Genomic DNA, 461,373 nt, shown 5'->3' with positions numbered 1-461,373 from the left:
ATTAAAGGTACGGGATCAAGTCCGGAAGATACCACGATTTTGGGTTATATTAATTTATCTTCAGATAGTCGTTATGTAACACTAGAAAACTTGTGCGTAAATACTAATCAAGATAAAAATAGCATCTTTGTTCCCATGGAAGCCAATACTTATTTAACTTTACGTAGTTGTGTAATTAAGGGTGCTGGGAATGATACGGCAGTAATTGCCATCAATGGAAAAGTAACACTTGAACTGTATTCAACTAAAATTATTAATGGATCAGTGTCCATGTTTGAAGGCGCAGATTTTCGCTTAGAAATGAACGATTCTTACATTGAATATCCTTCTGAAGAGTTTTGTTCTCTAGCTTTAGAAGGTCAGGGCACAGCGATTATTAACAATTCGAAGATCTCAGGGAGTGTTAATACTTTTAAAAAGACAAATGTGGAGCTTGATATTAATAATTCAGAAGTAGACTATTTGCTTTTGCATGGTCAGACCTGGATGAATATGCTCAACAGCAAAGTATTATCCAAAGATGATTCATGTTTATATGTCAGTGATGATTGCTGGATTAATATTATTGGGAGTCACTTTAATGGAGGCGTCTTTTTAGATAAAAGGACCCGTGCAATTGTGCAAAATAGTCAAATTAATCGGATGATTGCGGTTGATGAAACGGATATTCAGCTCAATAATAGTTTGATAACTGCTCATGCGGATTTTCAAAATGAATCAAAGTGTGATGCTACTCGAACTACATTTAATGGCAATATGGAGTATGAATACTTTTTAGCTCTCAGTGGTAATGCTCAATTTAAGGGACATAATTTAATCTTAAACTCTAATACTTCAAATTTAGCTGTTCAAGATGATGCGATTTTTAAAGTAAATGTATTATCAAGTGAGGACGAGTCCTTGGAAGTTGAATGCAATAAAAAGCCGAATGTTAGCATTTTAGGGATGCGCTGGACCGCTATTAAAAAATAGATGGTAAAAATTGTTCTGCTTCTAATTATGCAATCTAGACCAATTTAGCTTATAATTAGTTATGAAGTTTGGAGGGGAGCGTACTATGGAAGAACCAATGTATATCAAAATCCACAATCAAATTAAGCGAGATGTAGAAAATCACGTCTACAAAGTGGGGGATCGCATTCCTGCTGAAAGACAGCTCGCAGTCAAGTTTGGTGTGTCAAGAATGACTTTAAGGCAGGCAATTAAGACACTAGAAGAAGAAGGAATTTTAGAAAGACGCTTGGGTAGTGGTACTTATGTTGCTAGTCAAAAAGTCCAAGAAAAGATGTCAGGGATTATGTCCTTTACTGAAATTACGCAAGCTAATGGTCAAATTCCATCAAGCAAGTTGATCTCCTATCAAATTGGCAAACCATCTTTATCTGAAAAAGAACGTTTAAACTTGAACCCCGATTCTGAAGTTTTAAGAATGGAAAGAATTCGTTTTGCGGATGAAACCCCAATTTGTTATGAAGTGGTCACTATTCCTTATCATTTAGTAGAAAATTTATCTAAAGACGATATTTCTACTCATTTGTATGAAACTTTAAATAAAAATGGATATCGAATTGGTAGAGTAACCGAGCATATTTCTGCAGCGGTTGCTAATGAAAATGATGCTCGTTTGCTAAATGCTAAAAAAGGTGAAGCCTTGATTACAAGACGACAAGTTACTGAATTATCAAATGGACAACCATTCGAATATACGCGTGCCCGTTATGTGGCGGAAAGATTTGAATTTACTTTTTCAAAGTAAAAGACTCTGGCAATTACCAGAGTCTTTTTTACTTTAAATCATCTTTGATTTTGGTGGTAGAAATTCCAGGGGTGCGTGGAAGATAAACTACATCACAATAAGGCTTTAAGAAGTCAAATTTTCCTTTCCAATCGTCTCCCATGACGAAAGTATCAATATCGTATTTTTGAACATCTTTAATTTTTTGATCCCAATCTTTTTCTGGGATGACTTCGTCTACATAGCGAATAGCTTCTAAGATATACTTACGTTCAGGATAAGTATTGTAGGCTTCCTTGTGTTTTTGAAATTCGTTAAATTCATCTGTTGAAAGACCGACGATCAAATAATCACCTAACGCGTGCGCTCTTTTTAAAAGCCGAATATGCCCATAATGCAATAAATCGAATGTACCGTATGTAATAACTTTTTTCATTTTAAAATTCCTTCAATGATTAACTTTTTCAATGTTACCACAGATGTGATTATTCTACATAAGCAAAATCACGAATGTTTGATAAAATAGATTAATAATGTAACTATAGAGGAAAATGGCTCATGGATAAAGTAAATATTTTAGGCATACAGTTTGATAATAAGACGTTTAATCAATTTCAAAATGAATTTATTAAGAAAATCAATAATCATGAATCAACTTTTGTAGTCACTGCTAATCCTGAAATTGTTATGGCAGCTAATGAAGATCCTGAATATATGGAAATTTTACAAAATGATGCAGATTATATCACTGCTGATGGAATTGGAATTGTTAAAGCAGCTAAAATGCTCAATCAGCCACTTCCTGAAAGAGTGACTGGCTATGATTTATTTACATGGTTAATGCAACTGGCTAATGAACGTGAATTGCGTGTTTATTTAATTGGAGCTAAGCCTAATGTCATTCATGCAGTTCAAGAAGAAATTGCACGTAATTATTCCAATATTCAATTAGTGGGTGCTCAAGATGGCTACTTTAAGGAAGATTTGAATACAATTGCTAAAAAGATTGAAAGAACTTCTCCTGATCTTGTTTTTGCAGCCTTGGGTTTTCCAAAACAAGAAAAATTAATTTCGATTTTAAGAAAAGATCTTACCCCAGCTTTAATGATGGGAGTTGGGGGGAGCTTTGATGTCTTTTCAGGACTTGTTAAAAGAGCACCCGAAGCTTTTCAAAAAACTCATTTGGAGTGGTTTTATCGTTTAATTACTAATCCAAGCAGATTTAAACGAATGATGGTGTTGCCTAAATTTGTCGTCCGCGTTAAGCAATCGAAAAAAGGTGACCAATGATGAAAGTATTGCACATTAATGCTGGCTTAGAAAATGGTGGAGGACTATCTCACATTATTAATTTGCTCACTGAAGCTAAATTAGAAAATCAAGATTGGGAGCTTTTGACTCTTGCACAAGGGCCTGTAAGTGAAACGGCTAAAAGTAAGGGGATTAAAACCCATATTCTAAATACTAATAGTCGCTATGATTTAGCTAGTTTAAAGAAATTAACCAAATTTATTAATGACGGCAATTATGATATCGTGCATACTCATGGTGCGCGCGCTAATTTATATGTTTCGCTAATTAGAAATAAAATTAAGGCTAAATGGTGTATTACTGTCCACTCTGATCCTTATTTAGATTTTGAAAATAGAGGAATTGTAGGCAAAATTTTTACCGATTTGAATATTCACGCTTTGCGTAAGGCAGATTATATTTTTGCTATTACGCAGAAGTTTGCGAAATTATTGAAAACTAAAGTAAAAATTAAATCTAAAAAAATCCACGTCATTTATAATGGGATTTTCTTTCATAGCGATAGTCAAATTCCAGCCAAATATGAACATCCCTATTTCAATATTATTAACGTTGCGCGTGCTGAAAAGATCAAAGGTCAAGCTCTCATGTTAAAAGCCTTAAAGCGATTAGATGATGATCATATTCGCCTTCATATTGCAGGCGATGGTGCAGAACTTGACTCGCTTAAAAAACTGGCTCAAAAATTGGATCTATCTCCGCAAGTAGCTTTTCATGGTTTTTTATCTAAAAAGGAGTTGGAGCAACTTTATCAAATTACAGATTTGGCAGTGTTGACATCTTTTTCAGAGAGCTTTCCTTTAGTATTGCTTGAAGCAAGCGATAATTTGGTGCCAATTTTATCAACAGATGTCGGTGATATTAAGATGATGATTCCAGATTTTGAGCATGGATTTATTGCTAAAATTGGGAACGTTGAATCTATTGCCAATGCAATTGAAGAAGCCGTAAACAAACCTAAAAAAGAGCTAGATCAGATTGCGATAAATGAAAAACGATATTTGGAAAGTCATTTTTCTATTAAAAATCAACTACAATCTATTGAAAAAGTATACAATTTGATGATTAAGTAAGTTTGTGACATTGATGAACTAGTTTTTGGCGGTTATAATTAAAGCATACTGTTACATAGGATAGATGAGAGGAAATAATGTTTTATCCAGAATTAGACAAAGATGATTCGTTAGCTTTGCACACAGACCTTTATGAAATTAATATGATGTATACCTACTTCAAAAAAGGAATTGCAGACCGCAATGCCGTTTTTGAAGCATTTTATCGTACAGAACCATTTGGTAATGGCTATGCAGTTTATGCTGGACTTGAACATGTAATTAAGTATTTACAAAATTTAAAGTTTAGCGAAAGTGACTTGGAGTATCTTAAAGAAAACGAAAATTACGATGACGATTTTATCGAATATTTACGTAATTTAAAATTGAAGTTGACTATCCGCTCAATGAAAGAAGGAGAATTAGTATTCGCTAAGGAACCTCTTTTGCAAGTGGAAGGTCCTCTTGCTCAATGTCAATTGGTAGAAACGGCAATTTTAAATATTATCAATTTCCAAACATTACTCGCAACCAAGGCAGCTCGAATTAAATTAGCGGTTCAAGGGGATGCCTTGATGGAATTTGGTTCTCGCCGTGCTCAAGAAACTGATGCGGCTTTATGGGGAGCTCGTGCAGCTTATATTGGCGGTTTTGATTCTACTAGTAATGTGCGTGCGGGAAAGTTGTTTGGTATTCCAGTTTCAGGAACTCATGCTCATGCTTTAGTAGAGGCTTTTGGTAGTGAATATGATGCCTTTAAAGCATATGCTGAAACTCATAAAAATTGTGTATTCTTGGTTGATACTTATGATACTGTTAGAAGCGGTGTACCAAATGCAATTAAAGTTGCCGATGAAATGGGCGATAAGATCAACTTTTTAGGAGTCAGAATCGATTCTGGCGATATGGCTTATATTTCTAAGCAAGTAAGAAAAGAGCTTGATGATGCTGGTTATACCGATGCGAAGATTTTTGCTTCAAATGATCTTGATGAAACAACTATCACCAACCTTAAGATGCAGGGTGCAAAAATCGATGTATGGGGGATTGGAACTAAGTATATTACCGCTTATGATCAACCTGCGCTGGGTGCAGTTTATAAATTGGTAGCTATTGAAGATGATTTTCATGTAATGAGAGATACACTCAAGATTTCTTCAAATGCAATTAAGGTTTCCACTCCAGGTAAAAAGCAAGTCTGGAGAATTAGTGCCAATACTGCGAAAAAGAATGAAGGCGATTGGGTATCACGTGATACTGAAGATCCAAGAAAATTTGATGCTTTATTCATGTTCCACCCTCAATATGACTACATTAATAAGGTGGTAACTGACTATACTGCTATCCCACTTTTGCATGATATCTTTAAAGATGGTAAGTTGGTTTACAAACAACCTAAACTTGACGAAATTAAACAGTTCGTTGCTGATAATTTAGATGGTCTTTGGGATGAATACAAGCGTAGCTTGAACCCTCAAGAATACCCAGTTGATTTGTCACAAGACTTGTACGAAAGCAAGATGAACTTGATTCAAGATATTCGTCGTAAGATTAGAGAAAGAAGTATTGGCCGATGAGGGAATTACAAAAAAAGATAGTTGAGTATGAACATGTATTACCAGAAATTGATCCTAAAAAGGAAATTAGACGTTCAATTGACTTTTTGAAGGATTATTTAAAGGCTAACCCATTTTTAAAGAGCTACGTTTTAGGAATTTCAGGTGGCCAAGATTCAACTTTAACTGGAAAATTGTGTCAAATGGCAATTGAAGAAATGCGTGAAGAAACTGGTGATGATTCTTACCAATTTATCGCAGTTCGACTTCCTTACGGCGTTCAAGCTGATGCTCAAGATGCTCAAGATGCAGTTGATTTTCAAAAACCAGACCAGGATCTAATTGTTAATATTAAAGAACCGGTTGATGCTATGGTTAAGGTAGTTGAAGCGACTGGTCAAAAGATCACAGACTTCAATAAAGGTAATATCAAGGCCCGTCAAAGAATGGTCGTTCAATATGCAATTGCAGGTGCAAATAACGGCGCAGTTGTTGGTACTGATCATGCTGCTGAAAACTTCTCAGGTTTTTATACCAAATATGGTGACGGTGCTGCGGATTTAACTCCATTATTCCGCTTGGATAAGCGCCAAGGAAAAGCAATGCTTAAGGAACTTGGCTGTCCAGAACACCTTTATCAAAAAGCTCCAACTGCTGATCTTGAAGAAGAAAAACCCGATTTGCCAGATGAAGTAGCTTTAGGTGTAACTTATAATGAAATCGATGACTACCTTGAAGGAAAAGAAGTTTCTGACAAGGCAGCTGATCAAATTGAAAAGCTTTGGAAAAAGAGTGAACACAAGCGCCACTTGCCAGTTACAATTTTTGATGACTTTTACAAAAACTAGTCAATTTACTTGTTAAAAGGTAACTTTTTTCTTATACTTGACCTAGATCATAAGGGAGTAGCGGCATTTGTATGCGATAAGCCCAACACCCGAAGGAAAATGCTTCTGGACTTATCTTAATTTGTGAGACTTATGTGCGACAAGCATGTGAGTCTCTTTTTTGTTAAGGAGGATAAGATGGCGAAAAAATATTATAGTGAGACGGCAACTGAAGTCGAAAAAGACTTAGAAACGTCTTTTGCGAACGGTTTAAATGATGATCAAGCAAAAAGCCGAATTGAAAAATATGGCTATAATGCTTTAGCTGCCAAAAAGAAGAAGAGCCTGTTTATGCGCTTTATTGATCAATTCAAGGATTTTATGATTATTGTTTTGATTGTGGCAGCAATTTTATCAGGAGTTGTAGCTCAAGAATGGACCGATGCAGCAATTATTTTGATTGTGGTTATTGTTAATGCTATTTTGGGAGTATTTCAAGAAGCGCGTTCAGAAGCGGCTATTGAAGCGTTAAAGGAAATGGCGACTCCTAGTGCTCATGTTAAAAGAAATGGTGCTATTGTCGAGATTTCAAGTACTGATTTAGTTCCAGGAGACGTGGTTTTGCTTGAAGCCGGAGACGTCGTGCCAGCCGATTTGCGTTTAATTAATGCCCACAGCTTGAAGATTGAGGAATCGGCTTTAACCGGGGAATCAGTTCCAGTTGAAAAAGATGATCACGTTTTGGATGGCAATGACGTTGCTTTAGCCGATCGTGTAAATATGGCCTATTCAAGCACCAGTGTCACTTATGGACGTGGTGAAGGAATCGTTACTGCGACCGGAATGAATACTGAAGTTGGTAAAATCGCTACGATGCTTAATAATGCCGATGAAACTGATACGCCTTTAAAGAAGAATTTGAATCAACTTGGGAAGACTTTAACCATTATGATTTTGGCAATCTGCGTGGTTGTCTTTATTGTGGGAATTTTAAAGGTTAGTCCTGCTCAAAGAAATTCAACTTTAATGATTAATATGTTCTTGGTGGCAGTTTCACTAGCTGTTGCGGCAATTCCTGAAGGCTTACCAGCAATTGTAACGATTATTTTAGCACTGGGAACTCAAGCCATGGCTAAGCACAAGGCGATTGTAAGAAAATTGCCTGCTGTTGAAACTTTAGGTGCTACCGACATTATTTGTTCTGATAAAACAGGTACCTTAACTCAGAATAAAATGACAGTTGAAAAAGTTTATTATCAAAATCAAATTCATGATGATAGCGATAAAATTGAAATTTCTAATTCAGCATTACTTTCAATGGTTTTAGCTAATGATACAAAAATTGAAAATGGCGGTAATTTATTAGGGGATCCAACCGAAACTTCGCTTATCCAATATGCCTTTGATCAACATATTGATGTTCCTGAATTACTTGAAAAGTATAAACGTATTCAAGAAGTGCCTTTTGACTCTGATCGTAAATTAATGAGTACGGTAAATAAAGATGGCGATAAGTATTATGTTGCCGTTAAAGGTGCGCCTGATGAATTAATGAAGAGGATCAAATACATTTCAGAAAATGGTCAAATTAAGCCAATTACTGATGATGAAAAGAAAAAGATTTTAACTACTAACCAAGAAATGGCTAAAAAGGCTCTTAGGGTTTTAGGATTAGCTTATAAGACAATTGATAAGCTTTATAAGGATCCTTCAACTGACAATGTAGAACAGGACTTGATTTTTGCTGGTTTGGTAGGAATGATTGACCCTGAACGTCCAGAAGCGAAGGCTGCCGTTGCGGAAGCTCATAGCGCGGGAATTAGAACTGTAATGATTACTGGTGACCACCAAGTTACCGCCCAAGCGATTGCAGAAAGGTTGGGAATTTTGAAGCCGGGACAGGACAAGCGTGTCTTGACCGGGGCTGAACTTGATAAATTAAGCGATGAATACTTTATTAAGCATGTTAGTGACTATAGTGTTTATGCGCGGGTTTCACCAGAACACAAGGTTAGAATTGTGAAAGCTTGGCAACAAAATGGTAAAATCGTAGCCATGACCGGTGATGGTGTTAACGATGCGCCTAGTTTGAAACAAGCGGATATCGGTATCGGAATGGGTATCACGGGTACTGAAGTTTCTAAAGGTGCCAGTGATATGATTTTAGCTGATGATAATTTTGCGACGATTGTTGAAGCTGTTAAACAAGGTAGAAAAGTCTTCAGTAACATTCAAAAAGCCATCCTATATTTAATGAGTTGTAACGTCGGTGAAGTTTTAACAGTCTTTATGATGACCATGCTTGGTTGGGACATTTTAGCACCAGTTCAATTATTATGGATTAACTTAGTTACTGATACCCTTCCAGCTATTTCCTTGGGTGTTGAACCAGTCGAAGAAGGGATTATGAAACGTAAGCCTCGGGGACGTGATTCTAATTTCTTTAGCGGCGGCGTAGCGAGTTCTATTATTTATCAAGGTATTTTAGAAGGTATTCTAGTTTTAGGTGCTTACCAAATTGGCTTACATGTCGGTCCCCATGTTTCAAATGCCACTTTGCAACACGCGGACGCTTTAACGATGGCCTTCTTGACTTTAGGCTTGATCCAGCTATTCCATGCTATTAACTCTAAATATATTCACCAATCTATTTTTAGACCGCATACTTTTTCAAATAAATGGTTTAACGGAGCAATTATTATTGCCGCAATCATTATGGCAGCGGTAGAATTGCCATTTATGACAAAATTGTTTGATGTGACCGAACTTGATGGTCCTCAGTGGGTTGTTGTTTTAGGAGCTGGATTATTGATAATCATTATTGTTGAGATCGTTAAATTCTTCCAAAGAAAAATGGGCAAACAATAATTTTTACAAATTTACAGAAAAAGCTTGAGTTTACTCAGGCTTTTTTTGTACTCTAAACTATAAGTATATTTAGCTAGGAAGATTTTAATGAAGAGTTTTTTGTTTAGGGTTTATCTTAATTGGATGAAATTCTTATGTCAGTTTACTGCAGTTGAAGATAATCGCATTGTGATTTTGAATGGAGCAGGTCGATCCGGCTCGAATGGGTATGTCTTTTACAAGTATTTACAAGTAAATCATCCCGAATTTAATGTAAGTTTGATTGAACCGTGGCCATCTTCACACTTAAAATGGGAAAGCTGGCAAAAAATTGGTAGTGCACGTTATGTTATTACTACGCATCAACCTTTTAAAGTAAAAAAAGGCCAGATTAATCTACAATTCTGGCATGGAGTTCCCCTTAAGCGGATGGGGATTATGGCGAATAATACGCGCTATCGCGACAATAAGCGTAATGAAAAATTGTGGCATAAGAATGCCGATATTGTTGCTTCTAACTCGGATTTGTATGAAAGCTTAATGAGCGCCTGTATTGCAATTGAAGGAAAAAAATATCGTAAAATGGGTTTTCCCCGTTTAGATGCCTTGAATAATCCGGTTATTTCTAAAGAAGAGCTTTTAAAAGACTTGTTTGATACCGAAGACTCACAGGCTCAAATTGGAATTTACATGCCAACTTTTCGTTATGAACTTGAAGATAAATCTGTGATGGAGAAAATTAAATCTGGAAATTTCTTTGCCTTTAACGATTTTAATGGTGAAGAATTGAATGCAGCTTTAAAGGCGCGTCATCAATATTTAATCGTAAAATTGCATCCCTATGAAATGCGCATGTTTGAAAATTTTGATAGTCATTATTCAAATATTGCCTTTTTAAACAATGATTACTTGTTTGATCATAATTATGATTTATATGAATTATTGGGCGATACAGACTTTTTGATGACGGACTTTTCTTCAATCTATTTTGATTACTTACATTTAAATAAACCAATTATCTTTATTACTAATTATTTGAAGCAGTATGAAAAAGTACGTGGTCTTTTAATGGGACCCTATGAAGAAATTACGCCCGGGATTTGCATTAATTCTCAAGAAGAATTATTAGGTAATCTGGATGAGCTTGATAATCGCCAAATTCATAATCGCCGTCTATATTGGCTTGATTTGACCAATCAAGTTAAAGGTAACAATTACTGTGAACAAGCTTTTAATGCCATGACGCAAAATAATTAGGTGGGTATAGTGAAGAGAACATTCTTAAATATTTTGTATAATGCGGTCTATCAGATTTTTTTGGTGTTGGTGCCGTTAATTACAGTTCCATATTTGTCTAGAGTTTTGGGACCAAGAACTTATGGGATTTATAGTAGTGTAAATAATACTATTCAATTTTTGATGGTGTTTTGTACTTTGTCAGTTTCTTACATTGGGATGCGGACAATTTCACGGACTAGAACCTATGGCTCCATGCAAGACTTAACTGAAGCTTTTTGGGGCTTGTGGTATTTTCAAGCTATTGCTGGAATTGTGACAATTTTGCTGACCATTGTCATTTGTAGTACTCTCAAAGTGCAATATTGGAATTATATTTTATTGATGATTCCATATCTTATTTCAGCACAAGTTGATATCTCTTGGTTTTTTCAAGGATTAGCTGATTTTGGCCGAGTAGTTTTAAAAAATACAGCGGTTAAATTAGTTAGCGTAGTTTTGATCTTGCTCTGGGTAAAAAATCCTGGAGACTTATGGAAATATTTTTTGATTATGTCCGTTTCAACTATGCTGGGGTCTTTTGTCTTTTGGTTTGACATTCATCGCTATGTTGGAAAACCAGTAAAGCACTTTTATAAATACCAAACCTCAATTAAGGCAATCATCACTTTGCTTATTCCTCAGATTGCAACTCAAATTTATACTTCATTAGATAAACCAATTCTAGGTTTCTTCCAAAATTCAACTCAAGTATCTTTCTATGATAACTCGCAGAGAATTTCTAACATGGTTTTAGGGGTGATTACGAGTATTTCCCTGGTAATTATGCCCAAGATGGCGAGTGAGGAAAAAGAAACGCAAAAAGTGATTTTGAAGAAGTCTCTTGAGGCGACGATCATGCTGGGGACGCTGTTTTCTGTAATTATTATGGCTAATACTAAACAGTTTGTTCCCTTCTTCTTTGGTAAAAAGTATATTCCAATGACGCCACTAATGTTTTTCTTCACTCTGACAATCATTATGATCCCCATGGGGGGTGTTTTTGCCAATCAATTCGCTTTGGCAAATCGGCGTGATAAAGATTATGCTATTCCGGTAATTATCGGAGCTATTGTGGAAGTTGTTTTGAGTTGTTTATTAGATCGACCTTTTGGAGCCGTTGGTGCGACAATCGCAATCTTAATTACTGAATTTGTGGTTTTAATTTTAAGACTCTGGATTGTGCGAGACGGGTATGATTTTAGATATGCCTTTCAGGACATACCTAAGTACTTTTTGATCGCCATTATTGCTCTTGTAGTTGGATTAGCCATTCCGAATTTGATTCCATCAGTTTTTATTAATATGGCAGTGAAATCAATTTTGATGTTTATTCTTTATGTCGGATTAATGTTTGCATTTAAATTAGACTTTAATCAAGATATTGTTGTGTTGATCAAGAAATTTTTAAAGAAAGGATAACTATGATTCCAAAAATAATTCATTATGTCTGGGTGGGAGGTAATCCCAAACCTAAGAATATTCAGCGCTGTATGAAGACGTGGCGTAAGCATTTGAAAGATTACAAGATTATCGAATGGAATGAAGATAATTTTGATATTCATGAAAATAAGTATGTTGAGGAGGCTTATAAGGCTAAAAAGTGGGCCTTTGTTTCTGACTATATTCGAGCTAAAGCTGTTTATGAATATGGAGGTATTTATTTAGATACGGATGTCCTGGTTTTAGATAATTTAGAAGAATTACTAGATAATGCGGCCTTTGTTGGATTTGAAAACAAAGACAACCCATTTACTGCTGTCTTTGGTGCGCAAAAGCATCATCCTCTTTTAAAAGATATGCTTGATTATTATGAGGATCGTGATTTTGAATTTAACAGAAATGATCAATTAGCAGGTGTAAATACGGTATCGGTTTCTGATATTTTAAAAAATAAATACCATGCTCAACCTAATAATCACGAGCAAATTCTTCAAACAGGCATCCATATTTACCCCGATGGAGTTTTATGTAATCCTTCTCCTGAGTCTAAGACTATTCATGTCTTTACGGGAACTTGGATGGAAGGAGAAAAACCCTTAAAACGAAAAATAGTGACTGCGTTAAAGGTTAGAATTAAAACTAAGCGCGAAGCTGCTTTGTATGCCAAGTACATCAGAAGTTAAATGGATCAAAGGCACTTACAAGAATTAGTTGAAAAGATTTCAAAGAAGTTTTTTGGTAAACCTTTCCTTCATGAGGTTAAAATTAATCGGCGGATGCGTACAACTGGTGGACGTTATCATTTGGACGATCATCATCTAGAAATTAATGTACATTTTTTAGAACCGAAATATGCGAAGTATTTAGAAGGAATCATCAAGCATGAGTTGTGCCATTATCATTTGCATTTAGCTGGGAAAGGTTACCGGCATCGCGATCATGATTTCAGAAATTTGCTCAAAAAAGTCGATGGTAGTCGCTATGCGCCTGATATTGGGTTGAGAAAAACAAAGAAAGCCAATTATCTGTACATCTGCAAGAATTGCCAGCAGCGATATTTTAGAATGAGGAAGATTGATATTAGAAAATTTTGTTGCGGAAAATGCGGGGGAAGGCTAATTTTGAAAGAAAAATTCAAATAATTTAAAATTTCTCTTGCATAAGTGAGATATTTAGGGTACTATAATTAAGTACCGCGGGCGTGGCGGAATGGCAGACGCGCAAGACTAAGGATCTTGTGATCGCTTTAGATCGTGGAAGTTCGAGTCTTCTCGCCCGCACCTATTAAAGAAGTCACTGTAGAGTGGCTTCTTTTTTGTTATTCCGAGTTGTGTTGGTTGATTAAGTAAGTGTAAGGAATTCTTGGATGGCTAAAAAACGTAAAATTTCAACTCTATCGATTATAATTCGAATTTTTATTATTTTAGTTGTACTAGCAGTAGGTGCAGTTGGTTTTCATTATTACCGCCGGGCTGCTGCTAGAGAAGAACAATATAAAATGGAGCAGTTGCAGCGTCAAGAAGAAGCTGCACGTTTGATGCGCCAGCGAAAAGCCTTTATTAAAAAGATTGGACCTATTGCCCGAAATGTTGATAAATCATATGATTTACTTCCAAGTATTACTATTGCCCAGGCATGCTTAGAAAGTAATTATGGTCAAAGCGCGCTTTCGCAAAAATATAATAATTTGTTTGGAGTAAAAGGTACTAATCCTAATACGTCTGCTGTTTTGACAACTAAAGAATATGAAAATGGTAAATGGGTGGAAGTAAAAGCGCGTTTCCAAATTTATGACTCCTATGAGGCTTCAATTAGAGCTCACGCTCGGCTTTTCCAAAATGGAACTACTTGGAATCCGAAACAGTATAAGCATGTCCTAGCTGCTAAAGATTATAAGACACAAGCTAAAGCCTTAGTTCAAGATAATTATGCCACTGATCCAAATTATGCAGAAAAATTGACAAACTTAATTGAACAATTCGATTTGGAAAAATATGATAAATAATTTTAAAAGGTTGGAACTTTTGTTCTAATCTTTTTTGTTATAATAGTTAGGCTATATTTAATTTTTTGATTGTGAAGGGAAGAAACATGAGCGAAGAATCTATTTTAGCTGGATTGAATCCCCAGCAAAAACAAGCTGTTAAAACTACTGAAGGCCCGCTTTTAGTTGTAGCTGGTGCAGGAAGTGGTAAGACTTCAGTTTTGACCAGAAGAATTGCCTACTTAGTTGAAGAACAAGGGGTGGGTCCATGGAATATTTTGGCCATTACCTTCACTAATAAAGCGGCCAGTGAAATGCGCGAACGTGAACAAAAATTATTGGGTCCTGCTGCTGATAGTATTTGGATGTCTACTTTTCACGCGTTGTGTGTCCGAATTTTACGTAGAGATGCCGAAAAAATCGGTTATAGCAATAATTTTTCAATTGCTGATCCTGCAGAACAATTAACCTTGATTAAGCATATTGAAAAAGATTTAAATATTGATCCTAAAACGTATCAACCACGTAAAATCATTTCTTATATTTCTAATGCTAAGAATGATTTATTGACTCCAAAGGATTATGAAGAAAATGTTGCTTCGCCTTTTGAAAAAACAACGGCAAGAATTTACCATGAATATCAAAAGCGGCTAAAACAAGATCAAATTATGGATTTTGATGATTTGATTATGCAAACTTTGCGCTTGTTTAAAGAAGCACCGGATGTTTTACATTTTTATCAAAATAAGTTTCGCTATATTTTAGTGGATGAGTATCAGGATACGAACGAAGCACAATATCAATTAACTCATGCTTTGGCGGCTCAATATAAAAACTTGTGTGTTGTCGGGGATGCTGACCAGTCAATCTATGGGTGGCGTGGTGCAAACATGGAAAATATCATGAATTTTGAGCAAGATTATAAAAAAGATGGCGTTCAAACTGTTAAACTTGAACAAAATTACCGCTCAACTGGCCACATTTTGTCTGCCGCTAACTCTGTTATTCAAAATAATCAAAATCGCAAAGCTAAGAATCTTTGGACTGATCAAGGAGATGGACAAAAAGTCACTTACTATAAGGCACAAAATGGCGACGACGAAGCGCATTATATTATTTCTAAGGTAAAAGAAGAAGTAAAAGATAAAAATCGCAACTATAAAGACTTTGCAGTTTTATATCGGACAAATGCGCAATCAAGAACTGTCGAAGAAGCCTTTGTAAAATCAAATATTCCTTACCAAATTGTTGGTGGTCACAAGTTCTATGATCGAAAAGAAATTAAAGATGTAATGGCATATTTGAAATTGGTGGCAAATTCTGCCGATGCATTAAGCTTAAATAGAATCATCAATGTGCCAAAGCGTGGAATTGGAGCTGCTACAGTTGAAAAGTTCTTTAATTTTGCTAATAGCAACCAAATTACCCCTCTTTCTGCAATGGATAATGTGGATGCATCCGATATTTCTACTCGGGCAGCTAACAAGTTAAAAGAGTTTGCTTTAAAACTTCATGATGCGATTGCCTTTGCTCAAAATAATAATGTAACTGATCTAACTTTGAAGATTCTGGAAGATTTTGGTTATGTAGATGCTTTAAAGAAAGAAAATACAATTGAAGCTGAAACTCGTTTAGAAAACATTGATGAATTTTTATCAGTAACTAAGCGCTTTGAGGAAAACTATGAACCGGATGAAGATGAGTCTAATCCATTATCTGACTTTTTGGCTGAGGTTTCATTATTAAGCGATCAGGACGATTTAAATGATGATGGTAATCAAGTGACTTTGATGACACTTCATGCAGCTAAAGGGCTAGAATTTCCAGTAGTATTTTTAATTGGAATGGAAGATGGTTTGTTCCCAGTAGCACGTGCAATGGAAGAAAATAACATTGAAGAAGAACGACGATTAGCTTATGTGGGAATTACTAGAGCAAAGAAAGAACTCTATTTGACTAGCGCTTTTTCTAGAATGAGATACGGAAGAGTAGAATACAATCCACCTTCACAATTTTTAAATGAAATTGATGAAAAGGACTTGGAAGAAGAGCAATCTAATTCTTTGAATACAGTCAATAATTTAATTGAACAAGCTGCTCCATTTTCTACTAAAAAGCAAACAGCTCGTGTATACACCTCTCAGGCTAAAAAAGCTTCTGGAGCAGTTGGCGCAGAAAAGAAAGGCTGGAGTGTTGGTGATCAAGTAGAACATAAAGCTTGGGGTCGCGGAGTCGTTGTTAAGGTCAATGGCGAAGGTGAAGACATGGAGCTAGATATTGCCTTTGATGGCAAAGGGATTAAGAGACTTTTAGCTGCCTTTGCTCCAATTAAAAAGGTATAATATAAAACAGTTGTTAAATATTTATCAGGGGAGAATAAAATGGCAAAAATCACTCTTGATGAAGCCCAAACTGAAGCAAAATCTTTAAGAAAGAAACTTGATAAATGGGCTGAAGATTATTATTCAAAAGATGCGCCTGAAGTTGAGGATCACGTTTATGATCAAAACTATAATCGGTTGCTGGAACTGGAAGCTGAATTTCCGGAAATTGTAACGCCTGACTCAATTACTCAAAGAGTCGGAGGCCAAGTTAATTCTGATTTTTCAAAGGTTGAGCATGAGATTCCGATGCTTTCAATGGGGGATGTCTTTTCAAAAGAAGAGCTCAAAGAATTTGATCAACGGATGCAAAAATTAGTAGGCCATCCCGTGGCTTATAATGTAGAACTTAAAATTGATGGACTTTCTCTTTCACTTGAATATACAGACGGTAAGTTGACGAGAGCGTCAACGCGTGGAAATGGGAGTATCGGTGAAGATGTAACGGCCAATGCTCGTTATATTAAAGATATTCCCCAAGTTTTACCCGAAAAAATCACCACTGAAGTGCGTGGGGAATGTTACATGAGTAAAGAAGCGTTTGCCAGCCTTAATAAAGAGCGTGATGAAAAAGGAGAGGCTGTTTTTGCAAATCCACGTAATGCGGCTGCTGGATCTTTGAGACAACTTAACGCTCAAGTGACTAAAAAACGTGATTTAAGCACTTTTATTTATACTTGGGTAAATCCACCAAAAGATATAACTAGTCAGCATCAGGCTATTCAAGAGATGTCTAAGCTTGGTTTTCACACTAATCAAACGGGCAAAAAGTTAAGCAGTATGGATGAGGTTTTTGACTTTATTGATGAATATACTAAAAAGCGTGATAGCTTAGCTTATGGAATAGACGGAATCGTCTTAAAAGTAGACGAATTAAGTTTGCAACAAGAATTGGGTAATACAGTGAAAGTTCCGCGCTGGGAAATTGCATATAAATTTCCCCCAGAAGAGCAAGAAACTGTTGTTAGAGACATTGAGTGGACAGTTGGAAGAACAGGTGTCGTTACTCCAACTGCAGTTATGGACCCGGTTCAACTTGCTGGTACTACTGTTTCAAGAGCAGTTCTGCATAATGCAGATTTATTAAAACAAAAAGATGTCCGAATCGGCGACACTGTTTTACTTCACAAAGCTGGCGATATCATTCCTGAAATTTCAAAGGTGATTTTGAGCAAACGTCCTAAAGATTCAAAGCCTTACGAAATCCCAACTCTTTGTCCATCATGTGGTCAAGAGCTCGTTCATCTGGAAGGTGAAGTGGCACTAAGATGTATTAATCCATCTTGTCCTGCACAAGTTGAAGAAGGTATTATTCACTTTGCTTCTAGAACAGCGATGGATATTACTGGTCTTGGTCCTAAGATTGTTAAACAGTTAATTGCCAAAGATTTGGTTCATAATGTGGCAGATTTGTATCATTTAACTGCGGAGGATTTATCTCAATTAGATCATTTTAAAGAAAAATCGATTAATAATTTGTTGACAGCAATTGAAAATTCAAAGAAGAATTCAGTTGAACTTTTGATTACTGGTCTTGGAATTGATCATGTTGGAGCCAAAGCGGCTAAATTAATAGCACAAAAATTTAAAAATCTGTCAAAGATTATGACTCTAGGGGTGCAAGAATTAGCGGCAATCGATACAATAGGTATGACAATTGCCCAGTCCATGACTACATATTTTGCTCAAGACTCTGCTAAAGAATTAATTGAAGATCTTAAAAATAGCGGCGTTAATATGCAATATTTAGGGGAGGATGAACCAGAAGCTGTTCCAGATAACTTTTTTAAAGAAAAGACAGTAGTGTTAACTGGAAAGCTAGCTCACTTTACTAGGAGTGAATTTACTAGACAGCTTCAAGAACGTGGAGCCAAAGTTACAGGTTCGGTTTCTAAAAAGACTGATTATGTGATTTATGGTGAAGATGCGGGTTCTAAATATGCGAAAGCTGAAAAACTAGGAATTCCACTTTTAACTGAAGAGGAAGCAATTGCACAATTGAAATAAAGGAATAGTAAATCGTGAAGAAATATTTACAATTTATAGCATTAGCAGGAGTAGTAGCTACCCTAAGTGGATGTGGTAATTTGAAAGATTCAAATTTAGCCAATAATGCAACTACTACATCCAATACTAAGAAAAAAGGCTCTCAAACTACTTCAACTGGAAATAACGGTTATACCGTTTTAATGAAAAATGGACGTTACGTAACTAGTCCAATTTCTGGTTTAACTGCAACCGATAATGATAATTCGGTTGATACAAGAGAATTAGAACGAGGATTGATTCAAATTTCAAAAAATCAATTTTCACCTAATTCATATGTTTTCCAAGAAGGCCAATACTTGGATGCTTCCACAGTAACAGATTGGCTTGCTAGAAAATCTAAGAGTAATCCTACTGGTTTAAATCCAGCTAGTGGAACTAAGAAAAATTATAATCCATACTATCTAGAAGAAATTTTAGAGCAAGATTATTTAACAGGATCAAGTCCTAATTACCATATTGGTGGAATTAGTATTGGATTAGCCTTAAATTCAATTGACTACTATCAAAAAGTTAAAGATGGTCCAGAATATCAAAAAAATATTTCTAGAGCAGAACAGCGCCAATTTGGTGAACAAGCAGCTAATCAAATTGTAGCGCGATTGCGTAAGAAAAAGGGATTGAAGAATATTCCAATTACAGTTGGTTTATTCTCAAAAACCAGTAAAGATTCATTAGTTGGTGGAACTTACTTTGCTTATGGGACAGCGAGCCCTAATAGTAGTAAAATATCTAAATGGAAAGCCGTGTCGGAAAAGACACAAGTTTTGCCGACAATCGGCGATGCTAAAGCCATTAATAGTGATGACGCCTCTAGTTTCAATAGCTTCAAAGCAGCAATTCAGGATTACTTCCCTAACATTAGTGGAGTAACTGCAACTTTGCGCTATGAAAATGGAAAACTTGCACAAGAAAATATTTCTATTACTACACAGTTTTATGGATATGAACAAACTCAAAGTTTTACTCAGTTAGTTCTATCCACTGCCAAGAAATATTTACCTAACGATTGTCCAATTGAAATTAAAATTGGTTCAGTTGATAATGTACAAGCTTTAATTGCTAAGGAAACCGCAGATGGCGCTTATCAAGTCCATGTTTATGGCGGCGAATAGGAGGAATCGGATTGGAAATCACAGAAGATACGATTAAGCACGTTGCAACTCTTTCAAGACTTGAGTTTAACGATGACGAAATCGGCGAATTCACTGAACAAATGAGTTCAATCATTAATATGGCAGATCAACTTTCAGAAGTTGATACTGAAGGTGTTCCTGAAACAGTACAAGTAGTAGATCGTGATACTGTATTTAGAGAAGACAAACCTGAACACTGGCAAGATAGAGAAGAATTAATGGAAAATGTTCCTGAAAAGGCAAACGGCTTCATTAAGGTTCCTGTAATTATTGAGAAGGACGATAACGAGTAATGAATTACTTAAACGAAACTATTGACTCATTAAATAAGAAACTTGCTAGTGGTGACTTATCAGCAGATCAATTGGCTAAAGACACTGTAGCAAACATTAAAGATACTGATAAAAAGTTAAATGCATGGATTACTGTTGACGATGATGTTAAGCCTCCAGAAAATCTTGATTTTTCAAAGAGTAAATTGGCTGGTATTCCAATTGCTATTAAGGACAATATCATCACTAATGGCATGAAGACTACTGCAGCTAGTCATATTTTGTACAATTTTATGCCAATGTATGACGCAACAGTTATCAGCAAGTTAAAGGATGCAGGTGCAACCTTTGTTGGTAAGACTAACATGGATGAATTTGCGATGGGTTCATCTACTGAACATTCATATTATGGTGCAACTCATAACCCATGGAATTTGGATAAAGTTCCTGGTGGTTCATCCGGTGGTTCTGCAGCTGCAGTTGCTGGTGGCCAAGTTGTTGCCGCTTTGGGTTCAGATACTGGTGGTTCAATTAGACAACCTGCTGCATTTAACGGAATTTTTGGAATTAAGCCAACTTACGGCCGTGTATCACGTTGGGGTCTTATTGCTTTTGGTTCATCACTTGACCAAATTGGGGTAATGAGCAAGCGTGTTAAGGATTCGGCTGAAGTATTAAATGTTATTGCTGGTGGGGATGACCACGATTCCACTGTTTCAACTCGTGAAGTTCCTGACTTTACCAAGTTTATTGGTCAAGACGTTAAAGGTCTTCGCGTAGCTGTTCCTAAGGAATACATGGATGCAGTTAGCGGTGAAATGCGCGAAGTTATTCAAAAGCAAATTGATACTTTGAAGGAAGCTGGTGCAATTATTAATGAAGTATCACTCCCACATACTAAGTATGTTGTTCCTGATTACTACATTATTGCTTCTAGTGAAGCTTCATCAAACCTTCAAAGATATGATGGTATTCGTTACGGCTACCGTGCTAAGGACACCAAGAACTTACTTGATGTTTATGTAAAATCACGTTCAGAAGGTTTTGGCACTGAAGTTAAGCGTCGTATCATGCTTGGTTCATTTGCCCTTTCTGCTGGTTCATACGACAGATTCTTTAGACAAGCAGCTAAGGTTAGAACCTTGATTTGCGATGACTTTGACAAGATTTTTGCTGAAAATGATGTAATCGTTGGACCAACTACTACTGAACCTGCATTTGGTATTGGTGAAGAAGTTTCTGATCCAATTAAGATGTACAACAACGATCTTTTGACTATTTCAGCAAACTTAGCAGGTATCCCTGCAGCTAGTGTTCCAGCTGGTTTAGTTGACGGAATGCCTGTCGGCTTACAAATTATGGCTAAGCGTTTTGATGAAGGAAATGTCTTCAAGACTGCTGACTTTATTGAACGTAGCAACAAGTTTTATGAAAAAACACCAACTGGAATGGAGGATTAATTGAATGAATTTTAAATCGACTATCGGATTAGAAGTCCACTTCGAATTAAAGACTAAGAGTAAGATTTTCTCACCTTCACCAGTAACATATGGTGCAAAGCCTAACACCGAAACCAACGTTATCGATTGGGCTATGCCAGGTGTCTTACCAAAGGTTAATAAAGATGTTTATCGTTTGGGTATTATGGTAGCTTTGGCAACTCATGCTCATATTTTGCCAACTACTCACTTTGATAGAAAGAACTACTTCTACCCAGACAACCCTAAGGCATACCAGATTACTCAATTCTTCCAACCACTTGCTCGTGATGGTTACATTGAAGTTGAAGTTCACGGTAAGAAGAAGCGTATTGGTATTCATGAAATGCATATCGAAGAAGATGCTGGTAAGAACACTCACGGAACAAATGGCTACTCATATGTAGACTTGAACCGTCAAGGTGTGCCATTACTTGAAGTTGTTTCTGAACCAGATATGGAAGATCCTGAAGAAGCTTACGCTTATCTTGAAAAATTACGTAAAATTGTTCAATTTACTGGGGCTTCTGACGTTAAGATGGAAGAAGGTTCAATGCGTGTTGATACTAACATCTCCATTCGTCCTGCTGGCCAAAAAGAACTTGGTACTAAAGTAGAAATGAAGAACTTGAACTCATTTGACCACGTAAGACGTTCTTTGGCTTATGAACAAAAGCGTCAAGAACAAGTTTTACTCTCAGGTGGTAGAATTCAAGTTTCAACTCGTCGTTTTGATGAAGCAACTGGTAAGACTGTGCTTGAACGTGTTAAGGAAGGTGCAGCTGATTACCGTTACTTCCCTGAACCAGATATTGCACCTGACCATATTAGTCAAGAATGGATCGATGAAATTGCCAAGGAGCTTCCAAAATCAGCCTTTGAACGTTATGATGACTACGTTAACAAATTTGGCTTAAAGCCATATGATGCAAATGTTTTGCTTCAAACTAAGGAAAGTTCAGACTTCTTCGACTCAGCTGTAGAAGCTGGTGCTGATCCAACCCTTGCAGCTAACTGGATGAACACACAAGTTAATGGTTACTTAAATGATAACCGTGTAGCTTTAGCTGATGTGAAACTGACTCCTGAACACTTAGCAGAAATGATTAATTTGATTAAAGATGGAACTATTTCTTCTAAGATTGCTAAGAAGGTCTTTGCTGAAACTATTGAAAATGGAACTTCTCCTAAGAAGTATGTTGAAGAAAATGGTATGGTTCAATTATCAGACTTGTCAGTATTGAAGCCAATGGTTGTTGAAGTAGTCGACAACAACCCACAATCTGTTGAGGACTTCAAGAATGGTAAGGACCGTGCCATTGGATTCTTAGTTGGTCAAATTATGAAGCAAACTCGTGGTAAGGCAAACCCTAAGGTAGTTAATAAGCTTCTTAATGAAGAATTAGCTAGTCGTTAAGTTATAGAAAACTAGGTAGTGAATATGACTCGTAAAGCAAGATTAATTTATAATCCTGTATCCGGTCACGAACAAATGCCAAAAAATGTGGCCGATATTTTGGATGTCTTAGAGCAAGCAGGTTATGAAGCTAGTGCTTTTAGAACTACTCCAGAAGAAAAAAGTGCTCAAAATGAAGCTACGCGTGCCGCAAAAGAGGGCTTTGAACTCATTGTTGCCGCTGGTGGAGATGGGACAATCAACGAAGTAGTGAATGGAATTGCATTTTTAAAAAATAGACCAAAGATGGCAATTATTCCAGCAGGAACTACTAATGACTATGCCCGTGCTTTGGGAATTCCACGGGATGATATTCCTGCAGCTGCGAAGGTGATTCTGAAGGATATCACACGTAAGATGGATATCGGTAAAGCAAATTTTGGTGCGCAAACTCAATATTTTGTAAATATTGCTGCCAGTGGTTCTTTAACTGAACTTACTTATGGGGTTCCTTCTGAGATTAAGTCAGCTTTAGGTTATGCCGCATATCTTATTAAAGGGGCAGAAATGTTGCCTCATTTAACTGAGAATGAAATGCGCTTGACTTATGATAATGGTGTTTATGAAGGTAAATTATCGATGTTCCTTTTAGGGATGACCAATTCAATTGGAGGATTTGAGCAAATTATGCCAGATGCCCAATTGAGCGATGGTTTATTCCAATTGATCGTTGTTAAGCCATCGGATCCGGTAAATGTGATGAAATTAATGGCTTTGGCGTTAAATGGTAAACATGTCGATGATCCAAACATCATTTATACCAAGACAAGAAGCTTGAAAGCTGAACTTATTGGAAAGAGTGAAGGTCAGGATCTTCCAGTTAACCTCGATGGTGAAATTGGTGGATATTGCCCAGTAAGCTTTGAAAATTTACAACAACATATTGAATTTTATGTTGGTGGATAAATAACCATAAAAAATAGGACTTAGTAATTTGATACTAAGTCCTACTTTTTTGCTATAAATTAACGATTATCACTACTGAAGCCGAAGATTTCAAGTAAGTAAATAAAGACATTAATGAAGTCAAGGTAAAGGTTTAAAGCACCCATAATAGCCAAACCATTTTCTGAAACTTCACCGCCGAATTCATTGTAAATTTGCTTAGCTTTGTGAGCATCGTAGGCAATGAAACCAGTAAAGATAATTACCCCAATAAATGAGAAGATGTAAGTAACCCATGGATTTTTCAAGAAGAAGTTAACAATCCAAGCTACAAAGAATCCGATTAGGGCAGCTCCTAAATAAGCTCCCCAGTTAGATAAATCACGCTTGGTGAAAGTTCCAAATGCGGCCATGGCAATGAAAATACCCGCAGCTGAAACAAAGGCAGTCGCAATTTGAGCTCCAGTATAAAAGCCAGCGATAAGAGCAAATTCAAAACCGTAGACGACTGATAAAATCATCAATAATATAAATCCTAAAGTTGGATTTTTGGCAGCTTTAAAGCTAATCCCCATACATAAAAATAGTGGAACCAAAAATACAATCCACATCATTACTCCAGACATGTGCATGACTGCACTTCTGAAGAAAGTCATGGTGATAAATGCAGTGAGTGCAGAAACTAAAACGGCAATTGTCATAATGCCGTACATTTTACTTAAAAAACGATTAACAGCTGTTACATCTTGGACTTGCCGACGTCCAGAATTAGAAAAATTATCCATAAAAAGACCCTTTCTAGTTATTAATGTACTTAATAATAAGCTATCACAAAACTAGAAGGGACTAAAGAGAAATGTTTAATTTAGATTAGTTATTTCGTATTCTTTTTCCATTTAAGACCAATTCCAGTGATTCCGCTTAAGATAGAAAAGACTGGGGAAAGCAAACTAAAGAAAGTAAAGGGAATAAATGCCAAAACAGGAACACCTAAAGTTGAAGCAGCAAATGATCCAGCAACACCCCATGGAATTAAGTAGTTAATTACACTACCACCATCTTCAAGTACACGGCTTAACGCTAATGAAGAAAGACCAATTTTATCGTAAGCAGGCTTAAATGCACGTCCTGGTAAAATTACTGAAAGGTATTGTTCACCAACAAAAAGATTAATACAAATTCCAGAAAGAATAGTGACAGTGATTAAACGTCCTGGCTTTTTGAGGTGCTTAACTAAAGGTTCCATGGCACTTTGAACGATTTCAAATTTCATTAACATGCCGCCAAGAGAGAGGGTGGAGATGATTAAAGCTACTGTGCCCATCATACTGGAAATTCCTCCACGAGTAAGTAGGGCATTGACTGAAGAATCTGCAGTTTTAGCCACAAAACCGTTCATGATTAAGTTATCTAAACTTTTAACGGAGTAACTAGGATTTTCAATAAAGATCATGATGACTGTAGCGGTGATGTTAATGAATAAGGTTGGAATTGCAGGAACTTTTTTCCAAGCACATAAGAGCATTAAGATGATTGGCACAATTGCCCACCAGCTAATGGTGAAGTGAGATTGAAGGATTTGACTAGTTTTTTCAATCTTGGTTAAATCCATTTGCCCACTATTACCTAAAATCCAGAATAAAATTAATGAAACAAAGAAAGCTGGAATAGTTGACCACATCATGTTTTTGATATGGGCAAAAAGTTCACTTTCTGCAACTGCTGAAGAAAGGTTGGTGGAGTCGGAAAGAGGAGACATTTTATCACCAAATACGGCCCCCGAAATGATCGCACCAGCAACTAGAGCAGGATTGGCATTCATGCTTGCCCCAATTCCAAATAAAGCAATCCCGACGGTTGAAATAGTGGTAAAACCACTCCCGATAGCAATCCCCACAATAGAACATACCACAAAAACTGATGGGATAAAGAAACTACCATTGATCAATTTAAAACCTAAAACCATGATGGAAGGAATAATTCCAGCTTGGATCCAAAGACCAATTAAGGCACCAATCAAAATAAAGATAAAGATTGGAATAATTGCTACACCAATACCTTCTTTAATTCCGTTTTGAATGTCTTGCCAGGAAAATCCTCGAAATTTAGCCCAGAAAGTAAGAAGTAAAACAGTAAATAAGACTGGTACTTCTGGTGAAAGACCGAATTTGATAACGGCCAGTCCTAAGATAATTAACAGAACGGCGAGGATAATGAGGGATTCTGTAAATGAGACTTTCTTTTTCATAAAAACTCCTCCAAACAAAAAGTCCCGTTGACTTTTATGTCAACGGGACGATGATTAACCGCGGTACCACCCACATTTAAGCTCAAAAAGCTTAATCTTTATCAGATGATAACGGTTCTGAATGATTCCGAATAAACTATTGTTAACGATGTAATTCATCTACTTCGCCTGACTGGTTCGCACTAACCACCAGATCTCTGAACGCTTAACGAAGCAACTACTTGGTCGTTTGTTATTGAAAAATATGATAGCAAGCTTAAAAAAATATGTCAATGCCCTAATTAAATTATTTTCGCCTTGATAGTAAATTTAGTTCGTTTCTAGTATCATAAGGACAGTAGATTTTAAAAAAGGTTGATAAGTATGCAAAAAAATCAAATTGTTGAATTAGAAATTACGGATTTATCTTACGAAGCCATGGGTGTAGCTCATTATGAAGGTTTAACGATTTTTGTCAATAATGCCCTTCCTGGTGAAATTGTGAAGGCAAAAGTTTTAAAGGTGAAGAAGAAGTTTGCCTTTGCCAAAATTGAAGAAATTATCAAAGAAAGTCCAGATCGAGTTAAAGTTAAGCTAAATCAATGGGTGCAAACAGGTCTGGCATCTTTGGCTCACATTAAATACGACAAGCAACTTGAATTTAAGCGAAACCAAGTCGTTAACTTGCTTCACAAGGCTGATCTTGATCAAATTAAAGTAGATCAAACTCTGCCAAGTCCTGAAGAAACAGGTTATCGTAATAAGGCGCAAGTTCCAGTGCGCATGGTAAATGATCAACTCGAAATCGGCTTTTTTAGACGTCATTCGCATGATTTGGTACCATTAACTAATTTCTTTACTACAGATCCTGAAATTGATCGTGTTTTAATAGCTGTCCGCGATATTTTGCGTAAGTACAAGGTCCCAGCTTATGATGAAATTCATAATAAGGGAGAAGTACGTTACCTTGACGTGCGTAGAAGTAAAGCCAGTGGGGAAATTATGGTGATTTTGGTTTGTCTCCATCGTGATTTCCCGCAATTGCCAAAAGTTGCCGCTGAAATTAGCCAAATTCCGGATGTAACCAGCATTATTTTGAATCATAATCCCAAGAAGACGAATGTGATTTTAGGTAAAAATGATTACGTTGTCTTTGGCGAAGATCATATTACGGATAAGATTGGGGATGTAAAATTTAGAATTTCTCCTCAAAGTTTCTTCCAGATTAATTCACTGCAAACACCGCGCCTTTACAATTTGGCGATTGAAAAAGCTGATTTGAAGCCTGAGGATGTGGTAATTGATGCCTATTCTGGAATTGGGACGATCGGCCTTTCTGTAGCTAAACATGTAAAGGCGGTTCGAGGGATGGAAGTCATTAAGCCTGCTGTTGACGATGCCAACGCAAATGCAAAGTTGAATGGCATTACTAATGCGGAATACGTAGTTGGAAAAGCCGAAGAAGTCATGCCACGTTGGGCTAATGAAGGCTTAAAGACCGATGTCATCTTTGTTGATCCGCCAAGAAAAGGACTCACCCCAGAATTTATAGACGCTGCTGTAAAAACTAATCCTAAGAAGATTGTTTATATTTCATGTAATCCAGCCACCCAAGTGCGTGATTTGCAATTGTTCCGTGAACAAGGTTATGATTTTAATGAAATTGATCCAGTAGACATGTTTCCGCAAACTCCACATGTAGAAAGCGTTGCTGTGCTGGAGAAAGCAGAAAAATAAATAGACTATTTATTAATAGTTAAAAGTGTACTAAATAATAATTTAGTACACTTTTTTCTGTTTGAAACTTAGAATTTATTAATTATTTATTCCTTCAATTAAAAAAAATGCGGATAATTTTTGTGCAAAATTATTTGCACAAAAATAAATATTGATTTTTTAAAATGGTATGGTTTAATAAGATTAACAGCTGTAAATCAAAAAGAAAGTAGACAGAAAAATGAAGTTAGAAAAATTAACGACGTTTGTAAGTGGATCGCCAGAATTTCGTATAAAAGAATCAGAGGATCCAAGTGCTCCTGTTTATAGAATTTATGATCAAAACGATTTTGATTCGGATTTTAACCAAGTAGAAAAAAGTGATAATAAATCAAAGACTATAAAAACAGAAGATCAAGTAGTTACTACAAAAAAAGGAGATATAATCTTCAGCCTTTTAAGCGGGAAAGCTACACGTGTAAGTAGCTGTCATAAAAATTATTTGATACCTCGGAATTTTATTAAGTTAATTCCAAAGTCTAATTTAGATTCAAATTATTTAGTCTATGTTTTAAATCAATCTCCTTATATCAGAAAGCAATTATTTAAGAATTTACAAGGTACAGCTATTCATTTATATAGAATAAGCGAATTAAAGCAACTTGATATTGGAATATTGCCTAAAATTGATAAGCAGATATTAGTCGGAAAAATATATTTTCAAGCTATTCACTTAAAAGCTTTGAAACAAAAGGTAGCAGATTTTGAGTATCAGGCTACGCTAAGAACTATGGAGGAAATTTTATCATGAAGGAACAAGTATTTGAAACAAAATTGATTGAATATATTACTAGTGGGAATATTTCATCAAAAGATAAAAGTGAATCTATGATAATTAGTGACCATATGACTAACTATGTAGTAAAGACTAAACTATGGAAATATGAGCCTGATATCAAAACAACAGAAGATTTATGGAATAATTTTAAAGAAATACTTGAAAGACATAATAGAAAGACATTAAATGGTAATCCTTTAACTCCGATTGAATTTAACCAAGTAAAACAGGTGATCAATAATTTAAAAACGCCTTATGAAGCCGGTCAATTTTTATATGGATTAAACGGGGTATCTCAAATTGAAGTTGATTTGGAAGATAAGCGTCATGTTTTTTTAACTGTTTTTGATCAGAGTCAAGTTGGAGCTGGTGATACTGTTTACCAAGTTGTTAATCAAATACAGCGGCCTGCAAAAATCGCTGGTCGACCGAATAGAAGATTTGATACTACATTACTAATAAACGGCTTGCCTATTATTCAAATAGAAGAAAAAAAGGATACAGTTGATGTCAATGACGCATTAAATCAAATGCATCAATATATAGTAGAGCATCAATATAGTGATATATTTTCAACTGTACAGATTCTAGTTGCGATGACGCCAAATAATATTAAATATATGGCTAATACAACTGAGGATAAATTCAATAAGGATTTTGCATTTAATTGGCAAAGAGAAAAAGATAATAGCATAGTAAGAGACTGGAGAGAATTTTCTGATCTTATGCTTTCGATCCCTATGGCACATCAAATGGCTACAAATTACATGATTTTGGATGGAACTCAGAACAAGCAAATGCTTAAAGTTATGCGCCCATATCAAGTTTATGCTACACGGAGAGTTATAGATAGGATAAAAAGTGCTGATTTTAATTTTGATCAAAAATTAGGCTATATCTGGCACACTACAGGCTCGGGTAAAACCATTACTTCTTTTAAAACTGCGTGGTTAGCAAGTAGATTACCAAATGTAGATAAAGTTGTATTTGTAGTAGACAGAATTGCACTTACAAAACAAACCAGTGAAAATTATAAAGCATATGATCCTGATGCTACGGATGATATAAATGGAACTGTTGAAGATACTAAAAATACACGGGAATTAAGGAAGAAGCTCAATTCTAAAGATCGAAGTATTATTGTTACATCGGTGCAAAAGCTGACAACATTAGTTAAGAAAAAGTCTTTTAAATCTCCTAATAAAAATATTGTATTTATTGTAGATGAAGCACATAGATCAACAGGAGGAGAATCATTTGCTCTAATTCAAAAGAAATTTAAAAATTCTGCCTGGGTTGGTTATACTGGAACCCCTATGTTTGATGAAACTACTAACGGACTAAGAACTAAAGATATTTTTGGTGAGTTGTTACACGCTTATACTATTCGTGAAGCTATAGCTGACCAGAATGTCTTAGGTTTTAAAGTGGATTTTGAGACTACTATTAGCAAAGATGAGATGAAGAAAAAATATTTACCTCATTTCTATAAAGAAAGACATCCAAAGTGGTCTGATAAAAAAATTCAAAATAAAATTGATAATTTAACTCCTGAAGATATGGATGATGCAGTAGAACCTAGCTTTTATGATGAAAATATAGATCATGTTAAAGAAGTAGTTAAAGATATTTTCAAAAATTGGCGTAACAGGTCAAATGATGGAAAATATAATGCCTTATTAACAACTCATGTTGGTGGAGGGAAGGCTAGTACCCCAATGGCAATGATGTATTATGATGAATTTCAGAGAGTAAATGATGAAAGACGAAGTCAGGGGAAAACTACATTAAAGGTTGCCATTACATTCCATAAAAATACTAATAATGATGATTCAATGGTAGATAGTAATGAGGGTCTGCTCAGAGCTATGAAGCAGTATAATGAAGAATTTGGTACTAATTTTGGGTTAGACGATGATTCTGGTTATACAGAGGATGTTGTTTCAAGGCTTAATAAAACAGCGAGTGATAAGAATTATCTGGATTTAGTAATTGTTGTGGATCAGCTACTGACAGGTTTTGATGCTCCTGAACTGAATACTTTATATGTTGATAGAACTTTAAAAGGGGCAAGTTTAATTCAGGCATATTCAAGAACCAATAGAATTGCTAATCGTCAGGAAAAACCCTGGGGACGAATTGTTAACTATCGTTGGCCCGCACAAAATGAAAAACTGATGAATAAGGCTCTAGCAATTTATGCTAATAAAGACTCGGCTAATCTGAGTGATGAAGAGCGAAAAATAAGGAATAAGAAAGATAATATAACTGCTCCTGAATTTAAGGATTTGAAAAATGAAGTAAAAGAGGTAGTTACAAAATTATCTAACTTAACGAATGAATTTGAAGAATTACCTAAGTCTGAAAAAGAAAAAGATGAAATGTTTAATTTGATACGTGAATATAATATAGGAATGGCACAACTGAAGCAATATACATCGGAAAATAATGAAGAAGGCTTCGATTATGATAATCCTAATGCTTTGATAGAAGAATTGGGGATGACACCAGAACAAGAAGTTAAATTAACTACAGTTTTAAAAAATGAGTTGAAAGAATATATTTCAGAGAAGAGGGATGTTCCTTTAATTCAAATTGATCTTCAAATGACACATATTAAAGATATTCAGGTAAATTATGATTATCTAACTGAACTTTTAGAAGACTTAATGAATCAAGTCCATGAGGATAAACAAGAAGAAGCCAAAGAAACCCATAAAAAGATTGTTGAATTTGCAAATGGCTTAGATGATAGAAAATTTGCCGATAAGATTAAATCCACTGCACAAGCGATTGTAAGAGGAGAATTTCCACCAGCTGATTTTAAGTATCCTGCAAAAGTGAAAAATGCTACTAGAATTATTGAAGCAGCATATAATCAAGGCGTTGCACGTATTTTACTTGATTTTAGAATTAAGTGGGGGATTACAGATATTATTTCGGGGGATGCACTTAAAGAATTAATTGAAAACCATAAATTTGGAACAAATGATTTAGAAAGTACACCCCTGGTCAGAAATCTTTTAAAAGAAGCAACAAAAGACGACCAATATAAGATTTTAGCCCATAGTGATGAAATTCAAAGCTTAAGTAAAATGAAGTATAGAAAGCAACTAAGAGTAGCATTACTAGACCTGGCTGATGAGATTAAAAAGCCATAGATTTAAAAGGAGATAAATATTTATGGAAGATAAAAAATTGGTACCGAAATTAAGGTTCCCTGGTTTCACTGATCCTTGGGAACAGCATAAATTGGGAAACGTAGCAAATTTTATAAATGGTCGAGCCTACTCTCAAAATGAATTACTGGATGAAGGAAAATATAAAGTCCTTCGTGTTGGGAATTTTTATACAAATGATTCTTGGTATTACTCCAATATGGAACTTGATGATAAATATTATGCTAATGATGGCGACCTTCTTTATACTTGGTCTGCAACATTTGGCCCGCATATATGGAGAGGAGAAAAAGTTATTTATCATTATCATATTTGGAAGATAGAGTTATCCCAAGAGCTTGATAAACGATTTGCTATTCAGTTACTTCTTAGAGATAAAAATATTTTGGAGTCAAATACAAATGGCTCTACAATGGCTCATATTACTAAAAAAGGAATGGAAGAAAAAAAGGTACGCATTCCTTCAAAAATCCAAGAACAGTCTACTATTGGAATGTTTCTAAAGGATTTTGACACTCTCATCACTCTTCATCAGCGTAAGCTTACTGATTTAGAAAAGATGAAAAGTGGTCTACTTCAAAAAATGTTTCCGAAAAATGGAGAGGATAAACCAGAAATTAGATTTCCTGAATTTACTGATGCTTGGGAACAGCATAAGTTGGGGGAGATTGTTACTAGTATTATTGCTGGGGGAGATATTGATAAAAGTAAAATTTTAAAAAATGGTAAGTACCCAGTTTACGCTAATGCATTAACCAATGATGGTCTTGTGGGCTATTATGAAGATAAATATAGAGTTGAAGCTCCAGCAGTGACAGTAACTGGTCGCGGTGAAATAGGAATTGCAAAAGCTAGAAATTGTAATTTTACGCCTGTTGTACGTCTTCTTGCAATAAACAGTTCTCACAATAATTATTTTTTGGCGAATATAATAAATACTCACAAGACGTTTGTTGAATCTACGGGTGTTCCTCAATTAACGGTTCCGCAACTATCAAATTATAAGATGAAATTTCCAAATAATTTAAAAGAGGAAAATAAAATTGGCGAGTTTTTCAGTCAACTCGACACTCTCATCACTCTTCATCAGCGTAAGCTCAAACACTTAGAATTACAGAAAAAAGCATTATTACAACAAATGTTTGTATAGAAAAGGATTAAAAAATGGCACAATTAGAACAAATTACCTCAAAATTATGGGAAATGGCAAACAATTTACGTGGAAATATGGATGCAAATGAATATAAAAATTATATTCTAGCATTTATGTTTTATAGATACTTGTCAGAACACCAAGAAAATTATCTTGTAAATGATGGAATTATTGAACCTGAAGAAGGTAAAACAATTAATGAATTATATAAAGAGGAAGCTCAAGGTGATGATTTAAAGGACTACTTAGAAGATATTTCTGCTTCTTTAGGATATGCTATTGCTCCAAATGATACATGGGCTTCATTGGTTGAAAAAGTCACAAGCTCTGAAATAATCCCTAGTGATTATCAAGACATGTTTGAGAATTTTAATCAAAATGCTGAAATGAATCCGGAAGCGCATAAAGACTTTCGCGGAGTATTCAACGATATAAATTTAGGTGACTCAAGACTTGGATCTACTACTACTGCACGTGCAAAGTCACTGGGACAACTTGTTAAATTAGTTGATACTATTGAATATAAAGATGAAAGTGGTAAAGATATCCTTGGCGATATTTATGAATATTTAATAGGACAATTCGCTGCTTCTGCGGGTAAAAAAGGTGGCGAGTTCTACACTCCACATGAAGTGTCTCAAATTTTAGCTAAGATAGTTACAGAAAACGTTAAGCAATCAGATACTGCCTTTTCTGTTTATGATCCAACTTGTGGATCGGGATCATTACTTTTGACAGTTAAAAGTGAAGTACCTGGTGGAAAGAGAAGTGGCGCAGTTAAGTTCTATGGTCAAGAGAAAAATACTACTACATACAACCTTGCGAGAATGAATTTGATGATGCACGGTGTAGAATTTAATGATATGAATTTAAATAATGCTGATACTTTAGAATCAGACTGGCCTGATGGAGAAGATGTGCAAGGCATCGATCATCCTCGTTTCTTTGATGCGGTAGTTGCTAACCCACCATATTCAGCACATTGGGATAATAATGAAAGAAAGTTAAAGGACCCAAGATTTAAAGATTACGGTAAGTTAGCCCCAAGAACTAAGGCTGACTATGCATTTATTTTACATAGTCTTTACCACTTGGATGAAGATGGGACAATGGCTATTGTATTACCACATGGGGTATTATTCCGAGGAGCTGCTGAAGGTACTATCCGTAAGAATTTAATTGACCATCAAAGTGGTAACAAAATATATGCCGTAATTGGGCTACCGGCTAACTTGTTCTATGGTGTAGGAATTCCAACTATTATCATGGTATTTAAAAAGAAGCGTGATACAGATGATATTTTATTTATTGATGCTTCTAAAGAATTCCAAAAGGGTAAGAACCAAAATAAATTAACTTCTGAAAATATCAATAAGATTATTGAAACTTATAAAGCTCGTAAAGATGTACCTAAATATGCGCATATTGCTACTTTGGATGAAATTAAGGAAAATGACTATAATCTTAATATTCCTCGATATGTTGATACTTTCGAAGAAGAAGAGCCTATAGATTTAGAGAAAGTAAATGCAGAATTAGCTAAAGATAATGAAGAAATAGCAAAATTAGAGAAAGAAATAGCAGAACAATTAAGAATTTTAGGGGTAAAAACTAAATTTTAAGTAAAATAAAAAAGGAAGTAGGAATTTTTTCTTACTTCCTTATTTTTACGCTTGGGAACAGCATAAGTTGGGGGATACAGCAAAAATAATAGGAGGAGGAACTCCCAGTACAAAAAATTCTGAGTACTGGGATGGCGATATTAACTGGTACTCTCCTGTTGAAATTACTAGCCAAATTTACGTTAATGAAAGCCAAAGAAAAATTACTGAATTAGGCTTAAAGAAAAGTTCAGCGCGATTACTACCAATTGGTACAGTATTATTTACTTCACGTGCAAGTATTGGAAATACAGCAATATTAGGTAAAGAGGGATGTACAAATCAAGGATTCCAGTCAATTATTCCAAATAAGAACGAATTAGATTCATATTTTGTTTATTCAATTACCCCTAAATTAAAAAGATATGGTGAAATACATGGTGCGGGGTCGACCTTCATCGAAGTCTCAGGAAAAGAAATGTCAAAGATGCCAATTGAAATGCCAAGTTATGAAGAGCAGCAATGTATTTCATCTTTTTTCTCAAAACTCGACACTCTCATCACTCTTCATCAGCGTAAGCCAAAATCTTTAATTAACTTAAACTAGCTAAATATCTCATAACCAAGTCATTATCTTGATTTTCTAGTTCATTGATTATATGCATATAAACTTTCTGTGTTGTAGTAATTGAAGAATGCCCTAATCTTCTTGAAACACTAGCAATAGATACTCCAGCAAACATCAAAAGTGATGCATGAGTATGTCGTAATCCGTGAATTGAAATCACTGGAATTCCAACTTTTTTACAATGTCTACTCAGCCATTTATTAGGAGTTGAATTACACACAGGACCATTTACGAAAATTGGTTTATCTGATTTTTTATTTCGAATTAGCTGTTGAAATTGCATCCCTAGTTGCCAATCCATCTGAACCTTACGAATTGATGCTTTATTTTTTGTCGGATTAAAGCCAGTCCCATTTTTATAATCCCACGTTTTGTTTACGGATATCGTTTGGTGAATAAAATCAAAATCTTCCGGCGTTAAAGCAAGTGCCTCTGAAAAACGTAATCCTGTTTTAGCAATAATTAATATTAACCAATCCCAGTTTAACTCTTCCGTTAAATCTAAATCTTGTAAAAGATTATGAAGTTCAAACTGATTGAGAAATTTCTTTTTCTTTTTACGTGGATTCTTTCCCTTAAAAATCGCTTTTCGTGTTGGATCTCGATCAATCAAATTCTCATCAACGGCATCCAATATTGCTCCTTTTATTTGATGATGAAAATCAATTACAGTTTGTCTTTCATGAGAAATCGCATAATCATTTAGCAGCTTTTGGTATGTGCTTCTATCAAAATCTTTCATTTTGAGGGAGGGAATCAATTTAGTTACATGTTTATAATTGTTTAAATACTTTCCTAACGTTACATCTCTGACAGCATTTTCTTTGTATAATTTGATCCAGTAATAAAAATAATCTTTGAATAAACTTTCTTTTGTGAAATTTGAACTCATTCTTACTCTCCTTTTGTATTATGCTTGGCTTACGCTGATGAAGAGTGATGAGAGTATCAAAATCCTTTAGAAACATTCCAATAGTAGACTGTTCTTGGATTTTTGAAGGAATGCGTACCTTTTTTTCTTCCATTCCTTTTTTAGTAATATGAGCCATTGTAGAGCCATTTGTATTTGACTCCAAAATATTTTTATCTCTAAGAAGTAACTGAATAGCAAATCGTTTATCAAGCTCTTGGGATAACTCTATCTTCCAAATATGATAATGATAAATAACTTTTTCTCCTCTCCATATATGCGGGCCAAATGTTGCAGACCAAGTATAAAGAAGGTCGCCATCATTAGCATAATATTTATCATCAAGTTCCATATTGGAGTAATACCAAGAATCATTTGTATAAAAATTCCCAACACGAAGGACTTTATATTTTCCTTCATCCAGTAATTCATTTTGAGAGTAGGCTCGACCATTTATAAAATTTGCTACGTTTCCCAATTTATGCTGTTCCCAAGCATCAGTAAATTCAGGAAATCTAATTTCTGGTTTATCCTCTCCATTTTTCGGAAACATTTTTTGAAGTAGACCACTTTTCATTTTTTCTAAATCAGAAAGCTTACGCTGATGAGGAATAATGAGAGTGTCTAGTTTTGAAAAAGGTGAAATACATTGCTCCTCCTCATAACTTGGCATTTTAATCGGCATCTTTGATAATTTTTTCCTGAGATCTAGACGAAGGTCGAGGAGCTTCACTATACCTTTTTAATTTAGGGGTAAGTGAATAAATAAAATATAATTCTAACTCATAAATTTATTTTAGACCTCAGACATCATTGCGATATCGACGTGATTCTAGATAACAAAAGTGTATGTTTCCATTTCAATTAGTGGAATAAGTACACTTTTTGTGTTTTCGGCTGGAAGATAGGGGACATTTCCTTGTATACTTTAAGTTAGAATTGAAAAAAGTAAGAGGAATAGTTATGCGTCTGAAAAAAGTTATCTTAGGTATTTTATTAGCAATTGGAGCTTTGGGAACATATTTATATGTTTTGCCAGAGCATGTTCATACAGGAGATAAAAATTTAACGCAGTTAGCTAAAGAATATATGGAATGGCACCATATTAATGGTGGAATGTTAGTTAATGGTAAGAATGGACAACCTATTGTCGTCGAAAATCAAGAAACGACTGATCAAAATCAAATTGTAAATGTTAATCAATTGTTTCCAATTGCCTCTCTTCAAAAGGTCATGACAGGAACGGCGATTTATCAATTGCAACAAAGTCAGCAATTAGATTGGAATACACCATTATCTAAATATTTCCCTCAAGTGCCAGGGAGCGATGAAATTACTATTCGCGAATTAATGAATCATACTAGTGGATTGATTAATAATGATCGTCCAGCTTCTCCGCTTAAAAATGAGAAAGAGCAAATTGCTTACATGCTTAAACATATCAAGTACGATCATCTTCATACTTGGGATTATCAAGATGTAGACTATGAATTACTGGCTGCAATCATTAGCAAACAAATGAATTCAAATTATACAGCTTATATTCAAAATGCTTTTGCTCTTCCTCAAATTAAGGACTTCCCTGAAATGACGCAAAATGAAGTTCCTCAACCGATGAGTAATCGAGTGAGCTGGCATGATGTAACGGTGACAACCACATCTGATTTTGGAGCGGGTAATTTGTTTATGTCGCCAAATGATTACTGGAAGTTTATATATAATAATGTCTTAAAAAATCCCGCGATGATTACTCAATATTCACAACAAGCACAGGGGCAACAGGTCGCTTATTTTGGTGGGGTTTATTTCTCAGGAAATATTATTCGTGCAAATGGTAGTATTCCTGGTTATAATTCTTGTTTTGTTGCCAATTACAAAACTAAGCGGATGATGATGCTTTTTTCTAATAATATTAATTATTGGAAATTGAGAAGGGCATCTAATTACATCATGCATCATTACATGGGCTATCACCCAGAATTGAGAATTTAATTAGTGATTAGCTCTTTTAAGTAAAGAATAGAAAAATATAATTAATAGCATGGCTATCGATGGAAGAAGTCATGCTATTTTTAACTTTTTATTGTTAGGTAGTGCCAAAATTAATTTACTTATTTGAAATCAATATGGCTTCAGTTATAATTAACGGAATAACTTAGATTAGGAAAAATTGAAGGGCTAGAATAAATATGCAAAAACATTCTCAATATCGATATGCTTTGCGTAAGCTTAGTGTTGGCTTAACCTCTGTCGCTGTCGGATTAGCATTTATGGCTGCTACAACAATGACTGTTCATGCTGATAGTGAACCACAAGTTCAAACGACTGAAAATCAGACCTCAGAAAATAAAAATACTGTTATAGAAAATACAAATGATAATCTTGCTAAGGTAGAACCTGTAGATCCGCAAGACAATGCTCAGGATGACAAAACAAGTCAGGCAACTGCAGATACTAAAACAAATTCAGATGTAAATACTACCAAAGATGTCAACCAAGACTTAAAAAATGATCAAAATACTGTAGATAATGAAACGAATACTTTAAAACAAGATACCGACAATAAAGAAAATAACATCGCTGATATTACTATTAGTGACCAGCAACCAGTCCAAACAGAAAAGAAAGTTGATGCTGATCTTGTTAAATCTGTTACAGATAGCTTAAAACAAGTTAAGTATGATGCCTTTGATGGGGATCCAAAACAAGTTCTTAGAAACTGGAATCATATTCAACTAACTAGTAGTAGTTTGGTAGATAGCTTTAATGAAGTATATAATCAATTGCCCACTTTAGTACTGCAACTTCTTGAACACACCGATAATATAGATACTGCTAATCAAAGAGTTAGTGATAATGCAGGTGCTATTATGGTGGGGATGTCTTACATTAATCGGTGGTATAACGTTTCATATGAAGATAAGGAACTTTTACCCGTAATGATGTTTGATCCAAAGGCTTTTGGCTCTAATTTGGATTCAATCGATTGGTTGTCTAAGATTGGAGACTGGTCAACTGATGAATTGGCTCCTTCAAATACTGTGACTACTTTTAATAACAAATTAGCTCCAATGCTAAATACTCAGTCAGACTTAGTTACTTTCTTAGGAGATTTGCGTAAGAAATGGTCTCCAAATCTATCTGACGAAGAGTGGTTTAGATCAAACACGGGAGTTTACATTGCTGAGATTCCCTCAAAAGAAGTACCCGATTTAAATCTCAATATTTATCATCGCTTATCTACAAATAAAGAGCTGCAAGAATATATCTTACCGCTTTTAAATATTAAAAACGATGATATGTATGTTGTATCCGCTTTGGGGATGATGATATTTGGATCATATGAACCATATATTGATGTGAAATACCATAAGGATCCGGTGGTATATCAAGAAAAAGTTCAAGCAGTACATAAAGAACTTACCCGGCTTTCTACTGCATGGAGAGATCATTTTGATTTTTGGTATCGGATGGCTAATGAAGAGGGAAAGAAACGCTTAACTAACGCAAATATTCAGGTCTGGGATAGTTATAATGCGATCGATTCTAGCAAGAAAGGTGGGCGTCGATGGCTAAATAAACGTGATACCGATATTCCTGCAGTTGCAGAATTTTTCGGCCCTTTAGGTAAGATGTATGATGCGGCTGGACTTTCGGCAGATGCTGTTGGTAATGCAGTACGCTATTATGTGGCACAAGTAGTAAATAATTTTGGCGGTATAGGAATTTTGTCACACGAAATGACGCATAATTTCGATAATAGTATTTACTTAGATGGATTTCAGCATCGTCCGGGTACGGGAGTAGAAACATATGCTACGGGACTGCTCGAATCACCATGGGACCGAACATTTGCAAATTATGGCTTGAATACTGCATTAACTTTTTATGCTGATAATAATCGAACCACGAATAAAAGCCCATCACGTTTTCAAACTAGAAAAGACTTGCAAGATTATATGCATGGAATTTTTGATATAACTTATTTACTTGATTATGCTGAAGCTCAAGCAATGGTAGGCAAATCAGCTAAAGAGAAGCAATTGATGTACTCTCAAATTAGTTATGATCCTGCTAAAAAGGCAGATGTAGTATCTGGCCCAATCAGTACTGAAATTGCTGATAAGTTAATGACAATTGATGATTTCATTGACAACAATATTATTGCTAGTCGTGGTTATCAAGCAGGAAGTTATGGTACTAATAGTTATCAAACGATTTCTATGTATACACCAGATTACGCAGCAGTTCAGAGCTCAACTTCTGTTTCAGGTGGGATCACTTTCAAAAAAACTGCTTTTGAATTACTAGCTGCCAAGGGTTGGTCCGATGGTTTTATTTCTTATGTTACAAACAAGTATGCTAAGGATGCAAAAAATGATAAGAAATCGCTGAGTGACACATACGCGTTAGCGAAGATCTTTAATGGTGAATATGATAATGATTACTCAACCTTCAAAAAAGCAATGTTCAAGGAGCGTATTGATAAACGTCAAGATTTTAAACCAATTACTATTACGTTGAATAGCAAGAATGTCCAACTAAACAATTGGGATGAGTTACAAAATTTAATGCAGACTACTGTTGATCAAGAATTAGCACTGAGAGCTCAGGGAAAAAAGTCAAGTTTGATTAACGACTTAAAAGCTGCCATATTAACAGCTGAACTCAAGCAGACTGATGATTTTAGAAGTTCAATTTTTGCTAGTCCTCAACAAAGTAAGCAAGGTGAAATTGTAGGTGAAGGTACAAGTTTAGATTTGCCAGCGTATGATTTAAACACACTTAAGAAGGGCGAAATAGTAGGTGGAGGCACCAAGTTAGACTTACCCGCTTACGATTTAAACACACTTAAGAAGGGTGAAGCAGTAGGTGAGGATACGGAGTTAGATTTGCCAGTCTATGATTTGAACTTACTTAAGAAAGGTGAAGTAGTAGAGGAAGGTACAAAGTTAGACCTTCCAGCCTATGATTTAGATTCACTTAAGAAAGGCGAAACAGTAGGCGAGGGTACGGAGTTAGACTTGCCAACCTATGATTTAGATTCACTTAAGAAAGGCGAAACAGTAGGTGAAGGAACTAAGTTAGAATTGTCAGCCTATGATTTGAATTCGCTTAAGAAAGGCGAAACAGTAGGCGAGGGTACGGAGTTAGAATTGCCAACCTATGATTTAGATTCACTTAAGAAAGGTGAAGTAGTAAGTGACAGTACTCAATTTGATCTCCCGGTCTACGATATAGCTTCTCTTAAAAGGAATGAGATAGTAAGTGAAGATGCCAGTTCTAACTTGCCGAGTTTACAGATTAATGACTCGAAAAATGTCCAAGACTCAGCGGCTGAAAAATTATCAGCTCAAGATGATGATTCAGCTACAAAACTAGATGTAACAGAGAACGAGCAGAAGGATCAACTAAAAGGTAACGTTCCTTCTTCTACCTTATCGAGTTTAAATGTAAAGATATTGGAAAAGAAAATAGAAATAAGCTCAAATAATAGATCTCCTGAGATAAATAACTATAAACATATTATTTCTAGAATAAAGAACCATAAGTTAACTAAATCTGTTAAACTTAATGCAAAGATAAAGAATCACCATGTGTTTTCAAATTTCAAAAATAATGTAAGCTTGCCCCAAGCTGGAAGTAAAAATGATAATATTTTCTTACTCTTAGCAGACATTATTAGCTTATTTACTGCACTTGGATTGAGTATTTTTAAAAAGAAAAAATAATTATAAAGATAATCTTTCTTATTAGATTTTTTAAAATTTGTAAATTTTAGGTAAATAAAAAGCCTCAGTTTTATTAAACTGAAGCTTTTTTTATTGAATGCTTTTGAATAATAATAGCAATAATCTCAATAATCATTAGAATTCCGAAGAAGATAGCTGAAGATAACAAAGCAGCGTCAGAATTTTTGGTAATAAGAGATATTACATAAGGTGAGGCTACACACCCTACATCCATCATTACCAGACATAAGGTTGTATCTAAATTTTCCCATTTAGCTGGCGCAGAATTAGAAATCCATTTGAAGATATATGGCATTACTAAGCCAAATCCAAGTCCTAAAATGACGCACCCTACTACCAAAATTCCAAAATTACGAGAAATACTGATAAGGAAAAATCCTGCTGCATTTAAAAATAAGCAAATTGGCCAAATCCATTTGTTTAGACGGTTGTAAAGCCAATTGAAGCTCATTCCACACGGGATGCCCATTATGGCAATTACTGCTAGCATGAAGGAGGCTGTACTTTCGTTACCAAGATAGAATTTAATGATAAATGCTGGAAGTTTGTAGGCAAGAGCCATGTAAAAAATATAGATCAAAAGAGTAATAATACTAATTATAATAATTGTAGAATTGAATTTTCCTTTTAAATTTGTCATAGAAAAGTGTTCTTTATTATGAGTATATTGAACTTTTGGTACTTTAACAAATTTTTGGAACATGAATAAAATGGGAATTGCAAAAATATACACCCAAAATACTGCATGCCAAGAAAGTGTGACTAAGTAGCAAATCAGTAAGGATGAAACAATATAGCCGATATCATTCATAATATTTTGGAAACCTAACATTTGATTAAGTTCAACATTATTATCATGATAAATACTCATCAGTAAGCTCACAGCCAATGAATTGTAAATTCCAACTCCGACTCCAAGTAGAATTCGCAAGAAAAAAATAAGCCAGAAGTTATTAATAATGACAGGAAGAGTACCTGTAATCCCAATAATAGCTAATCCGAGGATAATAACGCGTTTTTTACCGATTTTTCTTACTAAAAATGGATTCAGAATTAATCCGATAATCTGACCTAAATTGGGAATAGTAGTTAATAACTCTACATTTACGCGTGCAATATTGGGAAAGGCCTGTTCAATTAAGGGAAGTGCAGGTGAAATCACGGCTGACATCATAATGAATAAAGAAATTGCTAGTAGAGATATTTTAAACATTGGTTTGGATGATTCATCTTTAATATTCATAATTTTTCTCTCTAAATATAATAATTTTTTCTACATTGATTCTATCAAAGATGGAGGTAATAGTTAATTATAGTTAAATCTAAAAAGTAGATAGCAGATCCTCGAAATAAATAAAAAGTAGTCTGATCACATTGATAATCAGACTACTTTTTTAGTGACCAAGAAATCCATTAATAAAACCTACGATAAACGGAATTAGAATCCCAACACTTGTAATTAGCAATGATGTTTTTTGAAAAACAGTTAGCTGTTTCAAATTCTTCCAAAAAGAACACCATACTAGGATAATACCAATTACGCTGATAATACTCATAATTGTAAAAATTGTATTCATTTTCTTCCTTCTAAAATAATTATAAGCTTATCACGTGATTTGAAAGCGCATATCTTTGAATTTTTTGTCTCCCTCTTCAATAATGTAAGTAGAGAAAAGAGGGGCTTAAAATGAGAATCACAAAATTAGTTACAGGAATTTTATTAATAATGTTATCTGTTTGGCTTCTAGTTGAAGGTCTGATGAATGGCATACTGGGAGTCTGGGCAGCGCGCAATATTGCCAGCGGAGTTTTAGAAATAATCTTAGGTGGTCTATTTATGGGAGCTGGTATAGTATATATTTGTTTAGAAAATGATCCTTTTATGGGCGGTGACATCACGTGTTTTATTTTGTTGATTATCGGTGCTATTGTGGGATTTGTTGGTTGTTTCTTCAATAGATGGATGTTCCTATATGCAGTGATTAGTTTAATTGTTGGTATTGGCTTCTTTGTTTGGCATCGTCGAATTGGTGAAGAAGTTTAAAACAATATTTTTATAGCTAGGCGTTTAGCCTAGCTTTTTTCTTTTTTAAAGAGAAGGATAAGGCTTATACTGATCATGTAAAGAAAACGAGGTAAATTATGGAGAAAAAAGTAACTTTCAAATTGCTGGTCGCCATCTTATCAGCCGGGATGTTATCATTTTTAGGGATTTTAGATGAGACGGCAACAACGGTAACTTTTCCCACTTTAATTAAAGAATTCAAAATTACAACAGCTCAAGTGCAATGGGTTAATACACTGGTCTTGCTGGTGATTGCCATTATTGTGCCTTTAAGCTCCCAAATTAGACTTCGAATTTCTACTAAAAGAATCTTTTTTGCTGGCATTCTTTTCTTTGTGCTGGGATTAATAATTGACATTTTTACACCTCGTTTTGATCTCTTGTTATTGGGGCGTGCGTTCCAAGGAATAGGTACTGGCATCGGACTGCCTTTAATGTATAACATTATCTTAACTAAGGTTCCGAAGAGTAAATTAGGATTCATGATGGGGATTGGAACTATGATTACTGCGGCTGCCGTAGCTTTAGGACCAGTTTTTGGTGGGATTGTTACCAACTTCCTAAATTGGCGCTGGATCTTTATTATTTCCGTATTCCTAATTATTATTAGTTTTTTGACAGGCTGTTATTCAATTGAATAACTTACTAAATTGAAAAAGGTTCGTTTTAAATTTGGTCAGTGGCTTGCGATTGCGGTTAGTTTAATTTTTTTGATGCTCGGCTTTACTAATTTTTCTAAAAATAATTTGATTTCATACCAAGTAGGAGTTTTTTTATTAGTCGGAATCATTAGTTTATTTATTTGGATTAAGGTGTCTTGGAATGATAAAGCTGCTTTGATTAGTCCGCGCCTTTTTAAAAATATTGCTTTCAGTATGCAATTGATATGTTATTGTTTTGCAAAGATTTCTACATTAGCTTTGGGGTTTATTTTTCCAATATATATTCAAATTGTTAATCATGGTTCTGCTTCTTTAGCTGGATGGATCATGTTTCCTGGAGCCATTATTGATGCTTTAATGGCTGCAATTGCTGGGAAAGTTTTAGATAAAAAAGGCCCCCGACTACCGATTTTATTAGGAATTATAGCTAGTTTGACCAGTTTACTTATTATGTACTTAAGTTCAAGTCTAACTAATCTTGGTGTTGTGTGGTTATATGCACTTTATTATGGTGGCTATGGAATGTGTTTTAGCAGCTTGATGACAAGTGGATTAACTTCTCTTTCAGAAGAGAATCATGCTCAAGGAAATGCAATTTTCAATACTCTTCAACAATTTTCTGGAGCAGTGGGGACAGCTCTGGCCGGGACTCTAATCTCGATTAGTCAAAATAATAAATCTATGCCTGAAAGTATTACAACGGCCGTGGGAGCGAGATGGACGTTTATTGTTTTGATTATATTAATCATCAGTAATTTAATACTAGCCTTGATTTTTGTTCCTAAAAATACGAACTATAATAAATAACAATTTAAGATTTGTTAATAAATTAGACGGTTTTTTCTTAAAAATGCTGAAAAAACTTTTTACATGTGTTAAAATCTGATCGTTAACTAATTTGAGAGGGAAAACATTCAGAATGAACAACGACATTGAAAAGGTATTGTATAGTCAAGATCAACTTAATAAACGTATGGATGAAATGGCCGATGAATTAAATGATAAGTATGAAGGTCAAGAACCAATCGTGATTCCGGTTCTTAATGGTGCAATGATTTTTGCAAGTGATATGATTAAGCGACTTAATTTTAAGTTGAACATCGATCCAATCAAGGCATCTAGTTATGACGGTGCAAATTCAACCGGTCATGTTAAAATCGTCCAAGATATAAAGTCTGATGTAAAAGGACGCCCTGTAATTTTTATGGAAGATATTGTTGATACAGGTCGCACCCTTAAAGCACTTAGTGAAGTGATGAAGGATCGCGGTGCCCAGAGCGTAGAAGTTGTGGCAATGCTTGACAAACCAGATACTCGTGTGGTTGATTTTCATGCGGATTACTACGGTTTTACTGCTCCAGATGAATTTTTGGTTGGTTATGGTTTAGATTATGATGGGTTTTACCGTAATTTGCCTTATGTTGGTGTACTTAAGCACGAAGTTTATGCTTAAATAAGAAAGCACCCTAGTGAAATACTAGAGTGCTTATTTTTTTGCCATAATGTAAAATATACTTTACATTTAAACAAATATTATTTACAATAAAATTAAATTTAGAAAGAAGGTCCTTAAAATGGATGCCATAAATGTAATTGTTTTTATATTAATATTGGTAATTACTTATTTTGTTTTATTTTCGAAAAGATCGAAGACCAAGCTTAAGTGGGATGAAAGGCAAGAAGCAGTTCGTAATCGCGGATTTAAATATGGTTTCACTACGATGACAATCTATAATTGCTTAATTCTATGGCTTTTAAAAATTTTTAATCTAAAATTATCGTATGATTTTCTTCTTATCATGCCAATTATGGTGGGAATAACAGTATTTTCAGTTTATTCAATTATTAACGGTGCCTACTTTAGCCTTAATCAAAATAATCTAAAACGTGATGCAATTATCTATTTAGCTGTGGGTATCATAGAATTGTATATGGGGATTCAGGGATTGTTAATGACCCCAAGAGAATGGGATGATCATATTATTTTTTTGGCATTGGGGCTTTTTTTACTGTTATCCGGAATGGCTCAATTGTACTATAACTATAGAAGTCGAATCGAAAAATGAAAAATTTAAAAATGAAAGCTGCTCGTGCGGGTAAGGATTTATCTCAACAAGAATTGGCAGAGATCGTTGGGGTGTCGCGTCAGACGATTTCCGCAATTGAAAAAGGAAATTATAATCCTTCAGTTAATCTTTGTATTAGTATTTGCAAGGCACTTGATAAAACTTTGGATGATTTATTTTGGCCCAATTAAATTCGTTTTAGTTTACTTTTGAAATCGTTTTATGTATAATACTTATAAAAAGTAAGTATTATAGAAAGAAGTAATCTTATGAGTAAAATTTTTATTTTTGGTGGTTCCGGCCGTGTAGGTACTGACTTAATTAAAGATTTAGTTGCTGATGGAGAAGAAGTAACTGCCGCTGCTCGTCATCCAGAAAATATTGTTGATTTGGCTGAAATCAAAAGAGATAAGCTTGATTTACATGCAGATGTAGATCAAATTGCTGAACAAATTAAGGGTAATCAAGTTATTTACTTTACTGCTGGCTCTCGTGGGAAAGATTTAATTCAAACTGATGCAATGGGTGCTATTAAAACTATGATGGCTGCGGAAAAAGCGGGTATTAAGCGTTACATTATGCTTAGTTCAATGCTTAGCTTAGATGTAGATAAATGGAAGAAGATTCCTGGCCTTGAAGATTATTTAGCTGCTAAATTCTTTGCAGATACTTATTTGATGGACTCAACAAACTTGGATTACACAATCTTACAACCAGGTAATTTAACAGAAGAAGATCCTACAGGGAAGATTACTTTGAGTGTTGAGCCAAATGCTAAAAATACAATTGCCGATGTCGCTCAAGTTCTAGCTGATTTAAGAGATGCTCCAAATACAATTGGTAAAGTAATCCCAATGAGTAATGGAAATACGCCAATTAAGAAAGCATTGGCTGAAATTAAGTAAAAAAATAGCAGTCACTTAGATGTGACTGCTTTTATATTTCCTGAAAAATTAGAGACCAAATGGAATCTTGTAAAGGAAAATTCCGATAATGGCACCAAGAATTGGTGCTACAACGGGTACCCATCCATAACTCCAATGAGCATCTTTTTTATTAGGAATTGGTAAGATTGAGTAAACAAGTCTTGGACCAAAATCACGAGCTGGGTTAAGTGCTGGACCGGTTGGACCACCGAGTGCCATAACCAAAGCGGTGATTAAGAATCCTACACCAATATTGGCAATATCAACGGCTTGCTTAAAGAACATACCTTTATACAAACCAATTGCAACAAACATTAAAACACCAGTGCCGACGAGTTCAGAAATGAAACCGTTCCACTTACTGTTAACACAGTCACTAGTAGCAAAACAAGCAAATACAATGTCTGCGTTAGTAGATTTTTTAATATAAGGCCAATAAATAGTAATAATAAGAAGTTGACCACAGATTGCACCGAGAATTTGTGAAATAATATATGGTGCTACATGTGTCCATGGAAAAACTCCTGCTGTAGCTTGAGCTAATGTAACTGCTGGATTAAGATGATTACCCGAAATTGATCCAAAAAGCATTGCAGGTAACATAACGCCAAAACCAAAACTGAAGGCAATTAAAATCCAACCACCATTGGCCTTTCCGTCATGTGCATTACCAGTAGTTCCTTTTAAAAATGAGTTAGCAACTGCGCCGTTACCAAACATAACCATTATTAGAGTGCCGAAGAATTCGGCAAAATACTTTAACACCCACGTGTGTTCCATAGGTACTTTTTCCTCCCTGAAAAAATAGATGAAAAATAAATTTGCAAAAATGATTATACAGGAAAAACAGTGTGAAACAAGTATTTTTTGTATAGTTTAAAAATAAAAGTGATAAAATGTAGAAAAAACTATAAAAAAGAGGGGAAATTATGCGAATTAATGTATTGCAACACACTCCAAATGAAGGACCTGGTTCAATTAAAACTTGGGCTAATATGCATAACGATGAGTTTTATGTTTATCATCCAGAAACTTTTGGCGTATTGCCAACTGCTGATGAAACTGATTTGTTAGTAATTTTAGGCGGTCCAATGAGTCCCAATGATAATTTGGATTGGATTAAGCAAGAATGTAATTTAATTAGTGAACTGCTAAAAGCTCATAAGCCAATCTTTGGTGCATGTTTTGGTGCCCAACAAATTGCTAAGACTTTGGGATATAAAATTTCTGATGCACCTCATAAAGAAGTGGGGTGGGCGCCGGTATATCTACAAAGCAATACCATTCCAGATATTCCTGAAAACTTGACTGCTCTTCATTGGCATGAGCAAATGTTTGAAGTGCCACAAGAAGCAGAGCTCTTATTTTCAAGTGACTTAGTCAAAAATCAAGGTTTCTTACTTGGCGAGAATGTTATTGGGCTTCAATTCCACTTTGAGCCAGAGGAAGATAATGTGCGTGAAATTGCGGTGAATGATCATTCGTATCCTGATGATCATAATGATCTTAATCAAACTGCCGCTGAAATCATTGAACATGGCGTTCCTAAGGAAAATAAGGATGTAATGTTTAAATTGCTGGACTTTATCACAAAAAGATTAAAATAGTTCTTTACAACAAGCGCTTCCATTAGTAATAATGGAACATAAGTAATAAGCAGTCCCGAGATGGGGCTGTTTTAGTTTGGGAAAAGAGCGTTTGGATGGATAAAAAGCAAATTACAATGGTAACTATAGCCCTAATGCTAGGAAATGTGATGGCTGGATTAGATGGAACAATTACCAACACTGCAATTCCTGCAATTGTTTCCGCACTTCATGGAATTCAATTTATGGGGTGGATTGTAGCGATCTACTTATTAGGAATGTCAATTTCGATTCCAATTTGGACTAAAGTTGGTGAAAAAATTACTAATAAATTAGCTTTTGAAATTGCTCTGATTTTATTTGTATTGGGATCAACTTTAGAAGGGATAGCTCCAAATATCTACTTTTTCCTGGTTGCTCGCTTAATAATGGGGATTGGTGGCGGTGGTATGGGATCGCTGCCTTATATTATTGCCGGATACGTTTTTAAAAACATCAAAAAACGGACCCAAATTTTGGGCTATCTAACTGCTAGTTTCAATGGAGCTGCAATTATGGGGCCTTTAATCGGGGGATATCTAATCGATGCGTTGTCTTGGCATTGGGTATTTTATATTAATATTCCTATTGGGCTTTTAGCTTTAATAATTTGTTTAATTTTCTATAAACCTGTTACGCCAAAATCTTCTCCAGTTTTTGATATTCCCGGGGCAATTTTATTGGTAATTAGCCTTTTATCATTTTTAATGGGAATTCAACTTTTAGGTTTGGCTCCAAATTGGGTTGTGGTCTTGTCCATTATTTGTAGTTTGCTCTTGGCCTCACTCTTCTTTTATCGTGAAAAACAAGCCGAAAATCCCATTATCCCGCTGTCTATTTTTAAAAAGCGAGATTTAAATGGAGATTTCTTACTTTTTGCATTTACTTGGGGTGCATTTATTGCAGTAAATACTTATTTACCAATGTGGGCTCAAGCCCTTCTGGGAATGTCAGCACTTTTAGGAGGAATGACTTTAATTCCTAACTCAGTGGTGGAAATTATTGCTTCCCAGACGGTTGCTACTATTCAAGAGCACTTAAGAACATTTACTTTAGTTATGATTGGAATTGTCACAATGATGATTTCCTCTGGAGGGATGTTTTTAGCAGATTTGAAAACGCCATTGTGGCTTTTAACTACGATTGCTGCTTTTTCAGGAATTGGAGTAGGATTTATTTTTGTTGCTTTGCAGGTTAAAGTTCAAATTGACGCGGGAATGAAAGATATGCCGACAGCAACCTCTACCTCATATTTAATCCGGATCTTATCCCAAACCATGATGTCAGCAATTTATGGAGTCATTATGAACCTTTCGCTAGAACATGGGATTGCTCATCGAACTGATATTAGGATGACAATGATGAATAAATTGAGTGATGCAAAATCGGCTCGTAGTTTGCCACAACATCTAATTCCAGATATGCGTCAAATTTTCCATTCAGGAATAAAAGAAATTATGCTGGTGTCCTTTATATTATTGATTATTGCAACAGTATTTAATTTTTACTTTAATTGGAAGAAGACGCCTAAGAAGATATTAAAATAAAAGGGTTGCAAATATGCATTTGAGCAAGCATAATTAGTAATTAATATTTAAATCTTGGCTGAGAAAGCCAAGATTATTTTTTATTTTAGAAAGACAGGTGGAGGATGAATAAGAAGCAAATTTCAATGGTTACTTTTGCCATGATTTTGGCCAATGTAATGGCAGGATTGGATAGTACTATTATTAATACGGCAATTCCAGCGATTATTGCCGATTTGCATGGAATTCAGTTTATGGGCTGGATTATTGCATTGATGTTATTGGGGATGTCAGTTTCTACCCCAATTTGGAGCAAACTAGGCGAAAAAATTGGTAATAAAGCTGCCTTTGAAATTTCGCTGGTATTATTTGTCTTAGGGTCTTTATTTCAGGGGTTAGCCCAGAATATGTATTTCTTCTTGATTGCAAGAACTGTAATGGGGATTGGAGCCGGAGGCATGGGTTCAATTCCGTATATTATGGCTGGCTTTATCTTTGATAATATTAAAAAGCGGACTCAGGTTTTGGGATATTTGGGAGCAAGTTTTAGTGTAGCAGCTATTATTGGTCCGCTTGCTGGAGGCTACTTAGTTGATTCCTTGTCTTGGCACTGGGTATTTTATATCAATATTCCAATTGGTTTGGCGGCTGCGCTTTTATCAGTTTTGTATTATCGTGAAGGGCAAATTGATAAAGAGCCTAAGTTTGATATTTTAGGTTCATTTTTGGTTGTAGTGGGACTGGTACTAGTTTTACTGGGAATACAGTTGGTAGGACTGGTTTCAGTATGGACCATTGTGGGACTAATCATTGCAGGAATAATAATTTTATACTTCTTCTTTAAACATGAATCGCATGATAGTAATCCTGTTATTCCAATTGAAATGTTTAAAAATAAAGCTTTAATGGGTGATCTGCTCCTATTCGTGTTTACTTGGGGTGCGTTTTTAGCAGTAAACACTTATTTGCCAATGTGGGCTCAAGGGCTTCTAGGAACTACTGCTTTAATTGGAGGCCTAACCTTAGTTCCTAACTCTATTGCGGATACGATTGGGACTCAAGTAGTTAATCCAATGAAAGCGAGATTTAGTGAATATTCGCTTATTATGATGGCGATTATTTGTATGATTATCTCCAGTTTAGGTTTAGTAATTTTGCCGATGAATACTAATTTCTGGGTTATTACTTTAGTGGCAACATTTTCTGGTTTTGGAGTAGGCTTTATTTTTGTAATCTTACAAATTAAGGTGCAAGTCGATGCAGGTGAAGAAAATATGGCTCCTGCAACTTCCTTATCATATTTAATTCGAATTCTTGCCCAAACAGTAATGGCTGCTGTGTATGGCGTAATTATGAATATGGCTTTGGCACGCGGCGTAAAAGAAAATCAAGGTATTACTATGGGAATGTTGAATAAACTTAGTGATGCAGAATCTGCTAAAAGTTTACCAACTCAGCTTTTACCAACTATGCGACAAATTTTCTATAAGGGTTTGAGAGAAATTATGTTGTGTGCTACGATTTTACTTGTAATTTCGATCTTTCTTAATTATTACTACAATAGTAAAAATCGTAAAATTGAAAATTAATCAAAGAAGCAGCGAGAAACTGCTTCTTTTTTAATGGAAGTATAAAATTTGACATATGAAAACACTTACATTAGTATGAAGGCATAGTAATTATAGATGTTAGGATTAACGAAAGAAGTATTTGATATGCACTATACTAATGGTAACTATGAAGCTTTTGTTCAAGCTGAAAAGCCGAAAGATGTTGAGAATAAATCAGCATATATCGTTGGTTCAGGACTTGCATCCCTTGCAACTGCTGTGTTTTTGATTAGGGATGCTCAAATGCCTGGAGATAAGATTCATATTTTTGAAGAATTGGCTCTTCCTGGTGGAAGTATGGATGGGATTTATAATCCTGAAAAGCAAGCTTACATCATTCGTGGTGGACGGGAAATGGAATCTCATTTTGAAACTTTGTGGGATTTGTTTAGATCAATTCCATCTCTTGAAAATAAAGATATTTCTGTTTTGGATGAATTTTATCGTTTAAATAGAAAAGATCCAAGCTACTCAAAGACGCGTGTAATTGTAAATCGTGGAGAAGAATTGCCAACTGATGGAAAGTTGCTTCTTACTCCAAAAGCGATTAAAGAAATTGTTGATTTAGTTTTAACCCCAGAAAAAGATTTGCAAAATAAAAAGATTAATGAAGTCTTTAGCAAGGAATTCTTTGAGTCAAACTTCTGGCTCTATTGGTCAACCATGTTTGCCTTTGAACCATGGGCAAGTGCAATGGAAATGCGTCGGTACTTGATGCGCTTTGTTCAACATGTTGCTACTCTTAAAAATCTCTCTTCATTGAAATTTACTAAATATAATCAATATGAATCATTGATTTTACCTTTAGTAAGTTATTTGAAAGATCATGGGGTTCAATTCCACTATGATACAGTTGTTGATAATATCATTGTTAACCGTTCTGAAGGTAAAAAAGTCGCAACTGAAATCAAGTTGACTGAAAATGGGAAGGAAAAGACAATCCATCTTAGTGAAGATGACTTAGTATTTGTAACAAATGGGTCGATCACGGAGAGTACAACTTATGGAGATAACTTACATCCTGCTTCTCAAGAACATAAATTGGGTGCAAGTTGGCAATTATGGAAGAATTTAGCTGCTCAGGATAGTGATTTTGGACATCCAGAAAAGTTTTACGATAATATTCCAAAGGCCAATTGGGTAATGTCTGCAACAATCACTTTTAAGAACAATGATATTGTTCCATTTATTGAAAAAGTTAATAAAAAAGATCCTCATAGTGGCTCAATTGTAAGTAGCGGTCCCACGACTATTAAAGACTCTAATTGGTTGTTAGGTTATTCTATTAGTCGTCAGCCTCACTTTAGAAAGCAAAAGCCAAATGAATTGATTGTATGGTTATATGGCTTGTATTCCGATACAAAGGGAAATTATGTTCAAAAGACAATGCCTGAATGTAACGGAATCGAACTTTGTGAAGAATGGCTATATCACATGGGAGTTCCTGAAGAAAAGATTGCAGAAATGGCTCATGCTGCAACTACTATTCCACAACATATGCCTTACATTACTTCTTACTTCATGCCAAGAGCTTTAGGTGATCGACCAAAAGTGGTTCCAGATAATTCAAAGAATTTGGCCTTCATTGGTAACTTTGCAGAAACTCCTCGAGACACTGTGTTTACTACCGAATATTCAGTTAGAACTGCAATGGAAGCAGTCTATACTTTACTTGATATTGATCGCGGAGTTCCTGAAGTATTTGCTTCTGCCTTTGATGTCAGAATGCTCTTGAATGCAATGTACTATTTGAATGATCAAAAAAAATTGACCGATCTTGATTTACCATTGACTGAAAAGTTGGCTATTAAAGGGATGCTCAAGAAGGTAAAAGGTACCTACATTGAAGAATTGCTAAAGCAATATAAACTGATGTAAAAAATACAATTAAAAGCTATCTTTGTAATTGAAGCAAAGATAGCTTTTTGTTGTATAATGGGCAGGTAACAGATTTATGAAAATAGAAAAGAAGGATATTATTTTAGAATCTAAACCTGCCCGATGGGGTACAAAAGCATATCATGACGCAAAGAAGTTGTATTTAAGTGCATTTCCAGCAAATGAACGTTTTTCAATGTTTTCTTTGTTAGCAATGTCACTTAAAACAAATGTAAAGTTTCATGCATTATACGATCAGGACGTATTTTGCGGAATTGCTTATTATGTAGAAAGTAGTTCGACCGTTTATCTAACTTATTTAGCGGTAAATCAAGATCTACGTGGTCATGGCTATGGCTCTAAGATCTTAACAATGCTCGAGGAGAAGTATCCTGATAAACAAATTGTGATCGATATTGAACCAGTGGTGCCGACGGCTAAGAATTATAAGCAGCGTGTGAGTCGCTTGAAGTTTTACGAGCGTAATGGTTTTCACCGCACTGATCAAAAACTAAAAGATCAAGATGGGGAATTTGAAGCTTTGACTACGGCTAAAAAACTTGACAAATCAGGATTTGCTAAAACTTTAAAAGATATGAGTTTTGGTTTTTACCAGTTTAAAATTGAAAAATAATAGAAAAGTGTTGCTTGTACTTATGACAGCAACACTTTTTTGTTTTCTAACTAGTTAAAATATTTCTGTCCTTCTTGTTCTTTCTTTTCTTCAAGAGCTTTTTCACTTGCGGCTTCTTTTGGTAAGATCCAGTTTAAAAGCATTCCCATAATAGTTGAAAGAGCAACTGAAGTTAATTGGAAGCTTCCAAGTTGAAGGTAAGCACCTCCAATACCGATAACCAAAATTACAGAAGCAATTAACATATTACGCTTTTCACCAAAATCAATTTTGTTATCTACGATAATCTTTAAACCATTAGAAGCAATTGTTCCAAATAGTAAGAAAGAAATACCACCAATTACTGGCATTGGGATTGATTCAATTACAGCAGCAACTTTTCCAATAAAGGAGAATAGAATAGCAAAGAATGCAGCTCCAGCTAATACCCAGACAGAGTGGACTTTAGTCATTGCTAAAACACCGATATTTTCACCATAGGAAGTTGTAGGAGGACCACCAATGAACCCAGCGATGATTGTTGATAAACCGTCCCCAAGCATAGTTCTGTGAAGACCAGGGTTCTTAAAGAAGTCACGTTTAGTCAAGGAATTAAGTACCATGATGTGACCCATGTGTTCTGTCATCGTAACAAAGGCAATTGGTGCCATAGTCAAGATGGCTGCTGGGTACCATTTAAAGTGGTAACTGATTCCAGGAACATCAAGAGCTGGAATTGAGAACCAAGCAGCTTTAGCAACGCCTGAAAAGTCCACAATCCCTAAAATACATGAAAGGACATAGCCACACACAATTCCAAGCATGATGGAAATCAAGCTAGTAAAACCTTTAAAGCACATTTGGAAGATTAAGGTCATTACTAGCGTAAAGATAGCTACTCCAAAATAAGTTAAATCATATTTTTGATTATTAAGCATTGCGTCGTTTGCAGCGGTTGTTGCAAGAGATAAACCAATTACAATGATGATTGGTCCCACTACTATTGGTGGTAAAACTTTGTTAACCCAGCCAGATCCAATTTTAGCAATTACGATTGAAACAATAACGTATACAAGACCGGCAGCAATTGCACCTTGTGCAACGGCAGGATAACCATCGGTTTTCATTAATGCTTGCATTGTAGCAACGAAAGCAAAACTTGAACCAAGGTATGCTGGAATCTTAAAATGGGTACAAAGCATGTGAACTAATGTACCTACACCAGAGGATAGAAGTGCGATACTTGGTGAAATACCAATTAAAATTGGTACCAGCACTGTTGAACCAAACATGGCAAACATATGCTGGAGGGAGAGAAGCACTCCTTGGCCTAGAGGTGGTTTTTCATAGACGTCTAAAATTGCGTCTGGATTATGAAATTGTTCTTTTTTATTCATTTTTACTCCTAAAGATATTATTTAGTGACCAAGTTAATACTATCTTGATCATCAACTTCGGTCATAGAAACTTTAATTCTCTCATTCATGGCTGTTGGAATGTTTTTTCCAATAAAATCAGGTCTAACAGGTAATTCCCGATGTCCGCGATCAACCAAAACGGCTAAACTGATCGTGGCTGGACGCCCTTGATCCATTAAAGCATCTAAGGCTGCCCTGATCGTACGACCTGTGAAAAGAACGTCATCAACTAAAACCACTTTTTTATCAGTAATGTCAAAGTCTAATTGTTGGTTATGAATGAGATTCTTCTTTTCTTGCTTAGATAAATCATCTCGATAATCAGAAACGTCTAATGCACCAACTGGTACGTCAACATTTTCAATTCGCTTAAGATTTGCGGCAACGCGATTCGCTAAAAATAATCCCCTAGTTTTAATCCCGACAATTACTAAATCATCGACACCTTTATTGCGTTCAATGATCTCATAGGTCATTCTTACTAGAGCTCGCTTCATCCCTGAAGCATCAATAATTTCTTTCATAAATTCATCCTTTCTCTAAAAGATGACCTATAGAAAAAGACCACCTGGACACTGAGTCCAAGATGGTCTTTCTGGTTAGACATGCAAAAAACATGTTAGCGCAGATTTCCTTCTTAGCCTCACGGGACTAGTTTAAAGGTCATCTAATATTGTTAAATTTATTTAACTAGCTTTTAGTAGGATTGTCAAGCAAATTTTGAACAACATTAATTTTGAATAAGATCAAATTCAAGATAACAATTCCGGCAGTAACGATGAAAACCATGCTGTAGCTGGATAATCCAGAAACGAGGGAACCTAGTAGTGGACCAATAATGTTTCCAATATACCTGGCTGATTGATTCCAAGAAAAAACTCTCCCTGTAACTTGAGTAGGGGAATTCTTGGTAAGCATCGTTTGAACTTGAGGGAATAGACATGCATCTGTAAAGCTGACTAAAAAGCGTAAAATTCCTAATTCCCAGGTATTTTGTACGAAAGCGGTAAGAAAGAAGAAAATTGTAGCACCAATAGATCCGACAATGATAATCTTTTCGGTTCCGATTTTGTCACCAAGCGCTCCAAAACGGGATGCAACTAAAAAAGTTGCGATTCCTGGAAGAGCAGCAATGATTCCTGAAATGAAGACAACGTCTCTATGTCCATGCATTAGTTGACGAACATAAAGTGAAACGATAGGATTGATGGAATTATTAGTAGCTTGAATAATCAGAGTAGTTAATAATAAACCGAAAATTAATTTAGGCTGCTGTAGTTCTCTTATAACGCCGCGAGTGGATTCGAGTTTCTTTTCCGTAATTGGTTTGAAGCCTTCCTCGTGAACAAAGAAGAGTGAGAGGAAAAGGCAATCAGCAAAAGCAGTCCAGTAATAAAGAAGGTGATCCGATAAGAAAACATACTGGCTAAAGTTCCACCAACAAAGGGGCCAAGTAAGTTTCCGGCAGTAAAAAAGGACATCATGCTTCCTAAAGCTTGTCCGGATTTATCTTTGGGAGTTTCAGTTGCAATTAATGCATTTGAAACAAATCTAGAAAAAACACTTTGAAGTATTCGCAAGATAAGTAATTGCCACACATTTTGAACTAATCCCATTGCTCCTAAGACAATTGCCATACCTAGAGAAGCACGTAAAGTCATTAACTTACGGCCTTTTTTGTCGGCTAATTTTCCCCACCAAGGAGACACAATAGCAGAAACAAAATATACTCCCGAAAAGATGATACCTGACCAGAAGTTCAGTTGACTATGAGAAAAATGCCCTAATGTATCGATGTAAAGGGGCAAGAAAGGTATGATTTCGGAGAAAGCAATTCCTGCGATAAAAACTGCAATTGATAAAACAAATAAATTTCGCTTCCAAATGGGTTTTTGCAAAACAAAAAATCCTGTCTATATACAGAATAACTTAATTATAGGCGTTATTAGGATTGAGAAAAACTCTTGAAATAATATATCTAAAGAATAATATTCCATGAAAAATTTTAAAAATAATTAGTAGAAGTATAGTAAAAAATATTTTGAATCAAGCTGTTATATATAAATTGTGCTTTTTTATAATATTGTCTATATATGATTATAGAATAGATAGAATAGCAGTGTAATGGGAAATTAATTTATAGATTTTAATATTTTATATAAGATAATAAACAATTATATTAAATTTTATATCTAAATAAAATAAAAAAATATAATCTAAATTTTAAAAATATTCTTAATTATAAATTTAAATAAATGTTATTTTATTATTACCGAATCTTCAATATGTTAGATATATCTAATGCTACAATGCGTAATTTTTGCTATTTTTTTTTGTTTTTGTTATGTTTGAAATGAAAACGGATTAGATGACTAGTCATTACTAATAATTTTAAGTTTTAGAAGATCAAGTTCTTCATAGGAGAATTGAGATGGACGTTTCAGAAGAAAAAAAGCTTGAGAAGCTTGGCGCATTTGAAATAAGTCGGAAGATGCTCGCCCTGGCACAAAAGAATGAAAAAAGTAATATCTTTTTGAATGCTGGGCGTGGGAATCCTAATTGGATTCAAACTCGAGCACGTCTTGCATTTTGTCGATTAGTAGAATTTGGTGTCAAAGAGTCACAACAAACTATTAATAATGGCATCATGGCTGGTTATATTCAAAAGGATGGAATTCGAGAAAGATTATTTGCTTTTCTAGATCCAGATAATAGAGAAGAAGATAAATTCTTGATAGATGCAGTTAATTACTGTAAAGAAGAATTAGGTTTAAACGAGGATGACGTAGTTGCTGAATGGACAAATGGCGTTGTAGCTAATGATTATCCAGTTCCTGACAGATGTTTGGTTAATACGGAAAAAATTATCAATCATTACTTACAAGAGTTGTCTTATGAGGGTGCTCAATTAGCTGATCAAACACAACTTTTCCCAACAGAAGGTGCCACTGCCGCTATTGTTTATGCTTTTCACTCTTTGGCTGAAAACCATTTATTAAAGAAAGGTGACAAGATTGCTATTAATGAACCAATCTTTACGCCATACTTAAGAATTCCAGAATTAAGAGATTATCAATTAGTGGAAGTTGACCTTCACTCATATGAGAAGAATAACTGGGAAATCGAGCCAAAAGAAATTGAAAAACTGAATGATCCATCAATCAAGGCTTTGATTGTTGTTGATCCAACTAACCCAACTTCAAAGGAATTTGATAAGAATGCTTTGGATGCCATTAGTCAAGTAGTTAAAAAGAATCCTAACTTAATGATTATTAGTGATGAAGTATATGGTGCCTTTGTTCCTAACTTCAAGAGTATTTATAGTGTAGTTCCATATAATACGATGCTAGTTTATTCATATTCAAAGTTATATGGATGTACAGGTTGGCGTTTAGGTGTAATTGGATTAAATAAGGACAATGTTTTTGATCATAATATTGCCAATCTACCAGAAGATGAATTAAAGCAATTGCATAAACGTTACAGCTCTGTTGTTTTAGATCCAGATAAAATGAAATTTATTGATCGCTTATGTGCCGACAGTAGATCCATTGGACTTTATCACACTGCAGGTTTGTCCACGCCACAACAAATTATGGAAACTCTTTTCTCATTATGTCACATGCTTACTTCAACAAATGGTGGTAGTGATGATCCATATATCGACATTGCTAGAAAATTGGTTAGTGAAAGATATAATCAATTACATGAAGCTATGAATGCTCCAGAAGATGAAACTGATACCAATACCCATTACTACTCACTAATCGATATTTATCGTTTGGCTGAAAAGAAGTATGGTAAAAAATTTAGAGATTACTTAGCAGATGATTTCCAACAAGTAGACTTCTTACTTGAATTAGCCAAAAAGAATGGCGTCGTCTTGGTTGATGGTGTCGGCTTTGGTGCAAAGCCGGGTGAATTAAGAGTTTCACAAGCTAACTTACCAACTGACGATTATGCTTTGATTGGTAAACAAGTAATGGAACTTTTGAAAGAATATCATGAAGAGTATGAAAAAAAGCAAAATAAATAATAAAGGGAGGAATTGAGTCATGTGGCATTCAATATGTAATTTCTTCTTGACTAATCCTTCTGTAGCTATTTTTCTTACCTTGGGTCTAGGTTATTGGCTTGGTAAATTCCATATTAAAAGCTTTAAGCTAGGTGCTACTGTTGGGGTACTGCTAGTGGGATTGGTTATCGGGCAAATGGGTAAATTCCAAATTGCCCCTGTAGTTAAGAACTTATTCTTTGATCTATTCATTTTTACCATCAGATATGAAGTTGGGCCTGCCTTTATCGACACTTTTAAGAAAAAAGGTGTAAAATTCATTATTCAAAGTGTTGTTTTCACCGTAATTGCCTTTGTAGTTGCGTTTGGAATGTTCAAACTCTTCCACATTAAATTTGGTGAAGCTGGTGGTATTATTGCGGGTGCCTTAACACAATCCGCATGTATTGGTACGGCAAATTCAGCCATTGAAGCATTACACATTTCACAAGCCGCTAAAACAGCTGCCATGTCTCAAGTAGCAATTGCTTATGCATTAACTTATGTATTTGGTACTGTTGGTGTGCTGATTTTCTTAAAGAACATTGCTCCAGCAATTTTACGAGTTAACTTGAGAGAAGCTACTAAAAAGTATATTGAGAAAAATCATATTCAAACTGGTAATGTTGGAGTTAGAGTTTCAGCTAATATTCGTGTAAGAGCCTTTGAATTAGAAAATGGATGTGAATTTATCGGTAAGAATCTTATAAGCTTTGATGATAATAATGAAGGATTGGTAATTGAAGAAGTTGTAAGAGATGGAAAGATGTTAACGGCTTCCTCTACAATTCTGAAAGCAAAGGATGCAATTATAGTAGTAGGTAGTATTAAGGCATTTGCTAAATTTGCTGATGAAGACCATAAATTATCAGAATTAGATGCTAATAAGTTTCCGATCGATTTAAAGAAAGAAACTATCCTACTAACTAAAGATTACAACTATAACAAGTTGGAAAAAATGTTGAATAATGGCGTTCTAATTGATTCTGCAAAACATGATGATCAACCAGTTACTGACTATACTAAATTAACGGTTGGAGATCATATTACGATCATTGGACCTAAGAATTATTTAGCTAATAGTGTCAAGACAATTGGTTATGAAAAAGCTGTAGGTAAAAAGACCGATGTCATTTACTTATCAATTGGTATCTTCTTAGGTATCTTACTTGGTGCTATTGTAATTAATATTCATAAAATTCCATTAACTCTTGGTGGTGGTGGAGGTGCTTTGTTTGCTGGTTTGTACTTTGGCTGGTTACAAGAAAAGCACCCTAACATCGGTGTTATCCCACCATCAACTAGATGGTTACTTAAAAGCTTAGGTTTGAACCTATTCATCGGCGTTGTCGGTCTGGAAGCCGGCAGCGGATTCGTAACTGCATTGAAAGAAATGGGTTGGCTTGTATTTGTAATTGGTGCCTTAGTATCAATTCTTCCACACTTACTTACTTTATTATTTAGTAGATTTGTCTTAAAGATGAACATTGTTGATAATATTGGTTCACTTTGTGGATCTGGTACTATTACAGCTGCCTTAAATGCAGTTAATGCAGAAACAGATTCAACAGTCTTTGCATTAAGTTATAGTCCAACTTATGCCCTGGGTAATATTTTCCTAACTGTAATGGCTCCGTTAGTAGTTGCCCTACTAGCATAAGTTAAAAATTACATAATTATTCATTGATTACTCCTGATGAAAACACCTTACTTGTCCATGGTGAGGTGTTTTTTGTCATATTCAAATTAGTTGCATTTAAATATTGTAAGTCTTATTGTGAAGTTATAAGGGATTAATCAATAAATTATGTGAAAGTGTGGACTATTATGGCAAAAAAGTGTAATTCCCAAAAAGCTTTCTTTCATATTCCTTGATGTTAATTGTAGCTATCGGAATTTTGGAAAGTCGCATGTCCAATTACAGTACACCGATTGCGGTAGCTTTTCAAAAAGCTGTCGGAAATTGGGGCTATATTATTGTAATTATCGGGATGCTTACAAGTATCTTTGGAGTAGCATTTGCCAGCTCCTTTAATACGCCTGCCTTAATTGCTTCTTTGGCTAATGAACATGGAATGCTTCCTAAATGGGTTGGTAAGAAAAATAAATATGATGCCCCTTGGATTTCAATTCTCTTGAGTGCAGGTGTAACTATGGTTTTGATCACTCAATCATACTTGTTCTTGGTTTCCTGCATTGTGCTTGCTTCCTTTATTCAATACGTTCCATCGATTTTGGCAGTTATTAAATTTAAGCATACTGATGAGTTTCCAAACCACGGCTTTAAATTGCCAGGTGGCTATACTATTCCAATTTTGGCTTTAATTATTTCCTGTTACATGGTAACTAATTTTACTTGGAAAACTTTAATTGTTGGATTGGGAGTTGCACTTTTAGCAACGGTTCTTTACTTCTTTATTAATAAGAATCCGGTGGATACATTAAAGCACGAAAAATATTTAGAGAGATTAAGGAAAAAGTTATAGTTATATTCTGGTAAATTTCTGTAGGTGCTTATAGTGTGTGTTAGTACCTTAAATAATCTATAATTAAAGTGATTTGTAGATAGTAAATAGTAGAATTGAGGGTCTAGAATGTTAGAAAAGAAAATGAAGCGTATTACTGACGAAGATATTATTAAGCACAGTCTTTCTAGCAAAGAATTTACTAATTTAAATATTCGTTTACTTGATAGCGATACTCGTATTGAAGAAGGGGATCGTTTTGAAGTAATCTTTAGAGGAATTAAAGAAGAAATTCCTAAGGTTGAGCTTGTTGGGAATACAATGAATGTTGAACAAAATATTGATGAATCTGAAGATTATATTTATAAACTAAATCACCGTTATGACCTCGGCGTGGAAATTACGGTTCCTAAAGGTACTGAACTAGATAAGGTAAATATTACTTCTCTTGATGGTGATATCAAATTAAGAAAGCTTAATGTTAACAATCTTTACATTAAGAGCGGCGATGGTGATATTAACGTTGAAGATAGCACAATCCATGCGGGTGAAATTTTTGCTTTAGATGGTGACTTTAAGTCTGATAATTCTGATTTGATCAGTGTTGCCGTTCAAATTGATGATGGTGATGCCGATATGAAGAGAATGAACTTAGATTCTGGCAGTATGAACATTATTGATGGAAACTTTAAGTTATGGGATAGCCATCTTAATGGAAAATATTATGTCAGAAATAGCGAAGGTGATAACGAAGTTGAGGGTGTCAAGGATGATGACTATGGTTATGTTCTAGATACACTTGATGGTGACAATGTTTTATTTAATCAAAGTCGTCAAGGTCATCTAGAAAAGAATACGCGTGCTAAAAATATTATGTATATGAAGACGATGGATGGAAATAACATTGTTAAATGAACTAGTTTAGTTATTAATAAGGATCGAAAGGTCCTTATTTTTTTGTCTTGACAATAGTCTCCACACATACTAAAATACATTCTTAATTGTACATACAGGTACTAATTTTAGAAAGCGGTGAGAGAGATGGAGATTAGTGAAACAGAAAAGTTAAATTTAGCAATCATACATGGCAGTAAGGGTTATGAGGAATGGAGTCATCAAAATGATCTTACTAATTATTTGAGTGTGATTTTGTATGAGTTGATAATTCGTGACAAACTTACTCAAAAAGACCTGGTTGAAGTGACGGGGATGCCTAAGCAATCTATTAACAAAGGTATTCATTATTTAAAAGAAAATGGTTATTTGGAATTAATGACTGATCCTGAGGATAAACGAACAAAATTTTGTAAGTTAACTGACCGCGGGATGAAATATGCTAGGACTAAAATGGCTTCTTTGTTTAAAATCGAAGAAAAAACGGCTCAAAAGTTGGGGGCTAAAAAGATGAGATTACTCACAGAGCTTAATGAAGAATGGAGTAATACCTTTTGGCAGTATTTGAAGGAAGGGAGCGATTAAGTGAATTCATTTAAAATACTGATTCCACATTTTAAAAATTATAAAAAAGACCTTGTTTTTGCTTTGATATCAATTCTTGTTTCAGCGTTATCAGGATTGTATCAACCCAAGCTGCTTGAAAATATTCAAAAAGCACTGATGGCAGAGCAAAGACAAAGTGTAATTCAAGATGGGATTTTATTGATTGCATTGGGAATAACTGCAATTATTGCCGGAATTTTTAATGTTTATTATGCTTCGCGTTTAGCTCAAGGCGTAACCAGTGACCTTAGAGAAGAAACATATGCTAAAATTCAGAGCTTTTCTTTAGAAAATATTGAAAAATTCTCTGCTGGTTCATTAACTACGCGTTTAATCAATGATATGAACCAAATTATGAACATGATTATGCAATTATTTATGCAGATGTTGAGAATGCCAATTTTAATTGTAGGATCGTTTATTTTTTGTATTATCATTATCCCGAGATTTTGGTGGGCTACTATTTTAATGGTGACTCTGATTTTTGGTTTTGGCTTTTTTGTATTAAAAAGAATGAATACTTTGTTTGAAAAGTACCAAGCAAAGATGGACCAAATTTCTAACCAAGCCCAGGAAACTTTGCAAGGTGTACGTGTGGTTAAGTCATTTAATCAAGGTCCACAAGAAATCAAAAAGTTTAATCAAACTTCTAACAAGCTAAATGATTACAATATTGTAATTGGATATTGGTTTTCAGCAGTTATGCCGGCCTTCCAATTGGTTGCATATTTAGTAATTACTTTAGTTGTCTACCTCATTGGTCAAACTATTACCGCTCATCCAAGTGATGTAACTGTTATTAGTCCTTTTGTAAATTATGTTTTGACACTTTTGTGGGCTGTAATGATTGCCGGAATGGTAATGATGCAGTTTGCGCGTGCGACGATTTCTCTCGGGAGAATTGATGAAATTTTAAAAGCCGAACCAACAGTTAAATTTAATGAAAAAGCTTCTAAAAAACCCCTGGGCGGAAGCGTTGAATTTGACCATGTTTCCTTTGCTTATCCTGATGGAGATAAAGCTACTTTAGAAGATATTTCTTTCAAAATTCCTGCTGGAAAAATGGTCGGAATTGTTGGAGCAACTGGTTCAGGGAAATCTACTTTAGCTCAGTTGATTGCGCGACTTTATGATCCAACTAAAGGTAAAGTCGAAATTGGTGGTCATAATTTAAGAGACGTTAGTGAGGAAAGCTTAAGAAAAACTGTCGCTTTTGTTTTACAAAAGGCAATTTTATTCTCAGGAACAATTGCAAGTAATCTTAAACAAGGTAATTCTCGTGCTAAACTCCATGAATTACAAAGAGCGGCCGACATGGCACAAGCTAGCGAATTTATTCAGCGTTATAACGATTCTTTTGATCATGAAGTAGAAGAACGCTCTGCTAATTTTTCTGGAGGACAAAAGCAACGTCTCTCAATTGCCAGAGGATTAATTTCCAAATCACCAATTTTGATTTTGGATGATTCAACTTCTGCTCTTGATGCAGAATCAGAAAAGAAGGTTCAAGAAGCCTTAGAACATGAATTGCCTGATACTACAACTTTTATCATTGCGGAAAAGATTGTTTCTGTTAAAAATGCGGATACTATTTTAGTGCTTGATGAAGGCAAACTGGTAGCTCAAGGAACGCATGAGGAACTTCTCAAGACTTCTACTGTCTATCAAGAAATTTATAATACGCAACGAGCAAAAAATGCTGGGGGTGAAAAGTAATGAGTGACACTAAGAAAGCTCTTAAATATTTTTACAAATACTTAAAGCCTTACTGGAAAGGTGTCTTAATTGTTGTCCTTTTATCACTTGTATCTAGTGGAGCAGCAGTTATTGCGCCAACTTATTTAGGTCGAGCAGTGACCGATTTAACTACTTATCTTGGTGATTTGAAAAAAGGAACAGCTAGTTTATCAACTTTTTATAGTGCTTTAGGCTCAATGCTCTTCTTTTACTGCTTGAGTATGGTGGCCATTTTTATTGCTTGGATGGTAATGTCAAAATTCAATGCAGATTCCACCAATGATATGCGTGAAAATCTGTTTTCTAAATTCCAAAGAATGTTAGTACGTTATTTTGATACACATCAAGATGGTAAATTGTTATCACTTTTTACTTCAGATTTAGATAACATTTTCAATGCGATGAATAATGCTATCTTTGAAGTTATTTCCCAGGGAATAAGATTTATTGGGACCATCATCATTATGTTTGTGGTAAATCGTCAGCTTGCTTTAACAACGATTGCAACAACACCTTTTATTTTGATTATTAGTGTAGTCATTATGAAGAAGGCACGTGTTTATCTTGATAAACAGCAGGATGAAATCAGTGACTTGAATGGATACATTACTGAACAAATCAATGGTGAAAAAGTAATTATTACTAATGGTTTGCGTGAAGATTCAGTCAAAGATTTCAAAAAGTATAATAATCGAGTGCGTTCAGCAATGTTCAAAGGCCAATTCTATTCAGGAATTTTATTCCCGCTTTTGAATGGTTTTAACTTGTTAAACTTGGCCATTGTGATTGCCATGGGCGCGTGGATGATCATGTCTCATCAAGTAACTGCAGCTGTAGGACTTGGCTTGATTGTAACTTTCGTGGAATATTCACAAACTTATTTTGAACCATTAACTCAATTGACTTCTATTTATTCCATGATTCAATTAGCTTTAACAGGAGCTAAGAGATTGGCTAATGTAGAATCTCAAAAAGATGAAGACGAAGTGCCAAATGGTAAGAAGATTGATGGTTTAAAGAAGAGCTTAAAACTTGAAAATGTTAGCTTTGGTTATGTAAAAGATAAAGAAGTTTTGCATGATGTAAGTATTTCAGTTGATAAAGGAAAATCGGTAGCACTAGTTGGTCCAACCGGATCTGGGAAAACTACCGTCATGAATTTGATCAATCGTTTTTATGATGTTAACTCTGGAAAAATTACCTTTGATGGTACAGATATTAGAGATATTCAACTAGAATCATTGAGAAATAATGTGGGTATTGTTTTACAAGATTCAATTTTATTTACGGGAACTATTGCGGATAATATTCGCTATGGGAAGCCAGAGGCGCCTATGGAAGAAGTTGTGAAGGCGGCTAAGCAAGCAAATATCCATGACTTTATTATGAGTTTGCCAGATCGATATGAAACTCAAGTGTCTGAAAGTGATTCCGTCTTCTCTACTGGACAAAAACAGTTGATCTCAATTGCGCGAACTCTTTTAACAGACCCAGCATTTTTGATTTTGGATGAAGCTACTTCAAACGTTGATACGGTTACTGAAGAAAATATTCAAAAAGCAATGGATCATGTAATTGCGGGTAGAACTAGCTTTGTGATTGCTCACCGTCTTAAGACAATTCTTAACTCAGACAAAATTGTTGTTTTGAAGCAAGGAAGAGTAATTGAACAAGGGAATCATGAAGAGCTTTTAGCTCAAAAAGGCTTTTATTATAAGCTTTATACTGATCAAACTGCTTTTGATTAATGAAAACGTTTCATTTGGTTGGACTTAGTGTTATAATGAGTCCGTCATAAAGATAAGTCACTAGGGGTGCTATTTTAGCTGAGATATACCCTTTGAACTTGAACAAGGTAATGCTTGCGAAAGGAAAGTGCAATACTAGAAGAGAATTTTAAGCTCCTTTTGACTTATTTGTGTTAGTTAAAAGGAGTTTTTTATGTTTACAAGATCATCAAAATGGAATGTGAAGTCTATTATTTTAGTTGCTTTAATTGGAATTATTATGGGAGTCATTTATACTTATGGCTTTAATAATATTTATAATGTAGCTAAAATTTCTTTGTTGCCAACAGGTTATGCTCCAGTAATGGATACTATCTTTTCAGGATTGTGGTACATGGCTGCACCACTTGCGATGTATTTTGTGCCTACGCCTGGTTCAGGAACAATTGGTGAATTGCTCGCTTCAATTGTAGAAATGGCTATTGGAGGTCAATGGGGCGCATTAACTGTATTAGAAGGTTTAATTCAAGGAGCTACTAATGAAATTGGCTTTTTCCCTAAAAAATCTCGTTATCAAGCTTTTTCTTGGAGTAGCGTCTTAACCGGAGCATTTTTTGCTAGTATTGGCGGTTTTGTCCCATCATATTTCTTGTATGGCTGGTACAAGTATTCCATTGATCTTCAAATTGTAATGTTTATTACTGGTGTGATTTCTTCCCTTGTTTTTGATGGTGTTTTGGTAAAACTGATCACCAATTTATTTGAAAGATCTCTAAAACCGGTTATTCAATAGTAAGCAAAAAGCTAGGTATAAAACCTAGCTTTTATTAGTTTTTGTGAGTTCGATTTAAAACTGATCTAACCTTAGTAGTGAGCATATCAATAGCTACATTATTTTCTCCGCCTTCAGGAATGATAATGTCTGCATAACGCTTAGTAGGTTCAATAAATTGGTGATACATTGGCTTGACCGTAGTTAAATATTGATTAATTACCGAATCAAGAGAACGGCCACGTTCCTTCATATCACGTTCTAGACGACGAATAAAACGAATGTCATCATCAGTATCTACATAAACCTTAATATCCATGAGATTGCGAATTTCTTCGTTGAATAAAACTAAAATACCCTCCAAGATGATAATATCAGCTGGATTAATGTGAACCGTTTTATCACTGCGTGTATGTTCAGTAAAGTCATAGGTAGGCATTTCGATTGGTTTTCTATGAAGTAATTGATTCAATTGAGCTTCTAAAAGCGGCATGTCAAAAGCGTTAGGATGATCATAATTGATTTTTTGACGTTCTGACATTGGCAAACCAGTATTGTCTTTATAGTAAGAATCTTGGGTCATAATTACGATTCTGTCATTAGCTTCAATTTGATTTGCGATTTCATGTGCAATCGTAGTTTTACCACTTCCAGACCCGCCAGTGATCCCAATAATAATAGGTTTTTCAGGTTGATTCATTTGCAGCTTACTCCTTTTTGCATACTGTATATAATAATACTACATGCGAATCCCTTTAGAAAAGGCTTTTGAGGAGATGTAAGCACTTAAATTTTAAGATTTTGGCTGAAAATTTAAAAAAGCTTGCTTTTTTTCCTAATTCTTATTAAAATTACTTTAGCAAAAACTAAAAAAGGCCATGAAAAAGAGGAGTAAATGGTTTATCTTTCAAAGTGAGCTAGTGATAGTGAGAAACTAGTAAACCCTGAATCATTGAAAAACACTTTTTAGCAGCTCGCCGAAATAGTAAATCCTATAGTAAGCCGAGACGTCAACGGTACGTTATCAAGCCGCGAAAGCATTATTTGTGCTTGATTTTTTAAGTAGGTCTTTAATTAGACAATTTAGGTGGTACCGCGGAGAAAAAGTCTTTCGTCCTGATTTACGGATGATTGACTTTTTTATTTACCTAATTTTAGAAAAATGGGACTTAAAGACGAATAAAAAGATGCTCTTGGGTATAGAATGTATCATTTTTTGAGTTGGATATAGTTTTTCTTTATTTTAAAAAAGGTTAGAATAGAACTATTATCGTATTTGGCTTTTTAATTTTAGCAAAGGAAAGGTAAAAACTTATGAGTGCAATTATAGATTTTAAGAATGTTGATAAGTATTATGGTAAATTTCATGCTTTAAAAGACATTAATTTAACAATTAATGAAGGTGAAGTTGTTTCTATTATTGGACCATCCGGTTCTGGTAAAAGTACTTTAATCCGTACAATAAACGGACTTGAAAAAATTAACAGCGGTCAATTAATTGTTACAGGCTATGATTTGGCTGATAAGAAAACCGATATTAACAAAATTCGTAAAAATGTAGGGATGGTTTTCCAACACTTTAATCTTTATGACAACCACACTGTTTTAGAAAATGTTATGTTGGCACCAAAGATCGTTTTAAAGCGTCCAGATGACGAAAATAAGAAGATCGCTATGAAATATCTTGAAAAGGTTGGAATGGCTGATAAGATTGATTCTTACCCACGTCAACTTTCTGGTGGTCAAAAACAACGTGTTGCCATTGCTAGATCACTTGCAATGAATCCAAAGGTTATTCTTTTTGATGAACCTACAAGTGCGCTTGACCCTGAAATGATTCAAGATGTACTTGATGTTATGAAGTTTGTTGCTGACCAAGGAATTACTATGGTAGTAGTTACTCACGAAATGGGCTTCGCTAAGAAAGTAAGTAATCGTTTGATTTTCTTCGATTCTGGTAAAGTTTTAGAAGATAGAAAACCAGAAGAATTCTTTGATCATCCTAATACTGAACGTGCACGAGAGTTTTTGAGCAAGGTTATTTCAAAAGACTAGGATGAAAGATTATGAAAAAAGCAAAACGATATATTCTGCTGAGCATTGCATTTTTTGCTGTATTTGTTTTAGCAGGATGCCAAAACCGATTAGATGATACTTATCAAGATGTTGAACGAACAAAGACTATTCGTTGGGGAATTAGAGCCGACACTAGATTGTTTGGATTAACTAATATTAAAACTGGGAAAATTGAAGGATTTGAAGTTGATTTAGCTCATGCATTAACTAAGCAAATTCTTGGAAAGAACGGAAAAGCTGAATTTTTAACAACTACTGCTAACACTCGAATCCCGCTCTTGAAGAATCATAATATCGATGCAGTTTTAGCAACGATGACTATTACTCCAGAACGTGAAAAGCAAGTAAGTTTTAGTAAGCCATATTTCCCAGCTGGATCATCTTTGTTAGTTCCTGATGATAGTAAAATAAAAAATGTTCGTCAGTTGAATGGAAAAACTGTTTTGGCAGTTAAAGGAACTACCGCGGTTGATGATGTTCATAAGTTTGCTCCTAAGGCGCGAGTTTTGCAATATGATGACTATGGCCAAGCCATGTCAGCTTTAAAGGCCAAGCAAGGGGTAGCTTTAACTACTGATAATGGATTGCTTGCGGGTATTGCACAAGAAAATCCAGGTTATAAAATGGTAGGTGGAGTTTATGTAAATGCTCCATACGGTATTGCCGTAAATAAAGGCCAAACTCGCATGGTTAAGCACATTAATAAGGCTTTAGACGAATTAAAGAAAAACGGTACCTATGACCGCTTGATTAATAAGTGGTTTAAGGGTATACCAGGATTAAATGTTAAGGAGATGGAAAAATAATGTGGCAAATTATAACCGACAACTGGTCTAGTTTCTTAACTGGATTTTGGAATACAATTTTGTGTAGTATCATCGCCTTAATTTTTAGCTTGATATTAGGAGTTGTTTTCGCATTATTGGAAGTTGCTCCACCAAAATTTGGTAAAGTAGTTGCTAGAATCTATATTGCCGTCTTTAGAAATATCCCATTACTAGTAATTGTTATGATTTTTTACTTGATTGTTCCAAGATTCTTCATCAAACTTTCCGGTTTTGCGGCTGGAACAATTGGACTAACTTTATATACTTCTGCATTTATTGCTGAAACAGTGCGTTCAGGAATTAACTCTGTTGGGGATGGTCAAATGGAAGGTGCCAGATCTAACGGAATGACTTACACTCAAGCCATGAGATATGTAATTTTGCCACAAGCTATGAAGATAGTTATTCCACCACTTGGTAACCAATTCATTAACTTGGTTAAGAACTCATCAGTTTTAGCCTTTGTTGCAGGATTTGATTTAATGTATCAAGCTCAGTTAATTGCTTTTGCTACTTTTAGAACGATTGATACTTATGTGATCGTGGGAATCTTTTATTTAATTTTGACTCTCCCTCTTAGTTATTACATGCGTCATTTAGAAAAGAAACTTGCAGACTAGTATTTAAAGAAAGGAAGAAAAATGGAAACTTTTATTCATGCTTATTCATGGATTGATATTCACTTCTTATTGCGAGGTTTGTGGGTTACAATCTATGTTTCGCTTATTTCAATTGTTTTGAGCTTTATTTTGGGCTTATTTTTAGGCTTAATTAGATATATGAAGATCAAATATGTTTCCGCTATTGTGGGTTTTATAGTTGATATCATTCGTAATTTGCCCCTCTTGCTGATTATCTTCTTTACCTATTTTGGGCTGCCACAGATGGGAATTGTCACGAATCCAACTACCGCATCGATTATTGCCTTGGTAATATTTGAAGGGGCAATGCTATGTGAGATCGTTAGAAGTGGGATTATCGCGGTTCCCGATGGTCAAATGGAAGGTGCTCGATCAAATGGGATGACATTTGGTCAAGCAATGTATCACGTTGTTGTGCCACAGGGACTTCATAACATGATTCCGGCGTTACTGTCCCAGTTTGTATCTTTGGTTAAGGATACTTCACTTGCAACAATTATTGTGTTGCCAGAATTGTTATACCACGCTCAAATTATCTATAGTCAAAATACGACTTATTTAATTCCAATGTATGTAATTATTGCTGTAATGTACTTCATTGTATGTTTCTGCTTATCACAAATTGCTAATTACTTAAGTAAAAGATACGATTAATATTTTTTAAAAAAGGCTAACCACATGTTATATTTAATGTGGTTAGTATTTTTTTGGGCAAAATTATGGATATTAATAAACAACTTACAGATTATGATCGAATTCAGTTAACAAGAAAAGCCTACGATGAATTAGAATTAGGCGAACAAGTTAAAGTAGGGAAATTTCACATTGGAACTGTCGTTAAGTCAGTTTATGCTGAAGATGGGATGCGTGCATTTGTTATTGCTAATTCCAATGAAATTACAATTTTGTTTAAAGGTTCTTATGGCTTTGTGCGCGGCAATCCACAGACTTGGCGAGACGAATGGTTAAGAACTAATTTACCAATTTTGTTAGCGCTATTAATTCGTGAGCGCAAGATTCCAAGTCAGTTAAAAACTGCGGCTGATTTTTTAAATAAGACAATTCATCAATTTCCTCATGCTCATGTCTATATTTATGGTCATTCATTGGGCTCAATTAATGCGCAATATGCATTAGCAAATTGTCGTCATCCCGAAAGAATTATTACGGTATATCTATATGAGGGGACGAATATCTGGCTACTCCTTAATCAAAAGCAAAGAAGTCGAGTTGCTAAGATTAGATCGAAGATTTTTAATTATGTTGATATTTATGATCCAGTAACGCTGGGAATAACTGCCACTCATCATATGGTTGGAAAATTGCAATATGTTGACAGTGTGCCTTTAAATAATCCTATTAAGCAACATATATGGGGTGGCTACCAATTTGATAAAAATGGTAATTTGAAATTGCGTAAAATAGATGAAGCTTTTTTAACTGAAAGTCAAAATGAACATAAATTGTTGACTAAATCTAACGATTTGGCTAATTTGGTAGAAAGAATGGGGCAAAAGAATGAATTTAAGAAACTAGCTGAAGAAAAATTCCATACTTTAAGAAATAAATTTCCCGATCATAAGGGATGGGGTAAGCTGTCAGGATTGTTTGATAATACAAGTTTTATGAAGGATAAAGATGATGAATGATGAGCTAAGGGCAATTTTACAAAAACAAATAATAGATAAAGATGATCCCCGATTTGAATTTTTTAGTGATGATTTTTATGGGGACTTCTATGATTTTTTTCTGAATCTATTGAAATTTAAGGGATTAACAAATCCTGATCTTGATTTAGATAATTTGAATTTGATTCCCTATTTAGATGTTCATCCTGACAAACATAATCTGATTGGAAAAATGGCCTATTCTTATAAACTTGGATTTGATACCAAGCTAAATTTTTTAAATGGATTAATGAAAGAAATTGGCGCTTCTCCCGATACTGCTCAAGAATATGAAAGAGTTCAGGAGCAGATTTTGACAAAGATTAGTGAGGAACTTTCATCTAAAAATCAAAATAAACATATTGAACATTTCAATGTATTATTAGGACAAATTTTTCAAAAATATAACTTAAATAAAGATAATATATGCTACCAATTGCTAAAAAAATAAGCTAGGAAACATCCTAGCTCATTTTTATTTGTCGATATGGATTTCAACCACGTGACGACTTTTATCAACAGTTAATGTGTAAGTTGTGTCAGTATCTTTTACTAGTCGCTTAATCACAAATTCAACTTCTTCTTCACGGATACGTCGATCATGATTTTCTAACACAATTCCGATTCCCGTATTACTTTCTGTATAAATTACGGAAGTATTGCCAAGAGAATACACTTTTACGTAAGTAGCGTTGGTTGTGTTGAGTTGACTGTGAACTAAATCTGCATAACTATTAGTTACATCAATTAAGTGCATACTTTCACCCGTTTCTTGTACTATTTGTTTTCAACTTTAGTATACCCTAATTTAGAAGTTATAAAGCAAAAAATATCTCAAAAAATATATAAAAAAGGGATGATTAACATCCCTCTTTTGTAGCTGAAGTTTGAATTTTTAGTCTTCAGAATTGTTTACTTCAACGTTTTCGTCCTTGTCACTGATTGTGATTTGATCATCGCTAACATCAGCGAGTAAATTCTTACTGGTTGGGTGATCAAGCTTGTAATCAGCCACCTTGTCTTCGATTTCTTCTTGAATAGTTCTACGAAGTGGACGAGCACCCATTGCGGGGTTAAATCCTTCATCAACAAGCTTTTCTTTGGCTTTTTCAGTAACATCAATGTGAAGACCTTGATCCTTAACCATATTATTAGTATTATCAAGCATCAAGTTAACAATCTTAATTAAATCTTCCTTGTCTAATTCATTGAATTCAATTACATCATCAAGTCTGTTTAAAAATTCTGGCTTAAAGAATTGAGTCATTGAATTTCTAGCAGATTCTTTTTCTTCTTCACTATTTTCAGCTGCAAAGCCGACGCTGGCGTTTTTAATGCCTTGACCAGCATTTGAAGTCATGATGATAATTGTATCCTTAAAGGAAACAGTTCTACCTTGAGAGTCGGTTAGACGACCGTCGTCGAGAATCTGTAAGAAGAGGTTCATTACATCTGGATGAGCTTTTTCAATTTCATCAAGTAAGATTAAACTGTATGGATTATGACGAACTTGTTCAGTTAATTGACCAGCTTCTTCATAACCAACATAACCAGGTGCAGAACCGATTAATTTAGAAACTGAATATTGTTCCATGTATTCGGACATATCAAAGCGAATCATGGCATCGCTTGAACCAAACATTTGCTTAGCAAGTTGTTTAGCAAGTTCAGTTTTACCCACCCCGGTCGGTCCAACAAAGAGGAATGAGCCAATTGGACGACCAGACTTGTTAAAACCGATACGGTTACGACGAATAGCACGGGCAACCTTTTCAACTGCTTTGTTTTGACCAATAACATGACCTTCAAGATCAGAAGCCAAGTTTTGTAATTGGTTCTCTTCTTGTTTTTGGATATCACCAACCGGGATGTTGGTTTTTTCTTCAACAATCTTGTCCATGATCTTATCAGTGATGATAGGAGATTTGTCAGGATCTACATTTTGATCCTTCATCTTATCGTACTTTTCAATTTGATCACGGTAGTAAGCGGCCTTTTCATAATCCTCATTCTTCAAGGCATCTTGCTTCAATTGTTGAGCTGCTTCAATACGTTCCTGCATCTTTTCCTTATCTACGTAAGGGATAGTTAAGTTCATTCTTGAACCAGCTTCATCTAAAAGATCAATAGCCTTGTCTGGCAAGAAGCGATCTTGAATGTAGCGAGCTGAAAGTTTAGCAGCACCTTCAATTGCTTCATCAGTATATTTTACATGGTGGTAATCTTCATAGCGTTTTTGAATACCTTTAAGAATTCGAATAGTTTCGTCAATTGATGGCTCTTTAACTTCAACTGGTTGGAAACGTCTTGCTAAAGCAGAATCTTTTTCAATATCGCGGTATTCCTTAATAGTAGTAGCACCTACTAACTGAAGTTCACCACGGGCTAAAGCTGGCTTAATAATGTTACCAGCGTCCATTCCACCTTCAGCGTTACCAGCACCAACGATTTCATGGATTTCATCAATAAAGAGAATGACATCATTTCTTGATTGAAGTTCCTTAATCAATTGTTCCATTCTTTGTTCAAATTGGCCACGGATCCCAGTACCTTGTACAAGAGAAACTACATTTAATGAAATGATCTTTTTATCTTGTAACTTAGCAGGCACTGAACCATCAACAATTTGTTGGGCTAATCCTTCTACTACGGCAGTTTTACCGACACCAGCTTCACCGATTAAAACTGGGTTGTTTTTAGTTCTTCTGTTTAAAATTTCAATTACACGAGCAATTTCTTGATCACGGCCGATAACAGGATCAATCTTGCCACGCTTAGCAAGAGCAGTTAAATCTGTACCATATTGATCAAGAAGGGAACGACCACCTTGGCTGCCACCATTTCCGCCTCTTCCCATTTGCATTTCTGGGCCATTATTATTCATATTATTAGCGGCATTGCGATTATTTCCATTTAATGCGTTAAATAAGTCATCAAAGTCGCCAAAGAATTCATTATTGTTGTTCATATTTATATTTCCTTGTTCGTTTCTTAACTTTTGATAGCATTTTTGACATAGATCAATTTCTCGGCTCTGACTATTCACCTTTGTAAAAAGATGAATAGCAGCAGGGCGTTTATTACAATTTTGACAAAGCAATAGTTTTTTACCGCCTTTCGCTTAGAGTTTCAATAGAATTGTATAATTAGCACTCTTTAATGTCAAGTGCTAAACTGCAAAAATGCTTATTTTTTGTAAGAGAAAATGTGATAATGCTTTCAAAAAATAGTAATATTTTAGAAAAAAGAATATATAATGTAGAATTCAATGATAAAAAATTATAAACTTTTTAAAAGTGTGGTGATAAAATAGTGGATTATCAAAAAATTCTTGACCAATTGGTCAATAAAGAGTTGAAGGAATATAAAGTTGAAGCAAATAACGCTTTTGAATTTCAAAAAACTCTGAGAAATTACGAAAAACGGCAATCGATAACAGGAAAAGCCCAACGAGGTGGAAGCATTATTTATACCGCTGTAAATAGCGATGATTAAATAATGAAAACTGTTACATAATGGTTGTGCAATTCGTGAAAAAATGATAATCTAGTACCGAATAGGTATTTTATTACCAGTTTTAATTTTTTGATTTTAAAGGAGATATTCACAATGGAAAAACGCGATTTTCATATTATTGCAGAAACAGGTATTCATGCACGTCCAGCTACTTTGTTAGTACAAGCAGCTTCAAAGTTTGGTTCAGACATTAACTTGGAATACAACGGTAAGTCTGTAAACTTGAAGTCAATCATGGGCGTTATGTCACTTGGTGTTGGTCAAAATGCTGACGTTACTATCACTGCTGAAGGTGATGACGAAAAGGACGCATTGGACGCAATTGCAGATACTATGAAAAAAGAAGGTTTAGCTGAATAATGACCAAGACTTTAAAAGGTATTGCCGCAAGTGACGGTATTGCCGTTGCTCCAGCATATCTTTTGGTAGAGCCTGATCTTTCATTTGCTAAAAAGACAGTAGATTCAGTTGAAGATGAAGTAGCTCGCTATAAGAAAGCTATCGCAGATTCAACTGCAGAAGTGGAAAAAATTCGTGATACTGCTAAGAAGAGCTTAGGTGAAGAAGAAGCTCAAGTTTTTGAAGCACACCTCATGATTTTGAATGATCCAGAATTTACTGGCGCTATTGAAAATGAAATCAAGAGCCAAAAGATTAATGCCGAAGCTGCACTTGATGAAACTGCACAAAAGTTTATCTCAATTTTTGAATCAATGACAGATAATCCATATATGCAAGAACGTGCAGCTGATGTACGCGACGTTTCAAAGCGTATTATGGCCCACTTACTTGGTAAAGAATTACCAAATCCAGCTTCAATTGATCATGAAGTTGTTGTTGTAGCTCACGACTTAACTCCAAGTGACACTGCTCAACTTAACAAGAAATATGTTAAGGGTTTTGTTACTGATATTGGTGGTCGTACTGCTCACTCAGCAATTATGGCTCGTTCACTTGAACTTCCAGCTGTTGTTGGTACTGATTCAATCACTAAGGATGTTGAAAATGGTCAAATGTTAATCGTTGATGGCCTTGATGGTGATGTAATCATTGAACCAACTGAAGCTCAAATTGCTGAATACAAGCAAAAAGGTGAAGACTTCTTAAAGCAAAAAGCTGAATGGCGTAAATTAAAGGATCAACCTTCTGTTACTGCTGATGGTAAGAAGTTTACCATTGCTGCTAACATTGGTACTCCAAACGATATGCCAGGTGTTCACGAAAACGGTGCTGAAGCTATTGGTTTATACAGAACCGAATTCTTGTACATGGATTCTTCAGACTTCCCAACCGAAGATGATCAATTCGAAGCTTACAAGAAAGTTATCGAAGGTATGAACGGTAAGCAAGTTATCATCAGAACTATGGATATTGGTGGTGACAAGCATCTTGACTACTGGGATTTACCAGAAGAAATGAACCCATTCTTGGGTGTTCGTGCTATTAGACTTTCACTTAAGAACGAAGAAATTTTCCGTACTCAATTAAGAGCTTTGCTTCGTGCTTCTGCATACGGTAAGCTTGGTATCATGTTCCCAATGATTGGTACTTTAGATGAATTACGCAAGGCAAAAGCTATCTTAAATGAAGAAAAGGATAAATTGGTTAAGAAGGGCGTTAAGATCAGTGACGACTTACAAGTTGGTATGATGATCGAAGTTCCTGCTGCAGCTGTTTTAGCTGACCAATTTGCTAAGGAAGTTGACTTCTTCTCAATTGGTACTAACGACTTGATTCAATACACTATGGCTGCTGACCGTGGTAATGATAATGTTTCATACTTGTACCAACCATATAACCCATCCGTACTTCGTTTGATTAAGCACACTATTGATGGTGCTCATGAAAACGGTATTTGGTGTGGTATGTGTGGTGAAGCTGCTGGTGATAATATCATGTTCCCAATTTTACTTTCAATGGGACTTGATGAATACTCAATGAGTGCAACTTCAATCTTGCGTATTAGAAGCTTGATGAAGAAGCTTAATACTGAAGATCTTAAGGAATTAGCGAACAAGGCATGTTACGTTTCAGAAACTGCTGAAGAAAACGAAAAGTTAGTTGAAGACTTAATGAAGAAGCTTATCAAGTAGCTTACTTGTAAACAAAAAGAAGATTAGGTAATTAATTGCCTGATCTTCTTTTTTTGGCCGGAGTAATTATAAACTTATGGTTTAATCAATAAAAATTTCACAAATAATTCACCCTTTACCGTTATTATTAGATATAACAAGTAATTCAATGAAATCTTAAAAAGAACAACTTATAAAAAGAAAGCCAATGTGTTATACTTGTTAATGAGTTGAGGGAAGTTAATGCTTGTTCTAAGGAGCGTGAGCTTATGGTAAATTTATACGTATCACCAAGTTGTACTTCATGTCGTAAAGCGAAGGCATGGTTGAATAAACATGACATTCCATATAAGGAAAGAAACATCTTCTCAGAGCCACTTACGAAGGCTGAATTGCTTCAGATTCTTCGTATGACTGAAAACGGGACTGAAGAAATAATTTCTACACGCTCAAGGGCTTTTCAACAACTCAAAGTTAACTTAGATGATTTATCAATTGATCAATTGCTTGATTTAATTGAAAAGAATTCAAGTTTGTTGAGAAGACCGATTATTATGGACGATAGAAGACTTCAGGTTGGATATAACGAAGATGAAATTCGTCGCTTCCTACCACGTAAAGTACGTCGTTTAGAACTTGCAGAAGCTCAAAAGATCGCCGACTTGTAAAAAGGGCGATAAAAGCGCTAGTTTTCAAGACTAACGCTTTTATTTTATCTGAAAAGTACGCTACAATAAAAGAGATTCCACTGATGGGGGTGACAATCATGGAAGTTAATCGTATAGATGAAAATACTATTCGAGTTAGAATTGATAAAAAAGAACTTGAAGATCGTGGCTTAAAAGTTTTAGATTTACTAGGGGATAAAGGAAAAATTCAACGTTTCTTTTATTCCATTCTTGATGAAGTAGATACTGATCATACTTTTGGAAATAATGTTCCAGTAACTTTCCAGGTAATGCCTAATAATGGAGGTCTTGACCTCTTGATTAGTAAAGTAAATGGAATGAAACCTGGTGATTTTCAAAAGATGTTGAAACCAGAAGCCGCTGAAAATTCAATGGATCAACAAGAGGCTAAAGATAAACCTCAAGCACCGCACTTCTTTGATTTAAATCCAAAAGATGATGATAAAGTGAATCTATCAGATCCTAATTTGGTTGATGAAGAAGAACTTTCTGATAGCGAAATAGAGGAATTTTGGAAATTTCAAAATCATCATGCTTATGAATTTGACGATTTGGGTGCTTTGATTGAATTAGCCGATAACTTAAAAGTGAATGATTTGGCCTCAAGCTTGTATTATGAAGATGGCAAATACTACTTAGAGTTAGCATTTCTTAATGAAATTTACCCTGAATTAAAACCAGCGGATGCTTGGGCTATCGCCAATGAATACGGCATCAATATTAATGATGAAAAGTTAGATGCGATTAAGCGTACCAGCAAATGCATTTTATATCGAGATGCATTAAATAGTATTAGAACTTATTTCTGTAAAGCATGTTAACAACAAATAAAGGACGAGAGAAATCTCGTCCTTTTTTGCGTACTTAATTACGGGGCGATAATTTTGTACGCAGCAATGTTAAATAAAAGATTAGTAACTGCCGTTAATGAGGCTCATTTAGTGATGACCAATCAAAAGGGATTGAATTATGAAGACTACCGCTGTCCACGCTGTAGTAAAAGAATGATGTTAGTGATTTCTCAACAAAAAATGCCATTTTTTAAACATTTAAATAAAATCCATAATATGATGGGAGAAAAAGAAGAACACTATCATTCGAAAATGATGCTTAAATCTGCGCTAACGGCTGCGGGATTTAATGCGCAAGTTGAAATTCCATTAGCCGATGGTCAAATTAGAGCCGATGTGTTGGCGTCACCTAAATTAGCATTTGAAGTTCAATGTGCTCCTTTGAGTACGGAAGAATTTAATCATCGACATGCTCTATATCGGCAAGTGGGGATTACTGATATTTGGATTGTGGGTCAACGTCACTACTTAAAGGACAAAATAAAAACGACACAATTGATATTCATGAGAGAAAATCAATCGTGGCGTCAATATTTTTTGGAAATTGATCCAACACAGGATCAATTTCGATTAAAATTTAATATCTTACAAGAACCCGTTACACGCAAGCTACATTATCAAATAGCAAGCTTTGATTTGGATGATCTTGGGATTCAAAAATTTTGGAACTTTAAACCTAATTTTAATGTCTATCATGTTAATCCAAATTTGCAGCGCGAGTATTTACAGATTCAAATTAAGCAAAAAAGCAAATTAGGATTAGAGATTGCCAAAAAACTTTATCAAAAACATCTTTCTTTAGAATCTTTACCTAATGCACCCTTTGAGAAGTGGCGCAAACCTGGAGACATCGATAGCGTAAGTCAATATTTAGATTAATCGTAAATGATTATTTGAAAACATTTTATCGTAAAATGAAGGTTGTTCAATAATTTTACGTTCGGGGATTAACAAACTGACTAGATCATCATGTTTGAGTGTTCCTTCCAGTAAAATTCCACAACTTTCATCATTTTCTTTAAAAATCACAGTAGTTGGAGTCTTAGTAATATTCCATTGTTCTGCTAATTTTTGATCTTGATGGATGGAGTCATTAATATAATCACCATCTTTTACACTATTTATCTTTTTTGAATTTAAACCCAATTCATCAATTACCTGACCTGGTAATTCAATGTTATATTGTGAGCAATCTTTACATAATTTTTGTTGAAGAGTAAAGATGAATTTTCTAGCCTTCTTATTACCATATGTTAGCTTAATTGCATGGTAATCTTGGAGAGCCCTCGTGGTAGCCATTGTGTATTTAGATAATTCAATGACGTTTTGAGATTCTTTACGTCTACGAAAAACATCTTCCTTGATTGCATTAATATTCGTAATAGGGACGAAATGATAACATGCATCAACGTCTAGCTCTTTTATTGTATCTTGAATTTGCTTTTCAATGTCATAGCAATAGATGCCAATTGGGTTGATAAAGAGAAAAATCTCATACATATTAAAACACCTCTGTTGAATAATTTATTCATTGATACTTTAGCAAATGACAAATTGATAAACAAAAAATATGCTTATATACACCTACATTATATTCTAATATATCATTTTATATCATTTTAATCCTGATGAGCAAACGCACGTCCAATTTTACTTTGATTAGTGTTTGAATTTGTTTGTTTAAAGTTATATTCTTTTTCAAGCATTAATAAGACTTTTTTGATAAGTGCAGGATCAGTATTTTCGATCTCTAGTTCATAGTCTTCGAATCTATCGGGGTAAGAAGTGGCATCTAGAGTTAATTCGCAATTTTCTGGTCCATTTAGTAAAATACGCTCAGTTTTACTCCATGTCAATAAGTGATATTTTTGTGTGCTGAAATGTTTAGATAAATAAGCTCCCACCGTTCCAGTAAAGGTTATCTCTTCATCGTTAGAAGCTTGCTTAACTAAAGATCTAGCTTGCTGTAATTCTAGTTTATCATTTATTTCAATAACTTCATGGAATTTGCTTTGAACGGGACGCAAATCAGGGACTTTTAATGTTTGTTCGGCATGATCCTTGAAAATTCTAATTCTCAAAGCTATCTTGTGATGTTTTAAAAGACTCTTAGTAGTATCAAAATAATAGTTTTCTTGTTTAAAGTCGGCCTTTACGGGAAAGGCTTTAACAATGTTTTGATAAACGGTTTTTGATAAAATTGTTTTTGCTTCAATTTCGCGATTTTGTGTCATTTTAAAATTCTCTCCAATCTTTCTTTTATTATTATATGGTAAAATGTGAGTGTTTGGTTAAGAAAGGAATTTTTTCTCATGGACATAGATTGGGATAACTTTTTATGGCCTTATACTGAGGCTGTACGTGAACTTAAAGTTAAATTTCGTTCTCTTAGACAGAGTTTTTTGACAAAAGGTGAACATTCACCGATTGAATTTGTAATTGGTAGAGTTAAAACGGTGGACTCTATTAAAGAAAAAATGACCCGAAGAGTAATTAGTCCTGAAGTAATTGAAACGGATATGCAGGATATTGCGGGAATTAGAATCGTGTGTCAATTTGTAGATGATATTTATAATGTGGTAGATTTAATCCATGCACGGGATGATATGGAAGTAATTGAAGAGCGCGACTACATTAAAAACGCCAAACCATCAGGATATCGCTCCTATCACATGGTAATTTCTTATACAGTTTATCTTCCTGAGGGACCTAAAAATTTAATCGCAGAAATTCAAATTAGAACCTTGGCGATGAATTTCTGGGCAACCGTTGAACATACTTTGAATTATAAATATCAAGGGTCTTATCCAGAAGATATTTCTCAACGATTAAAATCAACTGCTGAAGCAGCTTATAAATTAGACGAGGAAATGTCCTCAATCAAAGACGAAGTCCAAGAGGCGCAGAAGATTTTTACAAGAAATAAAGGCAAGGAAAAATCATGAGGGTAACGATTGCGCATAATAACAATGAAAAGACTTTAAAGGTTGTTAAGCATTTAAGAGAATGTTTAGAAGAAAAAAATGTAGTCTTTGATGCTAAATATCCAGATGTTGTAATTACAGTCGGAGGGGATGGAACGTTAATTAATGCTTTCCATCGTTACGAAAATCAAGTTGATTCCATTAGATTTATTGGTGTTCACACTGGACATTTAGGCTTTTACACTGATTGGCGCAATTATGATGTTGAAAAGATGGTGGATGCACTCACTCTAAGAAAAGCTGAATCAGCTAAATATCCGTTATTGGAGGTTAATTTAATTACTGAATCCGGTGAAGAAAAGAGATACTTGGCCCTTAATGAATCTGCGGTTAAGCGAGTTTCACATACTTTAGAAGCTAACGTTTATATTGATGATCAATTATTTGAAAATTTTCGTGGAGACGGTCTTTGTGTATCAACTCCAACCGGTTCGACTGCTTATAGTAAATCTTTAGGTGGAGCAGTAATTCATCCCCGCTTAAAAGCATTGCAGATGACAGAAATTGCTTCAATTAATAATCGGGTGTTTAGAACTTTATCTGCTCCGATTGTAATTGCACCTGATCAATGGATTACGATTGTTCCTAATTCAGATCATTTTGTAATGACTATTGATGGTGAAAGAATTGATGTACGCAATGCTAAGAAAATTGTTTATCGTATTTCAGGGCATGTGATTCAATTTGATCGCTTTGGTCACCACCATTTTTGGTCACGTGTTCAGGATGCGTTTATTGGTGAGAACAATGGCAATCTTTAAATTAACAGTAAAAGAAAGAGACCCCAAAAAATTAGGGGCCTTTTTACTTAAGAATGGTTTTTCCAGGCAAGCTTTAAATAAATCAAAGCATCATCAAGGGATGATTTTAGTAAATCATAAACGTCGCTATACAAGTTATAACTTAAAAGAAGGCGATGAAGTTATTTTTGTAAGTGGCAAGGAAAAAGAAAATCCTTGGTTAAAGCCGTCTTATGGTCCCCTAAAGATCGTAAAAGAAAGTAAAGATTATTTAGTGGTTAACAAAGATGCAGGCGTACTTTCAATTCCTTCGCGTTATGAAGATGATGATGCAGTGGTTAATCGAATGCTAGGATATTTTGAAAATAAGGGTGAGACAGCAGTTAAGCCACATGTGATCACTAGATTAGATCGCAATACATCTGGTTTGGTTTTAGTTGGAAAAAACCCAATTGCACATGCCCGTTTTAGTAAATTGAGCAAAGATATTTTTATTAAAAAATACCATGCAATTGTTCATGGGAATTTTGCTTCAAATGAATTGATAGGTATAGTTGATAAACCAATTGGCAAGATCAGTGATGGAGTTAAACGAGGAATAGTTTCATCTGGCCAAAGTGCTCAAACTAAATATCGTGTGCTCGATCAAGTAGAGGATGCAAGTTTAGTTGAGTTGCAGCTTCTTACCGGCCGAACTCATCAAATTAGGGTGCATATGCAGGCCATTGGCCATGTTTTGTATGGGGATGAATTATATGGAGCAGAGGATGATTTTGAACGTCAGGCCTTAAATTGCTTTTATTTACAATATCCAGATCCATTTGGGGATGAAGAAATCATTATTAAAATTGATGATCCACTTGATATGCAGAGATTATGGATGAAGCTCAAAAGGTGAGCTTTATTTTTTAGATAAGGGTAAAGTTAAATAAGAATAAGTAAAAAGCATTGATATTTGAAATCGATTTCAATAGAATTAGGAGTGAAGATGAAATACTATATTTAGACAGAGAAGAGGATACATATGTATTATTCTAATGGTAATTATGAGGCTTTCGCAGACACTCAAAAGCCGGAAGGTGTAGATAATAAATCAGCTTATATTATTGGTAGTGGATTAGCAGGGCTCGCTGCTGCAGTCTTCTTAATTAGGGATGCTAAGATGAAAGGTGACAAGATTCATATCTTAGAAGAACTTCCTGTAGCTGGTGGTTCCCTTGATGGAACCGACCGTCCTAATGCAGGGTTTGTAGTTCGCGGGGGCCGTGAAATGGAAAACCACTTTGAATGTTTATGGGACATGTATCGTTCAATTCCAAGTTTGGAAGTACCGGGGGCTTCATATTTGGATGAGTATTATTGGCTTGATAAAAAAGATCCTAACTCTTCAAATTGTCGTTTAATTTATAAACGTGGCAATCGTTATCCTACTGATGGAGAATATGGTTTAGGTAAATGCTCTAAAGAAATTGTGAAATTGATTATGACTCCTGAAAGTGAAATTGAAGGTAAAACCATTGAAGATTTCTTTAGTGATGAATTTTTTGAAACTAATTTCTGGGTATATTGGTCAACGATGTTTGCCTTTGAAAAATGGCACTCACTAGCTGAAATGCGCCGTTACTGCATGCGTTTTATTCATCATATTGATGGATTGCCTGATTTTACTGCTTTAAAGTTTAATAAGTATAATCAGTATGAATCAATGGTTAAACCTGTCTTAGCTTACTTAAAAGATCATGGCGTCCATATTGATTATGATGTTCATGTAGATAACGTAATTGTTGACCATAAAGATGGCAAGAAAATTGCTAAAAAGATTGTCATGACCAAAAAAGGTAAGCAAAGTGATATCGATTTAACTCCTGATGATTTAGTATTTGTAACTAATGGCTCAATTACTGAATCTTCAACTTATGGGGATCAAAATAATCCTGCTCCAATTACGCATAAAAAGGGCAGTTCCTGGAAACTCTGGGAAAATTTAGCTGCACAAGATAGTGACTTTGGTCATCCCGATGTCTTTTGCGAGGATATTCCAGAACGTAGTTGGTTTGTTTCTGCAACTACTACGATGAAAACTAAGAAATTAGCTCCATATTTTGAACGTTTAACTAAGAGAAGTCTTTATGATGGTCGTGTAAATACAGGTGGTATTGTAACAATTATGGATTCTAATTGGGGACTTAGTTTTACAATTCACCGTCAGCCTCACTTTAAGAGTCAAAAGCCAAACGAAATTGTAATTTGGATCTATGCTCTTTATTCTGATACCGAAGGAAATTATATTAAAAAGAGAATAGTAGATTGTACAGGTAAAGAAATTTGTGAAGAATTACTTTATCATTTAGGTGTCCCAGTTGAAGAAATTGAAGAAGATGCTAGTGAAGAAAACATGAACACTGTTCCAGTTTATATGCCATACATTACTAGTTACTTTATGCCACGTCGTGATGGTGACCGTCCAGCAGTAGTGCCTGACGGCTCCGAAAATATTGCATTTATTGGTAACTTTGCGGAAAGTCCAACTAGAGATACTGTCTTTACTACCGAATATTCAGTTAGAACTGCAATGGAAGCTGTATATACCTTATTGAATGTAGATAGAGGTGTTCCTGAAGTATTCGATTCAATTTTCGATATTCGTCAATTATTACGAGCAATGTACTATATGTCTGATAAGAAAAAACTTGTTGATCAAGAGATGCCTCTTCCAGAAAAAATAGCTCTTAAATCGGGGATGAAGAAAATCAAAAAGACTTGGGTAGCAGAACTCCTTAAGGAAGCTAACTTGATTTAAGCAAAAAATAAGTTTCGTACGTGAAGTACGAAGCTTATTTTTTATGCTTTTTGAATTTTCGTGTAACTACTACAAATGAAATAGCTAATAGAGCAATTACAATAATTGCAATCCCGGCTTTAATTAAACGTTGACCATCTAAATGTAAAATTGAGTCACCACCGTAAGCGTAGAGGTAAGCAAATGGAATAGTTCCAATTAAAATGGGAATAAGGCGTTTTTTTCGAGTTTTATTGATAAGTAAGTTTGCATAGCTAACTGTGGCACTTGGGATGAATGGAATCATATAGCCAAAAATTAGGCCGATTTGCTGATAACCTTCAGCTGACATTAAGAGTGTATAGATTTTGCTATGTTTTAATTTGTCTGGATTATAGAGTTTACGTAAAAGTTGCATTAAAACAAACTGTCCAATTACGTCTCCCACCCAGTTAATACCAAAACCAATTGCTGGACCATAGAGGATACCATTAAGCACGCAAAAAATCCCATTTGATAAACCCGGAATAGCTACACACACCACATTCAAGATAAATAAAAAGGCTAGATCCTCAATGCCATGACTGCGCACCATTTTGATTAATAATTTTTCATTATGTGGATCAAAATGCATCAGAAGCTTGATTTCAGGTTGAAAATTTAAATATAGTCGATATAAAACTAAGAGCCCAAGGAATATTCCTAGAATAAATAAAATTATCCTAAGAGCACGTTTTTTAAGTTTCAAAATTCCACCCCCTCTTAGTTGTTATCTCTATTTATTTTACCGTAACAAAAAAGCGTTGACTATAGTCAACGCTTTGAATAATTATCTTGCAAAGATAGTTCCAACGATGATAACCACAATACCTAAAATGATTCTGTACCAACCAAATGGCTTGAAGTTATGAGTTTGAACATATTTAAGTAAGAATTTGATTGAGATGTAAGCTACGACAAATGATACAAGCATCCCAACCAGCAAAACTGCTAATTGATTACCAACAAAGGCATGTCCTCCCATGACATACTTGCCAAGTTTAAGGAGAGAAGCTCCGAACATTGTTGGAATTGCTAAGAAAAATGAGAATTCTGTTGATACATATCTTGATGCTCCTAATAACATAGCACCCATGATCGTTGCACCAGATCTTGAAGTACCTGGAATTAAAGAAAGTACCTGGAAGCATCCGATGAAAAAGGCCATCTTATAGCTTAATTTGTTTAAATCAACTAAGCTAGGTTTTTTCTTTTCATAGTAGTCTTCCAAAATGATGAACAAGATACCATATACAATTAAAGTGGTAGCAATAACTTGCCAAGTAGTCATATGTTCATCTAGCCAATCATTTAATGGTAATCCAATAATTACTGACGGAATAACAGCAATGATAACTTTAAACCAAAGTTGCCAAGTCTGTTGTTGTTCCTTATGACTTTTGGAAGGAGCGAAAGGATTAAGTTTATTGAAATAAATCAGAATCACACTCAAGATGGCTCCAAGTTGAATCACAACCATGAACATATTGATGAAACTAGTGGGTTGATCAAGCTTAATGAAATAATCAGCTAGATAAAGGTGACCGGTGGAGGAAATAGGAAGGAATTCAGTGATACCTTCAATAATTCCTAGAATAATCGCTTTAATAATGTCTAACATAAGTTACTCGTTTTTTCTCCTTACTTAACAAAAAGTACTCTTGTTCCTTCAGGAACAGGGATGTTTTTTTGAATTGGTGTCAAACTACCGTCTTCTTCATTTCTTGAATAAAGGGTAGTATTGTCTGTATTTTGATTAGCAACAACTACGTATTTTTCATCTTCATCCCAATTAAAGTCTCGAGGAAAAGATCCAAATACTGAAATGCGCTGAACCAATTTTAAAGTGTGATCGGCTTGGACTGCAAAAACGGCAATTGAATCATTTCCACGGTTAGAAACATAAATAAATTTGCCGTCAGCGCTAATTTTAACGGCAGCAGCACCATTATGCTCATTCCAATCACTAGGAATAGTGGAGTAGGTGGCAATATCTTCAAAAGTCCAATCATTTTCGTTGAACTTTACCACGTTAATCTGACTTGATAATTCACCCACTACATAGAAGTAATTTCCATCTTTTGAAAAGACAAGATGGCGATCGCCGAAGCCTGCTTCATTTTTATAAGTTGCCAAGTGTTTAAGCTTATTGTCTTGATTTAAACGATAAAAATCAACGGCATCGTTTCCTAAATCACAGCTTACTAAATTGCCTTGAGGAGTTTCATCGAAGTAGTGGGGATGAGCACCATCGGCTTGTTCTTTTCTAGGGCCTAAGCTGTTATTTTGATGAGTTACCGTGTCTAAAAGAGTTAATTTTCCTTCATCATTGTAACTAAAAACAGATAATACAGCCGTATGATAGTTTGCAGTATAAAGAAGTTTTTTGCTTGGATTGATTCCAATGTATGCTGGACTAGAGCCAGAAGTTAAATAAGTATCTACTTCTTCATAGTTGCTATTATTTAATTTAAAAGTGCTGATTCCTCCTTGGTCGCCAGCATTATTAATTGCAAAAATTAAATTACCGTCTTTTTGAAAATAAGTTGGTCCACCAATTTCAATGATGTTTTTTGCTTCATCTAGGTGAGGTTGATCATTATTTTCAAATGGTAATTCATAAATACCTTTTGAGTTATTTTTTGTATAGCCACCAATTAATACCTTCATGATTACCTCCGTATATCATTTACATTAATAGCTTCAATCAGTATACCATGCAGAAAGAATAAAAAAATCAATTTTTAAGTGAAAGCACTTTAAAAATCGATGGCTAAAATTAGTTAAGCGCTTTTTCTTATGGTACAATTTTAATAAAAGGAGCGAATATATTATGAAATGGATATCAACTATTGAAAAAATTGGTAAAAAAGCTGTCGATTCTAAAGATGGCATGGTAATCTTATTTGGTGAGGGTGCAAATGAAGATTTGAAAGATGTTTCCATCATTCAAAAATTTAATCCATCTACACCTATCAACAGCTTTATTTTTAAGAAAGGAGATACCGTTACTATCGATGGTCAAACATATGTCGCAAACTATGTTGGACCAATGGTTGAAAGCAATATGAAAGCTTTAGGACACGCAACCTTCTTCTTCAAGCGTCCTGTTCCAAAAGCTCCACTTGCTAATGCCGTTTATTTTGATCCAGATGTTCAACAACCTTTACCAGACTTTAAAGTAAATGATGAGATTGTTTACGAACATATTTAACGGAATAGTGTATGGAAAATAAAAGAAAGCGAACTCATAGAACCGTTTTTGAAAAATGGTTTTTGAATAATCGCTTTAGTATTATTTTAGTGAATATCTTATTGTTCTTCCTGATTATTTGGGTGTTCAATAAGATATCTTTTGTTTTAAACCCTGCGTGGTTATTTTTTAGTGCTATTCTGCCACCATTGCTGCTGGCAGTTATTCAGTACTATATTATGAATCCACTTGTTGATATTCTAGAAAAAAAGCTCAAAGTACCACGAGTGCTAACGATAGTAGTTTTATTCATAATAGTAATCGCAATTTTAATTTGGATTATCAATACTTTAATTCCAATTGCTCAGGGACAAATTAATGCTTTAATTAAAAATTGGCCTCATATTTGGAATGATTCAACTAATGCCGTCCAAGAGGCATTACGAGATCCGAGATTACATTCTGTAAAGAGTAATTTGCAAAGTATGGTTGATAATGCGCAAAAGACCTTATTTAGATCTGGTCAAGATGCTTTTAATACGACCTTAGGAAATATCACATCAGCTGTGAATATTATTACTATGGTGGGGATGACCTTACTTACTGCTCCATTTATTTTATTCTTTATGTTAAAAGACGGTCATCAATTAAGACCATATATTACTAAATTTGCGCCTCAAAGATGGCAAGAAAGTTTTAGCAAACTTTTGTATGATATCAATTATGCCTTAGCTTCATATATTCGTGGTCAAATTACAGTTGCATTTTGGGTTGGCGTAATGTTTTCAATTGGGTATACTGTTGTAGGTTTACCTTATGGACTTGCTTTGGCTATTTTAGCGGGATTTATGAATTTAATTCCTTATTTTGGAACGTTTATTGCATTCATTCCGGCCTTAGCGATTTCCATTATGTCTTCAACTTCAATGTTGATTAAGGTATTAGTTGTATTTATGATTGAACAGACAATTGAATCAAGATTGATTAGTCCTTTAGTAATGGGAAATAAACTAGAAATGCATCCTATTACTACAATTTTAGTTTTGATTGGCGCCAGCTCTGTATGGGGATTATGGGGTGTGATTTTTGGTATTCCAATTTATGCCATCTTGAAGATTATTGTCTCACGCGTGTACAATTATTATCGGAGAGAGTCTGAAGTTTTTGATGATGAAGACATTGACCTTGCTTCTCCAACCACGGGAGAATCAGAAAATAAAAAGTAAACAATTTATATTATAAGCGTGGTTAGTAGCCATGCTTTTTAGTTAAGAGGAAAAATTATGACAAATCATGTTGTGTTGTATGAACCAGTGATGCCCGCTAATACGGGAAATATTGCGCGTACTTGTGCGGGCACAAATACAGTATTAGATTTAATTGAGCCATTGGGCTTTCAAATTGATAATAAGCGAATGAAGCGTGCAGGTCTTGATTATTGGGATAAAGTTGATGTAAGAATGCATGATGATTTGGATGCATTTTTGAAAACTTTAAAGCCAACGGATGAAATGTATCTGATTTCAAAGTTTTCATCTAAAAACTATGTTGATGTTGACTATACCGATCCTGATAAGGATTACTACTTTGTGTTTGGTAAAGAAACGACTGGTTTGCCAGAAACTTTTATGCGTGAATATTATGATCGTAACTTGAGAATCCCAATGTCTGACAATATTCGTTGCTATAATCTATCTAATTCTGTAGCTATGGTCTTGCTGGAAGCACTTCGTCAACAAGGATTTCCTAATATGGAAACTACCCACCACTATGAAAATGATAAACTAAAGGATAACTATAATCGTCCAGAAAGATATGAACGAAATTTAGGAAAGGATAATCAATAATGGAATTTAAAAAAGAAACCCCAGTTATGGTAAGAGCATTTCATTACGATTTAAATGAAAAGCCAGAAAATGATAATGAAGTAAACGTAGCTATTAAGCCAGTTGATAAACAAGATGAAAACGGTAATATTATTAAGCCTAAAGACGGTAATTACTACGAAGTAGGGGTTGTATTTGAAGTAGCACCTGCTCCTGGAGACTTTACTGTAAGTGGGTTGATTACCCAGATCGTTCAAATTAAGGATTACCATGGTAAAGGTGATGATCTTGAAAGTAACGATTATAAATTGCTTTCAAGACCCTTAGTTGAATACATTGAAACTTTGACTTATGAAGTTACTCAAGTTACCTTAGATCAGCCGGTTAATTTGAACTTTAAGGCTAATTTTTAATAGCGATTAGGTGGAGAAATGCCTAAGAAAAAGAAAACAGTCAAAAAGAGCAAAAGAAATTATAAAAAGAAAAAACAAGAAAGTTTATCTTGGGCAATTGCTGGAATTGTCCAAATTATTTTGGCAATTTTGGCGATTACTAAAGTAGGAACTTTAGGGAAACAAGTTGCCAACTTAATTAGAGTGTTTTTTGGAGATTCATATTTGCTAGCGAGTGGTTTGCTCGCTCTTTTTGGTCTGGTCATGTTAATTTACAATCAACCTGCCCATTTAAAAATTAAACGCAGCTTTGGCTTAGCTTTAGCATTGTTTGGAATATTATTAATTCAAAGTAGCATTTATTTTGCTCACGAAGCAGTGAATACGGCATTTTTGAATTCATTTTGGCATGAAATGTTTGAAGAATTGGGTCGTGCAGGAGTTACCACATCAGTTGGCGGAGGGGTAATTGGCGCGATTGGCTTTGAACTGCTATTTCCATTATTAGGACAAATTGGTATTCGAATTTTGGCAATATTATTTATTCCTATTGGGATTATGATGTTCTTTGATGTGAAATTTAGAACAGTAGTAGAAAAATTTCAAACTGTTAGCCAAGTATTTATTGAGCAAAATAAGGTAAATGGAGCTAAGCTCAAGGATAAATATTCTGAAATTAAGCAGAAAGAATTACAAAGACAAGCCAAAAAGCAACAGGTGCGTGAAGAGGAAAAAACTAATAATTTGGTTTTTCCAAATGTAGATGATTTTGATGAAAAAAATGCCTCATCTCCAGAAGAAAAGCAGGAAACGAAGGTATCTCCTAGTGTTAAACCTTCAGAAAAAATAGAAAATCATAAATCTGAAGAAAAACAAGAAATACCTGACCCACCTTTACAAATTCAAGTAGCTCCTCAACATGAAGATCCTGATTCTTCACAAGAAAATTCTCCTTTGCCTAAGTCACATTCTTTTGTAGAAGAAGATAAAAAATTAAAAGCGGAGTTGGAAAATGTAGATCATGGTGAGCTAAAAATGGAGTCAACTAGTAATCCTCAATATCAATTGCCGCCATTGAATTTATTAGACCCTATTGAGAATACAGATCAGAGTACAGATAAAGAACTTATTCAAAAGAACACTCACACGCTTCAATCTACTTTTAAAAGTTTTGGTGTTAAAGTAATAATTAAGAAGGCAATTCTAGGACCGACTATTACCCGTTATGAGGTTCAGCCTGCAGTAGGTGTAAAGGTAAGTCGAATTGTTAATTTATCAGATGATTTAGCCTTAGCTTTGGCGGCGAAAGATATTCGTATTGAAGCTCCAATTCCTGGGAAACCTTTTATTGGAATTGAAGTGCCTAATCGGGCTACATCTATTGTTTCATTTAAAGATGTAATGGAACATCAAGATTCTAAGTCTAAAGAAGATATTATGGAAGTCCCATTAGGTAAAGATGTAACAGGGACAACTATTTCAGCTAATTTGGCAAAAATGCCCCATTTGTTAATTGCGGGTTCAACTGGATCTGGGAAGTCGGTAGCTATTAATACAATTTTAACGAGTATTCTTATGAAAGCACATCCGGAAGATATTAAGCTTGTTTTAATTGATCCAAAAATGGTGGAACTTTCTGTTTATAATGGTGTGCCTCATTTATTAATTCCAGTGGTGACAGATGCTAAACTAGCTGCTAATGCGCTTCATAAAGTTGTGAAAGAAATGGAACGGCGTTATAAGTTATTTGCAGCAAGCGGTGCTCGCAATATGGCAGAATATAATAAAAAAGTAGCTCAAAATAATCAGGATAAGTCAAAGCCCGTTATGAAAAAACTACCTTATATTCTAGTGGTGGTTGATGAGTTAAGTGACTTGATGATGGTCGGGGGTCATGATGTTGAAGGAGCAATTGTTAGATTGGGTCAAATGGCTCGAGCTGCTGGAATTCACATGATTTTAGCAACTCAGCGTCCAAGTGTTGATGTTATTACCGGATTAATTAAGGCTAATGTTCCTTCGAGAATCTCTTTTGCGGTTTCAAGTGGAGTAGATTCTAGAACTATTTTGGATCAAACTGGCGCAGAAAAGTTGCTGGGTCGTGGTGATATGCTCTATATGCCAATTGGAGCGTCCAAGCCGGAGAGAGTCCAAGGAGCATATATTGCTTCTGATGAAGTTGAGCGCGTGATTGATTGGGTTAAAAAGCAACAACAACCTGATTACGATCAAGATATGATTCCTAAACAGGGAGAAAATAACGTCACGGGTAGTGATGATGAGCCAGAAGATGAATTTTATTCTGAAGCTGTAGACTTAGTTAGACGCCAGCAGACTGCAAGTGTATCCATGCTTCAAAGAAGATTTAGAATTGGGTATAATCGAGCAGCTCGAATTGTAGATGAAATGGAAGCTAAAGGAGTAGTAGGTCCTTCTGAAGGGTCTAAGCCTCGGCAAGTTTTGCTTCCACCTGTAAAGAATGAAGGTAATTAAAATGCTAAATCCAAATATTGAGTATAGGTCTGATCCTAAATTTACGACTGGAACGATTGGAGACTTTTTTCGTATTCGATTGAATAAGAAAAATTTAGCACTTGCTAATTTATTAGCCCGTATGCAAATGAATGCTACTGCATCTTTTCCAAGTATTAGTCAACAACAAGAAGTTTTGTCTAAATTTTATGATATGAGTTTTGAAGTTGTTCCACAAATTATGGGGCCTGAAATTATAATGAGTTATGTGGCCAATTTTGTAGAACCTGTTGAAGTCTTAGATCCAGAATATACTTATAAAAATATCTATAAGACTTTTGAAAAGATGGCCCACCATCCTTTAATTAATGAGGAAATTTTAGAATTAAGTAAAAAGCAGCTAGAGGACGAATATCGTGAAGTGATGGAAGAGCCTTCAAGTTATGCTTTGGATAAGTTTTTTAAAATTTGGTATCAGGATCGGCCAGATTATGAAGATACTTTTATGGGAGATATTAATTTAATTAAAGATCTCACACTTAAAGAGGTTCTTACTTTTTCTCGTTCTATTAGAATTGCCCCCGGCGCTAAATTAGGTGTGATGAAGAGTGCTAATTCAATAGAGATGCTGGTGCGTAAAAATAATAATCTTGATTTTGCGGGAATAATTAGGGCGTTTGATATGGATGAGATTGTTAATATTCCTGCAGGGTCTCAAGAAGGAATTTATGAAGAAGAAAATCATGGCAATTTACAAGCCCAAGTTTATTTAGGTTATGGCTATCGAGAAGGGCGAGATGAAAAGTTTATTCATGTTAAAGATATAGAAACCGAATATCAAAAGCGTCTAGTAGGGTTGATTTTGAGTGAGTATCTTGCAGGAGATCAATCATCTAAATTATTTACTAGTATTCGTGAAGAACTTGGAGCTGCTTATCAAGTAAATGCCAATAGTTATCATCGTAATTCATTATTTCTAATAAATACTGGAATTGATCCAGACCAAATTGATGAAGTAATTAAAATTATTAAAGATGAAGTTGAGAAGGTTAAAAAAGGAGATATTGACATAGATCTTCTTAAAAAATCCAAGAAAAGTTTGATTAATTTCCGCTTAATAGCACAAGATCGAGAAAATTGGCAATTAGCTAACTTACTTCGGCAGGAAATGTTTAGCGGCTATGGTCGCATTGATGACGATTACATGGATGTAATCAAAGATATTAACCCTAAGATGTTGGCAGATTTTGCAAACGACCTATTTCTAAAAGAAAGTTATGTGTTGAAATGATTTCACCAAAGATAATAAAAAAACAATATAAATCAGGATTTTCTGCTGAAATAGTTTTAAAACCAGGATATAATCAGCGCTTTTTTGGTATTATTACTGATTTTGGAAGTAGTGATCCTCAGGAAGTTGCAGGAAGTGCTCACTTTTTAGAACATAAACTTTTCGCTAAAGAAGATGGTGACATTTCGCAAAAATTTGAAGAATTGGGCGCCGATGTTAATGCCTTTACTTCTTTTAATGAAACCATGTTTTATTGCAGTGGGGTCAAAAATAATCCTCAATTAATCAATTTGCTGTTTAGATTAGTAGGAGAGCCGTATTTTACAGAAGAAAATGTAAAAAAAGAGATTCCAATTATTACCCAGGAATTATCAATGTACAAGGATGAACCAAATTGGCTCATTAATAATAATTTGATGAGGCAAATGTTTGGAGATTCAGAACTTGGAATTGATGTAGCAGGGACTGAAGAATCAATTGCGGCAACAACAGTAGAAGCATTAATCGAAGTTTATCAGCAAAATTATCAACCAAAAAATATGCACTTTATTGCTTGTGGAGACTTTTCTGATTATCAAATCAAATCTATTTTTAGGCAAGTAAATAAGTTGCAAGAACAATACTTTAAAAATACTGCAGCTACAATAAAGTATAAAAAACAGACTAGACAATTAGTTTTAAAAGATGAAGTTTTAGAAATTGATGGCCAATCCAATTTGTTTGGGGTAGGACTCCTTCTTCCAAACTTTAAGAAAGTATTATCTAGTCTAGACTTGGCGCAAATTCTCTTAGAAATAATGTTAGAATCAAAACTAGGCATCATGAGTCCATTCTTTGATAAAATGAAAAAGAAAAAGTTATTGAGCAGTTCTACGCAGATTTCAGTAAATTATACTCGTCAGGGTGATTTTGTGACGATTTCTGGGGTAAGTGATGATGCTCAGAAAGTTATTTCTGCAATTAAAGAAGAAATTATGCGACCATTAGATAGAGATGATGTCGAATACGCAAAAAGCTTTTTTGAATTGAAGAAACGCGAATGGTTGGCACATGAAATTCGAACAATGAATAATATTTCTTATTTAGCGATTGAACTTGCAGAAGAAAGCCTTGATGATGAAAACTTATTTGAAAATATCAATCAACTGCAACTCATTAATTTTGAAAAATATGATTCAATTTGTAAGGATTTACTAAAGGATAGCGTTTTCTGCTCTGCGATGTTAGTCAATAAGGAGTAAAATAATGAAACGTGCAATTGTTTTCGGCGCAACTGGAGGAATAGGTAGTAGTATATGTGAAGATTTAGCCAAAGATGGCTGGTCACTTTATTTACATACTAATTCTAAATGGAATAAGGCATACGAAAAAGCTACAAAGCTAGCTAATGAATATCCTAGTCAGGATTTTTTACCTATAAAATTAGATTTTAATTCCAGTGATGCGGAATTAAAGAAGTTTGTAGATGGGCTTATTCCCGTAAATGCAGTTATTTTTGCTCAAGGTATTACTGACTATAATTTTGTAGGGACGCAAAAAATGACGATGATGGATAAAATCATTAATATTAATTTGACCGTTCCAATTAAGTTGACTCATTTGCTCGAAGATAAGCTTGTTAAGCAAGAATTTAGCCGGATTATTTATTTAGGATCCGTTTATGGGGGCCAAGGGAGCGCCATGGAAGCAGTTTATAGTGCGACTAAAGCTGGCTTGAGTCGTTTTAGTCAAGCATATGCTCGCGAAGTGGTTTCAACTAATCTAACTGTTAATGTTTTGGCGCCAGGAGCCGTCGACACTCCAATGAATGCAATGTTTTCTGAAGAAACAATTGCCGAAGTTACAGATGAAATTCCAATAGGACGTTTTGCATCTGGTAAGGATATATCATACTGGGTAAAAGTTATTTTGAATCCTCAAAGTGGTTACTTAACAGGGCAAACTATATATATTAGTGGTGGTTGGCTTTTATAAGTTCCAAGTTGATGGTATACTCAATTTGTTAAACTAAAATTTGAAGAGGTAAATATGGCAGATATCGGAGATAAATTACGTAGTGCCAGAGAAGCCAAAGGTCTTTCAATTGAAGATATTGAAAAGGCAACAAAGATTCAAAGTAGATATCTAACTGCGATTGAAGATGATGACTTTGATAAGCTTCCAGGCGACTTTTATGTTAGAGCTTTTATTAGACAATACGCACAAGTTGTGGGGCTAGATGGGAAGAAGTTATTAAGCGAATATCAAGAGGACGTTCCTGAATCTAAACCTGATGAATACGTAGAAGATTCTATTGATAATAAGAGCGAAGAAGTTAAGAAAACTACAGATAATAAGAAGAATTTATGGAAAAATTACTTGCCTAAGATTGCAATTGGGTTAGGAATTATTATTGTAGTTTTAATCGGTTACGTTCTTTATGCAAGACTTTCGTCCGGTGGTCAAAGAAATAATACCGCAAGCAATAACGTTAAGGTTTCAACTCAAACCAGTAGTTCTTCATCTTCTAAAAAGTTGGCCACTACTACTAATCCAGTAAAAGTTAGTCGACTTTCAGATAATGAATTTAGAATTACTGGTTTGAAGAGTAACCGTAATTTGGTAATCAGTGCAGGTGATCAAAATGTTACCTCAACTGTTTCTATTAACGGTATTCCTAAATGGTCACAAACCTTGACTTCAAATCAAAAACATACTATTACTCTTCCAAAGGATGCATCTAGAGTTGTTGTTACTTTCAGCAATGATAAGGATACATCAATGAAGATTGCAGGAAAGAAGATCCCTTATACTGTAAGAAATAGTTACGCTACTCTTACCTTGTTGATTGGAAACGCTAAGAGAAAGTCTACTACTACCCATCATAGCAATAGTGGTAATTCAACTAATAGTGACAATAGTGCCACTACGAACAATGGAAATAGTTCAAGTTCAACCACTACTCATAGTGATAATGGTGGCGCCACTACTAGCTCAAGTTCTAACAACACTACTTCAAATGAAAATCGTTCTCATGAAAGTAGTAGAACTCAAAGTAGTGCCACTACACAATCTTCCGCTCAAACGCAAAGCAGCAGTTCTGAACGTCGTGAAGAAACCCAAAGTAGTAGTCAACAAACTACCCAACAACAATCAACTGAAAATAACAACAATAATGCTAGATCAGCTGAGAATAATGCAGGTAGCCAAAATACACAACAAAATAATAATGGAAGGTAAGGGTAGTATAGAATGAATTTACCTAATAAATTAACAATGTTTCGAATCTTTATGATTCCAGTTTTCATGTTGCTTTTAATCTTTAGAAATGCAACTGGTGGTTACACAGCACCTACTGGCATTGTGAGCGGAACAACTATTTCTTGGCTTCAAGTGATTGCAATGGTTGTTTTTGCAGTGGCTTCAGCTACTGATTGGTTAGATGGTCATATTGCACGTGCGCGTCACTTAGTCACTAATTTTGGTAAATTTGCAGATCCTCTTGCTGACAAAATGTTAACTATGACTGCATTCATCTTCTTGATAAGTTTGAACTTAGCACCAGCATGGGTGGTTGCAATCATTGTTTGTCGTGAATTGGCAGTTACTGGTCTTCGTTTAATTGTAGTTGAAAATGATGGGGAAGTTATTGCTGCAAAGATGCCTGGTAAAATTAAAACTACGGCTCAAATGCTCTCTATTATTTTCTTATTAGTAGGGGACCCTTGGTACATCGGTACTGTATTGCTTTATGTAGCATTAGTATTCGCTATTTACTCAGGATATGATTATTTCCATTCATCATGGGGTGTATTCAAGGGTTCTATGTAATAAAAACTGGCTTTATGCCAGTTTTTTTGTGCATTAAATTAGTGATGAAAGTGTTTTCTTGTTAAAATATAATTAAGTATCTATCTTAAGAAAGGAAAAATCAATGAAGTATTCAGAAACAAAAGAAATATTGAATCAATTAGTAGCAGACTTAAGTCAATTACATATGGTTGTTCATCAACATCATTGGTATATGCGTGGAAGTCGCTTTTTGACATTGCATCCCTACCTTGATGAAGTAATGGATGAGTTAGATTCACAACTTGACTTTGTAGCCGAAAGATTAGTGACTTTAGATGGTTCACCGGTTTCTACATTGAGTGAAATTGCTGAAATGACTAAAATTCCAGATGAAAAAGGTAATTGGGATGAAACAATTGATGAGAGATATGCCAAGATTATTGATGGTTATCGCTATTTAGATAAGCTTTACGAAAAAGGAATTGAAGTTAGCGACAAAGAGGGGGATGCTTCAACTAATGATATGTTGACTGGCTTTCATACCGCAGTTGAAAAACGAATTTGGATGATGTCTGCTGAATTAGGTAAGGCTCCAGATATTGATCGCTAAACTTTTGGCGTCAGCATAATTGCTGGCGCTATTTTTTTCAATATTTTGTTATAATGGATCTAATAATGAGTTTCGCATTTTAAAGAAGGAAAAAATTAATGAAAAGAATTGTAGTTATTGGATCAAGTAATGTCGATACCACTTTACATGTAGAAGATTTTCCCAAACCTGGTGAAACTATCAATGCTGGTGAGGTTTCAATTGCCGGCGGTGGAAAAGGCGCTAACCAGGCTATTGCAGCAGCTAAAAGTGGAGCTGACACCTATTTTATTAGTCGGGTAGGAGAAGATAGTTTTGGCGAATTCATCATGAATCAATTAAAAAGCTATGGTGTATCTTTAGACTATCTTGAAACAACTCAAGGTCAAAAAACCGGCCACGCTTATATTACTTTAAATGAAAAAGGACAAAATAATATCATTATTGATCATGGAGCCAATTATAGTTTAAGTCGTGCAGATATTGATGCTGCAAATGATTTAATGGATCAAGCTGATTGTGTAATTGCTCAATTTGAAACACCAATTGAAGCTACTATCGAAGCTTTTAAAATCGCTAAGAAAAAAGGTGCGATTACAATTTTGAATCCAGCACCAGCAATTGAGAAGATTCCTACGGAACTTCTTAAGCATACTGATTTAATTACTCCTAATGAAACTGAAAGTGCCAAAATAACTGGAATTGAGATTAAAAGTGATGCTGATTTGGTGGCTAATGCGCAAAGACTTCATGATTTAGGAGTTAAGAATGTGGTAATTACTTACGGTGATAAGGGTGCTTATATTTCTTCACCAGATATTCAAACACTTGTGTCTCCCTTTAAGGTAGATGCAATTGATACTACGGGTGCTGGTGATACATTTATTGGCTTTTTGGCAGGAAATTTGAAGAAGGATTTATCTAATTTAGAAGAAGCTGCAAAAATTGCTAGTCGCGCATCTTCTATTGCCGTTCAGCGTCTTGGTGCGCAACCTTCAATTCCAACTGCTAAAGAAGTACAAGATTTAATGGAGAATTAAAATGGATAAACAAAAGCAAGATGAATTAAAAAAAGAAGCTGCCACTAAGGCTGCAATGATGGTGGAAAGAGATTCTGTTTTAGGAGTAGGAACTGGTTCTACGGTTGCCTTTTTTATTGATGCTTTGGGTAAAAGAAAAGAAGAGGAAAATTTTTCTTTAAAGCATATTGTGACTACTAGTAATCGTAGTAAAAAGCAACTTGAAAGCTTAGGCTTTAAAGTAGATGAACTTAGTGATATTGACCAAGCTGATTTAACCGTTGATGGTGCCGATCGGGTTGATAATGAATTGAATGGTATCAAAGGCGGCGGAGGCGCTTTAACTTTAGAAAAAAACGTGGCAATTAACTCTAAGAAGATCATTTGGATTGTTGATGAATCTAAACTTGTTGATCGCTTGGGCGACTTTCCTCTTCCGGTAGAAGTTTTACCAATTTCTTGTGAACAAAACTTCAGAAGATTCCAAGAAGAAGGCTTAAAGCCACAATGGCGCTTAGATGAAAATGGAAATCGATATGTAACCCACTACGGCAATTACATTATTGATTTGGCAATTGATCCAATCCCGGTTCCACATGCTTTAGCCGATTATTTAGATCACACTGTAGGTGTTGTAGAACATGGTTTATTCCTTGATATGTGTGATGAAGTAATTATTGCTCATAGCAATGGTGAAATTGAAGAAAAAAAGAGATAAATTTTTAAAGAAAGTCATTAGAAGATGGCTTTCTTTTTTTGAAACTAACCCCAAGTTTTTCTGGTATGATGGAAGTAACACTAACTTTGAAAGGAAAATTTAGATGACTAAAAAGCCATTAATTATTTCAACTGATCCAGGTATTGATGATATTGCAGCAATGACGATTAGTCTTTTTGCAAAAGAATTAGATGTCAGAATGATTGTTCCCACTTGGGGCAATGTTGCTTTGAACTATACTTTGCAAAATACTCTTAACTTAGAAAAATTCCTCAACACTAAGGTTCCAGTTGTTGTGGGAGCTAATCAGCCCCTAGTTCGTCCAGCCATTAGTGCAGCTTCTGTTCACGGAAAAACAGGAATTGCTGGATTTGAATTTCCAACGGCTGACAAGAGTTTGGTTAGACCAGGTCTTGCAGCAACTTTAATGTATAAAGAAATTAAAAATAGTTCAGAAAAGGTAACTTTACTTGGAATTGGACCTTTAACAGATTATGCGCTTTTGTTTAAGCAATACCCAGACGTGGTTGATAACATTGAAGAAGTTGTAATTATGGGTGCAAATATCGGCCGTGGTAATCACAGTCCATTAGCAGAATATAACATTGCCGGCGATCCAGAAGCGGCCCAAGTTGTCTTTCACAGCGGTTTAAAGATGAAAGTAGCGCCGCTTGAAATTGGAAATAAAGCGCACGTGACTCAAGAACAAATGAAAGAAATTAAGGCTTGCGGTAAAGTTGGCGACATGCTTTATTCAATGTTTTCAAATATTCATGAACCGGACGGTGATCCGCGAATTAAGATTTTTGATCCAACCGCTGTAGGCCTGATTTTATGCCCAGAGGCCTTTACTTTGAAACAAGCGGATGTTGAAATTGAGCTTGCTGGTCGGTATACTTCAGGAGCAAGTGTAATTGATTTTATGAGTAAGACGCCAAATGCAGAAGTAGCAGTTGATGTTGACGTGGATAAATTTGCAGATTGGTTTATTAAAAGTATTCAAAATGCTGAACAGGAAAGAAAATAATGGCAGACTTTGTTTATCGCAGTGTAATGCATGATATTAAACAAAATATTTTAAATGGCAATTATAAAGGGATGCGGCTTCCTGACGAGCGTAGCTTAGCCGAATCTTATAAAGTTAGTCGTTCTTCGATGAAACGAGCTCTGGGACTTTTAGCAGACCAGGGAATTGTTTTTAAGAAAAGAGGGAGTGGAACCTTCATTAACCCTTTATACCTTAAAAATCAAGCTCTTTTTCGCTATGAGGGGTCTAATTTAGGGTTAACTGATAGTTTTAAGATGCCGGGTAAAAAGCAAAGTATTAAATTGCTTGATTTTCACGTGATTAAGGCTTCCCCTGAGATTGCTCAAGATTTGTTCTTAAATGAAAATGATTTTGTTTATGAATTTAAACGATTGCGTTTCCTTGATAAACAACCGTTTTTAATTGAAACTGGTTATTTGCCAATTAAAATTATGCCTGAACTCAAGCCGGAAACTTTGCAAGGGTCTTTGTTTAATTATTTAGAAGATAAAGAAAATAAAACTGTTACTAAGTCTTTCTTGAATATTACAGTTGAACCATCAAATAAAGAAGACCAAAAAGAAATGAATTTAAAATTGACTGAACCTGTTGGGGTCATGGAAGGAATTTTCTTTTTGGATGATGGAACTCCTTTTGAAGTTTCAAATATGCGTGTGCATTATAAATATATGCGTTTCAATACTTTTGTAAATTTAGATAGATAAGAAAAATGAGCCCCTAGAGGCTCATTTTTTGATCTAAAAGGGGAAAATTCAATTACGCATTTTCAAATTGAGTAACGTCATCCAGAGGACAAGTGTAGACGTAAGACAAATTTATGTACTTAGTTTGTTCACTTAATGTCTGCATAATTTTTTGTTGGACTGAGGATAAACGTAAATGCTTGAGCACTACGCGAGCTTGAATGTACATAACCAATTTACTGGTATATTCCAACGGATGATCATCGCTATCAAATTTACGCATTACTAAGCCGATTGCATCCCTAATCTGGCGATATTTATCAATATTGAGTTCGTTATAAGTATCGTTGAAAAAGCTTTGATAAAACTTATCTAATTCATTGTAAACTTTGTTTTTTTGATCATTTTGGTTGGATTTAAAAAAGCTGAAACTAAACATATCAATTACTCCTTCAAAACTGAAATAATTTGAGTATGAGAATCAAAATAGCTCTTCTTTTCCTTGCCAAGAGGAGAATCAGTGATTAAAACATCGATCTTGTCTAAACCAATTGATTTAAATGGAGCAGAATTTTGATTTTCAAATTTATAATTTTCGGCAATTAAAACGACTAAATTAGAATGCTCAGCCGCAATTTTAACGATATTCGCATCGCTCATATTCGGCATGTAAATCCCATCTTTGTTAATGCTGGCTGTCCCGATAAAAGCAGTATTAAAGCGGATTCGACGCAAAGTATCAAGTGCAGCTTCCGAAAAGATAAAGCGTTGTTCTTTATTGATTACGCCACCCAGTAGTCTGATTTTAGGGAGGGGGGATTCCATCATATTCAATGCATTATCTATTGAATTAGTAACTACTTGTAAATTCATGCCATTAATTAAAGGACACATAAGTTTTAAAGTGGTGGATGATCCAATAAAATCGCATTGGCCTGGATGAATGAATTTTTTAGCCATTTTAGCCATTTTGTTTTTAACTGGAGATTGAATCTGATTACGAGCAAGAAAATCAGGCACATTATTTTGATTGATTTCCATTAAGCCACCATGAATTCTAATTGCCTGGCCAGTAGTGGTTAATCGGAGCACATCTCTTCTTGCTGTATCAAAGGATACTTGAAAATGTTGAGCCAATTGACGAGTAGTCAATTTATGCTCTTTTTTCAATAATTTCTTGATTTCTGCAATTCTTTCTTCTTGATTCATTTTTCTCTCCAATTCATAATCTAACATAATAAAAAATTGTTTTAAGTGTTTATCTGTATTATATATTTATAATTCTGTATATGTAAGTATATGTGAGTAGAAATACTGATTGAAAAATTTAAAATGCTATAATGGCAACGTTTCCGTATAAGTGTTTTATCTTATATCCTTTTGTAAAATTGGGTGGTACCAATTTTTAAAATAGTTGAACTTTTGTGAGAAATTGGTATTATTATAACTGTAGACAAAAAGTTTTCTCAAAGGAGAATAAAAATGGCAGTTAATTACGATTCAAAAGAATACTTAAAGAGTGTTGATGCTTATTGGCGTGCAGCTAACTACTTATCAGTTGGCCAGCTTTTCTTAATGAAGAATCCACTCTTAAAAACTCCTTTAGTGGCTGAAGATATTAAACCAAAGCCTATTGGACACTGGGGTACAATTGCTCCGCAAAACTTTATTTATGCGCATTTAAACCGTGTACTTAAAAAATATGATCTTGATATGTTTTATATTGAAGGATCTGGTCACGGTGGCCAGGTAATGGTATCTAATTCATATCTTGATGGTTCTTATACCCAACGTTATCCTGAAATTACTCAAGATGAAAAGGGAATGGCTAAGTTATTCAAGAGATTTAGTTTCCCAGGTGGGGTTGCTTCTCATGCTGCTCCTGAAACTCCCGGATCAATTCATGAAGGTGGAGAATTAGGATATTCACTTTCTCATGCAACTGGTGCAATTTTAGATAATCCAGATGTCATTGCCGCTGTTGAAATTGGTGATGGTGAAGCAGAAACTGGCCCACTTGCCGCAAGTTGGTTTAGCAATAAGTTTATTAATCCGATTAATGATGGGGCAGTTTTGCCAATTTTACAAATTAATGGATTTAAGATTTCAAACCCAACCATCGTTTCTAGAATGAGTAATGAAGAATTAACTGAATACTTCCGTGGTATGGGTTGGGATCCTCACTTTGTTTCTGTCTTTAAGGGTGGTCGTTTTGACGGTGAAAAGGATCCAATGCAAGTTCATGAAGAAATGGCCAAGACCATGGATGAAGTAATTGAAGAAATTAAGGCAATCCAAAAGAATGCTCGTGAAAATAACGATGCAAGTTTGCCACGTTGGCCATTGATTATTTTCCAGTGTCCTAAGGGATGGACTGGTCCAAAGGAAGACTTAGATGGTAATCCAATTGAAAATTCCTTCCGCGCTCACCAAATTCCAATTCCAGTTTCACAAGATAATATGGAACATATTGATATGTTGACCGACTGGCTTGAAAGCTACAAACCTGATGAATTGTTTAATGAAGACGGTTCTCCAAAGGCTATTGTGACTGAAAATACTGCTAAGGGTGACCACCGTATGGCAATGAATCCAATCACTAATGGCGGAAAGAATCCAAGTCGACTTAACTTACCAGATTATCGCAAGTATGCTTTGAAGTTTGACAAGCCAGGTGAAGTGGAAGCTCAAGACATGGTTGAATGGGCAAAATACTTGGATGAAATTGCTAAGCTCAACCCAACTACTTTCCGTGGATTTGGTCCCGATGAATCAAAGTCTAATCGTTTATTCCAACTCCTTGATAATCAAAAACGTCAATGGGAAGAAGATATTCATGAACCAAATGACGAAAACTTGGCTCCAAGTGGTCGAATTATTGACTCACAATTATCTGAACACCAAGATGAAGGTTTCTTAGAAGGATATGTTTTAACTGGTCGTCATGGCTTCTTTGCTACTTATGAAGCCTTTGGTAGAGTTGTGGATTCGATGCTTACCCAGCACATGAAGTGGCTTAGAAAAGCTAAGGAACAATACTGGAGACACACTTATCCATCCCTTAACTTTGTAGCGACTTCAACTGTTTTCCAACAAGATCACAATGGTTACACTCACCAAGATCCTGGTATTTTGACTCATATGTATGAAAAGAATCGTCCAGATTTAGTTCATGAATATTTGCCATCAGATACTAACACTTTGTTAGCTGTTTCTAATAAGGCTTTCCAAGATCGCGAATGTATCAATGTTTTGGTAACTTCAAAGCAACCTCGTCCACAATGGTTCTCTATTGAAGAAGCTGAAAAGTTGGTAGATCAAGGTTTGAGTTATGTTGATTGGGCTTCTACTGATAAGGGTGCTAAGCCAGATGTTGTCTTTGCTTCAACTGAAACTGAACCAACTCTTGAAACTTTAGCCGCAATTGACATTTTGCATAAGAAGTTTCCAGATCTTAAGATTCGCTACATCAACGTTGTTGATGTAATGAAACTCATGAGTCCAAAGGACAATAAGAATGCAATTTCTGATCATGACTTTAATCGCTTATTCCCAAAGGATGTGCCAGTCATCTTTGCATGGCACGGCTATAAGAGCATGATGGAATCAATTTGGTTTGCAAGACATCGTTACAATGTTCATATTCATTGTTACGAAGAAAATGGTGATATTACCACTCCATTTGACATGCGTGTCTTGAACCACCTTGATCGCTTTGATTTGGCAAAAGATGCTGTTGAAAGCATTCCAAAATTGGCTGGCAAGAATGCTGACTTTATTGATGAAATGAATACTTTGCTTGAAAAGCACCACTATTACATTCGTGATAATGGTAAAGATATGCCTGAAGTTACTGAGTGGAAATGGGAAGGCTTAAAGTAATATAAGTTAAAAGAAAAATGTCTGATTCAAAGGAATCAGGCATTTTTTTGCGCTAAAATAATAAAAAGAAGAGGTGAAATTATGAAAGCTGGGTTAGTATTAGAAGGCGGCGCTATGCGCGGACTCTTTACCGCAGGTGTAATTGATGTTTTAATGGAAAACAGCATTAAGTTTGATGGCGCAGTTGGGGTTTCTGCGGGGGCAGCTTTTGGGGTTAATTATAAATCTCATCAAATCGGGCGAGTTTTACGTTATAATTTAAAATTTGCAGGAAACCCCCGCTTTGCCAGTTGGAAGTCATGGCGTAAGTCTGGTAATTTATATGGGGCTAATTTTTGTTATCATATCATTCCTGACAAACTGGATAAGTTTGACAAAGAAACTTTTCAAAAAGATCCAATGGAATTTTGGTGTGTGGCTACAAATGCTGAAACTGGGAAACCTGTTTATCATAAATTAACTAATGCAGGGTATCTCGACTTGGAATGGATTAGGGCTTCGGCTTCAATTCCATTTTTTGCTCATCCCGTTGCCATTAAAGGAAACTATTACTTTGATGGTGGTGTTTCTGATTCAATTCCGCTGACCTTTTTTAATAGGCTAAACTATGATAAAAAAGTCATTATTACTACTCAGCCCCAAAATTATCGTAAGAAACACGACAAACTTTGGCCAATTAAAAAGGCGGTTTTACGCAAATATCCCGCTGTTCTTGAAAAAATTAAAACACGTTCTCAAGATTATAATCAAGTAATGGATCAGATGGAACAGGAAGAAAAAATTGGAAAATGTTTCACTATTCGGCCCCCATATCCTTTGAAAATTGGTACTATGGAAAGTGATGAGAAAGAGCTTACACGTGTCTATCAAGTTGGAAGGGAAGAAGCGCGCAAGCGTCTTTCGGATCTAATTAATTACTTGAAAGAAGAATAAAAATGGAAAAATATCGTCCTAGTACCACTTCGGTTTCAATTGGAATTGCTTTAATGATAGTCGGCGTATGCTTATGGGTGATTCGCGCAGTTGTAAATAAGACGCAACTGGATTTTTTAGTTCCAATAGGATTGCTTTTAATTTGTGTTGGTGGCTTAACCCTAACTATTATTGCTTTCATTACCTTACATAAGAATGATTTAGCGATGCGTAAGCATGAAGCTGAAGAAAACGATGACTCACACTAAAGTTACAATCGATTTTTCTAAATTAATTTGAATTCCGTAAATCGGAATTCTTTTTTCTTTATCAACAATTTTTAGAGAGATTCCTTTGTGATGAAGATTCTTGATTAGAGAAAGAATTTGAGCTTTTGTTAAAGCTTTTTTACCAGGATAAATTAAGCATTCAGTGTTAGTAATAGTGATTTTACTAAGTGGAAGGCGAGTATCATTGATTCGAATGAAAAAGTTAATGTTCTGGTTTAAATTATTTATTAATTGAAGTAAATTAGTTAATTTCATTTTTAATTACCTATACTTTTCTTTAAATGGTATACTAAAAGCATCTATTATGGATGGAGTTGAAAAAGTGAGGTTTAAAAAGAAAAACATCTGGCTGTCAATAGTAGCTCTTGTAATAAGTATATGTTTGAGTATGGTGGCTGCTGGCTTTTATTTTTTCAAGGTAGCCTGCGTCCCCGAAAAAAAGGGCTTTATCAGTGCAAATTCTAACGTTGTGAAAAAGAGTGATCCTCTATATAAGCAGAAGAGTTGGTATTTTAAGGAAAAAAAGCAGAAGTGGTATATGACTTCGGCTAGTGATAATTATAAACTTGATGCTAATTATATTCCTAAGGCTAACTCTAACAAGACTGCAGTTATTTTACATGGTTATATGAATAATAAAGATACTATGGCTGCTTATGCTTATTTATTTCATAAACTAGGCTATAATGTTCTACTCCCCGATGCACGAGCTCATGGCGAGAGTGAGGGAAAATATATTGGCTATGGCTGGATTGAAAAAAGCGACGTCAAAAAATGGATTAATAAGGTTTTAGCTAAAAATGGTTCAAATAATAAAGTAGTCCTTTTTGGCGTAAGTATGGGTGGAGCAACAGCGATGATGACAAGTGGAGAAAAGCTCCCTAAACAAGTTAAAGCAGTGGTGGAAGATTGTGGCTATACTAGCGTCAAAGATGAGATTGAACATGAAGCGCAAGATTTGTATCATATGCCAACCTTTCCCCGTTTTCCAATGGTAGAAATTGTTAGTGGTATTAATAAAACTAAAGTGGGGTACTTTTTCCAAGATGGCCCCTCTGTTAACCAATTAAAGAAAAATACGCGACCAATCCTTTTCATTCATGGTGCAAAGGATACTTTTGTCCCAACCAAGATGGTTTACCAAAATTATAAAGCTACCAAGTCACCGAAAGAATTATGGATAGTTCCAAAGGCTCAGCATGCTAAATCATATCAGACTGCTCCTAAACAATATGAACAACATGTGGCGAGATTTTTAAATAAATATGTTAAAAACTAGTTTAAATGTTTGCAAGCGGTTACATATATGGTATGATAAAGACGTGGGAGAGGTAGAAATAGAATTAACAATATAAGTAAGTTTTTATCTCCAGAAAAAGAATTGTATGATTTTTAAAGATTCTCTAGAAATAGAGGTGTCAGCCTATTAGTTTTCAACTTAAAAATGGCTGAAGCATAAATTCTAAAATGTTACGTTTTAAGCGTAAAAACCCGAACAAGCGAATGTTAATGTTGGTTGCGAAAGCCATTGTTTAGTCATAATAATATGAACATTAGATAATCGTAACTATTAATTGATAACCTACCTCGTCCGCTAGATCAAAAAAGCGGCTGCCATTTGGCAGCTGCTTTTTAGTTTCTTAAAGTAAGTTTGACGATACATTCGCAACGTGGGGTTTGAGGAAGCATATCAACGTTTTCAATCACGCGAACGTCGTAGGCTTCTGATAGAAGAACCAAATCTTGCGCTAGAGTAGATGGATTACATGAAATGTAAACAAAAGTCTTTGGCTTTACTTGCAACAAAGTTTTGATCAAACTTTTAGCTAAACCAGTTCTTGGTGGGTCTACGATTAAAGCATCTACTGTTAAGCCACCTTTTTGAAGCTGAGGAAGAACTTTTTCAACACTGCCTTGGAAGTAGTCGGCATTTTTAATATGGTTGAGTTCCACATTGTGTTTAGCATCCCTTACCGCTTCAGGAATAGTTTCAATTCCTACTACTTGCTTTACTCGATCTGCAGCCAAAATTCCTAAAGTACCTACACCACTATAAGCGTCAATTAAAGTTTGATCCGGAGTTAGATCTAGAAGCTTTAAGGCTTCTGAATAAAGAGTGGTGGTTTGAACTGGATTTAATTGGAAGAAAGCACGTGGAGAAAGAGCGAATTTCTTATCTAAAATTTCTTCAGTAATTTGATTTTTACCAAGAAGTTTCTCAGTTTTATTACCCCAGACTTGTGGGTTATTCCAATCGGTTTCATTTTGATAAACGCTTACTACATTTGGTAATTTCATGATTTCCTTGGCTAGAGGAATGAGGTTTTTGATTTTATGACCAACAGTAATTAAAGTAACTTGAATTTCTCCTGTAGCTTCGGATTGACGAACCGCAATAGTCTTAATTCCGTCTAAATGCTTGCGAGGATCAGCAATAAAGACATGAAATTTATCAATTAAATCTTTAATTGCTCGTTCAGTCTTTTGTGTATCCTTGTTTTGAGTAGGCATTGTAGGCAAGTCAATTAAACGATGGGAGTTAGGTGCAAATAACCCTAATTTAGTCTTGCCACGCTCTCTTTCAATTTGGTATTGCGCTTTGTTGCGATAATGCCATTGATCAGGTGCAGGAATGGTATTTTTGATTTTATATTTGGCATAGCCACGGGGATGGTATTTCTTTAAGGCTTCAACAACGTTATCCTTTTTAAATTCAAGTTGCTTGTCATAAGCCAAGTGAGCCAGTTCTAATCCGCCAATTTCGGGATTAACATCCTTAGGAAACTTCACACGGTCAGGACTTTTTTCTTTAATCCGTACCAATTCTCCTTGAAGGTAATGAGGATAGTCTTTAACAATTTTAACGACTACAACTTCCCCAGGAAGAGCCCCTGGAATAAAAATGATCTTCTTTTTGTAGTAGCCAATTCCTTCACCATTAATGCCTAGGCGCTTAATGGTTACAATCACATTTTTTTCTTTTTGATGAGTTTGATGTTTAAAATTCTTCATGGATAATTCTTTCTACAATAATCTAAAAATACGTTAGTTAATTGTACAACGCAGGAAAAGTTCTTAGCAAGCAAAAGGAAAATTTGTTAGCATTGAGAAAAGATAGTAAGTGAGGTGAAGAGGATGGTAATTATTACGAAATTAGGCGCCCAAAAGCGGCCAGGACGCTACAATTTGTTTTTAGATAATCATTATGCTTTTTCAGTTAGTGAGCGTACAGTGGCTGAATTTGTGCTTTTAAAAGGAAAAGAACTAACTGACGAAGAAATTAATAAAATTCAAGAATTTGATACCAACGCTAAAGCCAGCGATTTAGCTGCTAAGTATTTAAGCTATGAAATGCGAACGGTTTATGAGGTTTTACAATATTTAAAGAAAAAGGGAATCTCACTTGAAGCCACTCAAAATGCAGTAGATGAATTGGTTTCTCTAGGATACTTAAATGATGAGCAGTATGCCCAATTATTTATCAAACAAAATTTGAATATCGGAAGCGAAGGGCCACGTTCAATTCAAAATAAGCTTGCTAAAAAAGGGATTGGAAATGACATCATTGAAAATGAATTGGAGAAAATTGATGAAGATTCGTGGATTGATCCTGGGGTGAAGGCTGTTAAATCTTTAACTAATAAAGTAGGGAGCGTTTCTAAAACTGAACTAGAGCGAAAAATAAGAACGAAGCTGATGACGCGAGGCTTTAATTCGGATATGATATCTAGTGTGATCTCTGTACTTGATTTGAGTTCAAGCTCTGATGATGAATTGGAAGCTTTAAAAAAACAAGGCATCAAAGCATATAAACGATTTAGGCGCTTTGATGAAAGAGAGAGAAAGTTTAAAATTAAGAGGTATTTGTATACCCATGGCTTTTCATCAGGAGAAATAGAAGCCTTTTTAAATGGGGAAGTTATTCCACTTGATGAACTAGAAGATTATTAAAGGAGTTTTTCGATGAATAAAAAAGTATTAGATAAAGTTACATTTGTAGGTCGTCCATTTCCAGACAGTTTGATTGATGAACAAAAGACTTTTACTCAAGCGAATATGCAAATGGAAAGTGATCCAGTTTTCCAAAAATTCTTAAAGGACAATAATTTAGAAAATAATCGTGCTAACATGGTTGTTTTTGGACCAGAAAACTTTATGTATTGGTATGGAGTTTTGGCACCAAATGTGGAAAATATTCCAGGTGGCTTAATGAAATTTGAATTGCCAAAAGCAGAAGTTGCTCAAGAAGAAAGTGATAATCAAAGCTTAAGTGCATTTAGTATGCCTCTTAATGCAACTATTCAGGCATTTTTGAAGAAGTTAATTGAAAATGGAGTTAAAGTTTACGAAAATATTGGAGATAGCGATACTCCTTATGTGGTTCAAGATCTAGATTTAGGTAATAAAAAACTGACCCAAACTCTATATTTGAAGGCCAGTGAATAATTAATGTTGCTGTGGATCAATAGAGAGATTGTCATATTCAACATAAGCTCCTAAACAGGTTGAAATGAACATAATTAATAAAACAATCCCTGCGGATGTTCCAGCGATTTGATCTAGTGTTAAAAAATCACGTACTAAAATTGTGGCAAAAATGCATAGGCAGAAATCGAAGATGATGTTGGCAACAAGCAAAAAATAGCGACGGCGAATGCTGAAAAATCGCAGTGATTGCTTAATGAAGCCATCGCTAGTTTCCATGGCTAGTAAATCCACTGGCCGTTGAATAGTCGCCTTGATTGCGAACATAATAAAAGCCCCAATTGTTGCTCCAATAATTGTTCTAACTGGATCTGCCGCATGTAAAACCAAGGCATTGTAGCCAATCCCAATAATGGCTAAACTGCAGATATATGGCACTAAAAGTAAAAATGTAAATACAAGTAGGATGTGACTTTTTTTCATAATGATAATCCCCCCTATTTCTTACGTGTTATTTTAGCATAATAACTTGTGCTCCATGCTATAATTAAGTTTAATTCAGAATGATTTTTTAATGAAAGAGAGCAAACAATTATGAGTGGCGAACCAGCTGCCGATAATCTATTTGGTAAATTAAGAAGCAGATTTTCTAATGAAACTACAGTTGATTCAAGAGAGCATTTAGAGCAAGAAATAGAAAAACTGCATGCACATAACGAAATTTCTGAAAAAGAATATTCAATGCTAGAAGGTATTTTGGATTTTCAAGGGAAGATGGTTCGGGAAGTAATGGTCCCTCGAACTGATGCCTTTATGATAGATGCAAGCGTAAAATTTCAAGATAATCTGGATGAGATTTTGCGTGAGCCATATTCTCGGATTCCTGTTTATAAAAAAGATAAAGATCAAATTATTGGAATCATTCATATTCGAACTGTATTAAGAAAAGCAAGAAAAATTGGCTTTGATAATATTGATTATGACGATGTAATGACGCCGCCATTGTATGCGCCTGAAACTATGGAATTAGGAGAATTGCTAGTGGAGATGCAACAAACTCAGCGGCAACTTGCTGTTTTAACTGATGAATATGGTGGCGTGGTCGGAATTGCAACAATTGAGGATTTAATTGAGGAGATTGTCGGTGATATCGATGATGAAGTCGATCATGCGGAAGTTTTATTTAAACAAATTGATCCAAACAAATATATTATCTATGGCAAGATGCCTCTAGATGATTTCAATGAAGAATTTGGAACCGATCTACATATGGAAGATGTAGATACAATTGCTGGATATATGATCAATACTTTAAAGGTAATTCCAGCAAAAGGCGAGAAATTAGATGTTGAATTAGAAAATGGAATGACTTTGACAACTCGAAGAATGAAGGGTTCAAGGTTATTGACTGTGTTATTAACTATTCCAGAAAATTTAGATAAGGAAGAAGAATTAGAAAATTAATGAATAAAGAGCTTTTAGATAAAGTAAAAAAGAGAAGAACCTTTGCAATTATCTCTCACCCCGATGCTGGTAAAACTACTATTACCGAACAAATGCTTTTATTTGGTGGGGTAATTAGACAAGCCGGGACTGTAAAGGCACGTAAAACCGGTAACTACGCAACTAGTGACTGGATGGAAATCGAAAAAAAGCGTGGTATTTCTGTAACAAGTTCTGTTATGCAATTTGAATACCAAGGCAAGAGAATTAATATTTTGGATACACCAGGACACCAGGATTTCTCTGAGGATACTTACCGGACTTTAATGGCTGTTGACTCTGCTGTCATGGTAATCGATTCTGCTAAAGGTATTGAACCACAAACTAAAAAGTTATTTAAAGTTGTTAAACAACGTGGTATTCCAATTTTTACTTTTATGAACAAGTTAGACCGTGATGGCCGTCCACCGCTTGATTTAATTGCGGAACTTGAGGATTTGCTTGGTATTGAAGGAGTAGCTATGAACTGGCCAATTGGTTCAGGTCAAACTTTAAAGGGTTTGTATGATATTGCCAATAATCGCGTGGAACTTTATCACAAAGATGGTGATGATCGTTTTATTCCGTTGGATAAAGATGGTAAATTACCTGATAGTGAACCTTTAAGTCAAGATCCTCAATTTAAAGAAACCTTGGATGAAGTTGATTTGGTTAAAGAAGCTGGGAATAAGTTTGATCCAGAAAAGATTGCTCTAGGTGATCAAACTCCAGTCTTCTTTGGTTCAGCTTTAACTAATTTTGGAGTTGAAACTTTCTTAAATTCATTTGTTGACCTAGCTCCATCTCCTGAAAGCCATACAGTTAATGGAGATGAAGAATTAAGTCCAGAAGATCCAGAGTTTTCTGGTTTTGTCTTTAAGATTCAGGCTAATATGAATCCTCATCACCGTGATAGAATTGCTTTTGTCAGAATTGGAAGTGGTGAATTCAAAAAAGGACTGGATATAACTTTAGCTAGAACAGGTAAGCCAATTCGTTTGAATAATGCAACTGAATTTATGTCTAGTGAAAGAGTTCAAGTAAATGATGCCGTAGCTGGGGATATTGTTGGTTTGTATGATACTGGTAATTTCCAAATTGGTGATAGTATCTATGCTGGCAAACGTAAAATTGTTTATCCTGCGCTTCCAGAATTTACTCCAGAACTATTTATGCGCGTTACTGCTAAGAATGTAATGAAGCAGAAGTCATTCCACAAAGGGATGAACCAACTAGTTCAAGAAGGGGCAATTCAGCTTTACCGTAATTACCAAACAGATGAGTATATTTTGGGTGCAGTTGGACAATTGCAGTTCGAAGTTTTCAAGTTTAGAATGCAAAATGAGTATAATTCTGAAGTTGAAATGACTAGTATTGGTCAACGTGTAGCTCGTTGGATTGATCCAGAACAACTAGATCCTGCTATGTCAAATTCGCGTAACTTATTAGTGAAAGACCGCTATGATAACCCATTATTCTTGTTTGAAAATGCGTTTGCAGAAAGATTCTTCCATGATAAGTATCCTGATGTTAAATTAACTGAAAAATTATAATTTTTAACTTCCTAAAAGAAAAAGCTTGATTTATTGCGTACTTAAATATAGAGGTAAAAAAGTTAAACGTTTGTTTGCTTTTTCCTTGCAAAAGTATGGAGGGTCAAAGTATAATTATTAAGATAGATTTTTTTAGGAGGGATTGGATTTGGCCAAAGACGAAAAAAAGGCTGCCTTGGATGCAGCTCTTAAGAAAATAGAGAAGAACTTTGGTAAAGGTGCAGTTATGCGAATGGGTGAAAAGGTAGATACTCAAATCTCAACTGTACCTACAGGTTCTATTGCTTTGGATGCGGCACTTGGTGTGGGTGGATATCCACGTGGTCGAATTGTAGAAATTTACGGACCTGAATCTTCCGGTAAAACTACTGTGGCGTTACATGCAGTTGCAGAAGTTCAAAAGCGAGGCGGTACAGCTGCTTATATTGATGCAGAAAATGCGATGGACCCAGCATATGCCGAAGCTTTAGGGGTGGACATTGATTCACTTATTTTGTCACAGCCTAATACTGGAGAAGAAGGTTTGCAAATTGCAGATACTTTAATTTCTAGTGGAGCCATTGATATTGTGGTTGTTGACTCTGTAGCTGCCTTGGTTCCACGTGCTGAAATCGAAGGCGATATGGGGGATGCACACGTTGGTTTGCAAGCTCGGTTGATGAGTCAAGCTCTTCGTAAGTTATCTGGAACAATTTCAAAGACTAAAACTATCGCACTCTTTATCAACCAAATTCGTGAAAAAGTCGGTGTGATGTTTGGTAATCCAGAAACTACCCCTGGAGGTCGTGCACTTAAGTTCTATTCAACTATTAGACTTGAAGTTAGACGTGCAGAACAAATTAAGCAATCCGGGGATGTGATTGGTAACCGTGTAAAACTTAAGGTTGTTAAGAACAAGGTTGCGCCTCCATTTAAAGTTGCCGAAGTGGATATTATGTATGGTAAAGGAATTTCTCAAAGTGGAGAATTGCTTGATATGGCAGCTGAAAAAGATATTATTGATAAAGCTGGCTCATGGTATTCATACAAAGACGAAAAGATCGGCCAAGGTCGTGAAAATGCCAAGAAATTCTTGGAAGAACATCCCGATATTTATAAAGATGTTCAGACACAAGTTCGTCAAAGCTTTGGAATCGATGCAGACTCAATTGCAGATCGTGAAGATCCTGAAAAAGTAAAAGAAAAGCGTGAGGAAACCCAAAATAACGCTGACAAAAAAGATAAGAAGTAATCTTTAAACCTTGGAAATTTATTTCCAAGGTTTTTTCTTGCGAATTGACATGTGCTAGCATGTTCTTTATCATTAAATTGTGTGAAATAATCTAAAAAAAGGCGATAGAAATCATGACAAATACATTTTTGATTCCCGCCCTAATTGCTATTTTTTCCATTGTAGTGGGTTTTGGTGCAGGCTATGGTATTCGTAAGAATTCATGGGAGAAAAAGGCTCAAAATGCTCAAAACGATGCCGACCATATTTTAGCGGATGCTAAAGCTCAAGTTGCGGCTGCTCAAGCAGAGGTTAATGCTCAAAAGCAAGCAGCTAAAGCTGTAAAACAAAGTGCTGAAAATACTAAAAAGGAAAAAATTCTGGAAGCCCAAGAAGAAATTCAAGATTATCGACAAAGAACTGAAGATGAATTGAATGTAAAACGAGATGATATTTCTCGTCAACAAAATCGACTTCAACAACGAGAAGATACTCTTGATCATAAAAAATCTTTATTGGACGAAAGAGAAAGTGAACTCACACAAAGTGAAAACCAATTAAAGGAGCAAAAGGCTAATTTAGATAAAAAAATTAGTGCTGCTGACGAATTAATTGAAAAGAGACGGCAAAAGCTATATGAAGTGGCAGAATTAGATAAGGAAAGAGCTAAAAAGCTTGTTTTAGATCAATTGTCTGATGAACTAGTTAAAGAGCGTGCGGAAATGATTCGAAATAGCAATGAAGAAATCAAAGCTAAGGCCGATCATTATGCTAACCAGATAATTGTCGATGCCATTCAAAGCAGTGCAGCTGATACAGTAGCTGAAACTACAGTTTCAGTTGTTGATTTGCCAAGTGATGAGATGAAGGGGAGAATTATTGGCCGTGAAGGTCGAAATATTCGCTCTTTTGAGGCGTTAACAGGGATCGATTTAATTATCGATGATACGCCTAAAGTTGTTACCTTAAGTGGTTTTGACCCTATTAGACGTGAAATTGCCAAACGTGCAATGCAACGTCTTATTAAAGATGGTCGTATTCATCCGGCTCGAATTGAAGAAATGGTGGATAAGGCAAGAAAAGAAGTTAATGATGATATTTATGAAGCGGGTGAAAGTGCTTTGATGGAGCTTGGAATCCATCGCATGAATCCAGAACTCGTTAAAATATTAGGTCGTCTTAAATATCGTACTTCTTATGGTCAAAACGTACTGGCTCATTCAATTGAAGTTGGTAAATTAGCAGGAGCTATGGCTGCTGAACTTGGTTTAGATGAAAAATTAGCGGTTCGCGCGGGATTATTACACGATATTGGTAAAGCCATCGATCATGATATTGAAGGTTCACACGTTGAAATTGGTGTTGAATTAACTCGAAAGTATCATGAACCTGACGTAGTAGTTAATGCAATTGCCGCTCACCATGGAGATGTACCGAAATTGTCATTTATTGCTGAACTTGTTGTTGCAGCAGATACTCTTTCCTCGGCTCGCCCTGGTGCAAGAAGTGAAAGTCTAGAAAATTATATTAGACGATTGACTGAATTAGAAAAGATAGCCAAGAGCTATCAAGGCGTAAATCAAGCTTATGCTATTCAAGCTGGTCGTGAAGTTCGCGTAATGGTAGAACCTGATAAAATTTCAGATGATCGCACTGTTGTATTAGCACGAGATATTCGTAATCAAGTGGAAAAAGAGCTGGATTATCCAGGTAACATTAAAATTACGGTTATTCGTGAAAAACGTGTGGTTGCAATTGCAAAATAAAAAAGATAAATCTTGGAAGATTCATCTTTTATTTTTACCAAAATTTGAGGAATTATCTTACTACTTGTATAATTGAAAACAAGTAATTAAGGAAAGTAGCCGAATATGTTTAAAATTATTGTCGAATTATTCTTTTTAGTTATTATTCAAGCTGCCATAACACCATTTATTCGTCGTTTAGCTTTTGTTTTAGGGGCTGTCGATAATCCCAATGCTAGAAGAGTAAACAAGAAACCGATGCCTACTCTGGGAGGATTGGGAATTTTTGTTACATATAACATTGGAGCCTTTGTGCTTTTAAGAGAGCAATTTCCCACTCATGAATTATTTTCTGTTTTGCTTGCTTCAAGTGTAGTAGTTTTAACAGGAATGATTGATGATATTTTGGAATTAAAGCCACGCCAAAAAATGATTGGAATTTTTGTTGCGGCTTTAATCATTTATTTCTTAGCAGGAATCAGAATGAATGTCCTCAACTTGCCTTTCATTCATAATGAAGTTCATTTAGGCTGGTGGAGTTTGCCAATTACTATTTTTTGGATTTTGGCTTTAACTAATGCTGTAAATCTGATTGATGGCTTGGATGGCTTGGCTGATGGGGTTTCTATGATTTCGTTAATCACGATGGGAATCGTAGGATATTTCTTTTTACACACGCATCAGCTTTATGTGCCAATTGCTTGCTTTATGTTAGCTGCATGTTTGTTAGGATTTTTACCTTATAATTTTCATCCTGCTAAGATTTTTTTAGGAGATACAGGAGCACTATATATTGGGTTTATGATTGCGGTTTTATCCTTGAAAGGATTAAAAAACGTAACCTTTATTTCCCTACTTGTCCCAATCATTATTTTAGGAGTACCAATTACAGATACTGTTTATGCAATGATTAGAAGATGGCTAAATAAACAGCCTGTTTCTCAAGCAGATAAGCATCACTTACATCATCAATTGATGAAAATGGGTTTAACTCATCGTCAAGCAGTTTTGACGATTTATGCCTTATCTTTAATCTTTTCATTTGTCTCGTTGCTTTTTTTGCTTTCTCCAACTTGGGGTGTCTGGCCGTTAATTGTGGCGCTCTTATTTGCATTAGAATTGTTTGTAGAATCGATTGGTTTGTTGGGAGAAAAATACAAACCATTAATGCATCTTATTCAGAAAATTATTAATAAGAGAAGTACCAAAGATCCTACAGTTGAAGTTTGGCATTTGGGAGAAGAAAAGCCAGAGCAATTGAAAAAGCAAAATAAAAAGAATAAACAATAAAATGAGCCTTTATGGCTCATTTTTATTGTTCGTGATAGTTATTGTGTTGAATAGGTATTTCGTTATAGCGCTTTTCACCTTTAGTAAATTCTACTTTACCTGATAAAAGATTAATTAGATCATTTTTGAAACTTTCTTGATCATCTTCGTTTAAAAAGACGCTAATTTTAATATCGACGCCATAATCAGTGTTAGCAACGAAAATCTGATTATTTTTTAAATAATGATCTACTTCATCAAATCTGTTATAGGCAACATGGAAAATTAATTCTTGCTGTAAGACGCGCTTTACTACACCGATGTGTTCCACACCTTCTGTAACACTGTTGGAATATGCTCGAATTAATCCGCCTGCTCCGAGCTTAATTCCACCAAAATAGCGAGTAACAACAACAGTTACGTTTTTTAAATTCATTAGTTGTAAAGCTTTTAACTCAGGGATGCCCGCGGTTCCGGAAGGCTCTCCATTATCGCTTGCTTTTACTTGATCGTCGTTAAGACCTATTGTATAAGCAAAAGTATTATGAGTTGCGTCATGATGCTCTTTACTTATTTTTTTGATAAAATTATTTGCTTCTTCTACCGTGTTAGTTCTTGCTAAACTAGCAATAAATCTACTTTTCTTGATCACTATTTCATGACTACCATTTTCTTTAATTGTTAAAAAATCATCTTTTGTTGACAAATAAATCGCCTCTTTTTGCGTATTAATAAATGGGTGAAAAATATGGAAAATATAAAACTGCTGGCAGGCCGTCAATGGCTGAGCAGTCAAATGGATTCTAGCATATTTAAAGAAACTAGCAAAATTACAGTTATTGAAAATGGAAAATGCAATCGTTGTGGCTCGGCTGTAAAAAGCAAATTACCAAATGGCAAACTTTATTGTCGAAAATGTATTGGGATTGGACGAGCAGTGGAAGGAGATTATTTAGTCCGCAATCAGGAACATATCTCTTTTCCTAAATTGAAAAATGGTGGTTTAACTTGGCATGGAGAATTAACAACTTTGCAAAAACAAATTTCAGATCAATTGGTGCTTAACTTTCAAAATAAAGAAAACAGTTTAGTACATGCCGTTACTGGAGCTGGGAAGACTGAAATGCTCTTTAATTTGATTAGTGAGTGCTTAAAGAAAGGGCAGCGAGCATGTATCGCAACACCTCGAATTGATGTAGTTAATGAGCTTTATCCAAGATTTAAAGAGGCGTTTTTTAATGTGAAAATTGGCAAGTATCATGGACGTGAGTTTAAAGAGCCCGACTTAGACCAATTAACTATTTGTACAACACATCAATTAATGAAGTTTTATCAAGCCTTTGATTTATTAGTTATCGATGAAGTTGATTCTTTTCCGTATGCAGGGGATCCGCAACTTCACTTTGCTGCTGAACAAGCTGTAAAAATAGAAGGAGTAAGAGCATATTTAACTGCTACTCCTACTGAAGATTTATTGCAGGAGATTAAACAAGGAAGACTGAAACTATTAAAGCTAAATCGTCGTTTTCATGGCGGTCTTTTACCCGTTCCCAAAGAAAAACTCTTTCTAAGAGCTTATTTAAAAAAGAATCAAATTAATCCCAATCTTATGAAAGAGATCGTTAATACGATTAAAAAAGGTCATCCTTTACTCTTATTCGTTCCTAGAATTGAACAAATTCCTGTTTATGTGAAAGCTTTACAGCGTGAAAAGCAACTTGAAAATATTAAGATTGCGGGGGTCCACGCCAGTGATCCAGATAGAATTCAAAAAGTTCAAGATTTTCGAGATAGGAAATTTCAAATTTTAGTTACAACAACGATTTTAGAACGTGGGGTAACTTTTAAAAATGTTTGGGTAATTATTGTAGCTGCGGATGATCCAATTTATACGACTGCTAGTTTGGTACAAATTGCCGGAAGAGTGGGACGAGCTAAAGAGGATCCTGATGGCTTGGTTTTATATTGTTATCACAAATATAGTAAAAATATTCGTAAGGCTATTAAACAAATCAGGGAGATGAATCAATGAATCAGTGTTTATTGTGTGATCAAGAGTTTATTGTGCCTATTATGTTTCATCAAATTTTTTCTCTGACTAAGCTTTCGCCGTCCCAGCTTTGTGCGCATTGTTTGAGTAAATTTGAAAAATTGAATAAAATTTCCTGTCCAATTTGTTCAAAAAATACTGAGGAAGCAAAAATTTGCGCAGACTGTCAATTATGGCAAGAAAAATACCAAGGAAATCTTTTGAAAAATATCGCTCTTTATCGGTATAACAATTATTTTCATGACCTAATGGTGGCATATAAACGTTATGGAGATTTTGAATTACATCATGTGTTGAAGGAATTATGTCAAAGTTATGTAAGAAAGCTGCCAGCAGATTTATATGTGCCGATTCCTACTTCTCCGGAGCATCAAGCGCAAAGAAAATTCGATACGGTAAGTGCAATTTTTGAAGGAATAGTACCGTTAACCCCGATTTTAAAGAAAAAATCAGGAAGTAAAGCTCAAGGTGAAAAAAATCGCCAAGAGCGGCTAATGAGTGCGCAGAGCTTTTTAATTGATAAAAACATCAAAATAGGGGAAAATGTAAATAATTTAAATATCATATTATTAGATGATATTTATACTACCGGCGCAACTCTATACCATGCTAGAGATAAACTCCAAGAGGGCTTTCCTAATGCAGTAATTAAAAGCTTTACAATTTGTCGGTAGATTATTTGTAAACCGCTTACATATTCTGCTATAATATATATGTAAACAAGAACCGCTTAGCGGTGAAAGGAGAATCTTATATGTTAAAATACAATGTTCGCGGAGAAAATATCGAAGTAACTGATGCTTTAAGAAGTTATGTTGAAAAGCGTTTGAACAAATTGGAAAAATATTTTGATCTGAACCAAGATGTTATCGCTCATGTAAACTTAAAGGTTTACCGTGATCACTCGGCTAAAGTAGAAGTTACTATTCCTTTACCATACTTGGTTTTAAGAGCTGAAGAAACTACTGATGATATGTATCGCAGCATTGACTTTGTTTCTGAAAAGCTTGAACGTCAAATTAGAAAATACAAGACTCGTGTAAACAGAAAGAGTCGTGAAAGGGGCTTAGAAGATTTCTTTGTTGAAGCTCCTGAAGAAGAAGAAAAGAAACCAAGCGAATTTGATATTGTTCGTAATAAGCAAGTTGACTTGAAGCCAATGGATCCAGAAGAAGCTATTTTACAAATGGATATGTTGGAACATGACTTCTTTGTATTCCAAGACGCAGAAACCAATGGTACAAGCATTGTTTACCGTAGAAACGATGGTCGTTACGGTTTGATTGAAACTAACGAATAAATAAAAAAGACAAACTAATGAATTAAAAGGCTTCACATAAGATGTGAAGCTTTTTTGAGTTGATTTTTAATTTTCCTTCAATCATGGTAAAATTAGTTAGTATTTCTAGACTTTACGACAATAAGGACCGATTTAATGGCAAATATTTTAAAAAAACTATATGACAATGATAAAAGAGAACTGAAAAAATTTGAAAAATATGCATCTAAAGTTGAAGGCTATGCTGATGAAATGAGCAAACTTTCAGATGACGAATTAAAGGCCAAAACTCCGGAATTTCGTAAGCGTCTTGAACAAGGCGAAACTTTAGATGATTTGTTACCAGAAGCATTTGCTGTTTCTCGCGAAGCCGCAAAGCGTGTGTTAGGACTTTATCCATTCCACGTTCAGATTTTGGGTGGTATTGCCTTACACTTTGGTAATATTGCAGAAATGATGACTGGTGAAGGTAAAACTTTAACGGCTACAATGCCTGTATACTTGAATGCTTTAAGCGGAAAAGGTGTACACGTTGTTACTGTTAACGAATATTTATCTAGCCGTGACGAAAGTGAAATGGGTCAACTTTATAAATGGCTTGGCTTAACAGTAGGCTTTAACTTGAATTCAATGTCACCTGATGAAAAGCGTGAAGCTTATAACTGTGATGTTACTTACTCAACTAACTCAGAACTTGGATTTGATTATTTGCGTGACAATATGGTTGTATATAAAGAACAGATGGTTCAACGCCCATTAAACTACGCAATTATCGACGAAGTCGACTCTATCTTGATCGATGAAGCTCGAACTCCATTGATTATTTCTGGTGAAGCTGAACAAGCTAATAGCGATTATATTCGTGCAGATCGTTTCGTTAAGACTTTGACTGAAGATAAAAGTGATGACGATGCGGATGATGACGAAGATTATGGTGATTACAAGATTGACTGGCCAACCAAGACCATTTCTCTTACTAGAACTGGAATTGAAAAAGCTTGTGAACACTTTGGTCTTAAGAACTTATATGATGTTGAAAACCAAAAGTTAGTTCACCACATTGATCAAGCTTTGCGCGCTAACTACATCATGTTAAAGGATATTGACTATGTGGTTCAAGATGGCGAAGTAATGATCGTCGACTCTTTTACTGGTCGTGTAATGGAAGGTCGTCGTTATTCAGATGGTCTTCACCAAGCTATCGAAGCAAAGGAAGGCGTTAAGATTCAAGAAGAATCAAAGACCCAAGCAACTATTACTTACCAGAACTTCTTTAGAATGTATAACAAACTATCTGGTATGACTGGTACTGCAAAGACTGAAGAAGAGGAATTCCGTGAAATTTACAACATGCAAGTTATCACAATTCCAACTAATCGTCCTATTGCAAGAAAAGATATGCCAGATATCTTATACCCAACTTTAGATTCTAAATTTGAAGCCGTAGTGGACGAAATTAAAAAACGCCACGCTACTGGTCAACCTGTCCTAGTAGGTACTGTAGCAATTGAAAGTTCCGAGCGTTTAAGTCATATGCTTGATGAAGCTGGAATTCCTCATGCAGTTTTGAACGCTAAAAACCACGCCAAAGAAGCTCAAATTATTATGAATGCTGGTCAACGTGGTGCGGTAACTATCGCTACTAACATGGCTGGTCGTGGTACTGATATTAAACTTGGGCCTGGTGTAAAAGAACTTGGTGGTTTAGCAGTTATCGGTACGGAAAGACACGAATCTCGTCGTATTGATAATCAGCTTCGTGGTCGTTCTGGTAGACAGGGTGACCCAGGTTATACACGTTTTTACTTATCTCTTGAAGATGATTTGATGAAGAGGTTCGGTGGAGATCGAGTAAAAGACTTCTTAGATCGTTTATCAGATAATGATGATGATAAGGTTATCGAAAGTCGTTTAATTACTCGTCAAGTAGAATCAGCTCAAAAGCGTGTTGAAGGTAATAACTACGATACTCGTAAACAAACTTTGCAATATGATGACGTTATGAGAATTCAGCGTGAAATTATCTACGGTGAACGTATGCAGGTCATTGAAGCTGATAAGTCTTTAAAGAATATTTTGATTCCAATGATTCATAGAACTATCAATAGCCAAGTTGATATGTTTACCCAAGGTGATAGAAGTGACTGGCGTCTTGACTCTCTTCGTGACTTCATTGTTTCAAGTTTAACTTCTGAAAATACTGCTGATAAAATTGATTACAAGACGATCAGTGTAGAAGATTTGAAGAAGAAGCTATACAAGATCGTTGAAGAAAACTTTAAAGAAAAAGAAAAAGCATTGGCAGATCCTTCACAAATGTTAGAATTTGAAAAAGTGGTCATTTTGCGTGTCGTTGATGACCGTTGGACTGATCACATTGATGCAATGGATCAATTACGTCAATCTATTGGACTTCGTGGCTATGGTCAACTTAACCCATTAGTTGAATATCAGGATTCTGGTTACAGAATGTTTGAAGAAATGGTTTCTAATATTGAATTCGACGTAACTCGTCTATTCATGAAGGCCGAAATTAGACAAAATCTTAGTCGTTAATGATAAGAGAAAGGGGAAGTGACAAGCTTCCTCTTTTTTGATTATAAAAAGGTGAAAAAATGGAAATTAGTGAAATTCAAAGTGTGCTAGATGAATTAAAAAAACGTCTAGATCACTTTAGGGGGTCTCTTTGACCTAGATGCAATTGATGAAAGCATCGCAATTAATGAAAGTAAGATGGCTGAGCCTGATTTTTGGAATAATCAAGAAAAAGCTCAAAAGTTAATTAGTGAAAACAATCATTTAAAGGAAAAGAGAGATTCATTTCTACAACTTGAAAATAAATTTGAGAATGTCTCAACTGCTCTTGAGCTTTTAAAGGAAGAGCCAGACGAAGATTTACAAAAAGAAGTGGAAGCAGATTTGGAAGCTCTAAAGGATAGTTTCCATACTTATGAATTAGATTTATTATTAGCTGGAAAATATGATGATCATAATGCTTTAATTGAAATCCATCCTGGTGCTGGTGGAACCGAAGCCATGGACTGGGGACAAATGCTTTTGAGAATGTATCAACGCTATTGTGATAGTAAAGGCTTTAAGTTTGAAATTAATGATTACGAACCTGGTGAAGAAGCGGGATTAAAGAGCGTCAGTGCAAGAATTGTAGGGAAAAATGCTTATGGAATGCTCAAATCAGAACATGGGGTTCATCGTTTAGTTCGTATTTCTCCGTTTGACTCAGCGAAACGCCGTCATACTTCTTTTGCTTCAGTTGAAGTAATTCCGGAAGTAGACGACAGTATTCAAATTGATATTGATCAAAAAGATTTACGAATTGATGTGTATCGTTCCAGTGGTGCTGGTGGCCAGCATATTAATAAAACTTCAAGTGCTGTTAGAATTACTCACTTACCAACTGGAATTGTAACTACTTCACAAGCCCAACGTTCTCAAATTCAGAACCGTGAAACAGCGATGAATGAATTAAAAGCTAAATTGTTCCATCTTGAAGAGGAAAAAAAGCGCCAGCAAAAACAAGCGCTAAAAGGTGAACAAAAAGAAATTGGTTGGGGTTCTCAAATTCGTTCTTATGTATTCCATCCTTATAACTTGGTGAAAGACTTGCGCACTGGCTATGAAACTGCAGATACCAGTGGTGTGATGGATGGGAAATTGCAACCGTTTGTTTATGCATATTTACAATGGCTGTTGAGTCAAGAAAATCCGGAGTAGAAAATGACTTTCATGCAAATTATTGTACTTGTATTAGTTGCAGTACTGATTTTGACAATTCTTTTCGCACTTTTTCATATTTTCATTGCTCTTTTACCAGTCGGGATTGTAGCGGCTTTGATAATTTGGGTAATGTACTTATTTACTAAAAAGAAAAATAAGGATAATATGCCTAGTAGTGGAAACTTTTTTGATCCTTTTAAACAAGAAGATGAATCAGAAAGATCCTCTAAGCGAAAGAAAGCTCGCAATGTCAAAACAAAAGATGTTGATAAATAATATGAGGCATAAAAATGGTAGAAGCTGTTAAATTAAAAAATTTAATTCGTGATAATCGAATTGTTCATGTTTACCAAGGTGAACAATGTGTTGACGATAAAAAATTATTGGTTTCCGATATTTATCGACCTGGTCTTGAACTAACTGGATATTTTGATTTTTATCCTAAGCAAAGAATTCAATTACTAGGAAGAACTGAGATTTCTTATGCTGCTAGACTGGATCATGAAAGCCGGGAGCGTGTTTTTAATAAAATGTGCACCCCAGAAACGCCATGTTTTTTGATTTCTAGATCACTGCCCGTTCCAGAAGAATTAAAAGTAGCCGCAGATAAGAACAATATTCCTATTTTACGATCTCCTGAATCGACTACCTATGTTTCTAGTATCTTAACTGATTATTTACGAGAAAGATTAGCTAAGAGAATGAGTATTCACGGTGTTTTAGTAGAGATCAAAGGGATGGGGGTGCTTTTAACTGGAGCGTCTGGAGTTGGTAAATCTGAAACAGCACTTGGTCTAGTTCATCGTGGCCATCGTTTAATTGCGGATGATCGGGTGGATGCTTATCAAAAAGATCATGATACAGTAATGGGAGAAGCCCCTAAAATTTTACGCCATTTAATGGAAATCAGGGGAATTGGAATTATTGATGTTATGAATCTTTTTGGTGCCGGTGCTGTTAAAAATAGAACCGAAATTCAATTAGTAATTAAGTTGGTAAATTGGGACAATAATGCAAATTATGATCGTTTAGGCTTTAATGAAGATACTCGTGAAATTTGCAATGTTCCAATCCCACAAATTACTATTCCAGTGAAGGTTGGTCGAAATATTGAAAGTATTATCGAAGTTGCAGCCATGAACTTTAGAGCAAAGAAGATGGGATACGATGCAACTAAGGTTTTTGATGATAATTTGGCTAACTTAATTGCCGATAATTCAAAATCAGATACAAAGGAATAGATTTACAAATGAAATTAGCATTAAATCCAGTCGCCTTTCGCTTAGGGAATTTAAGTGTAAAATGGTATGGTATCATCATGGCAGTAGCGATTGTGGTTGCTACGTGGATGTCAATCGATGAAGGTAAAAAACGCCACATTGCCAGTGATGATTTTGTTGATCTGCTTTTATGGGCAGTTCCAATTGGTTATGTAGGGGCTCGTTTATACTATGTGATTTTTGAGTGGAGATATTATTCGCAGCATCCCGATCAAATTATTGCTATTTGGAATGGAGGGATTGCCGTTTATGGTGGTTTAATAGCGGGCTTGATAGTACTGCTTATCTTTTGCCATAAACGAGGATTACCACCATTTTTGATGCTTGATATCATTGCTCCTGGAGTGATGGCAGCACAGATCATTGGCCGCTGGGGAAATTTTGTTAATCAAGAAGCTCATGGTGGGCCAACTACTTTACATTTTTTACAAAGTTTACATTTACCAGAATTTATTATCGCGCAAATGAAAATTAACGGTGTTTACTATCAACCGACTTTTTTGTATGAATCCTTCTTTAACTTGATTGGATTAATATTGATTTTGAGTTTGCGTCATAAAAAACATCTCTTTAAGCAAGGGGAAGTTTTTATGACATATTTATTATGGTATTCTGTAGTTCGTTTCTTTGTAGAAGGTTTAAGAACAGATAGCTTGTATATTTTTGGTATAATTCGTGTATCACAAGTCTTAAGTTTAATTATATTTGTTTGCGTAATTGCATTATGGATTTACCGACGTGTTAAAATTAAACCTAAGTGGTATCTTGCTGGTAGTGGGTTAAAATATCCATATACAAGAGATTAATTATTTCAGTTAGAAAGTTTGAGAAATAGATAAATGACAAAAATTGCAGTTTTAGGTAATGGTTCATGGGGATCAGTTTTAGGTTCCATGCTTGCAGATAATGGCAATGATGTAACTCTTTACGGTAACATTGATAGTGTTAATGAAGAAATTAACGAAAAGCATACTAACAGTCATTACATGAAAGACTGGAAGCTTAATGAAAACGCAAAGGCAACTGGCAATTTGACAGAAGCCTTAAAGGATGCAGAGATTGTTTTATTTGTTCTTCCTACAAAGGCAATCAGAATTGTAGCCAAGAATGTTCGCCAAGTTTTAGATAAAACTGGTAACAAACCACTTTTAGTAACTGCTACTAAAGGTATTGAACCTGGAAGCAAGAAGCTTATCTCAGAAATTTTAACTGAGGAAATTTATCCAAATAATGCAGACAAGATTGTAGCTATCTCTGGTCCAAGTCATGCTGAAAATGTTGCTCAGAAAGATTTAACTGCTATTGCTTGTGCTTCAAGCGATGAAGAAAATGCTAAGAAAGTTCAAAAGATCTTCTCTAATGACTACGTACGTTTCTACACTAATGACGATTTAATTGGTGTTGAAGTAGGTGGAGCTGTTAAGAATGTTATTGCGATCGCAGCTGGTATCTTAGTAGGTAAAAAGTACGGAGATGATGCTAAAGCCGCCTTAATGACAAGAGGACTTGCTGAAATTACTCGTTTAGGCGTAAATTACTTTGGTGCTAAACCAATGACTTTTAGTGGTCTTTCAGGTATTGGAGATTTAATCGTAACTTGTACCTCATCTAACTCACGTAATTGGCGTGCGGGTAAGCAATTAGGTGAAGGTAAAACTCTTAACTACATCTTAAAGAATATGGGTCAAGTGGTTGAAGGTGCTACCACTGTTAAAGCAGTTCACGAATTATGTGAAGAAAAGAATATTGATATGCCAATTAGTGAGGCTGTTTACCGTGTTCTTTACGAGCAGACTAATGTTGATGACGAAATTAAAAAGATGATGGGCAGAAGTCCTAAACCAGAAATTCGCTTATAGGCAATAAGCTTGCCATTTACAAAATATTGTAGTATTATTTACTTACGAAAAGTAAGAAAACCAAGAGGTGGAAAAATGGCTAAAAATTATGATGTAATTATTATTGGTGCCGGTCCAGGTGGTTTAACTGCAGCCCTTTATGCTTCAAGAGCCAATTTATCTGTATTGATTCTTGATCGTGGCCCTTATGGTGGTCAAATGAATAATACCGATGCAATTGACAATTATCCTGGTTTTACTGAAATAAAGGGACCAGAACTTGGTGAAAAAATGTATCAGTCAGTAATGAAGTTTAAACCAGATTTTGAATATGGTGATGTTCAATCTGTTACGCTTGAAGATGATCATAAATTAGTTAAAACGGATACTGGCGATTACAGTGCTCCAGTGGTCATCATTGGTACTGGAGCTGATCACAAGCATCTGAATGTACCTGGAGAAGAGGAATATTCAGGCAGAGGGGTTTCTTACTGCGCTGTCTGTGATGCGGCCTTTTTCAAGGATGAAGATGTTGTTGTAATTGGTGGAGGAGATTCTGCAGTGGAAGAAGGTATTTATCTTGCTCAACTTGCAAAATCTGTTACCATTGTTCATAGACGTGATAAATTAAGAGCACAACCTGAATTGCAAAAGCGTGCTTTTGATAATAAAAAGATTAAGTTTGTCTGGAATGCTCAAACTGAATCTATTGATGGTGATGGTCAAAAGGTAACTGGAATTACTTATCTTGATAAGGAAACCGGTGAAAAGAAGACTTTATCAGCTGCTGGGGTATTTATCTATGTTGGAGTTATTCCTCAAACTGCTCCATTTAAGGATTTAGGGATTCTAGATGAAAAAGGTTGGATTCCAACTGATGAACATATGCGTACCAAAGTTCCTGGAATTTTAGCTTTAGGAGACGTTCGAGCAAAAGATTTACGTCAAATTGCTAATGCTGTTGGGGATGGTAGTATCGCAGGTCAAGAAGCTTACAATTATTTACAAAGCTTATAAGGTATACCAATTTTTGATAAAAAAGTCACTATAAAAAGTGGCTTTTTTTTATGGCTTTTATTATTGAAAAGGTTTACAATTAAGTAAGAAAGCGCTTATAGTTAAATAAATAATAGCTTTTAGGTTCGAGTATATACACTTTTTTCACGAGAAAATCATGGAAATGAAAAATGGCAATGTTGAGCAAAGATTGGAAAACTTTGTCTCTGGAAAGGAATTTTATCTTCAAGATATTTTGGGATGTCATTTCGAAGAGGGGAATTATACTTTTAGAGTTTGGGCGCCAAGTGCACAACAAGTTTGGTTAGTTGGTGATTTTAATAGTTGGCAAAAAACAATGCCAATGGTTAAAGATAAATATGGTGTATGGAGCATCCGAAGTGAATTGCCACAAAATAATCAGTTTTACAAATATTTAGTAAAGCAAAATAATGGCGAAGAAATTATGAAAATCGATCCCATGGCGACAAGGTTTGAAGCTCGTCCAGGGGATGCTGCGGTAATTGGCGATTTAAGGAAAAAGCGCTGGCATGATGGTTCGTGGTTAGGCCGCAATAAGCGATCTAATTGGTTTGCCCGTCCAATTAATATTTATGAAGTTCATCCCAGTTCTTGGAAGACGCACCCTGATAGTTCTCCGTATACTTTAAAGGATTTAAAGCGAGAACTAATTCCCTATGTGAAAAAATATGGCTTTAATGGAGTGATGAATTACCCAGCTCGTAATTTTGTGGTTTCGCTACTTACCAAAGATGATCAAATTAAGGCAGAAGATAAATTTTCTCAATTAGTAGAGAATTATCCAAGTGCTTTTTTGAAAAATTGTCTGAATAATATTGGGACTCATGATACTGAACGGATCAAAACTGTCTTGCATGGAAATGAAAATTTGGTGGCGATTGCTTTTGGCTTACTAATGATGTTGCCGGGGGTGCCATGCATTTATTATGGAGATGAGGCTGGATTAATTGGTAAAAAGACCCTAATAATCGCCGCTTCTTTCCATGGGGACGTGAGAGTGAATTTTTAGAAAACACGGTTACGGATATGATTCATTTTAGAAAAGACCATCTTACTCTTGTGGATGGTAAAATTAGTTTTATTCATGTTAACAACGACATCAATGGCCTAGTTCGTCAAAAAGAAGATGAAACAATTATTTTTGTTTTCAATAAGGGAAAGAGTGAAGCTGCTTTATCTGAAAATGATATTCAAGTGGAATGTTTACCGTGCAATATCCAAAAAAGGATTCAACGCGCATTAGCAGATAAAATTATAAAAGCTGAAGCATATTTGTTGAAAATAATATAAAATTTTATTATTAAAAATAGTAGAATAAAGCATAGGGAGAAATTTTAAATTTAAGAATAGAGGTTCACATGAACGCAGAAGAAACTTTTGAATTATGGCAAAAGGCTGATAATCTACCAGACTACTTACAAGAACAATTAGATGAGTTAAGCAAGGACCCTAAGTGGGTGGCCGATGCTTTTGGTCAAGATATTAATTTTGGTACTGCAGGGATGAGAGGACGTCTTGAACCAGGTACTAATCGAATTAACCTTTTTACAGTTGGAAGAGTTACCGAAGGGTTGGCTCGTTTGATTGATGAAAACGGTGAAGAAGCACAAAAGCGTGGGGTGGCTATTTCTTTTGACTCTAGATACCATTCAAGAGAATTTGCGGAATATGCTGCTAGAATTTTAGCTACACATGGCATTCACGTATATCTTTTTGATGATTTAAGACCTACTCCAGAATTATCCTTTGCTGTTAGATATTTGCACACTTTTGCAGGAATTAACATCACTGCATCTCACAATGCTAAGCAATACAACGGCTATAAGGCATATGGTGAAGATGGTGCACAAATGGCTCCTGAAAATGCAGATAGACTATTTAGTTATGCACAAAAGGTTAAAGACATTTTCCATATTAAAGCTGATAATGTCGCCAAACTTCGTGCAAATGGCACCTTACAATTAATTGGTGAAGATGTTGATGAAGCATATTTAGCAGAATTGAAGAAAGTTAACATCGATACTGATTTAATTAAGAAGAATGCAGAAAAATTAAAGATTATCTATACTCCACTTCACGGTACAGGAAAGATGTTATATGATCGTGCATTTAGACAAGGTGGATTTGATAATGTCATTCCAGTGCCTAGTCAATCAATTATCGATCCAGAATTTCCAACTACCATTAAACCCAATCCAGAATATCGTGATGTTTTTAAGCCTGGTTTTAAATTGGCGGATGAAGTTGATGCCAATGTTATTATCGCAACTGACCCAGATGCTGACAGAATGGGGGCCGCAGTCAGAAAAGAAGACGGTGACTTCCAAGTTTTAACTGGAAACCAAATTGCAACTTTGATGGCTTACTACCTACTTGTTCATTTAAAGGAAAGTGGTAAGCTTTCAAACGATTATGAAATTGTAACTTCTGTTGTTTCTAGTGCACTTCCGTTTAAGATTGCAGAAGATTTTGGTATTAAGACTAAGCACGTTTTAACTGGTTTTAAGTATATCGGTGAAGAAGTCGATCGTATGAACAAAGCTGGAGATGCTAAGTTCTTGATGGGTTTTGAAGAAAGCTATGGTTACTTGTTTAAACCATTTGCTCGTGATAAGGATGCAATGCAAGGAGCATTGATGTTTGCAGAACTTACAAGTTACTATGCTTCTAGAAATATGACTGTCTTTGATGGTTTGAAAGAAATTTGGCAAAAGTATGGTGTGGCTTATGAAATAACTCGTGCGATTGAAATGCCAGGGATTGGTGGTCAAAAGAAGATGGCCGAATTAATGAGCAAGCTTCGCGATGAACACTTGACTGAAATCAATGGTGCCAAAGTTATTAAGATTCAAGATTTCTTGAAGAAAGAAACTATTGAAAATGGAAAAGTAACTCCACTTGAAGGTTTTCCAGAGTCAAATGTTTTGAAATATTTCTTAGACGATGAAACTTGGGTTGCTCTTCGTCCATCTGGAACTGAACCAGTAATTAAGGCTTATGTTGGCGTTAATAGAGCTACTATTGAAAAAGCTGAAAAGGCTGCTGAAGACTACCAAGCAGCTTTAGCAAAATTATTAAAATAATTGAGCAAAAAACGTGCGAAAACATGTTCTTGGTAGTAAAATAAATATACATTAATTTAAAAGTTGGGCTTTTGAGTCCAACTTTTTTTGCGGGGTGACTTTTTATGATCAAAAGACAGAAAAATCGTAAATTTGAATTAGTATCTAAATTTAAACCAGCTGGTGATCAAGAACAGGCTATTGATAAGTTGACTGCTGGCTTTAAAAAAGGATACAAAGAACAGATTCTTGAAGGTGCAACTGGTACTGGTAAAACTTTTACCATGGCAAATATCATTGCTAAACTAAATAAGCCAACTTTAGTGATTTCTCACAATAAGACTTTGGTAGGACAACTTTATGGCGAGTTTAAGGAGTTTTTCCCTAAAAATGCCGTTGAATATTTCGTATCTTACTATGATTACTATCAACCAGAAGCCTATGTACCTCAATCAGATACTTATATTGAAAAAGATTCAGCAATTAATGATGAAATTGATCAACTCCGTCACGCAGCGACCAGTGCTTTGATGGAGAGAAATGATGTAATTGTGGTTGCTTCGGTTTCCTGTATTTATGGTTTAGGGGATCCGCGAGAATACGCTAAAAGCGTGATTACTCTTCATGAAGGTGATGAATATGAACGAAATGTGCTTTTGCGTGATTTAGTTAATTTGCAATATGATCGTAATGATATTGACTTTCAGCGTGGTCGATTCCGAGTAAGAGGGGATGTTGTTGAAATTTTCCCTGCAGGAAATTCTAACCATGCCTACCGAGTAGAATTTTTTGGCGATGAAATTGATCGAATTGTTGAAATTGATTCTTTAACTGGTGAAATAATTGGCGAAAGAGAAAATATTTCTCTTTTCCCAGCAACCCACTTTATGACGAATGATGAACAAATGAAGCGTGCACTAAAGGCAATTTCGCAAGAAATGAATGTGCAGGTTAAGGAATTTGAAGGTGAAGGGAAACTTCTTGAAGCTCAACGTATTAAACAAAGAACTACCTATGATATGGAAATGATGAGTGAAGTTGGCTATACTAACGGAATTGAAAACTATTCTCGTCATATGGAAGGTAGAAAAGCTGGTGAGCCACCATATACTTTGCTTGATTTCTTCCCTGATGATTTCTTAATTTTGATTGATGAATCTCATGCGACGATGCCAGAATTGCGGGCCATGTATAATGGGGATCGAAATCGTAAGAAGACTTTGATCGATTATGGTTTCCGCTTGCCATCGGCACTTGATAACCGTCCATTAAAATTACAAGAATTTGAAAAGCATGTTAATCAAATTCTTTATGTTTCAGCAACCCCTGGCGATTATGAATTAGAGAGAACCGATCATAAGGTTGAACAAATTATCCGGCCGACAGGACTGCTTGATCCTAAGATTGAGGTAAGGCCGATTGATGGGCAAATTGATGATTTGGTTGGTGAAATTAATAAGCGTATTGATAAAGATGAGCGTGTCTTCGTTACTACTTTAACTAAAAAGATGGCTGAAGATTTGACAGACTATTTAAAAGATCTAGGAATTAAGGTTCGTTATTTGCACTCGGATATTAAGACTTTAGAGAGAATGCAGATTTTGCGTGATTTGAGACTAGGGAAGTTTGACGTGTTGATCGGAATTAATTTGCTTAGGGAAGGAATTGATGTACCGGAAGTTTCATTGGTGGCAATCTTAGATGCAGATAAGGAAGGCTTTTTGCGAGCTTATCGTCCCCTTGTTCAAACTATGGGTAGAGCTGCCCGAAATGCAAATGGGGAAGTAATTATGTATGCCGATAAAATCACGGACTCCATGCATGAAGCAATCGATGCCACTAATCGTAGACGTGAACTGCAAATGCAGTTTAATAAAGAGCACAATATCACTCCTAAAACAATTATTAAGCCAATTCGTCGAGCTATCTCTGTCACTAAAGATACTGAAGAAAAAGAAAAGAGCGACAGTTTTGCAGATTTGAACTTTGATGAATTAACTGCTAAACAACGTCAGGAGATGATTAAGAACTTGCAAGCTCAGATGCAAGAAGCTGCTAAGAAATTAGACTTTGAAGAAGCCGCAACTCTTAGAGATGCAATTATGGAATTACAAAATACAACTAAGAAACCAAAGAAGAAAAGGGGGAAAGGTAATTAATGGTAAATGATAAGATTGTAATTCGTGGAGCACGCGAACATAACCTAAAAGATATTGATATTACTATTCCAAAAGATAAATTGGTCGTTGTGACTGGATTATCAGGATCCGGGAAAAGTTCTCTAGCTTTTGATACTTTGTATGCGGAAGGGCGCAGACGTTATGTTCAATCACTTTCGAGTTATGCTAGACAATTTTTAGGACAAATGGATAAGCCAGATGTTGATTCGATTGATGGGTTAAATCCTGCCATCTCAATTGATCAGAAAACAACTTCGCATAATCCACGTTCGACTGTGGGTACGGTAACTGAAATAAATGATTACTTACGTCTTTTATGGGCTCGTGTTGGTACTCCAGTTTGTCCAAATGATGGGACTGTCATTGAGCGCCAAAGTGTAGATCAAATGGTAGATCGAATTATGGCCCTTCCTGAAAGAACCCGAATTCAGTTGCTAGCTCCCGTTATTAGAGATAAGCGTGGGGAACATAAAGAAGCATTTAAACGAATTCAACGCGCAGGATATGTCCGGGTGATTGTTGATGGTGTAATGCATGATATTAGTGATGATATTGAGCTTGAAAAAAATAAACGTCATTCAATTGATATTGTGGTAGACCGTTTAGTCGTTAAGGAAAGTATCCGTTCACGCTTATTTGATTCAGTTGAAGCTGCTCTTCGTTTGTCTGATGGTTACATGAATGTTGATGTCATTGGACAAGAAATGCTTAATTTTTCTGAATATTATGCTTGTCCTAAGTGTGGTTTTACTGTTGGAGAAATGGAACCACGTCTATTTTCATTTAATGCACCATTTGGAGCTTGTCCTGATTGTGATGGACTGGGAATGAAACTTTCAGTAGATGAAGATCTGGTTATTCCGGATAAAAGTAAGACTTTGGCTGAAGGTGCAATTGCCCCATGGAGTAATTCGAAGTATTACACGGGGATGCTTGAGCAGGCTTGTGAAGCTTTACGCATTCCAATGGATAAACCCTTTAATAAATTAACTAAAAAGCAAAGAGAAACTATCCTACATGGTTCTAAAAAAGCTGTTAAATTTCATTTAACTGGAGATTTTGGAGTAAATGATACTACGCAACCTTTTGAAGGAGTCATGGAAAATATTAATCGACGTTATCATCATCCGATGTCTAAGTTTATGAGGGATGCAATGGGTAAGTACATGACTGAACTTACTTGTTCTACTTGTCAGGGTAAACGTTTAAATGAAAAAGCTTTGGCAGTTAAGGTTGGCGATAAGGATATTGCCCAGGCTTCAGAATTATCAATTAATAAGGCTTTGAACTTCTTTACTGATCTTAAATTTAATGAACAAAAATCTACAATTGCTAAACCGATCTTAAAAGAAGTTAGGGATAGACTAACTTTTTTAGATAGTGTTGGCTTAGATTACTTAACTCTTTCTCGTTCAGCCAATACCTTGTCAGGAGGAGAAGCTCAAAGAATCCGTTTAGCTACTCAAATTGGATCAAACTTATCAGGAGTTATGTATGTGTTGGATGAACCTTCAATTGGACTTCATCAACGGGACAATGATCGTTTAATTGCTTCTTTAAAGCGTATGCGTGATTTGGGGAACTCTTTAATCGTGGTAGAACATGATGACGAAACTATGCGCCAAGCGGACTACTTGATTGATATGGGCCCTGGTGCTGGAAGTTATGGCGGAAAAGTTATGGCTGCTGGGACCCCAGAAGAAGTAGAAAAAGATCCTACCTCTTTAACTGGGCAATATTTATCTGGTAAAAAGTTTGTTCCTGTTCCATTAGAGCGTAGAGCTGGTAATAAAAAATTTATTACTATCAAAGGTGCTTCAGAAAATAATTTGAAAGACATTGATGTAAAATTTCCACTAGGTAAATTAATTGTGGTAACTGGAGTTTCTGGTTCTGGGAAATCTACTTTAGTTAATACTATTTTAAAAAGAGCACTTGCTCAAAAGCTCAATAATAATTCGGAAAAACCTGGTAAATATAAATCTATTACTGGTTATAAAAATATCGAGAAGATTATTGATATTGATCAAAGTCCCATTGGACGAACTCCAAGAAGTAATCCCGCCACATATACCAGTGTGTTTGATGATATTCGGACCCTTTTTGCACAAACAAATGAGGCTAAAATGCGCGGCTATACTAAGGCGAGATTTTCATTTAATGTCAAAGGCGGCCGGTGTGAAGCTTGTCATGGCGACGGAATCATTAAGATTGAAATGAACTTTTTGCCTGATGTCTATGTACCTTGTGAGGTATGTCATGGAACTCGTTATAATTCTGAAACTTTAGAAGTAACTTATCGCGAAAAAAACATTGCGGAAGTTTTAGATATGACAATTAACGAAGCTACTAAGTTCTTCCAAAACATTCCTAAGATTGCGCGTAAACTCCAAACTATTGTTGATGTTGGTTTAGGATATGTAAAATTGGGCCAATCTGCCACAACCTTATCTGGTGGTGAAGCTCAAAGAATGAAGCTTGCAGCAGAATTGCAAAAATTATCTACTGGTAAGAATTTTTACATTTTAGATGAACCAACCACAGGTCTTCATACTGATGATATTAAGCGTTTGATGGAAGTTTTACAGAGACTGGTGGATGAAGGAAATACAGTTTTAATTATTGAACATAATCTTGATGTGATTAAATCTGCTGACTGGCTAATTGACTTGGGACCAGAAGGAGGCGATGGAGGTGGTACTATTGTAACAACAGGTACCCCTGAAGAAGTTGCTAAAGTAAAAGAAAGTTATACGGGCCAATATTTAAAACCTGTTCTTGAACGTGATACTAAGCTTACTAAAGAAGCACTTGACAAAAATGATTAATTGTCAAGTATTACATTATTAATTAATAAGTGTAAAATATGCTTCAAGGAGGAGAAAATTATGGATAATTTTTCTACATCATCAAGAAGCAACCGTGGTTTTGATTGGGGCGCATTAATTGCAGGTGTCCTAATGGTCATTGCAGCTTTTCTATTAATTCGTCACCCTGGGAAAGGATTACATGCCTTTGTGTTAATCTTTGGTATTTTGTCTATTGTCCAAGGGTTTGTATGGCTAGCTGGATATTCACGTTTCCGCAACTTCTTTTCACGTAGCTGGGTAACTTTGATTTCTGGTATTTTAGATATTATTGTAGGTGTTCTGTTCTTATGCTCCTATGATATCGGTGGTTTAACAATTGCCTACTTATTTGCAATTTGGTTCTTTGTGGACTCAGTGGTAGGGATTGTATTTTCATGGCACTTAAAAGATTTTTCAACTGGCTATTTTATCTTTAGCTTGATTATGAATATCTTGAGTTTGATTATTGCTGTATTTTTGATCTTTAATCCATTAATCGCAGCTTTGAGTTTAGTATGGTTAGTCGCATTTTGGTTATTAGTATTCGGAATCAACGAAATTGTAACAGCTTGGATGCACAGATAAAATTTTAAGAAGTCGTAAGACTTCTTTTTTTATTATAAAAAAAGAAACACCCGGTATGTTATAATGCAAGGGTAGGGGAGGACAGCACAATGGCTGAAGAAAAGAAGCAATTACTAATTGTAACTGGAATGAGTGGTGCAGGTAAGACTGTAACTGCTCATGCCTTAGAAGATATGGGGTATTTTGTAGTTGATAATTTACCTCCAACTCTTTTAAGTAGTTTTTGGGATTTAATGATTAATTCTAATGATTTCCAAAAAGTAGCAGTAGTAATTGATTTAAGAGTGAAAAATTTTTATACCGATTTACTTGATGAAGTAAATTCACTTGAAGATAATGGAAAAGTTCAAGCAACTATTTTATTTTTAGAAGCCTCTAATGATACTTTAGTTGCGCGTTATAAGGAGACTAGACGGCTACCGCCCCTTGCAAATAGTGGTCGTCTTCTTGATGGGATTTTGGAGGAACGTCGAATTCTCACACCAATCAAGAATCGGTCTAACTATATAATTGATACTTCTAAGTTGTCGACAAAGCAATTAAAAGAAAAGTTGTTAAGTACCTTTAGTGACAGTAAAAGACAGCCTTTTTCAATTGAAGTTATGTCATTTGGCTTTAAGTATGGGATGCCAATTGATGCTGATATTGTAATGGATGTACGATTCTTACCTAATCCATTCTATATCCCTGAATTGAGGCCTTTTACTGGACTTGATAAGCGGGTATTTGACTACGTCATGAGCAAAGAAGAAACGCAAGTATTTTATCAAAAATTATTAGATTTATTGAAAACGGCGATTCCTGGATATATTAAAGAAGGTAAAGAAAAGCTCACAATTGCAATTGGTTGTACTGGCGGCCAACACCGAAGCGTATCAATTGCGCAACAGTTAGCACGTGACCTTTCTAAAAAGTATCCGGTTGATATTACCCACCGCGAGGTTAGCCGTTACAGTAGAAAGTAGGTGAAGATGTTTGTCATACGCAGAAACTAAAATAGTTCGAGTAATAAAAGGCAGACGTCCCAAAGTAGTAGTTATTGGAGGCGGTACAGGCTTACCAGTAATTTTAAATGCTTTAAAAAAGCGCAATGCAGAAATTACAGCAATCGTCACCGTTTCTGATGATGGTGGTTCATCTGGATCAATTCGCAATTTTATCAATGTAGTTCCACCTGGTGATATTAGAAATGTGTTGGTATCATTAAGCGATATTTCCCAAGAAAAGAAAAATATTTTTCAATATCGCTTTGATTCTTCTGATTCATTTTTCTCAGGTCATGCAATTGGAAATTTGATTATTGCGGCTTTGAATGAAATGCATGGAAATATTTTTGATGCAGTTCAATCACTTTCAAAAATGATGCAAGTAGATGGCCATGTTTTTCCTGCTTCTAATGAACCTTTGACTTTAAATGCGGAATTTGTTGATGGGACAACTGAAGTTGGTGAAACTGAAATCACTTCTAAAGATAAGCGCATTAAACGAGTATGGGTAACTGATACTGATTCAAATGAAGAACCTAAGGCTGTTTTGCCAGTTTTAGCAGCAATTATGCAAGCTGATGCAGTAGTTTTGGGACCAGGAAGTTTATTTACTTCAATTTTACCTAATTTAATGATTTCTAATTTAGGAGAAGCTGTTCGAGAAACTAGTGCTGAGGTTATTTATATTTGTAATATCATGACTCAACGTGGTGAAACGGATCATTTTAATGACGCTGATCATGTTAAAGTGATTAATGATCATCTGGGGGGACATTATATCAATACTGCTTTGGTAAATGGTGCCAAAATTGATATGAGCAAGTTCCATCCAGAAGATTATGATGAGTATTTGGAGCCAGTTGGGAATGATTTTGCAGGATTAAGAGAACAAGAATGCCGAGTAATTACCGATGATTTTATTGATCAACGTCATGGCTTAGTTTTTCATGATGGAGAAAAAGTAGCTAAGGAAATCATTAATTTGGCATTTGAAGCGATGTCAAGGAGAAGAATGGCTGATAATAATGGTTAGTTATGCAAGTGATGTCAAAAAAGAATTAACTTCTTTGCCGGTTCATCCCGAGCATGCAAAAGCGGAATTGGCCGCTTTTTTGCGTATGAATGGGGTATTAAACTTACATGATCATCAATTTAGTTTAGATATTACTACAGAAAATCCTGCAATTGCTCGGCGTATTTTTTCTTTAATTAAAATTGCTTATGGAATTGAACCTTTATTAATTGTTTCCAAGAAGATGAAATTGAAGAAAAATAATCAATATTTGGTTCGTTTACAGCGAAATGTAAAAGAGATTTTGGAGAATCTTCAAATTTGGGATGATGAAAAAGGCTTGGTTACCCGCATTCCTGAACGTATTATGAAGTCACGTGAAGGAGCAATGTCCTATTTAAGAGGGGCTTTTTTGGCAGGAGGGAGCGTTAATAATCCAGAAACAAGTCGCTACCACTTAGAAATTTATTCAACTTATGAAGATCATAATTTGGATTTGGCGAAGTTGATGAATCAGTATTTTTACTTGAATGCTAAAACAACTAAGCGGAGACGAGGCTATATTACTTATTTGAAAGAAGCAGAAAAAATTGGTGATTTCTTGCATATTATTGGTGCATTAAATGCCATGCTTTCTTTTGAGGATTTACGAATTATGCGGGATATGCGTAATTCAGTAAATCGTTTGGTTAATTGTGATACTGCCAATATGAAAAAAACAGCCACCGCGGCTGCTAAACAAGTTGAAGATATTCAATTAATTGATGAAAAAAATGGTTTAGATAGTTTACCTGATAAATTGCAAAGTTTAGCTCGTTTTCGGTTAAGTCATCCGGAGCTTTCATTAAAGGAAGTTGCTGAACAAATTCCAGATGGTCCAATTTCAAAATCAGGTGTGAATCATCGTTTTAAAAAATTACGTGAGTTAGCAGATGGTTTAAGGGCGTAAAAAAATAGAGTTCCGTGGAACTCTATTTTTTATATTATTTGAAATTACTTCTTCTTGTTAACCATAATTTCATCGATTAAACCGTATTCCTTCGCTTCTTCAGCACTAAGGTAGTTATCACGTTCAGTATCCTTTTGGATCTTTTCCAAAGGTTGACCGGTAGTTTCGTGTAAGATTTGATTAATCTTCTTACGACTCTTCAAAATTTCTTCAGCAGCAATTTGAATGTCGGTTTGTTGACCTTGAGCACCACCTAAAGGTTGGTGAATTAAAACAGTTGAGTTAGGAAGTGCGAAACGCTTACCCTTAGTACCACTGGTCAAAAGAATAGATGCCATTGAAGCAGCCATACCAATTGCAATAGTAGAAACGTCTGATTTAATAAAGTTCATAGTATCCATAATTGCAAGACCAGAAGTAATTACACCACCTGGTGAGTTAATGTAAAGAGAAATGTCTTTAGTATTGTCTTGTGCATCAAGGAATAATAATTGAGCGATGATTGAGTTAGCCATTTGGTCGTTGATTTCACCGCTAAGCATGATAATTCTATCTTTTAATAAACGTGAGTAAATATCGTAGGCACGTTCGCCACGAGCAGTTTGTTCAATAACTGTAGGTACAAGCATATATTTGCCTCCTATAAAAATTGTTAGCACTCTCATGAGTACAGTGCTAATTAAATCACTTACTTTTAATTATGTCAATAGATGAGGCTCAGATGCTAAAAATTAATTAAATTGTATTGATTTTGTATTTTTCTATTACTATGGTTCATATTACAATAGAAGTAGTGAATTATTATTTCGGAGGGAATTTTTTTGAATTATTCAAAGAAAGTTTTGACATGTGCATCTGCTTTGGTAATCAGTTTAGGAATTTTTGCTGGTTATTCTACAACTACATTTGCAGCAAGTACTAGCCAAAACACAAGTACAAAAACAACTGATTCAAGTGTAAAAAGTGATACAGATTCTTCAAGCAAAAATAATTTAGCTACTAAAGGTGATAGTGAAGCGGGTAATGTAACGGATAAAAAGAAAGAGCCTGCGCAAACTACTACTAGTTACGATATTATGACTAAAGTAGCTGGAGCTAAGAATTACAAGGTATGGAAGAGTGTTTCAAACGGTAAAGTTCATACTAAGGTAGCCGATGGTCAAAATTTCCGCTATAGCCATATTCAATCAAATCAAAGTATTAAGACTAAGAAATATACTTACTGGTTGATTTATGTAGATGGTCGACGTGTAGGTTGGGTTAACCAAAACTACTTTGCTAGAAACACAATCGAAACTCCAAAGACCGTTTCTTTGGTAAGAAATGATAATTATACTTTCGATCCTAAAGATGCAATTAGTTATGCTACTGATTCAACCGGTACAGTCGTAGACAACCAAGAAGTGAATGTTTCTAAGTCTACAATTAATTGTGGTACCCCAAAGACTTATAAGGTAAAGTACACTTATGGGTCAGGTAGTTCGACTGTAGCTATCACAGTAAGAAAGAGTACCAAAGAAGGTTACGGGGATGCTGATAGCGTTTCAGCTAAAAAAGGTACTAATGATTTTCAATCATGGGATTCACACTACGGTGCCTCAATCAACTATATTAGTCCTAAGGAATTCCAACCAGAAACTGTAAAGCATACTTTTTCTAGTGGAAACCTTTCTTTGACCACTCGTTTATATCAACCAGTTCTATTAAGTATTAAAACTTATTCTGATGATGGAAATATTAATCGTGTAGGTCATATTCCAGAAGGTGTAACAGTTTCAAATAACTGGGCTTATACTAGTTTGCTTAGCCACACTAATTTGATGAATGGCCATATTGTTGGTTATGATTTAAGTAAGTTGAAGAGCCCTTATAATCCTCAACACTTAAATGAAATGAGTCAGGATAAGTTTAATAAGTATGTTCAAAATATTAAAGTAAGTCCTTATATTCCAATTGGTCACGGACAAGCCTTAGGATCAACTGACAAGTATATTTATGCTTTAGTAAATGATCATACAATGCATCAAACTACTGATTCAGAAGAATTAGTTCAAATCCGTAAGAGTGACATGTGCATTAATAAGATTTGGACTGTTAAGACTTGGAATAAGGGAAATGCAGAAGATTCTCGTTACTACCAAAACGCAGTGGTAGTTGATGATCATACTATGTATGGGCTTTACCATGATACTGAAAAACATCGTTATGAATACTGGAAGTTATCACGGACTGGCGATAATTGGTATTCACAATTAGTTGGGGTAACTGATGGTGATTTCGTAAATAACGGTGCACCTGTTCAAGGATTTACGTATGATACCAAGAACAATAACTTCTACATTTCCTTCAATGACTTAATCTTTAAAGTTGGTTATGATGGTACGCTTAAACATTCATACCAATTTAAGAGTGGTCGTGAAGTAGAAGGTATTTCAATTAGTGATAATAAGTTATATGTAAACTTAGCTCAAAGAGCAGAATTATTAGTTGGCGATTTGAAGTAAAATAGACTATCTGAATAAAGGGTAGATAGAAACATGAAGATGTTTTTATCTACCTTTTTTATTTTTGACACAAGAGAGCTCGATTGCTTTTACTTGCTTTTTAGATTTTTAGCTTCTAATCTAAAAGGTGAATATATAATTATTATCTTAACTTGCAAGTTATTATATAAATAGTTATTTATTGTATTAATTTTTTATTTTTATAGATTAACTTTCAGTAAGTTTCTTTTGGAAGAAGTGAGTATTTGCATGGGAGAAGAAAAAACTAACAGGAAAAAGACCTATATCTCCGTACTTGCCTTAACAATGATGAATGTTTCCATTGTTGCGGGACTAGCAAATGATGTTCAGCAATCATTTTATGGGCTTGCCTCAGTAACTTACTTCGCAATTGGCGCCATTTGTTTCTTTATTCCAACAGCTCTAGTTGCTGCGGAATTAGGTTCAGGTTGGAGTAATCGTGGAGGAATTTTCCGTTGGGTTGGTGAAGGATTAGGCAAAGGCTGGGGATTAACTTGCTTACTTATCCTGTGGTTTCAATTGATTCTAAACTTTGGGATGGGAATGCCTAGCTTTACTGCAACAATAATGTTTTATACACCCAACTATGATGCGGCTGTTAAGTTTGCACAAGCACCACAACATGAATTGTTGATCATGACGGGTTGGATTATTTTATATTGGGTTCTTACATATCTTTCGACTAAAGGTGTTAAAGCTTTCTCTAACATCGCTAAATACGGAGTTATTATCGGAAGTTTGATCCCTTTGGCAGTTATGATTATTTTGGCTATTGTTTGGGTAGCTCAAGGCCACCAACCAGTTATTCCAATGACATTTAAAGGATTAGTTCCAAAATGGAATGGAATGAGTACTCTAGCCTTAGCTGCGGGAGTGTTTTTCTCATATACGGGTATTGATATGAATGCTGCTCATATCAAACAGTTAAAACATCCAGAAAAAGATTTTACTAAAGCAATGTTTATTTCAATTATTCTTGCTTTCTTGATCTTTGTTGTTGGTACGGTAATTATTGCGATGATTATTCCAGAAAAGCAAATCAATGTTTTATATACCCTTTATTCTGTATTTCGGGTTTTAGGCTCTACAATCGGGATGCCTTGGTTGTATATGATTCTTGTTTGGGCATTACTTTTCAATACGATTGCTATGGTTGTTACTAATATGGCAGGTCCATCATTTATGCTAGGACAAGTTGGAGGCAGTGGCTTTTTGCCACACTGGTTCCAGCAAAATAATAAACATAATATGCCAGCTCATTTAATGTATACCCAAATTGCTGGCATGACTATCGTTGCCTATTTAGTCAAACTGATTCCTAATGTGGAAGGATTTGTGATTTTATTAACTCAAACAATTACTGTTTTATACATGATTTACTATATCTTGATGTTTACTGCTTTTCTGCGCTTGCGTTATGACCAACCTAACCGTCCTCGTTCATTTAGAGTTCCAGGAGGAAAAGTGGGGGCATGGATTGTTGCAGGATTAGGGTTGATTTCTTCAGCTTTTGCAATTGTTCTTGCCATTTATCCTCCAGCACAGGTTAAGTCCGAAGTAGGATCACCTATAGTTTATGTTTCAGTTATTCTAGCTTTAGTGGCTGTGGTTCTGGTTATTTGCTTTAGCGTATATCAGCTTTCAAAGAAGCATCCTAATTGGGTAAATCCTCATAACAAGTTTGCCCCGTTTACTTGGGAAATCGAAGGGCTTAAAAAGCCAGGAAAAGTTTTGTCAAACGTTCCTACTACCGTTATGTCTAAAGATCAAAACCCTATGGGGATGCCAATTAAGCGCCCTTATAAGCCAGATCAACAGGTTTCCAATAATATTGTCAAGGAAGATGAAAATAACGAAATTTCAACTAGTAAAAATTGAATAAATACGTGATTTTAAGGAAAAGAGATTACTTATGGTACAAATTGATAATAAGAATTTAAAACAAATTAGATCAAAATTTTTAGATACACCAAAATATCGCAACACTCAAAATGCCGTGATGAAAAACGGGATTAAGAAATCAATTACAAATCAAAGTGAAATAAATTCACATCCATTTGTATTTTCAATTGATATTGATTCAAATAAAGTTATGAATCAAAAGAAATCTGGGCGTTGTTGGGACTTCTCAGGTTTAAATTTTATTCGTTACCATATTGAAAAAGATCACCATATTAAAGATATGGAGTTATCGCCTAGTTATATTTATTTTTATGACAAGCTCGAAAAGGGTAATTATTTTTACCAAAACATTATTGATACAGCTGATCAGCCATTGTCTGATCGTTTAGTAAACTGGTTACTTACTACCCCTCAACAAGACGGCGGCGATTGGCAATTACTCGTTGATTTAATCGAAAAATACGGGATTGTGCCAATGCAAGCTATGCCAGAAGATGCAGTCAGTGCTAACTCTCAAGAATTGAATCGAATGTATGATAGAAAATTGCAAAAAGATGCTTTGAAGCTACGTGATTTGGTTAATAGTGATGCATCTGATGAAAAGATAAAGAGTGTGCTTCATCAAATGAATGCGGAAAACTATCGCATTTTAGCCATTTCTTTAGGTACACCTCCAGAAAAATTTACTTATGAATATCGTGACGAAAATAATGAATATCATACTACGGGTCAAGTTACTCCATTGGAATTCTTTAAGAAGTTTGTGAATATTGATTTTAATGACTATGTTGAACTGATGAATTTACCGGGAGAGAAATATCCATATAATACTTCATTTGCTGTTGAAATCTCTGGAAATATGGTTGGGGGACAACCAAGTCGTTACTTCAACGTTTCAATGAAAGATATGGAGAAAACTGCAATTAAACAATTGAAAGATGATGAACCTGTATGGTTTGGCTGTGATGTTCTTCAAGAATGGGCACCACAAGCGGGGGTTTTAACTGAGAAGGTCTTTGACTGGGATCGTTCATTTGGTATTAAGTTAGGTACTGATAAGACTAAGAGATTTGAATACCGTGAAAGTTTACCAACACACGCAATGCTTATTTCTGGTGTTGATATTCGGGATGATGAGCCGATTAGATGGAAGATTCAAAACTCTTGGGGTTCAAAAGTTGGTCATAAAGGATACTTCATTATGGGCAACGATTGGATGGAACAATATACCTACGAAACTGTTGTCAACAAGAAGTACTTAACTGACGAACAACTTGCTGCTTATGAAAAAGAACCAGTAATGCTTCCATATTGGAATGCAATGAACCCAATTTAAAGAAGGCAATATTATGACGTTAACGGATACGCAAAGTAAAATTGTCGCAAAAGCTAATAAAAAAGATATTAATGGTTGGCATTATTTGTACGTGCAAGGTGATCCGTATGAAATTGGCTTTCAACATGGTTATCTTTTAACTAATGAATTCAGGGATGCAGTTCGGGTTTACACTCATATGACGCTTGAGTTATATGGAATGGATTATTCTTTCTTTGCTAATCAAGCAGTTAAATTGCATAAAGATAAGATTCCTGAAGAATATTTGGAAGAAATGCGTGGCATGGCTGATGGTTTTACTGCAAACGGTTTAAAAACTAGTATTAATGATATTCTCGCCTGGAATGATTGGATGGAATTAACTGGTTATTGGTGGCCCCAAGTCTCAGCTAATTATTCTAATAACCCTCCTCAAGGACCCCGAGGATCTCATTGCTCTGCATTTGTGGCTACCGGATCTGCCACAAAAGATGGTAAACCGGTAATTGCTCATGAAAGTTTTGATGATTTTTGGAGTGGGCAATACTTTAACATTTGTGAAGAAGTCCATCCAACTAAGGGGCATGCATTTAAGATGCAAACTGTTCCAGGGTATATTGACTCGATGACGGATTTCTATGTTACTGAGGCTGGTCTTGGGATTACGGAAACGACGATTGCTGGTTTTGTTGGCTATGATGTGAAAGGAATGCCTGAATTTATTCGTGCACGCCAGGCTACCCAATATGCAAATAATATTGATCAATGGATAAAATTAGTTAATGAAGGAAACAATGGCGGCTATGCGAATATTTGGCTCCTTTGTGATACTAATACTGATGAGATTGCCCGCTTTGAACAAGGACTAAAGCATCAAGAGTTGCTAAAGTCAACTGAGGGATTCTATTATGGTTGTAATGCCTGTCACAATCCAAGAATTCGCAACCTTGAGTGTGTTGATAATGGCTATAACGATACTCGTCAGCAAACTGGCGCCCGGAGAGCCCGCTTTGAAGAATTATTACCGGAAGTATCTGGGACAATTGATGATGAGGTGGCCAAAAGAATCTTAGCAGATAAGTATGATCCATATTTAGGCTATCAATGTGCTTCTTCACGTGATATTTGTGCTCACTATGATGTTGACCCTCAATACTATGCTGACGATCCTCACGGTGTTTGGAATGTACCTTTCTTCCCAGGTGGTTCATGTGACGGAAAATGTGCAGATGCTACTGATATTGAGAACTTGAATATGTGGGGAATTTTTGGCAGAGCTGATGGTGAACCATTTGACGCTAAAAGCTTTATGAAGCAACATCCTGAATGGAATTGGCAAAAAGGCTATCTTTATGATAGACCAAGCCAACCTTGGACATTATTTACTGAATAACGAAAATAGTGCTAGAAAACAATCTTCTAGCACTATTTTTTTAGCTTTTTTTGACATTCGGGACAAAGGCCGAAAATTTCTAAATGGCTGGCAGTAGTTGTAAAACCAGTTTGCTTCTCCGCATTTTCCCGCATTTGATCTTCAATCTTATCAAAATTTGGATAGAAAACGTCAGCAATTTTACCATAATTTTTACAAATGATGTGAAAGTGAGGTTTAACGAAAAAATCATAGTGAGTAGAGTTATCCCCATTTTTGATTTCCATAATAATTCCTACTTTAACCAAAGTATTTAACGTATTGTAAATAGTAGCCTTATTAATTAAACCGGCTGCATTTTGGGCTTGATAGATAGTTTCAACGGTTGGATGATTATGATGAGACATTAAATAAGTTAAAATCCGTAATCGAGGTTTGGTAACTTTAAGACTATGCTCATGTAAAAGTTCTCGTGCTTGATTTTCTAATGTAATTTCCAAAAAATCCCCTCCATTATGTTTTTGCTAAAACCAGTGTATCATGCGCAAACAAAAAACACCCTTAAAAAGGATGTTTATTTGTAATTATTCTAATCTAAAATTGCCACATCTTCATGCTTTTTAATGGCTGGTAGAATAAGGCCAAGTGCGACCAAAATGATTGGAGTAATAATATTTAAGAATAGGGTAAATGAATCTGGTGAGTAAATTCCAAATATACAGCAGGCAGCCGTGATTCCGAAACACCATACACCGGCGGTATAAGCAAGTGGTTGAGATTTGGTCATTTGATAGCTCGTCTCAAATTTTGCTTGTTGTTTTCTTAACGCGATATAGGCTGCAAATACCCACAAATACCGCATAGGCATTGTGGTCGAGTTTAATTTAACCAATTGAGCCATAACTGATTGAGCGTCGGGAAGTAATGCTTGAGCGGCAATTAAACTTCCTGAAAGAATTACGACCATCCAAATACCATTAATGTAAGCACCGTGTTTATTAACCTTTAGCAATTTTTTAGGGATGAATTCTTTAGCTTGTTTACTACCAAGCAACATTCTTAGTGGGGCGTCGATACTAATAACTAAAGTTGAAAATTGACCAATTACATTACACCAAGAGTAGATGTACATGAATAAACCACCAACGTGATAGTATTCCCCTAATCTTTGGAAGGCCATGTAAGGTCCGTTAGAAATATATTCATTAAGGTTTTTATTGACGATTTGTGGATCAAACATTAAAGCCATTGCAAAAGTACCAAGGATTGCAGAGATCATAACCATAATAGCTAATGCCATCATTGCCTTAGGAAAATTTTTAGAAGGATTCTTAACTTTATTTACATATGGGGAGATCTTTTCACATCCACCCACTGCAAATACTAAGATTGAAAGAGAGGTTAAGTATTTTATGTTAAAGGTTGGCATTAAGCTCTTCCAATTAAAGTTAATGGAATAATAATTGGCATGAGGATTAATAGCAGGAGCTGTAAACATCATAATGATGAATAAAATTGACATAATGAACATTGAAGTTCCCGCTACGGTAGCCAACCCTTTTAAAACTTGAATTCCGCGACTTGTAACCCAGCAGAAGAATAGGAAAACAACTAAAGTCGCAAATTGAGTCCAGGCAGTTGGTAAACTATCATACCAAAGTGTATTCCCAAAAATTCCCCAGGCCATGGCTCGAAGTCCACCCGTTCCTTTACTAGAAATATATACAATATGGCAGGCCCAGTAAGTCCAGCCTGCATAATAAGCCCATTTTGCGCCCATTGTAGCTTCCACCCAGGAGGAGACACCACCTTCAGCATTTTTAAAGGTGGCACCCAATTCTCCTACCATTAAGGCATAAGGAACAAAGTAGAGCAAGAACATAATAATCCAGCTAAAGATGACTTTTGTTCCATCAAAGTAGACAAATCCATTAACAACATTTCCAAATCCCCACACAGTAGAAAAGGCCATCATTGCTAATGTCGTCCACATCATCTTTTTAGGATTGCTTTGTGATTCAACCATATTTTTCTCCTTTTATTAAATAATATGTGAACCCTTTCATTATATAACAAGTTAACAAATAAAAGTGACAAACTAATAAAACTATAACTATTATTTGTATACTAAAAACATGTTGAATTTTGTATTCTACTTGGACTATACTATTTTTGGTTTTCATCGATATTTGATAATTTGGAGGAAATCAATGAAAAAGTCATTTAAGATTAGCATGGCTTTGAGTGCGATTTTAGCTAGTAGTATTTTAGCTGTTAGTGCAACTCAAAATCGTGCTGAAGCAAAAAGCTATAGTAAAGCAGTTACTAAGATTGCAGGAACCAAGAACTATGCAATTTACCATCGAGTTTCAAAGAATGGTCCATCAGGTAAATTTACTTCTACCAAGTATTTTAAGCATGGCCAAATTCAATCTAAACAATATGTTTCTACTAAGAAAGGAAATTTTTGGAACATCATTGTTAACGGTCGTGAAGTTGGTTGGGTTAGCCAAAACTTCTTTGCTAGAAACAAGATTTCTGTAGCCAAAGAAGTTTCATTGATTAAGAATTCTGATTATGGCTTTCCAACACGGGATGCAATTAATTATGTAACTGATGGTCAAGGTACTGCCGTTGATCCAGACAAGGTTAGTGTTTCAAAAACTTACGTAAGTACTCAACCTTCAACTGTAAATTACAGCTATGGTAAAGCTAAGGCTTCAGTTAATATTAGTGTCCGCGATAATGCTGAGTCTGAAATGGGTGAAGTAACCAAGCAGCCTCAAAAGGGATTTAAGACCACTACTACTTGGAATGGTGGGTCCAAAGGTTCCTCTAGAAACTGGAATGCAGCTCATCATTACACTTCAGAAACAAGCAGTAATACTTTCTCAAGCAATGGTTTAACTCTTCGTACTAGATTGTTCCAACCACGCTTCTTAAGTCTTGGTTATGGTCAAGCAGGAGACAAGATGGGACAAGTTGGAGTTATTCCAGAAGGGATGACTGTAAATGGAAATGACTTTGTAACTTCACTTTATTCTAGTGATAGTGACCAATATGGACACTTGGCACTCTATAACTTAGGGGCAATCAAGAGTAAGTATGCGGCTCAAAATTTAACTACTATGAATTGGAGTACCTTTAAATCATATGCCAACAACATTAAGGTGAGTCCATACATCAAGTTAGGTCATGGTCAATCTCTTGGTTCATCCAACAACTACATCTATGTACTTGCCAATGATAATAAGTACAATAATGGTCCAAAGTCTGAAGAAGTTATGCAAATCCGTAAGAGTGATATGCAAATTAATAAGATTTGGACAATTAGAGTAGCTGAAAATCGCTACATCCATAATGCAACCTTTGTGGGCGATAACACTATGTACGCACTCTTCCATAATGGTGGTTACGATCGCTATGAATACTGGAAGTTAACTAGAGATGGTGATAATTGGAAGGCAACTGAAATTGGAGCAACTAATGGGAGCTTTATTTCAAATTCACCAGTTCAAGGTTTTGCATATGGAAATGGTCACTTCTTTATCGGCTTTAATGATAACATTTTCCAAGTAGCTGAAAATGGTGCAGCGCAAAAGCACTACCGCTTCAATACTAAGCGTGAAATTGAAGGTTTATCAGCAACTAATTCAAAACTTTACGTTCAATTTGCTCAACGTGCAGAATTAACTGAAGGCAAATTCTAAAAAGACATTGATGATTATTAGAAAGCATCCATTTTATTGGATAGCTTTTTTTATTGCGGAAGAAAGTGTGTAGATATGATGATAAAAAAGAGAATATATTTATTAACGGCAGCAGCTACTATGACTATAAGCTTGATGGGCTTTAGTCATAATTCGGTGCAAGCAGCCAGATATAACGCAAAAGTTGTTGACAAAGGTAGTTATGGAATCTATGCCAACTTAGGCAAACGTGGACCAAGTGGCTATATGGGGAATACTGGTGCTTTGCGTTATAGTAATTTTCAATCAGGGACTACTCGTCAAAGTGGAAGCTCTCGCTATTGCTACGTTTATATTAATGGTCATAAAGCAGGGTGGGTGAATGAAAACGCCTTTGAGAAAAATAAAATTTCTGTCGCTAAAAATGTAAGTTTAGTTTACAATCCTAACTATACTTATAATGTTCGCGATGCTTTAAACTATGCTACGGATGCGCATGGGAATGCTATCGATATTAGAAAAGTTCATGTAAATCACCCTAGTATTTCTTCAAGGGATATTGGGACGCACATTATTAAATATTCTTATGGTAAGGCTCACGCAACAAGTAAAGTGATAGTAAGAAGTGATAAAAAAGAAGGAATTGCTAAAGCTAATGCAAAACCGCAAAAAGGTCGCAGTTACACTACTTGGAAAACTCACTATAAGACATCAGGAAATTGGGGAAATAGTTTTGCTCCTGAAACCACAGATCATACTTTAAAAAGTGGTGGCTTGACTTTGAAGACTGTCTTTTATCAACCTGCCACTTTAAACGTAGATGGAAGTGTTGAAGGATCGACTGGTCCTACACCAGAAGGATTGGCCGTTTCTCAAAACAGAATGTATTTAGCAATGTATAAGCATGTTTACTATAATCATGCTCGGATAATTTCTTATAATTTAAATGGAATTCCTAAATACGAACTGCAGAAGTTACCATGGCTGCCTTGGAATGAATTTTATAACTTATCTAAGGGTATTAAATTCAGTCCATACATTAAGATGGGGCATGGTCAAACTTTTAGCGCTACTGATAAATATTTATATGTAATTGCCAATAATCACTTATTAACCAATAGTTCAAAGTCAGAAGAAATTATGCGTATTAACAAAAATAATTTGCAGATTGGTAAGATTTGGACTTTTAAAATTTGGAATAGGGATGCAAATCATCCACGCTATATTCATAATGCAGTCTTTGTAAATGATCATGAATTTTATGCTGTTTTCCATAATAGTGCGATGAAACGTTTTGAATATTGGCGCGTGACTCGTCATGGCAATGAATGGCATCCTAAAGAAGTTGGCGCAAGTGGATCTGATTTCATGAGAAATGGTTCTCCGGTTCAAGGTTTTACTTATGATAAGCGTAAAAACCAGTTTTATTTGGCATTTAACGATTATATTTTAAATATTGCCAAAAATGGTAAGCTTCTTAGAACGAGTCATTTTAATAGTGGACGCGAAATTGAAGGGATTAGTGCCACAAACCATGATCTATATGTGGAGCTTGCAGAACGTCCTGAATTATTCAGGGGCTGGATTAAGTAGAAATTCTTGTCTTACTGCTACTTTTGTTCTAGAATACAAGACTTATAAGTGTTAAGGAATTGTTGAGGGTAGTAATGCAAGGTAAGGTATTAGCAATTATAAAAAGTGAAGATTTCATTCAATTAATTAGATATGGCTTGATTGGGATATTAGGTTTGATTGTTGATTTTGGAATCTATTCAACTTTAACTCTCATGACAGAAATGAGAGTAGAACTTGCCAATTTGATTTCTTCAAGTTGTGGTTTAATAAATAACTTCCTTTGGAATAGTTATGCAAATTTTAAAGTTCACGATCATTTAATTAAAAGATTTGTTGAATATTATATCGTGGGCCAGATTACGACCATTTTTACGACAATTTGTTTATTCATTTTTGTGAGCTTGCTCAGACAAGATAAATTGCTCGTTAAGGCTATCTCTACGATAATTGCAACACTTATTCAATTTGGAATTAATAAAGCAATTACTTTTAAGAAGGGATGAGCTAGAGTGAAGAAGATATCAATTGTAGTCCCTTGCTATGATGAAGAAGAAGCGCTGCCGCTTTTTTATGAAGCAGTTGAAAAAGTAGTTAGGAAGATGGACGTTAAAGTTGAATATTGGTTTGTGAATGATGGTTCTACTGATAAAACCTTAGCTGAATTACGGCAGCTACATGAAAAGAATCCAAATGTTCATTACATCTCTTTTTCGCGAAATTTCGGGAAAGAGGCGGCTTTATACGCTGGGTTACAAGCAGCAACTGGAGATTATGTGGTGGATATGGATGCAGATTTACAAGATCCGCCATCTTTTTTACCCATTATGTATAAATTGCTTCAAACTGGTGAATGGGATTGCATTGGGACTCGTCGAACGGATCGTAATGGAGAAAGTAAGATTAAATCTTTCTTTAGTGGGATGTTTTACAAGTTTATTAATCAGGTTTCTAATACTCATATTGTGCCCGGTGCTCGTGATTATCGAATGATGACAAGACAAATGGTGGATGCTGTTTTATCGTTAAAAGAATATAGTCGTTTTTCTAAAGGTATCTTTTCCTGGGTAGGTTTTAGGACAAAATACTTGGATTATCAAAACGTTGAAAGAGTTGCGGGAAAAAGTGATTGGACTACTTGGGAGCTATTTAAGTATGCTTTTGCTGGAATCGCAGACTTTTCACAGGCACCGTTAAATATTGCGGTGTGGATTGGAAGTGTATCTTTTATAATTTCAATTGTGAGCCTGATTGTAGTAATTGTGCGCCACATTATCAATCCCAATACAGATGTTTTTGGCTGGGCATCTTTAGTCAGTATAATTTTGCTGATTGGAGGTCTGCAGTTACTCTGCATTGGCGTTATTGGTCGCTATATTGGGAAAATTTTCTTACAAGTAAAGAGGCGTCCGATATACATTGTTCAAGAGAAAAAATAAAAGCGAGGAGATATCTCCTCGCTTTTTTGAATGGGTCCCCTGGGAGTCGAACCCAGATTTTAAGAACCGGAATCTTACGTGCGATCCATTACACTAAAGACCCAAATAATACCTTTTTCAGTATAGCAGAAAACGAATCTAAATAAAAACCTTTTCACTCGATTTAGAATATTTTTAAAATACACAAGTTTTTTCTTGAATTACAAAAAATTCATTGTTATACTAACAATGTCGATTGAGAAATGTAGGAGTTAAAGATTTATTGAAGCTACGTTTCTCTTATATTTTTAAGCATTCTGGGACGAAAAATGACACATCTTGGGTCACATTATGTCCCAGGGGAAGGAGGGAGCTCATGAACTCGGACTTTTCCTTGCTCGAAGCTCTCGTTCCTGACGTTTTAAAGATTCTTCGACAAAGATATCTTGTTCTTGAGCAGATTTCATTAAATGCGCCAGTTGGGCGTAGAGTCGTAGCTCAACATTTAGGACTTTCTGAGCGTAATGTTCGAACTGAGACAGAATATTTGAAAAAGCTTGGTTTGATTGAGATTAAAAACTTTGGAATGTTCCTAACTGAAAAGGGCGAGAAAACATTACAAGATGCAGCTCCGTTGATTGACCGCTTATTTAACGCTGGTGAAAACGAGGTTAAATTAGCTAAAAAACTTGGTATTGAAAGAACCATTATTGTTCCTGGTAATGCAGATTTACAAGATCGAGTTTTTGAAGAAATGGGGGAAGAGCTAAATTCTGCATTGGATTTACTTCTACCGTTAGGTCATTCAATTATTACTGTTCTAGGTGGGGCGGCTTTAGCTAAAGCCGCGAAGTATTTATCAAGTAGCTTGAGTAATAACCGTCAACTAGAATTTGTTCCCGGTCGTGGAGCCTTGGGCGAGAATGTTGCAACTCAAAGTAACACAATTGTTCAAGAAATGGCAGCTAAAACCAACGGCTCATATAAAACTTTGTATTTGCCGGAGCAGGTGTCAGAAGCTGCTTATAAATCTTTGATTCGTGAAGATACGATTGCGGACTTGCTGCAAGATATTTCGCAAAGTGATGCTGTGATTCATGGGATTGGCTTAGCTCAAGAAATGGCACAGCGTAGGGGCTATAATTCTATTAAGCTTTCTGAGCTTCGCGAAAAGCATGCTGTCACCGAATGTTTCGGGTGTTTCTTCGATGACAAAGGAAAGATTGTTGACCGCATCACCCAGGTTGGATTGCAGTTTGAGAATCTAAAGAAAATACCTCACATATTTGCATTTGCTTGTGGAGCAAGAAAAGCAGAAGCAATCAAAGCTTATATGCCTAATGCGCCTCGTCAAACCTGGTTAATTACTGATGAGGGCGCCTCAAATAAGATTTTAAAGAGGAAATAAATTCCTGTTTAAAATAAATTGTTGTTTATAGTTCTTAAGGAGGACTTTAGGATATGACAGTTAAAATTGGTATTAACGGTTTCGGCCGTATTGGTCGTTTAGCATTCCGTCGTATTATGGATTTGGGCGAAAAGTCAAAGGATATCGAAGTTGTTGCAATTAACGACTTGACTACTCCAGCACTTTTGGCACACTTGCTTAAGTACGACTCAACTCATGGTACTTTTGACCACGAAGTTTCAGCAACTGACGACTCAATCGTTGTAGACGGCAAGAAGTACCGTGTATACGCTGAACCACAAGCACAAAACATTCCATGGGTTAAGAACGATGGTGTTGACTTCGTTCTTGAATGTACTGGTTTCTACACTAGCAAGGCTAAGTCAGAAGCTCACCTTGAAGCTGGTGCAAAGCGTGTATTGATTTCAGCACCTGCAGGTAACGACTTGAAGACTATCGTTTACGGTGTTAACCAAAACACTTTGGACGCTAACGACAAGATCGTTTCAGCTGGTTCATGTACTACTAACTCATTGGCACCAATGGTTAATGCTTTACAAAAGGAATTCGGCATTGAAGTTGGTACTATGACTACTATCCACGCATACACTTCAACTCAAATGCTTTTGGATGGTCCTGTACGTGGTGGTAACTTCCGTTCAGCACGTGCTGCTGCTATCAACATTATTCCTCACTCAACTGGTGCTGCTAAGGCTATCGGCCTTGTTATCCCAGAATTGAATGGTAAGTTGAACGGTCACGCACAACGTGTTCCAGTTCCAGATGGTTCAGTAACTGAATTAGTATCAGTATTGGGCAAGAAGGTAACTGCTGACGAAGTTAACGCAGCTATGAAGAAGTACGAAAGTCCTTCATTTGCATACAACGACCACGACATCGTTTCAACTGATGTTTTAGGTATGACTGCTGGTTCAATCTTTGACCCAACTCAAACCATGGTAACTACTGCAGGCGACAACCAATTAGTTAAGACTGTTGCTTGGTACGACAATGAATACTCATTCACTTGCCAAATGGTTCGTACTTTGTTACACTTTGCTACTCTTTAATCATTAATTTTCATTAACTGATTAACGTTAGTGGTAATGAAGAAGGCGGAGGGAGATTCTTCCCCTCCGCCTTTTTTTGAAGAAAAAATAATAAAATCAATTTCGGAGGGATTTTGATGGCTAAATTAATCGTTTCAGATCTCGATCTTAAAGGAAAAAAGGTTTTAGTTCGTGTAGACTTTAATGTTCCTATTAAAGACGGCGTTATTGGTGATGACAACCGTATTGTTGCTGCACTTCCTACTATTGAATACATTATTAATCACGGTGGTAAGGCAATTTTACTTTCACACTTGGGCCGTATTAAGAGCGACGATGATAAGAAAGAATTATCATTAAAGCCTGTTGCAGAACGTTTAAGTGAATTACTTAAGAAGCCTGTAACTTTCGTACCTGAAAATGAAGGTAAGGAAGTTGAAGAAACTATCGACAACATGAAAGACGGCGACGTTGTTGTTCTTGAAAACACTAGATTCCAAGATATCGACAACGACTTTGGTAAGCGTGAATCAGGCAATGATCCTAAGCTTGGTGAATACTGGGCAAGCCTTGGTGACATGTTTGTAAACGATGCTTTTGGGACTGCTCACAGAAGTCACGCTTCAAACGTAGGTATTGCAACTGCTATGAAGAAGGCTGGTAAGCCTGCAGCAGCTGGTTACTTACTTGAAAAGGAAATCAAGTTCTTAGGTGACGCTGTTGAAAACCCAGTTCACCCATTTGTAACCATCCTTGGTGGTGCTAAGGTTTCAGATAAGATCGGTGTTATTGAAAACTTGATTCCTAAGTCAGATCACATTTTAATCGGTGGTGGTATGGCTTATACTTTCTTGGCTGCTCAAGGTCACAAGATTGGTAAGTCATTATTCGAAGCTGACAAGGTAGAACTTGCTAAGAGCTTGCTTGAAAAGGCTGGCGACAAGATTGTTCTTCCAGTTGACAACGTTGCTGCTACTGAATTCTCAAACGATGCTTCACGTGAAGTTGTAGGTGACGATATTCCTGACAACATGATGGGCTTGGACATCGGCCCTAAGACTGTTGAAAAGTTCAAGGACATCTTAAAGGATGCTAAGACTGTTGTTTGGAACGGACCTATGGGTGCATTCGAAATGCCAAACTTTGCTGAAGGTACTTTGGAAGTTGGCCGTGCTTTAGCTAACTTGAAGGATGCCGTAACTATTATCGGTGGTGGTGACTCAACTGCAGCTGCTAAGCAATTGGGTATTGCTCCTAAGATTAGCCACATTTCTACTGGTGGTGGTGCATCACTTAACTATCTTGAAGGTAAGGAATTACCAGGTATCGCTTGCGTTTCTGATAAGTAGAAAAAAGGAAGGATAATTTTAATGCGTACACCAATTATTGCTGGTAACTGGAAATTACACATGAACCCAGAACAAACTGCTGAATTTGTTGATGCAGTTAAGGGTAAGTTGCCAGACCCAAGTAAAGTTGAATCAGTTATTGCTGCTCCTGCAGTTGATCTTTACGTTTTAAAGAAGAGCGCTGAAGGATCAAACTTACATACTGGTGCAGAAAATGCATACTTTGAAGTTGAAGGTGCATTTACTGGTGAAACTTCACCTAAGGTTTTGAACGAAATGGGTATTGACTATTGTATTATTGGTCACTCAGAACGTCGTGGTTACTTCCACGAAACTGATGAAGACATCAACAAGAAGGCTAAGGCTTTATTTGCTAATGGAGTAACTCCAATTATTTGCTGTGGTGAATCACTTGAAACTCGTGAAGCTAACAAGCAAAATGAATGGGTTGTTGCTCAAATTAAGGCTGCTTTAGATGGTTTAACTGCAGATCAAGTTTCAAAGCTTGTTATTGCTTATGAACCAATCTGGGCTATTGGTACTGGTAAGACTGCTTCATCAGACCAAGCTGAAGAAATGTGCAAGACTATTCGTGAAACTGTTAAGGACTTGTACAACGAAGAAACTGCTGAAAACGTTCGTATCCAATACGGCGGTTCAGTAAAGCCAGCTAACATTAAAGAATTGATGTCTAAGCCAGACATCGATGGTGGATTAGTTGGTGGTGCTTCACTTGATCCAGAATCATTCTTGGCTTTAGTTAACTACCAAGACTAATTTGTAATAAATAAAAAAGTCTCTGCTCCGGCAGAGGCTTTTTTGATGATAAAATAACAATAAATTTTGAGAATAATATAACTAAAAGGCGATATAACAATTATTTTTAAAAGGAAAATAACTGTTTATCACTTGTACTTTTTTCTATAAGAAGTATAATAATTAATGGAGGTTGAAATCACACATTGATGTAAATCTCCAAAATTCAGTCTCTGCCAGTTCCTTATTACTCAAAAACAATTATGGCAGAATACATCTATATCTATATCACTTTCTTGATAGGCAGTTATGAGGAATTCTCATAGCTGTCTTTCTATGTGAGGAGTTTTTTATGATTAGAAAAGCAAAAAAATCAGATTTTCCATTTATTTATCCCATTTTAAAACAAATATTTGATGAGATGGATATGGAAAGTATTAAAAAATTACCAGAAAGTCAATTTTATGATTTGATGAAATTAGGCTTTATTTCTGAAGATTACCGTTATTCTTATCGGCGAATTTGGGTAGCAGTTAATAACCAAGATCAGCCGGTTGGTATGATAGATATGTACCCATATCACGATCAGTCAATTATTGATTTTGTTTTGAAAAAAGAATATCCCAAAGTGGGGCTTCCAACTCAAACTGTGATTTTTGAAGATCAAGAAGCTTGGCCTCATGAATGGTACATTGATGCTTTGGCAGTTGATCCTAAACATTGGGGAGAGCATGTCGCCAGTCAATTAATGGATTTTGCTGAAAGAATTGCCCAAAATAATGGCTATAAACTCATTAGTTTAAACGTTGATAAGGAAAATCCCCGTGCTCAACAATTATATGTGCACAAGGGATATAAAAGTAAAAATGAAATGACCATTGGTGATCGGACTTATGATCATATGGTTAAAGAAATTTAGTTGATGTCTGTCCTAAATTGATTTGATAAAGGTGGAAACGTTGGTAATTTAAGCGGTGTAACATGCCACTGGGTGAATAAAACAGAAATTAGGAGGATGAAAGGAATGTCCTCAGGTCTTTTAATATCACAGACTAGTACTACCCCTGATTTTTCCATGATAGTTTTGACATTTGCAACATTTTTGATTCCTGATCGAAATGTGTAAGTGCCTTTTTTTATGCTCCCAGTTACTAAATAATTAAGCCGAGTAACATAGAATAAATTAGTTGCCGGACTATTTAGTTTTTTCACTTCTACTAAAGAATGATTGATAACATCAACAATAAAAGAAACAATGATTCCACCACGATCGCGAAAAAGTCGGCCCACTTCATGATTTTTAATGTCGTAAAGATACAGGGTATGGTTAGGATTATCGAGATTACCACGAATAATATACATAATTTTCCCATGTGGACCAATCACTGGAATTTGACCGTATGCTTTTCTCTGATTTAATTCTAGCAAGAATTGCATTATTCTCACCTCTGTTAGTTAGCATTATCCTCAATAAATTTATGTAAAATATAGGCTACACCATTTTCATTGTTAGTTTTAGTTTCAACTTGGGCTAATTCTTTGATAGCTGGAACGGCATTACCCATGGCGACTCCAGTTCCAGCGTTGCGAATCATACTTTCATCATTTAAATTATCACCGATAGCTGCCACTTCCTCACGCTTAAGGCTCTTTTCTTTGGCATATTCAAGTAAAGCAATTCCTTTTTGGGCATTAATATTATTGATTTCAATGTTAGAAGCAGAACTAGATGTTACTACCAGATCTCTCATTTTATTAATATTATTAATAATATCTTTAAAAGCTTCATGACCTCGAGAATCAAAGGCAATTATTTTCATAATTTCCTGATCGGGATTATTAATTAATTCATTAAAATTATTGATTTGCGACATGTTCATAATTGACTTACTACCGGCAGAAATAGCAACGGCTTGCTTAAAAGTCATTCCTGGATTTAAATCGACCATGACATGAGCCACATTAGAAATTCGAGAATTTAGGTTTTCGGTGTAAACATTATCCTGAGTAATGATTTCGAAGTAAAAATGATTTTGATGAAGAAGATCGATAACTTGCTTAGCTTTTTTCTTGTCAATTACATGCTTGACTCTTAAGTTTCCATCTTTATCAAAAACTAATGCCCCGTTTAAATTGATAAATCCTGTATGAATATCTGCATCTTTTAATAAAAGTTGGGATTCTTTCGGAGCACGTCCAGTGGCCACTAAAAATTCAATACCGTTTTCTTGAGCTTGATGAATTGCGTTAGCGTTTTCTTTTGAGATAATCATGTCGCTGTTAAATAAGGTGCCATCTAAGTCACAGGCTACTAATTTGATCATGAATTTTCCTCCATCTCTTGATAAATTAATGATAACATAAAGAGGAATAGAATAGAGGGGGCGTAATTATTGAAAAAGTTAATTGGTAATGATTGGGACCAAATTTTGGCTCCAGTTTTTGAAAGTGAAGATTACCGTAATTTGCATAATTTTTTAAAAGAAGAATATTCTACTAAGCAAATTTATCCAGATATGTATCATATCTTTACTGCTTTTAAATTGACGCCATTTGATAAAACAAAAGTGGTAATTTTGGGGCAGGATCCTTATCATAATCCTGGACAAGCTAATGGAATGAGCTTCTCAGTCATGCCTGGTACAACGCTTCCACCGTCTTTAAGAAATATTTATAAAGAGTTGTATGATGATGTGGGCGCACGTCCTGTTAATCATGGTTATCTTAAGAAATGGGCAGATCAAGGAGTTTTACTGCTCAACGCTGTTTTAACGGTCCCTTATGGGCATGCAAATGGTCATCAAGGAAAAGGCTGGGAGAAGTTAACTGATGAAGCTATTAAGAAATTAAGCGATAGAGGAAAAGTCGTTTTCATTTTATGGGGCAAATTTGCTCAAAATAAGATCCCATTAATTGACCAAAGTAAGAACTTTATTATAAAATCTTCTCATCCAAGTCCATTTTCGGCTGATCGCGGATTCTTTGGTTCACGACCTTTTTCAAGATGTAATCAAGCTTTGATTAATTTTGGAGAAACTCCGATCGATTGGCAATTACCAGAAACCGTAACCCAACAAGATTTAGCATAGAGAGGTTTATTATATGAGTGTATTTGATTTATTTAAAAAACAAATTGAAAAGGCAGATAAGAAGCCAAGATTGGTTTTCCCAGAAGGAAGAGACTTCCGTGTTTTAGAGGCTGCTGTGAGACTCAACAATGAAAAATTAGTTGAAGTCACGCTTTTAGGTAATGAAAATGAAATTAGACAATTAGCTGCTGATAATAATTTTAGATTAGATGGAATTAAGCTAATTGATCCTAATAACTATGACGATTTTGACGAAATGTGTGGAAAATTCGTTGAAATTCGTAATGGTAAGAATACTTTGGAAGATGCAAAGAAAATGCTGAAGTCTGTTTCTTACTTTGGTACGATGTTAGTTAAAATGGGCCAAGCCGATGGAATGATTTCAGGAGCTGCTCACTCAACTGCAGATACTGTTCGTCCCGCTCTTCAAATTGTGAAGACTGCACCAGGGATGCACCGTGTATCTGGGGTAATGATTATGGAACGTGGAGATGAACGTTACATTTTCTCTGATTGTGCCATGAATATCGATCCAGATAGTGATACTTTGGCAGAGATTGGTTATCAAGCTGCTAAGATCGCTAAAATGGCAGAAATTGATCCTAAGATTGCTTTCTTAAGTTTTTCAACTAAAGGTTCAGCTAAGGGACCACAAGTTGAAAAAGTAGTTGAGGCGGTTAATAAATTTAAGCAAGATCACCCAGATATTCCAGCTGATGGTGAATTGCAATTTGATGCGGCCATTGTGCCCGAAGTAGGGGAAAGAAAGGCTCCAGATTCAAAAGTAGCTGGCCATGCGAATGTCTTTATTTTCCCAGAACTTCAATCTGGTAATATTGGTTATAAGATTGCCCAACGTTTGGGTAATTTTAGTGCAGTGGGCCCAGTTTTAGAAGGTCTTGCTGCTCCAATTAATGACCTTTCTCGTGGTGCAAGTAGTGAAGATGTATACTTGATGGGAATTTTAACTGCTGCACAAAGTTTAGCAAAGGACTAAATTAATGAAACTTGAAATTAATTCTGCATCTGAAATGCAAAAATTGGGGGCCAGTTTAGCTCATAATGCTGAACCCCATGATTTGCTTTTATTAAATGGGGACTTAGGCGCCGGTAAAACTACGATGACGCAAGGATTAGGAAGAGCTTTAAAAATTCGGCGTCCTGTAAAAAGTCCCACCTTTACAATTGTGCGTGAATATCGTGAAGGTACAATGCCATTATTTCATATGGATTTTTATCGTTTGGAAAATGATGATCTTTCTTCAATTGATTTGAATTCATATTTAGCAGAGCCGGGATTGGTGGTTATTGAATGGCCACAATTAATCATGGATGATTTGCCTGATGAATATCTACAGCTAACAATTAAGCGTGTAGATGATAGTTGGAATTCAACTAAAAGAATGATTGAATTTGAAGCAAAAGGTGACAGAAATCAAAAATGGCTAAAAGATACTTTGGCTGAATTTGAGAAGTAAAAGGGTTTAGGAGAAATTCCTAAACCTTTTTTAAATTTGATAAACAAATTTTTTAATCGCTTCATCACCAAATTCTTGATTTTGACGAATTAAAATCCCTGCGCATGCTTCGCTATCACTCAAGGCATTATGGTGATGCCAGAGTTGGACATCTAAAGCCTCGGAAACCGTATCTAGCTTATGATTAGGTAAATCCGGCTCAAACCGTTTGCTAGTTGCTAAAGTATCAATAACCAAATAATGAGGTTCTTCAATATTATAACGAGCTAGTGATTTACGCATCACGTTCGTGTCAAAACGGGCATTATGAGCAATCACCAACATTCCTGGCTGATAGAGATCTTTGATCTTGGGCCAGACTTCAGCCATCGTTGGTGCATCTTTGACATCATCAGCAGTAATGTCGTGAATTTTAATGTTACGGCTATCAAAAGGCATCTGCGGATTAATAACTGTGTAAAAACGATCGACAATTTTGTTGTTTCTTACCATCACGAGAGCTAGTGAACATGCGCTTTCTGGATAGCGATTTGCCGTTTCAAAGTCCATTGCAATAAAATTCATAAAAAACCTCCAATAATTAAAATTAGTATAGCATATGGTGCCTAGATGAGGTGAATGAGGTAAAATATTAGAAGGATATTATGAGGGGGTTTTATTTTGCAGTTGCTTGATTTAAGAAATGACGGAATTGATATTCAAGAAAAAGTTCCGTTGAGCAAATATACATTTACTAAAACAGGAGGTCCTGCCGAGTTTTTGGCTTTTCCAAAAAATATTGATCAATTAGAAAAGTTGGTTCAAGTAACTAGGGAAAATAATATCCCTTTAACAGTGATTGGAAATGCATCTAACTTAATTATTCGTGACGGCGGTATTGATGGTTTAGTAGTAATTTTAACCAAAATGAATCAAATTACAGTAAATGGCACAGAAGTTACTGCTGAAGCAGGTGCGCGAATTATTGATACAGCTTTTACTGCAGCTAAGGCGGCTCTTAGTGGAATGGAATTTGCGGCAGGCATTCCAGGCAGTGTTGGCGGCGGTGTCTTCATGAATGCTGGCGCTTATGGTGGCGAAACTCAAGAAGTAGTTAAAACCGTTAATGTAATGACTAAAGATGGCGAGTTCAAGACATATTCTAATGAAGAAATGAAATTTTCATATCGTCACTCCTTAGTTCAAGAAAATGGTGATATTGTTTTAAGTGCAACCTTTGAATTAAAGAAGGGCGAAAAAGATCAGATCTTAGACGAAATGAATTATTTAAATGCACTTAGACGTTATAAACAACCACTTGAGTATCCATCTTGCGGAAGTGTATTTAAGCGCCCTAAGGGACATTTTGTGGGTCCGATGATTATTAAAGCTGGCCTTCAAGGAAAACAAATTGGGGGAGCACAAGATTCAACTAAGCACGCTGGATTTATAGTAAATAAAGGTGGGGCAACAGCAACTGATTATTTGGATTTAATTCATTTAATTCAAAAAGTGATTAAAGAAAAATATGATATTGACCTTCACACTGAAGTTAGAATTATTGGAAAAAGCGAGAATAATTAGTAACAAGCTACAGGCTGGAAAGCTTGTAGCTTCTTTGATAGAGAGGAAAAATGGACTTAATACAACTTAAAGATGTGAATAAACGCTATGATGATGGCTTTGTAGCGTTAAAAAATATCAATTTAACAATTGAATCAGGTAAATTTTATTCTTTACTGGGACCTAGTGGATCTGGCAAATCAACCATTTTACGGATTATTGCTGGATTTAGCCAGCCCACTGAAGGTAAGGTTTATTTTGATGGGAAAGATATTACGGATCTTGATCCAGCTAAAAGACATGTTAATACAGTTTTTCAAAATTATGCTCTCTTTCCTCATTTAAATGTTTTTGAAAACGTAGCTTTTGGTTTAAAGATTAAGAAAGTACCCATGAATAAAATTAAGAAAGCCGTCAAAGATGCTCTGCATATGGTGCGTCTGGATGGCTTTGCTAATCGGGAAATTTCTGAATTGTCTGGTGGACAGCAACAACGTGTAGCAATTGCCCGAGCAATCGTAAATGAACCCAAAGTTTTGCTGTTAGATGAATCCTTATCAGCGCTGGATAAACGATTGCGTAAAGAAATGCAGTTTGAATTAAGAGCCATCCAGAAGAAATTGGGGATTACTTTTATTTTTGTTACTCATGACCAAGAAGAAGCCTTATCGATGAGTGATGAAATTTTTGTTCTCAATGATGGAAAGATTCAGCAAAGTGGAACCCCTGTAGATATTTATGATGAGCCAATCAATGATTTTGTTGCTAGATTTATCGGAGATTCTAATATTTTACCTGGGAGAATGATCAAGGACTTTGAGGTGGAGTTTGCCAATAAACGCTTTAAATGTGCGGATGCGGGAATGAAGGCTAATGAAAAAGTTGAAGTTGTTATTCGACCTGAGGATTTAGATATTACTACTCCTGATAAAGGAAAGCTTATAGTCACGGTTCAAAGTCAGCTCTTTTTAGGAGATCATTTTGAAATTAAAGCGATTGACGCTGATGAAAATGAATGGCTCATTCAATCGACTAATGGATGTAAATTAGGCGAACGAATTGGTTTATATTTTGATCCAGAAGATATTCATGTAATGCGACTTCATGAAAGTCAGGAAGAATTTGATGCCCGACTTGAAACTTATGAGGGGGAGAATTAGGGTGAAGAATAAGAAACTTTTTTTAATTCCATATTATTTATGGATTTTCTTATTTGTAATTCTGCCAATTTTATTAATAATTTGGTATTCATTAACAGATAGTAATCATCATTTTACACTGAATAACTTTGTTCAATTTTTCCGCAATGGGACTTTTTTGCGAATGATGATTAATTCATTTTGGTATGCTTTTTTGATCACAGTTATTACTTTAATTATTTCTTATCCTGCGGCATATTTTTTGACTAAAATGAAGAATCAGCAACTCTGGTTAATGTTGATTATTTTGCCTACATGGATAAATTTATTGCTTAAGGCCTATGCTTTTATTGGTATTCTAGGAAATAACGGCTTGATTAATAAGTTTTTGCATTTATTTGGAATTGGGCCGGTAAATATCTTATTTACGGATTTTGCCTTTATTTTTGTGGCAACTTATATTGAAATTCCATTTATGATTTTACCAATTTATAATGCCATTAAAGAAATTGATACAGCGCTGATTCAAGCTTCTGAGGATTTAGGGGCAAGTAAATGGCAAACTTTTTACTATGTTTTATGGCCTTTATCTAAACCAGGAGTGGAAAGTGGAGTGCAGGCAATTTTTATCCCATCCCTATCATTGTTCATGTTAACTCGGCTGATTGGTGGAAATCGAGTAATTACCTTAGGGACTGCAATTGAGGAGTACTTCATGACCACCATGAATTGGAATATGGGGGCTACGATTGGTGTAGTTTTGATTATTTTGATGGTTTTGGTCATGCTTTTGACTGGACGAAAAAGAAAGAGAAAGAGGGTTAACTTATGAGAAAAAATCTTGTGGCCAAAATTTACTTAGGTTTAACTTTGATTATCTTATATGTGCCCATTTTCTATCTGATCTACTTTTCTTTTTCTAGTGGTAAAAATATGAATAAGTTTGGTGGTTTTACTTGGGAACATTATCAAACTTTATTTCAAGATAATCGTTTACTGGCCATCTTTTTAGAAACGATTTTGTTAGCGCTACTGTCTAGTTTAGTTGCAACTGTTATTGGGACAATTGGTGCATTTGCAATTGCGATGGCCAAAAGAAAATCTTCCAAAAAGGTTTTGCTTAGTCTAAATAATGTCTTGATGGTTTCCCCCGATGTCATTATTGGGGCGAGTTTTTTGATTTTCTTTACAGCATTAGGTTTTGGTTTGAATTTTGGCTCTGTATTACTTAGTCACATTGCTTTTTCTATTCCAATTGTTGTTCTCATGGTCTTACCACGTTTGGAAGAGATGGATTTTTCTTTAATTGATGCCGCTAGAGATCTTGGAGCTAATTCGTACCAAGTATTTACTGATGTCATGTTACCCGTAATGATGCCTGGAATTTTTTCTGGCTTCTTTATGGCACTCACCTATTCTTTAGATGATTTTGCAGTGACATTTTTTGTAACTGGAAATGGATTTTCAACTTTATCAGTTGAGATCTATTCAAGAGCTCGCCAAGGAATCGATTTAGAAATTAATGCTTTAAGCACAGTGATGTTTTTATTTGTATTAGTGTTAGTAGGAATTTATTATTTTATCACTACTCGTAAAAATAAGAAAAATCGTCGGCCAATTGGAGGGATAATCAAATGAAAAAGATACTATGGTCAATGGTTGCAATCATATTGGCTTGTATGGGTCTTGGCTATGCAGCAATTAAGCTCGATCAACCTTCAATCAAGACGAAAAAACAAAATTTGATTATTTACAATTGGGGGGATTATTTAGATCCTAAACTCATTAAACAATTTGAAAAAAAGTATGGATATCATGTAATTTATGAAACATTTGATTCAAATGAAGCTATGTATACCAAAATAAAACAGGGTGGGACCGCTTATGATATTACGATTCCATCTGAATATATGGTAACCAAGATGAGAAAAGCTAATCTGCTAGATCATTTAGATACTAAAAAAATCCCGAATCTTAAATATATTGGGGAGAATTTCTTACATCAACCGTTTGACACTAATAATGATTACTCAATTCCGTATTTTTGGGGTACCCTAGGGATTGTTTATAATGATCGGTTTGTTAAGAAAGGATCGATTACTAACTGGAATGATTTATGGAGTAAAAAGTATCGCCATCAGATTCTATTGGTGGATTCTGCCAGGGACGCAATGGGAATGTCTTTAAAATCATTAGGGTATTCGATGAACACCACTAGTTCCATTAAACTGCATTTAGTTCAAACAAAATTAGATACATTAGGCCCCAATATTAAAGCGATTATCTCTGATGAAATGAAAATGTACATGATTCAAAATGAAGCTTCTATTGGCGTAACATGGTCTGGTGAGGCTCATGAAATGATGGAAGAAAATTCTCATCTACACTATGTAGTTCCTAGTGAAGGGTCCAATCTTTGGTTTGATAATTTTGTTATTCCTAAAACCGCTAAAAATAAAACGGCAGCTTACCAGTTTATTAATTTTATGCTGGAGCCAAAAAATGCTGCTAAAAATGCAGAGTATGTTGGTTATGCTACTCCTAATTTGGCAGCTAAAAAGTTGCTTCCTAAAAATGTTAGAAATAATCCTGAATTTTATCCAAGTGAGGAAAAATTGCGCAAGTTACAAGTTTTTAAGGATTTAGGTCCTAAAAAGACTCAAGAATATAATGATTTGTTTTTAGAATTTAAAATGTATGCGCGTTAACGCTCAGACTTGGTTATAATTAATAATCAGGAAGGGGGAAAGGTATTGAAGTTTGATATCTCAAACTTCCTTACTTGGAATAATTTTTCTATAGCGTTAGATGTTTTGATTATCTGGTATTTAGTCTATCGCTTAATTATGCTAATTAGAGGTACTAAAGCTGTCCAATTAGCTAAAGGAATTGTTTTTATTTTCATAGTAAGGATAGTTGCTGGATTCTTGCATTTAAATGCATTGACGTATATTGTTGATCAAATTGTTTCATGGGCTGTGGTTGGAATTATTGTAATTTTTCAACCCGAAATCAGACGTGGTCTTGAGCGAATTGGTCGCACACCGCTTTTTGGTGGCCGTGAAGAAAATGCCCATGATCAATCAGTTAAGTTTATTAAAGAGCTCGATAAAGCCATTCAATATATGTCTAAAAGACGAATTGGGGCACTCATTACTATTCAGCAAGAAACTGGGTTAGATGATTATATTGAAACTGGAATTAAGCTAGATGCGGACGTATCTGGGGAACTTTTGATCAATATTTTTATTCCAAATACTCCATTGCATGATGGAGCCGTAATCATTAATAATGATCGAATTGCGGTTGCAGCAGCTTATTTACCGTTATCAGATAGTACAATGATTCCTAAACGTCTTGGGACTCGGCATAGAGCAGCTGTAGGAATTTCTGAAGTAACAGATGCTATTACAATTGTTGTTTCAGAAGAAACAGGTGGAGTCACAATCACTCGCAATGGTCGTCTTCTGCTTGATATGACAAGAGAAGAATACATGAAGTATTTAACTGCAGAACTAGTTCCTAAAAAAGAAAAAGGTACTAAGTGGTACCAAAAGCTTTTTAATAAAATTTGGAAGTGGGGGGCAGGCCGATGAAAGATTTTTGGGGAAAGCCTTGGTTTATTAAGGTAGTTTCTTTATTAATCGCTATTTTGTTAGTAGTTTATATCGATTCGACTCAACCTGGTTTTATCACTCAAGGTGAGCCTAAAAAAACGCGTCAAACCGCTAGTGAAAGCCAAACCATTAAAGTTCCACTTCAAGTTTCCGTTGATACGGATAAATATTATGTAGTAGGATATCCGGAAAAGGTCAACGTTACTTTAGAAGGTGCTAACGCTTTGGTAACTTCAACAATTAATACTCAAAATTTTCGTGCATATATTGATTTAACAGATAAGAAAGTCGGTAAACAGGCTGTAAAGGTGCAGGTAAGTGGGTTAAGCAAGCAATTATCTTACTCCATTAATCCTAAAACTGTAAATGTCGATATTGAACGTCGAAAATCGACTACCATGCCCGTGCAAATAGAGTATAATAAAAATGCTGTGGCTAGAGGATATAAGATTGGTAAAACATCAGTTAGTCCTCAGCAGGTAGAAGTAACTGGTGCAAAAGCTGAAGTCAATCAGATTGACCAGATTGTTGCTAAAGTTGCCCTACCTAATGGAATTGATCACGACTATACGCGACAAGTGATTTTGATTGCAGAAGATAAAAAAGGTCGTCAATTAAATGTAGTGATTGATCCTACGACTGCCAAAGCAAATATTCCAATTTCAACATCTAAAAAGACTGTCAAAATTGATTTAGATTCAAAGAATGAGGAAAGTGATAAAGTTTATTCAGTGACTGCGCGGACAGATCAAGTAACTTTATATGGTGAAAAGAGTGCACTGGCTAAAGTTAAGCGTCTGAAAGTAAATGTGGACTTAAGAGATGTTAATTCTTCAATTACTAAGGATGTGCCAATTGAGCTTCCTAAGGGAGCTGTGCGGTCCGATCCCGGCAGTATTCAAGTTCAAATTAAAGTAAAAAACGCGTCTAGCGCAAAAAATAATTAGAAATTTATTGTGAAGAAAGGTTGTTTTTCTTATGTTAAAGTATTTTGGAACCGATGGCGTTCGTGGAGTAGCAAATCAAGGTCTTACTCCAGAAATGGCTTTTAAACTTGGCCGTGATGGTGGATATGTTTTAACCAAGAATAAAAAAGATGGTGAACAAGCTAAGGTTCTTGTTTCTCGCGATACTCGTATCTCTGGTCAAATGTTGGAATATGCTTTAATTTCTGGTCTTCTTTCAGTTGGTATTGAAGTTCTTGAAGTTGGCGTTATTACTACTCCAGGTCTTTCATATTTAGTTCGTGCTCAAGGTGCTGACGCCGGAATTCAAATTTCTGCTTCTCATAACCCAGTAGAAGATAATGGTATTAAGTTCTTTGGTAGCGATGGCTTGAAGCTTTCAGATGCTATGGAAGAAGAAATTGAAAAATTAATCGATGCCGAAGAAGATACTTTGCCACGTCCTTCCGCAAATGGTTTGGGTACTGTAACTGACTTCCACGAAGGTAGTTCAAAATATCTTCAATTTATCGAAAACACTATTCCTGAAGATTTAAGTGGTATTAAAGTAGTTATTGATGGTGCCAATGGTGCTTCAAGTGCTTTGATTTCTCGCTTATTTGCTGATTGTGGTGTAGACTTCACTACTATTGCAACTCATCCAGATGGTTTAAACATTAACGATCATGTTGGTGCAACTCATACTAAGAAGTTGCAAGAAGAAGTTGTAAAGCAAGGTGCTCAATTAGGTCTTGCCTTTGATGGGGATGCTGATCGTTGTATTGCCGTTGACGAAAATGGTAACGAAGTAGATGGTGACCACATTATGTACGTAATTGGTACTTACTTAGCTGATCATGGCCGTCTTAAGAAAGACACCATTGTCACTACTGTAATGAGTAACTTGGGCTTTACTAAGGCTCTTGAAAGAAAAGGACTTAAGAATATTCGGACTCAAGTTGGTGACCGTTATGTTTCCGAAGAAATGCGTGCACATGGTTATAACCTTGGTGGTGAACAGTCAGGTCACGTTATCATGACTGACTACCATAATACTGGTGATGGGATGCTTACTGGTCTTCATTTGATGCTTGTTATGAAGAAGACTGGCAAGTCATTATCAGAATTGCTTGAAGACTTTAAGGATTACCCACAATGCCTTGTAAATGTTCCTGTAGAAGATAAGAAGAGTTGGAAAGAACATCAACCAATTCTCGATGTAATTAAGGAAGTTGAAGCTGATATGAACGGCAATGGTCGTGTATTGGTTCGTCCTTCAGGAACTCAAGATTTGCTTCGTGTAATGGCAGAAGGTCCTACTCAAGAAGAAACTGATGCATACGTTGACCGTATTGTTAAAGTTGTAGAAAAAGAAATGGGCAAGTAATTAACTAATTTTGAGCCTTAATAGATCTAGGTAAGTCCTAGGTCTATTTTTTTATTTAAAAATAATATACCAATTTTGCAACTTTCTTCTTGACCGATTTGATAAAAAAGGCTATGATTGCACTTGTAACAATAAGAATTAACTAGTCCATTTAGATAAAATTGAACTAGACCAAAGGAGAAAAATATATGTGTGGAATTGTTGGTGTCGTTGGTAAACCAGCCAAAGATATTATTTTAAATGGCTTAACTAATCTTGAATACCGTGGCTACGATTCAGCAGGTATTTACTTGAATGACTTAAATGGCGATGAATATTTAACTAAGGCCGTAGGTCGTATTTCAAACTTAAAAGAAAAACTTACTCCTGATGAAGAAGGTTTAGTAGGAATTGGTCATACTCGTTGGGCTACTCACGGTAAGCCAACTGTTGACAATGCTCACCCACATTTTGATGAAACTAAGCGCTTTTACTTGGTTCACAACGGTGTGATTGAAAATTACACTGAATTAAAGGAAAAGTACTTAGAAGGTGTAGATTTCCATTCAGATACAGATACTGAAGTTGTAGTTCAATTAATTAGTAAAATTGCACGTGAAAAGAATTTAGATGCATTTTCAGCATTTAAAGAAGCTTTGAAGCTTGTTAAAGGTTCATACGCATTCTTATTAGTTGATAACACTGAACCGGATCACGTATTTATTGCAAAAAATAAGTCACCAATGATGCTGGGATTGGGTGATGGCTTTAATATTATTGCATCTGATGCAATTTCTGTTTTAGACCAAACTAAGACTTTCGTTGACTTACAAGATGGTGATGTTGGTGACATTACTAAAGATTCATACACTATTGAAACTGTAGATGGAAAGAAAGTTGACCGTGAACCACACGTATTGAACATCGATCCAAATGCTGCTTCAAAGGGTGCATATGAATTTTACATGTTAAAGGAAATTGATGAACAACCTGGTGTTATGCGCCATATGTCACAAAACTACCTTGATGAAAATGGTAAGCCAAAAGTTGATCAAGATATTGTTGATGCAATTTCTAAAGCTGATCGTCTTTATATCTTTGCTGCAGGGACTAGTTACCACGCAGGCCTCGTGGGTAAGTCAATTTTTGAACACTACACTGGTATTCCTACAGAAGTTGGCTATGCTTCAGAAGCTGGTTATCACTTCCCAATGATGAGCAAGCACCCATTCTTCATTTTCTTAACTCAATCTGGAGAAACTGCTGACTCACGTGTTGTATTGAAGGAAGCTAACAAGCGTGGTATTCCAAGTTTGACCATGACTAACGTTGAAGGTTCAACTTTATCTCGTGAAGCTAACTACACTATGCTTTTAGATGCTGGTCCTGAAATTGCCGTTGCCTCAACTAAGGCCTACACTGCTCAAGTTGCCTTACAAGCTGTTTTGGCTAAGGCTTTAGGTGAAAAGCTTGGTAATCAAGAAGCTAAAGACTGGAACTTGAAGCATGACTTGGCAATTGCTGCTGAAGGAATCCAACAAATCGTAGATGGTAAAGAAAAGATCAAAGAATTAGCTGATAAGTACTTGGTTAAGTCAAGAAATGCTTTCTACATTGGTCGTGGAATTGATCACGCTGTTGCTTTGGAAGGTGCATTGAAGTTAAAGGAAGTTTCCTACATTCAAACTGAAGGATTCGCTGCTGCTGAACTTAAGCATGGTACTATTTCGTTGATTGAAAAGGATACTCCAGTTATTGCTTTGATTAATGATCCAGTTACTGCTGACCTTACTCGTGGTAACATTCAAGAAGTTGTTTCTCGTGGGGCAAGTATCATTACTATTGTTGGTAAAGAATTTGCCAATAGTGACGACACTATTGTTTTACCAGAAATTAACTACTACATGTCAGCACTTTTGACTGTAGTTCCAACTCAACTTCTTGCATACTACGCTTCTAAGGATAAGGGTTTAGATGTTGATAAGCCTCGTAACTTGGCTAAGAGTGTAACTGTTGAATAATTACTAAATAAATACTTAGAAGGTAGACTTTTAGAAGCCTACCTTCTTTTTTTGTTGTTTTGTATAATTAAGGAAAAAAGTGAAGTTGAGCAAAACAATGATACTTACAGAAAGACAAAAAGATATTCTTTCTTTATTGATTACCAGTGAAGAGGGAATTAGTGTTAAAGAGCTAGAGAATCGCTTAAATGTTAGTCGAAGGACAATTTATCGTGAGTTTAAAGAATTAAAAGATGTTCTGGCCACGGATGAACTAAATTTAGTTAATAAAAAAAGAAAATATGGAGTTGAAGGTAACAAGGAAGCTCTTAATAAGTTGATTTTGGCAGTTAAGAAGACCAAGATTCAATCTTCGATGTCTGTGGAAAGAAGAGAGAATGCCTTAGCTGCGATTCTGCTTTTAAATGACGAACCTAAAAAGATTATTCAATTTGCTTTGGATTTAAATGTTAGTGAAGCCACTATTCAGAATGATTTAGATATTGTTGAAAAATCTTTGGCAGAATATAAAATTAATTTAATTCGTAAAAAGAGCGTTGGAGTATACGTTGAAGCTAGTGAAAGTGAGCGGCGCCAAGTTTTAGTGGGGATTTTATTGAGCGAAATCAATGACTATGACTTTTTTCATTATTTAAATCATACCCAGCTAAAGAGCAACAATTTCTTTTTACAAATTATTTCAAGAGATCTTTTGTTTGAAACGCGAAAAGCTTTAACTAAATCGATTATTCCAAATATTGAATTGGATTCTGATCATCAATTGATCGAACTCATTTTGATCTTTGCAGTATCCTTAACGCGGATTAAGGCTGGTTTTACTATTGAAAAGGTGGATTTAGAACCAGGTTCTTTAAAATATCAGGGATTTGTTTTTCGCTTTATGGCTTTAATTACCGAGAAAATGGCTCTTAAAGTTGATCAAACCGATGTGACTTATTTAGCAAATAAAGTTATGGCTAGTGATACGAAACAAACTAAACTTCATTATGATAGTGATTATGAGTTAGCTGCTTCCATTAGAGTGAAGAATTTTGTACGTATTGTTTCCGAGAAGATGCAGTGGAATTTTCAAAAGAATACAACTTTTGTTAACCGTTTAACCCGTCATATTATTGGTCTAACCCAGCATCGAGTTACCCCTCTTCCTAACGCTCGAATAGAAACTTTGGCTGGCTTAAGTAAGCGCTTTGCTAAACTTTATACGGTTATTCAGCAAGCTTGGCAGCAAGAGTTTCCTACAGATAAGATAACTAGTTCAGAAATGCAGCTATTGTTGCTCTATTTTGCTAATGAATTTACTAATTTTGAGAATCACCAACAATTTAATGCACTAGTAATCTGTGAAAATGGGATCGGAACTTCTGCTATTTTAAAAGCAAGATTGAAGCAAGAGTTGCCAGAAATTAAGCAGATTAAATTAAGCAAAGTCTCTGATTTAGTAAATATTGATTTACAAAAGTATGATTTAATTTTATCAACACTGGAATTAAAGGGATTTTCAAGATCTTATCAATTAGTGAGTCCGTTGCTTTTAGATGATGAAATTATTCGAATTAAGAATTACTTAAAGGATTACGAAAGAAAATATCCTCTTGTTAATCAGCCTGTTTTCAGTTCCAGCAAAACTAAACATGCAACTAAAGAACTTTCCAAAATTTCGATTGGGACATTATTTTGTGCAGATTTGGTAAATAGCATTAAAGTTCAAACACTCAGATATAATGCAACTGATTTAATTGCAGTGGTTCAAGAATGTTTGGTACATACAGGACGTAATTTGATTACGAAGCAACTTCCAGTGGCTAAAAAAATCCTCAAGCGAATTCAGTTGGCTCCAGTTGGAATTCCAAATAGTCATTTAGCTCTTCTTCATACTAGTAGTCATGAAATTAAACGTTGTACGTTTATGATTTTTGATCTAGATAATGAGATTGTATTGAAATCAATGGATCATAATGAAATTGAAGTAAGCAGGATCTTATTGATGCTCGGACCAGCAGAACTGTCTGATGCTGAACAAGAAGTAATGAGTTTAATCTCAAGTATGATAATTATGAACGATGCTAATTTGCGCCTTTTTACTAATGGTGATCAAGATCAAATCAAAAATGCTATTTCAAGCCAATATTTGCAAGAACTAAAGAGAAAATTGGAATAACGTGAATAATTTAACAAGCTCTGACACATTTTATTGTGTCAGAGTTCTATTTTGATTAGATTGTAAACGCTTACTAATTATCGTACGATAAGAATGTAAGATAAAAGAGGGGAGAAAAAACTAATGGCTCAAGCAAAGAAAAGCTCTTCAGTTAAAGTGAAGGTTCAAAAGTTTGGTACTGCTTTGTCTGGGATGATTATGCCAAACATCGGTGCCATCATTGCTTGGGGACTTACCGCTGCGATTTTCATGACACCAAATGGTTGGTTCCCAAACGCACAAATTAACAAATTAGTTCAACCAATGTTGATTTACTTGTTGCCACTTTTAATTGGTTATACAGGTGGTCGGATGGTCGACGATGAAAGAGGTGCCGTTATTGGTGCTATCGGTACTCTTGGTGTAATTGTTGGTACAACTCAACCAATGTTCTTGGGAGCCATGATTATGGGTCCACTCAGTGGTTGGTGCTTAAAGACTTTAGACAATGCATGTAGAGATAAGATCAAATCAGGATTTGAAATGATCTATAATAACTTCTCACTTGGTATTTTGGGAATGATTTTAGCGATTTTCGCTTACTTCATCATTAACCCAGTTATGATGTGGGGAAGCCATTGGGCAAGTGTTGGTGTTGATGCAATTATACGTGTTCACCTATTGCCACTTGCTAATATCATCATTGAACCTGCTAAGGTTTTGTTCTTAAACAATGCGATTGGTAATGGTATTTTGGTACCACTTGGAATTCAACAAGCTTCTGAAGTTGGTAAATCAGTTCTATTCTTGATGGAATCAAATCCAGGCCCTGGTCTTGGAATTTTACTTGCATTTATGTTCTTTGGTAAAGGCAGTTCTAAGAGTTCGGCTCCAGGTGCTGCAATTATTGAATTCTTCGGTGGGGTTCATGAAATCTACTTCCCATACGTATTGATGAAACCATCTTTAATCATCGCTGCAATTTGTGGTGGTGTAACTGGTACGGCATTATTTACAACTCTTAATGGGGGATTAAAGGCTGCCGCTTCTCCAGGCTCAATTTTAGCTATTTTGCTTGTTTCCGCAAAAGGCTCATACTTAGGTAACATTGTCGGTGTTCTTGGAGCTGCAATTGTTTCATTCATCGTAGCTGCAATTATTCTTAAGAACGATAAAGGTGATGGAGCTGATTTAGCTGCCAAACAAAAAGAGATGGAATCAATGAAAGCAGAATCAAAGGGTACTAAGATGCCAAGTGAACAATCTGCTCATGACTCAGTAACTTCATACAAAGATATTAAGAAAGTTATCTTTGCTTGTGATGCCGGAATGGGATCATCTGCAATGGGTGCCTCACTTCTTCGTGATAAATTCAAGAAAGCAGGCATTAATATCCCTGTAACTAATACTGCTGTTAGAAACTTGAAAGATGAACCAGGATTATTAGTTGTAACTCAAGAAGAATTAGCTGACCGTGCTTGTCAAAAGACTCCAGATGCAATGCATGTTGCTGTTGGCAACTTCTTAAGCAGTCCAAAATACGATGCAATTGTTGCTAACTTTAAAGCTTTGACTCAAGTTCAAGATAAGCCTAAGTCCACTGAAAAGAAGCCAGCTAATGGTTCACTTGAAGGAATTGATTTCAGTAAAGTTAAAGAAGTCGACTTCATTCGCCATGATCAACATATTGGTTCAGCTACAATGGCAACTAACTTGTTTGAAAACGCAATGAAGAAAGCTGGTAAAAAGACTCCAGTCAAGGCAATCAGAATTAATGAATTAGATGATGATCCAAGTCATTTAGTAATTGTTACTCCAGCTGCTAAGAAGAATTTGGCGGTTCGTTATAGTGATATTCAAATTGTGGTTGTTGATGATCTTCTTAAAGATAAGAAGCTTAAAGAAATTATCGATAAGTTAAGCTAGAAAGGGATGAGATAAGTGAAGTTACAAACAAATATGATTAAGTTGAATCAAGATGTGCCAACCCGTGATCAAGCCATTCGCATGGCCGGTCAGCTTCTGGTTGATGGTGGATGTGTTGAGCCTGGATATATTGATTCAATGATTGCTAGAAACAATGATGTTTCAACTTATATGGGAAACTTTATTGCCATCCCTCATGGCACTGATGAAGGTAAAAAGCATATCAAGAAAACCGGAATTTCAGTCGTGCAAATTCCAATGGGTGTTGATTTTAGTAATCCGGATGACGATACTGAACAACTTGTAACCGTTGTCTTTGGAATTGCAGGTTTAAATAATGAACACTTAAACCTTTTATCACAGATTGCAATTTTCTGTAGTGATGTTTCAAACGTTGCCAAATTAGCTGACGCACAATCACCACAAGAAGTAATAGATTTATTGAAAGAAGTAGGAGATTAAAGATGAGAGCAGTACATTTTGGTGCAGGTAACATTGGTCGTGGATTTATTGGTGAAACTTTAGCAGATAATGGTTTTGGTATTGACTTTGTCGATGTAAATGAAACTATTATTGATGAATTAAATAAGCGCGGGGAATACGATATTGAATTAGCAGCCCCTGGCAAGAAGAGAATCCATGTTTCAAACGTTGATGGGATTAACAATGCTAAGAATCCAGAAAAGGTAATTGAAGCAATTAAATCTACAGATATGATTACAACCGCGATTGGTCCGAAGATTTTGGCTCTTATTGCTCCACTTATTGCCCAAGGTTTAACTGAAAGAATTAAATCTGGCAATACTCAACCACTTGATGTTATCGCTTGTGAAAATATGATCGGTGGTTCTGAACACTTGAAAGAAGAAGTTTACAAGCACTTAGACGATGATATTAAGCCAGAAGTTGATAAATACATTGGCTTCCCTAATGCCGCTGTAGATAGAATTGTTCCAATTCAACACAATGAGGATCCATTATTTGTTTCAGTTGAGGACTTCAAGGAATGGGTTATTGACGAAAGCCAAATGAAGAATAAGGATATTAAGTTGAAGGGTGTAGATTATGCTCCAGACCTTGAACCTTATATTGAAAGAAAGCTCTTCTCAGTAAATACTGGTCACGCAACTGTTGCTTACACTGGTAAGAGCCTTGGGTATGAAACAATCGGGGATGCAATTAAGGATCCATTTGTTTTAAAGCAAGTTAAGAGAGTTTTGAGCGAAACTCGTTCATTGTTATACCACAAGTGGAACAAGGAATTCACTGAAGAAAGCCTGGAAGAATACCACAACAAGATTTTGAGCAGATTCCAAAACCCATACATTTCCGATGACATTGCTCGTGTAGGTAGAACTCCTATCCGCAAGTTAGGCTACAATGAAAGATTTATCCGTCCAATTCGTGAATTGAAGGAAAGAGGGTTAGACTACAGCGCCTTAATGGAAACTGTTGGTAGAATCTATCACTTTGATGAACCAAAGGATAAGGAAAGTGTCAAGTTGATGGACATGCTTAAGAATGAAGATTTGAAGGATGTCATTGTAGAAACTACTGGCTTGAAAGATGATCCAGCATTAGTTGAAGAAATTGTTGAATCATATAACAATGCTGAAAATGATAAAAAGAATTAGTTAAGGTATATTCAAGTAAAAAGCCGTGAGGAAACTCACGGCTTTTTGTATAATAAAATATGTAATCTTATTTTGATAAAGGGATGATTTAGATGGCAATTAAAATGATTGCAGTAGATTTAGATGGGACTTTGTTGACGAGTGGAAATAACATTTCCCCAGAAACGCAAAGAACCTTGCAACTTGCAAGTAGCCAAGGAATTAAGGTTGTACTTGCATCCGGTAGACCGCTTTCTGGTGTATTGCCATTTGATGAACAGTTGGGTCTTTCTGGCGATGATCAATATGCAGTTGTCTTTAATGGAGCTGTGGTGCAGAACTTAGCAGGTAAGATTTTAATGAGTCAAGAAATGGATTATCGAGACTTTAACACTATGCTTCGTTTGCAAAGATTAGCACATGTTAATTTGCATTTTGAGACGACGGAATGCTTTTGGACGCTTGATCGCAACCTTTCTGTACAAATGCAGATCAATGCAGCTTTTACCGATAATGAAATTAGAGTAAGAAATCGGGAGGAAATTCCGAAGGACTTTACTTTTAATAAGGTTGGCTTTACTTGTAATCGCGGAAGTGACCAAATTGAAAAACTATGGAATTCAATTCCTGATTGGGCCTTTCAATCTTATGATATCGTGCATAGTTTGGATACTTGTATTGAATTAAATGCCATTGGTGCTTCTAAAGGAAATGCTGTGATGGATTTGGCAGAAAGACTTAAATTATCTCAAAATGAAGTAATGGTTTTTGGTGATCAGGGAAATGATTTATCAATGTTTGAAAATCCAGAATTTAAGAAGGTAGCCATGGGCAATGCAATTAGCGATATTAAAGATAGAGCTGATTACATTACTGATGATAATGATCATAATGGAATTGCAAAGGCTTTGAAAAAATTTGTTTTATAAGTTACATGAGTCTATTATGGAATAATAAGAATTTTAAAAATCGAGTGATGGTAATGGTAGAAAATAAAGAAGCAGGCAATATTTCAGACGCTGAATGGGAAGTTATGCGAATTATTTGGACTTTAGAAACTGCTAGCAGCAGTGAAGTTATTAAAGAATTGCAAGCTAAAAAAGACTGGTCTGAATCAACAATTAAGACTTTGATGGGTCGCTTAGTTCAAAAAGGCTTATTAAAGACAAAAAAAGCTGGGCGCAAATTTATTTATTCACCAACTGTTAGTCAAACTGAAATGATGTATACTCAAACCAGTGAAATGCTTGATAAAATGTGCAATATGCACAAGGGAGAGTTGCTCATTAGAGTGTTGAAAGAAATTCCTTTATCCAAACGGGATATTGCAACTCTTGAAGAAGAGCTCGACGATAAGAAGAAAACGGCTCCAGACATGGTGCCATGTAATTGTTTGGAAAAGGGAGACCATATTTGCTAGAAAAAAAGTGGGAGTACAATGTCAGATAAAGTAAAAAACTATCTTAGTGTTGCTGGATTTGCCTTTTTTGGAGGAATGGCACGTGCATATTTAAACACTAATTTTCATTTTTATGGTACATTTTGGGGAAATATTATTGGATGCTTTCTCTTAGCATTTTTTACGTATTTCTTTTTTGAATTCAAAGATTTCTATGAATGGCTCAATGTGGGAATTTGTACGGGATTTGTTGGTGCATTTACCACTTTTTCAACTTTTAACTTAGAAGTGTTGAAAAATTTTGATGCTCATTTAAATGATATAGCATTGATCTATCTTTTTAGTTCAATTATATTTGGTTTTGTCTTTGCTTATATTGGGGCTCATATGGGCGAAACTTTAAGTAAAATTGTAACTGGGAGGGTAAAATGAATATTATAATTGCAGGTCTTGGTGCAAGTTTAGGCGCGATTTTACGCTACTTCATAACTAATTATGGAAAAAAGCATTGGGAAGAATTAAAAAAGCACTATTTAAACTTACCATTTCCAACTCTATTTATTAATTTAACTGGAACGCTTATCTTAGGGATTCTCTTTGGTATGAAAGTTAATCCATTTTTCTATGCTTTAGTTGGAACGGGAGTAATGGGTGGCTATACTACATTTTCAACTTTGAATACCGAACTAGTTGCCCTATATCATAGTAAAAATTATTCAGGATTAGTTCTATATGCTTTAGCATCGTATGTGGGAGGACTCATTCTAGTGTATGTGGGGTATTATTTAGGAAGACTGTTTTAAATGGAAAAAATATGGAACATTATAATTAAAATAATCGCAATTATTGCAGTCTCTCTTTCTGGATATTTAATGCTAACCAGTGACGTTCAACTAAAAATTAATGATACCCATGCAATGGTTAAGCAGGTTGTTAAAGAAATTGTTTCAGATAGTGAAGATCAAAGTTTGAGATATGCCACTCAATTTTTAGAGGCGTCAGGCTTAGAAGATGATTTGCTTCAAGCCTTTCCGAAAAAGTATAACTTAGATTTATCTTATGCGGATTTGTATCGATTAAGTACAAAATACGATGAAACAGGAAAGATCACGCCAAGCGATTTAAATCTAGAGAATTCCAATCGTCTAGAAGAAGTAGTTAATCAATTTATAGTAAAAGAAATTAATCAAAAGCTTAAAGAGGATTCCAAACAGGTCTATCACATTATAAGTATTTATCGATACTCGATTTTTATTATTGTTTTATTATATATATTAGGAGCACTTTTAATAATTTTTGGAAAATATTGGGCCTCAATTCCGATAATAATTGCAACGGGGGGATCGTTTGGCCTTTTATGGTATTTTAGTACGGAAGCTACGTCTTCCTTTCAAACAATTTATCAAGGGATCTTTATTGATATTTCATCAGGAATTTGGATAGGTTTGATTTTAGGAATAGTAAGTGCAATAATGTGGCCAATTTGGCTAAAATTTAGTTCAGATAAGAAGGTAAAATGATGAAGAAGATATTATTTGTCTGTCATGGAAATATTTGTCGATCTCCAATGGCGGAATATATTATGAAAAATTTATTGGCAAAAAGTGGTCGTAAAGATGTTTTAGTCGAATCAGCAGCTGCCACTGAAGATGCAGTAGGTTCGCCAATGGATCCGCGAACTACGCGCGTGTTAGAGAAAAATAATGTCCCTTACGTTCAACGTCATGCACGGAAAATGACCAAAGATGATTATCAAAATTATGACTATTTGATTTGCATGGACGAAGAAAACTTTATGGATATGAATAGGATTACTGGTGGTGATCCAGATCGCAAAGAATATAAGTTAATGCAATTCGCTAATAAGAATAGTGATGTCGAGGATCCTTGGTATACTAATGATTTTGATACTGCATATGATGAGATTTTGATGGGCTGCAAGGCCTTACTGGAGAAAATTTAAAGCAAAAGAAATACTGATAATTAACGCTTGTCTTAACGCTGATTATCAGTATTTTTGCATTCGAAATATAATATTTTTAATAAATATCGATAAAAGTTGATCCTTCCATTATTAGGATAAGCATCATGTTTATCTCAGTATTTTGCAATCATTTGTCCAGGAGAGGGATAATTTAAAGCAGTTTTAATAATGTATTTTTGTAAATATTTTTGCTAAAATACCCATAATAAGAATTGTTGAAGAAGTGATAAAGATGAAAGATGAGATTAAGTTTATTCCCGGGGAATACTCGGCAGAAACTAAAGATTTAGTTCACTTAAAGGCTAAGGTTAAAGTAGACAGAAATAAAATTGTTGATGTTAAAATCTCTTCAGGTAAAGATGAACGTTTAATTGAGCCTGCTCTTGAAAAAGTCTTTCGTGGTCAAATTTTAAAGTCACAATCAGTAGCAATCGATGGCGTGTCTTCAGCTAGTGTGCTCACTAAGGCAGTAAAAACTGTCGTAGGAAAAGCTCTAGCCGACGCACGTGACAATGATTAATAGAATGGAAAATAATAATGAGTAAAAAATTACTACTACTTTCTACTGGTGGAACTATTGCTTCATCAGTTTCAGATTCAGGTTTGGTACCCAAGGAATCTGGGGAAGATTTATTGAAACTTCTTGGTGAGATGCCCTATGACATTGATGTAAAAGATATTTTACAACTAGATTCTTCCAATATTCAGCCGGAAGAATGGAAGTTTATCGCTGAACAAATTTATAAATATCGAAATGACTATGATGGAATTGTGCTCAGTCATGGAACGGATACGATGGCTTACACAGCTTCAATGTTGTCTTTTATGCTTCAGCATATCGAGATTCCGGTGGTCTTAACGGGAAGTCAGGTGCCGATTAATGTAGTTTTGAGTGATGCGCCAGAGAACTTGCGTTTAGCTTTTGCGGCAGCTGCGGTGTGTCATCCCGGAATTTATTTGGCATTTGATCGTAAAATTATGCTGGGATGTAGAACTGTTAAGGTGAGAACCATTAACTTCAATGCCTTTGAAAGTGTGAATGTTCCGTCAGTGGCAACAGTAACTTCAGATGGAATAGTTTTTAATTATCAGCCCAAAATTGAAAATAAAAAGTGCGTTTTAAATACTAAGATTGATACGCATGTTTCTTTGGTTAAGCTATTCCCAGGATTTGATCCAGAGTTACTATTTGCTATGGTAAAAAGTGGCTGCCAAGGAATAGTTATTGAAGCTTATGGTTTAGGTGGAATGAATTACATTCGCCGGAATTTAGTAGGAGCAATTGGAAAGTTGATTCGAATGGGAATTCCTGTAATTGCCAGCAGCCAGTGTTTATATGAACGTAGTGATTTAACTAAATATGAGGTTGGGCGCTTAGCACTGTTAGAAGGAGCAATTAGTGCGGGAGACATGACTTCAGAAAGTGCTATTACTAAATTAATGTGGGGATTAGGACAAGGAATGGATGTCCATGAAATCAGCGAATTCTTTAATAAAGATATTGCTGGTGAAATCACATTGAAATAAAAAATAAGCGAGAAGGCTTAAATTGAGCTTTCTCGCTTTGTTTTTACTTTTGATCTAGATAAGCTTCCAGAACTTTTAAAACTCCGCTCTCGTTGTTGCTAGGAGCTTTATACTTTGCTAATTTAATAATTTCAGGATTACCATTCGACATTGCATAACTGTAGCCAGCTAACTCCAGCATTTCCTTATCATTCATTCCATCACCAAAAGCAATTAATTGATTGGGAGTGAGATGGAAATAGCGCAAGAAGTATTTTAATCCTTGGGCTTTGTTAACACCATAGGGCATAACATCAATATCATCAAAACCACTGGTTGTACAATGAATTCGTTCAGTATGTTTTTCGTTAAAACCAGCCTCTAGTTCTTCAGCATATTCTGCAGGACAATTCAAAGTCAACTTAATAATTCTTTCGCTAGCTGGAATTTCGCCGAAATCTTTTACTGCAATGTAGTTTGGATAATAAAAGCGCATTAAACGTTTGAAATCTGTCGGATAAGATTCTTTTAAATAAGCACGATCCTTACCACTGATACAAATGTGAGCTTCCGGAAAATGTTCTTCTACATAATTAATCAAAGCCATCCCTGTAGAATAAGTGAAAAAGTGAGTGGAGATGATATTATTGTCCCGTACTAAAATTGCCCCGTTGTCGGCGATCATATCAATTCGATCTAAAAAATCTGCAAAATCTCGTTGCAATCGAGAAAGTGGACGCCCACTAGAAACAATAAAATGAATATGATGTTCATGAAGCTTAGTCAAAACTTTGTCAAATCTTTCATGATCATAAGTAAGATCGTCATTCATAAAGGTTCCATCCATATCTACTGCAACAGCTTTAAAAGGAATTTTTGTCATTTTTGTCTCCTTATCTTGTATTTTATTTTCTCTAATAAATATTATACCGTAAACGGTTTCAAAATTATGAATAGTAATTTATTTATTTTTTTGTTAAGGTAGAAAAATAATGGTTGAAAGGGAGGAAAAGATGGAAAGTTGGCTATTTTTAGGCTTAATTTTACTAGTAGCACTTGTGGGAAAGAATATGTCGCTGATTATTGCAACTGGCGTCGTAATGCTTTTAAAATTAATTCCTTTTAGTGCAAAATACATGCCTGTTATTCAAGCGAAAGGAATTAATTGGGGTGTCACCGTTATTTCGGTGGCGATCTTAATTCCAATCGCAACTGGACAAATTGGTTTTAACGATTTGTTCAAAACTTTCAAAACTCCAGCCGGATGGATTGCTGTGGCTGCGGGAATTGCCGTAGCAATCTTGTCAAGATATGGAGTAGATCAATTGGCTCAATTTCCGCAAGTGACAGTAGCCTTAGTTTTAGGAACAATCATTGGCGTAGTAGCCTTCAAAGGGATTGCAGCTGGACCAGTCATTGCAAGTGGGATGACATTCGTGATTGTAAGTCTATTTAATTTGCATTTTTAGAGAAAAAAAGAAAGTGTTGTTTCAACACTTTCTTTTAGTTTAATCTTCTTCAGCCTTAAAACCATCAGCTAAGTTAGGTTTTCTTCTCCCGATTAACCATGCAATGATTAAAGCAACCACACCTTCAATAGCAATATAAATTCCACGAGCTGGGATATGTTTTAATCCACCGAGGTAAACACCAAAGATAATTGCAATCACAATGATTGTAATTATTGAAATCCACTGAGGTTTATCAAAAGCAATTCCGTATTCAACTTCACGACGTCTAATAGCTGGTAAAATTGCTCCTAAACCAATTAAAACAATGACGGCAACAATATTAATGATTAATTCATACCACCAAATCCCACTGCCTTCTGGTACGTCTTGAGGGGTAATTCCCATAATTGTTGCAATAGCAGTAACTAAGAGCAAAATTAATCCTACTGTCCATGCGATCTTATCATTTTTAATGAAAACATACTTAGATGGAAACTTCTTAGAGTTCTTTCTAATTCGCATGAATGAGTAGAAGATCCAGCAAGTAACACCTGGTGATACGATACCGTTTAAGTTAAGGAGCCAGTTAAAAATATCATTCATATTTGGTAAGAAAATACCTAAAATCATAATAAATGAAGAAAGAGCCACAGTTAAGATATAGCCATTAATTGGTAAACCATTTTTATCCTTTTTACGAAGGAATCTAGGCATGTAACGGTCTCCAGTATCAGAGATAAGCATTCTAGTCATGGCGTCAAGCAAGACGGCTAACAATGCACAGTTGAAGAATACAGAAGTCCATGCCCAGAAGTAAAGTAAGAAATCACCCCAACCGTATTGATGACCGATCATCTTAAAGGCATAGTAGGCACCGTTCATCTTTAAGTCATTAGGCAGATGATTAGCATTAAAGTAGATTCCAAGTGCAAATGAACCAAAGATAGTTAAGAAAGCAGTCATGACAGCTAAAGCAATCATAGCTTTAGGAAAATCATATTGAGGTTTCTTCATCTTGGTTACATATGGGGCAACCAGTTCGGCCCCATTCATTGCATAAATCAACATGGCGATTGTTGAGAAGTAGTGCCAATCAAATTTAGGGAAAATATCAGTCCATGTAAAATTGGTAGTTGCCATGTGCCCACCCGACTTTGCCAATCCGACAAAAGCCAAAAGGACAAACAAAATCGTCATAATCACCATCAAGCCTCCACCAATGGTTGATAAGAATTCCATTGAATTTGAAAAATGATGTTCCACAATGATAAAGACAATAAATGTAACAAAAGTTAACAAGGCGAATAACGAGTTTGGAATCTTATCTTGAAACTTTTCTGATCCAGTAAGAGCCCAACCAATATCAACGATAATTTCGTTTGCGGAGTCAACTGCGTAAGGAATAGAAGCTGCCCAGTAAGTCCAAGCTGTGAAATATCCTAAAAATTCTCCATCAGTTCCACGAACCCAGGAAGAAAGCCCTCCGCCTTCTTTATTAAAGACTGAACCTAATTGTCCAACCATTAATGAATATGGAATAACGTAAAAGATTACCATTACAATCCAAGAAAAGATAACTGACATTCCTTGGTTTTGGAAGTTGTACATAATGTCATCAAGTCCGATAACTGTACACAAAGCCATTAAAAATAAAGTTTGCCAAGAAATATATTTCTTATCTGGATTTAGAGCGTTTAATTCATCCACTTTTAATTTCTCATCCTTTTCTAGTAGTAATAATTATGTTGCGTACTAGAGATGACCGGGAGACTTATTCTTGAATTTTATATCCATCGAGTCAATTCTTCTCCTTATAGTATTAAGTCCTTATTCATTCTAACGATTATGATACGGTGTGGCTAGGGGTAAAACGCTTACGAAATAAATTTTAAAAAAGGTGGCCCAAACGCTTTACTTATATAAAGTAAGTGTTGTATAATAGTTACGAAAAGTAAGTAGATCTTTGTTTTGAAAGGAATTTAGGTCTTTGTCTTAAATTAGGAGGAATTAGAATGACAAGCCAGATCGTCGCAATCGGAATCATTGTAACTACGTTAATCGCATTAACTTCTCCCAAACAACCTGTAGAAGAAAGGATTAGAAAACACAGATAATATGGCAAAAACATCACAAATTGTAAAAAATCATAGAGAAAATAAATTCTCAACTAGAGAATATACACGTTGTGAACGCTGTGGACGTCCACATTCTGTTTACCGTAAATTTGGTTTATGCAGAGTCTGCATGCGTGAATTAGCACATGATGGCCAATTGCCTGGCGTTAAGAAGGCAAGTTGGTAAAAAAAAGCTCACTTTGAAAGTGGGCTTTTTTATTTTTTTCTAAAATGAAATGAATTTAGACATAATAAGTGAGATGATAGTAAAAAACTAAAAGGGATGTTTGGATGCGAAATTTTAAATTTACAACTAGAGAAAAAGTCTATCTTTTGATTGCATTGCTGGTCTTAATTATGCTCTTTATTTCAAGTTCAATGACTTACCAGCAGCAGGAAATGAAGCCGGGTTTTATCAACACTCATTTACATTTTATTGAAGAAATTGTAGGAAATTGGAATATTTACTATGGTGGTAGATGGCATAATGCGGAGCTTGATGGTGGAACTGCGGGAATGACGCAATTTGTTGTAAGAAAGATGGCTCACTTTGGATCTTACTTTTTAGTAGGGATGTTTGGATTTTTAGGATTAAGAAGAATCTTTAAACTTAAGTGGGTTGCTCCGGTTTTGACTTGGTTCGGTGCAATTGCCTTAGCTGCTTTTGATGAATATCACCAATACTTAACAGGCGATCGTACTCCAAGTGTTCATGATGTAATGTTAGATGCTTCCGGAGCTTTATGCGGAATTGTTTTATGTATTATTGTTATCTTTATTCGAAAAAAATTGCAGAAAAAATAGTTTAAATTCCTGATAACGTTGAATTTTAGTTGTCTGTGAGTTAAGATTATAAACGTTAATATTATAGTAAATAGAAAGAAGGATTCTTATGTCAGGACATTCAAAATGGCACAATATTCAAGGCCGCAAGAATGCGCAAGACGCTAAGAGAGGTAAAATTTTCCAAAAGTTATCTCGTGAAATTTATATGGCTGCAAAGAGTGGTGGTCCTGACCCTTCAGGGAATCCTACCTTGCGTATGGTTATCGATAAGGCACGTTCAAACAACATGCCAAAAGATAACATTCAACGTGCAATCAAGAAGGCTGAAGGTAACTCAGACGAACACTACGATGAAATCACTTATGAAGGTTACGCTCCAGGTGGTGTAGCAGTTTTTGTTGAAGCCTTGACTGATAACAAGAACCGTACTGCTTCAGCTGTTCGTGTTGCATTTACTCGTAATGGTGGTTCACTTGGTGCTACTGGTTCTGTTGCCTACATGTTTGATAGAAAAGGCTACATTGTAATTGATCGTTCAACTACTGATGCTGATGAAGATCAAGTATTGCTTGATGTAATGGATGCTGGTGGCGAGGACTTGCAAACTAGTGATGATGCATTTGAAATTTACACTGATCCAAAGCAATTTGCTCAAGTAAGAGATGCTCTTGAAAAAGCTGGTTACAAGCTTGCAAATGCAGAATTAACTATGATCCCACAAAATACTACTCCAGTTCCTGCTGATAAGAAGGAACAATTTGAACACTTAGTTGACCAATTGGAAGATGACGATGATGTTCAAAATGTCTACACTGCAGCTGCAGATGAAGATTAATAAATAAATTTCGAAATCGCTTAGTGAAAACTAGGCGATTTTTTATATTTAAAAAAGAAAAATCTCCTTTTTTGCGTACTTAATATTGGTGACAAAAAAGGAGGTTTTTTCATGGAGACAAAGCAGAAAGTTGAAGAATTGATTGAAGAGGCAATTCAATTTCAAGCAAGTGATATTTTCTTTTTACCTAAAAGGGATCAAATGATGGTCTGTTTCAGACATTCTAATGCAGTAAAAGAAATTGAAAGTTTCAAAAATGATGAAGCACTAGAAGTAATTAATTTTCTAAAATATGCAGCGCAAATGGATATTTCGGAACATCGTCGACCACAAGTAGGTGCAATGACTTATCGGTATCAAGATCAAGATTACTATTTACGACTTTCAAGTGTGGGTGATTTTACGGATCAAGAATCATTAGTGATTAGAATTATTTATAATCTTGAGACTAGTAGGTATTTTTATCCCGAGCAACTTATTTATCTCAAAAATTTGGCCCAGAGACGTGGCCTTATTATTACGAGTGGGCCAACAGGGTCTGGGAAAACAACCACTATGTATGAACTTGCTAAGGAAGTGGGGGCACAAAAAGTGGTGATGACAATTGAAGATCCCGTGGAAATTCATGAAAAATCTTTTTTACAGTCACAGGTTAATAGTGAGGCAGGAATTAGCTATGAGAGCCTTTTAAAAGCTGCCTTACGTCATCGACCTGATATTTTAATTATTGGGGAAATTAGGGACAATGAGACTGCACGCGTGGCAATTGATGCAGCTTTAAGTGGCCATTTGGTGTTAGCAACTGTCCATGCAAAAAGTACTCTTCAGACAATTTCTAGATTGGAAGGACTCAAAATTAGAAAAGATGAACTTGCAAATTGTCTGACTGCAGTTTCTTATCAAAGGTTGTTGCCGACAAATGAAGGTGTAGCTTGTCTCTTAGATATGGCCAGTGGAGAAGTTCTTCAAAATAGCATTGAAAAAAGTGTGAGAGGAAATTTTATTAACTGGCAAGAAAACCTACAAAATTTATATAAGGGAGGTGAAATTAACGATGAAACTTATCAGTTATACCAAGAAGGATAAACTGAATCGGGAGGAGCAGTTAGAATTTTTAGATTATTTAAAGCATAGTTTAGCTAATGGATTTTCTTTAAATAGCAGTGTGGAACTAATGTCAATCATTTGGCCAAAACGAAAAAAGATGATGGACGACCTTAATCAAGCTATGAAGAGCGGTGCCCATTTTCCGAAAGAATTGATAAAACTGGGCTTTTCTAAGACAACGGTGACTCAAATTAATTTAGCGATGGGGCAGGGAAACTTAGTGGAGTGCTTGGAGCAATTAACTGAACTTAGTCGTCTTAAGAATGAACAGATTAAGAAATTAAAGGCAGAACTATCATATCCTTTTATTTTGGCAATTATGATGGTACTTTTACTAGCTTTTATGCAAACTTTCGTGACAACGCAATTTTCAGATTCCAATGAACATACAGGTGATTTTTTACTGGTGGGTTTGATTTTAATTGCTTTAGGATTTATCTATTACTTTAGTAAGATGCTTAATTTATTAGCTAAGCAAGATTACAAATCTATGAAAAAGCTAAGCGCATATCCACTAATTGGTGCAGTAATTAAGAAGTATGTAAATTATCTGTTAATTTATGATATTGGGTTACTTTTGGCGAGTGGCTTTTCCCTTCAAAAAATGTGTGAATATGCTGCGAAACAGACGAAAGGATCTTTGCAGCAATATTTAGGAGAAAAGGTTGGTAATAAACTTGCTCAGGGGAAGAGCTTAAAAGAAATCATTAAAGAAGAGCCTTTTATTCCGGACACGCTTTTAATTTTGATTCAAACAGGATCAGAAAGAAGTAATTTAAGTAATCGCTTTTTAATATTTGGAAGAAGTTTGTTTAATGATCTAACAGCTAGAATTGAAAAACTAGTAGTAAATGTTCAGCCAATTTGTTTTATTTTAATCGGAATTTGCATAATTGGAATGTATCTAAAATTATTGTTGCCAATGTATGCAATGATGCAAGGAATATAGGAGAAAAAATGAATAAAGTAAAGAAATATTTAGTTAATTTACTCAAAAAATCTAGAACTCAACAAGGTTTTACTTTGATTGAAATGGTAGTAGTGGTAGCGATTATTGTACTTTTAGTCCTGATTATTGCACCAAATTTGATGAAGCAGAAAAAGAATGCAGATACTAAAACTTCTGATGCTTTTAAGAGCACGCTTCAAACCCAAGTAGATCTTTATAAAGATGAAAAGAAACTTGATGGAAAAGTTGACTTTACTACTTTACATAAAGATAAATACTTAACTGATGATCAATTTAAAAAATCTGCTAATTATGATGTAAATGATGATGGTGAAGTAATTGCAAAAAGTAGTCCGGCAAAATAGAGCATTTAGTCTACTTGAAACAATGATCAGTTTGATCATTTCCTGTGCTCTAATCTTTATTGGCAGTCTAAATTTAAAAGAATATCAATCAGAATTGCTACTTCTTAATACCACTCGAGAAGTTAAAGCAGCATTTGAGCAAGCTGCAAGGATTTGTACAATTCAAAATTCGCCAATGAGCATTAGTTATTTTGAAAAGTCGTCTTTGCTCACATTTAAAGGTACTATGAAAAATAACTATGATCGAACTTTGAGAATCAATAAGAAGATAAAGATTCATAATCTTACTAACTTACAAATTTCTAAAAATGGGACTATTTCGCCTAAAATAATTACCGTTTCTGATGGTAATAAATCGCGGAAAATAAAGATTCAAATGACGTGGGGAAGAGCAATCGATGGGTAAGATAAGAGGATTCTTAATTGCTGAAAGTATGACTGGTTTAATGGTTGCAGTTATTGGAGTTTCTATTTTTGCGTTAATAGTGGCTCAAAGTCAAAAAATAGAAACAGCTATGGAAGCGAAAACAGACCAAGCATATGCCTGGCATGTACTGCGAGAACAAAAACTTGATTCAGTTAAGATACATAGTCATATTTATAAACTTAAAGGTAATTATGTATATGATACAACCACAAAGCAAGAATATAAAATCAAGTAAAGGATTTACGATTGCGGAAGTAATTTTTTCAATTTTTATAACGATTTTAGTAATTTGGATTTTGCAAAATTTGTTAGTAAATCTTAAAACTGCTAATAAATCTAACCATCATGCTAATGATGTTGCTTTTGCCTATGTTCAATTTACACGTTTTTTAAAAGATGAGAATACTGAAACTGCCTATGCGTTACCTGATTCATCCAATTCTTATCGAGCTGTAATTGCTAAGATAAAAAGAAAAGATAAGAAAAAGGTGGAGCAACATTACATTTTAGAAAAATATAAAAATATGATTCGAGCTACAACTAGCGACGGAGGACATATGCCACTACTTTTAAATATTGAGAATGCTAGTTTTGTAACTATCGATAAGCAGGTCAAGATTAATATTACGGAAAAAGATGGAAGAAAATCAGAACTCTATTTTAAGTTAGATCCAAAACCAGTTGAATCAGCTAAAACTAGGGGAAAGAATGATAAAAAAGATGCCAAAAAAACTGAAAGCAAGCGCACTTCTAAGTAGTGTATTAGTGCTTGCAACATGTCTCTTATTCATAGCTTTATATCAACAAATTTATCATGATACTATGGAAAATAATATATTGATTATAGATTATTTACTATCGAATTGAATTTCTTGCACCCTTCAATTTCTTTCTATAAAATAATTAGGGTAAATAGAAGAAGGGTTGAAAATGAAGAACATCGAAAAATTTGAACAACTTTTTAATCAATTTTTGCAATGTGTTACTATCTTGCAAGAAGCATTGAATGTTTCATTTGCGGAAGCCTTAACTGAGACTTTTGATAATCTTGAAAATAATAAGATCAAAGTTGAGATGGGTGCTCCTGATGAAGAAACTGTCGCAAAATTAGGCGAAATGTATAAAAAGCTGAACTATGATGAATTACCACGTCAGACTAAAATTCAAGTTTTTTCATACTTAGCTTTAAAAGCAGTAAATGATGATGGTCGAGATGTCAATCAAATGCCTACGCCACCTATTTTGGCAACAATTATTGCTTTAATTATGCAAAAGTTATTGCCAGATAAGGAATTAGATATTTTGGATCCGGCTATTGGTACTGGGAATTTATTATACTCAGTCATTAATCAATTAAAAGATAGAAACCATTCTAAAAATTTATATAGGTTATATGGAATTGATAATGACGAAGATATGCTTAATTTGGCTGATGTTGCAGCCCATTTGAATGATTTAGACATTGAACTTTATTGCCAAGATGCCATTTTGCCTTGGATGGTTCCAAGTCCAGATGCAGTAGTGAGCGACTTACCAATTGGATATTATCCACTTGATGAGAACGTTAAAGATTTTGCTACTAAATCTGATAAAGGGCACTCATTTGCCCATTTGTTGTTTATTGAGCAAATCATCAAGAATTTAAAGCCTGGTGGATTTGGCTTCTTATTAGTACCTAAATCTATTCTTTCTGGAAAAGTAGGTGCTGATTTTATGCCATGGCTGACAAAAAAGGTTTATTTAAAATCTATTATTGAATTACCAGATTCAATGTTCCAAAATAAATTTAATCAAAAATCTATTTTGGTATTCCAAAATCATGGTGGAAGCGCTGTTAGCAGTGAAGTCTTCCTCACAAAGTTGGACTCTTTGAAGAGTGAAGAAGCCCTAGTTAACTTTAATGTTAAGCTAAACGAGTGGTATACTAAAACTATTCATTAGTTTGTGAAATCTTAAAAATAAATATGTGGAGGACTTTGTCATATGAAGAAAGTTTTAGCAATTAATTCAGGTAGTTCATCTTTCAAATATAAATTATTTTCGCTACCTGATGAAGAGGTTTTGGCAGAAGGTCTAGCTGATAGAGTTGGGTTAGATGATTCAACTTTTTCAATTGAATTGGCTAATGGCGATAAGCATGTTGAGGAAGTTGAAATTCCTGATCAAGAAACAGCTGTAAAGTTACTTCTTAAAGCTTTAAAGAAATATAACGTTATTGAGGATTTAAACGAAATTGCTGGTGTTGGTCACCGGATTGTTGCAGGTGGAGAATACTTTAAAGATTCCGCTATTATTACTGAAGATAATTTACAAAAAATCTTTGATTTAAAGGAATATGCACCTCTTCATAATCCAGCAGAAGGAGAAGGTATTAAAGCTTTTATGAAGGTTTTGCCTAATGTTCCTGAAGTTGGAGTATTTGATACTGCATTTCATGAAAGCTTAGATCCAGTACATTATTTATATTCTGCTCCTTATGACTGGTATGAAAAGTATCACGCTCGGAAGTATGGTGCTCACGGAACTTCAGTACGTTATGTTGCCAATAGAACTGCAAAGCTTTTAAATAAAGATTTAAAGGATTTGAAGCTTGTGGTTTGTCACTTGGGTTCTGGTGCTTCAATAACCGCTGTTAAAGACGGAAAGTCTTACGATACTTCAATGGGCTTTACTCCACTTGCAGGGATTACTATGGGAACTAGATCCGGCGATGTTGATCCCTCTCTTCTTCAATTTGTAATGCATAAAAAAGATATCTCAATTGATGAAATGATTGATATTTTAAACCATGATTCTGGATTGCTAGGAATTTCAGGAGTTTCTCCAGATATGCGAGATTTAAAGCATAATCCTGATAAGAGAGCGCAATTAGCTCGTGAGATTTTTATTAATAGAATTATTCGATACGTCGGTGCATACATCACTGAAATCGGTGGTGCTGATGCCATTGTATTTACTGCGGGAATTGGGGAACACGATGCTCGAGTTCGTGCTGCAGTTATGAAAGCATTTGAATTTATGGGTATTGTTCCAGATCTTGAAGCTAATAAGGTTAATGGTGAAAAAACCATTACTAAGCCTGAATCAAAGATTCGCGCAATGATTGTACCAACTAATGAAGAATTAATGATTGAACGTGATGTTGTGAGATTGGCTCATTTAGATTAATTAGCTAATGATTCGCAAGTCAATGAGAATTATGCTATAATAGTGGAGTTCCAAGGGGATGTTTTGGGATTCGACAGGCGTAGATCCGCATTGACTGCAATTCGTAGGTCACGTCTACGTTAAAACGTCACTTTTAAATTTAACTGCAAAAAACAGTAATTCTTACGCAGTAGCTGCTTAATTTAGCGCCTGTGTTGCTTACTGACGGCTTACTCGTGGCTGTCTCTAAGTATCAACTTAGCGAGTTACATTTAACTACCTCACCTGAATAGTTAAAAAGAGTCTTGACAGGTTAGCTAGTTCATTTTAGCCCTGTTATATGGCGTTTTGAGCTAGTGAAGTTCAAGTAATATAACTATGATTGTAGAGGTCAGTGACGGGATGCGTTTGGACAGGGGTTCAATTCCCCTCATCTCCATTTTTATATATTTATTGAGTTTTAGGAATGCTTGAATCGTTGATTTAACGGCATTCCTATTTTTTGTAAATGCTATAAAACGCATTTAATTTAATTTTTGAGGAAAAAATAAAGTGTTAGGTAGCGTGATTGAACCACTGTTTTCAGTGGTTTTTTATTTTTCAAAAATGTATCGCTTTCATTCGTAAATGTTATGGCAAAATCCAAGTTATAAATATTAGACATACTCAAAATCATTACTAAAATAAAAAATATAAGAACTAAAAAATAGAAAAGAGATATTATATGACAAATTACGAAAATGAATACTTTGAAGGTGAAAGAATTTTATATGGCGCTGAAAACGTTAATCTTAATGAAGTAACTTTTGGTCATGGAGAATTGCCTTTAAAAGAAGTGAAGAATATTACTTTAACTAAATCAATTTTTAAATGGAAATATCCTCTTTGGTACGATAAAAATGTTAAAGTTAGAAACACTACTTTTGAAACAATGTCACGAAGTGGAATTTGGTATACCAAAAATATTTCAATCAAAGATTCTGCTTTACAAGCACCTAAACTGTTTCGAAGCGCTAGCGACATTGAATTAGATAGTGTGCATTTTTCAGATGCAGAAGAAACAATGTGGACTTGTAAAAATATTAAGGTTACTAATTCTCAAATTAATGGGGATTATTTTGGTAAGGATAGTGAAAATATTTACTTGGATAATGTAAGCATCATTGGAAATTATGCTTTGGATGGTGCTAAAAATATTGAAGTTCACAATTCTACTTTTGTTTCAAAAGATGCGTTTTGGAATTGTGACAATGTAGTAATTTACGATTCTACCATTGATGGGGAATATTTAGCTTGGAACACAACTAATATCAAGTTTATTAATTGCACTATTGAAAGTGATCAAGGCTTGAGCTATATTGATCATTTGGAAATTAAAAATAGTAAGCTTATTCATTAAAAATACTACTGGGTTGATTGTTTCTGCTGGCACAGTATATCGTGGAAATGGTCATGACTTCTTACGCATCAATTTAGCGTGTCCAGAGGAAATGGTTAAAGATGGGATGCAGCGATTAACTACAGGAATTTCTAAATTTTTGAATAAGTAAAAGAAAAGGGTTTCATTTATCTGTCTAAAAAGTATATACTTTACTATGAGGTGATTTAAATGGAACCAATTTTTTTGACACCATATTTTAGACCAAAAATTTGGGGCGGACGTAAGTTAAATACAATTTTTAATTATAATATTCCTGAAGGAAAAGTTGGAGAGGCTTGGATTATTTCCGGCTATAAAGATGATGCTTCAACAGTGACCGAAGGGCCTTTGAAAGGAAAAACTTTAAGAGAGGTCTATCATGAGCACCCAGAACTTTTTGGCAATCCTAAGTCTAAGGAGTTTCCATTACTAGTTAAGTTTTTGGATGCAAATGATAACTTATCAGTACAAGTACACCCAGATGACGATTATGCACATAAAGTAGAAAATGATTCTGGTAAAACTGAAAGCTGGTATGTATTACAAGCTGATCCGGGTGCTTACTTAATCTATGGACATCATGCAAAAACTCGCGAAGAATTGGCTGATATGATTCAGAAGGGTGAATGGGATAAGCTATTAAGAAAAGTTCCAATTAAAAAAGGCGATTTTTTCTATGTACCAGCTGGAACAATTCATGCTTTAACTAAAGGCAGCTTGGTAATTGAAACTCAACAATCTAGTGATGTTACTTACCGTCTTTATGATTATGATCGTGTAGATAAGAAGACAGGTAAAAAGCGAGAGCTTCATACTCAAAAGTCAATTGATGTTACTACTGTACCTCATGTTGACCCTAAATTAAATGTCCATACTGAAAAGGATCAAGATGCAGAAATTAAAACCTTAGTTGAGCCACCAGTTTCACCGCACTTCTATTTATGGCAAATTGATCTTGATGGAACTTGGAAAACTGGTTTGAAGAATCACCCTTACTTGCTTGTTTCGGTAATATCTGGTTCAGGTAAGCTTGAAGCTGATGGTCAAAGTTGGGATTTGAAGCTTGGAACTAATTTAATTATTCCAAATGAGATGAAGAATTTCACTTTCACTGGTAAAATGAGAATTGTTATGTCTGCTCCTGGTGAAGAATAGACAAATAATTTTCAGAAAAGGAAGTAAAAGTGTGATTTATGTAGCTTGCGGTAGTGTAATGATGGTAATTGGTATTTTGTGGTTAATTTCGCCAGCGAAAAAACCCAATCGAATATACGGTTATTTGTCATACCTTGCACAAGTCAACAAAGATAGTTTTAAATTTGCACAAAAACGAGCAAGCCTGTATCTGTTGTTATTTGGCTTCATTCAGGTATTATTAGGTGTATGTATTCACTTATTGAATTGGGATCGTTATTTCTTGATTTGGCTGCTCACTTTTTATATTTTTATCTTGCTGCCAATTGTTGGGACAGAAAAAAGTTTAAAATCATTTTTGCAAAAAAGAGGAGAACTGCCAAGAGATTATGTTGATCCTGACAAAGTGAAGAAGACAAGAACTAAAGGATTCAGGGATCGATAATGAGTTTAAATATTTTAATGGTTGAAGACGATACTTCTGTTGCTGAAATGATGGGAATGTTTTTTAGGAAAGAAGGTTGGAAGCAAGATATTGCTGTCGACGGGGTCGAAGCCGTCGATAAGTTTAAAAAAAATCCAGCGTCTTATGATTTAATTACGCTGGATTTAAATTTGCCTAAAAAAGATGGAATTCAAGTAGCAAAAGAAGTTAGAGCTATTTCTCCTACCGTGCCAATTATTATGTTAACGGCACGTGGAAGTGAAGAAGATCAAGTTTTAGGATTAGGGGTAGGTGCTGATGACTATGTTACTAAACCTTTTAGTCCGTTAGCTCTTATTGCGAGAATTAAGGCGCTTCACAGACGTGTGATGATGGAAGGTGGTCAGAATCTCCCTCAAACCAAGTCTGAGGTAGATTATGATATTGAAACACAACATTTAAAGATTTCAGTAGATCGAAGAGAAGTGTTGTTTGATGGGAAGCCTGTTGCTAATATTACTCCAAAGGAATTTGACTTATTATTTACGATGGCTCAGAAACCTAAACAGGTCTTTTCTAGAGAGCAACTTTTAGAATTGGTTTGGGGATATGAGTACTATGGGGAAGATCGAACTGTAGATGCTCATATTAAGAAATTGCGTCAAAAATTAGAAAAAGTTGGGCCACAAGTTATTAAAACTGTTTGGGGAGTAGGATATAAATTTGATGATTCTCAGGTAAAAAGTTAAAAATGAAGCTAATTTATCAACATATGTTAGGTTTTTTGCTTATTATCGTAACTACGGTTTCGATTATTGGATATGCTGAAATCGATTATGTTAGTAATCAAGCCTATAATCAAAATTATCAAAGAATGGAAAGCTATGCCGAGACTTTAGGAGAGCTTGCTAGTAGTCAAAGTCAAAACGGCACCGCCGAATTAAGTACTGATTTTTTAAATAAATTACAATTTGTTTTACGTGGGGATGATGTCCATTTTCGAATTTTTAATGCAAAAAATGAACAAATTTATCCTGCAACTAGAAATAGAATCCAGTTGTCTGATAGAGTTCTTTCTACTCTAAAAAGAGGAGAACAAATTAGAATTCGGAATAATAATTTGCAACGTTCGTACATTGGTCGTACCAAGGATGCCTACACTGGAGTTTTGGTTCCATGGATGAATGGGACCAAAATGATTGGTGTAATTTGGATCGGTTCCTTAGTTAAAAATGTTGAAAAGCCGATTTATATGGCTAAAAGAAACTTGCTTAATGCTTTGATGGTAACTATTATAGTCGGATTGATTCTGAGCTTCATTTTGTCTTATTATTCTACTACTAAAATCAAAAGTCTTTCGCGAGCAACTAAAAAAGTAGCGGCTGGTGATTTCAATGTTCAAATTAAAAACAAGGGTAATGATGAAATTGATCAATTAGCTGAAAATTTCAACCGTATGGTAAGAACTTTAAAAAAATCTGATGAAGAGATTAAAGCTCAGGAAAAAAGACGAGATCAGTTTATGGCGGACGCAGCTCATGAAATGAGAACTCCGCTGACAACCATCAATGGAATTCTTGAAGGTTTGCAATACGATGCTATTCCTGAAGATTCTAAACCCAAATCAATTGCTTTAATGCGACATGAAACCACTAGGCTGATTAGATTAGTTAATGAAAATTTAGACTATGAAAAAATTCGGAATAATCAAATTATGCTACTTAAAACTAAATTTGATGCTGTGAAGGTTTTAAAAGATGTTCAAACCCAACTTAGACAAAATGCACAAAAAGCTAACGATGAATTGGTGTTAGATGTTCCTGCGACATTACCTACTTATGCAGATCGAGATAGATTCACTCAAATCATTGTTAATTTGGTCCAGAATGCAATTCAATTTACTCATGATGGACGAATTACCATTTCTGGTAAAAGAATTGATCATGGGACTGAATTTCAAATTAAAGACAATGGTATAGGGATGAATAAAGAACAAACAAAATATATATTTGAACGATTCTTTAAAGCTGATCCTTCAAGAGCGCGTCTAGGAACTGGAGAATCTGGATTGGGGTTAGCTATTGTTTCTTCTCTTGTAAAGCAACATGGAGGAAAAGTGAAGGTAGAGTCAGAAGAAGGTAAAGGTTCTATTTTCACGGTTATTCTATATGACAAAGGCTTTGAACAATTTGTAAATAAAAAAGACGACTAATGTCGTCTTTTTTATTTGTTACTATTCTTTTTCTCTTCTTTTTTATCGGTTAACTGATTTGATTGAACATTCTTTGGTATTTGAGTGATCTCCTCGCGTCGGTTCTTCAATTCAACTGCATCAGTTTTATAAAGATTCGTAGTAGAACTGTTTCGTTTTGAATAAAGGGAACTTGAGTTAGTTCCAAGTTGGCGGCGAAGCTTAACCATTTGTTCAAAATTAGTTAAATAATCAAATTCATTAGGAGCGGTTGGAATAAAGTCATGAGGAGTATAAAAGCGTAGTAAATTGTGATTGTTCAATAGATCAGAATATTTAAGGGACTGCCGAGCTTCAATTGATAATTTTTCGATTTCTCGTTTTTCTTCAGGAGTAAAATTGATAATTTGCTTTCCAGTTATACGATCATAGACTACTCCTTTAATACCTTTATTGCCAATAATGATGTAACGCTTGCTGACAATAGTTCCATTTCTAAAGACAATCCAATCCTTATATTGAGGAGAAAGAAGGTCACTACCAAATTGAATATAATTCTTATTAGAAATTCCTAGTAAGTGCATCAAAGTTGGTAAGACATCAATTTCACCAGCTACTTCAGAATTAATTCCACCCTTTAAATTAGCCGCATGAATCATAAAAGGAACCCGCTGCATTTGAACATTGTTATAGCTATTCCAAGTATCTGCGCTTTCACCAATTACAGGAGCTAAGGTTTCATTTTCAGAATTACTCAAACCATAATGATCTCCGTAAATTACTACCATTGTGTTTTTGTAGAGTCCGGATGCTTTGAGGTAATTGAAAAACTCATGAACGGCTTCATCAAGATAATGAGCAGTTTGGAAATAATTATTTATTGTCTCATCGCGAGTATTTGTAGTCTTGAATTTAGGGTCGAGATCTTCTTTATCCATTGAAAATGGAATGTGGTTAGTGACTGTAATGTATTTGGCATAAAATGGTTGCTGCATTTGCTCAAGATATTTAATACTTTCAGAAAATAGCAGCTTATCTTTTAAACCATAACCAATTTTGTCCTTTGAAGCATTACTGAAGTAATTTTGATCAAAGAAATAATTGTAGCCCATATTTTTGTAGACTTCATTTCTATTCCAAAAGGTTCCTACATTTCCGTGAAAAACAGCAGACGTATAGCCATCTTGGCGTAAAATTTGAGGAGCAGCTTGGAATGTATTTTCACTTCCTAAAGAAGTAAAAAGAGAACCATCAGAAATTCCATAAGTACTAGTTTCGAGCATGTTTTCAGCGTCACTAGTTCGACCTAAACCAACCTGATGATAAAAATTATTGAAGCTGATCGTATGTTGATTTCGATAAATTGAATTCAAAAATGGGGTAACTTCTTTACCATTTACCTTTAGATTAATCAAAAACTGTTGGAAACTTTCGAGGTGAATAATAATGACATTTTTACCTTTTTCTTTTCCAAAAGTAACTGAATTAGGTTTTGCATAATGCTTTTTAGTGTAGGTAAGAATTTTATTTAAATCAGAAGAATTGGCATTTTTTGTAACTTGCACTGTTTGAGCGTTTTTGATTCCATCGTAAACTGTATACGTATCCAGTCCCAAATATTTGACTACGTATGAGCGATCGAATGTATTCCGCAACAACCGAGGACGTGACGATTCAGCTAGAAACATGTTCAACCCTAATAAAAAAGCACCAAGAGAAGTGATGGCGAACGGTGTCGACATTCCATAAGACTTAGGATCAATTCGGATTTTTTTAGTCACCAGTAAAATAATGATGACAATTAAATCCAGCCAAATAAAAATATCGCTTGGATGAAGAAGTGCTACTGCACTTTTTCCTAAACCTGGAGCGACCTTAGTAGCATTGGTGATGGTTTTAACAGTGATAAAGTCAGAAAATTGACGATAATAAAGAACATTTGAAAACAGCAGAACTGTATTCAAAAAGTCCATAAAGAGCATCATGATGTAAGAAACAATTGGCTTTGGAAAGTAAAATCCAATACCAATTAATAAAATTGTTGTTCCTAATGGGCTCGTCCACATAATGATGTGTTGATAGGGGTCTGATAGACCTAAGTTGAAGTCACAATAGGCTACAAAAAGATATTTGATCCAAAATAGTAGAACCAGCAAAGTAAAGAAGCCAGTGCGTGTTTGAATGAAATTGAAGATAGTTTTCTTGTTCACAATAAGCGTACCTCTTTCTTAATGTCTTAATTCTAAAGGTTATCTGCGTTCAAGACAATCTTTTGTGAAGAGTTAGTTCTTTTTTCATAGTTAATTCTAAAAAAATGGTTATAATTTGTAGTGAATCTATTTGCGAGGGTTAATCATGAGATGATTTTTTTAGGACCGATTTATAATTTATTAGCAAGAATTTATGCAACTAGAATTAATCACTTTCCATTGATAAAGTTGTTTTTAATAGCGTTGGATAAAACATTCTTTTATTTTTTGATATTCGCAGTTTTACGTTTGATTTGGCTCTTATCAGTACGGCGTCGACGCTCAATCAAATCAGAAGCTTGTGTATGGGTATTGGCATTTTATGTGATTTTAGTATTAATGACAACTACTTTTAGAAATACTTACTTTCCATGGCAGTTAAGTTTCAATTTTCATCGACCGCTGAGCGATATCAATTTAGTTTTTATGAAAGAAACTTGGAAATTGCTCTATGCACAGAGCCGCGTAGATTTCATTTATAATTCCTTCGGCAATATTTTGTGTTTTGTACCGATTGGATTTTTGTTACCGATTGTTTTTTCAAAAAAGCAGACTTTTTTAAGAGTAACTTTGGCTGGAATGTGTTTTTCAATTTGTATTGAAATTTTACAATTTCTTTTAGCAACTGGTGTAAGTGATATTGATGATGTCTTCTTTAACACTTGCGGAACAATTTGTGGCTACTTACTGTATTTGATTTTTAAAAGAATGAAACAGAATTTTTAATAAAGATACTGGTATTAAGCGCTTAATATTGCTAAAATGGTCTTGTGAAATAAATAATTTTATCTAGTTAGGAAGCAGATTTATGAGTTTAATTAAATTTGATAGTAGTAAATTAGCACCATTCATTCATGAAAATGAATTGAGTGAAATGCAAGCTATGGTCAACGCTGCTAACACTGAACTCCGTGAAGGTACTGGTGCTGGTAGCGATTTCCGTGGATGGCTTAATTTGCCAGTAGATTACGACAAGGAAGAATTTGCTCGTATCAAGAAGGCTGCTAAGAAGATTCAAAGTGATTCAGATGTTTTAATTTGTATCGGTATTGGTGGTTCATACCTTGGCGCACAAGCTGCAATTGAGTTTTTGAATAGCAATTTCTACGGTAAGGAAGAAAGCGATATGCCAACAGTTGTCTTCTGTGGTAACTCACTTTCAGGTTCATACCTTTACGACCTTATCGAATGGTTAGGTGACAAGGACTTTAGTATTAACGTAATTTCTAAGTCAGGTACTACTACTGAACCATCAGTAGCATTCAGAATTTTCAAGGATAAGTTAATTAAGAAGTACGGTAAAGAAGAAGCTGCTAAGAGAATTTATGCAACTACTGACCGTCAAAAGGGTGCTTTGAAGACTGAAGCTGACGCAGAAGGTTACGAAGAATTTGTAGTTCCAGATGATGTTGGTGGTCGTTACAGTGTTCTTTCAGCTGTTGGTTTGCTTCCAATTGCTGCCTCAGGAGCAAACATTGATGAATTGATGAAGGGTGCTGCTGATGCTCGTGCAGATTACACTGAAACTGATTTGAGCAAGCCTTCTCCATACCAATACGCTGCAATCCGTAATATTCTTTACCGCAAGGGTTACACTACTGAAATCGTTGAAAACTACGAACCAAGCCTTAGAATGTTTGGTGAATGGTGCAAGCAATTGATGGGTGAATCTGAAGGTAAGGACCAAAAGGGTATTTACCCATCAAGTGCCAACTTTACTACTGACCTTCACTCACTTGGTCAATACATCCAAGAAGGTCTTCGTAACTTGTTCGAAACTGTTATCCGTGTTGAAAATCCACGCCACGATGTTAAGATTCCAGGCGATGACAAGAACTTGGATCAACTTAACTTCTTGGAAGGTAAGAGCTTAAACTACGTAAACGATCGTGCTTACGAAGGTGTTGTTTTGGCTCACACTGACGGTGGTGTTCCAGTTATGACTGTTAACATTCCAGATCAAACTGAACATACTTTGGGTTACCTTATTTACTTCTTCGAATTAGCTATTGCTATTTCAGGTTACTTGAACGGGATTAACCCATTCAACCAACCAGGTGTTGAAGCTTACAAGCGTAATATGTTTGGTCTTCTTAACAAGCCAGGTTATGAAAACTTACATGACGACTTAGCTAAGCGTCTTTAATCAAGTGTATACTCAGTATAATTTTTGATCATTATACGTCTAATATAGTTACTTAGTAACTAAAGAAAGGGTAGAAGCTATTTTGCTTCTGCCCTTTTTGTATGAGAGGAGATTTTTTGTGGAGAAAAGCCAAGAAACTAAAAATATGTTAGCTGTTTTAGCGACAGCTTTTATGTCCTTTGTAGGAATTTTGACAGAAACTAGTTTGAATGTCACTTTTCCAACAATGATGAAGCAATTTGGGGTCAGTTTAGATGTAGTCCAATGGACAACAACAGGCTATTTACTAATGATTGCAATAATTATGATTTGTTCATCGTATTTAAATGAGCGTTTTACTGCGCGAGAATTGTTCATTGTATCATGTTCTGGATTTATTATTGGGAGCTTGATAAGTGCAGTAGCACCAGATTTTCCTTTACTACTTTTAGGACGCCTCATTTCTGCTTTTGGTGCAGGTTTAAGTATACCCTTGATGTTTAATCTTATTGTAGAAATTATGCCCCGGCCCAAATGGGGCCTCTATATGGGAATTGCTGGGTTAGTGGTAGCCATGGCACCAACTTTAGGGCCAGCGTTTGGCGGAGCTGTTAATTATTATTTGAATTGGCGCTACATCTTTATAATAGTAATAATTTTTGCTGCAATTGTCTTTATAGCAGGAATTTTTGTCATTAAAAAATATCATGAAGTTAAGAAAAATAGTTTTGATTGGCTAGGATTTATTATTTTAGCATTGGCATTTATTACTTTAACTTTGGGTGTAAATCAAATAAGTCATGGATTTAAAAGTTGGGCTTTATGGGGATTGTTAATTTCCTCGTTCTTGTTGTTTTATATTTTTACGATGTGGTCAAAAAAATCTCAAAGAAAGTTACTTGATTTAGAGGTTTTTAAGCAACGAGCTTTTGTTTATGGTGCATTAGCATATTTTTTGCTTCAGTTTATTAATATCGGAACTAGTTTTGTTTTACCTAATTATGTTCAAATTGTTGGTCATCAATCGTCTTTAATCGGTGGATTAATTTTATTGCCAGGAAGTATCATTGCGGGACTGCTTAACCCATTATTTGGATCCATTTATGATCGGGTCGGGGCAAAAATTCCTTTATATTTAGGGGGGATTTTAATGACAATTAGTTGTTTATTGTTTGCGCTTTTCGGCTTAGATTTGACGATTATGATGCTGATTATCTTTTATGGGATTTTGATGTTAGGGCACCGGATGGCCTTTAGTAATACAATGGCTGAAGCTTTAAAGTTACAGAGTGGACATTTGAGAGCAGATGCGACCGCAGTTTGCCAAACAAGTCAGCAATTAGCTGGTTCGGTAGGAACAACGATCATGGCTTCAATTATGGCCATTTGGCAAAATAAGGGTGGTGCTTCCTACGCAATTTTAACGGCTCATGGAAGCCAGGCAGCATTTTACTTCACTTTTGCTTTAGGAATTATAATTTTATTTTGTTATTTCAAAATGTTTGATTTAGAAAAGGTTATAGTTCAATAAATCAAAAAAATATATTATACTAAACATGGATGTATGAAATAAGTGAGAAAAAAGACGACTGAACACCAGTCGTCTTTTTAAATTGCATTTTCCTTGAGGAAACTTTGGATAATTTTTTCGCGCATGGCTAAAAATACAAGATTGTGTCCTGAAGGGTGAACGCGGTTGGTTAGTAAGATGAGTCCCGATTGTTTGATTCTGTCTAAAATTATCAAAGTTCCAGTAAAACCAGTATGTAAAATGATGGGATAATTAGCTTTTGGATCAAAACGCAAATCCCATCCCCATGAACGAGCTTTAACGGAGTGAGGATTTTTATTGTCAAACAATTTGCCGACCAATTCTTGACTATAAGGAAGAATATTGCGATCGAGTCCTAAATATCCCTTACTAATTTTAATTAAGTCGGTCATATTTGAAAAAAGTCCAGCGGAGCCGCAGTCGGCGCCTAATTGTCGCGCTTTAGGATCATGGGGAGTGCCTTTAAGAAGCTTTCCCTCAACAATTGCGGTAGGGATGCAGTCTGTTTTATTAGGATGGAAAGTCGTATGTTTTAGCCCCATAGGTTTTAAAACTTCTTGAGTTGCTACTTCTTGAATGGGAGCGCCATATATTCTTTTTATTACTAATCCTAATAAGATAAAGTTAGTATCAGCATAGCGCATTTTTGTATTAAATTCATCAGTAACTGGCAGATGGATAATAGCTTTTAAAAGATCGTCATGATTTAATTCATCTCGATGAGGAATCCAGCCGCGAATCCCACTTGTGTGCGTCAATAAGTGAAAGAGCCGAACTCGAGAATCTTTAAATTCTGGAATAAATTCTTGTAAAGGCTCGTTAAAGCTAAGTTTACCTTGGTCATATAATTTTAAAAGTACATTTTCAGTTGCTAAAACTTTTGTTAAGCTTGCTAAATCATACTCGGCAAAAGGACTTAGCTGCGTTTTATTTGGATATAAACTTGCAAAACCGATTGTAGAAGTAAAAGCTTGATTTTTATTGATAAAAGCGTAATTTACGCCAGGTACTATCCGCTGAGATACCATAGATTCAATTAAATGCTGAGTTGTAGAATAGTCGATCATAAAAGTTGTATCTCCATTTCAATTAAAATATAAGTGGTTTTATTTAATGTTTTCTTGACAATGATATCACATTCCTTTATAATATCATTGTTGAATTTGCCCGTTGGTCAAATGGTTAAGACGCCACCCTCTCAAGGTGGAGTTACGAGTTCAATTCTCGTACGGGTGATTGACTGAGATATAGCCAAATTGGTAAGGCACAGGATTCTGGTTCCTGGATGTTTGGGTTCGAGCCCCAATATCTCAATTAACTCCTTTTAGTTATTATTAAACTATAAATTAAACAAAAAAGATGGCTTAACAGCCATCTTTTTTTGTTTTTACATACCAGCCTTGATAATTTTCTTTTCAGCCATTGTTTTACGCAAAGCAAGCATTGCAGTATAAGTTGATAAAATATAAACTTTCTTGGTTGGAAGCTTAGCGATTTCTTCAATTAAAGAATCATAATCTGGGCTAGTAAGCATGGTGCCTGGATCAAATCCGGAAATTTCAAGTCTAAAGCCCATATCATGCCAGCGTTCCCCACCAACTAAGATCTTTTTGATCTTGTCTTTGTTCAATCCTTCAAAGTCTGCGTCCCAAATCCAAGAAGTATCGATTCCATCAGCATGGTTAGCATTAAGTAAAGTAACTAAAGAATAGTTATCTTTTTCAGTATTTAACATATGTAAAACTTCATCAAGACCAACCGGATTTTTAACTAAGATTAAGTCGATATCTTTGTTCTTGTACTTAATTAATTCCTGACGTCCAAAAATACGCTTATTTTCTGCAAAACTTTCCGCAACTTCTTCTTCGCTCAACCCAAACTGACGAGCTACAGAATAAGCAGCTAAAGCATTGTAAATATTGTAAGTACCACCAATGCCGATTGAGTAATCTTTTTCACCCATCCGGAATTTCAAACTGTTAGGGGTTTGATCGATAATCTTGTTAACAGTATATGTTAATTCTGGACGGTGGTAGCCACAGTTAGGACAGAAAAAATCACCCAAGTTAGCATAAATGCGTTCATGGAAGTGTAAAATATGATCACACTTAGGACATAAAACACCATCTGTATTAACAGGTGCTTTAAAATCATTTTCTGGTTTATCATCAGGTAATTTGAAGCCATAGAAGACTTTTTTGTTTGGTAATTCAACTGATGAAAAAATACTTGCGTCCCCGTTTGCAATAATGGTTGCATCTGGTGCTAACTTAATTCCGTTAACGATCTTTTCATAGGTAGTATAAATTTCACCATAACGATCCATCTGATCACGAAAAATGTTAGTTAAAACGAAAGCACTTGGATGAAGAAGCTTAGTTACCATCTTAACATTGGCTTCATCAACTTCCAAAACGGCAATTTTACGCTTAACTTTTTTATTTTTATGGGCTAAGAAGGCAGTAACAATCCCTTGTTGCATGTTTGAACCTGACGGATTGGTTAAAATATCGCCGTACTTTTTCTTAAGTGCTTCAACAATTAAAGCAGTTGTCATCGTTTTCCCATTAGTACCTGTTACAATAATTGTTTCATAGCCTTTGGCTAAAGAATTAAGTACTTCTGGGTCAATTTTCATTGCCAGTTTGCCTGGAAAACTGGTTCCACCTTTTAAAACATTATGCAAGAACCAATATGAGCTTTTTCCAGCAACTTTTGCAACACCTGATTTTAAACTCATGTAAATCCCTCACTTTAAAACTAAACTTTACTATATCATAGAGAGGGGCCGAAAACGAGTTTTTTCGCCCTGTTTGACTACACAAAATTGATTTTTCCTCTATACTATATAGGCGGATAATTTTATAAAAGGGGAATAATGATGGCGCAACTGTTTTTTAGATATGGAGCAATGAGCAGCGGCAAAACGATTGAGATTTTAAAAGTTGCTCATAATTATGAAGCACAGGGTCGCAAGATTGCTTTAATGACCAGTGGTTTAGATACTAGAGATGGTGCAGGAACTGTTGCTTCTAGAATTGGGTTGCATCGAAAAGCAATTCCAGTTGATGATAAGATGAACTTGTTTGACTTAGTGCAAGCCAAAAGTACGAAGGATGAAGAAGCAGGTGATGGAAAAATTGCTTGTGTGTTAATTGATGAAGCTCAATTTTTAAAGAAACATCATGTCCTAGAATGCGCTAGAATTGTTGATGAGCTTAAAATTCCAGTAATGGCATTTGGACTTAAAAATGATTTTCAGAATCATCTTTTTGAAGGTAGCGAGAATTTATTGATCTATGCTGATAAAATAGAAGAGATGAAGACAATTTGTCATTATTGTGGCCATAAAGCTACCATGAATTTAAGAATTAATAATGGCAAGCCTGTGTATGAAGGTGAGCAAGTTCAAATTGGTGGCGATGAAAGTTATTATCCAGTTTGTCGCTTCCATTATTTTCACCCAGATACAATAAGATAATTTTTCAAAAGAGAGGATTTTTATATGGATAAAGTGATGGCACAACTTGAAGGCTTAGTTGCACACTATGAAGAACTTCAAGAAATGATGGCGGATCCTGAAGTCATCAATGATACAAAACGCTACATGGAAATTTCTAAGGAAGAAGCAGACCTTAGAGAAGTAGTTCAAAAATACAATAAGTATAAAGCTGATAAAAAAGAAATTGCTGACAACAAGGAAATCATTTCTAGTGAATCTGATAGTGATTTAGTAGAAATGGCCAAAGAAGAAAATTCTGATTTGGAAAAAGAAGTTGATGAACTTGAAGACCAAATCAAGATTTTGATGTTGCCAAAGGACCCTAATGACGATAAGGATATCATCATGGAAATTCGTGGAGCTGCTGGTGGTGATGAAGCTTCTTTATTTGCTGGTGATTTACTTAGAATGTATGAAAAATATGCTGAAAAAGAAGGCTGGAATGTTTCATTAATTGACTCAGAACCAACTGAGGTTGGCGGTTATAAACGAGTTGGTTTAATGATTACTGGAGATAAAGTTTATTCAAAACTTAAATACGAAAATGGTGCTCACCGTGTTCAACGTGTTCCAGTAACTGAATCACAGGGTAGAGTTCATACTTCAACGGCTACTGTTGCGGTTATGCCAGAATATGAACAAGTTGATATTGATATTGATCCCAAAGATATTCGTGTTGATGTTTACCGTTCAAGTGGTGCGGGTGGTCAGCACATTAACAAAACTTCTAGTGCGGTGCGTATGACTCACCTTCCAACTGGAATCGTTGTTGCTATGCAGGATCAAAGAAGTCAGCAACAAAACCGTGAAAAAGCTATGCAAATTTTAAAATCACGTGTTTATGATTATTACGAAAGCCAAAACCGTGATCAATATGATGCTCAAAGAAAAGATGCAGTGGGTACTGGGGATCGTTCAGAAAGAATTAGAACTTATAACTATCCTCAAAACCGAGTTACTGATCACCGCATTGGACTCACCATTAATAAATTGGACCGTGTAATGAATGGTGAACTTGATCAAATTATCGATGCACTTATTTTGTATAACCAAACTAAGCAATTAGAGGAGTTGGCTGATAATGCCTAAAACTTTAAAAGAAGTACGTACAAAAGCAGGCGAAGTGGCAGCAAATGCCCTTGCTGAAGATGTAGATTATGTTTTAGCAGAACGCTTAAATTTAACTCCCAGTGAATTTGAATTAAAACAAGACATGCTTTTAACTGATGAGCAAGTTAAGCAAATTCGAAAAGATGTTAAGAAATTAGCTAAAGGAATTTCTCCTCAGTACATTTTGGGCTATGCTTGGTTTTTAGGCTACAAGATTATGGTGGAGCGGGGAGTTTTAATTCCTCGATTTGAAACTGAAGAACTAGTGGAATGGGCTTTGGACAGTTTAAAAGATGGTGATACTGTACTTGATTTAGGAACTGGATCAGGCTGCATTACTGTGGCTTTAGGTAAAGAAGCTGAAAAGAAGGGGATCAAAGACCTTACTTTGTATGCTTCCGATATTACTGATAAAGCTTTAAGAATGAGCGAAGAAAACTTTTTGAATTATGATTTAGACGTGACTACTCGAAAAGCCAACGTCTTAATTGGTTTGGCAAAATTTGATAAAATTATTTCAAATCCACCTTATATCAAGGAGAATGAAAAGAAGGACATGGATCAAAATGTTCTTCAAAATGAGCCCAAAGAAGCTTTATTTGGTGGCAAAAATGGTATTGAATTTTATGAGAAATTCGCCAAACAAGTTCGTGACCATTTAAATAGTCATGGGGAATTTTTCTTAGAGTATGGCTTTAGTGAAAAAGAACAATTAGAAGATTTGTTTGCTAAAGAGCTTCCTGATTTTGATATTGAATTCAGAAATGATATGGCACAAAAGCCAAGAATGGTACATGGAAGGTGGCAAAAATAGTGGAAACGAAGATTTTTGCTAAAGATCAAATAGATGAGGCAGTTGCATTGTTAAGAGAAGGCGAATTGGTGGCTTTTCCAACCGAAACTGTTTATGGTTTAGGTGCAATTGCAACTAAAGAGGAATCAGTTAAAAATGTTTATAAGGCCAAAGGGCGTCCAAGTGATAATCCTTTAATTGTAACTGTTTCTGATGAAAAAATGGTTGAAAGATATGCAAAAAGTGTACCTGATCGTGCTAAAAAATTGATCAAACACTTTTGGCCTGGTCCTTTGACTATTTTGCTTTTTGTAAAAGAGGGTTCTTTACCAACCGCTGTGACCGGCGGATTAAAGACAGTTGCTTTTCGTTGTCCTGATGATAAATTAACTCATGATTTAATTGCTAAGCTTGGCTATCCAATTGTTGGGCCGTCGGCTAATACATCAACTAAGCCAAGTCCTACAACTGCTCAGCATGTTTATCATGATTTAAGGGGGAAAATCGCTGGAATTATTGATGGGGGAGAAACCCGTGTGGGCCTTGAGTCAACCATTGTTGATTTATCAGTTGAAACTCCTATTGTTTTGCGTCCTGGTGAAATTACTCCTGAAGAAATTAGCGAAGTTTTAGGTGAGGAAGTTCTTATTAACACTGGGAAAGTTTCTGATAAAGAAATTCCAAAAGCTCCAGGAATGAAATATCGTCATTATGCTCCAAGTGCTCCAGTAGTTGTAGTTGATGATGTAAATGATTTTGCCAAAATTGATTTTAACGATCACATTGGCGTAATGGCTTTAGAAGATGAACTGGACAAAATTGATTTGCCTAAGGCTAATAAATTTAATTTGGGTCGAAATTTAGTTGATGCAGATCATAATTTGTTTAGTGGTTTGCGCTATTTTGATGATAAAAAAGATATTACGCAAATCTACGTTCAAGGCTTCAATGAGGGTCAAGCAAGCTTGGCGTATATGAATAGATTAAATAAAGCTGCCGGTGGGCATCATTTTTAGTGAAAATTTAAAGCAAAGGGTTTAAACCCTTTGCTTTTTTGATAAAATAATGATGATGTTACTTTAGTTTTTTATAGGAGGCAATAAGCACTATGGGTAAGTTTGTAGTTTTGGATCACCCATTGATTCAACACAAATTGACAATCATTCGTCGTAAAGAAACTGGTTCTAACGAATTTCGTAGAATTGTCGGCGAAATTGGTGGTTTGATGACCTATGAAATCACCAGAGATTTACCACTTGAAGATGTCGAAATTGAGACACCAGTTGGTAAGACAGTTCAAAAGGAAATTGCTGGTAAAAAATTGACCATTGTGCCAATTTTACGTGCAGGTATGGGGATGCTTAATGGTGTTCTTGAAATGGTACCATCAGCAAAGATTGCGGTAATCGGTATGTATCGCGACGAAAAGACTTTGAAGCCACATGAATATTTCTTCAAGGCTCCAGAGGATATTGCAGAACGTGAATGTTTGATCGTTGATCCAATGCTTGCAACTGGTGGTTCAGCTAATGACGCTATTGCTGCATTGAAGAAGCGTGGAGTTAAGGATATTAAGTTAGCCGTTTTAGTAGCAGCTCCAGAAGGTATTAAAGCCGTTCAAGAAGCAAATCCTGATGTTGATATTTATGCAGCAGCAGAAGATGAAAAATTGCTTGATAACGGTTATATTTTTCCTGGTTTAGGGGATGCTGGAGATAGATTATTCGGTACTAAATAATCTTAATTCGTAAAAAAATAAAATTTAATGCGCTTACAATTTTCACAAAGTCATTTTTTGGTGTTAATATTGTAGACGTGTTCGAGTTTATTTCAACACGAGAAGGGAGGTCACGAAGTAATGGAGAAATCATGGGTTGTTCAATTCATGGGGTTGAACTTTGATATGGTAGGTATTATTGGTTCAACACTTATGGCATTGGCTGTTTTGTTCCTCTGTGTTTGGCTTTCCAAGAAAGTTGAAATGAAACCAAATAAACGACAGAATGTGATGGAGTATATGCTCGACTTCACTAATGGTATCGTTAAAGATAATGTGGAAGATGTCGATGCACAAAAACATCTATCGCTTTATGCTTTTGTTTTGTTTCTTTTCATTTGGTTCATGAACCAATTAGGTATGTTCTTGGAAGTTAAAGTCGATGATTGGATGGTTATCAAATCACCAACTGCTGACCCTGTGGCGACAATGTCGTTTGCAATGATGACCTTGCTTCTATCATTCACGTTCGGAGTGCAAAAATTTGGTGTAGGTGGCTATTTAAAGAATTATGCTGCTCCAGTTAGTTTTTTACTACCAATTAATATAATTGAGGAATTTACTAACTTTTTAACACTATCATTGCGTCTGTACGGTAATATTTATGCTGGTGAAGTTTTACTAACATTAATTGGTGATCGCTTGGCTACAAGTTTCGGTCTACCAACTATGGTTTTAGCAGCTCCATTGGCCATGATTTGGCAAGGTTTCTCTGTCTTCATTGGCTCTATCCAGGCATATGTATTTGTAACTCTATCAATGGTTTACATTGGTAAAAAAGTTACCAAAGAATAATTTTTTGGAGGTTTATTTATGTCAGAAGCTTTTAAATATCTTGCTGCATCAATTGCAGCTGGTTTAGCAGCCTTAGCTGCTTCTTACGGTAACGGTCAAGTTATTTCAAAGACTATTGAAAGTATGGCCCGTCAACCTGAGAGTGCAGGTAACTTAAGAGCAACTATGTTTATTGGTGTTGGTTTGATTGAAGCCGTTCCAATTCTAGCAATCGTTATTGCCTTCTTGATTCTATTCCTTTAATTTTAGTTTTTTTAAGTTAAAGATAGATTATTAAAAGAGAGAAGGGCAGTAAATGACAGTTCAAACATTATTTGCAGCCTCACATCACATATACCTAGGTAATGCTATCTGGTATCTTGTTATTTTTGCCATCCTAATGCTTTTGGTTAAGCATTATGCTTGGGGTCCTGTCTCTGATATGATGGAAAAACGGCGGCAAAAAATTATTGATGACTTGGATTCAGCTGCAAGCGATCGTAAGAAAGCCGAAACTTTGGCTAACGAGCGTGAAGCTGCATTAAAAGATTCAAGACAAGAGGCAACTAAAATTCTCTCTGACGCAAAGGAAAATGCGCAAAAGACAAGCAGTGAAATTGTAGCTAACGCTAACACTGATGCTGCTTCAATCCGAAAGAAAGCTGAAGAAGATGCTAAGAAAGCAAAAACTGAAGCTTTGGATGCTGCGCGTGATCAAGTTGCAGACATTTCTGTAGCAATTGCTGAAAAAATTATTGCTAAGAATTTATCTGCTGAAGACCAAAAAGATTTAGTCAACCAATTTATTAAGGGGCTGAATGATTAATGGCTTTGAGTAGAGAAGAGATAGCTGCTCGTTATGGTACTGCATTGTTTGGCTTTGCAGAAGATAACAAGGTTTTAGATGATGTCTATGAAGAAGTGGGAGAATTGAAAAAAGCTGTTGAGGCAAATCCTGCTATCATTGGTGTCATGAGTGATCCGGTTTTAAATGGTGAGGAAAAAAAGAAGACTTTAGAAGCTATTGAGAAAGATTTTTCTCAAGAAGTTCAAGGTTTCTTGAATTTATTACTAGAATATAATCGTTTTGAATATCTAATAGATATTATTGATTACTTCAATAACCTTTATGATGAAAAGAAGTCAATCGCATCTGGTACTGTAACTACTGCAGTTAAATTAGATGATGATCAACTTAAGCGTTTGGGTGATAGTTATGCAAATAAATATAACCTAAAGGCTGTGCGTCTTGAGAATAAAGTTGATCCAAGTATTTTAGGCGGCGTAATCCTTCAAGTAAAGGATCGTGTGATCGATGGGTCAGTAAAAACCCAACTTAAGAAGATTCGTACGCAATTAATTGATGAAAATTAAAAGAGGTGAAACCATTGAGCATTAAAGCGGAAGAAATTAGCTCTTTGATCAAGCAACAACTTGAACATTACGATGATAAGTTAAATATCGATGAAGTTGGTGTTGTAACTTATGTTGGTGATGGTATTGCTCGTGCTCACGGACTTGACAATGTCTTGTCTAATGAGTTGTTGGAATTTGATAATGGCTCTTACGGTATTGCCCAAAACCTAGAATCAAACGATGTGGGTATCATTATTTTAGGTAATTTTGACGATATTCGTGAAGGTGACCGTGTTAAGAGAACCGGCCGTATCATGGAAGTTCCAGTAGGTGACGCCTTAATCGGTAGAGTTGTTAACCCATTAGGTCAACCAGTTGATGGTTTAGGTGAAATTAAGACTGATAAGACTCGTCCAATTGAATCTAAAGCTCCTGGTGTTATGGATCGTCAATCAGTTGATCAACCACTTCAAACTGGTATTAAAGCTATCGATGCTTTGGTTCCAATTGGTCGTGGACAGCGTGAATTGATTATTGGTGACCGTAAGACTGGTAAGACTAGTTTGGCTATTGATACTATTTTGAATCAAAAGGGTAAGAACGTAATTTGTATTTACGTTTCAATTGGTCAAAAGGAATCAACCGTTAGAACTCAAGTTGAAACTTTAAAGCGCTTCGGTGCGATGGATTATACTATCGTTGTTGAAGCCGGCCCAAGTGAGCCAGCACCAATGCTTTATATTGCACCATATGCTGGTACTGCTATGGGTGAGGAATTTATGTACAATGGCAGGGATGTATTGATTGTATTTGATGACCTATCAAAACAAGCAGTCGCATATCGTGAACTTTCCTTGCTTCTCCGTCGTCCACCTGGTCGTGAAGCTTACCCAGGTGACGTCTTCTACTTACACTCACGTCTTTTGGAACGTAGTGCTAAGTTAAGTGATAAGTTGGGTGGCGGATCTATGACTGCCTTACCATTTATTCAAACTGAAGCTGGAGATATTTCTGCATATATTCCAACTAACGTTATTTCCATCACTGATGGACAGATCTTCTTACAAAGTGATTTGTTCTTTGCTGGAACTCGTCCAGCCATTGATGCTGGTAACTCAGTTTCTCGTGTTGGTGGTAATGCACAGATTAAGGCTATGAAGAAGGTAGCTGGTACTTTACGTACCGACCTTGCTGCATATCGTGAACTTGAAAGTTTTGCACAATTTGGTAGTGATTTGGATCAAGCTACTCAAGCAAAATTGAATCGTGGTCGTCGTACTGTAGAAGTATTGAAGCAACCACTTCATGATCCAATTCCTGTCGAAAAGCAAGTTTTGATCCTTTATGCATTAACTCACGGCTACCTAGATTCAATTCCTGTTGAAGATATTGCTCGTTATGAACAAGAAATCTACGACAATTTTGATAGTAGTCATGCAGATCTTCTTAAGCACATTCGTGAAACTGGTGAATTACCAGATGAAAAGAAATTGCAAGCTGCTATTGAGGAATTTAATGATAGTTTTTCACCAAGTAAGAATTAGGAGGTAGATTATGCCTGCATCTTTACTTGAGTTGAAGAAAAAGATTGCTTCAGTTAAGCAAACTGGTAAAATTACGCAAGCCATGAGAATGGTTTCTGCTTCAAAGTTGAATCAAACTGAAAAGCGTGATAAAAATTATACTGTTTATAATGATCACGTTCGAAAGACTTTATCTCATTTAATGAGTTCACAAGTTGTAGATCATCTTCGTGAAGCAAATGCGCCAATTAATGAAAAAAATATAGCTAAACTTGATTATGCAAATGTTTTTGGCTTAGGAATTACGTCGGATTTAATTCAACAACGTAAAAATATCAAGTCTACGGGATATTTAGTTATTACTGGTAATCGTGGACTTGTAGGATCTTATAATAGTTCTGTTTTAAAGAATATGATGGGACTTTTTGAAGATGCTAAGGCCGAAAATAAAGATATTAAGATCTTAGCTGTTGGTTCAGTTGGTGCACAATTCTTTAAAAAGAACAACTTAAATGTTGTATATGAAAATGATGATATTAGTGATGTGCCAACTTTTGAAGAAACTATGCCAATTGTTTCAACTGCGATTAAAATGTATATGAATGGAGTATATGATGAGTTATATGTTTGTTATACTCACCATGTCAACTCACTTTCATCAGCATTTCGTGTTGAAAAAATGCTTCCAATTGTCGATTTAGATATTGGTCTTAAGGAAGCTGAAGCACATCAACAATTAGAATATGATATTGCACCAGATACTAATACTGTGCTTACGTCACTACTCCCACAATACGCTCGTTCAACTATTTACGGAGCTATTTTGGATGCAAAAACTGCAGAACATGCTAGTTCAATGACAGCTATGCAAAGTGCTAGTGATAATGCAGATGATCTGGTATCAAATTTAACTACTAAGTTAAACCGTGCAAGACAGGCACAAATCACTACTGAAATTACTGAAATTATCAGTGGTGCTAATGCCTTAGAGTAATTAGGAAAAGGAGGTAGATGTTTTGAGTGAAGGTGAAATCGTTCAAGTAATCGGCCCTGTTGTCGATGTTAAATTCCCACTTAACAAGGAACTACCTGATATTAATAACGCTCTTAAAGTTATTAAGTCAAAAGATGAAACAATCACACTTGAAGTCACACTTGAACTTGGTGATGGTGTATTAAGAACGATCTCCATGGAATCTACCAATGGTCTTCGACGCGGAATGAAAGTCGAAGATACTGGTGGCCCAATTTCTGTTCCAGTTGGTAAAGATACTTTGGGACGTGTATTTAATGTTTTGGGTCAACCAATTGATAATGGTCCAGCATTTCCTAAAGATCATCCACGTGAAGGAATCCATAAGGATGCACCTAAGTATTCAGACTTGACCACTAGTCGTGAAATTCTCGAAACTGGTATTAAAGTTATTGACTTACTTGAACCTTATGTTCGTGGTGGTAAGGTTGGATTGTTCGGTGGTGCCGGTGTTGGTAAAACCACTATCATTCAGGAATTAATTCATAACATTGCCCAAGAACACGGTGGTATTTCAGTTTTCACTGGTGTTGGAGAAAGAACTCGTGAAGGTAACGATCTTTACTACGAAATGAAAGAATCCGGTGTTTTGAGCAAGACTGCCATGGTATTTGGTCAGATGAATGAGCCACCTGGTGCCAGAATGCGTGTAGCATTAACTGGATTAACACTTGCTGAATACTTTAGAGATGTTGAAGGTCAAGACGTGTTACTCTTCATCGATAACATCTTTAGATTTACCCAGGCCGGTTCAGAAGTTTCAGCCCTTTTGGGTCGTATGCCTAGTGCCGTTGGTTATCAACCTACTTTGGCTACTGAAATGGGACAATTGCAAGAAAGAATTACTTCAACTAAGAAGGGTTCTATTACTTCTATTCAAGCTGTTTATGTTCCAGCCGATGACTATACTGACCCAGCTCCAGCTACTACTTTCGCTCACTTGGATGCTACTACCAACTTGGAACGTAGCTTAGTTGAGCAAGGTATTTATCCAGCCGTTGACCCACTTGAATCTTCATCAAGTGCCCTTGACCCTGAAGTGGTTGGTAAAGAACACTATGAAGTTGCTACTCGTGTACAACACGTTTTACAACGTTATCATGAATTGCAAGATATTATTTCAGTTTTGGGTATGGATGAATTATCTGATGAAGAAAAACTTATCGTAGCTCGCGCTCGTAAAGTTCAATTCTTCTTATCTCAAAACTTCTTCGTAGCTGAACAATTTACTGGTGTTCCTGGTTCATATGTTCCAATTAAGGAAACTATTAAAGGCTTTAAGATGATTTTGGATGGTCACCTTGATGACTTGCCAGAAGATGCCTTTCGTGGTGTAGGTCCAATTACTGATGTTTTGAAGAAAGCAAAAGAAATGGGCGTTACACCAAGTGATCCAGAAGCTAAAGCATTGCTAGAAAAGTAGGGTGATGTCAGATGGCAGATCCAGAAAAGCTTTTTAAAGTAGATGTTGTAACTCCGGATGGTTTAATTTATTCTCACCGCTCAAGTATCATTGATATGCGTGCGATTGATGGACAACGTTCTATCATGTACAATCACGTTCCACTTTTAACTCCTTTAGCTATTGGAGATGTAAAGGTTAAACGTAGTCGTGAAATGAATCAAGTTGTTGATCATATTGCTGTTAGTGGTGGTTACATCGAATTTTCTAACAATGTTGCAACTATTATTGCCGATAGTGCTGAACGTGCTAGAAATATTGATGTTTCTCGTGCCCAAGCTGCTAAGGAACGTGCCGAAAAGAGAATGAAGGAAGCACGTGAAAAGCACGATGAGCGTTCATTAGAAAGAGCTCAAATTGCATTGAGAAGAGCTGTGAATAGAATTAGTGTTTATAATTCTAAAAAATAATGCTTAATTAAACGGATGCACTATGTGCGTCCGTTTTTTGTTATAATTATGTAGTCAAAACGGAGGAGATATGTTTCAATTAGGCGTTCACGCAGTAATTAGTATAATTATTTACTTAATTACTGTTGGATTATCATTCCACGCAATTAAGGCTTTGAGAGTAGAAAAGTTTATTCGAAAAAATCATAATTTTGAAGCGCAAATTTTATTATTATTTATTGCAATTGCATTAGGATTTTTAGTCGGGAACTTTGTTATTACTTTTATCGATCAATCGATGCAATTAAGTAATTTCTTTTAAAAGTTCTTTAAAACAGTAACTCTTAAGACAACATTTTAGCTTTTATGGTAAAATGGACCATGAATATTTAGGGAGGATCATCGTGGCACGAGATATAGGAATCGATTTAGGGACAGCAAATGTGCTTATTAATGTCTCTGGAAAAGGTATTGTTTTAAATGAGCCTTCTGTGGTAGCCGTAAACACTAGTACTAATAAGGTAGTAGCGGTCGGAACAGAAGCATATAATATGGTAGGTAGAACTCCTGGTAATATTAGAGTAATTCGCCCATTAAAAAATGGAGTGATTGCAGACTTTGATATTACTGAGGCTATGCTTTCATATTTTATTCAAAAATTGAATGTAAAAGGCTTTATGACTAAGCCAAATATTTTAATTTGTGCACCAACAGGTATTACTTCAATTGAACAAAAGGCAATTATTCAAGCTGCAGAAAAATCTGGTGGGGGCAAGATTTATCTCGATTTTGAGCCTAAGGTTGCAGCCGTAGGTGCAGGATTAGATATTTTCAAACCTCAAGGTAATATGGTAATTGATATCGGTGGTGGTACTACTGATGTGGCCATTTTATCAATGGGTGAAATTGTTACTAGCGAATCTGTTCGTTATGCTGGTGATAGCATGAATCAAGCAGTTATTTCTCATATTAAGAGTAAACATAACTTGCTTATTGGTTCACGAACTGCCGAACAAATTAAAATTGAAATCGGTAGTGCGTTTGAACCGGATCCAGATGCAACTATGACTGTTAGAGGTCGAGATGTTGTTGATGGTTTGCCAAGACAAGCTACAGTAACAGCTGAAGAGATTCAAAAAGCTCTTGAAAGTGGTTTAATGTCAATTGTTGCTGCTACTAAGCAAGTGCTAGAAACTACTCCACCAGAATTATCAGCTGATATCATTGATCGTGGTATTATGCTTACTGGGGGTGGAGCAATGCTTAAAAATATTGATAAGCTTATTTCACATCACTTACAAGTGCCTGTTTTAACAGCTGATCATCCGTTAGAAGCTGTTGCTCTAGGAACTGGAGTATTGCTTAAGAATATTGAAAAGCATAAGCGTTAATTATTAAAGTGAGGAGTTTTACTTGCGTAAGATTTTGATTTTTTTAGTTAAAATTTATCAAACCATTATTTCGCCAGTGCTACCTGATAGTTGTAGATACTATCCCACTTGTTCGAATTATATGATAGATGCTCTAAAAAAGCATGGCCCAATTTTAGGTTTAATTATGGGAATATGTCGAATATTACGCTGTAATCCTTTTATAAGGGGAGGGGTAGATCCCGTTCCCGATAAATTTACTATTTTTCGAAATCCGCATCCGGAAAGATATGAAGACGAAATTATTGCCAAGAAATTTCATCCGGATAGCAAGTAGGAGCTGATTAACTGTTAACAAAAATATAGAAATTTGTAGATAAAAGCAAAAGATTAAGCTTATTTAGAAAGTTAAACATGGAAAATAGGCTTTAATTCAATTTTTACTTGTTTTGTTTCGCCTTCTTAGATAAACTTATGTTTGTATTTAAGGAGGTGAAGCAATGATTAAAACACAAGTAGTAAAGCTAAAAGTTAATAAGACCATGCAAAAGCATCTTGATGCTTTGTGCGATTATCGCAGATACTGCTGGAATAAAGGCCTAGAAACTTGGCAGTTAATGTATGAAGCTCATACATTAAGCAAAAAAGATAATCCCAGTCCTAACGAACGCAGAGTCCGCGATGAATTAGTGGCTAATAAAGCCGACTGGCAATATGGTTTGTCAGCTCGATGCTTACAATTAGCTGTTAAAGACTTGGCTAATGCTTGGAAGAACTTCTTTGATAAAGCTCAGCCTGGTTGGGGCAAGCCTAGATTTAGATCTAAGAAGGCACCTAGACAAGGCTTTAAAACTGATCGTGCCAAGATTGTTAACGGCAAGCTTCGTCTCGATCGTCCAATAAGCATTTCAAAAGATAGTTGGTTTGATCTAGCAAGTTATGAAGCCTTAAAGATGAATGAAGTTAAGGTAGTAAGTATCTTCAAAGAAAAAGATAGCTATTATGCAGCTTTGCCTTATGAAGAAGACATACCGGCTAAGACTAAAACTCATCAAAAAACGGCAGTTGATGTCAATGTTGGTCATTTCAACTATACCGAGGGGCAAATCATTGTTTTGCCTGCTAAACTACAAAAGCTGTATAAGCGGATTAAACATTATCAAAGAGTCTTAGCACGCAAAAGAAAGGTTAACGGTAAGTTGGCTGCTAAATCCAATAATTACTTTGCAGTGAGAACCAAATTGCAAAGAGATTATCGCAGAGTAGCTAATATTCAAAACGATCTTTTACAGAAGTTCACTACTAAGCTTGTTAATGATTACGACCACATTGTAGTTGAAGATTTAGCAGTAAAGCAAATGATGATGACGCATGTCGCTTCAAAGGGTATGCAAAGATCGCTCTTTGGTAAATTCAGACAGATATTAACTTACAAATGCGATTGGTATGGCAAAGAATTGGTCTTAGCCGATAAAACCTACCCATCAACTCAAAGATGTGCTCAGTGCGGCTATGTCAAAAAGGGTGATGAAAAGATTACCTTGCAGGGCAACAAAAAGCATGCCACTAAGCATAATGAGTATATCTGTTATGAATGTGGCTACAGTAACGATCGAGATGCAAATGCAGTATTAAATCTTTTAGCTTTAGCAAAATAAAGAAAATAAACGGGGCTGGCTAGGCCCTTAAGCTGGAGGAGCTGGTCAATGTGATTACTCCTATATTGGAATATCGGAATACTAGTGAAGACGACAGTAAGTGAAACAAAGAAAGGAAAAATATATCTTTCTGATATGTAGAAAATTCGCATTCTTCTACATATTTCTATGTTTTATATAGCAGGAAATATGTCCAAAAAATTAGTTAATATTGATGTTGAAGTAAATGAACTTAAAGGTAAGAGTGTCCCTACTTGGGAAGTTATTATCCCTAATAAAAAATCAATTGGTTTAATTGAAAAGGTAGAAGGACGTTATCGTGCAACTACTTCTAAAACTAGCAATGTATTATTTGCTAAGAGTTTAGAAAGCAGTATTAATGATTTACTTTCATACTTTACTTTACATGAAAAATAAAATAATTAAGTAGTGATTATTTAATGGTACAAGTACAAAACAAAACAAGTTTAGTTGATAGAATCGCTTGGAATGTTGTCTTTCCAGTTATAGCATTGGCTTTGATTGGATTGTATTCTATTTATGTATCTGCGGTAAATGACCCTAGTCATATGGGAACACCAACTAAAGCGGTATTAATGCAGGGAGTTTGGTATTTAATTTCAATTGGGATTGCTATTTTTGTAATGCAATTTGATGCGGACCAACTATTCCGAATAGCCCCCTATATTTATGCCCTGGGAATAATTCTTTTGATTGCAGTTCTATTTCTTTATAACCGCAGTGTTTATCAGGATACTGGGGCTAAAAGTTGGTTTAAGTTAGGGCCATTAACTTTCCAGCCGTCTGAAATTATGAAGCCAGCCTTCATTTTGATGTTGGCACGTGTAGTGCGAGATCATAATGAGAAATATGCTCATACTCTCCGAAATGATTGGCTTTTAATTGGAAAAATTGTTTTATGGCTTCTTCCAGTAGCCGTTTTGTTAAAATTACAAAACGACTTTGGTACAATGTTGGTTTTCTTTGCTATTGTTGGTGGGGTAACTTTAGTATCAGGAATAAGTTGGAAAATAATTATTCCCCTGTATGGAACGATAATCATTCTAGGGGCGGCCGTGATTTTGCTAGTGGTCACACCAGTCGGAAGATCATTTTTAAGTCATTTCTTCCAAGCATATCAATTTAAGCGAATTGATGCATGGCTCAGTCCCGCAACTGATACGGGCTCTAGTGCTTACCAATTATGGCAAAGTATGCAGGCTATCGGGTCAGGACAGTTATTTGGTAATGGATTTGGTAAAGTAAGTGTTTATGTGCCAGTCCGTGGATCTGACATGGTTTATTCAGTAATTGGAGAAACTTTTGGATTCGTTGGTAGTGTAGCCGTAATTTTAATTTACCTATATTTAATCATTCAAATGGTAAAGATTTCGTTTGATACTAGAAATGCATTCTATTCATACATTGCAACGGGTGTCATCATGATGATTCTTTTCCACGTATTTGAAAATATTGGAATGAGTATTGATCTATTGCCATTAACAGGTATTCCATTGCCATTTATTTCTCAAGGTGGTTCTGCCTTGATCGGAAATATGATAGGAATTGGAATGATTCTATCAATGAAATTTCATAATAAAGATTACATGTTTAGTACAGCAGGTGATTTTTAGAATAAAAAAACTTTCAAGCTTTAGAACTTGAAAGTTTTTTGTTTACAAAATAATTAATCAGCACTAAGTGCATCTTTAATTTCTTGTGTACGGCAAACTAAAACATCGCAATTTGCTGTACGAGTTACATATTCCGTAACACTACCAATTAATAAACGCTCAACTGCGTTAAGACCCGTTGCCCCAACTACGATTAAGTCGATATCGTGTTTTTTAGGGAAATCACGAGCAATGATTGTCTTTGGTGAACCGAATTCAATGGAATAGTGAACATCTTTAATGCCGGCTTTGATTGCGCGACTCTTGTACTCTTCCATTCTCTTTTTAGCATCGTTTGATACTTGTTCAACCATAGCTGAATCAAAGCTTGAAACGTTTTGGAATGAACGAGTATCAATGACATGTAAGATATCTAAAATTGCTCCGTTACGTTTCGCAATTACGACAGCCTTGCTGAAAGCCAAGTCTGCTTCTTTTGACCCGTCAACGGAAACTTGAATATGTTGATATTGTGTAAGCATTTTTCTGCACCTCTTCCTACTATCTATTTTACCAAAATTAGCAGGAAGTTAATCATTCTTTTGATTAATTAATAAACCAAAAATTAAGATTGTCATCGAACCTAGAATCAAGGTAATCAAGTTCATATACTTGTTAGCTAAAAACAAAATCAAGACACCAAGAATGCTTTCCAACATTAAGGCGATAGAGGTCCATTTTAGGATTGAGCCGAGACGGGGATTGCTGCCAACATCATAAATAATGAAATGGCCACTACGTCTGTGCCACATATACCAAGAGGTGAGGGCAAGAACAATGATGAAAATGCCCATTACGATTTTGATAACCATGTAAAAATCTCCAATACAAAAGACGACCGATTTTACTCGGTCGCCCATTAAGTTCCAAAAAATCCGAGTCGACTGAACATAGCATAATGACGCTTGTTGAACCCGCAATGTTCAATATTTGAGTTAGTATCGCAGCGAATATGGATCCTGGGCACAATGCCAGTATTCCGATTCGGTAGTTATTTACTAACTCCCACGTCTTATAGTTTGATCGGTCAACTTTATACATTTAAGCTTGTCGATCAACTCAGATCACTTATTATAATACGCAAACTAGATTTAAATGTCAAACATTTCAATTTGAGCTAGTTAAGTCCTTCAGCCTGCATTTTTCGTAAAATCTCGTATTGCTTTTTTAAACCTTTTTCAATTTTAGAATTGCCTTTAGCATTAAAATATTGTACGCCCATTAAGTTGTTAGGAAGATATTGTTGAGCAATCCAATCACCAGGATAATCATGAGGATAGATGTAGTCATTTCCATGATTTAGCTTTTTAGCGCCAGAATAGTGAGCATCTTTCAAACGGTTGGGAATTGCACCAATTCGCTTGTTTTTTACATCACTTAAAGCACTATCAATTGCCATGATTGCACTGTTGCTTTTGGGTGAAAGAGCAAGTTCAATCACTGCATTTGCTAAGGGGATTCTCGCTTCTGGAAAACCTAATGTTTGTGCAGCTTGAATGGCAATAAAAGCATGTTGAGCTGCTGCAGGATTAGCGAGGCCAATATCTTCATAAGCGATAACAGTTAAACGACGGCAAATTGAAATGAGGTCCCCAGATTCAATTAATCTAGCTAAATAGTGAAGGGCGGCGTCCACATCAGACCCTCGAATTGATTTTTGAAAGGCGGAAACTAAGTCATAATGGCCATCACCATCTGCATCAAAGTTTTGACTTTTAAGTTGAATTGAATCGGAAATTTCTTTCTTAGTAATTTTAATTGCTGAATCATCTTTTCCAGCTTCTTTAAGTTCTTGCTTAGTGGAAAGAACTGCTAATTCTAAGCTATTTAGGGTAGAACGCAAATCACCGTTACCTTTTTCAACTAAAAGCTCTTTAGCATCTGGGTCTAATTCAACATGATACTTCCCTAAGCCTTCTTTTTCGTCTGTTAAAGCTCGATCAATTGCTTTCTTAGCATCTTGAGTAGATAAAGGCTTTAATTCGAAAATCTGACAACGTGAGCGAATAGCAGGAGAGATCGAAATGTAGGGATTTTCGGTAGTGGCACCAATTAAAATGATTTGTCCTGATTCTAAAAGTGGTAAGAGAAAATCCTGTTTGGTTTTATCTAAACGATGGATTTCATCTAAAAGTAAAATGACAGTTCCGCTCATCTTACCTTCCTCAGCTACTTGTTGGAGCTGCTTTTTGCCGTCAGTAGCAGCATTTAATGTTCGAAAAGCATACTTAGTAGAGCCGGCAATGGCACTTGCGATACTAGTTTTTCCAATGCCGGGTGGTCCATACAAAATCATCGATGATAAAAGCCGAGCTTCAACCATTCTTTTGATGATTTTACCAGGACCAATTAAATGTTCTTGTCCCACCACTTCATCTAAATTCTTGGGACGCATACGATAGGCTAATGGATGCATTTCTAATCCCCTTTGTGAAATAGACGTTGCCAAAAACTCTTTTTGGCAGGCGCACTACTCTTAAGCTCGGTTTTTGGTATTTCTGGGGCATAGACTTGTCCAATTTCTACGCGCATTTTGTTGATGGCATCTTTAGCTACAACTAAAACCGCAGTGTCTTCAGGACCTTTTTTAGCGGTTTCGTTATAAATAAGAGTAAAAGGGATGTCATCTTTACTACAAGTAGCTTCAACCTTATTTAAAAAGTTGTTGTCATCAATATTTCCATTAATTAAAACTGTATAGCCCTTATAATCAGGAATATGCTCGAGAAAAAGGGCAGTTAACTTAGGATCCTTAAGTTCGGAATTATTCATTCTTACTAAAACTCGCTCACGCAAGGATCCTAAATAGCGCCGTCTTTCATCGGGTTTGGTTTGAGGAGTAATTCCTTGAGCAGCTTGCTCAACTCGCTTAGATAAATCTTCTGACATAAAAATCCTCCTTTTAGTTAATAAAAAAACCTTTCCCGCAGGGGAAAGGTTTTGAAATAAAATGAAACAAGAAATTAAAGTAACTTGTTGTACCATTCAACAACGAGTGCTTCGTTGATTTCTGGGTTCATTTCGTCACGTTCTGGTAAACGTACAAGGGTACCTTCCATCTTGTTGTCATCAAATGAAACGTATGATGGACGAGCAGTAACTGCTTCAAGAGCATCCTTAACTTGTTGTAAGTTCTTTGACTTATCCTTCAAACCAATAACTTGGCCTACGCTAACTTCGTATGAAGGAATGTCAACACGCTTGCCATCAACAGTGATGTGACCGTGGTTTACTAATTGTCTTGCTTGTTCTCTAGTAGTAGCTAAACCAAGACGGTAAACCATGTTGTCCAAACGACGTTCAAGCAAGATCATGAAGTTAGTACCGTGTTCACCTTCACGGATCTTACCAGCGCGAGCAAACATAGTTCTAAATTGACGTTCGTTTAAGCCGTACATCCAACGTAACTTTTGCTTTTCGTGCAATTGTTGACCGTATTCTGAAACACGACCACGGCTGTTAGGACCATGTTGACCTGGAGCGTAGTTACGACGAGCAAGTTCCTTGCCAGTACCTGAAAGTGAAATACCTAATCTTCTTGAACGCTTCCAACTTGGACCAGTATATCTTGACATATAAAATTCCTCCAATAAAATCTAATAATAATTTTTGGAGTAAAATATCACAAATAAGTTCAACATTCGTGCATCTTAATTTCCATTTTCGCCCGTTGCAGCGTGGGTTACTCGTTCACTCGATAGCGTATTAAGATGTTGACGTTCTTGTCACTTATTGCTGCAAATATTTTACACGAATTCAATTATATAAAGGTATTGATAATAAATCAAGAAAAAAGGCGGGTTTTATCCCGCTTTTTTAGTTGGTCTGGTATAATTATTGTAGTTTTGGAGGGTAGTACATGTCATCAATTGAAACTCTAATCGTTATAGCAGTAATTATTGTAGTTATACTTGTTGTGGCATTTATGCTAATTACCAATCGACGTCAGCTTAAAGAAATCGAAGCTATTGATAAATTGGTAAATAAAATTGAAAAAATGCATCTTGAACGCGACATTGATCGCTTAGATAAGATGGATTTGGCTGGGGAAAGTCTAACTACTTTAAATACTTGGCGAAAAAGTTACCAAGAAGCTTCAACTGCTAAAATCCCTGAAGTTCAACATTTAGTAGAAGAAGCTGCAGATCAAAATAGTAATTATCATTTATTTAAAGCGCGTAAAAATATTAAACAAGCTCGTGAAATCATCAAGCCAACTTTTGAAGATGCTCGTAATACCAAGGCTGTTTTTACGGAATTGCTTGAATCTAACCGAGAAAACCAAGTGCAATATGAATCTTTGATCAAAACCTATCGTGAAATTCGAAAGATGGTTTTGGCCGATTCATTTGATTATGGGGTAGCACTTGAGCAACTTGAAAATGAACTGGCAGCAATGGATAGCGATTTTGATGAAGCTAAGAATCTCTCTTCTCAAGGAGATCATGTGGAAGCTAAGCGTGTCTTATCTAAGATTCGAATGGATTTGAGTAATTTACAAGAAGAATTGCCAAAAATCCGTGAAGGTCACCATCAAATTGAGTCAACTTTCCAAGATCAATTGCGTGAACTTTCTACTACATATAAGAACATGCTCTCTGAGAAATACTACATTACTGAAGTAAATATTTTAGAAGAGATTAAAAAGATTCATACTGAAATTGATAAAGCTAGAGATTTACTGGCTGATCTTAAGATGAATGAACTTGCTGAACAAAATAAAAAAATCTCCAATCAAATCGATGCTCTTTACTCAGTTCTTGCTAAGGAATACAAGGCACGTCCATTTGTTGAAGAAAATCAAAGCAAGATGTTTACGCTTATTTCTCACCAGCAGAGTGCTTCTAAGAAGTTAGTTGAAAAACTCAAGCATATCGATGAAAGTTATGAATTGACTCATGGTGAACTTGATGAAAGTAAGCATTTAGAACAAGAAGTTAATGATATGAGTCGGCAATATACAGTTCAAACTCAAAATATTGCTGATGGAAAGGGTGTTTACTCTCAAATTCAAGATTCATGGCTCCGGATGCTCGATCGTTTGCGTGAAATTGATGAAGAACAAAAGAAAATGTCTCAAGATGTAGATGGCTTATACGATTCTGAAAATGTCGCTAACGATTCTATTAATCACTTTAAGCAAGAAGTTTCATTAGTTTATCGTCGGCTTCAAAGACGGAATTTACCAGGCAATCCTGATTCATTTGTGCAAATGTACACGCTTGTTGTTAATGAAATAGGCCATGTAAGTGAAGAACTAAGTCGCGTACGAATTAATATGGAAAGAATCTCTGATGAATTGATTCAAATTTCCGACGATGTTGAACGTTTAAAGCGTGAAGCAGATGATATCATTAATTCCGCAAACTTGGTTGAATTAACTTTGCAATATTCAAATAAGTATTCTTCAAATGAAGCGATTAAACGTGCACAACAAAAGGCTTTAAGATTATACCAAAACGATTATAATTATAAGGAAGCCTTGGATACAATTGCGACTGCCATTGAAAAAGTAGAGCCTGGTGCCTACCAACGACTTGAAAATTCCTACTATTCTGAACAGAAGCAAAAAGAAGCATAGGAAATAATTGCAAGTCTAATGAAATTAGGTTACAATTTGTAAGTTAATAAACGGTCATAATAATTGACCGTTTTTTTGAAAGGAAAATAACGGGTAATTATCGTGATATATTTTGACAATAGTGCAACGACAAAAATTGATCCATCAGTTTTAGAAACTTATAACAAGGTTACAGAGGATATTTGGGGAAATCCTTCTAGTTTGCATAAATTAGGAGATCGTGCCCATCAGTTGTTAGAAGCTTCCCGCAAGCAAATTGCCGATTTGTTAAATGTGAAGCAACATGAGATCTTCTTTACTTCTGGCGGAACTGAGTCTAACAATGCTGCCATAAAGGGAACCGCCATCCAAAAGCGCGAATTCGGTAAGCATATCATTACTTCTAGCGTTGAACATGCGTCAGTAGCTAACAGTTTCAATAGCTTGGAAAATTTAGGCTATCGTGTGACTCGCTTGCCTGTTGATAAGGAAGGCCGCGTAAATGTTAATGATTTAAGAAATGCGATTGATTCTGATACCACCCTTGTTTCAATCATGGGTGTTAATAACGAAATCGGTACGATTCAACCCATTGACGAAATCAGCGATTTGCTTGAAAATTATCCTACGATTCAATTCCACGTGGATAATGTGCAAGCTCTAGGTAAAAATATCTGGGACCAAGTCTTTACGCCAAGAGTTGATCTGTCTAGTTTTTCAGCGCATAAATTCCACGCTCCTCGCGGAATTGGCATTCTTTACAAAAAAGAGGGTAAAATGCTCAGTCCGCTTCATGATGGTGGGGGCCAAGAAAAGGGTCTTCGTTCTGGAACAGAAAACTTGCCTGCCATTGCAGCAATGGCTAAGGCGGTCAGATTGCTGCTTGATAATGAAGAAGAAAAAGCAGGACGCGAAGAAGCAATTAAGGAAAAGATTATCAATTACTTGCAAGATAAGCCAGGAATTGACATCTTTTCACCAGCGCAAAAGAACTTTGCGCCTCATATTCTTTGTTTCTCACTTGAAGGAATTCGTGGTGAAACCTTGGTCCACACTCTTGAAGATCAAGATATCTTTGTATCAACTACTTCAGCATGTGCTTCTAAGACTGCCGATGAAGCAAGTACTTTGGCAGCTATGCGAGTAGATGATAAAATTGCTACAAGTGCAATTCGCTTGAGTTTTGACGAAAGTAATACACTTGAAGAAGCAGATCAATTTATTGCTAGTTTTGACAAGATTTATAAACATTTTGCTAAAATTAATCACTTGGGAGAAGATTAAATGGTTAAATATACAGAAGTTATGGTTCGTTATGGCGAACTTTCAACTAAGGGTAAGAATAGAAAGGACTTTATTGGTCGCTTGGCTGGTAATGTAACTAAGGTTCTTAAGGATTTCCCAGAAGTTGAAATCCACCCTTGTCATGACAGAATGCACATTGTGTTGAATGGGGCACCTTTTGAAGAAATCGATAAGCGATTGAAGAAGGTATTTGGGATTCAAACCTATTCCCCAGCAATTAAAGTTAATAAGACACTTGAAGATATCGAAAAGACTTCCCTTGCTTTGATGCAAGAAACTTTTGAAAAGGGAATGACTTTCAAGGTAAACACTAAGCGTAGTGATCACCAATTTGAATATGATACTAACCAATTAAACCGTATGGTTGGTGACTACTTGTTTGACAATATGGATGATCTTGAAGCTGAAATGAAGCATCCAGACTTGGTTCTTAGAATTGAAGTGCGCCAAGACGCAGTATATATTTCAAACCAATTGCTTCATGGTGTTGGAGGAATGCCTGTTGGTACTGCAGGTAAAGCTGTGATGATGCTTTCAGGTGGTATCGATTCCCCAGTTGCTTCATACCTTGCATTGAAGCGTGGAGTGGATATTGAAATGGTTCACTTCTTTAGTCCTCCTTACACTACTGAAAAGGCACTAGCTAAGGCTAAGGAATTGACCGGAATTTTGGCAAATTACGCCGGTAAGATCAATTTTATTGCGGTTCCATTTGCGGAAATTCAAGAAACTATCAAGGAAAAATTGCCTGAAGGCTACTTGATGACTGTTCAACGTCGTTTCATGCTCCAACTTGCAGATCGCATTCGTGCAAAGCGTGGCGGTTTGGCAATTTTCAATGGTGAATCTGTTGGTCAAGTTGCTTCTCAAACTTTGGAATCAATGGTTGCCATCAATGATGTCACTACTACGCCAGTGATTCGTCCAGTGGCAACAATGGATAAGACTGAAATTATCAAGCTTGCTGAAGAAATCGGTACTTTTGATCTTTCAATCGAACCATTCGAAGACTGCTGTACAATCTTTGCGCCACCTCGTCCAAAGACTAAGCCAAAGCTTGACAAGGCACGTGAATATGAAGCTCGTCTTGATGTTGAAGGCTTGATTCAAAGAGCGATGGATGGTATTGAAGTAATGCCAATTTATCCAAACCAAAAGTTCTTGGATGATAAGGCTCAAGAAGATTCAGACTTGTTGTAAAAATAAAGCATTCTGTAGCTATTTGCTATGGGATGCTTTTTTCGGTTGGGCAATGATAAAATTGATTAGGTAAAAACAGATGAGGATTAGATAGGAAAAGTTAATGAGAATCGATAAATATTTAGCAAATATGAATGTGGGCTCGAGAAAAGAAGTTCACAAGTTGATTAAGGATGGCTTGGTTACGGTAAATGGCGACGTAGTAAAAACGCCAAAACAAAAAGTTGAGGATCATGATGAAGTGATGGTTGGAGATGAAGAAATTAAGTATCAGCAATACCATTACTTTTTGATGAATAAGCCTAAAGGAGTTCTTTCGGCAACTGAAGATCGCAGTCAACGAACTGTGATTTCATTGCTTGAACCTCAAGATCGCTATCAAGGCATTACGCCCGTAGGTCGACTTGATAAAGATACAACAGGATTGCTTCTGTTAACTAATGATGGGCAATTGAATCATGCCCTTCTTGCACCGAATAAGCACGTTGATAAAGTGTATTGGGCCAAGATCGCTGGAGTTGCTGATGAAAGTACTGTTGAGAAATTCGCTAAGGGAATGACTTTGGGCGATGGCACTGAATTAAAACCAGCTCAGCTCAAGATCTTGAAGCAAGATAGAGAAAATGATAGTTCAGAAATTAAAATTACTATTAGTGAGGGCAAGTATCATCAAATTAAGAGAATGTTTGGTGCTGAAGGGATGAAAGTCGTTGAACTTGAGCGCCTTCAGATGGGAAAGATGACTTTGGGAGATTTAGAACAAGGCGAGTATCGTGAATTAAGCCCTGAAGAAGTTGAAAATATTAGATAAAATGGTGATACAATTAATTTATTATAAGGAGGGGAGGTCTCTAGAATGGAAAACTCATCAAGTACAATGTTTGGGGTTCTTTTTTAATAAATAATTTATCAAAATATAGAAAAATACGTCTAAGGTAGCTCTTAGGCGTATTTTTGTGCAAATAATCAGAAAAATCTTCGATGTAGAAGATTTTAGGACTTTTTTCTTACGCTTAAATAACATGAAGGTGGAAAGTGTGGGAAAAAGAATGACAACAATAGGAAGGCAATTACGAAAGTTCAGAATGCTATTAGGTCTTTCACAAACTGAAATGGCAGCTGGCATTGTGACGGACTCTTTTTATTCTAAAGTTGAAAGAGATATCAGTGAGATTTCAATTGATAAACTCATAGAAATTTTGAATATCCATCACATCTCTCTTTTTGACTTTTTTGAAATATTTGATGTAGAAAACTTGTCTAATTTGAAACGACAACAAGAAATTTACTCTGCTTATGACAATCGAAATATTAAGCAATTAAAAGAATTTGCAAAATTAGTTAAAGATAACGATGATTTCTTATATTTAAAAATAAGATTAATGATTGCAGCCCTTGAGAGAAGCGTTAATAAACTATCATTAACGTTTAGAAAAAAAGTAAGCAATAGTTGTTTTGATATTAGTATCTGTAATTTATACAATTTTTGGAATTTAGCAATTCTAGCGCCTTTAATTGAGTTTGATAAATTAAATAAATGGATTGAGATAATTGAAGAGAATATTGAGATTATGAATGTTGAAGATGATGATTGCTACCTATCTTTATTGAATTTATTGATTAACTATCTCGATCGTACTTACCAAATTCAATATAAAGATGGAATAAATAAAGTTATCAGTATTCTTGATTTTACGCCTGATAATTTGAATGTAATGTTTCATCACATAATAATTCAATATTATGTAGCTTTATTAAGTCAAGATTGGTCGGTTGCTAAGGAAATAATTGAATTATTGAAAATGACGGGATATCAAAAGTACGTTAATACTTTACCCAAAATTGTTTAACTGGTGATTATGATTGGAGAACATTTAAAAGATGTACGTAAATCTTTAGGCTTAACTCAAGCTCAAATGGCAGGAAAAGCTATTAACAGGTCCTTTTATTCTCGTATTGAAAATGGCCAGAGTACAGTTACAGTAAAAGATTTGATGAAGATTGTATATAGCCATAATTTATCGATGATTAGATTCCTACAAGAGTTTGGTGAAACAGAAGAAAAAATAAGTAGCTATCAAGATAAAATTACTCTGGCTTATTTAGATAGAAATATTGAGGAACTCAAAGCTTTATACATTAAAAAGAAATTTAAAGATGTAAGAATCAATCAACTTCTAGAATATTTGATTGCTAAAATTGAAGGGCATGCTGATAATTATGAAATTAAAAAATTAGGATGGAATTTCTTAAAAAAGGGAGAACTGAATGAGGAAACTTTATGGTTGATATTTCATGTAATGGATTCTTATAAATTTGCTGACTTAGAAGGATTAGTAAAAGCAATCTTCAATAAATATAATTCTAAAGATGTTAATAATAGAATGATTCATTTAATAGCAAGAATTGCCGTTAAATATTTGAATATTTGTTTTAAAGAAAAAGTAAGTTATGAAATCAAAAAGACTATAGAGTTTTTACAACAATTACCTGATTCTACTGAATTTGGATTATATAAAATAGCTGGAATTTATTATGAGAAGCGGTTTAATCATGAGGAAGAAGAATTAAAACAAATTATTAGTCTTTTTGATAAAGAAAATGCACGTAATTATTTAGAAATGAATTAATAATGTGCAAATATGACGAAAACATTGAAAGAATTTGCTTTTGATTAATAATAAATAAGCAGAACTGATGCTGTAAAAATTAAATTTGGCAAATATTATTCTGAATTTAATAAAAAAGGGGAGTAAGTATGAATAATATTAAATTACCAAATAAGTTAAGCTTGTCACAATTTACGGGATTACCTAAATTCGAAGGGACAGAAGATGGTAATACAGAAAGATCAATACTTAATGATGCACAAAATAATTATCAAGCTGGTTTAAAGCGTTGCAAAATTCTAAAGTGGATTTGTTTCGTTGTGGGATTTTACGTATGTTTTGGTACGAGTGCTTGGTACCTCGGGGTATTAATTATGGCTGTCGGCTTTTTCGGTTTTACTCAATCGGGAGTTTTAGCCAAAAAATATAAAGAAGAATTATTAGTCGCCATTGGCCGATATAATCGTTATCTAGATAAGCTGGCTCAATATGCTGCTAATAACATATTTTCTGAAAATTATAGATGGGTCAAGTTCGGAAACAAGTATATGTTGTATGGACGAGAAGGGTTAGTACACGTAGATACGGATCAAGATCTTCTTGTAGCCTATAATAAACGAGCTATAAAAGATGTAACAAAAGAACGCGTACATACAGGCTCACATACTACAAGTAATACAACCGGAGTAGGAGTAGCTACCTCCAGAAGCAATACTCAAACTAAAGGGATCTACTATTCCTATCTTGATAAGTTTCAAAGTCAATCAAAAACTAGTGGGCTCGGAATTGGGGTATCTAAAGCTAGAACTGATTCTGATACTACTGAATACTATGAATGGCATTTTGATGTTTTAACTGACTATATCAATTATCCAAAAGTCTCATTGATTATAGGAGACAATAAGAATAATGAAAGTATTGTCAATGAAATGTACGGGATTTTGAAACCATAAGGAAGTTAGGTATGAATAAGAAGGGAAATTATATTGCTGCTGGAGTAGTAATTGTACTGCTACTTACTCTGGGAATCTCTATCCATTCTTATAATTCTCAAAGAATGGAAGGATCATATACAGCAAAAATAAACATGTTTTTCTTTACTGAGAAAGATAATATAACATTTTCAAAAGATAAAACATTTATTGAAGGCTCAACAGATTTGAAAAAATCTGAAAGAAACAAAGGCACTTATGAAATTTCTGGCAATAAGCTTAATTTGAAATGGAATAAAGGTGGCTATAAAGCAAAGTGTATTTTGTCAAAAAATAGAAAATCTTTTTACATTAAATCCGCCAATGGTGCGCTTAGTGCAGCACAAGGGATTAAATTTAAAAAGGATAATGAATAAGGAGAAAATGGAATGATTAAAGTTAACAAATTGCTTTTAGGAGTTGCTTGTGCAGGGATGTTAGGAATTGGAGCTCAAGGGTTTGCTAGTTCTAGTCAATCAGTTCAAGCAGCAAGTTGGCACAAGGGAACACCTAAATCTATTAGAGGAAAATACAAGACTCACCATTTTGGCGCAGATTTAGTATCAATTATTGATATTAATAAGAAGTCTTTACGTGCATGGCAGTCAGGGATGCCACCTCAAGAAGGATCTAATGTGAGATATAAGCGTCTTGGAAAAAATAAGTATCTCTTTATGTACGATACAAAAAGAATAGGAATATACAGAGGAGAAAAAAACGCTAAGCTTACTTTTCAAAAAGTAGGAAAGAAATATAAAAGTTCATTTGCTAGTCAGTGGTATTACAAATATTAATTAGTGGGGAGAAGAACAATGAAATTAAAAAACATTATAGCTATTAGTGCAACCAGTGTAGCTCTTAGCGGAGCTGCTCTTGTCAGTCCCCAAATTCAAAATCAAAACTTGATGCAAGCAACCACTGTTGAAGCTGCCAAGTTAACTCAAGGTCAAGTAAATACCCAAAAAGCCGATGCTCAAGTTATGAAGGCTGTTAAGGCTAAAGTAAATCATAAGAGTAAAAGAACAATTAATAAGTACGTTAAAAATGCCACTCTTGCAGTTAATAGAATTAAGAATAAGACGAGCGAACCAGTAAGTGTTGGTCAAACAAAAACGGCTCTTGTTAAGATTTTAAATACTGTAAATCATCCGGATAGCAAGCATTTAAACGCATCAAAAACGGCAATTAATAAGATTTCAAGCAAGTCTACAAGAAATAGTATGAATAAACGTTACTTGTCACAATTGAACAAGTTCGTCAAAGTAAGTAAGGCTAAAACGGCTAAGGTAAATACAACTTCTAGCGTAAAAACTGCTAAGACATATACTAACAATCCATTAGATCGACCAGTAACGGATGAAAAAGATCGATTAACAATAGAAGCATCTAATCTTGCATATAGTGATAAACATAAATCTGATGAAATAAGCAATAAATTAAGTAACTATACAGGATCATATATTTCAGACATTGTAAATGGTAAATATTCATGGAATGATATTCCTGGAAATAATAATATTGAAAAGATTTATAAATTAGCAAATCATATAGGATTAAAATTATCATATGTTAACTACTACCCAAGCGAAAAGCAACTTGATCAATTAGCTAAAAAACAATTTACAACTAAAAAACAAAAAATTTGGTCAAAAGTATATAAAAAATATGCGCCATATACATGGGCTGATGTAATCATTAGTAACAATGCACACACAGCAAAAGAAGAATGGCCAAGTGATAATTTTCTTTCAGGTTTAGATAATACAAAGAAAGCAAAATCAGAATATCAACGATTAGCTTGGACAAAATATCAAAAGCAACAAGCCGCAAAAGAAAAAGCATTTCGTCAAGAACGAGATAAGGAATGGAAAGCGCAACATGAAGCTCAATAATGATTTAGGAGGATAGATTAGAATGGATATAAAAAGAACGATTGAACTTATAGTAACAAGTAATTTATCTGCTAAAGAACTTGAATTAACTACTCCACAAGAAAAAGTGCTTCTAGAGGAATTAAGAAAGCTTACCGATGAAGAAAGAAGAAAAAGAATTGGAGAATTAGATTTAAATACTGCTTTAAGATTGCTGGAATGCTTGGAAGTGGTGGCTGAAAATGAAGATTTTAAAGCTTTTGTGGATTATTGTAATAAGTTACTGGACGAAAGTGAAAAAGATAAGTTTATAATTCGAATCGGAGATAGTGCAAAAGGGTGGCAATATTGTAGCGTGAAGAAACATAGACCCGAAACAGGTACTTTTGATTTTAAAGATTTTAAAGTCCCAGTTTTAATAGCTCTTCACACATTAGACACAAACTATATTCCACATTTTTATAATAAAATGTAATAGTTGGGTATTAAGCTAGGAAGAATAAATTATGAATTTGAAAAAAGTAATAAAAGTTAGTGTAATTGGAATTGCTTTTAGTAATATTTGCGTATTTGATAATCAAATTAAGGGTTTAACCTCATCTCATGCCGTTGAAGCGGCTACTATTTCAAAAACTAAAAAAACTAGTACAAAAGTTTATAATAACAATCCTTTAAAGCGCCCTGTAGATCCTGAAACGAAGGCATATGTTAAGTATCTTAACAATGATAAAATAAAGATTATAGATGGAAAAGTAAATGGTAAGAAGTTAGTTCAGGGTCAATACATGAAGGATTTAGATAATCATAAATACTCATGGTCTGACATTCCGGGTAAAAATAATATTGCTAAAATTTATAAATTAGCTAAACATGTAGGTTTAAAGTTGTCACCACATAACCATTATTATCCAAGTGAAAAACAACTTGATAAGTTAGCTAAGAAAACGTGGACTTCTAGAAAAGAAAAAATTTGGTCTAGAATTTATAAAAAATATGCTCCATATTTATGGGCTGAAAGAACCATTGGATGCTATGACGAGTATGTAAAAGGTAATATGAATGGTGGATTAGACGACTGGAATTCATATTTTAAGCAAGATATCGAAAGTGGCGTAACTTTAGGTTCAGAAGAATCATTTCCAATAGGTGGTTTAGATAATAGAAAAAAAGCTGATGCAGAATACCGTAAACTTGCATGGACAAAGTATCAAAAAGCGGTAGCTGCAAGAGAAAAAAAGCACGAGAAAAAGAAAAGTATCATTTGGTTTATGTTACTCCTCAAGGAGAAGTAGATGTTTCAAAACAGTTTGAAAAAATGATCAAGTCAGGAGTAAGCCGAAAAGATGCTGAAAAGCATTTTGATGATATGTATAGCTATACTGCAGAAGATTATGAAAAATAATTATTTAAAAAGACGCCTTATGGTGTCTTTTTCTATTTAGAAACAGTAGAACAATATTTTGACCACTTAAGCCGTTTTCTCATTTATATTCGTGTAAAATAGAATAAAGAAGAAATTTAAAATTAAAGAGGCGTTAAGGATGACAATTGGAAAGGCGTTGAAGCAGTTAAGATTACATGCTGGTCTTACACAAGATCAAATGGCGGCAGGAATAATATCTGAATCATATTATTCTAAAGTAGAACGAGATATTCATAACATTGATGCTAAATTGTTGATTGATATTTTAAGAGTACATGGATTTGACGTGATTAGTTTTTTTAACAAAATATATCATCAACCCGCAAAGTCAAATCCCGATTTTGAATTTATGACTCAAATTGATCAAGCTAAGAAGAAAAAAGACTTAGAAGGACTTAATAAAATAACACATGAAATTCAAAATCGGGGGGGTACAAACCCTCTTTTTATATACAAGTACGACTGGAATTAGCCTACGCATGGATCACTCATTCCAATAATCATATCTCTCCTTATCTTAAAAGAAAAGTAAAGTCTGTCATTGTAGACCAAAACTGGAATGAACAAGCATATTATTTTTTAAGTCAAACGGTGATCTTTTTTGATATTGATGAAACTTATCATTTAGTAGATTCAGCCTTTCATGCATATGAAAAAAATCCCGAAAAAGACACTTTCACTTTACAATTTGTGGCATTGATCGCAGTCAACTTTTTAAATTGTTGTTACCATCAAAAGGGACGAAGAGAATATGTAAAGAGAGCCGTTGATTTTTTACGCGAGCTTCCTATTGATAATGCTCTTGGATTAGCTAGTATATTAGGTACTTATTATGAAGCCCTCTTTAATGAAGATTATAAAATGACCGAAACTATAGCTGAAATTTTAAAGAGAAGTGGCTATTTATCTATGATTGAAGATACTTTGGAGTCAAATCAAAATAATATGTGCAAATAAGACGAAAAAGGGACTTTTGGGAAAATTAAGTGTAGGATAATGGAGAAAATAAAAAAGAGAGAGTATTTATGAAGAAATCATTTAAAGCTGGGATGATTGCTGCAGCCTTGTTTGCAATTGCACCAATGGGAGTAAGTATGGTTAACAGTTCAACTATTGTACATGCTGATAAGGTAGTTCCAGGTCGAGGAAAGAAGTATACTTTTCCAAAGAGTTGGCGTGGAACTTGGTATGCTAATAATTCAAAGGCTCGCCATAAGAAGGTTGTTTTTGGAGTTCATACTTTTAATGGAAAAACTGTCTATCATCAAATAGACGAAAATGCTACAGCTGAGCAAAATTCACAAAAGGGATATGATCGTTTAACGAAGATAACCAAAAATATGTTAATCGGGGATTACAGTCTTCTTGAAGATGGTAAATATGTTACTCTTCATTGATTTCTCCTTCTAGGCTGATTAAGTAAGGATACCCCGGATTTTAATCCGAGGAGGAATTGCACTTTCAGCCTTTTTATATTTTGTCTTTTTCTCCTCTAATTTCTATGATATAATCACTTTCAAACGCTTGTTTGGAGGTGAATAATTTGGATCAGGCAGTAACGATTAAAGCCAAGCTTCTTAATATTGATGATCAGACTGAACACGCTTTTATAAAGACCATGACTGCATACAGAGATGCTTGCAATTTCGTCTCGCAGTATGTTTTTGACCATGATTTTGAGTTTCGATTTTCTCAGCTAAATCAAGCCCTTTATCATGATTTGAGAGACCTGTTTGGGCTCAAAAGTCAAATGGCTCAATCGGTTATCAGAAATGTTGTTGCCCGCTATAAAACAATCAAAACCCAATTGAAGCAAACACCGTTTCGCTATAATACTGGGGAAAAAGATGCGCAGGGCCATGCTATCTGGTCGCAGATTCCGCGTGATCTCACTTGGCTTTGGCGTCCAGTTAAGTTTAAGCGTCTTCAGCTTGATCTTCAGCGCAATCGCGACTGGTCTTATTTAAATACAAGCAGCCAGCTTTCTTTGAATACCTTAATGGGGAGAAAGAAAGTTGATTTTGTCTGCAAAAATTTCGATCAGTATCTTGATGCTAGCCGTTGGAAGTTTGGCTCAATTAAGCTGCTTCAGTTCAAAAATAATTGGTATATCCACCTTAGTGCGACCACGTCCTTTTCTGAATATGAATTAAAGCAAACCCAGCACATCGTTGGGATTGATCGCGGCCTGCGCTTTTTGGCTGCCTGCTATGACGAACAGGGCCAGACTCTGCTTTGCAGCGGACAAAAAGTATTGTGCACCAGGCGCAAATATAAGAAACTCCGTGCTCAGCTTCAAGCCAAAGGCACTAAGTCTGCCAAGCGAAGACTTAAAAAGATCGGTCAGCGAGAGAACCGTTTTATGAGCGATGTTAATCATCGTCTCACCAAGACACTCGTTAACCATTACGGTCCTAATACTATCTTTGCTTTAGAAGATTTAGTCAACGTCCGCTTTGTGACTGAGAAAGCTGCCAAAAAGCGTCGCTATGAAATGGTTTCTTGGACTTTTTACCAGTTTGAGCAGTTTTTAGCTTACAAGGCTAATTTGAATTCTTCAACTGTTGTTAAAGTTTCTCCAAGATTTACCAGCCAGCGCTGTCCTAAGTGCGGAAGGATCCGCAAGGAGAACCGGAATCATGAGCTGCATCTCTACATTTGTGATAAGTGTGGCTACAAATCCAATGACGATCGCTTAGCCGCCATGAATATCCAGTTCTTGGGCGAACAGTACCATAAAGGTGTTAAAATACCTAAATTTACTAAATTAAGATCTGCCGAGTAAACTTGGCAGGTAAACGGGTATCGTCAACTACCCGACGATGCAGCCTCGGAGGCGGAAGTCGCAAGACGCTATAACCGCTATCTAGTAAAAATAGATGAGAGCTGCAAACCCTAGAATTTATTCTAGGGTAGTTGATCCATGGCATTGGAATTACACACCAAAGTGGGATTTGTTCCAACCTCGCACTATGAAAATTAAGGGCAAAAAAGTAATGTACCTTAAAACTCCTGGGAATAAAGCAGAAAATACTAAATACTTCAAATCCAAGAGATTGGCCAAAAAATACTAATTACAATTAAGCAGCTTAGAAATCTAAGTTGCTTTTTGTTTAGGCTAAATTTCTTACATGCTATACTGAAGAAAAAGCGCTTTACTAGAAAGAGGGGAGTGAAATGGACACTGCCGAAGCACTAGCACGATTGAAGTTTTTAGTGAGACATGATAATTTTCAACTTGTTAATAGAAAGAAGAAAATGGCTATTCCAATTTCAATCCCTGTAGTGAAAGAGGTCGTCAAACAATTATCAATTCGCGATTTTGTTAAGCATGAACCCAATCGCAATAATCCCATGCAGTTCGTTTGGGTTTTCAAAACTATTGATGGGCATGTATACTACATTAAGTTTGTATTTATCAACCATTTTCATAAAGTAGTGTTTATCAGTTTTCATATTAATTATTACTAAAGGATATTATTATGGCTTATCAAAAGAACTTTACAACAACTTATATCATTAATGGACGAGAATACCGCATAACAGCGCCTGCTTTATTTGATAATGAAACCCATGAAATTTTGGCTGATCTTGAATTAGATGACCGCGCTGCCGAAATGGCCCGCAGTCAATATCGCATTGATATGGGATTGCTTACTCCCCAGAAAATAAAAGATTATCGAACAAAGATAGGACTTACTCAGGAAGAATTGGGTGAATTGACTAAGTTGAATCCGCAGTTGATTGCAATTTATGAAGCTGGGGAGTTTCCAAGCAAGAAGGATAATCAGGTTTTAGCTTCTTTAATTAAAAGTGACCATGTGCTTCTTCAATTGATTAATGATTCTAAGACACATTTTTCTCCTCAATTAATTGCTAAGGTGAATGCTTATTTAAATCATACTCAAGTGAAAAAAGTGTCTCAAAAGCCCGAATTTACCGTAAACCAGCTTGCAAATTGGTTAGAAGTAGAAAGCTATTTTATCGATGAGATTTTAACAAGATTCGAGTTGATTACTATGCTAGATTTAGCCTATGAAACATACTTGGAAACTACCGGAAATGAGCTTTTTACCCCACACATCATTGATTTGCAAGGAGAAGATTATCAAGATCAAAAGCCTAATTTAGCAGCGATGAACAACTATAATTTAGTCTCTACCAATGAAAAAATAGTTGATCTTTTAAGTCAAATTCTGCGTGATTTTGACAAGTAGAACTTCTCAAAAAGTTGTATTTTTGACTGAAAAAGTTGGCGAAATATTATAAAATAGATGTAGAAACACAGAGTCTAATTATGAGGGGATGTTGAGAATGAAAAAGACTATTAAGCTCGGTGGAGTGGCTTTTGCAGCAATGTTAGCCTTAGCACCTGTTGTCTCAAGTAATGTTGTACAAGCTGATACCTCAAAACCTGCAGTTCAAGCAACTAAGAGAAACAAAATGAAGACTAAATGCGCTCCACGTTTGATCTTTGTTTATGATAAAGATGGTAATTTCGCTGTAAGCAATTATCGTTACGTATACTTTAAAAAGGGTAAGAATATTCAATTGTGGAATAACGCTAAGATCATCAAGATCAACGGTGAAAAGTATTACCAAATTGGCGATAACCAATACGTAAAGGTTTCTTCTTTAAAGAAAATGCGTAAACACCACAAGGTGAATAGGAACAGCGTTAAGAATCCAGCTTGGAACAAAAAGCTTGGCATTGATGAGTAAAAATTAAGACACTGGGAAGCATGTCCCGGTGTTTTTTCGTGAGGATAGATATGAAAGTAAAAAAGTTGGGCTTGCTATTTTTAGCGTTGCCGTTTTTGTTTGGTTTTACCAATATTGCCCACCGGGGAGATAATGAATTGGGCAAGTATGCCGAGCATAGTTTTGAAGCTTATGATCATGCTGCTGTTGAAGGAGCAAATTATCTCGAACTTGACTTACAAGAGACTAAAGATGGGGTGTTAGTTGTGAGTCATGATGATAATTTAAGTCGCGTGTTTGGCGTAGATAAATCGATCCCTAGGTCTAAATATGCGGATTTAATTGATTACCACAATCAAAGTGGCGAGCCAATCCATAGTTTGAAGGAAATCTTCCAGAGATATCAAGCAGATCCTAGCTTGAAATTTATGATTGAAACGCGCGTCAACGATGGAACGAGCATGGAAAAGCCCCTAGTAGACTTGATTAAACAATATCATTTGAATAATCGTGTTTTGCTTGAGTCATTTTCTTTAGATTCGCTCAAAAAACTAGCTAAACTTGCGCCTGATATTCCGCGAACTCAGCTTGGTGGTGATTACCGTGAAATCGGCGATAACCAATATTATGCCAGTGGCCTTTATAGTCATGAAGCTGCTAATTATTTAAAAGATCATGGTAAGAAGTACCTTTTGTGGGGCGTTAACAGTGATCGTGCGATGAAATTTTATCAAGCAAATCATCACGTAGATGGAATTTTGACCGATTATCCGAATCGTTTGGCAAAAGTTGATCCTCAAAATCAGTGGGGGACAGTTTTTAATAATAGAAACTTTGCGCCGAAGAAGATTCAAGGGCAACTTTATGTGAAAAGCTTTGAAAATTGTCCTGTGAGTGTGTATAAGGGATATGGCGAACGCCGTCAATATTCCGGTGTGCGTTTGCAGGCTGATGCTTTGCGTCAGTTTACCCAGATTGCTTCAGAGAATGGTAATTTGTGGTATTGCTTAGGAGATGATTTATGGATCAACGGCAACTTTGTTAAGTATAATAAGGGAGCTGTTGCGATTGCTCCTCGTGTGCAAAATGGCCTGGTAATGACAGTGAAAACTACGCCGATTTATGGGGATGCGAATTGTGAAGATAATGCGGGACGCCAGCTTCGTGATAACAGTCAGTGGCATTATTTTGCAGTTTATAAAAATGCCGGTCATTCAGCATATAATTTGGGTGGTAATCAATGGATTGAGGCTCAAGATGTGAAGATTGTGAAGTAGAAATGTGATTGAGGGATGCTCGAAAAGGAGCATTCTTTTTTGTTGAGAAAAATCTTCGATATTGCAGATTTTGAGAATTTTGTGCAGGAGCAGATTAATATAAAAGAGTAATTTTTATTAGCTTAATGTTAAAAGATTTTGGAGGATATAATTATATGAAGAAACGTTTAGCTGTTATGGCTGCTTCAGCACTTTTAGCTGTTGCACCAATTGCCACTGTTACTACTAGTATTGCTACTACTCAAACTGTAAGTGCTGCAGAGATGAGTTCTAAGGACTTGATGAAGGATTATTATGATTCTTCAGATACTGAGAATGAATTTTATACCTTAATTAAATTAACTAAAAAGACGCCATACTTAACGGCTTATCCAGGTGAAACTGTAGCTAGTCTATCGAAGAAACGAGTTAAAGACGTAACTTCAAATTATGGACATGTATCTAAACTGACATCAATGAGCGTTTATAATGCCGACGATGAGGGACGTCCGGATTTCGGCCAAGTATTAAAGTGGAAACAATCACTTAAAAGTGGTCATAGTTATGTTGCTGCTTTGAGATTTACTTTGGGAGGTATTCCAAGAAAAGGAAACTATATATACGTTAGTCAAAATCCTTACCTGCCTGAAAGTGAATTGATCACTGATGCATTTGCCTCTGCCCAGGAAGGAGCAGATGATGTTATTCTCCTAGTTCCGGTTCACGTAACTGAAACCAAACCAGCTTCAGCAAGCTTTAGTGCAAAAGGCTACGTGAACACTATCAAGCGTAACAGCAGAGTGAGAACTTATACTTCAACTGGCAGATTTAGCAAGCACTACATTTATGGCCACCACACTTACCGTTTAAACCAAAAGAAGAATATTAACGGCTTGGGTCTTTGCTACAAGATTTACGGCAAGAATCAATGGATTCCAGCAGGTAAGTTAAGTTTGAGATAGATGGTAGGAAGGGATGCTCTATATGGGCATTTTTTTCATTGATTAAGGTACTCATTAATTAAAGTAAATAAGTATAAGAGAAAATGAATAAATTAGTGAAAACAGGTAGTAGAATAGTTACTCTTACATCTGCCATGTTAATAGGAATAAATTTAAGTTGTGAAGTAAAAGCGGATGCTACATTGACCGACACTACAAACAAGTCAAAAAACAGCAGCTTTGCTGATTTGAAAGATTATAATTTAGTATTTGATTCTGATAACAATGGCAAAATAACTGAGCTTGTAAATAAAACTTTGCAAAATGCCCAATCTTTATCTACAAAAGATAAAAGTAAAATTGTAAAGACTGAAGCTCTTAGGCAGAAGATTGTGTCTAAGAAAGAGAGTTTAAAAAAGACGATTCACTTAACTCACAATGCCTTTGTTTATAATAAGCAAGGAAAGGCTATTAGAAGTGGTCTTAATTTTAAGCTTCTTAAACGTGGCAAGACTTTTAAGAATGCAAAAATTGCCACTATTAAGGGCAATAATTTCTACCAAGTCGGCAAGAACGAATTTGTTAAGGTTGCTAATGCTAAGTTGACTACTAGTGCTGTTAATGTTAAGACTAGTGTAAAAGGCAACATCGCTCTGGTAAATTTAATAATCATTACGTAAACGGGAAGCATGTTTACAGCTTTAACGAAAAACTCACCATTAATGGCAAAACATACTACAAGATTGCTTGGACCAATAATTGGATTCCAGCAAGCAAGTTAAACTTAAGATAGTAATTTTAGATTTCAAATTTTAGTTTTAAAAGAAAATTTCTACCCTACGAAATGGAGTTTTCACTTGAGAAGGCTCCATTTTTGTATTTAGGATTAATCTTTACCATTTTGTAAATTTTGCATCTTTTTTCTTCCTATTTAAAATGCTATAATCATAATCAAAGCAATGATCAAGAGGTATCAACTTTATTAACAGAGAAAAGCCAGCTTGCTGAGAGGCCGAAAGTTGATTGGTAGCTTGATTCGCTGATTAGCTGAAAACAAGAGTAGGCTAATCCGGACACTTCAGCACCGTTATCGCGTTATTAAGAGAAGCAAAGTTTGCTTAATTAATAGGTGGTACCGCGGTTAGTAAATCGTCCTAGACAATATGTCTAGGACTTTTTTTATGGAGGAATTAAATGACAGATTTAGCACCTAAATACAACCCGAATGAGGTTGAAAAAGGCAGATATCAAGAATGGCTTGATGAAGATTTATTTAAGCCATCAGGTGACAAGAAAGCTCACCCTTATTCAATTGTTATCCCCCCACCAAACGTAACAGGGAAACTTCACTTGGGACATGCATGGGATACAGCAATTCAAGATACTTTGATTCGTTTTAAGCGAATGGAAGGTTACGACACTTTGTACCTACCTGGTATGGACCATGCCGGAATTGCTACCCAAGCTAAGGTTGAAGCAAAATTGCGTAAACAAGGTAAGGACCGTCATGAAATGGGTCGTGAAGCCTTTGTTAAGCAGGTATGGGATTGGAAAGATGAATATGCCAACATTATCAAGAGCCAATGGTCAAAGTTAGGCCTTTCACTTGATTACTCACGTGAAAGATTCACCCTTGATAAAGGTCTTTCAAAGGCAGTTAAGAAGGTTTTCGTTCAACTTTACAACGAAGGCTTGATTTACCGTGGCGAATACATTATCAACTGGGATCCAAAGCTTGAAACCGCTCTTAGTGATATCGAAGTTATTCACCAAGATGACAAGGGTGCCTTCTACCATATTAAGTATCCATTTGCAGATGGTTCAGGTTTTGTAGAAATTGCAACTACTCGTCCTGAAACTATGTTTGGTGATACTGCTGTTGCTGTTGCACCAGGAGATCCAAGATACAAGGATATGGTAGGTAAGGAATTAGTCTTGCCACTTGTTGGCCGTCATATTCCAATTATTGAAGACCAACACGTAGATCCAGAATTTGGTACTGGTTTAGTAAAGATTACCCCAGCTCATGATCCTAACGACTTCCAAGTTGGTAACCGTCATAATTTGAAGCGTATCAATGTGATGAATGATGATGGTACCATGAATGAAGAAGCTGGTAAGTATGCTGGTATGGATCGCTTTGAAGCACGGGATGCACTAGTTAAGGACCTTAAGGATGAAGGTTACTTAATCAAGATTGAACCACTTGTCCACTCAGTAGGTCACTCAGAACGTTCAGGTGTTCAAGTTGAACCTCGTCTTTCTAAGCAATGGTTTGTTAAGATGAAGCCACTTGCTGAAAAAGTTTTGGAAAACCAAAAATCTGAAGGTAAAGTTAACTTTGTTCCCGAAAGATTTGAACAAACTTTAAACCACTGGATGGAAAATGTTCACGACTGGGTAATTTCTCGTCAATTATGGTGGGGTCACCGTATTCCAGCTTGGTACAACAAGAAGACTGGCGAAATGTACGTTGGTGAAGAAGCTCCTAAGGATATTGAAAACTGGGAACAAGATCCAGATGTACTTGATACTTGGTTCTCAAGTGCTCTTTGGCCATTTTCAACTATGGGTTGGCCAGACACTGATAATCCAGACTTTAAGCGTTACTTCCCAACCAATGCTTTAGTTACTGGTTACGACATCATCTTCTTCTGGGTATCAAGAATGATCTTCCAAAGTCTTCACTTCACTAAGGAAAGACCATTTAAAGACGTTGTTTTGCACGGTTTAATTCGTGATGAACAAGGTAGAAAGATGTCTAAGTCACTTGGTAACGGTATCGATCCAATGGACGTCATCGACAAGTATGGTGCTGATGCCCTTAGATGGTTCTTGTTGAACGGTACTGCTCCTGGTCAAGATACTCGTTTTAGTTACACTAAGATGGATGCAGCTTGGAACTTCATTAACAAGATTTGGAACGCAAGCCGTTTCGTAATCATGAACTTACCAGAAGATGCTAAGCCTGCACATATGCCAGATACTTCTAAGTTTGACTTGTCAGATAAGTGGATTTTTGATCGTTTGAATCACACTGTGGAAGAAGTTACTCGCTTATTTGATGAATATCAATTTGGTGAAGCTGGAAGAGAAGCTTACAACTTTATTTGGAATGATTTCTGTGACTGGTACATTGAAATTTCAAAGGTTGCTTTAAATGGTGACGATGAAGAATTGAAGGCTAGAAAGCAAGAAAACTTGATTTGGATTCTTGATCAAATCTTGCGTTTGATGCACCCAATTATGCCATTTGTGACTGAAAAGTTATGGCTTTCAATGCCTCATGAAGGCAAGTCAATTATGACTGCATCATACCCAGTAACTCATAAGGAATTTGAAAATAAGGATGCCGATCAAGAAATGGACTTCTTGATTGAAGTCATCAAGGCAGTACGTAACATCCGTATGGAAGTTAATGCTCCAATGTCTTCAGAAATTGACATCATGATCAAGCTTGACGATCTTAACAACAAGCATATCTTGGACGAAAACGTTGAATACGTAGAAAACTTCTTGCATCCAAAGAAGCTTGAAGTTTCTGCCGACATCGAAGCTCCAAAGCTTGCTAAGACTGCCGTAATTCCTGGTGCACAAATCTTTGTTCCATTAACTGAATTAGTTAATGTTGATGAAGAACTTGCTAAAATGGAAAAAGAAGAAAAGCGTCTTGAAGGCGAAGTTGAAAGAGCTGAAAAGAAGCTTTCTAACCAAGGATTTGTTGCTCATGCTCCCGAAGCAGTAGTTAACAAAGAAAAAGAAAAGAAAGCTGATTATGAAAGTCAACTTGCGGGAGTTCGTGAAAGAATTAAGGAATTGAAGGAAAGCAAGTAATTTGAAATTTACTAATGCTCAAGATGTAATTTCTTATCTTTATTCTTTGCCCAATTTGCATGCAAAAAACGACTTAAGCTATATTAAGACTGTTTTAAAAGAATTAGGTAATCCGCAAAATAAAGTAAAGACAATTCATATCACAGGTACTAATGGTAAAGGGTCAACCTCATATTATTTAAGTAATCTTCTTAAAAAGGCTGGTCAACGGACTGGCCTTTTTGTCTCACCATATATCTACGAGTTCAATGAACGAATTCAATTAAATAATAAAAATATTAGTGATAAAGATTTGGTCCAAGTCGCTAATTTGGTTGAGAAAGCAATTGAAAAAATAAAAGAGCAAGATCCAAAGTTTTCATTAGTTACTTTTGAATATGAAGTTGCGATGGCTTTTGTCTATTTTTCCCTTAAAAATTGTGACTATGCAGTGATCGAAGTTGGTATTGGTGCAGAACATGATAAAACGAATGTAATTGTACCTGAAGTCAGTGTGATCACAACAATTGGCCTAGATCATGAAAAGATCATCGGACCGACTATTGAGGATATTGCGCAAGAAAAAAGTGGAATCATTAAGCAAAATCGGCCACTTGTTTTAGGGGATATCACTAAGCAAGTGTTGCCGATTGTTGAAGCAAAAGCTCATAAGTTGCATTCACCAATCTATTTATTGGGAAGAGACTTTACGGTTGAAAGTGATTCAAAGATTAAATGTCAAATTAATAAAAAGACTTATGTCCTTGATTTGAGACCCAAGGTTGAAAGTTATGATATTGCTGTAAGCTTGCAAGCATTTTTGCTCTTACATTTGGATTTATCAACTGAAAAAATCCAAGAGGCAATTGATTCCACTCGGATTCCTGGTCGTTATCACTTGCTTAGTCATGCCCCGATGGTTATTCTAGATGGGGCACATAATATTCAAGCTATGCAAAATTTACTTGAATTTGTGCATGCTCAAAAGAAGAAATTAAATGGAAAATTACGAGTTTTAATCACAATGATGAAAGATAAGGACATTGAAGAGGTCTTTTCATTGTTTGATCCGGATGATGAGATTGTTTTAACGACAATTCCATATCCTCGAGCTGCAAAACTAGCTGATTTTCCAAAAAATATTCGATCTAATTATCTCTATCAGGTTAACTGGCAGGATGCTTTTGATGAACTGCAAAACAAAAGCAAAAATAATGATATTTTGCTAGTTACAGGTTCATTCTATCTTGTTGGTGCGGTGTTAGAGATGGAGGGCATTGATGCAAGTCCAAGGAATTAAGGAAAATATTAAGGGCATAATTTTTGATTTAGATGGATTACTAGTTAATTCTGAAAAATTATATTGGCAAGCTAACATTGAAGCTGCAAAAGAATATCATTTAAATACCCCAGAAGATGCTTATTTAAAGCTTACTGGTGCGACAGAAAAAGAAATGCAGGAATTTTATCACAAGTATTTCAAAAGTATCCAGGATCGTGATCAGTTCATTAAGCGCACAGATGATTTGGTGTGGAAATGGACTGATAAAAGAAAGCTCAAATTACAAAAGGGAGTTCAAGAAGCTCTTGATAAGTTTCAAGAATTAAACTTGCCAATGGCGATTGCTTCAAGTAATTATGATGAAGTAGTCCAACATGCTTTGTGGGCGACAGGAATTAGAAATTATTTCAACTTTTATTTAAGCTATAAAGATGTTCAAAATGGACATATTAAAGCTAAGCCTGCACCGGATATCTATTTACTGGCTGCAAAGAAGTTAAGAATCTCACCAGATAAGCTTTTGATTTTTGAAGATTCATCAACGGGGGTTCAAGCAGCCAAAAATGCAGATATTAAGTGTGTAATGATTCCAGATTTAATTCCGCCTTCCGCTAAAGATAAACAGAATGCGACAATGATCTGTACGGATTTTTTTGATTTTTTGAAAAAGATTTAATCCTTTTTGACGTATTTAGTAATGAAAGGAGCGATTTTATGAAAATTGCGAATGATAATCATTACATGTTAAATACGGATACAGAATTATTGTCCCAGCTGTTAATAAATTTAGAAGAAACTGGAATTAATAGCTTTCAAAAATTAGATCAGAAGTTGCATGAATTAGAAATCAGTAGTTTTAATGATTTGCTTAATTATGCTTCTGGTCCAAATTGTGACAGTCAAGTTGCAATTATGCTTGAAGAAATTGTTGATCGAATTCGTTTGGCGGATTCAGATCGTAATTCAATCTTTACTTCAAGTATGGAAGTAGGAATATATTTAGCAAATAAACTTGCCGGGCATAAGCAAGAAGAATTTTGGGCTCTATATTTGGATAATGGCAATCATATTATTGCTGAAAAGAAGATTTTTCAAGGAACGCTAGATCGATCAATTGCCCATCCACGTGAAATTTTTCGTTGGGCCGTGATTTATAGTTGTTCAGGAATTTTTATTGCTCATAACCATCCTAGTGGTAAGTTGTTACCTTCTAACAATGATTTTAAATTGACAAATGAACTGAAAAAAGCTGCTGATTTTATGAAAATCGACCTTTTGGATCATTTCATTGTTGGAAAAGGACATTATTTGAGTATGAAAGAGAATGAATTGTTTTAAATTCATTAAAATTCCGATGAAAATCTGATTTAAGTTGAGTTTATGCTATAATTATTCAAGATTTAGAGACTGCAACATTAAGGAGAGATTTTCGTGTTTGGATTAGGTACAAAAAATATTGGTATCGACTTAGGTACAGCCAATACACTTGTGTTTATGGAAGGTAAAGGAATCGTATTAAGAGAACCTTCTGTAGTTGCAAAAAATACACAAACTGGTGACGTTATTGCCGTTGGTTCTGAAGCTAAGGAAATGATTGGTAGAACTCCAGGAACTATTGTGGCTATTCGTCCTATGAAAGATGGAGTTATTGCCGATTACGATACAACAGCAGCAATGCTTAAGTACTTTATGGAAAAGACTGTTGGTAATTCAAAGCCTTCAGTTATGATTTGTGTTCCTTCAGGTGTTACTGAAGTTGAAAAGCGTGCGGTTATTGATGCTGCCCGTGTTGCCGGTGCTCGTGAAGCATTTGTAATTGAAGAACCATTTGCTGCAGCTATTGGTGCTGGTCTTCCTGTAATGGATCCAACTGGTTCAATGGTTGTTGATATTGGTGGTGGTACTACTGATGTAGCTACTATTTCACTTGGTGGTATTGTTTCATCAACTTCAATTCGTCAAGCTGGAGACAAGTTTAATACCGCAATTATTAATTACGTTCACTCTAACTTTAATTTATTGATTGGTGAAAGAACTGCTGAAGATATTAAGATTCAAATCGGTTCTGCTTCTGTTGAAAAGGCTAAAGAAATTGAATCAATGAATATTCGTGGTCGTGATTTAGTTACTGGTCTTCCAAAATCAGTAGATGTTGAAGCAGAAGATGTAGCTCGTGCAATTCAAGATGTAGTTCAAGACATTATTGTCGCAATCAAGGAAACTTTAGAACAAACTTCTCCTGAAATTGCAGCCGATGTTATTGATCACGGTATTGTATTAACTGGTGGTGGTGCTCTTCTTAAGCACTTACCAGAAGTTATTTCTGAAGCAACTAAAGTCCCAGTATTTATTGCTCAAGATCCACTTGATTGTGTAGCAATTGGTACTGGTGAATCACTTAAGAATATTGAAGTAATGCGTAGAAGTCGCAAATAATTAAAAAGCCGGCTGTAGCCGGTTTTTCTATTAGGATCATTTCTGTATGAAGAAATTTCTGGAAAATAAAAAATTATTATCAGCATTTGTAATTGTAATTGTGATATTGTCGATATTGGGTGGGAGCGTTAGTTTGCGTAATAAGCGCAACACTCCTTTACTAATCCAAAGTTTCGGCAATGATGTAGTAGGGGTAGGTGCTAGAATTGTAGATATTCCTCTGGGATGGGTCTCAGGCGGCCTTAACAATGTTCATAGCATTCTTACTACCCAAAGTGAAAACGATCATTTAAAGAGCCAGGTTACTAATTTAGGTCAAACTAAGGCAAGAAACTCTACTTTAGAAGCAGAAAATAAACAACTTAGATCCGCTTTAAAACTTAAAGATACTTTAAGTGGATATAGCATGGTAGATGCTTCAGTTATTTCACGTTCATCTGACACTTGGTCAGATTTATTAGTGATTAATAAAGGATCTTCTGCTGGTATTCAAAAGAACATGGCTGTTATGTGTGGTGGTGGAGTTATCGGAAGAATTATTGAAGTCAATGCTGCTTCGTCTAAAGTAGAATTGATTACGACTACTGATAAATCCGCTAACCGCTTTTCAGTGCAAGCTACTGCTTCAAACGGTAAGAGCGTCCACGGAATTATTACTGTAGATTCTGATGGAAGTTTGGCCTTTACTCAAGTAGTTGATAGCCGCAAGTTGAAGCAAGGCACTAGAGTTTATACAAGTGGAATGGGCGGTAACTCTCCTAAAGGTTTACTCATTGGTACTGTTGCCACTACCACTCGTGATAGCTTTGGATTATCTGATTTGATTAAGATTAATCCTGCCGGTGAATTAAATGATCCTTCAGTCGTAACTGTAATTAGAAGAAAGGTGGCAAATTAATGCGCGTTTTTAGACAATGGATTTTGGCTATTGCGCTTTTTGTTGCCTTGGTATTAGATGGATCAATTGCGTTTTATCTGCATCAATTTATGACGTGGGGCGACTATGGCGCTTCAAGTTGGCTAATGCCGATTGGTGTAATGTTAATTGGGCTATTTGATGATGTTAATCCAAAAGAAATCTGGCTAGCATTGGGCGCAGGAATTGTGGCAGATATATATTCTTTAGGAATTATTGGTGTTTATACTGTGTTTTTGCCTTTAGCATGTTGGTCTTGTCAAAAAGTAGCTCGCTTTTTGCCTGAAATGTTTTGGTCAAGATTGATAGTTGTATTAATCGGAGTAAGTGCATTAGATGTTTACAGTTGGCTCGTGTTATCAATGGTAGGATTGATTTCAGTTTCAATTCATACTATGCTAATGAGTTTATTGCTCAATTTAGCTTGGTCAATTGTATTTACAGCTTTGACTTATGTAATCTGGGGTAATTTAGCCCAAGATTATCCATTTTTAGTAGATATGCAAGCATATCGTCAATAAAAAATGTCGCAGGGAAATTTCCTTGCGACATTTTTGTATTTAAAGCCATCCAGCTGAAACCATTGCTTCAACCGCTGAGGCAATAACAGCAGCTAAAGTAATTACAGCCATCAACCAGGCCATTACAATTGTTAATTTTTGAAAGCCGGATTTTTTCTTTTTCTTGCGAGCCATAAAATTCCTCCTAGTCTTGAAGAATATTTTATGCTTATTAGCGGTTTTTTTCAATTGAAGAAAAGGTTAAAATAGACTTCATGATGTAGATGGGGGATAAAAGTATATGCTCTGGATTTTTTTATTACCAATAATTGGACTAGGATTAGCTTTTTTGATTAATTTGATTTTTCCGCGGGCACAGTTTAGAGGATATGATGTTTTACCATTTTTCTTTATTGCCGCTTGTAATTTGATTACGATTCAACGAAATATTCCATCGTTTTTGCCTTATGGATTTTTAATTTATTTTATTTTAGCAATTATTGTTTCAGTGAAATCAGCTATTAAAAACAAAAATATCTCATTAGGACGAACTTTTAGAAAATTATGGAACTATTTAGCTGCTAGTACCGCGTTATGGTATTTAGGATTATTGGTTGTATTATTTATAGTTTAGAAAAAGGCATATTAGTGATTGTCAACTAATATGCTTTTTCATTTTGTAAGAAATTAATAAAAATGTGCCTTTTTTTAAGGATTGTGTGGTAGGAAGTGGGGATTTGTGGTAAATTAGTCTGAGGAAGGGGGCTAGACCATGTTCATGGGTGAGTATCACCACAATCTAGATAGCAAAGGTCGCCTAATTATACCAGCGAAATTTCGCAGTCAAATTGGAGAAAAGATGATACTTACTAGAGGAATGGAAGGTTGTATTTTTGGCTATACTGTGTCAGCATGGCAAAAAATAGAATCTAAATTAGCGCACCTTCCGTTGACTAAGAGAAATGTACGTAAATTTATGCGTATGTTTTACTCTGGTGCGATGGAAAGCGGGTTCGACAAGCAAGGGCGTGTGAATCTGACCACGACATTAAAAGAGCATGCCGGGCTTATAAAAGAATGTGTCATCATTGGAGTTTCTGATCGAATCGAAATTTGGTCAAAGGAACGTTGGAATATTTTTTCTGACGAAGCTATTGAAGACTATGATGACATCGCAGAAAATTTAGATGACATTGAACTATAATATATGGAATTTAAACACACCAGTGTACTCTTACACGAAACCATAGACAATTTAAAACCAAAAAACGATGGTCTTTATGTAGATGCAACTTTTGGCGGAGGCGGACACGCTAAATATTTGTTAAGTAAAATTGATTCCGGTACGTTGATCGGTTTTGATCAAGATGAATATGCAATAAAGTCGGCAGAGCAAAACTTTGCTGATTTATTGAAAGAAGATAGCAATCCAAGGTTAAAACTTGTACATGATAACTTCAGTCATTTGGAAAAGAACCTGGTAGATCTAGGCTACTCAGATGGAATTGATGGTATCTATTATGACTTAGGAGTATCTTCCCCTCAATTTGATCAAGCCGATCGCGGTTTTTCTTACCGTTTTAACGCCCGATTGGATATGAGAATGGATCAAAGTCAAGAACTTGATGCATATCAATTAGTTAATACGCTTAGTCAAAAAGAATTAGCGAATATTTTTTATAAATATGGTGGTGAGAAATTTTCTCGCCAAATTGCACGCCAAATAGTTGAAAAACGGAGAAAAAAGCCAATTGAGACCACGTTTGAATTAGTAGACGTGATTAAAGAAGCAATTCCCGCATTTGCACGAAGGACTGGAGGACACCCAGCAAAGAAGAGTTTCCAAGCATTAAGGGTGGCCGTGAATCATGAACTTGATGTCTTAGAAGAATCCCTGAAAGAAGCCATCAAGATTCTTCGACCAGGCGGTCGAATTAGCGTTATCACTTTCCAGTCTGATGAAGATAAAATCGTAAAAAAGATTTTTAAGAAATATTCAGAAGTTGAAGTGCCAAGAGGGATGCCAATAGTCCCAGATGACTTAAAGCCAACACTTCGTTTGGTAAATCGTAAGCCAATCACTGCTTCTTCTTCTGAATTAGAAAACAACAACCGCTCACACAGTGCAAAACTACGGGTTGCAGAAAAGATATAAAGAGGAAAGTGCAATGGCTGATAGCTCAGCAAGAAGAGTAGAATTCGAAACAAATAGAAAAACAGAGACTGAAAAAGCACAACAGGTTGGACTTGATGGTCGTCAAGTTCGCTGGACCGGATTAGAGAAAACTTTACTTATTCTAGGAAGCATCGTGACTCTTACCATGATGATTTTCTTAGTTTCTTCTAGTATTTCTGCAACCTCGGCTCAACATGAATTGACAGCCAATCAGCAATCTGTTACCAGACAGGAAAATAAGATTACTGACTTACGCCAAGAAATTGGCGAGTTAACCTCTAGTTCACGGCTTAATAAAGTGGCTCGTGAAAAAGGGTTAACTTTGATAGAAAAAAACATTAGGACAATCCGCTAATGAAAAAGAAAATTAGTAATTTAAAATTACAGAAATCCAAAGCCCACGGCTACCGCTTTACGGTGGGGAGAATTCTCCAAATAGTCGTGGCTTTGGTTTTTCTTGTATTTGTAGGTAGATTTTTATATATAGGCATATCAAAAACCGTTAATGGGCAAAATTTATCACAACGTACCCAGCAATTGTATAAGCGAAATCAAGTGTTAAAAGCAACCCGAGGTACCATTTATGATAAAAATGGTCTCGCGATTGCAGAAGATTCGCATTTATATACAATTTATGCAATTTTAGATAAGTCATCTATTAACTATAAAAACAAACCTGAATATGTAGTTAATAAAAAGAAGACAGCAGAAAAATTGGCTACAGTGTTACCAATGTCTGCTAAAACGATTTTAAAATATTTAAATCCAAAGCATAAAGCTTTCCAGGTACAATTTGGAGCGGGAGGAAGTGACTTAACTAAGAATCAACGCGACAAGATTGTTGCTATGAAGTTACCAGGGATCAAGTTCCTTGAAACACCTTCTCGTCTTTATCCAAATGGAAACTTTGCTTCTCATATTGTTGGACTTGCACAGCCTGAATACAATAAAAAAGATGGCTCACAGAGTTTAGTCGGAACTATGGGACTTGAAGCTTGGTATGATAATATTTTAAAGGGTCGGGATGGTTACCGGATTTCTTCTGTAGATGCTTCTGAAAATCAAATGCCAAATGGCAGTCAAACCTATAAGGCACCCAAAAATGGTGATGATTTATATTTGACGATTGATTCTCAACTTCAGACTTATCTTGAAGATAGATTGACATATGTTCAACAACAGTATGATCCAGTAAGCATGACAGCTGTCGTTGAAGATATGAAAACTGGGAAAATTTTAGCTGCTTCTCAAAGACCGACATTTAATCCTCAAACTAAGAAGGGATTATCTAAGTCTTACAGAAACATTTTGGTCCAAGATGCATATGAACCTGGATCAGTATTTAAAATTTTGACTTTAGCTGCTGCTGTAAATACTGGTACTTATCATCCGAATGAGTACTACAAGTCAGGGTCCGTCACGATTGGAAATGCTACCATTCACGACTGGAACAATAGCGGTTGGGGAACCATTCCTCTTTCTCAGGCCTTTCCACGTTCAAGTAACACTGGTTTTGTTCATATTGAACGAGATATGGGAAAGAAAAAATGGAAGAGTTATCTGAATAAATTCCATATTGGTCAAAAAACTGGGGTCACCTTACCAGGGGAACAAGCAGGATTTATATCTTTTGCTAGTCCAGTTGATCAAGCTGTAACTTCTTTTGGTCAGGGTGTAAATGTAAATGTTATGCAAATGATGCAAGCATTTAGTTCATTAGCTAATAATGGTCAAATGGTTAAGCCACAATTTGTTGATCGAGTTACTAACTCTGAAGGAGAGACCATCAAAGGCTATCAAATTCAAAAAGTAGGCACACCTATTTATTCTGAAACTACCCGAAAAGTTATTTTAGATAATATGAAGAAGGTACTTAATAAGCAAATTGGTACTGGGGCAGCTTATAAGATGCCGGGTGAAAGCATAGCTATTAAGACCGGTACTGCTCAAATTGCCAATCCTAAAGGGGGAGGATATTTAAAGGGTGATAGTAATTACATCTTTTCTGTAGTTGGGGTAACCCCGGCAAATAATCCACGGTACTGTGTATATTTGACGATGAAGCAACCCCGAAGAATGAGTAAGCCCGCAGAAAGAATCTTGGCTTCAATTTTTAAGCCAATCATGGGTCGAGTAATTACTTTATCAAAGAATGCTGATAATTCTTCAATAGCTGTTAAAACTCCTAACTTAAAAGACATGAGTTATGACGCAGCTGAAAAGAAGGCTCAAAGTCTAGGTTTGAATCTTGTTAAAATCGGATCAGGATCTAAGATTACTGATCAAGTTTTAACCAAGGGGCAAAAACAGGAGTCTGGCAGTAAAGTCTTCGTCCTTACCTCTGGTAAAATTACATGTCCAGATATGAAAGGATGGGGGATTGAAGATCTTCATCAATTCGCCAGTTTATCTGGTGTAAAAATTAATATCGATGGAAACGGTCGTGTGCAATCTCAGAGTGTAAAACCGGGAACCACGTTAACGGCTGGTACAAAAATAAATATCAATTTAAAGGAGTAGCTGTATGCTTAGTAGCATTATTGCATTAATTAGTTCATTAGTATTAACTGCTATATTTTTACCATGGTTGATTATCTTTATGCATTCTCACCATGAAGGTCAAGAAATTCGTGACGAGGGTCCAAAATGGCACCAGAAAAAGTCAGGAACTCCTACTATGGGAGGAACCATCTTTGTTTTAGCTGCGGTTGTTTCAACTTTATGGGTAACTATTTGGCAACACGATTTAACTAAAACAGTTTGGATTTTGATCATTAGTTTACTTGGATATGGGATTATCGGTTTTCTTGATGATGGAATTAAATTGTATTACAAACGCAATTTAGGATTGCGTGCATGGCAAAAATTATTATTACAAATCATCATTGCCGTAGTTATTGTATTAATTGCGGCAAGTGACGGTTTCAAATTTGGCTTGTACATTCCATTTGTGGGTGTAGTTGATAGCGTTGTCTTGTTTACAATCTTCATCATCTTCTGGCTTGTCGGCTTCTCTAATGCCGTAAACTTGTCAGATGGTCTTGATGGATTGGCAACAGGACTTTCTATTATTGCTTATGGTACTTATGCTTATCTTGCTTATAAGCAAAATAATTTGGCAATTCTTATCTTTTGTATGAGTGTAATTGGTGGTTTGATTACTTTCTTAATCTTTAACCATAAACCAGCTAAAATCTTTATGGGAGATGCTGGTTCACTTGCATTAGGTGGAGGACTTGCTGCTGTAAGTATTTTCCTTAACCGTCCATGGTCATTGCTTTTGATCGGAATTGTATTTGTTTGTGAAACTGCTAGTGTAATTTTACAAGTTATTTCTTTCCAAACTACCGGTAAGCGAATTTTCAAAATGACGCCAATTCACCATCACTTTGAAATGTTAGGCTGGTCAGAATGGAAAGTTGATATTGTCTTTTGGCTAGTTGGTTTAGTTGGTAGTATTTTGTATATAGTAATCTGGGGTTAAAAATAAACGATGAAACGGATCGATACTTATAAAGATAAAAATGTTTTGGTATTAGGATTAGGAAAAAGTGGTTTCGCAGTCAGTGAACTTCTTTTGAAACTAGGAGCAAATTTAACTCTTAATGATAAGGCTGATTTAGATAATAATGAAAAGGCCCAAGACTTAAAAGAAAAAGGTGTTCGCGTAATCGGAGGTCACCATCCAGTTGATTTATTAGAAAAGGAAAAATTCGATTACTTTGTAAAAAATCCCGGAATTCCTTATGAAAATCCGATGGTTAAAAAAGCAATGGAATTAAACATTCCAATTATTACTGAACCTGAAATTGCGCTCAGTGTTAGTGATGCTCCATATGTTTGTGTGACAGGTTCAAATGGTAAGACTACTACTGTTATGCTGACGCAAAGAATTTTAGACCATCATTTAGCTAAAAATGGCCATCATGCTTATGCTGTAGGTAATATTGGCGTTCCTATTTCAGAAGTTGTTACTAAGGCTACTAAGGATGACATTTTGGTTGTCGAAATTTCCAGTTTCCAACTATTAGGCGTAACTGATATTGATCCTAAAGTTGCTGCTATTGTTGACATTTATAATAATGTTCACCTTGATTACCATAAAACTTTTGAAAACTATGTAAATGCTAAATTAAACGTTACTCGTTTCCAAAAATCAGATGATTTCTTTATTGCTAACTATGATCAAAAAGATATTTTAGAAAAAGAAGTGGATCTTACTAAAGCTCAAATTCAAACTTTTTCTGAAAGTGATGATACTGCTGATTACTTTATCAAAGATGGATATCTTCAAAGTCAAGCTGAAAAGATCATGAAAACCAGTGATATGAAGCTTCCAGGTATCCATAATCAACAAAATGCTTTAGTTGCCATTGCTATTTCTAAAATTATGGGTGCTGATGATGACGACATTCGTGAAGTCCTTGAGACTTTCACTGGTGCTAAGCATCGTTTACAATATGTGATGACTCTTGATGGTAGAAAAGTTTACAATGACTCTAAATCAACTAACATTGAAGCAGCTACTGTAGCTATTCCATCATTCAATGAGCCAGAGGTTTTAATTGCTGGTGGACTTGATCGTGGCTTCACTTTCGATTCACTTGTTCCATTATTTAAAAAGCATTTGAAGGCTATTGTTTTATATGGTGAAACAAGATACTTGCTTGCAGATGCAGCTAGAAAAGGAGGTATTAAAGATATTGTAATTGAAAATACTTTGCAAGAAGCTGTGCCAAAGGCATATGAGTTAACTGATGAAGGCGATGTTTTATTATTTTCACCAGCTTGTGCTTCATGGGATCAATTTAGAACCTTTGAAGAACGTGGAGATTATTTTGTAAAATTTGTTAAGGAATTAAAGACTAAATAAAATGAGAGTAATTTTTACAGGTGGCGGTACCGGTGGCCACATCTATCCAATTATGGCAGTTATTGAACGTTTGAAAGAACGTGGAATTAGTACAAATGATGATATTCTTTTTGTAGGTACACAAAAAGGGTTAGAATCTAAAATTGTACCTGCAGCTGGTGTGAATTTTAAAACGATTAAAATTCAAGGCTTTAATCGTAAGCATCCCCTTAAGAACTTTGAAACTATTGAATTGTTCTTTAAAGCAACTAAGCGTGCTAAGGAAATCTTAAATGATTTCAAGCCTGATATTGTTGTTGGGACTGGTGGTTATGTAAGTGGAGCAATGGTTTATGAAGCTGCCAAGATGCATATACCAACCATGATCCATGAGTCTAACTCTGTTGTGGGATTAGCTAACAAATTCTTAGGTCATTATGTTGATAAGATTTGTTATACTTTTGATGATGCAGCTAAACAATTCCCAGAAAAGAAAAAACTAGTTAAAACAGGGAATCCTCGTTCTCAACAAGTTTTAGGACTTCATGAAAATGAAATCGATTTACAAACCAAATGGGGACTTAATCCTCAAATGCCAACTGTTTTAGTTTTTGGTGGATCTCGTGGAGCTTTAGCTATTAATCGGATTATGCTCAAGTCTGTAATGGAACTTAGTAAAAAGCCATATCAGATTATTTGGGCAACTGGAACATATTACTATGATGCCGTTGAGAAGAAATTAAAGGATATTGACTTAGGAGATAACATTAAGGTTTTACCATATATTAAGAATATGCCTGCTCTTCTTCCAGAAATGACTTGTGTAGTTTCACGTTCTGGGGCAACTAGTATTGCAGAATTTACTGCTTTAGGGGTACCTGCAATTTTAATTCCAAGTCCTAATGTTACTCATAACCATCAAATGAAGAACGCCTTGGATTTAGAAAAGGCAGGAGCTGCCCTAGTAATTCCAGAAGATGATTTGAATCCTAATAATTTTGTCTCTTCAATTGATCATATTTTACTTGATGAAAAGTATGCCACGGAAATGAGTAAAGCCTCAAAAGAATTAGGTGTTCCAGATGCTTCAGACCAAGTAATTAAAGTAATGGAAGAAATTTCTCGTTAAGGAAAGTAGGTGAGGCAGATGGCTAAAAGACGAGTGACAAAAATTGACCCACGAAAAGAATTGTCACCTTACATAAATCATCAATCTACTAAAAATAAACGAAAAAAGAATACTAAAGTTTCTGCCTCACTTTCTAATTTGCACGCAGAAAGGCGACGTTCACTTTTTAGAAGGCTAGGGTCGATTGTTGTAATTTCTTTAATCGCGATTATAGGTTTGGGATACTACGTTTCTCCCTTAGCTAATATTGGAAGTGTCCGGGTGCAAGGTGCAGATGATCTGTCTAGCAAAGCAATTGTTGCTAGTTCAGGGATTAAAGCTAGCGATAAAGTTTTTGATTATTTATTTAATCAAAAAAGTGTAAATAATAAGCTAGTCAAGAAATATCCAGAAATTAAAAGTGTAAATATTAAATTATCCCATTTTAATCAATTAACCTTGCAAGTTAAAGAATATTCTACTTTGGGTTATCTTAAAGTAGGAAATAAATACCGCAAGATTTTAGCAAATGATAAATTAGGGACACGGGCTATTTCGTGGAGTAAAGCAGATCAAGATAAACCGATATTTATCGGTACTAATCATGAGTCTTCTTTAAAAGAGGACCTTAAACTATTCAATAGTTTCCCAGCTTCGTTCAAAAAAGAAGTTAAAGTACTTAGTGGAAACACACGTCGAAAATCACAAATTATTCTTGTCATGAAAGATGGAAATGTGGTTATTGGAAATATCACTACATTAAAAGATAAAATTAAATATTATAATGCAATCAAAGAAAAAGCTGGCAAAAATAGTTTAATTGATTTAGAAATTGGCGCATTTAGTAGACCGCTTACTTCTAGTGAAAAAAGAGCTTATGACATTACGTAGGCTGTAATAGATGATATTTTATGTTAAAATTTTTTCATGGCAGTTAATATGGGGGCTTAATTTTGGATAATTCAAATCTTTTAGTGGGACTAGATATTGGGACCACAAGTGTAAAAGCAGTAGTAGCTGATGCAGGTAAAGTTATTGGCGCAGTTACTACACCTAATACGGGAATGAGACACGGTAAAATTGTTGACATTGATCAAACTGCAAATGCGATTAGTCGTGCACTTAAAGAAATTGCAGAAAAGACCAATGCTAATATTTACCGAGTAGTAACCGGAATTCCAGTAGGGATGTTACAACTGGAAACAGCTACTGGATTGACTAATGTAGGAGAAAATGGCCAAGAAGTTGGTAATGCAGACGTTAAACGTGTTTTACAAGCTGCAGTTAAATCTGCAGTAAAAGATGGCAGAGAACCTATTTCATTTTTACCAAGTAGATTTATGATCGATGGTAAGACAGATGTCGATGATCCACGTAAAATGATCGCACATTCTCTTGCAGTTCAAGGTATTTTGTTGACTGCACCTTCAGGAGCACTTCATAATATTAAGAAAGCGATTGAACGTGCAGGTTATAGTAATAACTTCTTTGTTCCAACTCCACTTGCTATTGCAAGCGTAGCCTTGGATGAAGGGGAGAGAACTTTCGGGTCAATCATTTTGGATTTGGGTGGCGGCGTAACTACGGCTACTGTAATTCATGAAGGTCAAATCAAATATGCTAATATTGACTTGGAAGGTGGTAGTGATATCACCAATGATATTTCAGTGGTTTTAAGTACTTCTAAAAAAGATGCTGAACAGATCAAGTTAGATTATGGTTTTGCATTGCCCAGCTTAGCTTCAGAAAATGATAAATTTGCTGTTAAAAGTGTAGGGGCCGATGGTCAGAAGATGGTGGACGAGGTTTATCTCAGTGAAATTATTAATGCACGTTTAGTACAAACTATTACCCGAATTGGGAAGGGGCTAGCTAAACATGAAGCATTAAAGCTTCCGGGTGGAATTATTATTACCGGGGGAAGCAGTTTGCTTCAAGGAATTGATAATTTAGTTGCAAATGGGTTAAATGTGAAAGCGCGCATTTATCAACCTGATCAAATGGGGATGCGAACTCCAATTTATGCAGCAGCTTATGGTATTGTAAACTATGCTTACAAGATGTCAGATATTGACTACTTGGTAGCAAGTGCTATTTATGGTAATAATATTTTAGGGGAACTAGAAGAAGTAGAACAAGAAAATGTCAAGATTTCGAAAAGACCTGCTCCAACTAGTGAAACTGAACCAAAAGAAGCATATAATAGACATAAAATGCCTAGAAGTGAAAAAGCTTCTGAGGATAAAGAAGAAAATAATACTAAAAATAATAGTAAGGGCATCAAGAATTTCTTTAAGAAGTTCTTTGATTAAAGGTGGTTAATTCGATGGATTTTACGTTCGATTCAGATGACAATAAAAATGCTGTCATTAAGGTGATTGGTGTTGGTGGCGCCGGCGGCAATGCTGTCAATCGAATGATTGATGATGGCGTTCAAGGTGTTTCATTTATTGCAGCTAACACTGATGTACAAGCATTAAATAGCAATAAAGCAGAAAACAAGATTCAACTTGGACCAAAGCTTACTAGAGGTTTAGGTGCAGGTTCACATCCTGAAGTAGGTCAAAAGGCCGCTGAAGAAAGTGAACAAACAATTGAAGATGCATTGAAAGGTGCAGATATGATCTTCATTACTGCTGGTATGGGAGGCGGTACTGGAACTGGTGCTGCTCCTGTAGTGGCTAAAATTGCCCGTGAAACAGGCGCATTAACAGTTGGTGTTGTTACACGTCCATTCAGTTTTGAAGGCCCTAAGCGTTCTAGAAATGCGGCAGAAGGCATTACTCAATTAAAGCAATATGTTGATACCCTTGTTATTATTGCTAATAACCGTTTACTTGAAATGGTTGATAAGAAGACTCCGATGATGGATGCTTTCAAAGAAGCTGATAATGTTTTAAAGCAAGGTGTACAAGGCATTTCTGATTTGATTACTTCAACAGATTATGTCAACTTGGACTTTGCTGATGTTAAAACAGTAATGGAAAACCAAGGTGCAGCTTTAATGGGAATTGGTCGTGCAAGCGGTGAAAACAGAACTGTGGAAGCTACTAAGTTGGCGATTTCTTCTCCACTTTTGGAAGTGTCAATTGATGGTGCTAAACAAGTTCTTCTTAACATTACTGGGGGTCCAGACTTAACTTTGTTTGAAGCTCAAGATGCATCAGAAATTGTTTCAAAAGCAGCTGGTGATGATGTTAACATTATCTTTGGTACTTCAATCAATCCTAACTTAGGGGATGAAGTAGTAGTTACTGTAATTGCTACTGGTATTGATTCTGCTGCTGAAGAAGCTGCCTCAAAGCAACTTCCAGGTAGAAGTCACCAAATTAAAGCAGAAGCAAGAACTGATAACTCAACTTCAAGTGAAACTAATTCTCAAGTTCAAACTGCTAAACCTCATTCTGAAGTTAAGCAACCAGTTCAACCACATCAAACTGTGGAACCAGATCAATCTGCTCAACAACATGAAACTATGGTTGATCCAACTAGTGTATGGGGCTTGGGTAATAGTGACCAAAGTCAAAGAAGAAATGTGCAACCTGAACCTCAAAAACAAGATAATAATTTTGATTCTATGAGTAGTGATGATCAAAAGAGCATTTCTCAAATCGAAACTAGTGTACAAAGTGATGATGATAATGATGATATTCCATTTTTCAAACATCGTGGTGAAAACTAGGATATAGAGGAGGTAAGGCTACATGGCTTTTGATAAATTAGGTAGATTCTTCGGCATCTCTAACGATGAAGATGAGATGTACGATAATGAAGAATATACTGAACGTCGCGAGACTGAGGAAGATAATAGCATTCCTATGAATACTATCAATCGAGATAATATTCTTTCGATTAAATCCGGTATGAGTACTTCAGCTCAAAGCAAAATTGTTTTGTATGAACCTCGGGTTTTTTCCGATGCAAAAGATGTTGCACAAAATTTATTGAACAATAAGGCTGTTATTATTAACTTTAGTAGAATGGAAGATAGTTCCGCTAGAAGAATTGTTGATTTTATTACCGGGACAGTTTATGCCTTAAAAGGTGAAATTCAACGTATCGGAGATAAGATCTTTTTAGCCACTCCTCCTAAATTCTCAACTGATGGAAAAATTAGTGAATTAGTAGATAAGAAAGATAATTTAAGTTAATGGGAAGTATATTGTACAGTATATATACTGTTATTAGATGGATTTTTTGGCTCTACAGCATATTTATTGTAATTAATGCCATTCTTAGTTGGGTTCCAGCCCTCAGTAATTCTGTAGTTGGACAGTGGATTGATAAAGTGGTGAATCCCTATCTAAATTTATTCAGACGGGGTCCGCTTGCAAAATTAGCCTTTTCAACGGGGATTGATTTTTCACCAATTTTAGCTTTATTAGTTCTATACTTTGTTCAAGATTATGTTTTGGTTTGGATTTTTAGAATTTTATTTAGGTTAGTCGGCTAATGCAACGTAGACAAGCTAGTAGCTTTTACCCACATTTTGAAAAAGAAGAAAGACCAACAATCGACCGATTTGTTGGTCTTTTTAATCAGTTGATTTTTAAAAATGAAGCAATTTTAACTGACTTTTTGGATCCTGGGAAAAGAGATATTTTAAAAACAATTGTGGGGAATGAAGCTTTTATTCAAGAATTTGGTGGTTATAAAGATGCTGAAAAAAAGCGAGTTTATCTCAATTTGGAATGGGATAATTTAAGGCCAGACGATTATCAAATTATTCCATTTGAAATTGAGTATCCTGAAAAATTCTCACAATTGAATCATAGTTCTATTTTAGGAACTTTGGCTAATTCGGGATTAGAAACTGATACTTTTGGCGACATAATCACTGATGGAAAAGGTAGATGGCAATTTTTTGCTAAAAAAGAGTTAAGTGACTTTTTTATAGAGCAAATTGATAGAGTTGGAAATATTAAAGTCAAAATTAAGCCAATTTCTTTTAAAGATGTTTTAATACCTCAAGATGATTCTTTAGAAAAGAATATTATTATCAACTCTTTGAGAATTGATGCGTTTCTTGCTGGAATTAGCAAGGATAGTAGAGGCCAAATTCAAAAAGCAATTGATAGTAAACTGGTAAAATTAAATTGGCACGAAATTCAAGATTCTAATATAATGGTTAATGTAAACGATATTGTGAGTTTAAGACATTTTGGAAGAATTGTAATCTCGAATATCTCAGCAACCAAAAAAGGTAAATATAAGGTGGTGCTAAAACTTTGGCAGACGAAAAAACACAAGTAGATCAATTAACGCCAATGGATATTCATAATAAAGAATTTAAACGTCGTGGTCGAAATGGATATGATCGCTACGAAGTAGATAGTTTTTTAGATAAAATTGTCGATAATTACGGGGATGCATTGGATGAAGTGGTTGATTTAAAGAATGAAATCGTTTCCTTAAATACTAAAGTAGAACAATTGCAAGAAAAAGCAGACGCTTATGATGAAAAAAGAAAACAACTTCAAGATTCTTTGATATCAGCTCAAGAAGCAGCCGATATAATTAAAGAAAAGGCACATCAAGAAGCAGATGATATTGTCAATAATGCTAAAGAACAAGCAATTATTGATGCTAATTATGAAAAGCAACAAAAAGATGTCATTGCTGATGATTACAAACGCTTGAAACAAGAAATTGGCGAATTTCGGTCTCATATGCAGGCTATGCTTCAAAAGCAAATTGATAATTTAAATGATGATGAATGGCAACAGGCTTTAGACCAATATTTTAAGACTGATCGTTTTTATCCAGATGATGGATCAGAACCTATCCCGGTGGCTGATGATGAAGATGTCGAAGATGACGATGATGAAGTAATTGAGCAAGATGATGTTGACAAGCAGGCACCAGATGACGTAAACTCATACCAAGACCCTAGTGAAGGTGAAGAAGAACCTAAGCCGATGACAGGGGATAGTCCGGATACTGAACAAGTTGACGTTCCTAAACCAGCGCCAAAGAAGCGCTCAGGAACTACAATTGTTTTTCCGGATGATTATAAAGATAAATAATTAGACTGACAGTAAAACTTGCAGGCAATTGCAGCGAACTAACGATGGTGAGAGGTTAGTATAAGAGCCCAAGAGTTGATCAGCTGCCTAATTGGTCTAAGCGTTTTATTGCATGATACGCAATTATTTAAGTGGAGTTTTTATACTCAATTTAGGTGGTACCACGATTAACCTCGCCCTAATTTAGGGTGAGGTTTTTATTTTAGAAAGGAATAGTTGAATGAGAATTAAAGATACATTGAACTTAGGCAAGACTAAGTTTAAAATGCGTGGAAATCTTCCAGTTCGTGAAGCCGAATGGCAAAAGCAATGGGAAGACAATGATTTATATGAACAAAGATTAAAACTTAACGAAGGTAAACCTCGTTTTGACTTACATGATGGCCCTCCATTTGCTAATGGTAATATTCACATGGGTCATGCTTTGAACAAGATCTCTAAAGATATTATTGTTCGCTTCAAAAATATGGATGGCTACTATGCACCATACGTACCTGGTTGGGATACTCACGGCCTTCCAGTAGAACAACAATTGGCTAAAAAAGGCGTAGATCGTAAGACTATGGATCGCGCGAAGTATCGTGAATTATGTCGTCAATTTGCGGAAGAACAAATTCAAAAGCAAATGGCCGACTTTAAGCGTCTTGGCGTAATGGCTGATTGGAAGCATCCATATATTACCCTTCAACCTGAATTTGAAGCTGAAGAAATTCGCGTCTTTGGTGAAATGTTTAAGAAGGGTTACATTTACAAGGGTAAGAAGCCAGTTTACTGGTCATGGTCAAGTGAATCAACTTTAGCTGAAGCTGAAGTGGAATATCATGATATTAAATCTCCTCGAATTTATGTTGCTTTCCCAATTAAAGATGGTAAAGGAATTTTAGATAGTGATACTTCTTTGGTAATTTGGACTACTACTCCATGGACAATTCCAAGTAACGTCGGAATTACTGTAAATCCTAAGTTTGATTACTCAGTAGTAGAAGTAAACGGTAAAAAATACGTCATTGGAGCAGATCGCTTAGCAGCAGTTGCAGAAGATTTAGGTTGGAAAGACTACAAAGTTCTTAAGACCTTAAAAGGTACTGACTTTGATAGAATGACTTACCAACACCCACTTTATGATGTAACTGGTCTTGTGATGAATGATACTTATGTTACTGATGATGATGGTACTGGCTTGGTTCACAATGCTACTGGTTTTGGTGAAGATGACTACAATGTAGGTCGTCGTTATGGTTTGCCAGTTTTCAGTCCAATGGATGCTCAAGGTAGATTTACTGAAGAAGTTCCTGATCCAGATCTTGTTGGTATGTTTTATGACGATGCTAACAAAGTTGTGGCTGATAAGCTTGAAAAGGCAGGAGCACTCCTTAAGCTTAGCTTCTTTACACACTCCTACCCACATGATTGGCGTACTAAGAAGCCAGTTATTTACCGTGCAACTACTCAATGGTTTGCTTCAATCGATAAGTTTAGAGATCAAATCTTAGATCAAATTGAAAAATCAGAATTTATTCCTTCATGGGGTAAAACTCGTCTTTACAATATGATCAAAGATCGTGGTGATTGGGTAATTTCTCGTCAACGTGCATGGGGTGTACCACTTCCAATTTTCTATGCCGAAGACGATACTCCAATTGTTACTCCTGAAACTATCGAACATGTGGCTCAAATCTTTGAAAAAGAAGGTTCTAATGCTTGGTATACTCATACTGCAGAAGAACTACTTCCAGAAGGATTTAAGTCAGAACATTCACCAAATGGTAAATTTAGAAAAGAAACTGATATCTTAGATGTTTGGTTTGATTCTGGTTCTTCTTGGGCTGGTGTAATGAAATACAGAGATGGTCTCAATTTCCCAGCTGATCTTTACCTTGAAGGTAGTGACCAATACCGTGGTTGGTTTAACTCAAGTTTGATTACCTCAGTTGCAGTTACTGGTCTGGCTCCATATAAAGAAGTTTTGTCTCAAGGATTCGTACTTGATGATAAGGGTCACAAGATGTCTAAGTCACTTGGTAATGTAATTTCACCAAATGATGTCATCAAGAAGATGGGTGCTGAAATTATTCGTCTTTGGGTAGCTCAAGCTGATACCACTTCAGACGTTGCAGTTTCTTATGATATCTTGAAGCAAGCATCAGAAAGTTACCGTAAAATTAGAAATACTTTCCGTTATATGCTTGCTAACACTAGTGATTTTGATCCAAAGGAAAATCGTGTAGCTTATAATGAATTAAGATCAGTAGATCAATACATGGAAGTTAAGCTTAATAATTTGATTAAAGAAAGTTTGGATGCTTATAATAAGTTTGACTTCACTACTGTTTATAAGAAGATCTTTAAGTTCATTTCTAATGACTTATCTGCATTTTACTTAGACTTTGCCAAGGATGTTCTATACATCGAAGCAAAGAACAGTCATGCTCGTCGTTCAATGCAAACTGTAATTTATGATGCTGCAGTTAAGTTGGCTAAAATTTTAACTCCAATTTTGCCACATACTATGGAAGAAATTTGGGGCTTCCTCAAGGAAGATGAAGAATATGTTCAACTTGCTAATATGCCAGAGGTTGAAACCTACGAAAATAGCGACGAATTGCTTGAAAACTGGTCTAAGTTTATGAGCTTGCGTGATGATGTTTTGAAGGCTCTTGAAGATGCAAGAAACCAAAAATTAATTGGTAAGTCATTTGAAGCTGCCGTAACTATTTACCCTGATAAAGAAACTAAAGCAATGCTAGATGAACTTAATGCTGATTTTAGACAGATTTTGATTGTCTCTGATCTTACAATTTCTGATGAAGAAGCACCAGAAGATGCTGAAAAATTGAAGAATGCTGCTATTGTTGTTAAGCACGCCGACGGAGAAGTTTGTCCACGTTGCCGTATGATTAGAACTGATATTGGAGTAGATCCTAAACTTCCAATGCTTTGTGGTCGTTGTGCTGAGATTGTTGAAGAGGATTACCCAGAAGCAGTTCAAGAAGGACTTGAGAAATAATGCGTTTGGGAACTGTAAAACAATTTGATAAAGGGAGTAGTTATGGTTTTATCGAAGATGATCAAAACCATAAATCCTATTTTGTATTTTATACTGCTATCAAAGAAGAAGGTTATAAACGCCTTGAAGTAGGTCAAAGAGTAGAATTTCAGTTAGCGCAAGGAAAGAATGGCTTACAATGCGTTAATGTCTACTTAGCCTAAAAGAGAGGGACGCTATGGATTTAAAAGAAACAGAGATTTCTTCGCAACATATCTTTAAAGGTAGGATAGTTGATTTATCAGTGAGAACCATTGAGTTGCCAAATGGTGAAACTTCTACTAGAGAAGTCATTAAGCATCGCCCAGCAGCTGGTGTGATTGCTATTAATAAAGATAAAAAAATGCTTTTAGTTGAGCAATGGCGTGAGCCAATAAAACAATTAACTTTAGAAATACCGGCTGGATTAATTGATTCTACTGATGCTACCCCTCTTGACGCTATGAAGCGTGAACTTAATGAAGAGGGCGGTTATCAAGCCGATTATTGGGAAGAAATTACTGAATTTTATTCTTCTCTAGGTTTTACAGATGAAAAGATGTATCTTTTCTACTGTGATACTTTAACTAAGTTAGAAGAAAAGCGTTCGTTAGACTCTGATGAATTTTTAACTACTCATTGGTATAGCTTAGAAGAATTGAAAAAGTTAGTTGCTGAAAAGAAAATAGTCGATGCAAAAACGCTTTATGCAATTGCTCTATGGGAAAATATGCTATTAACTGGAGCTCCTTCTAAGAAAGAAAATGACTGAAAAAAGATCTGAGTATCAAAAGAAGCAACGCAAATCATCTCAGAAATCTGTTTTTGATAAGGTGAGATCTGCTTTTGTTGATGATAATGAACCTAAAGATAATAATGTAGATGTTGTACCTGGATTTAAGCGAGATAAAACAGACGAAAAGTTAGAGCGTCGTTCACTTAAAGGTAATGGTGAACCAATTTTTAGCCCGAAAGAAGAAAAAAGAACGTTTAATGAAGAGAAAGGTCTGCGTTTGAAAAAGAGATTGAATAGTGCTATTTTGATAGTGTTCATTTTGATCATTTTAGTGTTATTAGCACTATTTCATTTGTAATTGAATCGAGGAAAATTATGAAAATTGCGATTATTGTCCCAATGGAAATTGAGGCAGCTTATTACCGCAATAATTTCAACTCGGAAGATAAGAAAATGTTCGGAACTACTGCTTTCGAACATTTTTCTGTTAATGGTAATGATATTTACCTTGGTCTGAGTGGAATTGGTAAAGTTCAAGCTGCAATGAATTTATCTAGTTTATTAAGTAATGAAGATATTGATTTGATCTTCATGACCGGATCTGCGGGCTCAATGGATGAGAGTGTCTATAAGGAAGATTTGATTTTACCCAATAGCTTTACTTATCATGATGCTCATAACACTGCTGCTGGGGACTATGTGGAAGGTCAAATCCCACAAGAGCCAGCACGCTTTGAATTAAATTCACCTCAAAGAGACAAGTTTGCTCAATATTTGAAGGATCAAAATATTGACTTTCGTGAAGGGTTAGTAGTTACTGGGGATTCTTTTATTGCTTCTAGTAAGCAAAAAGAAGAAATTAAGAAGAATTTCCCAGATGCCCTAGGCGTAGAAATGGAAGGGGCAGCTTTTGCACAAGTTGCTTACCATTTCAATAAGCCTTTGATTGCTATGCGTGCAATTTCTGATAATGGCGATGAAAATGCTGACGAAGACTTTGACAGTTTTGTAAAAAAAGTGGGAGCAAAAGCTGCCAAATTAATTTGTAATTATGTTGAAGAATTAAAATAATAACAATATATTCAATCCAAATATAAGTAGTTGCTTTTAAAAGGAAAGTAACTTATTATAAATAAGTGAGGAAAATTATGGCAAATACAGTTGTAATTAATGGTGACAATCGTAAATTTACATTAAGTCCAGATATCAAGCTTTATGCATTAATTGATGCAGGTTTTGTAAAAACTCCAAAAGGTAATTATAATTACGAACATCCCTTGTATAATGATTCCCCATATAATGCACCAACTAAATTGAAGATGACTGTCAATAAAGACTTATCACATTTAACGATGGTTATTACTGATCGCAATGGTTTGCAAAAAGTAAATATTTTTAAGAACAAGCAATTAGCGCCAACAGTTGAACTTTTAGATTATATTTTAAAAGATCTCGAAGAGCGCAATATTCTTGTTCCTGTAAAGGATTGATTGCATGGTAGACAATAGTAAGATTAGAGTTGTTGTTGGAATGAGTGGAGGGGTTGACTCTTCAGTTTCAGCACTTCTGTTAAAACAACAAGGCTATGATGTTGTTGGTGTCTTCATGAAAAATTGGGATGATACTGATGATTCTGGCGTTTGTACTGCAACCGAAGATTATGATGATGTAAAAAAGGTTGCTGATAAAATTGGTATTCCTTATTACTCAATTAACTTTGAAAAAGAATACTGGCATCGAGTTTTTGAATATTTCTTAGATGAATACAAAAAGGGCCGTACCCCTAATCCAGACGTAATGTGCAATAGTCAGATTAAGTTTAAGTCATTCTTAGAATTTGCTATGAGTCTTGATGCTGATTATATTGCTATGGGTCATTATGCTAAAACTGTCAAGGATGCAAATGGAGTAACTCATATGATGCGTCCAAAGGATGGCAACAAGGATCAGACTTATTTCTTGAGTCAGCTTAGTCAAGATCAAATTGATAGAGTTATTTTCCCACTTGCTAATTTAACTAAGCCACAAGTGCGCGAAATTGCTAAGGCAGCTGGTCTTGTTACTGCCACTAAGAAGGATTCTACTGGAATTTGCTTTATTGGTGAGCGTAATTTCAGAAAGTTCTTGAGTGAATTTTTGCCTGCTAAGTCTGGTAAAATGGTGACTCCAGATGGTAAGGTTGTTGGTGAGCATGCTGGACTTATGTACTACACGATTGGTCAAAGACAAGGCCTTGGCCTTGGTTCAACTAAGGAATCAACTGATCCTTGGTTTGTAGTAGGTAAGGATCTGAAAAAGAATGAATTAATTGTTGAGCAAGGCTACGACAGTAAGCTTCTTTATGCTACTGAATTAAAGGCAAGCAACATGTCATTCTTCACTGGTCGTCCTGATCACGACGTAGAATTCCACTGCACTGCTAAGTTCCGTTACCGTCAAGCCGATGTTGGTGTAACTGTAAAGTATAATGCTGCTGAGAATACTGCCGATGTATTTTTCGATGAGCCAGCAAGAGCTGTTACTCCAGGTCAGGCTTTGGTATTATATAATGGCGAAGAGTGTATCGGTGGAGGTTACATTGATTGTGCATTCCAAGGTGCAAAGAAGTTGCAATTAGTATAATAATTGAATGTTTAAAGAGCTAGGATTAATTTTAATCCCAGCTCTTTTTTTATTGTTTAAGTGATAAACTAAAAGCAAACTGTTAAGGAAATAGGTTAGATGAGTGACAAGTTCTTGAAGTAATTGATCAATTCGTTATAAATAATTAACCTATAAGTATAATTTTGCTAAAATATTCTTTAATGATTCGGGAATGGAGATTTTAAAATGCAGATTTATTTTGTCAGACATGGAAAAACTGAGTGGAATTTAGCAAGTCGTTTTCAAGGAGGACATGGGGACTCTCCGCTATTAGATCAAAGTTTAAAAGATATTAAAAAGTTAGGAGAGCATTTAAAAGGTACGCAATTTCGGGGCATTTTTGCTAGTCCTTTAAATCGAGCTTTTAACACAGCACAGGGCATTGATGATGCTATGAATGCTAATTTACCTGTAGTAATTGATGAACGCTTACGTGAGTTTAATTTAGGAGATATGGAAGGAATGAAGTTTGACGAGGCTGCCAAAAAATTCCCTGAACAGATTGATAACTTTTGGAATCATCCAGATAAATATGATCCTACTGAACTTCACGGTGAAACTTATCAGCATGTAATCAGAAGAGGGACAGATTTTGCTCAAGAAATGGCACAACGTTTTCCTAATGAAGATGACAAAATTTTAGCCGTTAGTCACGGTGCTGCTCTATCAGCGATCATGGGAGGCCTTTTAGGATACCCTTTAAAAGACGTACGTAAACGTGGCGGATTGAGTAATACTAGTTTAACAATTTTGGAAACAAAAGATGGTGGAAAGTCATTTTTCCCCGTAATTTGGAATGAAACTAGCTATTTAGGTCGAAAATTATCAGAAACGGATTCACTATAATGGATAAAAAGATAGATAATTTATATAGAAATGATAAAACAGATGAAGCTATTCATCAGTTAATCGAAAAAATTGATGAACATCCCAAAAATGTTGATAATTACTTGCAATTGTCAACATATTTAATTGAACAAGGAAGTTTTGATCAAGCTCAAAAACTCTTGGAGCAAGCTCAACATTTAGTTGAAAAGCCTCAAGAGCTTTCTTATAACTTAGCCGTTGCTTATTATATGCAAGGTGAATTTGATAAGGCTTTAACTCTTCTTGATAAAATCCCTAATGATGACCTAACTTTGTATCAAAAAGCTTTAGTATATTTAAAATTAGGTCAATTACAAAGGGCTTTAGCATATGCTTTATCGATTAAAAATAAAGATAATCGAGTAAAAGAATTGCTTGGTGATATTTGGATGGGACTAGGTGATTTTAAGCAAGCTGAAGACAATTATCGTCAAATCTCAGAAGATGAGCGGAATGCTAAGATAAATTTTTTGTTGGGAATTGCACTGTTTGATCATAATAAAGAAGAGGCTGAAAAGTTTTTAGCTAAATCCAAAAAGATGGATAGAAAATACTATCAACAAGCTGAAAATCAATATGCAGCAATTATGAAGATGCTCAGTGATAAGGAAAAAGGTAAATGAGTGAATTTACGGGTAAAGTAGATAGCATTATTTTTGAAAATAACGAAAATCTATTTAAGATTTTAGATATTGAAATTATTGGTTCGTTAAAGGATTATTCTAAAGATACTATTCGTGTAACTGGTAATTTTGGTGATATTCAAATTTCTGGAACTTATAACTTTTCTGGAAACTTGGTAATGCATAATAAGTTTGGATTACAATTTCGTGTAGAAAGTTATCGACAAGTTATGCCTCATGAAGAAAGTAGTCTTACTAAATACTTAAGTTCAGATAAATTTCCAGGAATTGGATATAAAAGCGCAACTGTAATTATTGACGAATTAGGATTAAATGCTCTGGAAGTTTTAAAAGATAATCCAGCTAAAATTGATACATTATCTCTTTCAAAAAAGCAGAAAAACAGCTTGCTTCAAGGAATTCAAGCTATGGATTCTTATTCAGAAATTGTATTGAAGTTAGCTCAATATGGTTTAAATAAAAAAGTAGCAAATCAATTTTATAAGATTTATAAGGGTGATACTTTAGCTAAGCTTGAAGAAAATCCCTATGCTTTAGTGGCGAATGTATCAGGATATAATTTTAATTCTGCTGATAAACTAGGGAAGAGTTTAGAAATTCCTTTAGATGATCCACGACGAATTAGAGGAGCCGTTCTCCAAGTTTTGACGGAGAATCTTGTTGTTGAAGGTAATACTTATGTTGATCTTAAAGAGCTATTGGCTAAGGCTGCAGAGCTATTAGGAAGTAACGATTTTGATGCCATTGCTGCTGGTATTAATGATTTACAACATGAAAATAAGATTGTAGTAGATGATGATACCGCAGCTTTACAAAATATTTTTGAAACAGAAAATGAAATTGCTAATTTGTTGAAACAATTAATTGATCGACACCAAGAAGAATCAAAATATTCTGAAAAAGAAGTTACTAAGGCAATCGAAAAGATTGAAAAAGAGTTGAATATTAGTTATGATGATACGCAAAAATTAGCAATTAGAAATGCTTTGACTAATCCAATTTCAATTTTAACTGGGGGACCTGGTACTGGTAAAACCACTATTGTTAATGGAATTTTGAAAGCCTTAAGAATACTAGCCGAAATCCCTAAGTCAGCTTTATTCAGTGAAGATCCACCATTTTTACTGGCTGCTCCAACTGGGAGAGCCGCAAAAAGGATGAGTGAGATCACGGGTATTGCAGCTAAAACAATTCACCGCTTATTAGGGATTGGAATTGATGGTAGTGGAGAAGAGGAATTAAATACTTTAAATGGAGAAATCTTAATCGTTGATGAAATGTCAATGGTTGATATGTTTTTATTTAAAAAGTTGATTGCTAGCATTGATTCTACTGCCCATGTGGTATTTGTAGGAGACAAGGATCAATTGCCTTCAGTAGGTGCAGGAAATGTGTTTAGTGATTTGATCGATTCAAATATTTTTCCTACTACGCAGTTGAAGCAGATTCACCGTCAAGGAGATGAATCGACTATCATTACCCTGGCTCATGATATTAATGAGGGAAAGAATCAAGATAATATTTTTAAGAAAACGAATAATTATTCCTTTATTTCTTGTCAGCCGAATTTAATGGGGGATGCAATTAGTCAGATTGTAAAGTTAGCTTTGAAGCGTGGGTTTGATAAAGACGATATTCAAATTTTGAGTCCTATGTATCATGGTAATGGAGGAGTAATTAAGTTAAATGATGTGGTTCAAGAAATAATGAATCCTCCTAAAGTTAACAGCAAAAAAATAGAAACCCATAATGAAATTTTTCGAATTGGTGATCGTATTTTACAATTGCAAAATAATCCTGAAAAGGATATCTATAATGGGCAAATTGGAAAAGTTATTAGTATTAATGAAAACAATCCTAAAGAATGTTTAGTGGCAAAATTTGATGATCGAGAAGTCACCTTTAGTAAAAATGACTTGCATGATTTAACACGGGCCTATGCGATCACTATTCATAAGTCTCAGGGATCAGAATTTCCTTTAGTAATTTTAACTTTAACCAAACAAAATTCTATTATGCTTAAGCGAAATTTACTATATACTGCCATAACTCGTGCGGAAAATAATCTAGTCTTATTAGGCGAGCCGGAAGCTTATGTTAAAGCTCTAAGTACTCCAGGCAATGATCGAAAAACTGACTTAACTAGAAAATTATGCAGGAAGTTGCAGGTTAAACCTTTAAATAAAGATAAGGAGCCAACAGAAACTAAACAAGAGGATTATATTTTAACTCCAGATCTTATCTATTCAGGAGAAATCGATCCAATGATTGGAATGGATAATATTCGTCTAGAAAAAAATTAATGAAATCTTGAGAGCGTTAGATACCCCGCTATATCAAATACATGTATATAGTAAACATGGAGTTTATTATTGACATATAGTGTATAAAATCTCTTTGAATATCTAAAATAGTCTATCTATTGTGCTATGATTTGTATATTTAAAGGTAAAAAGGCAGGACTGGGTATAGTGGATATTCGCATAACTAATACCAAAAATCGGATTCAGCAAGGCTTACTGAAATGTATGGCGGAAAAGCCTTTTCGCGAAATTTATAGTAGAGACGTTATTGCTAAAGCAGAAATTAGTTCTCGTACGTTTTATCATTATTATTCCAATAAAAATGAAGTCTTGGATGATACTGAAGATGAACTCATTCAAGGTTTAAAAAAGGCGATGGAATCTGATCGGAAAGATATACGAAAGTTAGATCATTTAGCAACTAATGAAGAAATTATAGAAAATTTTGAAATAGCTTTTCGTGAAACTGTTGATTATTGGATTCTAAATAGAACAACATTTTTAACACTTTTATCTGAAAATGGAGATATTGGCTTTCTAAAAAAGATTTATGATGCGACTGAGAAGGAATTTTTAGTTCGAACACGCATAACTTATGGAAGCGATAAAAAAATAAAAGAAAATAAGAATTTCTCTTTTAAAGTCGCCATTAAGAACTATGTGAGTTCAATTATTTGGACAATTTCTTATTTATTACAATATGGAGATAAACTTTCTCCTTTGGAAATGCGTAAAATTATAGGAAAAATTCACGTAAATTCTCCAGTCAAATTAATTCAGGATCAATTCAAGTAAAAATAATAGGCTTATCTTAGCCTATTATTTTTTCTTTTATTTTTAACTGGAATAGGAGCCATACGTCTAGTTAATGTAGTGGCACTTGCTAAAACTCCTAAAGATAAAGTAATAGTAGATATAATAAGTAGTTTCACGAAAATCTTCCTTCCATTTATTCATAAAATGATAATACTCTCTGAAATTGAAGTTTTAATTGAAAATTATTAATGGAATAATTAAGTTTTTCCTTTACTGAGTAAAAAAATGCTAATAATTACTAAAAGATGGTATTCTATATATAAGAAGTTTTTGCAATGGAGGTTTTCAAATATATGAATACAGAAAAGAAATTACTTATTCTAAAAATAATTGGTATATCTCTTGCAGGAATAAATATGCTTGTTTCAATATTGACTTTAGTTTATAAATATCAATTGAAACATTCAAAAAAATAAAAAGAAAATATAGAAAGGCTAAGAATATCTATGAAAGATGATCCTCATCCGAGGTCTTTAAAAATAAAGAAAGCAGAAACGGTTTTACAATATCCAAATTTAGATCGAGTAAGCAACTTAACGTATATTGCAGAGGACTTGCTTGAATTTTATGCTCATAATTTAGATATGACCTATGTTTTAAATGATGTCACACTAAATAAATTGAGTGAGGCACATGATGTTATTTTTGCATAGAATTTTCTATATGTTATTTTTATAAAAGAAAAATAAAGTTTTACCACTTTGTAAAAAGTATGGTATATTAAGAATGTCATTAAATTGACACATAAAGCTATAAAAACATATAGTGATTAGCATGAGGCAATCCTAACGCTGAAAGGGGATTGTCTTTTTTTATAATTTTTATTAGAGGAAGAAAAATGGATAATTTTATAAAAAATGGTATTGGAGAATGGGTAAGTACTCATACTCAAGTAGAACAAGTTGCGAATAATACTTGGTCAATTGCCACCACTCAAATTGATGCCTATGGTGATACAGTTTACTGTTTTGTTGAAAAAAATGGTAATCTTTACAAGATTGGTGATGATAGTCATATATTGTTTAAATTAGATCCTGGTGAAACTGATAGAGAACTTTATCAAACTGGGATGGAAGTAGCAATTGGTGCGGGATTTGATTTTGATGAGGATACTTGTGAAATTTCAGTGACTACAGATAAAGAAAATCTAGCACAAGCAATTATTCGATTGGCTCAATTACAGGTTGCAATTTCATATTTAGGCTAAAAAAACACCCTTATGAAGAATCTTTAATCATAAGGGTGTTTTTTATTTAGATTATTTCTTTTCAATGATCATTGGTAAAATCATTGGTCGTCTCTCTGTCTTTGAATACAAGAAATCAGAAAGATTTTCAATGATAGCTCTTTTAATCTCGCTATCTTTTGGTCGATCAGACTTAGCCATTTCATTTCTGAGAACGTGGTATACATGCTTTTGAGCTTGACTAATTAAATCAGTAGACTCGCGCATATATACAAATCCACGACTAAGAATGTCTGGGCCAGCTAATACACGTTTATGTTTATAGTCAACAGTAGCGACTGCAACTACTAGTCCTTCTTTAGAAAGAATTTGTCGATCATGAACTACTACATTTCCAACATCGGCAGTACCAGAAGTGTCTACATACACATCGCCAGCAGGGATATGGCCTGCAATTCGTGATCCTTCGGGACTGAAACATACAACTTCACCATTACTTAAGACAAAGGTATGATCAGCAGGAACTCCAGCTTGTTGTGCTAACTCAGTATGAACAACTTGCATTCTATATTCCCCGTGAACTGGGATCATGTATTTAGGTTTGACTAAACGAACCATCATCTTAAGTTCTTCTTGTCCACCGTGTCCAGAAGTGTGGACATTGTTAACACGACCGTGAATAACATTAGCTCCACCTTCCATTAATTTGTTAATTAAATGATTTACACTTAAGGTGTTTCCAGGAATTGGATTTGAAGAGAAGATGACAGTATCATTAGGTTGTAAACTGATTTGACGGTGAGTTCCATTTGCAATTCTAGATAAAGCTGCAAGGGGTTCACCTTGAGAACCCGTACATAGGATCATTGCTTTTTCAGGTGGAATATTGTTAATTTCATCTGCGTCTACAATTAGTCCTTCGGGTACGTCAAGGTATCCTAAATCAATACCATTTTGAACTCCATTTTCCATGCTTCGTCCAAAAATAGCAACTTTTCTTCCTGTATCAATCGCAGCTTGTAAAGCTGTAGAAACACGATATAGGTTAGAAGCAAAGGTAGCAAAAATAATTCGACCTTTAATTCCGGTTATCATATCATGAATAGATTGAGCTACAAACCGCTCTGATTTAGTAAATTGCGAAACTTCCGCATTAGTAGAATCAGATAAGAGGGCAAGAACACCTTCTTTACCTAATTGTGCCATTTTTTGGAAATCTGGAGCTGGTTGATTCATGACAGGAGTCAAATCAAATTTAAAGTCTCCCGTAAAGACAACTGCACCAAGTGGTGTATGAACAGCAATTCCTAAAGTATCTGGAATTGAGTGAGTAGTTCTGAAGAAGCTAACAGAGAGCTTTTTAAATTTCAAAACAGTATCTTCATGTTCTTCATGGAGTTCAGTAGTCTTTAAAATACCATGTTCTTCTAGCTTACCTTTGATTAAAGCAAGGGCTAGGGGAGTGGCGTATACTGGGATTTCAGGAATTTTTTCAAGTAAAAATGGAATCCCACCAATGTGATCTTCGTGACCGTGACTAACTACTAATGCTTTAATTTTCTTACGGTTTTTGATCAAGTAAGAATAGTCTGAAATAACATAGTTAATACCAAGTAAATCATCTTCTGGGAACTTAATTCCACAGTCCATAATTACAATTTCATCTTGATATTGTACACAGTACATATTTTTACCGATTTCATGCAATCCCCCAATTGCAAAAACGGCTACTTCATTATTTTTAACTCGCACTCTAAACTACTTCTTATCTCCGAACGTCGTTAATTTAAAATCAGCGTGTTCTTTTTCGTATTTTAAAGAATTACCAGTTAATTCTTGAATGAGTTCAATGTTGTAGGGGGTATTATCTTCAACTAACTCACGAGCTTGGACTAAGTTGTCAGCTTCCATGAAAAGAGTTTGTGTAGTTTCTCTACGTGGGTTAACAATCTTGTCCTTTTGATACAAAACTTTGTAGATCATATATTGTAGTCTCCTTAAATTATTTAATTTTTTAAACGTTCTCAAAAGGGGATATTAGAAAATATCCCACAGCTAATAAATATTTTATCATATTTGTAAAGATAAGTACATACACAAGTTCGGCCACATTTTTTGCAATAAAATTACAGATACCATTGACATAAAATAACAGAGGGACTAATATAAAAAGTGTAGTAAATGGCTTTTAAAACTCATTTGCTCAATATAAGAAGTCTCTTCAATCTTCTTAATTCCCAATGTAAAAAACCATCGGCTTAGTCACCCGATGGTTTTTGTTGTTTATATTAATAACAAGAAAATAGTTAGAAAAATAACGCTATTAGGAAATTACTACAGTGTCATCTTTTAGGTCAAACGGATTTTGCTTGTTAATGCGGTCGTAGAATAAGTGACCATTTAAGTGGTCAATTTCGTGACTTGCTACAATAGCTGGATAATCCTTTAAACGGATTGTCTTCTCTTCACCGTCAACAGTAAAGTAGTGAATGGTTAACTTATCTGGACGAGGAACATAACCATTAATTACTTTGTCTACACTAAGGCAACCTTCACCTTCACTAAGACAAGCTTGGCGTACTGATTCAGAAATAATTTCTGGATTAACAAAAGTTTCTTTAAAGATGATTTCTCCTTTATCATTTGGAACTAAAAGAGAGGCCATCTGCACACTTTCACCAACTTGAGGAGCTGCTAAACCAACTCCAGCTCTTAATTGATGTTTTTCAGCAATCTTTGGATCTTGAGAATTGATCAAATATTCCATCATGTCGTCGGCTAATTTTTTGTAGTGATCACTTAGTGGAAAAGTAAGTGGTTCAGCAACTTTACGCAATACAGGATTACCATCGCGGGTAATGTCTTTCATTAAAATCAATATGAATTACTCCTTTAATAAAAATATCTACATTATTATTTTTACCATAACTTATAAATAGATGCTTGTTTTTTAAGTTAATTTCAAAGAAAACTTAAATTGAACCTAAAACGTTGACCCATGTGTAGTTAGGTGGTAAAATCAATGATCGAAACTAACAAATAGAAAACACTTCGATAAGCGGCTTACGCGCCACCGAAACTGTGACCGGGTCACAGTTTTTTTATTGAGGAGTGGGGAGGAAAATACTTTTGTCAGAAAAAAGAAGAGACGATATTAGAAATATTGCTATTATTGCCCACGTTGACCATGGTAAGACTACTTTAGTTAACCAATTGCTTAAGCAATCAGATACTTTGCCAGAGCACATGAACTTGGAAGATCGTGCAATGGACTCAAATGCCATTGAACGTGAACGTGGTATTACTATTTTATCTAAGAATACTGCGGTTAAGTACAAGGATACTACTATTAACATTTTGGATACGCCAGGACACGCCGACTTCGGTGGAGAAGTTGAACGTATCATGCACATGGTTGATGGTGCTTTGTTACTTGTTGATGCATATGAAGGTCCAATGCCACAGACTCGTTTCGTATTAAAGAAGGCTTTGGAAGCTGGTGTTAAGCCAATCGTTGTTTTAAACAAGATTGATAGACCAGGTGCTCGTCCTAAGGAAGTTTTAGATGAAGTTCTTGAACTTTTCATTGAACTTGGTGCCAGCGATGAACAACTTGATTTCCCAGTTGTTTATGCTTCAGCTTTGAATGGTACTTCATCATACGATTCAGATCCTGCAAAGCAAGAAGAAACCATGGATCCAATTTTTGATACTGTTATCAAGAATATTCCAGCTCCAATTGATAATGTTGATGAACCATTACAATTCCAAATCACTATGCTTGATTGGGACGATTATGTAGGTCGTATTGGGGTAGGTCGTATTTACCGTGGTCACGTTAAAGTTGGCGACAACATTACTGTTATGAAACGTGATGGCTCAACTCAAAACTTCCGTGTTACTAAGTTGTTTGGTTACTTCGGTTTGAAGCGTAACGAAATTCAAGAAGCTAAAGCTGGCGATATCATTGCTATTAGTGGTATTAATGATATTTATGTCGGTGAAACTATTGCCTCAGCTGAACATCCAGAAGCATTACCACTTCTTAAGATTGATCCACCTACTCTTCAAATGGACTTCGTTGCTAACGACTCACCATTTGCTGGTCGCGAAGGTGATCAAGTTACCCCTAAGAAACTTGAAGATCGTTTAATTCGTCAAACTCGTACTGATGTGTCTTTGAAGGTTGATCCAACTGATCAAATTAATGCTTGGACTGTTTCAGGTCGTGGTGAACTTCACCTTTCAATTTTAGTTGAAGAATTACGTCGTGAAGGCTTTGAATTACAACTTTCACGTCCTAAGGTTATTTATCGTGAAATTGACGGAACCATGTGTGAACCATTTGAAGCTGTTCAAATCGATACTCCAGATGAATACGTAGGTTCAGTTATTGACTCACTTTCACAAAGAAAAGGTACCATGCAAAACATGGAAGCCACTGGAAATGGTCAAACTCGTCTTGAATTCTTAGTTCCATCACGTGGCTTGATTGGTTACAACAACGAATTTATGTCTCAAACTGGTGGTTACGGAATTATGAACCATACTTTTGATTCATACAAGCCAGTAGTTAAGAATTGGGAACCAGGCCGTAGAAACGGTGCTTTGGTATCAATTAACCAAGGTCAATCAACTACTTACTCACTTCAATCAGTTGAACAACGTGGTGAATTATTCATTGGTGCTGGTGTTGAAGTTTACGAAGGTATGATTGTTGGTCAATCAAGTCGTGAACGTGATATTGCTGTTAACGTAACTAAAGGTAAGAACTTAACTAACACCCGTGCTGCTGGTAAGGACCACGCTGCTGCAATCAAGACTCCAAGAACAATGACTTTGGAAGAAGCTATTGAATTCTTGAATGACGATGAATACTGTGAAGTAACTCCAGAAAGTATCCGTCTTCGTAAGAAGATTTTGAATACTTCAGAACGTCAAAAAGCAGATAAGAGACGTAACCGTCAATAATTTTATCTTTTATTAAAAACTGTCACTTCATTCAAGTGACAGTTTTTTGTTTTCTAAAAAAGTTTTATAATGAAAAAGATATTATTTTACACAAAAAGGGGACGGCTCGAGTGCGTCAAAAAATTCATTACTTGAATTATCATATTTTGATACCATACCTGCTACTAGTGGTTTTTGGGATCATTATGGTATATTCATCTAGCTCAGATATTTTATTAGTAAATGGCTTCAAGCCGGCGACTTATGGGATACGTCAAGCGATTTATGCTCTAGTGGCGTTTTTTGGATTTGGCGTCCCAATTTTTGCTCTAAAGATTGATGTATTTAAAAGCAGAAAATTTGTGGTGTGGTTCTTTATGATCAGTTGTGCTTTATTGGCATTTTTGGTTGTAATGAAGATTTTTAAAGGATCCAGCGCTGCAGTTAATGGTGCAGTTGGTTGGATAAACTTAGGTTTTATCAATTTACAGCCACTTGAAGTTGCTAAATTTGCATTGGTTATTTATCTAGCCTATGTTTTGGATAGACGAGACGGAAAACTAGTAAAAGGACAAATTGTTCAAAATCTTTCCCATCCAGCGATATTATCAGCAGTTATGATGTGTTTAGTTATTGTTGAACCGGATTTTGGTGGTACTGCAATCTTATTCATGATTGTGTTGGTGATGTTTTCCGTATCAGGAGTACCTACTAGTATTGCATTGCGATGGCTGTTAGGAATTATAGTGATTGTAGCTGCAGTAGTGGTCCTAATTATTATCTGGAATCCTAAATTTTTACAAGAAAGTTATCAGTTCCAACGTTTAATGTCTTTTCTTCATCCTTTTGAATTAGAGAAAAAAGGAGGAGCCCAACTTGTTAATTCCTATTATGCTATTCATAATGGTGGATTAGTTGGAGTTGGTCTGGGAAATAGTATGCAAAAACGGGGTTATTTACCTGAACCCTATACTGATTTTATTTTGTCTATTGCAGCTGAAGAAATTGGTACTTTAGGTGCAATTGCTATTTTAGGGCTACTATTTTATCTTATGTGGAGCATTATGGAAGTAGGACTTTATGCTACTTCTCAATTCAATGCTTTAGTATGTTTCGGAGTTACGACAATTCTGTTTACAGAAACTATTTTTAATGTAGGAGCTGTCCTAGGATTATTGCCAATTACGGGGGTTACGTTGCCCTTTATTTCCTATGGTGGATCTTCAATGATTGTATTAACTTCCTGTGTAGCATTGGTATTAAATATTTCTGCAAATGAAAAAATTAAGAAACACATGGAGGAAAGTGTGGCATGAGTATCAATAAAGATATAGAAGGTACTACTCTAGTTAAGCGAGTAGGCTTAATTATCTATTTGAGTTCGGCGAGTGACCAGTATAAACTGCGTCGGTACGGAGATATTGTTTATTTTTCTAAAAAAATGAAGTACTGCGTACTATATTTAGATAAAAAAGAAGCAAAAGCAAAAGTGCGTGAGATCGGAAGTTTAGATTTTGTAACGGAAGTTAAATATTCTCAAGATGAAAATATTGATTTAACTAGTGAACATATTGAAAGCCAAATTAATGATCTGGCACAAATAGCAGAGGCAAAACTGCTAGAGAAGAAAGAAAATGATGAGGCTATAAAATGAGAATTATTTCTGGTAAATACGCTAAACGGAATTTATTTACTTTAAAGAGTAATAAAACAAGACCGACAAGCGATAAAGTTAAAGAGTCCCTTTTTAATTCATTGGGACAATTTTTTGAAGGTGGCGCAGTATTAGATTTGTACGCAGGTAGTGGGGCTTTAGGGATTGAGGCTGTTTCTAGAGGTTATAGTGATGCAACCTTAGTTGATATAAATTATGCAGCCTGCGATATTATTCGAAAAAATGTTGCCCTCACGAAAGAAGAATCACGCTTTTCTGTTTATAAGATGTCCAGTAATGCTGCTTTGAAATTTTTGGCAGAAAAAGGTAAGAAATTTGATCTGATATTTTTAGATCCACCATATGCTAAGCAAAGGATTGCTAAGGACATGCAGAAGATGTGGCAACTTGATTTACTTAATGAAAATGCAATTGTAGTAGCTGAAACCGATGATGATACTGAATTAGGTGAAATTTCTGATTTTGAATTGATCAAAGAACATCATTTAGGGAAGACAATTGTTAGAATTTATCGAAAGGAAAACTGATGGTAACTGCACTTTTTCCAGGAAGTTATGATCCAATCACCAGAGGACATATTGATGTAGTTAAAAAAGCGGCTCAGATTTTTGATAAGGTATATGTGGTGGTGATGACCAACACTTCCAAGAATTATCTATTTACAGATGAGGAGAGAGCTGACTTTGCAAGGGATGCACTAAAGGATGTTGAGAACATTGAAGTGCTTTTGAAACCAGAACAGTTGACTGTAGAGGTAGCTCATGAGTTAGGAGCAAGTGCAATTGTCCGCGGAGTGAGGAACAGTGACGATTTTCGGTATGAACAGCAAATTGCAGGAATTAATGAAGAAATTGCTTCTGATGTTCATACTGTATTATTGTTTACAGATGCCAAGGACAGTTTTATTGCCTCAAGTATGATAAAGGAAGTAGCCAAATTTGGTGGCGATATAAGTCAGTTTTTACCTGCAAAAGCTGCCCAGGCTCTAATAAAGAAAATGAGACAAAAAGATGAAAAGTAAAAGAAAATCGCGTCTTAGAAATTGGCTAATTGGAATTTTAGCTGTAATTGTTGTGGCTTTTATTGCATTTTGGCCAACTAATTATTTTATTGAAAGCCCGGGCGAAGCAGTTCCTGTAGGACAATTTATTAGTGCCAAGGGTAAGAAGCCTAATAATTTTTATTTGGTCACGGTGAGTGTAACAAGCCGCCCTGCAAGCATTTTGCAATATTTATGGAGCTATACTCAAAAGTTTTCAACGCGAGTTCCAGCCTCAGAACTTCTTGGAGATCAAACAAGTAGCCAATATGAAGAATTGCAAAATTGGTATATGGAAACAAGTCAACAAACAGCAATTTATTATGCAGCTAAGAAAGCTAGTTTGAAGCCTAAGCTGGAATATCGCGGTGTATATGTGATGAAAGTCCAAAACAACTCTAGTTTTAAAAACAAGCTTCAAATTGGAGATACCGTACTTGCAGCCAATAGCCAGCATTTTCGTTCTACCGAAGAAATGATGAATTATTTAAAAAAGCAAAAAATCGGATCTAAGGTAACAATTACTGTTTTACGAAATAAAGAAAAGAAAAACTTTACCGGTAAAATTGTTAAGGTGGCTGGGACTAATAAGCCGGGAATCGGGATTCAATTAGTAGAACATGTTAGTGTTGAAACTAAACCACGTTTGAGTATTGATGCAGGCGATATTGGCGGACCATCAGCGGGTTTGATGTTTACTCTAACCAGTTATGAAGTGTTTACTCACCAAAATCTTTCTAAGAATCATAAAATAGCGGGAACAGGAACTATTTCTCCAAACGGAAAAGTAGGAATTATCGGTGGCGTAGATAAAAAAGTCGTAGCTGCTGATGAAGCAGGCGCAGAAGTGTTCTTTGCTCCTACGGATTCAACCGGTGTTAAAAAATCCCAAACTAATTATGAGGTAGCTAAGCGTACAGCTAAACAAATTCATACAAAGATGAAAATTGTGCCAGTTAATAATTTTGATGATGCACTTAAATATCTAAAAACTCATTATTAATAAAAAAGTCCAGAAGAAATTCTGGGCTTTTTGCGTACTTAAATAATGAGGTGAAAATAATGGATTTTGAAAAAGTTAAAGAATTTATCTTGGAGAAGAAACAATATTTTATTATTGGCGTGGTTGTATTAGGACTAATATTTTTCTTTAAAAAAGAAGATACTAAGCAAAATGAGAATGCGAGTTTATTGCCAGAAAAAACAGAGCAAAGCTCAAGTAGTAGTTTTTCTACATCCAATCAATCATCATCTGCTCAGTCTGTATCTCAATCTAAAACAGTAACTTGTGATATTTCAGGAGCTGTGAAACACCAAGGAGTTTATACTTTGAAAAATGGAGCACGGATTCAAGAGCTAATTGAAGCAGCTGGTGGAGCAAAGCAAAACGCTCAGCTAAAGGCTGTAAATAGAGCAGTAATGTTAAAAGATCAGGACAAGATTCATATTCCTTACAAAGGAGAGAAAGTAGAAAATGCATCTAATTCTTCATCAACTGGAGCAGGAACTACGACTACCAATGAAAGCACAAGCAGTGAATCTGGTCAAAATAATGGAGAAAAAGTTAATTTGAATACAGCAAGTGCTGCAGATTTGCAAAAGTTAAATGGGATTGGCCAGAAGAAGGCAGAGCAAATTATTGCTTATCGAGAACAAAATGGCCAGTTTAAGAAAATTGAAGATTTAATGCAGGTTTCAGGAATTGGAGAAAAGACCTTTGCAGCACTCAAAGACCAATTGGCTCTCTAAAATTTGTCAGCCTGGATATTTACTAATTAACGCATTAATATTAGTAGATCTATCTTTTTTTATTTATCAATCACATCTTGGACAAAGATTAACGTCGGTTGCAATTGGGGTGTATTTGCTATTAATTGTTTTAGTCAAATATTCGAACTTAAAATGGCTAACACTTATGCTGATTTGTAGTGCAAGCGTAGGATTTTTGCATAATAAACAAAGTAGCTCTTTAGAATTAACCGATGAATTAACTGTACAAGTTTATCCAGATCAAGTTAATTTAAAAGATGGATGGATGTCAGCCCAAGTAAGCACGCCAAAAGGAAAAATATTAATAGCAGGCTCGATTAATAAGGAACAAGAGGCTTTAATTAAAACAGGGAGATCTTTATGGATTACTAAAATGTCTGGCGAAATCTCTAAAATAGAACCTGCGACTAATTTAGGAGAATTTGATTATCGAAGTTATTATCGATCTCAAAATATTAGTCAACGTATTAAATTTAAACATTGTGAGATTGTATTTGCGCCTAATAATTTGATGGCAAAATTGCACAAAATTAGATTTGATTTGCAGGAATATTTTAAACAATTTCCTCAATTAATTAGCTTTTTTGCTAGTGAATTGGTTTTGGCTGAAAATAATTCTGAAGATAATCAAGAAATTTTGAATAATTATCGAAATTTAGGCGTAATTCATTTGTTGAGTATCTCAGGACTGCATGTTGGAATTTATGTTTTGATAATTAGTACTCTTTGTTTTTGGTTTAGATTTACTGAAGAGGAAACTTTTATTTGTTGTATTGCGATTTTAATGATTGAAATTTTTTTAAGTGCTGGTCAAGCAGGTTTTATTCGAGCTAGTTTAACTTATATTTTAGGTAAGGTATTTAGTTTTAAAAAATGGCGTATTGCTGGAGCGGACCTTTTAGGCTTAACCTGTTTAGTGCATCTGATACTCGTTCCTAAATTATTTTTAGGAGTGGGGGCTCAATTGAGCTATATTCTGGTATTAGGCTTACAGTTAACAAATCGATTATCTCCATTTAAACAATCGATCGCACTTAATCTTTTCTTGACACCACTATTATTGTTTTACTTTTATCAGGTAAACGTTTTAACGGTGATTTTTAATCTTCTAATTGTGCCATATTTTAATTGGATAGTGATGCCTATAACTTTTACGAGTATTGCTTTATTTGAAATCTTTCCGCAAATTCCCCAGAGTCTGGAAACTGTCTTAAAATTTGGAGAGGGTATAATTAATCATCTTTCGCAGTTTCAGTTAGGAATGATTACGTTTGGCAAAATCAACTGGTGGGAATGCTTACTGCTTCTGTTGCTTAGTGCAACTGTTTTAGTTTCTGTAAGCGAATTAAAATCAAAAGTAAGTTGGAAGTTAATTGGAATTTTAAGTGCCAGTTATGCGATTTTCTTCTGTTTAATCCATTTTCCACTAAAAGGTCAAGTAACGTTTATCGATGTGGGACAAGGGGATAGTATTTTAATTACTACCCCATTTCCACGAAAAGTTTATATGATTGATACTGGTGGAAAGTTGAACTTTTCTGGAAAGAAGCTTCCCCCGCAGGTGAATAAGATAACCATTCCTTTTTTAAAAGCTCAAGGAATTAATAAGATTGATGGTCTTTTTGTTTCTCATCAAGATGCTGACCATGTAGGTGATTTAGGACCTTTGATGTCAGAAATTCAAGTGGATAAATTATATATGGCCCAGGGACTGTTAACAAATCCATCATTTTGCAAAAGGATTGATGGAAAAATTGAGCATACTAAGTTGGTAGAGCTGTTGGCAGGGATGCAGGTTAAAGAGCCACAATTAACTTTCAATGTCGTCTATCCCTTTAAGCCAGGAGAAGGAAAAAACGAGGATTCTCTGTCCCTTATGTTTAAATTAGGCGGTAAAAGTTGGTTGTTTACTGGAGATTTAGGACAAGAAGGAGAAAAAGAATTGATGAATCGCTTTAACTTTGCGGTTGATTATTTTAAATTGGGCCATCATGGCAGTAAAACATCATCAAATCCCGAATTTTTAGAAAAATTACATCCCCAAATGGTATTTATTTCTGCAGGAAGAAAAAATCGTTTTGGTCATCCTCATCCTGAAACTTTAGCCACTCTTAATAAATTACAAATTCCATGGGTATCTACTCAAGACTGTGGTATGATTAGCTGGTATTACGGTAAATGGACACAAAACCATTTTGAAAAATTTTTATTAAAGGGCGATAAACAGTGACTCTACTCTCATTATTTAACAATACTGCAGCCGATGTTCCCCAAACCTTGATTTGGGGAGAAGATGATTTTTTAAATGATTATATAGCTCGGTCTTATACTAGAGAAGATAAATTTAAGGACTTAGATCGAATTACAGTTGACTGTGAAAACGATGGGTTGGATGAATTAATAGCTAATTTAACCGAATCAAGCTTATTTAGTGCACAAAAAATAGTTATTGTAAAGAATCCGTTCTTTTTAACTTCTAAAGTAGCTAAGAAATTTAAGAAGCAGCTAGATCAATTGCAGGAGATTTTTTCTCATATTAATGAACTTGATGATGTTATTGTAATGGTTGCATCTTATGAGAAACTTGATAAACGCAAAAAGATCACAAAAACCGTGATGAATAATTTTAATGTGATCAATCCGAAAATTAAATCCTACGAAGTTAGTGCAGTTGCTAAGTCAATAATCAAAGCAGAAGGATATATAATTACCCAGTCTGCTTTGCAATTACTCGTAGAACGTAGCGATCAAGTAATGGATACAATTTTAAGTAATTACAGTAAACTTAAAATTGTAGCCCAAAATCAAAAAATTACCGAAAAAATGGTGGCTGAAAATATCGAACTTTCTTTGGCTCAAAATGTATTTGAAATTTTAGAAGCAGCTTTTAATAGAAATTATCAACAAGCTCTTACTCGACTCGAAAATCAATTGCGAGAAGGAGTTAATCCTATTCAACTGTTGGCAGTGTTTGAAAGTCAGATAGAGGTTCTATTAGTAGTTAAAGTTTTGGCTGAGCGAAGTCGAAGTGAGACCCAAATTGTTAAAGAATTGGGAATTCATCCTTATCGTGTGAAGTTAGCTTTGAAAAAAAGAATTCCTATTGAAAAATTAGAGCAGATGCTTGAAAAAGCAATAGAATTAGATTTTAAATATAAAAATGGGACTTATCAATCTGATGAATTCTTAAAAATGTATATTCTGAATGCGTAAAAAAAGCCCGAGATATAAATATCTCGAGCTTTTTGATTTTCTAAGAGTAATTACTTAGCTAACTTAGCCAAACGACTCTTATCACGACTAGCCTTGTTCTTGTGGATTAATCCTCTTGAAACGGCCTTATCCAAAGCACTTTCTGCTTCTAAACGCAACTTGGAGGCGTCTTTTTCACCAGCTGCAACAGCGGCTTTGAACTTCTTAACAGCAGTTCTGAGTTCGTTCATTTGTGCAGCCTTGTGCTTTCTAGTAGCGTCTTGAGTCTTAACACGTTTGATAGCTGATTTGATTTGTGGCATGAAATTCACCTCCATTAACTGGTAATTTTACTTAATTGATTATACTTAAGAATATTATTTCATGCAAGGTAATTTGTGCTTGCTTTTTAAAAAAATAGCATGTAGTATATTTATTGTTGTGAACCATTAACGCTGTTTGTTCGCTCACACCTGACGGCAGACGTTGTTAATGGCAATTGTTTATTGAAAGGTGAAGAAATAATTATGGCAATTTCAAAAGCTAAGAAAGACGAAATCATTAAGGAATACGCAACTCACGAAGGCGATACTGGTTCAGTTGAAGTTCAAGTTGCTGTTTTAACTGCTGATATTAACAACTTGACTGACCACATGAAGTCACACAAGCATGACCACCACTCATACGTTGGTTTGCTTAAGAAGATTGGTCACCGTCGTAACTTGCTTCGTTACTTACAAGAAAATGACATTAACCGTTACCGTGAATTAATCAAGAAGTTAGGTTTACGTCGTTAATTCATTCATTTTGCTAAGAAAAGTCAGCTCAATTTGGAGCTGGCTTTTTTCGTTTTGTCATAATTACTGTCTTTATGCTAAAATTAATTAAGATTCTATTTACGTTTGGTTTTTAAACCCACAAAATAAAAAATTAAAATTAAGGATAGGAATTAATAATGACTGATCAAATTAAAATTATGATCTTGAGCGGTGTACGCGAACAAGGAAAAGATATGTTTGCCGTTCAAGTAAACGATGAAATTTTTGTCATGGATGCAGGTTTAAAGTATCCAGATAGTTCTTTGTTTGGAATTGATGTTGTGATTCCAGATCTTGACTTCTTTAAAGAATATGGTGATCGCGTGGCCGGGATTTTTCTTACCCATGGGCATGCAGACTCTATTGGTGCTTTGCCGTATATTTTACGCCAATATGATATTCCAGTATTTGGTTCAGAATTAACAATTGAATTGGCTAAAATTGAAGTTAAAAGAGAGAATAAACATTGCGATAATAGTTTATTCCATGTAATTGATGCTGATACTGAAATCGATTTTAAGAATGCCAGTGTTTCCTTCTTCCATACTACTCACTCAATTCCGGGCTCTCTTGGGATTGACATTCATACTCCAGAAGGGGAAGTAGTATATACTGGTGACTTTAAGTTTGATCCTACAGCTGCTCCTGATTATCGTACTGATATGGATCGTTTGGCTGAAATCGAACAAAAGGGTGTACTTGCGCTTCTTAGTGATTCTTCAAATGCAGAGGCATCTTTCCCAAGTGCGTCCGAACAAGATATTGGTCAATACGTGACTGATGTATTTAGAAATGCTAAAGGAAGAATTATTGTTGCTGCTAAGGCATCTAATTTAAATCGTGTACAAGAAGTTTTGAATGCAGCTCATGCGACTGGAAAGCGAGTTCTGCTTACTGGGCGTGATGTTGCTAAAATTGTTCGTACGGCCATGAAATTAGGCTATTTGAAGGTGCCTAAGGGTCTTTTAATGCGCGTAAAAGATTTGAAGACGACTCCTGACGATAAGACTGTTATTTTGGAAACTGGCCGCATGGGTGAACCACTGAATTCTCTCCAAAAAATGGCTAAAAAGCGCCATAGCATGATCAACATCCATAAAGGTGATCTTGTATTTATTGCAACTACTCCATCTCATGCTGTTGAAACCATGGTGGCTCAAACCAGTGATATGATTTATCGTGCTGGTGGTACAGTAATTGAGCTTGGAAGAAACAAGCACACTAGCGGCCATGCTACTGGACGAGATTTGCAAATTCTAATTGATACCTTGAAGCCTAAGTTTTTAATTCCAGTTATTGGTGAATACAGATTACTTGAGATTCATAAAAACTTGGCACTTAAAGCTGGTATGAATAAAGATGATGTATATATTACTAAAAATGGTGATTGTTTAAAGTACGATTATACTAAGAAGCGCTTTTACTTAAGTGATCCTGTTCCAGGTGAAGACACTATGATTGATGGTTCTGGAGTGGGAGATGTAGGCAATATTGTCTTAAGAGATAGAGAAGTTCTCTCAGATGATGGTATCTTTATTGCAGTGGTTACAATTGATCGAAAGAAGAAAAAGATTGTAGCCCAACCACAAGTCACTAGCCGCGGCTTTGTTTATATTAAAGCTAACCATCAGCTTATGCGAGAATCAGTTGATGTGATAAAAAATGCAATTGATAACAATTTTGAGCATAAGAAGTTTGATTGGACTGAACTTAAGCAAGATATCCGTAATGATTTGGAAAAATTTTTGTATAAGAAAACCAATCGTAGACCTGTAGTTTTACCTGTAGTGATGGAGGTAAACCAAAACCGCCATCGTGCTTTACAAAAGAAAAATAATAAAAAAGATAGTGTAAATAAACGCGCTAAGAATAGTGAGAAGAAAGAGGCTAAGAGTAAAATTGACAACTCTAAGTCAAAAAAATCTAATTAAACTTGCGAAAAAAGATCAAGATCAAGGAAATATAGATTCCGCAATTCAAAATTTAGAAGAAGCCTTAAATGATGGTCATTCAACTGAAGTGGTTTTAAAATTGTGTGAACTTTATTTGCTAAATAAGCAGGAAGATCAGGCATATTTTTTAATAAAAGAAGAGCCTGATCTTTTTTCTAATAGTCATGTATTTGATGAATATTTAAAAATATTACAAGCAAATAATTTCTTTATTGAAGCAAAAGAGGTTGAAAATTTGCTCAATAAAAAGTTAGAGATAGAAATTATTCCAGTTGAAACTTCTAGGCAATTTAAGATCATGCAAGAGATAAGAAATAGTACTTCTTTAAGCCAAATAGAATATTTGAAATTATTGAAACTTGATTTGAATAATTTTAAGAATTTTGCCCAAAGTATATTGTTGGATCCAAGTCAAAATTTTGCGTTAAGAATTGCACTGTGTGCTGATTTGGTTCGTTTAGGGATTAAAGATCCTATGAAAGTATTAATTCTTGGTCAAGAAGAGGAATTTATTCCTGCTAAAGCAAACCTTCTAGAAAAAGATCCACTCTTTAAAGAAGTAATTTCTAGCTTAGGAGATAGGTTTTACCATAGTCCAGCTCAGTTAGGAATGATGATTGGTGAAGCTAACTTGGTATTGGGTAATTTATATCCTCGGCTTGATAAATATGTTGATGAACCTGATAGTTTTGCAAAAGATTTAGCGTTGTATCTTCAAACTAATAATGGGGGCTCTCACCAGCAATTGTTAGAAAAAGTTTATGCAAATTTATTTAAATAATTGTGCAAAAAAGGTTTACTTTTTCAAAGTATTTAGTATAATTAGCAAAGGATATTTTCATTAGGCAAGGCACTAAGCATTAAAATACTAGGCATTTGCCGATGAAAGTAGTACAATATTCAACAGAGAATTATCCGTTAACTTATCTCAACGGACTTCTTGCAAATTTACAGGAGGGTCATTTTAATGGCAGAAAAAGAACATTACGTTAGAACAAAGCCACACGTAAACATTGGTACTATCGGTCACGTTGACCACGGTAAGACTACTTTAACTGCGGCTATTACTACTGTTTTGGCTGAAAAGGGATTAGCACAAGCTGAAGATTACTCACAAATCGATGCTGCCCCAGAAGAAAAGGAACGTGGTATTACTATTAATACCGCCCACGTAGAATACGAAACTGAAAATCGTCACTACGCTCACATGGACGCTCCAGGTCACGCTGACTACATCAAGAACATGATTACTGGTGCTGCTCAAATGGACGGTGCTATCTTAGTTGTAGCTGCAACTGATGGTCCTATGCCACAAACTCGTGAACACATTTTGCTTGCTCGTCAAGTTGGTGTTAACTACATCGTTGTATTCTTAAACAAGTGTGATTTAGTTGACGACCCAGAACTTATCGACTTAGTTGAAATGGAAGTTCGTGACTTGTTAACTGAATACGATTACCCAGGTGACGATATTCCTGTTGTTCGTGGTTCAGCTTTGAAGGCTTTACAAGGCGACAAGGAAGCTCAAGAACAAATCTTGAAGCTTATGGATATCGTTGACGAATACATCCCAACTCCAGAACGTCAAACTGACAAGCCATTCTTAATGCCAGTTGAAGACGTATTCACTATCACTGGTCGTGGTACTGTTGCTTCTGGTCGTATCGACCGTGGTACTGTTAAGGTCGGTGATGAAGTTGAAATCGTTGGTTTGGTAGAAGACGTTAAGAAGTCAGTTGTTACTGGTTTGGAAATGTTCCACAAGACTTTAGACTTGGGTGAAGCCGGAGACAACGTTGGTGTATTGCTTCGTGGTGTTGACCGTGATGAAGTTGTTCGTGGTCAAGTATTGGCTGCACCTGGTTCAATCCAAACTCACCGTAAGTTTAAGGGCCAAGTTTATGTATTGAAGAAGGAAGAAGGCGGCCGTCACACCCCATTCTTCTCAGACTACCGTCCACAATTCTACTTCCACACCACTGATATTACTGGTGAAATTGAATTGCCAGAAGGTACTGAAATGGTTATGCCTGGTGATAACACAGAATTTACTGTTACTTTGATCAAGCCAGCTGCCATCGAAAAGGGTACTAAGTTCACCATCCGTGAAGGTGGTCGTACCGTTGGTGCCGGTCAGGTTACTGAAATCCTTGACTAATTTCTAACGATATAGTTAAAAAGATGCACTTTCTTCATGGAAAGTGCATTTTTTTGCTTCTATATTTGTTTTTTGTTAAGGTTTAAGGTAAGATAACTTAGTATGCAAGAAGCAAACTCAAAATGACATTGGAGGTATTTAATTAATGTCTGTTAAATGGGAAAAGACCGGAAAGACTACCGGTGAACTTACTTTTGATATTTCACAAGATGAAATCAAAACTGGCTTAGATCAAGCCTTTAAGAGAGTAAAGAAGAATTTACGTGTTCCTGGTTTTAGAAAAGGCCACGTATCTCGTGTTATTTTTGATCAATACTACGGTGAAGAAGCATTATATGAAGATGCTTTAAACATGGTATTGCCTACTGTATATGCAGCAGCTGTTAAGGAAGCTGGCATTAAGGCTGTTGGTCAACCTAGAATTGAACCAGTTTCAATGGATAAAGGTAAAGACTGGACTATGAAGGCTACTGTTTCAGTTGAACCAGAAGTTGAATTAGGTGACTACAAGGGTATCGAAGTTCCAAAGCAAAACACTCGTGTTTACGCTAAGGATATTGATGCTGAACTTGACAAGCGTCGTGAACAAAATGCTGAACTTGTTCTTAAGAAGGGTAAGGCTGAAAAGGGCGACACTGTAACTATTGATTACAAGGGTACTATTGATGGCAAGCCATTTGATGGTGGTTCCGCAGATAACTACTCACTTGAATTAGGTTCAGGTACTTTCATTCCTGGTTTTGAAGATCAACTTATTGGTCACGAAGCAGGCGATGATGTTGACGTTGTAGTAACTTTCCCTGAAGATTACGGTGCAAAAGATTTAGCTGGTAAGGAAGCTCATTTTGCAACTAAGATTCATGAAGTTAAATCAAAGCAACTTCCAGAATTAGACGATGAATTTGCTAAGGACGTTGATGATTCAGTTGAAACTCTTGATGAATTAAAAGACAAGATCAAGAAAGACTTGAAGGAACAAAAGGAAGAAGCTGCTAAGGATGCTATCCAACAAGCTGCAATCGAAGGCGCTGTAGACAACGCTAAGATTGATGAAATTCCTGATGCAATGATCCAAGACGATGTTAATACTCAATTAAACCAATACTTGGGTAATATGCAACGTCAAGGTATCGATCCACAAACTTACTACAAGTTGACTAATACCAACGAACAACAATTACGCGCACAATTTGCTAAAGATGCAGCAGAACGTGTAAAGACTAACTTAGTTCTTGAAGCAATTGTTGCTGCAGAAGGTCTTGAAGCAACTAAAGAAGAAATGGATAAAGAAATTAAGGATCTTGCTAGTGAATACAACATGGACGAAAAGACTGTTCGTGCAACTTTGAGCGATGACATGTTGAGCCACGATATCACAGTACGTAAGGCAATGGATCTTATTACTGATGGTGCTAAGCAAGTTGCTAAGTCAAAGCTTAAGGATGACAAAGACGACAAGTCTGATAAGTAATCCATAAACTATTCTAATAAAAGAGGCAGCTGTTATTTGGCTGTCTTTTTTGCTATAATTGAGCAGATTTCTTTATTATTACCGTTTTTATGATAATCTTAAAATGGTAGATATTAGAGGGGGAATAATATGGCAACACAGTTTACAGATCAAGAAGAGATTAAATGCTCTTTTTGTGGTAAAACTCAAGATCAAGTCAAGAAAATGATTGCAGGTAATGGTGTATATATCTGTAATGAATGTGTTGATTTATCTAAAAAAATTATTGATGATGAATTGCGTGTCGATTCTCTTAAAAAAGCTCGTGACTTACCAAAACCAATGGAAATTAAGGAACAGCTTGATCAATATGTAATTGGTCAAGATCGCGCTAAACGAGTACTCTCAGTAGCCGTATATAATCACTATAAGCGGATTAGTCAAATGGATGTTGACTCTTCTACTGAGCTTCAAAAGTCAAATATTGCAATGATCGGACCTACGGGTTCTGGTAAAACTTATTTGGCTCAAACTTTAGCCCGTATTTTGAATGTTCCTTTTGCAATTGCTGATGCAACTACTTTAACTGAAGCAGGTTATGTTGGAGAAGACGTAGAAAATATTTTGCTTAAGCTCTTACAAAACGCTGATTATGATATTGAACGCGCTCAACGCGGTATCATTTACATTGATGAAATTGATAAGATTTCTAAGAAGTCAGAAAATGTTTCAATTACCCGAGATGTATCAGGGGAAGGCGTTCAACAATCCTTATTGAAGATTTTGGAAGGTACCATTGCGTCTGTTCCACCACAAGGGGGACGTAAGCATCCTCAACAAGAAATGATAAAGATGGATACTTCAAACATTCTCTTTATTGTGGGTGGGGCTTTTGACGGAATCGAACAAATTGTTAAAAACCGTTTAGGTAAGAAGACAATTGGATTTGGCGCTGAAAATCAATTGAATCAGATGGATGAAGATGACTGGACTCATCATTTAACTACCGGTGATTTGGTAAAATTTGGTATGATCCCTGAATTTATCGGGAGAATTCCAGTTATTACTACTTTGGATAAGCTTAATAGCAAGGATTTAGTAAGAGTACTTACTGAACCAAAGAATGCTTTGATTAAACAATATCAAAAGTTACTATCTCTTGATGGGGTAAATCTTAGATTTACTGATGGTGCTTTAAAGGCTATCGCTGATTTAGCTATTGAGCGTAATATGGGTGCACGTGGATTAAGAACTATCATTGAAAATTCAATGATGGACGTAATGTACAGGACTCCTAGTGAAGATGATATTGAAAAGGTTGAAATTACCAAGGATGTTATTACGCGTCATGCACAACCCAGAATTACGCGTAAAGATTCAGATAAGCAAACAACTAAGGTAACCGCAAATGATAATTAAAAATAGTGATTATGCAGTTAGTGCCGTAAGAGAAGATCAGTATCCAAAAGATAATTTGCCTGAGATTGCTTTAGCAGGTCGCTCAAACGTTGGAAAATCCAGCTTGATAAATACACTCCTAAAGAGAAAAAATCTTGCTAGAACGTCTTCTCAGCCCGGGAAAACGCAAACGCTAAATTTTTATATTGTTAATGAGGAATTTTATTTAGTAGATGTACCCGGATATGGTTATGCAAAAGTTTCTCAAAAACAACGAGAAGCTTTTGGTGAAATGATCCAAGATTATCTAGAAACGCGTCCTAACTTAAAAGGGCTGATTATTTTAGTCGATGCTCGTCATGAGCCTACAAAAGATGATATTGCCATGTATGATTATGCGCAATATTTGAACTTGCCAATTTTGGTAGTGTGCACCAAAATGGATAAAATTAAAAAGAGCCAAGTAAATAAGGTGCTATCAAATTTAAAAAAGCATCTGGACTTGAGTTATGAGAATGTTTCTGTCCTTACATTTAGTTCTGTGTCAAAATTGCACGTTAAAGAACTTGGAGATTGGATTGAGAAGCATTTAGAAGATTAAAAAAGAGAGGAATCACATTCCTCTCTTTTTTAGTTTGCGCTGAGATTATTAAAATGGGGCAAGTTTTGAATGAAGTTTTGATAGTCACTTTCTTCTTCAGTAGAAGTTATATTTATGCTTGAAAAATCACAATTATGTAAGTCAGTTTCACTAATTTCAATTTGATCTGTAAAGGTAGCATTCCCAATTAATTCGATCCAATAAGTATGATTTTCGTGATGGACAATTGTTTGAACTTTTCCACCCGGATTGTAAACGTCAATTGATTGATTAAAGAATCCTTTCTCCGGATGAGTCAAACAAAATGCCAAAGATGTGGCCGACATTCCAGTTCCGCAGGCATTTGTAAAACCTACTCCGCGCTCATAGGTACGTACAAAGAGCTTGTTTTTACCGAGGATTTGGGCAAAGTTGACATTGACTCCATCTGGGAAGTAAGGATTATCACCGTTTAAATATTTTCCAACTTCTTTTAAAATATTACTTTCAATTTGATTTTGATCCATAAAACTAATCAAATGGGGATTGGGAACGGCAATTGAAGTAAAACGTAGACCGGGATAAATTTCTGGTAAATATTGGTCAATGATGCGATTGTAACCTAAATTTTGGAAGGGAAGAGAGCTTTTATTAAAAGATACCGGAGAAATCTCGACTGCGAAGGCTTTTACTCCTTTAGCTAAATTATCAGGCTTACGAACACGTAAATTAGCATTCATGGTGTCTACTAAAAAGTTGTCTTGATTATATTTTTTGGATAAATAGCGAGCGACAGTTCTTAGTCCATTCCCACACATTGAGGCCTCACTACCATCGGTATTGATAACTCGCATTTGCGCTAAAGCTTGTGGCCGGGTAGGAGAATTAATTGCTAAAACACCATCGGCTCCATTTAAAATTCCTGATGAGGGATTAGTGATTTTTTTAGTGAATTCAACTAATTCTGTATCTGTAAGAGGAGTGGAAAGTTCTGTTTGATCTAGAATAAAAAAATGGTTTTGAGAGCCGTGCACTTTATATAAAGTTGACATGTAAAGAATCCTTTCTAGAAAAATTGTTTGTAAATTGTTTTAACTACTTGATCAGCTTCTTCTTTCTTGGTTCCAATCATGATTGAAATTTGTGAAGCGCCTTGGTTGATCATTTGAGGTGAAATATCCTCTTTGTTTAGGGAGGCCAGGATTTGTGAACTAATTCCATGTTCATATTTCATCCCTTCGCCGACGATCATAATAATGGCATAATCATCAATCCATTCAAGTTGATCGGGATTAATTAAAGACTGAATTTCGTTACAAATTAAATCAATTAATTGATCATTTAAAAACTGGCGATTAAAGATAATTGTGATATCGTCGATCCCAGAAGGCATATGTTCGTAAGGAATATTATGCTTATAAAGAATTTGTAAGATACGTAAAGTAAAGCCGGCTTCTTTATTGAGCAAATATTTATGCAAATAAAGAGCAGAGAAGTGTTTTTGACTCGCTACTCCTGTAATAGGATTAAGAGGCTTAAATCGCTTGTCAGGGACAATCATGGTACCAGGATTTTGAGGATCATGAGTATTTTTGACGTTAATTGGAACTTCCCCTTCAATGGCTGGAATTAAAGCTTCATCATGGAAAACAGAAAATCCCGCATATGACAATTCACGCATTTCGCGGTAAGTCATGGTCTTTATAGATTGAGGATGATCAATAATAGCTGGATTAGCTGCGAAGATTCCATTGACATCTGTAAAGTTTTCATATAGGTCTGCATGCAATCCCTTAGCTAAAATTGCCCCGGTGATATCCGAACCTCCTCGAGAAAAAGTGGCGATATGGCCAGAAGGTGTAATACCAAAAAAGCCTGGAAAGATGACATGTTCATCAGAATCTATTTTAATTTTATCAAGATTGAGGTAGGTCTCAGGACTCACAATCGCATCATTAGGTTCACCAGTAACGGTTAAACCGGCTTCATGAGGATCTAAAAACTTAGTTTTAATTCCTTTTTGATTTAAAATCATTGCAATTAATCGTGCATTTAATCGTTCGCCATGAGCTTTAAATGCGGCAATTAGATAATCATCAGTTGGATAAGAAGATTCGGGTAAAGAAAGTAGAATATCTTTAATTATGTTAAGTTGAGTCTCATCTAATCCAAAAAAATGACCAATTTCTTGATAGCGACTATAAATTTCGTCAACTATTTTTGAATAGTTTTGATGATTTAGGACAGTTTTTGCATATTTAATTAAAAGATCTGTAACTTTAATATCCGAGCTATTTCTTTTACCAGGAGCTGAGACAACCATTACTTGTCGAGATGGGTCAGCTAAAATAATCTCAAGTGCTTGATTCACACTAGTGCCGGTGGCTAGCGAACTACCACCAAATTTTACTACTCTCATATCAGTACTTCCTTTTAGTTTAATTAAAGCTGCAAGTAAATGTGCTTTAATTAAAAGATTTTAATTGAAGTTTAACATTAATTTTCAAACTTGCAATAAAAATTAAAAAATCATGTAAAACTATTGACTCTGTTTTTAATAAAATATACAATTTAGTCAAATTCGAAGAGGCGCAACTGACAAAAGTAGCAATTAGGAGTTTAGGCAAAACTATGATGAATTGTGAAAGGGGAAGTTGCCGAAGTGATAATATGAGGCCAAGTATTATTTGCTGGGATGCAATTTAAGAGATTGTAAACTGTCGCGAAAATTAAGATTCGCGGAGCGCTATCGATCATAAGATTAAAAATAATTTAATCCGTTGTTTGTTGAGCGCAGACAATGGATTTTTTATTAGCGCTTCTATTTTTTAGAAATGCAGGCAAAATATGAATTCACAAATTACTAATCAGATTAATCAAGCAGGTCATTTAACTATTGGAGGAATGGATAGTCTTGAGCTAGCTAAAGAATATGGGACTCCTTTAGTTGTATATGATGTTAGTCAAATTCGTCATCAAATTCGCGCTTTTAAAAAGGTGTTTGAAGAAGAACAAGTTAATTATGCAGTGAGTTATGCAAGTAAAGCTTTCGCTTCAATTGCAATGTATCAAGTTGCCAATGAGGAGGGAGCTTATACCGATGTTGTGTCTGCAGGTGAGCTTTATACAGCTATGAAGGCCAATTTCCCAATAGAGCGGGTTAGTTTTCATGGCAATAATAAATCAAAAGAAGAGCTTGAAATGGCTGTTAAAAACCATGTTGGCAAAATTATGATTGATAATTTCTATGAGATTGATTTACTTAGTCAGGTTCTTGAAGAACAAGATAGTGAGATCAACGTGATGCTTAGAATCACGCCGGGCATTTCAGCTCACACTCATGAATATGATCAAACTGGTCAAGTAGATAGCAAATTTGGTTTTGATCTAGATTCTGGTCAAGCAGACAAAGCTTTACAAGAAGTTTTGAAAAATCAAAGAATGCATATGTTAGGGATTCATGCCCATATTGGTTCACAAATTTTTGAACTTAATGGTTTTGAAATGGCGGCAGCTAAATTGGTTGATGTTGCAGCATCTTGGAGAAAAAATTATGATTATACAGCTCAAATAATCAATGTCGGTGGTGGTTTTGGAATTAAATATGTTCAAGAAGATCATCCTCTAAAGCCAGAAGAATTTGTAAAAGTCATTGTGAAAACAATTAAAGATGAAGCAACTAAACATAATTTTCCCATTCCTGAAATTGATATTGAACCTGGGCGCTCCATTGTAGGACCAGCAGGGTACAATCTCTACAAAGTAGGAAGCATGAAAGAAATTCCCGGCTTAGTTCCTTATGTTGCTGTTGATGGAGGGATGGGAGACAACATTCGTCCAGCTCTTTACCAAGCAAAATATGAAACAGTTTTAGCTAACGATCCACAAAGAAAGGCTAGTCAAGAATTTCATGTGGCTGGTAAATATTGCGAATCGGGCGATATTTTAGCAGATGCTAAGTTACCTTCGTTAAAAGCAGGTGACATTTTGGCCATGCTTGATACTGGTGCTTATGGGTACTCAATGGCTTCAAATTATAATCGTAATCCTCGTCCCGCTGTCGTTTTTGCAGAAAATGGGAAAGCACAAGTAGTAGTTAAAAGAGAATCCTTAGAAGATTTAATTCATTTAGACCAAGATTACAATATTTAATGTAGAAAAGAGATAAAAATGTCAAAGTTAGATGCTCAAAGTATTATTAATTATATTGGAAATGCTCCTAAAAAAATGCCAGTCAAAGTTTATCTTAAAGGAGATTTGGAAAATCTTGACTTTCCAGAAGAGATTCAAGATTTTGTCAATGCTGAAAGTGGCGTGATTTTTGGAGATTGGCAAGTAATAAAAGAATTTTTAGCAAACCATTCGCAAGAGATTGAAGATTATCATGTCGAAAACGATGCCCGTAATTCTGCCGTACCTTTACTGGATTTAAAAGAAATCAATGCTCGTATTGAGCCAGGAGCTTTGATTAGAGATCATGTCGTAATCGGTAATAATGCAGTAATTATGATGGGAGCAGTGATTAATATTGGTGCCGAAATTGGTGATGATTCTATGATTGATATGGGTGCTGTCTTAGGAGGACGTGCTATTGTAGGAAAGCATTGCCACGTGGGTGCCAATGCAGTTTTAGCAGGCGTAATTGAACCTGCTTCTGCGGAACCAGTAAGAATTGATGATAATGTTTTAATTGGTGCTAATGCAGTAGTAATTGAAGGCGTTCATGTTGGTGAAGGTGCTGTAATTGCGGCAGGGGCAATTGTAACTCATGATGTAGCTCCTTATACTGTGGTGGCAGGTGTGCCAGCTAAAGTTATTAAAAAAGTTGATCAAAAAACCGAAAGCAAAACTGGTTTAGAAGATAATTTAAGAAAGATATAGCGATGATTTTAACAAAAGAAGAACTTATTCAGATTAGGCGTCATTTACATCAAATTCCGGAATTAGCTCTTAAAGAATTTAAAACTCATGATTATCTTTTAAATATTATCAAGAGCTTTAATCAAGATTATTTAAAAATCGAAGTGCCACAATCGCTTCCAACTGCCATTTTAGTATTGGTAAAAGGTAAAAATCCTCAAAGAACTATTGGTTATCGTGCAGATATTGATGCTTTACCGGTTAATGAAAAAACTAATCTTCCATATGCTTCTAAAAATCCTAATGTAATGCATGCGTGCGGACATGATATTCATATGACAGTTGCTTTAGGACTTTTAAACTATTTTAGTGAGAATCAACCTCAAGATAATTTATTGTTTTTCTTTCAGCCGGCTGAAGAAAGTGAAAGTGGCGGTAGACAAGCCTATGAAAAAGGAATTTTTCATGATGAGTTTAAACCGGATGAATTTTATGGTCTACATGACAATCCAGCTTTGCCAGCAGGTGCAATTGGTTGCCGAATGGGAACTTTGTTTGCAGGAACCACTGAGGTAAATATTGACATTACTGGTAAAAGTGGTCATGCTGCTTTTCCGCAAAATGCTAATGATACGGTTGTGGCAACAGCTAGTTTAATTATGCAAATTCAAACTATTATTTCTAGAAGTATCGATCCCATTCAAAGTGGGGTAGTAACTTTAGGAAAAGTAAAAGCGGGTACAATTCGAAATGTAATTGCAGGTCATGCCAGAATTGAGGGAACAATTCGGGGATTAACTCAAAAAATGATTGTTCAAATTGATCAACGCTTAAAAGATATTTGTGAAGGTATTGCTCGTAGCTATAATTTGGATGTTGAATTGCAGCTGAATCAAGGAGGCTACTGGCCTGTTGAAAATAATCCTGAATTAACTAAGCAATTTATTTCGTATATGAAAAATAATCCTCAAGTCAACTATGTTGAAACAGCGCCAGCAATGACGGGAGAAGATTTTGGATTTTTATTAGCTAAATTCCCTGGAGTAATGTTTTGGTTAGGAGTAGAAGATAACTCCGAACTTCATTCGGCAACGTTAACACCTAATGAAAGTAGTATTATACGAGGTATAGAGGCTATTAAAGGATTCTTGATTTATAGAATGGAGAAATGAAATTGACAAGATTAATTGATACTGATTTATTAACGGCACTTGTAACTCCTTTTGATGAAAATGAAGAAATCGATTATGACAGTTTGAAGAAGTTAACTAATTATTTGATTAGTCAAGGAACTAATGGCTTTGTAATTGGAGGTACAACGGGTGAGACACCAACTTTGTCTCATGATGAAAAAATTGAGCTCTATACTAAATTTGGCGAAATTGTAAATGGCCGTGTTCCAGTGATTGCTGGAACTGGAAGCAATAACACTGCAGAAACAATTGCATTTACTAATGAAGTAGCAAAAATTAAAGGAATTGATTATGCCTTAGTTGTTGTTCCCCCTTATAACAAGCCAAATCAGCGTAGTATGGTAGCTCACTTTACTGCAGTAGCCGAGAATGTTGATCTTCCAATCTTGATTTACAACATTCCAGGACGTGTTGGAGTCAAAATGAATCAGGAAACAGTGGTTCAACTCTCTCATATTGAAAATATTAAAGGAATTAAGCAATGTGCTAGCTTAGAGGAATTGGAATACATTATTGATCATAAGGATAATGACTTCCAAGTCTTTACTGGTGAGGATAGTCAAGCTTTAACTGCGCGTTTGCTTGGGGCCAATGGAGTTGTATCAGTGGCTTCACACATTTATTCTAAGCAAATGCGTGAAATGTATGATGATTTATATGCAGGTAACTATCCTGAGGCTGCTCGCTTGCAACGATGGTTAACTCCAAGAATGGCTGCATTATTTATGTATCCATCCCCATCGCCAGTTAAAGCAGTTTTAAATGCACAGGGATTTGAGACTGGTGGTTGTCGTTTGCCATTAGTAAGTTTAAATGAAGAAGAAAAAGTAACCTTAGCACAACATTTAGGCTTAAAAGATGATGCTTTAATGCACGAATTACCACTAGATTTAGGAAAAGAAGTGGAAGAAAATGACTAAAAAGGTTTTAATTGCTGGTTTTGCAGGTGCCATGGGGCAAAAGGCAGTGAACTTAGTAAATAACATGGCCGATTTTGAAATTGTAGCAGGTCTTAGTCCACATGCTAATCATGATCCTGAAGAATATCATCTTCCTAAGACTGCTCAAATTTTTAATCAATTAAGCGATATTCCTGAAAATATTGCCGATATTTGGATTGACTTCACTACTCCTAATGCAGTTTATGAAAATGTAAAGTATGCAATTTTGCATCATATTTCACCAATTGTGGGCACGACTGGTTTAAATGATGAACAAGTGGCAAAACTAAAGAACTTAGCTAAAAAAGAACAAGTGGGAGGGTTAATTGCTTCTAATTTTGGAATGTCTGCAGTCTTACTGATGAAATTTGCAAAAGAAGCTGCAAAATATTTTCCAGATGTTGAAATTATTGAAATGCACCATGCTGATAAGAAAGATGCTCCCTCTGGAACGGCTTTAAGCACGGCAAAATTAATTGCGGAAAATCGGCCAAAACATGAGACTGCTCCTAATGAAGTTGAAAGCTTAGCTCATGTTCGTGGTGGAGATTATGAAGGAATTAAGATCCATTCTGTTCGCCTTCCAGGTTACATTGCTCATGAACAAGTTTTGTTCGGCGGTAAGGGGGAAGCTTTAACTATTCGACAAGATTCGTTTGATCGTGAATCATTTATGAGCGGGGTTAAAGTAGCCCTTAAAAAAGTTGATTCTTTACATGAATTGATAGTTGGATTAGAAAACATTTTATAGATTGTGAGGCCAAAAATGCCAGAATTAGCTGATAATCTTCATTTTAGTGAAAAGGTTGAAAACTTAAAGCCATCAGGAATTCGGATTTTTGATAATAAAGTTTCAGAAATTCCAAACATTATTAAGTTGACTTTAGGTGAACCAGATTTAAATACACCTGAACATGTAAAAAAAGCGGCTGTTAAAAGTATTGAGGAAAATGATTCTCATTATGCTCCTCAAAAAGGAAAGAAAGAGCTTCTAGAGGCTATTAGTCGTTTTTTAGACAAAACAATTCACGTTAAATATGACCCTAAGAGTGAAATTGTAGCTACTGTCGGAGCTACAGAAGCAATTAATGCCGCTATTTTTGCTTTATTTAATCCTGAAGATAAAATCTTAGTTCCTACACCTGTTTTTTCACTTTATTGGCCAGTTGCTAATTTAGCTGGAGTTCAATATTCTTTAGTGAATACAGCAAGCGATAACTTTAAACTTACTGCCGAAAAGTTAGAAGACGTAGTAAAAAATGATCCAACTATTAAAGGATTAATTTTCAACTATCCGACTAATCCAACTGGAGTTGAATATAGTCATGAAGAAATCAAGCAACTAGCTAAAATAGTCGAAAAATACAATCTTTATGTGATCACTGATGAAATTTACAGTTCATTAACTTATGGTGTTGAGCATTATTCAATTGCTACTGAAATTCCAGAGAGAACTTTATATATTTCTGGTTTATCCAAATCTCATGCAATGACGGGTTACCGTTTAGGCTATATTGCAGGGCCAAAAAAGGTAATGGATCAAATCAGTAAGGTTCACGGCTTAATGGTTACTACCACTACTGATTCCTCTCAAGCTGCGGCGATTGAAGCTCTTACTAATGGAATTGATGATTCAGAAGAGTATAAAAAAAATTATCAAAAAAGACGTGACTTTGTAGTAAATGAATTAAGCAAAATGGGCGTTGAGTTTGTTAAACCCCAAGGCGCATTTTATATTTTTGCAAAAATTCCAGAAAAATATGGAACCGATGATATGCAATTTGCACTAGATTTAGCTTTTAAGAAAAAAGTTGGAGTTACTCCAGGAAGTGCATTTGGACCTGGTGGAGAAGGTTATATTAGATTATCCTATGCCTCATCCAATGAGGCTTTGCAAGTTGCATTAAAGAGAATGGGCGAGTTTTTAAAAGAAGGTAATGAACAATGAGTAAGGAATATAATGTTGCAATTTTAGGTGCTACTGGTGCAGTTGGTAGAAGAATGATTGACCAATTAGCTAAGTCAACGATTCCGGTTAAAAGCGTGAAGCTGCTTGCTTCATCACGTTCAGCGGGCACGCATCTTAAGTTTCGGGATCAAGATTTAGTAGTTGAAGAAACTACTCCTGATTCTTTTGATGGTGTTGATTTAGTGTTGTCTTCAGCTGGTGGAAGTGTATCAAAGAAGTTTTTACCAGAAGCAGTTAAAAGAGGGGCCGTCTGTGTAGATAACACCAGTGCTTTTAGAATGGATGAAGATGTGCCTTTAGTAGTACCTGAAGTTAATCCGGAAGCTTTAAAGAATCATCACGGTATTATTGCTAATCCAAATTGTTCCACTATTCAGATGGTGATGGCGCTAGAACCAGTTCGCAGAAAGTTTGGCTTAAAGCAAATTATTGTTTCAACTTATCAAGCAGCTTCTGGTGCAGGCCAAGCCGCAATCGATGAACTTAAGAAAGAATCACAAGCCTACTTAGATGGTAAGAATATGCAAGAAGATGCACATATTTTGCCAACTAAAGGTGATAAAAAGCATTATCCTTTAGCATTTAATTTGCTTCCTCAAATTGATGTTTTAGAAGATAGTGGTTATTCTCATGAAGAATGGAAAATGATTCACGAGACTAAGAAGATTATGCTCAATGATATGAATTCTAAGGATATTAAGGTTACTGCAACTTGTGTGCGTGTACCTGTGCCCATCGCTCATGGGGAAAGTGTTTATTTCACTGTGGAAGATGAATCAGCTACTGCGCAAGATATTATGGATGTGATTGCGGATTTCCCAGGGGATGTATTGCAAGATGATATTAAAAATCAAATTTATCCTCAACCAATTAATGCAGAGGGTTCACGTGATACCTTTGTGGGAAGAATTCGCCCCGATTATGAAAACCCAGGAGCCTTTAATATGTGGGTTGTCTCCGATAACTTATTAAAAGGCGCTGCTTGGAATACTGTAGAAAATGCAGAGTATTTGGTAAAGATGGGTTTGATTTAGAGAAGGTATTAATAAAAGCTAACTAAAAGCGTAGAAGATACGACATTATTTTAACTGATGCTTATTGATATACTCTTTCTAAGAATAGCTATAAGACTAGAGTTGGTAGAGTATCAAGTTATTTAAAGTACTAAAGAAGTACTGATTTAAATATTATATTTTGCGCCACCCTTATGAGTAAGTGGTACAACAGATGCGTAAAGAAGTTAAGATCTTCTTTTTTCATCTTGATGAGTAATAACAATTTAAATAGACGCATGCTAGAGATTGGCTCTGGGGCTTTAAGAATGGTTTTGAGGGCAGACATCGTCATCATCATTCATGGAGAGATCGAGATTAATTGAGTAAAAAGGGATGGAACTACGTTCCATCCCTTTTTACTTAATTAATAAATGGAGAATTTTATGAAAATAATTAAATCTGTATTTAAATGGGTAGGAATAATAATTTGGCTATTTTTGATCTTTGTTTTCATGCAAGTTCCTGCTGTTGAAAGTACACCAGTTTATTCAATAAATAGCCAACAACAATTTATTGAAGCTTTCAAACATGTAAACATACCTCATAATATATTTATGATGATTATTTTTGTGCTACTTACCTTTGTGATGGAATGGCTCGTTTGTGTATGGCTTAAGAATAAATTGGACTTCTCAAAAAAATTAAAACAAAAATATTTGATTTTAGCTATAGTAGCAGGTATATTTAGCTTTATTTTGGATATATTAACAATGCCTTCTGCTTTTTCAAACGCAAATCATCCGGATGTATTTACTGAAACACTAAAAACACCGTTAGGAGTAATATTAATTCTAGATTTAATTTTAATTGCACCAACATTAGAAGAGTTATTATTTCAAGCAAGTATTCAAAAAGGTGTTTTTAAGAATTTAAATTCTTGGGTAGCAATTATTCTAACAGCATTTATTTTTGCCGGTGCACATAATATAACTCTAAATGTAGCTTTTCTTAACAGATTTTTATCAGGAATAGCATTTGGATATGTTTATCAAAAAACGAATGACATAAAAATGCCAATATTAAGTCATAGTATATCTAATTTTTTACCGCTAATAATATGTTGTATTCAAGCTTGGACTTAAAAGCAGGAGTAATAAATGATAAATAAAGATTATGTTGCACATTGTCCAATGAAGAACAGGAATTAAAATAACTTAATAGTATTTACTCATCAAAAAAGCTGCCTACTAACGGGCAGCTTTTTGAATTTTATTATCGGTGGTGAGTTGGCATTTTTTTACGCTGGGAGAATAATTCTTCAACTAGTTTAAAGAAGCCATAAATGATCAACAATATTCCTACAATAATAATAGATTGTTTATTGAAGTATTTAGGATTCACTACCACTACTATTCCTAAGGCGAAGGCCACCACGGCTTCAATACAGATAATAATCTTTTTAAAAATTCCTGGCACCTTGTGAAGAATAATTTGTCTTAAACGTACATAGGAATAAACAATTAGGAAAATTCCCAGGAAGTAATGAGCCAGGAAGATTAACAGCCGATTATTGGATAAAAGTGCAATTGATAAAGCAAAAATCAAAAGATAACTGATAATAAAGAATTGTTTCTGCTTTTTATAAAGGGCAGAATTAGCGGTTTCAAGGATTTGTTTGACACTGAATCCTATTCCAGCAAAAGCAACAATTGCACCGAAAGCTCTAATCGCATATTGTGGAGCGGTTAAACTAATGATTCCTAATATGACCAGCACCCAGCCGACAATACTATCGGGGGTAAACAAAATTTTGGTAATTTCCAAATCTTTAATCATTTGCCAAAAAGAGGCGATTAAACTACCAAAGACAAATCGAGTTCGTCTAGAAGAGTTGGTAAGAGAAATTAGAATCGCTCCAAAACCACCAACCCCGTTTTTTCCAAGTTCGTTAATTTTAGTTGCGCCACTGGCTGCGAGCGAATTGAATAAATCATTAGTTAATGATTCGCGTTCTTGCAAAGTGGCATTTCCAATCCATTGATTGATAATTTGGTTGTAAACCTTAGCTTGAGGGTTTCTGTGCTTGCGAGTTACAAAATGGGACCCCGTAATTTCCCAACTAAAAGCATCATGCTGACTGACAGTTTTACGCGTGCTGTCGACAATAGTGGGTGGAATATCTTCAGGTTCGAACAAGCGTCCAATAATACTAAATTCTGGGACAAATCGATGTAAAGTGGACCGCAAATACTCATCAGGCAACTGATTTTCAACTTCTTGAGCCAATCCTGGAGAATCAAAGGTATAAATATCCGTGATGCGCTTTTGTAAGCTTGGAGAAACGTTTAAAGCAGCATATTCGGCTAGATTTCCACCTTTTGAGTGGCCTCCTAGTAGATAATCTTCGCTATCTTTTCCCATTACTTTGGTTAAATAGCTTGCGGCTTGCTTTTGAGCAATTGTGGTCTTAAAACTAATCTCAAAATCTTCTTTCCAGCCAACTAATGAATCATCTGTTCCTCGGAAAGAGATAAAGTTAATTCCGTTGGATAGTTGAATTTTAATAGCACTAAACTGCGTTTGATCAGTTAAAGTGTTGACGTAATAAGATAGTTTAGCATCTTTAAATCGTTCAGCTCGCGCCATCAACTTAAACAGTTTTTGATAATAACTGTGGTCATTACGGTAGTAATCAGCTGAAAAATACTTCTTGGCTGCTGCTTCAACTGTGATTGTTGATCCATCATCAGAAACAATCCCTGGTAAGTTGAGATAAGAAAAAATTGCCAATACTAAGGCATCTATATCATTAAATGGAGCTTGAGTTAAGTGAATATCTCCGCGCCACTTGAGGTAGGAAAAGATATTATTATCTGGATACATATAGCCACCTCCATGGTTTAAAATCTCTATATATAATTCTAACTTAAAAGACGGAGGGTAGTGGAATAAATGGAAATATTTGATAAAAGTTCAATAATTTTTAGAGAATTTACCAAAAATATTATAACAATCGTTATATTTATGCTATAATAAAAACCAGGTAGAAGGGGATTCTACTACCTGGTTGGGGTCATCATAAGGACTTATAAGATTTTCAAGACCCAACCTAGAGTATATCAGTTATTGTCAGAAAATGGTATACTTTATACAAATATCTTTATATCTTTTTTAGAGGAATTCTTGTTTCACGCAAGGATTTTTCTTTTGCCTAAAAATTGCTTAAGATCGCTGTCTTTTTCTATTTAATCTTGGTATACTGATAAGAATGTATTTTTGAGGGAGGACGAACATTTGATTACAGTTTCTGACTTAAGTCTTAACTTATCCGGACACACCTTATATGAAGATGTTAACTTAAAATTTACGCCAGGTAACTGCTACGGCGTTATTGGTGCAAATGGTGCCGGAAAGTCTACTTTTTTAAAATTATTAGAAGGAAAAATTGAACCAACTACAGGTAATATTTCCATTGACGCTAATGAAAGAATGTCTAGCCTTAATCAGGATCACTTTGCCTTTGATGATTTCACAGTAATGGATACTGTGATTCAAGGTCATAAAGAGCTTTATCAAGTAATGAAAGAAAAAGATGAGCTTTATGCCAAGCCTGATTTTAGTGATGAAGATGGGGTAAAGGCTGCTGAACTTGAAAGCAAATTTGCGGAACTTGATGGTTGGAATGCGGAAGCCGATGCATCTAAGCTTTTGCAATCAATGGGAATTGGTGAAGATCTTCATCAAAGTATGATGAAGGAATTGCCAGAATCTGATAAAGTGAAGGTGCTTTTGGCTCAAGCTTTATTTGGGAATCCTGATATTTTACTTTTAGACGAGCCTACTAACGGTTTAGATGTTCATACGGTAGATTGGTTAGAAGAATTTTTAGCTGATTATCCAAATATTGTGATTGTTGTTTCTCACGACCGTCACTTCTTAAATCAAGTATGTACGCAAATGTGTGATGTTGATTTTGGTAAAATTCAACTTTACGTGGGGAACTACGACTTTTGGTATGAATCTAGTAAATTGGCTGCGGAACTTGCTGCCAATCAAAATGCTAAGAAGGAAGAAAAGATCAAGGAACTTCAAGAATTTGTGGCTCGCTTTTCTGCCAATGCATCTAAGTCTCGCCAGGCAACTTCTCGTAAGAAGCAATTAGAAAAAATTACGCTTGATGATATTAAACCATCTTCAAGAAAGTATCCATTTGTTAAGTTTGAATTGCATCGTGACTTAGGAAATGATCTTTTAAAGGTAGAAGATGTTTCTTACAGCGTTGATGGCGAAAAGATTTTGGATCACGTTTCTTTCATTGTTCGTCCTGGAGATAAAGTTGCCTTCTTGTCACGCAATACTTTGGCTACGACTGCTTTGATGCAAATTATTGCTGGAAAGATCAAGCCAGATACAGGTAAGGTAACTTGGGGACAAACAACCGCCTTTAATTATATGGCACGTGATTTAAATGCTAACTTTAATAATGATGAACTCACTATTTTGGACTGGCTTCGTCAATATGCAGATAAAGAACAAGACGATAATACCTTCTTGAGAGGATTCTTAGGAAGAATGCTCTTTAGTGGGGATGAAATCGAAAAGAAAATCAAAGTGCTATCTGGTGGGGAAAAGGTTCGCTGTCAATTGTCACGCATGATGCTTCAACCAGCTAATGTATTAATTATGGACGATCCAACTAACCACCTTGATCTTGAATCCATTACTTCATTAAATGATGCTCTAAAGGCATATCCTGGTTCAATTTTGTTTACTTCTCACGATCATGAGTTTATTCAAACTATTGCCAACCACATCATTGAAGTAGGACCAAAGGGAATTGTAAGTCGTGCGGATACAAGTTACGATGAGTTTTTGGAACGTGAAAACATTCAAGAACAAGTAGAAAAGATATATTAAAAAAAGGCCATACGGCCTTTTTTATTTTTCATCTTTATCTTTATCTTTTTTCTTATCTTCGTCTTTTTTGCGTTTGTTCATTGGAGATTTCTTTGGATCTGGAACAACTGCAAATTTATCGAGCATTTTATTTAAGTTGTTTGGATTATCAAATGTTAAACCCATAATATCATCCTTTCGTTTGTCTGTATTATATATGATTTTAGCAGTTTTGAACAATCATTTTAGATAATTTTTACCAAATTAACCCTTTGGCTTTATAATTAAGATGCTGTAGTTTTAGATGTAGAACAAAAGTGAATCTTAATAGGTAGGCTAGTGACCTATCTTTTTGTTTGGAGAGAAAAATGCGCGTTACTTATCTGTTTATTGGTATTGCTATTCTAGTTTTGATTGTGCTTCTATTTAGATCAGAAAACAAGTTTCAATTTGCTAAAGCAGGGGTATTGTTTGTATTTCAATTAACTTTTAGTACTGTTAATTTCTTAATCTTCTTCTTCATTACTTATCTGCTAATGAACGATCGTAAAGAAGTTTACTTAGGAAATCTATTTCTGCTGCTGGCAATTTTTGTTATCTTATCCGGAATTTTTCTTTATTGGGGAATGCGAGTAGCTGAAAAGTTCATCAAATTTTCAGTGACGACACTTACGTTGATTGAATATTACATTCAGTGGAGTTTGATCTACGTGACAGTATATCAAGCGATTTTTAGTAACATCGCTCGAATTAAAACGATTACTCAATTCATTAGAGTGGGAAATTTTTTAGATCCCAATTTGTTAGTGGTGATCATTTTGCCATCCTTTATTTCAACTTGGATTGCTGTAATTCTTTACAAAAAGCACATAAAAGCTATTTAAAAAACGAGATCAAACGATCTCATTTTTCTTATCTTTCTAAAAGTTCATCCATTTTTTGATAGAAGAGTTCTTTATTTGCACTGGTTACTAAGGTAATTGGACGACCATTTTCACTTTCCACTATGCGTCCTGCAGCTAAACCATCAGTAATTACGCTTGCTTTAGCCTCTCTAGTAGTAACAATTTCTGGATAAAGGGCATTCATCGTTGTTAAAACATCCCAAAGATAAAGCTCAGCCGTTGGTACGGATACGATTAAGCTATAACCTTGACCAACTAAGTCCATCGCAGGATATTTTCTTAGGCTAGCCCAATGTTGTCTTAAAGAATCACTTAATGGCAATTCTTCAGTACTTTCTAGACCAACCATTTGAATATCAATTTTGGAATCAAAGACACGCTTTACGGCATATGGATCCCAAAAAGCATTCCATTCTTGAGTGCCATCAGCATTAACCATCATCACATTTCCGTGACCATCAAGAGAACCACCCATCCAATAGAGCTTATCAATTTTATTTTCAATGGAGGGATCTACATCTAATGCTCGTGCGAGATCAGTGAGGGGACCGGTCATCACTAAAGTAATTGGTTCATCCGCATTTTTTAATTTATCAATCATATCTAAATGTGCAGGAAGAGGTGCTTCTTTTGTGGTAACGGTACCTTTTTCATTTAAAATTGGTAAATAGTTAAATGAATAGGTTGCCATGCGCCATTCATGTGGAAATTGATTAACTGCACGTGAGTTAGAACGTGCGATTTCTAGATTATCGTGACGAACATTGAAAAGATCAGTCATTTTGCGACATGCATCTACTGAAGGGTCAATATAGCCATCAGCGTCAATTGCACCTATTCCTAATAATTTGATGTCAGGAGCTTTTAACAAAAGCAAGTATGAAACAAGATCATCAATGTTGCCGTCATGGTTAAAGTAAATTTTTTTCATGGTAAAATGCCTTTCTAAATCTTCAATTTTAATTCTAACATAGGTAAGCAAAAGACTTTTTTGAAAAATATTTCAAAATAAATGTAAGCGATTACTTAATTAACTTTATCACAAAGTGTATGATGAACTTGTGAGATGAAAACAAAAAACTTATAGAAAGGAAAGAAATCCATGAAAATTAAAGTAGCCGTTGTTGAAAAAAGGGTGATCCATTTGTAATTAAAGACGATATTGATTTACATGAAGTCGGTCCAACCGATGTTCAGGTACACATGGTGGCTAGTAGGATTTGCCACTCAGATGAAGCGATCCGCAAAGGCGACGCATCCCTTGGGTATCCTGTAATCTTAGGTCATGAAGGTGCCGGAATTGTTGAAAAAGTGGGTTCTGAAGTTCAAAATTTAAAGCGTGGCGATCATGTTGTAATGGCTTTTTACGCCGACAGTTTGTGTAACAAGTGTCTTAAAGGAATTCCAACTCAATGTCGGCATTATGCTGTTTATAATTTGTCTGGTACTCGGTTTGACGGTGAAGATCAATTCCAAGAAGATGGTAAACATATTTCCGATATGTTTAACCAATCATCTTTTACTACTACAACGGTTACCAATCAGCGTAATTGTGTCAAAGTTGATGAAGATGTTGACTTGCGTAAAGTAGGTCCTTTAGGTGGTGGCTATATTACGGGATCTGGAACTGTCTTTAATATTCTTAAACCTCGTCCTGGCCAAACCATCGCTGTCTTCGGGACTGGTGCGGTTGGATTGGCAGCAATGGTGGCTGGTAGAATTTCAGGTTGTACGAAAGTTATCGCAGTTGATATCGTTCCATCACGTCTTGAGCTTGCTAAAGAACTGGGGGCAACTGATGTAATTAACTCTAAAGAAGAAGATCCAGTTGAAAAGATTAGAGTTAATTGACATAGGGGTGCAATTCCTCAAGTTGATGTTCCTCGTTTGATTGATTTTTGGAAGTTGGGTCAATTTGACTTTGATAAGACTAAAAAATTATATGATTTTGAAGATATAAATCAAGCCAATGCCGACTCTATTTCTGGAAAGACTATTAAGCCTGTATTAATTATTGGTAAAGACTATCAACCTAGTAAATAACCCTAAATAATTTGAACTTAAAAAGCACATTCTAAAAAGGATGTGCTTTTTTAGTGTCGAGATAGTTAACGCTTTCTTTAGAATGCTTTTCTCAGTATACTTAAGTTAGAAACTAGAGTAGTGTAGAAATAGAGGTGGTTTTATGGATCAAGTAACTTTTAAAAAAGAAGAGCGTCGTTTTGCCCAACTTCACGCTCAAGATGGTAGCCCACGTCAATTAATTAGAGATCGAATAAAAAGTCTAAAAGAGATGGGGATCGGAAAAGAGGAAGTGTTTACTAATGTAAAAAAAGATTATAGTAAGCATTTTACCGATGAAGAAATTATAAATTTTATCAATGAATAAAAAGACGCATCATTGGATGCGCCTTTTTCATCCTTTCTTAACTGTCAAACCACCACGATCGTAACGATTTCTACTTTCTGATAATTCAAAAGGGGTTCCATTTTCAAAATAAGCCTTTTGTTTTACACAGAGGATAGGATCATTAGAAGTACAGTTTAAATATTTTATATCATAAGCATCTGGTTTATCGGCAGTGATTAAGCGATCATCTTTGCCAATTTTAATACCCAATTTGTTTTCGATATAAGAATAGATAGATTTATGTAAAATATCTAAATTTAAGCCAGGTATTCTATTAACTGGCATTACGGTATATTCCAATTTTATTGGTTCACTATTTAAGATGCGGAGTCGAATAATATCATAAACGTCTTCATTTTCTGATAAATTAAAGGCTTCTTTTTCCTTATCTGTTGGCTTGCGAATGTTAAAAGAAATCACTTTACTAACAAGCTTTTTGGAATCATGAGTATGTTTAGTAAAACCGTCATTTTGTGCTACTCCGGAATTTAGAAATATTTTCGGAATAGGTTTAGCGGAAATGTATGTACCATGGCCTTTAACAGCATGAATTAATTTACGATCTTGTAAAATTTTTAAAGCATGGATAATAGTAACTCTACTAGTATGATATTTCTGCGCTAAGACAACTTGTTCTGGTAATTTATTAATATACTTTTTCTCGATAATCTTTTTTTCTATGTCATTAGCAATGTCTTGATATTTACTCATAAAACTCCTTTCCAGGACTGCATGTCTATAAAAAACTATACATATGTATTCTACCAAACTTTATGCACTTAGTAAGCGTTTGCAGATTAATATACATTTAATTTATAAAAATATATACCTTTATAAAAAGTTAAGAATTATCTCAGGCTTTGGGAGAGTAAGAGTTAAATATAAAAAAGCTTAACAAGCCGATTCACATGTTAAGAAAAGCGTTTACATTTAACTGAAAGCGCTTTATAATAATTGATGTAAAGGATAGCTTAATAAAAATAAAAAGCTATATTTTTAGGAGGAATAATTATGGCAGAACAAACTATCATGTTAAATTGTAGTGCAGGAATGAGCACATCACTTTTAGTAACTAAGATGCAACAAGCAGCTCAAGCAGATGGAATCGATGCAGAGATCTTTGCTTGTCCTGCTTCTGAAGCTGATCAACACATTGAAAAAGGTGTAGACTGTATTCTTCTTGGGCCTCAAGTAAGCTACATGAGAGGTGAATTTGAAAAGAAGGTTGCCGGAAAAGGTAAAGATGGTAAAGATATTCCCTTAGATGTAATCGATATGCAAGCTTACGGTATGATGGATGGGGAAACTGTACTTAAGCAAGCTGAAAGCTTAATTAATGGTTAGAGTGATATAGAAAGTGTAAGATTCATATGGCAGAAGAAAAGAAACAAACTCCAGAACAAAAAGAGCAAGAAACTTTAATGGCAGCAATGGGGTTAATTGCAAATGGTGGAAATGCTAAAAGCTTAGCTTTTGAAGCAATTAGAAAAGCTAAACAAGGTGATATTGAAGGTGCTCGCAAAAAACTCGAAGAATCAGACAAGTCACTTCTTGAAGCTCATAATTCTCAAACCAATATGCTAACTAAAGAGACTCAAGGCGACCACATGAAAGTCACTTTGTTAGTAGTGCACTCTCAAGACCATCTGATGAATGCAATTACCTTTAGAGATTTAGCTGGAGAAATGGTAGATTTGTACGCAAAGTTATATGAATCTGGCACTCTAAAGAAATAGATGTATTCTAAATAATAAGTTCTAATTAATGTTTTAGAACTTATTATTTTTGTTTTTAGATAATACATAGTTAATTATATGAGAAGCTTATAGGTATATAAAAAAGAAGGAGAATTTTCTCCTTCTTTTTTAGTTATTGCATGTTTTGGTGAACTCCGTTAGCCATTCGAGAAAGCTCTTTCTTAGCACCGTGTTTTAACTGAAAATTATAGAGCCAATTATTAAATTTGCTGTGGGCATTAGGATCATAACTTTTAATATCTTCTGAGAATGTAATTTCTACGCCATTTGGTACATCTTCGGTTTGATAATTGATCATAATGTCAAACTTATCATTTTTGAAATTGGCCTCGTATTCTTTGCCACGTGTGTACTTAGTGATTTTGGTGTCTACGCCATTTTGATTATATTGAGTTCCAGCAGCAAGCTTTACAGGTAAGTCGTTTTGTCGAGCTTCCTTAATTGCAAGGGTTAGCTGCTTATCCAAGTAGTCAAAAAAGTCATTTGCGGAAAATTGAAATTGCTTTTTTACTGTAATCATCTTTATATCATCTTTCTATTTACTTTTATATAAAGTATACACTTTTGATGTGAAATAATGATGAAGATTAGCAATTATTTTACCTTTACACTAAATGCTTCATACGGTTTGAGGGTCAAATTAGTTAGATTTGAATGATCAGTATAATTGTTGATAATTTGATCTGTAACTTTATCTGTAGAAGAAAAATGCTGCTTTTGGCCAGATAAATTAGCTACAATGAGCCATTTTGTATCTTTTAGTTTGCGATAATATGCCAGAACTGCCTCCACGGTACCTTTAACTAACTCAAAGTCCCCCTCGACCACAATCGGATTGTTATGGCGCAATTTGATTAGTTTTTGATACGTATAAAAAATAGAATTAGGATCTTTTAAGGCAGCCTCAACATTAATTTGATGATAATTGGGGTTCACGTGTAGCCAAGGAGTTCCAGTGGTAAACCCAGCATTTTTTGCATTATTCCACTGAATTGGCGTACGCGCGTTGTCCCGTCCTTTAACATTGATGGCATGAATAAGGCTCTGAGTGTCATAACCGGCCTTTAAACGCTCATTGTACATGTTAATGCTTTCAATATCTGAAACTTCATCGATACTTTTAACAGGATAGTTAGTCATTCCAATTTCTTCACCATTATAGATATATGGCGTGCCATGCATTAAATGGAGAATAATTGCAAACATCTTAGCTGATTGAACCCGATATTCTTGGTCGTTACCCCAACGCGAAATTACTCGCGGAATATCGTGATTTTCCCAAAAAAGGCTATTCCAGGCATGATTAAAGTCTATGTCAGTTTGCCATTTAACTAAAACTTTTTTGAGTTCTCCTAAATTTAAAGGGCGTAAATCCCATTTTTCTTTACCGGCTTGTTGATCTAAACTCTGATTTTCAAATTGAAAAACCATTGATAATTCATGGCGTCCTGGATCGGAATATTCTTCGGCAATTTTAGGAGTAGAATTCCAGGTTTCACCAACAGTCATAAGATTCTTACTCCCAAAAGTTTTCTTATTCATTTCTTGCAGATAAGGATGAAGCATCGGGCCATTTTCACGGATTAATTTATCGGGATCTTTACCAATTAATTCAATTACATCCATCCGAAAGCCGCCGATTCCTTTGTCAATCCAGAAATTCATCATATCGTAGATTTTTTGACGTAAAATAGGATTTTTCCAATTTAGATCAGGCTGTTGATCTGCAAAAAAGTGTAAATAGTATTGACCAGTTTTTTCATCAAGTTTCCATGCAGATCCTGAAAAAGCTGATTTAAGCTCATTTGGTTCATGTCCATCAACGGGATCTCGCCAAATATAATAATCGCGATAAGGATTATCCTTGCTTTTTCTAGCTTCAATAAACCATTTATGCTGGTCTGAAGTATGATTAACGACTAGATCCATGACAATTCTAATGCCACGTTTTTTTGCTTCAGAAATTAATTCGTCCATGTCAGCCATTGTGCCATATTGAGGATCAATTGCTTCATAGTCGGAAATATCATAACCGTTGTCAACTTGAGGTGATTGATAAACAGGGGAGAGCCAGATTGCATCAATTCCTAATTTTTTTAAATAATCTAGTCTAGATGTAATACCTTTTAAGTCCCCAATCCCATCACCATTGCTATCTTGAAAAGACTTAGGGTAAACTTGATAAACAACTGCTTTTTTCCACCAGGGTGTCATTTTTTATTCCTCCAATAAAATATTTCTAATTTGATTATCCTACATTGTAAGCGGTTTACAAGAGGAGGATGGCTGTTATCGATATCAAAAAAGATCAGGTCTTAAGAACCTGATCTTATGTTTTAATGAAAACAGCCCTATCCATCCCCTTACTTTAGTGAGGGGATGGATAGGGCTTGCCATCTCTGACGGCATTGTAAATCTGATCATTAATGTACTTCTCTACTACTTCTTTAGACATATTTCCTACACTGCCAAAATAATAACTTGGTGACCATAAATGACCGCCCCATATCTTGCTTTGTTTGATTTCGGGATGATTCTGGAAGAATAAAAAAGCGCTTCTTCCTTTGAGTGCTTTGACCACGCTTGAGCCTGATTTTGATGGCCTAAAGCTAATAAGCAAATGAATATGCTCAGGCATTATTTCCATTTTTTCGATTTTGATTTGATTATCTGCGGCTACTTGTTTGAGCAGCTCTTGCATTTCTTGTGCCAGGTTTTGATTAGTAAAGATTGGATTGCGATATTTAGTACACCAAATTAAATGATAGTGTGCATTATAGACGTAGTGTTTTTCATAGCCTGCGTCTTTTATTTTGTTTCTCTTACTATTCATAGTCTAATATCCTTTCGTCTATTATGTATCTATTTACTGTTGATTATAAGATATACATAGGATATAATCAAATTACAATAATACAAGGAGGTGAAATACATGAAAAGAATGAGCAGTTTAGCCTATCATTTTGGCGTTAAGCTTCGCTTTTATCCTAGTTCTAAGCAAAAGAAAATCATTAAACTAAACTATGATGCGCAGCGCTTTGTCTACAACTCTTATGTAGGACGCAATCGGACTAGTTATCATGCTAAACGCTATTTAGCTGTTAAGCAAAGTAATGCAATGCCATTTGCTTTTTCTGCTCTTAATAGCTATGAAGTCCAACTGGCAGAAACAGTAGTCATCAATCATGAATTATTGGCTAAGCCTAAGAATATTCGTGATGCTTATAGCTTTTTACGTGTTAAAGAAATCGATAGTCTCGCTCTTGCCAACGCTATTCAAAACTACCAGAAGGCTTGGAAAAATTATCGTAAGATCGGACACGGAATTCCGACTTTTCACAAAAAACGCAGCGACTGGTCATATCAGACCAACTGTCAATATCCTAAGCAGTCAGAAGCCTATCTTGATAACGGGACGGCTAGATTTATTGATGCTAAACATATTAAATTGCCTAAGCTGGGAATTGTCCGCATTGCTGGTTTTAGAAAACTGATTAAAGAGCGCTTGCTTAAGCAGATTCCAACTAGAATTGGCACAGTCACGATAAAAAAGACCGCTGATGACCAGTTCTACCTGTCTATGCAATTAGGCAGCGATACTGCTTTTGTTAAGCCTTATGCCAAAACCAGCAGTCAAATTGGGATTGACCTCAATTTAGATAACTTCCTAACAGCATCTAACGGAGCAATGGTCGCTAATCCACGATTTTACCGCAAAACCAAAAAGAAGCTGGCCCATGCCCAACGTGTCTTGTCTCGCAGACAAAGACGTGCTAAGCAAGAAGGACGAAATTTGTGGACGGCAAGGAATTATCAAAAACAGAGACTAGCAGTCGCTAAATTACACGACAAGATTCGCAGACAGCGTGAAGACTTCTTGCAAGCACTCTCAACTGCATTAATCAAAAACCACGATTTAGTAGTTGCCGAGGAATTAAGAAGCAAGAACCTGTTAAAGAATCATGCCTTGTCGCAATCAATTTCTGATGTCGGCTGGCGTAGTTTCCTTAATATGCTGGCTTATAAGGCAGATCTATATGGTAAAGAGTTCAAAACAATTGACCCTAAATATACTACTCAACGCTGTCATGCTTGTGGCAGTATTATGGGCCAAAACGGTTATAAGAAATTAACCCTTAAGGATCGGGAATGGAGTTGTCCAATCTGTCAGACGCACCATATTCGTGATTGGAATGCGGCAGTGAACATCTTAGAAAAAGGATTAAGCAAGTGGCAAAATCCTAAAATAAAAAAAGCAGCCTAGAAAGGCTGCAGTCCGTTAGCAACTCGCGGACTTAAAAGGCTTTGGTAATTAGACGACCTCTATCGGCAATAGTCAAAAGACTATTGCTGGTAAGTCAAGTCCGTATCTAAGCAAGTTGGTGTTCTGGTTAGCGCAAGCTAACGAGCCACTAAGCCCTAGACTTCAGTTTAGGGTAGTTGACTCTAAATCTTCACCATTTGAAGCAATAACTTTTTTATACCAGTAATATGAATCCTTCGGATAACGCTTTAAGCTACCATTACCATGATCATCACGATCTACATAGACAAAGCCGTAGCGTTTCTTCATTTCGCCTGTTCCGTTAGAAACGAGGTCAATTGCGGACCACATGGTATAGCCCATTAAGTCTACACCATCAATTTCAACAGCATCTTTCATAGATTTAATTTGAGCTTTTAAATATTTAATCCGATAGTCATCGTGTACTTGATGATCGCTAGTTAATTCATCGGACCATCCAAGGCCATTTTCGACTACCCAAAGTGGCTTATGATATCTTTCCCATAATTCGTTTAAGCCAATTCTTAATACATCTGGATCAGTTGCCCAGCCCCAAGCATTAGTTTCAAGGTAAGGATTAGTAATATTACCGGCACTAACATTACCGCTAGCTGTGGCATCATTTTCATGAACAGTTAATACATTGGAAGTATAACAAGAAAAACTTAAAAAGTCGCAAGGATATTTTTTAAGCAATTCATAGTCTTCTGGAGTATCGTTGAGTTTAATACCATCACGTTCATACTTTTTAAGTCGACTAGTAGGGTAGTAGCCAAGCATTTGAACGTCAGAGTAGAAAAGCATTTCTTGCTTAGCTTTCATTACTAAAAGTTGATCCTGAGGATCACATGTATAAGGATAAATAGCACTGTAGGCTAACATCATCCCAACCTGATTATTAGGATCAATTTCATGAGCGCGTTTAACTACTTTGCTGCTAGCAACGAATTGATTGTGTGCTCCTTGAGCTCGATTTTGTTCACTCCCATCGATAAGACCGCCACCCATATAAGGGGCCATGTCCATTGCGTTAATTTCATTAAATGTCAGCCAGTATTTAACTTTACCTTTGTAGTAATTCATCACAATATCTGCATAATGAGAAAAAGCATCTATCAAATGACGATCTTTCCAGCCCCCAAATTGCGTAATCAGTGAGAGAGGGGTTTCATAATGGGAGAGAGTTACTAAAGGTTCAATCCCATATTTCGCGCATTCATCAAAAATATTATCGTAAAATTCTAAGCCTTCTTCATTTGGCTCCTCATCATCACCATGTGGTAAAATTCTGGACCAATTCATCGAAAGTCTAAAGACATCAAAGCCCATGTCAGCCATTAATTTGATATCTTCTTTGTAATGATGATAAAAATCAGTTCCTTGATGACTAGGGTAATAGTAATCATCAAGGATTTGGGGAACGGCGCCTTCAGGAAGCTTAAATTTATCTGCTCCCCAAACAAGAGGGGTAGCGCCAGTTTCACCGTTTGGCTTTTTCCAAGTAACTTTTCTAGGTTTGCTATTTGACCCGTTGGTTAAAACATCAACAGCATTTAAGCCTTTCCCACCTTCATTGTAGCCACCTTCGTATTGGTTAGCGGCACTTGCGCCACCCCAAGTAAAATTTTTATTTAGCATCTAATACCTCTAAAATCTATTATTCTCTAAAACCGTATAATCGCGTTGATCATAACGATTTCTGCTTGTAGAGTATTCAATTGGTTGACCGTTTGTCAGCCAAACAATTTGCTCTAATTCAAGCATAGGATCATCTTTTTTGGCATTTAGGTATTTTTGATCGTATTCGCTTGATTTTGCCGCGCGAATTTTACGATAAGCGTGACCAAATTTGAGATGAAGCGTATGATGCATGTATTCATAAATAGAATTATGAAGAATTTCATCATTTAAGTTAGGAACTAAAGTAACAGGCATGTAAGTATGTTCAATGATAAACGGTAAATCATCTACAATTCTCAAACGGACAATATCATAGACTGGATCCGAAGATTTTAAGTCGAGATTTTTTTGGATTTGTTCACTGGGAAATTCGACAGAAAAATGTAAAATTTCACTTTTAACATTACTTGATCCAAGTTGCTTTTTAAGTCCCATAAACATATTCGCAGGAGAGTCGATGCTGCTTTTAATAGGGATGTTGCTAGAAACAAAAGTACCTAGACCAGATTGTTTATATACTAGTCCTTGTCTTTCTAAGCCATCTAAAGCTTTTTTAACAGTTAATCGACTAACGCCAAATTCCTTAGCTAAAGTTTCTTGATCTGGAAGGGGGAGACGACTAGTATAAGTACCGTCATTAATTCTTTGGCTAATTATCTTGGCAATTTCTAAATATTTTGCATGTGTCATGTTTTTCATCCGATTTCTATTTAAGTTTTGAAAATTTGAATAGTCATCGCTCAATACCTAAGTAAAAAGAGATGCTACTGACTCTATTTATCTTAGCATGTCAATAACATCTCTTCAGCTTATTCGGCTTTTAATTTTGAAATTCCTTCTTTAATTGCGTCATCACAATCAATTGGTAATCTCAAAATCATTTGTCCATCAAGTTCAATTCCTTTTGGAATTTGAATAACACCAGGGAAGTGATAGCCATGATGGGCCTTTGTTTCATTATCGACATAAACTGAAACTTGTCCATCAGCACTTACCCCAATTTTAAAATGATGATTATTATGATCGAATTCATTAACGATTTTTACTTCTTCATTCATTATTAAAACCTCTTTTTATTTTGTAGCACCTTTTGCTTCTTGAGCTTTTTTAGCAGCTTCACGTTTAAGCAAAATGTTGTCGTATTTCTTAGCAAATGGCCAGTAAATCAAAGTTGAAATAACTAGGGTACATGCCTGCCATACGGCCATCTTCCAACCACCGATTAAGGCACCTGATATAATCGCTGGTACTGTCCAAGGACAAGCGAAACCATTCAATGGAGGTACGATACCGGTTTTGATTACAAAGTAAGTTGAAGCAGCAACTACAACTGGAGTTAAGAAGAATGGAATAGCAAGGAATGGGTTCATAACAATTGGTAAACCGAAGAGGAATGGTTCGTTAATGTTAAAGATACCAGGTACTAATTCCAATTTACCAATTGATTTAAGTTGGATAGACTTAGCGGCCACTACAGTAAAAATGATTAAACCAATGGTAATACCTGAACCAGTTAAGTTAATAAAGTTGTTGTAAAATTCGTTAGTAACAACGTGGGCACCGTTGGCAATCGTTAATTTACCAGCTTTGTACAATTGAGCATTATCGAATGAGTTGGCTTGAAGCATTGGACCAGCTAATGAACCAACAATCAAACCACCGTGCACACCAAAGAACCAGAAGAATGGAACTAAGAATCCAATTGCTAAGGCTCCACCGAATGAATCAGAAATACCTTGTAGAGGGATTTGTAAAGTGGTGTAAACCCATTGTAAAAAGTCGGTATGTGCAAATGCGTTAAATGCTGCATAAATGAACATTGCACCAATCAAGATAATACCTGATGGAATCATCGCGGTAAATTGGTTAGAAACTGCAGGTGGAACTTGCTTAGGAAGCTTGATTGTCCAACCAGCCTTCATAATGCTTGAGTAAATCCAACCAACAAGTAAACCACAGATGATTGCGGCAATCATTCCGTCTCCACCAAGCCAAGTGATGTTAACAACCCCGGTTACTGGAGCTTCAAGGAAAGTTTGCATAGCATGAGGCAATTTATCAATGTTTTCAGTAACAGTTTTTGCAGACATAACTACATCGTTACCGTTTTTAATACCGCTAGTTAAAGCAGTCTTAAGTGGGTTAGCAATGTTCAAAGTTTGAAGCATTAAGAAAGTTGCACAGGAAGTAAGACCTGGAGCAAGTGGTTCATAACCTTCATTTTTTACATAAATATAGGCAATACCAATTGATGCCCAAAGTGACATAACGTTGAAAGTTACAGTGTAAGCTTGGTTAAAGAATGCACCCCAACCAGAAGCGTTAACTGCGTTGGCCCATGATTGGACAGGCAAGTTTCCTAAAAGCAGGAAAATCGATCCAATAATGATAAATGGTAAAGTATAAATCATACCATTTTGCAAAGCCGTGATTGCCTTCGTATTAACAAATTTCATAACAGGAGGCAAAATATGTTGATTGACAAAGGTTGAGACTTTTGATTGTTTTTGTTCAGCCATTATAATTCATCTCCATTATCTTTAAGTATTTTTTGGAACCAATAGAAGGACTTCTTTGGTACACGTTTTAAATCTTTCAAACCGTGATTACTACGATTTACGTAAACTGCGCCGTATCTTTTTTCCATATCGGCATGAGAGCTAGGGATATCGATTAAGCCCCAGCCAAGATAACCCAGAACTTTTGCACCATCTAAGAAAATTGAATCTTTCATTGCCTTAATATGTTCTTCGTGATAAGCAATTCTTGCATCATCTTCAATCAGGTTCTTACCATCCCAAGTTTCTTTAAAACCAATTCCATTTTCAATTGGAAAAATAGGGATACGGTAATAGTTGTACATGGTCGTAATAGCATTTCTGAAGCCTAAAGGATCAATTGCCCAACCCCAGTCATTTGTTTTAACAAATTTGGCTTGAACGCCACCTTGATTAAGATAGCGGTTAGGTGCTTCACCTTCAGGAATTTTTTTAGCAGATAGTACCCAAGAAGAGTAGTAAGAAAAGGCAAGGAAGTCAGCTTTAGCTTTTTTCATTATTTCTAAATTTTCATTAGTAATATCCATCTTAATATTATGAGTCTTAGCATATTGCATTACTTCTGGTGAATAACCCCGTCCAGTATCAGCATCATAAATATTAAAGTTTAAAAATTCTTGCACCTGTTTTGCTGCCCAAACATCTTCTGGATTACTAGTTTCAGGATAGATCTGTTGGTAAGCAAGCATTCCGCCAATTTTGACATCGTCATAGTTCTCATGAATATAATTAGCAAGATAAACATGCGCTACCATAGTATGATGGAAAATTGTATACATATCGTCTAAAGATTTGTCACCTTTTTCATATCCAGAAATATTGAATACTTCATCTTGGAAATAGAGGTTATGTTCATTAAAGACAATCCAATATTTAACTCTGTCAGAAAAATGGTCAATCATTTTTTTGCCAAATCTTATAAAGGCATCTACCACGTGTCGAGACATAAAGCCGTTATACTTTTTAGCTAAATGAAGTGGCATATCGAAGTGGTAAAGACAAACCATCGGTTCAATTCCACGTTTAAGCATAGAATTGATTAAGCGATCATAAAATTCAATTCCTTTTTGATTAAATTCGCCATCACCATCAGGGCAAACTCTAGACCATGAAATTTGAATACGATACATATTCATATTCATATCTTTCATTAAATCTAAATCTTCATCGTATCTGTGATATTCATCAATTGCTACATGCCAATCGGTTGTGTTTTCAGTAGCAGGTCGGACATCATAAACGGACAAACCTTTGCCATCTTCATTCCAAGCTCCTTCAGTTTGCATACTTGAAACTGAATTACCCCAGAAGAATGAAGATGGTAATTTACGCTCTTCAGTCATAATTTAATATCTCCTCTGTAAGCACTTTCAATTATTTACAAATAAAGTATAGAGCTTTCTTTAGAAAAAATAAATACCGTTTTTATTAAAAGTATATATTTTTTCTAAAACAAAAAGAAAAGCCTGATATATCAAGCTTTTCAAATTTTAATTATTTATTAAGTTCCTGCTCAAAATCTGCAACTGCTCCTCGGAGATTGGCGTCGCTTTTTAGTTTACATAAAACAATATTCGGCTGAACCGTTGCTATTTCTATAGAAGAATAAATTTTTTGGATTTCTTCATTAAGAAGAGGGATTAATTCAGGATTATTGGAAATTCCTCCTCCAAGAACAATTTTTTCTGGATCAAAACTGTGTTGGGTGTTAAAAATTGCAAGGGCTAAAGAATGAATCAAAGTCTGACGCTCTTTTTTTGCAATTTTGTCTCCTTGATCTGCTAATGCAAAAACGGTTTGTCCATCTAAATTGGAATTTGTTTGTTCATTATATCTTTTAGCCATTGCGACGGGAGAGGCGAGAGTACTCAACTGCTTGCCGTTAATGATCATATAGCCGAATTCTCCACCATACAAATGAGCTCCATGCCAAATTTTATGATCAATAATCAGTGCACCACCAATTCCTGTTCCAATTACAAAAAAGGCCATGCTGCTACAGCCTTGTCCGCCACCTTCAGCAAGTTCTCCTAAAGCAGCTGAATTTGCGTCATTTTCGATACTAACGGGTAAATCAAATCTTTTTTGTAATTTATCAACTATTTTAAAATTATGAATGTAAGGGATGGCACTTGCTCCACGAATAATGCCGGCACTTTTATCTACCGCTCCAGGGGCTGAGATAGCCACGCCTTTAATAGATGTTTTCTTTTTCATGTTATTTACTTCATTAGTAAGAACAGTATAGAATTCTTCCAATTCTTTTGGCGTTTTGACAGCATGAATATCTTGAAGTTGATTGTTTTTCCAAGTAGCAATTTTAATAGTAGTTCCACCAATATCTATCACAGCTAAATTCATAGTTTTCTCCTTAAAAATATATACTTTTAATAAAATGATAATTTCTAATGTAACCGTTGTCAATTATCAATAAGTCATTTTGATAAAGTTGAAAATTCCAAGTGCTTTTATTTGAACTAGGATTGTATTCGACATACACTATAACTGAATTAAGAAAAAACTATTGTTTAGGAGGTTTATTATTATGGCAGATTATGAAAAAAGACAATTGAGAGCTTTGGACAGATTAGCAAAGAAGATTTCAGATGCTGACAGCCACTTAACTAGAATTGAAGACAGTTTGGATGACGAACGTCACCGCACTGCTCAACACGAAACTATTAAGGACATCAAGTCAATCTTGAAGCATGCTCGTAAAGTTGACAAGTATGAAGACAAGATCTTGGAACGTAAAGGTGAAGGTCGTAAGGGTTCACCAGAAGATCACTACGTATATCTTAAAGATGAAGAACCAGTAATGGAAGATTTGAAGAAAGAATACCGTGAACTTGACAAGAAGCTTAAGGGCTTGAATGATGAAGATGGTTATGACATCAAGCGCTTCAGAGCAGAACACCACTACATTGAAAAGTCTAAGAAGATCCTTGAAAAAGCTGGAAAGTTAAAGTAATTAATTGTTATTAATAAAAATACTTGGTTTGTGCTAAAATGAACCAAGTATTTTTTTGTTTGGATATTGTTTTACGTGGTTTTAGCTTATAATAGAAATAAGTGATAATTGATGTAAATATAAATAGACTTGGAGTGCATAATGAAAAAAAGAATGTTAGTTGGTATTACTGCATTACTCGTTACAACTCTACTTGCAGGATGTAGTAATATAAAGTTTGATAAAGATGGAATTAGATTCGGGTCTTCTTCTAAAGTTGAAGAAAAAGCGGCTAAAAAATCAAGCTCTAAATCAAGTTCATCATCAACTGCAAAGACAGTAAAAAAGGCAGCAGTTAAGCCAAGTAAAATCAAAGATAAGAAAAAGAGTAAAACAAGCTCTGAGCCTAAAAAGACAAAAAAGAAGAAAAAAGTCGTAAAAAAGGTCAATTCAAAAAAGAAAAAAGTAGCTACTTTATGGACAAGTAAAAAAGATCAACAATTAAGTAATTTTGTTGCTAGTTGGAGTCAAAACCTTCAACAACAATATCAAAAGTATGACGGACAAAATTCTCTAAAAGCTATTAATGGACTGTCTTATCCAGATGTGTTTACTCAACGAAGCTTTACACTAAATAATAGGAATATTGAATTGCGCTGGTCGCCAAAAGGCAAGAATATTGCTCAATATAATGTGGTAGCAATCTATAATGATAATTTCAAAGATAAGAACTGGCATTTGACTTATCTATTTTGTTTACACAATAAAAAACCGATTGTCTTATTGGAACAAGGTCATAATACTAATCCAATTATTGTGACTGTAGCTAAAGATTCCGTTTTAAAGAATGGCTTTGCAAAAATTGCCAATAGTCGATAATATCAATTATGTAAAGTTGGAGACGTGAGAGCGTCTTTTTATTTTTGAAAAAATTGCATAGAATACATATATATTTTGTAATTTATTTTAAATGAAAGGATTGAAAAGATGAGAATTACAGTTTATTTAACCGGGGGCATTGCGGATTATAAAGCTGTTGAGGTTATTAGAAAACTTGAGAAAGAAAATCATGAAGTTAGAGTAGTAATGACTAAGAATGCTGAACATTTTGTTACAAGTCATACTTTGGCAGCTTTGACTAAATATCCTGTTTTAGATGACCTTTGGAAAAGAGAAAATGAATCTAGTATTCCCCATGTCCATTTAGCTAGATGGACTCAATTAGCTCTTGTTGTTCCAGCTAGTGCTGACTTTATTGCAAAAGTTGCTAATGGAATCGCTGATGATGCGGCTACAACGACTCTTTTAGCTACAGGCGCTCCTAAATTAGTAGTACCAGCTATGAATGATCAAATGTGGGATAATCCAGCCACACAGCGAAATATTGCTCAATTAAAGCAAGATGGCATTCAAATAATGGAACCTGTTGTAGGGATGCTGGCTGAAGGATATAGTGCCAAAGGAAGAATGCCAGAAGTCGATGATATTGTTAATTGGGTAAATCAACAAATTGTATCTGATAAAGCCTTATCAGGTAAAAAAGTAATTGTTACAGCTGGTGGTACTATTGAAGCCATTGATCCCGTTAGATATATCGGTAATCGTTCTAGTGGTAAAATGGGGATTGCAATTGCAGAAGCTTTTAGTAATGCCGGGGCTGATGTAAGTTTGATTTATGGTAATATTAGCATTTCTCTTCCTAAAAATCCTAATATTAATTTGATTCATGTCGAAAGTTCTGAGGATATGCTTCAAGCTGTTAAAGAGAATTTTAAAGATGGGGATGTTTTAGTAATGGCTGCAGCTGTGGCTGATTGGCGGATGGAAAAAGTTTCTGATCATAAGTTGAAAAAACACCAGGATACTAATAGTCTAGATTTACATTTGGTTAAAACTAAAGATATTTTAAAAGAAGTGAGCCAAGGTAAACAAGAAAATCAATTAGTTATCGGATTTGCAGCAGAAACTAATGACTTAATAGAAAATGCAACCAAGAAACTCCAAAAAAAGGGTGCAGATTACATTGTGGCTAATGATGTATCTAAGAACGTTTTTGGAAATGATCAAGATCAAGTTACTATCTTAAAAAAAGAAGGAGAAAAAGAAAATTGGCCACGCATGAGTAAAATTAAAATCGCTAATAAATTAGTAGAAATGATAAAAAGCATATTGTAATAAAACTGTAATATAACACAAAAAATACTAAAACCACGAAGAAATAGTGTTGATTTCAAGCTTATAATTTATTTGATAACATAACTTTTGTTATGTGCGTATAGTCTTAACTTGTTTTATTAGCTAAATGAGGTATTATTGTTTGTGGGAATTAAGAGACTGAGGAGAAAGAGTTGACGAGTTAGAAAGTCAGCCCTTTCTTTTTTTGTCTAAAAATATTTTATACGTTTGTCTAGTGATCTTAGATTTAAAAGTGCTGTAAATACAGATCTTAATTAAGAGATGATTATTCAAATAACACTGTTGATTTATTCTATGGTTAGTGTAAGCTATATTAGGTATATAAATTTAAATATTTGCCGATTAAGTATATTTACATAGGAATTAAGAATCACCAGAGACATTGAAATAATATGCGAGGTGAAGCTATATGAGTGTAGATAATACACTAACTTTAAATAATGGAATTAAGATTCCAAAAGTTCAACTTGGAACTTGGTTAATGAATAACGATGAAGTTAAAAGAGCAGTTCAACAAGCTGTAAAAATAGGTTATCGTGGATTTGATACTGCAAAAGATTATGGTAATGAATTGGGAGTTGGCAAAGGAATTTGGAATTCTGACATTGAACGTAGTGAATTATTCTTGACTACAAAAATTCCTACTAATGTTAAGGATTATAAAAATACCAAGCGAGCTATTGATGAAGCCTTAACTACGTTTGGATTGGATTATATTGATTTATTGCTAATTCACTCCCCACAGCCTTGGATTGAAGTTAATCGAGTTAGTGATCGCCATTTTGAAGGTAATCTAGAAAATTGGCAGGCTATGGAAGAAGCTCTGAAAGCTGGTAAAGTACGGGCAATTGGGGTTTCAAATTTTTTAAAAGAAGATGTTGATAATATTTTAAAAAACGGAGAGATAATTCCTGCAGTTAATCAAATTGAAGTGAATGTAGGGCATACGCCATGGGATTTGATGAAATATTGTCAAAGTCAAAGAATGCTCATTGAAGCATACTCTCCTTTAGCTCATGGCAGATTATTGACCAATTCTAAAATTAAAGAGTTTGCTAAAAAATATAGAGTATCTCCAGCCCAACTGATGTTAAAATATGATCTACAGTTGGGATGTGTCGTCCTTCCAAAAAGTGATGATATTGACGAAATGAAGCAAAATCTTGAATTAGATTTTACAATTAATTCCAGAGATATGGACCAGTTGAAACGTTTAGAATTATAGTAAAAAGTCTAGCTTAGCTAGGCTTTTTGTTAATGGAAGAAAGTGAGATAATGAAAAATAATAGGTGGGTGATAGTGTGAGAGAAATAAAATTAATTGCGATTGATATTGATGGTACTTTGGTGAATTCTAAAAAAGAAATTACTCCTTCAGTAAAAGAAGCAATCCAAAAGGCTAAGGAAAACGGAAAGAAGATTGTAGTCTGTACTGGACGCCCATTGTCTGGTGCTCAACGTTATTTAAATGAGTTAGGACTTAATCATCAAGATAATCAATATGTGGTTAGCTTTAATGGGGCAGTCGTTGAATCGACTAATGGAGAAGTAATTTTCAAAAAGGGGTTGGATTATCAAGAATACATTGATTTAGAAGCGATTGCTCGAAAATTAAATCTCCATTTTCATGCAGTAAGCTTGGATCGTCTGTATACTGCAAATAGAAATATAGGTCATTATACGATTTATAATTCTCGCGTAGTAAAATTAGAGGTGGCTTATCGAACTCCGGAGGAAATGAAAAAAATTCCGATTATTAAATGTATGTATATTGATGAGCCCAAATATTTGGATAGTAAATTAACTAGCCCATTATTTGATTCAATGAAAAATCGAGTTGTATTTTCAAAAACTGAGCCGTTTTATTATGAAGCGACTGCTGCAGGCGTAGATAAAGGAAGCGGCTTAAAAACTCTGTGTGATTATTTAGGAATAAAACAAGAAAATGTGATGGCTTTAGGTGATCAAGCTAATGATATGCCAATGCTAAAATATGCTGGTCTTGGTGTAGCTATGGGGAACGCTGTAGAAGTTACGAAAAAGATAGCTGATAAAGTTACCACTGATTGTGATCATGACGGGGTAGCAAAAGCAATCAATGAAATTTTGTAAAAGGAGTAAAAGATGAAAAAAGCAAAAATTTTGATTTTAGGTGAAGTAAACGATGATGCACTTGCTGAATTGAAGGAAAAATGTGAAGTAGTAAAAGGGCCTGAAGGTCATCGCATTGAAGATGATCGTCAATGGGTAATTGATCATATTGCCGATTATGACGGTGTAATTGTTGCAAAAATGTGGTTTGATAAAGAAATGTTAGATCATGCTAAGAATTTAAAAATTATATCTACTTATGGTGTGGGCTACGACCATGTAGATGTTGAATATGCCAAAAGCAAAGGCATTGTTGTTTCAAATTGTCCTGTTAGTGTCCGTCGCCCTACGGCTGAATTAGCCTTAACCTTAATTTTAGCATGTGCTAGACGTCTTCACTTTTATGATCATTCAATCAGAGAGGGAGTATTTTTAGATACTGGTAATTATGATAACCAAGGATTTAATATTGAAGGGAAGACCTTAGGAATCTTTGGAATGGGGAGCATAGGTCAACTAGTAGCCCAATTTGCTCAAGCTTTAGGAATGAAGATAATTTATCACAATCGCCATCAATTGAATGAAGATATTGAAAAGAAATTAAAGGCCAAGTATGTTGATTTTGATACATTGATTAAAGAAGCAGATTTCTTGAGTTTGCACGCACCTTTGACTAATGAAACTGAACATATTATTGATAAAGATGTATTTAAGAAAATGAAGAAGAATGCATTTTTAATTAATACAGCACGTGGAGCATTAGTAAATGAGGCAGACTTGCTTGATGCCTTAAAGCATGGAGAGATTGAAGGAGCAGGTTTAGATGTATTTGAAGGTGAGCCATATATTAATCCTGAATTTTCTAAATTAGATAATACAATTTTGACGCCTCATGTTGGTTCTGCTACTCATGTTGGCCGTTATAATTTAACTAAAGAAGCTGCTGACAATATTATTTCATTCTTTGTTGATCAAAAAGCAATTAATCAGGTTAATTAACAATAAAAATAACCGTACTCAATTGAGTACGGTTTACTTTTTATTCAGTTTCTACTTCAGCATTTTTTGATTCTAATTGACTGTGATTGTATCCATAAGCAAAGTAAAGAATAATTCCAATAACTAACCAAATCCCGGCCATAATAAATACATCTTTATTTAATTGACATATCATGAAGATACAGAATAATCCAGAAATAACAGGAATTACTGGATAGCCCGGAACTTTGAAACCATCATTAGTAATATCAGTTCGCTTTCTTAATTTCAAAATACCGAAACTTACTAATGTGAAGGCGAATAAAGTTCCAAAACTAACCAAATTAGTTAATTGTTCTACTGAGAAGAATGCTGCCCCTAAGGCGATAATAATGGTTACTACCACCAATGCAATTTGTGGCGTGTTGCGTTTGTCATCAAATTTACTCAAGTGGTGTGGCAATAATCCGTCTCGTGCCATTGCATAAATTAAACGAGAGCTGGAGTAGATCATACTTAGCATCATCGTAGCCATTCCCAGCATTGCACCTAAAGCTAACAATTCTGCAATCCAATTTTGATGAACATATTGAAGAGCAAAGGATACAGGGTTGGCCACGTTAAGGTCGGTGTAATTTACCATCCCGGTCAAAACAATAGATACACCCATGTAAAGAATTACAGCTACTGCCAAGGTTCCAATAATACCAATTGGCATATTCTTTTGAGGATTTTTAACTTCAGCAGCTGAAGATGAAATAACGTCAAATCCTAAAAAGGCAAAGAAAACAGTTGTTGCACCTTTAATTACCCCAGACATTTTATAAGGTAAAAATGGTGTGTAATTAGCAGGTTTGATAAATTGGAGACCAACAAAAATAAAAATTAGAATAATAGCAATTTTTAGGACAACTGCTAAATTATTAATCTTAATAGAATTCTTCATTCCCTGCGCTAATAAAAGAGCGATTAAAATGATGACAGCGACAGCGACAACATCAAAATATACTCCTTTAGATGGATTGAAAGGACCTGAGAGAGCTTTTGGAAGGTGTAGACCAAAAGGTTTAATGAATGAGGTAAAGTAAGAGGACCATCCAGCAGCTACTGTTGCCACAGACAGCATGTATTCTAAAACTAAAGCCCACCCCATTAGCCAACCAACAAATTCACCATAGATGATGTTACCATAAGAATAGGCACTCCCTGCAACAGGGATGGAAGAAGCGAATTCTGCATAACACATTCCAGCTAAAGCACAAATAATGGCCGCAAATAAAAATGATAAACTCACTCCTGGCCCAGCAGTGTTAGCTGCGACAGTTCCTGGAAGGATAAATATTCCTGTTCCAATTACAGCTCCTACTCCCATTGCAATTAAATCAAAAGCTGATAATGTCCGGGGAAATTTTATATCTTTTCCCAAATATGTCTTAACATGTTGCTTTCGAAAAATATTCCATTTCATAAATTTTCTACCCCTTATCTGCAATTATGTTTTTTTAATTCGATTTTTGTACCAGTAGTAGCTAAAGTAAAAAATCCCGATAATAAAAAATGTAATCACTACTAGTGAGTATTCTTCGAAGATTAAAACTATCTGTTCCCATTGAGCGCCCATGTAAGAACCTAGAAAGATTAAAATACTGTTCCAGATTAAACTGCCCAAAGTAGTTAAAGTTAAAAATGTTCGCATATTAACTTTAGCGATTCCAGCTGGAATTGAGATTAAACTTCGAACTACAGGAATGCAGCGTCCAAAAAAGATAGCTTTAACCCCATGTTTATCAAACCAAGCAATTGATTTTTTTACATCATCTTTTTTAAATCCAAGACGCTTAAACATGGTATGATTAAACAGTTTCTCGAGACGGTCTGCATTTAGCAGTGTTCCAATCCAATATAAAATTAAAGCCCCCACTACTGCTCCAATGGTGGAAGCAATAATTAATCCAAAAGTAGTCATACTAGTTTTGGAAGTCATAAATCCACTAAAGGACAGAATTACTTCTGAAGGAATTGGTGGAAATACATTTTCAATGGCAATTAGCAATGCAACAGCTAAATAACCAAAATGATCGATAAATGAAAAAATTAATGCGGTCATTAAAAACTCCTTAATGTAAAAAACTTATTAATAATATAGCAAAATTTTAAGAAGATAACCATTTAATTGAGCAATTTGAATAGATTTTTATAAATTTCATGTTAAAATTTGTAATGCACTTTTTGTGAGGTGAGAAGATGGCAACGGAATTAATTGAAAATAAGTTGAAGCTTTTACCGGAAAAGCCAGGTTGCTATTTAATGAAGGATATTAATGGCACCGTAATTTATGTGGGAAAATCTAAGAATCTTAAAAATCGTGTACGGTCCTATTTTAAGAGTAAGCAAGTAGGGCGACGTAAGGAATTAGTTAAAGAAATTCGTGATTACGATATCATCACTGTATCTACCGATAAAGAGGCTTTTTTATTAGAGATTACTTTAATTAAAAAATATCAGCCTTATTACAATGTTCAATTAAAACAAGGAACCGGATATCCTTATATTGAAATAACGCATGAGCATGACCCACAAACTAGATTAACTAGTGTGGTTCATAAAGATGGTGGCTATTATTTTGGCCCTTATCCTAATGTATATGCAGCTCAGGCAACTTTAAAATTTATTCAAAAAGTTTTTCCATTAAGACGTTGTCATGGCAAACAGGGACGACCATGTCTTTATCATCATATGGGACAATGTCTAGGAGCTTGTTTTAAAGATGTGCCTAAGGAAGTTTACGATGAGCAGATCCAGAAGATTAAACGCTTTTTGAATGGTGATATTGCCTCCGTTAAGCAAGATTTGATTCAAAAAATGCAAGAGGCTTCCACTAATTTGGAGTTTGAACGAGCAGCTGAAATTCGAGATCAGCTTAAATATATAGAAGAAACGGTTGAAAAACAGAAGATTATTTCTAATGATAGTACACAAAGAGATATCTTTAATTTCTATGTTGATAAGTCTTGGATTTCAATTCAAATTTTCTTCTTTAGACAGGCAAAATTATTAAGAAGAGAAACTAGGATGTTTGCATTAACTGATGAAAATGATCCTGAGGATGAATTTGCATCGTTTATTGCTCAATTTTATAATCAAAAAAATCGAGTTTTACCTAAGGAGATTTTGGTTCCAGAAGGGCTGGATAATGAAGGATTGGCAGAAATTTTGGGTGTGAAAGTTAGAACGCCAAAAAGAGGACAAAAAAGAGAATTACTCACTATGGCTAAAGAAAATGCCAAATTGAAGCTTGATGATAAGTTTCGTTTATTGGAATTGGGGAACCGAAAGACTAAAGGAGCCCAAAAAGAAATTTTTGATGCTCTATCGCTTCCTTATGGGCATGTGATCGAAAGTTTTGACCATTCACATATTCAGGGGGCTGATCCGGTTTCTGCTTTAGTAGTGTTTAAAGATGGTGAGCCGGATAAGACAGCTTATCGTAAGTTTAAGTTAAAAGGTGAAGTTGAGCATCAAAATGGAGCAGATGAGTTAAGGAATACTCGTGAAGTGGTTCGCCGACGTTATGGACGCCTTTTAAAAGAGCATAAAAAGATGCCTGATTTAATTTTGATGGATGGTGGGCAAATTCAAGTTGAAGCTTGTCAGGATGTTTTAAGAAATGAGCTAAATTTAGATATTCCAGTCGCAGGAATGGTAAAAGATGACAAGCACCGCACTAATCACTTGATTTATGGAGATCCATTTAATGGAAATCCGTATCGTTTAGTTCCACTTGATCCGAAGTCTCAGGGTTTTTATTTAATGACGCGAATTCAAGATGAAGTGCATAGATTTGCGATTACTTTTCATAGACGGACTCATGCGAAAAATGCTCTTTCTAGTAAGTTAGATTCAATTAAGGGAATTGGTCCTAAGAGTCGAAACAAACTTTTAAGAAAATTTGGGTCACTTAAAAAGATTAAAGAGGCTTCTATTGACGAATTACGGGATGCAGGATTGACCTTGACTCAAGCTCAAACTGTAAAATTAACTCTCTGATCTGATCAAGTCCCCATTAAGGGTGTTTCTGTGGTATAGTTAATTAGTTAGAATAGACGGAAGGAGAAGAGACATGCCAACATTTGTAGATCAAACAAAAATTGAAGTTCAAGCCGGTAAAGGCGGCGATGGTATGGTCGCTTTCCGCCATGAAAAATACGTTCCAAATGGCGGACCAGCTGGCGGTGATGGTGGCCGTGGTGGTAGTATCATCTTTGTAGCTGATAGTGGTTTGCGTACTTTGATGGATTTTCGTTATCGAAGAAAATTCAAAGCTGATAATGGCGAAAACGGTAGAATTAAATCTCAATATGGTCGTGGCGCTAAGGACTTATATTTAAAAGTTCCAGTTGGTACAACAGTTTATGACTTTGAAACTGGAGAAGTAATTGGCGATTTAGTAGAAAATAAACAAGAATTAGTTGTGGCTCATGGCGGCCGCGGAGGTCGTGGTAACATTCACTTTGCAACGAGTGTAAATACTGCACCTGAAATTGCTGAAAATGGTGAACCAGGTGAAGATCGTGTTCTACGCTTAGAACTTAAGATGCTTGCTGACGTAGGATTAGTTGGTTTTCCTTCAGTTGGTAAATCAACTTTACTTTCTGTAGTAACCAAAGCAAAGCCAAAGATTGCCTCTTATTCATTTACTACTTTAACCCCTAATTTAGGAATGGTAATTTTGCCTGATGGACGTGATTTTTCAATGGCAGACTTACCAGGATTAATTGAAGGTGCAAGCCAAGGAGTTGGACTAGGAATTCAATTCTTACGTCACATTGAACGAACTAAAGTGATTTTGCACTTAGTGTCAATGGATCCTAATAATGGAAGAGAAGCAATTGAAGATTATCACACAATTAGAAATGAGCTGGCTAGCTATGATCAAGACTTATCTAAAAAGCGTGAATTGATTGTTGCTACTCAAATGGATATTCCAGGTTCTGAAGAAAAATTAGCAGAGTTTAAAAAGGCCTTAAAGGCAGAAGATAATAATGAACCTGTTTATGCCATTTCCAGCGTAACTCATAAAGGCGTAGATAAGTTGATGCAAGATGCAGCTACTCTAGTTGAAGAAGTTGAAAAACAAAAGCAAGAAGAGCCTAAAGTTACTCAAAAGACTAGAGAATACAAATATCAAGCACCTAAGAAAAATGAATTTACTGTTGAAAAAGTTGGCGATCACGAATATGTAGTTAAAGGTGCTAGCTTAGAAAGACTAGTTCAAATGACTAATTTGGATCACCAAGATGGTATTATGCGTTTGGCAAGAAAGCTCAAGAATTTAGGTGTGGATGACGCTTTACGTGCCAAGGGTGCTGTTGATGGTGATGATGTTGCAATCGGTGACTTTAGTTTTGAATTTGTACAATAGTAGAGTGTAGAGAAGTTTGAAAATATGAAAAAGAATCGGTTTATTACAGGATATTCTGGACTTAGAGCATTAGCAGTTATTGGGGTAATTTTATATCACTTAGACCCTAATACTTTTATAGGAGGGTATCTTGGGGTACCGATCTTTTTTGTTTTATCAGGATATTTAGTAACTGACCATATGTTGAAGTCTTATGCTCAACAAGGGAGTTACAATAATCGCCATTTCTATATTAATCGAATCAAAAAGCTATATCCGCAATTAATTACATTATTGTGGTTGTGTTCAGCTTATATTTTTGTATTTCAGCGCAATTTGTTAGCTAAATTAAATCAAGTTGTGATGACCAATTTGTTGAGCGTGTATAATTTTTGGCAGATATCAAACGGGCAAAGCTATTTTGAACGTTTTGCGGCTAATGAATCTCCATTTACACATTTATGGACGATGTCGATTGAAGGCCAATTTTATATCTTGTGGCCATTAGTCATTTTCTTACTGGTTAAGTTTGTTAAGAAAAAGAAGAATATCTTTTGGATTCTCTTTGGTTTATCCATTGCTTCGGCTTTAGAGATGATGGTTTTATATTTAACTGGCGCCGATATTAATCGAATTTATTATGGGACTGATACCCGTTTCTTTGCTTTAGGTCTAGGAGCATCTCTGGCAGTTATATGGCCAGTAGAAAGACTGCGAACTAATATCTCTAAGCGTGACAGTCGATTGTTAGATTTAGTAGGATTAGGAAGCTTTATTTTAATTTTAATGATGTTTTGCAGTAAAGCAGTAAATCCTCAATCTGCGTTTACGTATTGTGGGGGGATGTTTATCTTTACAGTTTTAGTAACTGTATTTGCTGCAATTATTGCTCATCCTGGTAGTCATTGGAATCAGTGGCTGACTAATCCGTTGTTTAAGTGGATTGGTTCAAGAAGTTATGGAATTTATTTGTATCAATTTCCAGTAATGATTTTCTTTGAAGATAAAGTAACGGATTTAGCAGATCATGTAATGCTATACCATACTATCGAAGTAGTATTAATCTTACTATTGAGTGAAGTGACTTATCGTTTTATTGAACGTCCAATGGGTCATATTACTTTTGATAAGGTAAAAATTTATATTCAAAAAGTTCTTAACTCTAATGAAAAAGATTATGTAAAAAGAGCCCAAGTAGCAATTTTTTCTCTGATTTTTTTATTAGGTTCTATTGGAATTACAGTTTCGCCATCAGTTAAAGCGGAAGATTTTAATAAGAGTCAATTGGCTAAAAGAATAGAATCCAATGGTAAAAAACAATCTAAAGAAAACAAGAAATTAATTGCGAAATTGAAGAAAGATAAAGCTAAACAACCTGCTAGATCTAAAATGGTTAAAGAAGCTGAAATTAATGCTAAAAAGCATCCCATTAATAAGAAATTCGAAAAATATGGAATTTCTCAAGTTGATTTACAATTAGCTAACAATCTGCAAGTTACTGCAATTGGTGATTCAGTTATGGCTGGATCTAGTGACGATTTGAAAAAATTAATGCCTAAGGCTTTAATTGATGCAGCTGTTTCCAGACAATTAAATGTCGCATTTGGTTTGATTGATAAATATAAAAATGAGCACGTATTAGCAAATAATATTTTGATTGGATTAGGGACTAATGGTCCTTTTTCAATGGATGATGTTGATCATTTGATGAAAGAAGTTGGGCCTAAACGACATGTATATTGGATTAATACATTAGTTCCAACTCGTCAGTGGCAAGGTCAAGTTAATGATTTATTGAAACAGGCAAGTAAAAAATATCCTAATTTAACAGTGATAGATTGGTATTCGTATGCTAAAAAACATCCTAATTGGTTCTATGGAGATAAGACACATCCAAATCCAGTAGGATCTAAGTATTACAGTGCATATATTGCAAAAGTGATGGTTAAACATTTAAAATAGAAATAGGAATTTTATGGAATTACAATTTTTAGGTACTGGAGCGGGACAACCTTCAAAGCAAAGAAATGTATCAAGTCTGGCTTTGAAACTCCTAGATGAATTAAATGAGATTTGGTTGTTTGATGTAGGGGAGGCTACTCAACATCAAATTTTAAAAACAAATATCAGATTACGCAAAGTAACTAGAATATTTATTTCACATAATCATGGTGATCATATTTTTGGATTGCCGGGGTTACTTGCAACACGCTCTTTTCAAGGGGATGTAGGTCCAATTACTGTTTATGGGCCACCAGGACTAGAGCAATTTGTTAAAACAGCCCTCCGGGTTTCACGAACTAAGGTATCTTATCCAATTAAGTTTGTTGAACTAACAGAAGGTGGCTTAATTTATCAAGGAAAAGGCTTTAGAGTATATACAGAAAAACTTGATCACCGAGTGTCTAGTTTTGGATATCGAGTAGTTGAAGATTCCCGTCCTGGAGAACTTTTAATGAGTAAATTAGAAAAGTACAATATTCCTAACGGTCCCTTACTAGGAAAGTTAAAAAATGGCGAACAAATTGTTTTGTCTGATGGGACTGTGTTAGATGGTAAGGAATTTTTGGGACCAGAAAGACCAGGTCGAATAGTTACTATTATCTATGATACGCGCTCAACTCCGAATATTGCTAAGTTAGCTCAAAATGCTGATGTATTGGTTCATGAGTCTACCTTTGCAGGTAATGAGTCTAAGTTAGCTCACTCATATTACCATTCAACTGCAGTTGAAGCTGCTACAGTTGCGCGCGATAATGGGGTAAAAAGACTATACTTGGATCATATTTCAGCTAGATATTTAGGTTCAAAGGCTAAACAGCTTGAGAAACAAGCACGCAAGGTCTTCGCTCATACTAAGTTAGTTAATGATTTTGATCGGGTTAATATTCCAATGAAAGGTACAGACTGATGAGTGATTCATTAAGAAATAAAGTTGTTGTTGTGACAGGTGCTTCAAGTGGCATCGGTCGTTCTATTGTGCTAGAAAGTGCAGGTAGAGGAGCAACTGTAATTTTGATTGCAAGAAGAAAAGAACGTCTTGAAGAAATTGCAGCCGAAGCTCGTGAATTATCTGGCGCTAAGGCTTATGTTTTTCCAACAGATATGGGAAAATCTGACGAAATTGGTGCTACTTTTAATAAAATGATCAAGGTAGTAAAGCATATTGATTATCTTGTTAATTGCGCAGGATTTGGGATTTTTGAGAATTTTGAAGAAAGTGATTTCCAAGATACTACTAATATGTTCCAAGTAAATGTGCTTGGTTTGATGTACTTTACTCGCTTGGTGGGTCGTGTAATGATGAGCCAAAAGAGCGGCCAAATCGTTAACTTTGGTTCTATGGCAGGAAAAGTTCCTACCACCAAATCAGCGGCTTATAGTGCTACTAAGGCAGCAGTTATTCAATTTTCAAATGTGTTGCGCTTAGAATTAAAACCATTTGGCGTTAAAGTTATGACTGTAAATCCGGGCCCTGTATACACTAACTTCTTTAATATTGCTGATAGTACGGGGAATTACGTAAAAAATGTAGAAGAATTTATGCTTGATCCTGATGATGTGGCTTGGCAAGTAGTTCATTTCTTTGGTAGTGATAAGCGTGAACTGAATTTGCCTTTAAGCTTAGCTTTTCTTGCTAAACTGTATAACTTATTCCCAACAATTGGCGATCGTATTTCTTTAGATTTTGCTTCTAGAAAGTAGTGGCAAATGAATAGTAAAAAAGCACAAATCAATTTAGTTATTAGCCTATTGGTGGCACTAATTGCAGTGATTTTTGTAGTAATGAATACAAGTCCAGTTGCAATAAATTTTGGCTTTTTTAAAGTAAAACTCCCATTGATTATTGTTCTTGTTGTGATGGTAATTATTGGGATTTTATTGGGATGGTTTTTAGGTCAAGATAAACAATTTAACAAGAAGAAACATTAATAAACCTTGATTTATTAGCGATTGAATAGTATCATTGAATCACGTGAGTTATTGAGATTGTTTTTGAGCAATCCGCAATAAGCTTAAGACTATAATAAAGGAGATCTAATTAAATGGCAGTTCCTGCAAGACATACTTCTAAACAAAAGAAACGTTCACGTCGTGGTCATATTAAGTTAACCACTCCAGCAATGCACTATGATGCAACTACTGGTGAATACCGCTTAAGCCACCGTGTTTCACCTAAGGGTTATTACAAGGGTCGTCAAGTTGTAAACAACAACTCAAACGACAATAACTAATAAAAGAGGGCACCAGAAGGTGTCTTTTTTCATACTTAAAAATAGAAAGAAAGATTTATGAAACTAGTATTTTTACATTCCAGTGATACTCATGGATTTTTGCTCCCAACTGATTATCAAGATAAAGATAATTACAACGCTCCTTTTAGTTTGAGTCGTGTGAGTGCAGCAATTAAAGCAGAAAAAGAAAAGTATGGTGCTGATAACGTAGTCGTGACAGATTCAGGAGATTGTTTGCAAGGTTCTCCTTTAGCTTCATATGCTCATACAGTAAAGGATTTTTCAGCATTAAAAAAATTTACGGATGCTTATAACGAGGTTGGATATGATGCCCGTTGTTTAGGGAATCATGATTTTAACTTTGGCTTGGATTACTTAACTTATTATATTGATAATAATAGAGCAGATATTATTAATGATAATGTACTTGATGAAGAAACTAACGTACCTGCTTTTGGTCGTGAATATAAAATTCTTGAAAAGAATGGCATAAAAATAGGTTTGTTGGGGGTTACTACTCAATATATTCCTCATTGGGAACCAAAAGAGAATGTAGAAGGATTAAAGTTTGTTTCAGCTTATGAGAAAGTTAAGCATTATGCTGAAATTTTAAGACCGCAAGTTGATGTTTTAGCTGTAATGTATCATGGAGGCTTTGAAAGTGATCCAGAATCTGGAGAAGCCACAGAACCTCATCGTGGTGAAAATGAAGGCTATAAGATTTTAACTGAAATTCCCGAAGTTGATGTTTTCTTAACTGGCCACCAACACCGACGTTTAAACCTAGTTACCAAAAATACAGCGATAGTTCAGCCAGGCTATCGCGGAGAAGCTATTGCAGAAGTTATTTTGGATATTGATGATCAAACTAAAAAGATTAACAGTATGACTACCAAATTGATTGACACTAAGGATTATGATCCTGATCAAAAAATTGTTGATACTGTAAAGGAACTCGATCAAAATACTCAAAAATGGCTTGATCATCCTATTGCTAACTTAAATGAGCCGGCACCAATTGAAAATGCTATGAAAGGCAGACTAGAAGGAGCACCATTTGTTAATTTATTACAACAAATGCAAATTTGGTTTACTAAGGCTGATGTGTCTGCAACTGCAGTGATGAGTGAAACTGCTAAAGGTTTTGATAAAGAAGTAACGATGAGGGATGTTCTTCTAAATTATCCATATGCAAATCAATTGTGTCGGGTAAAATTAACTGGAAAACAATTGCGTCATATCATCGAACATAGTGCGGGATTTTTGAAGAAAAATGGTGATCAAATCACATTTTTAGATCGCTGGATAAAGCCTAAGCCACTTCTTTATCATTTTGACGTCTTTTATCCAGTTGAGTATGAAGCTGATATTTCTAAACCAGCAGGTCAAAGACTAACTAAATTAAAATTGCATGGTCAGGATATAGAAGATGATAAAATTTATCACTTGGCGGTTAATAATTATCGTGCAATGGGCGGTGGATTTTATCCAGAATATAGCATGGATAAAATTGAATTCACTTTAGATAAAGACTATGTTCAAATGTTCAGTGAGTATTTAACACATGGTCCAATTAAGGTCGATACTAAGAAAAACTATAAATTTTATTAATAAAAAACCACTAGCTTCACGCTAGTGGTTTTATGTTATTATTTTAATTTGCTGAATTTACTGTTATCTTTATGCGAGGTAGCAGTGATTGCTGGGATAATAATCGCAAAAAGAATACCAAATACAACACCAATTAAAATTGCTTCTTTAGGCTCAAAAACACTTTGAGTCAATGGAGCTGCAATAAAACCTACAACTAACATGTAGATCGTGCTCCAAAAAATAGTTACAATATAGCGACCCATAGTTAATTTCCTTCTTTCATAGTTGAATTTTAGCAAAATCCAGACGTGTTTTCAAACTCTAAATGATAGTTTTGGTATACTTAATTTTGTACAAAGGGGTGGTAATTGATGAAAATGGCAACACTTCAAAATTTGAGTGCATATACTTTGTTAGAGAGTCCTACTCGAATTTTAGATTTATTGAAAACAGCCAAAAATAAGGGATATGAGGCCGTAGGCTTAACTGATATTAATGTTACATACGGTTTGGTTAATTTCTATGAATTAGCGCAAAAAGTGGGAATTAAACCTCTGTTAGGGATGCAAATTCGAATTAATGGATTAATCGATAGTGCAGAAAAATATGATTTGATTGTTATTGCTAAAAGTGATCAGGGCTATCGTAATTTGTTAAGATTATCAAGTGCAATTAATCTTTTAACTAACAATGGTGAAAAAGATCGTGTTTTGGCCTTGTCTGAACTTAAAAAGTATTTAGAAGAACTAGTCATTATTACACCAGCTAATCTTCGTAGTGAACTTGTGATGCTTTTTCAGCGTCAAGAAAAGTTAGGTAGTGATTATCTGCGAGCAATTAAAAAAATCATTCCCCAATCAAGTTCGCTGTATTTGGGAGTGTACGCCAATGAATCGGCTAGAAATTATATTAATTATGTTAAATCTTTAAGTACACAATTTAAATTACCATTAGTTGCTGTAGAAGATGGTCAATATTTAGAACCACAACAACAATTCTTGCGAAAATCTTTAACCACTATAAAAAATGGTGAGAAATTACAAGATGTGGTCGCGCTTGCTAAGCAAAAGGGTTCTCACTATATGCTCTCTAGCGTGGAATTAAAGGAAAAATATCAAAATTTTGGATTGGAAGAAGCAATTGAGAATACCTGGAAAATCGCACAGGCGTGTGAGGCAAAAGTGGTTTTTAAAAAGCCAGTTTTACCTAAATATCAACAAAATAAGTTTCCTACTTCTAAAGAGTATTTATTTAATTTAGCTAAAAAAGGTCTGATTAGGCGGTTTAAAAATGGTCAAGTTCCAGTTAACTACCAGAGAAGATTGAATTATGAATTAGCTGTTATTGATAAGATGGGATTTGATGATTACTTCTTAATTGTTTGGGATGTAATGAATTACTGCCATCAAGAGAAGATTACTACTGGGCCAGGACGTGGATCAGCTTGTGGATCTTTAGTTTCCTATGCTTTAAAAATTACTGAAGTTGATCCAATAGAATATAATTTGCTTTTCGAGCGATTTTTAAATCCAGCTCGGCATGAAATGCCAGATATTGACTTGGATATTCCTGATAATCGACGCGATGACGTAATTAAGTATATGTATCATAAGTATGGCGTAGATCATGCGGCTCAAATCTTAACCTTTGGAACTTTAGCAGCTAAGCAAGCTCTTAGAGACACAGGCAGAATTTTTGGATTTAGTGATGTAGAAATAAATAAATGGGCTAATGCTGTGCCTTCTTCTAAAGGAAAAATCACTTTGAATGAAGCTTATGAAAATTCTAGAGAGCTAAGACTTTTAGTTAATTCCACTAAAGAAAATCGTTTATTATTTCAAACAGCTCGTGCTATAGAAGGATTGCCCCGTCACTATTCAGTTCATGCAGCTGGGTTAGTGATCAGTGATAAATCTATCGCTGGGATTTCTGCTTTACAAGCGGGTCCATTAGATATTGAAGTTACTCAGCAAACTAAGAAATATGTTGAATCATTGGGATTATTAAAGATTGATTTTTTAGGTTTGAGAAATTTAACCATTCTGGGTGATACTCTCAACTTAATTAATCAGCAAGGAACTCATCTAGATCCTCACAAAATTCCATTAAATGATGCCAAAACTTTACAACTTTTTGATGAGGGTAAAACTGATGCGATCTTTCAATTTGAATCTAACGGAATTAAACGAGTTTTACGATCATTGCATCCAGATAATTTTGAAGATTTGGTAGCTGTCAATGCTTTATATCGTCCCGGTCCGATGAATAATATTGATACTTTTATAGCTCGGAAAAAAGGACAAGAGAGAATTCAATATCCTGATTCGAGTCTAGAAAAGATCTTAGCGCCAACTTATGGAGTTCTAGTTTATCAAGAACAAGTTATGCAGACTGCTCAGGTTTTAGCTGGGTTTTCTCTGGGAGAAGCCGATATTTTAAGGCGTGCCATGTCCAAAAAAGAGCCTGATGTGATTGCAAGGCAAAGAAATAAGTTTATTCAGGGAACCTTGAAAAATGGCCATCCCCGTCTAGTTGGAGAAAGAGTCTATAAGTATATTGAACAATTTGCCAATTATGGATTCAATCGATCTCATGCAGTGGCTTATACCAAAATTGCTTTTTGGTTAGCTTATCTTAAAGTTCACTTTCCTCTAGAATTTTATACAGCCATTTTAAATTCTAGTGGTGCTGGAAAAGCTCAAAGTTATATTATGCAAGCTCAAGAAGCCGGAATAAAGTTTTCAACGCCTGATATTAATCAAAGTCAGAAGGATTATACAATAAAAGAAGGAAAAATTTTAGTTGGTTTAAGAGCTATTAAAGGGCTTCGAATTGATTTTGTCAATCAAATAGTGAATTTGAAGCGACCATTTACTTCTTTTAGTGACTTTTTAAGAAAAATTGATTTAAAATTTTTAAAAGTTGAATTGATACAAATCTTGATTAAGGCGGGATGCTTTGATAATTTGCATTCTAATCGAAATGAACTTCTCGAAAATTGTGCCGATTTCGTTGATATTATTAAGCTTACTGGGAAAAATGTTTCTCTTTCTGAAGGTCTAGGAGGAGTACCCATCAAAAAAGCTCCAGTACCAAGTAATACAGAAAAAGCGACTATGGAAGAAGAGGTATTAGGCTTTTCAACTACTACGACTCCGTTAGTTGCAGTTCAAAAATATGCTCAAAAGTTTAATGCTCATGCTCTGAACTCTTTTAATACTAATGAGAGTGGAATAGGAGTAGGAAAATTAATAAGAATAAAGAAAATAAAAACGAAAAAGGGCGAAGAAATGGCCTTTGCTACATTTGCTGATACGACAGGAAATGCAGAATTTACGATTTTCCCAGAAGTATATAAAAAAGTAGAAAGCTATTTGAAGGAAGGACAAATTTATATTTTAGGGGTTAAAGTCCAAAATGATAGATTTGATCCAAATAAAAAGCAATATTTACTTACCAATTTGCGTAAAGTTCAATTTAAAGAATAAATTTAAAAATTCGATCTTAGTGCGATAATACTTGACAGCGCTAACATCAAAAAAGCGCGTTAAATCAACAAATTAAACCATTTTTTATGAGATTTTTGCTCAAAAAAATGGTAATATTTATGTGATGTGAGAAATTACACAAATAATCATGATGAGGTGAATTCATGAAACGGATTGGTATTTTAACCAGTGGTGGCGACGCCCCTGGTATGAATGCAGCAATCAGAGCCGTTACAAAGACTGCTATCCATCACGGACTTGAAGTCTTTGGAATTCGTTATGGTTTTGCTGGCTTAGTAGCTGGTGACTTTGTTCCGTTAACTGCGGAAGATGTCGACCATAAGATTAGTCAAGGTGGTACTTTCTTGTATTCAGCACGTTTTCCAGAATTTGCACAAGAAGAAGTGCAAAAGAAGGGTGCAGAACAATTAAGAGAGCATGGAATTGATGCTGTTATCGTTATTGGCGGTGACGGATCTTACCATGGTGCTTTAGCTTTGACTCGTCTTGGCATTAATTCAATTGGTTTACCAGGAACTATCGATAATGATATTCCTTATACTGATTACACTATCGGTTATGATTCTGCTTGTCGTACTGCTATGGACGCGATTGATAAGATTCGCGACACAGCAAGTAGTCACCACCGCGTATTCATTGTTAATGTAATGGGTCGTGAATGTGGAGATATTGCTATGCGTGTTGGTGTAGCTAGTGGAGCTGATGCAATTGTTATTCCTGAACGTCCTTACGACGTTCAGGAAATTGCTGAAACCATTAAACAAAACTTTGCAGATGGTAAAGACCATGGCCTTGTAGTATTGGCAGAAGGCGTTATGAGTGCTGAAGACTTTAGAAAAGAACTTCTAAAGTATGGTGACTTTGATGCTCGTGCCAATGTTCTTGGCCATATGCAACGTGGTGGTTCACCAACAGTTGAAGATAGAGTAAATGCCACTAAGATGGGTAATTATGCTGTAAATCTACTTCTCGATGGAAAAGGCGGTTTAGCTGTCGGCATGGATGGTGGAAAGCTTAATACCCACGACATTCTTGATCTGTTTGATGGAAAGCACCACGGCGATTTCACACTGTTGGATGTTAATAAAGAAATGACTAAAAATTAGTCGATTTTGTTGGAGAGGATTTATAAATAATGAAGAAAACCAAGATTGTTAGTACTTTAGGGCCAGCTTCAAATGATATTGAAACTATTACTGCTTTAGCAAATGCTGGTGCAAACGTATTCCGTTTTAACTTCTCACACGGAGACCACGAAGAACACCGTGCTCGTATGAACATGGTTCGTGAAGTAGAAAAGAATACTGGCAAGCTTCTTGGCATCGCTCTTGATACTAAGGGTGCTGAAATTAGAACTACTGACCAAGAAGGTGGTAAGTTCACTATTAACACTGGTGACAAGATCCGTATTTCTATGGATGCAACTAAGCCAGGTAACAAGGACATGATCCACGTAACTTACCCAGGTTTGTACGATGATACTCACGTTGGTGGTCACGTATTAATCGATGATGGTTTAGTAGACCTTTTGATTAAGGAAAAAGACGACGATAAGAAGGAACTCGTTTGTGAAGCTCAAAACACTGGTTTGATCGGATCAAAGAAGGGTGTTAACGCTCCAGGTGTTGAAATTCGCCTTCCAGGTATCACTCAAAAGGATACTGATGACATTAACTTTGGTTTGAAGGAAGGTATTAACTTTATCTTTGCTTCATTCGCACGTAAGGCTCAAGATATCTTAGACATCCGTAAGCTTTGTGAAGCAGCAGGTGCTGATTACGTTAAGATCTTCCCTAAGATCGAATCACAAGAAGGTATCAACAACGCTGACGAAATTTTACAAGTTTCAGATGGTTTGATGGTTGCTCGTGGTGACATGGGTGTTGAAATTCCATTCATGGAAGTTCCATTTGTACAAAAGGACTTGATCAGAAGAGCTAACGCACTTGGTAAGCCAGTTATTACTGCTACTCAAATGCTTGACTCAATGCAAGAAAACCCACGTCCAACTCGTGCTGAAGTTTCTGACGTTGCTAACGCAGTTCTTGACGGTACTGACGCAACTATGCTTTCAGGTGAATCAGCAAACGGTTTATACCCAGTTAAGGCTGTTAAGGCTATGGCTGAAATTGATGAACGTACTGAAGAACAAATGCTTAAGCGTAACACTTTAGCTCTTCAAAGATTTGAAGACTACAAGGGTTCAAACGTTACTGAAGCTATCGGTGAATCAGTTGTACGTACTGCACAAGAATTAGGCGTTAAGACTATTATTGCTGCAACTAAGTCAGGTTACACTGCACGTATGATTTCTAAGTACCGTCCAAACGCTGATATCGTTGCTATGACTTTCGATGAAAAGATTCAACACTCATTAGCAGTTGTTTGGGGTGTAACTCCAGTATTGACTGACAAGCCTAGCTCAACTGATGACATGTTCGAAAAGGCAGCAGAAGTTGCTAAGCAAGAAGGTCTTGTTAAGGATGGCGACCTTGTAATCATCGTTGCTGGTGTTCCAGTTGGTGAATCAGGTACTACTAACGTTATGAAGTTACAAATCATCGGTAACAAGCTTGCACAAGGTTTAGGTGTAGGTAACGGTTCAGTAGTTGGCAAGGCTGTTGTTGCAAATTCAGCAGAAGAAGCAAATAGCAAGGTTAAGGAAGGCGACATCTTAGTTGCTAAGACTACTGACCCTGACTACATGCCAGCTATCAAGAAGGCTTCAGGTTTAGTCGTTGAAGCTTCAGGTTTAACTTCACACGCAGCAGTTGTTGGTTTGTCATTAGGTATCCCAGTTGTTGTTGGTACTACTGATGCAACTGAAAAGATTTCTGATGGTTCAACTATCACTGTTGACGCACGTCGTGGTGCTATTTACCAAGGCGAAATCTCAAACCTTTAATTAAAAGAGATAAATAATTAATAAAATAGTCAGCTCAAGGGCTGGCTATTTTATTTTGCTCAAAATTTGCGTATACTAATAATAAGAAATATGTAAAGTAGGAGGAATCAATTATGCTTGGAACAATTGAAACTGGTAAAATAATTGATCAAAACGAAGACGCTTATTATGTTCAAATTGATGGAATCACTTATGAGTTAAAGCGTCATGAGATTACGCAAGATGAAATTCCCAAATTGGGAGATGAAATCACAGGATTTATTTATGATAATAAAAACCATGACCGTGAAATGACACAATTTTTGCCATTTGCTCAGCCAGATCAATATGGATGGGGAAAGGTAACTGAAGTGCGACCAGGACTGGGAGTATTTGTGGATATTGGCTTGCCTGATAAAGATGTAGTTGTCTCACTTGATGACCTTCCTCGTGATAAAAGTAATTGGCCTCGTAAAGATGATCGTTTATTAGTAAGGCTCGAAACTGATGAAAAAGATCGAATTTGGGCTAAGTTAGCCGATGAAAATATTTTTGATCAAATTGCAGCTAATTTTCCTAAGGATATGAAGAATAAAGATGTCTTTGCCACCGTTTATGCAAGCCGTGATATTGGAGCTTTTGTTTTAACTAGTGATTATTACTTAGGCTTTGTTCATGAGTCTCAAATGGGATGTCCTCTTCGTTTAGGAGAACAATTTAGAGGACGGGTAATCGGAGTGAGTCAATATGGCCGCTTAAACTTAAGTAATTTACCACGTGCGTTTGAAGAAATTGATGATGATGCTCAAATGATTTTAATGAGTTTACGCAGAAAAGAAATTAAAACTTTGCCATTTTATGACAAATCAGATGCGCAAGAAATAAAGAATTATTTTGGAATTTCTAAATCTGCTTTTAAACGTGCTTTGGGCCACTTGCTTAAAGCTGGTTTAATCAGCGAAGATAAAGAAGCAGGAACAATTACATTAATTCACGATCCAGAAAGCGATAACGATGAATAATTTGCAAAAGCAGATAGAGGATTACTTGCAATTTTGTAATATTGAACGGGGATTAAGTAATAATACTATTGTGGCTTATCGCCAAGATTTGCTGGAATTCTTGACGTTTTTGAAAAGTAGAAATATAACTTCCTGGCCCACAGAGGCAATTGATATTGAAGCTTTTTTGGCACAGCAACATCAAGAAAATAAAGCTGCTAGTTCGATTAGTCGGATGATTTCCAGTTTGCGAAAGTTTTATCAATGGTTAGCGCGAAAAAATATTCAGAAATTAAATCCAATGATTGAAATTGATGCACCACAAAAAGAATTTCGGCAGCCAGTCGTTTTGGTTCAATCTGAGGTTGCGCTTTTATTAAATCAGCCTAACCTCAAAAATAGTTTAGGACTAAGAGATCGCGCTTTACTAGAGACTTTATATGCTACGGGAATGAAGGTGAGTGAAGCGATTAACTTGAAGTTTAGTGACATTCATGCTGATTTGCAGTTATTGAAAATTTCTAGTGATGAAACCAAAGAGCGTTTAATTCCGATTAGTGTAAATGCTTTAAAGTGGCTCAAGGAGTATCAAGATAAAGCATATGAGTTGCTTTTAAAAGCAGGGATGGAAGATTATGTTTTTTTGAATAATCGAGGAAAGCCTTTAACCCGGCAGGCAGTTTGGCAAATTATTAAAAGGTATGCTGTTAAAGCTGAGTTAGATAAGGAAATTACGCCTCATACTTTGCGTCAAAGTTTTGCAGCGCAAATGTTAGAAAATGGAGCAGATTTTCGAGTAGTTCAAGAAATTTTAGGACGCTCAAATAATTTAAATGGGATGTATGGGAATTTGTCTCAAAAGCAAATTTTGGATGTTTATCAAAAAACTTATCCACGAATTTAGGTGATTTGATGCTAGCTGAATATAAAAAAGACAACGAAAAGACGGCGATGGGATTACTTTCTTATCTACCAGATTTCAAGAATTTACAGAATTTACAAGAAGAAATACAACTTAATCGTGATAGTGATGATTTTAAATTATATTTATATAAAGATGATCACTCAAATTATATTGGAGTAGTAGGAACGCAAGTTAATAATCGATTTATTGTTGTTCGCTATATTTCATTGGCGCCAGGATTTCGTGAGGAAAAATACGAAGTAGATATTTTACGAGATCTTATTAAGGCGCATCCGGGTGAAAAAGTGACGACAGTGCCCGAATATACTTATTTGATTAAATATTTAGATAAACCACATGAATAAAGATTTAACATTAGAATTACCCAACTTTGAGGGGCCATTGGATTTACTTTTACATTTGATCCAGTCACAAGAGATTAATATTTATGATATTCCAATTGCTCAAATTACAAGTCAGTATTTAGATTATTTGAAGCAAATGCAACAACTTAATTTACAAATTGCTGGAGAGTATTTTGTGATGTCTTCAACTTTGTTAAGAATAAAGTCACAATACTTGTTGCCGCAGAATGATTTTGTTGAAAATGTAGTCGAAGAAGATCCACGTGATGAACTTGTGCAACAATTGGTTCAATATTCTGTTTTTAAAAAGATTTCGGAATATTTCAAACAGCGAAATGATAGTTTGCCTGTTACAGTTTCTAAGGAAGCGAGTGTCTCTAAAGATAAAAAGTTGCAAAAATTACCTTTAGGACAAATAAGTTCTGATGAATTGGCTCATACATTTGCCTTTGTTATGAGAAAACTGAAAATAAAGCATCCTGATTCTGCGATGGTGGAAGTAAAAGAAAGATCTATTACTGAAATGTGCTCATATTTGAAGAATAAAGTGAGTGTAGGAAAAGAAGTGAGCTTTTTTTCTTGTATTAATGAATTGAGTAATATTTCTGATGTAATAGGATTGTTTTTAGCAGTATTAGAATTGAGCAAAAATAAAGATATAATTGTTACTCAATCTATAACTTTTGGAGATCTAAATATAAAAGGAATAAATAAAAATGGCCACTAAAATTGCAAATTTAGAAGCTTTATTATACGTTGCTGGGGATGAAGGGCTAGATAAAAGTGTCCTTTGTGGACTTTTAGAGCTCAATGAAACAGAGTTAGAAGCTTTATTTATGAATTTAAAAGATAAGCTTGAAAAAGACCCAGACAATGGGTTGCAAGCTATTCATGTTAATCAAACATATAAGTTAACCACTCGTCCTGAAACTAGTAAAATTATTGAAAAATACTTTCAAAAGGACCTTAGTAAAGGAATTAGTCAATCTGCTTTAGAAATTTTAGCGATAGTAGCTTATAAACAACCAATCACTAGAGTGGAAATTGACGATATTCGTGGAGTTAATTCTTCTGGAGCGATTCAAACTTTGGTTTGGCGTGGTTTGATTAAAGCTAGTGGAAAAAAGAACGCCCCTGGGAATCCAAACTTGTATATTACAACTGATTATTTTTTGCAATATTTTGGATATGAAAGTTTAGCAGACTTACCATTGATTGAAAATTTCGAAGATGAAGTAAGTTCCGAATCAGAAGTAGATTTGTTTAAATTAAAAGATAAAGAGAATGAAAGTGAGGAGAGTTAAATATGGCGTTAGAAAGACTTCAAAAGGTAATTGCAGAAGCAGGAATTGCTTCAAGACGTAAGGCAGAGAAGATGATTGTTGCCGGTCGAGTGCGTGTAGACGGAAAAATAGTTACTAAGCTGGGAACAAAAGTAGAGACTTTTAGTAATATTACTGTAGATGGAGAACCTATTGAAAGAGAAAGTTTACATACTTATCTTTTTTATAAGCCACGTGGTGTAGTTTCTACAGCTAGCGATAATAAAGGACGAAAGACAGTAGTTGATTTCTTTGAGGATATTCCTTATCGAGTATATCCTGTGGGAAGATTGGACTATGACACTTCAGGTCTTCTTTTGATGACTAATGATGGTGAATTGGCTAATTTATTAATGCATCCGCGGCATGAAGTTCCTAAAGTCTATGTAGCGAAGATAGAAGGGATTCTAGAACCTCAACAAATAAAGGCTTTAGTCAATGGAGTAGTTTTTGATAAACATAAAAGTGCGCCGGCAAAGGTTAAAATTTTAAAGACTAATAAACGAAAAAATACTCAGATTGTCCAACTAACAATTCATGAAGGGCATTATCATCAAGTTAAAAAGATGTTTAAAGCAGTGGGGCATCCAGTCCAAAAATTGTCTAGAGAGCGTTATGCATTTTTGGATTTGCAATCCCTTACATCTGGAGAATACCGGGAATTGTCGCTCAAAGAAGTTGACAGATTGAAACACTTGGACTAAGATGAAACTGTAAATTGAATATTAAGTTTGTTGTCTTCAGGGCAGGGTGAAATTCCCGACCGGCGGTGAAAGTCCGCGACCCACGTATGTGGCTGAATCTGTTAAGATACCGATAGTTAAAGTCTAGATGAGAGAAGACAGACTAACAAAAGAAAAAGATAATACTTACTTTTAAAGGTCTGTTGCTGAAGCAGCAGACCTTTTGTTATGGAGGTAAGTATATATGGAACAAGTTCAACGTAAATCTAGTAGCTTAGCTAATATAATCGCCTATGCACTAATTGGAGCTTTCGCTTTTGTAGTGATGAAAATTGAATTTCCGATTATGCCAGGAGTAGGATTCTTAAAATTCGACTTTTCAGATGTAATTATTACGATTGGGATGTTTATTTTTGGAGCGGGGCCTGGAATATTTATTGCTTTTATCCGTACCTTATTGAGTTTGGTATTTAGTGGCTTTGCACTGCCAAGCTTAGTAGGTCAAATTGCTGCATTTCTGGCTTCTATTTCATTCGCTTTGCCATTTTATTGGATTGCAAAGAGCGTCGAAATTAAAAATAGAAAGTCTTTAAAAGGTCATTTACTTCCGATTTTAGGATTAGTAATTGGGAGTATTGCTATGACTTTGATTTTAGCGCTTGCTAATGCGTTTATTTTAACTCCAGTATATGCAGTAACTTCAATTGCCAATATTCCTGCAATTCATAGTTACGCAGCTTTATATAGCTTCACAGAAAAGGTTTACTTAGGACAACTGCTTCACTTGCCATCAATGAATGCATATATTTTTGGAATAATTGTTCCATTTAATCTTATTAAAGGTGTCATTAACAGTGTAGTAGTTTATATATTGTTTGAATCTGTATTGAAAAACATTAAACCATTTGTCAGAAGAAAATTTAATATTTAGAAATAAACAAACTTTAGAAGTCTCGCTTTTAAAAGCGGGTCTTTTTTGATGTTCAAAGATAAATAGAAGTATGCTAAAATTAAGCAGTTAAGTGATTGGAGGAATGCCAAATGGATCAAAAGCCAAAGGGACCATATAAGCACGTTGAACGTCCTAGTAAGTCTAGAAGCATAGACGATGAGCAACAAGATAATCGAGGGGGAGGCCCGAGCCGTTGGGGTGCAGTGATTGTTATTTTGCTAGTAATCATAATTGCACTAGTTCCAATTGTTTGGCACCAAGCTTCGACACATTCTCAAAAAGCTGAAGAAAAACAGACTACTAAAACTGTGGCTTCTAAGTCTAAAAAGAAAGCATCAAAGAAAAAAGCTAAGAAATCTACTAATACTAAAAAGAAAAGCGCTTTAAGTAATTCTAGTTCTTTGACCAGTTCAAGTTCTTCATCAAGTGATGATTCAACTACCGCAACTGATTCATCTTCTAGTGATAGTAGTGAAGAAACTTATGTAGTTCAAGATGGTGAAAGTTTATCAAGTATTGCAGCAGATCATGGAATGAGCGTTGCTGAATTGGCTAATTTAAATGACTTAGATGTTTCTTCCAATGTCGTTACTGGACAAACACTTAAGCTTAAATAGTTTTTTAGAAAGGATGAAAAAGACGAAAGTCTTTTTTATAGTTAGGGATGCAAGTAGCAATTGATGGGCCTGCTTCAGCAGGAAAAAGTACTGTAGCAAAGATTATTGCTAAAAATTTATCTTTTGTATATATCGATACCGGAGCTATGTATCGAGCATGTACAGTAATTGCTCGAAACCATAATTTAGATTATGGCAACGAAGAAGGTATTTTAAAGGCAATTGATCAAGATGGAATTGAATTAAAATCTGAAAATGGGGAACAGAAAGTATATTCCGCTGGTAAAAATATTTCTTTAGAGATTAGAACTCCAGAGATTTCAGCTAATGTTTCTCAGGTGTCAGCTTTACCGGGCATTCGTGAAAAAATGGTGGCTCTTCAAAGAGAGTTAGCTGGTCATACAGATGTTATCATGGATGGTCGTGATATCGGTACTACAGTTTTACCAGACGCTGAAGTTAAGATCTTTTTAGTAGCTAGTGCAAGATCACGCGCAGAAAGACGTTTGCTTGATTTGAAGGAGCGCGGAATTCATACTGATCAAACTGTAGAACAAATTGAAGCAGATATTGCGGCTCGTGACTACAAAGATTCTCATCGTGCAGTTTCTCCTTTAAGAAAAGCTGCTGATGCTATAGAAATTGATACTACAAACTTGTCAATTGACCAAGTTGTAGAGAAAATTTCTGAAGAAATTGAAAAAAAGTCAAAAAAACTTTAAAAAACAGTTCAAAACAGTAGAAAAAATTTCAACTTTCATTTAAAATTAGACATGATATTGGGAGGTACATATGTCAGAAAACAGTAATCAATTTTTAGACGCATTAAAGCAAATGCAAGGAGTTGAGGTCGGAGATATTGTCGATGTTGAAGTACTAGACGTTGAAGACGGCCAAATTGATGTTGGCGTTGAAAACGCTGGTGTGGAAGGTGTTATCACTCGTCGTGAATACACTTCAGATCGTAACGCAGATTTACGTGAATTAGTTAAGGCAGGCGACAAGTTTAAGGCCTTAGTTCTTAGAAGAGCTGGTGGCGATAAGGAAAACGGTGAATTTTTCTTCTCAGTTACCCGTTTGAAGGAAAGAGAAGCATACGACAAGTTACAAAAGGACTTTGAAGAAGGTACTCCAATTGAAGGTACTGTAACTTCTTCAGTTCGTGGTGGTTTACTTGTTGATGTTGGTACCCGTGGTTTCTTACCAGCTTCATTAATTTCAAATCGCTATGTTTCAGATCTTAAGCCTTACATCGGTAAGACTATGAAGCTTAAGATTACCGAAATCGATCCTAACAAGAATCGTTTGATTCTTTCACACAAGGATTTAATTGAAGAAGAACGTGAAGAAGCATTTGATAAGGTTGCATCACAATTAGTTGTTGGCGACGTTATTGAAGGTAAGGTATCACGTTTAACTAACTTCGGTGCTTTCATTGATGTTGGTGGTGTCGATGGTTTAGTACACATTTCAGAAATTTCTTACAAGCATGTTGACAAGCCAAGCGATGTTTTGAAGGTAGGTCAAGATGTTAAGGTTAAAGTTATCGGTATTGACGATGACAGACATCGTATCTCCTTGTCAATTAAGCAAACTGAACCTTCTCCATTTGAACAAGCTACAGCTGACTTAAATGAAGGTGACATTTTTGAAGGTGAAGTTAAGTCTTTAACTAACTTCGGTGCTTTTGTTGAAGTTACTGATGGTATTCAAGGTTTAGTACACGTATCAGAAATTTCAAACAAGCATGTTGACAAGCCAAGCGATGTTTTGAAGGTAGGTCAAACTGTTAAGGTTAAGGTATTGAGCATTGATCCTAACGAAAGAAGAATTTCACTTTCAATCAAGGCTGCAGATCCAAATGCTTCTTCAAACGAAAGTTCTCGTCCACGTCGTTCACGTAACGAAAACTCAGTAAGCAAGAAGTACATGAGTAGCGATGACAACGGTTTTGCATTGGGTGACATTATTGGTGACCAATTAAAGGACCGTCAATAGTCATAAGATATAAAAAAGCCGACTAAACGTCGGCTTTTTTAATTAGTATAACGTTAAAAAGGAGGCTGAAAAATGGCTTTACCAGTGGTAGCAATCGTTGGACGTCCTAATGTAGGAAAATCAACACTTTTCAACCGTATTATTAATGAGCGTTTAGCAATTGTAGAAGATAGACTTGGAGTAACTCGAGATCGTAATTATGCCCAAGCTGAATGGTTAGGGCGTAAATTCGATGTTATTGATACGGGAGGAATTACTTGGGACGATGGAAAAATTGAAGAAGAAATTCGTGCCCAAGCAGAAATTGCAATTGACGAAGCAGATGTAATTGTAATGTTAACCAGTGTAGTTAATGGAGTAACAGATTTAGATGAAAAAGTAGCACAACTTCTTTATCGTACTAAGAAACCTGTTATTTTAGCAGTAAATAAAGCTGATAATCCTGAACAAAGAGCTAATATTTATGATTTTTACAGTTTAGGATTGGGAGATCCTATTCCTGTTTCCAGTAGTCATGGAACAGGTATTGGAGATTTACTGGATGAAATTGTCAGTGATTTTCCTCATGACACGGATCAAAAGGCCGATGATGTAATTTCATTTAGTATGATTGGACGTCCTAATGTAGGAAAATCTTCTATCGTAAATAAACTTTTAGGAGAAAACAGAGTAATTGTTGCTAACGAAGAGGGAACAACGCGCGATGCTGTCGATACTCCTTTTGTAAAAGATGGCACAAAATTTCGGCTAATCGATACAGCTGGTATTCGTCGTCGAGGTAAGGTATACGAAAAGACTGAAAAGTACTCTGTATTACGTGCTATGAGCGCTATTGAACGCTCAGACGTGGTTTGTTTGGTTCTTGATGCAAGTACAGGTATTCGAGAACAAGACAAGCATGTGGCCGGATATGCCCATGAGGCAGGTCGTGGAATTATAATTGTTGTAAATAAATGGGATTTACCAGAAAAGAATAGTACAAGTGCTAAAGACTTTGAAAAAATTATTCGTCAAGAATTTCAATATCTAGATTATGCTCCAATTCTTTTCGTTTCTGCTAAAACTGGTCAACGATTAGATCAAATTCCAAAAATGGTTAAAAAGGTATATGAAAACCAGAACCAACGAATTCAATCTAGCGTGTTAAATGATTTGCTTCTTGAAGCAAGTAAATTGGTTCCAACTCCTCTTGTAAAGGGCAAGCGATTACGCGTTTACTACATGACTCAAGTAAGAACTAATCCACCAACTTTTGTAGTGTTTGTTAATGATCCAGAATTGATGCACTTTTCATACCAAAGATTCTTAATTAATCAATTACGAGAGAATTTCGATTTTATGGGAACTCCTATTAAGATTATTCCACGAAAGAGAAAGTAAAAACTGGCTTTTTTATAAAAAAGCTTGTTACTGCAGGGTTTTTATGATATTTTGGTCTTTAGGAAACAATGATTCAAGGTCATTCTTTCTTATCAAATTTGAACTTGGTGTTCAAATTCAGGAGGTGAATCCTAAGATGGCAAATAAAGCTGAATTGATTTCTGAAGTAGCTGCTAACACTAAGTTAACTAAGAAGCAAGCTGCTGTAGCAATTGATGCTATTTTTAGCTCAATTCAAAATGACCTTGCTAATGGCAATAAGGTACAATTGATCGGTTTTGGTACTTTTGAAGTTCGTCACCGTGCTGCACGTAAGGGTCGCAACCCTCAAACTGGTGCTGAAATTGAAATTCCTGCAAGTGAAGTTCCTGCATTTAAGCCAGGAAAGGCACTTAAGGATGCTGTTAAGTAGAGCCGTTTTCATCATTTTATTGAAAAGGCTTATCTTAGAAAAACAAGTAACTAAGAAGTTGCTTGTTTTTTATTTTCTAAAAAATTGAAAAATATGATAATAAATTAATATTTTTCTTTGAGGAGATTCAATAAATGTATGAAATAAAATACTTTGGTAAAATAATATTTTGAATGGAGGCATTATTATGAGTTATTCAGAAAAATTATTAGATGCAATTGAAAATCAAGATTTTTCCCAAGATAAAATTTTATTAAAGCAAGCCTTAGATAATGATGAACCAGAAGTATTGGCTTCTTTGGCTGAAAATTTAACTAGCTATGGTTTTACTAATTTATCTAAAGAAGTTTATCGCTCTTTAATCGCTAAATTTCCAAAAGAAGATTTGTTTAAGGTGTACTTAGCGGAAATTCTTCTAAATGATGGAGACGATGATGATGGGTTAACCCTTTTGTATAATATTTTACCGGACTCTTCGGCTTATTTGGATAGTTTATTAGTTCAAGCTGATTATTATCAAACAAATGGTTTGCTTGAAACTGCAAGGGATAAATTGCTTCAGGCTTTAAAATTAGCTCCAGAAGAAGATGCGATTAAGTTTGGGTTAGCTGAATTGGACTATTTAGATGGTGAATATGAACAAGCTTTAAGTTTGTATAGAGATTTAGTTAAAAGACAGAAGAATTTTGGCGAAACTAATTTAATTCAGCGTGAGTTTCAGACAATGGCTAAATTAGGTCAATATGAAGAGGCTAGTGAAGTTATTAAGGAACATAGCGCTGATATCTTGGATATAGATAGTAAGTACCAAGCTGGATTAATTATGCTTTCTGTAGGGGATGATGACCAAGCAATTAAGTATTTAGATGATGTAATTGATCAAAGTCCGGATTATGTTAATGCATATCCATTGTTAGCACAGGCTTACTTACATAAACATGATAATGAACAAGTCTTGCGATCCGCACAAGCTGGACTCGCTTATAATGAACTAGATGAAACTTTATATTCCATGGGTGCAAAGGCTGCGGCTAATATGAATGAATTAGATACGGCAGAAGATTTACTTAAGAAAGGTCTAGAAATAGCACCAGACAACAGCGATCTTTTAATGCAATTATCTAATTTGTATATCCATGAAAATAAAGATCAAGAAAATATTAACCTGTTTAAAGATAAGAGCGATGAAGAATTAGAGCCTCAAGCTCATTGGAACATGGCAATTTCATATGAAAACTTGGATAAAAATGATAAAGCGCGAGCAGAATTCTTGTTAGCATATCCAGATTTTCAAAAGAATCCTGAATTCTTAAAACAAATGATAAGATTCTTTAATGTAGAACCAAATTCTACAGATATTGTAAAACAACTTTTGGACCGTTACTTAAAATTAGTTCCTGAAGATGCTGAAATGCAAGATTTATATAATGATTTGATATAATAAGCTGATTGTTACTAAATCTATAAAATCAAAAATAAAAAAGGCAAACAAACTGCCTAAACAACAACTATTTCTTAAAATCGAACTTCCAATGTTTCTTACTATAAGTAAAACCTTCACCCAACGCTTCATGTACATCAATTACATTTACAAAGGCATTTGGATCTTCTCGCTCTACTAGCTGTTTAACAGTAGGAACTTCATGAGGAGAAACAACAACATAAATAACTAAACGATCTTGATGTTTATATCCGCCCAAAGCTTTAAAATAAGTAAAACCTCGTTCTAGTTTTAAATCAATCATTTTACCGATTTCTTGATATTTATCTGAAATTATAATAATTCCTCTTGCAGTATAGGCTCCTTGTTGAACTGCATCCATAACTTTTGCCAGAATGTAAGAAGCCAAAAGGGTGTACATCATATGTTTAATATCAAGATAAGATAGAGAAATGAATAAAACAATGGCATCGCACAAAAGTAAAATTCTTCCAGAAGAAATGCCATACTTCATTTGACAAATTCGAGCAATGATGTCAGTCCCTCCAGAAGTCCCATTAAATCGAAAAACTAGCCCTAAACCAAATCCTGATAGCGTTCCTGCAAGGATTGCTGACAAGAAGAGGTCGTGTTCAAGGTTAAATTGCGATATAATGGGAATTAAACGCCAAAACCATAAAAAGAAGGATAAACAAAGAGTGCCCCAGATAGTATAGGCAAGAAGTCTTTTGCCCATAAAGCGATATCCCAGTAAAATAAGAGGGATATTTAAGACTAGGGTGGAAAGTCCCATATTAATTCCCCAAAAATGATGCAAGATTAAGGAAATACCACTTAATCCACCGTCAGCTAATTTATTGGGAACTGAGATCATATCTAGACTAAGTCCATAAATTGCACAGCCAATTGTGATCATTAGCAATTCCAAAATTGTTTTTGATTTGATTTTTTGCATAAAAATCCTCCTTTTGTTAAAGGTTCTATAAGATAAAACTAACATATTTTAGAAATTATTACACATGAATGGGTTGATTAATTAAATGAAAATAGACAGTTTACCAGCAATATTTATGGCAGCAATGCCTGTGTTAAAGAAATTGGAAAATGCTGGATTTGAGGCATATTTTGTTGGTGGCTCCGTAAGAGATTTATTATTAGGTAGACATATTCACGATATTGATATTGCTACAAGTGCTTATCCTGAAGAAGTTAAAGAAGAATTTGAAAAAACTATTGATACAGGAATAAAACATGGAACTGTAACTGTTTTGTACAATGGTGGCAGTTACGAAATTACTACTTTTAGAACAGAATCTGGATATCAAGATTTTCGTCGACCAGATCAAGTAACTTTTGTTCAAAATCTTGATGAAGATTTGAAAAGACGTGATTTTACCATTAATGCTTTAGCAATGAATACAAATGGAGAAATCATTGATTTATTTAATGGGTTGAAAGATCTCCATAATCGAGTAATTAGAGCAGTAGGAAATCCTGAAGAAAGATTCCATGAAGATGCGTTACGAATGATGCGCGCAGTTCGATTTATGAGCCAATTAGAATTTGAGCTTGAAGGTGAAACTCAAAAGGCGATTGAAGATAATCATGAATTGCTTAAGAAAATTTCAATTGAACGCGTTCGAGAAGAATTTGTAAAGATGGGAATTGGGCCTCATTCTAGACAAGCTTTTCAAATCTTTTTAGATACTCAATTAAGTGAAGATGTGCCAGATTTTGCTGGAAAGAAAGATCTCTTATCTATTTATCCCCAATTGCAATTTAGTCCTACTTTGGAGACTAGTTTATGGGCTGTGATTATTATTTTGCTGAAAATTCCAAATGATAATATTGGAAAATTTATGCGTGATTGGAAGAATTCGAATGCAATGGCAGATGCGGTAGAAAGAATTGTCGAATTATTTGATTTATTAGCAAGTCAAGCTCCTACTGATTATGACCTATTTAAAGCAGGAGAGGCCACTCTTTTGAATACTATTGATGTGGCACACATTTTAGGTCAGCCAATTTCAGCAGAAGCCTTAGTAGATCGTTATGATGCACTCCCAATCAAAAATTCATCCGATTTGATCGTAGATGGACGCTTTCTAATTAAAAACGGCATTGAGCCAGGCCCAAAGTTGGGAATTCTTTTAAACTCCATAAGAGAAAAAGTGGTTGAAGGTGAATTAGAGAACAGTAAAGCCGCAATTAAGCAGTTTATTGAAGAACAAAATTAAGTGTACATAAAAAGAGCATTGAAATTTCAATGCTCTTTTTGCATATTTTTGACCAATTATTTAAATAAATCATTGAAACTTTCACTCATAGTTGGGTGAGTATAAATTTGATCGCGTAATACAGATGCTGGAATATGTTGATGCATTGCTAGAGAAATCATATTAATTAGTTCGTATGATTCAGCTCCATATAAAGTTACTCCGAGGATTTGATCAGTTTTAGGATCAATTAAAGCTTTAAACAAGCCTCGTGGATCTTTCAAAACTTGGGCCTTTGGAATAGAAGCAACTGGCAATTTATTAAGCTGATAATCAATATTTTGCGCTTGTGCTTCTTTTTCGTTTAAACCGATACGTGATAGGGATGGTGAAATAAAAACGCTATAAGGGATGTTAATTCGATCATTAAGGGTTCTTTGTCCATCCCCATAAAGCTGATCCTTAATAATCCGAAAATCATCCAAAGAAATATAAGTAAATTGAGGTCCACCTTTAACGTCTCCAATGGCCCAAACATCATCAACGCTAGTCTCCAAATACTCGTTAACCTTAATTGCCCCGCGATCAGTTAAATTAATATCCGTATTTTCTAACCCCAATTCTTCAGTATTAGGTTTTCTACCAGTAGCAACCAGAATACGAGGAGCAGAGACTTGATAATTTTGATCATCTTTTTGATAAAAAACAGTATCGTTATTTACTTCAGAAATCTTAACACCTAATTCAAAACGAACACCGCTTTTTTCTAGATCCTTTTTTATTTCACTGGCAATATCATCATCTTCACGAGGTAAAAATTCATCGTGTAAATCAAGTACAGTGACTTTTGAGCCATATTCAGCAAACATTGAGGCAAATTCAAGTCCAATATAACCAGCCCCGATGATAACTAACTCTTTTGGTAATTCTTTTTGTTCCATCGCAGAAGTTGAATCAAGCACAGCCTTACTGTCGCTGAGCCCTTTAATTGGAAGCATGACAGGAGTAGACCCTGTATTAATAAAGATACGCTTTCCTTGATATTCAAGCGTCTCGCCATCAGTGGTAGTAACGGTGATTTGGTGGTTATTGATAAATTTAGCTTTACCATCAAGCACAGTAACAGTCTTTTCATCTGCAAGCATATGATAATTCTTGGTACGAAGCATAGAGGTCATGTCATTTTTTCCATTAACTGCTTTAACAAAGTCCATTCCGTTGCCAGCTTCAATAATAAGACGCTTAGATGGCAAGCAGGCAATATTAATACATGTTCCTCCATACATCTTATTAGATTTTTCAATAACTAAAACTTCTTCACCTTTTTGAGCCAAGAATTTAGCTAAAGTTTTTCCACCTTTGCCAAATCCAATAATGATATTTTCGACTGTTTTCATAATAATTTCTCCTTACAAAAAGTAATTGATTTACAAAAAATAATACTCCTAACGTTAAGAAAAATCATTAAATATGCTCAAAAAAACTCCAAAACCAGAAGATCTTGGAGTTTTTTCTAAACATATAGCAATACGGAAAAATACATTAAGATTGATCCCAGCATTACAAATAAATGCCAGATAACATGAATAAAGGGCACATTATGCATCGTGTAAAGGAGAGCCCCTACGGTATAGGCGACTCCGCCCCCAACTAAAAGCCAAAAGCCTACCGGACTTAAACGTACATAAAGATAACTCCCAGATAAAATTACTAACCATCCCATTGAAACATATAAAATTGTATCGAAGATCACATGTTTTCCGCGATTAAAAATATAGTAGATAATTCCAAAAATAGTTAAGGACCAAATTAGGCCAAATAAAGTCCATCCCCAAGCGCCCCCAATTGCAACTAAAGAATAGGGGGTATAGGATCCAGCAATTAATAAAAAAATTGAGGAATGGTCAAAAATTTGGAACACGTTTCTGGCTTTAGTAAAGATTAAACTATGAAATAGCGTTGAAAACAAATATAGAAGTACCAAACATGAACCATAAATAGTAAAAGTTACGACTCTCATCGGGCTTCCTGTATGGGCGGCTTTAACAATTAAAATTACTAAACCTGCCACAGCTAATCCAAAGCCGATTCCGTGGGTAATAGCACTAAATATATTATCCAAAATATCATAAGTTTTTGAACGCTTTTTTGGCTCTTGCCACAATTCTTTTAATTTCACTTGTAAAACATCCCAATCACTCTTTTTTATTGAACAATTTTTTTGATATACTAGCTTATATGTAATGCTCACATTTTATCATAAAAAAAGAGTATTTTAGAATTGAGGGCGAATACGTTGTCAAAAATAAAGATAATGACAGATTCTTCTGTTCAATTAACACCAGAAGAAATTAAAAAATATGACATAACTGTTGTACCACTATCAATTACTATTGATGGCAAGACTTACATTGATGGAGTAGATCTAACTAGAAGTAAGTTTGTGGAATTGATGAATGAGTCAGAAGCTTTGCCAAAAACGAGCCAGCCACCAATTGGCAGATTTGTAGAAACAATTAAAAATTTAACTGCAGATGGTAGCAAAGTTATTGGGATTTTTTTGGCAAAAGCTTTAAGTGGGACTGTGGATGCGGCACGTCAAGCCGCTGAAATTGCTGGAAAATCAGATGATGTTTATATTATCGATTCAGAGCTAACTGACCGTGCTGAAGGATTTCAAGTTTTAAAAGCAGCCCAGGATGCTCAGGCAGGTAAAAACGTTGATGAAATCATCGAAGATGTTAATAAAATTATCGAAACTCAAAAATTACGCATGATGGTTGTTAACTTAGATAATTTAATTAAAGGTGGACGTTTAGGTGCTCTTTCTGGTAAAATTGCAACTCTGCTTAATATTAGAATTGAGCTTCATATGCCAAAAGGTAATCTAGAAGTTGCCAAAAAGGGGCGCGGCAAGAAGTTTTCTAGGGCTTTTGATGAAAGAGTATTAGCAGATATTGAAGCCAATAAAGATAAAATAAAAGAAGTTGGTATTTCTTATGTTGATACACCTGAATCAATGAATGAATTAGCTGAAAAAATTAAGTCGATCAATCCTGAAATTAATGTTTTGGTAAGACAAACTAGTCCAATTATTGCAACTCATGCAGGTAATGGGGCTTACGCTATTCTTTACTATACGGAGCAGTAAAATGTATCGTGAAAGCTTTTATCGCTATTTGATGACTCAGAGAGATCCTAATTCTCAGGACGATATTGCACAATTTGCCAATAATGCTCAACATGATTTAACTTTTCCTAGGCAAGAGCAAGATTATGAAAAACTGTCTGAGTATTTAGAATTGAATGCAGGCTATTTAGCTAGCATGTCAACATTTGATAAAGCTTATCAAATGTACCAAGAAAAAATGTCATACTAAGACGGTCCGGTCTAAAGGACCGTCTTTATTTTTAGTGGGAAAGGTAATAAATGCAAATTGTAAATCTAACCATTGGCATGGTTTTATTAGCGGCATTAGCAATGTTGGTTCAAAATTATTTGTTTAAAAAAGTTTCAGTGAATTATATATCCTTTGCTTTGGGGATGCTGATCACATTGGTACCTACCTTTAATTTTAGCTTTAACCCTGAATTTTTTATGGGCATAATTATTGCACCCTTATTATTTTTTGAAGGCCAACAAAATCGAATTTATAGCATCGCACGGAGTTGGCACTCTATTATAAGTATTACAGTAATTATGATCATTATTGCAACTGCTGTTGGTACCTTAGGACTGAAATGGCTTTTTGGATTATCATTTCCGGTCAGTTTGATTTTAGCAGCTATTTCTACCCCTACAGATGCGACAGCAACTGAATCCGTGATTCATGGTTTAAAGATACCGGCAGGTGTAAGTAAATATTTGAAAAATGAATCCCTATTCAATGACGCTTCTGGAATCATTTTATTGAACATGGGTGTAAGCTGGTATACTTTTAAGCATTTGGAGGTATGGCATACATTTATTGACTTTTTATATTCTGCTGGTGGTGGTATTATATTAGGTCTAGTATTTTCATTTGTATTAATTCTACTTCGACAAAAAATTATGCGTTTAAGTGGTTATTTTTCAAATGAAAATTTTACTACAATGACTCCAATTGTAGTTATTTATATTTTGACGCCGATTCTACTTTATTATTTAGCTGAACATATTCATGTATCAGGTATAATTGCGGTTGTAGTAGCAGGCTTAGCTCATAATGCCGAATTTGAAAGAAGTAAGTTAACTGATGTATATAATATCTATAACGATTTTCAAATTTCTCATATTTTGAGTGAAATTCTAAATAGTGTTGTATTTATAGGCTTGGGGACAAACATTGTTTTAGCAACTCGAGGAAACTTGTTACCAAATCGAATTGATCTTGCAATTGAAGTAGGAGTGTTTTTATATGTTGTTAATATTTTAGTTCGATACATATATAGCTATCTTGTCTTAAAATTAGGTAATAAAGATGCCTGGATTTTTTCTTTGGGAGGAATTCATGGGGCAGTTACTTATGCGTTAGCTTATACTTTAGATAATACATTAGTGAGCGTTAATAATTTTCACTTAGTTTTATTTAGTGAGGCTACTTTAATTTTGTTAAGTATGATCGTGCCCACATTTTTATTTAGATTCATTTTACCAAAAGATAAGCCTGATATTGAGAAGAAGAAGGTAATTGATCAGGTTAAAGAAGAGATGGTAAATTATGCTCTGGCAGAGTTAGATAAAATTTATCTTCCTAAAAAATTTAGAAAGCAGCTGATTTTTGATTTACATGCTCAAATCAATGAAACATCTATTGAAGATTTTTTAAGAGAGCTAAAAAAGTCAATTAAACAACCTGAATTAACTCCTGAGGAGCATGAATTTCGTGATGAAATTTATCGTTATGCTTTTAGATTAGAAAGAAATTATTTGGGACAAATCGCCCAGAAAGAGCAGGAATATCGTTCAGGATTTTTGACTTTGTATCGAGAAATATTGTTGGCAGAAGTTTTGTATTTGCATTCCGAAGAAGAATAAGATATAAAATAAGTTTGAAATAAGAAAGGACGAGAAAAATGTCTACAATTCAATGGTATCCAGGGCATATGAATAAAGCCCGCAATCAACTAGAAGATAAGTTGGGTTTAATTGATGTAATCGTGGAAGTGCTTGATGCACGAATCCCTAAATCCTCACGTAATCCAATGATCGAAGATTTAGTGGGGAATAAGCCACACTTGATTATTTTGAACAAAGCAGATTTAGCAGATCCTGTAATGACTAAAATGTGGCAAAAAGAGCTTCAACAGCCAGGTAAATTTGTTATGGCAATGGATTCACTTCATAACACTAATATGCAAGCTTTAATTAAAATGATTAAAAAAGCTGCCAGCTCCAAAACTAAAAAACTTGAAGAAAAAGGTGCTGTCCATCCTACAATCAGAATTGCGTTAGCGGGCATCCCTAATTGCGGAAAATCTACCATTATTAACCGCTTAGTGGGACGTAATGTCGCAGAAGTTGGTAATCGCCCAGGCGTTACAAAAGGGCAAACTTGGTTGAAAACCCAATCTAATATTCAAATTCTTGATACACCGGGAATTTTATGGCCAAAGTTTGAAGATCAAGAAGTAGGTTATAAATTGGCAGCCTTTGGAGCAATTAAAGATAGTATTTTTCATGCAGATGATGTAGCATTATTCGTTTTGAAAAATTTGCGGCAATATTATCCAAATGATTTAGCAAAGTTTGCACATATTGATAAGGCTGAACTTGAAAACATTAACGATCCTGATTTGCTTTTAGCCATGACTCAGCAATATGGAATGAGAGATGATTATGATCGCTTTTCGTTGTATATGCTTCAAAGATTGCGTAAAGGCAAAATTGGAAGGATCACATTAGATAGACCATGACAATCAAAGAAATTAAAGAATTGCTCAACAATGGTGTGAGTGAAGAAGAATTCGCGGCTTTAAAAAACGATCCTAGAAGTGGAGTCCAAAAACTTTTAACAACTTATAAAAGAAAACAGGAACTTTTACTTAAGAAAAAAGAACAATTCTTAAGTCGTTTTCAATATGAAAGAAGATTCTGGAAAAATAGTCAACTAGTGGCAGGTGTTGATGAAGTAGGGCGCGGGCCTCTTGCTGGCCCAGTAGTTACTGCGGCTGTCATTATTGATGAAAATTTTGATTTGATCGATGTTAATGATTCTAAAAAGCTGTCCCCAAAAAGAAGGCTTGAACTTTATCCTAAAATTCTAGAAAAAGCTGTCAGTGTAGGAATTGGCATTAAAAATGCTCAAGTCATTGATGAAATTAATATTTATGAAGCCGATCGCTTGGCCATGGCAGAAGCTGTTAAAAATTTAGATCGAAAACCAGATGCTCTGCTCGTTGATGCAATGGATGTTCCCATAGCTATTCCTCAAATTAAGTTGATCAAAGGTGATGCAAAATCAAACTCCATTGCAGCTGCTTCGATTGTAGCTAAAGTATTTAGAGATAAATTGATGGACGATTATGATGCTCTATATCCTCAATACAAGTTTAGTAAAAATGCAGGATATGGGACTAAAGATCATCTGGATGCTCTTAATAAATTTGGTCCTACTCCGATTCATCGTAAAAGCTTTGAACCAATAAAAAGCATGCTCAACTAAATAAAAGTAAAACCTCTATTTTTGCGTACTTATAAATGGAGGTTTTTACATGAATAAAACAGACTTTTTATTACGATTAAAATTAGAACGCGGTATTGGATATGTAAAAATGTTGCAAATTGCTAGCCAGCTTGATTCTGAAAAGGTAGAAGCTGCTCAGCTAAAACAACTTGATTTACCAGAAAAGCTTATTGAAAGTAGCTTACAAGCTTTTTATAACGAAAAATATGAAAAAATCATTGATCGTATTAGAAAGCAATGTAGTGTAATAAGCTTTTTCGATGATCTTTATCCGAATAAATTACGGCAAATATATCAACCACCATTGATTCTTTTTGCACGGGGAAATACCAATTTATTAAAGAGGCCAATTGCAACTATTGTTGGAGCTAGACAAGCTACTAACTACAGTCAAGTTGTGATTGATGAATTAATGCCTAATTTAATTAAAAAGTATGTAATCGCTAGCGGGCTTGCCAGAGGTGTAGATGGAATGGCTCATGGATCTGCATTACACCATGGCGGAAAAACAGTGGCGGTGGTAGGAAATGGAATAAATCATTTTTATCCAGCTCAGAATCAGTTTCTCCAACAGGAAATTGTAGAAAAAGGGTTATTAATCAGCGAATACTTACCTGATACGCCACCTAAACCATTTCGTTTTCCTGAACGCAATCGAATTTTGGCTGGTCTATCAGATTTAGTAATTGTAACTGAAGCCCGAGAACAATCAGGCTCTTTAATCACTGCTAATATGGCATTACATGAAAATCGTGATGTTTATGCAGTCCCTGGACCAATTACATGTGATTTATCTAAAGGACCAAATCGTTTAATTGAAGTTGGGGCTATCCCAATAGTTGATTTTAAGCTTGAAGAGCCTTTTCAAAACATAGAATAAAATTTATTTTTTTGCTAGCGATTACAAAAATATTTGACAATTTAGAGATAGGTATTTTATTCTCAACATAGTATTATTTTAAAAAATTAATAAAAGGAGGCATTCAATGCCTACTACTAAAAAGAAAACAAAATCTAAAAAGAAGAAAAAAACACTTGTAATTGTAGAATCGCCAGCAAAGGCTAAAACTATTGAAAAGTATTTGGGAAGTAATTATCATGTAATTGCTTCAAAGGGCCATATTCGTGATCTCCCTAAATCACAAATGGGAATAGATTTTGATAATAATTATAAGCCAAAATATATTTCTATCCGTGGTAAAGGGGATACAATCAAGGAACTTAAGAGTGAAGCTAAGAAGGCTAAAGATGTTTATTTGGCCTCTGACCCGGATCGTGAAGGTGAAGCGATCGCTTGGCACGTTGCACATGCTCTAAACCTAGACGAAAATGCTAAAAATCGAGTAACCTTTAACGAAGTTACTAAAGATGCAGTGAAAGAAAGTTTTAAGCATCCCCGTACCATTGATATGGATACAGTTAATGCACAACAAGCACGTCGTGTATTAGATAGAATAGTAGGTTACTCGCTTTCTCCAATCTTATGGGCAAAAGTCAAAAAAGGACTTAGTGCGGGTCGTGTTCAATCAGTTGCTCTTAAATTAGTAATTGATCGTGAAAAAGAGATCAAAAACTTTAAACCCAAAGAATACTGGACGATTGATGCAGACTTTGAAAAAGACAAGAAGCTGTTTAAATCTAGTTTTTATGGCATAGATGGTAAAAAGAAAGAATTGCCAAACAATGAAGCAGTTCAAGAAGTTTTATCAAAAATCGATAAAAAGAAAGATTTTGAAGTTGAGAAAGTCGTTACAAGACAACGGCGTCGCCAGCCACCTGCACCATTTACTACTTCTACTATGCAACAAGAGGCTAATAAGCGACTGGGATACAGAACTAGAAGAACCATGAGTATTGCTCAGCAACTTTATGAAGGAATTAGTTTGGGAAAGCAAGGAACTGTAGGGTTAATTACCTATATGAGAACTGACTCTAAACGTACCTCTCCAGTTGCTCAAGCAGAAGCTTCTAAGTTCTTGCATGAAAACTATGGTGCAGAATATGCTGCTAAAAGCCAACGCCATTTTAAGAACCAAGAAGATGCTCAAGATGCCCATGAAGCTATTCGTCCAACTAGTGTCTATCGTACACCAGAATCTTTGAAGAAAGTTTTGACTACTGAGCAATATCGTTTGTATAAGCTGATCTGGTCAAGATTTTTAGCTAGTGAAATGACGGCAGCTGTGTATGATACTGTACGAGCAGATATTGTTCAAAATGGGGTAATCTTTAGAACAACTGGTTCTAAATTGAATTTTGCTGGTTTTACTAAAGTTTATGATAATCAACAAGAAAAGAACGTTGAATTACCTGATTTAAATGAAGGCGACAAAGTTAAGATGGAAAAATCCGATAATAAGCAACACTTTACTTTGCCACCGGCTCGCTATACTGAAGCTAGTCTTGTTAGAGCACTAGAAGAAAATGGAGTAGGGCGCCCATCAACCTATGCGCCAACTATTGATACTATTCAACGACGTTATTATGTTAAACTTGAAGGACGTTCAATTGTCCCAACCGAACTTGGAGAAATTGTCGATAGCTTAATTGAAGAATTTTTCCCAGATATTACTGATGTTGACTATACTGCCACTCTAGAAAATGAACTAGATGGAGTTGAAGACGGGAAAAAGGATTGGGTAAAAGTTATTGATGAATATTACCATCCCTTTAAAAAGGAATTAACTACAGCTGATAAAGAAATTGAAAAGATTCAAATTAAAGATGAACCAGCTGGATTCAATTGTGATATTTGTGGGGCACCAATGGTAATTAAGATGGGAAAGTATGGTAAGTTTTATGCTTGTTCTAGATTCCCGGATTGTCGCAACACTAAGCCGATCGTTAAGAAAATCGGTGTCACTTGTCCTAAATGTGGTAAGGGCGAAGTAGTGGAAAAGAAGTCTAAAAAGAATCGTAAATTCTATGGCTGTTCTCGGTATCCCGACTGTGATTTTGTTTCATGGGATCAACCAATCAGTCGAAATTGTCCAAATGACGGTCACTTTCTAGTTCAAAAGAAGACGAAAAAAGGATTAGTTGTTCTTTGTCCAAATGGTGACTATCGTGAGGATCCACAAGAAGAAAAATAAGATTAAATAAAAAAACGTATTTGATATCATCAAACTATCTGGTTTGATGATATTCTTATATATATAAATTTTTTAGTAAGGGATGAAATTAATGCCTAATGTAACTGTAATTGGTGGCGGCTTAGCCGGTAGTGAAGCCACTTGGCAATTAGCTAAAAGAGGAGTTCATGTTGATCTTTATGAAATGAGACCCAAGAAGTCAACTCCAGCCCATGAAACGGGAGAACTTGCAGAATTAGTATGTACCAATTCTATGCGCTCTAATCAATTATCTAACGCAGTGGGACTTTTAAAAGAAGAGATGCGTCACTTAGATTCATTGATTCTAAAAGCAGCCGATAAAACTCAAGTGCCAGCAGGTGGAGCTCTAGCAGTAGATAGAGATCGTTTTAGCAAATATATTACTGACACTATTCATAATCTTGATAATGTAACAATCCACGAAGAAGAAATCACTGAATTACCAACTGAAGGAATTACAGTAGTCGCAACAGGTCCTCTGACTAGTGATAAACTTGCTGAAGAAATTCGAAAGTTTTCTGGAACTGATAGTTTACATTTCTTTGATGCGGCTGCTCCCATTGTTGCTGCAGATTCCATTAATATGGATATTGTTTATAAGAAGTCTCGTTATGATCGCGGTGAAGCAGCATATTTAAATTGTCCGATGGATAAAGAACAATATATGGCATTTACTAAAGCCTTGATTAATGCAGAAACAGCTGAAATGCATGGCTTTGAAAAAGATGATGTCTTTGAGGGATGTATGCCAATCGAAGTTATGGCTGCTCGTGGGGCTAAAACTATGTTGTTTGGTCCTCTTAAGCCTGTAGGCTTGGAAGATCCTCATACTGGTAAGTTGCCATATGCAGTAATTCAGCTTCGTCAGGATAATGCTGCAGCTTCTATGTACAATATTGTTGGTTTCCAAACTCATTTGAAATATGGTGAACAAAAGAGAGTCTTTTCAATGATTCCGGGATTAGAAAATGCTCGTTTTGTACGTTATGGAAAAATGCACAGAAATACTTACATGGCATCCCCAGAGGTATTGAATGCTAGTTATGAAGCAAAGCAAAGACCCGGCCTTTTCTTTGCCGGTCAGATGACTGGGGTAGAAGGTTATGTTGAAAGTGCGGGAAGTGGTTTAGTTGCTGGAATTAATGCAGCTAGAGAAGCTCTAGGAGAAGAAGTGGCAATTTTCCCTAAAGATACTGCTCTGGGTTCAATGGCCAACTATGTAACCACAACTAATCCTAAACATTTTCAACCTATGAATGCCAGCTTTGCACTTTTACCTGGTTTGGAAGGTAAAAAGATCCGTAATAAAAAAGAACGTCACTTGAAGATTAGTGAACGTGGTTTAGAAAGCTTAGATAAATTTAAAGCAGAAGTTCTAGAAAATAACTAATTTAGACTAGACTTATATAAAATGTTTAATATAATAATGTGTTAAAAATATAAGAGAGGTAAAATATCAATGACAACAATTTGTTCAGTGAAATTCAATGGAAAAACTGCTATTGCAGGTGATGGTCAAGTAACTTTAGGTGAAAAAGTTATTGCTAAAGCTAGTGCTAAAAAGATCCGTCGAATTTATCATGATCGTGTGGTAATCGGATTTGCTGGTGGTGTAGCTGATGCAGTTAGTTTGCAAGAAATGCTTGAAGGAAAACTTGAAGCATATAGCGGTGATTTACGTAGAGCTGCTGTAGAAATGGCTCAAGCTTGGCGTAAGGACCCAACTCTTCAAAAGTTAAATGCAATGTTAATTGCTTTTGACGAAAAAGACTTACTTCTTATTTCAGGTAATGGAGAAGTACTTGAACCAGATGAAAATGTTGTTGCAATTGGTTCAGGTGGTAATTTTGCTCAAGCTGCAGCAATTGCAATGACTCGCCATGCTAGTGATATGTCTGCTAAAGATATTGCTCATGAAGCAGTTAAGATCGCATCCGGAATTGATGTATTTACTGATGATCAAATTAATACAGATGAACTTTAATCAAAGAAGGAAATAAAATGGCAATTAAAACCCCAAAACAAATAGTTGATATTTTAAATCAATATATTATTGGCCAAGATGAAGCCAAGAAATCTGTCGCAATCGCACTTTATAATCGTTATCGCAGAATGCAATTGTCAAAAGATATGCAAAAAGATATTACTCCAAAGAATCTTTTGATGGCAGGCCCTACTGGTGTTGGTAAAACTGAAATTGCTCGCCGTCTTGCCGACATTGTTGAGGCTCCTTTTGTAAAAGTGGAAGCAACTAAATTTACTGAGGTAGGTTATGTTGGTCGCGATGTTGAATCTATGGTAAGAGATTTGGTTAACGAAGCAGTTCGAATGGAAGAAAAGGATCAATTCGAACGCGTTCGACCTCAAGCTGAAAAAGAAGCAAATAAAGAATTGGTTCGTTTGCTTGTTCCAGGGATTAAACGTGAAAATCGCGAAAGCCAAATGCAACAAATGCAAGATATGATGCAAATGCTGATGGGCGGTAACCAAAATCAAAATAATAATGGTCCTCAAGAAGAAGTTACTGATGAAGTTCGTAATGAGCGTTTGAGTGTAGCTGAAAAATTAAATAAAGGCTTACTTGAAGATCGTGAAGTGACTGTCGAAGTTGAGGAAGCTCCTAAAGTTAATCCAATGGGTGATATGATGGGACAAATGGGAATGGATATGAGCTCAATGCTCAATAATTTAGTTCCTAAGAAAAAAGTAAAGAGAACTTTACCAGTTAGGGATGCACGTGAGCTTTTAATTCAAGAACAATCTCATAAGATGGTGGATTACGACAGCATTTATCAAAAGGCAATCGAAAGAACCACTAACAATGGTATTATCTTTATAGATGAAATCGATAAGATTACTGCTGGCAACAAGAAGACCTCTGGAGAAGTTTCTCGTGAAGGTGTTCAACGCGATATCTTACCAATTGTTGAAGGTTCTACTATTCAAACTAAATATGGTCCCGTTTCAACTGATCATATTCTCTTCATTGCAGCCGGTGCCTTTGCGGAAAGCAAGCCAAGTGATTTGATTCCAGAACTTCAAGGACGTTTTCCGATTCGTGTTGAATTGAATGCTTTAAGTAAAGATGACTTTGTTAAAATTCTTAAGGATCCAGAAAACTCACTTCTTAAGCAATACATTGCTTTAATGCATGCCGATGGTATAAAGCTAGTATTCACTAAAGAAGCTGTAGATAAGATTGCTCAAATTGCTTATGATGTTAACCAAGGTACTGATAATATTGGTGCACGTCGACTTTCTACAATTCTTGAAAAACTCTTAGAGGATGTATTGTATGAAGGTCCAGATATGGAAATGGGCGAAATAACTATTACTGAAGCTTATGTGGAAGATAAATTGAGTGATATTATTACCAATAAAGATCTTACTAAGTTCATTCTTTAATAAAAAAGGGTAGAGTTACCCTTTTTTATTTTACTTATGAATATTTTAAGTAGCTTAATGTAAGCGCATATATTTTTAAGCATTAAGTGATATAATAATAATTAAAGATTTAGCTAATTTTTAGCAAACTAAACTGGATAAAGGATAGAACAATATGAATTACACTATTGAGAATAATATGTTAAAAGTAGAAATTTCTAGCAAAGGTGCAGAAATTCAAAGCGTTAAGGGAACACATACAGGATATGAGTATATGTGGCAAGCTGATCCAAAAATTTGGGGACGTCATGCACCTGTACTATTTCCGATTGTTGGCCGTTTAAAGAATGATGAATATACTTATGATGGGAAGACCTATCATTTGGGACAACATGGATTTGCACGTAATCAAGAATTTGAAGTTGAAAAGCATACAAAAGAAAGCATTACTTTTGTATTGAGAGACAATGAAGAAACTCGAAGGGTTTATCCATTTAAGTTTGAATTACGGGTTAACTATAACTTGCTTAATAATTTATTGGAAGAAAACTTCTCAGTTACTAATACTGATGATAAGGAATTGATCTTCGGCGTTGGAGGACACCCTGGATTTAATTTGCCAGTAAATCAAGAAACTGTAAAGGAAGATTACTACTTTGCTACGCAACCTTCTGAAGCTCGAGTTCGAATTCCTTTAGAGGGTGCATATTTAAACTGGAATAAAAGATCTTTAGCCTCTACTGATAGTTTAATTACCATCAGCGATGACTTATTTAAAAATGATGCCCTAATTTATGAATTACGTGGTCACGATAACAAGATTTCTCTTAAGACTGAAAAGAGTAAGTTTCATATTAATGTTTGGACTAGAGATGCGCCATTTGTAGGAATTTGGTCACAATATCCAAAGACTGATAATTATGTATGTATCGAACCATGGTGGGGAATTGCTGATAGACAAGATGCCAGTGGTAAATTAGAAGAAAAGTATGGAATGAATCATTTGGCTCCAGGTGAAGAATTTAATGCTGGATTTAGTATTGCTTACCATGGAGAAGAGGAATAAAAATTAGGGTTTTGGCGCAAACCAAAACCTTATTTATTTGGGAGAGAAAAATGACTTTAAAAGTAGGATATTTTAAAAGTTTTGGTAGTAAAGACGTAGAAAAGATTGTAGAGGAATTTAGAAAGATGCATCCCGAAATAGATATTAAACTCCTCCCTCTATATCAAGATCAAGTTGGGGATGCACTTGCAGGAGGAAAAATTGACTTAGCTTTAACTGATCCACGTGATAATGATTTTAATAATTATCGTCTACAACCAATTACAGAAGTGAGTTTGATGGTTATTCTTCAAGCTGGTAATTTTATGCCTGGAGAACAAACGGTTGATATTAAAGATTTAAAGAAGATCCCTAATATTTTAATTGCTAAAACGGAAGAAGAAGCTGGCGAACTGCATTATCATAAGGATGTTTTAAAGATTACAAGTCCTTTTATTGCTGTAGATAGTTTTAACGAAGCAGCTTTGATGGCTACAAGTGGGTCTGGATATTTTTTAATGAATGAGCGAACGGCAGATTTATTAATGAACGATCAGTTGCAAAAAATGTTTTTACTTAATGATGGCCAGCAACTGAAGCAGGATTATACCCTGGTGGGTAAAAAGGATGTAGACTACTTTGATGATTTTGCTCAGGCTGCAAAAAATACTTTAGTAGATGATTAATCAATAGTAGTTAGGATAATAAACTCTAACTTGCGAACTATTGTTTGTATGAGATATAATATAATAAAACCAGCAAAGATACATTCCTTGCTGGTTATTAATTTGTTTCTTTATTATTTTTGATGATGCTTTTTATACCAATAAACAAGACCAAAAGGTACTAAGTTTTCTTGATGCTTTTCTAAACGCTTAATATTGCTTCGGTGACTCCAATAGATAAGGATGACTAATATTCCACTTAAGATGGTTAGTGCCAAATCATGGAAGAAGAATGATGCAATAAAAATCAAAAGAATAGATATCAAACTAGTTAGAGATACCATGCTGGTTATAAAAAGTGTAGGGAAGAAAATTAAAGCACAAATTAAGAAAAAATGCACATTATAACCCAGGATGAACCCCGCGGTAGTAGCTACTGCTTTACCTCCTTTAAATTTTAAAAAGATTGAAAAAGCATGGCCGATAATAGCAGCAAATCCAAAAATCAAACATAAATAATGAGGACCTAAGTGAAAGATCACAGGTAATACGGTAGCAAGTGTGCCTTTGAAAAAGTCAATTAGGAAAACAATAATACCAGCTACAGGACCTAATACTCTAAACGTATTTGTCGTCCCAATATTGCCGGAACCATATTTCCTAATATCTTTATGGAAGAAAATTTTTCCAATAATTACTCCCGTGGGGAAACTTCCAATCAAATATGCTAAAATAAGTAGCGATTCTATTTTTAATGTAAACATATGATTAAACAACTCCATTTAAATCTATGGCTATTTTAGCAAAGTTTTACGAGTAAATATATGGAGCATACAAATTTATTGAATAAATGGAGGAATTTTAGTGGCTAAAGTTAATACTTATGACGATTCTTCGATTCAAATATTACATGGTCTAGAAGCAGTTCGTAAAAGACCGGGAATGTATATTGGTTCAACTGATATACATGGACTTAACCAATTAGTTTATGAAATCGTCGATAATTCTGTTGATGAAGCAATGGCAGGATATGGTGACGAAATTGATGTTACCATTCACAAGGATAATAGTATTACAGTGCGTGACTTTGGACGTGGAATGCCAACAGGAATGCACAAATCCGGGAAACCAACTATTGAAGTAATTTTAACTGTACTTCACGCTGGAGGTAAGTTTACAGAACAAAACTATAAGACATCTGGTGGTCTTCATGGGGTTGGTTCTTCAGTAGTTAATGCTTTATCCAGTTATATGAAAGTTCGCGTTGTTCGTGATGGAAAAGCTTATGAAGAAGAATTTGAAAAAGGTGGTCATCCAATTGGTACTTTGAAGTGTGTGGGACCTACTGATGATAAAACTGGAACGACCATTACTTTTAAACCTGATGAAACCATTTTTTCAACTGTTAAGTATAAGTACGAAACTATCCAAGAAAGAATCCGTGAATCAGCCTTCTTATTAAAGGGTGTTAAATTTACTTTAACTGATGAACGAGATGGGCATCATGATGAGTTTAAATATGATGATGGTATTAAGTCTTTTGTTTCATATTTAAATGAAGGAAAAGGAACTATCAGTGATGTCTTTTACTTTGAAGGTAAGCAAGATGGTATGGAAATTGAATTTAGTGGTCAATACAGTGATGGCTATTCCGAAAACCTTGTTTCTTTTGTAAATAATGTCCGTACTGCTGATGGTGGTAGTCATGAAGTGGGTGCAAGAAGTGGGTTTACCCGAGCATTTAATGATTATGCTAAGAAGCAGGGACTTTTAGGTAAAAAAGATAAAAATATTGATGGCTCTGATTACCGAGAAGGCCTTAGCGCGGTTTTATCTATTAAGATTCCAGAGGAATTATTGGAATTTGAAGGTCAAACTAAAGGTAAGCTCGGTACTCCGCAAGCAAGATCAGCAGTTGACTCTTTGGTTTATGAAAAGATGTCTTACTACTTGATGGAAAACGGAGAACTGGCTCAAGAGCTGGTCAAAAAAGCGCAACGAGCAAGGGATGCACGTGAAGCCGCCAAAAAAGCTCGTGATGAGAGTCGGAACGGAAAAAAGAGACGCAAGAAAGAAGTTTTATCTGGTAAGCTGACTCCTGCACAATCACGTAATCCTAAGAAAAATGAGCTATTCTTAGTCGAAGGGGATTCTGCTGGAGGTTCCGCAAAGCAAGGTAGAGATAGAAAGTTCCAAGCAATTTTGCCTTTAAGAGGTAAAGTGCTTAATACCCAAAAAGCTAAGCTTCAAGATATCTTCAAAAATGAAGAAATCAATACTATGATTTATACAATTGGCGCTGGAGTTGGAACTGAATTTAAAGTTGAAGATTCTAACTATGATAAAGTTATTATTATGACAGACGCCGATGATGATGGCGCACATATTCAAATCTTGCTTTTAACATTCTTCTATCGCTACATGCGTCCAATGATTGAGCAAGGTAAAGTTTATATTGCCCTTCCCCCACTTTATCGTTTGCAAAAAGGTCGCGGGAAGAAGGCTAATATCAAATACGCTTGGACCGATGAAGAATTGGCAGCTGATGAAAAAGAAATGGGTCGAGGTTACTCTTTGCAACGTTTTAAAGGTTTAGGAGAAATGAATGCTGAACAACTTTGGCAAACGACAATGAATCCTGAATCTCGAATGCTGATTAGAGTAAAAATTGATGATGCTGCTCTTGCGGAAAGACGTGTCACTACTTTAATGGGTGACAAGGTCGCTGCAAGAAGAAAATGGATTGAAGAAAATGTTAAGTTTAGAATGGGCGAAGATGCTTCTATTCTAGATAGTGATAATGAATAAAGAAGGTTTTGATTTAATGACCACAAAAGAACGAATTCGTGAAATGCCCCTTGAACAAGTAATGGGGGAACGATTTGGCCGCTATTCAAAATATATTATTCAAGAACGTGCCTTACCTGACATTCGTGATGGGCTAAAACCCGTACAGCGTCGAATCCTTTATGCAATGTATCAGGATGGCAATACATATGATAAAGCATATAAAAAAGCGGCAAAGGCTGTAGGTAATATCATGGGTAATTTTCACCCCCATGGTGATAGTTCTATTTATGGCGCATTAGTACACTTATCTCAAGATTGGAAAATGCGTGAGCCTTTAGTAGAAATGCATGGTAATAATGGCTCGATGGATGGTGATGGTCCTGCTGCCATGCGTTATACTGAATCTCGTTTAAGTAAGATTTCTAATATGCTTTTACAAGATATTGATAAAGATACGGTTAACATGGTATTAAACTTTGATGATACTGAATATGAGCCAACAGTTTTACCAGCAAGATTTCCTAATTTATTAGTAAATGGTTCAACAGGTATTTCATCAGGATACGCAACTGAAATCCCTCCTCACAATTTAACCGAGGTAATTGAAGCGACCATTTACTTATTAAAGCATCCCGATGCGACATTAGATGATTTAATGAAGTATGTTAAAGGACCCGATTTTCCAACTGGTGCCATTATCATGGGAACTAAAGGTATTAAAGAAGCTTATGAAACTGGTCGTGGGCGTATTCAAGTTCGTGCTAAAACCAGCATTCAAGAAATTCGTGGTCATCGTCAAGAAATCGTAGCCACTGAAATTCCTTTTGACGTTAATAAAGCTTTATTAGTTAAAAAGATTGATGAGATCCGTCTAAATAAAGAAATTGATGGGATTGCTGAAGTTCGAGATGAAACTGACCGTCATGGTTTATCAATTGTAGTTGAGCTTAAAAAAGGCGCAGATGCTCAAAATATTTTGAATTATTTGTTTAAGAATACAGACTTACAAGTTTCATACAACTTCAATATGGTAGCCATTGATCATATGACTCCAGTTCAAGTAGGATTGAAGAGGATTCTTTCCTCATACTTAGAACACGAAGAAGAGGTAGTCACTAAGCGAACACAATTTGATTTGAATAAAGCTGAAGCTCGTCTTGAAATTATTGCTGGTTTAATTCATGCAATGGATATCTTAGATCAAGTAATCAAGGTGATTAGATCTTCTAAGAATAAGGCAGATGCTAAGCGTAATTTAGTAAAAGAATTTGATTTTACAACTAATCAAGCAGAAGCAATTGTTTCATTACAGCTTTATCGTTTAACTAATACCGACGTTGATGCATTAATTGCTGAACAAACTGACTTAAATAAAAAAGCTGATAAGTATAGAAAGCTTCTTTCTGATAGAGCAACTTTAGAAAAAGAAATCATTAAGGAATTGAATGCTGTTAAAAGAGAGTTTGGTACTGAGAGAAGAACTGAAATCTCTGAAGAAACTGCTAAGATCCATATTGATGAGAAGGCTTTAGTTGCTGATGAACAAGTTCGTGTTTTAATTAGTAGAGATGGATATCTAAAGAGATCATCTTTAAGATCATATCAATCAACTGCTGAGGGTGATAATGGATTGCCTGATGGGGATGCAGTAGTTTATGAAAAGAATGTATCCACTCTAGAAAATCTTTATCTCTTCACTAACAAAGGTAATGTAATCTATCGTCCTGTACATGAATTGGTGGAAACTAAATGGAAGGAAACGGGCCAACACTTATCTCAAGAAATTGGGCTTGATAGTGATGAAAAGATTATTCGTGTATTTAACTTTAAAGACCTTAGCCAAGATTTAGATTTCTTACTAGCAACTAACGATGGATATATTAAGCGTCTAAAATTAGCTAATTTACAACCAACTAGAACTTATAAATCTCGTGCCATTACTGCTATTAAAATGAAGAGCAAAGATAGTCATTTATTACAAGTTGATTTACTTAGCCCAGATTCTAATAAAGAGATTACTTTAGTTACTAATATGGCTTATGCAGTGAAATATGATGTTAGTGAGATCCCTGAATCTGGTGCAAAAGCAGTCGGAGTAAAGTCAGTAAATCTAAAAGATGATGATTATGTAGTAGGATACGTTTTAGTAGCGCCTGAATTTGAAGATTTGATTAAGATAGGTCTAATTACTCAACGTGGAGCCTTTAAGCAGTTAGAGTTGAACTTGATAAATAAAGTTTCTAGAGCTAAACGAGGTGTGCAAATCTTACGTGAATTAAAGACTAAGCCACATAGAATTGCTGCACTTACTTCTTATGGTCAAAATCATACTTTGCTTTTGACAACTAGCAGCGATCGTCATGTAAAGATTAAAACAAGTGAATTTCCTTTAGGAGATCGCTATTCAAATGGGTCATTTGTATTGGATCCTTCAGTAGATGGAACGCCTATTAGACTAGAATTAGGTCGACCAACTAGTGATAAAAATGAGAATGTATCTGAATTATTCTAAAATCTGAAACCGTTTCAAAAGTGTCAACAATACGTATTCGTTGACACTTTTATTTTTTAGGTTGATAATAAAGTTTGCTATGGGATGTAGCTTATTATTAAATAATTATTTTAGAAAGAAGCTAATCACTATGCCTAAAACAGATACTATACTTTCAGCAAAATCATTACGTTATTTTTTACAATTAGTTAGCACAATGAATTATACCCAAGCAGCTGAAATACTTGGGATTACGCAACCTGCTTTAACTCAACAAATTAAGAAGTTAGAGCATGCTATTGGGGCACCACTTTTTGGTCAAGCCGGCAAAAAGTTATATTTAACAGCTGCCGGAAAAGAAATGCGAGTGGCTGCCGAGAAGCTCTTGGGTACCATTAGTGCAGTAGTGGATAATGTGCAAGCTTTTACCAGAATCGATAAGGGAAATATTTCGATCGGGGTTTTAAACTCAATTGAAGGAAAAGTCCTTTCTGACTTTTTGGTGGATTATCATAAACATTATCCAAATATTACTCTTACTATTGAAGTTTTAAATCATCAAGATATTTTAAAGTATCTTGATAATAATGAATTAGACCTTGCTTTGATGTATGCAAAAGGTGATCCTGTAATTCAATCACAATTTACTAAAGAAAACATCTATAAAGATCGATTGATTATTTTAACCCATAAAGATACAGTAGAAAAATATCAAGAATGCATCCCAAGCAGATTCTATAATCGTAAATGGGTCGCATATCCTGCTGATTTTTATTTAAGAAGAGTAATACAAAATGTTTTTGGGAGTAGAAATAAGCTAAGAGTACCAATTACTTCTTCTTCTACTCAACAAAATGTAAAAATGGCGCAAAATAGCAAATATGATACTTTTATTAGTCAATCTTATTATTTGCAACATGAAGACAATATCAATTCTTTAACCCCAGTTTATTTAAAGGGTGATAAAGAATTTGACATTTCTTTGGTATATCGAAAAGGGAAAACGGAAATTCCACGCGTTAAAAATATGATAAAAGAATTTCAGAAGTTCTTGGATAAAAAGGATTATTCTAGTAGACTAGTAGAGAAGAGTGAATAAAATTCAAAGAAGAGAGGAATCTTTTTAATGGAAAAAGAATTAGTTTTTGGTCACCAAAATCCTGATACTGATGCCATTGGTACTGCCATTGCATTTTCATATTTTGTAAATAAGTTAGGCTGCAACACTGAACCTGTAGCTCTTGGAGAACCTAATGACGAAACTGCCTATGCTTTAGCTAAGTTTGGTTTTGAAGCACCACGTGTAATTAAGACAGCATCAGATGAAGTTAAGTCAGTTATGCTTGTTGACCATAATGAACCTCAACAAAGTGTATCTGATATTGATAAGGTTAAAGTTAGTCGTGTAGTTGATCACCACCGTATCATGAACTTTAATACTGCTGATCCTTTATACTATCGTGCTGAACCAGTAGGCTGTACCAGTACTATCGTTTGGGAAATGTTCGATGAACAAGAAATGGAAATCCCAGAAAAGTTAGCTGGTTTAATGCTTTCTGCAATTATTTCAGATACTTTGCTTTTGAAGTCTCCAACTACTACTGATAAAGATAAAGCAGCTGTTGAAGCTTTAGCTAAGATTGCTGGTGTTGACTACAAGGAATACGGTCTTGCAATGCTTAAAGCTGGTACTAATATTGCTGATAAGTCAGAAGATGAATTAATTGATTTAGATGCTAAGAGCTTTGAATTAAATGGCAACAATGTTCGTGTAGCTCAAATTAACGTTGTAGACCTTCCAGAAGCTATGGAACGTAAAGATGCTTTCTTAAAGGCTATGGAAAATGCGTCAAAAGAAAATGGATATGATATGTTCATGCTTCTTATTACTAATATTTTAGATTCTGACTCTGAAGCTTTAGTAGTAGGTAGCGATGAAAATAAAGCTACTTTTGAAAAGGCCTTTGGTAAGAAGTTATCAGATTCTGAAGTTAAGTTACCAGGCGTTGTTTCAAGAAAGAAGCAAGTTGTTCCTCCATTAACTAATGCTTTTGAAGGATAATTAAAAGACAAATTGGTAGCCGAAAGGTTGCCTTTTTTGTTGTTTAGAAAGAGGGAGTATAAAATGGATTACCCACAACTTAATATTGAAGAATTAAAAGAACCATACGCTGTAATGAAAACTAGTTTAGGGGATGTAAAGATTCAATTGTTCCCTAAAGAAGCCCCAATGACAGTAGAAAACTTTGTGCGTTTAGCTCAGAAAGGATATTATGATGGTCTTGTTTTTCATAGAGTTATTAGTGACTTTATGATTCAAGGAGGAGATCCAGAGGGAAATGGCACCGGCGGTGAAAGTATCTGGGGCCATCCATTCCAAGATGAATTTTCAAAAGAGCTTTTCAACTTAAGAGGAGCTTTATCCATGGCCAATTCAGGTCCTAATACTAACGGCAGTCAGTTCTTCATTGTGCAAAACAAGAATATGCCTAAACGAATGATTAAACAAATGGAGCCTGCTGGTTATCCAAAGGAGATCATCGAAGCTTATAAGCAAGGTGGAACTCCATGGTTAGATGGTAGACATACGGTATTTGGTCAAGTTGCTGAAGGTATGGATATCGTTGATAAAATTGCAAAGGTTAAAAAAGATAAGCAAGATAAACCTTTAGAGGATGTAGTAATTAAAACTATTGAAGTTACTGGATCTAAATTTACTGATTAGAAAAAGAAATCAAAAAAGACACTGCCATTAATAGCGGTGTCTTTTTTGTTATTTGTAGATTGTATTATTAACTGTTAATTTCTTTAACCAATACAATTAGTGATTTGCATACACGCTCTGCCTTATCTGCAGGTAACTTTCTTAATTCATTAGTTACTTTTTGGATAAAAACAGGAGTATTATCTGGAGTACTATCGTTTTTAACTTTCTTTGAACGATAAGCATTGTTGATAATATCTGGAGTGGTTGTATTCAAAGCTTGAGCAATAGAATCTAGCTTTTGAATACTTACATTTTGATCTTTGGTACGCTCAAGACGTGAAATGAAATTAACGGATAAATCACTGAGTTCCGCTAAATCTTCTTGAGTTAATTTTTGCTCACGTCTACGACGTGAAATTTCTTGTCCTAAATTAACACTCATAGAGCATTTCGATCCCTTCAATTATTATAAAGCTATAGCTATAGACTATACAACTTTAAATTAAAAATACATAGACTATTTTAATAAAATTAAAACATACTATATAAATACACAGTGTATTAATAGATTGTTAAATTGGTGAGATAGGTAAGTAATATAGATAAAAATCTATCAAAACAATTGTGTATCTATACCATTAATAATATATTTTATTAAAAACTACTAAATCGTATAGTTACAGATTAGAGATTCAACTAATCCAATCAGTGAATATTTTAAAATAAATAGTTTATTATTTAAACAGAAAAGTATTAAACATAAGATAAACTTTAACTATAAATTAATAATTATAGTTAAAGTTATAAATATTAATAGATTATTTAGATAAAATCTAAAAATACTTAACGATCAATAATATATTTACTAAATAATTTGATTGAGTTGAATTCACTAAAAATATATCTTAAATCAAATAAATTATATTTACAAATATTTGTGTTAGAAATTAAATCTTGATAGCCAAATTCAGCTAATAAGTTATTGATATGCCTGAAAAATAGCTTTTTCTTAGCATTTTTTCTATTGCTATCATTAAAACTATAATTTTAATGATAGGTAGATAATCCTCTTTCTCGCTCTTTTTCATGATATAATTCAATAAATTAGGTAAATATTCTAGGAGCTGATTTTTTGGAAACAGAAAAATATTTAGATTTGATTCAAAGCGAATTAACCAAGATGCCAGATTTTGTTAAAGAATATAATTTAGGAACCCGTCATTCTTTAACCACTTCATATCAATATCTTACTGAAATCAGACGTTTCTTTGACTGGTTACGTAGCCAAAATCTTTCATCTGCTAAAGATAATCAGCATGTAACTGTCGATACACTTGCAAAGCTTAGACGAAACGACATCATGCTCTATATTGATTACTTGGGTCATATAAAAAATCAACAAGGCCGTTTGAATTCGCCTACAACCATTAATCGTTCGATTAACGCTTTGAGATCTTTATTTAAATTTTTGACAGTTACCGCCGATAATAACAATGGTGAACCATATTTTGATAGAAATGTGATGCTCAAGATTGATTCTCTGAACAGCTCAAAAACTTTGAACTATCGAGCTCATGTACTCGAGTCGCATATGTACACAGGCGATTTAAAGTATCAATTTTTAGACTTCATTGATAAGGAATACGGACAACAATGTAATAAACAAGCCCTCCCCGGCTTTAAAAGGAATAAAGAGCGGGATATGGCCATTGTAGCTTTGATTTTAGGAACTGGAATTCGGGTTTCTGAATGTGCCGGTGTGAATATGCAGGATTTAAATATTAAAGATGCAATTCTCGATGTAACGCGTAAAGGTGGACAAAGAGATAGTGTTCCAATTGCGGAATGGACGCTTGATTATATTATTGAGTATAAGAATATTCGTAAAGATCGTTATCTGGCTGATAATAAGGAAAACGCCTTTTTCTTAACTAGATGGCACGATCAAACTCGAAGAATGACTACAAATGCTATTGAGAAAATGGTCAATAAATATTCTGCTGCCTTTGGCCACCCTCTTACCCCTCATAAATTACGTCACACTTTAGCTTCGGAATTATATAGTGTCACCAAAGATCAAGTTTTAGTAGCCCAGCAATTGGGTCAAAAAGGAACGAGTGCGACAGACTTATATACCCACGTTAACCAAAAAGAACAACGAAATGCTTTAAATGAAATTTCAAATTTGGATAAACACGAACAATAAAACTGCCATTTGATAAAACGTAGTTATTTAATAATATTTTTAATGAATAAAGCTTACAGCTTTCTAAATAAGTGGTAAAATATGAACAATTTAACATTTTATCATTTAGAAGGAGAGTTTTTTATGCAACCATTAATTGATATTCATTTACATTTGGACGGTTCTTTACCCTACTCTACGGTTAAAAAGCTAATGCAAATTCATGGCATCCCTCCGATGACGGATATGCAATTACAATCTCATTTATCCGTGTCTAATGATTGTCATGACTTGAATGAATATTTAGAAAAATTCGCCTTCCCTTTGACTTTGATGCAAACGCAAGGCGATTTAGAACTGATAGTTTTCGATTTATTAAAAGAACTTAAACAACAAGGCCTGGTTTATGTGGAAATCCGCTTTGCTCCACAACTACACACTCAAAACGGCTTAACTCAAACCGAAGTAGTCCAAGCTGCTATTAAGGGACGAAATAAATTCTTGAATTGGCAAATTAAAAATGAATCTACTGCTCCTCTTCATGCAAACTTTTTACTTTGTTGTATGCGAATGAAGAATAATCATCAAGAAAATGAAGAGACTGTTGAGGTGGCAAAAAAGTTTCTTAATAAAGGTGTGGTTGGAATCGATTTAGCCGGTGCAGAGACCCCAGAATTTGCAATTCATAAATATAAAGACTTGTTTGACAAAGCTAGATCTTACCATATTCCTTACACTATTCACGCAGGAGAAGCAATGGGACCAGAATCAATGAAGGAGGCTCTGGCTTTAAAAACTACTCGAATCGGCCATGGAATTCGTTGTAGTGAAGATGAAGAATTAGTTAAGACAATTGTTAAGGATAAAATCACCTTGGAATGTTGTGCAACTTCAAATTTAAATACGAAAGTATTTGATAAATTGGATGACTATCCTATTAAAAAGTTATTATCCGAAGATGTTAAAGTTACTCTTAATTCTGATAATATGACGGTCTCTAATACCAATCTACCTTTTGAATATCAGCAACTAGAGAAAAAAACAGACTTAACTAAAAGAGATGAACGTCAATTATATTTAAATGCTGTTCGGGCCGCATTTTGCTCAGAAGAAGAAAAAGCTCGATTAAGAAGCTTGATTTAAGTAAATAAAAAAGAAGTTGATAATCTCAACTTCTTTTTTATTCTTAAAATTCTAATTTATCAATATCAATCATCCACGCAATGGCAATTGACTTTTCTCCTAAGTGAGTCGCAATTACAGGACTAAATTCTGCCACATCAACAGGCATCCCTGGGAAATTGTCTAAAATAAACTCTTTAATCCCTTCGGTTTGCTTTTCATCGTTAGAATGGAAAACAAACAAGCGAAGTTTATCTTTATAGGGCAACTTACTAGTTCTTTCTAAAGCAATATCTTCTACTTTAGAAACCGCACGCTTTAAGGAGCGAATCTTATCAAAGGCTACGATTTTTCCATCTTCAAAAGTAAGAAGTGGTTTAATGTGAAGCATGGTTCCAATAAAGGCACTTGCATTGCTTAAACGGCCTCCACGACTCAAATTCTTAAGATCATCAACTATGAACAATTCATCAATCGTTGCTCTAATCTTGTCCAACCGCTCTAAAATTTCTTCCGGTGTATAGCCTGCTTTAATCATCTTGGCAGCAGCTAATACAAGATAGCCTTGAAGACGAACTGTCATCTTAGAATCATAAGGATATAAATGATATTCAGGATTATTGCGAGCAACATTTTGTAAAGTTTGGAAAAATCCAGAGATACCACTTGATAAAGTTACAGTGATAATAGCTTCATAGCCTTCATCATGAAGCTTATTGAAAAGACTAATCATTTCCCCCATACTTGGTTGGGAAGTTTTTGGAAATGCCGCACCTTGCTTTTGGGTTTCAAAAAGCTGCTTAGATGTAATGTTGACGCCTTCTAAGTATTCTTTGTCTCCAATAATGATTGGAATAGGTGCAACGATTACATTGTTTTCTTTGATTTCCTGTTCTGTTAAGACACTAGTACTGTCGGTAACTAATGCAATCTTCATGTTATTAACCCTTTCATATTTTCTGATTGTATAGAAAAATTATAGCATAAAATATTACTAGATTCGACTAAAAGACTAAAACATAGCTTTTCTGGCCAAAATGGTCAATTGCTTAATAAAAAACATTGAATCATTAGGTGCAAAACTATTAAATAGTTGATTCTCGATTTGTTTGAGTGTTAATTTTAAAGTTGTCATTTTTTCAATGCCAATATTATTTAAATTCACTTTTTTACTTGAATCATTGTCAGATTTAGTAATATTTATTAGCTTTTTGGTTTTATCTTGTTGTAATTGTCGACTTAAGGTAGATAAAGAGATATTTAAGCTCTGAGCTAAATTTCCCATAGTCAAAGGTTGATTTTGATTGCCATCAAAGAACAACAATAAACGAGTTTGAGAAAGGTTTAGACCACACTGCTCATTAATCTCTTTTTTAATAAAGTCAGAAATTATATTAAAGGACAATATATCCATTGCATTCTTCTCCAAAGTAAAATATAAGGTTATTCTATCATAAATATTAACTTTGATAACCGTATTATTAATCCCATCTTTTTATATTTTATAACATGATTCTTAAATATGTAAAAGTGGATATATGTTTATGTAAAAATTCAGATTAACTATCTAAATTTCAAATAATTAAATTAACTGGTATAATAAAACATGTTTTGAGGTGATATATATGGCTTTTGATGGTTTATTTATCCATAGTCTATTAAAAGAGTTAGCTCCTACTCTGTTAACGGGGCGTTTATCTAAAATTTATCAACCATTTAATCAAGATTTAGTTTTAGTATTTAGAAAAGAGCGTAAAAACTATCAGTTACTTATTTCTGCTAATGCTCAATATCCTAGAATATACCTAACCAAACAATCTATCTCTAATCCAGATACCGCACCCACTTTCGTGATGGTTTTGAGAAAGTATCTAGAGGGGTCTGTTTTACAGTCAATTGATCAAGTCGGCGTCAATCGAATTATAAACTTCCATTTTAGCAATCGAAATGAGCTTGGAGATCAAGTTCAATTAGTTCTTTCAGTGGAACTAATGGGCAGACATAGTAATGTGATTTTGTACGATCAGAAAACAGGTCATATTATTGATTTACTAAAGCGAATTAATCCTGATGAAAATCGAGCTCGTATCTTACTTCCTAAAGCAAAATATGAACTCCCTCCTCTAAAGCCAGGTATTAATGGTTTAGAAATGACTGAACCCGAATTTAAACAAATACAGGCCACTAGTGAGCCCGCAGACTTTGTTCGTAAGATTGATGGTTTAGATCGTGATGATCGGATGGAATTACTGGGATATCTAGAAGATGATTATTCCTATTCTTCCTTTAAGACGTTCTTTAATCAGTTCGACAATCCGCGTGGTTATGTATTGAAAACTGATCGGAATAAACGAAAAATCTTTTGCTACCTTCCCTACCATTTAGAATTAACTAAAGAAAGTTCAGATCCAGATTTAAATCATGCTTTAGATGAATTTTATGAATATCAAGCTACGCGTGATTGGGTAAAACAACGTGCTAGTCAGGTAGAACGTGTCGTTAAAAATGAACAAAAGAAGCTTTCAAAAAAGATTATTAAGCTTAAGAAGCAGCTTAATTTAGCTGAAAATTCTGAAGGATACCGAATTCGTGGTGAAATTTTAAATGCTCATTTAACCCAAGTAAAAGCTGGGATGGAAAGTATCTCTTTGCCTAATTATTATGACAATAATAATCCAATCGAGATTAAACTTAACCCTGCGCTCTCTCCGGCTCGAAATGCACAAAAGTACTTTACTAAGTATAAGAAAATGCGTGATTCAATCAAGCACGTTAATGAACAAATTAAAATTGCCGAAACTAACTTAAGATATTTTGATTCTATTCAAACTGCAATTGATAATGCAGATCCCGAAGATATTGAGCAAATCAACGATGAATTGATTAACCAAGGTTATATTAGAAAGCAAAAAAAGAATAAACGCAGAAAGAAAATTACCGAGAAAAACTTGAATAAGTTCAAGCTTTCTTCTGGTAAAACTGTTTTGGTTGGCAAGAATAATTATCAAAATGATTGGTTAACCTTGAAAAAGGCTAATAAGAACGACTATTGGTTCCACGTTAAAAACATGCCTGGCTCTCACGTAATCTTGATGGACAGTAACCCCACTGATCAGGATATCCAAGAAGCAGCCGAAATTGCAGCTTACTTTTCAAAAGGTAAGCTTTCAGCTCATGTTCCAGTAGACTATGTTCAAGATAAAAGAGTTAAAAAGCCTAATGGAGCTAAGCCAGGTTTTGTAATTTATACTGGTCAAAATTCAATTGAGGTAACTCCAGAAGAAAAAGATGTTTTATCTAAAAAAATAGACTAAGAAAAAAGCACTCATTGAGTGCTTTTATTTTTATATTGGTTGAGTGGTTAAAGCTAATGATTCCAATACGTCTAAAATTAATTCAGTGGTTTCAATACTCGAAAACACTGGAATATGGGTATACAAAGCTTGATCACGAATCAAATTTGCATCCCCACTGGCCGCATCAGATAAATTGGTAATATTTACTACCATCACAATTTTATGCAACCGAATTTTTTCTAAAAGATTCCGTGGATCAGTTCGAACCTTGTCAACTACACCGGTCGTAATTCCAGCTTCCGCAAACATATTTGCAGTACCTTCTGTAGCGATTAATTTAAAACCTAACCTGTCGAATCTTCTCGCTAAGCTGGTGATCTTTTCTTTATCTTCATCTCTAACTGAAATAAAGATGGTTCCATAGCTTGGAATATGCAAGTCGCTTGCTTCATATCCTTTATATAAAGCTTTAGCTAGATGAGTATCGCGGCCCATAACTGAACCAGATGATTTCATTTTAGAGTCAAATGTATTGTCACTGTTGTAGTTAATATAAGAAAATACTGGCATTTTCACATGGATAAAATCATTTACAGGCCATAGATTTTCTTCATAGCCTAATTCTGATAACTTCTTGCCAATTAATACTTCAGTAGCGCAAGCTGTAATATCTTGTCCTAAAGACTTAGACAGAAATGCGACATTATGGCCTGCATATGGCTTAATTTGCAATAAATAAAGCTGTTTACCTACTTTGAGATAATGCAAATTAAAAATACCACGCATGTATAGCTTTTTAATCAGCTTGATAGAGTATGAAACCAATTTCTGTTGACTTTTAGGTGACAGGTTCTGAGGTTTAAAGACAGCAATTGAATCGGATGCATGAGAGCCTGTTTGTTCTAGATGTTCAATAATACCTGGAATAGTTACGGATTGACCATCAGAGATTGCTGTTACTTCATATTTGTTGCCTTCAATAAATCGCGATACTGAGATCTGATCCAGTTTATTTTCATTCAAATATTTAATTAAAGCTGGCTGATCATAAACGACTGCAGATTTTTGTTTGATTTCTTTACTCATCCCTCCAATAAGGATTGGGAAACCATATAATTTGATAAAATTATCAACTTCACTTAAATCAGTCGTTGTTAAGGATGGTACTCTTTTAACATCAAGATAATTATCTGAAAGCAGCTTATTAATTTTTTCTCGAGGATTAAGGGCTTCTCTCCCTAAAATATGTAATCCATTATCAATTAACTTTTGACTAAAGGCACTTACCTTTTTACCCGAAAATTGTAAAAGAACGTCCTTGATATTTTCCTTTTTAGCAATTGTGAGGATGTTTTCTATAGTAATGGGATCAAAGTAAACTCGATCTACATCTCGATAGCGAGCAGCGATTGATTCATCATTATTTGACAAAAGCACAGTGGTATATCCATTATTATGTAAAGTTTTGATTGAATGAGCTAACATATAATCGAACTCACTAGTTACTGAAACTTGGAGAGGTAAAATACCAATGATTAAAACTTTTTTGTCGTCCTTAAGATCCTTAACCTCATCTTGTACATCATAAGCACTGTAATACGCGTGTACATTTGGAGGATAGACTCCTGCACTTCCATCAATTTCTAAAAAGCTCGGTTTAATATTTAAATCAATCAATCTTTCTTCAACTTTAGCTAAAGAACTATGCGTAATTTCAGAAATCAATGTATTTGAAAAGCCGCGCTTTTTAACCTCTAGAAGAAGCTTGCTGTCGGTAAGAGACTTCTCTTCTAGCTCTTGCACTAAACTGATGATATGTTGTAGTTTTTGATAATAAACGGGATGCAAAAAAACGACATTCTGTAAATCTGCGTATGATAAGCCTTTATAAATAGCTGCTAGAAGTCGAATTAGGTGTAGCTCATCAGGATGACGCAGATCATCTTTAATTTCATCATTTTCTTTAGCTACTTCTTTTTTAAAGACAGATAAAGAAAGATCAACATCGATAGTTGAAGCAAGTCCTTTTAAAAAAGCTGTTTCAAAATTTCGTCCTATTCCAATAGCTTCTCCACTAGCTTGCATTCTTTTACCTAAACGATAGTGATTATAACCTGATTCTGTTAAAGACCAATATGGCACTTTAACTGTAACGGTATCTAAAATTGGTTCAATGGCTGCATTTAATCCAGAGGTTGGATCAATGATTTCATTTAAATGGAAACCAATCGCAACTTTAGCCACAATGTATCCTACACTGTAAAGTTCTGAGCGTTGAGCCCAAACCGCACTTCGAGTTAACCGTGGAGTTATAGAGAGGACCTTAGTTTGGATTTGCGTATCACGATGACGCACCGCAAAATGAATACTAAGAATTCCTACCGCATTTAAATTTTCAGCAATTTTCTTAACCGTTTGCCTTAATTCTTGAATTTGATCATTGTTTAAAGTCAAACTCGGCATTACTACGGAAGAGTCCCCCGAGTTAGTTGCAACAGGTTCAAGCGAATCTGCAAAATTAATAAAAACTAGATTACCTTCACTATCTCGAATAATATTTACAATTACTTCTTCCCAAGATGAAAGATCTTCAATTAAACGATAATGCTTCCAAGAAAAGTTTTCACTTTGATTTTCTGCTTTAAAATAAGCTATCAACTCTTCAGGAGTTGGAAATCCTAAATGCTCATTGTGAACATATTTATGATATTTAGTTACCATTACCGGAAAAGAGACGTCTTTAATGTTGAGAGTATTATTACTTAAATCATGAATAGCCGTATTAAGTTGCCAGGAGCGGTTAACTTCAACGCCAATTTTTTGCAAGAAATCAGTTCTTTTTTGTTGATTGCCCATCTGCAAAGTTTTCGAGTTCAGCGTTAGTAATTTGATTCCCATCTGTTGAAGAATGCCATCTTGCAGTAATTTATGAGCTACTTTTAAACCGGTAGTAGAACCATAAGCTGTCATAATCGCATCCGGCTCTTCCATTCGTAAGATTCTTTTAAAAAAATCTAAAGTCATTGGTTCAAGATAAACAGTTACATTAGGACGTTTATCTGTAGAAATGGTTGCTGGATTAGGATTAACAATTACAACTTGGATCCCCTCTTCAGTTAAAGCATCAATGGCATCAGTTGCTAACAAATCCATTTCTGCTACACTACCAATCAAAGTGGGACCCGAGCCAATTATCAATATTTTATCCAAATCGTTTTCTAAAGGCATTTAAATTACTCCATCATGTGTAAAAATTGATCAAATATTCCCACAGCGTCTAGACTACCTGGTGCCCCTTCAGGATTAAAAGCTGTCGCGATAATCTTTTTACTGTCATTACAATATCCAGCAAGCAGATCACTGTGTAAATCGAAATATTCTTGATTCATATTCATTTGTATATTATCAGGGAGCACTAATTTATCAATATCCATGGAAGTTTGCCAAATGGCATCAGAATTTTGTTCAATTACAGGATAATTTACCCCATCAAATTCTTCAGGTAAGTCTACTAATTCAAAATCTAGATAATCACTGAGAATTAAAAAGCCTAATCCAATTCCCAAGATAGGTAAATTACCGTAAAAGTAATCCAAAATTGGAGTTAATACAGAAGATAATTCGCCAGGTTTTCCAGGGCCATTAGAAATAATAATGCCATCTGGTCGCAAGTTTTCAATATCAGTCGAAGTTGCATTGTATGGCAATACAGTAACATTAACTTGTCTTAATGAAAGTTCTCGTAACATGGAATGTTTTAATCCAAGATCAATTACAGCGACTGTTTTGCCTACATTAGGAGCAGCATAGGCATTTTTAGTAGAAACATTCATTGACTTGTTCTTTGGTAGAACTAGAGCTTTAATTTGATCAAAGGCATGTTCATCATCAGTATCCATAATTGAGGCTTTGATAGTCTTTTCTTCTGATAGGCGATGAACCAAGGCCCGTGTATCTACATTAAAAATTCCAGGAATATTCTTTTCTTTTAAAAAAGAAGCTAAATCCTGAAAATTTTCACTATTTGAAACTTTTTGAGCTACATCATTGGCAATAATCCCTTTGACAGGGGGATCAATGCTTTCATAATCAATGGCATTAATACCTGTATTTCCAATCATAGGGGTGGTAAAAACTAAAATTTTACCTGCATTCGTGGGATCAGTTAAAGCCTCCTGATATCCATAATTAGCAGTTTGAATCGCGAGTTCACCTGTAGAAATAATTGTTGAACCTATTCCTTCTCCAGCGAAGGAACTTCCATCTTCAAGTATTAAATATCGTTTCATTTTGTCACTTGTTTTTTTCTTAATTCAGAAAGTCTTTCTTCAAAAATATGAGGAGGATTTACTTGAAATTCCAACCATTCATGCGTAGTTGGCTGCTCAAATCCTAATACTTTTGCATGTAAAAACTGACCCTTTCCTTTTAAAGTTTTTCTGGGACCATATAAAGGATCTCCAGCAACTGGATGGCCAATATAAGCCATATGAACACGGATTTGATGTGTCCGACCAGTTTCCAATTGGCACATAATTAAACTATAGCCTTTAAATTGTTCTAAAACTTTAAAATGAGTAATTGCATTCTTCCCATTTTCAACAACAGCCATCTTCTTACGATCATGAGGATTACGTCCAATAGGAGCATCAACTAATCCGTCATCCTCACCAAAGTTACCGTGAACAATAGCCAAGTATTGTCTTTTATTAGTTTTATGAGCTAGTTGATCTTCTAAGGATTCTCTAGCCTTCGCATTTTTGGCAATCATCAAAAGACCGGAGGTATCCTTATCAATTCGATGGACAATTCCTGGCCGAAATCCTTCCGGACTATCGGCTAAGTTGCGGGTATGATATAAAAGTGCATTAACTAAAGTGTGATCGGGGTGGCCCGCTGAGGGATGCACAACCATCCCTTGAGGTTTATTGACCACAATTACATCCGCGTCTTCATATATGATATCTAAAGGGATATCTTCTGGTTTAATATTAAGAGGCTTAACTGCAGGTACACTTACAAAAATTTGATCATTTTCTTGTACTTTATAAGAAACCTTTTCTTTTTTAGAATTGACCAAAATATTTCCATCTTTAACTAATTCTTTTACTCTCGTACGCGATAAATCTGGAATTTTATCAGAGATATATTTATCCAGGCGCCCTTTTTCATCGTGTACTCTTAAATCATAACTATTTGCCATGGTTTTCTTCCTTGTCATCGAAAAATAATAAGTAAATAAAAATCAAAATAACACCAACTGTGATTGCAGAATCAGCAATATTAAAGATATTAAAGTTTACAAAGTCTAGCTGTAACATATCAACTACATACTTTAGATGCAAACGATCAATAAAGTTACCTACAATCCCACCTAATACAAGTGCTAGGCCAGTATCAAACAAAGGATTTTTATACTTTTTATTAAACAAAAAATATGCGCAAACACCAATTGCAACAATGCTAATCACATAAAAAAGCCACATTTGTCCTGGTAAGATATTCCAAGCAGCACCATTATTTTGAAGATAGTTAAATGAAAGAATTCCTGGAATAACTTGGTGAGTTTCACCAATTGCATAATTATTAACGATATATGTTTTTAAACCCTGATCTGCAATCACAACACATAGGGAAATTATTAAATATAAAAATTGCATATATTAGAATAAACCACTTATCTTTCCATCATTATCAACATCAATATCAAGTGCAGCGGGATGCTTAGGTAAACCAGGCATATCAAGTACATGTCCTGTAGTAACTACAATAAAGTGAGCACCATTTTTAAGATTGATTCCTTTTACATGAAGGGTAAAGTCAGTTGGTGCGCCAAGTTGCTTTTTATCATCACTGAAGGAGTATTGAGTTTTAGCAATAATTACTGGAAGCTTGTCTTTTCTTAAAGTTTCTAGTTCTTTGATTTGCTTTTCTGCCTTTTCGCTATATTCAACGTTTGATGCGTGATAAATATGACGAGCCACTTTTTCAATCTTAGTTTTTACATCATCATCTTCATTGTAAGTGGAAGTTAGATGCGCTTTCCCAGAATCCGCAAGGTCAACTACAGCTTGAGCAGCTTCAATGCCACCCTTTGAACCAGCATCATGATAGTTAACAATTTCTGCTTGAATATCTTGTGCTTCAACTAATTGTTTAAGTAAATCAAGTTCAGCGTCAGTGTCTGTAGTGAATCGATTGATTAAAACAATTACTGGCACATTGTAGGAGCGCATGTTATTCATATGACGTTCCAGGTTCTTAAAACCATCACGTAAAGCATCAAGATTTTCTTCATCTAAATCATCAGTTGACTTAAGTGATTGATACTTAAGAGCTCGTACAGTTGCAACTACTACACTTGCATCTGGAGTTTTATCAAGGTGCTTAGAAACAAAATCCATAAACTTTTGACCACCTAAATCACTACCAAAGCCAGCTTCAGTTAAAGTATAGTCACTTAAATGAAGTGCCAAGTTAGTAGCCATCACAGAATTGGCACCATGAGCAATATTAGCAAAAGGTCCTCCATGAACCAGGGCTGGAGTATGTTCAAGAGTTTGAACAAGATTAGGTTTTAAAGCAGTTGACAAAAGTGCTGCAATTGCGCCTTCAAATCCAAGTTCTTTTACATAAACAGGTTTATCCTCTTTAGTATATCCGACTAGTATATCACCAATTCTAGCCTTTAAGTCATCAATATCAGTTGCCAAGCACAAGATAGCCATTAACTCATTAGCAACAGTAATAGCAAAGCTGGAGTTGTGTTCAATCCCATTAAATTTAGATCCCTCACCTACAGTAATCTTTCTTAAAGCACGATCGTTCACATCGATTCCGCGTTTAAGCAGAATACGGTCAGGATCAAGATTCAATTCATTGTCTTGATAAATGTAGTTGTCTACCAACGCAGCTAAAGTATCGATTGCTGCAGTTAAAGCATGCATGTCACCAGTAAAATGTAAGTTAATATCTTCCATAGGAATGATTTGGGCCATTCCTCCACCAGTGGCACCACCTTTTAATCCAAAAACGGGTCCCATTGAAGGTTCGCGCAAAGCAATCATTGTTTTCTTATGCAATTGATTATTAATCGCATCGCCTAACCCAATAGTAATGGTGGACTTTCCTTCTCCAGCTGGAGTTGGAGAAATTGAAGTAACAAGGATCAATTTGCCTAAATGTTTATTTTGACGTGCTTTCTTGATAGCTTTCCAGTTAATCTTTGCCTTATCGTAGCCATATAGTTCAAGATCGTCTTGGTTTAGACCAACGTGACTAGCAATTTCGGTAATAGGTAACTCTTTTGTTTCTTGTGCAATTTGAATATCTGATTTCATCGGTTGCGCGCCTCTTTCTTCTATAAAAGTAACAAAATATCTAGCAATTGATCTTTCACTTTAGAATTTAGGTCCCACCTTTTACAGTTTTCAAAATCTATTATAACAAAAAAGTTTTTAATTGCTGGGTATTAGAAAAATTAGTTAACGAAGTTCCGCATCTCTTTATGATAAATTTCTTTCTAAGCAATTTATTTAAATCCTTATTTTGAATTTGCTATACTAGGTTTAATATCAGATTGAATTAAGGAGGATTTTCATGGAAGTCACTTTTAAAGGAAAAGAATGTCGATTGGTTGGTAATCCACCAAAAGTTGGCGAGAAAATGCCTGAGTTTACGGTTATTAACAAAAATGGTCAAAAGATAACCAATCAAGATCTTTTGGGTAAAACTACTCTCATTAGTGTAGTGCCCGATATCAATACTTCAGTTTGCAGTATTCAAACTAAGAAGTTTAATCAAACGATGGATCAATATCCAGATGTTAACTTTTTGACAGTATCCACCAATACTATTGAAGATCAACAAAAGTGGTGTGCAGCTGAAGGCGTGAAAAATATGCAATTAGTTTCTGATGAGGGTCACTCATTTGGTGAAGCTACTGGCCTTTTGATTCCAGAGATGGGAATTCTTGCTCGCTCAGTTTGGGTTTTGGATAAAGATGGCATGATTATTTATCGTCAAATTGTTGATGAAATTACTGATGAACCAAATTATGCTGCTGCTCTTGAAGAACTAAAGTAAAATCTAGAGAAAAAAGCCTTATAATGTTAGGTATAACTAGCATCTAAGGCTTTTTTGTTAGAAATTTGGTGAAATAAATTGAAAGTATCATTTAACAAGGGATGCAAACTATTTTTCAAGAAACATCCCCAAGCAAAGAAAGTTGCTCAAGAAAAGATAGGCTTTGCAATTAAAAAAGAAGTTCAAACAGGGATGACAAAAGTTAAGTTAGCTACTAGAAGAAAGATTAATAACCTTCCCTGTTACGAAATGCGGCTTAATCTAGGTAAAATGGGGTCAGTTCGCATTGCATTCACAGTACATGACGAGCAAGCTGTGGTTTGGTATCTTTCAACTAGTTTACAAAAGAGCGAATTCAGTAAGGAACTTGAAAAGTCGTTACCTTAATAAAAAAGATGTAGAACTTATTATTTTGATAAAGCCACTCTAGAAGTAGCTTTATTTTTTTCAATTCGAAGCAAATAATAAGTAGGATAATCCTGAAGTTTAATCTTATAAATACTAAACCACCAATATCTTTGAACCAGTTCAGGAGTATGAGAAATCTTAAGCTTTTTTCGATAAGGAAACTTAAGGTAGTTGAGAGTCCAATAAGAAAATAAATAAGTATAAATAAAGCAAATCCCAAAGATCGCTCCAATAATGATAGCAGGCCAATTAATGGGTGTATTACTTTCATACATTAGAATCAAACTGATAAACAAAATGATAAAAAGCCAGCTATAGTAAATGATCCCCGCAGTTCCCAAAAAGATGAAATGTTTCTTTTTCATTGATTTCTCCTAATACCGAATCTTTACCTGTAAATTACTATGGTCGCTTGTATCATAAAGAGTCTTTAAATACAGCCGATATTCTGGATGCTGCTTGATTAAAGTTTGATAAGCACGGGTCCCATGAATTTTATTTAAATGAGCTGGCTTCATATGATTGTGACCAGTGTAAAAATTATAATTCATTCGACCAAATAATGTGCCCATTTCTCTAACTAAATCAATACTATTATGATTCTTACGTAGGTCACTTTGCATTAAATCAGCCGCAATACTTCCTAATTGCAAATTCTCCAAGTAATTATGAAAGTGAGCTAAAGTATAATCTTGCTTTTCTCCTTCAGTTAAGTAAGGCATCATATCAAAGGTTTTACGAATATAAGTAATATGGCGCGAATGTAATCTTACCACTCCATAGCCTTGGTTATTAGAACAAAAACTTGAAGTAACTACTTCTGTAGTTGGAGTCATATCTTGAGGTCCCATAATATTTTGGGCATGAATATGACCAGAAAAAACGAGTTTTACGTTATAACGGGCACACAATCTCCGCAATTCAGATGCATTATCGAGGACATATCCTTTATTTACTGCTGGATTGTGCGCATACAAATTATGATGCATGAAAATAATTGGTCGTAAATTGTTTTTAGAGGCCATCTTTAACTGATCCTCAATCCAATTTAATTGATCTTTATTAATTCGACCTCGGGTATGGGGAGCTTCAGTGGTTTCCTCTTTCCCATAATAATTAGAGTCAGCCAAAATTAATAAGTATTGGGGATTTAGCTGGACGCTGTAAGCTAGTGAGCTTCTATCTTTACTTTCTGCACAGCTATATGACTTATAAAAAATCGATTTCCAAAATGCTGGACTAATTTCTCCAGCATAGAATTGTTTTTTCCCACGGAATTCTCTAGCCCAACCATCAAAAATATCATGGTTTCCTGGTAAAACAAGTAACTTAGTATCTTTTAAAGGTTGAAATATTTCCGCAAATTTTTCTGCAGAAACCCGTTCCCCATTAAAAGTTACATCTCCAGTTACCACAATCGCAGCTGGCTTTTTTTCTTGAGCCATCTTTCTGAACGCCTTGAGTACTGTTTCTTGGTAATATAAATCCTTACCTTGACTAGTTTTTTGCATTCGAGAAAAAGCCTGTCCATTATCGTGAATGCTATCCGCAATCAAATGAGTATCTGAAATTACCCAAACTTCCGTATTTAACTCTTTTGTTAACATTTTATCTATTTGCCCAATATTGATAGAAATCTACACGTAAGTTACCATTGAACAATTTACGCTTTTTAGTAGCTTTTTTGCCAAAATATTTTTCAAAATTTGGATCTGCAGTTAAGTAATATTGACTAAAGTCAGTATATTTACCCAAGACTTCGCCCATTTGCTCATAGAGTTCTTCTGCAGATTTCTTATCCTTTAATCGCTTACCATATGGAGGGTTGGCAATAATAATTCCATTTTCCAGATCAGTTGTAAAGTCCTTTACTGCAACTTGCTTAAAACGAATATCCTGTAAAACGCCTGCATTATGAGCATTAAGCTTAGCAAATTCCAAAACTGACTGATCAATATCGCTTGCCCAAATTGGAGTCTCTAATGGCTTTACTTGTGCTTTTGCTTCTTCAAGCATTTTTGGATGGATACTTTTATCGAACCAATCAAAGTTATCAAAAGCAAATTTGCGCCAAGTTCCAGGAGCAATATTTTTAGCGATTAAGGCTGCCTCAATTGCTAACGTCCCTGATCCTGTCATCGGATCAATTAAGGGATGAGTTCCATTATAAGGAGTAAGCTTCAGTAAACCTGCTGCGAAGTTTTCTTTCATTGGAGCTCCCCCATGTTCAACACGATAGCCGCGCTTAAATAGACTTTCACCCGTAGTATCAAGTGAAATTCGAGCCTTGTCTTTATAAATATGAACATCAAGTGGATATTCACTACCAGTCTCTGGTAAAAAGCCACGACGATGATATTGATCCATCATTTTATCAACGATTGCTTTTTTAACAATTGATTGAACATCTGGTTCAGAATGGAGTTTTGACTTTACAGCTCGGCCTTGAACAGGGAACTTGGCATCAACGGGCAATAACTTAGCCCAATCCATGTCATAAACTTCATTATATAATGTATCAAAATCTAAAGCCTTAAATTCTTTGAGCAGAATTTTAACTCTATCGGCAGTTCTAAGCCAAAGATTAGTTTTTACAATGTCTTCCTGAGTCCCTTCAAAAAATACACGTCCATTTTCTGTCTGGGTCTTATAGCCTAAATTTTGTAATTCTTTGGCTACAACACTTTCAAACCCAGCACCCATTGTTGTATAAAGCTGATATTTTTCCATTTTTAAACACTCTTTTTCTTTTTCAATAAAAAAAGTTGAGCCTCAAAGAAGCTCAACTTTGCCAATGTGAATTTCTATAAGCCACGTTCTGTTCCAGTATTTTTGGCAAAAATACCTTCAGCAGTCATCTATCTTTATTACTAATTAAAGTAATAACCCGACCTTTAGTTCATTTTCTTAGGTCGAAACGCCCCCACCAAATTTGGGTTGCACGCTCGCAGGGTTTACCTCGTTCCACCAAGACAGTTTCCCATCTTGCTACGTCACTGTGGCACTTTCAAGGATAGTCATGCATATCAAAGACTTAGCACTTTTTCCGCCGTGATACACTCTAAATGTATCCTCCAGCTTATTGAGCTGAATACGAACACTACAAACATCTCAGTTTGTGCGTGCGTGGACTTTCCTCAGCTTGCATAAAGCAAACCGCGACTGCTCAAAATTCACACCATCAATCATTATACCAGAACATATCACTTTTGTAATCCATAAACATGTTGTTTTAGATTATATACTTTACGTTCAAGTGTTGAAATTCTTTGAATAATTGCCATATTAGTAGAAATTTCGCCTTGATTTTCATCTTCAGTATTAAAAACAGGCTTTCTGCGTTTAGTTGGCGTATAAGTTTTAACTTCTTCAGTTTCAGTTGCTGCCGTAGCACCTTGTTTTTTAGCATCCATTAATTGACGCTGCAAAGTACCAATTTGTCCATAAAGATCTTCAATAATTTGATGGAAGGTTTCATAATCAGAAATAACTTGATCCAAGTAGGCATCTACTTCATCAGGATCATATCCCTTTACTTTACTTCTAAATTGTTTTTTTAAAATATCTTGTGCAGATAGCTTAACATCATTTAAATTTGCCATTTGGTCTGACAACTCCTTTACATCCAACCTATATTTTAGCAAAAACAAAGCATGGGTAAAACTAAAAATACCACTTTAGTAAAACCTTTACTTTTGTAAATTACTAAAAATCATCTCGGCGGTGATTTTCTTGATATTCTTCAGCTACATCCTGTAAATCGTAAAAATCAATTAAATCTAAAGGATAATCTTTAGTTTCTTGATATTTTCTGATTAACTTATAATCAAATTTGGGCTTTCCGGGATGTTCGCTATCATAAACGAGCATAGCACGATCAGTGTGACTAAGTAAAAAAGCTTGATAATTTCTAAGTTGATCTGGCGATTGATAAGAAGAATTGGAAGTTGAAGCAAAAAAATCAACACTTTCTTTTAAATTATAGAACTTGCTTTGGTTACTTTCATTCCAACGATCTGCAAAATTTGCATAGGGTGTTAGGATTGAAACATGTACTGGATATTGATTTCGAAGTTCAATTCCGACTTCCGCACTCCATTGTTCCACTCCTAGGTTTGCTCCAGTAATTATCCAATCTAATTGACCTTCCTCAAGTAGATTGACTAAATAATTTTTTAGTGCATACTTGATTACTGCAATTTTAGGATCCTTATCACCAAAAACATTTAATTCATAACTTCGATATCCGCTAATCCAAAGTCTATGCATCCCTTTTAGCCCCCTTTCCTTTATTTCAAAAAATATATCATTATTGTTATAATGCTACCAGGAGTGAAGTTGATGGTCAAATATCCAAGCGGCAGTATGGCTGCATTTAGAAAACCGAATAAACGTAAAATTAGAAAGTCTTATACTCACAAAAAAGGTGTAAACTTTTCTGATAGAGGTATGACACTTGAGCAACAAATCAATGAGTCGAATAAGTATTACCTTGAAGAAGAAATGGCGGTAGTTCATAAAAAACCAACACCCGTCCAAATTGTAAAGGTAGACTATCCTAAGCGATCTAAAGCGGTCATTAGGGAAGCGTATTTTAGACAAGCTTCCACTACTGACTATAATGGCGTTTATAAAGGATATTATCTTGATTTTGAAGCTAAGGAAACAAAAAATAAAACAAATTTTCCGTTAAAAAACTTTCATGAACATCAAATTTTTCATTTAAATGCATGTTTGAAACAAAAAGGAATTTGTTTTACTATTATTGAATTCACAAGCTTGCAGCGTTATTTTGTTACACCAGCAAGTTTTGTGATTTCAGCGTGGCAAAAAAATAATAAAAGTTCAATGACGCTAAAAGAAATAGAAGATAATTCTTATGAAATTTGTAGCGGCTTTCGCCCTACTCTTCCATATCTTGAGGCAGTTGATCATTTTATTGCAGATAGGGAAATGAAAAATGGCAGAGAATAATTTAGATCCGAATCGAAATATGAAGCGTGAATCGCGCAGAGACTATCATAATCGACGAAGGAGTAGTCGATTATGGGTAAAAATCATCAAATGGTTTTTCTTGATTTTACTTTTAGTAGTTGTATCTGGAATTGGATTATTTGCTTATTATGCAAAGGATGCTCCTAATATCAGTCAAAATCAATTGCAAAGTGGCGGTACCTCAAGCTTGTACACTAATGATGGTAAGTTCTTATTATCATTGGGGTCAGAAAAAAGAATTTATGTTAAAAATGATAAAATTCCGCAACAATTAAAAGATGCAATTGTTTCTGTAGAAGATAAACGTTTCTACAAAGATAAAATCGGTGTTGATCCAATTAGAATTGTAGGTTCAATGCTTACTAATGCTAAAAGTAATAGTATTGCTGCAGGTGGATCGACAATTACCCAACAATTAGTTAAATTAACAGTCTTTTCAACTGCTACTTCTCAAAGAACTCTTAAAAGAAAGGCTCAAGAAGCATGGCTTGCAATGAGAGTTCAACGGGAGTTTAGCAAAGATCAAATCTTAGAATTTTATATTAACAAGGTTTATATGAATTATGGTAATTATGGGATGGGGACCGCCGCTAATTACTACTACAATAAGCCACTTAATAAGTTGGATTTAGCACAAACTGCTTTAATTGCTGGAATGCCAAATGCGCCAGTAGCCTATGATCCTTATTTATATCCACAACAAGCTAAATATCGTAGAGATATTGTGTTAAAAACAATGCTTGAAAATCAAAAGATTACTAAGGCTCAATATAATCAAGCGGTTAATGAGAGCATTAAACATGGCTTACGTCCTCCTCACTCCAATAATGAGTCTAAAATTAGACAGATCGATGACCCATACATTAAAGAAGTTATCTCAGAAGTTAAAAAGAAGGGCTTTGATCCATATAATGACAATTTAAAGATTACTGTGAATATCGATCAAGATGCTCAAAACAAACTCTATGAATTAGCCAATAATGGTTCGGTACCTTTTACTAATGATAAAATGCAAATTGGTGCTACAGTGGTTGATCCAAATACTGGTCATGTTGTAGCGATTTTGGGTGGTCGTCATCTTCCCTCAGTTCAATTAGGATTAGACCGTGCTGTTCAAACTGGTCGTTCAACAGGGTCCTCTATTAAGCCAGTATTGGATTATGCACCGGCTATCCAATACTTAAATTGGTCTACTGCTAAAATGCTTGATGATAGTAAATATGTTTATCCAGGAACCAATATTCAATTGTATGATTGGGATAACAAGTATGATGGTATGATGACTATGCGTAAGGCCCTAGAGCAATCACGAAATGTACCAGCCGTTAAAACTTTGGCTAAAGTTGGTGTAGGCCGTGCTTCTCTTTTTGCCAGAAGAATGGGTATTGATGTTCCTGCAAATTCTGGATTATCAGTTGCTATTGGTGCCAATGCATCTAGTTTACAAATGGCTGGCGCATATGGAGCCTTTGCTACAATGGGTGTTTACCATAAGCCACAATTTGTTTCAAAGATTGAAACTCCAGATGGTTTATCTAGAAATTATGACTCTCCTGGTGTTCGTGTAATGAAGAAGTCTACTGCTTATATGATTACCGATATGCTTAAGGATGTAATTAAGTCGGGTTCCGGTACTCGAGCAAAAATTGATGGTTTATATCAAGCTGGTAAAACAGGTACAGTTAAATATTCTAATGAAGATTTAGTAAAATATCCGGCTTATAATTCAACTCCAAAAGATTCTTGGTTTGTTGGTTATACCAAGAGCTATGTAATGGGTGTTTGGACGGGATATGACAATTTGAAAGATGGAACAATTTCTGGAATTGGTCAGCAATCAGCGCAATTAATGTATCGAAGCATGATGTCCTATTTAATGCAAGATAAAGAAAACGTTGATTGGCAAAAACCAAATTCAGTGATTAGAGCACGTATTGTAAATAATTCTAATCCTCCAGAGGTAGCTACAAGCAACCGTTCCTCAAGCTGGCAATTATTTGTTCGTGGACATGCACCAAGTGGTGTAAGTGATAATTCCGCAAATTATGATGAAGAAGATGAAGAAGCAGATACTAATAATCAAACTGCTAATGTAACTGCAAGTCGTGAAACTATGAGAACTCGCGACAATAACGGTTCATTACGCCAATCAAGTTCTACTCAAAGTCGAATTGCTACAAGTTCTTCCTCTTCAAGTTCAGCAAGACAATCTTCAGCTGTGGCAAGCTCTAGTTCTTCTCGTACTACACAATCAAGTCGTTCAGAAGAAGATAATCAAAATGAAGATTAATAAAAAAGCATCTGAATTTATTCAGATGCTTTTTCTTTATAGATTTTACTTTTTAGGTGGTAAATAAGAATATGGATCATTTTTAGCTCGAGATGGCATTGTATATCTTCCAAAAAGGATCATTGCATGATGAGTTTTGATCCATCTATCTTCAGGCAATAGAGATTCTAAACGTTTTTCAACTTCGTGTGGCGTGGCTTTTTGATTTACGATATGGAATTTTTTAGAAATTCTTGATACGTGAGTATCGACAGCAATTGCAGGAACGCCGAATCCTTCAGCTAAAACTACATTAGCTGTCTTTTCTCCTACTCCTGGAAGCTCCATTAATTCTTTTTTACTTTTAGGGATGTTGCCGCCATATTTTTCAACTAAAATTTGAGCTGATTCTTTTAAATGTTTTGCTTTAGAATGATAGAGTCCAATTTGACGAATATCTGCTTCAATACGCTCAATACTGGTATTTGCTAAAGATTCGGCAGTTGGAAAATCCTGCATAAATTTGGGCATTACACGATTTACCATTTTATCAGTTGTTTGTGCACTCATTAAAACCGCACATAGGAGATGAAAATGATTATCCCAATTTAATTCCCCTTTAGCATTTGGATATAGTTGATCGATTCGATTTAGTATATCTAAGGCTTCTTCATCGCTTAGCAGTTTATCACTCATTTTAACGCCCTCTTCTTAAGAAATTTTCAATATCCTCTTCTGTTCTTAAATTATGATTTTGCCAATTTAAAAGTATTCTATCTATATACTTTAAACTATAAACCTGGGATAATACAGCTTCTCTTAAGGCTAATTCAATCATTTTAGGGGAATAGTGATCAATATTAATCCATGAAGCAAGTTCTTGCTTTTCAATTGGGCTTAAGTATCTTCCAAATTCAATCTCAAATCGCCGCGTAAGCTGATTAATTGGGCTATTGTTCAAATTATCAGTTATATCAGTAGAATCATGCTTATGTTTAATTAAAATATGTTGGTCTAAATATTCCTCAAGTTTATTATATAGCGGTCTCAAATTATATCTATTTCCAATTTTTCCGGAAGTATCTGTTACTTGTTCAAGGGTTAGTAAATTTTGATCAATTAATTGTTGGATTAAAGTTCCTACATCCCTAACAGAAAGATTAGTATTAGCTGCAAGTTTTTCATTAGAAGGAAAGAATTCCCCTCTTTGGCTGAACGCCTCCAATTGGATGATAAGGATTAATTGTGCATCGCTAATTTGCAGCTGAGAATAATAAGCGATTAAGCCATTAGGCAAAGTTGTAAAACCTAATTCACGATAATTATTGTAATTCACGCTAAAAACCCCTTTAAAAAAAGTTGAACTATTGTCTAGTCCAACTTTTTTATATATTCATGTTTTAGAAAACAATTAAGGTTGCATTCTGTTGATTAATCTTGGGAATGGGATAGCTTCACGGATATGATCAAGCTTACAAATCCAAGCAATAGTACGTTCAAATCCCATACCAAATCCAGAGTGAGGTACACCACCAAATTTACGTAAGTCAAGATACCATTGGTAGTCTTCTAAGTTAAGACCTGCATCTTCAATTTGTTGCTTCAAAACTTCATAGTTACCTTCACGTTCTGATCCACCGAAGATTTCACCATATCCTTCTGGAGCAATCACGTCTGCACACAAATATTCCTTAGGATTGTCAGGATTCTTCTTCATGTAGAATGGCTTAATAGAAGTTGGATAATTCATAATAAAGACTGGACGATCATATTGTTCTGAAATGTAGCCTTCATCTGGAGCACCAAAATCGTCGCCCCACTTAATATCTCTACCAGCTTCTTGAAGCATTTTAATTGCATCGTCGTATGAAAGACGAGTGAAGTTACCTTCAGTAGTTGGACGAAGTTCTTCAGGATCTCTACCTAAAAGTTTAAGTTCATATTCGTTGTTTTCAAGAACTTGCTTAACCATGTATGCCAAATATCTTTCTTGAAGGTCTAATGATTCATCTTGGTGCATCCATGCCATTTCTGGTTCCATCATCCAGAATTCAGTCATGTGACGGCGACCTTTTGATTCTTCTGCTCTAAATGTTGGACCAAAAGTAAAGATCTTGCCGTAAGCCATAGCACCAGCTTCACCGTAAAGTTGACCTGATTGTGATAAGTAGGCATCATTCTTGAAGTAGTCTACATGGAATAATTGGGTAGTACCTTCTGGAGCTGAATGCATAAAAATAGGCGCATCAAACTTGATGAAACCTTCCTTTTCGAAGAAATCAACAGTTGCTTTAAACATGGTGTTTCTAATTTGCATAATTGCAAAAGGACGACGACTTCTTAACCATAAATGACGGTGATCAAGAAGGAAATCAACACCGTGTTCCTTGTTACCAATTGGGTAGTCTTCATTATTAGATACAACTTTTAAATCAGTAATTTGAATTTCGTAACCAAACTTTGAACGTTGGTCTTCATGAACTGTACCTGTAATATAAAAGCTTGCTTCTTGGTGTAATGATTTTGCTTGCTTAAATACTTCATCGGAAACGTCATTTTTACGAACTACCCCTTGGAAAAATGCGGTTCCATCACGTAATTGCAAGAAAATAATTTTACCACTTGAACGTTTATCTGTTAGCCAAACATGCATTTTTACTTCTTCATCGACATGTTTGGAACTATCTTTGATTGAAATTAATTCTGTCATAATTTTCCTATCCACCTTCATCAATTTACTTAACTAATCATACCAAAGATTCTATAAATTAGCGACTTCAGATATTTCATTTCCGGTTTTAAATTCATATAAAGTATAACTATAATCATTATTTTTGTTTTGAGAAGTCACTTCCCAAACAGCTTTACCTTTATACCAACCTAAATTAACCTCTGAAATTTTCTGATTTGAATGTAATCTTTCAAATTCACTGCGAATTTTATTTTCACTGACGCCCTTTTTCTCAGGCATCAAGTAAGCCCTTTTAGACTTAGGAAGATAAATAAAATAATATGATTGTCCTTTGCTACTGGTACCTTTAAGAGAATAGCTACTTACTCCTCTATCTAAATGATAATATGTATCAATATTTCTAATAGGAGTCTTCTGATTTGCTAGTTTGGTAATTTCACGATCATTATTACGTGATTGAGAACCAGCACCATAAAAGATAGCTACACTAGCAATATAAATAGCAATTATAATACCAATTACCCAAATAACAAATTTAATGGTCTGTCTTGTGTCGTCTCTGATCATAATTTTCTAGTTTCTTATGTAATTCCTTTAGATTAAATTTCTCAACTTTTACTGGAATAGTACTTAAAAATGCCGATCCATAATTTTTAGTCCAAAGTCTGGAATCTAAAACAACAAATTGTCCGTGATCATTTTCTCCTCGAATTAGTCTTCCCATTCCTTGTCTAAACTTAATAATAGCTCGAGGAAGGGTATCTTTTTCAAAAACATTTATCCCTTTATTTTCTAGTTTTCTTTGTCTTAATCGTACTTCAGGCTGATCTGGGGATTCAAATGGAATTTTAGAAATGATCACTGTATCAATTCCACAATTATGAAAATCGATACCCTCCCAAAAACTATCAGCTCCTAGTATAATGGCCTTTTTAGCAATTGCAAATCTTTTTGCAATCCGATTATTCGATCCCGATAATCCTTGGGCTAGAATTTCAAAATCTTTAAGCTCTGAAGCATTCATAATGTTTAAGAATACATCATGAATTTTATCTAGGTTGGTCATTAATACTAAAACATGACTTTTGGTTGAAATATCGTTTAATAAAATGCTCTCTAACATCTTATCATGAGCTTCTTCATCTACACTCGGCATGTCTTTAACACTGAGCACTTCGAGGTGCTTTTTAATATCAAACGTACTATTACCAATGTAGGTTTGGGGATGCAGATCAGAGAGAGATAATTGGTTAATTGTAAAGTCAAAGTTATGATCACTAGTTAAAGTAGCACTAATAAACAAAATATGATCAAAACGTTGATAAATTTGCTTAAGTTCATGACTGATATCTAATTTTAGCCAACTTAGATTAGTACTCAATGGATCATCAGGATTAGTAATGATCAGTACAAATCCTTCATCCATCAATTTATTTTCATCAGAAATAATATCAGCTAATTGATAACATTTTTCCATATAATAGTCTAAACGATCAATCTGATCAGTAAGATCGCTGAGTAATTCATCAGTTGCTGCTAGATTCTGGGAATTATACAGTTGAAATAGTAGCTGATTAGTATTTTGACGAACTTGTTCTAATTTTCTTTCAAATTCCTCTAGACTAGTAATAAATGCGCCATTTTTAGGGAATAAATTAGCTCCTTCAAAACTAAGTTGCAAACTACCATTTGGTAAATAATTTTCACCCGTTGCAAATTCCTTTTGTTTATATAAAGCTTGCTGCAATCTATTAATAACCTGAATTAACTCTAAAATGTCCGGATCTAGATTTTTCAATAAAAAATTAAGCTGAACATCATTATTTGCAATCTCTTTCACACTATCATCTTTATAATAGAGCAAATTTCTTAAATGACTTAGTACCCCCCACAGTGATTCAAAATGTAAAGCATTATTGCGAGAAGTAGTAACATTATCCGCAAATCGATGAGCTTCATCAATAACTAGATAAGGATTTTGTCCCCAGATACTATCGTTATAGTGGTTAGCCAAATAAGAATGATTTGTTACGAGAATATCTGCTTGTTCTTGCTTTTGACGAGCTAGGTTCCAAAAATCCACTTCTGCAAAATTGCTACCTACTCGTGCATCCCCTGGATGTTGAATTTGACTGAATAAAGGAGCCTTATAATTAGTTAATTGTAATTCATCCAAATCACCAGTTTTAGTTTGAGTTGACCATACCAAAATTTGCATTTGCAAGACTAATGTAGGCTTATTTGGACTTGATTGAAAAAGACTCTGTACAAAGCCATCCAGGTCTAAATAATGACTACTTGCCTTAACTACTTCTGCTGTTAGATCCAAATTAGTGATTTTAAGCATTTGAGGTATTTCTCGGGTCAAGATTTGATCTTGGAGGACTTTAGTTGGTGTAGAAATCACCAGTTTTCGGCTTGAATACAGTTGGTAAGCATAGCTGAATAAATAAGAAAAAGTTTTACCTGTCCCATTTGGAGATTCTACTAGCATTGCCCGCTCATTAGGGTTTATCACAAAATCATGAATATGATCGATTAATTCCACTTGAGCTTTTCGATAATTGATTTTTCCTTTAAAAAGTCTACGTTTAGCAGTATTTTCAATTGGAAATTTGTGATCTTCTCCATTACTTACTACATTATGAGTTTGTTTTTGCAAAATAATATTACGTACTTGCATGTATTCCTTAGGTAGTGGGCGTTTTGTTTTTCGTAAAGTATCTGCAATCTCTGTAAAAATCCAAGAAGTATCTCGAACTAATCCATGCGAAAGAGAACTCAAAGTATTTAAGGTGGCTTGGGGAAGTTGCTCTAATCTTTTAATATCATCAATTAATAAAACCGCTGTTCCATAAGCATCTGAATCAGCTTTGTGAGGATTGAGATGCTTAATTTTTAATCGACTAGTTAAGTCACTTAACTTATACGATGGCAATGTTGGAAATGCAATTTTGGTTAATTCTACCGTATCAATTGCTTTATTTGTTAAAGATTCATAGCCATGCTGCATGAGCTCATAATTTAAAAATGGAAAATCAAATTCTACATTATGGGCTACAAAAACCGTATCCTTCAAGATTTCAATAATTTTAGGAGCATAATATGAAAAATCTTTCTCATTGGCAACATCATCATTACTGATTCCTGTCAAGTTTTGGACAGAAAGAGGTATTTCTCGATGAGGGTTAATCATAAAAGAATAAGTTTTAACAACTTCCATGTTCTTCACAATCGCGCAGCCAAACTGAATAATATGATTGTTATCGCTACGACTGGTTCCGGTCGTTTCTAAGTCAACGACTGCAAATGTATTATTTTTAAAAATATGACTCATCTTATTAGCCTCCTTTCTTTTTTACTATATTCTATTTAACTTCTACTACTTTTTTGGCGTCAAGCAAAATTAAATATTTATTTTTAACTTTTTGATTACTGAAACTATTTAAAGCTTGTTCATATAGGCGAAGTTGTCCTGTATACTTTTGTTTAATTTTGTCAATTGCTAAATCAAGATGGCGTTTATCAATGTGATCTGTCTTGTAATCAAATAAAATAATGCCATCTTTATCTATATAATAACCATCAATTGTACCATGAACTAAGATCTTCGCATTTGGATCGCTAAAGTTTTCAAAAAGTTGACTGGCTGAAATTAGACTAGAAAAATCAACTTCTCGTTTTAGATTTTGGGGATGTTCAATAAACTTTTGAACAAAATCACTATGAGTAAACCATTCAATTTGATCTTTATGCAAGCTAGGAACAATATCTGGATTGAGTTTCTTTCTTAAAATTAGTTCTTCGATCTCGTTATCTAGCTGTTGTTCATCGCGAGATCCCGCATAATCATAATATTGCAAAATTAAGTGAGTCGCAGTTCCAATTTCTGCACCAGTAAATTTAGTATCAAATAAAAAGTTGGGTTTAGTATCAATCGGTTGCAAGTAACGATTGGTTGATGGCAGAATACGAGAATTTTCCAATTCAGTTTCTACTGGATCATTAAATGCTCGTTTAATTTCGGAAACAGCTTGATAAGCAGTTGTACGACTAGCATCTTTAAAAGAGTAATTGAAGTTATATAGCTTCTTAGTTGTATTTAATAATAAATCAGATTGCACTGACTCTTCTGCTTTTTCTGGTTGCTTAATTTCTACTGTATCCTCATCTTTGTGTTCAATATAAAGCATGTCACCTTTTTCATCAATTGCATGAGTAATTTCAGAAATTTTTTGACTCAGGTGTTGATCAAAATCAAGTGCCGGTCCCATGAACTCTAATGAACTTTGACTATTAAGCTTAAGATTTAAAGGTAAGTGATGAGATGAATCGAGATTATTACTCCATCCTGAGACCTTTTTATCAAAATTATCAATATCAGCTACAATAATTAACTTTTGTTTTGCACGAGTTAAAGCCACGTATAAGATTCGCACTTCTTCTTCTAGTAATTGACTCTGTTTTTCCAAGTTACCAACAGATTTAATTAAAGTATCAATAAAATATTTTGGCTCCCGAATGGTTAATCCTACATCATCGGAATTAATGATGTATTTACGACTTAAATCTTGCATTTGATATTTACGTTGCGCACCTAAATAGAATACAATTGGAAATTCAAGTCCCTTTGAATGGTGAATCGTCATTAAATTAACGGCATTTCCAGCTTCTTTGGTAAGAAGTGGCTGAGCTAAGTCTTTTTGACTTCTTCTAATTCGCTCAATAAAATTAATGAACTGATACAAACCTTTAAAACCAGCACTTTCGTACGAGTTTGCTCTTTCATATAAAGCTTCTAGATTAACTCGTCTTTGTTCTCCATTTGGAAGTGACGTCATAATTTCAAGTAAATTTGTTTTTTCATAAATACTCCAAATTAACTCTGAAATTCTACTATTAGTAGCAATTTCCCGCAACTCTTCCAATTGATTTAAAAAGTTTTTCACACGTTGGCTTAATTCGTCTTGATGAGTGACATAAGAAGACAAGGCATTATAAAAACTGCTATTTTTGCTATTAATTCTTATTTTAGCTAAATCAGTTTCTTTAAAATTAAATAGTGGAGACCTGAGAACGGTTACTAAAGGAATATCTTGATCAGGATTATCAATAATCTTTAGGTAGTTCATAATTACTGTTAATTCAAAAGTTTGGAAGTAATTATCTGCATCTGTCACATAGAGAGGGATGCCATTTTTAGCAAAAGATTGCATAATATCTAAATTACTAGTTTTACTTCTAGTTAAGATAGCAATATCACTATATTTAAGTGGTCGAGTTTGTCCTAATTTAGGATCATAAACTTGAAGATTTTCTTTTTTAAATTGATTAATACGATCGATGACCATGTTTATTTCTGAATAATCATCATCAAAATCTTCTTGAGTGTTGTATTTTTCACTTTTATGGTAAATAATTTCGCTACTTTTTGCTAAAGAGTTAGGATAATAACTTGCTCCAAAAATTAATTGTGCTTCCTCTTGGTAGTCAATTCCGCCAAAGTCCTTAGTCATAATCGTATTAAAGATTTGATTAACAGTTTTAGTGACAGGTTTAGTTGATCGAAAGTTATCAGAAAGTAAAATTCGTTCCTTATCAGGATTAGCTTTATTACCAAAATCATTATATTTTTCTAGAAACAGACTTGGCTCAGCTTGTCTAAAACCATAGATGGACTGCTTTACATCCCCGACCATAAAAATATGGTTATTCGTATTTTTAAGAGATTGGATAATACTTTCTTGAAGTGCATTTATATCTTGATACTCATCAATTAAGATCTCTTTGAATTTGTTCTGATAAAATTCTCTAGCTAAATGAGAATTAGAAGTATCCTGATTTAGAATTTGATAAGCAAGTTGCTCCATATCATTATAATCAATCATATTCTCGTCGCGTTTTAATTCATTAAAATGATCGATTAGAGATATTTCGACATTACTAATGACCTTCATCAACTCGTAGCCTTTTTTCATTTCCGCAATTTGCTCAGATTCTTCAACTACAAAGAAAGCTGCATATAGTTTCATTATTTGTTCTTTGAAATTAGATTTAAAACTAGCAGCTTCTTCTTTAAGTGCCACTAAATCTTCATCCCAATTTTTTCCTTTTTGAAAAATGGTATTAAAGGAAAAAGCTTTGATTAAAGTTCTTAAAATATTGTAGGATTCATCATCCTTAATTGCTTTAATCAAACGATCTAAACTTTCTTTACAATTCAAAAGCCAACTTCTGATTTTTTGTAATTCTTTAGTTTCGATTGAATCAGAATTTAAAAGCTGATCAGCTTTTTGTTGATAAAAGGTCAAAATAGATAGTAAATATGGCTTAATATTATTTTGCCATAAGGCTGAATCTACAATATTTTCCTTAATATCATAGCTCGCACTTAAACTTCTCAACCACTGACGATAGTTAGGCTTAGCCATCGCAAAATTATAAAGATCTAAGAGTAAATCTCGAGCTGAATCTACATGCCGATCCCCCGCAAAATTATCATAGAAGGAAATAAAATCTTGATTGTCATTTTCCAAGTATTCTCCTTCAATATCGTGAAGTGCGCGTTCTTTTAGAATTTCTGTTTGAGTTTCATCAGTTAAAATACTAAAGCTCGGATCAAGATCTACCGTGTAGTAAAAACGGCGAATAACATCTAAGCAAAATGAATCAATAGTAGAAATGTTCGCAGTATCTACTAAGTTCAATTGTCTTCTCAAATAATTGCGTTTTTTTGGATTTTTTTGCAGTTCTTTGCGCAATTCCCGCTTGATTCGCTCTTTCATTTCTTCCGCAGCCGCTTTAGTAAAGGTGACGACTAGAAGTTCATCTACACCGGTTCCATTAAGGACTTTTTTTAGTACCCTTTGAACTAATACTGTGGTTTTTCCACTTCCTGCGGAAGCTGAGACCAAAATATCTTTATTTTGGTCATTAATCGCCTTTAGCTGCTCATTAGTAAAAGGCATATTATTCCTTCTTTCCTAATTTTTCTTTGATTTGAGTTAAAAGTTTCTTTTTATCAATAGAGCTAATCTCATGATATTGATTATTAAGCATGGCATCAAAAAAGAAAACATCCCGATAAAATGAATAAGTAAGAGCAGATTCTGTTTTTCCGAACTTAAATGGATTAAGATCAATACTTCCTGACAAAATATTACTTGAGGCCTGTTTAATGAGATATTCGTCATAAGCTAAAATAAGTTCTAACTCTTCTTCATTAAAGTTAGTCTTGGAACGTCCAAAACTAATTTTTCCACTTGAAATAGTCCTTATATTTTTGTACAAATCTGAATTGGTTTTGGCATTTTCTAGCATTGGGTCAGCTTTTTTAAGTAAATCAGGATCATTATTTATTAAGCCGTTATACATTAATTCAGGTTTGCCATCTAATTTGGTTTCATTTAAATCGAAAGCGGAAGTAATAATCTCTTTTTTATTTAAGCGTTCAAGTTTACGTGTAACAGTTTGATAAAAGGCGCCCAATAATGCCATTTTATCTAGTCCCGCAAAAAATTGCGGATTTTGATAAAGGACATCTAAATATGAGACCATTTGAAGAGATAGACCATGGTAGAACTTTGCTAAGTTGAAGTTCTTGTTTGAAGACTTATAGTCAATGACTTGAGCCATGATTTCTTCATTATTAATTGGCGCCAAATCAACTCGATCGATTTTTCCTCTAAGTTTTACTTGATGTTTTCCTTCAAGATCAGGTAAGGGAAAGACCAATCCGTTTAATTTTTCACTATTACCAAAGCTTAACTCAGAATATTTGGCCCTAAATGGTGTCTTCTTCAATGAGCTGCGCCAATTATAGGCAACCTTTGAAGTAGTATGATCTAAACACTTAAATAAATACTTGTTGAAAGGATCATTCATTAATTGAGCGTATCTACCCTCTTCACTCATTCTTTCTCTAGCTAAAGCTAATAATTTTTCCAACTCTAGATCGTTTAAATTTGCTAAATCTAAATGCTTTTCATTTAGTTCTTTTACTAAACGATCAAAAGTTTCATGGAAATAATTACCGGCTTGAATAATATCTAGCTCACTTTCAAAACGTTTATTTAGTCGAAGACCATATTTTAAGAAGTACTCATACGAATTTTGATAATAAGTTTCAAGTTGAGAAACCGATGAATTTAAATCTTGACCATACAATTCTTGCGCTAACTCTGGGCCAATATCTTCTGGCTGATTATCAAATTCAGTCGCATCAATAACGGCATCGGTTCTTTCTGGATCCTTTTCCTTGGTAAGATTTAACAAATCTTTATATAAAGAACTAGGATGAATAGATTCAAGATAAGATAGGTATCCTAAGCTAGCTCGCGGATTAGTGATAAAAGATAAAGTGTCTTGAATGGTACTTGGCAGATCATGCTGAGCAAGTTCAGGAGCCCCAGCCTTTTTTAAGCGCTCATAATAAATTGAAGGTTCAAGTTGTTCATTAGAAGTATTGATTACAGGATAAGACAAATAGATTTGATCTTCAGCTAGAGCTAATGACAAACCAAACTGGTAGTTTTGATCAAGATTGTTTAATTCTTGGCTGTCTTCTAAATATGAATCATCATTGAAATCTTGTCTTATTTGAAGGAGATTCTCACTACTTAAAAAGCTAGGTGATTTTTGAATTGAAGGAAGATTTCCGCTTGTAGCTCCAATGATAAATACCTGCTTGTAGCCACTAGTTTGTACCATCCCCATTTCAGAAATATTTACAGCGTCCAGAGTTGAAGGAATTTGAGAAAATGTTGCTTCTCTAAAACCGCTAATTAACATATTGAAAAATTCGCTAACATCAAATTCATCTGGATTAATTAAAAGATAGTCATGCAAAAGTGTACTTAGTAAATTCCATACTTGTTCCGGTTGTTGTGCTTGTTGTAAATCGCCCTTTTCGTTTGCCTTATCACGCCAATTTTCAAGTTGCTGCGCCACACCATTATTAACTAAGAAATTGAAGAAAACAGTAATGGCTTTTTGACTATCTTTTTCTTTTTGAATTTTATTAAGCAAATTTGTTACTTGATCAATTGTAAATTCACGTAGTCTTTCAATTTTTGCAATTTCATCTGCCATCTTATCAAGCTTAATTACATCGGCATCTACAAAGTTAGAGAAATCTTTTTTCCACAAAGTATGATTAATACCATGGGCTAAAACAAAGTTTTCCAATTCATCAACATCATGCATGTAACTGGCTTCGTCTTGGTACCATGAAGGAATGAAGAGACGCGTTTTTAAAAGAGAAAGAAGATTTGTGGTTTGGTAGGGATGCTTGAGTAAATTAGCTATATTTTCAATCAAAATAACTAAAGGATGATATTTCATTTCTTTTTGTAAATCATTGAAAAATGGAATATCGTTTTGCTTTAGAATTGGCGTTAAATACGTCTCATATTCATGCAAATTTGGTGCTAAAATCAAAAAATCGTTATAACGATAATTACGCAATGCTACTTGTTGGTAAATCGTGTGCGCCACGAAATAAGCCTCCGCATAGCGTGAATCGGCTTTAACTAATTGAACTTGATTTAAATTATCGTTATTTGGGACTGCTTCAGTCCAAAAACTGTTTAGTTGCTCTTTAGCAGAAGGATTTGTTGATAGGTCTTCAGCTTGAGTTTCATATTCAATATTTTGTTTATCTAAATAATTAGTTATCCGCTTAATTGTTTGCTGAATAACGTAATCGTATTCCCCTGCCTCACAGTCTGGATTAAGATCTCCAAGTTTTGTTTTGAAGGCTAAAGTAACATTTCTAACATTTTTTAATAATAACTCTACTGTTAAGAGCTCTTGCAAGGAAAAATGTGAAAAATCGGTAAAGTAAAAACTCTTTTTACTTAGGTCAGTTTTAGCTAAAAGTTCATTAAGTTGTAATTGAACCTCATTCTTTGTTGAGAATTTACCCGCAATTTCACTTAAAAATGCTTCATAAATAATTTTTAGATCATGAATCTTATTTTTAGTTTCAAGATCTAAATTTTCTTCTTCAATGTCATCTAAATCTAAGTTGCTATCATAGATTTTTAAAATATTAGTGTAAATATCTTTAACTAGACCTGGGTTGATATTAGTTTGCTTAAATAAGGTTAGTTCATCCTTATGTTGCCTAATAATTTTTTCTAAAAGCATAGCACTTGCTGCATCATCTAAAGTAGTAGCCAGACCACGTTCTGCATCCTTTAAAAAATACCAAGCTAATCGAGAAAAAGATAGAATCTGTAAATTCTTAACAGAAGCTTCAGATTTATTTTGATTGATAGCAAGTTTACTTATTGCTTTAACTTCTGTGGTAAACTTAATATGATTAGGGACAATGATGAATGTTTCGTATTCTGGATTTTTTTGGTAGTTTTCAACTGCTTCTTCCAGAATTTTTTCTTGTAATGGATCGGTTTGCCGACCTGTAAGAATTTTGATCATTTGTTCGTAACTCCTTACTTTAATTTTATCATAGGTATGGATACTTAATTTATAAATCTCACTTAAGGATGGTAAAAATGAAAAGTAGTTTTTTAGCGCATGGAAAAGTTATTTTAATTGGAGAACATTCTGTAGTTTACGGTTATGATGCTTTAGCTATGCCAATTACCGCACTTCACATTAAAACAACTGTTGAAGAAACTGACGGTCCAGTTTATATGAATACAGCTCATTACCACGGACCTTTATTTGATGCACCTGCTAATTATGATGGCTTAAAATATGTTGTCAAGACAATGATGGATAAAGCAAGTAGCACAGATAACGTTAAAATTACTTATACCGGTGAAATCCCAATGGAACGTGGATTTGGATCAAGTGCCACTGTCGCTTTGGGCACAGTTAAAGCTATGGATAATTATTATAAGCTGAATTTATCCAATAGTGAAATTATGGATATTACTAATCATGCAGAAATGATTAACCATGGAAAAGCTTCAGGACTTGATGCAGCAACCGTTAGTTCTGATTATTTGGTGTTTTTTAATAAAGAAATTGGCCCTCAAAAATTACAGGCAAAATTGGGGGCTACCCTTTTAATTATGGATACGGGAGAATTGGGCAACACCAAGGAAGCTGTAACTATGGTTCGTCACCAACTTGACGAATCAGTAGAAGCTAATAAAAAGATTGAAAGACTTGGTAAACTGGCTGATAATTTCAAAGCTGCATGGATAAAGCAAGATAAGAAAACGGCCGGAAAAATTTTTAATGATGCCGAAGAGATTCTTGCTTCTTTTGGACTTGCTACTGACAAAATAGATCAGCTTAAGACCATTGCCTTAGCAAATGGTGCCCTTGGTTTTAAGTTTTCAGGTGGTGGTTTAGGTGGTATTGTAATTGCCATTTGTGATAATCGTGAGATTGCTCAGCAAATTGCTGACAAAAGTAAAGATTTAATCTCTAATTACTGGATTGAGGAAGTTTAATGAAAAAGATTGCACGTGCACATACTAATATTGCTCTAATCAAGTATTGGGGGAAAGCTGATGCAAAATTACGTCTACCTTTAATGTCAAGTTTATCAATGACCTTAGATAAATTCTATTCAGATACTTATTTAGAAAAAACTGACGGACCTAATACATTTATTTTAAATGGAGAGCTTCAAAGTAATTCTACTAAAGATAGAGTTTTTAAGTATTTAGAACTTTTGAAGAATAAATACGGGATCACCGATAATTTAATCGTTAACTCTATCAACCATGTTCCTACTGCTGCAGGCCTAGCTTCCTCAAGTTCCGCTTTTGCTGCTTTAGCAGCTGCGTTTTGCAATTATTATGAACTGGATCTTTCGAAAAAAGAACTTTCTCGTTTAGCTCGGCTTGGATCTGGATCTGCTAGTAGGTCAATTTATGGCGGTTTTGCCGTTTGGAATAAAGGAACTAGTGATGAATCTTCTTATGCTTATGCTTTAGAGGAACATCCCCAGATGGATCTCCATTTGATTGCAGTTGAATTAAATGCTCAACCTAAAAAGTTATCTTCTACTAAAGGGATGCAGCTGGCTCAAACTTCCCCTTTCTTTAAACCGTGGATTGATCGTAATGATCTAGAATTAAAAGATATGGAATCCGCAATTCATGCTGATGATTTTACCAAGTTAGGAAGTTTAGCTGAATTAAATGCTAGTGAAATGCATGCTGTTAATTCAACTGCCGTTCCAGGCTTTACTTACTTTGAACCTGATACTATCAAAGCTATTAAATTAGTACAAAATCTGCGCGAGCAAGGAATTGAGTGCTATTATACTATTGATGCTGGTCCCAATGTAAAAGTATTATGTCAATTAAGAAATATAAAAAATATCGTCAAAGCCTTTGAGACTAGTTTTAATAATGTTAATATAGTTGTTGCAAGTTTTGGATCGGGTATTAGTTACCTAGATCGTTGAACTATTTAGAGCTTAATTAGATTAGAGGATTAAAATCTTTTGATAACAGAAAAAGCACCCGGAAAATTATATATTGCCGGCGAATATGCAGTTTTAGAACAGGACTGCCCTGCCATTTTAGTAGCGGTTAATCAATTTGTAAGAGTTTCAATTACTAAAAGTAAAACTAGTACCGGCTTAATTCATTCAAAGCAATATTCCCAAGATTCGATTCATTGGGTACGTCAAGGATTAAAAATGGTTATTGATAACCGCGATAATCCATTTGAATACATTTTATCGGCAATTTCTTTTACTGAGCGTTTTTGTATTGAGCAAAATATAAAAATGAACGTTTATGATTTACACGTTAATTCTGACTTGGATTCAGCCGACGGAAAAAAGTATGGCTTAGGTTCAAGTGCCGCCGTCACAGTTGCTACCGTAAAAGCTATCTTACGCTTTTATGGGGTTAAATTTACTAATGAGTTAGTTTATAAACTGTCTGCTATTTCTCACTACTCTGTTCAAGGTAATGGGTCTGCTGGTGATATCGCAGCTAGTGTTTATGGTGGCTGGCTCGCTTATCAAACTTTTGACAAAAAATGGTTAGAAGATGAACTTGAGAAAAAGAGTTTGTCTGAAGTGGTGAATGAAGCTTGGCCAGGATTGAAGATTGAATTGCTTACCCCTCCTGAAGGGATGAAATTAATGATCGGCTGGAGTCAAAAACCTGCTTCTACTTCTCGTTTAGTTGATGAAACTAATGCTAATAAGGCAGCTTTAAATGATGAATATCAAGCTTTCTTAACTAAATCCAGAGAATGTGTTTTAAAAATGGTAGATGGTTTTGAAAATAATGATATTCCAGCTATCCAAAAGCAAATTCGCGTAAATCGTAAATTATTACAACATTTTGCTAAAATTAATCAGATTGCAATTGAAATTCCACGCTTGTCCAAATTGATTAATATTGCGGAAGATTTTGGTGGCGCTTCCAAAACCTCAGGTGCTGGTAATGGTGACTGTGGTATAGTAATTACTGATAAAAACACTAATGTAGAAGCTTTAGAAAATAAATGGCGTGAAAATGGAATTTTACCTTTAAATTTCCGTGTTCATCAAATTACATATTCTCGTTAATAGAGGTTTTTATGTCAATTAGATCTGAAAGAAAAGAAGAACATCTGGCATTAGCCCAGATGTTTTTTGATGAAAAAAAGAAAAACAGTTTTGATCAAATGCACTTATTGCGGCCTGCGTTGCCTGAAAAAAAAGCTGATTTGAATACTATTAAGACAGAAATGTTTGGTAAATCCGTCTCAGCTCCCTTTTTCATTAACGCAATGACTGGAGGATCAAAAAAATCTCGCAAGGTTAATCGTGCTTTAGGAATTGTTTCCGAAAAGCAAAAAATCGCGCTTGCTCTTGGATCAAGCAGCATTTTAGTTAAGGAAAAAGATCAATTAGATAGTTTTTATATTGCTCGAGAGGAAAACCCACATGGAGTATTAATTGCGAACGTTAATCCCCTTACTCCTTTTAAAGATGCTATAAAAATTGCAAATGAACTCCAAGCTGATGCTTTGCAAATTCATGTTAATACAGTTCAGGAGATTGCGATGCCCGAAGGTGAACGAGATTTTCACTGGTTAGATAATATGCGCGAAATTAGAGATAATCTAGATCTTCCCATCATTGTTAAAGAAGTTGGTTTCGGTATTGATTACAGCACTATTCAGCTTTTAAAACGTGAACATTTTGATTTGGTTGATATAGCTGGTAGTGGTGGAACAAACTTTGCTCAAATTGAAAATGGCCGTAATCATCGAGATGTTTCTTATTTACAAGATCTTGGTTTACCTACCGTTGTAACTGCTTTAATGGCTAAAAAAGCTAACGCTAATTTTATTGTTTCAGGGGGAGTTCGAAATCCGCTTGATGTTTTAAAAGGATTAGCTCTTGGAGGAAAATATGTGGGAATTGCTAATGTTTTCTTACAAGAATATATGCAAAATGGAGAAAAGGCTCTTTTAGAACGGATCCAAAATTGGAAAATTGAATTAGCTAATTTGCTTGCTATCTATGGTTTAGATAGTTTAAGGGATGCTACCAAGCTCCAGCAGTATTATGACTTTCCACTTAAAAATATAATTGATCAATTAGTATAAAAACTTAAGCTTCGGCTTAAGTTTTTTTGTTTAGCATATTAATTAAAGAAAATAACTAATTGAACTATAATATTTATGTAAGCGAATACAAATATATTGGAGGTTAATTTATGCATATTAAACCACATTATCAAGCAGATTATGACGTAATTGTTTTAGGATTTGGAGCAGCTGGAGCTACTGCGGCGCGATTTGCAGCCGATCATAATAAAAAAGTACTTTTAGTTGATGCAGCTCCTTTTGGACATGAAGGTGGAAATACGCGCTATGCTGGACAAATTGTTGGCTATACCACTAAGAAGCAACAAATGATGGAATATTATCAGGCTTTAACCTATCCAATGAATGTACCTTATTCTATGACTGAAACTTATGTAGATGGCTTTAAAGATATGATTGAATACTTTAAAAAGTACTTGTGTGATCCTGTCACCTATAATTCTATTAGAAAGAAATATCCTTTCTTGGGTGGGATGTCTCCAGAATATCCGGAGTTCCCTGGAAGTAATAGTTACGATGTGTTAATGGTTCACGAGGCTTTCTTTGACGCCGGTCTTTGGAAATTGTTGCGTCAAAAAGTACTCGAGCGCACAGAAAACATTGATGTTTGGCTCAATTCTCGTGCTCTTCATTTAATTCAAGATGATAATGAAAAAGTAATCGGGGTTCAAATTGATCGTGATCATCAAAAAGTTGAAGTTCATGCTCGAAAAGGTGTTGTTCTTGCTACTGGTGGTTTTGAAAATAACCGCGAAATGGTGAGAAACTATTTGGGAGCAGATCACCTACTCCCTTTAGGCTCAATGTATAACAAAGGTGATGGAATAAAGATGGGACTTGAAGTAGGTGCTCGAATGTGGCACATGTGGAATTATGAAGCTTTAGGTTTACAACATGGGCTAGTTTTTGCAGAACCTGCAGGTAAACGTGGTAGGTTTGTAGTTTATCCCCTTTTAGAAAAAGGCAGTTTGTTTACGATTGCAGATGATGGGACGCGCTACTTTAGAGAAGATGAAACTAATCGTCATGGTCATATTTATGAACATGGTGAATGGCGCATCCCTATTAGATGCGTTCATCCTTATATTATTTTTGATCACACTAAGTATAAAGAAATTAAGAAGGCTGGGTGGCCAATTAATGACTTTAAAGATCGTTTAGTTAAAGCAAAGTCAATTAAAAAATTAGCAAAAAAGATCGGTGTTAAGCCAAAAATTTTAAGGAAAACTAGAAAAAGATTTGACAAATTTGCTAAAAATGGTTGCGATTTTGCTTATGGTCGTAATCCAAAAACTATGCGTCCATTTGATGATGGTCCCTACTATGCTATAAAAATGAGTAATGATGTTTTAAACACTCAAGGTGGACCTGAACGAGATCAATATGCTCGTGTTTTGAATTCAAATGGAGAGCCCATTCCTCATCTATATAGCGCGGGTGAATTAGGCGGTATTTGTGCTAATCAATATCAAGGTGGTAACAATTTAGCAGAATGTCTTATTTGGGGGAAGATTGCTGGTGATCGTGTTTCTTTAAATCATGATGACATTGCTGAAGATGTTTCAAACACATTGAATGGTATTAATGATTTAATTAAAGGTGAAGAGAAAAATATAACTTTGACTAAAGATCAATACCTCGGCGAATCTAATTCTGGTATTGGTGGTAAATTAGTAGTATGCGTAACTTATAAAGATAATAAAATCAAGAAAGTCGACATTGTTGAAAATCATGAAAGCGAAGATTTTGGTAAGCGTGCTTTAAAGATCATTCCGCATGAAATTGAAAAAGGAAATTCTACTGATGTCGATGCTGTTTCTGGTGCATCTGCTACTTCACGTGCAATTAAAGAAGCTGTTAAAAATGCTATAAATAAAGCTAAGTAAAAATAATTATGTAAAATAAAACATGCAACATAGAAGTTGCATGTTTTATTATTTTTTCAAGATTCGTAAACCTTTAGGATAAAAATTCTTTAGAGTACCATTAGCTGCTTTACCAAAACTGAAAATTAACCCTTTAAAGCTTACTAAAACGAATCCCTTTAATTTTTTGCTGTCTACTCGGACGGTTTCACCATGCAGATAGCTAAGATAGTTGTCTTGATTTTCTAAATCTATTACATCTTCTTGAGGTAATTCACCTAATACTTCTACTAACTGATGGCTTGGTTCAAAGCGATTCTTTTTCATGATTCCTAATTCTAACCCATTATTAACAATCTTAAGACCTTTTAAATCTTTATCAATTGCTGGTAAAAATACATGATCATTTCTCACTACTGCAGCAGTCCAGTCAAAGTTCAAATTAAACTTATCTAGTACTTTTTCAACTAGCTTCTGATCATTTTTTGTAAGTCTTCGAGTAGAGCGATCGCCTTTTTTAATTTTTTGCTTTTTAACTTTAGCTATTTTTCCATCTGGCATTTGTAAAATTGCAGCAAATTGACCTTCTCCAAGTCCATCTTGTGGCCAAAAACGTAAAGTATGGTCTAATCCAGAGACACTTCCCCATTCATTTTTACCATGGCTAATTTTATCAGAGGCCAGTTCAATTGGGACAATTTTCATATTATAGGTCTCTACTAGCCAGCTAACGATTTCTTCATCTTCTTCTGGAGAAAAGGTACAAGTTGAATAAATCAATTGTCCATTGGGCTTCAGCATCTTTACAGCTTCAGTTAGAATTTCTTTTTGTCTTTCTTGACAAGTCAGTACATAATCTTGAGACCAATACTTAATAGCTTCGGGATTTTTTCTAAACATCCCTTCCCCACTACATGGCGCATCTACTAAAATCTCATCAAAATATTGGGTAAAATGAGGAGATAGATTAGCTGGACTTTCATTAGTAATTACCGCATTTTTAACGCCCCAACGTTCTATGTTTTCTCTTAGAGCTTTAGCCCTGCCAGATGAGATTTCATTAGCAACTAAAACGCCACTACCATTCAATTTTTCAGCTAAAGCTGTACTTTTTCCACCAGGAGCAGCACATAGATCTAATACATGATCCCCCTCTTTTACATTGGCTATAAAAGCTGGAAACATTGCAGAAGGATCTTGAGAGTATACAGTGCCGCTTACCCATTCAGGATCCTGTCCATTTACTTCTCCATAATAAGCATTTGATATTTCAGGAACTTTTTTACTTAAATCATATGAAACTTGATTAGGCTTTAATGTATTAATACGAAAAGCTTTTTTATTTTCTTTATTTAGTGCGTCAAAGAACGCTTTAGCTTGCGAATCTCCTAATAATCTTTGATATTTTTCTTTAAATTCAACTGGTAAATTGAGCATTATTTATATACTTCCTCCATAAATATACAATTGAGATTAAATATGAAACCATAATAATAATGAAACTTAATATAATTAGTCCAATCAAATGATCTGGTTTTGAAAAGAAAGCGCGCCAACGTAAAAATGTATATGCTCCAACCGATATTAAGCCTTCTAAGAGAATTAATTGCACACTACGATTAATTATCCAATTCTTTGATAAACGACCTCTAAGGTGACTTTTTTTGAGTTGTTGGATATTTAAAAATGCTAGAAGTCCATTGCAAACTACAATAACAATCCAAAATAATAATATTATCGCAATCTCTTTAAGAATAGAAAATCGATGAATCTGATGGTTCTTAACAAATGATGGCGTGTTAACCTTTACATGATAATGTTTAGCTATCTCATGAATGACTTTATTTGAACTATCAATTACAATTCGGTAATCTTTTAATTTGTTTTTTGCTGTAGGCTGACCTATTCCAGTACTTAAGTAATATTTATTTTGTTCCATTTGGTGATAATGCTTTAAATCGCCAATTACAGAATAATAATCATTATTCCAAATTAAGTATTGATTTCCTTGGCTTTCTGTAATTTGAACATTTTTGGTTTCTGGTCCTAATACAGCAAAAGAAACCTGTCCTTCAAAATCATCAGGTGAGAAATAGCGACCATTTTGGGTTGGTAAATTAATTACATTATGATTTGCCCATACTAAAACTTGATCATTATCATAGCGATTATCCAGATGTAATTGAATATTAGCATTTTTATATTTATCTAAGTAACGTAAAAAATCGCTAATTGTTTCATTACGATTAACTTCAATGTAACGAGTATTGTTACTTAAGCCATGAGCTTCTAAAAGTTGATCAGCTTCCCGCGACTGGACGTTTGAGAGCATACTCCCGACGCCTAGTAAACACATAAATATAATAAAAAATAATACAATCTTCTTATAATTCATTCTCTATCTCATATATCTTTTCATTAATAAAGTCATAACTAACAAAGGATTTGTTTATTTTATTAATTGCTGTCGATTTTGTAAAGTGTTCAGTTAGCCAAAATTCAGATGAATTTGTTGCACCCATTTCTTCACCAATAAACAACAAGTGGCTTTTTGGATTATATTTTTTCCAAGCTTTCACTACTTCAAGATCAGCAGTACCAAAATTAGGCGACCAAGAACATAAAATCAAATCCACATTTTTATAAATTTTGATTGCGTTAGTAGCTGAATAATCTTTAACTGGATAAAATGGTTTTTTCCCTGTTGAAGAAGTTTTAGCCCACTCAAGAGAATCTGTAGAAACTGTCTTAATTCTTACTTCACTTAGTGCTTTAGACCAAAATGCATTTCCTGCCATAATTTCTAGAGCTGATCCAATTTGTAATTCATTCTTAATCAGCTCAGCAGTTTTTAAATTGGGCAATGACCAGATGCCATAATTCAAGGATAAATATTGACGCAGACTATTAAGCATATTATTAAGAACGTTTATTTCATAGGTCTTTTCAGAATTGTTCTTCTTTAAATTTGCTATTTCAAAGTCAGTTAAGCCTAATTTATTTGGTGATTGCTTGAGTACTTCTTCCTCTTCAACGGACTTTACTATCCTATTTACTTCCAAAACCTGGTAATGCACAAGGTTATTATCTAATTCTTTATCAATTTTATTTAATTTCTTCAAAAAATTTGTCATATCTTAAATACCTATTAATGATTTTACCATTCAACTCGAACTAAATCAGTTATAATAATATACAGTATGAAAAAGGAGAGTTTTTATGGCAAAAAAATCAAACAAAAAAACAGAGGAAGATGAAAGTCTCGGTAAATTTATACTCGATATTGTAATCATGTTTGCAATATTAATCGGGGTTTATTATCTAGTATTTAGTTTTGTTTTATCTAACGAAACAGTATCTGGACCTTCGATGCAGCCAACATTTGAAAATAATGATCGTTTAATTGCTGTTAGACATTTTACTCCTAAGAGAAATGATGTAGTAATTCTAAAGGCACCAGACCAAAAAAATGCTTTATATATTAAACGTATTATTGGTCTTCCAGGTGACATGGTTACTTCTAAAAATGATAAGATGTATATTAACGGCAAGCAAATTTCAGAGCCTTATTTAAACAATGCTCTTGAAAAACAAGCTCATAAAGATGGAGAGCTTTATACTAATAACTTTACATTAAAAGAGCGAGTTCCAAAAGATAGTTATTTTGTGATGGGTGATCATCGAGATGTATCGAAAGATTCACGTTATTTTGGTTTTGTTAAACGTAGCGCTTTAGTTGGAGAAGTTAAATTAAGATACTGGCCACTGAATCAAATAAGAGCTTTTTGATAAGCCTACTTTGAATTTACTTTGCTTTTTGGTTAAAATTAAAGTGTAAGGAGAATCAATTATGAATCAACAAGAAGAATTGTCCAATGCAATTATTGATTATCAGGTAAAGCATCATGTTAATGATACTGATTTAGCTTTTGCTAGTCACCTTTCCGTTGAGAAAGTTCATGCTATGAAAACTGGTGAAGGTTCTTTTACTAATGAAGAAGTAAATCAAATTTATGATTATATGGCTGCCAATGCGTAGTTGGTGTTTCCCAGCATGTTGTATGTTGGGAATATTTTTTGTTTTTAATGATTTAGTAACAACTATCTTTTAATAATTATAACAAATAAAAAGCAGCTAATAAAATAGCTACTTTACATAATTTTACTTACTTTCTACATATTTGTTAATCAAAATAATATCAATAATTCCCACAATAATATCTACTATCAATAATTCTAAATTATCAAACCACATCGGATCACTAATGAACGTATACTTTGTATTAATTTGAGTAAAGTGAGTTTCTATATACCCTGCTGTTCGAGCAAGAATAATACTTCCAAAATACACTGCTATAATTGTTAAAACTGCCATTACAAACAGTTTTATCCAAAGCGTCTCTTTAAAGGGCAATCTATCTACTATTACCTTTGAACAAAAGTTAACAAAACTTACAAACGTATAGATAAAGGTTACCATTAAAATCAAAAATATTAAGTGCTCAATAATACTTGAAATGATTAATTCATTTCCCCATAATCCATACTCTCTGAGTGGCGCTGTAATATCATTTTTGGTACTTAAAGCAACTACCGCCAATAAGACATTTTGAATAATAAAGATATATGAACATGTTAACAAACTACTAAAAATATTATTAAGCCAAAGTTTCCCACTTGAAACAGGAATTAAATTCCAAGTTTCGCTTAAATTAACTTTTTCATTCCTCCAACATGAAATAGCACAATAAGCAACATCCGCAAATATACTTATTATGAATGCAGTTTCAAATGCAACTTCAGTAAAATGATTAGACTCATAAAAAAGTGAAGAGTATTGCGCTCCATTCTTATTAAATAGCGCTAAGCCAATTGCAAATACAGATGCAATTATTTGAACAATTAGAACCAAATATACATATTTCGATTTTTGCTTAAATTGTTCTTTTATAATTTTTCCTGAAAGATTCAATTTTCTCCCTCCTCTTCTATCTTTACTTAATTTTTGATTCTACATATTTATTAATTAACCATAGATCAAAGCTACCAAATATTAAAATATCAATTATATATTGAACATTTGGTTTTAACCAATCACTTATAGAACCTGTGGATGTATATCCGAATATATAAGTAGCCACTACAGTTAAGACAACTATAACTAATAAACGAATCCATTTAGTATTAGTAGGTAAAATATTTATAATGAGATAGGATAAGAAATTCACAAAACTTACAAAAATAAAAATAACTAATACTAATAAAAATAAAGATACACAAAGTCGAAAGTAATCATGAATAACCCCATATTCAAGATTATTTATGTTTATAGGAACCGGCGAAGCACTCAGATATGGTAAAAGTAAAATAAAATTAATAAGCAATTGAATAATAAAAATGTAAATACATCCTAAAACACTACTTAAAACATTAGCTATATATTTTGCTGAACTAGCTAGGGGAATTAATTGCCACGTTTGACTAGAATTTATCCTTTCATTCTGCCAACACAAAATTGTTGTAATAGCTAAGTCTGCTATTACAGTTGATGTTAATCCAACCTCACTTAAGACTGCATTAAATTCTCTACCCTTATTAGAAAATAAAGCTAAAAATATAATTGTAATTATCTGAATCAATAATACTAAATGAATATATTTTACTTTCTGTAAAAACATTTGTTTAAAGACGGCTTTAAAACTTTTCATCCTCATTCCCCTATCTATCTGCTTTAGCTTCAACAAATTTATTAATCAATAAAATATTTAGTCCCCCAAATATCACATTGAATAATATAAATATCACTATAGTCATCAAAAGTTCAAAGCTTTCCCCAGAATCGGTTAATGGATGAATAAATAAATCACTTAATCCAATTGATACAAAATATAGAGCATAAATTACTACAACTAAAACTAATACCCTAACAATAAAGATCACAAAACGATTAGATGCAGCAGGCAAAAAATCAATTACACTTCTAGATAAGAAATGATAAAAACTAATCATCACATACCAGAAAAGATTGAGTAATAATCCAATAACTAGGTATTCCACTAACATCCCATAATCAGCATTATTATTTGTTGTTTCAGCAATAACTTCACTTACTCCTTTACGAACCTTACCTGAAGCTAAATATACTCCAAAAAAGCCCACAAGCATTAATACCAACTGCATTATTTCTAAATAAATATAAGCCGCAAATGAACTAAGAGTATTGCTAAGATAAAACTTCCCTGAACTAATTGGTATTAAGCGCCAAGTTTGATCCCGATTGATCTTTTCAATTTTCCAACTAGTCATTACCAAATAAACTGGAGCTGTTAAAAAACATAGCATCAAAAAAAGAACGATAAAGGCTAAAAATGCTGCAGCAATAGTATTTATTGCAGTCTGATCAATTTTAGGATTATTTAATCCCGCACTCCCCATAGCCAAGATGGTTAACACAAAGGCTGCTAAGAACTGGATTCCAAAAATCAAATAGGCTGACCGGCTCTTTTGCAAAAACATCTGCCTAAACAAAGTTCCAAAACTTGTCATTTCCATTACCTCTCTAGTGCTCTATTTTGGCTTCAAAGAACTTATTAAAGAGTCCAATATCCACACCAGCAACTATAATATCAAAGATGAAAATAGCTAAATTTGCTTGGAGCATATCACCAGTTTGGGCTTCACTGCCAGCAGGTATCCAATTTACAATATTTTGAAAAATATTGCCAAAGTAAATAGACACAAAATCAAACAAAACCAGCAATATAATAATTGTTATTGCTCTAACAAAAAATAAGACTAATTTATTAGAAGCTTTAGGCAAAAAATTTACAATTGCAGAACTAGAAAAGTTCAAAAAACTAATCATCAAATACCAGGCAATTGCAATTAATACCAAGAAAACTACAATACTTATTAAGTACGAGAACATTTGACTAAATTCAGAAGTTGAAATTCCTTTTCCAATGGTATTTACCATTTCCCCTAACCATTTATTAGGGTGCATCCCTGGAAGCGCAATAACTCCTAAAACAATTATAGTAATCAGATTTAGCACGCCTAACCATATCAATTCAAGAGTAGAACTAGCAATATTTGCAGTAAAATATCCCCCATTACTAATTGGAATTAAACGCCAAGTCTTACTTTTGTTAAATCTTTCATTTTTAATAGTGGTTAAAATCCCCAAAACTCCTTCTGCTAGAAAGGTGGTCATAAAAATCATCCCCACTAAACCTAAACAAAAGGAACTAAAATCGCTTACTTTAATTAACCCCGCATCTGAATAAAAATTATTACTATTCACTGGTTTAGCCATTAGGATCAAAGCCAAAGATGAAATTAGTTGAAAAATAAAGATTAAATAAACAGATTTACTCTTTTGTTTGCAAAAAACTTTAAATAATTGCCACCATGATGTCATAATCTATTCATCCTCATCTTCATACAAACCTTCGTAATATTCTTCGATACTTTCATGATTACTACGAATTTCTTCTGCTGATTCATGAGCAAAAATGGTCCTATCCTTGATCACCACTACCTCATCTAACAGTGTAGCTATTTCATTAACGAAATGGTCTGAAATCAAAATAGTAGCATCTTCAGCTTTCCACAAAATAATGGAATTAATGATTTTCTTACGTGCCATTGCATCAATCCCACCAAAAGGCTCATCTAAGAGATATAGATCAACCTTTCTTGAAAAAGTTAAAGCAATAATTAGTTTTTCTCTCATCCCACGAGAAAGTTGACTAAGTTTCATATCAAGGCCTAGTTTCATAAACTCACGTAATTGATCAAATTGATCTGCGTCAAAATCTTCAAAAATATTAATATAAAAGTTAACAACATCCTTTATTTTGGTTGAGTCACTAAAACCTGTTAAACCGTCTGTAAAAGACAATCTTGCCTTTCTGTCCGCTTCTTTAGTTGCGCCCTCTAAAGAGACAGTTCCTTTATAATTTTTAGCTACACCTGCAATAATTCTCATTAAAGTGGTTTTTCCAGCTCCATTTTCTCCAAGTAAGGCAATTATCTTACCTTTTTCTAAATTCAAATTTACATCATGTAAAATTTGCTTTTGGTTTTTCTTATAGCTTAAATCTTTCACACTCAATAAGTTATTCATTTTTATTCTCACTTCTTTGTATATATTCTTCTAATACTTGCCCTAAATTTTCTTTCTTAACCCCTAAACGAGTCATATTTTGAACGAATTCGTCTAATTCGTTATCAATTAACGATTGCTTAGTTTTATCCAAAAGCGCTGTATCTTCAGTAACAAAATTACCCTCTCCACGTTTGGTATATAAAATTCCCTGATCATTCATTTGCTGAAGAGCACGTTGAACCGTATTAACGTTTACTGTCAACTCTACAGCTAACTTACGGACTGAGGGAATTTTTTGACCCGCTTGGAGTTTTCCCATCGCAATTTGACGATAGAGATATTGTTCAATCTGAAGATAAATTGGAATATTATCTTTAAATTCCACAATTTCACCTTCCATCAGTGTATTATTCAGCTATAACAGTATTATAGACTATCTAAAATATTTGTAAATAAGCAGATAATTTGTTTCACAATGTAGATTTTTTACAAATATAAAACAAAAAGCAAGCCTTAATCGTTGACCTAACAACAATTATAGGACTTGCTTAAAATATTAAGGCATGAGTGTATAACTTTTTACTAAAATTATGAAAATGGATACATTACCTTTAGAATAGGCTGTTTAGGGGTGTGGATATATTTGGATAATTTTTAGTTTTTTTATGATTTTGTTTCACTATTTAGCTCTTTCAGCATTTAATTCGGCCATTTTAATCATGACATCGACAGCTTTATACATAGATTCAAGAACAGTGTATTCATATCTCCCATGCATATTTTCTTCACCGGCAAAAATATTAGGACATGGTAAACCCATATAAGTTAACTGAGATCCATCAGTACCACCACGAACTGGGTCTTCATTGATTTCAAGCCCCTCAGCTCGATAAGCATCTCTTGCCAAATCTACAATATCCATATGCTTCTTTAATTCATCGGCCATATTATAATATTGATCCCACATCTTAAGTTTGATCCGTTCAGTACCGAATTCAGCATTCATTTTTTCAACAATAGACTTTACCAAGTTCTTACGCTCTTCAAGTCCTTCACGTTCAAAATCACGAATAATGTAATCCATATGTGCATTATCTACAGTTCCATCAAGCTTCATTAAATGGAAAAATCCTTCTTTACCTTCAGCATGCTCAGGACGATCATGATCCGGTAATTGGTTATGAAAGTCAATTGCCACTTGAACTGCATTAATCATTTGGCCTTTAGCAACAGCTGGGTGAACATTAACACCTTGAATATCTAAACTAAATTGAGCAGCAGAAAATGTCCCCCAATCCAGTTTACCTGGAGCTTCTCCATCCACCGTAAACGCGAAGTCAGCATTAAAATCTGCCACATCAAAGTGTTCAGCACCAGTTCCGATTTCTTCATCAGGAGTAAAGCCTAAACGAATTGTGCCATGTTTTACTTCAGGATGATTCATTAAATATTCTGCAAAAGTCATTAATTCTGAAACTCCACACTTATCATCCCCACCAAGCAAAGTATCACCAGACGCGGTAATAATTGTTTGACCTTTATAATTTCTTAAGTGAGGAAATACTTCAGGATCAAGGTAGAATTCTGAATCACCTAATTGAATTTTAGATTCCCCATCATAATTTTCATGAATTTGAGGCTTAACGTTTTCAGAATTAAAATCAGCTGTATCACAGTGGGCTAAAAATCCCATTGTAGGAACCTCATAATCAACATTAGAAGGAATAGTAGCAATTACACAGCCCGATTTTTGATTATAGTGCACATCACTCAAACCTAATTCTTCTAAATCCTTCATAATCACATTCTTTTGGAAGTTTTCTTCTCTTTCAGTTGAAGGAAAACGATCTGAGTGTTCGTCAGAACGTGAGTTAACTTTTACATACTTTAAAAATCTTGGTAATAAATTTGGATATTCCATTTTAATTCTCCTTTTAAAATAAATCTTGGAATGGATTGGTGGATACTTCTGAAAGTTCAACCCCTACTCGCCAATTCTTTTCTTCATTCCAATCCTTTAAAAGATCATACACTTTATATTTGAATAATTTTTCAGTGTAGTGTCCCGGATCGACTACAGTTAAACCAGATGAAATAATATCATGGCCTACATGATAATAAACATCCCCTGTAATAAAAGCATCTAAATTATCTTCTAAAGCTCTACGCCAGTATTTTCCCCCATCTCCACAGATAAAACCTACAGTGGTAATAGGCTTTTGATTATCAGCTGTAATAAGTCGTGCCATCTTAATATTCATCTTATCTTTAACATAATAAGCAAAATCATAAGCTGACATAGTTTGAGGAAGCTTTCCTTTTCGACCAATAGCAATTCCATCATCATCTAAAGCAAAGGGCGCAATATCTTGTAACCCGAGCTCTTCTGCTTCCCAATCACTTGATCCATTTTGAGCCTTATCTGAATTAGTATGAATTGAATAAATTGTAATGCCATTTTTAATGATATTGGCATACATTGCGTTTTGTGGATCACTATAATCTAAGTTACGGGCTGGTCGAAACATTACCGGATGATGACTTACAATGAAGTTAACCCCTTTTTCTACAGCCTCCTTCACTACTTGAGGACGTACATCTAAAGTTGTCATTACTTTAGTAACTTCTGCTTCCATGGAGCCGATTTGAAGCCCTACTGGATCTCCTTTGCTAGCAATTTCTTCAGGGAAGCTTTCTCTCAAACGCCCGACAATCTCCTTAACCTTAGTCATTTAATTCCTCCTTTATAAAATCAAGCTCTTTTTCAATTTGCTTAATCCTATTGTGATCCTTTTTCTTAGCTTTATTCAAGTTAGTCAATAACTTTTCATGATAAACAAGCTGACCTTGCCACTTTTGATAAAAGACCGGATTCTTTTCCTTTAAAATAAAAGGACCAAAGTAAAGTTCCTTTTCAGTTAAAGATTCTCTCTCTTCTCCTAACCGGGCTTTAATTAACTCATAAGTATGCCCAGCTTCTGCGATAAGATCTTCGGTTAAAATTTGATATTGATGTTCTATCAACCATTTTCTTACACCTGGTTCACCAATATTGGGTTCTAAAACTAGATTTTTAAATTTAAAACCATTATTTAAAGCATCATCTAATATTTGAACCATTAATTTACCGCCCATACCAGCAATCACAACAGTATCAATTTTATCTGTCGTAGTAATTGTGGTTAGACCAGCTCCTAAACGCGTTTCAATCTTATCCTCAAACCCAGCTGCTACAATGTCATCTTTGGCATTTTGGAGTGGACCAGCTGCTATATCACTAGCAATTGCATAAGAAACCTTATTTTCATTCATTAATTCAATAGGTAAATAAGCATGATCGGTACCGATATCAGCTACACGACTGCCCTTATCTACCATTTCTGCTAAAGCATTTAAACGTTTATTCATTTTTTCCTCACATTTAACTAGATTACTAAAATTTTAGCATATTTAATGCAAAAAATGGGCAACACTTCACTCAAAACTTTGCTATAATCAACAAATAGAAAGCTGGTATTTTATGAGTAAGCGTACAGAATCCGTTACTTTAACTAATATGTGTATGATTAAAAGGGATCATCAAATTTTAGTTCTCAATCGTAATGATCCGGTTTGGCCAGGATTAACTTTTCCTGGAGGACATGTAGAACCTCACGAATCTTTTCATGATTCAGTAATTCGTGAAGTTAAAGAAGAAACTGGATTAACTATTTTTTCTCCAAAATTAGTTGGCGTTAAACAGTTTTATGATCAAAATCAAGAACGATATATAGTATTTTTCTATATTACCAATAAATTTACTGGCCAAGTTAAAGAATCTAATGAAGGTACTCTAAGCTGGATGACTAAAGAAGAGCTTCTTAAACATCAACTCGCATATAATTTTGATCGAGATCTTCCTATTTATTTTGATGCTCAACTAAATGAACATTTACTTGATGGAAAGCGAGACGAATTATTCTAATGCAAAAACAACCAAAAATTCTTTTTCTAATCGCACTTCTGATAATCATTGCTTTTGCGTCTATTCCTCTTTGGCATATCGATTTAGGAAATTTGGATCATAAGCCTGGCGAAGTAACTCGCATAAAGAAAAAAGTTAAAAAACAAAAAGTGGTTCATAAGGTGACTTGGGGGTATCCTTTTGAGCGTTTGTATGAAAAAGACATCAAATTTAAAAGTGGACAAAAATTCGGTGAGACAGATGTTTTGAGAAGAACGAATCCAAAAAGCTATTTTCATGATGGCTATGACTTTGGTTTTTCAGAAGTAGGTCATTCCCCTGTTCTTGCTATTCATTCCGGCATAGTGCATCGAGTACATTTTAAACCAGGTATGGGTTTATATGTTTGGGTTATTAGTAAAGATGGCTATGTTGAAATATATCAAGAAGGCTTTTTAAATGATACCGATATTTATGTTAAAAAAGGCCAACATGTTAAGTTAGGGCAAAAGATTGGTCGATTAACTGGCTCACACATTCACCTTGGTGTTACTAAAACCGATAAACACTATATCGATAAACATGGAGATCCATGTGGTAATTGGTGGAAAAACAATGGCACGTGGCTTAATCCGATGAAGATCATTACAGATGACATTAAAGAAAATAGTAAATAAAAAGGCCGCTACATATGTAGCAGCCTTTTTATTTTAGTCTAAGAAATCACGTAATTGGTTGGACCGACTTGGATGACGTAATTTACGAAGCGCCTTCGCTTCAATTTGACGAATACGTTCACGAGTTACGCCAAATACTCTCCCAACTTCTTCCAAAGTACGAGTACGACCATCATCAAGACCAAAACGAAGTCTTAAAACATTTTCTTCACGATCAGTCAAAGTATCAAGAACTTCTTCAAGTTGTTCCTTTAACATTTCATATGAAGCATGTTGTTCTGGACTAGTAGCATCTTTATCTTCAATAAAGTCACCAAGGTGAGAATCATCTTCTTCACCAATAGGTGTTTCAAGAGATACAGGTTCTTGGGCAATCTTTAAGATATCACGAACCTTATTAGTTGCCATATCCATTTCGGCCCCAATTTCTTCAGGAGTTGGTTCACGTCCAAGGTCTTGTAACAATTGACGTTGAATTCTAATCAATTTGTTAATAGTTTCAACCATATGGACAGGAATTCTGATCGTACGAGCTTGATCGGCAATAGCACGCGTAATGGCCTGTCTAATCCACCAAGTTGCATAAGTTGAAAACTTGAATCCCAGACGATAATCAAACTTATCTACCGCCTTCATCAATCCCATATTACCTTCTTGAATTAAATCAAGGAAGGACATTCCACGTCCTACATAACGCTTAGCAATAGATACAACTAAACGTAAGTTAGCTTCTGCTAATTCTTGCTTAGCTTCTTCATCTCCAGATTCGATTCTTTTAGCTAAAGCAATTTCTTGATCAGCATTTAGTAAAGGAACACGTCCAATTTCTTTCAAGTACATCCGAACTGGATCGTTCATTCTGACACTTGAAGGAGCTGACATATCTTTTAACTCAGCTTTTTCAACGTCTTTTTGCTTCTTTAAAGCTAATTTAGAAGGATCACCTTTTTCATCAACAATGCTAATACCATTATCTTCAAACTCTTGAACTAATTGATCAACAGCCTTACCTTGTAAGTTATAAGGCTTAATTAGTCGTTCAGTAAAGTCTTTTTCAGTAATGGTCTTACTCTTCTTCACATCTTTTACGACTTCTTTAACCATCTTATCTAAAGATAATTTTTCAGTGTTTGTTCCCTTTTCTGCCACTAAAAAGCCTCCTTCTAGCCCAAAGCTCTTTTTAACTTAATGAGTTGTTGAGTCAACACTAATATCTGTTCCGAATCTTGTTTGCGCTCTGCATCCTTAATCTTATTCATAAGCTTATCCAGCTGTAAATTGATTTTGCGCTTTTCAAGCATTCGAATTTGATCATCAATCTCATGGTCATCAAAATCTTCAGGCATTTCTGCTAACTCAGCACTCTCTATTATACCTTGAAGTTGCTCAGGAATAAAATCATAAAAATCACTTACAGTAGGATTTTCGTGGGTTTCTATAAATTTTAACCATAATTCTTCAAGTTGAGCAAATTCTTTACTTGGAAACAGAAAATGTCGAGCTAGCAAGTATTCTCTTGCTTGATCTGATTTTAAAAATAGATACAGTAGTCTCAATTGAACTGGATCGACTGCTGTCGCATTTTTATCCTGAGTAGATAAATCTACTACAGGCCTCGTCTTATCCACATATGGATCACCATTTTTATGGCGATTGGCTCTTCGATTACGTTTTACTTCATGTAATAAATTAGCCTTTAAAGCTTCAAATGATACTTTATTCTCATCTGCGATCTTTCTAAGATACAAATCTTGTTGTACTGGATCTGAAATATTAGAAATTTCTTTGACAGCATCATTTAAATAATTTATTCGATCCAAATCATTATTTAAATTAAATTTCTTGGCTAATCGCTTTAAAAGAAAGTCCGTTGCAGATAAGGCACCTTTTACTTCGCTGTGGTACTTATCCTTACCATACTTTTTAACATATTCGTCAGGATCCAATCCTTCTGGTAAAACAACTACTCCGATGTTAAAACCGCCAGCTTGCTTAAACATTTGAACTGCACGTTCAGCTGCATGAACTCCGGGATCATCCCCATCATAATTAATGATGATATTACGATTATTCCGCCGCATCATGTAAACTTGTTCATCAGTTAAACTCGTTCCCATTGATGCAATCCCTGATTTAACTCCTGCTTTGTAAGCAGCAATGACGTCCATGTAGCCTTCATAAAGTACCAAATGTTTTTCTTCTCGAGCAGCTTTCTTAGCTTCCGCAAAGTGAAACAGTAACTTTGATTTAGTAAAAATCTCCGTTTCTGGACTATTCATATATTTTGCTTCAGTTTTATCATTAGAAAGACGTCGACCAGAAAAAGCAATCACTCTTCCACTCTCATCACTCAATGGAAACATTAAGCGATCACGAAAGCGATCATAAAGTTCCCCCGATTTACTTTGGATAAAGAGCCCACTCTTAACTAAATCATCATCTTGATAGTTTTTACCTCTTAAATATAACAATAACAAGTTTTCCTGCTGAGGAGCATAGCCAATGCCAAAATGGTCAATAGTTTTTTTATCTAATTCACGTTTTTTAGCATATGCCATCCCTCTCTCACCAGCTCTTGTTGTTACTAATACTCTATGATAAAAATCAGCCGCATCTTGGTTAATTTTCATCACTGGTGTCAAATTACTATTAGTTTGATGATGGTTATAGCCTGATGGCATTGGAATATGAGCAAAATTTGCAACTTGTTCAACACTTTCTGGGAAAGTTAGGTTGTCTTTATACATTAAAAACTTGTAGACATTTCCACCTTTGCCACATCCAAAGCATTTAAAAAATTGCTTTTCTTCATTTACTGTAAATGAGGGAGTTTTTTCTTGATGAAAAGGGCAAAGACCAATATAGTCTTTGCCTTTCTTTTCAAGTGACACATATTGGCTGATAACATCTACAATATTGACGCTATTACGCACTTCATTGATAAAATCTTCTGGAATACGTCCAGCCATTTAAATCACCATCTTTTTCAATTATTTAATAACTAACTTGCTCAAATCACCTAAACGATCAGCCATTTCACTAACTTGGCTTAATTGAGCTAAACGATTATTCTTAACATTTTCATCCTTAGCCATAATCATATTAGTTTCAAAATATTGATCAATTACAGGTTGAAGTTGAACAAATCCTTGATAAAGATCAGCTAAATCTTCAATTTCTTGCAAGTTTTGAACTCCAGCAAAAAGTTCTTTTTCACTATTATCATCAAATAATTCTTCATTAACTTCTACTTGACCATTAAATTTAGCTTTCTTCAAAATATTATCGATTCTAGTCAAACTTTCCACTACTGGCTTAAATTCTTCATCATCATGATGTAATTGGAGAACATTAGCAGCCGCTAAAATTTGACTTGGATCTTGTTGACTTGAAGCAAGAACTGCATCAATAATATCATATTTAAAGTTGTTCTTTTGAAGATATTGCTTAATACGATCACGAATAAATAAGGCAATTTCTTCATCTTCTTCTCCAGCCTTTGGTAACTTAGCTGGAGTCTTACCATTAATTAAATCAACAATTTCTGGCAAAAATTCGTTAAATGGTAATGACCACTTTTGGTTAAGTAAGATTCTTACAATACCATAAGCATAACGACGAAGTGCATATGGATCATTTGATGAAGTTGGAATCATACCTGCACCAAAGAAAGTAATAATTATATCAAGCTTATCAGCAATTGACAAGAGTGAACCAACTGTAGTTTCAGGGAGTGGACCTTCAGCTGTTGCTGGCATATAGTGTTCCTTAATAGCAACTGCAACTTCTTCATTTTCACCAGCAAGTCGAGCATAATGCATCCCCATTACACCTTGAAGTTCCGCAAATTCCCCTACCATTTGAGTTACTAAGTCAAACTTGTAAAGCTCACTTGCACGATCAAAGTCGCTCACAACGTTTTCATCTAAATTCCAACGCTCTGCAAGGTAATTACCAATGATTTGAACACGTTCCATCTTTTCAGCCATTGAACCAATCTTATCATGGAATGAAACATTCTTCATCTTATCAACAAAGTGGCTAAGTGGATATTTACGGTCTTCATCGTAGAAGAATTGAGCATCATCTAAACGAGCAACAAGAACTTTTTCGTTACCAGAAATAACATTATCAAGATAATCCTTGTTACCGTTTCTAACAGCGATAAAGTAATTAATCAACTTACCATCTTCATTATAAACTTCGAAGTAACGTTGATTATCCTTCATAGAAGTAATTAACACTTCATCTGGAATTTGCAAGTACTTTTCATCAAACGAACCAGCAAAAACAGTTGGATATTCAACCAGGTTAGTAACTTCTTCAAGTAAGTTTTTATCTTCTTTAACTTGCCAGTTATTCTTTGCTACCAAATCATTAATTTGGTGAACAATCATATCTTTTCTTTCTTTAGCATCAACAATGACAAATTGATTCTTTAAAGCATCTTCATAGTCATCAGCATTAGCTAAAACAACAGAATCACCTAAGAAGCGATGGCCTTCAGTTTTACGACCAGCAGTAATATCAAGAATTTTAACTGGAATAACATCGTTTCCATATAATGAGACTAACCAGTGAATTGGACGAACAAATTCAAAGTCATTTGAATCCCAACGCATCTTAGTAGGAAAAGTCATTGCCTTAATAATATCACTCATTCCAAGTAAGATATCACTGGCTTTCTTACCTTCTTTTTGAATATGAACATAAGCGTATTCGGTACCTTTAAGTTCTTCAAAATAAATGTCATCAACACTTACGCCTTGTCCACGAGCAAAACCTTGAGCTGCCTTAGTCCAATTGCCATCTGCATCTTGAGCAATCTTCTTAGCAGGCCCTTTCTTGATTTCGTCAATGTCATCTTGCTTTTCAGCTAAATCTTCCACAAGAATAGTTAAACGACGTGGAGTAGAAAAAGTTTTAATATCTTTAAAACTTAAACCATTCTCTTTTAAAAACTTACGAGTTCTGTCAGCAAGTTGATTTACACTTCTAGTAACAACATGTGCTGGCATTTCTTCAGTACCAATTTCAAATAAATAATCTTTAGCCATTTTGATTCCCCACTTTCTTGTCTTCAGCACTCTTAAGTAATGGGAAGCCTCTCTTTTCACGTTCTTCAACAAACTTAACAGCTACTTCATGAGCTAAGTTTCTAATTCTTGAGAGATATCCCGCACGTTCAGTTACAGAAACTGCACCACGAGCATCAAGCAAGTTGAAAGTATGAGAACACTTTAAAATATAGTCATATGCAGGGTGAACTAAGTTTTGGCTAAGAAGACGCTTAGCTGTTGCTTCATAAATATCAAAGAACTTAAGAAGCTGTTCTTGATTTGATTCTTCAAAAGCATATTTAGAATGTTCATATTCTGGTTGTTTGAAGATATCGCGATAAAGAATACCATTTCCCCATTCAAGGTCAAAAACAGTGTTTACATCTTGAATATAAGAAGCAAGTCTTTCTACCCCGTAAGTAATTTCACTCATTGTTGGCTTAACATCAAGTTCACCAACAACTTGGAAGTAAGTAAATTGGCTGACTTCCATACCATCAAGCCATACTTCCCAACCAACACCAGCACAACCCATAGATGGGTTAGCCCAGTTATCTTCTACGAAACGAATATCATGTTCTAATGGATCAATTCCCAAAACCTTTAAACTATCTAAGTAATATTGTTGAATATCCTTAGGTGCTGGTTTAATAACTACTTGGAATTGGTGGTGTTGGAATAATCTGTTAGGATTTTCACCATAACGTCCATCTGCAGGTCTTCTAGAAGGCTCTACATAACAAGCTGCCCAAGGTTCTGGACCAATTGCACGAAGAAAAGTGTAAGGACTCATCGTACCTGCACCCTTTTCAACATCGTACGAAGGCATAATCATACAACCTTTTGAGGACCAGAATTGTTCCAATTTAAAGATCATATTTTGAATAGTTAATTTCTTATCTGCCATTTTTTCTATTTCCCTCCTGCGCTAGGCCATAAAAAAAGCCTATGCAAAATTTTGCATAGGGACGAAATATATCGCGGTTCCACCCTAATTCAGGAAGTTTTCTTCCTGCTCTTAATTAATTTGACTAAAGGTGCCTTTTCCTAGATGTCCTTCCACCAGACGACATTCGCTAAACTAGTACTTTTTTAAATCCTTATCATTGTCAAAATTCGTACTTAATTTTACCACAGACTGAAAACTAAAACTAGTGTTTCATTAACTAAAAAATTTCATTTCGTCAAGGAATTTTTTTGTTTTTAAATTAAGATCAATCGTTTCTCTATAAATTCGATCAATTGCCTTTCTAGTAGCCAATTTAGTCTCTGATTGAAGTGAAATCTTCCCTAAACGTTCAATCGGGACTAATCCCATCGTTCTAAGAAGAGCGGTTTGCTTAGGCTTTAAATAGAGTCGTGACTGAACATCATTAAAATGATCACTGCAAATTATCCCACCCAGCTTAATAGAATAGTCAAATATTCCCTCTGCTTTTTTACAAATTAAGCAACGGTGCAGTTCTGGTTGTACTCCAAAAGCCGTTAAGAGTTGCATTTGGACAATCTGAGTAATAATTTCAGGATCAACACCTTCATTTATTTTGTGAATTGCAAAATCGGCTAAATCATAATATTTTCCAATTGATTGATATTCTACAAAAGCATGATCGATTAAATCCAAAATAAAAGAAGCATAAGCATTCTTGATTAGGTCATCATATATCCCATCAAGTTGCTTTACTTCTTTATAAGTTCTCAGGCTACTTAATCCATGACCACTAGTATAAATAACATAGGTTCCATATGAGAAATTCAAAGTGGCCGCATTTAATTTTGATTTTGGCCGCATTGCTCCCTTCACAATTAAAGAAATTATGCCATTATTTTTAGTCATGATTTTTACAATTAAATCAGTATCCTTATATTTTCTTCGTTTAAAGACAATTCCTTGAACTTCTTTTAGTTCACGCATCTTTAAGAAAGTTCCTTTTTATCATAACCAATTCGCTTTAAAAAGTTTGGATCTGAGCGCCAGTTAGGTTGAACTTTTACCCATAAACGTAAATTGACCTTTTCACCTAGCAAATCTTCAATTTGCTTACGTGAATTAATTCCGATTTGTTTAAGCATCTTACCGCCTTTACCGATAAGAATGCCCTTTTGGCCATCACGTTCAACATAAATTGTCGCATCAATTTGAAGCTTTCCATTTACTCGTTGGTTCATTTGATCAACAGCCACTGCAGTAGCATGAGGCACTTCTTGAGAAGTCAAATGTAAAATTTGTTCTCTAATGAGTTCTGCCACTACAAAATATTCAGGTCGATCGGTAATTTGATCACTACCATAATATTGAGGACCTTCTGGTAAGTACTTATGAATTGCATTAAGTAAATCACTGACTCCGTTACCTTGAGTAGCAGAAATAGGCAAAAACTCTGCAAAATCACCTAACTTACGATAAGAATCAATAATTGGTAATAATTGATCCGGATGAACTTGATCAATTTTATTAATTACTAAGAAAACTGGAACTTTGACATTCTTTAGTTGCTCAGCAATAAACTGATCTCCCTTTCCAGCTTCTTCTGGTTCAACCATAAACAAAACAAGATCTACATCATTTAGACTAGATAAACTTGCTTTATCCATGTAATCATCAAGCTTAGAATGTGGTTTAAAAATCCCTGGAGTGTCGACAAAAACCACTTGCATCTCATTAGAAGTATAAATTCCCGAAATTCGATTACGAGTAGTTTGTGGTTTATTGGAAGTAATTGCAACTTTTTGACCGACTAAATAGTTCATCAAAGTTGATTTTCCTACATTAGGACGCCCTACTAAAGCAACAAAACCTGATTTAAAATCTTTTTCTTCACTCATTCTATTTGCCTCGTCCTTTATCTAATTGGTTCGGATACAGCGGTAAGCCATATTCCTCCAATACTTTACCTTGAATACCAAACATTTCCTTAGCTTCCTCTGGTTTAATATGGTCATATCCATTTAAATGAAGAAAGCCATGAACTACAGTATAGCCAAATTCTCGATCAAAGCCTGTACCATATTCTACACTGTGACGTTTAATCACGCTAGGACACATAAATAAATCGCCAATATCTTCTTGGAAATCTGGATCTGCAAAGAATTCAGACATGTCAAGTCCTTCTTCGCCATCTTCAATAGCAAATGAAATGACATCAGTTGGACGATCTTTATCACGATACTTTAGATTAATCTCGTGACTTTTAGCTTCATCCACAAAGTTAATACTCATTTCTAAATTTGTATCTTTGCCAATTTCTTTTTTTGCCATTAAAAGTAGATCCATAATCCACTTTTTCCAATCACGCTTATCATCTAAAAAGCCAACTTCATCATTATAGGTAATTTCAATTGGGTTCATTATCTTTGTGCATCCTTTTGTTCATAAGCATTAATAATTTTAGCTACTACAGGGTGTCTTACAACATCATTAGCAGTAAATTGAATAAACTCAATTTGATCAATACCCTTTAAAATTCGTTGAGCATCAATCAATCCACTTCTCTGTCTACCTGGTAAATCAACCTGAGTCATGTCCCCATTCACAATCATCTTTGAATTAAAACCAAGTCGAGTCAAGAACATCTTCATTTGAGCATCAGTAGTGTTTTGAGCCTCATCCAAAATTACAAAGGCATCATCTAAAGTTCGACCACGCATGTAAGCTAGAGGAGCTACTTCAATTACTCCTCTTTCCATTAAACGCTCTGTAGTATTTCTACCTAAAATAGCATACAAGGAGTCATAGATTGGTCTCAAATATGGATCAACTTTTTCTTTTAAATCGCCTGGTAAAAATCCCAGAGATTCCCCAGCTTCAACAGCAGGTCTAGTAAGAATAATTCGGGAAACTTCACCTTTTTTAAAAGCTGCAATCGCACACACAACGGCCAAAAAAGTTTTACCCGTTCCGGCTGGTCCAATTCCAAAGACTACATCTTGCTTATTAATGGCATCGACATAGCGCTTCTGCCCCATATTTTTGACTCTAATCGGTTTACCTTTAGCATCCTGAATTAAAACCTTTTTATAGAGATCCGCAAAATACTCTACTGTACCTTTGTCCACCATTTTCATAGCACTAACAACATCGGGCGCACCAACGTTAACGCCGGTATTCACAACGCTGTCTAAAGCCTTTAAAACTTGAACTACTTTTTTTACACCGTTTTCGTCTCCAGAAATTACAATTTCATTTCCAGTATCCGTTACTGAAACATTGTAGCCTTCAGATAAAAGTTTTAAATTACCATCGTTAATTCCAACTAGTTTTTGAATACTATCTGGATTTTTAGGAATAAAAGTTGTTTGAGCCAACTAAATCTGCTCCTTCTAATGCTTAATTTAACTGGTCACGAACTATAGCTGAAGCTTCTTTACCATCAGCGCGGCCTTTAACTTTTGGCATTAAGCTCTTCATTACTTTACCAAAGTCAGATTTACCTTTTGCGCCAACTTCTGCGACTGTTTCTTTAACAATCTTCTCAAGCTCATCTTTTGAAAGTTGCTTTGGCATATAGCTTTCAACTACGGCCAATTCTTTTTTAGTTTCTTCAGCTAAATCATCACGTGAAGCTTTAACAAATTCTTCAATTGATTCTTCTCTTTGTTTTCTTTCACGATTCAGAACTGTTAATTCTTCATCAGAATTCAATTCATGACCTAACTTAATTTTTTCATTCATCAGTGCAGACTTGATCATTCGCACTGTGTTCAACTTAATTTTATCATGTTCCTTCATAGCTTGCTTCATATCAGACATGATATTATCAGATAAACTCAATGTAGTTCCCTCTTCCTTAAAAATAAAACCTACAAATGAAATTATAGCAGACTTATTAAAATGATAAAATAATATATATTATTTTCAAGAAACAAAAAAACTCCCGTCTAAAGACGAGAGCCTCTTTG

Annotated in this window: 441 protein-coding genes, 4 tRNA genes, 2 other RNA genes, 7 pseudogenes, 3 riboswitches and 1 other annotated feature (1 of these 458 only partly in view); of the genes and pseudogenes, 344 read left to right on the top strand and 110 right to left on the bottom strand. The window is 35.1% G+C overall.

The genetic code is table 11. The annotated features are described in order from the left end of the window. Both KBW87_RS06175 and KBW87_RS06170 read left to right on the top strand, forming a co-directional pair. On the top strand, positions 1-972 hold the 3' portion of the coding sequence (locus tag KBW87_RS06175) for a hypothetical protein (protein ID WP_057810147.1). It extends 144 nt beyond the left edge of the window; 972 of the gene's 1,116 nt are visible here — the last part of the coding sequence; its start codon lies off the left edge, out of view; its stop codon occupies positions 970-972. 85 nt (positions 973-1,057) lie between these two features. After that, on the top strand, positions 1,058-1,756 hold the full coding sequence (locus KBW87_RS06170; protein WP_004040131.1) for a GntR family transcriptional regulator: 699 nt from the start codon (positions 1,058-1,060) through the stop codon (positions 1,754-1,756). A gap of 28 nt (positions 1,757-1,784) precedes the next feature. Here the strand turns inward: KBW87_RS06170 and tagD are convergent, their stop codons facing one another. Next, positions 1,785-2,171 carry a glycerol-3-phosphate cytidylyltransferase gene (gene tagD, locus KBW87_RS06165; protein ID WP_057810149.1) on the bottom strand — a complete coding sequence of 129 codons (387 nt, stop codon included), beginning with the start codon at positions 2,169-2,171 and terminating at the stop codon, positions 1,785-1,787. A 122-nt stretch (positions 2,172-2,293) separates the two neighbouring features. On the opposite strand from tagD, the gene KBW87_RS06160 reads away from it, so the two are divergent. The 18 genes from KBW87_RS06160 (at position 2,294) to KBW87_RS06075 (ending at position 23,705) form a co-directional block, all read left to right on the top strand. Further along, positions 2,294-3,025, top strand: a complete 732-nt coding sequence (locus KBW87_RS06160; protein ID WP_057810151.1) for a WecB/TagA/CpsF family glycosyltransferase — start codon at positions 2,294-2,296, stop codon at positions 3,023-3,025. Continuing rightward, the gene (locus KBW87_RS06155) at positions 3,025-4,119 is read left to right on the top strand and encodes a glycosyltransferase (protein WP_057810153.1); all 1,095 of its coding nucleotides are present in this window, start codon (positions 3,025-3,027) and stop codon (positions 4,117-4,119) included. The genes KBW87_RS06160 and KBW87_RS06155 overlap by 1 nt, the downstream gene beginning before the upstream one ends. Before the next feature lie 77 nt (positions 4,120-4,196). Further along, positions 4,197-5,675 carry a nicotinate phosphoribosyltransferase gene (locus KBW87_RS06150; RefSeq protein WP_057810155.1) on the top strand — a complete coding sequence of 493 codons (1,479 nt, stop codon included), beginning with the start codon at positions 4,197-4,199 and terminating at the stop codon, positions 5,673-5,675. Then, entirely contained in the window at positions 5,672-6,502 is an 831-nt protein-coding gene (gene nadE, locus KBW87_RS06145; RefSeq protein ID WP_057810157.1) for an NAD(+) synthase, read from the top strand. Before KBW87_RS06150 ends, nadE begins: the two co-directional genes overlap by 4 nt. Positions 6,503-6,679: 177 nt before the next feature. Beyond that, positions 6,680-9,349 (top strand): calcium-translocating P-type ATPase, PMCA-type, encoded by a 2,670-nt coding sequence (locus tag KBW87_RS06140; RefSeq protein WP_057810159.1) that lies wholly within the window; start codon positions 6,680-6,682, stop codon positions 9,347-9,349. An 87-nt stretch (positions 9,350-9,436) separates the two neighbouring features. Beyond that, positions 9,437-10,585 carry a CDP-glycerol glycerophosphotransferase family protein gene (locus tag KBW87_RS06135; RefSeq protein WP_057810161.1) on the top strand — a complete coding sequence of 383 codons (1,149 nt, stop codon included), beginning with the start codon at positions 9,437-9,439 and terminating at the stop codon, positions 10,583-10,585. A 9-nt stretch (positions 10,586-10,594) separates the two neighbouring features. After that, on the top strand, positions 10,595-12,025 hold the full coding sequence (locus tag KBW87_RS06130) for an oligosaccharide flippase family protein (RefSeq protein WP_057810163.1): 1,431 nt from the start codon (positions 10,595-10,597) through the stop codon (positions 12,023-12,025). Positions 12,026-12,027: 2 nt separating this feature from the next. Next, entirely contained in the window at positions 12,028-12,729 is a 702-nt protein-coding gene (locus tag KBW87_RS06125) for a glycosyltransferase family 32 protein (protein ID WP_057810165.1), read from the top strand. Beyond that, the gene (locus tag KBW87_RS06120; protein WP_057810167.1) at positions 12,730-13,188 is read left to right on the top strand and encodes a SprT family protein; all 459 of its coding nucleotides are present in this window, start codon (positions 12,730-12,732) and stop codon (positions 13,186-13,188) included. A gap of 53 nt (positions 13,189-13,241) precedes the next feature. Continuing rightward, positions 13,242-13,326: transfer RNA gene (locus tag KBW87_RS06115), tRNA-Leu, on the top strand. An 86-nt stretch (positions 13,327-13,412) separates the two neighbouring features. Further along, positions 13,413-14,051: a glycoside hydrolase family 73 protein gene (locus KBW87_RS06110; protein WP_057810169.1), complete on the top strand. Its 639-nt coding sequence runs from the start codon at positions 13,413-13,415 to the stop codon at positions 14,049-14,051. Between the two features lie 86 nt (positions 14,052-14,137). Further along, complete coding sequence (gene pcrA / locus KBW87_RS06105) at positions 14,138-16,372, top strand: DNA helicase PcrA (RefSeq protein ID WP_057810171.1); 2,235 nt, start codon at positions 14,138-14,140, stop codon at positions 16,370-16,372. A gap of 39 nt (positions 16,373-16,411) precedes the next feature. Beyond that, complete coding sequence (gene ligA, locus KBW87_RS06100; RefSeq protein WP_057810173.1) at positions 16,412-18,418, top strand: NAD-dependent DNA ligase LigA; 2,007 nt, start codon at positions 16,412-16,414, stop codon at positions 18,416-18,418. Between the two features lie 14 nt (positions 18,419-18,432). Continuing rightward, positions 18,433-19,572: a CamS family sex pheromone protein gene (locus KBW87_RS06095; RefSeq protein ID WP_057810176.1), complete on the top strand. Its 1,140-nt coding sequence runs from the start codon at positions 18,433-18,435 to the stop codon at positions 19,570-19,572. A gap of 11 nt (positions 19,573-19,583) precedes the next feature. Further along, positions 19,584-19,886, top strand: a complete 303-nt coding sequence (gene gatC / locus KBW87_RS06090; protein WP_004040176.1) for an Asp-tRNA(Asn)/Glu-tRNA(Gln) amidotransferase subunit GatC — start codon at positions 19,584-19,586, stop codon at positions 19,884-19,886. After that, positions 19,886-21,325, top strand: a complete 1,440-nt coding sequence (gene gatA, locus KBW87_RS06085) for an Asp-tRNA(Asn)/Glu-tRNA(Gln) amidotransferase subunit GatA (RefSeq protein ID WP_057810178.1) — start codon at positions 19,886-19,888, stop codon at positions 21,323-21,325. Before gatC ends, gatA begins: the two co-directional genes overlap by 1 nt. A gap of 4 nt (positions 21,326-21,329) precedes the next feature. Further along, on the top strand, positions 21,330-22,760 hold the full coding sequence (gene gatB / locus KBW87_RS06080; RefSeq protein WP_057810180.1) for an Asp-tRNA(Asn)/Glu-tRNA(Gln) amidotransferase subunit GatB: 1,431 nt from the start codon (positions 21,330-21,332) through the stop codon (positions 22,758-22,760). Positions 22,761-22,784: 24 nt separating this feature from the next. Further along, positions 22,785-23,705 (top strand): diacylglycerol kinase family lipid kinase, encoded by a 921-nt coding sequence (locus KBW87_RS06075; RefSeq protein WP_057810182.1) that lies wholly within the window; start codon positions 22,785-22,787, stop codon positions 23,703-23,705. A gap of 59 nt (positions 23,706-23,764) precedes the next feature. On the opposite strand, the gene KBW87_RS06070 is transcribed toward KBW87_RS06075, so the two are convergent. Beyond that, on the bottom strand, positions 23,765-24,469 hold the full coding sequence (locus KBW87_RS06070) for a Bax inhibitor-1/YccA family protein (RefSeq protein WP_057810184.1): 705 nt from the start codon (positions 24,467-24,469) through the stop codon (positions 23,765-23,767). Between the two features lie 89 nt (positions 24,470-24,558). Then, positions 24,559-25,932, bottom strand: coding sequence for a Na+/H+ antiporter NhaC (gene nhaC / locus KBW87_RS06065; RefSeq protein WP_057810186.1), 1,374 nt, complete (start codon positions 25,930-25,932; stop codon positions 24,559-24,561). 363 nt (positions 25,933-26,295) lie between these two features. Here nhaC and rlmD (KBW87_RS06060) point away from each other — a divergent pair, with 363 nt between their 5' ends. From rlmD (KBW87_RS06060) to KBW87_RS06035, 6 genes and pseudogenes are all read left to right on the top strand, one after another. After that, positions 26,296-27,648 (top strand): 23S rRNA (uracil(1939)-C(5))-methyltransferase RlmD, encoded by a 1,353-nt coding sequence (gene rlmD / locus KBW87_RS06060; RefSeq protein ID WP_057810188.1) that lies wholly within the window; start codon positions 26,296-26,298, stop codon positions 27,646-27,648. 220 nt (positions 27,649-27,868) lie between these two features. Next, positions 27,869-28,438 (top strand): restriction endonuclease subunit S domain-containing protein, encoded by a 570-nt coding sequence (locus KBW87_RS06055; protein ID WP_057810191.1) that lies wholly within the window; start codon positions 27,869-27,871, stop codon positions 28,436-28,438. Next, positions 28,435-31,626, top strand: coding sequence for a type I restriction endonuclease subunit R (locus KBW87_RS06050; RefSeq protein ID WP_057810193.1), 3,192 nt, complete (start codon positions 28,435-28,437; stop codon positions 31,624-31,626). Before KBW87_RS06055 ends, KBW87_RS06050 begins: the two co-directional genes overlap by 4 nt. Positions 31,627-31,648: 22 nt before the next feature. Then, a complete protein-coding gene (locus tag KBW87_RS06045) occupies positions 31,649-32,794 on the top strand; it encodes a restriction endonuclease subunit S (RefSeq protein ID WP_255807062.1) in 1,146 nt (381 codons plus the stop codon). A 14-nt stretch (positions 32,795-32,808) separates the two neighbouring features. Next, the gene (locus tag KBW87_RS06040) at positions 32,809-34,419 is read left to right on the top strand and encodes a type I restriction-modification system subunit M (protein WP_057809807.1); all 1,611 of its coding nucleotides are present in this window, start codon (positions 32,809-32,811) and stop codon (positions 34,417-34,419) included. A 40-nt stretch (positions 34,420-34,459) separates the two neighbouring features. Next, positions 34,460-34,990, top strand: a pseudogene (locus KBW87_RS06035) (restriction endonuclease subunit S); the annotation flags it as partial. Between the two features lies 1 nt (position 34,991). On the opposite strand, the gene KBW87_RS06030 reads toward KBW87_RS06035, so the two are convergent. Continuing rightward, on the bottom strand, positions 34,992-35,918 hold the full coding sequence (locus KBW87_RS06030) for a site-specific integrase (protein ID WP_057809803.1): 927 nt from the start codon (positions 35,916-35,918) through the stop codon (positions 34,992-34,994). Beyond that, positions 35,800-36,609 (bottom strand): restriction endonuclease subunit S, encoded by an 810-nt coding sequence (locus tag KBW87_RS06025; protein WP_255807060.1) that lies wholly within the window; start codon positions 36,607-36,609, stop codon positions 35,800-35,802. Before KBW87_RS06025 ends, KBW87_RS06030 begins: the two co-directional genes overlap by 119 nt. Before the next feature lie 290 nt (positions 36,610-36,899). Here KBW87_RS06025 and KBW87_RS06020 point away from each other — a divergent pair, with 290 nt between their 5' ends. Next, positions 36,900-37,928, top strand: coding sequence for a serine hydrolase domain-containing protein (locus KBW87_RS06020; RefSeq protein WP_057810588.1), 1,029 nt, complete (start codon positions 36,900-36,902; stop codon positions 37,926-37,928). A gap of 197 nt (positions 37,929-38,125) precedes the next feature. Then, positions 38,126-41,668, top strand: coding sequence for a ZmpA/ZmpB/ZmpC family metallo-endopeptidase (locus tag KBW87_RS06015; RefSeq protein WP_057810590.1), 3,543 nt, complete (start codon positions 38,126-38,128; stop codon positions 41,666-41,668). A gap of 73 nt (positions 41,669-41,741) precedes the next feature. On the opposite strand, the gene KBW87_RS06010 is transcribed toward KBW87_RS06015, so the two are convergent. After that, on the bottom strand, positions 41,742-42,932 hold the full coding sequence (locus KBW87_RS06010; RefSeq protein WP_057810592.1) for an MFS transporter: 1,191 nt from the start codon (positions 42,930-42,932) through the stop codon (positions 41,742-41,744). A 444-nt stretch (positions 42,933-43,376) separates the two neighbouring features. Here KBW87_RS06010 and KBW87_RS06005 point away from each other — a divergent pair, with 444 nt between their 5' ends. From KBW87_RS06005 to KBW87_RS05975, 7 genes are all read left to right on the top strand, one after another. Further along, on the top strand, positions 43,377-43,733 hold the full coding sequence (locus tag KBW87_RS06005; RefSeq protein ID WP_057810596.1) for a hypothetical protein: 357 nt from the start codon (positions 43,377-43,379) through the stop codon (positions 43,731-43,733). Positions 43,734-43,831: 98 nt separating this feature from the next. After that, positions 43,832-44,395, top strand: coding sequence for an MFS transporter (locus tag KBW87_RS06000; protein WP_057810599.1), 564 nt, complete (start codon positions 43,832-43,834; stop codon positions 44,393-44,395). 9 nt (positions 44,396-44,404) lie between these two features. After that, the gene (locus KBW87_RS05995) at positions 44,405-45,223 is read left to right on the top strand and encodes an MFS transporter (protein WP_236695273.1); all 819 of its coding nucleotides are present in this window, start codon (positions 44,405-44,407) and stop codon (positions 45,221-45,223) included. A gap of 112 nt (positions 45,224-45,335) precedes the next feature. Then, positions 45,336-45,869 (top strand): hypoxanthine phosphoribosyltransferase, encoded by a 534-nt coding sequence (gene hpt / locus KBW87_RS05990; protein ID WP_057810601.1) that lies wholly within the window; start codon positions 45,336-45,338, stop codon positions 45,867-45,869. A 121-nt stretch (positions 45,870-45,990) separates the two neighbouring features. Next, on the top strand, positions 45,991-46,482 hold the full coding sequence (locus tag KBW87_RS05985) for a DUF6442 family protein (RefSeq protein WP_057810603.1): 492 nt from the start codon (positions 45,991-45,993) through the stop codon (positions 46,480-46,482). Next, positions 46,479-46,673 carry a helix-turn-helix transcriptional regulator gene (locus KBW87_RS05980; protein ID WP_004040266.1) on the top strand — a complete coding sequence of 65 codons (195 nt, stop codon included), beginning with the start codon at positions 46,479-46,481 and terminating at the stop codon, positions 46,671-46,673. The genes KBW87_RS05985 and KBW87_RS05980 overlap by 4 nt, the downstream gene beginning before the upstream one ends. Before the next feature lie 78 nt (positions 46,674-46,751). Continuing rightward, positions 46,752-47,387 carry an NAD(P)H-binding protein gene (locus KBW87_RS05975; protein ID WP_057810605.1) on the top strand — a complete coding sequence of 212 codons (636 nt, stop codon included), beginning with the start codon at positions 46,752-46,754 and terminating at the stop codon, positions 47,385-47,387. A 48-nt stretch (positions 47,388-47,435) separates the two neighbouring features. Here KBW87_RS05975 and KBW87_RS05970 read toward each other — a convergent pair whose 3' ends face one another. Continuing rightward, positions 47,436-48,188, bottom strand: a complete 753-nt coding sequence (locus KBW87_RS05970) for an MIP/aquaporin family protein (RefSeq protein ID WP_057810607.1) — start codon at positions 48,186-48,188, stop codon at positions 47,436-47,438. Between the two features lie 149 nt (positions 48,189-48,337). Here KBW87_RS05970 and KBW87_RS05965 point away from each other — a divergent pair, with 149 nt between their 5' ends. The 5 genes from KBW87_RS05965 (at position 48,338) to KBW87_RS05945 (ending at position 54,681) form a co-directional block, all read left to right on the top strand. Continuing rightward, positions 48,338-49,015 carry a type 1 glutamine amidotransferase gene (locus KBW87_RS05965; RefSeq protein WP_057810610.1) on the top strand — a complete coding sequence of 226 codons (678 nt, stop codon included), beginning with the start codon at positions 48,338-48,340 and terminating at the stop codon, positions 49,013-49,015. A 95-nt stretch (positions 49,016-49,110) separates the two neighbouring features. Then, positions 49,111-50,580: an MFS transporter gene (locus KBW87_RS05960; RefSeq protein WP_057810612.1), complete on the top strand. Its 1,470-nt coding sequence runs from the start codon at positions 49,111-49,113 to the stop codon at positions 50,578-50,580. Between the two features lie 104 nt (positions 50,581-50,684). After that, positions 50,685-52,148 carry an MFS transporter gene (locus tag KBW87_RS05955; RefSeq protein ID WP_057810614.1) on the top strand — a complete coding sequence of 488 codons (1,464 nt, stop codon included), beginning with the start codon at positions 50,685-50,687 and terminating at the stop codon, positions 52,146-52,148. Positions 52,149-52,274: 126 nt separating this feature from the next. After that, positions 52,275-54,047 carry an oleate hydratase gene (locus KBW87_RS05950; RefSeq protein ID WP_057810924.1) on the top strand — a complete coding sequence of 591 codons (1,773 nt, stop codon included), beginning with the start codon at positions 52,275-52,277 and terminating at the stop codon, positions 54,045-54,047. Positions 54,048-54,243: 196 nt separating this feature from the next. After that, positions 54,244-54,681, top strand: a complete 438-nt coding sequence (locus tag KBW87_RS05945) for a GNAT family N-acetyltransferase (protein WP_057810926.1) — start codon at positions 54,244-54,246, stop codon at positions 54,679-54,681. Positions 54,682-54,731: 50 nt separating this feature from the next. On the opposite strand, the gene KBW87_RS05940 is transcribed toward KBW87_RS05945, so the two are convergent. From KBW87_RS05940 to KBW87_RS05930, 3 genes and pseudogenes are all read right to left on the bottom strand, one after another. Next, positions 54,732-56,057 carry a solute carrier family 23 protein gene (locus tag KBW87_RS05940; protein ID WP_057810616.1) on the bottom strand — a complete coding sequence of 442 codons (1,326 nt, stop codon included), beginning with the start codon at positions 56,055-56,057 and terminating at the stop codon, positions 54,732-54,734. A 17-nt stretch (positions 56,058-56,074) separates the two neighbouring features. Continuing rightward, on the bottom strand, positions 56,075-56,602 hold the full coding sequence (pyrR, locus tag KBW87_RS05935; RefSeq protein ID WP_057810618.1) for a bifunctional pyr operon transcriptional regulator/uracil phosphoribosyltransferase PyrR: 528 nt from the start codon (positions 56,600-56,602) through the stop codon (positions 56,075-56,077). Between the two features lie 166 nt (positions 56,603-56,768). After that, positions 56,769-57,976: pseudogene (locus KBW87_RS05930) on the bottom strand (MFS transporter). Between the two features lie 533 nt (positions 57,977-58,509). Between KBW87_RS05930 and KBW87_RS05925 the strand changes: the two are divergent. The 8 genes and pseudogenes from KBW87_RS05925 to KBW87_RS05890 all read left to right on the top strand — a co-directional run bounded on the left by KBW87_RS05925 (position 58,510) and on the right by KBW87_RS05890 (position 68,354). After that, the gene (locus tag KBW87_RS05925; RefSeq protein WP_057810620.1) at positions 58,510-60,114 is read left to right on the top strand and encodes a bifunctional aspartate transaminase/aspartate 4-decarboxylase; all 1,605 of its coding nucleotides are present in this window, start codon (positions 58,510-58,512) and stop codon (positions 60,112-60,114) included. Positions 60,115-60,133: 19 nt separating this feature from the next. Beyond that, positions 60,134-61,792, top strand: a complete 1,659-nt coding sequence (gene aspT, locus KBW87_RS05920) for an aspartate-alanine antiporter (RefSeq protein WP_057810622.1) — start codon at positions 60,134-60,136, stop codon at positions 61,790-61,792. A gap of 199 nt (positions 61,793-61,991) precedes the next feature. After that, positions 61,992-62,618, top strand: a pseudogene (locus KBW87_RS05915) (APC family permease); the annotation flags it as partial. Positions 62,619-62,726: 108 nt separating this feature from the next. Next, positions 62,727-63,512, top strand: coding sequence for a DUF4097 family beta strand repeat-containing protein (locus KBW87_RS05910; RefSeq protein ID WP_057810626.1), 786 nt, complete (start codon positions 62,727-62,729; stop codon positions 63,510-63,512). Between the two features lie 126 nt (positions 63,513-63,638). After that, entirely contained in the window at positions 63,639-64,076 is a 438-nt protein-coding gene (locus KBW87_RS05905; protein WP_057810628.1) for a MarR family transcriptional regulator, read from the top strand. Further along, positions 64,077-65,813: an ABC transporter ATP-binding protein gene (locus tag KBW87_RS05900; RefSeq protein ID WP_057810630.1), complete on the top strand. Its 1,737-nt coding sequence runs from the start codon at positions 64,077-64,079 to the stop codon at positions 65,811-65,813. After that, on the top strand, positions 65,813-67,582 hold the full coding sequence (locus tag KBW87_RS05895; protein WP_057810632.1) for an ABC transporter ATP-binding protein: 1,770 nt from the start codon (positions 65,813-65,815) through the stop codon (positions 67,580-67,582). Before KBW87_RS05900 ends, KBW87_RS05895 begins: the two co-directional genes overlap by 1 nt. Before the next feature lie 52 nt (positions 67,583-67,634). Beyond that, positions 67,635-67,725: riboswitch (TPP riboswitch) on the top strand. A 50-nt stretch (positions 67,726-67,775) separates the two neighbouring features. After that, positions 67,776-68,354: an ECF transporter S component gene (locus KBW87_RS05890; RefSeq protein WP_057810634.1), complete on the top strand. Its 579-nt coding sequence runs from the start codon at positions 67,776-67,778 to the stop codon at positions 68,352-68,354. Between the two features lie 34 nt (positions 68,355-68,388). Here KBW87_RS05890 and udk read toward each other — a convergent pair whose 3' ends face one another. Then, on the bottom strand, positions 68,389-69,033 hold the full coding sequence (gene udk, locus KBW87_RS05885; RefSeq protein WP_004045202.1) for a uridine kinase: 645 nt from the start codon (positions 69,031-69,033) through the stop codon (positions 68,389-68,391). Between the two features lie 169 nt (positions 69,034-69,202). Continuing rightward, positions 69,203-69,455: a binding site (T-box leader), on the top strand. Between the two features lie 192 nt (positions 69,456-69,647). Between udk and KBW87_RS05880 the strand changes: the two genes are divergently transcribed. From KBW87_RS05880 to KBW87_RS05855, 6 genes are all read left to right on the top strand, one after another. Continuing rightward, positions 69,648-70,388: an amino acid ABC transporter ATP-binding protein gene (locus KBW87_RS05880; protein ID WP_057810636.1), complete on the top strand. Its 741-nt coding sequence runs from the start codon at positions 69,648-69,650 to the stop codon at positions 70,386-70,388. A gap of 11 nt (positions 70,389-70,399) precedes the next feature. Next, the gene (locus tag KBW87_RS05875; RefSeq protein WP_057810638.1) at positions 70,400-71,215 is read left to right on the top strand and encodes a transporter substrate-binding domain-containing protein; all 816 of its coding nucleotides are present in this window, start codon (positions 70,400-70,402) and stop codon (positions 71,213-71,215) included. Beyond that, positions 71,215-71,856 carry an amino acid ABC transporter permease gene (locus KBW87_RS05870; RefSeq protein WP_004045196.1) on the top strand — a complete coding sequence of 214 codons (642 nt, stop codon included), beginning with the start codon at positions 71,215-71,217 and terminating at the stop codon, positions 71,854-71,856. Before KBW87_RS05875 ends, KBW87_RS05870 begins: the two co-directional genes overlap by 1 nt. A gap of 21 nt (positions 71,857-71,877) precedes the next feature. Next, on the top strand, positions 71,878-72,531 hold the full coding sequence (locus KBW87_RS05865) for an amino acid ABC transporter permease (protein ID WP_057810640.1): 654 nt from the start codon (positions 71,878-71,880) through the stop codon (positions 72,529-72,531). A 65-nt stretch (positions 72,532-72,596) separates the two neighbouring features. Beyond that, on the top strand, positions 72,597-73,526 hold the full coding sequence (locus tag KBW87_RS05860; RefSeq protein WP_057810928.1) for an Mbeg1-like protein: 930 nt from the start codon (positions 72,597-72,599) through the stop codon (positions 73,524-73,526). Next, entirely contained in the window at positions 73,516-73,995 is a 480-nt protein-coding gene (locus KBW87_RS05855) for a hypothetical protein (RefSeq protein ID WP_057810642.1), read from the top strand. Before KBW87_RS05860 ends, KBW87_RS05855 begins: the two co-directional genes overlap by 11 nt. A gap of 24 nt (positions 73,996-74,019) precedes the next feature. Here the strand turns inward: KBW87_RS05855 and KBW87_RS05850 are convergent, their stop codons facing one another. Further along, positions 74,020-74,301, bottom strand: a complete 282-nt coding sequence (locus KBW87_RS05850; protein ID WP_057810644.1) for a DUF1827 family protein — start codon at positions 74,299-74,301, stop codon at positions 74,020-74,022. Positions 74,302-74,439: 138 nt separating this feature from the next. After that, a complete protein-coding gene (locus KBW87_RS05845) occupies positions 74,440-76,644 on the bottom strand; it encodes an ATP-dependent Clp protease ATP-binding subunit (RefSeq protein WP_057810646.1) in 2,205 nt (734 codons plus the stop codon). Between the two features lie 212 nt (positions 76,645-76,856). Between KBW87_RS05845 and ykzS the strand changes: the two genes are divergently transcribed. The 6 genes from ykzS to KBW87_RS05815 all read left to right on the top strand — a co-directional run bounded on the left by ykzS (position 76,857) and on the right by KBW87_RS05815 (position 81,551). After that, positions 76,857-77,039, top strand: coding sequence for a protein YkzS (gene ykzS / locus KBW87_RS05840; RefSeq protein ID WP_004045187.1), 183 nt, complete (start codon positions 76,857-76,859; stop codon positions 77,037-77,039). A gap of 114 nt (positions 77,040-77,153) precedes the next feature. Continuing rightward, positions 77,154-77,420 (top strand): phosphocarrier protein HPr, encoded by a 267-nt coding sequence (locus KBW87_RS05835; RefSeq protein ID WP_003546482.1) that lies wholly within the window; start codon positions 77,154-77,156, stop codon positions 77,418-77,420. Beyond that, positions 77,420-79,153: a phosphoenolpyruvate--protein phosphotransferase gene (gene ptsP, locus KBW87_RS05830; protein ID WP_057810648.1), complete on the top strand. Its 1,734-nt coding sequence runs from the start codon at positions 77,420-77,422 to the stop codon at positions 79,151-79,153. Before KBW87_RS05835 ends, ptsP begins: the two co-directional genes overlap by 1 nt. A 248-nt stretch (positions 79,154-79,401) precedes the next feature. Then, positions 79,402-79,800: a transcriptional regulator Spx gene (spx, locus tag KBW87_RS05825; protein ID WP_004045181.1), complete on the top strand. Its 399-nt coding sequence runs from the start codon at positions 79,402-79,404 to the stop codon at positions 79,798-79,800. A 98-nt stretch (positions 79,801-79,898) separates the two neighbouring features. Continuing rightward, the gene (locus tag KBW87_RS05820; RefSeq protein WP_034975964.1) at positions 79,899-80,642 is read left to right on the top strand and encodes an adaptor protein MecA; all 744 of its coding nucleotides are present in this window, start codon (positions 79,899-79,901) and stop codon (positions 80,640-80,642) included. 63 nt (positions 80,643-80,705) lie between these two features. Beyond that, positions 80,706-81,551 (top strand): competence protein CoiA, encoded by an 846-nt coding sequence (locus tag KBW87_RS05815; protein WP_057810650.1) that lies wholly within the window; start codon positions 80,706-80,708, stop codon positions 81,549-81,551. On the opposite strand, the gene KBW87_RS05810 is transcribed toward KBW87_RS05815, so the two are convergent. Further along, positions 81,543-82,172 carry a DsbA family protein gene (locus KBW87_RS05810; protein WP_057810652.1) on the bottom strand — a complete coding sequence of 210 codons (630 nt, stop codon included), beginning with the start codon at positions 82,170-82,172 and terminating at the stop codon, positions 81,543-81,545. The genes KBW87_RS05815 and KBW87_RS05810 overlap by 9 nt on opposite strands. A gap of 119 nt (positions 82,173-82,291) precedes the next feature. Continuing rightward, positions 82,292-82,906 carry a CYTH domain-containing protein gene (locus KBW87_RS05805; protein ID WP_057810654.1) on the bottom strand — a complete coding sequence of 205 codons (615 nt, stop codon included), beginning with the start codon at positions 82,904-82,906 and terminating at the stop codon, positions 82,292-82,294. Positions 82,907-82,984: 78 nt separating this feature from the next. On the opposite strand from KBW87_RS05805, the gene yjbM reads away from it, so the two are divergent. The 4 genes from yjbM (at position 82,985) to KBW87_RS05785 (ending at position 87,196) form a co-directional block, all read left to right on the top strand. Further along, positions 82,985-83,617 carry a GTP diphosphokinase gene (gene yjbM / locus KBW87_RS05800; protein WP_004045173.1) on the top strand — a complete coding sequence of 211 codons (633 nt, stop codon included), beginning with the start codon at positions 82,985-82,987 and terminating at the stop codon, positions 83,615-83,617. Further along, entirely contained in the window at positions 83,614-84,417 is an 804-nt protein-coding gene (locus KBW87_RS05795) for an NAD kinase (RefSeq protein WP_004045171.1), read from the top strand. The genes yjbM and KBW87_RS05795 overlap by 4 nt, the downstream gene beginning before the upstream one ends. Beyond that, a complete protein-coding gene (locus KBW87_RS05790) occupies positions 84,404-85,294 on the top strand; it encodes an RluA family pseudouridine synthase (RefSeq protein ID WP_057810656.1) in 891 nt (296 codons plus the stop codon). Before KBW87_RS05795 ends, KBW87_RS05790 begins: the two co-directional genes overlap by 14 nt. A gap of 126 nt (positions 85,295-85,420) precedes the next feature. After that, the gene (locus tag KBW87_RS05785; RefSeq protein WP_057810658.1) at positions 85,421-87,196 is read left to right on the top strand and encodes an oleate hydratase; all 1,776 of its coding nucleotides are present in this window, start codon (positions 85,421-85,423) and stop codon (positions 87,194-87,196) included. Between the two features lie 34 nt (positions 87,197-87,230). On the opposite strand, the gene KBW87_RS05780 is transcribed toward KBW87_RS05785, so the two are convergent. The 3 genes from KBW87_RS05780 to KBW87_RS05770 all read right to left on the bottom strand — a co-directional run bounded on the left by KBW87_RS05780 (position 87,231) and on the right by KBW87_RS05770 (position 89,884). Next, complete coding sequence (locus KBW87_RS05780) at positions 87,231-87,923, bottom strand: TVP38/TMEM64 family protein (protein WP_004045165.1); 693 nt, start codon at positions 87,921-87,923, stop codon at positions 87,231-87,233. Between the two features lie 81 nt (positions 87,924-88,004). Beyond that, positions 88,005-88,835 (bottom strand): undecaprenyl-diphosphate phosphatase, encoded by an 831-nt coding sequence (locus KBW87_RS05775; RefSeq protein ID WP_057810660.1) that lies wholly within the window; start codon positions 88,833-88,835, stop codon positions 88,005-88,007. 20 nt (positions 88,836-88,855) lie between these two features. Beyond that, on the bottom strand, positions 88,856-89,884 hold the full coding sequence (locus KBW87_RS05770; protein ID WP_057810662.1) for a lactonase family protein: 1,029 nt from the start codon (positions 89,882-89,884) through the stop codon (positions 88,856-88,858). A 163-nt stretch (positions 89,885-90,047) separates the two neighbouring features. Here KBW87_RS05770 and KBW87_RS05765 point away from each other — a divergent pair, with 163 nt between their 5' ends. The 15 genes from KBW87_RS05765 (at position 90,048) to KBW87_RS05695 (ending at position 104,237) form a co-directional block, all read left to right on the top strand. Continuing rightward, positions 90,048-90,428: a PTS glucitol/sorbitol transporter subunit IIA gene (locus tag KBW87_RS05765; protein WP_004045162.1), complete on the top strand. Its 381-nt coding sequence runs from the start codon at positions 90,048-90,050 to the stop codon at positions 90,426-90,428. Between the two features lie 11 nt (positions 90,429-90,439). After that, the gene (locus tag KBW87_RS05760; protein ID WP_057810664.1) at positions 90,440-91,633 is read left to right on the top strand and encodes an AI-2E family transporter; all 1,194 of its coding nucleotides are present in this window, start codon (positions 90,440-90,442) and stop codon (positions 91,631-91,633) included. Between the two features lie 57 nt (positions 91,634-91,690). Continuing rightward, positions 91,691-92,254 (top strand): tRNA (cytidine(34)-2'-O)-methyltransferase, encoded by a 564-nt coding sequence (locus KBW87_RS05755; protein ID WP_057810666.1) that lies wholly within the window; start codon positions 91,691-91,693, stop codon positions 92,252-92,254. Further along, a complete protein-coding gene (locus tag KBW87_RS05750; protein WP_057810668.1) occupies positions 92,254-92,646 on the top strand; it encodes a DUF1149 family protein in 393 nt (130 codons plus the stop codon). Before KBW87_RS05755 ends, KBW87_RS05750 begins: the two co-directional genes overlap by 1 nt. A gap of 18 nt (positions 92,647-92,664) precedes the next feature. Beyond that, complete coding sequence (locus KBW87_RS05745) at positions 92,665-95,118, top strand: FtsK/SpoIIIE family DNA translocase (RefSeq protein ID WP_057810670.1); 2,454 nt, start codon at positions 92,665-92,667, stop codon at positions 95,116-95,118. A gap of 1 nt (position 95,119) precedes the next feature. Continuing rightward, entirely contained in the window at positions 95,120-96,388 is a 1,269-nt protein-coding gene (locus KBW87_RS05740) for a M16 family metallopeptidase (protein WP_057810671.1), read from the top strand. Continuing rightward, positions 96,385-97,629 carry a M16 family metallopeptidase gene (locus tag KBW87_RS05735; protein WP_057810674.1) on the top strand — a complete coding sequence of 415 codons (1,245 nt, stop codon included), beginning with the start codon at positions 96,385-96,387 and terminating at the stop codon, positions 97,627-97,629. Before KBW87_RS05740 ends, KBW87_RS05735 begins: the two co-directional genes overlap by 4 nt. A 4-nt stretch (positions 97,630-97,633) precedes the next feature. Continuing rightward, complete coding sequence (gene ymfI, locus KBW87_RS05730; RefSeq protein WP_057810676.1) at positions 97,634-98,362, top strand: elongation factor P 5-aminopentanone reductase; 729 nt, start codon at positions 97,634-97,636, stop codon at positions 98,360-98,362. A 54-nt stretch (positions 98,363-98,416) separates the two neighbouring features. Then, positions 98,417-99,607 carry a helix-turn-helix domain-containing protein gene (locus tag KBW87_RS05725; RefSeq protein WP_057810682.1) on the top strand — a complete coding sequence of 397 codons (1,191 nt, stop codon included), beginning with the start codon at positions 98,417-98,419 and terminating at the stop codon, positions 99,605-99,607. A 12-nt stretch (positions 99,608-99,619) separates the two neighbouring features. Next, complete coding sequence (gene pgsA / locus KBW87_RS05720) at positions 99,620-100,198, top strand: CDP-diacylglycerol--glycerol-3-phosphate 3-phosphatidyltransferase (RefSeq protein WP_057810684.1); 579 nt, start codon at positions 99,620-99,622, stop codon at positions 100,196-100,198. A 103-nt stretch (positions 100,199-100,301) separates the two neighbouring features. Further along, a complete protein-coding gene (locus KBW87_RS05715) occupies positions 100,302-100,769 on the top strand; it encodes a Dps family protein (protein WP_057810686.1) in 468 nt (155 codons plus the stop codon). Positions 100,770-100,867: 98 nt separating this feature from the next. Beyond that, positions 100,868-101,788: a ribokinase gene (gene rbsK / locus KBW87_RS05710; protein ID WP_057810688.1), complete on the top strand. Its 921-nt coding sequence runs from the start codon at positions 100,868-100,870 to the stop codon at positions 101,786-101,788. A gap of 1 nt (position 101,789) precedes the next feature. Next, a complete protein-coding gene (gene rpiA, locus KBW87_RS05705; protein ID WP_057810690.1) occupies positions 101,790-102,485 on the top strand; it encodes a ribose-5-phosphate isomerase RpiA in 696 nt (231 codons plus the stop codon). Positions 102,486-102,588: 103 nt separating this feature from the next. After that, positions 102,589-103,512 (top strand): nucleoside hydrolase, encoded by a 924-nt coding sequence (locus KBW87_RS05700; RefSeq protein WP_004045138.1) that lies wholly within the window; start codon positions 102,589-102,591, stop codon positions 103,510-103,512. Beyond that, positions 103,512-104,237, top strand: a complete 726-nt coding sequence (locus KBW87_RS05695; RefSeq protein WP_057810691.1) for a GntR family transcriptional regulator — start codon at positions 103,512-103,514, stop codon at positions 104,235-104,237. Before KBW87_RS05700 ends, KBW87_RS05695 begins: the two co-directional genes overlap by 1 nt. A 52-nt stretch (positions 104,238-104,289) precedes the next feature. Here KBW87_RS05695 and KBW87_RS05690 read toward each other — a convergent pair whose 3' ends face one another. Both KBW87_RS05690 and KBW87_RS05685 read right to left on the bottom strand, forming a co-directional pair. Next, positions 104,290-104,655, bottom strand: a complete 366-nt coding sequence (locus KBW87_RS05690; protein ID WP_004045134.1) for a bacteriocin immunity protein — start codon at positions 104,653-104,655, stop codon at positions 104,290-104,292. 5 nt (positions 104,656-104,660) lie between these two features. Then, positions 104,661-105,425 (bottom strand): DeoR/GlpR family DNA-binding transcription regulator, encoded by a 765-nt coding sequence (locus tag KBW87_RS05685; RefSeq protein WP_057810694.1) that lies wholly within the window; start codon positions 105,423-105,425, stop codon positions 104,661-104,663. A 273-nt stretch (positions 105,426-105,698) separates the two neighbouring features. Here KBW87_RS05685 and KBW87_RS05680 point away from each other — a divergent pair, with 273 nt between their 5' ends. The 3 genes from KBW87_RS05680 (at position 105,699) to KBW87_RS05670 (ending at position 109,279) form a co-directional block, all read left to right on the top strand. Continuing rightward, the gene (locus KBW87_RS05680; protein WP_057810697.1) at positions 105,699-108,098 is read left to right on the top strand and encodes a phosphoketolase family protein; all 2,400 of its coding nucleotides are present in this window, start codon (positions 105,699-105,701) and stop codon (positions 108,096-108,098) included. Between the two features lie 81 nt (positions 108,099-108,179). Next, positions 108,180-109,031, top strand: a complete 852-nt coding sequence (locus KBW87_RS05675) for a patatin-like phospholipase family protein (protein WP_057810698.1) — start codon at positions 108,180-108,182, stop codon at positions 109,029-109,031. A 2-nt stretch (positions 109,032-109,033) separates the two neighbouring features. Continuing rightward, a complete protein-coding gene (locus KBW87_RS05670) occupies positions 109,034-109,279 on the top strand; it encodes a hypothetical protein (RefSeq protein ID WP_057810700.1) in 246 nt (81 codons plus the stop codon). On the opposite strand, the gene KBW87_RS05665 is transcribed toward KBW87_RS05670, so the two are convergent. Further along, positions 109,271-109,555, bottom strand: a complete 285-nt coding sequence (locus tag KBW87_RS05665; RefSeq protein ID WP_004045124.1) for a hypothetical protein — start codon at positions 109,553-109,555, stop codon at positions 109,271-109,273. The genes KBW87_RS05670 and KBW87_RS05665 overlap by 9 nt on opposite strands. Before the next feature lie 67 nt (positions 109,556-109,622). On the opposite strand from KBW87_RS05665, the gene KBW87_RS05660 reads away from it, so the two are divergent. Continuing rightward, entirely contained in the window at positions 109,623-110,579 is a 957-nt protein-coding gene (locus tag KBW87_RS05660) for an alpha/beta hydrolase (protein WP_157055155.1), read from the top strand. Between the two features lie 353 nt (positions 110,580-110,932). On the opposite strand, the gene rlmD (KBW87_RS05655) is transcribed toward KBW87_RS05660, so the two are convergent. Then, the gene (rlmD, locus tag KBW87_RS05655) at positions 110,933-112,312 is read right to left on the bottom strand and encodes a 23S rRNA (uracil(1939)-C(5))-methyltransferase RlmD (protein WP_057810704.1); all 1,380 of its coding nucleotides are present in this window, start codon (positions 112,310-112,312) and stop codon (positions 110,933-110,935) included. Between the two features lie 123 nt (positions 112,313-112,435). On the opposite strand from rlmD (KBW87_RS05655), the gene recX reads away from it, so the two are divergent. Further along, complete coding sequence (gene recX, locus KBW87_RS05650; protein ID WP_057810706.1) at positions 112,436-113,251, top strand: recombination regulator RecX; 816 nt, start codon at positions 112,436-112,438, stop codon at positions 113,249-113,251. A 12-nt stretch (positions 113,252-113,263) separates the two neighbouring features. Then, the gene (locus tag KBW87_RS05645) at positions 113,264-113,746 is read left to right on the top strand and encodes a hypothetical protein (protein WP_057810708.1); all 483 of its coding nucleotides are present in this window, start codon (positions 113,264-113,266) and stop codon (positions 113,744-113,746) included. Here KBW87_RS05645 and KBW87_RS05640 read toward each other — a convergent pair whose 3' ends face one another. Continuing rightward, positions 113,747-114,208, bottom strand: coding sequence for a hypothetical protein (locus KBW87_RS05640; protein WP_004045115.1), 462 nt, complete (start codon positions 114,206-114,208; stop codon positions 113,747-113,749). Between the two features lie 111 nt (positions 114,209-114,319). On the opposite strand from KBW87_RS05640, the gene KBW87_RS05635 reads away from it, so the two are divergent. The 5 genes from KBW87_RS05635 (at position 114,320) to KBW87_RS05615 (ending at position 121,005) form a co-directional block, all read left to right on the top strand. Continuing rightward, the gene (locus KBW87_RS05635) at positions 114,320-115,189 is read left to right on the top strand and encodes a hemolysin family protein (protein WP_057810710.1); all 870 of its coding nucleotides are present in this window, start codon (positions 114,320-114,322) and stop codon (positions 115,187-115,189) included. Continuing rightward, positions 115,189-116,760 (top strand): peptide chain release factor 3, encoded by a 1,572-nt coding sequence (locus KBW87_RS05630; RefSeq protein ID WP_057810712.1) that lies wholly within the window; start codon positions 115,189-115,191, stop codon positions 116,758-116,760. The genes KBW87_RS05635 and KBW87_RS05630 overlap by 1 nt, the downstream gene beginning before the upstream one ends. A gap of 148 nt (positions 116,761-116,908) precedes the next feature. Then, positions 116,909-117,991 (top strand): recombinase RecA, encoded by a 1,083-nt coding sequence (gene recA / locus KBW87_RS05625; protein WP_057810714.1) that lies wholly within the window; start codon positions 116,909-116,911, stop codon positions 117,989-117,991. Positions 117,992-118,104: 113 nt separating this feature from the next. Further along, complete coding sequence (rny, locus tag KBW87_RS05620) at positions 118,105-119,736, top strand: ribonuclease Y (protein WP_057810716.1); 1,632 nt, start codon at positions 118,105-118,107, stop codon at positions 119,734-119,736. Between the two features lie 105 nt (positions 119,737-119,841). After that, positions 119,842-121,005: a glycosyltransferase family 4 protein gene (locus KBW87_RS05615; protein ID WP_004045103.1), complete on the top strand. Its 1,164-nt coding sequence runs from the start codon at positions 119,842-119,844 to the stop codon at positions 121,003-121,005. Between the two features lie 22 nt (positions 121,006-121,027). Here the strand turns inward: KBW87_RS05615 and KBW87_RS05610 are convergent, their stop codons facing one another. Next, positions 121,028-121,690, bottom strand: coding sequence for a YigZ family protein (locus tag KBW87_RS05610; protein ID WP_057810718.1), 663 nt, complete (start codon positions 121,688-121,690; stop codon positions 121,028-121,030). A gap of 42 nt (positions 121,691-121,732) precedes the next feature. Here KBW87_RS05610 and KBW87_RS05605 point away from each other — a divergent pair, with 42 nt between their 5' ends. The 19 genes from KBW87_RS05605 to whiA all read left to right on the top strand — a co-directional run bounded on the left by KBW87_RS05605 (position 121,733) and on the right by whiA (position 143,827). Next, positions 121,733-123,016 (top strand): ATP-dependent helicase ComFA, encoded by a 1,284-nt coding sequence (locus tag KBW87_RS05605; RefSeq protein ID WP_057810720.1) that lies wholly within the window; start codon positions 121,733-121,735, stop codon positions 123,014-123,016. Beyond that, positions 123,013-123,708 (top strand): ComFC family protein, encoded by a 696-nt coding sequence (locus tag KBW87_RS05600; protein ID WP_057810722.1) that lies wholly within the window; start codon positions 123,013-123,015, stop codon positions 123,706-123,708. Before KBW87_RS05605 ends, KBW87_RS05600 begins: the two co-directional genes overlap by 4 nt. Before the next feature lie 80 nt (positions 123,709-123,788). After that, on the top strand, positions 123,789-124,334 hold the full coding sequence (gene hpf, locus KBW87_RS05595) for a ribosome hibernation-promoting factor, HPF/YfiA family (protein ID WP_004045098.1): 546 nt from the start codon (positions 123,789-123,791) through the stop codon (positions 124,332-124,334). A gap of 135 nt (positions 124,335-124,469) precedes the next feature. Beyond that, complete coding sequence (gene secA / locus KBW87_RS05590) at positions 124,470-126,869, top strand: preprotein translocase subunit SecA (RefSeq protein WP_255807057.1); 2,400 nt, start codon at positions 124,470-124,472, stop codon at positions 126,867-126,869. Between the two features lie 59 nt (positions 126,870-126,928). Then, a protein-coding gene (gene prfB / locus KBW87_RS05585) for a peptide chain release factor 2 (RefSeq protein ID WP_170207459.1) occupies positions 126,929-128,045 on the top strand; the annotation gives its coding sequence in 2 pieces (ribosomal slippage) (positions 126,929-127,000 and positions 127,002-128,045; 1,116 coding nt in all). A 3-nt stretch (positions 128,046-128,048) separates the two neighbouring features. After that, complete coding sequence (locus KBW87_RS05580; protein ID WP_057810728.1) at positions 128,049-128,324, top strand: hypothetical protein; 276 nt, start codon at positions 128,049-128,051, stop codon at positions 128,322-128,324. 14 nt (positions 128,325-128,338) lie between these two features. Further along, positions 128,339-129,289 (top strand): HPr(Ser) kinase/phosphatase, encoded by a 951-nt coding sequence (gene hprK, locus KBW87_RS05575; protein WP_057810730.1) that lies wholly within the window; start codon positions 128,339-128,341, stop codon positions 129,287-129,289. 8 nt (positions 129,290-129,297) lie between these two features. Beyond that, positions 129,298-130,134 (top strand): prolipoprotein diacylglyceryl transferase, encoded by an 837-nt coding sequence (gene lgt / locus KBW87_RS05570; protein ID WP_057810732.1) that lies wholly within the window; start codon positions 129,298-129,300, stop codon positions 130,132-130,134. A 33-nt stretch (positions 130,135-130,167) separates the two neighbouring features. Beyond that, a complete protein-coding gene (locus KBW87_RS05565; RefSeq protein WP_057810734.1) occupies positions 130,168-131,187 on the top strand; it encodes an NAD(P)H-dependent glycerol-3-phosphate dehydrogenase in 1,020 nt (339 codons plus the stop codon). A gap of 75 nt (positions 131,188-131,262) precedes the next feature. Continuing rightward, the gene (gene trxB / locus KBW87_RS05560; RefSeq protein WP_057810736.1) at positions 131,263-132,183 is read left to right on the top strand and encodes a thioredoxin-disulfide reductase; all 921 of its coding nucleotides are present in this window, start codon (positions 131,263-131,265) and stop codon (positions 132,181-132,183) included. A gap of 157 nt (positions 132,184-132,340) precedes the next feature. Next, positions 132,341-133,213: an alpha-amylase family glycosyl hydrolase gene (locus tag KBW87_RS09685; protein WP_057810738.1), complete on the top strand. Its 873-nt coding sequence runs from the start codon at positions 132,341-132,343 to the stop codon at positions 133,211-133,213. 17 nt (positions 133,214-133,230) lie between these two features. Then, positions 133,231-133,494, top strand: coding sequence for a hypothetical protein (locus tag KBW87_RS05545; protein ID WP_057810740.1), 264 nt, complete (start codon positions 133,231-133,233; stop codon positions 133,492-133,494). Positions 133,495-133,562: 68 nt separating this feature from the next. Beyond that, positions 133,563-135,287, top strand: a complete 1,725-nt coding sequence (locus KBW87_RS05540; protein ID WP_057810742.1) for a phospho-sugar mutase — start codon at positions 133,563-133,565, stop codon at positions 135,285-135,287. Positions 135,288-135,391: 104 nt separating this feature from the next. After that, positions 135,392-137,425: an excinuclease ABC subunit UvrB gene (gene uvrB / locus KBW87_RS05535; RefSeq protein ID WP_057810744.1), complete on the top strand. Its 2,034-nt coding sequence runs from the start codon at positions 135,392-135,394 to the stop codon at positions 137,423-137,425. After that, entirely contained in the window at positions 137,425-140,274 is a 2,850-nt protein-coding gene (gene uvrA / locus KBW87_RS05530) for an excinuclease ABC subunit UvrA (protein ID WP_057810746.1), read from the top strand. The genes uvrB and uvrA overlap by 1 nt, the downstream gene beginning before the upstream one ends. Positions 140,275-140,334: 60 nt before the next feature. Then, entirely contained in the window at positions 140,335-140,880 is a 546-nt protein-coding gene (locus tag KBW87_RS05525; protein ID WP_057810748.1) for an HdeD family acid-resistance protein, read from the top strand. Between the two features lie 89 nt (positions 140,881-140,969). After that, positions 140,970-141,845, top strand: a complete 876-nt coding sequence (gene rapZ, locus KBW87_RS05520) for an RNase adapter RapZ (protein ID WP_057810751.1) — start codon at positions 140,970-140,972, stop codon at positions 141,843-141,845. A 10-nt stretch (positions 141,846-141,855) separates the two neighbouring features. Continuing rightward, positions 141,856-142,899, top strand: a complete 1,044-nt coding sequence (gene mgfK, locus KBW87_RS05515) for a gluconeogenesis morphogenetic factor MgfK (protein WP_057810754.1) — start codon at positions 141,856-141,858, stop codon at positions 142,897-142,899. Next, on the top strand, positions 142,892-143,827 hold the full coding sequence (gene whiA, locus KBW87_RS05510; RefSeq protein WP_057810756.1) for a DNA-binding protein WhiA: 936 nt from the start codon (positions 142,892-142,894) through the stop codon (positions 143,825-143,827). The genes mgfK and whiA overlap by 8 nt, the downstream gene beginning before the upstream one ends. A gap of 44 nt (positions 143,828-143,871) precedes the next feature. On the opposite strand, the gene clpP is transcribed toward whiA, so the two are convergent. Next, a complete protein-coding gene (gene clpP / locus KBW87_RS05505) occupies positions 143,872-144,456 on the bottom strand; it encodes an ATP-dependent Clp endopeptidase proteolytic subunit ClpP (protein ID WP_057810758.1) in 585 nt (194 codons plus the stop codon). Positions 144,457-144,648: 192 nt separating this feature from the next. Here clpP and KBW87_RS05500 point away from each other — a divergent pair, with 192 nt between their 5' ends. From KBW87_RS05500 to KBW87_RS05485, 4 genes are all read left to right on the top strand, one after another. Then, positions 144,649-146,331 (top strand): SH3-like domain-containing protein, encoded by a 1,683-nt coding sequence (locus tag KBW87_RS05500; RefSeq protein ID WP_057810760.1) that lies wholly within the window; start codon positions 144,649-144,651, stop codon positions 146,329-146,331. Positions 146,332-146,580: 249 nt separating this feature from the next. Then, positions 146,581-148,230 carry an APC family permease gene (locus KBW87_RS05495; protein WP_057810762.1) on the top strand — a complete coding sequence of 550 codons (1,650 nt, stop codon included), beginning with the start codon at positions 146,581-146,583 and terminating at the stop codon, positions 148,228-148,230. Between the two features lie 34 nt (positions 148,231-148,264). Continuing rightward, complete coding sequence (locus KBW87_RS05490; protein WP_057810765.1) at positions 148,265-149,590, top strand: C1 family peptidase; 1,326 nt, start codon at positions 148,265-148,267, stop codon at positions 149,588-149,590. A 13-nt stretch (positions 149,591-149,603) separates the two neighbouring features. After that, on the top strand, positions 149,604-150,962 hold the full coding sequence (locus tag KBW87_RS05485) for a C45 family autoproteolytic acyltransferase/hydrolase (protein WP_057810766.1): 1,359 nt from the start codon (positions 149,604-149,606) through the stop codon (positions 150,960-150,962). Between the two features lie 32 nt (positions 150,963-150,994). Here the strand turns inward: KBW87_RS05485 and KBW87_RS05480 are convergent, their stop codons facing one another. Beyond that, positions 150,995-151,441: a Fur family transcriptional regulator gene (locus KBW87_RS05480; RefSeq protein WP_057810768.1), complete on the bottom strand. Its 447-nt coding sequence runs from the start codon at positions 151,439-151,441 to the stop codon at positions 150,995-150,997. An 89-nt stretch (positions 151,442-151,530) separates the two neighbouring features. Further along, entirely contained in the window at positions 151,531-152,967 is a 1,437-nt protein-coding gene (locus tag KBW87_RS05475) for an APC family permease (protein ID WP_057810770.1), read from the bottom strand. Between the two features lie 184 nt (positions 152,968-153,151). Here KBW87_RS05475 and KBW87_RS05470 point away from each other — a divergent pair, with 184 nt between their 5' ends. The 4 genes from KBW87_RS05470 to KBW87_RS05455 all read left to right on the top strand — a co-directional run bounded on the left by KBW87_RS05470 (position 153,152) and on the right by KBW87_RS05455 (position 157,641). Further along, positions 153,152-154,651: an LBA0864 family S-layer associated protein gene (locus KBW87_RS05470; protein WP_057810773.1), complete on the top strand. Its 1,500-nt coding sequence runs from the start codon at positions 153,152-153,154 to the stop codon at positions 154,649-154,651. A gap of 75 nt (positions 154,652-154,726) precedes the next feature. Next, entirely contained in the window at positions 154,727-156,223 is a 1,497-nt protein-coding gene (locus KBW87_RS05465; RefSeq protein ID WP_236695274.1) for an SH3-like domain-containing protein, read from the top strand. Between the two features lie 74 nt (positions 156,224-156,297). After that, positions 156,298-156,708: a GtrA family protein gene (locus tag KBW87_RS05460; RefSeq protein WP_057810775.1), complete on the top strand. Its 411-nt coding sequence runs from the start codon at positions 156,298-156,300 to the stop codon at positions 156,706-156,708. A 6-nt stretch (positions 156,709-156,714) separates the two neighbouring features. Further along, complete coding sequence (locus KBW87_RS05455; protein ID WP_057810777.1) at positions 156,715-157,641, top strand: glycosyltransferase family 2 protein; 927 nt, start codon at positions 156,715-156,717, stop codon at positions 157,639-157,641. A gap of 31 nt (positions 157,642-157,672) precedes the next feature. Here KBW87_RS05455 and KBW87_RS05450 read toward each other — a convergent pair. Continuing rightward, positions 157,673-157,744 (bottom strand) — tRNA-Arg (locus tag KBW87_RS05450). A 252-nt stretch (positions 157,745-157,996) separates the two neighbouring features. On the opposite strand from KBW87_RS05450, the gene KBW87_RS05445 reads away from it, so the two are divergent. From KBW87_RS05445 to KBW87_RS05425, 5 genes are all read left to right on the top strand, one after another. Further along, positions 157,997-159,028 (top strand): sugar-binding transcriptional regulator, encoded by a 1,032-nt coding sequence (locus KBW87_RS05445; protein WP_004044949.1) that lies wholly within the window; start codon positions 157,997-157,999, stop codon positions 159,026-159,028. Between the two features lie 53 nt (positions 159,029-159,081). Then, entirely contained in the window at positions 159,082-160,098 is a 1,017-nt protein-coding gene (gene gap, locus KBW87_RS05440; protein WP_004044948.1) for a type I glyceraldehyde-3-phosphate dehydrogenase, read from the top strand. A gap of 116 nt (positions 160,099-160,214) precedes the next feature. Further along, positions 160,215-161,426, top strand: a complete 1,212-nt coding sequence (locus KBW87_RS05435) for a phosphoglycerate kinase (RefSeq protein ID WP_057810779.1) — start codon at positions 160,215-160,217, stop codon at positions 161,424-161,426. Positions 161,427-161,447: 21 nt separating this feature from the next. Next, positions 161,448-162,203 (top strand): triose-phosphate isomerase, encoded by a 756-nt coding sequence (gene tpiA / locus KBW87_RS05430; protein WP_004044944.1) that lies wholly within the window; start codon positions 161,448-161,450, stop codon positions 162,201-162,203. Positions 162,204-162,534: 331 nt separating this feature from the next. Next, entirely contained in the window at positions 162,535-163,101 is a 567-nt protein-coding gene (locus tag KBW87_RS05425; protein ID WP_057810781.1) for a GNAT family N-acetyltransferase, read from the top strand. On the opposite strand, the gene KBW87_RS05420 is transcribed toward KBW87_RS05425, so the two are convergent. Both KBW87_RS05420 and KBW87_RS05415 read right to left on the bottom strand, forming a co-directional pair. Beyond that, on the bottom strand, positions 163,098-163,619 hold the full coding sequence (locus KBW87_RS05420) for a hypothetical protein (RefSeq protein WP_057810783.1): 522 nt from the start codon (positions 163,617-163,619) through the stop codon (positions 163,098-163,100). The genes KBW87_RS05425 and KBW87_RS05420 overlap by 4 nt on opposite strands. Before the next feature lie 14 nt (positions 163,620-163,633). Next, positions 163,634-164,506, bottom strand: a complete 873-nt coding sequence (locus KBW87_RS05415) for a Cof-type HAD-IIB family hydrolase (RefSeq protein WP_057810785.1) — start codon at positions 164,504-164,506, stop codon at positions 163,634-163,636. Between the two features lie 69 nt (positions 164,507-164,575). On the opposite strand from KBW87_RS05415, the gene KBW87_RS05410 reads away from it, so the two are divergent. The 3 genes from KBW87_RS05410 to tsaE are packed head-to-tail and all read left to right on the top strand — an operon-like array spanning position 164,576 to position 166,749. Further along, positions 164,576-165,271 carry a uracil-DNA glycosylase gene (locus KBW87_RS05410; RefSeq protein WP_004044939.1) on the top strand — a complete coding sequence of 232 codons (696 nt, stop codon included), beginning with the start codon at positions 164,576-164,578 and terminating at the stop codon, positions 165,269-165,271. A 13-nt stretch (positions 165,272-165,284) separates the two neighbouring features. Next, positions 165,285-166,268 (top strand): phosphate acetyltransferase, encoded by a 984-nt coding sequence (gene pta / locus KBW87_RS05405; protein ID WP_057810787.1) that lies wholly within the window; start codon positions 165,285-165,287, stop codon positions 166,266-166,268. A 4-nt stretch (positions 166,269-166,272) separates the two neighbouring features. After that, a complete protein-coding gene (gene tsaE, locus KBW87_RS05400) occupies positions 166,273-166,749 on the top strand; it encodes a tRNA (adenosine(37)-N6)-threonylcarbamoyltransferase complex ATPase subunit type 1 TsaE (RefSeq protein WP_057810789.1) in 477 nt (158 codons plus the stop codon). 30 nt (positions 166,750-166,779) lie between these two features. Here tsaE and KBW87_RS05395 read toward each other — a convergent pair whose 3' ends face one another. After that, entirely contained in the window at positions 166,780-167,313 is a 534-nt protein-coding gene (locus KBW87_RS05395) for a 3'-5' exonuclease (RefSeq protein WP_057810791.1), read from the bottom strand. Between the two features lie 96 nt (positions 167,314-167,409). Between KBW87_RS05395 and murB the strand changes: the two genes are divergently transcribed. The 21 genes from murB to KBW87_RS05290 all read left to right on the top strand — a co-directional run bounded on the left by murB (position 167,410) and on the right by KBW87_RS05290 (position 187,964). Beyond that, a complete protein-coding gene (gene murB / locus KBW87_RS05390; RefSeq protein WP_057810792.1) occupies positions 167,410-168,312 on the top strand; it encodes a UDP-N-acetylmuramate dehydrogenase in 903 nt (300 codons plus the stop codon). A gap of 50 nt (positions 168,313-168,362) precedes the next feature. Continuing rightward, positions 168,363-169,451, top strand: coding sequence for an ABC transporter ATP-binding protein (locus KBW87_RS05385; protein WP_057810794.1), 1,089 nt, complete (start codon positions 168,363-168,365; stop codon positions 169,449-169,451). A 1-nt stretch (position 169,452) separates the two neighbouring features. Beyond that, positions 169,453-170,262: an ABC transporter permease gene (locus KBW87_RS05380; RefSeq protein WP_057810796.1), complete on the top strand. Its 810-nt coding sequence runs from the start codon at positions 169,453-169,455 to the stop codon at positions 170,260-170,262. Next, positions 170,259-171,068: an ABC transporter permease gene (locus tag KBW87_RS05375; RefSeq protein ID WP_057810799.1), complete on the top strand. Its 810-nt coding sequence runs from the start codon at positions 170,259-170,261 to the stop codon at positions 171,066-171,068. Before KBW87_RS05380 ends, KBW87_RS05375 begins: the two co-directional genes overlap by 4 nt. Next, a complete protein-coding gene (locus KBW87_RS05370) occupies positions 171,065-172,138 on the top strand; it encodes an ABC transporter substrate-binding protein (protein WP_057810801.1) in 1,074 nt (357 codons plus the stop codon). The genes KBW87_RS05375 and KBW87_RS05370 overlap by 4 nt, the downstream gene beginning before the upstream one ends. Positions 172,139-172,183: 45 nt before the next feature. After that, complete coding sequence (gene cdaA / locus KBW87_RS05365) at positions 172,184-173,026, top strand: diadenylate cyclase CdaA (RefSeq protein WP_057810803.1); 843 nt, start codon at positions 172,184-172,186, stop codon at positions 173,024-173,026. Beyond that, on the top strand, positions 173,023-173,994 hold the full coding sequence (locus tag KBW87_RS05360) for a CdaR family protein (protein ID WP_057810805.1): 972 nt from the start codon (positions 173,023-173,025) through the stop codon (positions 173,992-173,994). Before cdaA ends, KBW87_RS05360 begins: the two co-directional genes overlap by 4 nt. Before the next feature lie 31 nt (positions 173,995-174,025). Further along, positions 174,026-175,378 carry a phosphoglucosamine mutase gene (gene glmM / locus KBW87_RS05355; protein ID WP_057810807.1) on the top strand — a complete coding sequence of 451 codons (1,353 nt, stop codon included), beginning with the start codon at positions 174,026-174,028 and terminating at the stop codon, positions 175,376-175,378. A 188-nt stretch (positions 175,379-175,566) separates the two neighbouring features. Beyond that, positions 175,567-177,378, top strand: coding sequence for a glutamine--fructose-6-phosphate transaminase (isomerizing) (gene glmS, locus KBW87_RS05350; RefSeq protein ID WP_057810809.1), 1,812 nt, complete (start codon positions 175,567-175,569; stop codon positions 177,376-177,378). Positions 177,379-177,475: 97 nt separating this feature from the next. Further along, complete coding sequence (locus KBW87_RS05345; protein ID WP_057810932.1) at positions 177,476-179,536, top strand: BglG family transcription antiterminator; 2,061 nt, start codon at positions 177,476-177,478, stop codon at positions 179,534-179,536. A gap of 123 nt (positions 179,537-179,659) precedes the next feature. Beyond that, entirely contained in the window at positions 179,660-181,441 is a 1,782-nt protein-coding gene (locus KBW87_RS05340) for a PTS mannitol transporter subunit IIBC (protein WP_057810811.1), read from the top strand. A gap of 15 nt (positions 181,442-181,456) precedes the next feature. Then, positions 181,457-181,903 (top strand): PTS mannitol transporter subunit IIA, encoded by a 447-nt coding sequence (locus KBW87_RS05335; protein WP_004044910.1) that lies wholly within the window; start codon positions 181,457-181,459, stop codon positions 181,901-181,903. 2 nt (positions 181,904-181,905) lie between these two features. Continuing rightward, positions 181,906-183,075, top strand: a complete 1,170-nt coding sequence (locus tag KBW87_RS05330; RefSeq protein WP_057810813.1) for a mannitol-1-phosphate 5-dehydrogenase — start codon at positions 181,906-181,908, stop codon at positions 183,073-183,075. A gap of 92 nt (positions 183,076-183,167) precedes the next feature. Then, positions 183,168-183,983, top strand: a complete 816-nt coding sequence (locus tag KBW87_RS05325) for a Cof-type HAD-IIB family hydrolase (RefSeq protein WP_057810815.1) — start codon at positions 183,168-183,170, stop codon at positions 183,981-183,983. A 53-nt stretch (positions 183,984-184,036) separates the two neighbouring features. Next, positions 184,037-184,474, top strand: a complete 438-nt coding sequence (locus tag KBW87_RS05320; protein WP_083478883.1) for a CopY/TcrY family copper transport repressor — start codon at positions 184,037-184,039, stop codon at positions 184,472-184,474. A gap of 18 nt (positions 184,475-184,492) precedes the next feature. Continuing rightward, positions 184,493-184,885 carry a fluoride efflux transporter FluC gene (locus KBW87_RS05315; RefSeq protein ID WP_057810817.1) on the top strand — a complete coding sequence of 131 codons (393 nt, stop codon included), beginning with the start codon at positions 184,493-184,495 and terminating at the stop codon, positions 184,883-184,885. After that, positions 184,882-185,256 (top strand): fluoride efflux transporter CrcB, encoded by a 375-nt coding sequence (gene crcB / locus KBW87_RS05310; protein WP_057810819.1) that lies wholly within the window; start codon positions 184,882-184,884, stop codon positions 185,254-185,256. The genes KBW87_RS05315 and crcB overlap by 4 nt, the downstream gene beginning before the upstream one ends. Continuing rightward, the gene (locus KBW87_RS05305) at positions 185,257-185,973 is read left to right on the top strand and encodes a hypothetical protein (RefSeq protein WP_057810821.1); all 717 of its coding nucleotides are present in this window, start codon (positions 185,257-185,259) and stop codon (positions 185,971-185,973) included. Then, positions 185,973-186,416: a low molecular weight protein-tyrosine-phosphatase gene (locus KBW87_RS05300; RefSeq protein ID WP_004044894.1), complete on the top strand. Its 444-nt coding sequence runs from the start codon at positions 185,973-185,975 to the stop codon at positions 186,414-186,416. Before KBW87_RS05305 ends, KBW87_RS05300 begins: the two co-directional genes overlap by 1 nt. Positions 186,417-186,669: 253 nt before the next feature. Next, positions 186,670-186,957, top strand: coding sequence for an FMN-binding protein (locus KBW87_RS05295; RefSeq protein WP_057810823.1), 288 nt, complete (start codon positions 186,670-186,672; stop codon positions 186,955-186,957). Positions 186,958-186,974: 17 nt separating this feature from the next. Then, positions 186,975-187,964 carry an asparaginase gene (locus KBW87_RS05290; RefSeq protein WP_057810825.1) on the top strand — a complete coding sequence of 330 codons (990 nt, stop codon included), beginning with the start codon at positions 186,975-186,977 and terminating at the stop codon, positions 187,962-187,964. Positions 187,965-188,007: 43 nt separating this feature from the next. Here the strand turns inward: KBW87_RS05290 and KBW87_RS05285 are convergent, their stop codons facing one another. Next, the gene (locus KBW87_RS05285) at positions 188,008-188,826 is read right to left on the bottom strand and encodes a Cof-type HAD-IIB family hydrolase (RefSeq protein ID WP_057810826.1); all 819 of its coding nucleotides are present in this window, start codon (positions 188,824-188,826) and stop codon (positions 188,008-188,010) included. A gap of 130 nt (positions 188,827-188,956) precedes the next feature. Here KBW87_RS05285 and KBW87_RS05280 point away from each other — a divergent pair, with 130 nt between their 5' ends. Continuing rightward, positions 188,957-189,412: a DUF441 domain-containing protein gene (locus tag KBW87_RS05280; RefSeq protein WP_057810828.1), complete on the top strand. Its 456-nt coding sequence runs from the start codon at positions 188,957-188,959 to the stop codon at positions 189,410-189,412. A 39-nt stretch (positions 189,413-189,451) separates the two neighbouring features. On the opposite strand, the gene KBW87_RS05275 is transcribed toward KBW87_RS05280, so the two are convergent. After that, positions 189,452-191,038 (bottom strand): APC family permease, encoded by a 1,587-nt coding sequence (locus KBW87_RS05275; RefSeq protein WP_439649530.1) that lies wholly within the window; start codon positions 191,036-191,038, stop codon positions 189,452-189,454. Positions 191,039-191,509: 471 nt separating this feature from the next. Between KBW87_RS05275 and KBW87_RS05270 the strand changes: the two genes are divergently transcribed. The 18 genes and pseudogenes from KBW87_RS05270 (at position 191,510) to KBW87_RS05185 (ending at position 204,314) form a co-directional block, all read left to right on the top strand. Further along, positions 191,510-191,695, top strand: a complete 186-nt coding sequence (locus KBW87_RS05270) for a type Z 30S ribosomal protein S14 (protein WP_057810832.1) — start codon at positions 191,510-191,512, stop codon at positions 191,693-191,695. A 104-nt stretch (positions 191,696-191,799) separates the two neighbouring features. Then, the gene (locus KBW87_RS05265) at positions 191,800-192,312 is read left to right on the top strand and encodes a VanZ family protein (RefSeq protein WP_057810834.1); all 513 of its coding nucleotides are present in this window, start codon (positions 191,800-191,802) and stop codon (positions 192,310-192,312) included. Positions 192,313-192,400: 88 nt separating this feature from the next. Further along, entirely contained in the window at positions 192,401-193,129 is a 729-nt protein-coding gene (locus KBW87_RS05260; RefSeq protein ID WP_004044881.1) for a YebC/PmpR family DNA-binding transcriptional regulator, read from the top strand. A 111-nt stretch (positions 193,130-193,240) separates the two neighbouring features. Beyond that, complete coding sequence (comGA, locus tag KBW87_RS05255; protein WP_057810836.1) at positions 193,241-194,215, top strand: competence type IV pilus ATPase ComGA; 975 nt, start codon at positions 193,241-193,243, stop codon at positions 194,213-194,215. Beyond that, complete coding sequence (locus KBW87_RS05250; protein ID WP_057810838.1) at positions 194,184-195,185, top strand: type II secretion system F family protein; 1,002 nt, start codon at positions 194,184-194,186, stop codon at positions 195,183-195,185. The genes comGA and KBW87_RS05250 overlap by 32 nt, the downstream gene beginning before the upstream one ends. Before the next feature lie 8 nt (positions 195,186-195,193). Then, on the top strand, positions 195,194-195,550 hold the full coding sequence (locus tag KBW87_RS05245) for a competence type IV pilus major pilin ComGC (protein ID WP_057810839.1): 357 nt from the start codon (positions 195,194-195,196) through the stop codon (positions 195,548-195,550). Next, positions 195,525-195,956 carry a pilus assembly FimT family protein gene (locus tag KBW87_RS05240; protein WP_236695275.1) on the top strand — a complete coding sequence of 144 codons (432 nt, stop codon included), beginning with the start codon at positions 195,525-195,527 and terminating at the stop codon, positions 195,954-195,956. Before KBW87_RS05245 ends, KBW87_RS05240 begins: the two co-directional genes overlap by 26 nt. After that, complete coding sequence (locus KBW87_RS05235; protein WP_057810841.1) at positions 195,949-196,212, top strand: hypothetical protein; 264 nt, start codon at positions 195,949-195,951, stop codon at positions 196,210-196,212. Before KBW87_RS05240 ends, KBW87_RS05235 begins: the two co-directional genes overlap by 8 nt. Beyond that, on the top strand, positions 196,175-196,735 hold the full coding sequence (locus tag KBW87_RS05230) for a ComGF family competence protein (RefSeq protein ID WP_057810843.1): 561 nt from the start codon (positions 196,175-196,177) through the stop codon (positions 196,733-196,735). The genes KBW87_RS05235 and KBW87_RS05230 overlap by 38 nt, the downstream gene beginning before the upstream one ends. A 181-nt stretch (positions 196,736-196,916) precedes the next feature. Beyond that, positions 196,917-197,918, top strand: a complete 1,002-nt coding sequence (locus KBW87_RS05225) for a class I SAM-dependent methyltransferase (RefSeq protein ID WP_057810939.1) — start codon at positions 196,917-196,919, stop codon at positions 197,916-197,918. Between the two features lie 42 nt (positions 197,919-197,960). Then, the gene (locus KBW87_RS05220) at positions 197,961-199,145 is read left to right on the top strand and encodes an acetate/propionate family kinase (RefSeq protein ID WP_057810845.1); all 1,185 of its coding nucleotides are present in this window, start codon (positions 197,961-197,963) and stop codon (positions 199,143-199,145) included. A 54-nt stretch (positions 199,146-199,199) separates the two neighbouring features. Beyond that, positions 199,200-199,566: a transfer-messenger RNA gene (ssrA, locus tag KBW87_RS05215) on the top strand. Between the two features lie 282 nt (positions 199,567-199,848). Then, a pseudogene (locus KBW87_RS05210) lies at positions 199,849-200,520 on the top strand (DUF3737 family protein); the annotation flags it as partial. Beyond that, a pseudogene (locus tag KBW87_RS05205) lies at positions 200,516-200,674 on the top strand (plastocyanin); the annotation flags it as partial. The pseudogenes KBW87_RS05210 and KBW87_RS05205, both read left to right, overlap by 5 nt. 59 nt (positions 200,675-200,733) lie before the next feature. Further along, positions 200,734-201,699 (top strand): mannose-6-phosphate isomerase, class I, encoded by a 966-nt coding sequence (gene manA, locus KBW87_RS05200; RefSeq protein WP_057810849.1) that lies wholly within the window; start codon positions 200,734-200,736, stop codon positions 201,697-201,699. Between the two features lie 31 nt (positions 201,700-201,730). Continuing rightward, positions 201,731-202,123 (top strand): SdpI family protein, encoded by a 393-nt coding sequence (locus KBW87_RS05195; protein WP_057810851.1) that lies wholly within the window; start codon positions 201,731-201,733, stop codon positions 202,121-202,123. Further along, the gene (locus tag KBW87_RS05190; protein WP_057810853.1) at positions 202,123-202,851 is read left to right on the top strand and encodes a response regulator transcription factor; all 729 of its coding nucleotides are present in this window, start codon (positions 202,123-202,125) and stop codon (positions 202,849-202,851) included. Before KBW87_RS05195 ends, KBW87_RS05190 begins: the two co-directional genes overlap by 1 nt. A 2-nt stretch (positions 202,852-202,853) precedes the next feature. Further along, complete coding sequence (locus tag KBW87_RS05185) at positions 202,854-204,314, top strand: sensor histidine kinase (protein ID WP_057810855.1); 1,461 nt, start codon at positions 202,854-202,856, stop codon at positions 204,312-204,314. Positions 204,315-204,325: 11 nt separating this feature from the next. Here KBW87_RS05185 and KBW87_RS05180 read toward each other — a convergent pair whose 3' ends face one another. Further along, complete coding sequence (locus KBW87_RS05180; RefSeq protein ID WP_057810857.1) at positions 204,326-206,503, bottom strand: LTA synthase family protein; 2,178 nt, start codon at positions 206,501-206,503, stop codon at positions 204,326-204,328. A 150-nt stretch (positions 206,504-206,653) separates the two neighbouring features. Between KBW87_RS05180 and KBW87_RS05175 the strand changes: the two genes are divergently transcribed. The 3 genes from KBW87_RS05175 (at position 206,654) to KBW87_RS05165 (ending at position 210,198) form a co-directional block, all read left to right on the top strand. Next, the gene (locus KBW87_RS05175) at positions 206,654-207,268 is read left to right on the top strand and encodes a VanZ family protein (protein WP_057810859.1); all 615 of its coding nucleotides are present in this window, start codon (positions 206,654-206,656) and stop codon (positions 207,266-207,268) included. Positions 207,269-207,350: 82 nt separating this feature from the next. Next, positions 207,351-208,688: a glucose-6-phosphate isomerase gene (locus KBW87_RS05170; protein ID WP_004044852.1), complete on the top strand. Its 1,338-nt coding sequence runs from the start codon at positions 207,351-207,353 to the stop codon at positions 208,686-208,688. A 145-nt stretch (positions 208,689-208,833) separates the two neighbouring features. Next, positions 208,834-210,198, top strand: coding sequence for a DHA2 family efflux MFS transporter permease subunit (locus KBW87_RS05165; RefSeq protein ID WP_057810942.1), 1,365 nt, complete (start codon positions 208,834-208,836; stop codon positions 210,196-210,198). A gap of 77 nt (positions 210,199-210,275) precedes the next feature. On the opposite strand, the gene KBW87_RS05160 is transcribed toward KBW87_RS05165, so the two are convergent. After that, entirely contained in the window at positions 210,276-211,286 is a 1,011-nt protein-coding gene (locus tag KBW87_RS05160) for a serine hydrolase domain-containing protein (RefSeq protein WP_057810861.1), read from the bottom strand. Between the two features lie 97 nt (positions 211,287-211,383). Here KBW87_RS05160 and KBW87_RS05155 point away from each other — a divergent pair. Together KBW87_RS05155 and KBW87_RS05150 are read left to right on the top strand one after the other, a co-directional pair. Continuing rightward, positions 211,384-211,455 (top strand) — tRNA-Glu (locus KBW87_RS05155). A gap of 5 nt (positions 211,456-211,460) precedes the next feature. Beyond that, positions 211,461-211,533 (top strand) — tRNA-Gln (locus tag KBW87_RS05150). Between the two features lie 73 nt (positions 211,534-211,606). Here KBW87_RS05150 and KBW87_RS05145 read toward each other — a convergent pair. Continuing rightward, a complete protein-coding gene (locus KBW87_RS05145) occupies positions 211,607-212,959 on the bottom strand; it encodes a Mur ligase family protein (RefSeq protein ID WP_057810863.1) in 1,353 nt (450 codons plus the stop codon). 141 nt (positions 212,960-213,100) lie between these two features. Here KBW87_RS05145 and KBW87_RS05140 point away from each other — a divergent pair, with 141 nt between their 5' ends. From KBW87_RS05140 to KBW87_RS05050, 19 genes are all read left to right on the top strand, one after another. After that, the gene (locus KBW87_RS05140) at positions 213,101-213,700 is read left to right on the top strand and encodes a thymidine kinase (RefSeq protein WP_057810865.1); all 600 of its coding nucleotides are present in this window, start codon (positions 213,101-213,103) and stop codon (positions 213,698-213,700) included. Positions 213,701-213,724: 24 nt separating this feature from the next. Next, positions 213,725-214,810 (top strand): peptide chain release factor 1, encoded by a 1,086-nt coding sequence (gene prfA / locus KBW87_RS05135; protein WP_057810868.1) that lies wholly within the window; start codon positions 213,725-213,727, stop codon positions 214,808-214,810. Next, a complete protein-coding gene (prmC, locus tag KBW87_RS05130) occupies positions 214,803-215,645 on the top strand; it encodes a peptide chain release factor N(5)-glutamine methyltransferase (protein ID WP_057810870.1) in 843 nt (280 codons plus the stop codon). The genes prfA and prmC overlap by 8 nt, the downstream gene beginning before the upstream one ends. Further along, on the top strand, positions 215,645-216,640 hold the full coding sequence (locus KBW87_RS05125; RefSeq protein WP_057810871.1) for an L-threonylcarbamoyladenylate synthase: 996 nt from the start codon (positions 215,645-215,647) through the stop codon (positions 216,638-216,640). The genes prmC and KBW87_RS05125 overlap by 1 nt, the downstream gene beginning before the upstream one ends. A gap of 92 nt (positions 216,641-216,732) precedes the next feature. Continuing rightward, the gene (gene upp / locus KBW87_RS05120) at positions 216,733-217,362 is read left to right on the top strand and encodes a uracil phosphoribosyltransferase (RefSeq protein ID WP_004044831.1); all 630 of its coding nucleotides are present in this window, start codon (positions 216,733-216,735) and stop codon (positions 217,360-217,362) included. Between the two features lie 120 nt (positions 217,363-217,482). Next, positions 217,483-218,196, top strand: coding sequence for a F0F1 ATP synthase subunit A (gene atpB / locus KBW87_RS05115; protein WP_057810873.1), 714 nt, complete (start codon positions 217,483-217,485; stop codon positions 218,194-218,196). 18 nt (positions 218,197-218,214) lie between these two features. Next, positions 218,215-218,439, top strand: coding sequence for a F0F1 ATP synthase subunit C (atpE, locus tag KBW87_RS05110; protein WP_004044827.1), 225 nt, complete (start codon positions 218,215-218,217; stop codon positions 218,437-218,439). Positions 218,440-218,491: 52 nt separating this feature from the next. Next, positions 218,492-219,001: a F0F1 ATP synthase subunit B gene (gene atpF, locus KBW87_RS05105; protein ID WP_004044824.1), complete on the top strand. Its 510-nt coding sequence runs from the start codon at positions 218,492-218,494 to the stop codon at positions 218,999-219,001. Continuing rightward, entirely contained in the window at positions 219,001-219,549 is a 549-nt protein-coding gene (locus tag KBW87_RS05100; RefSeq protein WP_004044822.1) for a F0F1 ATP synthase subunit delta, read from the top strand. Before atpF ends, KBW87_RS05100 begins: the two co-directional genes overlap by 1 nt. Positions 219,550-219,563: 14 nt before the next feature. Beyond that, a complete protein-coding gene (atpA, locus tag KBW87_RS05095; protein ID WP_004044821.1) occupies positions 219,564-221,075 on the top strand; it encodes a F0F1 ATP synthase subunit alpha in 1,512 nt (503 codons plus the stop codon). A 10-nt stretch (positions 221,076-221,085) separates the two neighbouring features. Further along, positions 221,086-222,048, top strand: coding sequence for a F0F1 ATP synthase subunit gamma (locus KBW87_RS05090; protein ID WP_057810876.1), 963 nt, complete (start codon positions 221,086-221,088; stop codon positions 222,046-222,048). Positions 222,049-222,070: 22 nt separating this feature from the next. Continuing rightward, positions 222,071-223,510: a F0F1 ATP synthase subunit beta gene (gene atpD, locus KBW87_RS05085; RefSeq protein ID WP_004044817.1), complete on the top strand. Its 1,440-nt coding sequence runs from the start codon at positions 222,071-222,073 to the stop codon at positions 223,508-223,510. 11 nt (positions 223,511-223,521) lie between these two features. Beyond that, a complete protein-coding gene (locus tag KBW87_RS05080; RefSeq protein WP_004044816.1) occupies positions 223,522-223,959 on the top strand; it encodes a F0F1 ATP synthase subunit epsilon in 438 nt (145 codons plus the stop codon). 70 nt (positions 223,960-224,029) lie between these two features. Then, positions 224,030-224,260: a DUF1146 family protein gene (locus KBW87_RS05075; protein ID WP_057810878.1), complete on the top strand. Its 231-nt coding sequence runs from the start codon at positions 224,030-224,032 to the stop codon at positions 224,258-224,260. 82 nt (positions 224,261-224,342) lie between these two features. After that, on the top strand, positions 224,343-225,329 hold the full coding sequence (locus KBW87_RS05070) for a rod shape-determining protein (protein ID WP_057810880.1): 987 nt from the start codon (positions 224,343-224,345) through the stop codon (positions 225,327-225,329). Between the two features lie 22 nt (positions 225,330-225,351). Next, complete coding sequence (yidD, locus tag KBW87_RS05065) at positions 225,352-225,645, top strand: membrane protein insertion efficiency factor YidD (RefSeq protein ID WP_057810882.1); 294 nt, start codon at positions 225,352-225,354, stop codon at positions 225,643-225,645. A 163-nt stretch (positions 225,646-225,808) separates the two neighbouring features. Continuing rightward, positions 225,809-226,966 (top strand): RNA-guided endonuclease InsQ/TnpB family protein, encoded by a 1,158-nt coding sequence (locus tag KBW87_RS05060; RefSeq protein WP_255807054.1) that lies wholly within the window; start codon positions 225,809-225,811, stop codon positions 226,964-226,966. Between the two features lie 189 nt (positions 226,967-227,155). Continuing rightward, positions 227,156-227,383 (top strand): DUF2969 domain-containing protein, encoded by a 228-nt coding sequence (locus tag KBW87_RS05055; protein ID WP_004044804.1) that lies wholly within the window; start codon positions 227,156-227,158, stop codon positions 227,381-227,383. Positions 227,384-227,406: 23 nt separating this feature from the next. Further along, a complete protein-coding gene (locus KBW87_RS05050; protein WP_057810884.1) occupies positions 227,407-228,600 on the top strand; it encodes an FtsW/RodA/SpoVE family cell cycle protein in 1,194 nt (397 codons plus the stop codon). A 53-nt stretch (positions 228,601-228,653) separates the two neighbouring features. Here KBW87_RS05050 and KBW87_RS05045 read toward each other — a convergent pair whose 3' ends face one another. The 5 genes from KBW87_RS05045 to rpsD all read right to left on the bottom strand — a co-directional run bounded on the left by KBW87_RS05045 (position 228,654) and on the right by rpsD (position 232,214). Beyond that, positions 228,654-229,121: a universal stress protein gene (locus KBW87_RS05045; protein ID WP_057810886.1), complete on the bottom strand. Its 468-nt coding sequence runs from the start codon at positions 229,119-229,121 to the stop codon at positions 228,654-228,656. Positions 229,122-229,169: 48 nt separating this feature from the next. Continuing rightward, a complete protein-coding gene (locus KBW87_RS05040; RefSeq protein ID WP_057810888.1) occupies positions 229,170-229,451 on the bottom strand; it encodes a hypothetical protein in 282 nt (93 codons plus the stop codon). A 305-nt stretch (positions 229,452-229,756) separates the two neighbouring features. Then, on the bottom strand, positions 229,757-231,055 hold the full coding sequence (locus tag KBW87_RS05035; protein ID WP_057810890.1) for a replication-associated recombination protein A: 1,299 nt from the start codon (positions 231,053-231,055) through the stop codon (positions 229,757-229,759). A gap of 2 nt (positions 231,056-231,057) precedes the next feature. Further along, complete coding sequence (locus tag KBW87_RS05030) at positions 231,058-231,528, bottom strand: YueI family protein (protein WP_057810892.1); 471 nt, start codon at positions 231,526-231,528, stop codon at positions 231,058-231,060. A 74-nt stretch (positions 231,529-231,602) separates the two neighbouring features. Continuing rightward, positions 231,603-232,214 (bottom strand): 30S ribosomal protein S4, encoded by a 612-nt coding sequence (rpsD, locus tag KBW87_RS05025; RefSeq protein WP_004044792.1) that lies wholly within the window; start codon positions 232,212-232,214, stop codon positions 231,603-231,605. A 284-nt stretch (positions 232,215-232,498) separates the two neighbouring features. Here rpsD and ezrA point away from each other — a divergent pair, with 284 nt between their 5' ends. The 31 genes and pseudogenes from ezrA to mreD all read left to right on the top strand — a co-directional run bounded on the left by ezrA (position 232,499) and on the right by mreD (position 259,444). Beyond that, on the top strand, positions 232,499-234,220 hold the full coding sequence (gene ezrA, locus KBW87_RS05020) for a septation ring formation regulator EzrA (protein ID WP_057810894.1): 1,722 nt from the start codon (positions 232,499-232,501) through the stop codon (positions 234,218-234,220). A gap of 102 nt (positions 234,221-234,322) precedes the next feature. After that, the gene (locus KBW87_RS05015) at positions 234,323-235,483 is read left to right on the top strand and encodes a cysteine desulfurase family protein (protein WP_057810897.1); all 1,161 of its coding nucleotides are present in this window, start codon (positions 234,323-234,325) and stop codon (positions 235,481-235,483) included. Next, complete coding sequence (gene thiI, locus KBW87_RS05010; protein ID WP_057810899.1) at positions 235,484-236,704, top strand: tRNA uracil 4-sulfurtransferase ThiI; 1,221 nt, start codon at positions 235,484-235,486, stop codon at positions 236,702-236,704. It abuts the gene before it with no gap. 103 nt (positions 236,705-236,807) lie between these two features. Continuing rightward, positions 236,808-237,515, top strand: coding sequence for a pseudouridine synthase (locus KBW87_RS05005; RefSeq protein WP_057810901.1), 708 nt, complete (start codon positions 236,808-236,810; stop codon positions 237,513-237,515). A gap of 238 nt (positions 237,516-237,753) precedes the next feature. Further along, entirely contained in the window at positions 237,754-238,554 is an 801-nt protein-coding gene (locus KBW87_RS05000; RefSeq protein WP_162255603.1) for a helix-turn-helix domain-containing protein, read from the top strand. A gap of 9 nt (positions 238,555-238,563) precedes the next feature. Further along, complete coding sequence (locus KBW87_RS04995) at positions 238,564-239,334, top strand: helix-turn-helix domain-containing protein (protein ID WP_057810905.1); 771 nt, start codon at positions 238,564-238,566, stop codon at positions 239,332-239,334. 128 nt (positions 239,335-239,462) lie between these two features. Continuing rightward, entirely contained in the window at positions 239,463-240,266 is an 804-nt protein-coding gene (locus KBW87_RS04990) for a hypothetical protein (protein ID WP_057810907.1), read from the top strand. Between the two features lie 11 nt (positions 240,267-240,277). Beyond that, the gene (locus KBW87_RS04985; protein ID WP_004044778.1) at positions 240,278-240,661 is read left to right on the top strand and encodes a lipocalin family protein; all 384 of its coding nucleotides are present in this window, start codon (positions 240,278-240,280) and stop codon (positions 240,659-240,661) included. 12 nt (positions 240,662-240,673) lie between these two features. After that, complete coding sequence (locus KBW87_RS04980; protein ID WP_057810909.1) at positions 240,674-241,078, top strand: hypothetical protein; 405 nt, start codon at positions 240,674-240,676, stop codon at positions 241,076-241,078. An 18-nt stretch (positions 241,079-241,096) separates the two neighbouring features. Then, positions 241,097-242,176 (top strand): hypothetical protein, encoded by a 1,080-nt coding sequence (locus tag KBW87_RS04975; protein WP_057810911.1) that lies wholly within the window; start codon positions 241,097-241,099, stop codon positions 242,174-242,176. Between the two features lie 22 nt (positions 242,177-242,198). After that, positions 242,199-242,630: a hypothetical protein gene (locus tag KBW87_RS04970; RefSeq protein ID WP_057810913.1), complete on the top strand. Its 432-nt coding sequence runs from the start codon at positions 242,199-242,201 to the stop codon at positions 242,628-242,630. Between the two features lie 31 nt (positions 242,631-242,661). Further along, positions 242,662-243,447, top strand: a complete 786-nt coding sequence (locus tag KBW87_RS04965) for a hypothetical protein (protein WP_057810915.1) — start codon at positions 242,662-242,664, stop codon at positions 243,445-243,447. Continuing rightward, positions 243,417-243,557, top strand: a complete 141-nt coding sequence (locus tag KBW87_RS04960; RefSeq protein WP_157055153.1) for a hypothetical protein — start codon at positions 243,417-243,419, stop codon at positions 243,555-243,557. The genes KBW87_RS04965 and KBW87_RS04960 overlap by 31 nt, the downstream gene beginning before the upstream one ends. A gap of 139 nt (positions 243,558-243,696) precedes the next feature. Then, a complete protein-coding gene (locus KBW87_RS04955; RefSeq protein ID WP_057810917.1) occupies positions 243,697-244,050 on the top strand; it encodes a helix-turn-helix domain-containing protein in 354 nt (117 codons plus the stop codon). Between the two features lie 119 nt (positions 244,051-244,169). Next, a complete protein-coding gene (locus tag KBW87_RS04950; RefSeq protein ID WP_236695277.1) occupies positions 244,170-244,535 on the top strand; it encodes a hypothetical protein in 366 nt (121 codons plus the stop codon). Positions 244,536-244,603: 68 nt separating this feature from the next. Beyond that, a complete protein-coding gene (locus KBW87_RS04945; RefSeq protein WP_057810920.1) occupies positions 244,604-244,975 on the top strand; it encodes a hypothetical protein in 372 nt (123 codons plus the stop codon). A 146-nt stretch (positions 244,976-245,121) separates the two neighbouring features. Further along, positions 245,122-246,363, top strand: coding sequence for an RNA-guided endonuclease TnpB family protein (locus KBW87_RS04940; RefSeq protein WP_255807053.1), 1,242 nt, complete (start codon positions 245,122-245,124; stop codon positions 246,361-246,363). 392 nt (positions 246,364-246,755) lie between these two features. Beyond that, positions 246,756-247,049: a type II toxin-antitoxin system MqsR family toxin gene (locus tag KBW87_RS04935; protein WP_057809638.1), complete on the top strand. Its 294-nt coding sequence runs from the start codon at positions 246,756-246,758 to the stop codon at positions 247,047-247,049. An 11-nt stretch (positions 247,050-247,060) separates the two neighbouring features. Then, positions 247,061-247,795: a transcriptional regulator gene (locus KBW87_RS04930; protein WP_057809640.1), complete on the top strand. Its 735-nt coding sequence runs from the start codon at positions 247,061-247,063 to the stop codon at positions 247,793-247,795. A gap of 97 nt (positions 247,796-247,892) precedes the next feature. Beyond that, a complete protein-coding gene (locus tag KBW87_RS04925) occupies positions 247,893-248,300 on the top strand; it encodes an SLAP domain-containing protein (protein ID WP_057809642.1) in 408 nt (135 codons plus the stop codon). 50 nt (positions 248,301-248,350) lie between these two features. Next, on the top strand, positions 248,351-249,556 hold the full coding sequence (locus KBW87_RS04920) for a glycerophosphodiester phosphodiesterase (RefSeq protein ID WP_057809644.1): 1,206 nt from the start codon (positions 248,351-248,353) through the stop codon (positions 249,554-249,556). A gap of 155 nt (positions 249,557-249,711) precedes the next feature. Further along, positions 249,712-250,497 (top strand): hypothetical protein, encoded by a 786-nt coding sequence (locus KBW87_RS04915; protein WP_057809646.1) that lies wholly within the window; start codon positions 249,712-249,714, stop codon positions 250,495-250,497. A gap of 83 nt (positions 250,498-250,580) precedes the next feature. Further along, entirely contained in the window at positions 250,581-251,156 is a 576-nt protein-coding gene (locus KBW87_RS04910) for an SLAP domain-containing protein (protein ID WP_057809648.1), read from the top strand. A gap of 35 nt (positions 251,157-251,191) precedes the next feature. After that, positions 251,192-251,269: pseudogene (locus KBW87_RS04905) on the top strand (SLAP domain-containing protein); the annotation flags it as partial. A gap of 401 nt (positions 251,270-251,670) precedes the next feature. Further along, on the top strand, positions 251,671-254,310 hold the full coding sequence (locus KBW87_RS04900; RefSeq protein ID WP_057809650.1) for a valine--tRNA ligase: 2,640 nt from the start codon (positions 251,671-251,673) through the stop codon (positions 254,308-254,310). Position 254,311: 1 nt separating this feature from the next. Further along, positions 254,312-255,589, top strand: coding sequence for a bifunctional folylpolyglutamate synthase/dihydrofolate synthase (locus KBW87_RS04895; RefSeq protein ID WP_057809652.1), 1,278 nt, complete (start codon positions 254,312-254,314; stop codon positions 255,587-255,589). Next, positions 255,570-256,247 (top strand): HAD family hydrolase, encoded by a 678-nt coding sequence (locus KBW87_RS04890; protein WP_057809654.1) that lies wholly within the window; start codon positions 255,570-255,572, stop codon positions 256,245-256,247. The genes KBW87_RS04895 and KBW87_RS04890 overlap by 20 nt, the downstream gene beginning before the upstream one ends. 38 nt (positions 256,248-256,285) lie before the next feature. Further along, positions 256,286-256,909: a JAB domain-containing protein gene (locus KBW87_RS04885; protein WP_004044743.1), complete on the top strand. Its 624-nt coding sequence runs from the start codon at positions 256,286-256,288 to the stop codon at positions 256,907-256,909. A 93-nt stretch (positions 256,910-257,002) separates the two neighbouring features. Beyond that, entirely contained in the window at positions 257,003-258,007 is a 1,005-nt protein-coding gene (locus KBW87_RS04880) for a rod shape-determining protein (protein WP_004044741.1), read from the top strand. Between the two features lie 46 nt (positions 258,008-258,053). Continuing rightward, a complete protein-coding gene (mreC, locus tag KBW87_RS04875) occupies positions 258,054-258,905 on the top strand; it encodes a rod shape-determining protein MreC (RefSeq protein WP_057809656.1) in 852 nt (283 codons plus the stop codon). Beyond that, a complete protein-coding gene (mreD, locus tag KBW87_RS04870) occupies positions 258,905-259,444 on the top strand; it encodes a rod shape-determining protein MreD (RefSeq protein ID WP_057809658.1) in 540 nt (179 codons plus the stop codon). The genes mreC and mreD overlap by 1 nt, the downstream gene beginning before the upstream one ends. A gap of 39 nt (positions 259,445-259,483) precedes the next feature. Here mreD and KBW87_RS04865 read toward each other — a convergent pair whose 3' ends face one another. Then, positions 259,484-259,618 carry a DUF4044 domain-containing protein gene (locus KBW87_RS04865; protein WP_083478845.1) on the bottom strand — a complete coding sequence of 45 codons (135 nt, stop codon included), beginning with the start codon at positions 259,616-259,618 and terminating at the stop codon, positions 259,484-259,486. A gap of 106 nt (positions 259,619-259,724) precedes the next feature. On the opposite strand from KBW87_RS04865, the gene KBW87_RS04860 reads away from it, so the two are divergent. The 29 genes from KBW87_RS04860 to KBW87_RS04720 all read left to right on the top strand — a co-directional run bounded on the left by KBW87_RS04860 (position 259,725) and on the right by KBW87_RS04720 (position 285,826). After that, complete coding sequence (locus tag KBW87_RS04860; protein WP_057809660.1) at positions 259,725-260,057, top strand: DUF3397 domain-containing protein; 333 nt, start codon at positions 259,725-259,727, stop codon at positions 260,055-260,057. A gap of 138 nt (positions 260,058-260,195) precedes the next feature. Beyond that, positions 260,196-260,627, top strand: coding sequence for a division/cell wall cluster transcriptional repressor MraZ (mraZ, locus tag KBW87_RS04855; RefSeq protein ID WP_057809662.1), 432 nt, complete (start codon positions 260,196-260,198; stop codon positions 260,625-260,627). Between the two features lie 3 nt (positions 260,628-260,630). Next, positions 260,631-261,578, top strand: coding sequence for a 16S rRNA (cytosine(1402)-N(4))-methyltransferase RsmH (gene rsmH / locus KBW87_RS04850; protein WP_057809664.1), 948 nt, complete (start codon positions 260,631-260,633; stop codon positions 261,576-261,578). Between the two features lie 13 nt (positions 261,579-261,591). After that, positions 261,592-261,954 carry a cell division protein FtsL gene (gene ftsL, locus KBW87_RS04845; protein ID WP_057809666.1) on the top strand — a complete coding sequence of 121 codons (363 nt, stop codon included), beginning with the start codon at positions 261,592-261,594 and terminating at the stop codon, positions 261,952-261,954. Beyond that, a complete protein-coding gene (locus KBW87_RS04840) occupies positions 261,954-264,119 on the top strand; it encodes a PASTA domain-containing penicillin-binding protein (protein WP_057809669.1) in 2,166 nt (721 codons plus the stop codon). The genes ftsL and KBW87_RS04840 overlap by 1 nt, the downstream gene beginning before the upstream one ends. A 4-nt stretch (positions 264,120-264,123) precedes the next feature. Continuing rightward, entirely contained in the window at positions 264,124-265,083 is a 960-nt protein-coding gene (mraY, locus tag KBW87_RS04835; RefSeq protein ID WP_057809670.1) for a phospho-N-acetylmuramoyl-pentapeptide-transferase, read from the top strand. 9 nt (positions 265,084-265,092) lie between these two features. After that, positions 265,093-266,472 (top strand): UDP-N-acetylmuramoyl-L-alanine--D-glutamate ligase, encoded by a 1,380-nt coding sequence (murD, locus tag KBW87_RS04830; RefSeq protein ID WP_057809672.1) that lies wholly within the window; start codon positions 265,093-265,095, stop codon positions 266,470-266,472. A 1-nt stretch (position 266,473) separates the two neighbouring features. Next, entirely contained in the window at positions 266,474-267,580 is a 1,107-nt protein-coding gene (murG, locus tag KBW87_RS04825; protein WP_057809674.1) for an undecaprenyldiphospho-muramoylpentapeptide beta-N-acetylglucosaminyltransferase, read from the top strand. Positions 267,581-267,598: 18 nt separating this feature from the next. Next, a complete protein-coding gene (locus tag KBW87_RS04820; protein WP_057809677.1) occupies positions 267,599-268,450 on the top strand; it encodes a cell division protein FtsQ/DivIB in 852 nt (283 codons plus the stop codon). A 62-nt stretch (positions 268,451-268,512) separates the two neighbouring features. Next, on the top strand, positions 268,513-269,871 hold the full coding sequence (gene ftsA, locus KBW87_RS04815; protein ID WP_057809678.1) for a cell division protein FtsA: 1,359 nt from the start codon (positions 268,513-268,515) through the stop codon (positions 269,869-269,871). A gap of 14 nt (positions 269,872-269,885) precedes the next feature. Beyond that, entirely contained in the window at positions 269,886-271,241 is a 1,356-nt protein-coding gene (ftsZ, locus tag KBW87_RS04810; protein ID WP_057809680.1) for a cell division protein FtsZ, read from the top strand. Between the two features lie 22 nt (positions 271,242-271,263). Continuing rightward, positions 271,264-271,710 (top strand): cell division protein SepF, encoded by a 447-nt coding sequence (locus KBW87_RS04805; RefSeq protein WP_004042868.1) that lies wholly within the window; start codon positions 271,264-271,266, stop codon positions 271,708-271,710. Beyond that, positions 271,710-272,012, top strand: a complete 303-nt coding sequence (locus KBW87_RS04800; protein WP_004042867.1) for a YggT family protein — start codon at positions 271,710-271,712, stop codon at positions 272,010-272,012. The genes KBW87_RS04805 and KBW87_RS04800 overlap by 1 nt, the downstream gene beginning before the upstream one ends. Next, on the top strand, positions 272,012-272,812 hold the full coding sequence (locus KBW87_RS04795) for a YlmH family RNA-binding protein (protein ID WP_057809682.1): 801 nt from the start codon (positions 272,012-272,014) through the stop codon (positions 272,810-272,812). Before KBW87_RS04800 ends, KBW87_RS04795 begins: the two co-directional genes overlap by 1 nt. Beyond that, the gene (locus KBW87_RS04790; RefSeq protein WP_057809684.1) at positions 272,788-273,585 is read left to right on the top strand and encodes a DivIVA domain-containing protein; all 798 of its coding nucleotides are present in this window, start codon (positions 272,788-272,790) and stop codon (positions 273,583-273,585) included. Before KBW87_RS04795 ends, KBW87_RS04790 begins: the two co-directional genes overlap by 25 nt. Before the next feature lie 220 nt (positions 273,586-273,805). Further along, positions 273,806-276,592, top strand: a complete 2,787-nt coding sequence (gene ileS, locus KBW87_RS04785; protein WP_057809686.1) for an isoleucine--tRNA ligase — start codon at positions 273,806-273,808, stop codon at positions 276,590-276,592. Continuing rightward, positions 276,592-276,795 (top strand): cold-shock protein, encoded by a 204-nt coding sequence (locus KBW87_RS04780; protein ID WP_057809688.1) that lies wholly within the window; start codon positions 276,592-276,594, stop codon positions 276,793-276,795. Before ileS ends, KBW87_RS04780 begins: the two co-directional genes overlap by 1 nt. Positions 276,796-276,809: 14 nt before the next feature. Beyond that, entirely contained in the window at positions 276,810-277,382 is a 573-nt protein-coding gene (locus tag KBW87_RS04775) for an NUDIX hydrolase (RefSeq protein ID WP_057809691.1), read from the top strand. Beyond that, on the top strand, positions 277,375-277,704 hold the full coding sequence (locus KBW87_RS04770; protein ID WP_004042858.1) for a hypothetical protein: 330 nt from the start codon (positions 277,375-277,377) through the stop codon (positions 277,702-277,704). Before KBW87_RS04775 ends, KBW87_RS04770 begins: the two co-directional genes overlap by 8 nt. A gap of 17 nt (positions 277,705-277,721) precedes the next feature. Then, complete coding sequence (locus KBW87_RS04765) at positions 277,722-278,417, top strand: 5'-methylthioadenosine/adenosylhomocysteine nucleosidase (protein ID WP_057809693.1); 696 nt, start codon at positions 277,722-277,724, stop codon at positions 278,415-278,417. Between the two features lie 77 nt (positions 278,418-278,494). Next, entirely contained in the window at positions 278,495-278,836 is a 342-nt protein-coding gene (locus KBW87_RS04760) for a DUF1831 domain-containing protein (protein ID WP_004042853.1), read from the top strand. 4 nt (positions 278,837-278,840) lie between these two features. After that, entirely contained in the window at positions 278,841-279,968 is a 1,128-nt protein-coding gene (gene mnmA / locus KBW87_RS04755; RefSeq protein WP_057809695.1) for a tRNA 2-thiouridine(34) synthase MnmA, read from the top strand. A gap of 207 nt (positions 279,969-280,175) precedes the next feature. Continuing rightward, positions 280,176-280,835: a histidine phosphatase family protein gene (locus tag KBW87_RS04750; protein ID WP_057809697.1), complete on the top strand. Its 660-nt coding sequence runs from the start codon at positions 280,176-280,178 to the stop codon at positions 280,833-280,835. Further along, a complete protein-coding gene (locus tag KBW87_RS04745; protein WP_057809699.1) occupies positions 280,835-281,479 on the top strand; it encodes a tetratricopeptide repeat protein in 645 nt (214 codons plus the stop codon). Before KBW87_RS04750 ends, KBW87_RS04745 begins: the two co-directional genes overlap by 1 nt. Then, positions 281,476-283,803: an SF1B family DNA helicase RecD2 gene (gene recD2 / locus KBW87_RS04740; RefSeq protein WP_057809700.1), complete on the top strand. Its 2,328-nt coding sequence runs from the start codon at positions 281,476-281,478 to the stop codon at positions 283,801-283,803. The genes KBW87_RS04745 and recD2 overlap by 4 nt, the downstream gene beginning before the upstream one ends. 168 nt (positions 283,804-283,971) lie before the next feature. Further along, the gene (locus KBW87_RS04735) at positions 283,972-284,598 is read left to right on the top strand and encodes a TetR/AcrR family transcriptional regulator (RefSeq protein WP_162255591.1); all 627 of its coding nucleotides are present in this window, start codon (positions 283,972-283,974) and stop codon (positions 284,596-284,598) included. 314 nt (positions 284,599-284,912) lie between these two features. Next, entirely contained in the window at positions 284,913-285,035 is a 123-nt protein-coding gene (locus KBW87_RS04730; RefSeq protein WP_255807051.1) for a hypothetical protein, read from the top strand. A 30-nt stretch (positions 285,036-285,065) separates the two neighbouring features. Next, positions 285,066-285,272 (top strand): hypothetical protein, encoded by a 207-nt coding sequence (locus KBW87_RS04725; RefSeq protein ID WP_057809705.1) that lies wholly within the window; start codon positions 285,066-285,068, stop codon positions 285,270-285,272. 185 nt (positions 285,273-285,457) lie between these two features. Next, complete coding sequence (locus KBW87_RS04720) at positions 285,458-285,826, top strand: DUF1828 domain-containing protein (RefSeq protein ID WP_057809706.1); 369 nt, start codon at positions 285,458-285,460, stop codon at positions 285,824-285,826. Between the two features lie 51 nt (positions 285,827-285,877). On the opposite strand, the gene rnjA is transcribed toward KBW87_RS04720, so the two are convergent. From rnjA to def, 3 genes are all read right to left on the bottom strand, one after another. Beyond that, a complete protein-coding gene (rnjA, locus tag KBW87_RS04715) occupies positions 285,878-287,557 on the bottom strand; it encodes a ribonuclease J1 (protein WP_057809708.1) in 1,680 nt (559 codons plus the stop codon). Between the two features lie 6 nt (positions 287,558-287,563). After that, positions 287,564-287,788: a DNA-dependent RNA polymerase subunit epsilon gene (locus KBW87_RS04710; RefSeq protein ID WP_004042820.1), complete on the bottom strand. Its 225-nt coding sequence runs from the start codon at positions 287,786-287,788 to the stop codon at positions 287,564-287,566. A 340-nt stretch (positions 287,789-288,128) separates the two neighbouring features. Continuing rightward, positions 288,129-288,683 (bottom strand): peptide deformylase, encoded by a 555-nt coding sequence (gene def, locus KBW87_RS04705; RefSeq protein ID WP_034975741.1) that lies wholly within the window; start codon positions 288,681-288,683, stop codon positions 288,129-288,131. A gap of 251 nt (positions 288,684-288,934) precedes the next feature. On the opposite strand from def, the gene typA reads away from it, so the two are divergent. The 9 genes from typA (at position 288,935) to holA (ending at position 298,452) form a co-directional block, all read left to right on the top strand. Beyond that, positions 288,935-290,776 (top strand): translational GTPase TypA, encoded by a 1,842-nt coding sequence (gene typA / locus KBW87_RS04700; protein WP_004042828.1) that lies wholly within the window; start codon positions 288,935-288,937, stop codon positions 290,774-290,776. Positions 290,777-290,886: 110 nt separating this feature from the next. Further along, positions 290,887-292,071 (top strand): FtsW/RodA/SpoVE family cell cycle protein, encoded by a 1,185-nt coding sequence (locus KBW87_RS04695; RefSeq protein ID WP_057809710.1) that lies wholly within the window; start codon positions 290,887-290,889, stop codon positions 292,069-292,071. Continuing rightward, entirely contained in the window at positions 292,068-292,409 is a 342-nt protein-coding gene (locus tag KBW87_RS04690) for a DUF2129 domain-containing protein (RefSeq protein WP_057809713.1), read from the top strand. Before KBW87_RS04695 ends, KBW87_RS04690 begins: the two co-directional genes overlap by 4 nt. Beyond that, the gene (rsmD, locus tag KBW87_RS04685) at positions 292,406-292,957 is read left to right on the top strand and encodes a 16S rRNA (guanine(966)-N(2))-methyltransferase RsmD (RefSeq protein ID WP_057809715.1); all 552 of its coding nucleotides are present in this window, start codon (positions 292,406-292,408) and stop codon (positions 292,955-292,957) included. The genes KBW87_RS04690 and rsmD overlap by 4 nt, the downstream gene beginning before the upstream one ends. Next, a complete protein-coding gene (gene coaD / locus KBW87_RS04680) occupies positions 292,957-293,451 on the top strand; it encodes a pantetheine-phosphate adenylyltransferase (protein WP_057809717.1) in 495 nt (164 codons plus the stop codon). The genes rsmD and coaD overlap by 1 nt, the downstream gene beginning before the upstream one ends. Continuing rightward, entirely contained in the window at positions 293,441-294,472 is a 1,032-nt protein-coding gene (locus tag KBW87_RS04675; RefSeq protein WP_057809719.1) for a SepM family pheromone-processing serine protease, read from the top strand. The genes coaD and KBW87_RS04675 overlap by 11 nt, the downstream gene beginning before the upstream one ends. Before the next feature lie 59 nt (positions 294,473-294,531). Beyond that, positions 294,532-295,218: a ComEA family DNA-binding protein gene (locus tag KBW87_RS04670; RefSeq protein ID WP_057809721.1), complete on the top strand. Its 687-nt coding sequence runs from the start codon at positions 294,532-294,534 to the stop codon at positions 295,216-295,218. Continuing rightward, complete coding sequence (locus tag KBW87_RS04665; RefSeq protein WP_057809723.1) at positions 295,187-297,469, top strand: DNA internalization-related competence protein ComEC/Rec2; 2,283 nt, start codon at positions 295,187-295,189, stop codon at positions 297,467-297,469. Before KBW87_RS04670 ends, KBW87_RS04665 begins: the two co-directional genes overlap by 32 nt. Next, the gene (gene holA, locus KBW87_RS04660) at positions 297,466-298,452 is read left to right on the top strand and encodes a DNA polymerase III subunit delta (protein WP_057809725.1); all 987 of its coding nucleotides are present in this window, start codon (positions 297,466-297,468) and stop codon (positions 298,450-298,452) included. The genes KBW87_RS04665 and holA overlap by 4 nt, the downstream gene beginning before the upstream one ends. Positions 298,453-298,502: 50 nt before the next feature. On the opposite strand, the gene rpsT is transcribed toward holA, so the two are convergent. After that, positions 298,503-298,754: a 30S ribosomal protein S20 gene (gene rpsT / locus KBW87_RS04655; RefSeq protein WP_004042807.1), complete on the bottom strand. Its 252-nt coding sequence runs from the start codon at positions 298,752-298,754 to the stop codon at positions 298,503-298,505. Between the two features lie 204 nt (positions 298,755-298,958). Here rpsT and rpsO point away from each other — a divergent pair, with 204 nt between their 5' ends. The 7 genes from rpsO (at position 298,959) to yihA (ending at position 306,808) form a co-directional block, all read left to right on the top strand. Then, the gene (gene rpsO / locus KBW87_RS04650; RefSeq protein ID WP_004042806.1) at positions 298,959-299,228 is read left to right on the top strand and encodes a 30S ribosomal protein S15; all 270 of its coding nucleotides are present in this window, start codon (positions 298,959-298,961) and stop codon (positions 299,226-299,228) included. 158 nt (positions 299,229-299,386) lie between these two features. Next, positions 299,387-301,180 carry a ribonuclease J gene (locus KBW87_RS04645; RefSeq protein WP_154881503.1) on the top strand — a complete coding sequence of 598 codons (1,794 nt, stop codon included), beginning with the start codon at positions 299,387-299,389 and terminating at the stop codon, positions 301,178-301,180. Further along, positions 301,149-301,982 carry a hypothetical protein gene (locus KBW87_RS04640; RefSeq protein WP_057809729.1) on the top strand — a complete coding sequence of 278 codons (834 nt, stop codon included), beginning with the start codon at positions 301,149-301,151 and terminating at the stop codon, positions 301,980-301,982. The genes KBW87_RS04645 and KBW87_RS04640 overlap by 32 nt, the downstream gene beginning before the upstream one ends. 186 nt (positions 301,983-302,168) lie before the next feature. Continuing rightward, complete coding sequence (gene tuf, locus KBW87_RS04635; protein ID WP_004042801.1) at positions 302,169-303,359, top strand: elongation factor Tu; 1,191 nt, start codon at positions 302,169-302,171, stop codon at positions 303,357-303,359. Between the two features lie 145 nt (positions 303,360-303,504). Beyond that, entirely contained in the window at positions 303,505-304,830 is a 1,326-nt protein-coding gene (tig, locus tag KBW87_RS04630; protein WP_057809731.1) for a trigger factor, read from the top strand. Between the two features lie 129 nt (positions 304,831-304,959). Continuing rightward, positions 304,960-306,228, top strand: a complete 1,269-nt coding sequence (gene clpX / locus KBW87_RS04625) for an ATP-dependent Clp protease ATP-binding subunit ClpX (RefSeq protein WP_057809733.1) — start codon at positions 304,960-304,962, stop codon at positions 306,226-306,228. Further along, positions 306,218-306,808: a ribosome biogenesis GTP-binding protein YihA/YsxC gene (gene yihA, locus KBW87_RS04620; RefSeq protein WP_057809735.1), complete on the top strand. Its 591-nt coding sequence runs from the start codon at positions 306,218-306,220 to the stop codon at positions 306,806-306,808. The genes clpX and yihA overlap by 11 nt, the downstream gene beginning before the upstream one ends. 29 nt (positions 306,809-306,837) lie before the next feature. Here the strand turns inward: yihA and dapF are convergent, their stop codons facing one another. Next, positions 306,838-307,839 carry a diaminopimelate epimerase gene (gene dapF, locus KBW87_RS04615; protein WP_057809737.1) on the bottom strand — a complete coding sequence of 334 codons (1,002 nt, stop codon included), beginning with the start codon at positions 307,837-307,839 and terminating at the stop codon, positions 306,838-306,840. Positions 307,840-307,853: 14 nt separating this feature from the next. Further along, positions 307,854-309,206, bottom strand: coding sequence for an aspartate kinase (locus tag KBW87_RS04610; protein WP_057809738.1), 1,353 nt, complete (start codon positions 309,204-309,206; stop codon positions 307,854-307,856). Between the two features lie 157 nt (positions 309,207-309,363). After that, positions 309,364-309,545, top strand: a riboswitch (Lysine riboswitch). A gap of 89 nt (positions 309,546-309,634) precedes the next feature. Between KBW87_RS04610 and lysA the strand changes: the two genes are divergently transcribed. The 8 genes from lysA to KBW87_RS04570 all read left to right on the top strand — a co-directional run bounded on the left by lysA (position 309,635) and on the right by KBW87_RS04570 (position 317,887). Then, positions 309,635-310,939, top strand: a complete 1,305-nt coding sequence (gene lysA, locus KBW87_RS04605; RefSeq protein ID WP_057809740.1) for a diaminopimelate decarboxylase — start codon at positions 309,635-309,637, stop codon at positions 310,937-310,939. Positions 310,940-310,957: 18 nt separating this feature from the next. Beyond that, a complete protein-coding gene (gene dapD / locus KBW87_RS04600; protein ID WP_057809742.1) occupies positions 310,958-311,668 on the top strand; it encodes a 2,3,4,5-tetrahydropyridine-2,6-dicarboxylate N-acetyltransferase in 711 nt (236 codons plus the stop codon). Between the two features lie 2 nt (positions 311,669-311,670). Then, positions 311,671-312,819 carry an N-acetyldiaminopimelate deacetylase gene (locus KBW87_RS04595; protein WP_057809744.1) on the top strand — a complete coding sequence of 383 codons (1,149 nt, stop codon included), beginning with the start codon at positions 311,671-311,673 and terminating at the stop codon, positions 312,817-312,819. A gap of 2 nt (positions 312,820-312,821) precedes the next feature. Beyond that, complete coding sequence (dapA, locus tag KBW87_RS04590; protein WP_083478847.1) at positions 312,822-313,760, top strand: 4-hydroxy-tetrahydrodipicolinate synthase; 939 nt, start codon at positions 312,822-312,824, stop codon at positions 313,758-313,760. After that, positions 313,753-314,532: a 4-hydroxy-tetrahydrodipicolinate reductase gene (gene dapB / locus KBW87_RS04585; protein WP_057809749.1), complete on the top strand. Its 780-nt coding sequence runs from the start codon at positions 313,753-313,755 to the stop codon at positions 314,530-314,532. Before dapA ends, dapB begins: the two co-directional genes overlap by 8 nt. A gap of 15 nt (positions 314,533-314,547) precedes the next feature. Further along, on the top strand, positions 314,548-315,729 hold the full coding sequence (locus KBW87_RS04580; protein WP_057809756.1) for an aminotransferase class I/II-fold pyridoxal phosphate-dependent enzyme: 1,182 nt from the start codon (positions 314,548-314,550) through the stop codon (positions 315,727-315,729). After that, complete coding sequence (locus KBW87_RS04575) at positions 315,726-316,784, top strand: aspartate-semialdehyde dehydrogenase (RefSeq protein ID WP_057809758.1); 1,059 nt, start codon at positions 315,726-315,728, stop codon at positions 316,782-316,784. The genes KBW87_RS04580 and KBW87_RS04575 overlap by 4 nt, the downstream gene beginning before the upstream one ends. A 404-nt stretch (positions 316,785-317,188) precedes the next feature. Continuing rightward, positions 317,189-317,887, top strand: a complete 699-nt coding sequence (locus KBW87_RS04570) for a CPBP family intramembrane glutamic endopeptidase (RefSeq protein WP_057809761.1) — start codon at positions 317,189-317,191, stop codon at positions 317,885-317,887. 130 nt (positions 317,888-318,017) lie between these two features. Here the strand turns inward: KBW87_RS04570 and KBW87_RS04565 are convergent, their stop codons facing one another. Further along, positions 318,018-319,628, bottom strand: coding sequence for an Mbeg1-like protein (locus tag KBW87_RS04565; RefSeq protein WP_057809763.1), 1,611 nt, complete (start codon positions 319,626-319,628; stop codon positions 318,018-318,020). Between the two features lie 411 nt (positions 319,629-320,039). Here KBW87_RS04565 and KBW87_RS04560 point away from each other — a divergent pair, with 411 nt between their 5' ends. After that, positions 320,040-321,662 carry an ABC-F family ATP-binding cassette domain-containing protein gene (locus KBW87_RS04560; RefSeq protein WP_057809765.1) on the top strand — a complete coding sequence of 541 codons (1,623 nt, stop codon included), beginning with the start codon at positions 320,040-320,042 and terminating at the stop codon, positions 321,660-321,662. 21 nt (positions 321,663-321,683) lie between these two features. Here KBW87_RS04560 and KBW87_RS04555 read toward each other — a convergent pair whose 3' ends face one another. Next, positions 321,684-321,827 carry an SPJ_0845 family protein gene (locus KBW87_RS04555; RefSeq protein ID WP_170207457.1) on the bottom strand — a complete coding sequence of 48 codons (144 nt, stop codon included), beginning with the start codon at positions 321,825-321,827 and terminating at the stop codon, positions 321,684-321,686. Positions 321,828-322,009: 182 nt separating this feature from the next. Between KBW87_RS04555 and KBW87_RS04550 the strand changes: the two genes are divergently transcribed. Beyond that, a complete protein-coding gene (locus tag KBW87_RS04550; protein ID WP_057809767.1) occupies positions 322,010-322,525 on the top strand; it encodes an SA1002 family membrane protein in 516 nt (171 codons plus the stop codon). Between the two features lie 28 nt (positions 322,526-322,553). Here KBW87_RS04550 and KBW87_RS04545 read toward each other — a convergent pair whose 3' ends face one another. Then, positions 322,554-323,477: a nucleoside hydrolase gene (locus KBW87_RS04545; protein ID WP_057809769.1), complete on the bottom strand. Its 924-nt coding sequence runs from the start codon at positions 323,475-323,477 to the stop codon at positions 322,554-322,556. Between the two features lie 171 nt (positions 323,478-323,648). On the opposite strand from KBW87_RS04545, the pseudogene KBW87_RS04540 reads away from it, so the two are divergent. Then, positions 323,649-324,589: pseudogene (locus KBW87_RS04540) on the top strand (alcohol dehydrogenase catalytic domain-containing protein). Between the two features lie 142 nt (positions 324,590-324,731). Beyond that, positions 324,732-324,935: a hypothetical protein gene (locus tag KBW87_RS04535; RefSeq protein ID WP_057809771.1), complete on the top strand. Its 204-nt coding sequence runs from the start codon at positions 324,732-324,734 to the stop codon at positions 324,933-324,935. Positions 324,936-324,962: 27 nt separating this feature from the next. On the opposite strand, the gene KBW87_RS04530 is transcribed toward KBW87_RS04535, so the two are convergent. After that, positions 324,963-325,667: a GntR family transcriptional regulator gene (locus KBW87_RS04530; RefSeq protein WP_057809773.1), complete on the bottom strand. Its 705-nt coding sequence runs from the start codon at positions 325,665-325,667 to the stop codon at positions 324,963-324,965. Positions 325,668-325,967: 300 nt separating this feature from the next. Between KBW87_RS04530 and KBW87_RS04525 the strand changes: the two genes are divergently transcribed. Both KBW87_RS04525 and KBW87_RS04520 read left to right on the top strand, forming a co-directional pair. Then, a complete protein-coding gene (locus KBW87_RS04525) occupies positions 325,968-326,300 on the top strand; it encodes a PTS sugar transporter subunit IIB (protein ID WP_004042742.1) in 333 nt (110 codons plus the stop codon). A gap of 26 nt (positions 326,301-326,326) precedes the next feature. Continuing rightward, the gene (locus KBW87_RS04520; RefSeq protein WP_057809775.1) at positions 326,327-326,692 is read left to right on the top strand and encodes a PTS sugar transporter subunit IIA; all 366 of its coding nucleotides are present in this window, start codon (positions 326,327-326,329) and stop codon (positions 326,690-326,692) included. Between the two features lie 133 nt (positions 326,693-326,825). Here KBW87_RS04520 and KBW87_RS04515 read toward each other — a convergent pair whose 3' ends face one another. The 3 genes from KBW87_RS04515 to tnpA all read right to left on the bottom strand — a co-directional run bounded on the left by KBW87_RS04515 (position 326,826) and on the right by tnpA (position 329,546). Next, entirely contained in the window at positions 326,826-327,233 is a 408-nt protein-coding gene (locus tag KBW87_RS04515; RefSeq protein WP_057809777.1) for a DUF3284 domain-containing protein, read from the bottom strand. 74 nt (positions 327,234-327,307) lie between these two features. Then, positions 327,308-328,927 (bottom strand): glycoside hydrolase family 13 protein, encoded by a 1,620-nt coding sequence (locus KBW87_RS04510; RefSeq protein WP_057809779.1) that lies wholly within the window; start codon positions 328,925-328,927, stop codon positions 327,308-327,310. A gap of 154 nt (positions 328,928-329,081) precedes the next feature. Then, positions 329,082-329,546, bottom strand: coding sequence for an IS200/IS605 family transposase (tnpA, locus tag KBW87_RS04505; RefSeq protein WP_255807048.1), 465 nt, complete (start codon positions 329,544-329,546; stop codon positions 329,082-329,084). 99 nt (positions 329,547-329,645) lie between these two features. Here tnpA and KBW87_RS04500 point away from each other — a divergent pair, with 99 nt between their 5' ends. After that, complete coding sequence (locus KBW87_RS04500) at positions 329,646-330,977, top strand: RNA-guided endonuclease InsQ/TnpB family protein (protein WP_255807047.1); 1,332 nt, start codon at positions 329,646-329,648, stop codon at positions 330,975-330,977. 162 nt (positions 330,978-331,139) lie between these two features. Here KBW87_RS04500 and KBW87_RS04495 read toward each other — a convergent pair whose 3' ends face one another. The 6 genes from KBW87_RS04495 to KBW87_RS04470 form a co-directional block, all read right to left on the bottom strand. Next, a complete protein-coding gene (locus KBW87_RS04495) occupies positions 331,140-332,636 on the bottom strand; it encodes a family 1 glycosylhydrolase (RefSeq protein WP_057811292.1) in 1,497 nt (498 codons plus the stop codon). Positions 332,637-332,645: 9 nt separating this feature from the next. Beyond that, complete coding sequence (locus tag KBW87_RS04490) at positions 332,646-333,368, bottom strand: GntR family transcriptional regulator (RefSeq protein WP_004042730.1); 723 nt, start codon at positions 333,366-333,368, stop codon at positions 332,646-332,648. 119 nt (positions 333,369-333,487) lie between these two features. Next, positions 333,488-333,736, bottom strand: a complete 249-nt coding sequence (locus KBW87_RS04485) for a hypothetical protein (RefSeq protein WP_057811290.1) — start codon at positions 333,734-333,736, stop codon at positions 333,488-333,490. A 15-nt stretch (positions 333,737-333,751) separates the two neighbouring features. Beyond that, positions 333,752-335,197: a PTS sugar transporter subunit IIC gene (locus KBW87_RS04480; protein WP_057811288.1), complete on the bottom strand. Its 1,446-nt coding sequence runs from the start codon at positions 335,195-335,197 to the stop codon at positions 333,752-333,754. Beyond that, positions 335,197-336,579, bottom strand: a complete 1,383-nt coding sequence (locus KBW87_RS04475) for a glycoside hydrolase family 1 protein (RefSeq protein ID WP_057811286.1) — start codon at positions 336,577-336,579, stop codon at positions 335,197-335,199. The genes KBW87_RS04480 and KBW87_RS04475 overlap by 1 nt, the downstream gene beginning before the upstream one ends. A gap of 151 nt (positions 336,580-336,730) precedes the next feature. Then, positions 336,731-337,597, bottom strand: coding sequence for an ROK family protein (locus KBW87_RS04470; protein ID WP_057811284.1), 867 nt, complete (start codon positions 337,595-337,597; stop codon positions 336,731-336,733). A gap of 184 nt (positions 337,598-337,781) precedes the next feature. Here KBW87_RS04470 and KBW87_RS04465 point away from each other — a divergent pair, with 184 nt between their 5' ends. From KBW87_RS04465 to KBW87_RS04440, 6 genes are all read left to right on the top strand, one after another. Next, positions 337,782-338,207: a hypothetical protein gene (locus KBW87_RS04465; protein ID WP_004042718.1), complete on the top strand. Its 426-nt coding sequence runs from the start codon at positions 337,782-337,784 to the stop codon at positions 338,205-338,207. Between the two features lie 141 nt (positions 338,208-338,348). Further along, positions 338,349-339,065 carry a DUF4767 domain-containing protein gene (locus tag KBW87_RS04460; RefSeq protein ID WP_057811282.1) on the top strand — a complete coding sequence of 239 codons (717 nt, stop codon included), beginning with the start codon at positions 338,349-338,351 and terminating at the stop codon, positions 339,063-339,065. Between the two features lie 108 nt (positions 339,066-339,173). Continuing rightward, positions 339,174-340,361 carry a bifunctional phosphopantothenoylcysteine decarboxylase/phosphopantothenate--cysteine ligase CoaBC gene (gene coaBC, locus KBW87_RS04455; protein ID WP_057811280.1) on the top strand — a complete coding sequence of 396 codons (1,188 nt, stop codon included), beginning with the start codon at positions 339,174-339,176 and terminating at the stop codon, positions 340,359-340,361. Positions 340,362-340,791: 430 nt separating this feature from the next. Then, on the top strand, positions 340,792-341,607 hold the full coding sequence (locus KBW87_RS04450; protein ID WP_057811278.1) for an aldo/keto reductase family protein: 816 nt from the start codon (positions 340,792-340,794) through the stop codon (positions 341,605-341,607). Between the two features lie 76 nt (positions 341,608-341,683). After that, a complete protein-coding gene (yidA, locus tag KBW87_RS04445; RefSeq protein ID WP_057811276.1) occupies positions 341,684-342,493 on the top strand; it encodes a sugar-phosphatase in 810 nt (269 codons plus the stop codon). A 12-nt stretch (positions 342,494-342,505) separates the two neighbouring features. Next, on the top strand, positions 342,506-343,471 hold the full coding sequence (locus KBW87_RS04440) for an NAD(P)-dependent oxidoreductase (protein WP_057811274.1): 966 nt from the start codon (positions 342,506-342,508) through the stop codon (positions 343,469-343,471). 40 nt (positions 343,472-343,511) lie between these two features. Here the strand turns inward: KBW87_RS04440 and KBW87_RS04435 are convergent, their stop codons facing one another. Next, positions 343,512-344,918 carry an APC family permease gene (locus KBW87_RS04435; RefSeq protein WP_057811272.1) on the bottom strand — a complete coding sequence of 469 codons (1,407 nt, stop codon included), beginning with the start codon at positions 344,916-344,918 and terminating at the stop codon, positions 343,512-343,514. Between the two features lie 24 nt (positions 344,919-344,942). Further along, positions 344,943-345,557: a DedA family protein gene (locus KBW87_RS04430; protein ID WP_057811270.1), complete on the bottom strand. Its 615-nt coding sequence runs from the start codon at positions 345,555-345,557 to the stop codon at positions 344,943-344,945. A 137-nt stretch (positions 345,558-345,694) separates the two neighbouring features. Here KBW87_RS04430 and uvrC point away from each other — a divergent pair, with 137 nt between their 5' ends. The 8 genes from uvrC to KBW87_RS04390 all read left to right on the top strand — a co-directional run bounded on the left by uvrC (position 345,695) and on the right by KBW87_RS04390 (position 354,697). Next, positions 345,695-347,497: an excinuclease ABC subunit UvrC gene (uvrC, locus tag KBW87_RS04425; RefSeq protein ID WP_057811268.1), complete on the top strand. Its 1,803-nt coding sequence runs from the start codon at positions 345,695-345,697 to the stop codon at positions 347,495-347,497. A gap of 73 nt (positions 347,498-347,570) precedes the next feature. Further along, positions 347,571-348,872, top strand: coding sequence for a GTPase ObgE (obgE, locus tag KBW87_RS04420; protein WP_057811265.1), 1,302 nt, complete (start codon positions 347,571-347,573; stop codon positions 348,870-348,872). Positions 348,873-348,896: 24 nt separating this feature from the next. After that, on the top strand, positions 348,897-350,813 hold the full coding sequence (locus KBW87_RS04415; protein WP_057811263.1) for an acyltransferase family protein: 1,917 nt from the start codon (positions 348,897-348,899) through the stop codon (positions 350,811-350,813). 13 nt (positions 350,814-350,826) lie between these two features. Then, positions 350,827-351,762, top strand: coding sequence for a ribonuclease Z (gene rnz / locus KBW87_RS04410; RefSeq protein ID WP_057811261.1), 936 nt, complete (start codon positions 350,827-350,829; stop codon positions 351,760-351,762). Continuing rightward, positions 351,762-352,556: an SDR family NAD(P)-dependent oxidoreductase gene (locus KBW87_RS04405; protein WP_004042692.1), complete on the top strand. Its 795-nt coding sequence runs from the start codon at positions 351,762-351,764 to the stop codon at positions 352,554-352,556. Before rnz ends, KBW87_RS04405 begins: the two co-directional genes overlap by 1 nt. Before the next feature lie 6 nt (positions 352,557-352,562). Beyond that, a complete protein-coding gene (locus tag KBW87_RS04400; protein ID WP_057811259.1) occupies positions 352,563-352,784 on the top strand; it encodes a lipopolysaccharide assembly protein LapA domain-containing protein in 222 nt (73 codons plus the stop codon). 113 nt (positions 352,785-352,897) lie between these two features. Further along, positions 352,898-353,086: a 50S ribosomal protein L32 gene (gene rpmF, locus KBW87_RS04395; protein ID WP_004042689.1), complete on the top strand. Its 189-nt coding sequence runs from the start codon at positions 352,898-352,900 to the stop codon at positions 353,084-353,086. A gap of 57 nt (positions 353,087-353,143) precedes the next feature. After that, the gene (locus tag KBW87_RS04390; protein WP_057811257.1) at positions 353,144-354,697 is read left to right on the top strand and encodes a bifunctional metallophosphatase/5'-nucleotidase; all 1,554 of its coding nucleotides are present in this window, start codon (positions 353,144-353,146) and stop codon (positions 354,695-354,697) included. 38 nt (positions 354,698-354,735) lie between these two features. On the opposite strand, the gene KBW87_RS04385 is transcribed toward KBW87_RS04390, so the two are convergent. After that, on the bottom strand, positions 354,736-354,942 hold the full coding sequence (locus tag KBW87_RS04385) for a YjzD family protein (RefSeq protein WP_057811255.1): 207 nt from the start codon (positions 354,940-354,942) through the stop codon (positions 354,736-354,738). Between the two features lie 108 nt (positions 354,943-355,050). Between KBW87_RS04385 and KBW87_RS04380 the strand changes: the two genes are divergently transcribed. The 16 genes from KBW87_RS04380 (at position 355,051) to KBW87_RS04305 (ending at position 372,147) form a co-directional block, all read left to right on the top strand. Beyond that, positions 355,051-358,167, top strand: coding sequence for a DNA polymerase III subunit alpha (locus tag KBW87_RS04380; protein ID WP_057811253.1), 3,117 nt, complete (start codon positions 355,051-355,053; stop codon positions 358,165-358,167). Between the two features lie 164 nt (positions 358,168-358,331). Continuing rightward, complete coding sequence (gene pfkA / locus KBW87_RS04375; RefSeq protein ID WP_057811250.1) at positions 358,332-359,294, top strand: 6-phosphofructokinase; 963 nt, start codon at positions 358,332-358,334, stop codon at positions 359,292-359,294. 29 nt (positions 359,295-359,323) lie between these two features. Beyond that, complete coding sequence (gene pyk, locus KBW87_RS04370) at positions 359,324-361,093, top strand: pyruvate kinase (RefSeq protein ID WP_057811248.1); 1,770 nt, start codon at positions 359,324-359,326, stop codon at positions 361,091-361,093. A 113-nt stretch (positions 361,094-361,206) separates the two neighbouring features. Further along, positions 361,207-362,094 carry a CvfB family protein gene (locus tag KBW87_RS04365; protein WP_057811245.1) on the top strand — a complete coding sequence of 296 codons (888 nt, stop codon included), beginning with the start codon at positions 361,207-361,209 and terminating at the stop codon, positions 362,092-362,094. Then, positions 362,087-362,977 (top strand): tyrosine recombinase, encoded by an 891-nt coding sequence (locus KBW87_RS04360; protein ID WP_057811243.1) that lies wholly within the window; start codon positions 362,087-362,089, stop codon positions 362,975-362,977. The genes KBW87_RS04365 and KBW87_RS04360 overlap by 8 nt, the downstream gene beginning before the upstream one ends. Positions 362,978-362,985: 8 nt before the next feature. Next, a complete protein-coding gene (locus tag KBW87_RS04355) occupies positions 362,986-363,342 on the top strand; it encodes a hypothetical protein (RefSeq protein WP_057811241.1) in 357 nt (118 codons plus the stop codon). Then, positions 363,335-364,069 carry a segregation and condensation protein A gene (locus KBW87_RS04350; protein WP_057811239.1) on the top strand — a complete coding sequence of 245 codons (735 nt, stop codon included), beginning with the start codon at positions 363,335-363,337 and terminating at the stop codon, positions 364,067-364,069. Before KBW87_RS04355 ends, KBW87_RS04350 begins: the two co-directional genes overlap by 8 nt. Then, positions 364,059-364,646 (top strand): SMC-Scp complex subunit ScpB, encoded by a 588-nt coding sequence (gene scpB / locus KBW87_RS04345; RefSeq protein WP_057811237.1) that lies wholly within the window; start codon positions 364,059-364,061, stop codon positions 364,644-364,646. The genes KBW87_RS04350 and scpB overlap by 11 nt, the downstream gene beginning before the upstream one ends. 2 nt (positions 364,647-364,648) lie before the next feature. Continuing rightward, a complete protein-coding gene (locus KBW87_RS04340) occupies positions 364,649-365,368 on the top strand; it encodes a pseudouridine synthase (protein WP_057811235.1) in 720 nt (239 codons plus the stop codon). A gap of 28 nt (positions 365,369-365,396) precedes the next feature. Further along, a riboswitch (FMN riboswitch) is annotated at positions 365,397-365,511 on the top strand. Positions 365,512-365,591: 80 nt separating this feature from the next. Next, positions 365,592-366,278 carry an ECF transporter S component gene (locus tag KBW87_RS04335; protein ID WP_057811233.1) on the top strand — a complete coding sequence of 229 codons (687 nt, stop codon included), beginning with the start codon at positions 365,592-365,594 and terminating at the stop codon, positions 366,276-366,278. 110 nt (positions 366,279-366,388) lie between these two features. After that, positions 366,389-366,916 carry an SAG1386/EF1546 family surface-associated protein gene (locus tag KBW87_RS04330; protein WP_057811231.1) on the top strand — a complete coding sequence of 176 codons (528 nt, stop codon included), beginning with the start codon at positions 366,389-366,391 and terminating at the stop codon, positions 366,914-366,916. Positions 366,917-366,963: 47 nt separating this feature from the next. Then, on the top strand, positions 366,964-367,638 hold the full coding sequence (cmk, locus tag KBW87_RS04325) for a (d)CMP kinase (protein WP_057811229.1): 675 nt from the start codon (positions 366,964-366,966) through the stop codon (positions 367,636-367,638). Between the two features lie 70 nt (positions 367,639-367,708). Continuing rightward, positions 367,709-368,914, top strand: coding sequence for a 30S ribosomal protein S1 (gene rpsA, locus KBW87_RS04320; protein WP_057811227.1), 1,206 nt, complete (start codon positions 367,709-367,711; stop codon positions 368,912-368,914). A 72-nt stretch (positions 368,915-368,986) separates the two neighbouring features. Beyond that, the gene (gene der / locus KBW87_RS04315) at positions 368,987-370,294 is read left to right on the top strand and encodes a ribosome biogenesis GTPase Der (protein WP_057811224.1); all 1,308 of its coding nucleotides are present in this window, start codon (positions 368,987-368,989) and stop codon (positions 370,292-370,294) included. 136 nt (positions 370,295-370,430) lie between these two features. Continuing rightward, positions 370,431-370,706 carry a non-specific DNA-binding protein Hbs gene (gene hbs, locus KBW87_RS04310; protein WP_004042647.1) on the top strand — a complete coding sequence of 92 codons (276 nt, stop codon included), beginning with the start codon at positions 370,431-370,433 and terminating at the stop codon, positions 370,704-370,706. 187 nt (positions 370,707-370,893) lie between these two features. Then, on the top strand, positions 370,894-372,147 hold the full coding sequence (locus tag KBW87_RS04305) for a tetratricopeptide repeat protein (protein ID WP_057811223.1): 1,254 nt from the start codon (positions 370,894-370,896) through the stop codon (positions 372,145-372,147). 67 nt (positions 372,148-372,214) lie between these two features. Here KBW87_RS04305 and KBW87_RS04300 read toward each other — a convergent pair whose 3' ends face one another. Beyond that, positions 372,215-373,102 carry a YitT family protein gene (locus tag KBW87_RS04300; RefSeq protein WP_057811221.1) on the bottom strand — a complete coding sequence of 296 codons (888 nt, stop codon included), beginning with the start codon at positions 373,100-373,102 and terminating at the stop codon, positions 372,215-372,217. Positions 373,103-373,187: 85 nt separating this feature from the next. On the opposite strand from KBW87_RS04300, the gene KBW87_RS04295 reads away from it, so the two are divergent. Next, positions 373,188-374,384, top strand: coding sequence for a CCA tRNA nucleotidyltransferase (locus KBW87_RS04295; RefSeq protein WP_057811219.1), 1,197 nt, complete (start codon positions 373,188-373,190; stop codon positions 374,382-374,384). A 56-nt stretch (positions 374,385-374,440) separates the two neighbouring features. On the opposite strand, the gene KBW87_RS04290 is transcribed toward KBW87_RS04295, so the two are convergent. Next, a complete protein-coding gene (locus KBW87_RS04290; RefSeq protein ID WP_057811217.1) occupies positions 374,441-375,760 on the bottom strand; it encodes an FAD-dependent oxidoreductase in 1,320 nt (439 codons plus the stop codon). 116 nt (positions 375,761-375,876) lie between these two features. Next, positions 375,877-376,542, bottom strand: a complete 666-nt coding sequence (gene trhA / locus KBW87_RS04285) for a PAQR family membrane homeostasis protein TrhA (RefSeq protein ID WP_057811215.1) — start codon at positions 376,540-376,542, stop codon at positions 375,877-375,879. 117 nt (positions 376,543-376,659) lie between these two features. Here trhA and KBW87_RS04280 point away from each other — a divergent pair, with 117 nt between their 5' ends. From KBW87_RS04280 to KBW87_RS04225, 12 genes are all read left to right on the top strand, one after another. Beyond that, positions 376,660-377,514 carry a DegV family protein gene (locus KBW87_RS04280; protein WP_057811213.1) on the top strand — a complete coding sequence of 285 codons (855 nt, stop codon included), beginning with the start codon at positions 376,660-376,662 and terminating at the stop codon, positions 377,512-377,514. Between the two features lies 1 nt (position 377,515). Further along, on the top strand, positions 377,516-377,743 hold the full coding sequence (locus tag KBW87_RS04275; protein ID WP_057811211.1) for a YozE family protein: 228 nt from the start codon (positions 377,516-377,518) through the stop codon (positions 377,741-377,743). Positions 377,744-377,793: 50 nt separating this feature from the next. Then, positions 377,794-379,380 carry a cation:proton antiporter gene (locus tag KBW87_RS04270; protein WP_057811209.1) on the top strand — a complete coding sequence of 529 codons (1,587 nt, stop codon included), beginning with the start codon at positions 377,794-377,796 and terminating at the stop codon, positions 379,378-379,380. A 38-nt stretch (positions 379,381-379,418) separates the two neighbouring features. After that, positions 379,419-380,258, top strand: a complete 840-nt coding sequence (gene ylqF / locus KBW87_RS04265; protein ID WP_057811207.1) for a ribosome biogenesis GTPase YlqF — start codon at positions 379,419-379,421, stop codon at positions 380,256-380,258. Continuing rightward, the gene (gene rnhB / locus KBW87_RS04260; protein WP_057811205.1) at positions 380,255-381,007 is read left to right on the top strand and encodes a ribonuclease HII; all 753 of its coding nucleotides are present in this window, start codon (positions 380,255-380,257) and stop codon (positions 381,005-381,007) included. Before ylqF ends, rnhB begins: the two co-directional genes overlap by 4 nt. Positions 381,008-381,056: 49 nt before the next feature. After that, positions 381,057-381,908: a DNA-processing protein DprA gene (gene dprA / locus KBW87_RS04255; RefSeq protein WP_057811204.1), complete on the top strand. Its 852-nt coding sequence runs from the start codon at positions 381,057-381,059 to the stop codon at positions 381,906-381,908. A 106-nt stretch (positions 381,909-382,014) separates the two neighbouring features. Continuing rightward, positions 382,015-384,120 carry a type I DNA topoisomerase gene (gene topA / locus KBW87_RS04250; RefSeq protein ID WP_057811202.1) on the top strand — a complete coding sequence of 702 codons (2,106 nt, stop codon included), beginning with the start codon at positions 382,015-382,017 and terminating at the stop codon, positions 384,118-384,120. Positions 384,121-384,211: 91 nt separating this feature from the next. Beyond that, a complete protein-coding gene (gene trmFO, locus KBW87_RS04245; RefSeq protein ID WP_057811200.1) occupies positions 384,212-385,531 on the top strand; it encodes a methylenetetrahydrofolate--tRNA-(uracil(54)-C(5))-methyltransferase (FADH(2)-oxidizing) TrmFO in 1,320 nt (439 codons plus the stop codon). Between the two features lie 69 nt (positions 385,532-385,600). Next, on the top strand, positions 385,601-386,125 hold the full coding sequence (hslV, locus tag KBW87_RS04240; RefSeq protein ID WP_057811198.1) for an HslVU peptidase proteolytic subunit: 525 nt from the start codon (positions 385,601-385,603) through the stop codon (positions 386,123-386,125). Positions 386,126-386,142: 17 nt separating this feature from the next. Next, positions 386,143-387,546: an ATP-dependent protease ATPase subunit HslU gene (hslU, locus tag KBW87_RS04235; RefSeq protein WP_057811196.1), complete on the top strand. Its 1,404-nt coding sequence runs from the start codon at positions 386,143-386,145 to the stop codon at positions 387,544-387,546. Positions 387,547-387,700: 154 nt separating this feature from the next. Next, positions 387,701-388,591, top strand: a complete 891-nt coding sequence (locus tag KBW87_RS04230) for an aldose 1-epimerase family protein (protein WP_057811195.1) — start codon at positions 387,701-387,703, stop codon at positions 388,589-388,591. Positions 388,592-388,641: 50 nt separating this feature from the next. Then, entirely contained in the window at positions 388,642-389,256 is a 615-nt protein-coding gene (locus tag KBW87_RS04225; protein ID WP_057811193.1) for a LysR family transcriptional regulator substrate-binding protein, read from the top strand. A 113-nt stretch (positions 389,257-389,369) separates the two neighbouring features. Here KBW87_RS04225 and plsY read toward each other — a convergent pair whose 3' ends face one another. Beyond that, a complete protein-coding gene (plsY, locus tag KBW87_RS04220) occupies positions 389,370-389,999 on the bottom strand; it encodes a glycerol-3-phosphate 1-O-acyltransferase PlsY (RefSeq protein ID WP_057811192.1) in 630 nt (209 codons plus the stop codon). Between the two features lie 100 nt (positions 390,000-390,099). On the opposite strand from plsY, the gene parE reads away from it, so the two are divergent. The 5 genes from parE (at position 390,100) to KBW87_RS04195 (ending at position 397,241) form a co-directional block, all read left to right on the top strand. Next, positions 390,100-392,043 carry a DNA topoisomerase IV subunit B gene (gene parE / locus KBW87_RS04215; RefSeq protein WP_057811189.1) on the top strand — a complete coding sequence of 648 codons (1,944 nt, stop codon included), beginning with the start codon at positions 390,100-390,102 and terminating at the stop codon, positions 392,041-392,043. Positions 392,044-392,059: 16 nt separating this feature from the next. Beyond that, positions 392,060-394,537: a DNA topoisomerase IV subunit A gene (gene parC, locus KBW87_RS04210; RefSeq protein WP_057811296.1), complete on the top strand. Its 2,478-nt coding sequence runs from the start codon at positions 392,060-392,062 to the stop codon at positions 394,535-394,537. 130 nt (positions 394,538-394,667) lie between these two features. Next, entirely contained in the window at positions 394,668-395,615 is a 948-nt protein-coding gene (locus KBW87_RS04205; RefSeq protein ID WP_057811188.1) for a LysR family transcriptional regulator, read from the top strand. Between the two features lie 27 nt (positions 395,616-395,642). Next, a complete protein-coding gene (locus tag KBW87_RS04200; protein WP_057811186.1) occupies positions 395,643-396,578 on the top strand; it encodes a manganese-dependent inorganic pyrophosphatase in 936 nt (311 codons plus the stop codon). Positions 396,579-396,641: 63 nt separating this feature from the next. Then, positions 396,642-397,241 (top strand): peptidylprolyl isomerase, encoded by a 600-nt coding sequence (locus tag KBW87_RS04195; protein WP_057811184.1) that lies wholly within the window; start codon positions 396,642-396,644, stop codon positions 397,239-397,241. A 67-nt stretch (positions 397,242-397,308) separates the two neighbouring features. Here KBW87_RS04195 and KBW87_RS04190 read toward each other — a convergent pair whose 3' ends face one another. Beyond that, positions 397,309-397,665, bottom strand: a complete 357-nt coding sequence (locus tag KBW87_RS04190; protein ID WP_057811182.1) for a helix-turn-helix domain-containing protein — start codon at positions 397,663-397,665, stop codon at positions 397,309-397,311. A 690-nt stretch (positions 397,666-398,355) separates the two neighbouring features. Here KBW87_RS04190 and xerS point away from each other — a divergent pair. Both xerS and add read left to right on the top strand, forming a co-directional pair. Further along, the gene (gene xerS / locus KBW87_RS04185; RefSeq protein WP_057811180.1) at positions 398,356-399,429 is read left to right on the top strand and encodes a tyrosine recombinase XerS; all 1,074 of its coding nucleotides are present in this window, start codon (positions 398,356-398,358) and stop codon (positions 399,427-399,429) included. Positions 399,430-399,552: 123 nt separating this feature from the next. After that, a complete protein-coding gene (gene add / locus KBW87_RS04180; protein ID WP_057811177.1) occupies positions 399,553-400,551 on the top strand; it encodes an adenosine deaminase in 999 nt (332 codons plus the stop codon). Between the two features lie 43 nt (positions 400,552-400,594). Here add and KBW87_RS04175 read toward each other — a convergent pair whose 3' ends face one another. Next, positions 400,595-401,467 carry a DegV family protein gene (locus KBW87_RS04175; protein WP_057811175.1) on the bottom strand — a complete coding sequence of 291 codons (873 nt, stop codon included), beginning with the start codon at positions 401,465-401,467 and terminating at the stop codon, positions 400,595-400,597. Between the two features lie 75 nt (positions 401,468-401,542). After that, positions 401,543-401,944, bottom strand: a complete 402-nt coding sequence (locus KBW87_RS04170) for a winged helix DNA-binding protein (protein ID WP_057811172.1) — start codon at positions 401,942-401,944, stop codon at positions 401,543-401,545. Positions 401,945-402,155: 211 nt separating this feature from the next. On the opposite strand from KBW87_RS04170, the gene KBW87_RS04165 reads away from it, so the two are divergent. Then, a complete protein-coding gene (locus KBW87_RS04165) occupies positions 402,156-403,844 on the top strand; it encodes an Rqc2 family fibronectin-binding protein (RefSeq protein ID WP_057811170.1) in 1,689 nt (562 codons plus the stop codon). Positions 403,845-403,874: 30 nt separating this feature from the next. Here KBW87_RS04165 and carB read toward each other — a convergent pair whose 3' ends face one another. The 5 genes from carB to KBW87_RS04140 are packed head-to-tail and all read right to left on the bottom strand — an operon-like array spanning position 403,875 to position 411,166. After that, complete coding sequence (carB, locus tag KBW87_RS04160; protein ID WP_057811168.1) at positions 403,875-407,054, bottom strand: carbamoyl-phosphate synthase large subunit; 3,180 nt, start codon at positions 407,052-407,054, stop codon at positions 403,875-403,877. Between the two features lie 5 nt (positions 407,055-407,059). Then, entirely contained in the window at positions 407,060-408,115 is a 1,056-nt protein-coding gene (locus KBW87_RS04155) for a carbamoyl phosphate synthase small subunit (protein ID WP_057811165.1), read from the bottom strand. Next, positions 408,112-409,029 (bottom strand): RluA family pseudouridine synthase, encoded by a 918-nt coding sequence (locus KBW87_RS04150; protein WP_057811163.1) that lies wholly within the window; start codon positions 409,027-409,029, stop codon positions 408,112-408,114. Before KBW87_RS04150 ends, KBW87_RS04155 begins: the two co-directional genes overlap by 4 nt. After that, positions 409,019-409,486, bottom strand: coding sequence for a signal peptidase II (lspA, locus tag KBW87_RS04145; RefSeq protein ID WP_004042582.1), 468 nt, complete (start codon positions 409,484-409,486; stop codon positions 409,019-409,021). The genes KBW87_RS04150 and lspA overlap by 11 nt, the downstream gene beginning before the upstream one ends. Positions 409,487-409,489: 3 nt before the next feature. Beyond that, entirely contained in the window at positions 409,490-411,166 is a 1,677-nt protein-coding gene (locus tag KBW87_RS04140) for a formate--tetrahydrofolate ligase (RefSeq protein WP_057811161.1), read from the bottom strand. A 259-nt stretch (positions 411,167-411,425) separates the two neighbouring features. Here KBW87_RS04140 and tpx point away from each other — a divergent pair, with 259 nt between their 5' ends. Both tpx and KBW87_RS04130 read left to right on the top strand, forming a co-directional pair. Next, positions 411,426-411,911 (top strand): thiol peroxidase, encoded by a 486-nt coding sequence (gene tpx, locus KBW87_RS04135; RefSeq protein ID WP_057811159.1) that lies wholly within the window; start codon positions 411,426-411,428, stop codon positions 411,909-411,911. 78 nt (positions 411,912-411,989) lie between these two features. Beyond that, positions 411,990-412,298 (top strand): hypothetical protein, encoded by a 309-nt coding sequence (locus KBW87_RS04130; RefSeq protein WP_057811156.1) that lies wholly within the window; start codon positions 411,990-411,992, stop codon positions 412,296-412,298. Positions 412,299-412,318: 20 nt separating this feature from the next. Here the strand turns inward: KBW87_RS04130 and KBW87_RS04125 are convergent, their stop codons facing one another. The 6 genes from KBW87_RS04125 to KBW87_RS04100 form a co-directional block, all read right to left on the bottom strand. Further along, positions 412,319-412,684, bottom strand: coding sequence for an EbsA family protein (locus KBW87_RS04125; RefSeq protein ID WP_057811154.1), 366 nt, complete (start codon positions 412,682-412,684; stop codon positions 412,319-412,321). 9 nt (positions 412,685-412,693) lie between these two features. Beyond that, positions 412,694-413,926 (bottom strand): metallophosphoesterase, encoded by a 1,233-nt coding sequence (locus KBW87_RS04120; RefSeq protein WP_057811152.1) that lies wholly within the window; start codon positions 413,924-413,926, stop codon positions 412,694-412,696. 1 nt (position 413,927) lies between these two features. Next, positions 413,928-415,049 carry a THUMP domain-containing class I SAM-dependent RNA methyltransferase gene (locus tag KBW87_RS04115; protein WP_057811150.1) on the bottom strand — a complete coding sequence of 374 codons (1,122 nt, stop codon included), beginning with the start codon at positions 415,047-415,049 and terminating at the stop codon, positions 413,928-413,930. A gap of 72 nt (positions 415,050-415,121) precedes the next feature. After that, positions 415,122-415,493: RNase P RNA component class B (gene rnpB / locus KBW87_RS04110), an RNA gene on the bottom strand. A gap of 29 nt (positions 415,494-415,522) precedes the next feature. Then, positions 415,523-415,921, bottom strand: a complete 399-nt coding sequence (locus KBW87_RS04105) for a cell division regulator GpsB (RefSeq protein ID WP_057811148.1) — start codon at positions 415,919-415,921, stop codon at positions 415,523-415,525. 103 nt (positions 415,922-416,024) lie between these two features. Then, complete coding sequence (locus KBW87_RS04100) at positions 416,025-416,588, bottom strand: SLOG family protein (protein WP_057811146.1); 564 nt, start codon at positions 416,586-416,588, stop codon at positions 416,025-416,027. A gap of 72 nt (positions 416,589-416,660) precedes the next feature. On the opposite strand from KBW87_RS04100, the gene recU reads away from it, so the two are divergent. Further along, on the top strand, positions 416,661-417,293 hold the full coding sequence (gene recU, locus KBW87_RS04095; protein WP_057811144.1) for a Holliday junction resolvase RecU: 633 nt from the start codon (positions 416,661-416,663) through the stop codon (positions 417,291-417,293). After that, positions 417,280-419,604, top strand: coding sequence for a PBP1A family penicillin-binding protein (locus KBW87_RS04090; protein ID WP_057811142.1), 2,325 nt, complete (start codon positions 417,280-417,282; stop codon positions 419,602-419,604). Before recU ends, KBW87_RS04090 begins: the two co-directional genes overlap by 14 nt. A 45-nt stretch (positions 419,605-419,649) precedes the next feature. Here the strand turns inward: KBW87_RS04090 and nth are convergent, their stop codons facing one another. The 7 genes from nth to KBW87_RS04055 all read right to left on the bottom strand — a co-directional run bounded on the left by nth (position 419,650) and on the right by KBW87_RS04055 (position 432,715). Beyond that, on the bottom strand, positions 419,650-420,279 hold the full coding sequence (gene nth / locus KBW87_RS04085; RefSeq protein WP_057811140.1) for an endonuclease III: 630 nt from the start codon (positions 420,277-420,279) through the stop codon (positions 419,650-419,652). A gap of 1 nt (position 420,280) precedes the next feature. Continuing rightward, positions 420,281-420,919 (bottom strand): DnaD domain protein, encoded by a 639-nt coding sequence (locus KBW87_RS04080; protein WP_057811138.1) that lies wholly within the window; start codon positions 420,917-420,919, stop codon positions 420,281-420,283. A 75-nt stretch (positions 420,920-420,994) separates the two neighbouring features. Further along, positions 420,995-422,293 (bottom strand): asparagine--tRNA ligase, encoded by a 1,299-nt coding sequence (asnS, locus tag KBW87_RS04075; protein ID WP_004042561.1) that lies wholly within the window; start codon positions 422,291-422,293, stop codon positions 420,995-420,997. Between the two features lie 51 nt (positions 422,294-422,344). Next, on the bottom strand, positions 422,345-422,842 hold the full coding sequence (locus tag KBW87_RS04070; protein ID WP_057811135.1) for a hypothetical protein: 498 nt from the start codon (positions 422,840-422,842) through the stop codon (positions 422,345-422,347). Then, on the bottom strand, positions 422,811-425,612 hold the full coding sequence (locus KBW87_RS04065) for a helicase C-terminal domain-containing protein (protein WP_057811133.1): 2,802 nt from the start codon (positions 425,610-425,612) through the stop codon (positions 422,811-422,813). The genes KBW87_RS04070 and KBW87_RS04065 overlap by 32 nt, the downstream gene beginning before the upstream one ends. A 31-nt stretch (positions 425,613-425,643) precedes the next feature. Next, positions 425,644-429,243, bottom strand: a complete 3,600-nt coding sequence (addA, locus tag KBW87_RS04060; protein ID WP_057811131.1) for a helicase-exonuclease AddAB subunit AddA — start codon at positions 429,241-429,243, stop codon at positions 425,644-425,646. 1 nt (position 429,244) lies between these two features. Next, on the bottom strand, positions 429,245-432,715 hold the full coding sequence (locus KBW87_RS04055; protein ID WP_057811129.1) for a PD-(D/E)XK nuclease family protein: 3,471 nt from the start codon (positions 432,713-432,715) through the stop codon (positions 429,245-429,247). A 77-nt stretch (positions 432,716-432,792) separates the two neighbouring features. Between KBW87_RS04055 and mvk the strand changes: the two genes are divergently transcribed. The 5 genes from mvk (at position 432,793) to KBW87_RS04030 (ending at position 438,705) form a co-directional block, all read left to right on the top strand. Beyond that, the gene (gene mvk / locus KBW87_RS04050) at positions 432,793-433,704 is read left to right on the top strand and encodes a mevalonate kinase (protein WP_057811127.1); all 912 of its coding nucleotides are present in this window, start codon (positions 432,793-432,795) and stop codon (positions 433,702-433,704) included. Then, positions 433,704-434,669: a diphosphomevalonate decarboxylase gene (gene mvaD / locus KBW87_RS04045; protein ID WP_057811125.1), complete on the top strand. Its 966-nt coding sequence runs from the start codon at positions 433,704-433,706 to the stop codon at positions 434,667-434,669. Before mvk ends, mvaD begins: the two co-directional genes overlap by 1 nt. Positions 434,670-434,708: 39 nt before the next feature. Further along, positions 434,709-435,791: a phosphomevalonate kinase gene (locus KBW87_RS04040; protein WP_057811119.1), complete on the top strand. Its 1,083-nt coding sequence runs from the start codon at positions 434,709-434,711 to the stop codon at positions 435,789-435,791. An 11-nt stretch (positions 435,792-435,802) separates the two neighbouring features. Further along, positions 435,803-436,819, top strand: a complete 1,017-nt coding sequence (gene fni / locus KBW87_RS04035) for a type 2 isopentenyl-diphosphate Delta-isomerase (protein ID WP_057811116.1) — start codon at positions 435,803-435,805, stop codon at positions 436,817-436,819. A gap of 110 nt (positions 436,820-436,929) precedes the next feature. Further along, the gene (locus KBW87_RS04030; RefSeq protein WP_057811115.1) at positions 436,930-438,705 is read left to right on the top strand and encodes an FAD-binding protein; all 1,776 of its coding nucleotides are present in this window, start codon (positions 436,930-436,932) and stop codon (positions 438,703-438,705) included. A 48-nt stretch (positions 438,706-438,753) separates the two neighbouring features. On the opposite strand, the gene KBW87_RS04025 is transcribed toward KBW87_RS04030, so the two are convergent. From KBW87_RS04025 to KBW87_RS04015, 3 genes are read right to left on the bottom strand one after another with little or no spacing between them, the layout of a single operon-like run. Further along, positions 438,754-440,121 (bottom strand): RsmB/NOP family class I SAM-dependent RNA methyltransferase, encoded by a 1,368-nt coding sequence (locus tag KBW87_RS04025; protein WP_057811113.1) that lies wholly within the window; start codon positions 440,119-440,121, stop codon positions 438,754-438,756. After that, positions 440,102-441,079 carry a hypothetical protein gene (locus KBW87_RS04020; RefSeq protein ID WP_057811112.1) on the bottom strand — a complete coding sequence of 326 codons (978 nt, stop codon included), beginning with the start codon at positions 441,077-441,079 and terminating at the stop codon, positions 440,102-440,104. The genes KBW87_RS04025 and KBW87_RS04020 overlap by 20 nt, the downstream gene beginning before the upstream one ends. Beyond that, positions 441,069-441,818, bottom strand: coding sequence for a hypothetical protein (locus KBW87_RS04015; RefSeq protein WP_057811110.1), 750 nt, complete (start codon positions 441,816-441,818; stop codon positions 441,069-441,071). Before KBW87_RS04015 ends, KBW87_RS04020 begins: the two co-directional genes overlap by 11 nt. A gap of 85 nt (positions 441,819-441,903) precedes the next feature. On the opposite strand from KBW87_RS04015, the gene lepB reads away from it, so the two are divergent. After that, entirely contained in the window at positions 441,904-442,473 is a 570-nt protein-coding gene (lepB, locus tag KBW87_RS04010) for a signal peptidase I (protein ID WP_057811106.1), read from the top strand. Between the two features lie 61 nt (positions 442,474-442,534). After that, on the top strand, positions 442,535-442,723 hold the full coding sequence (locus tag KBW87_RS04005; protein ID WP_057811104.1) for an LBP_cg2779 family protein: 189 nt from the start codon (positions 442,535-442,537) through the stop codon (positions 442,721-442,723). A 123-nt stretch (positions 442,724-442,846) separates the two neighbouring features. On the opposite strand, the gene KBW87_RS04000 is transcribed toward KBW87_RS04005, so the two are convergent. The 9 genes from KBW87_RS04000 to KBW87_RS03960 all read right to left on the bottom strand — a co-directional run bounded on the left by KBW87_RS04000 (position 442,847) and on the right by KBW87_RS03960 (position 450,202). After that, on the bottom strand, positions 442,847-443,656 hold the full coding sequence (locus KBW87_RS04000) for a hypothetical protein (RefSeq protein WP_057811102.1): 810 nt from the start codon (positions 443,654-443,656) through the stop codon (positions 442,847-442,849). A gap of 22 nt (positions 443,657-443,678) precedes the next feature. Next, positions 443,679-444,392, bottom strand: a complete 714-nt coding sequence (locus tag KBW87_RS03995; RefSeq protein WP_057811099.1) for a hypothetical protein — start codon at positions 444,390-444,392, stop codon at positions 443,679-443,681. A 10-nt stretch (positions 444,393-444,402) separates the two neighbouring features. Beyond that, the gene (locus tag KBW87_RS03990; protein WP_057811098.1) at positions 444,403-445,230 is read right to left on the bottom strand and encodes a hypothetical protein; all 828 of its coding nucleotides are present in this window, start codon (positions 445,228-445,230) and stop codon (positions 444,403-444,405) included. A gap of 13 nt (positions 445,231-445,243) precedes the next feature. After that, positions 445,244-446,104: a hypothetical protein gene (locus KBW87_RS03985; protein WP_057811096.1), complete on the bottom strand. Its 861-nt coding sequence runs from the start codon at positions 446,102-446,104 to the stop codon at positions 445,244-445,246. Between the two features lie 3 nt (positions 446,105-446,107). Then, positions 446,108-446,812 carry an ABC transporter ATP-binding protein gene (locus KBW87_RS03980; protein ID WP_057811093.1) on the bottom strand — a complete coding sequence of 235 codons (705 nt, stop codon included), beginning with the start codon at positions 446,810-446,812 and terminating at the stop codon, positions 446,108-446,110. Beyond that, positions 446,805-447,179, bottom strand: coding sequence for a GntR family transcriptional regulator (locus tag KBW87_RS03975; protein ID WP_057811091.1), 375 nt, complete (start codon positions 447,177-447,179; stop codon positions 446,805-446,807). Before KBW87_RS03975 ends, KBW87_RS03980 begins: the two co-directional genes overlap by 8 nt. A 294-nt stretch (positions 447,180-447,473) precedes the next feature. Further along, complete coding sequence (gene pepT, locus KBW87_RS03970; RefSeq protein WP_057811089.1) at positions 447,474-448,715, bottom strand: peptidase T; 1,242 nt, start codon at positions 448,713-448,715, stop codon at positions 447,474-447,476. Positions 448,716-448,728: 13 nt separating this feature from the next. Beyond that, positions 448,729-449,526, bottom strand: a complete 798-nt coding sequence (locus KBW87_RS03965) for a Nif3-like dinuclear metal center hexameric protein (RefSeq protein ID WP_057811087.1) — start codon at positions 449,524-449,526, stop codon at positions 448,729-448,731. Further along, positions 449,519-450,202, bottom strand: coding sequence for a tRNA (adenine(22)-N(1))-methyltransferase (locus KBW87_RS03960; RefSeq protein ID WP_057811085.1), 684 nt, complete (start codon positions 450,200-450,202; stop codon positions 449,519-449,521). Before KBW87_RS03960 ends, KBW87_RS03965 begins: the two co-directional genes overlap by 8 nt. Positions 450,203-450,314: 112 nt before the next feature. Between KBW87_RS03960 and KBW87_RS03955 the strand changes: the two genes are divergently transcribed. Further along, positions 450,315-450,758 carry an 8-oxo-dGTP diphosphatase gene (locus KBW87_RS03955; RefSeq protein WP_057811082.1) on the top strand — a complete coding sequence of 148 codons (444 nt, stop codon included), beginning with the start codon at positions 450,315-450,317 and terminating at the stop codon, positions 450,756-450,758. Continuing rightward, positions 450,758-451,414, top strand: a complete 657-nt coding sequence (locus KBW87_RS03950; protein ID WP_057811080.1) for a M23 family metallopeptidase — start codon at positions 450,758-450,760, stop codon at positions 451,412-451,414. The genes KBW87_RS03955 and KBW87_RS03950 overlap by 1 nt, the downstream gene beginning before the upstream one ends. Before the next feature lie 33 nt (positions 451,415-451,447). On the opposite strand, the gene rpoD is transcribed toward KBW87_RS03950, so the two are convergent. From rpoD to KBW87_RS03905, 9 genes are all read right to left on the bottom strand, one after another. Further along, positions 451,448-452,518, bottom strand: a complete 1,071-nt coding sequence (gene rpoD / locus KBW87_RS03945) for an RNA polymerase sigma factor RpoD (RefSeq protein WP_439649529.1) — start codon at positions 452,516-452,518, stop codon at positions 451,448-451,450. Positions 452,519-452,577: 59 nt separating this feature from the next. Continuing rightward, the gene (dnaG, locus tag KBW87_RS03940) at positions 452,578-454,383 is read right to left on the bottom strand and encodes a DNA primase (protein WP_057811077.1); all 1,806 of its coding nucleotides are present in this window, start codon (positions 454,381-454,383) and stop codon (positions 452,578-452,580) included. Between the two features lie 21 nt (positions 454,384-454,404). After that, a complete protein-coding gene (glyS, locus tag KBW87_RS03935; protein ID WP_057811074.1) occupies positions 454,405-456,471 on the bottom strand; it encodes a glycine--tRNA ligase subunit beta in 2,067 nt (688 codons plus the stop codon). Then, positions 456,464-457,381, bottom strand: a complete 918-nt coding sequence (glyQ, locus tag KBW87_RS03930; protein ID WP_057811071.1) for a glycine--tRNA ligase subunit alpha — start codon at positions 457,379-457,381, stop codon at positions 456,464-456,466. The genes glyS and glyQ overlap by 8 nt, the downstream gene beginning before the upstream one ends. A 255-nt stretch (positions 457,382-457,636) precedes the next feature. Then, positions 457,637-458,389 carry a DNA repair protein RecO gene (gene recO, locus KBW87_RS03925; RefSeq protein ID WP_057811068.1) on the bottom strand — a complete coding sequence of 251 codons (753 nt, stop codon included), beginning with the start codon at positions 458,387-458,389 and terminating at the stop codon, positions 457,637-457,639. A 2-nt stretch (positions 458,390-458,391) separates the two neighbouring features. Next, a complete protein-coding gene (gene era, locus KBW87_RS03920) occupies positions 458,392-459,300 on the bottom strand; it encodes a GTPase Era (protein WP_057811066.1) in 909 nt (302 codons plus the stop codon). A 1-nt stretch (position 459,301) separates the two neighbouring features. Continuing rightward, a complete protein-coding gene (ybeY, locus tag KBW87_RS03915; RefSeq protein ID WP_057811064.1) occupies positions 459,302-459,823 on the bottom strand; it encodes an rRNA maturation RNase YbeY in 522 nt (173 codons plus the stop codon). Continuing rightward, positions 459,823-460,779: a PhoH family protein gene (locus KBW87_RS03910; RefSeq protein WP_057811060.1), complete on the bottom strand. Its 957-nt coding sequence runs from the start codon at positions 460,777-460,779 to the stop codon at positions 459,823-459,825. Before KBW87_RS03910 ends, ybeY begins: the two co-directional genes overlap by 1 nt. Positions 460,780-460,801: 22 nt before the next feature. Beyond that, positions 460,802-461,245, bottom strand: coding sequence for a GatB/YqeY domain-containing protein (locus tag KBW87_RS03905; RefSeq protein ID WP_004042502.1), 444 nt, complete (start codon positions 461,243-461,245; stop codon positions 460,802-460,804). Positions 461,246-461,373 lie beyond the last annotated feature (128 nt).

Source organism: Lactobacillus intestinalis (genome assembly GCF_024397795.1).
Lineage (GTDB): Bacteria > Bacillota > Bacilli > Lactobacillales > Lactobacillaceae > Lactobacillus > Lactobacillus intestinalis.
This window is presented reverse-complemented; position numbering and strand designations above follow the sequence as displayed.

Bases quoted from the DNA above. Each gene is read 5' to 3' on its own strand.
- crcB (WP_057810819.1), top strand. From the start codon at position 184,882: ATGAATATTATAATTGCAGGTCTTGGTGCAAGTTTAGGCGCGATTTTA.
- KBW87_RS06020 (WP_057810588.1), top strand. From the start codon at position 36,900: ATGCGTCTGAAAAAAGTTATCTTAGGTATTTTATTAGCAATTGGAGCT.
- rpmF (WP_004042689.1), top strand. From the start codon at position 352,898: ATGGCAGTTCCTGCAAGACATACTTCTAAACAAAAGAAACGTTCACGT.
- topA (WP_057811202.1), top strand. From the start codon at position 382,015: ATGCCTACTACTAAAAAGAAAACAAAATCTAAAAAGAAGAAAAAAACA.
- KBW87_RS05345 (WP_057810932.1), top strand. From the start codon at position 177,476: ATGATACTTACAGAAAGACAAAAAGATATTCTTTCTTTATTGATTACC.
- KBW87_RS06135 (WP_057810161.1), top strand. From the start codon at position 9,437: ATGAAGAGTTTTTTGTTTAGGGTTTATCTTAATTGGATGAAATTCTTA.
- rny (WP_057810716.1), top strand. From the start codon at position 118,105: ATGACAAATACATTTTTGATTCCCGCCCTAATTGCTATTTTTTCCATT.
- KBW87_RS06025 (WP_255807060.1), bottom strand. From the start codon at position 36,609: ATGCCAAGTTATGAGGAGGAGCAATGTATTTCACCTTTTTCAAAACTA.
- KBW87_RS05035 (WP_057810890.1), bottom strand. From the start codon at position 231,055: ATGCATCCATTAGCCTATCGTATGCGTCCCAAGAATTTAGATGAAGTG.
- KBW87_RS05495 (WP_057810762.1), top strand. From the start codon at position 146,581: ATGGGAGAAGAAAAAACTAACAGGAAAAAGACCTATATCTCCGTACTT.
- KBW87_RS04575 (WP_057809758.1), top strand. From the start codon at position 315,726: ATGAGTAAGGAATATAATGTTGCAATTTTAGGTGCTACTGGTGCAGTT.
- rpiA (WP_057810690.1), top strand. From the start codon at position 101,790: ATGGATAAACAAAAGCAAGATGAATTAAAAAAAGAAGCTGCCACTAAG.
- rapZ (WP_057810751.1), top strand. From the start codon at position 140,970: ATGGCTGAAGAAAAGAAGCAATTACTAATTGTAACTGGAATGAGTGGT.
- KBW87_RS05950 (WP_057810924.1), top strand. From the start codon at position 52,275: ATGCACTATACTAATGGTAACTATGAAGCTTTTGTTCAAGCTGAAAAG.
- nth (WP_057811140.1), bottom strand. From the start codon at position 420,279: ATGAGTGATAAACTGCTAAGCGATGAAGAAGCCTTAGATATACTAAAT.
- KBW87_RS05755 (WP_057810666.1), top strand. From the start codon at position 91,691: ATGACAAATCATGTTGTGTTGTATGAACCAGTGATGCCCGCTAATACG.
- KBW87_RS05835 (WP_003546482.1), top strand. From the start codon at position 77,154: ATGGAAAAACGCGATTTTCATATTATTGCAGAAACAGGTATTCATGCA.
- KBW87_RS05865 (WP_057810640.1), top strand. From the start codon at position 71,878: ATGGAAACTTTTATTCATGCTTATTCATGGATTGATATTCACTTCTTA.
- rpsT (WP_004042807.1), bottom strand. From the start codon at position 298,754: ATGCCACAAATCAAATCAGCTATCAAACGTGTTAAGACTCAAGACGCT.
- era (WP_057811066.1), bottom strand. From the start codon at position 459,300: ATGAGTGAAGAAAAAGATTTTAAATCAGGTTTTGTTGCTTTAGTAGGG.
- KBW87_RS05100 (WP_004044822.1), top strand. From the start codon at position 219,001: ATGGCTTTGAGTAGAGAAGAGATAGCTGCTCGTTATGGTACTGCATTG.
- KBW87_RS05300 (WP_004044894.1), top strand. From the start codon at position 185,973: ATGAAGAAGATATTATTTGTCTGTCATGGAAATATTTGTCGATCTCCA.
- KBW87_RS04470 (WP_057811284.1), bottom strand. From the start codon at position 337,597: ATGAATTTAGCTGTGATAGATATTGGTGGAACTACTATTAAAATTGCT.
- ezrA (WP_057810894.1), top strand. From the start codon at position 232,499: ATGTCATCAATTGAAACTCTAATCGTTATAGCAGTAATTATTGTAGTT.
- KBW87_RS05160 (WP_057810861.1), bottom strand. From the start codon at position 211,286: ATGATCGACTATTCTACAACTCAGCATTTAATTGAATCTATGGTATCT.
- KBW87_RS05395 (WP_057810791.1), bottom strand. From the start codon at position 167,313: ATGAATTTTATTGCAATGGACTTTGAAACGGCAAATCGCTATCCAGAA.
- KBW87_RS05925 (WP_057810620.1), top strand. From the start codon at position 58,510: ATGGACGTTTCAGAAGAAAAAAAGCTTGAGAAGCTTGGCGCATTTGAA.
- KBW87_RS05640 (WP_004045115.1), bottom strand. From the start codon at position 114,208: ATGAAAAAAAGTCACATCCTACTTGTATTTACATTTTTACTTTTAGTG.
- KBW87_RS04795 (WP_057809682.1), top strand. From the start codon at position 272,012: ATGCAACGTAGACAAGCTAGTAGCTTTTACCCACATTTTGAAAAAGAA.
- recX (WP_057810706.1), top strand. From the start codon at position 112,436: ATGGTAATTATTACGAAATTAGGCGCCCAAAAGCGGCCAGGACGCTAC.
- KBW87_RS04890 (WP_057809654.1), top strand. From the start codon at position 255,570: ATGCAAGTCCAAGGAATTAAGGAAAATATTAAGGGCATAATTTTTGAT.
- clpP (WP_057810758.1), bottom strand. From the start codon at position 144,456: ATGCTTGTACCTACAGTTATTGAACAAACTGCTCGTGGCGAACGTGCC.
- KBW87_RS04745 (WP_057809699.1), top strand. From the start codon at position 280,835: ATGGATAAAAAGATAGATAATTTATATAGAAATGATAAAACAGATGAA.
- rpsO (WP_004042806.1), top strand. From the start codon at position 298,959: ATGGCAATTTCAAAAGCTAAGAAAGACGAAATCATTAAGGAATACGCA.
- KBW87_RS05080 (WP_004044816.1), top strand. From the start codon at position 223,522: ATGGCAGATCCAGAAAAGCTTTTTAAAGTAGATGTTGTAACTCCGGAT.
- KBW87_RS04125 (WP_057811154.1), bottom strand. From the start codon at position 412,684: ATGAAAAAGAAACATTTCATCTTTTTGGGAACTGCGGGGATCATTTAC.
- hpf (WP_004045098.1), top strand. From the start codon at position 123,789: ATGTTAAAATACAATGTTCGCGGAGAAAATATCGAAGTAACTGATGCT.
- KBW87_RS04485 (WP_057811290.1), bottom strand. From the start codon at position 333,736: ATGAATGAAGAAGTAAAAATCGTTAATGAATTCGATCATAATAATCAT.
- KBW87_RS04415 (WP_057811263.1), top strand. From the start codon at position 348,897: ATGAAAAAGAATCGGTTTATTACAGGATATTCTGGACTTAGAGCATTA.
- KBW87_RS05295 (WP_057810823.1), top strand. From the start codon at position 186,670: ATGAAAGATGAGATTAAGTTTATTCCCGGGGAATACTCGGCAGAAACT.
- KBW87_RS04570 (WP_057809761.1), top strand. From the start codon at position 317,189: ATGAAAATAATTAAATCTGTATTTAAATGGGTAGGAATAATAATTTGG.
- KBW87_RS05600 (WP_057810722.1), top strand. From the start codon at position 123,013: ATGAATCAGTGTTTATTGTGTGATCAAGAGTTTATTGTGCCTATTATG.
- KBW87_RS05490 (WP_057810765.1), top strand. From the start codon at position 148,265: ATGGTACAAATTGATAATAAGAATTTAAAACAAATTAGATCAAAATTT.
- dnaG (WP_057811077.1), bottom strand. From the start codon at position 454,383: ATGGCTGGACGTATTCCAGAAGATTTTATCAATGAAGTGCGTAATAGC.
- KBW87_RS04515 (WP_057809777.1), bottom strand. From the start codon at position 327,233: ATGATTACAGTAAAAAAGCAATTTCAATTTTCCGCAAATGACTTTTTT.
- KBW87_RS05890 (WP_057810634.1), top strand. From the start codon at position 67,776: ATGTTTACAAGATCATCAAAATGGAATGTGAAGTCTATTATTTTAGTT.
- rnhB (WP_057811205.1), top strand. From the start codon at position 380,255: ATGACAATCAAAGAAATTAAAGAATTGCTCAACAATGGTGTGAGTGAA.
- KBW87_RS03965 (WP_057811087.1), bottom strand. From the start codon at position 449,526: ATGACTAAGGTTAAGGAGATTGTCGGGCGTTTGAGAGAAAGCTTCCCT.
- KBW87_RS06120 (WP_057810167.1), top strand. From the start codon at position 12,730: ATGGATCAAAGGCACTTACAAGAATTAGTTGAAAAGATTTCAAAGAAG.
- KBW87_RS04935 (WP_057809638.1), top strand. From the start codon at position 246,756: ATGGACACTGCCGAAGCACTAGCACGATTGAAGTTTTTAGTGAGACAT.
- KBW87_RS04985 (WP_004044778.1), top strand. From the start codon at position 240,278: ATGAATAAGAAGGGAAATTATATTGCTGCTGGAGTAGTAATTGTACTG.
- KBW87_RS04805 (WP_004042868.1), top strand. From the start codon at position 271,264: ATGGCTTTTGATAAATTAGGTAGATTCTTCGGCATCTCTAACGATGAA.
- rnz (WP_057811261.1), top strand. From the start codon at position 350,827: ATGGAATTACAATTTTTAGGTACTGGAGCGGGACAACCTTCAAAGCAA.
- uvrC (WP_057811268.1), top strand. From the start codon at position 345,695: ATGGCAACGGAATTAATTGAAAATAAGTTGAAGCTTTTACCGGAAAAG.
- rsmH (WP_057809664.1), top strand. From the start codon at position 260,631: ATGGAATTTAAACACACCAGTGTACTCTTACACGAAACCATAGACAAT.
- KBW87_RS06110 (WP_057810169.1), top strand. From the start codon at position 13,413: ATGGCTAAAAAACGTAAAATTTCAACTCTATCGATTATAATTCGAATT.
- ymfI (WP_057810676.1), top strand. From the start codon at position 97,634: ATGAAACGTGCAATTGTTTTCGGCGCAACTGGAGGAATAGGTAGTAGT.
- KBW87_RS04120 (WP_057811152.1), bottom strand. From the start codon at position 413,926: ATGTTAACAAAAGAGTTAAATACGGAAGTTTGGGTAATTTCAGATACT.
- KBW87_RS04670 (WP_057809721.1), top strand. From the start codon at position 294,532: ATGGATTTTGAAAAAGTTAAAGAATTTATCTTGGAGAAGAAACAATAT.
- yihA (WP_057809735.1), top strand. From the start codon at position 306,218: ATGATAATTAAAAATAGTGATTATGCAGTTAGTGCCGTAAGAGAAGAT.
- KBW87_RS04440 (WP_057811274.1), top strand. From the start codon at position 342,506: ATGAAAAAAGCAAAAATTTTGATTTTAGGTGAAGTAAACGATGATGCA.
- KBW87_RS04300 (WP_057811221.1), bottom strand. From the start codon at position 373,102: ATGCAAAAAATCAAATCAAAAACAATTTTGGAATTGCTAATGATCACA.
- KBW87_RS05385 (WP_057810794.1), top strand. From the start codon at position 168,363: ATGGACTTAATACAACTTAAAGATGTGAATAAACGCTATGATGATGGC.
- KBW87_RS04490 (WP_004042730.1), bottom strand. From the start codon at position 333,368: ATGACACATGCAAAATATTTAGAAATTGCCAAGATAATTAGCCAAAGA.
- KBW87_RS04565 (WP_057809763.1), bottom strand. From the start codon at position 319,628: ATGTATCCAGATAATAATATCTTTTCCTACCTCAAGTGGCGCGGAGAT.
- addA (WP_057811131.1), bottom strand. From the start codon at position 429,243: ATGCCTTTTACTAATGAGCAGCTAAAGGCGATTAATGACCAAAATAAA.
- KBW87_RS04115 (WP_057811150.1), bottom strand. From the start codon at position 415,049: ATGGAAAAATATCAGCTTTATACAACAATGGGTGCTGGGTTTGAAAGT.
- KBW87_RS05605 (WP_057810720.1), top strand. From the start codon at position 121,733: ATGGAAAATATAAAACTGCTGGCAGGCCGTCAATGGCTGAGCAGTCAA.
- spx (WP_004045181.1), top strand. From the start codon at position 79,402: ATGGTAAATTTATACGTATCACCAAGTTGTACTTCATGTCGTAAAGCG.
- KBW87_RS04230 (WP_057811195.1), top strand. From the start codon at position 387,701: ATGAATTACACTATTGAGAATAATATGTTAAAAGTAGAAATTTCTAGC.
- KBW87_RS04465 (WP_004042718.1), top strand. From the start codon at position 337,782: ATGGCAGATTATGAAAAAAGACAATTGAGAGCTTTGGACAGATTAGCA.
- KBW87_RS05030 (WP_057810892.1), bottom strand. From the start codon at position 231,528: ATGTCAGAAGATTTATCTAAGCGAGTTGAGCAAGCTGCTCAAGGAATT.
- KBW87_RS05370 (WP_057810801.1), top strand. From the start codon at position 171,065: ATGAAAAAGATACTATGGTCAATGGTTGCAATCATATTGGCTTGTATG.
- KBW87_RS04760 (WP_004042853.1), top strand. From the start codon at position 278,495: ATGGCAAATACAGTTGTAATTAATGGTGACAATCGTAAATTTACATTA.
- KBW87_RS04025 (WP_057811113.1), bottom strand. From the start codon at position 440,121: ATGCTCAATTTACCAGTTGAATTTAAAGAAAAATATCAAAGATTATTA.
- KBW87_RS03995 (WP_057811099.1), bottom strand. From the start codon at position 444,392: ATGAAAAGTTTTAAAGCCGTCTTTAAACAAATGTTTTTACAGAAAGTA.
- KBW87_RS05145 (WP_057810863.1), bottom strand. From the start codon at position 212,959: ATGAGTTTAAAATCAGGTGTTGCAAAAGTTGCTGGAAAAAGCTCATAT.
- KBW87_RS06055 (WP_057810191.1), top strand. From the start codon at position 27,869: ATGAAGTTAGAAAAATTAACGACGTTTGTAAGTGGATCGCCAGAATTT.
- KBW87_RS04725 (WP_057809705.1), top strand. From the start codon at position 285,066: ATGAAAGATGATCCTCATCCGAGGTCTTTAAAAATAAAGAAAGCAGAA.
- mvaD (WP_057811125.1), top strand. From the start codon at position 433,704: ATGAAAAAGATTGCACGTGCACATACTAATATTGCTCTAATCAAGTAT.
- KBW87_RS05005 (WP_057810901.1), top strand. From the start codon at position 236,808: ATGAGAATCGATAAATATTTAGCAAATATGAATGTGGGCTCGAGAAAA.
- scpB (WP_057811237.1), top strand. From the start codon at position 364,059: ATGGCCACTAAAATTGCAAATTTAGAAGCTTTATTATACGTTGCTGGG.
- KBW87_RS04480 (WP_057811288.1), bottom strand. From the start codon at position 335,197: ATGGCTGAACAAAAACAATCAAAAGTCTCAACCTTTGTCAATCAACAT.
- hslV (WP_057811198.1), top strand. From the start codon at position 385,601: ATGACAACAATTTGTTCAGTGAAATTCAATGGAAAAACTGCTATTGCA.
- mreC (WP_057809656.1), top strand. From the start codon at position 258,054: ATGAAGAAATTTCTGGAAAATAAAAAATTATTATCAGCATTTGTAATT.
- KBW87_RS04150 (WP_057811163.1), bottom strand. From the start codon at position 409,029: ATGGCAAATAGTTATGATTTAAGAGTACACGATGAAAAAGGGCGCCTG.
- KBW87_RS05320 (WP_083478883.1), top strand. From the start codon at position 184,037: ATGGTAGAAAATAAAGAAGCAGGCAATATTTCAGACGCTGAATGGGAA.
- KBW87_RS04290 (WP_057811217.1), bottom strand. From the start codon at position 375,760: ATGAAAACAGTCGAAAATATCATTATTGGATTTGGCAAAGGTGGAAAA.
- KBW87_RS05260 (WP_004044881.1), top strand. From the start codon at position 192,401: ATGTCAGGACATTCAAAATGGCACAATATTCAAGGCCGCAAGAATGCG.
- KBW87_RS06050 (WP_057810193.1), top strand. From the start codon at position 28,435: ATGAAGGAACAAGTATTTGAAACAAAATTGATTGAATATATTACTAGT.
- KBW87_RS06040 (WP_057809807.1), top strand. From the start codon at position 32,809: ATGGCACAATTAGAACAAATTACCTCAAAATTATGGGAAATGGCAAAC.
- ptsP (WP_057810648.1), top strand. From the start codon at position 77,420: ATGACCAAGACTTTAAAAGGTATTGCCGCAAGTGACGGTATTGCCGTT.
- KBW87_RS05235 (WP_057810841.1), top strand. From the start codon at position 195,949: ATGGGTAAGATAAGAGGATTCTTAATTGCTGAAAGTATGACTGGTTTA.
- KBW87_RS03980 (WP_057811093.1), bottom strand. From the start codon at position 446,812: ATGAATAACTTATTGAGTGTGAAAGATTTAAGCTATAAGAAAAACCAA.
- KBW87_RS05565 (WP_057810734.1), top strand. From the start codon at position 130,168: ATGACAAAAATTGCAGTTTTAGGTAATGGTTCATGGGGATCAGTTTTA.
- KBW87_RS05880 (WP_057810636.1), top strand. From the start codon at position 69,648: ATGAGTGCAATTATAGATTTTAAGAATGTTGATAAGTATTATGGTAAA.
- nadE (WP_057810157.1), top strand. From the start codon at position 5,672: ATGAGGGAATTACAAAAAAAGATAGTTGAGTATGAACATGTATTACCA.
- KBW87_RS04090 (WP_057811142.1), top strand. From the start codon at position 417,280: ATGGCAGAGAATAATTTAGATCCGAATCGAAATATGAAGCGTGAATCG.
- parC (WP_057811296.1), top strand. From the start codon at position 392,060: ATGACCACAAAAGAACGAATTCGTGAAATGCCCCTTGAACAAGTAATG.
- ybeY (WP_057811064.1), bottom strand. From the start codon at position 459,823: ATGAACCCAATTGAAATTACCTATAATGATGAAGTTGGCTTTTTAGAT.
- KBW87_RS04460 (WP_057811282.1), top strand. From the start codon at position 338,349: ATGAAAAAAAGAATGTTAGTTGGTATTACTGCATTACTCGTTACAACT.
- KBW87_RS04510 (WP_057809779.1), bottom strand. From the start codon at position 328,927: ATGACACCCTGGTGGAAAAAAGCAGTTGTTTATCAAGTTTACCCTAAG.
- KBW87_RS04525 (WP_004042742.1), top strand. From the start codon at position 325,968: ATGGCAGAACAAACTATCATGTTAAATTGTAGTGCAGGAATGAGCACA.
- KBW87_RS05980 (WP_004040266.1), top strand. From the start codon at position 46,479: ATGAAAAATTTAAAAATGAAAGCTGCTCGTGCGGGTAAGGATTTATCT.
- KBW87_RS04270 (WP_057811209.1), top strand. From the start codon at position 377,794: ATGCAAATTGTAAATCTAACCATTGGCATGGTTTTATTAGCGGCATTA.
- KBW87_RS04450 (WP_057811278.1), top strand. From the start codon at position 340,792: ATGAGTGTAGATAATACACTAACTTTAAATAATGGAATTAAGATTCCA.
- KBW87_RS03985 (WP_057811096.1), bottom strand. From the start codon at position 446,104: ATGACATCATGGTGGCAATTATTTAAAGTTTTTTGCAAACAAAAGAGT.
- whiA (WP_057810756.1), top strand. From the start codon at position 142,892: ATGGTTAGTTATGCAAGTGATGTCAAAAAAGAATTAACTTCTTTGCCG.
- KBW87_RS04995 (WP_057810905.1), top strand. From the start codon at position 238,564: ATGATTGGAGAACATTTAAAAGATGTACGTAAATCTTTAGGCTTAACT.
- KBW87_RS04225 (WP_057811193.1), top strand. From the start codon at position 388,642: ATGACTTTAAAAGTAGGATATTTTAAAAGTTTTGGTAGTAAAGACGTA.
- KBW87_RS06160 (WP_057810151.1), top strand. From the start codon at position 2,294: ATGGATAAAGTAAATATTTTAGGCATACAGTTTGATAATAAGACGTTT.
- KBW87_RS04005 (WP_057811104.1), top strand. From the start codon at position 442,535: ATGAATCAACAAGAAGAATTGTCCAATGCAATTATTGATTATCAGGTA.
- KBW87_RS05060 (WP_255807054.1), top strand. From the start codon at position 225,809: ATGATTAAAACACAAGTAGTAAAGCTAAAAGTTAATAAGACCATGCAA.
- dprA (WP_057811204.1), top strand. From the start codon at position 381,057: ATGAATAAAACAGACTTTTTATTACGATTAAAATTAGAACGCGGTATT.
- KBW87_RS04520 (WP_057809775.1), top strand. From the start codon at position 326,327: ATGGCAGAAGAAAAGAAACAAACTCCAGAACAAAAAGAGCAAGAAACT.
- nhaC (WP_057810186.1), bottom strand. From the start codon at position 25,932: ATGAAAAAGAAAGTCTCATTTACAGAATCCCTCATTATCCTCGCCGTT.
- glmM (WP_057810807.1), top strand. From the start codon at position 174,026: ATGTTAAAGTATTTTGGAACCGATGGCGTTCGTGGAGTAGCAAATCAA.
- yjbM (WP_004045173.1), top strand. From the start codon at position 82,985: ATGGACATAGATTGGGATAACTTTTTATGGCCTTATACTGAGGCTGTA.
- KBW87_RS04595 (WP_057809744.1), top strand. From the start codon at position 311,671: ATGATTTTAACAAAAGAAGAACTTATTCAGATTAGGCGTCATTTACAT.
- KBW87_RS05670 (WP_057810700.1), top strand. From the start codon at position 109,034: ATGGAAAAATATCGTCCTAGTACCACTTCGGTTTCAATTGGAATTGCT.
- recD2 (WP_057809700.1), top strand. From the start codon at position 281,476: ATGAGTGAATTTACGGGTAAAGTAGATAGCATTATTTTTGAAAATAAC.
- KBW87_RS05975 (WP_057810605.1), top strand. From the start codon at position 46,752: ATGAGTAAAATTTTTATTTTTGGTGGTTCCGGCCGTGTAGGTACTGAC.
- KBW87_RS06170 (WP_004040131.1), top strand. From the start codon at position 1,058: ATGGAAGAACCAATGTATATCAAAATCCACAATCAAATTAAGCGAGAT.
- murD (WP_057809672.1), top strand. From the start codon at position 265,093: ATGAAACGGATCGATACTTATAAAGATAAAAATGTTTTGGTATTAGGA.
- KBW87_RS05770 (WP_057810662.1), bottom strand. From the start codon at position 89,884: ATGAAGGTATTAATTGGTGGCTATACAAAAAATAACTCAAAAGGTATT.
- KBW87_RS04970 (WP_057810913.1), top strand. From the start codon at position 242,199: ATGGATATAAAAAGAACGATTGAACTTATAGTAACAAGTAATTTATCT.
- KBW87_RS05875 (WP_057810638.1), top strand. From the start codon at position 70,400: ATGAAAAAAGCAAAACGATATATTCTGCTGAGCATTGCATTTTTTGCT.
- KBW87_RS04380 (WP_057811253.1), top strand. From the start codon at position 355,051: ATGAAAATGGCAACACTTCAAAATTTGAGTGCATATACTTTGTTAGAG.
- KBW87_RS05190 (WP_057810853.1), top strand. From the start codon at position 202,123: ATGAGTTTAAATATTTTAATGGTTGAAGACGATACTTCTGTTGCTGAA.
- KBW87_RS06140 (WP_057810159.1), top strand. From the start codon at position 6,680: ATGGCGAAAAAATATTATAGTGAGACGGCAACTGAAGTCGAAAAAGAC.
- mnmA (WP_057809695.1), top strand. From the start codon at position 278,841: ATGGTAGACAATAGTAAGATTAGAGTTGTTGTTGGAATGAGTGGAGGG.
- KBW87_RS04055 (WP_057811129.1), bottom strand. From the start codon at position 432,715: ATGATCAAAATTCTTACAGGTCGGCAAACCGATCCATTACAAGAAAAA.
- KBW87_RS05055 (WP_004044804.1), top strand. From the start codon at position 227,156: ATGTCCAAAAAATTAGTTAATATTGATGTTGAAGTAAATGAACTTAAA.
- KBW87_RS05785 (WP_057810658.1), top strand. From the start codon at position 85,421: ATGTATTATTCTAATGGTAATTATGAGGCTTTCGCAGACACTCAAAAG.
- atpB (WP_057810873.1), top strand. From the start codon at position 217,483: ATGGAGAAATCATGGGTTGTTCAATTCATGGGGTTGAACTTTGATATG.
- KBW87_RS05040 (WP_057810888.1), bottom strand. From the start codon at position 229,451: ATGGTTATCAAAATCGTAATGGGCATTTTCATCATTGTTCTTGCCCTC.
- gatB (WP_057810180.1), top strand. From the start codon at position 21,330: ATGAATTTTAAATCGACTATCGGATTAGAAGTCCACTTCGAATTAAAG.
- KBW87_RS04275 (WP_057811211.1), top strand. From the start codon at position 377,516: ATGTATCGTGAAAGCTTTTATCGCTATTTGATGACTCAGAGAGATCCT.
- KBW87_RS04355 (WP_057811241.1), top strand. From the start codon at position 362,986: ATGCTAGCTGAATATAAAAAAGACAACGAAAAGACGGCGATGGGATTA.
- KBW87_RS05185 (WP_057810855.1), top strand. From the start codon at position 202,854: ATGAAGCTAATTTATCAACATATGTTAGGTTTTTTGCTTATTATCGTA.
- KBW87_RS06155 (WP_057810153.1), top strand. From the start codon at position 3,025: ATGAAAGTATTGCACATTAATGCTGGCTTAGAAAATGGTGGAGGACTA.
- KBW87_RS05750 (WP_057810668.1), top strand. From the start codon at position 92,254: ATGGAATTTAAAAAAGAAACCCCAGTTATGGTAAGAGCATTTCATTAC.
- KBW87_RS05775 (WP_057810660.1), bottom strand. From the start codon at position 88,835: ATGTTAGACATTATTAAAGCGATTATTCTAGGAATTATTGAAGGTATC.
- tagD (WP_057810149.1), bottom strand. From the start codon at position 2,171: ATGAAAAAAGTTATTACATACGGTACATTCGATTTATTGCATTATGGG.
- KBW87_RS04360 (WP_057811243.1), top strand. From the start codon at position 362,087: ATGAATAATTTGCAAAAGCAGATAGAGGATTACTTGCAATTTTGTAAT.
- KBW87_RS04190 (WP_057811182.1), bottom strand. From the start codon at position 397,665: ATGAGTGTTAATTTAGGACAAGAAATTTCACGTCGTAGACGTGAGCAA.
- pyk (WP_057811248.1), top strand. From the start codon at position 359,324: ATGAAGAAAACCAAGATTGTTAGTACTTTAGGGCCAGCTTCAAATGAT.
- glyS (WP_057811074.1), bottom strand. From the start codon at position 456,471: ATGGCTAAAGATTATTTATTTGAAATTGGTACTGAAGAAATGCCAGCA.
- tuf (WP_004042801.1), top strand. From the start codon at position 302,169: ATGGCAGAAAAAGAACATTACGTTAGAACAAAGCCACACGTAAACATT.
- KBW87_RS04015 (WP_057811110.1), bottom strand. From the start codon at position 441,818: ATGACAAATTTTTTGAAGAAATTAAATAAAATTGATAAAGAATTAGAT.
- KBW87_RS04910 (WP_057809648.1), top strand. From the start codon at position 250,581: ATGAATAAATTAGTGAAAACAGGTAGTAGAATAGTTACTCTTACATCT.
- KBW87_RS05090 (WP_057810876.1), top strand. From the start codon at position 221,086: ATGCCTGCATCTTTACTTGAGTTGAAGAAAAAGATTGCTTCAGTTAAG.
- KBW87_RS04965 (WP_057810915.1), top strand. From the start codon at position 242,662: ATGAATTTGAAAAAAGTAATAAAAGTTAGTGTAATTGGAATTGCTTTT.
- KBW87_RS04390 (WP_057811257.1), top strand. From the start codon at position 353,144: ATGAAACTAGTATTTTTACATTCCAGTGATACTCATGGATTTTTGCTC.
- KBW87_RS03960 (WP_057811085.1), bottom strand. From the start codon at position 450,202: ATGAATAAACGTTTAAATGCTTTAGCAGAAATGGTAGATAAGGGCAGT.
- KBW87_RS09685 (WP_057810738.1), top strand. From the start codon at position 132,341: ATGGAAATGAAAAATGGCAATGTTGAGCAAAGATTGGAAAACTTTGTC.
- KBW87_RS06010 (WP_057810592.1), bottom strand. From the start codon at position 42,932: ATGAATATTAAAGATGAATCATCCAAACCAATGTTTAAAATATCTCTA.
- KBW87_RS04170 (WP_057811172.1), bottom strand. From the start codon at position 401,944: ATGGATATATTGTCCTTTAATATAATTTCTGACTTTATTAAAAAAGAG.
- KBW87_RS04610 (WP_057809738.1), bottom strand. From the start codon at position 309,206: ATGAGAGTAGTAAAATTTGGTGGTAGTTCGCTAGCCACCGGCACTAGT.
- clpX (WP_057809733.1), top strand. From the start codon at position 304,960: ATGGCAACACAGTTTACAGATCAAGAAGAGATTAAATGCTCTTTTTGT.
- KBW87_RS04925 (WP_057809642.1), top strand. From the start codon at position 247,893: ATGAAAAAGACTATTAAGCTCGGTGGAGTGGCTTTTGCAGCAATGTTA.
- KBW87_RS05820 (WP_034975964.1), top strand. From the start codon at position 79,899: ATGGAAGTTAATCGTATAGATGAAAATACTATTCGAGTTAGAATTGAT.
- KBW87_RS05680 (WP_057810697.1), top strand. From the start codon at position 105,699: ATGGCAGTTAATTACGATTCAAAAGAATACTTAAAGAGTGTTGATGCT.
- KBW87_RS04775 (WP_057809691.1), top strand. From the start codon at position 276,810: ATGGATTTAAAAGAAACAGAGATTTCTTCGCAACATATCTTTAAAGGT.
- rlmD (WP_057810704.1), bottom strand. From the start codon at position 112,312: ATGAAGAATTTTAAACATCAAACTCATCAAAAAGAAAAAAATGTGATT.
- KBW87_RS04365 (WP_057811245.1), top strand. From the start codon at position 361,207: ATGCTTGGAACAATTGAAACTGGTAAAATAATTGATCAAAACGAAGAC.
- KBW87_RS03950 (WP_057811080.1), top strand. From the start codon at position 450,758: ATGCAAAAACAACCAAAAATTCTTTTTCTAATCGCACTTCTGATAATC.
- KBW87_RS05415 (WP_057810785.1), bottom strand. From the start codon at position 164,506: ATGATCAAATTAGTAGCCTGTGACTTAGATGGCACCTTATTTAACAGC.
- KBW87_RS05265 (WP_057810834.1), top strand. From the start codon at position 191,800: ATGCGAAATTTTAAATTTACAACTAGAGAAAAAGTCTATCTTTTGATT.
- add (WP_057811177.1), top strand. From the start codon at position 399,553: ATGCAACCATTAATTGATATTCATTTACATTTGGACGGTTCTTTACCC.
- der (WP_057811224.1), top strand. From the start codon at position 368,987: ATGGCTTTACCAGTGGTAGCAATCGTTGGACGTCCTAATGTAGGAAAA.
- KBW87_RS06150 (WP_057810155.1), top strand. From the start codon at position 4,197: ATGTTTTATCCAGAATTAGACAAAGATGATTCGTTAGCTTTGCACACA.
- KBW87_RS04980 (WP_057810909.1), top strand. From the start codon at position 240,674: ATGATTAAAGTTAACAAATTGCTTTTAGGAGTTGCTTGTGCAGGGATG.
- KBW87_RS03955 (WP_057811082.1), top strand. From the start codon at position 450,315: ATGAGTAAGCGTACAGAATCCGTTACTTTAACTAATATGTGTATGATT.
- KBW87_RS05165 (WP_057810942.1), top strand. From the start codon at position 208,834: ATGTTAGCTGTTTTAGCGACAGCTTTTATGTCCTTTGTAGGAATTTTG.
- KBW87_RS04495 (WP_057811292.1), bottom strand. From the start codon at position 332,636: ATGCTAAATAAAAATTTTACTTGGGGTGGCGCAAGTGCCGCTAACCAA.
- prmC (WP_057810870.1), top strand. From the start codon at position 214,803: ATGCCTAAAACTTTAAAAGAAGTACGTACAAAAGCAGGCGAAGTGGCA.
- KBW87_RS04675 (WP_057809719.1), top strand. From the start codon at position 293,441: ATGAAAAGTAAAAGAAAATCGCGTCTTAGAAATTGGCTAATTGGAATT.
- recU (WP_057811144.1), top strand. From the start codon at position 416,661: ATGGTCAAATATCCAAGCGGCAGTATGGCTGCATTTAGAAAACCGAAT.
- tsaE (WP_057810789.1), top strand. From the start codon at position 166,273: ATGAAACTTGAAATTAATTCTGCATCTGAAATGCAAAAATTGGGGGCC.
- KBW87_RS04865 (WP_083478845.1), bottom strand. From the start codon at position 259,618: ATGGCTCGCAAGAAAAAGAAAAAATCCGGCTTTCAAAAATTAACAATT.
- KBW87_RS05445 (WP_004044949.1), top strand. From the start codon at position 157,997: ATGAACTCGGACTTTTCCTTGCTCGAAGCTCTCGTTCCTGACGTTTTA.
- hpt (WP_057810601.1), top strand. From the start codon at position 45,336: ATGAACAACGACATTGAAAAGGTATTGTATAGTCAAGATCAACTTAAT.
- KBW87_RS05630 (WP_057810712.1), top strand. From the start codon at position 115,189: ATGAATAAAGAGCTTTTAGATAAAGTAAAAAAGAGAAGAACCTTTGCA.
- manA (WP_057810849.1), top strand. From the start codon at position 200,734: ATGGAACCAATTTTTTTGACACCATATTTTAGACCAAAAATTTGGGGC.
- KBW87_RS04475 (WP_057811286.1), bottom strand. From the start codon at position 336,579: ATGACTGAAGAGCGTAAATTACCATCTTCATTCTTCTGGGGTAATTCA.
- pyrR (WP_057810618.1), bottom strand. From the start codon at position 56,602: ATGAAAGAAATTATTGATGCTTCAGGGATGAAGCGAGCTCTAGTAAGA.
- KBW87_RS04530 (WP_057809773.1), bottom strand. From the start codon at position 325,667: ATGAGTAAATATCAAGACATTGCTAATGACATAGAAAAAAAGATTATC.
- KBW87_RS05230 (WP_057810843.1), top strand. From the start codon at position 196,175: ATGATACAACCACAAAGCAAGAATATAAAATCAAGTAAAGGATTTACG.
- hbs (WP_004042647.1), top strand. From the start codon at position 370,431: ATGGCAAATAAAGCTGAATTGATTTCTGAAGTAGCTGCTAACACTAAG.
- KBW87_RS06015 (WP_057810590.1), top strand. From the start codon at position 38,126: ATGCAAAAACATTCTCAATATCGATATGCTTTGCGTAAGCTTAGTGTT.
- KBW87_RS04340 (WP_057811235.1), top strand. From the start codon at position 364,649: ATGGCGTTAGAAAGACTTCAAAAGGTAATTGCAGAAGCAGGAATTGCT.
- pta (WP_057810787.1), top strand. From the start codon at position 165,285: ATGAGTGTATTTGATTTATTTAAAAAACAAATTGAAAAGGCAGATAAG.
- ligA (WP_057810173.1), top strand. From the start codon at position 16,412: ATGGCAAAAATCACTCTTGATGAAGCCCAAACTGAAGCAAAATCTTTA.
- thiI (WP_057810899.1), top strand. From the start codon at position 235,484: ATGGTTAAATATACAGAAGTTATGGTTCGTTATGGCGAACTTTCAACT.
- tnpA (WP_255807048.1), bottom strand. From the start codon at position 329,546: ATGAATAGTAAGAGAAACAAAATAAAAGACGCAGGCTATGAAAAACAC.
- KBW87_RS04195 (WP_057811184.1), top strand. From the start codon at position 396,642: ATGGATTACCCACAACTTAATATTGAAGAATTAAAAGAACCATACGCT.
- KBW87_RS05700 (WP_004045138.1), top strand. From the start codon at position 102,589: ATGACTAAAAAGCCATTAATTATTTCAACTGATCCAGGTATTGATGAT.
- KBW87_RS06000 (WP_057810599.1), top strand. From the start codon at position 43,832: ATGGAGAAAAAAGTAACTTTCAAATTGCTGGTCGCCATCTTATCAGCC.
- KBW87_RS04720 (WP_057809706.1), top strand. From the start codon at position 285,458: ATGGATAATTTTATAAAAAATGGTATTGGAGAATGGGTAAGTACTCAT.
- KBW87_RS05270 (WP_057810832.1), top strand. From the start codon at position 191,510: ATGGCAAAAACATCACAAATTGTAAAAAATCATAGAGAAAATAAATTC.
- KBW87_RS05280 (WP_057810828.1), top strand. From the start codon at position 188,957: ATGGAAAGTTGGCTATTTTTAGGCTTAATTTTACTAGTAGCACTTGTG.
- KBW87_RS05425 (WP_057810781.1), top strand. From the start codon at position 162,535: ATGATTAGAAAAGCAAAAAAATCAGATTTTCCATTTATTTATCCCATT.
- mvk (WP_057811127.1), top strand. From the start codon at position 432,793: ATGAAAAGTAGTTTTTTAGCGCATGGAAAAGTTATTTTAATTGGAGAA.
- KBW87_RS06070 (WP_057810184.1), bottom strand. From the start codon at position 24,469: ATGGATAATTTTTCTAATTCTGGACGTCGGCAAGTCCAAGATGTAACA.
- KBW87_RS05475 (WP_057810770.1), bottom strand. From the start codon at position 152,967: ATGGTTGAATCACAAAGCAATCCTAAAAAGATGATGTGGACGACATTA.
- hslU (WP_057811196.1), top strand. From the start codon at position 386,143: ATGGCAATTAAAACCCCAAAACAAATAGTTGATATTTTAAATCAATAT.
- glmS (WP_057810809.1), top strand. From the start codon at position 175,567: ATGTGTGGAATTGTTGGTGTCGTTGGTAAACCAGCCAAAGATATTATT.
- KBW87_RS05470 (WP_057810773.1), top strand. From the start codon at position 153,152: ATGAAAAAGTCATTTAAGATTAGCATGGCTTTGAGTGCGATTTTAGCT.
- KBW87_RS05375 (WP_057810799.1), top strand. From the start codon at position 170,259: ATGAGAAAAAATCTTGTGGCCAAAATTTACTTAGGTTTAACTTTGATT.
- KBW87_RS05325 (WP_057810815.1), top strand. From the start codon at position 183,168: ATGGCAATTAAAATGATTGCAGTAGATTTAGATGGGACTTTGTTGACG.
- KBW87_RS04690 (WP_057809713.1), top strand. From the start codon at position 292,068: ATGAGTATCAATAAAGATATAGAAGGTACTACTCTAGTTAAGCGAGTA.
- KBW87_RS04990 (WP_057810907.1), top strand. From the start codon at position 239,463: ATGAATAATATTAAATTACCAAATAAGTTAAGCTTGTCACAATTTACG.
- KBW87_RS05540 (WP_057810742.1), top strand. From the start codon at position 133,563: ATGAACGCAGAAGAAACTTTTGAATTATGGCAAAAGGCTGATAATCTA.
- KBW87_RS05420 (WP_057810783.1), bottom strand. From the start codon at position 163,619: ATGCAATTCTTGCTAGAATTAAATCAGAGAAAAGCATACGGTCAAATT.
- dapB (WP_057809749.1), top strand. From the start codon at position 313,753: ATGACTAAAAAGGTTTTAATTGCTGGTTTTGCAGGTGCCATGGGGCAA.
- KBW87_RS06030 (WP_057809803.1), bottom strand. From the start codon at position 35,918: ATGAGTTCAAATTTCACAAAAGAAAGTTTATTCAAAGATTATTTTTAT.
- KBW87_RS05690 (WP_004045134.1), bottom strand. From the start codon at position 104,655: ATGTTTAGTTTCAGCTTTTTTAAATCCAACCAAAATGATCAAAAAAAC.
- KBW87_RS04710 (WP_004042820.1), bottom strand. From the start codon at position 287,788: ATGATCTACAAAGTTTTGTATCAAAAGGACAAGATTGTTAACCCACGT.
- pcrA (WP_057810171.1), top strand. From the start codon at position 14,138: ATGAGCGAAGAATCTATTTTAGCTGGATTGAATCCCCAGCAAAAACAA.
- secA (WP_255807057.1), top strand. From the start codon at position 124,470: ATGGCAAATATTTTAAAAAAACTATATGACAATGATAAAAGAGAACTG.
- KBW87_RS05075 (WP_057810878.1), top strand. From the start codon at position 224,030: ATGTTTCAATTAGGCGTTCACGCAGTAATTAGTATAATTATTTACTTA.
- KBW87_RS04750 (WP_057809697.1), top strand. From the start codon at position 280,176: ATGCAGATTTATTTTGTCAGACATGGAAAAACTGAGTGGAATTTAGCA.
- KBW87_RS04405 (WP_004042692.1), top strand. From the start codon at position 351,762: ATGAGTGATTCATTAAGAAATAAAGTTGTTGTTGTGACAGGTGCTTCA.
- ylqF (WP_057811207.1), top strand. From the start codon at position 379,419: ATGTCTACAATTCAATGGTATCCAGGGCATATGAATAAAGCCCGCAAT.
- KBW87_RS04175 (WP_057811175.1), bottom strand. From the start codon at position 401,467: ATGAAGATTGCATTAGTTACCGACAGTACTAGTGTCTTAACAGAACAG.
- KBW87_RS05850 (WP_057810644.1), bottom strand. From the start codon at position 74,301: ATGCACTTAATTGATGTAACTAATAGTTATGCAGATTTAGTTCACAGT.
- ileS (WP_057809686.1), top strand. From the start codon at position 273,806: ATGAGAATTAAAGATACATTGAACTTAGGCAAGACTAAGTTTAAAATG.
- KBW87_RS04885 (WP_004044743.1), top strand. From the start codon at position 256,286: ATGAAAATTGCGAATGATAATCATTACATGTTAAATACGGATACAGAA.
- trxB (WP_057810736.1), top strand. From the start codon at position 131,263: ATGGCTAAAAATTATGATGTAATTATTATTGGTGCCGGTCCAGGTGGT.
- KBW87_RS04200 (WP_057811186.1), top strand. From the start codon at position 395,643: ATGGAAAAAGAATTAGTTTTTGGTCACCAAAATCCTGATACTGATGCC.
- fni (WP_057811116.1), top strand. From the start codon at position 435,803: ATGTCAATTAGATCTGAAAGAAAAGAAGAACATCTGGCATTAGCCCAG.
- ftsL (WP_057809666.1), top strand. From the start codon at position 261,592: ATGGCTGATAGCTCAGCAAGAAGAGTAGAATTCGAAACAAATAGAAAA.
- KBW87_RS05580 (WP_057810728.1), top strand. From the start codon at position 128,049: ATGACTTTCATGCAAATTATTGTACTTGTATTAGTTGCAGTACTGATT.
- lspA (WP_004042582.1), bottom strand. From the start codon at position 409,486: ATGCAATTTTTATATTTAATAATTTCCCTATGTGTTGTGATTGCAGAT.
- KBW87_RS04205 (WP_057811188.1), top strand. From the start codon at position 394,668: ATGCCTAAAACAGATACTATACTTTCAGCAAAATCATTACGTTATTTT.
- KBW87_RS04915 (WP_057809646.1), top strand. From the start codon at position 249,712: ATGAAGAAACGTTTAGCTGTTATGGCTGCTTCAGCACTTTTAGCTGTT.
- trmFO (WP_057811200.1), top strand. From the start codon at position 384,212: ATGCCTAATGTAACTGTAATTGGTGGCGGCTTAGCCGGTAGTGAAGCC.
- KBW87_RS04500 (WP_255807047.1), top strand. From the start codon at position 329,646: ATGAAAAGAATGAGCAGTTTAGCCTATCATTTTGGCGTTAAGCTTCGC.
- lgt (WP_057810732.1), top strand. From the start codon at position 129,298: ATGAAATTAGCATTAAATCCAGTCGCCTTTCGCTTAGGGAATTTAAGT.
- mraZ (WP_057809662.1), top strand. From the start codon at position 260,196: ATGTTCATGGGTGAGTATCACCACAATCTAGATAGCAAAGGTCGCCTA.
- KBW87_RS04330 (WP_057811231.1), top strand. From the start codon at position 366,389: ATGGATCAAAAGCCAAAGGGACCATATAAGCACGTTGAACGTCCTAGT.
- mreD (WP_057809658.1), top strand. From the start codon at position 258,905: ATGCGCGTTTTTAGACAATGGATTTTGGCTATTGCGCTTTTTGTTGCC.
- KBW87_RS04020 (WP_057811112.1), bottom strand. From the start codon at position 441,079: ATGAATTATAAGAAGATTGTATTATTTTTTATTATATTTATGTGTTTA.
- uvrA (WP_057810746.1), top strand. From the start codon at position 137,425: ATGGTAAATGATAAGATTGTAATTCGTGGAGCACGCGAACATAACCTA.
- KBW87_RS05985 (WP_057810603.1), top strand. From the start codon at position 45,991: ATGGATGCCATAAATGTAATTGTTTTTATATTAATATTGGTAATTACT.
- KBW87_RS05725 (WP_057810682.1), top strand. From the start codon at position 98,417: ATGGCAGATATCGGAGATAAATTACGTAGTGCCAGAGAAGCCAAAGGT.
- KBW87_RS05970 (WP_057810607.1), bottom strand. From the start codon at position 48,188: ATGGAACACACGTGGGTGTTAAAGTATTTTGCCGAATTCTTCGGCACT.
- KBW87_RS05340 (WP_057810811.1), top strand. From the start codon at position 179,660: ATGGCTCAAGCAAAGAAAAGCTCTTCAGTTAAAGTGAAGGTTCAAAAG.
- atpE (WP_004044827.1), top strand. From the start codon at position 218,215: ATGTCAGAAGCTTTTAAATATCTTGCTGCATCAATTGCAGCTGGTTTA.
- KBW87_RS05715 (WP_057810686.1), top strand. From the start codon at position 100,302: ATGAAGTATTCAGAAACAAAAGAAATATTGAATCAATTAGTAGCAGAC.
- KBW87_RS05945 (WP_057810926.1), top strand. From the start codon at position 54,244: ATGTTTTCTTTGTTAGCAATGTCACTTAAAACAAATGTAAAGTTTCAT.
- rsmD (WP_057809715.1), top strand. From the start codon at position 292,406: ATGAGAATTATTTCTGGTAAATACGCTAAACGGAATTTATTTACTTTA.
- rpoD (WP_439649529.1), bottom strand. From the start codon at position 452,518: ATGGTTAAAGAAGTCGTAAAAGATGTGAAGAAGAGTAAGACCATTACT.
- KBW87_RS04350 (WP_057811239.1), top strand. From the start codon at position 363,335: ATGAATAAAGATTTAACATTAGAATTACCCAACTTTGAGGGGCCATTG.
- KBW87_RS04645 (WP_154881503.1), top strand. From the start codon at position 299,387: ATGACTGATCAAATTAAAATTATGATCTTGAGCGGTGTACGCGAACAA.
- atpF (WP_004044824.1), top strand. From the start codon at position 218,492: ATGACAGTTCAAACATTATTTGCAGCCTCACATCACATATACCTAGGT.
- KBW87_RS05485 (WP_057810766.1), top strand. From the start codon at position 149,604: ATGACGTTAACGGATACGCAAAGTAAAATTGTCGCAAAAGCTAATAAA.
- KBW87_RS05665 (WP_004045124.1), bottom strand. From the start codon at position 109,555: ATGAAATTAACTAATTTACTTCAATTAATAAATAATTTAAACCAGAAC.
- KBW87_RS05735 (WP_057810674.1), top strand. From the start codon at position 96,385: ATGATTTCACCAAAGATAATAAAAAAACAATATAAATCAGGATTTTCT.
- KBW87_RS05290 (WP_057810825.1), top strand. From the start codon at position 186,975: ATGAGTAAAAAATTACTACTACTTTCTACTGGTGGAACTATTGCTTCA.
- KBW87_RS05955 (WP_057810614.1), top strand. From the start codon at position 50,685: ATGAATAAGAAGCAAATTTCAATGGTTACTTTTGCCATGATTTTGGCC.
- KBW87_RS05870 (WP_004045196.1), top strand. From the start codon at position 71,215: ATGTGGCAAATTATAACCGACAACTGGTCTAGTTTCTTAACTGGATTT.
- lysA (WP_057809740.1), top strand. From the start codon at position 309,635: ATGAATTCACAAATTACTAATCAGATTAATCAAGCAGGTCATTTAACT.
- KBW87_RS04975 (WP_057810911.1), top strand. From the start codon at position 241,097: ATGAAATTAAAAAACATTATAGCTATTAGTGCAACCAGTGTAGCTCTT.
- KBW87_RS04030 (WP_057811115.1), top strand. From the start codon at position 436,930: ATGCATATTAAACCACATTATCAAGCAGATTATGACGTAATTGTTTTA.
- KBW87_RS05795 (WP_004045171.1), top strand. From the start codon at position 83,614: ATGAGGGTAACGATTGCGCATAATAACAATGAAAAGACTTTAAAGGTT.
- KBW87_RS04385 (WP_057811255.1), bottom strand. From the start codon at position 354,942: ATGGGTCGCTATATTGTAACTATTTTTTGGAGCACGATCTACATGTTA.
- pfkA (WP_057811250.1), top strand. From the start codon at position 358,332: ATGAAACGGATTGGTATTTTAACCAGTGGTGGCGACGCCCCTGGTATG.
- KBW87_RS05905 (WP_057810628.1), top strand. From the start codon at position 63,639: ATGGAGATTAGTGAAACAGAAAAGTTAAATTTAGCAATCATACATGGC.
- prfA (WP_057810868.1), top strand. From the start codon at position 213,725: ATGGATAAAGTGATGGCACAACTTGAAGGCTTAGTTGCACACTATGAA.
- glyQ (WP_057811071.1), bottom strand. From the start codon at position 457,381: ATGGCAGATAAGAAATTAACTATTCAAAATATGATCTTTAAATTGGAA.
- KBW87_RS05860 (WP_057810928.1), top strand. From the start codon at position 72,597: ATGGATATTAATAAACAACTTACAGATTATGATCGAATTCAGTTAACA.
- tpx (WP_057811159.1), top strand. From the start codon at position 411,426: ATGGAAGTCACTTTTAAAGGAAAAGAATGTCGATTGGTTGGTAATCCA.
- KBW87_RS05285 (WP_057810826.1), bottom strand. From the start codon at position 188,826: ATGACAAAAATTCCTTTTAAAGCTGTTGCAGTAGATATGGATGGAACC.
- KBW87_RS05175 (WP_057810859.1), top strand. From the start codon at position 206,654: ATGATTTTTTTAGGACCGATTTATAATTTATTAGCAAGAATTTATGCA.
- pgsA (WP_057810684.1), top strand. From the start codon at position 99,620: ATGAATTTACCTAATAAATTAACAATGTTTCGAATCTTTATGATTCCA.
- KBW87_RS05000 (WP_162255603.1), top strand. From the start codon at position 237,754: ATGACAACAATAGGAAGGCAATTACGAAAGTTCAGAATGCTATTAGGT.
- KBW87_RS04100 (WP_057811146.1), bottom strand. From the start codon at position 416,588: ATGCATAGACTTTGGATTAGCGGATATCGAAGTTATGAATTAAATGTT.
- KBW87_RS06075 (WP_057810182.1), top strand. From the start codon at position 22,785: ATGACTCGTAAAGCAAGATTAATTTATAATCCTGTATCCGGTCACGAA.
- KBW87_RS04140 (WP_057811161.1), bottom strand. From the start codon at position 411,166: ATGAAATCAGATATTCAAATTGCACAAGAAACAAAAGAGTTACCTATT.
- KBW87_RS05855 (WP_057810642.1), top strand. From the start codon at position 73,516: ATGATGAATGATGAGCTAAGGGCAATTTTACAAAAACAAATAATAGAT.
- KBW87_RS06005 (WP_057810596.1), top strand. From the start codon at position 43,377: ATGAGAATCACAAAATTAGTTACAGGAATTTTATTAATAATGTTATCT.
- asnS (WP_004042561.1), bottom strand. From the start codon at position 422,293: ATGACAGAATTAATTTCAATCAAAGATAGTTCCAAACATGTCGATGAA.
- KBW87_RS05745 (WP_057810670.1), top strand. From the start codon at position 92,665: ATGCCTAAGAAAAAGAAAACAGTCAAAAAGAGCAAAAGAAATTATAAA.
- KBW87_RS05305 (WP_057810821.1), top strand. From the start codon at position 185,257: ATGGAAAAAATATGGAACATTATAATTAAAATAATCGCAATTATTGCA.
- KBW87_RS04295 (WP_057811219.1), top strand. From the start codon at position 373,188: ATGAAAATAGACAGTTTACCAGCAATATTTATGGCAGCAATGCCTGTG.
- KBW87_RS04555 (WP_170207457.1), bottom strand. From the start codon at position 321,827: ATGGGTTTAACATTTGATAATCCAAACAACTTAAATAAAATGCTCGAT.
- KBW87_RS04165 (WP_057811170.1), top strand. From the start codon at position 402,156: ATGGCTTTTGATGGTTTATTTATCCATAGTCTATTAAAAGAGTTAGCT.
- KBW87_RS05760 (WP_057810664.1), top strand. From the start codon at position 90,440: ATGGAAAATAAAAGAAAGCGAACTCATAGAACCGTTTTTGAAAAATGG.
- KBW87_RS05220 (WP_057810845.1), top strand. From the start codon at position 197,961: ATGAAGAAAGTTTTAGCAATTAATTCAGGTAGTTCATCTTTCAAATAT.
- KBW87_RS04780 (WP_057809688.1), top strand. From the start codon at position 276,592: ATGCGTTTGGGAACTGTAAAACAATTTGATAAAGGGAGTAGTTATGGT.
- KBW87_RS05805 (WP_057810654.1), bottom strand. From the start codon at position 82,906: ATGACACAAAATCGCGAAATTGAAGCAAAAACAATTTTATCAAAAACC.
- rbsK (WP_057810688.1), top strand. From the start codon at position 100,868: ATGAAAAGAATTGTAGTTATTGGATCAAGTAATGTCGATACCACTTTA.
- dapD (WP_057809742.1), top strand. From the start codon at position 310,958: ATGTCAAAGTTAGATGCTCAAAGTATTATTAATTATATTGGAAATGCT.
- KBW87_RS04945 (WP_057810920.1), top strand. From the start codon at position 244,604: ATGAAGAAATCATTTAAAGCTGGGATGATTGCTGCAGCCTTGTTTGCA.
- KBW87_RS04920 (WP_057809644.1), top strand. From the start codon at position 248,351: ATGAAAGTAAAAAAGTTGGGCTTGCTATTTTTAGCGTTGCCGTTTTTG.
- KBW87_RS05250 (WP_057810838.1), top strand. From the start codon at position 194,184: ATGAAACTTATCAGTTATACCAAGAAGGATAAACTGAATCGGGAGGAG.
- tpiA (WP_004044944.1), top strand. From the start codon at position 161,448: ATGCGTACACCAATTATTGCTGGTAACTGGAAATTACACATGAACCCA.
- KBW87_RS04545 (WP_057809769.1), bottom strand. From the start codon at position 323,477: ATGAAAAAAATTTACTTTAACCATGACGGCAACATTGATGATCTTGTT.
- KBW87_RS05045 (WP_057810886.1), bottom strand. From the start codon at position 229,121: ATGCTTACACAATATCAACATATTCAAGTTTCCGTTGACGGGTCAAAA.
- KBW87_RS05140 (WP_057810865.1), top strand. From the start codon at position 213,101: ATGGCGCAACTGTTTTTTAGATATGGAGCAATGAGCAGCGGCAAAACG.
- lepB (WP_057811106.1), top strand. From the start codon at position 441,904: ATGGCAAAAAAATCAAACAAAAAAACAGAGGAAGATGAAAGTCTCGGT.
- KBW87_RS05360 (WP_057810805.1), top strand. From the start codon at position 173,023: ATGAAAGATTTTTGGGGAAAGCCTTGGTTTATTAAGGTAGTTTCTTTA.
- KBW87_RS05545 (WP_057810740.1), top strand. From the start codon at position 133,231: ATGATTCATTTTAGAAAAGACCATCTTACTCTTGTGGATGGTAAAATT.
- KBW87_RS05315 (WP_057810817.1), top strand. From the start codon at position 184,493: ATGTCAGATAAAGTAAAAAACTATCTTAGTGTTGCTGGATTTGCCTTT.
- KBW87_RS04535 (WP_057809771.1), top strand. From the start codon at position 324,732: ATGGATCAAGTAACTTTTAAAAAAGAAGAGCGTCGTTTTGCCCAACTT.
- KBW87_RS04955 (WP_057810917.1), top strand. From the start codon at position 243,697: ATGACAATTGGAAAGGCGTTGAAGCAGTTAAGATTACATGCTGGTCTT.
- uvrB (WP_057810744.1), top strand. From the start codon at position 135,392: ATGATCAAAAGACAGAAAAATCGTAAATTTGAATTAGTATCTAAATTT.
- KBW87_RS05460 (WP_057810775.1), top strand. From the start codon at position 156,298: ATGCAAGGTAAGGTATTAGCAATTATAAAAAGTGAAGATTTCATTCAA.
- KBW87_RS04580 (WP_057809756.1), top strand. From the start codon at position 314,548: ATGCCAGAATTAGCTGATAATCTTCATTTTAGTGAAAAGGTTGAAAAC.
- hprK (WP_057810730.1), top strand. From the start codon at position 128,339: ATGGTAGAAGCTGTTAAATTAAAAAATTTAATTCGTGATAATCGAATT.
- KBW87_RS05245 (WP_057810839.1), top strand. From the start codon at position 195,194: ATGAATAAAGTAAAGAAATATTTAGTTAATTTACTCAAAAAATCTAGA.
- KBW87_RS05960 (WP_057810612.1), top strand. From the start codon at position 49,111: ATGGATAAAAAGCAAATTACAATGGTAACTATAGCCCTAATGCTAGGA.
- KBW87_RS05645 (WP_057810708.1), top strand. From the start codon at position 113,264: ATGAATAAAAAAGTATTAGATAAAGTTACATTTGTAGGTCGTCCATTT.
- KBW87_RS05330 (WP_057810813.1), top strand. From the start codon at position 181,906: ATGAGAGCAGTACATTTTGGTGCAGGTAACATTGGTCGTGGATTTATT.
- gatA (WP_057810178.1), top strand. From the start codon at position 19,886: ATGAATTACTTAAACGAAACTATTGACTCATTAAATAAGAAACTTGCT.
- KBW87_RS05675 (WP_057810698.1), top strand. From the start codon at position 108,180: ATGAAAGCTGGGTTAGTATTAGAAGGCGGCGCTATGCGCGGACTCTTT.
- rlmD (WP_057810188.1), top strand. From the start codon at position 26,296: ATGCAAAAAAATCAAATTGTTGAATTAGAAATTACGGATTTATCTTAC.
- KBW87_RS05635 (WP_057810710.1), top strand. From the start codon at position 114,320: ATGAGTGGCGAACCAGCTGCCGATAATCTATTTGGTAAATTAAGAAGC.
- pepT (WP_057811089.1), bottom strand. From the start codon at position 448,715: ATGGAATATCCAAATTTATTACCAAGATTTTTAAAGTATGTAAAAGTT.
- KBW87_RS04070 (WP_057811135.1), bottom strand. From the start codon at position 422,842: ATGATCAGAGACGACACAAGACAGACCATTAAATTTGTTATTTGGGTA.
- KBW87_RS03990 (WP_057811098.1), bottom strand. From the start codon at position 445,230: ATGACAAGTTTTGGAACTTTGTTTAGGCAGATGTTTTTGCAAAAGAGC.
- obgE (WP_057811265.1), top strand. From the start codon at position 347,571: ATGCCAACATTTGTAGATCAAACAAAAATTGAAGTTCAAGCCGGTAAA.
- KBW87_RS05810 (WP_057810652.1), bottom strand. From the start codon at position 82,172: ATGTATGAGATTTTTCTCTTTATCAACCCAATTGGCATCTATTGCTAT.
- KBW87_RS05685 (WP_057810694.1), bottom strand. From the start codon at position 105,425: ATGAATCAAGAAGAAAGAATTGCAGAAATCAAGAAATTATTGAAAAAA.
- KBW87_RS05435 (WP_057810779.1), top strand. From the start codon at position 160,215: ATGGCTAAATTAATCGTTTCAGATCTCGATCTTAAAGGAAAAAAGGTT.
- KBW87_RS05615 (WP_004045103.1), top strand. From the start codon at position 119,842: ATGTTTAAAATTATTGTCGAATTATTCTTTTTAGTTATTATTCAAGCT.
- KBW87_RS04335 (WP_057811233.1), top strand. From the start codon at position 365,592: ATGGAACAAGTTCAACGTAAATCTAGTAGCTTAGCTAATATAATCGCC.
- KBW87_RS05050 (WP_057810884.1), top strand. From the start codon at position 227,407: ATGGTACAAGTACAAAACAAAACAAGTTTAGTTGATAGAATCGCTTGG.
- carB (WP_057811168.1), bottom strand. From the start codon at position 407,054: ATGCCTTTAGAAAACGATTTGGATAAAATATTGATAATTGGCTCGGGT.
- comGA (WP_057810836.1), top strand. From the start codon at position 193,241: ATGGAGACAAAGCAGAAAGTTGAAGAATTGATTGAAGAGGCAATTCAA.
- KBW87_RS04065 (WP_057811133.1), bottom strand. From the start codon at position 425,612: ATGAGTCATATTTTTAAAAATAATACATTTGCAGTCGTTGACTTAGAA.
- KBW87_RS05275 (WP_439649530.1), bottom strand. From the start codon at position 191,038: ATGGCTTTGTGTACAGTTATCGGACTTGATGACATTATGTACAACTTC.
- KBW87_RS05965 (WP_057810610.1), top strand. From the start codon at position 48,338: ATGCGAATTAATGTATTGCAACACACTCCAAATGAAGGACCTGGTTCA.
- KBW87_RS04860 (WP_057809660.1), top strand. From the start codon at position 259,725: ATGCTCTGGATTTTTTTATTACCAATAATTGGACTAGGATTAGCTTTT.
- KBW87_RS06125 (WP_057810165.1), top strand. From the start codon at position 12,028: ATGATTCCAAAAATAATTCATTATGTCTGGGTGGGAGGTAATCCCAAA.
- KBW87_RS05465 (WP_236695274.1), top strand. From the start codon at position 154,727: ATGATGATAAAAAAGAGAATATATTTATTAACGGCAGCAGCTACTATG.
- KBW87_RS04840 (WP_057809669.1), top strand. From the start codon at position 261,954: ATGAAAAAGAAAATTAGTAATTTAAAATTACAGAAATCCAAAGCCCAC.
- gap (WP_004044948.1), top strand. From the start codon at position 159,082: ATGACAGTTAAAATTGGTATTAACGGTTTCGGCCGTATTGGTCGTTTA.
- ftsZ (WP_057809680.1), top strand. From the start codon at position 269,886: ATGGATTTTACGTTCGATTCAGATGACAATAAAAATGCTGTCATTAAG.
- KBW87_RS04305 (WP_057811223.1), top strand. From the start codon at position 370,894: ATGAGTTATTCAGAAAAATTATTAGATGCAATTGAAAATCAAGATTTT.
- aspT (WP_057810622.1), top strand. From the start codon at position 60,134: ATGTGGCATTCAATATGTAATTTCTTCTTGACTAATCCTTCTGTAGCT.
- tig (WP_057809731.1), top strand. From the start codon at position 303,505: ATGTCTGTTAAATGGGAAAAGACCGGAAAGACTACCGGTGAACTTACT.
- KBW87_RS04930 (WP_057809640.1), top strand. From the start codon at position 247,061: ATGGCTTATCAAAAGAACTTTACAACAACTTATATCATTAATGGACGA.
- KBW87_RS05940 (WP_057810616.1), bottom strand. From the start codon at position 56,057: ATGAATAAAAAAGAACAATTTCATAATCCAGACGCAATTTTAGACGTC.
- plsY (WP_057811192.1), bottom strand. From the start codon at position 389,999: ATGTTTACATTAAAAATAGAATCGCTACTTATTTTAGCATATTTGATT.
- rpsD (WP_004044792.1), bottom strand. From the start codon at position 232,214: ATGTCAAGATATACTGGTCCAAGTTGGAAGCGTTCAAGAAGATTAGGT.
- recO (WP_057811068.1), bottom strand. From the start codon at position 458,389: ATGCGTGAACTAAAAGAAGTTCAAGGAATTGTCTTTAAACGAAGAAAA.
- udk (WP_004045202.1), bottom strand. From the start codon at position 69,033: ATGAATCAACCTGAAAAACCTATTATTATTGGGATCACTGGCGGGTCT.
- KBW87_RS04820 (WP_057809677.1), top strand. From the start codon at position 267,599: ATGGCTAAAAGACGAGTGACAAAAATTGACCCACGAAAAGAATTGTCA.
- KBW87_RS04765 (WP_057809693.1), top strand. From the start codon at position 277,722: ATGAAAATTGCGATTATTGTCCCAATGGAAATTGAGGCAGCTTATTAC.
- murG (WP_057809674.1), top strand. From the start codon at position 266,474: ATGAGAGTAATTTTTACAGGTGGCGGTACCGGTGGCCACATCTATCCA.
- KBW87_RS04430 (WP_057811270.1), bottom strand. From the start codon at position 345,557: ATGACCGCATTAATTTTTTCATTTATCGATCATTTTGGTTATTTAGCT.
- KBW87_RS05740 (WP_057810671.1), top strand. From the start codon at position 95,120: ATGCTAAATCCAAATATTGAGTATAGGTCTGATCCTAAATTTACGACT.
- dapF (WP_057809737.1), bottom strand. From the start codon at position 307,839: ATGTCAACTTTATATAAAGTGCACGGCTCTCAAAACCATTTTTTTATT.
- upp (WP_004044831.1), top strand. From the start codon at position 216,733: ATGGGTAAGTTTGTAGTTTTGGATCACCCATTGATTCAACACAAATTG.
- coaBC (WP_057811280.1), top strand. From the start codon at position 339,174: ATGAGAATTACAGTTTATTTAACCGGGGGCATTGCGGATTATAAAGCT.
- KBW87_RS05695 (WP_057810691.1), top strand. From the start codon at position 103,512: ATGGCAGACTTTGTTTATCGCAGTGTAATGCATGATATTAAACAAAAT.
- KBW87_RS04435 (WP_057811272.1), bottom strand. From the start codon at position 344,918: ATGAAATGGAATATTTTTCGAAAGCAACATGTTAAGACATATTTGGGA.
- KBW87_RS04770 (WP_004042858.1), top strand. From the start codon at position 277,375: ATGACTGAAAAAAGATCTGAGTATCAAAAGAAGCAACGCAAATCATCT.
- KBW87_RS05895 (WP_057810632.1), top strand. From the start codon at position 65,813: ATGAGTGACACTAAGAAAGCTCTTAAATATTTTTACAAATACTTAAAG.
- KBW87_RS05170 (WP_004044852.1), top strand. From the start codon at position 207,351: ATGAGTTTAATTAAATTTGATAGTAGTAAATTAGCACCATTCATTCAT.
- KBW87_RS04730 (WP_255807051.1), top strand. From the start codon at position 284,913: ATGAATACAGAAAAGAAATTACTTATTCTAAAAATAATTGGTATATCT.
- KBW87_RS05790 (WP_057810656.1), top strand. From the start codon at position 84,404: ATGGCAATCTTTAAATTAACAGTAAAAGAAAGAGACCCCAAAAAATTA.
- mraY (WP_057809670.1), top strand. From the start codon at position 264,124: ATGCTTAGTAGCATTATTGCATTAATTAGTTCATTAGTATTAACTGCT.
- KBW87_RS04900 (WP_057809650.1), top strand. From the start codon at position 251,671: ATGACAGATTTAGCACCTAAATACAACCCGAATGAGGTTGAAAAAGGC.
- KBW87_RS04550 (WP_057809767.1), top strand. From the start codon at position 322,010: ATGCGCGTTACTTATCTGTTTATTGGTATTGCTATTCTAGTTTTGATT.
- KBW87_RS04105 (WP_057811148.1), bottom strand. From the start codon at position 415,921: ATGGCAAATTTAAATGATGTTAAGCTATCTGCACAAGATATTTTAAAA.
- coaD (WP_057809717.1), top strand. From the start codon at position 292,957: ATGGTAACTGCACTTTTTCCAGGAAGTTATGATCCAATCACCAGAGGA.
- cmk (WP_057811229.1), top strand. From the start codon at position 366,964: ATGCAAGTAGCAATTGATGGGCCTGCTTCAGCAGGAAAAAGTACTGTA.
- KBW87_RS04400 (WP_057811259.1), top strand. From the start codon at position 352,563: ATGAATAGTAAAAAAGCACAAATCAATTTAGTTATTAGCCTATTGGTG.
- rpsA (WP_057811227.1), top strand. From the start codon at position 367,709: ATGTCAGAAAACAGTAATCAATTTTTAGACGCATTAAAGCAAATGCAA.
- KBW87_RS05765 (WP_004045162.1), top strand. From the start codon at position 90,048: ATGAAATGGATATCAACTATTGAAAAAATTGGTAAAAAAGCTGTCGAT.
- KBW87_RS05525 (WP_057810748.1), top strand. From the start codon at position 140,335: ATGGATAATTTTTCTACATCATCAAGAAGCAACCGTGGTTTTGATTGG.
- KBW87_RS04155 (WP_057811165.1), bottom strand. From the start codon at position 408,115: ATGAAACGATATTTAATACTTGAAGATGGAAGTTCCTTCGCTGGAGAA.
- KBW87_RS05910 (WP_057810626.1), top strand. From the start codon at position 62,727: ATGTTAGAAAAGAAAATGAAGCGTATTACTGACGAAGATATTATTAAG.
- KBW87_RS04800 (WP_004042867.1), top strand. From the start codon at position 271,710: ATGGGAAGTATATTGTACAGTATATATACTGTTATTAGATGGATTTTT.
- KBW87_RS06045 (WP_255807062.1), top strand. From the start codon at position 31,649: ATGGAAGATAAAAAATTGGTACCGAAATTAAGGTTCCCTGGTTTCACT.